The sequence below is a fragment of the Methylobacterium aquaticum genome (assembly GCF_016804325.1).
Taxonomy (GTDB): domain Bacteria; phylum Pseudomonadota; class Alphaproteobacteria; order Rhizobiales; family Beijerinckiaceae; genus Methylobacterium; species Methylobacterium aquaticum_C.
In genome coordinates this window covers 3,944,173-4,267,500 of sequence record NZ_CP043627.1, presented here as the reverse complement: position 1 = coordinate 4,267,500, position 323,328 = coordinate 3,944,173, and the positions used below count along the sequence as shown (strand labels likewise).

Here is a 323,328-nt window from a genome sequence, read left to right as displayed (position 1 = left end):
TTCGCCGGCCGGATGGTGTTCGCGGCGCTCTGCGACAAGCTGGTCGATATCGGGCCCGACCTGAAGCCGGTGCCGCAGCTCGCGACCGGCTGGACGTGGTCGGACGACCAGAAGACCCTGACGCTCACGCTTCGTCCGGGCGTGCGCTTCCACGACGGCGAGCCGATGAACGCCGCTGCGGTGAAGTACTCGCTGGAGCGCCACCTGAAGCTGCCGGGCTCGCAGCGCCGCGGCGAGATCGCGCCGATCGACACGGTCGAGGCGGTCGACGAAGTGACGGTCAGGATCACCCTGAAGACGCCCTTCGCGCCGTTGCTGGCGCAGTTCACCGATCGCGCCGGCATGATCGTCTCGCCCAAGGCCGCTGAGCGGCTGGGCGACAAATTCGCCACCGCGCCGGTCTGCGCCGGGCCGTACAAGTTCGTCGAGCGGGTGCCGCAGGACCGCATCGTCGTCGAGAAGTTCGACGATTACTGGAACAAGGACGCGATCCAGATCAGGCGGATCGAGTTCCGGCCGATCCCCGACACCACGGTGCGGCTGACGAACCTCCGGGCCGGCCAGCTCGACCTGATCGAGCGCGTGGCTCCCACCGATCTGGCGCAGGTGAAGCGCGACCCGAAGCTGAAGGTGGGCCAGGCCTACGAGCTCGGCTTCTCCGGCGTGGTGTTCAACACCGCCCGGGAGGGATCGCCGGTGGCCGATCCGCGGGTGCGCGCCGCCTTCGAGGCGGCCATCGACCGCAACGCGATCACCCAGGTGGTCTATAACGGCGAGTACCTGGCCGGGAACCAATGGGTCTCGCCGAAGAACCCGAATTACGTCACCGAGTATCCGGTGCCCAAGCGCGACGTCGCGAAGGCCAAGGCGCTCCTGAAGGAAGCGGGGATCGAGAAGCCCTCGATCACCCTGATGGTCTATGCCAACACCGACGCGCCCCAGGTCGGCCAGGTGATGCAGGCCATGACGCGCGAGGCCGGCTTCGACGTGAAGCTGCAGGCGACCGACTTCACCACCTCCCTCGACCAGGCCGACAAGGGCGGTTTCGAGGCCTATCTCTACAACTGGAGCGGCCGGCCCGACCCGGACGGCAACACCTACAGCTTCCTCGCCTGCAAGATGCCGCTGAACTACTCGCGGTACTGCAACCAGGAGGCCGATTCGGCGATGAACGCCGAGCGGCTGACCACCGATCCGGCGGCCCGCAAGGCGGCGTGGAAGCGCCTCGCCGACCGGGTGCTCACCGACAAGCCGCTGGTCTACCTGTTCCACCGCCGGCTGCTCTGGGCCTACTCGCAGAAGCTCACCGGCTTCGGCGAGTATCCGGACGGGCTCGTGCGCTTCACCGGCCTGAAGCTCGACTGATGCTGCGGTTTCTCGCGCGTCGCCTGGCGCTTGCAGTCCCGACCCTGGTGCTCGCCTCGATGATCATCTTCACCCTGCAGCAATTGCTACCGGGCGACACCGCCACCGCGCTCTCGGGCGAGGAGCGCGACCCTGAGGTGATCGCCTTCATCCGCGCCAAGTACCACCTCGATCGGTCGTTGCCGGTCCGCTACGGCTACTGGGCGACCGGCGTGCTGCAGGGCGATCTCGGCGAATCGATCCGGCTGCAGAAGCCGGTGATCGAGCTGATCCGCGAGAAGCTGCCGGTGACGCTCGAACTCGCCTGCCTGGCGATGCTGGTGGCCCTCGTCATCGGCGTGCCGATGGGGATCCTCTCGGCGGTCCGGCCCGGGACCTGGATCGACGGGCTCGCCAACGGGGTCGCGCTCTGGGGCCTGTCGGTGCCGAATTTCTGGCTCGGCATCCTGATGATCCTGCTGTTCTCGGTGCATCTCGGCTGGCTGCCGGCCTCCGGCTACGTCCCGCCGGGCGAGAGTCTCTCCGAAAACCTGCGCTCGATGGCGATGCCGGCCTTCGTCCTCGGCAACGCCATCGCGGCGGTGATGATGCGCCACACCCGCGCCGCCATGCTGGGCGTGCTGCAATCCGACTACGTCCGCACCGCGCGAGCCAAGGGCGTGCCGACCGCCCGGGTAGTCCTGCGCCATGCGCTTCCCAACGCCGCGATCCCGATCATCACGCTCGGCGCCCTCGAATTCGGCCAGCTCCTCTCCGGCGCGGTGCTGACCGAGCAAGTCTTCTCCGTACCCGGCTTCGGCAAGCTGATGGTGGATGCCGTGTTCAACCGCGACTTCGCCACCGTGCAGGGCGTCGTGATCTGCACCGCCACGACCTACATCCTGCTCAACCTCGCGGCCGACCTTGCCTCGGCGCTGGTCAACCCGAAGCTCCGGCGCGCATGAGCGAGGCCGGTCTCTCCACCCCGGCCGAGGTCGCCGCCCCGGTGATCGCCCTGCCGCCGGAGCCGGGGGTGCTGCGTGCCTTCTGGCGCCGCCTCAGTCGGCGGCGCGGGGCGCTCGCCGGGCTCGTCGTGGTGGTGCTGCTCGCGGTGCTGGCGCTCGGCGCCGAGTGGATCGCGCCCTACGATCCCACCGCGACCGACTGGGCTGCCGTGCGGGCCGCGCCCGATCTCGCCCACCTCTTCGGCACCGACGAGGTCGGGCGCGACGTGCTCTCGCGCATCGTCTTCGGCGCCCGGGCCTCGCTGGGGGCCGGCCTGACCTCCGTAGCGCTGGCCGTGGCGCTCGGTCTGCCGCTCGGCATGCTGGCGGGCTATGCCGGGGGACTCGTCGACGGCGCGATCATGCGCCTGACCGATGCGCTGCTCGCCATCCCGTTCCTGATCCTCGCCATCGCGCTCGCGGCCTTCCTCGGGCCCAGCCTCACCAACGCCATGGTGGCGATCGGGCTCTCGGCGACCTCGATCTTCGTGCGGCTCACCCGCGCCCAGGTGCAGGCGGTGGCGGCGGAAGAGTTCGTCGAGGCGGCCCGCGCCATCGGCAACCCGCCCTGGCGGATCGCGCTCCACCACATCCTGCCCAACATCGTGCCGGCGATCCTGGTCCAGGCCACCCTCACCATCGCGGCGGCGATCATCGCCGAGGCGAGCCTGTCGTTCTTAGGGTTGGGCCAGCAGCCGCCCGAACCGTCCTGGGGCTCGATGCTCAACACCGCCAAGAACTTCCTCGACCAGGCGCCCTGGATGGCGATCTGGCCCGGGGTGTCGATCTTCGTCGCGGTGCTCGCCTTCAACCTGCTGGGCGACGGCTTGCGCGACGCCCTCGACCCGCGGGAGCGGCGATGACCACCTCCCCTCCCCTGCTGGATGTCCGCGACCTCGCCGTCGCCTTCGACACCGATGGCGGCACGGTGCAGGCCGTCAACGGCGTGAGCTACACGTTGCGCGAGGGCGAGACCCTCGGGATCGTCGGCGAATCGGGCTCGGGCAAGAGCGTCCACGTTCTCGCCATGCTGGGTCTCGTGCCGCGCCCGCCGGGCCGGATCACGGGTGGGCAGGTGCTGTTCGGGGGCCGCGACCTCCTGGCGATGCCGGAGCGGCTTCTGCGCCGGGTGCGCGGGTCCGAGATCGGCATGGTGTTCCAGGACCCGATGAGCTCGCTCAACCCGGCGATGACGGTGGGCGCGCAGATCGCCGAGCCGTTGCGGCTGCATCGCGGGCTCGATGGAGGCAGCGCCCGGGCGCGGGCGCGCGACCTCCTCGACCTCGTGCGCATCCCGGATGCGGGCCGGCGCCTCGACCAGTATCCGCACGAATTCTCCGGCGGCCAGCGCCAGCGGGTGATGATCGCGATCGGGCTCGCCTGCCGGCCGAAGCTCCTGATCGCCGACGAGGCGACCACCGCCCTCGACGTCACCGTACAGGCCGAGATCGTCGCCCTGGTGCAGGAGCTGAAACGCGAGATCGGCATGGCGATCGTCTGGATCACCCACGATCTCGGCGTGGTCGCGGGCATCGCCGACACCGTGCAGGTGATGTATGCCGGAGCCGTCGTCGAGCGCGGGCCGGTCGACGCGGTGTTTTCCGATCCGCGCAACGCCTACACGCTGGGACTCCTGCGCTCGCTGCCGGATCTGAGCCGCGGCCGGGCCGGGCGGCAGCGCCTGCGCCAGATCGAGGGCAGCCCGCCCGACATGCGTCGTCCCCCGCCGGGCGATCCCTTCGCACCCCGCAACCCCTACGCCACGCCGCGCTGCCGGACGGAGGCGCCGCCGCTGGCGCAAGTTCAGGGCAGCGTGCCGGGGCATCTCGCGGCCGCCTGGTACGACCTGCCGGCGCGGCTGGAGGCCGGGCGATGAGGCCGGTCAAGCCCGAGCCGCTGCTCGCGGTGCGGAACCTGAGCAAGCACTACCCTTTGCGCCACTGGTGGGGCGGCCAATTCTTCGGCGGCTCGGCTTCGGTCTTCCGCGCGGTCGAGGGGGTGAGCTTCGACATCGCGCCCGGCGAGACGCTCGGCCTCGTCGGCGAATCGGGTTCGGGCAAGTCGACGATCGGCCGGGCGGTGACGATGCTGAACCCGCCGAGCGCCGGCACCGTGGCCTTCGAGGGCGTCGACCTGGCAAGTCTTTCGGCCGGCGAGATGCGGCGGATGCGCCGGCGCATCCAGGTGATCTTCCAGGACCCCTATGCCGCCCTCAATCCGCGGATGAGCGCGGGCGCCTACGTCGCCGAGCCGTTCCGGCTGCACCGGCCGGAGATGGGGGCTGCGGAACGCCGCGACGCGGTGGCCGTCCTGTTTCAGCGGGTCGGGCTCGATCCGCTCTTTGCCGGGCGCTACCCGCACCAGTTCTCCGGCGGCCAGCGCCAGCGGCTCTGCATCGCCCGGGCGATCGCCTTGAAGCCCAGCTTCATCGTCGCCGACGAGCCGATCGCGGCCCTCGACGTGTCGATCCAGGCCCAGGTGGTCAACCTGCTGCAGGACCTGCAGGAGGAGCTGGGCCTGTCGTACCTCTTCATCTCCCACGACCTCAGGATGGTGCGCTACCTCTGCCACCGGGTCGCGGTCTTGCGGCGCGGCCGGATCGTCGAACTCGCCGACAGCGACAGCCTGTACGAGGATCCGCGCCATCCCTACACGCGGGCGCTCCTCGGCGCGGTGCCGGTGCCGGATCCGGCCGTCGAGCGGGCGCGCCTGCGGGCGATGCGCGAGGCGCCTCCCGTCGACATTCCGGAGGCCGGGGCGCTGGCGGAGGTCGGCCCGGGCATTGGGTGGCGCAGGCGGCGGATGCGTAAGTGCTTGATCGAGCCGATGCGCGATTTCATACCCGCTTCGTTGTTCCGGGGCCGCGCCAGCGGCGCCGACCTGGCTGGGTGCCTACGCGTCTCCTACCCACGACCTCATCCTGAGGTGCCGCGCAGCGGCCTCGAAGGAGGGCTCCAGAACCCTGGCGATCGCTGGAGCCCTCCTTCGAGGTCAGTCGATCTGTGATCGACTAACACCTCAGGATGAGGTCGTGGGTAGGATGAAGCGTGTGCATCGAGCCGGGCCGGCCCGACGGCCCCGGAACGACGCTGAAACCATCAGTTCCGTCGATCGTCCCGATCGACCACACGAGGAAACGTCACGGTGAGGGATTTCTCGAGGCCCGGGCGCTCGCCCGTCTACGCCGCCAACGCCGCCGTCGCGACGTCGCATCCGCTCTCGACGCTGGCCGCCATCGAGGTGCTGCGCGCAGGCGGCAACGCGGTCGATGCCGGCATCGCCGCGGTGGCGGTGCAATGCGTGGTCGATCCGCTGATGACCGGCATCGGCGGCGACTGCTTCGCCCTCTACGCGCCGAAGGGCGCCACGGCGCCGATCGCGCTGAACGGCTCGGGCCGCAGCCCGGCAGCGGCGCATGATGCCTGGTTCCTAGAGCGGGGCATCACCCTGACCCCGACCTCGCCCCACGCCGTCACGGTGCCGGGCGCGGTCGCCGCCTGGGCCAAGCTTCTCGAGGATCACGGCACCCGCAGCCTCGGCGAACTCTTGCAACCGGCGATCCGCTACGCGGAGGACGGCTACCCGGTGCAGCCCCGCGTCGCCCTCGACTGGTCGCGCAGCGTCGAGCGGGTCGCCGGCGACCCGGCCTCGGCCGCGACCTACCTGATCGACGGGCAGGCGCCGGCCGTCGGCACGATCATGCGGCACCCGAAGCTCGCCGCCACGCTGAAGCGCATCGCGGCCGAGGGCCCGCGCGGCTTCTACGAGGGGCCGGTGGCCGAGGACATGGTGACCCGGCTGCGCGATCTCGGCGGGTTGCACACGCTCGACGACTTCGCCTCGGCGGCACCGGAGGTCGTGACCCCGGTGACCACCCGCTACCGCGGCTACGACGTCTACGAGTGCCCGCCGAGCGGCCAGGGCCTCGCGGTGCTGATGATGCTCAACGTGCTGTCGCATTACGACATCGCGGCGCTCTCAGAATTGGATCGGGTCCACCTCTTCGCGGAGGCCTGCAAGCAGGCCTATCACCACCGCGACGCGCTCTTCGCCGATCCGGTCCTCAACCGGGTGCCGGTGGAGCACCTGCTCTCCGAGGCCTGGCGGGCGAGCGCGCACGGCGCCATCGACATGGCGCGCGCGCAGGAGCCGGTGATCTGGCCCGAACTGCTCCACAAGGACACGGTGTACCTCAGCGTCGTCGACCGCGACGGCAACGCGCTCTCGCTGATCAACTCGATCTTCCAGGGCTTCGGCAGCGGCATCACCGCGCCCGAGAGCGGGGTGCTGCTGCACAATCGCGGCCTGTCCTTCCGCATCGATCCCGGCCACCCGAACACGATCGGGCCGAGGAAGCGGCCGATGCACACCATCATCCCCGGCATGCTGATGCGGGACGGCGAGACGGTGGCGCCGTTCGGCGTGATGGGCGGGCATTACCAGGCGATGGGCCACGTCGAGCTGCTGACCGGCATCATCGACCGCGGCCTCGACGTGCAGGAGGCGCTCGATGCCCCGCGCAGCTTCGCCTATGGCGGCGGGGTCGAGATGGAGCCGGGCTTCGGGGAGGGCGTCGTCGCCGGGCTCGAGGCCCGCGGCCACCGCACCATCCCGGCCTCCGGCCCGATCGGCGGCGGCCAGATCATCTGGATCGACCGGGAGCGCGGGGTGCTGGCCGCGGGCTCCGACCCGCGCAAGGACGGCAGCGCGCTCGGCTATTGAGGTGACCATGGCCCAACAATCCCGGCCCTTCAGCATCGACGCCGCCGCCGCCGCCGCGGCGCTCCTCGACGCCCGCCGCTCGGGCACCCGCCTCGACGCCCTGCCCGAGGGCGCCCGGCCGGGCAGCGAGGCGGAGGCCTACGCGGTGCAGGACGCGGTCGCCCGCACCTTGGCCCGGTGGCCGGCTGGAAGGTGGGGGCGCCGGGCGCCACCGCCGCTCCGGCCCGGGCCGCGCTCCACGCCGACACCATCTTCGAGGCCGACCACCTGCCGGCCTCGCTGTTCCACCTGATCGGGGCGGAGGCGGAGATCGCCTACCGCTTCGGCCGCGACCTTCCCCCGGAGGCCGGGCCCTACGACCGCGAGGCGGTGCTGGCGGCGGTGGAGACCATGCATCCGGCGATCGAGATCGCCGATACCCGCTTCACGGTCTTCGGCGCGGTCGACGCCCACAGCCAGCGCGCCGACCAGCAGAACCACGGCGTCCTGGTGCTCGGGCCCGGCCTGGCGGAGTGGCGCCACCTCGACCCGGTGACCCAAGCCGTGCGCCTGACCATCGACGGACACGTCCTCCACGATAAGGTCGGCGGCAATTCGGCGGTCGACCCGGTGCGCCTGCTGGTCTGGCTCGCCAACGAGGGCGCGCGCTCGCTCGGCGGGATCAAGGCCGGGCAGGTCGTCACCACCGGCTCCTGCACGGGAACGGACTTCGTGACGGCGCCGACCCGGATGGTGGCGGAGTTCCCGGGACTCGGGAGCGTGGCGCTGGCGATCGGGTGAGCGGCCGCCGGAGGGGCCGGCGAAAGCCGGCCCCTCCCGTGATCGCGGGCGGGATGTCGCGACGGTCCACGATGCCGTAAGACCGGGACCGGCCGACGGCCTCCCGATGCGGGGCCCTGAGGCGAAACGAGGACCGTACGACCCGTGAATTACCGCCACGCCTTCCACGCCGGCAACCACGCCGACGTGCTCAAGCACTGGGTGCTGACCCGGGTGCTGGCGCATCTCCAGCGCAAGGCGACGCCGTTCCGGGCGATCGACACCCATGCCGGCCTCGGCTTCTACGACCTGACCGCCGACGAGGCCGGCCGCACCGGCGAGTGGCACGACGGCATCGGCCGGCTCGACGCGCCCTTCGCCGAGGATGTGGAGGTGCTGCTCGCCCCCTACCGCGCGGCGGTGGCGTCGGTGCGGGCGCGCCACGGCGCCACGGTCTATCCGGGATCGCCGGCCCTGATCCGCGAGTTCCTGCGCCCCGGCGACCAGGGCGTGTTCGTCGAGCTGCACCCGGCCGACGGCGCGGTGCTGCATGCCCGCTACAACCAGGATTCCCGTACCAAGGTGCTGGCCCTCGACGGCTGGACGGCGCTCCCCGCCCTGATCCCCCCGAAGGAGCGCCGCGGCGTGGTGCTGATCGACCCGCCCTACGAGGTGCCGGGCGAGATCGAGCGGCTGGGCCGCGAATTGCTCAAGGCGGTGGAGAAATGGGCGACCGGCACCTACCTCGCCTGGTACCCGATCAAGGACGCCAAGGTCATCGATCGGCTGGCTGCGGTCCTCGACGCCGTCCTCCCCCGGCCCGCCCTGCGCCTCGACCTCCTGATTCACCGGCCCGACCCGACGCGCCTGAGCGGCAGCGGGCTCATCGTGGTCAACCCGCCCTGGACCCTGCGCGAGGAGGCCGACACCGTCCTGCCGGCGCTCGCCGAGCGCCTGGCGCAAGGCGGCTACGGCGCCTTCCGCTGCGCCCCGCTCGGGCCGCCGGCCTGAGGGACCCGTGTCGCGCCGCGGTCGACGCCGGATGACCGTGCGGCCCGTTCCCTCCTCCGTCCGCGGCAGGGTTCGAGCGGTCGCGCCCTTGAGCCCTGCCCCACCCCCCGGCATAGGGAGGCGATGTCCTCCCTCCCCGCTCCGTCCCGCCTGATCCCCCGCCCGCATCAGGTCGAGGCGACCCGCGCCATCCTGGCCGCGCGGGCGGAGGGGCGGCCGGGCTTCCTGCTCGGCGACATGACCGGGCTCGGCAAGACGCTGTCGGTCTGGGGCGCGGTGGCGGCGATGCCGGAACGCGCCGTGCTGATCGTCTGCCCGAAGGGGGCGATGCCGCAATGGCGGCGCACGATCCGGGATTCGGGGCTCGCCGAGAAGGACGTGACGCTCACGAACTACGAGCGCACCAAGTCCCTGCTGGCGCTTCCCGCTGCCAGCGCCCGCCGCTCGGTGCGGGCGAAGAACAACGAGCTCGCCAAGCTCGGCCAGCCCAAACGCGTCTGGCCGATCGTAGTGTTCGACGAGGCCCACCGCCTGCGCAACCCGAACTCGCAGCAGGGCCAGGCCTGCCGGCGGATGGCCGAGGCCGCCGCCTTCACGGTCTATGCCAGCGCCACCGCCGGCCAGGCGCCGCACGAATTGTCCTATCTCGGCGCCCTGCTCGGCCACGCCGCCGGCCGGCCGGTCGCGACCCTGGCCGATTTCCGCGCCCTGATGCAGCACCTGAAGATCGGCCGGGCCAAGGGGCGCTGGCAGAACTGGTCGTGGGAGCCGAATGCCCGCGACCTGGAGACGATGGCCGGCCTGCTCTATCGCGGCCCGGAGGCGATCGGCCTCCGGCGGCGGCCGGCCGACATCGCCGGCTGGCCCGAGGTGCAGCGCGATCTCGCCCCCACCGCCCTCGATGCGGCGGCCAAGCGCCTCTACGACGCGACTTGGCGCGAGTTCCGCCGCGAATGGGGTCTCGCCGGGGGCTCGAACCGGCGCGCCGCCGGCTGGGCCGCCGACCTGCGCTTCCGCCAGAAGGCGAGCCTGATCCGGGTGGCCGGCACGCTCGACCTCGCCGAGGATCTTCTGCAATCCGGCGAGCAGGTGGCGGTCTCGGTGGCGTTCCTGGAGACCGGCGCGGCGCTCGCCGCCGGGCTGGCCGGCCGCGGCTGGCGCGCCGGCACCATCGACGGCACGCAAACGCCGGAGACCAACGAGGCGGTGCGGATCGCCTTCCAGCGCGGCGAGCTCGACGCGGTGGTGTTCACCGTCACCGAATCGATCTCGCTCCACCGCAACGAGCTGCCCGGCGGCGAGCGCCCGCGCAGCCTGATCGTCCACGACATGCGCCACAGCGCGATCCAGCTGAGCCAGATCGAAGGCCGCTGCCACCGCGACGGCGAGCGCGCCGCGATCCTGTTCGCCTATGCCGAGGACACCGTGGAGGAGCGGGTGGCCGCCACGGTGATCGCCCGCATGGCCGGGATGGACAGGATGGCCGGCGAGGATACCTCGCTTCTCGACGCCATCGGGCGGATCATCGACGGGGAGGCGGAGTGACTTCCCGGCCGCCGGGGTCAGGGCTAAGCCTGCGAATCGGTCCCGTTCGCGCGCCGGAGCGAACGATCCGCACCGCGCGCTCCGGAGGAGAGACCACGCCATGACAGACATCACCGGCCGCACCCGCGTCTTCGCGATCCTCGCCGACCCGATCACCCAGGTGAAGGCGCCGCAGGGGCTCAACCGCATCATGGCCGAGCGCGGGGTCGACGGGGTGATGGTGCCGCTCCACGTCGCGGCCGCCGATCTCGCGACGGTGCTGGCGGGGCTGCGGGCGGTGCGGAGCTTCGGCGGCGCGATCGTCACCGTGCCGCACAAGACCGCGATCGTGCCGCTCCTCGATTCGGTCAGCGACGCGGCGCGCCTCGTCGGCGCCGTCAACGCCGTGCGGCGCGAGCCCGACGGCCGCCTCGTCGGCGAGATCCTCGACGGGGCCGGCTTCGTCGCGGGGTTGCGGGCGGCGGGCCACGAGCCGCGCGGCCGCAGCGTCTACCTCGCAGGCGCCGGCGGGGCGGCAAACGCCATCGCCTTCGCGCTCGTCGAGGCCGGGGCGAGCCGCCTCACGGTGTACAACCGCACGCCCGCGCGGGTGGAGGACCTGTTCTCGCGCCTGCGCCGGCTCGTCCCCGACCTGGATCTCGCCCTCGGCGGCCCGGATCCGGCGGGGCACGACCTCGTGGTCAACGCCACCTCGCTGGGCCTGCGGCCCGACGACGCCCTGCCCCTCGATCCGGCCGGGCTCGGCCCGGACCAGCTGGTGGCCGAGATCATCATGCAGCCGGCCGAGACTCCGCTGCTCCACGCTGCGGCGGCGCGGGGCTGCCGCACCCATCCGGGCCTGCCGATGCTGGAGGGTCAGCTCGTCCTGATGGCGGATTTCCTGCACATGCGGCCGTGATCCGGCTCACAGCCCCAGGCGCATGGCGGTGCGCAGGGGCGCGATCACCCCGTAGCCGAGGCCGGGGTGCCAGCTCGACGGGCCGCGGCGGAGCGCGTCGGTCCGGAGCGCGACGGTGAGGTCGCGCGGGGGGAGGAGCCGGTGCGGCAGCCGGGTCCGGAGCGCGGCGACGCAGCCCGCGGCGACCGGGCAGGCGGCGGCGGTTCCGGCATCGATCTCACCCGGCCCGCCCGCTTCCGAGCCGAGGAAGTCGGTGTAACCCGCGAGGTCGGGCTTGGCGTAGACCATGCCGGGAATGCCGGGCCCCTCCGAGGCGCATTCGCTCCGCCGGCCCCGCAGGGTCGCGCCGGTCACCGTGATGACGTCCGGATGGGCGTTCGCCCCCATGATGGGGACCCGGCGGCGGGCGCCGGAGCCGTCTTGCCCATCGTTGCCGGCCGCGAACAGGATGTCGACGCCGTAGCGCGACAGCGTCCCGACGATCCGGTTGAAGGGGTGGGCCGGATTGTCGACGTAGCGGCCGGGATGCCCGGCCGGGAAATCCCAGCCCTCGTGGCCGAGGCCCCAGGAATTGGTGACGACGAGCGCCTTGAAGCGCGGCGTGTCGGCCCGCACCGCCGCGAGCAGGTGGGCATAGGCCTGGAGCGCGTCGCTGAGGAGGCCGATCCCGGTCGCCGGCAGGATCGGCAGGTCGAGGAGCGTCGCCCGCGGGGCGGCGATCAGGGCATTGTGCGCGCACAGCGTGCCGGAGCCGACCGGATGGTGGCCGGGCTCCACCGGACGCGGCGGCCAGGTCACCGAGGGGTCGAGCGAGGCCCGCACGTCCCGCGCCGCCAGGTGCGCCAGGTTGATGCCGCGATCCACCACCGCGATCGCCACGCCGGCGCCGTCGAGCCGGCGCGCGGCGAGCCCGGACACGCCGAGGCGCAGCTCCACCTCGTGGCGCGTGCCGCCGGGGACACCGGCCCGCGCCGTGAAATGCGCGATCGGCGGATCGGAGAAGATCGCCGCGCCCTCCGTCGTCAGCGCCGCCGGCTCGGCCGCGGCGTCGATCGTCGCCCGGACGGCGTAGTGCGAGGCGGCGGCGGGTGACGACACCGAGACGGGCGAGCCCGACTGACTATCCCCGAGCGGAACGGCAGAAAAGCTTGTGTCTATGTCTGCTCGGACTGGCAATCCGGTGAGCCGCCGCTGGATTCCGCTGCCACCATTCAGCCTCATCATGGCCGAATCGTGCAGCGCCTCCTGCGTCGGCAGGATGAGAATCACGCGCCGTTCGGGCATCGTCATCTCCATTCGAGCGTCATGCGGGTTTTATATACATTTCAATATATTGCAAGTACTTCCCGCTGCCAAAGGCGCGCCGCCGCCGAAAACTCGAATGACGGCTCCCATCCGGCCGGCCCGGGTGAAATGGTCCTTCCCATGGAGCGCGGCACGGGGGCGCGCCGCTTCCGGCGCGCGCGCCGGGGTCACGTCCGCGCGGGCTTGACCCCGGCTTCCATCCGGGCGAGGCCGGCGCGATTCCCGATCCCGCCCGCGCGACCCTCCGGAGGACGCCGATGACCCTTCCGGCCCACCAGCCCCAGTACGACGACCTGATCCGGCGCCTCGGCGCGCGCCTCGGCCCGGCCGGCCTCCTCACCGACGAGGCCGACATGGCCCCGTTCGCGATCGACTGGCGGCGGCTCTTCCCGGGCCGGCCGGCCTGCGTGGTGCGCCCGTCCTCCACCGCCGAGGTGGCCGAGGTGGTGCGGCTCTGCGCCGAGGCCGGCGCCACCCTGGTGCCGCAGGGCGGCAATACCGGGCTGGCCGGCGGCGCGGTGCCGGACGGTTCCGCCACGCAGGTGGTGCTGTCGCTCGCCCGCATGACCACGATCCGCGGGATCGATCCCGTCGGCCTGACGCTGACCGCCGAGGCCGGCTGCGTCCTGAAGGTCGCGCAGGATGCCGCCGAGGCCGCCGGGCGGCTCCTGCCGGTGAGCTTCGCGGCGGAGGGCTCGGCGCTGGTCGGCGGCGTGATCGCGACCAATGCCGGCGGGATCAACGTGGTGCGCTACGGCATGACCCGCGGCCTCGTCCTCGGCCTCGAAGTGGTGCTCGCCGACGGCACCGTCGTCGACGGCTTGCGGGCGCTGCGCAAGGACAATGCCGGCTACGACTGGAAGCAGCTCTTCATCGGCACCGAGGGCACCCTCGGCATCGTCACGGCCGCCGTGCTGCGCCTGGTACCCAGGCCGCGCCACGGCGCGACGGCGTTGCTGGCCGTGCCCGATCCGGCGGCGGCGCTCCGCCTGTTCACCCTGGCGCAGGAGGAGATCGGCGACAGCATCCAGGCCTTCGAGCTGATCTCCGGCACCTCGCTGGGCCTGGTGGAGAGGCATGCGGGCTTGAAGAGCCCGGTCGGGCAGGCGGGCTGGAGCGTGCTGATCGAGGCGGCCTCGTCGCTCTCGGGGCTCCGCGAGGCGATGGAGGGGGTGCTCGGCACGGCGCTGGAGCGCGAGGACGCCACCGACGGGGTGCTGGCCGAATCCGGCCGCCAGGCCGCCGAGCTGTGGGCGCTGCGCGAGCACGTGACCGAGTGCGAGGCCCGCGAGGGCAAGAGCGTGAAGCACGACGTCTCGGTGCCGATCACCGCGATCCCCGCCTTCCTCGACGAGGCCGGCCGGGTGCTGGCGGCGGGCGCCCCCGGCACCCGCGTCAACGCCTTCGGCCACATGGGCGACGGCAACATCCACTACAACGTCCTGATCGGGCCGGAGCACTCGTCCGAGGCGATCAACGCCCTCGTTCACGGGGTGGTGGACCGCTACAGCGGCAGCATCTCGGCCGAGCACGGCATCGGCCAGTATCGCGTCGCCGAACTCGCCCGCCACCGGCATCCCGACGAGATGGCGCTGGCGCGGCGGATCAAGGCGGCGCTCGATCCGGAGGGGATCCTGAATCCGGGCAAGGTGCTGGCGCGAGATGAAGAGACGCGGGCGGGTTGAGCCCTCCGCCCTTTGCGGGGGAGGATAACCCCACCGAGCGGAGCGGGAGAGGGAACCGTGACGCCGATCCGGGTGGTGCCCGTCACGACGGTCGAGGCATTTTCGGAAGCGGCGTCCCCTCTCCCGCCCGGCTCCGCCGGGCCCCCTCCCCCGTCCCAAGTCGGGCATGCCCGACTTGGGCAAGTGGGTGCGGAACTCGGGCAAGACCGAGTTCCGTGGGGGGAGGGTTCAGGGCGGGCCACGACGATAAGAACTAACAACCACGGAGGGAGGACCATGGACGCGTTCGACGTCGTCATCGTCGGCGGGGGCACGGCGGGCTGCGTGCTGGCCGCCCGCCTGAGCGAGGACCCGCGCACCCGCGTGCTGCTGTTGGAGGCAGGCGGGGAAGGCACCGGCTTCTGGGTCGGCATCCCGGCGGGATTTCCAAGGCTCCTCACCGGCGCCGCCTTCAACTGGCGCTTCTCCACCGAGCCGGAGCCGAACACCCACGAGCGCGCCATCGTGGTGCCCCGCGGCAAGGGGCTGGGCGGCTCGACGCTGATCAACGGCATGATCTTCGTGCGCGGCCAGCCGCAGGACTTCGACACCTGGGCCCAGAGCGGCAACCGCGGCTGGGCCTGGGACGACGTGCTGCCGTATTTCCGCAAGCTCGAGCATTTCGAGGGCGGCGATCCCGCTTTGCGCGGCCGGGGCGGTCCGCTCCACGTCACCCGGGTCGGGGTGAAGAATCCGCTGGCCGACGCCTTCATCCGCGCCGGGACCGAGGCCGGCTACCCCGAGAACCCGGATTATAACGGCGCCTCGCAGGAGGGTTTCGGCACCTACCAGGCCAACCAGCGCGACGGCCGGCGCTGGAGCGCCCGGGACGCCTACCTGCAGCCGGCCCGCACGCGCCCGAACCTGATCGTGCGCACCAACGCCCACGTCCTGCGCCTCGATCTCGACGGCACCCGCGTGACCGGCGTCACCTATCGCCGGGACGGGCGCGAGGAGCAGGTGAGCGCGAGGGGCGAGGTGATCCTGGCGGCGGGCGCCGTGCAGTCGCCGCACCTCCTCGAACTCTCCGGCATCGGCCGGCCCGACGTGCTGGCGCGGGCAGGAATCCGGGTCCGCCACGCCCTGCCGGGGGTCGGCGAGAACTACCGCGATCACTACGCCACCCGGATGAACTGGCGCGTCAAGCTGCCGGTGACCCTCAACGAGGCGACCCGCGGCTGGCGCCTCGCCCTCGCGGTCGGGCAATATGCCCTGACCCGCAGGGGCATCCTGACCCTCGGCACCGGCCTCGCCCACGGCTTCGTGCGCACGCGGCCGGACCTCGCCGGGCCCGACGTGCAGTACTTCTTCATGCATGCGAGCTACGCCAACGCCGCCGACCGCACCCTCGACCGCGAGCCCGGCATGACCATCGGCGTGACGCAGCTGCGCCCCGAATCCCGCGGCACCATCCACGCGGTCTCGGCCGATCCGATGCGCCCCCCGGCGATCCGCCCGAACTTCCTGAGCGTGCGCGGCGACCAGGAGGCGCTGATCGAGGGCATGCGCATCGCCCGCCGGGTGATCGCGCAGCCCGCGATGGACGCTTATCGCGCCCACGAGCTCAATCCCGGTCCGGGCGTGCAGACCGACGACGAATGGCTCGATTTCGCCCGCCGCGACGGCCAGACCATCTACCACCCGGTCGGGACGTGCAGCATGGGCCAGGGCCCGGAGGCGGTGGTGGACGAGCGCCTGCGGGTGCGCGGCCTTCAGGGCCTGCGGGTGATCGACGCCAGCGTGATGCCGACCGAGGTCTCGGCCAACACCCAGGCCGCCGTGATGATGATCGCCGAGAAGGGGGCGGACCTGATACGCGAGGATCACCGCTGAGAGGATCCGAGATGCGCACCCTTCCGATCGAGCCGATCACCGCCGAGGCCTTCGCTCCCTACGGCACCCTGCTGGTCGGCCCGGCGGCCGGGCCGCGGCAGGACCGGGCGGCCGGGATCGAGAACGGGCGCCCGGGCGCATCCCTCAACCTCGCATTGATCCGCAGCGAGCCCTTCGCCGACACGACGCCCCTGGGGCGGCTCGAACGGCACCCGCATTCGGCGCAGGCCTTCCTGCCGCTCGCCGTCGGCGCGTACCTGGTGGTGGTGGCGCCCGATGCCGGCGGGCGGCCGGACGAGGCGGGCTTGCGCGCCTTCCGGGTGCCGGGGGATACGGGAATCGTCTATCGCAGCGGCGCCTGGCACGCCCACATGACGACCCTGTCGGCGCCCGGCACCTTCGCGATGCTGGTGCACGAGGATGGCAGCGCGGAGGATTGCGTGTTCGCGCCGATCGCCCCGGTCGGCGTCGCGACGTAACGCCCGCTCAGTTGACCGACGGCTCGTCGAGCCGGAACGCGAAGGTCGCGGTGTAGACGTCCTCGTCGGCGAGCGTCGGGGTGGCCGACGGGCTCACCGTCTGGCTGACCGTGAGCACCTGGCTGCCGGCCTTGCGGATCGGCACCGTGGCGATGCCCTCCGGATCGGTGGTGTAGGCCGGCAGGCCGGCCCGCTCCGGCTCCATGCCGCTCTCGCCGTAATAGAGGTCGGCGCCGGGCAGGGGCGCGCCGCGGAACAGCACCCGGACCCGGATCGCCCCCGCGGTCGGCCCCGGGATCTCGATCGGCACGATCTCCAGGGTGTGGCCGACCACCCGCAGCCACGGCGCGCCGGGGCCGAAGGCGGCCTTGGCGTATTTCACCGACCAGCGGCCCTCGCGGGCCTCCGGCACCAGGCGCCGGCTGGCATTCAGGCGGGTGCCGTCGCGAAGCGTGGTCCAGTAGCCGGAATCGTAGGTCGCCGCGACGAGCGTACGGCCCGGCTTCGTCCCGAGCGGCGCCAGCAGGGCGGGAGGGACGTCCGGCGGGGCGGGCTTGAGGCCCCCGCGCAGATCCGTGCTGCCGCCATCCTGCGTCAGGGCCACCAGCTGGACGAGCTGGGGCGCCCGCGGGGATTGGCGCTTCGAGGCGTGGCCGTAATTGACCCGGACCTGCGGCGCCGGCTCGACGGTGCTGAGCGTCAGCCACAGCTCGTGCGCGCTGCCGGGCCGCGCGGCACCGAGGACGAGGGCGGCGGCCAGGGCGGTGCGGAGCAGGGGCAGCATCGATCGTCGGTCTCCATCGGGCGGCGCCGGACGGCGCCTCGCGCGGGTGGGGCGAGGCACGAAGCGGGCCCGCGGCAGCCAGCCACCATAACCCATCCGGCGGCAAACCGATCCCCCGAGGGAGACCCGGGGCGGCGATCTTGCGGGCCCGTCCCGGGATCGAAGTCCCTCAGGTGGGCTTGGTCCCTCAGGTGGGCTTGGTCCCTCAGGTGGGCTTGGTCCCTCAGGTAGGCTTGGCCTGCTGCCCCCGGCCGGCCTCGCGCAGTCCGTCCGCCAGGGTGGACAGGGCCATCGCCCCGGCCATCACGGCGGCCGCCCCGATCATCATCGCGATCCGCGCCATTCCCGTCCTCCCTCCGGGCGAGCCCGGGGATGTCAGCTCTTGGAACGGGGCGAACGACCGGCCTCTTCGCGTGTTCCCCCGGCGGCCTCGAGCGCCAGGGCGCGCAGCCGCGCCTTGGCGGCGCCGTCCGTGGGGCAGCCTTCCGCGAGCCAGGCCCGGCGCGCCGCCGCGAGGCCGAGGCCGAGGCCGCGGCCGGGCGGGGCGCCGGCCGCCACGAGCGCGGCGCCGGTGACCGGCAGGACCGGCACCGGCTCGGCCGCGGTGCCGAAGCGGGCGAGCGCCTCGGCGGCCTCCGGCGTCAGCACCGGCCGCGGCTCGCCCCTCAGCACCAGGACGGCATCCGCCGCCGCCCCCGCCCCGTGCACCGCCACGAGGCGCCGCACATCCGCGACCGTCAGGGGGGCGAGCGCCCCGTGCAGGGCGGCCTCGGCCCCGGCGTAAGCGGCGAGGCCCGCATGCTCGGCCTTCGACAGGCGCAAACCCTCCCGCAGGCGCTCGGCATCGGCCTGCGAGCGCACCGCGAGTGCCGCGAGGCGGCGCACGGCATCCGGCTCGGCTTCTGCGGCGGCGAGGCGGGCGAGCCGGCCGAGATCGCCGACGCCGCCGATCAGGCGTTGCAGCAGGCCCGTCTCGGACAGGATTGCGACGACGGCGGCGGCGCCGGGGGCGACGAGGAGCTTCAGGAGCTCCCCCCGCACGCGCTCGCGGGAGAGGAGCGCCAGCCCGTCCCGGGCCTCGATCGACGCGGCGAGCCCTTCCGGATCGGGGGCGCCGGCGCCGTAGCGGGCGTGGAAGCGGAAGAACCGCAGGACCCGCAGGTAATCCTCGCGGATGCGCTGGCGCGCCTCGCCGATGAAGCGCACCCGGGCCGCCGCCAGGTCGGCGAGGCCGCCGACCGTGTCGTGGATGCAGGCATCGGGCGTGACCGAGAGGGCGTTGACGGTGAAGTCGCGCCGGGCGGCATCACGGGAAAAGTCGCGGCCGAAGCGCACCACGGCGTGGCGCCCGTCGGTCTCGATATCCTCGCGCAGGGTCGTGACCTCGAACGGCTCGCCCTCCGCCACCACCGTCACGGTGCCGTGGGCGATGCCGGTCGGCACCGGCTTGAGGCCGGCGGCAACGGCGCGCGCCACCACCGCCTCGGGCAGGAGCGTGGTGGCGAGGTCGATATCGGCGACCGGGCGGCCGAGCAGCGCGTCGCGCACCGCGCCGCCGACGAGGCGGGTCTCCTCGCCCGGTGCGTCGAGGGCGGCGAGCACGCGGGCGAGGCGCGGCCGCGCCAGCACCTCGCGTAACGAGCGCTCGTCGAGAGACGAACTCACCGGAACTGCCCCGGCACCACCCGGCCGTTCTCGATATGGGTCGGCACGAAGCCGTCGCGGTGGCGTTCGGCGGTCACCGCCATCACCACGAAGGAGAGGATGACCAGGGCGGCCCCCGCGATGGCGAGCCGCGCGGCCTGGTCGCTCCAGTGGATCCAGCGCAGCGGGCTGCGCTGGCGCAGGACCAGCCACACCCCGAAGGCCGCGAAGGGGAGCAGGAACAGCAGGATGTCGTCGATCAGCGCGCGGGCCATGGGTCCTGACTCGGTGTCTTCACGCGTCCGCGTCGCGGAGCCGGTCGTAGAGGTTGCGCACGATGCCGGCGGTCACCCCCCAGATGTAACGCTCGCCGAAGGGGATCGCGTAGTAGCGCCGCTGGCGCCCGCGCCATTCCCGGCTGTGCAGGGCGTGGTTGGCGACGTCCATCAGGAAGTCGAGCGGCACCTCGAACGCCTCGGCCACCTCCTGCGGGTTGAGGCGCAAGGGCGCGTCTGGCGCCACCAGCCCGACCACCGGGGTCACCAGGAAGCCGGTGCCCGACAGGTACGGATCGAGGTAGCCGAGCGGCGTCACCGCCGCCGGATCGAGACCGATCTCTTCCTGCGCCTCCCGCAGGGCCGCCGCGAGGGCGGAAGGATCGGCCGGATCGATCTTGCCGCCCGGGAAGGCGATCTGGCCCGAATGGTCGCGCAGATGCGCCGAGCGCAGGGTGAACAGCACCGAGACGCCGTCGTCCCGCGGGATTACCGGCACCAGCACGGCGGCGAGGCGCGGCGGACGCGACAGGGCGGCCTCCAGCACGTCGGGCTCGAGATCGTGGTCGCCCCTCGGGTTCGAGGTGTCGTCGTGCGGGCCCGGCGGCTCGGGCCGCAGGCGGTCGCGGGCGCGGGCCAGGAAGGCGTCGAGGGCCGACCTGTCCAGGACTTGCGAATCCAGGACTTGCGAATCCGGGGCTTGCGAATCCGGGGCTTGCGGCACGGGAAGACCGGTCACGACGGCCCGGCCGCCGTGAGGTCGGTCGATCGGGCGATGCGGTGGAAGCGCCCGCCGGCGGCGAGCCCGAACCAAGTCTCGCCCTCGTCCTCGCGCTCCTCGCACAAGTCCACGAGGTCGTAGGCGAGCGCCCGGGTCAGGCGGGCCCAGAGGCCGTGGCGCACGGCGATGTAGGGCTTGAACCCGCCCTCCGGGTCGCGCTCGACCCGCAACGGGTGGGCCTCGTCGAGGGGCACCACGTCGTCGAGGTTGGTGCGGAAGGCGATGGCGCGGGCATCGCCCTCGCCCTCGACCGCCATCTCGACCGCCAGGAAGGCCGCGTCCTCGACCTCGATCCCGACCCGCTCCACCGGCGTGACCAGCACCGTGCGCCCGTCGGGGTCGCAGCGCAGGATCGTCGAGAACAGCCTGACCAGGGCCGGCCGGGTGATCGGGCTGCCGTTGTAGTGCCAGGTCCCGTCGGCGGCGATCCGCATCGGGATATCGCCGCAATAATCCGGGTTCCAGCGGTCGACCGGCGGCGGGCCGCGCCGGTTCTCCTCGGCGCCCAGAGCCGCGGTCAGTCGTTCGAGGACCCCGCCGGGCGGGGCGCCGTTCGGATCGTGCGTCATTCCCTCTACATAGCGGATCGGGGCGGCTTGGGGAGGCGCGTCGTCGCGCGGGAACGGCCTCCGTTCCCGATGCCGCCCGGAGCGGGCGCGTCGGAACGGGCGAAGCAGGTTTCGCCGAAGTCGCTACCGGATCGGCGCGGAAAACCTGCGAGGAAATAACAACCCAAGCGGGCGAAACGTTGTGCCGCCACCGCAAGTTTGCTTAGCACCGGGTGTCCGGGTCACGGACGCAGAGGAACGGGTTGCAATCGGCGGCTCTTGCAACTCACACGGCCTATCATGCATCCATGGCGGCCGGTAGAAGCGGATTGCGGAAATCGATTCGATCGCAATCGAGCAAGCAGATTGGGCGTGATTGGGCAAATTTAATACGTTTTATAATTATTATTTCATGTTAATATTATATTTACAAAGTGCTGATGGTATGGATTTGAAATTCAACAGGATAATCATGCATCGGTCCGCCGCCGTCAAAGCCATCGCCTTCGCTCGTCACCCTGGAGGAGGCGTCGCGTTCATCTTCGCGATCCTGTTCCCCATCGTGATGGGCGCCGTCGGCTTCGGCGTCGACTACGCGACGTGGCTGGTCCGCAAGCAGCAACTCCAGGCCATCGCCGACGCGACGGCCCTCGCCGTCGTGTCCGACATGCAGGTCTCCGGCTTCGATCGCAATCGGGCGCAGGCCGTCGCGGAAGGCCAGGTGCGCAGCCTGGCGGCGGACAAGCTCGGCGGGGATCCGATCGCGGTGACGACCGAGCCGGTCAGGCGCAGGCCGGTCGCGAAGCCGGACGATCCCTACACGGTGGCCCCGGCCAACGAGCGGGACCAGCCGCCCACGGGCGTGAGGGTGATCCTGTCGCAGCGCAAGCGGGCGATCATGACCAAGTTCGTCACGCCGTACCTGACCGACATCGCCGTCCGGGCCGCGGCCGAGATCGTCGGTACGTCCCGGGTCTGCGTCGTGGCGCTGGACGGAAGCTCGGCGGCCGCCATCGACCTGCGGGACCGCGCGCGGATCTCGGCCAGCAACTGCTCGGTCTATGCGGTGTCCGCTTCCGCCGCGGCGATCGACGCGCGCGACGCCTCGCAGCTTTCCGCACTGAAATCGTGCGCGGTCGGGGGCTATGCCGGCTCGTCGCTGCGCTACCGGCCCGTGCCGATCACCGGCTGCCCGGCGATCAAGGACCCGCTCGCGGAGCGCGCTTCGCCGCCGGTGGGCGGCTGCAGGTACACTGACAAGGTGATCGGGAACTGGAGCGAGACTCTCGATCCCGGGACGTATTGCGGCGGGCTCATCCTCACGTCGGGCGCCGTCGTCAGGCTCAATCCTGGAATCTACGTCATCAAGGATGGGCCTCTCGTGGTCGGAACGGACAGTGCGCATCCCCTGGCTGGCCCCGGGCAGGTTCATCCGCACGACGTTGCCCAATGCCATTGCTATCACAACGGCGTTTCGCAGGCCGACAAACATCACATGCATTGCCCGAACGTGCCGGTGCGGCTCCCCCCGGCATCGCTGAGCGGCGACGGCGTCGGCTTCTACTTCACCGGAACGGTCCAGGCGGAGTACGACGGCATCGCCCGCCCGATGCAGTTCATGCCGCGCTCGAACGTGTCGCTCAGCGCGCCGACGGATGGAGCGATGGCAGGCCTGCTGTTCTTCGAGGAGCGCGGCGCCCCGACAGGCCGGTCGTTCGAGGTTCTGAGCGACGATGCGCGCCGGCTCGTCGGCACGATCTACATGCCGCGCGGCACCTTCCTGGTCGCCGCCAATCAGACCGTCGCCGACCGGTCGGAATACACCGCCATCGTCGCGCAGAAGCTGGCGCTGTCGCAGGAGCCACGCCTCGTCCTCAACGCGAATTACAACGCCACCAAGGTGCCGGTGCCGCAGGGCCTCGGGCAGACCAGCGCCCGGCCGACGCTCACGCAGTGATCCCCGCCTCCGGCCGGGAGGCCGGTCGGGTCAGGCCCGATCCGCCTCCGGCCGGCGGCGCAGGATCTTCCACACCCCGGTGGCGGCGGCGACGATGCGTCCGTCGCACCGCGCGTCGCCGCGCAGGAAGACCAGGCTCTGGGTGCGCTGCACCACCTCGGGCGTCAGGGTGATCGTCTCGCCGATCCGGCCGGCCGAGACGAACTGCATCTCGAACTGCACCGTCACGCAATTCGCCCCGCCGGCGGCCCGCATGGCGGCAAAGCCCAGCGCCCGGTCGGCGAAGGTCATCATCATGCCGCCCTGGACCACGCCGATCAGGTTGGCGTGCTTCGGCTCGGCCCGGAACGCGAAGCTGAGGCCGCCGCCCTCCTCGCGCAGCAGGACCGGGCCGACCAGGGAGAGGAAGCCCGGATCATCGAAGGGGCGCCAGCCGGCGTGATCGGATTCGGGGATGGTCATGGGCCTCTCGGAACTCGGGCGTCTCGGGGGTGGGGCGCTGGACAGCGCGGCTGCCGCCGTGGCTCAACGGGTTCTACCAGGAAAGCCGAGAGGGAGGGGGGATCGTGGGCGACCAGACACCGGAGGCGCGCGTGCGCGACAGCTTCGACCGGCAGGGCCTGATGCGGACCCTCGGGGCGACCCTCGAGGGGGTGTCCTCCGGTGCCGTCGAGATCGCGCTCGCGCCCGGGCCGGCGGTGTCGCAGCAGCACGGCTTCGTCCATGCCGGGGCGGTGAGCGCCATCGCCGACAGCGCGGCGGGCTACGCGGCCCTGACCCTGATGCCGCCCGGCGCCGGGGTGCTGACGGCGGAGTTCAAGATCAACCTGCTGGCCCCGGCCGCCGGTCGCCGGATCCTGGCGCGGGGGCGGGTGGTGAAGGCCGGGCGGACCCTGACCCTGGCCCAGGCCGACGTGTTCGCCGAAACCGTCTCGGACGGCGAGGTGCGCGAAAGACTCGTCGCGGTGCTCACCGCCACCCTGATGGCCGTCCAGGGCCGGGACGGCATCGGCGATTGAGGATCCGGCCCCGGCGGCGACCGCCGAGGCCGGATTCGATCTTACTTCTGGGTCTCGAGGTAGGCTTCCAGATCCTTGATCTTCTTGTCGTCCTTGACGCCGGCGAAGATCATCTTGTTGCCGGGCACCTTGGCCTTCGGGTCCTTGATGTATTCCATGAAGGTGGCCGAGTCCCAGGTCAGGCCGGAATTCTTCATCGCGGCCGAGTAGTTGTAGCCCTCGTGGGTGCCGGCCTTGCGGCCGATGACGCCCTTGAGGTCCGGGCCGACGCCGTTCTTGCCGAAGGCGTGGCAGGCCTTGCAAGTCGCAAAGACCTTCTCGCCGGCCGCCGCGTCCTGGGCCTGGGCGGCGAAGGGGAGGAGCGCCGCCAGGGCGGCACCGAGGATGAGCTGACGCATGAGGTTCCCTCCAACGGACGTCGTTCGCGACCGGCCACCGGGATATGGCCCAGCCTGCTGTTTGGTACAGTTAAAAACGCCGACGGTTCGCGACGGGTCCCGTGCGGCGAAAAGAAGCTGTGCCGCGCTCCGGCGCAATCGGACGAAGGTGCGGGGCGACGGGATGGATGGGCGCGCTCCCTCGCCTGCCTTATGATGGCGCACGAGCGACCGCCCGACCGGTCGGACACGATGCCGAGGCCAGAGGACACGCCATGACCATCGCCTTTCCGTTGCCCGATCCCGCGATCCTCGCCCGCCGCGACGCGATCGTGGAGGGCTTGCGCGGCCTGGTGGCGCCGGAGGCCCTGGTGACGAGCGAGGACGAGCGCCGCGCCTTCGAGACCGACGGGCTCACCGCCTACCGCAGGATGCCGCTCGCCGTGGTGCTGCCCTCGACGACCGCCGAGGTCGCCGCGGTGATGCGCTACTGCCACGAGAACGGCGTGCGGGTGGTGCCCCGGGGCGCCGGCACCTCGCTGGCCGGCGGCGCCATCGCGCAGGAGGATGCGGTGATCCTCGGCGTCGCCAAGATGAACCGGGTGCTCGACGTCGATTTTTCCAACCGCACCGCCCGGGTCCAGGCCGGCATCACCAACCTCGCCATCAGCGCGGCGGTGGCCCACGAGGGCTTCTTCTACGCTCCCGACCCGTCGAGCCAGCTCGCCTGCACCATCGCGGGCAACATCGCGATGAATTCGGGCGGGGCGCATTGCCTGAAATACGGCGTCACCACCAACAACCTGATGGGCGTGACGCTCGTCATGATCGACGGCACGGTGGTGGAGATCGGCGGCGACCATCTCGACGCCGCCGGCTACGACATGCTCGGCCTGATCTGCGGCTCGGAAGGCCAGCTCGGCGTCGTCACCGAGGCGACCGTCCGGATCCTGCGCGCGGCGGAAGGCGCGCGCCCGGCGCTGATGGGCTTCGGCACGGTCGAGGATGCCGGCGCCTGCACGGCGGCGATCATCGGCGCCGGCATCATCCCGGTGGCGATCGAGTACATGGACCGCGAGGCGATCACGATCTGCGAGGCCTTCGCCCATGCCGGCTACCCGCTCGATGCCGAGGCGATGCTGATCATCGAGGTCGAGGGCTGCAAGGAGGAATGCGACGCGATGCTCGCCCGCATCGTCGAGATCGCCAGACCCTTCAACCCGACGAGCCTGAAGGTCTCGCAATCGGAGGCCGAGAGCGCCGCGATCTGGAAGGGCCGCAAGTCGGCCTTCGGCGCCACGGGCCGCATCTCCGACTACATCTGCATGGACGGCACCATCCCGACCGGGCAATTGCCGCGGGTGCTGGAGCGCATCGGCGAGATCACGCAATCCTACGGTCTGCGCTGCGCCAACGTCTTCCATGCCGGCGACGGCAACCTGCACCCCCTGATCCTGTTCGACATCAACACGCCCGGCGAGATGGAGAAGGCCGAGGCCGCCGGCGAGGAGATGCTGAAGCTCTGCGTCGAGGTCGGCGGCTGCCTCACCGGCGAGCACGGCGTCGGCATCGAGAAGCGCGACCTGATGAACGTCCAGTACAACCCGGAGGACCTGCACCAGCAGATGCGGGTGCGGGCGGTGTTCGATCCCGCCTGGCTGATGAACCCGGCGAAGGTGTTCCCGCTGGAAGGACGGATCGCCGCGTGAGCGGCAGGAGCCGGAGTGGCGAGACGGCCATCGGCGGCAAGACGGCCGTCGGCCAGGCGAGGGCCGACGCGCCCCTGCCGGACGAGGCCGCCATCCGGAACCTCGCCGATCCGAAGGTGATCGAGCGTGGCCGCGCGGTGGTGCGCTCGGGCGCCGTCTCCGACCTCGTGCGGCGGGGCGACCGGCTCACCGCCGCGGTCGCGGGCAGCGAGGACGAGCCCTACCGGGTCACGATCCGGCTGAAGGATCGCGACGTGGCGGATTACCGCTGCACCTGCCCCTACGAGTGGGGCGGGGCCTGCAAGCACGTCGTCGCGACCCTGATCGCGGCGGGCAAGCCCGGCGCCCTGGCCCAGCGGCCGACCCTGGGCCGGCTCCTCGACGACCTGCCGCGCGAGGCCCTGGCCGACCTGCTGGTGCGCCGGGCCGAAGCCGATCCCGACCTCGCCGGCTGGATCGAGGCCGAGCTCGCCGCGCGGCCCGGCCGCGGTTCGGTCGATCCGGCGCCGATCGCCGCGCAGGCCCGCACGGTTCTCGGCCAGCGGCCGAAACGTGCTTACTGGGACGATTACGAGGCCCACGGCCCGACCGACGCGCTGAAGGAGCTGGTGGGCAAGGCCGTGCCGTTCCTGGAGGCCGGCGATGGGCGCAACGCGCTCACGATCCTCACGGCGGTGGCTGAGCCGTTCATCGAGCAGTGGCTCGACGATTACGTCGAGACCGACGAGGACATGTACCGCCTGTTCACCGATCTCAGCCGGATGATGGCCGAGGCGGCGCTGATGAGCGACCTCACCGCCGACGAGCGCGATTCCTTGCGCGAGACGATCGAGGGCTGGGACGACGATCTCGACGGTTACGCCTCTGAGGACGGATTCTTTCTCGTCACCACCGCCCTGATGACGGGCTGGGACGATCCGGCCCTGCGCGCGGTGCTCGCCGGCAAGAAGGGGGCGACCCTGCCGGCGGGCGAGGACGAGAACCCCGATCTCGTCGCCGTGCGCCTGCGGGTGCTCGCGGCCGCGGAGCGCACCGAGGAATACCTGAACCTCGCCCGCGCCGCCGGCGACGAGGCGGCCCATGCCGACATGCTGATGCGCCTCGGGCGGATCGACGAGGCCGTGGCCCGCGCGGCCAAATACGTCACCGATCCGGGCGCGCTCCTCGTTCTGTCCCGCCGCCTGCACGCGGCCGGGCATCCCGATCCGGCGCTCGACATGGCGCAGGCGGGATTGCGCCGGGTGGAATCGCGGCGCAGCGGCCCGGCGGCCGAACTGGCACGCTGGCTGCGCGACGAGGCCCATGCCCGCAAGCGCCGAGACCTCGCGCTCCAGGCCGCCCGCGCCGCCTTCGCGCAGGGCCTCACCCTCGCCGATTACCGGGCCGCCCGGACGGTGGCCGGCAAGTCGGGCTGGGATCCGGTCCGCGACGACCTCCTGGCGATCCTCGACAAGGCGGCGTTCGCCCCCGACCGGATCGCGATCCTGCTGGAGGAGGGGTTGGTCGGCGACGCCATGGCGGCGGCCGATGCCGGGCGCGAGGGTCCTGTCGAGGAGGCGGTGCTGATGCGTCTCGCCGAAGCCGCCCTGGAGCGCGACCCGGCCTGGGCGATCGCCTTTTCCGAGGCGAAGGCGAAGCCCCTCCTGACCCAGGCACCGCACACCTACGAGCAGGCCGCCGCCTGGCTCGCCTGCGCGAAGCAGGGTTATCTGGCGAAGGGCGAGCAGGGGGCGTGGGCGGCGCGGATCGGCGACCTGATCACCGAGCACAAGCGGCGCCACAGGTTGAAGCCGCTCCTGGAGGCGTTGCGGTAGGCCACCCCTTCGCCCTGCCCCCGCGGCGGCAGGACGACCGGGAACACCTGCGCTCGTTTGTCCGACCCACGGGCAGCCCTGCGGCAATCGAGGGAGGGTCCGGGTGCCCGCGCGGGTCGCGCGCTACCCCGCCCCCGGATCGACCTCGTCGCCCTGCCGGTCCCCCGCATGGGCGCCGGACTTGTTGCCCTCGCCGTCGCCGTCCTGCGGCACCGCCGCGACGCCCTTCAGGTCGTCGGCGGTGATCGTGTCGTCGCGGGCCGGCTTGCCGTCCCGGTCGCCCTTGCGCTCCGCCATCCCGTGCTCCCCTCCTGTCGCGTCGATCACCAATCGACCTTGCCGCCGGTCTTCTCGGTTCGGTACTCGCCGTCCGCGACCTTCTTCCCCTCGCGGGGGCCCTGCGCGGCGACCTGGTCGGAATGGCCGCCGGAGCTGCCGCCGACCGAGACCGGCGGCCGGCCGGGGGTGCCGGCCGAGGACCATTCGCGCTTCAGCTCGGCCTCGTCGCGGCCGCCTCCCTCCTGCCGGGTGATCGCGGCCTGCTCGGGGGTCTGGTGGCCGCCGCCGACCGCCGGCTCGCCCTGGCTGCCCACCACGTCGTCGGGCTTGCGGGTCATCGCGTCACTCTCCCTCGTCCTTGCCGACCGCGGCGGTCGCCCGATCGATCGCTTCCTTGGTGGCGGAGTTCTGGGCGACCGGTGTCCGGGCGGCGGGGCTGCCGGTCGAGGGATCGCTGATCCGGCGCAGGTTCTCCGGCGGCGTCTCGTCCTCGGTGGCCTGGCTGCCGTCGGTCGCGCCGATCGCGTCGAGGCGGTTGAAGTCCGACGCGACCCGGGCGTCGCGGGCCTGGCCCATCGGGTCGTGGGCCATGTCGGCTTGCGTGCGCTGCGGCACCCCGACATCCAGGGGCGAATCCTGCCCCATGTCCTGGCCATTGCGGTCGGTATAGGCGTCGAAGTCGCGCAAGCTGGGCCGCGCCCGATCCGTCTTGTCCATGGCTGTCTCCCGTTGCGGCCGTCTCATTCGTGTCGGGGACAACACCGGGGGCGGCATGATGTTTCCGCGGGCCAGATCCTCCGAGAGACCGGGATGCGGGCCCGTGACAACCGCCGCGCTTGCTGGCAGGACGGCGCGACATCCACGGAGATCCTCCACCCGTGACCACCTCCGCCAATTCCCGTACCGCCGACCATCCGATCGACGCGCTCTTCCTCGAGCGCTGGTCGCCCCGCGCCTTCACCGGCGAGGCGGTGCCGCACTCCGACCTGATGACGATGATCGAGGCGGCGCGCTGGGCCCCCTCGGGCTACAACTCGCAGCCGTGGCGCTTCGTCTACGCCCTTCCCGGCACCCCCGCCTGGGAGACGCTGTTCGGCCTGCTGGTGCCGTTCAACCAGGGCTGGGTGAAGAATGCCGGCGCGCTGGTGTTCCTGGCCTCGAACGGGATGATGAACACCCCGGACGGTCTCAAGCCGTCCTACAGCGCCTCCTTCGATGCCGGCACGGCCTCGGCCCTGTTCCAGCTCCAGGCGGTCAAGATGGGCTGGCACGCCCACGGCATGACCGGTTTCGACCACGAGCGGGCGCCGGCGGCGCTCAACCTGCCGCCGCATCACCGGGTCGAGGCGGCCTTCGCCGTCGGCCGCAAGGCGGATCCGGCGACCCTGCCGGAGGAGACCCGCGCCCGCGAGACCCCGAACAACCGCCACCCCCTGTCCGACTTCACGTTCGAGGGCGGGTTCCCGCCGCGCGAGGCGTGATCCCGACTGCTTACGAGGAGTGGCGCTCCGGGTTCCGCTGGCGGATCCCGGAGCGCTACAACATCGCGGTCGACGTCTGCGACCGCTGGGCCGCGGCCGATCCGGACCGCACCGCGATCCTCGACGTGGCGGCGAGCGGCAAGGTCGAGGCCTGGAGCTTTTCCGCCCTGCGCGAGGCGTCGAACCGCTTCGCCAACGCTTTGCGCGCCTACGGCATCCAGGCCGGCGACCGGGTGGCGGTGCTGCTGCCGCAATCCCCGGCCGTGGTGGTGGCCCATCTGGCGATCTACAAGCTCGGCGCCGTGGCCCTTCCGCTGGCGGTGGTGTTCGGGCCGGAAGCCCTGCTCCACCGCCTCGGCGATGCCGGCGCGCGGGCCGTCGTGACCCATGCCGGTGGCGTCGCCAAGCTCAGCCCCTTGCGCGACGCGCTGCCCGCCCTCGACCTCGTCGTCTCGACCGACGGCGCCGGGGATCGCGCGCTCGGCTATGCCGATCTCCTGGCGGCGGCCTCGCCCGACCTCGTCCCAGTCGACACGCGGGCCGACGACCCGGCCCTGATGATCTATACCTCCGGCACCACCGGCCCGCCGAAGGGGGCCTTGCACGGCCACCGGGTGCTGCTCGGCCACCTGCCGGGATTCGCCATGATGCACGACTTCATGCCGAGGGCCGGCGACCGGATGTGGACGCCGGCCGACTGGGCCTGGGCCGGGGGGCTCCTCAACGCGCTGCTGCCGAGCCTGCATCACGGCGTCGCCGTGGTGGCGCGCAAGGCGGAGAAGTTCGAGCCCGAGGAGGCGTTCCGGCTGATGGCCGACCTCGCGGTGGCCAACGCCTTCGTGCCGCCGACGGCGCTCCGGATGCTGCGCACCGTCGCGGATCCGAACGGACGTTTCGACCTGCGCCGCCTTCGCACCCTGGCCTCGGCCGGCGAGATGCTGGGGCCGGAGACCTTCCACTGGGCGCGCGAGGCGCTCGGGCTCACCATCAACGAGGCCTACGGCCAGACCGAGTGCAACCTGGTGCTCGCCTCCTGCGCGGCTCTCGGCGTGGCGCGGGCGGGCTCGACCGGCCGACCGGTGCCGGGCCACCGCGTCGCGGTGATCCGCCCGGACGGCAGCCCGGCGGCTCCCAACGAGACCGGCCAGATCGCCGTCGCCCGGCCCGACCCGGTGATGTTCCTGCGCTACTGGAACGACCCGGAGGCCACCGAGCGGAAATTCTTGCGTGACTGGATGACCACCGGCGACCAGGGCCGGATGGACGCGGACGGCTACGTCCACTTCGTCGGCCGGGACGACGACGTCATCACCTCGTCGGGCTACCGGATCGGCCCCGGCGAGATTGAGGATTGCCTGTTGCGCCATTCGGCGGTCGCGCTCGCGGCGGCGGTCGGCAAGCCCGACCCCGTCCGCACCGAGATCGTCAAGGCCTTCGTCGTCCTGCGGCCCGGATACGCCCCGTCGGAGGCCCTGGCCGCCGAGATCCAGGCCTTCGTGCGGACGCGCCTCTCGGCCCACGAATATCCGCGCGAGATCGCCTTCCGGGCGAGCCTGCCGCTGACCACCACCGGCAAGATCATCCGGCGGGTGCTGCGCGACGAGGCGTGAGGCGACGACGCCAGGCGGACGACTGCGCGCGTCGGCGACGGCTTCTGCATTCGACGCTCCCGGGTGCCCGACGCGATCCCGGAATCGCGTCCGGACCGTGCCGTGGTAGGGTGACGGCATGAATCGCAGACCGGTCAGACGATCGGGGAGCTCGATGCGTCGGCTCCGATCCCCTCGAATGGAGTGCATGGGCACTCGGGATCGGAGCCCGCATCAGGCTCTCTCGTGGACAAGTATCATCGTGGGGTGCGTCGGCATCATCGCGCGCGGCTGATGAAGGCTCGCCAGGACTATCACGGGGGTGCGACCGGCCGACGGGCTTCACCCCAGGCCATTCTTTCCTTCTGGTCCCGCACACCGACCCCGTGCTCCTGCTGGCTGTGCGGCAATCCTCGCCGGTGGCTCGACGAGGCAACGGTGCAGGAGCGCCGCGCTTTCCAGGCGGATGAGGTGAGGCCGCGGTAGCGCGACCGGCAGAGCGCCGCTCCTGTCGAGCCGATATCGTCGTTGCCATATCGGCTCACGGCACGACGTTCTGCCAGACATCGACGTTCGACAAGGCGGCCGGCTCGGGTGCTTGCACAAGGCCGGTCCCGAAGAAGCGTCAGTCATTCGAGATGCCGCGCCCATGGACGACGTTCCTCCCGTCATCACATGGCTGCGACGCCGGAGGACGAGCATGGCCACCGGCGAACGTCGCCCCCCAATCGATCGCGATCGATCAGATGGACGTCGATCCACTCCGCGTCCGGGGATATAACCTGAATTCACGGCTGTTAGACTTAAGACCTTGCGGAAATCGAAGAACGAATTAACCCGCTTCTTGCTACGACATCCTCATGACCCAACGTCATGCATCTACCGTTCCCGCGGCGTTTCTGCGGCTCGTCCGGCGTGTTCCGGTCCTCGTCCAGCCAGACCGCCCTTGCCTGCTCCTGCTGGTCGGCGGCCTCGTGCTGCCGAACGTCCCGGCCCTCTGCATCGACACCGTCGCGGGCGTGCCGCCGCGGACCAGCGCCATCGCGCTCTACGCGGCGCTCGCTCTCATGGCCGGCCGGCTGCCGGGCTACGTTCTGGTGCCGCTCGGCCTGCTGGTGATGGTGGCCGACCTCGTCTCCGCCGTCGCCCGGATGTTCTTCCTCGATCCCGACGCGCTGATGCACCTGATCGACCTCGACGTGCTGGGGACGCTCATGGCGACGCCGGTCTACGCCGCCGGCGCCCTCGCCGTCGTCGGAATCATGCTCGTCTACCTGGCCTTCCTGGTGCGGGCGGGGCCGGCGATGCGTCGGGGCAGCAGACCCGTCTTCGCGGCGGCGGTGGCCGCGCTGCTGGTCGGCGACGGCCTCGTCAACGGCTCCACGGCCTACGATTTCGGCACCCTGGCGAGCACCGGCAAGGCCTTCGAATCGGGCAGCACCCGGTCCGGGTTCGATGCCCTGCCCGACCGGCCACGGCCGCCGCGCCGGGTCCTGATGGTCCTGGTCGAAGGATTGGGCGTCCTGCGCGACGGCAACCAGCGCGCGATCCTGACGGCACCGTTCGACGATCCGGCCCTGCGCCGGCTCTACATGGTGACGACGGGCACGAGCGCCTTCTTCGGCGCCACCGCCTCGGCCGAGATGCGCGAGCTGTGCCGCACCTACCGCTCGCACCGCGAGGTCTTCGCCGGGGAGGATCCGACCTGCCTGCCCGACCGGTTCGCCGCCCGCGGCTACCGAACGGTCTCGGTCCACGGCTACCATGCCGGCTTCTACGGCCGCGAGCACTGGTACCCGCTGGCCGGCTTTCGGACGAGCCTGTTCGGCGAGACCCTGGGGCCCCGTTTCCCCAGGCGCTGCGGCGGCCCGTTCCCGGGCCCCTGCGATACCGATCTGGCGCAGGTGGTCGGCGCCGAGCTGGACGCGCCGGGCCCGTCCTTCGTCTACTGGCTCACCTTGAACTCGCACGTGCCGGTGCCACGCGGCGAGGCGACCCCGCGCCAGGATTGCGGCCGGCCGGAGAGCCGGTTTCCCGATCCGGAGGTCTGCGCCATGGTGGAGATCTGGCAGGACCTGTTCACGGCGGTCTCGCGCCTCGCGCTGACCCATCCGGAGACCGAGATCCTGCTCGTCGGCGACCATGCCCCGCCGCTGTGGCGGAGGAGCGCCCGCGACGCGTTCAAGCCCGGCCGGGTGTCGTGGATCCGGCTCGCGCCGGTCCCGGTCGCCGCCACGGGCGTCGCCGAAGCCCGGCCCTGACGAACGACGAGGGCGGCGGAGCCGTGCCCCGCCGCCCTCGAAACGAAACGCTCTTCGCCCCGTCGCCTCGCGGCGGCAGGATCAGAAGCTCAGCGCGACCTTGGCCTCGCGCAGCTGCGCGATCTGGCCCTCGATCTCGATCTTGCGGTCGTAATCGTCGGTGGCGTCGTAGAGCAGCTCGGCCGCCGCGATGTCGGCGTCGATGATCGCGGGGGTCAGCTCCTCGAGGGGGGTGGCGCGCTCGGCGATCACGGTCAGCGAGGTCGCGTTGATCTCGGCGAAGCCGCCGCGCACCAGCACCCGCTTGCCGTTCTGCGGGCTCTCGGTGATGACCAGCATGCCGGTCTTGAGGGTGGTGAGCACGGGCGCGTGGCCGGGCAGCACCGTCATCTCGCCCTCGGAACCCGGAAGCTGCACGGCGTCGACCGGGCCGGAATACAGGATCCGCTCGGGGCCGACGAGGTCGAACTGGAAGGTGGCCATGGGGTCAGGTCGTTTCCGGTTTCGTCAGACGCACGAAAGGGCCCGGTCGTGAGACCGGGCCCGTCTTAAGTCGCTGCCGATCAGGCCGCGGCGGCGAGGCGCTGGGCCTTCTCCTTGGCCTCCTCGATCGAGCCGACCATGTAGAAGGCGGCCTCGGGGAGGTTGTCGTACTCGCCGTCCACCAGGCCCTTGAAGCCCTTGATGGTGTCCTCGAGCGCCACGAGCTTGCCCGGCGAGCCGGTGAAGATCTCGGCGACGTGGAACGGCTGGCTCAGGAAGCGCTCGATCTTGCGGGCGCGGGCCACCGTGAGCTTGTCCTCCTCGGACAGCTCGTCCATGCCCAGGATCGCGATGATGTCCTGGAGCGCCTTGTAGCGCTGCAGCACCTGCTGGACGCGGCGGGCGACGTTGTAGTGCTCCTCGCCGAGGATCGCCGGCGACAGCATGCGCGAGGTCGAGTCGAGCGGGTCCACCGCCGGGTAGATGCCCTTCTCGGCGATCGAGCGCGACAGCACGGTCGTGGCGTCGAGGTGGGCGAACGAGGCGGCGGGCGCCGGGTCGGTCAGGTCGTCCGCCGGCACGTAGATCGCCTGCACCGAGGTGATCGAGCCCTTGGTGGTGGTGGTGATGCGCTCCTGCAGGGCGCCCATGTCGGTGGCGAGCGTCGGCTGGTAGCCCACCGCCGACGGGATGCGGCCGAGCAGCGCCGACACCTCGGAGCCCGCCTGGGTGAAGCGGAAGATGTTGTCGACGAAGAACAGCACGTCCTGGCCCTCGTCGCGGAAGTGCTCGGCGACGGTGAGGCCGGTCAGGGCGACGCGGGCGCGGGCGCCCGGGGGCTCGTTCATCTGGCCGTAGACCAGGGCGCACTTGGAGCCTTCCGCGGAGCCGTGCTCCTTGGGGTCCATGTTCACCTTGGACTCGATCATCTCGTGGTAGAGATCGTTGCCCTCGCGGGTCCGCTCACCGACGCCGGCGAACACCGAGTAGCCCGAGTGGGCCTTCGCGATGTTGTTGATGAGCTCCATGATGAGCACGGTCTTGCCGACGCCGGCGCCGCCGAACAGGCCGATCTTGCCGCCCTTGGCGTAGGGGGCCAGCAGGTCCACCACCTTGATGCCGGTGACGAGGATCTGGGCCTCGGTCGACTGCTCGGCGTAGGACGGGGCCGGCTGGTGGATGGCGCGGAGCGACTCGGTCTTGATCTCGCCGGCCTCGTCGATCGGCTCGCCGATGACGTTCATGATGCGGCCGAGCGTGTTGGCGCCGACGGGCACGCGGATCGGCGAGCCGGTGTCGGTGACCTCCTGGCCGCGGACCAGGCCCTCGGAGGTGTCCATGGCGATGCAGCGGACGGTGTTCTCGCCGAGCTGCATGGCGACCTCGAGGACGAGGCGGTTGCCGTTGTTCTTGGTCTCGAGGGCGTTCAGGATCTCGGGCAGGTGGCCCTCGAACTGCACGTCGACGACCGCGCCGATGACCTGGGTGATGCGGCCGGTCTTGGTCGAGCCGGCGACGGGGGTGGCAGTGTTCGCCATGATGCTAATCCCTGATTGCGTGCGGTCAGAGCGCCTCGGCGCCCGAGATGATCTCGATCAGCTCCTTGGTGATCATCGCCTGGCGCGTCCGGTTGTAGATCAAGGTCTGCTTCTTGATCATCTCGCCGGCGTTGCGCGTGGCGCTGTCCATGGCGCCCATGCGCGCGCCCTGCTCGGAGGCGGCGTTTTCCAGGAGCGCCCGGAGGATCTGAACGGTGAGGTTCTTCGGGAGAAGGGCGGCGAGGATCTCGCCCTCGCCGGGCTCGTACTCGTAGACCGCGTCGGCCGAGGCGCCGGTGGTGGCGGTCTCTGACGGGGCGATCTCCGCCGGGATGATCTGCTGCGCCGTCGGGATCTGGGCGATCACCGAGCGGAAGCGCGAGTAGAACAGGGTCGCCACGTCGAACTCGCCCGCATCGTAGCGGCCGAGCAGGTTGCGGGCGATGGTCTCGGCGTTCTCGAAGCCGAGCTGGCGCACGCCGCGCAGCTCGATCAGCTCGACGATCTGGTCGCGGAACTCGCGACGCAGGACGTCGTAGCCCTTCTTGCCGACGCAGATGATCTTGACCGTCTTGCCCTGCGCCATCAGGCGCCGGGCATGGTCACGGGCCAGCCGCGAGATCGAGGAGTTGAACGCGCCGCACAGGCCCCGCTCCGCCGTGCAGACGACGAGCAGGTGGGTGCGGTCCTGGCCGGTGCCGGAGAGCAGCCGGGGCGTCTCCGCCCCGGGCGTCAGGTTGGCGGCGAGGTTGCCGAGCACCTGCGCCATGCGCTCGGCATAGGGCCGGGCGCTCTCCGCCGCCATCTGCGCCCGGCGCAGCTTGGCGGCGGCGACCATCTGCATCGCCTTGGTGATCTTCTGGGTCGCCTTCACCGAGGTGATGCGATTGCGCAGGTCCTTCAGACTCGCCATCGGAGCGTCCTTTGGTGTCGAGCCTTAGGGCTTACTGGAACGACTTGGCGAAGGACTCGACCACGCCCTTCAGCTTGGCGCCGCTGTCGGCCGACAGCTCCTTGGAGGAGCGGATCGTGTCGAGCAGGTCGGCGTGCTTGGTGCGCAGGGTCGAGAGCAGGCCGTCCTCGAAGGCGCGGACCCGGTTGACCGGGATCGTGTCGAGGTAGCCGTTCACGCCGGCATAGATCACCGCGACCTGCTCTTCCATCTTCAGCGGCGAGAATTGCGGCTGCTTCAGGAGCTCGGTCAGGCGGGCGCCGCGGTTGAGCAGCTTCTGGGTCGAGGCGTCGAGGTCCGAACCGAACTGCGCGAAGGCCGCCATCTCGCGGTACTGCGCCAGCTCGCCCTTGATCTTGCCGGCGACCGACTTCATCGCCTTGGTCTGGGCGGCGGAGCCGACGCGGGACACCGAGAGGCCGACGTTCACCGCCGGGCGTACGCCCTGGTAGAACAGGTCGGTCTCGAGGAAGATCTGGCCGTCGGTGATCGAGATCACGTTGGTCGGGATGTAGGCCGATACGTCGTTGGCCTGGGTCTCGATGACCGGCAGCGCGGTCAGCGAGCCGTTGCCGGCGGCGTCGCCCATCTTGGCGGCGCGCTCGAGCAGGCGGGAGTGCAGGTAGAACACGTCGCCCGGATAGGCCTCGCGGCCCGGCGGGCGGCGCAGCAGCAGCGACATCTGGCGGTAGGCCACGGCCTGCTTCGACAGGTCGTCGTACACGATCACGGCGTGCATGCCGTTGTCGCGGAAATACTCGCCCATGGCGCAGCCGGCGAAGGGCGCCAGGAACTGCATCGGGGCGGCGTCCGAGGCGGTGGCGGCGATGACGATGGAGTATTCCATCGCGCCGTTATCCTCGAGCACCTTCACGAACTGCGCGACGGTGGAACGCTTCTGGCCGACCGCGACGTAGACGCAGTACAGCTTGGCCTTCTCGTCGGTGCCGGCATGGGCCGGCTTCTGGTTCAGGATGGTGTCGAGCGCGACGGCGGTCTTGCCGGTCTGGCGGTCGCCGATGATCAGCTCGCGCTGGCCGCGGCCGATCGGGATCAGGGCGTCGATCGCCTTGAGGCCGGTCGCCATCGGCTCGTGCACCGACTTGCGCGGGATGATGCCCGGGGCCTTCACGTCGACCCGGCTGCGCTTCTCGGCAACGATCGGGCCCTTGCCGTCGATCGGGTTGCCGAGCGCGTCGACGACGCGGCCGAGCAGGCCCTTGCCGACCGGCACGTCCACGATGGCGCCGGTGCGCTTGACGGTCTGGCCTTCCTTGATCTCGCGGTCGGAGCCGAAGATCACGACGCCGACATTGTCCTGCTCGAGGTTCAGGGCCATGCCGCGCACGCCCGACTCGAACTCGACCATCTCACCGGCCTGGACGTTGTCGAGGCCGTAGACGCGGGCGATGCCGTCGCCGACCGACAGGACCTGACCGACCTCGGTGACCTCGGCCTCCTGGCCGAAGTTCTTGATCTGCTCCTTCAGGATGGCGGAGATCTCGGCGGCACGGATGTCCATCTGGACCTTCCCTCGTTCGTTCGTGTCGGGCGTTGTTCGTAAGGCGGCGGGTGCGTCGGGGCCCTTAGCGGGCGCCCTGCATCGCCAGGCGGATGCTGTTCAGCTTGGTGCGCAAGCTGGCGTCGACCATGCGCGAGCCGAGCTTGACGACGATGCCGCCGATCAGGCTCGGATCGATGCGGAGGTCGAGATCGACCTCGGCCTTCGCGACGTCCTTGAGGGACGCCTTGATGTCCTGGAGCACCGCGTCGGAGGGCTTCTCGGCGAGCCGCACCTCGGCGCGGACGATGCCCTTCGATTCGCGCACCAGCTCACGGTAGGCGCGGATCATGTTCGGCAGGGCGAACAGGCGGCGGTTGGCGGCCGACAGGCGGATGAAGTTGCCGGCCAGACCCCCGATGCCGGCCTTGGCCAGCACCGCCTCGATCGCCTTGACCTGATCCTCAGCCGAGAAGGCCGGGCTGCGCACGAGGCGCCGCAGGTCGGCGCTCTCGGTCAGCAGGGCGTCGAACCGGTCGAGCCCCTCAGCCACCGCGTCAACGGCCCGCTCGTCGCGCGCGAGCTCGAACAACGCCGAGGCGTACCGCCCGGCGACGCCCGCCAGGGGAGAACCCGATTCCGATGCGTTCTGAGCCACCAGCGCTCTCTCTTCATGTCCTGGCCCGACGGGTCCGGCCGATCGCGCCGGTCTGGAAAAGAGCGGCGGCGGCGCGCGGCCCGTCGATGATGGGAAAGGCTCCGGCGCGAGAAGACTGCCCCCTCCCCCGGCGCGGCGCCGGCCTAGCATGGGTTTTCAGGGGGCGCAAGGCGAGCGGAGGCGCGCCAATCGCTGAGGCGGGCCGTGGGCTTAAACCCATCCGGCGCCTCGCGGTTGCGCGGGACGCCGCAGGACAGGGGCGCCTCTTCGACCATGGTCGGATGGCGGGCCGGGCGGCACGGGTTCGCCGGCACGGCCGCGATCGGCCGTCCGCGGCGCGGGGCCGCGGAGGTTTCAGCAAAGTTTCCGAATGGTTGCGCGGGGCGGGCGGGCCTCAGCCCGCGCAGGCGATCTCGTCGCACTGGGCGACGCTGGCGAGCACCCGGGCGAGGCTCTTCGGCCCCGGATAGCCCAGCAGCGCCGAGGTGCCGACGACGTAGGACGGGGTGGCGTGCAGGCCGAGATTGGCGGCGAGCCGCATCTGGCTTTTCAGGGCGTCGCGCACCTCGTCGGAATCCGCCGCCTGCTCGATGGCGGTCCGGTCGTGGCCGAGGCGGGCGGCCGCCTCGAGCGCCCGGGGTCCGTCGATGCGACCGGAGGTGCCGGGGCCCAGCAGCGCCGTGTAGAGCGTGGCGGTCGCCGGCGAGCCGCCGGTGCGCTGCACGGCCAGCGCCACCTTGGCGGCCTGGGCCGACTGCACCGACAGGATCGGGTTGTTGACGAGGCCGATGCGCAGGTCCGGATTGGCCTTGACGAGGTCGTCGAGGTCGCGCGCCGCCGCCCGGCACCACGGGCAATTGTAGTCGAAGAACTCGTAGAGGGTGACCGAGGCCTCCCGCGGCCCGAGCCAGGTCACGCCGCGCAAGGTCCCGATCTCGGAGGCGAGCTCGCCCGGCAGGCGGGTGTTGGGGATCGGCTGGCCGTTGTCGCCGGTCACCGCGCGCCACTGGCCGTCCGCCTGCGCCAGGGCCCTGCCGGAGGCCAGGGCGGGGATGGCCGCCAGGGAGGCGGCGAGGAGGGTGCGGCGGGACAGGGACATGGGCGGGCTTCCGGGGCGACGGGACCTCGTCACGCCTCAGGTCTAGCTCGGCCATTTTGGCCGGATGATGGCCTCACACCGTCTCGGCCAGGGCCGCCGCCACCGCCCCCTCCAGCGCCTCCGGCTTCACCCGCGGGGCGAAGCGCTCGATCACCCGCCCGTCGCGGCCGACCAGGAACTTGGTGAAGTTCCACTTGATCGCCCGGGTGCCGAGAAGCCCGGGCTTTTCCTGCTTGAGGTGGGAGAACAGCGGCTCGGCCTTCGTCCCGTTGACCTCGACCTTGGCCAGCAGCGGGAAGGTGACGTCGTATGTCAGCGTGCAGAACCGGGCGATCTCGGCGGCGTCGCCGGGCTCCTGGGCACCGAACTGGTTGCAGGGAAATCCCAGGATCACGAGCCCGGCCTCGCGGTGGCGGCGCCACAGCTCCTCCAGCCCCTCGTATTGCGGGGTGAAGCCGCAGGCCGAGGCGGTGTTGACGACGAGCAACACCTTGCCCCGGTACTGCGCCAGCGGATGGGGCGCGCCGTCCGGGGCGGCGGGGGCGAAGTCGTGGACCGTGGTCATGACGGCCTTATGCCGGAGCCTGCTCCGCCCGTCAGCCTCGGGGCCTGATCGAGCACGATTTCCAACCAGGACTCGGGGTGGTCGGTGCGGCCATCCTACCCGCTCACCTCATCCTGAGAGCCTGTTTGAGCAGAGTGATTTGACAAAAACTGAGAAGAAGTAGGATATATCCTACCCTTCCACCTCATCCTGAGGTGTTAGCCGATTGAAAATCGGCTGACCTCGAAGGAGGGCTCCAGAAGCCTCGGCGATCCCTGGAGCCCTCCTTCGAGGCTCACTTCGTTCGCACCTCAGGATGAGGTTAGAGGGTAGGATGATCCCGCCCGCCTCAAGTCTTGGGTTAGAAGTCCTGCTCAAACAGGCTCTGAGGTGCGGGCGATCGAAGATCGCTGAGCCTCGAAGGAGGGCTCCAGATGCCGCTGTGACTTCTGGAGCCCTCCTTCGAGGTCAGTCGATCTTCGATCGACTAACACCTCAGGATGAGGTCGGGAGTGGGATGTCTCCAGGCTCACCGTCATATTCCGACAGTAGAGTCTGCTCAGACAAACTTTCAGAACCGGGCCGCCACCCCGCCCATGATCGTGCGCGGCAGGCCCGGCGTCGCGTAGCGGTTCTGCCACGCCCGGTCGAAGTAGCGCTCGTCGAACAGGTTGTCGACATTCAGGTACACCCGCACGTCGGGCGTGATCTTGTAGTACGAGATCAGGTTGGCGAGCGTGTATTCCGGCAGCTTGAAGGTCGGCCGGGCTTCGCCGGCCAGGCGCGAGCCGACATAGGTGATGCCACCGCCGAGCCCGAGGCCGCGCAAGGCGCCGTCCTGGAACTCGTAGACGCTCTGTACCGCGAAACTGTTCTGCGGGATGTTGGCGAGCCGGGCGCCGACCGGGGCGGTCGTGGCCTTCGTAAGGGCGGCATCGACGAAGGCGTAGGTGCCGATCACCCGCCAGCCCGGGGCGAGGAAGCCCGCCACGCTCATGTCGAAGCCGCGGCTCCGCGCCGCCCCGGCGGCGGTCTGGAAGCCCTGGTCGACGGGATCGGTGACGAGCTGGTTGGTGCGCCGGATGTCGAAGAAGGCGGCGGTGGCGTCCAGCCGCCCGTCGAGGAGGCTCAGCTTGACGCCGGTCTCGTAGCTCTCGGCCTGCTGGAACGGGAAGGGCCGGCCGGTGCGGTCGGTGCCGGGATTGGGCCGGAACGACTGCGAGTAGTTGCCGTAGATCGAGGCGATCTCGGTCACGTCGTAGACCAGGCCGATGCGCGGCGTCGCCGCATTGCCCTGCTGCCGCGTGATCGTCTTGTTGATATAGTTCGCCGTATCGAGAGCGATGTCCTCGACCCGCACGCCGACGAGGGCATGGAGCTTCGGCGTCAGGTCGATCTGGTCCTGGACGTAACCGGCATAGCTGGTGGTGTTCTGCAGGAAGTCGCTGAACGGCCGCGTGGGGACGGGAAGCGGCTGGCCGTAGACCGGCGCCAGCAGGTTCAGGGCGAAGGGATTGATGGCGGGGTTCGAGATGAGGGGGATGGCCTCGCGGTAGCGCAAGGCGTCGCGCTCGAGGCCGACGAGCAGGGTGTGGCGGAAGGCACCGGTCTCGAACTTGCCGGCGAGGTTGATCTGCAGGTCGAGGTCCGACCAGGTCAGTTCGCGCCGGTCGTAGGTCCGCGAGAACACGCCGTTGTTCCCGACGGTCCCGGTGGCCTGGACCGCCTGGCCGGCGAGGTTGCCGGCCAGGAGCTGCGCGCCGGCATTGATGACCCAGTCCGCGTTGAGCTTATGCTCGACGCGCAACTGGCCGAGCGCGTTGTCGTTGCGGAACGGCGACAATCCGGGCTCGCCGATGTAGCGGCTGCGCGGCACCGCCCGCAGGTCGCCGCGCAACGGCACGATGCCGCGGTCGAAGATCTGGCTGCCGCTGATGAACTCGCCCTCCAGCGTCACCGTGGTGTCGGCATTCGGCTTCCAGGCGATGACGGGGGCGAGGTAGTACCGGTCGCCGCGGACGAAGTCGCGGAAGCTGCCGTTGTCCTCGACCGCGCCGGTGAGGCGGGCGAGCACCGTGCCGCCCTCGTCGAGGGCGCCGGTGGCGTCGAAGGTGCTGCGCTTGGCGTTGTAGCTGCCGAATTGCGTGCCGATCGCAAGCGAGCGCTCAGGCGTCGGCTGCTTCGTCACGATGTTGAAGGTGCCGCCCGGATCGCCGCGGCCATAGAGGAAGGCCGAGGGGCCCTTGAGCACCTCGATCCGCTCGATCGACACGATGTCGGGCGAGTTCGGGTAGCCGCGGTTGATCGGGAAGCCGTTGCGGTAATACTCGCCGGTGGCAAAGCCCCGGATGGTGAACTCGGTGAGGCCCAAGCCCCCGAAATTGTTCGCGCGGCCGACGCCGGCGAGATCCAGCGCGGTGTCGATCCGCGTCGCCGCCGCGTCCTCGAGCACCTGGCGCGGCACCGGCACGACGGTCTGGGGCACCTCGCGGAGCGGCGTGTCGGTGCGGGTCGCGCTGACCGTGTTGCGGGCGAGATACCCCTCGGTCTTCAACGGGTTGCCGCTGCCGCCGGCGACCGAGATCTCGTCGAGCTGGATCTCGGGGGAAACGTCGGCGGCGGCCTGGGCGCTGGCCGCCTGCGGCATCAGGCCGAGGCCCGGAACGGCACAGGTCATCGACAGGGCGGCCGCCACGGCGGCGGCGCCCCGGAAGGTTTTCACGGTCACGATCGGGATCTACACGAATGGCTACGCTCGGGCTCGCCCTACGGCATGAGACACCGACCGTCAACGCGCAGACACGACAAGACAAACGCCCCACCTGTGGAGAGCGTATTCTTCATTTGAATAAATACAAATGACTGGACCGTCAGGCCAGCGCCCGCTCCGCCGCCGCGGCCAGCACCTGCACGCCGAGCACCAGATCGTCCTCCCGGGTGTCCTCGGACCAGTGGTGGCTGATGCCGCCGATCGAGGGCACGAACAGCATCGCGGCAGGCATCACCTTGGCGACGTTCTGGGCATCGTGGCCGGCGCCCGACGGCATCGCCTGCCAGCCGCCCGGGCACAGGGCCTCGGCGGCCCCCGAGAGCGCGTCCATCAGGCCGGGATCGCACAGGGCCGGGCTGTTGCAGGAGAGTGCGTGCAGGGTCGCGGTGCAGCGCTCGCGCCGGTTGCTCTCGCGGATCAGCGCCCGCAGGGTCGCCTCCATCCGCTCCAGCACCGTCATCGACACGTCGCGGAACTGGAACAGGATCTCGGCCCGGCCCGGGATGATGCTCGGCGCGCCGGGATCGAGGCTGATCCGGCCGGTGGTCCAGGTGCTGCGCTCGCCGCAGACCTGGGGGAAGGCCGCGTCGATGGCGGCGAGCAGGCGCACCGCGGTGAGGCCCGCATCCCGGCGCTCGGCCATGGTGGTGCCGCCGGCATGGTCCTGCGCGCCCTCGATCACGATCCGCCACTGCCAGATCGCCACGATGCCGGTGACGATGCCGAGGCGCTGGCCCGCCGCTTCGAGCTGCGTGCCCTGCTCGATATGCATCTCCAGGAAGCCGCGGTAGCGTCCCGGCTCCAGCTGCATCCGTGGCAGTCCGGCGAGGCCGGCCTTTTCCAGCGCCTCGCGCAGGGGAGTGCCGTCGGTGCGGTTGCGGCCGCCGTCGATCTCGGCCTCGGTCACCTCGCCGATGGCCGAGCGGCTGCCGAGGAAGCCGACATCGAAATGCCCCTCCTCGTCGGCGAAGGCGCAGACGTCGACCGGCAGCCCTCCCTGCGCGAGCGCGATGCCCGCCACCACCCCGAGCGCCCCGTCGAGCCAGCCGGCCTCGTTCTGGCTCTCGATGTGGCTGCCGACGAGGAGATGCGGCCCCGCCCCCGGATGACGCCCGAGCACGGTGCCGACGCCGTCGATCGTGGGCGCGAGCCCGCATTCCTCCAGGCGCCGCATCAGCCAGCGCCGGGATTCCATGTCCTGGGGCGAGTAGGTCGGGCGATGCACGCCGGTGCGGAACCGGCCGATCGCCCGCAGGTCGTGGAGATCCTTGAGGAAGGCCTGCGTGTCGATCGCCACCATGAGTCTCGCCGCCCTGAATTTGCAGCGCCCGAGGACGAATGCCCAGCGCCGGTCCCGTCAGGCACGATCCGTACCATGGCCTCGGCGAGCCAAGCTATGACAAGCGGGACGGACGGCGCTGCGCTTCCATCCGTCGGCGCCGGGCCGAAGCCCGGACCGGCTCGCCTGCACGGCCAGCCGGCGGGTCGGGATGACGCCTGGATTTGGCACAGGGTCGTGACAACCCGAACCGACCGTGGCGCCGCGCTGATCACGGCAAAAAGAAGGCCCGCCGAGGCGGACCTTGGTCTCAGTTCACGCCCGGGAACCACGCGGCAGCGGACGGGGTTTGTCCTGTGCAGAGCGGTGGCGATGCCGCTGCGCTGCGCGCGCCCTCCTCGGGCGTTTCCTCCCTAGACTCGGGCCGCCTTCTCCAGGGCGGCCCTTTTTTGTGTCCAGGATTGTTAACCTAACTCAAACCAGAGCCTTGGGTTGCATCAGCCGTCGGCAGCCTGCCCTCCGCCGAAAGGTGCTCCGGCCAGGTATCGCGGCCCTCAGGCCGTCGCCCACTCGTCCTGGGCCTCCGCCTTGGTGCGGTTGAGGCGCACCTGCCCGCCCTCGATGCGGGCGATCGAGTCGACGTGGATGAAGTGGTGGTGGCCGTCAGCTTCCGGGTCGGTCCGGGTCAGCTTGATCCGCTGCCCGTCGAGGTGATCGATGGTGCCGACATGGCCGCCGTCGGAACCGACGACCGGCATGTGCTCCTTGATCTGGCTCGTATCGATCATCGCAGCTTTCCTTCTGGTGCGGCGATCAACGAGGATACAGGGGGTGGGTTCCTGACAGCACCCAATCTCCGCCTGCCTCAGGCGCTCAGGAGCGGCGGGCTCGCTTTTAAAAATTCAATCGATGCAATCAGGGAAGTCACCCAGAGTCCGCATCGGACAATTTTTAATAAAATCATCAAACTCATCAACTATTATTTACATGAATATAAGTCACTCTCAATCAGGTTCGCGTAGCCGCACTCATAGATAGCATGCCAATATAGATGCAGAATTCGCAGCAGCCGTCTTAGCCAAAAGTATAAATCCTGCTCAATTTCCAATCTCGATTTCGCCAAGCCCCTGACGCCGCAAGATTTATTAAGAGCCATTGCCACTCGCATCCCGGCAAGCATTGAGCTTAGCCGCAAAATGACCCTATGGCGACCACTCGCGGTCACTTGCAGTCCTGACGGCGACATGGTTCATTACATTCATGGTCATCCATTGCAGAGCGGATGATCTCCCGACCTCGGCTCAAGTATCATGGGTCAACTACTGCATCTCCGCATGGGTGGGAGCTCGAGCATGCACGTCCGTGAGACTGTCATCGAAGGCCTTCGCGCCAAGTTCAGCAACGGTCCAACCGAAGCAACCCTCGAAGCGGACAGGGTTTCCGTTAACGAATCATCGTCCGAGCCTATCCCCCCGACCGGCAGCAAGATGGTCTGGTTCGTGGGGGGCGCTGCGGTCGCGGCGGCTGGCGCGATCGTCATCTTCGCGCCCCCCCTCGCGCCGGTCGTGCTGCCCGGCGTGAAGGTCGCCGCCAAAGTAGCGGCTATCAAGGCGCTTAAGGCTGCCGCCGTCACGGCAGCAGTCTGAGAACGAGCGGACACCATCGTCGGGCATGACTTGACCGGAGCCTTGCCCGACGACGAGGGTGCCGCTGGTCGTAGACGCAGCGGCAATACCGAAGAGCGAGAGGACACGCGTCGCGATGAAGCCGGTGGCTCCTTCGCGACGCGTCCACTCAGGCCCCCGGCGCCACCGCCTTCCCGTCCTGCCGCCGCCACAGCTTGAGCGGGTTGGCGTCCTTCAGGGCCGCCGGCAGCAGGGCGTCGGGCAGGTCCTGGTAGCTCACCGGACGCAGGAAGCGGTGGATGGCGAGGCTGCCGACCGAGGTGGTGCGGCCGTCCGAGGTCGCGGGGTACGGCCCGCCATGCACCATGGCGTGGCCGACCTCGACGCCGGTGCCGAAGCCGTTGACCAGGATGCGTCCGACCCGGCGCTCCAGCACCGGCAGGAGCGCCCGGGCGGCGTCGTGGTCGGCCTCGTCGAGGTGGAGTGCCGCCGTCAGCTGGCCCTCCAGCCGCTCCAGCACCGCCTTGATCGTCGCGAGGTCGCGGCAGCGCACCACCAGGGAGGCGGCGCCGAAGACTTCCTCGGCGAGGGTGTGGTCGGCGAGGAACGCGTCCGCGGTGGTCGAGAACAGGGCGGCCTGGCCCTGGTGGGTGCCGCCGGCAAGCCCGCGCGCCAGGGTGGTCACGGCGGGGTTCGTCTCGAGGGCCGCGACGCCGGCGCAATAGGCCTTGTGGATGCCGGGCGTCAGCATCGTGGCGGCCTGGATCTCGGTGAGCGCGGCGCTCGCCGCCTCGACGAAGCCGTCGAGGCCGGCGCCCTCGACCGCCAGGATCAGGCCGGGATTGGTGCAGAACTGGCCCGAGCCGAGGGTGAGCGAGCCGGCGAAGGCGCGGCCGATGTCGCGGCCGCGAGCTTCCAGAGCGGCCGGCAGCAGGACGACCGGGTTGATGCTGCTCATCTCGGCATAGACCGGGATCGGCACGGGGCGAGCGGCAGCGGCCTGCATCAGCGCGACGCCGCCGCGGCGCGAGCCGGTGAAGCCCACCGCCGCGATGCGCGGATCGGCGACCAAAGCCTGGCCGACGCTGATCCCGGCATCCATGAGCAGCGAGAACACGCCCTCGGGCAGGCCGCATTGCTTGACCGCCGCCTGCACCGCGCGGCCGACCAGCTCCGAGGTGCCCGGATGGGCCGGGTGGGCCTTCGCCACCACCGGGCAGCCGGCGGCGAGCGCGGACGCCGTGTCGCCGCCCGCCACCGAGAAGGCGAGGGGGAAGTTCGAGGCGCCGAACACCGCGACCGGGCCGACGGCGATCTGGCGCAGGCGCAGGTCCGGGCGCGGCAGCGGCTTGCGCTCGGGCTGCGCGGGATCGACCCGCGCCTCCAGGAAGCCGCCGTCGCGCACCACGCCGGCGAACATCTTCAGCTGGCCGACGGTACGGCCGCGCTCGCCTTCGAGACGCGCCCGCGGCAGGCCGCTCTCGGCCATGCAGCGCACGATCAGCTCGTCGCCGATGCCCAAGATGGCCTCGGCCACCGCTTCGAGGAAGCGGGCGCGGTCCTCCAGCGAGGTCTCGCGGTAGGTGTCGAAGGCCTCGGCGGCGAGCGCACAGGCCTGGTCGACATCCGCCGGAGTCGCCGCGGCGAAGGCCGGCTCCAGGCTGTTGCCGGTGGCGGCCTCGACGGCCCGGAAGGTCTCGCCCCCGCCACGGCGGGCGGCGGCACCGATCAGGTTCTCTCCGGTGATGGGCATGGGTCGCGTCCTCTCCTGTATGGCGGTGTTGCGCGGGCTTATGCCCCGGCGGGCGGCGGGTGATCCACCGGGCGGGCCGAGAAAAACCGGTCCCATGACGGGATTCCGCGAGAAAAACCCGCGTCGTCCGCGCTGCGACCGTCTGTCCGGGGCGCTTGCCGTCGGCCCCTGCGGACCGATGTGGCGTCCGATCGGCATCCGGTTCGATGCCGTGACGAAGGACGCGATGCAGATTCAACTCGACGCCGTCGGCGGGGTGGCCGGCGACATGTTCGCGGCGGCGCTCCTCGACGCCTTCCCGGAGCACGAGGCGGGCGTGCGCGAGAGCGTGGCGCGGGCGAGCCGCGGCCGCACGGCCTGCGCGCTGCTCGCCCATGGCGACGGCGTGCTCCAGGGCCGGCGCTTCAGCGTCACCGGCCCCGCGGGCGAGGCGCCGGAGCGGCCGGCGGACGACCACGCCCACGATCACCATCACCACCACGGCGACCACGGGCACCACCATCACGGTGGCCACCACGCCCACCGGCACTGGTCCGAGATCCGTCGCGAGCTTCAGGACAGCGGGCTGCCCCCCGCTTTGCTCGCCCACGCGCTCGCGATCTTCGGGCACCTGGCCGAGGCCGAGGCGCGGGTCCACGGCATCCCGGTCGAGGCGGTGGCGTTCCACGAGGTCGGGGCCTGGGATTCGATCGCCGACATCGTCGCGGCGGCCCACCTGATCGACGCGATCGGCGCCACCGGCTGGTCGGTCTCGGCGCTGCCGCTCGGCTCGGGCCGGGTGCGGACCCAGCACGGCCCCCTCCCCGTCCCGGCGCCCGCCACCGCGCTCCTGCTCGAAGGCTTCCTCACCCTCGACGACGGCGTGCCGGGCGAGCGCGTGACCCCGACGGGCGCGGCGATCCTGCGCCATCTCTGCGGCGGGTCGCCCGAGACGAGCGGGCCGCGCCGGCTCCTGCGCAGCGGCCTCGGCTTCGGCACCAAGGTGCTGCCGGGCCTGAGCAACGTGCTGCGGGTGCTGGCCTTCGCCGAGCAGGGCGAGACGGGCTCCCCCGGACACCGGGAACTCGGGATCATCGAGTTCGAGGTCGACGACCAGTCGGCCGAAGACCTCGCCACGGGGCTCGACCGGCTGCGGGCGCACGACAAGATCTTCGACGTCGTGCAGATGCCGGTCTTCGGCAAGAAGGGCCGGATGATGACCCATGTCCGGGCCCTCGCCCGGGCCGACGCGATCGAGGAGGCGATCGAGGCCTGCTTCCGCGAGACGACCACGATCGGCCTGCGCCACCATACGGTCTCGGGGGCGGCGCTGACGCGGCGCCTCGACACCGTCGAGGTCGGGGGCCAGACGGTCCGGGTGAAGAGCGTCGAGCGGCCGGGCGGTCGCACCGCCAAGGCGGAATCCGACGACGCGCTCGCCACCGAGGGCCACGCCGCCCGCCAGGCCCTGCGCCGCGAGGCCGAGCGGCTGGCCCTTCGACGGGAGGACGAGCGATGAGCGCGGCCCTCGCCTCCGCGCTGTCCGGCCTCGGGCCCGTCGCCGTCGCGGTGAGCGGCGGGGTCGACAGCCTGACGCTCGCGACGATCGCCCATCGCACCAGCCCCGAGCCGCCCCTGATGGTTCACGCCGTCTCCCCCGCCGTGCCGGGCGAGGCGACCGCGCGGGTACGGGCGGAGGCCGCCCGCGAGGGTTGGCACCTGCGGGTGATCGAGGCCGGCGAGTTCGCCGACCCGGCCTATCGCGAGAATCCGGTCAACCGCTGCTTCTTCTGCAAGACCAACCTCTACGGAGCGATCCGGCGGGTCACCGAGCGGCAGATCGTATCCGGCGCCAACCTCGACGATCTCGGCGAGTACCGTCCGGGCCTCGACGCCGCCCGGGAGCACGGGGTACGCCACCCCTTCGTCGAGGCGGGGTTCAGCAAGGCGATGGTGCGGGCACTCGCCCGCGACTTGGGCCTCGGGGCGGTGGCGGAACTGCCGGCCGCGCCCTGCCTGTCGAGCCGGGTCGAGACCGGCATCCGCATCGAGCCCGAGACCCTGGCCTTCATCCACGCCATCGAGCGGCTGGTCGGCGAGGACCTGACGGTGACGGGGGCGAAAAGCGCCGTGCGCTGCCGCGTGCGCGCCGCCGGCATCGTGGTGGAACTCGATGCGCAGAGCCTCGCGGGCCTGACCGAGCCGGCGAGGAGCGACCTCGGCCGCCGCATCGCCGCCCGCGCCCCGGCGTGGCTCGCCGCGGCGCCGGTCTCCTTCGCGCCCTACCGCACCGGCAGCGCCTTCCTCACGGGAGGGCCGGCCCGATGAGCATCGAGGACGAATTCACCCTCGACTTCGCCCGGACGGAGCGGATCGGCCTGGAGGAGGCGGTGTTCGCCGCCGGCAAGTCGCCGGCCCAGATCGACGCGATCCTGGCCGCCGCCGACGAGCGCGGCGCCCGCTTCCTCGTCACCCGCCTCGATCCGGACCGTCACGCGGCGCTGACCTATCGCAACCGGCTCGATTACTGCCCGGTCTCGCGCACCGCCGTCTTCGGCGAGGCCAAGCCCGTCGCGGGGCCTTCCCGCATCGCCATCGTGGCGGCGGGCACCTCGGACGTGCCGGTGGCCCGCGAGGCCGAGCGGACGCTGGCCTATCAGGGCCATGCCACCACGCTCATCGCCGATGTCGGCGTCGCCGGATTGTGGCGGCTGACCCGGCGGATCGAGGAGATCCGGGCCCATCCGGTCGTCATCTGCGCCGCCGGCATGGATGCGGCCTTGCCCAGCGTGCTCGGCGGCCTCGTCGCCGGGGCGGTGATCGCGGTGCCGACCTCGGTCGGCTACGGCGTCGCCGAGGGCGGACGCGCCGCCCTCGATGCGGTGCTGGCGAGCTGCGCCCCCGGCATCACGGTCGTCAACATCGACAACGGCTACGGCGCGGCCTGCGCGGCAATGCGCCTGCTCCACGCGGCGAGCCGCCTGACGGAGGCGTCCCGATGAATCGGATCCAAGGAGAATCGCCATGGAACGTCGCAGCTTCCTGCAAGGCGCGGCCCTCGGGGCCGGTCTCGCAGTCTCCGGTTCCGCGGGGGCGGCCGTGAACGCCCCGCCCCCTCCCCTGCCGGGCACCCGGCCCGCCGACCCGGCCGACCTGCCCCTCGTCACCGATCCCGGCGAGCGCCGGGGCGAGATGCTCTACCGTTCCTTCGGCCGCACCGGCGAAAAGATCTCCGCCATCGGCATGGGCGGCTTCCATCTCGGCAAGAGCGCGGTGACCGACGCGGAGGCGACCCGGCTGATGCATGAGGGCATCGACCGCGGCATCACCTTCATGGACAATTGCTGGGACTACAACGAGGGCCGCTCCGAGGAGCGGATGGGCATCGCCCTCGAGCAGGACGGCTACCGCAACAAGGTCTTCCTGATGTCCAAAATGGACGGGCGGACCAAACAGGAGGCCATGAAGCAGATCGACCAGTCGCTGCGCCGCCTGCGCACCGACCGGATCGACCTCGTCCAGCACCACGAGATCCTGCGCTACGACGACCCCGACCGGGTCTTCGCCGAGGGCGGCGCCATGGAGGCGTTCCAGGAGGCGAAGAAGGCCGGCAAGCTGCGCTATATCGGCTTCACCGGCCACAAGGACCCGCGCATCCATCTCCAGATGCTCGAAGTGGCGGCCGAGCGCGGCTTCCACTTCGACTCCGTGCAGATGCCGCTCAACGTGATGGATGCGCATTTCCGCAGCTTCGGCCATCTCGTGCTGCCTTATCTTGTGCAGAACGGCATCGCGGCGCTCGGCATGAAGACCTTCGGCGACGGGGTGATCCTGAAGAGCGACGCGCCGATCAAGCCGATCGAGTACCTGCACTTCTCGCTCAACCTGCCGACTTCGGTCGTCATCACCGGCATCCAGAACCAGCGCGACCTCGACCAGGCCTTCGAGGCGGTGAAGACCTTCGCGCCGATGGACAAGGCCAAGGTGGCGGAGCTGCTCTCCCGCAGCCGCCCCTACGCGCTGGAGGGCAAGTACGAGCTGTTCAAGACCAGCGCTACCTTCGACGGCACCGCCAAGAACGCCGCCTGGCTCGGCGAGGACGTGCCGGGGGTGAAGAAGCTGGCGCCGACGATGGAGTGAGGTGGGCGCGGCAAGACCCGCGAGGGGGTGGACGGGCGCCACGTCGGCGCCCGTCCCGCGGCCCTTCGGGCGATCATGGCTCGACAGCCGTCTGCCGGATACGACGCCCGCGATCGGACGAGGGAAGATCGCATCATCGCCGACGGGGAAGCTGCACAGCGTATGGGCGAGGTCGGCCCGGGCAAGCCCGGCGAACGGATTGCCCGCCAGCACGATCAGGGCCGCCTCGATCCGGTCGAGACCGCCATCGGCCGTGGCCGCGTCGTCATCGGCGACGAACTCCGGATGCCGAGACGGTCCGACCGGAGATGGGGCCGCCGGACGACGTCAGCCATGATCGGTTGTCTCGATGCGACGGCTGCGCCGGGCCCGCGCCGCGGCCTTGATCGAGGCCGCCCGCTCTCGACCATCCCTTTCAAGAACCGCTCGTCACAGTCGCCCAAGCGTATAGCAGGTCGGCACCGTTCGGCACCCTGCGCCTCGCTCCGACGCTCAGGCGGCGATCGGTTCGATGGCCGCCAGTTCACTCGCCATTCGCACTTCGAGGGTGCGAAGGTCATGGTCGCGCTGGAGGTTGGCCCAGAACTCGGGGCATTGCCGAACAGTCGGCCGAGGCGCAAAGCCATGGCGGGCGTGACCGGCTGGCGCTCCTCGATCAGGTCATAGAGCGTCTGGCGCGAGATCCCGAGCCGGCGAGCGATCTCGGTCTTCGGCAAGCCGACGGCCGGCAGGATGTCCTCGCGCAGGATTTCGCCGGGGTGGGTCGGCGCGAGGCCGGAGAGCAGGGAATTGCCGCTCATCAGTGATAATCCTCAAGATCGACATCGATGACGTCGGGAGCGTCCCAACGGAACGTGATCCGATAGTTTCCGCTGGCAGTGACCGCGTAGGTTCCTTTTCGATCGCCGCCCAGTTGATGGAAGCGATAGCCCGGCAGGTTCATGTCCTCTGGTTTCGTTGCGGCATCGAGCTGGGCCAGGATGCGACGAACGCGCCCTGCGTTTTCGATGCTGAGCTTCCTGGGATCGCCCGTCTCGACGAACAGCCGAAGCCCCTTGTTGCTGAACGAGCGGATCATGCCGCAAATGTAAGGCATTGCCAGACATCGTCAAGCGACGCCTTACACCCTGACTATGCGACGAGCCCGCCTCACCCCGCCCGCAACCCCGCGGCGATCTCCCTCACCGCGTCCCACGCCATCATCACGTCCGCCCGCGTCGTCGTGGTCTGGCCGACCTGGAAGCGGATGACGAAGCGGCCATCGTGGCGGGTCTGGGTCAGGTAAGTGCGGCCGTCGTCGTTGATGCGCTCCAGGAGGCGGGCATTGAGCGCGTCGAGGTCGCCCGCACCGGCACCGATGCCCGCACCGGCCGGCGCGTAGCGGAAGCTGAACAGGGACAGGACCGGCGCCGAGGTCAGCTCGAAATCCGGGTCCGCCGCGATGATTCCGGCGAGCTCCCGCGCCCAGGCGACGTGGTCGCGGATCATGCCCTGCAACGCCGCGACGCCGTAGGAGCGGATCACGAACCACAGCTTGAGGGCCCGGAAGCGGCGCCCGAGGGGGATCGACCACTCATTGTAATCGACGACGCCGTCGCGGCCCAGCGTGCGCAGGTAAGTGGGGCGAAGGCCCAGCGTGTCGGTGAGCGCCTTCGGGTCGCGGACGAAATGAGCCGAGCAGTCGAAATGGGTGAACAGCCACTTGTGCGGGTTGAACACTAGGCTGTCGGCCAGCTCCGCGCCGCGCATCAGGTCGCGGAATTCGGGGCAGATCATCGCGCTGCCGGCCCAGGCGGCGTCGACGTGGAGGAACACCCCGTGCCGGCGCGCCACCGCGGCGACCGCCTCGATCGGATCGCAGGCGCCGATGCCGGTGCCGCCCAGGCAGGCGACGATGGCGGCAGGCACCAGGCCCGCCTCGCGGTCGGCCCGGATCGCCGCGTCGAGGGCGTCCGGGTCCATGCCGTAGAGCGGGCCGGTGACGGGGATCCGCACCAGGTTGGCGTCGCCGATGCCGGCGATGCGCACCGCCTTGTCGACCGAGGAATGGACCTGCTCGGAGGCGTAGACCCGCAAGACCGGCCCGCCGGCGAGCCCGTTGGCGTTGCCGGTGAAGCCGAGCGCCCGCTCCCGGGCGGTCAGCAGCGCCGCCAGGGTCGCGCCCGAGGCCGAATCCTGGATCACGCCCGAGAAGGCGTCCGGCAGGCCGATCATCTGGCGCAGCCAGTCCATCACCCGGGTCTCGAGTTCGGTCGCGGCCGGCGAGGTCTGCCAGAGCATGCATTGCGCGGCGAGCGCCGCGGTGACGAACTCTGCCACCAGGGAGGGCGGGCTGGCATTGGCCGGGAAATAGGCGAAGAAGCGCGGGTGCTGCCAATGGGTCATGCCCGGCATCACCACCCGGTCGAGATCGGAGAAGATCGCCTCCATCGCCTCGCCCGCGGCGGGCGGCGCCTCGGGCAACTGGCGAAAGATCTCGCCCGGCGCCACCTGGGCCCGCACCGGCCGCTCGCCGACGCCGGCCAGGTAATCCACCGACCAGTCGGCGGCCCGGTGCGCCCAGGCTCGAAACGTCTCGTCGTCCATGGCGTCGGCACTCCCTCCCGCCGGCCCGGTCTTCCGGTGCCCGGTCGGCTCTCTAAGCAGACTTGCGTTGGCAAGCCAACGCTTCGCCCGCTCAAGCTTTTGTTGTGTCGCAGACTTTTGGCGCCGAACCGGTCACCGCATCGGCAAATCTGCTTGGCAGGTTTGAGCCGGGCCGCCTGCCCATCCGACGCCGCCTTCGCGGCAGGCGCGATGGGTGGGCAGCAGCGCATCCGGCAATCGATCCCGGTCTCCGCATCACTTGAGAGTCGGGCACAAGCGTGCCACGATCAATCAAGGCGGCGCTATTTACGGTTGTTTAACTATCTTATGGTTGCATCATCTGCCTTCAACGCAGGGTCATGGCGAATTCCGCGGCGTTTTTTCGTCATGCCGCGAATTGTCGAAATCCGACTCGATGTTTCTTAACCGGCCTTGTCAGTTCTTGAAGGAAGATGAGAGGGGCACGATGGTCGGGCGAGGCATCCAGACGGGAGCGGGCGGCAGGTTGACCCAGCGCCATATCCGCCTGCGGAGCGCGGGGAGCGATCAGGACGGCTGCCTGATCTATCTCGGCGACCAACTGGTCTCGCTGCTGATCCGCCTGCAGCCCGGTACCGCCGCCGCGCCGGAGCAGCGCCACAAGTGGCGCGTGGCGGAAACCTACGGCCCCGGGCGGGCGCTGACCCGCGCTCCGCTCTTCGACACCCCCGACGCGGTGATCGCCTGGATCGCCGACCGCCTGCCGCGCCCGGCCCCGCTGCCCTGGCTGGATGCGCACCTGCTGCCGTGAGAGGGGCCTGGCACCGGACGCTGTCATCCACGCGCCATGGTCCCCAGGATAAGCGTCCGGTTCGATCCGAGACGGAGCACCGAGGGAGCCCGATGACACAGCCGTCGCTGAACCGATCGCAGCAGGCCGAGGCGGCCGAGGATGCCGGCTCGAACCCGAGCGCGAACCCGACCCTCGGCGAGGTCGTGGCCCGGCGCTTCGACCGGCGCGAGATTCTTCGCGGGGGCTTGGCGGCGAGCCTGGCCGTCTCGGCGATCTCCGCGACCCTGGCGCCCCGGGCGGTCGCGGCGGCGACACCGGAGACCTTCCCGTTCCGCGAGCTGCCGGCCGGGGCCGACGAGCGCCACCACGTGGCGGACGGCCACGACGCCGAGGTGCTGATCCGCTGGGGCGATCCGGTCCTGCCCGGCGCGCCGGCCTTCGACCCGCACAAGCAGTCGGCCGCCGCGCAGGCGCAGCAATTCGGCTACAACAACGACTTCCTCGGGTTCTTCCCGCTGCCGGGCACGGGCGATCCCGCCGGCCACGGCCTCCTCGTCGTCAACCACGAATACACCAACGAGGAGCTGATGTTCCCCGGCCTCGGCCGGCAGGACGGCAAGGCGGCCTTCGCCGGCATGAACCGCGAGTTCGTCGACATCGAGATGGCGGCCCATGGCGGCTCGGTGATCGAGGTGAAGCGCGAGGACGGGCGCTGGCGCGTGGTGCCGGGCTCCCGCTTCGCCCGCCGCATCACCGCCATGACCCCGATGCGGATCGCCGGCCCCGCCGCCGGCTCGGACCGCCTGCGCACCGGCGCCGACCCGGAGGGGAAGACCGTTCTCGGCATGCTCAACAACTGCGCCGGCGGCGTCACGCCCTGGGGCACGTGGCTGACCTGCGAGGAGAACATCAACTACTACTTCCAGGGCCGCCTGCCCGAGGGCTCCCCGGAAGTGAAGAACCACAAGCGCCTCGGCATGCCGGGCAACCTCTACGGCTGGGCCCGCTTCCACGACCGCTTCGACTTAGGGAAAGAGCCCAACGAGCCGAACCGCTTCGGCTGGGTGGTCGAGATCGATCCGTTCGATCCCAACAGCGTGCCGGTGAAGCGCACCGCCATGGGCCGCTTCAAGCACGAGGGCGCCGCCGGAGCCCTGGCCAAGGACGGCCGCTACGTCGTGTTCCAGGGCGACGACGAGCGCTTCGACTACGTCTACCGCTTCGTCACGACGGACGCCGTGAACAAAACCGACAAGGCGGCCAACCGCGACATCCTCGATCACGGCACGTTGTCGGTCGCCCGCTTCGACGCGGATGGGCGCGGCACCTGGCTGCCGATCGTGTTCGGCGAGGGTCCGCTGACGCCGGAGAACGGGTTTCGCGATCAGGCCGACGTGTTGATCGAGACCCGCCGGGCCGCCGACCTGCTCGGCGCCACCAAGATGGACCGGCCGGAGGACGTCGAGGCCAATCCGAAGACCGGCAAGGTCTACGTGATGCTGACCAACAACACCCGCCGCAAGGCCGACCAGGTCGACGCGGTCAATCCGCGGCCGGACAACCGCTTCGGCCACATCGTCGAGCTGTCGCCCGCGGGCGGCGACTTCGGGGCGAAGGACTTCGCCTGGGAGGTGCTGGTGCGCTGCGGCGACCCGTCGGTCGCGGCGGTCGGCGCCACCTTCTCGTCGGCGACGACGAAGGACGGCTGGTTCGGCATGCCGGACAATTGCGCCGTCGACGGCGAGGGCCGCCTCTGGGTCGCCACGGACGGCAACTCGCCGTCGAAGACCGGCCGCGCCGACGGCATCTGGGCGATGGAGACGGAAGGCGCCCGCCGCGGCACCGCCAAGCACTTCTTCCAGGTGCCGATGGGGGCCGAGATGTGCGGCCCCTACTTCACCCCCGACGACACCACCTTCTTCGTCGCCGTGCAGCATCCCGGCGAGGCCGACGAGGAGGACCCGACCGCGCAGCCCGCCACCTTCGAGAACCCGGCGACCCGCTGGCCGGATTTCGATCCCGCCCTGCCGCCGCGCCCGGCCGTGGTGGCGATCACGAAGCGGGGCGGGGGACGGGTGGGGACGTAACGCCCCCTCGGGCTACGCCACCGCCAGGCCGCGCCCGGAGCGGGCCCGCATCACCGCGAGCCCGCCGAGGCTCACCACCAGGACCGCCGCCGCGTAGAGGTCGGCGGTGGCCGCATAGCCCAGAATGCGGGCGAGGAACCCGGCGCCGACCGCCGGCAGGCTGAAGGCGAGGTAGCTCTGGACGTAGAAGGCGGCGAGCAATCCTGCCCGCTCGTCGGGCTCGGCCAGCGGCATGATCGTGCCGAGGCAGCCGAGGAAGCTGGCGCCGAAGCCGCATCCGGTGACGAGCGTCGCGAGGATCAGCACCGGCACGCTCGCCGCATGGATGCCGGCGACGACCCCGACGACGCCGAGAGCGGTGGCGAGCACCCCGAAGGTCAGGTTGGCCTGCGGCGCCGCCGTCCGGCGAAGGAGCACCGAGACCGCGCCGGCCACCATCAGGGCGGTGACGACCGACCCGCCGGTGAGCGGCGCGCCGCTGCCGGTGGCCGCCGCGACCACCGAGGGCACCAGCGAGAGATAGAAGCCGCCGAGCGTCCAGTTGGCGAGGTTGATCGGCGTCACCAGCGCCAGGGGCCGGCGGATCCGGGACGGCACGGCCATGCGGGGCTTGAGCGAGGCGAGCGCCCCGGGCCGCGTCGCGGCGCTCTCAGGGATGGACCACACCGCCAGCGCCAGCCCGGCGAAGACGCAGAGCAGCACGCCGTAGACGAGGTGCAGCGGCAGCGGCGCATACTGGATCAGCGCACTGGTGCCGAGCGCCCCGACCGCCATGCCGACGAGCGGCGCCACCGCGTTGACGACCGGCCCGCGGGTGCGATCCACGTCGACGAGTGCGGCGCCCAGCGACGCGGCGGCGATGCCGGTGGCGAGGCCTTGTGTGATCCGGGCGACGACGAGCCAGCCGGCCCCGTTGCCGACCAGCAGGAACAGGCCCATCGCCGCCGCCTCGAGCCACAAGGCCCCGGCGATGACCGGGCGGCGCCCGAGATGGTCGGAGAGCGAGCCGGCGACGAGGAGCGCCTTCAGCAGCGCCACCGCATAGACCGCGAAGACCAGGGTGACGAAGACCGGCGAGAGCGCCAGGGTCTCCTGGTAGATCCGGTAGAGCGGCGTCGGAGCCGCCGCGGCGGCAAAGAACGCGCCCAGCGTCACGGCGTGGAGGACGAGCGGGTCGACCCGCCGGGATCCTTGACCTTCGCGCATCGTCATGCCCCTAAAGCAAATCCGTTGCGTTAAGGGTTAGCGCTCCGGCGGGCTAAAAGCAAATTCTTTGCGTTTGGAGGGGGGATGGCGGAGCGGGAGGGAGGGCCGCGCCCGGGCGGGCGCAGCGCGCGGGTCCAGGCCTCGGTCCATCGCGCCACGCGGGAGCTGCTGGCCCGGATGGACCGCGCCGCGGTGACGATCCCGCTGATCGCCGCCGAGGCCGGCGTCACGCCCTCGACGATCTACCGGCGCTGGGGCGAGCTGAACGATCTGCTCGCCGACGTCGCGGTCGAGCGGCTGCGGCCGGACATGGTGCCGGTCGAGACCGGCAGCGGCCGCGGCGACCTCCTGGCCTGGGCCGAGCAATATGCCGAGGAGATGGCCTCGCAGCTCGGCCGCGAGATGATCCGCGACGTGCTCGCCGCCGAGGGCGAGAGCGGTCCCCGGCGCTGCTGCGGTTATGCCCGCCAGCAGATCGCCGTCATCGCCGAGCGCGCGGCGGCGCGCGGCGAGGCGTTTCCGGACATCGATCTGGTGCTGGACCGGGTCATCGCGCCGATCCTGTTCCGCATCCTGTTCGACGAGGCGCTGGCGGGGGAGCGGGTGGGGGGGTTGGTGGAGAATGCGTTCTCCGCGTGATGCAGATTTTGTTCGATCTTTCCAAATAAAAGCAAAGCACGTCTCCCCTCTCCCGTGTGGGAGAGGGGCCGGGGGTGAGGGTGATACGGTCCTGAGTCGGGCTCGTAACGTTGTGCTGGCAGCGTGACGCTCAGTGCCTAGTCCTGAAGCGTGTCACCCTCACCCCTACCCCTCTCCCACACGGGAGAAGGGATCCCGCGCTTTAATTTGATGCAATCATGTCAAACAGAAGCGTCTCCCCGCGCCGGCCACATCCGCCCCATCACCTCGTCGCGGCGGATCCAGGCGTGCCAGGCCACAGCAAGGACGTGCAGGCCGAGCACGATCCCGAGCCCCCAGGCGATCCAGTAATGGGCGCCGTAGCCCGCCTGCGACAACGCCTTGTCGACCGGCACGAGGCGCGGGAACGAGAAGACCCCGAACCAGGGCAGGCCGTAGCCGCCCGCCGCCGAGTAGACGTAGCCGCTGACGGGCAGGAGCAGCATCAGGGCGTAGAGGGTGAGATGCGCCAGCGTCGCGGCGATGTGGGCGTGGCGCGACGGCGGCGCACGGTAGGCCGGCTCGCCGGCGACCAGCCGATAGACGAAGCGCAGCGGCAGGAGCAGCAGCACCGTCAGGCCGATCGACTTGTGGATGTCGAGGATCTCGCGCCGCGGCGAGGTGCCGGGCACCTGCCAGGCGGCATAGATGCCCAAGGCCAGCGCCACGACGATCAGCGCCGCCATCAGCCAGTGGAAGCCGCGCTGGACGCGGTCGTAATGGAAAGCTCGGCCGGGCCGTGACATCGGGTGCGCGTCCTCCACGCGAGAATACGGCCGAGCTTTCGCCGGGGATTGGGACGCGAGCGCGGCGGGTTCGTGTCTGAACCGTCGCTGGAGCACGGCCCGGTCGCGCTGCACTCGGGCCGTGCTCCAGGTCTCTGTTTTTGCCGCGTTTTCCGCGACGAACCGGCCTCCGCTTCGTCGCAGAACGCCCTGGCGCGCAGTTGCAACGGCGCGCCCCTCGGGACATATCAGGAACGCATGAGGCGGCCGGCGCGCGGCCCCGATCCGGAGGCCGCCGATGGCGAAGAACCACCAGACCTTCGCCTGCCAGTCCTGCGGCGCGGTCTACAATCGCTGGCGCGGCCGCTGCGAGGCCTGCAACGGCTGGAACACGATCGTCGAGGAGACCGGCGCGGCAAGCCCCGTCTCCGGCCCGGTCGCGACCCGGCCGAGCCGGGCGCGGGGACGGATCTTCCCGCTCGAAGGGCTGACCGGCGAGGTCAAGGAGGCGCCGCGCACCTCGTCGGGCATCGCCGAGCTCGACCGGGTGACGGGGGGCGGCTTCGTGCGCGGCTCGGTGATCCTGCTCGGGGGCGATCCCGGCATCGGCAAGTCGACGCTGCTGATGCAGGCCTCCGCGGCGCTGGCGAAACGGGGCGAGCGCGTCGCCTACATCTCGGGCGAGGAGGCGGTGGGCCAGGTGCGCCTGCGGGCCGAGCGGCTGGGTCTCGCGAGCGCGCCGGTGGAACTCGCCGCCGAGACCAATGTCGAGGACATCATCGCGACCCTGAGCCAGGGCAGGCCGCCGGCGCTCGCCATCATCGATTCGATCCAGACGATGTGGACCGAGACGGTGGAATCGGCCCCCGGCACCGTGACCCAGGTCCGCGGCTCCGCCCAGAGCCTGATCCGCTTCGCCAAGACCTCCGGCACCGCCGTGATCCTGGTCGGCCACGTCACCAAGGACGGGCAGATCGCCGGCCCCCGCGTGGTCGAGCACATGGTCGATGCGGTGGCCTCGTTCGAGGGCGACCAGGGCCACCATTTCCGCATCCTGCGCGCGGTCAAGAACCGCTTCGGCCCGACCGACGAGATCGGCGTGTTCGAGATGACCGACGGGGGGCTCGCCGAGGTGCCGAACCCCTCGGCCCTGTTCCTCGCCGGGCGCGACCTCGCGGCGCCGGGGACCGCGGTCTTCGCCGGCATGGAGGGCACCCGGCCCCTCCTCGTCGAGATCCAGGCCCTGGTGGCGCCGTCCGCCCTCGGCATGCCGCGGCGCGCCGTGGTCGGCTGGGATCCCAACCGGCTGTCGATGGTGCTGGCGGTGCTGGAGGCCCATGGCGGCATCCGGTTAGGCGGCCACGACGTCTACCTCAACGTCGCGGGGGGGTTACGCATCGGCGAGCCGGCGGCCGACCTCGCGGTGGCGGCAGCCCTCGTCTCCTCGCTCTCGGGCTCGGCCCTACCCTCGGATGCGGTGTATTTCGGCGAGGTCGGCCTGTCGGGGGCGATCCGGCCGGTGGCGCAGGCCCCGGCGCGGCTGAAGGAGGCGCAGAAGCTCGGCTTTGCCAAGGCGCTGATGCCGCAAGGCCGCGAAGGCGCCGGCCGCGACGGGTCAGGGACGGGGTTTCCGGCGGAATCCCTGCGCCACATCGCCGACCTGGTGGCGGGGGTCGCCGCCAGCGGCAAGCCGGTCCGGGGCGGGCGGCGTCCGCCGCAGCGGATGCCGGCCTACGACGACGAGGATGTTTGAGAGCCGGCTTGACTGGCAATACCAATTTCAAACCCAACAACGTCATCCTGGGGCTCGTCGAAGACGAGAACCCGGGATCCATAACCGCTGACGCCGAAGAAAAAGGCGGATCGTTATCCGCCTCATCCTGCACCGTCAGCGGTTATGGATCCCGGGTTCCGCTTCGCGGACCCAGGATGACGGGATGAGGTGGCGATGTCTGCGCCAGATCGGCTGGAGCAGACCATCAAACAGGCTCTGACATCGGCGCAGGACGTCACACCGCGCGGCGTCACCGGGGCCGCCGAGGGCAGGGTGACGGATTGGCTCGGGCAGCGTATACAACCCCGGCGGTGCAGGGCAGCCGCGACCCGAGCCAACGCTCACGCCCCCGAACCTGTTCCTGCCGATGCCGTTTTCCGTTCTCGATCTCGTCGTGCTGGGTGTCGTCGTCATCTCCGCGTTGCTCGCGGCGGTGCGGGGCTTCACCCGCGAGGTGCTGGCGATCGTGGCCTGGGTCGCGGCGGCCGGCCTCGCCTGGACCCTGCACCCCCTGCTGCTGCCGACCGTGAAGCAGCACGTCTCCAGCGACACGGTCGCCCTGGTGGCGTCGATCGCCGCGATCTTTCTCGTGACCCTGCTGGTGGTCTCGGTGATCACCGTGAAGATCTCGGACCTCATCCTCGATTCGCGCATCGGCGCGGTCGACCGCAGCCTCGGCCTCGCCTTCGGGGCGGCCCGCGGCTTCCTGATCTGCGTCATCGGCTGGGTGTTCCTGGCCTGGCTGGTCCAGGGCAAGGTGCCGGACTGGGCCCAGCAGGCCCGCAGCCGCGAGATCCTGGAGAACAGCGGCCAGAAGCTGGTGGCGATGCTGCCGGACAACCCGGAAGGCCTGCTCAAGCAGTTCCGCAAGCCCAAGCCCGAGACCGATCCGGGCACCGACGCCCCGGCCGAGGCCGATACCCCGCCCCAGCGCCGGACCGATGCCGCCCCGCGCCGCTGACACGGAACCGTTCACCAGACCGACGAAAAGGGCGCCCGACCGGCGCCCTTTGCATGTGAGGTACGGCGCGCAACGCACGTTTGACGCCTTGGTTCCGCCGAAGGCAGCGATTACATAGCCGGCGGTGAGGCAAACGATCGGACGCAACGCTTCGGCTGCGGGCGGCCCGAAACCTGCCTTTCCGGGTGAATCAGGCTCGCGCGCGGATGGTGTCGGTGCGCGGGGTCGGCGAGGCGAGGCCGTGCGGTGACCGGCCACCAGGGGCTTCTCATCATGTCAGCACGCAGCGAAACCTTCCGGGGCGCCCCCGGGGCGAGCGAGGCGTTCGGCGGCGATCTCGACCTCGACGGCGATACCTTGCGCGAGGAATGCGGGGTCTTCGGCATCTACGGCCACCCGGACGCCTCGGCGATCGTGGCGCTCGGCCTGCACGCCCTGCAGCATCGCGGCCAGGAGGCGGCCGGCATCGTGTCGTTCGACGGCCGGGTGTTCCATTCCGAGCGCCGCATGGGCCTCGTCGGCGATTCGTTCTCCGACCTCGCGACGATCGAGCGCCTGAAGGGCGAGACCGCGATCGGCCACGTGCGCTACTCGACCACCGGCGAGACGATCCTGCGCAACGTGCAGCCGCTCTTCGCCGAGCTCGAGACCGGCGGGCTCTCGGTCGCCCATAACGGCAACCTGACCAACGGCCTCCTGCTGCGCCGCCAGCTCGTGCGCGACGGCGCGATCTGCCAGTCGACCTCCGACACGGAAGCGATCCTCCACCTCGTCGCCCGCTCGCGCCACGTCCGCATCGTCGACCGGGTGATGGATGCGCTGCGCCAGATCGAGGGCGCCTACGCCCTCGTGATGATGACGAACAAGAAGCTGATCGGCGCCCGCGATCCGCTCGGCATCCGCCCGCTGGTGCTGGGCGAGCTCGACGGCCGCTACATCCTGGCCTCCGAGACCTGCGCGCTGGACATCATCGGCGCCCGCTTCGTGCGCGACGTCGAGAACGGCGAGATGGTGGTGATCTCGGAAGAGGGCATCGAGTCGATCCGCTTCGCCCGGGCGCAACCGCTGCGCCCCTGCATCTTCGAGTACATCTACTTCGCCCGTCCCGATTCGGTCGTGAACGGCAAGAACGTCTACTCGGTGCGCAAGAACATCGGCGTCGAACTGGCGAAGGAATCGCCGGCCGAGGCCGACATCATCATCCCGGTGCCGGATTCCGGCGTGCCGGCGGCGCTCGGCTACGCCCAGCAGACCGGGCTGCCCTACGAGCTCGGGATCATCCGCAACCACTATGTCGGCCGCACCTTCATCCAGCCGACCCAGTCGGTGCGCGAACTGGGCGTCAGGATGAAGCACTCGGCCAACCGGGCGGCGGTCGAGGGCAAGCGGATCGTGCTGGTCGACGACAGCCTGGTGCGCGGCACCACCTCGGTGAAGATCGTCCGGATGATGCGCGAGGCCGGGGCCCGCGAGGTGCATTTCCGCATCGCCTCGCCGCCGATCACCCATCCCGACTTCTACGGCATCGACACGCCGGAGAAGGAGAAGCTGCTCGCCGCCACCCACGACCTCGAGAGCATGCGCCAGTATATCGGCGCCGACTCGCTCGCCTTCCTGTCGATCGAGGGGCTGTACCGGGCGATGGGCGAGGAGGGCCGCGACGCCTCCTGCCCGCAATACACCGACCACTGCTTCACCGGCGACTACCCGACGGCGCTGACCGACCTCGCGGTCGCCTCGCCGCGCCGGATGGCGATCCTCGCCGAGGCCGACTGAGCGCAAGGCCCCCGATGTCCGACATCCTTCTCCCCGCCAAGCCCCTCCCCGCCAAGCCCCTCGCCGACCGCATCGCCGTCGTGACGGGTGCCTCGCGCGGCATCGGCCGCGCGGTGTCCCTGGCGCTGGCCGAGGCCGGCGCCCACGTGATCGCGGTCGCCCGCACGCAAGGCGCCCTCGAGGATCTCGACGACGCCGTCCGGGCGGCGGGCGGCTCCGCCACCCTCGTCCCCCTCGACCTCTCCGACTACGACGCCATCGACCGCCTCGGCGCCGCGATCAACGAGCGCTGGGGCCGGCTCGACGTGCTCGTCGGCAATGCCGGCGTGCTCGGCAAGCTGATGCCGCTCGGGCATGTCGACCCGAAGGTCTGGGCGAACGTGATGGACGTCAACGTCACGGCGAACTGGCGCCTGATCCGCTCCCTCGATCCGCTCCTGCGCCGCTCCGATGCGGGGCGGGCGGTGTTCGTCAGCTCCGGCGCGGCCTCGTCGTGCCGGGCCTATTGGGGCCCCTACGCGGTGTCGAAGGCGGCGCTCGAGGCGCTGGTGCGGACCTACGCGGCCGAGACCGAGACGACCCCGGTGCGGGCGATGCTGCTCAATCCCGGCCCCTTGCGCACCGCGATGCGCAAGGCCGCGATGCCGGGCGAGGATCCGGAGACCCTGCGCACCCCGGAGGACCTGGCGCCCCACATCGTGCGGCTGGCGAGCCCGGACTGGACCGGGAGCGGGACGATCTTCGACTTCCCGACCGGCCGGGTGCTGACGCCGCAGAAGCCGGCCTGAGCCAAACCCCTCTCGCGACACGCCCGCTGCACGACGCCGCCACGGCGGTGACGAACGGGCGTGTCGCGGTTTGCGACGCCGCAACGATGGCGCCGCGCATGCCGTACGGTCCGGCGCCCCGCACCCGACGGTCACGGCGAAATACATGTTTTGTGTCTTTCACCGGCGCCTCCGCTTCCGCGAAGAACATTTTTCCGCCTTCGCGGGAAACACGAATGTGGCTTTTTGTCCTGACCGTACCGTTGCGACCCTTACGGCAGCGTAATTTAGGACCGCGTTAGGAAACTCCTGCCCACCAAGGACCCGTAAGAACATCATCGCGCCGAACTTTGCCGGGGTTCGGCCGCATCCGGGACAGGCAGCCGTGACCGCAACGACCGACGTCCTGTACCGCCTGCTCGTCCAGGGCGTCACGGATTACGCGATCTTCATGCTCGATCCCGACGGGATCGTGGTGAACTGGAACGACGGGGCCGCACGGATCAAGCGATACGCTGCCGGCGAGATCGTGGGCCGGCACTTCTCCTGCTTCTACGGATCGGAGGATCGGGCCGCGGGCGTGCCGGAGGCCGGCCTGCGCCAGGCCCGGGAGACCGGGCGCTTCGAGGCGGAAGGCTGGCGCTACCGCCGCGACGGGACGGCGTTCTGGGCCCTCGTCGTCATCGACGCGATCCGGGACGAGGACGGCCGCCTCCTCGGCTTCGCCAAGATCACCCGCGACCGCACCGAGAAGCGGGCGCAGGAGCTGCAGATCCTGAAGGCCAAGGAACTGGCCGAGCGCCATCGCGACGAGCTGGCCGCCACGACGGACTTTCTCGACAGCGTGGTCGCCACGATGCCGTCGAGCGTCATCGTGCAGGACGCGACGACGGGGCTGATCCGGCTCGCCAACCGCCAGGCGACGACGCTGTTCTGCGGCTGCGCCGGCGCGCTCGTCGGCCGGCCGGCTGAGACGGCCCTGCCGACCGCCGTCGCGACGCTGCTGAAGCGCGCCCTCGCGACGACCGGCAATCCATCGCCGTCCACGATCGTCCTCGAGGCGCCGGTCGCGACCGCCTGCGGTCCGCGCACGCTCCGGATGCGCGCCCTCGCGATCGCCGGGCGCGGCGAGCAACCGGTCCACGGCCTGCTCATCGCCGAGGATGTCAGCGAGGCGCATGCCGCGAACGTGCGGATCCATCACCTCGCCCATTACGACATGCTGACCGGCCTAGCCAACCGCGAGCTGTTCCGGCAGCGGCTCGGCGAGGCCCTGGCCGCGGCCGCCCGGGCGGCGGGCACGGCGGCGACCGGCACGGCGGTGCTGTGCCTCGACCTCGACGGCTTGAAGTGCATCAACGACGATCTCGGCCACCCGGTCGGCGACCAGCTGCTGCGCGTCGTCGCCCGGCGCGTCCAGGAAGCCCTGCGCCCGGGCGACACCCTGGCGCGCCTCGGCGGCGACTCGTTCGCGGTCGTCGTCCCGCTCCTCGCGGCGGAGGCGGAAGCCGAGGCCCTGGCCGAGCGCCTGGTCGCCGCGGCGCGCGAGCCGATCGAGATCGACGGCCAGCGGATCGTCGCCGGCCTCAGCATCGGCATCGCCCTCGCGCCGGCCGATGCCGACGGCACCGACGGGCTCCTGCGCGGCGCCGAGCTCGCGCTCGACGAGGCGAAGCGCAGCGGTCGCGGCCGGCCCGTGCGCTTCCACGGCGCCCTCGCGGCCTCGGCCCGCCGCCGCCGCCTGATCGAGACCGACCTGCGCGGGGCGATCACCCGGCGCGAGCTCGGCCTGCACTACCAGCCGATCGTCCGGGCGGAGGACGGCGAGACCGTCGGGTACGAGGCGCTGCTGCGCTGGCATCACCCGTCGCGCGGCCCGATCTCGCCCCTCGAGTTCATCCCGGTCGCCGAGGAGACCGGCCTGATCCACGAGATCGGCGCCTTCGTGCTGCGCGAGGCCTGCCGGGAGGCGAGCGGCTGGACGAGCGGCCGCAGCGTCGCCGTCAACCTGTCGCCGGTGCAGTTCCGCCACGCGGGGCTCGCGGCGCAGGTCGCCTCGGCGCTCGCCGCCTCGGGCCTGCCCGCCGACCAGCTCGAACTCGAGATCACCGAATCGGTTCTGCTCGACGCCTCGTCGAACAACCTCGCGCTGCTGGGACAGATCGGGCAGCTCGGGACGCGGATCGCGCTCGACGATTTCGGCACCGGCTACTCGTCCCTGAGCTACCTGTGCGCGTTCCGGTTCGACAAGATCAAGATCGACCGTGCCTTCGTGAGCGGGGTCTGCGACAGCCGCGAGGCCCTGGCGGTGGTGCGGGCGATCACCGGGCTCGGCCGCAGCCTCGGCATCGCCACCACCGCGGAGGGCGTCGAGACGCCGGACCAGGCCGAATGCCTGCGCCGCGAGGGCTGCACCCAGCTCCAGGGCTATCTCTACGGCAAGCCGATGCCGGCCGGCGCCCTGCCGGAATACGACACGATCAGGAAGGCCGCGTGCTCCGGCGCGTGAGCCTCCCTCCTTCGGCCGGCTGGCCCTCGGAGGGGCAAAGGGTCTATCAGGGGGCGGCGCCCGGACGGCGCGGCCGGGGGACGACGAGCCGATGATCGACGTGCGGGCGATGTGCGCCATCGGGCAGCGGGGCCAGCTCGGCCTCCACGGGCGGCTGCCCTGGGAGGGCAACACCGATCCGCTCTACGTCGAGGACGTGACGCGCTTCTTCGCCGTGACGCAGGGGCACGTGCTGATCGCCGGCCCGAAGACCATCGAGGCGGTACCGGACTTCGCCTTCAAGGACCGCACCATCGCCATCATCCGCTCGCACGAGGACCCGCGAATGGTGCTGGCGCGCTATCCCGGCCGGCGCATCTATGTCGGCGGCGGCATCGCGGTCTGGAACGTCTACGCGCCGTTCATCCAGCAATGGGACATCACCCGCCTGCCCTATGACGGCGAGGCCGACCGCTGGTTCGATCCCTCCTGGCTGGTGGGGCGGGGCCGGGACTAGAGCATTTTCCGACGAAGTGGATACCGGTTCGTCGCAGAAAATGCGGCAAAATCAACGACCTAGAGAGCTTCGCGATTGCAGCGCGATCGTGAAGTGCTCTAGACGCCGGGGAGAGGGCGGATGACCGTCTGGCGGCCCGAAGCGCGGATCCGGTTCAAGGCGCTCGGCCTGCCCTGGCGCGGCAACCGCCTGCTCGCCGCCGAGGTCACGGACGACGACGGGACCGTCAAGGGCGTCCGGCCGCTCGGCGGCGGCGTCGCGTTCGGGGAGACGGCGCGGGACGCGGTGATCCGGGAGTTCAAGGAAGAGCTCGGCCTCGACGTCGAGACCGTCGGGCCGCCCTTCTTCCTGGAGAGCCTCTACACCCACCACGGGCACCTCGGCCACGAGATCGTCGCCCTGTTCGAGATCCGCCTGCCCGAGGGATGCTTGGCCGAGGGATGCTTGGCCGACACGGACTTCATCGACTTCCGCGAAGACGATGGCGCGCCATGCCGGGCGGCGTGGTTCAACATCGATGCGCTCGATCGTCCCGGTGGGCCGGCGCTGTATCCGGCGGGATTGCGGGATCGGCTGATCCGCCTGCGCTAGCCTGCCGAGCACCCGCTCATGGTCTGTCCCCTGCCCCGGACCATCGCGAGGCGAAAGCGGCCGCCTCGTCGCGGGTGCGCAGACGGACCTTGGCGCCGGCGAAGGCGTCATGGATCCGCCGGTGGCCGGTGAACGACGACGAGGTGGTCCGGGCCCGATATCCGTCCGCCCAGGCCAGCAGGTCCCTCTGGTCGTCCAGGGTCATGCCGCGCCGCAGGCCGCGGGCGAGCAAACCCTCCCGGCAGACCTCCCACGGGAGATCGAGCCAGATCAGCAGGGTCGCCCGCGCGAGCGCGACCTGGGACAGCCAGCCGTAGACGCCCTCGATGATCCAGGCATCGCTCGCCGCGATCCCGGCGACGCGCTCCCGGGCCTCGTCCTCGTCGCGCTTGACCCCGTCGGGATGCCAATGGACGAGGTCGAGGTCGTGGACCGGCACGGACAGCGCCGTGCCCAGGCACTCGGCGAGCGTGCTCTTGCCCGAGCCGCTGTTGCCGATGACGACCCAGCGGGTGGGGAGAGGAGGAGCCATCCCATCACTCTCGCATCGCCCCGGCCGGGTTTCCACCTTCCGACCGGGGAGATCAGGCGACGGCGAAGTCGCGGTCCCAGTCGGCAAAGCTTTCTCGGGCCTGGACGATTCGGCCTGCCGCTCGGTCATTGGCGGTCGCCAAGGCGGACGGAACGCGGTAGATCTGTCGGTAATCAGGCAAGACGGGGGTGTTCAGGCGATGAGCGAATCCACCGACCGGTTCAAGCGTGCGCCCAAGCGCAAGTCCGCGCAGGCGCGCACCCTCACGGTGTCGCCGGAGGCCAAGGCGGCCTACGAGAAGCTGATCCGCGAGAAGGAGGAGCGCGAGGCCTACGCCCGCAACCTCCCCGCCGACCAGAGACCGCGCTGAGCCTGTCGCCCTACTCGCTCTTGTCGAACGGGTTCTTCGAGGTCCGGAGCGACAGGCGGATCGGCACGCCCGGCAGCTCGAAGGCCTCGCGCAGGCTGTTGACGAGGTAGCGGGTGTAGGATTTCGGCAGCGCGTCGAGCTGGTTGCCGAACAGGGCGAAGTGCGGCGGGCGCGACTTCACCTGGGTGGCGTAGCGGATCTTGACCCGCCGGCCGGACACGGCCGGGGGCGGGTTGGCCTGCGTCGCCTCGCTCAGCCACTGGTTGATCTTCGCGGTCGAGATGCGGCGGTTCCACACCTCGGCGGTGGAGGTCACCGCATGCATCAGCTTGTCGATGCCCTCGCCGGCCAGCCCCGAGAGCGGCACCACCGCAGCACCCCGCACCTGCGGCAGCAGGCGGGTGGCCTTCTCCCGCAGGTCCTTCAGGAGGCCCGGCTGGTCGGCGACGAGGTCCCACTTGTTGAGACCCATCACGAGGGCGCGCCCCTCCGACTCGACCAGGTCGACGATGGTCAGGTCCTGCTTCTCGAACGGGATGGTCGCGTCGAGGAGCACCACCACCACTTCCGCGAAGCGCACCGCGCGCAGGCCGTCCGAGACCGCGAGCTTCTCCAGCTTGTCGTCGATCCGGGCGCGGCGGCGCATGCCGGCGGTGTCGTGCAGCTTGATCCGCCGGCCGCGCCACTCCCAGTCGAGCGAGATCGAATCGCGGGTGATGCCGGCCTCGGGGCCGACGAGCAGCCGGTCCTCGCCGAGCATCCGGTTGATCAGCGTCGACTTGCCGGCATTCGGGCGGCCGACGATCGCGACCTTGAGCGGCTTGCCCTCGCCGCCCTCCTCGTCATCGTCGTCGTCCTGCTCCGGCAGCACGGCTTCCAGCGCGTCGAGGAGGTCGCCCATGCCCTCGCCGTGCTCGGCCGAGAGCGGGACGGGATCACCGAGGCCCAGCGCGAAGGCCTCGTAGGCGCCGGCCATGCCGGCCCCGCCCTCGGCCTTGTTGGCGAGCAGGATCACGGGCTTGTCGGCCCGGCGGACCAGCTCGGCGAAGGGCTGGTCGGCGGGCAGGAGGCCGGCGCGGGCATCGATCACGAACAGGACCGCGTCGGCCTCGGCGATGGCGGCCTCGGTCTGGGCGCGCATCCGGCCGGCGAGCGAATCGGCCTCGGCCTCCTCCAGCCCCGCGGTGTCGAGGATGCGGAAGCGCAGGTGGCCGAGGCGCACCTCGCCCTCGCGCCGGTCGCGGGTCACGCCCGGACGGTCGTCGACGAGGGCGAGCTTGCGGCCGACGAGACGGTTGAACAGCGTCGACTTGCCGACGTTGGGACGCCCGACGATCGCGACGATGGGCATCGACATGGAGGTCTTCCTAAAAATAGCAGCGGGCGGGCACGCCGCGAGGCGCGCCGCCCTGTCGAGATGATGATGATGCGGGACGAAGGGGTCCCGCGCCATGGGGTTTTTAGCGCGTCGCGGGAGCCGGAGCCTCGGGCGCGGGCGCCTCGGGTGCAGCCGTCGCCGGAGCCTCCTCGTGGTCGGGCGCGGCCGTCCCGAGGAAGGCCGGCGGCCGCGGCGCGGCCGGAGCCGGGGCGGCGGCCGCGGTCACCTGCACCGCGCCGCCGGCCACCAGGCCGACATAGATCTCGAGCCGCTGGCGCAGGCCCGCCGGGGTCTCGCGGTCGGCGGCGATCTGGTCGAACCAGCGGCCGGCGCCCTCGAAGTCGCCCTTCCTGAGCGCCACGAGGCCCAGCGTCTCGCGGGCGGTGTGGCGGAAGGCGTTCGACGGGGCGGCGAGGCTCTGGAGGCTGTTGAGCGCACCCGCATCGTCCTTGTCGACGAGGAGCAGCGCCCCGCGCAGGCGGGCGAGGTCGCGCAGGGACTGGCCGACCGCATTGTCGTCGGCGATGGCCGCATAGGCCTTGGCGCCGGCCGCCGGATCGGCCTTGCCGGCCTCGGCCGCGGCGCGCAGGCGCGCCAGCAGGCGGTAGCCGAACGGCGCCTCGGCGGCGACGCCCGCGAAGGCCTTCTCGGCATCCTCCGGCGTGCCGTCCTTGGCGCGCCGAAGCGCCTCCTCGAAGCGCTGGCTCGCGGCCTCGGCCTGCTGGGCCTGCGCGTGCTGCCAGTAGCGCCAGCCGCCGACACCGAGCACCACCAGCACCGCGAGACCGATGAACACGCCGCTGTAGCGCGACCAGATCTGGGTCAGGCGGTCGCGCCGGTACTCGTCGTTGACCTCGCGGATGAACTCGTTCTCGCTCATGATCTTCTTATGGCTCGCCGCCACCCGAGGAACCGGTGGGCTCTTCGCCGCGACCGTGCGACAGGGCCGGTCGCGTAGCACAGTCCCGGCGGGAAGTCAGGCCCGGCGACGAATCGGGTCATGCCGCGAGTCAGGTCATGGAGTCAGGTCATGCCTTGGCCCGGCCAGACCGCGACGCCGATCAGCCAGGGATGCAGCACCCGGGCGAAGACGAACCAGGCCGCGACGCCGATCACCACCGCGAGCGCGTCGTTGCGCCAGCCCGCAGGCGCCACGACCGGGCCCCCGTGCGGCTTGACCTCGTCGCGACGCTTGGCGCTGATCCGCGCCATCACCGCCCAGGCCAGGATCGCCCCGAACAGGATCATCGAACCGAGATCGCCGTTGGCCAGCAGATGCGCGGTGGCCCAGATCTTCACGCCGAGCAGCATCGGGTGCTTCAGGCGCGCCTTGATCCGCCCCGGCAGGTAGGCGGCGACGAACGCGATGAAGGCGAGGAGCACCAGCAGCAGCGCGAGGTGGCGGGTCCAGACCGGCGGCGACCACACCGCGATCATGCCCTCCGCCCGGTACTGGCCGTAGCCGTAGCCGAGCAGCACGAGGCCGAGGAGCGACGCGACCGAATAGCCGATCTTGTAGGGGCCCTCCCCCACCCGGGCGATCAGGGCGGCGCGGGGGCCGCGGGCCATCGTGAAGGCGTGCGTGCCGAGGAAGAGCACGAGGCCGGCGATCAGGAGGAACATCGGGGGAAAACCCTCACGAGAACGGCCGGACTCGGCGACGGCCGAAAGCAAGCCTCAAGCACTCTTGGGCAGGCTCGGCCGCGAAGTCCAGGGATGCCGCATGCTCCTCCGCCTCCTCCTCGCGTGTCTCTGCGTCGCGGCCACGCTGAAGCCTGCCGCCGCCGAGCCGCCGCTCTCGGCCCTGACCCTGATCGGCGCGCCCCGCACCGTCTTCACGCCCAAGCGCGACGCCTGCGACGGGCACGACGTGCCGGACGCCCCCGCCCGGGCGTTCCGCGAGGCCGATGGCGGGATCGTGCTGTTCGGGATGCATTATCGCAACCGCGCCTTTCGCGGCCGCGACTTCGACAGCTTGAAGCTCGACTGCACGGTGGTGCTCGATTCCGCCTTCAAGCCGGAGCCCGAGGCCTTCGACGACCGCACCTGGATCACCGCCACCTGGACCGAGGACGGCAGGCGGGTCGAGGCGCTGCTGCACGAGGAATACCACGCCGACGAGCACAAGCGCTGCCGCACCACGGGGACGCTCGCCTGCTGGTACAACGCGGTGCTCGCCGCCCGCTCGAGCGATGGCGGGCGCAGCTTCACCCGCACCGCGCCGCCGACGGTGGTGGCGGCGGCCCCCTTCCGCCAGGAGGTCGAGCAGGGCCGCCACCGCGGCTTCTTCAACCCCTCCAACATCTTCGCCGACGGCCGCTTCCGCTACTTCTACGCCTCGACCACCGGCTGGACCGGCCAGCCCTTCGGCGTCTGCCTGTTCCGCAGCGACGACGTGACCGATCCCGCCCGCTGGCGCGCCTTCGACGGCAAGGGCTTCACCGCCCGCTTCCCCAACCCGTACCTGAAGGGTGCGAAACCCGTCGGGTCCTGCGCGCCGGTGGCGCCGTTCCCGGCCCCGGTCGGCTCGGTGAGCCGCCACCGCGGTACCAAGGCCTGGATCGCTTTGTTCCAGGCCGCCGCCGGCGGCGTCTTTCCCCGCTCCGGAATCTACTGGACCACGTCGCGCGATCTCCTCGCCTGGGACGCGCCGCGCCTCTTGATCGCCGGGTCCACCCTCTACGACGACCCCTGCCAAGCCGGCGGCGAGCTCGTCAGCTATCCCTCGCTGATCGATCCCGCCGCCCCGGGCCGCAACTTCGACACGGTGGGGGACACCGCGACGCTCTACTACGTCACGCTCAAGACCAGGGGCTGCGAGGTCACCTCGGAGCGCGACCTCGTGCGGCGGCAGGTCTCGATCAAGGTGTGGCCGTGACGGGCGACCTCGGGGAGCCGGGAGCCCGCCTCATCCCCGCCAGGTCAGAAGATAAGCCCCCACCACGACCAATCCCACCCCAAGCCAGTTCACCTCCGACAACCGCTCGCCCAGGAGCGTCGCGCCGAACACCGCCACCAGCACGATCGACAGCTTGTTGAGGGTCGCGACCTGCGCCGCGCCGCCGACCTTGAGGGCGCGGAAGTAGCAGGCCCAGGACCCCGCGGTGGCGAGCCCCGATAGGCTGAGCAAGCCGAGGTTGCGCCCGGTGAGCGCCCGCAGGGCCTGCCACTGGCCGGTGGCGAGGCAGAGCGCCCCGAGCGCCACCAGGATCACCACCGAGCGCATGAAGGCGGCGGCGTCCGATTCCGCGCCGACGCTGCCGGCCCGGGCCAGCACGGCCGTGATCGCGGTGAACAGGGCCGAGACCAGCGCCCAGATCTGCCAGGACATCCGCACTCCCTCCCCTTCGTCGTCCGGCATCATGAATGCCGGCCATGCGGGGATGCCGACAATGCGTTTCACGCGCGCACCGCCCTGCTCCAGCTTGCCGCGCCAAGGCCCGACGGGCCGGGAACGAGTGGTCGGCGAAGGCCGTCCCGTCATTCGTGAAGGGGGAAGCACCATGGACCAGACGCGGCGGCTGTTTCTGGGGAGCGCGGCGCTCGGCGCCGGCATGATGGCGACGGGCGCGAAGGCCCTCGAGCACGACCACGGCAATCCGGGCGACGGCGGCTACGGCCGGCAATCGGTGTCGCTGCCGCCGGGGGCGAAGGTCGCCTACCACGATCCGCAGGATGTCGGGGCGATGCCCGATTTCCGCTTCTCGCTCGACGGCAACCGCCCGAAGGTGACCTCCGGCGGCTGGGCCAAGGAAGCCACCGTCCACCAGTTCCCCATCAGCAAGGGGATCGCGGGCGTCCACATGTTCCTCGAGCCCGGCGCCTCGCGCGAATTGCACTGGCACGCCATCGCGGCCGAATGGGCCTACGTCATCGACGGCCGCTGCCAGACCGTGGTGCTCGATCCGTCTGGTGCCAGCGAGATCAACAACTACGAGCCCGGCGACCTCTGGTACTTCCCGAAGGGCCACGGCCATTCGATCCAGACCATCGGCGACAAGCCGTGCCACTTCATCCTGTCCTTCGACAACGGCGCCTTCTCGGAGCACGGCACGTTCTCGATCACCGACTGGATCGACGTGACGCCGAAGGACATGCTGGCCCTCGATTTCGGCCTGCCGGCGAACGCCTTCGACGCCTTCCCGAAGGGCGAGGCCTACATCCAGGCCGGCCCGGTGGTGCCGGTGTCGGACGCCCTCGACGCGCCTTGGCCGAAGGAATCGACCCACAAGTTCCGCCTGCTCAAGGACCCGCGGGCGGTCCGCGAGTTCGACGGCGGCACCTTCCGCCTCGCGACCGTCGACGAGTGGCCGATCCAGAAGACGATGTCGGGCGGGGTGATGACGATCCGGCCGGGGCAGATGCGCAAGCTGCACTGGAACGTCAACGCCAACGAGTGGCACTATTACCTGGAGGGCAAGGGCCAGGTGGCCCTGTTCGGCTCGGGCGGGCGCGGGAAGGTGGCCGAGTTCAAGCCCGGCGACGTCGCCTACATCCCGATGGGCTTCGGCCACGCGATCAAGAACACCGGCGACGAGGACCTGGAGATCGTCCAGACCTGGGACAACGGCAAGTTCGAGGAGATCGACCTCGATACCTGGATCAAGTCGAGCCCGCGCTACCTCCTGTCGAACAATTTCTCGGGGGTGCCGGGCGAGACGCTGACGAAGATGAAGCAGGGGTAAGGCGAAGCAGGTCGCGACTCGGGCGCCTGAACCCTCCCCCATTGCGGGGGAGGGTGGCCTGCGGAGCAGGCCGGGAGAGGGGACGCCGCTTCCGGAGACGTCGCGACCGTCACAAAGGGCGCCACACCCGGCATCGTCGCGCTGCCCCTCTCCCGGCCCCTGCTGACGCAGGGTCCACCCTCCCCCGCAGAGGGGGGAGGGTTGATCCGTCGCGCTCCGCCTATCCCCCGCCCCGCCGCTCCGCTACAACCCGCGCCCGTGAACTGGGACGCGTTCGACTTCAAGCTCCTCATCGTGTTCGACGCGATCATGCGCGAGCGCCACGTGACGCGCGCGGGCGAGCGGCTGGGCCTGAGCCAGTCGGCGGTGAGCCACGCGCTGCAGCGGCTGCGCCGGGCGCTCGACGACGAATTGTTCGTGCGCGGGCCCGAGGGCATGAGCCCGACGCCCCGGGCCCTCGACCTCGCCGGGCCGGTGCGCCGGGCGCTGGCCGAAATCGAAGGCGCCCTGCACCAGGACCGGTTCGATCCCGCCACCTCGACCGCGCGGTTTCGCCTGGTCCTCAACAACACCGCCGCCGTGGTGCTGGCCGCTCCGATCGCCGAATGGATCGGGAGCCGGGCGCCTCGCCTGAGCCTGCACATGAGCCCGAGCGGCACCGTGCGGGTCGACGACCTCCTGGATCGCGGCGACGTCGATCTCGCGATCGTCGCGCCCGGCCGGGTCGAGGGCGAGCGCTTCGGCACCACCACGCTGATCCGGGACGGGTTCGCCGTCGTCGCCCGGCGCGGGCATCCGGGCCTGGCCGCGCCCCTCACCTACGCGCGCCTGGCCGAGCTGTCGCACCTCGTCGTCTCCTCGACCGGCGACGATGTCGGCTTCCTCGACGGCATCCTGGCGAGGCGGGGCCTGCCGCCGCGCCGGGTCGCGATGGCGGCGCCGTTCCTGTCGGCGGCACCGATCCTCGCCCGCTCCGACCTGGTGGCGGTGATGGCCGAGCGGATCGCCCGCACCCTCGCCATGGTGCATCCGGTCGCCTGCGCCGCTCTGCCGGCGGATCCGGACCTGCCGGTCACCCGCTCGGCCCTGGTCTGGGCCCGGCGGGTCGAGCGTCATCCCGATCATGCCTGGCTGCGCCGGCAGATCGCCGACTGCGCCCGCAGCCTCGCGGCCGGTCCTCATCCCGATACCGAATCGTCCGGTGGATCGGCGGTAACCGAAAATTATCGCGACAACTCGCATAAGTTGCACACCTGAATAGGTGCAACTGAGCCATGGATCAGACGCTCGTCGCCGCCGCGCAAGCCCGGCGCTTCGCCACTTTCGGCCTTACGGACGACGACGTCGTCCGGCTGCGCAGCCTCGGCGGCTTCGCGCGGGAGCGCCTGCCGGGGCTTCTCGCCGACTGGAACGCCCGCTTCGCGGACTGGCCGGAGATCCAGGAGACCCTGCGCGATCCGGACGTGCACGCGGCCCGGGTCGCCCATTGGATGCGGGTGGTGAGCGGCGATTTCGGCCCGGACTTCACCGCCTCGGCCGAGCGCCTCGCCTCGGTCTTCTATGCCAGACAGGTGCCGGCCTACGCGGTCGCGATCTGCCATGCCACGGTGACGGCGGGCCTTGCCGAGGCGCTGGGCCTCGGCGGGCCGCGCCGTCTGTTCGCGGGCAAGGACGCGGCGGCGCTCCAGGGCGCGCTCACCCGGGCGGCCTGGCTCGACCTGGAAGTGCTGCTCGAGACCTACGCGCAAGCCGAGCAGGCGAGCCGGCGCAGCGCCACCGCCGCCCTGGCCCAGGCCTTCGAGGCGCGCGTGCTCGCGGCGATCGGCGTGGTCGCCGACCGGACCCGCGCCCTCGACGGCACCGTCGGGGCCTTGTCGCGCAACGCCGCGCACTCGACCGAGGCGGCGACCGCCGTCGCGGCGGCGGTGATCGAGGCCTCGGCCGGCACCGAGCAGGTGGCCCGCTCCGCCGAGCAGCTGCGCGCGGCGATCGCCGAGATCGCCGGCGAGGTCGGCCGCTCCCACGCGGTGGCGGCGGATGCGGTGGCGCAGTCCGATGCGGTGGCCGCGCAGGTCGCATCCCTCGCTGGGGCGGTGGCGCAGATCGGCGAGGTGGTCACAATGATCTCGTCCATCGCCACGCAGACCAACCTGCTGGCGCTCAACGCCACCATCGAAGCCTCGCGCGCCGGAAGCGCAGGCCGCGGCTTCGCGGTTGTCGCCGCGGAGGTGAAGGCCCTGGCCCAGCAGACCGCCCGCGCCACCGGGACGATCACCGGGCAGATCGACACCATGCGGGCGGCGGCGGACGGCTCGGTCGAGGCGATCGCCCGCATCCGCCGGACGATCGGCCAGGTCAGCGAGAGCAGCGCGATGATCAGCGCCGCGGTCGAGGAGCAGAGCGCCGCCACCGCCGAGATCGCCCGCAGCACCCGCGACGTCAGCGCCGGCACCGACGAGGTCGCCCGCCTGATCGACCGGGTGCGCGAGGATGCCGGCGGCACCGCCGAGGCCGCCACCCACGTCGCCGACACCACCCGCGACCTCGGCCGGCAGGCGGAGGCGATGAGCGCGGCGGTGGGCGTGTTCCTGGGCGAGATCCGGGCGGCGTGACGCGAGAGCCGGCATCCGGCCGGGTCTTTCTCGAAGAGCGGACTTCGAAACCAGGCGCCCCCGCCACCTTGGCCGCGGCGGGGGCGCGATCGATCGGATGGCGGGGCGAGACGGGCACGTCCCGCCCCGCATGCCGCGTCAGGCCGCCTGGATGTCGCGCAGGAAGCCGTCGACCTCCTGCTTGACGGTGAGCGACTGGGTGGCGAGCTCGGCCGCCGCCATCAGCACCTGCGAGGCGGCGCTGCCGGTCTCGCCGGCCGAGCCGAGGACGCCGGCCATCGCGGCGCTCACGTCCTGGGTGCCCCGGGCCGCCTGCGAGGCGTTGCGCGAGATCTCGGTCGTCGCGGCGGTCTGCTCGGTCACCGTGGCGGCGATCATGCCGCTGATCTCGTTGATGGCCGCGATGGTCTGGCCGATCTGTCCGATGGCGCCGGCCGCCTGGCCGGTGGCGGCCTGGATCGCCGTGATCTGGCCGCCGATCTCGACCGTCGCCCGGGAGGTCTGGGCGGCGAGCTCCTTCACCTCGGCGGCTACGACCGCAAAGCCCCGTCCCGCCGCACCGGCCCGCGCCGCCTCGATCGTGGCGTTGAGCGCGAGCAGGTTGGTCTGGTCGGCGATGGCGGTGATCGTCGCCACGGCGGCACCGATCTGCGTGGCGGCGGCGCTCAGGCTCGTCATGGCGGCATCGGTCGCCGCGGCCTCGCGGGCGGCCGTGCCGGCGACCTCGTTCGAGCGCAGCACCTGCCGCTCGATCTCGTGGAGCGAGGACACCATCTCCTCGGCCGCCGCCGCGACCATCTGGACGCTGGCGGAGGCCTGCTCGGCGGTGCCGCTGGAGGCCTGGGCCTGGGTGCTGGTGGTGTCGGCGACGCCCGTCATGGTGCGGGCGGTGGCGTCGAGTTCGGTCGCGGCCGAGGTGACGATCTCGAGCGCGCCCGCGACCCGGTGCTGGAAGCCCCGCACCAGCTGATCGACCCGGTCGGCGCGGCGCTCGCGGGCGGATTGCTCGTCGCGCTGCTGCTCCTCGAGCGCGATGCGGGCGATGGCGTTCTGGCGGAAGACCTCGACCGCCTGGGCCATCTCGCCCATCTCGTCGCGCGCATCGCGGGACGGCACGGCGAGGTCGGTCTCTCCGTGCGCCAGCCGCTTCATCGCCGCGGTCATCCCGCCGATCGGCCGGACGATGCCGCGGGCGATCAGGACGGCGAGGCCGCCGCCGAGGACCAGGGCGACGGCGATCAGGGCGAGCTGGATCGCCCGGGTCCGCGCCGCCACGGCCTGCGTGGCGGCCTCGCTCTCGGTGACGGCCGTCTCGATCCGGGTCCGCACGGCGGCCGCCGCCGTCTCGATCGCGGCGGCATGGGGCTTGATGCCGGTGGCGAACGCCGTCTCGCTGTTCGCCAGGGCGGTGGCGAAGGCGTGGAAGGCCGTGGCGTAGGCGGCGAGCGCCCGGTCGACGGCCAGGATGGGCTGGGCGAAGGTTCCCGCCGGATCGAGCCCGCGCATGGCCTTGAGCGCCGCCTCCGCCTTGGCGGCGTTGGCGGCGAAGGTCGCCGGGCCCTTGGCGTCGCGCACGGCGAGGAAGCGCCAGTTGGCGACGCGGACCAGCAGCATCGCGCCCTCGGTCACGGCCGCCTGCAGGATCTGGGCGTCGTTGCCGCGGGCGCGCATGTCGGCCACCAGGGCGGAGGTCGCCCGCGTCAGCTCGTCGCCGCCGGGGAACAGGGTCGCCTTCGCCTCCGCCATGGCGCGGCCGGCGGCGATCAGCCGCTCGAGTTCCGGCGTCAGCTGGCGCGCATGGTCCCGCAAGCCTTCATAGAGCTTGCGGCGCTCCTCGGAGACCGCGACCTCGGCAAGATGCTGGCTGCTCTCCTCGATGGTCTCCCGCGCCCGCTGCATCGAGACGATCTTCGCGGGATCGGGGGCGAGCTTGTACTGCTCGGATTCGCCCGTCAGCGCGGTCGACGCCCCCTGGACCGCCAGGACCTTGCGGGCGACACTCTCGAGTCTGGCCCTATGCTCGTATTGATCGCGAATTTGCGATTGCTGACTGATCGAAAAACCGCCTATCGCAGCGGAGATCAGGACCAATGAACCAAATCCGGCATAAAGCCGCGTACGAATCATGAAATTCCCAAGCATCGCCGCATCCGCCCGCCACCAATTGACGATACCATGAATGCACCGATGTTAAGTATCCGTTACGTTTCTGACCTTGAGCAATTCATGGGGCAGCGAAGGATCGGGGGCCATTCGGCTGCGGCCTCAACGTATTCGCCGCGATTCGCCCCCGGTGGTCCCGGGGCGATGCCGGGCCGAAGCGCCGGATGCGGCTTCGTCCGGACGCCTCGCGGCACCGCCGCGGAAACCCTTCGGCCCGGTTCGGGGTTGCCCGCCGGGCGGCCGGCTCGGAGCCGGCACCCGCGATCCGGAGCGACACCGACACCATGAGCGAACAGCGCGACGTGACCACCCCGGACGGCACCGCCTGGACCTGCATCGAGGCGCTCGCCGACATGCCGGAGGCGGCGAAGGACAAGCTCGCCAGCCCGGGGCGTCGGGCGGTGGTCTGCACGCCGTCGGGCGGCGCGCATTCGGTGCGGCTGTCCCTCGCCGAGGCGTGGCAGGCGATGCCGGAGGCGGACCTCGCCGCCGCGATCCAGGCGGGACTTACCCGCGGCGACGGGTGAGCGCGGCCGCTCAATCGTGGTGGAACACCTCTTCCATCATCGCCCACCACTCGCCCTCGGCGCGGCTCTCGAAGGGCCGCTGGCACGGGATGGTCAGGGTCCACCATTCCTGGTTCTTCGCGTCGGCCGCCATTTTGGCCATGTCGGCCGCGAAGTCGGTGCCGTGGTATTCCCAGGTGCCGAACAGCAGGTTCTCCGGCTCGCGCAGGAAGATCGTGTAGTTGCGGATGTTGCAGCGGCCGATGAGGTCCAGCACCTCCGGCCACACCGCCTCGTGCAGGCGCTTGTAGGTCGCGATCTGGTCCGGGTTCACGCCGATGACCATGCCCATGCGTTGCATCTCAGCCGCTCCTCACGCGTGATCGAGTTTATAGAAGGAGATCGCATTGCCGCCGAACACCGCGTCGTGATCGGCGGGCGGCACCAGGTCCCGGCATTGCCGCAGCCAGCCCTCGTAGGAGCCTGCGAGGTTCAGCACCGGCCAGTCGCTGCCCCACAGCACCCGGGCGGGCCCGAACAGGTCCAGGATCGCCTCGGCACAGGGGCGCACGGCCTCCGCCCCCCTCGTCCCCGCCTCGGTCAGGAGGCCGGAGAGCTTGCACCGGACGTTGGGCCGGGCGGCGAGCGCGGCCATCGCCTCGCGCCATCCGGGCGTGCCGCCCGCCGCGATCTCCGGCTTCGCGCCGTGATCGACGACGATGCGCAAGGTCGGATGGCGGGTGGCGAAGGTCAGCAGGGCGTCGAGCTGGCGCGGCCGCACCAGGGCGTCGAAGGCGAGGTCGTGGGCCACCATCGCGTCGACGGCCGGCGCGAGGAGAGGGTCGGCGATCCAGGAATCGTCCGGATTATCCTGCAGCATCGGGCGCAAGCCCTTCAGGTGCGGGTCGCGGGCGAGCCGCGCGATGGCTGCCGGCGCGTCCGGCGCCTTCAGGTCGGTCCAGCCGACGACGCCGCGGATGACGGGCGCGCGGGCGGCGAGTGCCAGCATCGCATCCGTCTCGGCCTCGTCCTCCAGGGTCTGGACCAGCACGGTGCCGTCGATGCCGCCGGCGGCGAGCATAGGCGCCAGGTCGCCGAGGGTGAAGTCGCGGTGGATCGCCGCGAGGTCCGGCGGCGGCCACTGGCCGGCCCGGTCGGCGATGCGCCAGAGGTGGTGATGGGCGTCGATGCGCATGATGTCAGACCGGGGCGGCTTCGTGGATCAGGCCGCGCGCCTTCAGCCGGGCCCAGAACCCCTCGGGGATCGGGTCCGCGAACCGGGCGGCGTTGGCCTCGACCTGCGCGGCGTCGCGGGCGCCGGTGACGACGGTGAGGGCGGCCGGATGCAGCAGGGGGAATTGCAGCGCCGCCGCCTCGAGCCGCACGCCCTCCTCGGCGCAGGCCGCCCGCAGGGCTTGCGTCCGGGCCACGAGGGCGGGGGGCGCCTCGGCGTAGTTGTAGGTGTTCTGCCCGGCGAGCAGCCCGGAATTGAAGGCGCCGGCCACCGCGATCCCGATGCCGCGGCGGGCGCATTCGTCCATCAGCGTCAGGCTGTCCTGCTCCAGCAGCGTGTAGCGGCCGGCGAGCATACAGAGGTCGAGATCGGCCACCTCTATGGCCTCGGCGACGATCTCCCACTCGTTGACGCCGAGCCCGATCGCCCGCACCGCCCCCTCCTCGCGCAGCCGTGTCAGCGCCCGGAAGCCGCCGCCCGCCGTCAGTTGCTCCCAATGATGGGCGTGGCGCTCGCCATGGGTGACGCGGCCGATATCGTGGACGTAGAGGATGTCGGGGTCGAGGATGCCGAGGCGCTGCCGGCTCGCCTCGAAGGAGCGCAGCACGCCGTCATGGCTGTAGTCGAAGGCCGGGCGGAAGGGCAGCGGCTCGGCGTAGCCCTCCTCCATCGCGCCGACGCTCGGGTCGGGCACCATCACGCGGCCGACCTTGGTGCTGACGACGTAGGCGTCGCGCGGCTCCTCGGTGAGCAGCGTGCCGAGACGGCGCTCCGCGCGGGTGAAGCCGTAGAACGGCGCGGTGTCGTAAGTGCGCACGCCCCGCTCCCAGGCCGCCCGGAAGGCGCCGGCGGCCTCGTCGAGGGTCGTCGCCTGGAACAGGCCGCCCATCTGCGCGCCGCCGAGCCCGAGGGCGGTGAGGGTCAGCCCGGTGCGGGCGTGGCGGCGGGGGGTGGCGGGGTGCATGGGGGTCCTTGGGGATAGGGGTAGCGGATCCGGTCGGGTGAGCCGGCGATGGCGGCCGTCGCAAACCCTCCCCCTTTGCGGGGGAGGGTGGCCTGCGGAGCAGGCCGGGAGAGGGGACGCGGCTTCCGGAGAGGTCGCGACCATGGTGACGAGCGCCAACCCAGAATCGTCGCGCTGCCCCTCTCCCGGCCCCTGCTGACGCAGGGACCACCCTCCCCCGCAGAGGGGGAGGGTTCATACGCTCGTGCGACGCGCTCAATACAGCACGTTCTTCGCGTCCTCCGTCCCGATATTCTCCTTCGTCACCAGGACCACGCCGGTATCGATGAACTTCTCCACCTTCTGCCTGGCGAGCACCTTGGCGACCGTCGCGACCCCCAGTTCCCCCATCCGGAACGAGCCCTGGACGACGATCGCCGCCAGGGTTCCGTCCTTGACGAAGTCCTGGAGGTCCTGGTTGCCGTCGAAGCCGACGGCGGCGACCTTGTCGGCCCGGCCGGCCTGCTTGAGGGCCCGGCCCATGCCGATGGCGGTGGGCTCGTTGGCGCCGAAGAGGCCCTTGAGGTCGGGATGGGCGGCGAGCACGTCGGCGGTCTGGTTCAGCGCCGTCGCCATCTGGGATTGCGAGTAGTACGGCCCGACGATCCGGAGCTTCGAATGCGCCTTCACGTAATCGGTGAAGCCGCCGACGCGGCCGACCTCCGAGCCGGTGCCGGCGACGTAGGACATCACCGCGATCTTGCCCTCCGGGCCGGTCCGCTCGATGAGGGCGCGAGCGGCCAGTTCCCCGGCCTTGCGGTTGTCGGTGGCGAGGAACGACTGGTAATACGCCTCCGCCCCCTTCGCGAGGCCGGAATCGAGGATCACCACCGGGATCCGCGCCTCCCAGGCCTTCTTGACCGCCGGCACCAGGGCGTCGGGATCGGAGGGCGCCAGCACGATGCCGGCGACGCGCCGGTTGACGGCGTTCTCCACCATGTTGACCTGGTCGGCGATGGCCGATTCGGCGGCCGGGCCCTGGAAGGTCAGGGTGTGGCCCTGCACGTCCTTCATGGCGGTCTCGGCGCCCTTCTGGACGTTCTGCCAGAAGGTCGAGTTCACCGTCTTGACGATCACGGCGATCTCGCCGGCCTTCGCCGGGATCGCGGCGAGAAGTCCCGAGACGAGCAGGGCGGCGGCAAACGCTTTCATGGGGTCCCCTCCAAGGTCGGCGCCGGGTTTCTCCCGGTCGCCCTGTCAGCGGCGGTTGCGGAGCTGGTCGATCCATACGGTCAGCAGGATGACGAAACCGATGATGATCTGCTGGGTGAAGGCCGAGACCCCGTTCATGTTGAGGCCGTTGCGCAGGATGCCGATCACGAAGGCACCGATGACGGTGCCGGAGATCGTCCCCACCCCCCCGGCGAGCGAGGTGCCGCCGATGACCGCGCTCGCGATGGCGTCGAGCTCGTACATCACGCCCTCGTTCGGCTGGGCGGTGACGAGGCGGGACATCAGCACGCAGCCGGTGAGCCCGGCGAGCAGCCCCGAGAGCACGTAGGTGAAGGTCACCACCCGGTCGACCGCGACGCCCGACAGCCGCGCCGCCTCGGCGTTCGAGCCGACCGCGTAGACGTGGCGGCCGAGCACCGAGCGCCGCAGCGCGAACGCCACCACGACGGCGAGGCCGGCCATCAGCAGCACCGGATAGGGGATGCCCGGGAACACCACGTCGGGAAATCCGTCGTCGCCGACCCGCACGATGCGCAGGAGCGCGCCGTTGCCGAGTTCGCCGAAGCTCTCGCCGAGCCCTGAGACCGCCCGCGCCCCGGTGATCTGGAGGGCGAGGCCGCGGGCGATCAGCATCATGCCCAGCGTCGCGATGAAGGGCGGCAGCTTGAGCCGCGTGACCACGAGCCCGTTGACGAGGCCGCAGAGCCCGCCGACGCCGATCCCGACCAGCATGGCGAGCGGCACGGGCAGGCCGACCTCCTTGACGCAGAGCGCCGCGACGACGCCGGCGAGCGCCAGCACCGAGCCGACCGAGAGGTCGATGCCGCCCGCGATGATCACGACCGTCGCGCCGAGGCCCAAGAGCGCGATCGAGGTGACCTGGAGGCCGATGCTCATCCCGTTGCCGAGCGACAGGAAGGCGGGGCTCGTGAGCGAGAACGCCGCCACCAGGGCGACGAGGCTGCCCAAAGCCGCGAATTTCTGGATCAGGTCCTTCTGCCGGTCGGACAGGCGCCGGCGCGGGACGGCGACGGGAGGGTTCAGGCCAGCCGACATCTCAATGCTCCGTCCCGAGGCCCGAGGCGTGATGCATGATCTCCTCCTGATCGGTGCGGGCGGTGTCGAGGATGCGCACGAGGCGACCGCGATGGAACACCGCGACGCGGTCGGTGAGCCCCAAGATCTCGGGCAGTTCCGAGCTGATCAGCACCACGCCGATGCCCCGGGCGGCGAGCCGATCCATGATCGTGTAGATCGCGAGCTTGGCGCCGACATCGATGCCCCGGGTCGGCTCGTCGAACAGCATCACCTTCGCGTCGCGAAACAGCCACTTGCCGATGATGATCTTCTGCTGGTTACCGCCCGACAAAAGCCGCACCGGCTGGTGCAGGGACGGCGTCTTGATGCCGAGCCGGTCGACGTAGTCTCGCGCGGCCGCCGCGTGGCGGTCCGCGTCGATCAGCCCGAGCCGGTTCGCCACCGCGCCGAGATTGGCCAGCGTCAGGTTGGCGTCGACCGGCATCTTGACCGCCAACCCTTGCGCCTTGCGGTCTTCCGACAGGTAGGCGATGCCGGCCGCGATCGCGTCGCGGGGATTGCGGATCGCGAGCGGCCGGCCCTCCAGGGCGATCGTGCCGGATTCGAGCGGATCGGCCCCGAACAGGGCGCGGGCGACCTCGGTGCGGCCGGCCCCCATCAGCCCGGCGAACCCGAGGATCTCGCCGCGGCGCAAGCTGAAGCTCACGTCCCGGAAGGCACCGGCGCGGGTGAGCCCGGCGGCCTCCAGGATCACGTGATCGGTCGGGACGGAGGTCCGCTCCGGGAATTTCTCGTTGAGGGCGCGGCCGACCATGCGGGCGACGATCCCGTCGATGGTGGTGGCGGCCAGCGCGTCGGTCGAGACGTGGCGCCCGTCGCGGAGCACCGTCACCCGGTCGACGATCTCGCGCATCTCGTCGAGGCGGTGCGAGATGTAGACGATGCCGACGCCCGCCGCCTTCAGGTCGCGGATGACGGCAAACAGCCGCCGCGCCTCCTGCTCGGTCAGGGACGAGGTCGGCTCGTCCATGATGAGCAGTTCGGCGTTCAGCGACAGGGCCTTGGCGATCTCGACGAGCTGGCACTGCGCCACGGGCAGGTCGCGCACCAGCGCATCGGGGTCGATGGCCGCACCGAGCCGGTCGAGGCAGGTCCTGGCGCCGGCCCGCAGGACGCGCCGGTCGACCAGGAAGCCGCGCCTCGGCTCGCGGCCGAGGAAGATGTTCTCCGCCACCGTGAGGTGGGCCACCAAGTTGAGCTCCTGGTGGATCATCGCGATCCCGACGGCCTCGGCCTCCAGCGGCGAGGCGAAGCGGCGCTCGGCGCCCTTGTAGAGGAGACGGCCGGCGCTCGGGGCGTGGACGCCGCTGATGATCTTCATCAGGGTCGACTTGCCGGCGCCGTTCTCGCCGCAGACGGCATGGACCTCGCCGCGGCGCAGGTCGAAGTCGACGCCCGCGAGCGCCCGCACGCCCGGGAATTCCTTGACGATGCCGGATAGCGACAGGAGCGGCCCGGAGCGCTCCGGCGCCCGGCCGCGTTCGGTCGCGAGGCCGTCGGACGCGGCCGCGTTCTCTGCGCCGTCGAGCACGGCAACAGCCCTCCCCAGGGCGATTCGTTTCTTTCTGCCTGCAATCGTTATCAGGTTCGGAAGATTGGTAAAGCCACTTTCATGACCCTGCGAGAGAGGCTTGCGGACAGCAGGGGCAACGGGCAGCATGATCCGGCATAGTGGTCAGGCCAGTTCCGGCCGGGCCGGTTCGGAGGCGGGGGATGAGCGCGGGCAGCCCGGTCGAAGGCCGGCTCTACCAGCAGGTGGCCGACCGGATCCGGGCGCTGATCGAGGCCGGCGGCCTCCGGGCCGGCGACCGCCTGCCGGCGGAGCGCGAGCTGGCCCAGCAGCTCGGCGTCTCCCGTCCCTCGTTGCGCGAGGCGCTGATCGCGCTCGAGATCGATGGCACGGTCGAGATCCGGATGGGGTCGGGCATCTACGTCCAGGCGGGCAAGGACGCGGGCAAGGGTACTGGTCGCACGGCGCCGGCCGGCGACAGCCCGGAGGAGGTGATGCAGGCCCGCGCCGCCCTCGAAGGCGCGGTCGCGGCGCTCGCCGCCGCCCGGATCACACCCGAGGCCCTGCACGCTCTACGCCGGGCGCTCGACCGCATGGGCACCGAGATCGCGGAGGGACGCGCGCCGCTCGACAGCGACCGGCTGTTCCATCTGGCCGTCGCCGAAGCGACCGGCAACAGCGTGCTGACCCGCCTCGTCGCCGGCCTGTTCGATGCCCGCCACAGCCCGATCGCCGCCCGGCTGCGCAGCCGCTTCGATTCCCCCGCCACCTGGGCCCTGGCGCTGGCCGAGCACGAGGCGGTGCTGGCGGCACTGGAGGCCCGCGACCCGCTCCGGGCCCAGGCGGCGATGCACGGGCATCTCGAGCACTCGACCCGGCGCTGGCTGGAGGGGGAGCCGCGGTGAGGGGCCGGTCCCTCGGCGGAGTCGGGCTGGCAGGCGAGACACTGTAGACGATACGGCCGGTCGAGCCTCACTCCACCGCCGGCTCCCGCAAGAAACCGGCCTCCCGCAACGCCGTCTCCACCGCGTCGCACAGAGCCCCCTCGGGATCGTCGTTGACCGCCTCCGGGGGCGTGAGCGGCACCATCGGCGGAAACGGCGCGATCGCCTCCGGCGGGGCGGACAGGACCGTCTCTTCCGGCACCGCGTCGCGGTCGTCGGGCAGCTTGTGCGGTCGCAGGGTGGAGATCAGCCGGCCGATCATGCGGGGTTCCTCGCATCCTCCAGTGTATCGGCGATCGATATGCAAGCTAAGCGTGCATGACCGGTCAGGGCAAGCAAGGAACGTGCGCGGAAGCGGTTTCGATCCACGCCACCGCCCTCTTCCCGTCGGGAGGCGCGCTCCCATCTCGGAACTCTCCCGAGAGCGAAGGAGCGCGCGCATGCCCTGGACCCCCGCCCTGATCCCGCCCCAGGCCGGGCGCCGCGCGCTCGTCACCGGGGCGACGAGCGGCATCGGCTACGAGGCGGCCCTGGCGCTCGCGGGGGCCGGGGCGGAGATCGTGATCGCCGCCCGGGACTTAGGCAAGGCCGAGGCGACGGCGGCGGCGATCCGCCGGGCGCATCCGGCGGCGATCGTGGAGTGCCGCCGCCTCGACACCGCGCGCCTCGCCTCGGTGCGGGCCTTCGCCGCGGCCTGGCGGGCGGAGGGGCGGCCGATCGACCTCCTGCTGCTGAATGCCGGCATCGCCGCCGTGCCCCGGCGCGAGGAGACCGTGGACGGGTTCGAGCGCCAGTTCGCCACCAACTACCTCGGCCATCTCGCCCTGACCGGCCTGCTCTGGCCGAGCCTCCGGCCGGCGGTCGGCACCCGGGTGGTCGCGGTGGCGAGCATCGCCCACCGCTCGGGCAGGATCGCCTTCGACGACCTGCAGCGGCGGCGCGCCTACGGGCCGCAGAGCGCCTACCGGCAGACCAAGCTGGCGATGCTGATGTTCGCGCTCGAACTCGACCGGCGCCTGCGCGCGGCGGGCTCCCCGATCCGCTCGGTTGCGGCCCATCCGGGGATCGCGGCGACCGCCATCGCCCGGCGCGGCGACCGGGCCGGGCGGCTCGCGGAGCGCATCGGCGCCGGCCTCCTCGGGCTGATCGGCCAGTCGGCGACGCGCGGCGCCCTGCCCCTGCTCTACGCCGCGACGGCGCCGGAGGTGGAAGGCGGGCGGTATTACGGCCCGGACGGGCTGTGGGAGGTCCGCGGCGATCCGGGACCGGCGAGGATCGAACCCCATGCCGCCGATCCCGAGGCAGCGGGGCGGCTCTGGGCCCTGTCGGAGACGCTGACGGATGTCACCTACCCTCTCTGACCGCGCCCGCTACTCGTCGTCGTCCTCTTCGATCGCGGGCGCGACGGAGCCGGTCGAGGGCACGTCGATGGACGGAACCGCGAAGGACGGCGCCGCGACCGACGGGATGCCCGGGGCCGCCGCCACCTGCGACCGGGCGGGCATCATGCCGGCCGCGAAGGCGACGAAGCCCGCCGCGTCGCGCAGGTCCCGTGGCTGATGGGGATCGCGGGAGATCAGCGTCGCCTCGCGTTGCAGGCGGGCGTTGCAGGCCGCCGAGGCCAGGCCGCCGCGGGGCGTGCAGGCATCGTGCCGGGCGCAGGCCGCGTCGAGGGCGTCGATCGGCGGCAGGGGCGCGTTGTTGCCCGGGCCGCAGTAATTGCCGTGGATGAGGAGCGCCGGCGGACGACCGGATTGCGCCAGGGCGGGCGCGGCGAGGCCGCAGGCGAGGACGAGCGGAATGGCGAAGCGCATCGGTCTGATCCCTTCGTTGCCCCCGGCCAACGGTACTGCAAAAACCCGGTTCCGTCTTGCGTCGAACCGTCCCGCTTACCCGCGCATCGGCCAGGAACACGATCCGGCACCATCCGCGATGTTTCCGTGTTGATCCGCGACGACTTGAACGCGCGCAGGCTTGCCGGCCGCCGCCGGATGCCAAATGTAGGACCGATGATCGCATCCGATTCCGATATGTCCGGGTCCGGCGAGCCGCAGGGCGGCAGTCCGACCCTGGACGCGGCGAGCCGGGAGCGGCTCGGCCGCTACCTCCAGGCCCTGTACGAACCCGTCCTCGACGAGGGGCTCGACCCGCGCCTCGCCGAACTCATCCACCAGCTCGACCGCGACCGCGCCGAGCGGGAGGGCGAATCCTGAACGCCCAGGACAGACCATCAGGACAGACCATGCAGGGCGGCCCTGCCCCGCCGGTAGGGCCGCCCTAGAATCCCCTGCCTTGGGATTCCGGGTGGGCGAGGGCGGATGGGTCGCTGGGCATGGATGGGGCGGCAGGTCGTCCGGCAGATCTGGTTCCGGGCGGCGCTGATCAGCCTGTTCGGCGTCGGCCTCGCCCTCGTCGCCGCCTTCGTCGGGCCGTACCTGCCGGCGAACGTGCATGCCCAGCTCGGGCAGGACGCGGTCGGGACGATCCTCCAGATCATGGCATCGAGCATGCTGGCGGTGACGACCTTCTCGCTCACCGCGATGGTCAGCGCCTACGGCTCGGCGACCCAGCTCGCGACGCCGCGGGCAACGCAGCTCCTGATCGGCGATCCGACCTCGCAGAACGCGCTGTCGACCTTCCTGGGCGCCTTCGTGTTCTCGGTGGTCGGCATCATCGGGCTGCAATCGAGCGTCTACGGCGATAGCGGGCGCGTCGTCCTGTTCTCCGGCACGGTGCTGGTCGTCGCGGTGGTGGTGGTCACGCTCCTGCGCTGGATCGGCCACATCACCGGCTTCGGGCGGATGGGCGACGTGATCGACCGCGTCGAGGAGGCCGCTGGCGCGGCGATGCAGGCCTTCTCCGCCGATCCGCGCCTCGGCGGGCGGCCGGCCGTCGCGGTGCCGGAAGGCGCCGTGCCGGTCTTTTCCGAGACGACCGGCTACGTCACCCATATCGACGTCGCCTCCCTCGGGTCGATCGCCCGGCAACGCGATCTCGTGGTCCATATCGCGGCCCTGCCGGGCACGCTGGTCCACCCGACACGGCCGCTGCTCCATATCGAGGGCGATGCCGGCAAGGACGGCGAGACCCTGGAGAAGACCCTGGCGAGCGCCTTCGCGATCGAGCGCCACCGGCGCTTCGACCAGGATCCGCGCCTCGGCCTGATTGCGCTGTCCGAAATCGCGAGCCGGGCCCTGGCGCCGGCCACCAACGATCCCGGCACCGCGATCGAGGTGCTGAACGCCCTGCTGCGGGTGCTGCTGCATCTGCCGCCCGACGAGCCGGAGGGCGAGGAACTGGCCGAGCGGCCCCGGTCCACGTGCCGCGCCCGACGCTCGACGACATGCTGACCGACGCCTTCCGGCCGCTGATCCGCGAGGGGATCGCGGAGATCGAGGTGACGATCCGGCTGGCGAAGACGCTCCACGCCCTGCGCGCCGCCCGTCCCTACGCGGCGGCGTCCGTGGCCCGCATCGCCGAGCGCCTGGACCGGGCCGCCCGCGACGCGATCACCGATGCGGGCGACCGCGCCGACTACGAGGCGGCTCAGCGATAGCCGGCGGCCTGGAGCTCGAACAACTCGGCGTAGCGCCCGCCCTTCGCCACCAGCGCGGCGTGCGTCCCCTCCTCCAGCACCCGGCCCCCGGCCAGCACCACGATCCGGTCGGCCCGGCGCACGGTGGAGAAGCGGTGCGAGATGAGGAGCGCGGTGCGACCCGCCGCGAGGTCGGCGAAGCGGCGAAACACCTCGGCCTCGGCCCCGGCATCGAGGGCCGCCGTCGGCTCGTCGAGGACGAGCACGGCCGCGTCGCGCCGGTAGGCCCGGGCGATCGCCACCTTCTGCCACTCGCCGCCGGACAATTCGACCCCGTCCTCGAAGCGCCGGCCGAGGCGCTGGTCGTAGGTGCCGGGCAGCCGCGCGATCACCGCGTCGGCGAGCGCCCGCCGGGCCGCGAGCGCGATCCCGTCCCGGTCCGCCCGCGCCTCGATGCGGCCGACCGCGATGTTGTCGCCGGCCGTGAAATCGAACCGCATGAAATCCTGGAAGATCACGCCGATGCGGGCGCGGAGAGAGTCGATGTCGTACTCGGCGAGGTCGCGGCCATCGAGCAGGATGCGCCCTTCCGTCGGCGCGTAGAGACGGGCGAGCAGCTTGACGATTGTGGTCTTGCCGGCGCCGTTCTCGCCTACCAGCGCCACCACCTCGCCGGCCCCGATGGCGAGCGACAGGTGCCGCACCGCCCAGCGGCTCTCGCCCGGATAGCGGTAGCCGACCTCCTCGAACACGAAGCCCTCGCGCAGGCGCTCGGGCACCGGCAGGGTCCCGGAGCGGATGGTCGGCGCGATGGTGAAGAACGAGAACAGGTCGTCGAGATACTGCGCCTGGCCGAGCAGCTGCGAGGCGCCGAGCAGCAGCCCCTCGACGAGGCTGCGCAGGCGCAGGAAAGCCCCGCCCAGAAAGGTGAGGTCGCCGACGGTGAGGGTGCCGGACAAAGCCTCCCCGGCGATGACGAGATAGGCGGCGTAATAGGCGAGCGTACCCAACGTCGCGAAGGCGCCGCCGGCGAGCGCCCGGTGCCGGGCGAGGTCCCGGTTCTCGGAGAGCAGCCGGGAGGCGAGTTCGCGGAACCGCTCGGCGAGGTGGGCGGCGAGGCCGAACAGCTTCACCTCCTTGGCGCTGTGCGCATCGGCGCCGAGATAGCGCAGGTAATCGGTCTCGCGCCGGTCCGGGCTGCGGCGCCAGGCAAGGCGGTAGCCGCGGGCGTTGAAGTGCAATTCGTTGAGGAAGGCCGGGATCAGGGCGAGCACCAGGAGCAGCACCAGCCCCGGCAGCATCGTGCCGACGGCGACCGCCAGAGTCATCGCGGTGACGAGGTCCTGGAGCTGGCCGAGCAGCTGGCCGATCAGGTTCGAGCGCCAGGCGACCTGGCGCCGGGCCCGCTCCAGCTGGTCCTGCACCGCGCTGTCCTCGAACTGCTCGAGGTCGAGGGCGGCGGCGTGGGCCATCAGGCGCAAGGTGGTGGCGTTGCCGACCTTCTCCGCCAGCACCCCATCGACGTAAGACGTCGCCCGCCCGAGCAGGTCCGAGACGACCGCGAGCCCGAGCTCGATCCCGACGAGGAGCCCGACGTGATGGAGCCGCGGATCGGTGAGCCAGCCGCCCGAGGGCGGCGGCCCGGCGCGGCCCGCCACCACGGCATCGACCACGAGCTTGGCCACATAGAGCATCAGGGCCGGCAGCCCGGCGCGCAGGAGGCGTAGAGTCAGGCTGGCGAGAGTGAGCCGCGGATCGGTCGCGACGGCGAGGCGGAACAGGGCGGGGAGATGGCGCAGGGGCCCGAGCCGGGCGGCGGCGGCGCGGCGCCAGGCGGAGAAGCGGCTGTCGGCGGGGATGTCCATGGGGCGGATATAGGGGCGGCCGCGCCGTGGGGGCGTGGTCCCGCCGCTTCAACCCAGGGCGGGCCGGGCGACGGGATCGGGCCGCTTCCCATCACCGCCGGATCAGGCGACGAGGTCACTCCCGCATGGTTCACTTGCGCCAGAGCTACTTGCGAGCATCCAGCTCCGCCACGCCGCTGTTGCGATCGGCATAGGCCGCCTGGAAAGCCGGGCGCTGCTGCCAGCGCCGCCAGAAGGCATCGAGGTATTCGAACCGCTCGTCCAGGGGCGTCGCATTCACCGGGAACTTCGAGAACGCCACCGCGGTCGCCAGGGTGATGTCCGAGAAGGTCGGCGCGTCCCCGCCGAGCATCCAGTCGCGGCCGTCGGACAGGTGCCGGTCCACCAGCCCCGCATGGGCCAGCGCCTCCTTGCGGCAATGCTCGCCCCAGGCCGGGTTGTGCGTGAGTTCGAGCTTCGGCCCGAGGCCCTGGTGCAGGACGTGGAACATCGTGGTGATGCGGTAGAGGATGTGGACCCAGATGCGATTGTCCCACATCGCGTCGAGACCCTGCTCCATCGGGGTCTCGCCCATGATGCGGCGGCCGGGGAAGCTCTGGTCGAGGTAGCGGACGATGGCGGCCGTCTCGGAGAGCGTGCTGCCATCCTCGAAGCGAAGCGTCGGCGTCTCGCCCCACGGGTTCATCTTGAGGTGGCGCCACTGACGCTGCTCGCCGCCGGGCGCCATGTCGTAGATGTGCTCCTCGAACCGATCGGCGATGCCCTTCTCGTGCAGGAACAGGCGGAGGCGCTGCGGGTTCGGGAAGGCGGAGGGCGAGGTGAAGAGGCGGGGCTTGGCCGTCATCGGGATATCCTCATCATCTACCTGTCGTCAGGTAGATACCACACATATGGGCTTCCCCCCTCGCTTGTCAAAGCCTATCTACCGTCAGGTAGCGGGAGGCAGGAATGAGCGGCGACACCAGGGAGCGGATCATGGAGGCCGCGCGGCTCACCGTGCAGGATCTCGGCTACGGTGGCCTCAGCTTCCGTGAGTTGGCCAAGGATGTCGGCATCAAGAGCGCCAGCATCCACTACTACTTCCCGACGAAGGGCGAGCTCGGGGAGGCGATCATGCAGCGCTACATCGATCGCTACGAGCGCTATCTCGACGAAATCCTGAACGACACCATCGACAGCACGACCATGATGCGGCGATACACCGACGTGTTTCGCGACACGCTGCTGAACGGCAACCGCCTGTGCCTGGCCGGGATGCTGGCGGCGGAACGCAACGACCTCCCGGCCGAGGTCCGTACCGAAGTCGTCAGGTGGGGGGAGATGAACGAGCGCTGGATCGCGCGGGTGCTGGCCCCGGGGGAGGATGCTCCTCCGGAGGACATCCGGCGACGGGCGAAGGCCGTCTTCGCGGCGGTGTCGGGCGCGCAGATGATCGCGCATGGCCGGGACGACGTCGGTCTCTACGACGAGGTCGTCTCGGCTTACCGGGAGAGCGGCCTTATCCCGTGACCGAAGTCACGGACCACGGCATACGCAAGCGACGTTCGCAGCCCCCATCTGCGGCGAGACGAACACTTCCTTGCCGGGCAAGGCTCTCGCTGCGAGGAGCGGGACTGAATGATTGGCAGCAGCGGCTCAGGCCGCTCGGGTCGTCAGGAGAATGGTGCCGCTGGGGAGGATTGAACTCCCGACCTCGTCATTACCAATGACGCGCTCTACCACTGAGCTACAACGGCGCGCCGGTGCCGCGCTGCCCTCCCGGTCGGGATCGGACAGCCTTCAGACACACCGAGCGAAATCTTGAAGACTTCCACTGTGGTGGATGGTGCCGCTGGGGAGGATTGAACTCCCGACCTCGTCATTACCAATGACGCGCTCTACCACTGAGCTACAACGGCCCGTCGGCGCCGCCCGTCCCGCCCTTGACCGGGTGGTGCGTGGTGCGCCGAAGACGAGCGGGGGGATAGCGGATCGCCCGGCGCATTGCAACAGGCGCGCGGGCAGGAATCGAAGGCCTCCGGCGGAGCGCCGCGCCAAGCCCTTTCGCCACCCCCTGGCCCGCCCCTTGCTTTGCCCTCCCGCAACGAGAGCCGCCGAGGGGAGAGCGCGTGGACATCGAACTGATCAGCCTGACCAAGCGCTACGGCGACACCGTCGCGGTCGATGGGATCAACCTGAAGATCCGGTCCGGCTCGTATTGCTGCCTGCTCGGGCCGTCCGGCTGCGGCAAGACCACGACGCTCCGGATGATCGCCGGGCACGAGACCGTCTCGTCGGGCGACGTGGTGATCGGCCCGAAGGCCGTCGGCGACCTGCCGCCGGCGCAGCGCGGCACCGCGATGATGTTCCAGAGCTACGCGCTGTTTCCCCACCTCACCTGCCGCGACAACGTCGCCTTCGGGTTGAAGATGCGGGGCGTCGCGAAGGACGAGCGCCTCAAGCGCGCCGAGGCGATGCTGGCGCTCGTGCAGATGGACCATCTCGCCGGCCGCCTGCCGGCCCAGCTCTCCGGCGGCCAGCAGCAGCGCGTGGCGCTCGCCCGGGCCCTCGTCACCGGCCCGAAGGTGCTGCTCCTCGACGAGCCGCTCTCGGCCCTCGATCCGTTCCTGCGGGTGCGGATGCGGACCGAGCTGAAGCGGCTGCAATCCGAGCTCGGCATCACCTTCGTGCACGTCACCCACAGCCAGGAGGAGGCGATGGCGCTGTCTGACCTCGTGGTGGTGATGAATGGCGGCCGCATCGAGCAGGCGGCCGATCCCCGCACGGTGTTCGAGCGCCCGGCCACCGCCTTCGTCGCCCGCTTCATCGGCGGCCACAACGTCATCGCGCTGCCCGACCGGCGCATCGCCGTGCGGGCGGACCGGATGCGGCTCGGTCCCGAGGCCGGCCCCGAGGGGATGAGCGCCCGGGTGGTCGCGGTCGAGTACCAGGGCAGCACCGTGCATGTCGGCCTCGAGGCGCCGGACCTTGCCGCAGAGGCCGGGGCGCCGCTCACCGCGATCCTGAGCGACCACGCCTACGCCACTCATCCCCTCGCCCTCGGAGACAACGTGCGGGTGGGCTGGCCGGCGGGCGAGGCCCATCGCCTCGACGCCTGACGACGACTTTCAAAAAAAGGGAGAGTCCAGCATGACCGACACCAAGACCCCCCGCCTGTCGCGCCGCACGCTGCTGCAAGGGGCCGGCGCCGCAGCCGGCCTCGCCGCCGGCTCCGGTGTCATCACGGGCTTTCCGGCGATCATCGCCGCCGAGCCGGTGACCCTGCGCTACCTCGGCACCGCCGTGAACCAGAGCGGCGACATCGCCCGCAAGGTGAAGGAGGATCTCGGCATCACGATCGAGTACATCCCGGTCGTGACCGACGAGGTCTCGAAGCGCGTCGTCACCCAGCCGAACTCGTTCGACATCGTCGATTCCGAATATTTCAGCCTCAAGAAGCTGATGCCGTCGGGCAACCTCGTCGGCATGGATGCGCGCCGGATCAAGAACGCCGACAAGATCACCCCGGTCTTCACCAAGGGCGAGGTCGCGGGCAAGAAGATCGGCGACCAGGGCACGGCGCCCAAGAAGGTGTTCTACCTCGAAGGCCAGAACTCGACCAAGTTCGCCTCGTCCCCGACCGAGTGGATCACCCTGATCCCGACCACCTACAACGCCGACACGCTCGGCATCCGGCCCGACCTGATCAAGCGCCCGATCACCTCGTGGAAGGAACTGCTGAACCCCGAGTTCAAGGGCAAGGCCTCGATCCTCAACATCCCGTCGATCGGCATCATGGATGCCGCCATGGTGGTGGAGGCGACCGGCGACTACACCTATCCCGACAAGGGCAACATGACGAAGGCCGAGATCGACCGCACCATGAAGGTGCTGATCGAGGCCAAGCGCGCCGGGCAGTTCCGCGCCTTCTGGCAGGACTTCAACGAATCCGTGAACCTGATGGCGTCGGGCGAGACGGTGATCCAGTCGATGTGGTCGCCCGCCGTGACCAAGGTGCGCTCGCAGGGCGTCGCCTGCACCTACCAGCCGCTCAAGGAAGGCTATCGTGCCTGGGCCACCGGCTTCGGCCTGCCCAAGACCCTGACCGGCAAGAAGCTCGACGCTGCCTACGATTTCATCAATTGGTTCCTGTCGGGCTGGGCCGGTGCCTATTTGAATCGCCAAGGCTATTATTCGGCGGTGCTGGAGACGGCAAAGGCCAACATGGAGCCCTACGAATGGGCATTCTGGATGGAGGGCAAGCCGGCCGAGAAAGACATCAAGGCCCCGGACGGCACCATCATGGAGAAGGCCGGCGCGGTGCGTGACGGCGGCTCGTTCGAGCAGCGGATGGGCGCCGTCGCCTGCTGGAACTCGGTGATGGACGAGAACACCTACATGGTGCGCAAGTGGAACGAGTTCATCGCCGCATGAGCACGCTCGCGGCTCCAGCCCTCCCGGAGGCGGCGCCAGCCGCCTCCACCCCCACGGGCCTCGCAGCAGCGACCCGGCGCCAGCGCCGGCTGGCCTACTGGCAGGCGATGCCGCTCGGGCTCGTCTTCCTCGTGTTCTTCCTGGTGCCGCTGGCGCTGACCCTGATCGTCAGCTTCTGGGAGTACAACGAGTACGAGATCATCCCAGCCTTCACGCTGCAGAACTACAAGGACGTGTTCGAGGGCTGCCTGTCGGGGGGCGACCTCTGCACCACCTTCCGGACCTACCTGTCGACGTTGAAGTTCTGCCTGCTCGGCTGGGCCGCGACGCTGACCATCGGCTTCACGGTGGCCTACTTCGTCGCCTTCCACGTCCGTTCGACGGCGATGCAGACGGTGTTGTTTCTCATCTGCACCATCCCGTTCTGGACCTCGAACGTGATCCGGATGATCGCCTGGGTGCCGCTGCTCGGGCGCAACGGCCTCGTCAACGACACGCTGATGGGTCTCGGGTTGATCCGCACCCCGATCGAGGGGCTGCTCTATTCCGATTTCTCGGTGGTGCTGGCCTTCATCCACCTCGACACGGTGTTCATGATCGTGCCGATCTTCAACTCGATGATGCGGATCGACCGCTCCCTGATCGAGGCCGCCACGGATGCCGGCGCCACGCCCTGGCAGACCCTGTGGAACGTCATCGTGCCGCTCTGCAAGCCCGGCATCGCCATCGGGTCGATCTTCGTGCTGACCCTCATCATGGGCGATTTCGTCACCGTCGGCGTCATGGGCGGCCAGCAGATCGCCTCGGTCGGCAAGGTGATCCAGGTGCAGATGGCCTACCTGCAATTCCCCGCCGCCGCCGCCAACGCGGTGGTGCTGCTCGGCGCCGTGATGGTGCTGATCGCCGCGCTGACCCGCCTGATCGACCTGCGCCGGGAGCTTTGACAACAATGCGCCGCGACGGGCCCCGCCCCTTCTCGTTCTACGTGCTGGCGGCCTTCTTCGGGCTGTTCGTGCTGTTCCTCTACGGGCCGACCCTGACGATCCTGGCGCTCAGCTTCCAGGGCCCTCAGGGCGGCCTCACCTTCCCGATGAACGGGGTCTCGACCTTCTGGTTCTCGCGCCTCTGGGCCGGGCTCGGGGTGGTCGACATCTGGGCGGCGTTCCGGCGCTCGCTGGCGCTCGGCCTCGTGGTGATGGGGCTCACCGTCACCATCGCGTTCTTCGCCGGCCTGGCCTTCCGCAAGGGCTTCTTCGGCCAGACGCCCTTGTTCTACGTCGCGGTGGCGAGCCTGATCGTGCCCTCGATCGTGGTGTCGCTCGGCATCGGCCTCGAATTCCGGCTGATCGACGAAGGCATCAAGGCGCTGGCCGCCTGGACCGGGTGGGGCTTCCTCCAGGACCACGGCACCGTGATGGGGCTGTTCACCTCCGCGCTCGGGGCGCATCTCACCTGGACGCTGCCCTTCGGCCTCCTCATCATGTTCGCGGTGTTCAACCGCTTCAACCCGGCCTACGAGGAGGCGGCGCGCGACCTCGGCGCCACCGGCCCGCAATCGCTCCGCCACGTCGTGGTGCCGATCATCCTGCCGTCCCTCGTCGGCGTCGCCCTGTTCGGCTTCACCCTGTCCTGGGACGAGCTCGCCCGGACCAGCCAGGCGATCGGCGGGCGCAACACCCTGCCGCTGGAGTTGCAGGGCCTCACCACCACGGTGACCACGCCGGAGATCTACGCGCTCGGCACCGTGACGACGGGCGTCTCGCTCCTCGTCATCGGGCTCGCCTTCGGCAGCTTCCTGCTGATCCAGCGCCGCCGCGCCAGGCGGGTGACGCTGCCGGGGACCTGACCCACTCAATCCGTCGTGCGCACCGTCCAGGTCGCCCGGCGGATGCCCTCGGCGGCCCCTAAGCGCGCGATCACCGCGTCGATCTCCTCCGGCTCGATCGCGGTGCTGACCAGGGTGGCGACCACCTCGACGTCGTCCTCGCCGCGCTCCTCGACATCGACCTCGCTGACGGGATAGTGGGCCGCCTCCAGGCGCTCGACCAGGAGGTCGCGCACCTCCGAGAGGCGGCCGGTCTCGGTGACGGCACGGACCTCGTAGGTCGCCTCCGAATCGCGCTCGTCGATCGGGATGCGGTTGATGGCGTTGACCAGCGGCCGCAGCAGGGTGTTGCCGGCGAGCACCGCCGCGGTGACCAGCGCGGCCTCCGCCGCGAGATCGACCCCCGACAGGGCGCCGACCGCCGCCGAGCACCAGAGCGTCGCCGCGGTGTTGAGGCCGCGGACGTTCATCCCCTCCTTCATGATCACGCCGGCGCCGAGGAAGCCGACGCCCGAGACCACGTAGGCGACGATGCGGATCGCCCCATCGGCATGGCCGATGCGCATGCCGAGATCGGTGAAGGCGGCCGCGCCCACCGCCACCAGCACGTTGGTGCGCAGGCCCGCGGTGCGCTGCCGGTACTGCCGCTCCGCCCCGATCAGGGTGCCAAGCACGAAGGCGCACAGCAGGCTCAAGGCCGAGTTGAGGAATTCGCCGGCCTGGAAGGCCTGGATGATCGCCATCGCGTCCGCGCCGCTTGTGAGGGGGACGGGCCCCCGAGGCCCGCACCTGAAACCCCGAGCCTATAGCGGGGCCGTGTGACGGCCGGATAGCGGAGCGGTCACGCGCCCTTCGGGTCCGATGCCTTGCCGGCGGCCTTGGACTTGGGAGCCGAAGCCTTGGGAGCCGAAGCCTTGGCGGTTGGAGCCTTGGCAGCCGGGACCTTCGCGCCTGCGGACTTGGTGTCGGCAGACTTGGCCACCCCGGGCTTGGCGGACGTTCCCTTGGGATCCGGCTTCTTCGGATCCGGATCCTTGGCAGCCTGGGTCTCGAGACCCGTATTCTTGAGATCCGTGTTCTTGCCCGCCACCTTCACCTTGGCCTTGCGGGCCTTTGCGCCCTCGGCGCCGACCGCGCGGATCAGGGCGGCCAGGCCGGCCTCGGTCACCGCCTCGGCCGCGTCCTGCACGCTGAACCAGCGGCACTCGCGCTCCTCCTGCTCGGGCCAGGTCTTGAGCTGCTTGCGCACCTCCAGGCGAAAGACCTGGACCTGGCACAGCACCGTGTCGCGGCTCTTCAGGCGCTTGTTGTAGAAATAGCTCCCGAGCGCCCGTCGGCCGACCCGGCCGATCAGGCCGGCCTCCTCGTAGGCCTCGCGCGCGGCGGCCTCGTAGTTCTTCAGGCCCTTCATCGGCCAGCCCTTCGGCGCCACCCAGCGCCGGGTCTCGCGGGAGGTGATGAGCATGACCTGCAAGGTTCCGTCGGGCCCGGTGCGGACCGGCAGCACGGCGACCTGCCGGCGCGGCTCGCCGTTGCGCTCCGACCATCCGGTCAGGAAACCCGCCAGGGATCTCAGGCTCTTCATGATCCGGCGCGGTCCGCGGCGGAACGGCATCCCGGGTCGCGGGAAACGAGGCTCGGGCGATGACGGGACCCAAGGAGATCGAGGCCGAGGGACTTCGAGGCGGGGGATGCCGAGCCAGGCCTCGGGCAGGTCACGGGTGTCACGTCGCGGCGCGCTCGCTGGTCCGGTCTCGGGGAAGGAACCCGAGGACTCCGTGGCAGAGTTCCCTGGCGTCGACCTCTCCTGCGAGACATCTTTGCGCGTCGGGACAGATCCGTCGAGGGCACGTTCCGCAGCCCGGTTTCCCCGCGGCGGATGGCGCACCTCTCCCGTCCCTTTAAGCGGGGTCGGCCATGGCGCTCAAGAAGGATTTGTTAACCGGCAAAACAATCGCTGTGCCGGCGGCCGGAATCAGGCCTCGCCGCCGAGGGTGGCGATGAGGGCGTCGAGGCGGCTGCGCAGCTCGGCGATCTCGCCCTCCGACATCTTCAGGGTCTCGACCACGGAGCGGCGGACCGCCCCGGCCTCCTCCTGGAGAGCCTGGCCCTCCTCGGTCAGGCTGATCTCGACCTCGCGCTCGTCGGCCTGCCGCCGGGTGCGGCGCACGAAGCCGGCGGCCTCCAGGCGCTTCAGCACCGGGGTCAGCGTTCCGGAATCGAGGCGCAGGCGCCGGCCGATATCGGAGACCGTCAGCCCGTCGCTCTCCCACAGCACGATCAGCACGAGGTATTGCGGATAAGTGAGGCCCAGTCGCTCGAGCAGCGGCCGGTAGCACTTCGTCATCCGGTGAGAGGCGGCGTAGAGCGCGTAGCAGAGCTGATTGTCGAGCCGCAGCGCTTCCGCGCCTGACAGGACAGGCTTGAGAGAATTCATGTGCACACCATTCCAACGGCACCCGGGCGCCGCCCTCGCCGCAGGATCATCAGGTCACCAACCTAACACGGCTGACGGACCACCGAAATCCACACCAATGGCTTCGATGGTGAACAATCATCTCTCGGATAGGGCTCCGTCCGCAAGAGCATGGGAGAAATGACCGGATCGCACCCGTCCGAAACCTCGGGCCGACCCGGATCTCACCGCCGGCCGTCGAGGGGCGGCCGGGAACGGCGCTCGACCACCAGGGGCCGGCCGGCCCGGCGCTCGACGATCACCGTGCGCGGGCCGCGCAGGCCGCTGCCGGTGCTGATGATCCGCTCCGGCGCACGCTCGAGCTTCGGCTTGGCGGCCAGGGCCTGGGCGGCCTGCAGCACGTGCGGGCGCACCTCGTCGGGGGGCAGGCCGATCAGGCCCGCGGCGATCTCGACCTGCTGCTCGACGTCGTCGGCGAGGTCCTGTGCCGCGGCCACCGCCTCGGAGATGGTGGGGGGCTCCTTGCGCACCCGGATCGGCGGCAGGTTGCGGGGCTTGTCGGTCGTCTTCTTCACGGGGCGGCTCATCATCATGCGGCTGAGCATAGCGCAGCTGTCGCGATTGTTGCAGTGCAACACGCGCATGTCCAACCCCGCGCCGCTGGAATGGTTGCGCCGGTCTCACGGTTAGCTCGATGGTTAGCCCGCGCTGGCCGCAAGGGAATTCGTTCCACCCGCCCGGCTCCGGCGGGAGAGCGGGCATAAGGTCGCACCATCGCGGCCGGCCGGCTTGCCCGGACCGGGTCGGCCTGAGACACTGGGGAGGCCATGACCGATCTCCCCCGCCTCGACCCGCGCCTGACCCCGGCGCGGCCCGACCTCGCCGACGAACGCCTGCGCGGGCGGGTGGAGGCGGCGGCCTACGTCCCCGGCCGGCCGCACCGGATCGCCGTCCCGGTCGCGCCCCTGCGGCGCGCGCCCGATCCGGCCGCCGGCCTCGACAGCGAGGCCCTGTTCGGCGAGGCCGTCACGATCTTCGACATCCGCGACGGCTGGGCCTTCGCGCAACTCGCGGCCGACAGCTATGTCGGCTACCTCCCGGCCGAAGCCCTGGGGCCCGCCGATCCCGCCCCGACCCACCGGGTCTCGGCCCTGCGCACCTTCCTCTACCCCGCCGCCGACCTGAAGCGCCCGGCTCTCGGCGCGCTCGGCCTCGGCGCCCAGGTGGCGGTGACGGCCCGGGAGGGCGCCTATGCCCGGCTGGACGACGGGCGCTACGTCTGGGCCGGGCACCTCGCCCCCCGCGACGCGATCGAGCCGGACATCGCCGCGACGGCCCTGCGCTTCCTCGGCACGCCCTATCTCTGGGGCGGGCGCAGCAGCCTGGGGCTCGATTGCTCGGGCCTGGTGCAGACGGCCCTGCACGCCGCCGGCCTCGCGGCCCCCCGCGACAGCGATCAGCAGGAGGCGGCCTTGGGCGAGGTGGTGGCGCCAGGTCCCTCTCTCGCTGGCCTGCGGCGGGGCGACCTGGTGTTCTGGCGCGGCCATGTCGGCATGATGCTGGACGAGACGCAGCTGATCCACGCCAACGGCCACCACATGGCGGTGGCGATCGAGCCGCTCGCCGAGGCGGAGGCGCGCATCCGCGCCGGCCGGACCGGGCCGGGCACGGGCGACGGAGCGATCCGCGCGGTCAAGCGCCTGGTGCCCGCCGCCTGATCCTGCTTGCGGCGGGACGACGCCGTCCTCGCCCGGTCCAGATGGTCCCTCGGCCCGGTAACCTGCGGGCCTATTTGCCCCGCGGGACGGTGGATCCATGCACGAATCCGTGGACATCCGGCGGAATAGTGACGCAGCGCGAGGGTCGACGCCTCGCGCCGGCCATAACCCGTCGTAGGATGAGGCGGATACCCTTCGTCTCGAATCCCGAGGATACCCGCTCCCGATGCTGACCGGTTCGGCCATCACCCGCGCGCTCGTCATCGTCGTGCTGGCGGCCGGCCTCGCCGGGCTGTGGCAGTTCTTCATGCCGCGCGCCGCCGGCCCTCACCTCTCCGAGCCGCCCAAGGTGTCGGAGTCGCCAAAGCGCGCCGAGGCCGGCCGAAGCGTGCCGCCCGCACCGACGGGCGAGGCCGGCGATCCGGTGCGCTCGGTCTATCCCGGCCCGCGCCCGGCCGACCCGCCGCCGCAGCGCCCGCCGGTCGTGGCGGAAGCGCCCCCCGCGGCGAGCCCGGTGCCCGTCCCCGTCCCGGCGCCGGTCCCGGCCCCTGCCCCCTCCCCTCCCCCGGTCTTCACCCCGGCGGCCCCCTCCGCGCCGCTGCCGCAGGCCGACGCGACCGCCGACGCGCCGCCCGCGACCGGCACGGTCGACCTCAACACCGCCAGCGTGGCGGAACTGAACGGACTGGGCGGCGGCATGATCGGCAAGGCGATCGTCGCGAGGCGCCCCTACGGGTCGCCGGGCGAGCTCCTGTCGAAGCGGGTGCTGAGCCGGGCGACGTACGAGAAGATCAAGGGTCAGGTGACGGTCCGCTAGGCAGACCTCGCCGAAGTGGCTGCCGGTTTTGCGACAAAAATCCGCGACAGGACAACAACTTGAGCGGACGAAGCGTTGGCCTGCCCACGCAAGTCTGCTCAGGGACCATCGGGACGGCCCCGCGGCCGGGCGGCCCCGAACCCGGATTCCGGCTTGGCCGGAGGACGACCGGACCTTCGGCCGATCCCGAACGGACCGGGATCGAGAATCCGCGGGATCGACGGCTGCGGGGAACCGCGCTCGGTCCAGGGCGCACCCTGCACCGCCTCCCGTCCGAGCCCGTCCCGCCCCGGAGATCCGATAGCCGGAAGCCCTTGCAGTCGGTCCTTCATCGATCCGATCGACTCAACCAGAAATATACACGTATTCATTGCAAATCATCGATTAGATTTTCATTATTCCAGTCTACATAACGTTACCTGACAGCAACACGATCGATCGATGACATCGATTGGACGAGAGTTCCGTTGTGTCAGGCGTCACCATGCCGAATAGGGATGTCCGCCCGATGCGTCGAGCACCGGTCTTCCTCGACGCAGCACATCCCAGGACTGCAATCACATGCCGCGTTATGGACACCATCGTGCCGGCGCCTGCCTCGTCCTCCTGACCGGCCTCGGCGTGGCGCCGGATGCCCGGGCCCAGACCGCACTCGCCCAGACCGCACCCGCCCAGACCGCACCCGCCCAGGACGACATCCGGCTCGACGAGATCTCCGTGCGGGCAGGCGCCGGGCCGGGCGGGCTCGTCGGCCCGACGGCGGTCGTCGGCCCGCCGCCGCCGCCCTATGCGGGCGGCGCGGTCGGCTCGGGCTCGCGGCTCGGCCTGCTCGGCAACCGCTCCGTCTTCGACCAGCCCTTCAGCGCGACCAGCTATACGGACAAGCTGATCCGCGACCAGCAGGCGCGCAACGTCCAGGACGTGGTCAACAACGACCCGTCGATCCGCACCAACGTGCCGGCCTTCTCGGGCATCCTCGGCTTCTTCATCCGCGGCTTCCCGGTCTTCGCCCAGGACATGGCGTTCAACGGCCTGTTCGGCGTCGCCGATGCGTTCAACCCGGCGATCGAGCCGATCGAGCGGGTCGAGGTCCTGCGCGGGCCCTCGACCCTGCTCTCGGGCGTGCCGCCCTTCGGCAATATCGGCGGCACCATCAACCTGATCCCGAAGCGGGCCGGCGACGAGCCGCTCACCCGCGCGACCCTCGGCTACGCCTCCGACGGCCAGATCTACAAGGCGATCGATGTCGGCCGCCGCTTCGGCGAGGCCGGGGAATGGGGCCTGCGCTTCAACGGCGCCTTCAACAACGGCCACACGCCGATCGACAACCAGAGCGTCCATTTCGGGACGGCGGCGCTCGCCCTCGATTATCGCGGCGAGCGCCTGCGGGCGAGCCTCGACCTCGGCTACCAGGAACTCGACTTCACCTCGCCGTTGCGCAACCGCATGGTGGCGGCCGGCGTGCGGATTCCCCGCGCGCCCGACCTGACCGGCAACCAGCAGCAGCCCTGGGAGTACCGCGACAGCGCCAACCAGCACCTCGCCACCCGGGTCGAATACGACCTGACCCCGGACCTGACGCTGTACGGCGCCTATGGCGTCTCGAACTTCCGTCAGGAATATTTCGGCGGGGTGCTGACGATCTTCAACGCCCGCGGCGATTACCGCGATCCGGTCAGCTACCTGCCGTTCCACATCGTCAACCAGACGGCGGAGGCGGGCCTGCGCGGCACCGTGGAGACCGGTCCGGTCAAGCACAGCTTCGGGCTCGCCGCGGTCGGATTCTGGCAGGACCTCGCCCAGCCGCCGGCGCAGAGCGTCGGGCCGACCATCGTGTCGAACCTCTACGACCCCACCTATGTCGCGCCGCGCTCCACCTTCGGCCTGTCGAACGCGACGCCGCGGACCTCGAGCCGGATCAACCGCAGCATCGCCGTCGCCGATACGCTGTCGATCCTCGACGACCGGGTGCTGCTCACGATCGGCGGCCGCTGGCAGAGCCTCGACGTCAATTCCTACAACCCGGCCAGCGGCTTGCGGACCGGGGCGAGCGAGAGCGGCGCCTTCTCGCCGGGCGTCGGCCTCGTGGTGAAGCCGTGGGAACGGCTCTCGCTCTACGCCAACTACGTCGAGGGCCTGACCTCCCCGGTGGCACCGGTGAACGCCGTCAACGCCTCGGCGGCCTTCCCGGCCTTCGTGTCGCGCCAGACCGAGGTGGGCGCCAAGTACGATTTCGGCACCGTCGGCGTCGGCGTCGCGGCCTTCGCGATCGAGCAGCCCTTCGGCTTCCTCGACAGCCGTACCCTGGTCTTCTCCGTCGACGGCCGCCAGCGCAACAGCGGCGTCGAGATGACGGTGTTCGGCGAGCCGGTGCCGGGGGTGCGGCTTCTCGGCGGCGTCACCCTGCTCGACGGGGTGCAGGTGCGCGCGCAGGATCCGCGCAATGTCGGACGCAAGGCGGTCGGCGTGCCGGACGTGCAGCTCAACCTCTACGGCGAGGTCGATCTGCCCCCGAGCCTGCTTCCCGGCCTGACGCTGACCGGGCGGGTGATCTACACCTCGGCCCAGTACTATGACCTCGCCAACAGCCAGAAGATCCCGGACTGGACGACGCTCGACCTCGGTCTGCGCTACGCTACGACATTCCGGGACCGGCCGCTGACCCTGCGGGCCAACGTCGTCAACGTGACGGGCAACACCTACTGGGCTTCGACCGGCCGGGGCATCCTGAGCCAGGGCGCGCCGCGGACCTTCCTGCTCTCGGCGTCGATGGATTTCTGAGAGACGATGGGATGGCCTCGTGCCGGTCGATCCGGCACGACCCTCGACAGCCCTCCTCATCCTCCCGGGACCGCGCAGCGCAAATCCGGAAGGACGAGGAGGGTTCGACTTCGGTCTTCTCTCCCGAGGAAATCCGGCCCTCGACGCACCGCGTCGAGGGCCGGACCGATCACGCCGCCAGCGGCGCCGGGATCTCGGTCTCGCGCTCGGTCACGAGATCGGCGGCGATGCGGCCGGAGCCCGCCGCCATGGTCCAGCCGAGCGTGCCGTGGCCGGTATTGAGCACGAGGCCCCGGATCGGGGTGCGGCCGAGATAGGGCACGTTCGAGGGCGTGGTCGGGCGCAGGCCGCTCCAGGCGGTGGCGGCGGAAAAGTTGCCGGCACTCGGGAAGGTGCGGCGGGCATTCTCCAGGATCGCCGCGACCCGGGCGGCGTCGAGGTGGCGGGTATAGCCCGAGAGTTCGGCGGTGCCGGCGACGCGCAGATGGGTGCCGAGGTTGGAATAGACCAGCTTGTACTCGTCGTCGGTGAGGCTGACCTGCGGCGCGCCGTTATGGCCCTCGATCGGGATCGAGACCGAGTAGCCCTTGGCCGGGTAGATCGCGAGGTTGACCCCGTAGCGGCGCAGGAACGGCGCCGACCACGAGCCGAGGGACACCACGACGTTCGGGGCGCTGAGCCGCTGGTGCCCGCCCTCGACCATCACCTCGACGCCGGTGATCCGGTCGCCTGCCGGAGACAGCAGCAGCCGTGTCGCCTCCGAGCCGTACAGGAAGGTCGCGCCCATCGCGGCGGTGCGGGCGGCGAGCGCCTGGGTGAAGGCGCGGGCGTCGCCGCTCTCGTCCTCCGCCGTGTAGGTGGCGCCGACGACGTCCCCGATGCTGTCGGCGAAGGCGGGCTCGATCGCCAGCACCTCGTCGCGGCCGATCACCCGGCGCTCGCAGCCGTGCCGGCGCATCAGGTCGGCGACGGGCTTGGCCGCCTCGAACTCCTTCAGGTCGCGGTAGAAATGCAGGATGCCGAGCGTCTTCTCCGAATAGGCCAGGCTCTCGGTGGCGCGGATCTCCTGGAGCTTGGCCCGGCTATAGGCACCGAGCCGCACGATCTCGACGGTGTTGCGGCGCGCCCGCTCGGGGGTGCAGTTGCGCAGGAAGCCGGCGATCCACGACCATTGGTGCCGGTCGAGGCGGGGGGTGAAGAGCAGCGGCGCCTTCGCGTCGAACAGCCACTTCATCACCTTGAGCGGCGCGCCCGGATTGGCCCAGGGCTCGGCGTGGCTCACCGAGATCTGGCCGCCATTGGCGTAGCTGGTCTCGAGCCCGGCCCCGGCCTGGCGGTCGACCACGCAGACCGACAGGCCTGCCTTGGCGGCCCAGTAGGCCGTGGCGGTGCCGACGACGCCGGCGCCGAGCACGATGAGATCGAAGGAGGTCTGTTGTCCCGACACGCGTTCCATCCTTCCCGCCTCGTCGAGGCAGGTCTTACGGTTTGGAACTCTGTTCGGGTGGCCTGAGAGATTCGCCGGGGTCATGCCCGGCTTGCTCCATCGGCGGGCGTCGTGGCGCCCTCTCCAGAGTGTCCTCTCGATCGCGGTCCTTTCACCTGAGAGCTTCGGCGCGCAGCACGGCTGGCACGCCTTTCCCCTTCGGTGCCGGCTCGAAGCCGGTCTCTCCCGCGACCATCAACGGACGGCCGAGCTTCTAGCACGGCCGTCCGCTCCGCAAAAGGTCCAAGTCGCAAAAGCGCAAGGATCGGTCGCTTCCGCTCAACGGGAGGGGCCGACCGCGTCAGGCCCGGCAGGCCTCGAAGCCCTTGCGGATCGCGTCCGGATCGAGGTGGCGGCCGATGAAGACGACGCGGGATTCGCGCGGGTCGCCCGGCTTCCACTCGTCCTGGAGGTCGCCGTCCAGGATCATGTGGACGCCCTGGAACACGAAGCGGCGCGGCTCGTCGGGGAAGCTGACGATGCCCTTGCAGCGCAGGATGTCCGGCCCCTGGACCTGGGTCAGGTCGGAGATCCACGGCATGAACTTGTTGGGATCGACCGCGCCGGGAAGCCGGGCCGAGATCGACTGGATCTCGTCGGAATGGTGGTGGTGGTGCCCCTCCTCCAGGAATTCCGGCTCGATCTCGATGATGCGCGAGAGGTCGAAGGCGCTGCGGCCGAGCACCTTGTCGAGCGGCACGGCGCAGTGCCGGGTGCGGTGGATCTCGGCGGACGGGTTGATGGCGCGGATCTGGCGCTCGACGCTGTCCAGCCCCGCCTCGTCGACGAGGTCGGCCTTGTTGAGCAGGATCACGTCCGCGAAGGCGACCTGGTTCTTGGCCTCCGGCGCGTCCTTCAGGCGCTCGGACAGCCACTTGGCGTCGACCACCGTCACCACCGCGTCGAGGGTGGCGGCCTCGCCGACATCCTGGTCGACGAAGAAGGTCTGGGCGACCGGGGCCGGGTCGGCCAGCCCGGTGGTCTCGACGATGATCGCGTCGAACTTGCCCTTGCGCTTCATCAGGCCGTCCATGATGCGGATCAGGTCGCCGCGCACGGTGCAGCAGATGCAGCCGTTGTTCATCTCGAACACTTCCTCGTCGGCGCCGACGACGAGGTCGTTGTCGATGCCGATCTCGCCGAACTCGTTGACGATCACGGCGTAGCGCTTGCCGTGCGGCTCGGTGAGGATGCGGTTGAGGAGCGTGGTCTTGCCGGCGCCGAGATAGCCGGTGAGCACCGTGACGGGGATCTTGTCGGACATGCGGGGCCGTCTGTTCGCAGATGAGAGGGGCGCCGGGGGGCGCCGCGACGGGTGATATAGTGTGTCATTCCCCCCGGCGCGAGGCCGCATCCGGCAGGCTGAAGCGGCTCACGTCGCGCAGCAGGTCCACGAAGGCGCGGGCGCCGTGATCGAGGAGGGCGCGGCCGGCCTCCGCAGTCCCGAGGCGGGCATCCCCGATGGCGCCGGCCGGGTTGAGATCCTGGGCATGCCAGGCGAAGGCGGCCGGGCGGCCGGCGCGCAGGTGGGTGTAGGTCTCCTCCATCGCGCGGCTCGCCGGCACGAAGTCGCGCACCGCCCTCGTGCGCACCAGGTCGGGCCGGAGCGCCAGCATCAGGGCGGTCTCGATCCCGCCGCCATGGATGCCGTGGCGCACCTCGTCGTCGGGAAACAGGCCCGGCGGGGTGCCGAAGCGGCTCCAGGCGGTGGTGACCGCCACCATCCCGTGCCGGCCGCGCAGGCCGAGAGCCACGAGGTCCATCAGCGCGCTGTTGCCGCCATGCGACGACACGATGACGAGCCGGCGGCAGCCCGCCCGCACGACCCCGTCGCCGATCTCGCCCCAGGCGCGCAACGCCGTCTCGGGCGTCAGCGTCAGGGTGCCGGGAAAGTCGGCGTGCTCGGGCGACAGGCCGACGCCCTGCACCGGCAGCACCCGCACCTCGAGGTCGCCGGGGACGAGATCCGCGACCCGCGCCAGGTAGCCCTCGGCGATGACGACGTCGGTGGAGAGCGGCAGATGCGGCCCGTGCTGCTCGATCGCCGCGACCGGCAGCACGGCCACGGCGGCGCTCAGGGCCCCGTCGCGGCATTCCTCGGTGGTCAGGTCGCCCCAGGGCCGGGCCGGCATCACGTCGCTCCTCTGATCGGGGCCCGCATCATAGGCCGCGGCCCGGCCGGCCGAAACCGGAGGTCCGTCATCCGGGAACCGGCCGTCCAAGCGTCCGTGATCCAGCAGGCGTCCGTCATCCAGGCGTCATGGGCGGGCTGCATGTGCCTTCTCGAGGCGCCACGGGGCGCCTCTCCCGCTGCGCTTGCGCTCACCGTGCCGGCGCGGCAGGATTGTCTTCGAGAACAGGGGCGACACGCCATGGCAGCGAGCGAGCAGGCTTTGGCCGTGGACGCGCCGCGCCGGGCGTCCAAGCGCCTCCGGCCTCCGGGCGCCAAGAGCGTCGGCTGGGCCCTGATGCAGGCGGCGCGCCTCCATCGCGGCCGCATCGGCGACCGCCTGGCGGAACTCGATCTCTTCGCCGGCCAGGAGCAGGTGGTGCAGGCGCTCGCCGCCGCGGGCACCATGACCATGGGCGACCTCGCCGCCACCCTGCGGGTGCGCCCGCCCACCGCCTCGAAGACCATCACGCGGCTCGCCGCCATGGGGGTGGTCGAGCGCCGGACCGAGATCGGGGACGGCCGCATCGTCCGGGTGCGCCTGACCGAGGCGGGCCTGGCCAAGGCCGCGGCGATCGAGGGCCTCTGGGACGAGGTCGAGGCCGAGATGCTGGGCGGCTTCGACAACAAGGAGCGCCGGCGCCTGCGCAAGCTCCTGCGCCGCGCCACCCGCAACCTCGCCGAGGCCGCCGGGCTGGAGGCGCACGAATCGGATTCGGAAGCCGAGGACGACCTCGACGGCGGGCTCGACGGGGATTCGAGCCGGGACATGGACTGATACCAACGGTCGTTGGAAACGACCTTTGGTTCCGTTCTCGAATTTTCGTCAAGCCTCTGGCTTGGCATCGAAAATTCGAGATGATTCAATGGCTCGATGCGTCAGCATCTTGGGCCATTGGTATGACGCGTCCGCGCGACCGCTTGCCGGGGCGGCTTGCCACGGCGGCGTGCGACCGCCATCTCTGGCGCCGCAACCGACAGGCAGGAATCCGTCATGGCCAAGCAGGAACGCAGCGCGCTCATCGTCGGGGCCTCGCGGGGCTTGGGGCTGGGTCTGGTGCGGGCCTTCCTCGCCCGCGGCTGGGACGTCACCGCCACGTCCCGCGGCGAGGCGCCGGCGCTCTCCTCCCTGAGCCCCGTCGCGCCCGCGCTGGCCCGGGTCGACATCGACGACGACGCGGCGGTGACGCGCCTGCACGACGATCTCGCCGGCACGAGCTTCGACGTGGTGTTCGTGGTCGCGGGCATCGCCGACGGCGCCCAGGTGCCGCTGCCGCAGGGCGACCGGGCGACGGCGCTGAAGGTCTACGAGACCAACGCGGTGAGCCCGATCCGCTTCGCCGAGACCTTCGCCGACCGGGTCGCCCCCGGCGGCCTGATGGTGCTGATGAGCTCGGTCCTCGGCAGCGTCTCGCTCAACGAGAGCGGCGGCTGGGAGAGCTACCGGGCGAGCAAGGCCGCCCTCAACACCCTCGCCCGCAGCTTCGCCACCCGCCACCACGACGCGCCCTTCGGCACCGTGCTGATGCATCCGGGCTGGGTGCGCACCGACATGGGCGGACCGGACGCCGACATCGACGTCGCCACCAGCGCCGGGGGGATGGTGGAGGTGGTCGAGGGGCGGCTCGGGCAGCGGGGCTGCGTGTACCTGGATTATCGGGGGGAGACGCTGGGGTGGTAGGGCTCTCCGCCACGCTGGAACAGACTGTACCGGCCAGTGGCGCCGACACCGTGGGAACTGGCTGGTCGATGCACCATCATGGTGTATGATGGATCATGTCAGAGAAGCGAAAGCCGACTTATGACCTCGACAGCTTCCAAACCTGGGCGATGAGCACGCATTTCCGCGTAACAGGATCAGCCATCCGAACCGCAGCAGAGATTGGCTTCGGCGCAACTGACATGATCGAAACCATTCAAAGCATGGAAAAGCGGCATTTTAACAAGTCAGTGACCTCGCATCACAATCCGCGCGAGTGGCAAGACGTTTATCACGTTCCCTCGGAAATCGGCACATTGTACGTCAAATTCAGATCTGACGCCGTCACGGAATTTTTGCTGCTGTCGTTCAAGGAGAAGAACGATGGATGACGCACCTGTTTGTCCCGTTACCGGGGAGCCGATGGTGCGGGACACACGTCCTTTCGTGGTCTCCTATAAAGGCCGCAGTCACGATGTCGCCTTGCCGGGCTGGTACTGTGATACAAGCGGCGAAAGCATCCATTCGCGGGAAGACCTCAAGGTTTCAGATCGCGCGCTGATGGTACTCAAAGCCGAGATCGATGGTCTTGCGACCCCGAGCGAAGTTGCTCGTGTTCGCAAGAAACTCGGTCTGTCGCAAGTGAAGGCTAGCGAGATTCTGGGTGGCGGGCCTCGCTCATTTCAGAAATATGAGAGCGGTGAGGTTACGCCGAGCCGGGCCATGACAAATCTCCTGCGCATCATGGAGCGTCACCCGGAGGAAATTCACCGTCTCGAAGCCGACGTGCCTGTAGGTGGCAGGTCGTCCCCGCCCCGAGACTAGAAAACAGACTTCTGTCAATTTCCAGATCATTGTCGAAGGGGCTCCGTCGCGCCGGTAGCGCTCATCACTCCCCCGCCAACCCCCGCCCCAGCGCCCCCACCACGATCTCGATCTGCCCGCGCAGCACCGGCTCGCTCAGCACCATCAGCTTCTCGTCGAGGCCGAGGCTGACGAGGCCATGGGTGGCGGAGAACAGGGAGCGGGCGAGCAGCGCCCGCTCGCGATCCCGCAGATCGGGCCGCAGCACCCGCAACGGGGCCTCGATGTAGCGGAACAGGCGCACCTGCTCGACGAGGTACCAGTCGGGCAGGGCGTGCGTCGTGACCCGGTGCTGGAACAGGGCGCGCCAGCGCGGCCGATTCCCGGCGGCGAAGTGCAGGTAGGCCACCGCCAGCCGGATCAGGGTCTCCACCGCCGCATCCCGCTCGGCCGGCGTCGCCGCCCCTTCCGGCGCCGGTGCGATGGGCACCGCCGTGATCGCCCGCTCGAACAATGCCAGCGTGCGCAGGTTCACCATCAGGATCAGGGCGTCGAGGTCCGGGAACGCCGTGTAGATCGCGCCCACCGCGCAGCCGGCCTCCTTGGCGAGGTCGCGGGCCTTCAGCGCCGACAGGCCGTTGTCCGCGATCGCGGCCTCGGCCGCGTCGATGAGGGCCGTCCGCAGCCGCTCCCGCCTCTCGTCGCTCCGCATGCCGTCTCCGCCTCTCCGGTGCGCACCCGCACCCACGCACGAGGTGCGTGTCCGCACCATCAACCCGGGTGCGTTTCCGCACCATCGACCCGGGTGCGTTTCCGCACCTGCCTGAACAACGTTCAAATTTGCGCTTGAACAACGTTCAAGGCTGTGGAAATCTGCGTTCGTGAACGACGTTCACGGAACCGGAGCCGACGATGCTCAACCTCCTCTCCACCCTCGTCCGGGGCGCCGCCGCCCGTGCCGCCGAGGACCTGCACGACCAGCATGCCTTCCTGATCCTGGAGCAGCAGCTGCGCGACGCCGCCGCCGCCCTCGACGACAGCCGCCGGACGCTGGGGCGGGCCATCGCCCAGGAAGCCGCGGACGCGAAGAAGCAGGATGCCCTCGCCGCCCGGATGGCCGAGCTGGAAGCCAGCGCCGTCGCGGCACTCGACGGCGGGCGCGAGGATCTGGCGCAGGAAGCCGCCGAGGCGCTCGCCGAGATGGAGGAGGAGGCCGACGCCCTCCGGACGACCCGGGCGGCCTACGGGGCCGAGGTCGCCGCCCTGCGCCGGGCCGTGCGCAAGGGCTCCCGGCACTTCGCCGAACTGGAGCGCGGTCAGCGCATCGCCCGGGCGACGGAGGCGGTGCGCCGCCTGCGGGCCCGGCGCGGGCAGGGCATGGGAAGCCCGGCGGCGCTCGCCGAGGCGCAGGCCACCCTGCGCCGCCTGCGCGAAGCGCAGGCGGCGGATGCCGCCTCGGACGAGGCTCTGACGATCATCGAGGCGGCGGCGCCCGAATCCCTGTGCGAGCGCCTGGAGGAGGCCGGCTTCGGCCCGCGCACCCGGCCGAGCGCCGGCAGCGTGATGGAGCGCCTGCGCGCCAAGGCGCAGAGCCAGACCGACGCCAAGTTCGACGCCGCCTGACCGCACCGAACCCGTAACCCGTTTCCGAGGAGACCCCGTCATGAACCCGCAGACCACGCAGCACACCTCCGCCTGGGTCGCGTTCACCTACGCCTCCTTCATCGGCGCCGCCACCATGGTGGCGGGCGGCATCCTGTTCCTGCCGCTCGATCTCTGGACCAAGGCCTACCTCGCCATGGGCGTGACGATGCTGGTCCAGTCCTGCATCACGATGGTCAAGACCGTGCGTGACGTCCACGAGGGCAAGCGCCTCGTCAACCGCATCGAGGATGCCAGGGCCGAACGCCTGCTGATGGAGATGGGCAAGGAGTAGCCTGACGGGCTGCGCTCCCGGACATCGGATCGCCACGAGACCGCGGCACCAAAGCCGGTTAGGGTTTACAGGCTAAGCCCCCATCACCTGCCGCGGCGGCGCCCGGCCACTCCGCACACCCGTCACCGAGCGAGGAACGCCCCTCATGTCCGGAAAGCTGATGGCCAGCCGGCGCTTCGCGCCCCTGTTCTGGTGCCAGTTCTTCTCCGCCTTCAACGACAACTTCCTCAAGAACGCCCTGGTGTTCCTGATCATGTTCGGGGCGGGCGGGCCGGCGGCGGCGCGGATGGCGGCTCGGCGGCCCTGGTGACGCTGGCCGGCGCGGCCTTCATCGCGCCGTTCTTCTTCCTCTCCGGGTTAGGCGGCGAACTCGCCGACCGCTACGACAAGGCCTTCATCGCGCGGCGCCTCAAGGCGGCGGAGATCCTGGCGGCGGGCGTCGCGGTGCTCGGCTTCTGGCTCGCCTCGGTGCCGATCCTGTTCCTGGCCCTCATCCTGTTCGGGATCGTGGCGGCCCTGTTCGGGCCGATCAAGTACGGCATCCTGCCCGATCACCTGGCGCGTGCCGAATTGCCGGCGGGCAACGCGCTGATCGAGGCCGCGACGTTCCTCGCCATCCTCACCGGCACCATCGCGGGCGGGCTCGCCGTCACCCATGGCGGGGCCCACGCCTTCGGGCTCCTGGTGATGGGATTCGCCGTCCTGTGCTGGCTGTCCAGCCTCGCCATCCCGAAGACCGGCGAGGCGGCCCCCTACCTCCAGGTAAACCGCAACGTGCTGCGCTCGACGGGCGGCCTGATGCGCGACCTCTACGAGGATACGCGGCTGTGGCGCACCGGGCTCATCACCAGCTGGTTCTGGCTCGTCGGCGCCGTGGTGCTCGCCCTGCTGCCGGCGCTGGTGAAGGGCACCTTCGGCGGCGACGAGACCGTGGTGACGGCGTTGCTGGCCCTGTTCTCGGTCGGCGTGGCGCTGGGCTCCGGCCTCGCCTCCTGGCTCTGTGCCGGGCGGATCGTGATGCTGCCGACGCCGGTCGCGGCGCTGATCATGGGCCTTATCTCCCTGGACCTCGCGCATGTCGCCGCCACCAGCGTCCCGCCGCCCTCCCCGGTCGGCGCCCTCGATTTCCTGAGCTCCTGGCGCGGCGTCCGCATCGCGGTCGATTTCGTGGTGCTCGCCGCCGCCGCCGGCCTGTTCATCGTGCCGTCCTTCGCCGCGCTCCAGGCCTGGACGCCGAAGGAGCGCCGGGCCCGCGTCATCGCCGCCTCGAACGTGCTCGCCGCGGGATTCATCGTGTTCGGCGCGGTCAGCCTCGCGGTGCTGCAGAAGGCCGGGCTCGCCTCGGCCGGCCAGTTCGTGATCGTCGGCATCGCCAACCTCGTCGCCGGCCTCCTCATCCTGGCGGTCCTGCCGACCAGCGGTTTTCGCGATTTCCTGTCGATCGTGTTCCGGGCCTTCTACCGGCTCGAGGTGCGCGGGCTCGAGAACATCGAGAAGGCGGGCCCGAACGCCATCATCGCCCTCAACCATGTCAGCTTCCTGGATGCCGGCCTCGCCCTGTCGCTGACCGAGCGCGACCCGACCTTCGCCATCGATCACACCATCGCGCAGAGATGGTGGGTCAAGCCCTTCCTGTGGCTCACCCGGGCGCTGCCGCTCGATCCCACCAAGCCGATGGCGACGCGCACCCTCATCAACGCCGTCAAGGGCGGCGAGACCCTGATCATCTTCCCCGAGGGGCGGCTGACCGTCACCGGCAGCCTGATGAAGGTCTATGACGGCGCCGGCCTCATCGCCGACAAGTCTGGTGTGCCGGTGGTGCCGGTGAAGATCGAGGGGCCGGAGCAGACCGCCTTCTCGCGCCTGTCCCGCGCCCAGGTGCGCCGGCGCTGGTGGCCGAAATTCACCGTGACGGTGCTGGAGCCGGTGCGGCTCGACGTCGATGCAGGCCTCAAGGGCAAGGCCCGCCGCCAGGCCGCCGGCGCCGCGCTCTACGGCGTGATGTCGGACCTGATCTTCCGCACCGCGCCGATCGACCGCACGGTGTTCGACGCCGTGGTCGAGGCGGCCGAGCGCGAGGGCGGCTCCCGCGTCGCGGTCGAGGATCCAGTCTCCGGCTCGCTCACCTACCGCCGCCTCCTCATGGGCGCCCGGGTTCTGGGGGCCAAGCTCGGGCCGCTGGCTCCGCAGGGCCGCGCCATCGGCGTGATGCTGCCGAACGCCAACGCGGCGGCCGTCACAGTGCTCGGGGTGATGTCGGCCGGCCGGGTGCCGGCGATGATCAACTTCACCGCCGGCCCGACCAACATCCTCAACGCCTGCAAGGCGGCGGAGGTCGAGACGATCGTCACCTCCCGGGCCTTCGTGCAGAAGGGCCGCCTCGACGCCCTGATGGAGGCGCTCAGCCAGAACCTGACAATCGTCTACCTGGAGGATGTCCGCGAGCAGGTCGGCCGGCTCGACAAGCTGCGCGGATTGTTCGGCTGGCGCCACGCGCTCCACCCCCGCCGCCCGGAGGATCCGGCGGCGATCCTGTTCACCTCCGGCAGCGAGGGCACGCCGAAGGGCGTGGTGCTCTCCCACCGCAACATGCTGGCCAACGCCGCCCAGGCCCAGGCGCGGATCGATTTCGGCCGCACCGACAAGGTGTTCAACGTCCTGCCGGTGTTCCACTCGTTCGGGCTGACGGTCGGGCTGGTGCTGCCGCTGGTCTCCGGCGTGCCGGTCTACCTCTACCCGTCGCCGCTGCACTACCGGATCGTGCCGGAGCTGGTCTACGGTTCGAACGCGACCATCCTGTTCGGCACCGACACCTTCCTCGCCGGCTATGCCCGGGTGGCCCACGCCTACGATTTCCGCTCGCTGCGCTACATCCTGGCCGGGGCCGAGCCGGTGAAGCCCGCCACCCGCAAGGCCTACGCCGAAAAGTTCGGCCTGCGCATCCTGGAGGGCTACGGCGTCACCGAGACGGCGCCGGTGCTGGCGCTGAATACCCCGATGTTCAACCGCTTCGGCACGGTCGGGCGGATCATGCCCGGCATGGAGGCGCGGCTGGAGCCGGTGCCCGGCGTCGCGGAAGGCGGGCGCCTGTTCGTGCGCGGCCCCAACGTGATGCTGGGCTATCTCAGGGCCGAGAAGCCCGGCGTGCTGGAGGCGCCAATCGAGGGCTGGCACGATACCGGCGACATCGTGACGATCGATGCCGAGGGCTTCGTCACCATCCGCGGCCGGGCCAAGCGCTTCGCCAAGGTCGGCGGCGAGATGATCTCGCTCGCCGCGGTCGAGGCGGTCGCCGCCGAGCTCTATCCGGAGGCCGCCAGCGCCGTCGCGGCGCTCCCCGATGCCCGCAAGGGCGAGCGCCTGGTGCTGGTGACCGAGAAGAAGGACGCGACCCGCGCCGCCTTCCAGGCCCGGGCCCGCGCGAGCGGCCTCAGCGAACTCGCCGTGCCGGCCGAGATCGTGACCGTCGACACGCTGCCGCAGCTCGGCTCCGGCAAGGTCGATTTCGCCGCCGTGACCCGGCTCGCCGCCGAGCGGACGAAGCCCGCGGAGGTGGCGGCCTGACCGCCTGTTCCAGGTAACCCTCGTCGCCGGGCCCTTGCAGGGACCCGGCGACCGGGTTCTCAGGCCTCCAGCCAGACCTGTTCGGCGAAGGCCGATCCCATCATGCCGCCGAGCGGGTTCGAGGCCAGCCCCTTCAGCTTCGGCGACGCTCCGTCGACGTTCGACTGGAAGACCGGGATGACGGTGCCGGCCTCGTTCGAGACCATTGCCTGCATCTCGCCGTAGATCTGCTTGCGCTTGGCCTGGTCGAGGAGGCCGCGCGCCTCCAGCAGCATCGCGTCGAATGTCGGCGACTTGTACCGGCTCTCGTTCCAGGCCGCCTGGGACTGGTAGAACAGCGAGAACAGGATGTCGGGCGTCGGCCGCGGGTTGACGGTACCGAAATGCACCGGGTCCTTGAGCCAGTGGTTCGACCAGTAGCCGTCCGCCGGAACCCGATCGATCACCACGCTCTGGCCGATCTTGCCCGCCGCCTGCTGGATCACCGCCGCATAGTCGAGCGAGTTGTTCGCGCCCTCGGAGGCGACGATGTGGAGATCCTGGCCGAAGATTCCGGCCTTCTGGAACAGCGACCTGGCGCGCTCCGGATCGAACTCGCGCTGCTTGAGCTCGGCGTTGAAGGTCGGGTCCCAGGGCGGAATCGGGTGATCGTTGGCGATCTCGGCGAGGCCGCGCAGGACCGACTTCTGGATCACCGGCCGGTTGACGAGGTACTTGAAGCCCTCGACGACCCCGGCCTTGTCGCCCGGCGAGAGGTCGAGCCGCAGGTTGAGCCCGGTATAGGTGCCGAGCTTGCTCACGAACGGCACCACCGACGGGTTGCCCTCCATGATCCGCATCGAGCGCGGATGGAGGTTGGCCGCGAGGTGGATGTCGCCCGACAGGATCGCGTTGAGCCGCGCCGGCTCGTCCGAGATCGCGAAGAACTCGAACGAGTCGACGAACGGCCCGCCGCCCTTCCAGTAATTGGCATTGCGCGCCATCACCGAGCGGACGCCCGGCTTGAACTCCTTCAGGACGAAGGCGCCAGTGCCGTTGCCCTTCGAAAAATCCGTCGTGCCGTCGGCCACGATCATGAAGTGGTGCAGCGCGAGGATCGTCGGCAGGTCGGCATTGGGCGCGGCGAGGGTGATCTGGATCGTATGCGGATCGAGGGCGGTCACGGCCGCGATCTGCCGGGCGATCGCGTTGACCTTCGATCCGACGGCAGGATCGAGGTGGCGCCTGAGCGAGAAGACGACGTCGTCCGCGGTCAGGCTCCTGCCGTCGTGGAAGGTGACGCCCTTGCGCAGGGTCACCGTCCAGACCTTGGCGTCGGCGCTGTCCACGCTCTCGGTCAGTTCCATGGTGATCCCGCCGGCACCGTTCATGGTGGTCAGGCGGTTGTAGAGGGCGCAGCAGCGCGCATAGTCGGTGCCGTTCGACGCCCTGGCCGGGTCGAGGGTGTCGGCCGTGGAGGCGGAGAAGCCCGCCGCCCTGAGGTGGCCGCCCCTCACCGGCTGGGCGGCGAGCGCCGCATCGGCCCGTCCGAGCAGCGCGGCCCCGGAGGCGAGGCCGAGTCCGCCGCCGAGCAGCATCTGCAGCAATTCGCGCCGGTCGGCTCCACGGCGCAACGCGGCCTCGACCCGGGCGTCGTCGCGGGGCGTCCAGTTCGGGATGGTGTCGCGCATCGGCAAGTCCCCGGAAGATCGATCGAATGCCGGGTGCCGCGACGCCCGAAGCCGCCCGCCGGACCTGGATCCATGAACCTTGGTGTCGCCGTCCGCCCTCGGAGGAGGGCCGGTCACGGCGACGGTCGCGCCAAGGGTCGATCCTCGGCCTCCGCGGCTCGCGCTGAATCGACCGAGATCGGCAGCATGAAATTGCGAGTTGGCCGACCGGAACGGCAGGCTGCGCAATCGGCCATCCAGGCTTAGCGCCCGCACAGGTTCAGGGAGGGACGGCCACGGTACCCGACACGCGGTGGCTGCGCGGGGGACGGGAGACGGCCGCCGCCAACCCTCGTCCTTCTGCGCAGGGCTGTCCGGGGAAATCCCTTTAAAATCGAGCGCGGGATCCCCTCTCCCGAGTGGGAGAGGGGTAGGGGTGAGAGTGGCTCGGGCTCAGGATCAGGCACTGAGCGTTAAGCTGCGCAGCTCGACGGTTCAGGGTCATTGCGGACACCGAGCCACCCTCACCCCCGGCCCCTCTCCCACTCGGGAGAGGGGAGGCGCGCCTTCTCCTTGCCCGGACAGCCCTGCCTCTGCGGGAGAGGGGAAAAAGGCCGCGCTATGCCTTTCTCGGACAGCCCTGCGACGCGATCGTCCGGGAGTGGACTTACACCCGCTCGCGCCGGATCTCGGCGCCGCAGCGCACGAGCTTGGCCTCCAGCGCCTCGAAGCCGCGATCCAGATGGTAGACCCGGTTGATCTGGGTCTCGCCCTCGGCGGCGAGGCCCGCGATCACCAGCGAGACCGAAGCGCGCAGGTCGGTCGCCATCACGGGTGCGCCCTTCAGCCGCTCGACGCCCTCGACCACCGCCACGTCGCCCTCGAGCCGGATCTTCGCGCCCAGCCGCGCCAGCTCCTGCACGTGCATGAAGCGGTTCTCGAAGATCGTCTCGCGGATGCGCGACTGGCCCTTGGCCCTGGTCATCAGGGCCATGAACTGGGCCTGGAGGTCGGTCGGGAAGCCCGGGAACGGATCGGTGGTGATGTCGACCGCCGCGATGCCGTGGCCGTTGCGGCGCACCCGGATGCCGTCGTCGAGCGGCGTCACCTCGGTGCCGGTGGTGGCCAGGATGTCGAGCGCGCTGTGCAAGAGATCGGCCCGGGTGTTCTCGAGCGTCACGTCGCCGCCGGTCATCGCCACCGCCATGGCGTAGGTGCCGGTCTCGATCCGGTCGGGCAGCACCGCGTGGCGGGCGCCCGAGAGGCGCGACACGCCCTCGATCTCGATGCGGGGCGTGCCGGCGCCCTCGATCCGCGCGCCCATCCGCGACAGGCAGGCGGCGAGATCGACCACCTCCGGCTCGCGGGCGGCGTTCTCGATCACCGTGGTGCCGTGGGCCAGCACCGCCGCCATCAGGGCGACGTGGGTGCCGCCGACCGTGACCTTGGGGAACTTGATCTCGCCGCCGCGAAGCCCGTTCTTCGTGCGCGCCACCGCGTAGCCGCCGTCGATCTCGATCGTGGCGCCGAGCGTCTCGAGCGCCATCAGCAGCAGGTCGACGGGCCGAGTGCCGATGGCGCAGCCGCCCGGCAGCGACACCCGCGCCTCGCCGAAGCGGGCGAGCAGCGGCGCGATCACCCAGAAGCTCGCCCGCATGGTCGAGACGAGGTCGTAGGGCGCCGTGGTGTCGATGACGTTCGAGGCGGTGAGCCGAATGGTCTGGCCGGCCTCTGTGGTCTGGCCCGGGCGCTTGCCCACCACCATGTGGTCGACGCCGTGATTGCCGAGGATGCGCAGCAGCGAGGCGACGTCGGCGAGCCGGGGCACGTTCGACAGTTCCAGCGTCTCGCCGGTGAGCAGGCTGGCGATCATCAGCGGCAGGGCCGCGTTCTTGGCGCCCGAGATCGGGATGATGCCGTGAAGCGGCTTGCCGCCGACGATGTGGATGCGATCCATGGTGACAACGTCCCTCGCGCCCCGTGGCGCGTCCCGCGCGCTGTCGGACAGCGCGTCTCGATTCCGAAAACCCGTTTATTGCACCGCAGCGATGCTACCGCTACGCTTGCGCGTCAACGCTCATCCCCGTCGGTTCGATCCACGGGCGTCGTCTCCGCCGGCGTCACCGGGGCCGGCTCGGCCGCCTCGCGCCCCCGGACCTGCGCCTTGCGCCGGCGCAGATTCTCCCGGAGCGCCGCCTTCAGCCGCTCCTCCCGGGTTCCGTCCCCGGACTTGCCCGAATCGGATTTGCCCCCACCGGACCTGCCGTCACCCTGCCCGCTCATCGCGCGCGACCCTTCGTCGCCATGACCAATTTCCAGCTTCCGTGCCCGTGCGGGAGGCGGCAGAACGCAGCCCTCGCCCCTCGACTTTTTCCAAAGACAAAGCCGTCGCATTTGAGCGAGATCAAGGCGCGACCAGCGGTGGATCGGCGATTCGGCCATCCGCCGCGCGGACCGGCTCCTCCCCGGGGTCAGGCCCGGTCCCGCCCCCGGACGTGAACGTCCGGCCAGACCGCGAAGGACCACGATGCCCGAGACCCGGCCCGAGACCCGCCGCCCCGCCACCGCCGAGGGCGCGACCGATTACCAGGCTCTCTTCCGCGGCGCCCTGGAGCGCCTGCACGGCGAGCGCCGCTACCGCGTCTTCGCCGACATCGAGCGCATCAACGGCCGCTTTCCCGCCGCCCAGTGGCGCCGGCCGGACGCCTCGACCCGCGAGATCACCGTGTGGTGCTCGAACGACTACCTCGGCATGGGCCAGCACCCGGCGGTGGTGAGCGCGCTCACCGAGACCGCGCAGCGCTGCGGCGTCGGCGCCGGCGGCACCCGCAACATCGCCGGCAACAACTCGCCGCTGGTCGACCTGGAGCGCGAGCTCGCCGACCTGCACGGCAAGGAGGCGGGCCTCGTCTTCACCTCCGGCTACGTCTCGAACCAGGCCGGCATCTCGACGATCGCCAAGCTGATCCCGAACTGCCTGATCCTGTCGGACGCCTTCAACCACAACTCGATGATCGAGGGCGTGCGCCAGTCGGGCTGCGACAAGCGCATCTTCCGCCACAACGACCTCGCCCATCTCGAAGAGCTGCTGATCGAGGCCGGCGACCGGCCGAAGCTGATCGCCTTCGAGAGCGTCTACTCGATGGACGGCGACGTGGCGCCGATCGGCAAGATCTGCGACCTCGCCGACCGTTACGGCGCCATGACCTATCTCGACGAGGTCCACGCGGTCGGCCTCTACGGACCCCGCGGCGCCGGCATCGCCGAGCGGGACCGGGTGATGCACCGGGTCGACGTGATCGAGGGTACGCTCGCCAAGGGCTTCGGCTGCGTCGGCGGCTACATCACCGGCTCGGCGGCGCTCTGCGACGCGGTGCGCAGCCACGCCGCCGGCTTCATCTTCACGACCGCCCTGCCCCCGGCCATCGCCGCGGCCGCGATCGCGTCGATCCGCCACCTGAAGCAGTCCGGCACGGAGCGCGAGGCGCATCAGCGCCAGGCCGCCCGCACCAAGGCCGCCCTCCTCGATGCCGGCCTGCCGGTGCTCGCCACCGACACCCACATCGTCCCGGTGATGGTCGGCGACGCGGAGCTGTGCAAGGCGGCGGCCGACCGGCTGCTGGAGCGCCACGGCATCTACATCCAGCCGATCAACTACCCCACCGTGCCCCGCGGCACCGAGCGCCTGCGCATCACCCCCTCGCCGTTCCACGGCGAGGCGCATATCGGGGCGCTGCGGGAGGCCCTGGTGGAGGTGTGGGACGCCCTCGACCTGCCGCGGGCCGGGACGGTGTTCGTCGAGGCGGCGGAGTAGCCGAGCTTCACTCCGCGATCGATGGAGAAGGACCGGGGCTCCGGGCGGGTCGCCCGCCGGGAGCCGGCCGGTCGATGCCGGACGGACAATGCGGGTCGGATCGACGGTCCGACCCGGACACGTCCGGGGCCGTCGGCATGAACCGGTCCATGCGGGCCGGCATCGCCGCGTCCGGCATCCCGCCGTCGAACCCCGGGGACCGGCCCGGGCGCCCCGGACCGGATCGCTTGATCTAACATTTTCTCTTATTTTAACTTTTGTTTCAAACGTTTCCGACACCATTGTATTTCAGTGATTTTTACAGCTTGAGATTGGCGTCTTCAATGCTCGCGCTCGGGGAGTGGCAGTCCATCGTCGGTCCATGGAGATGTCTCATGTCTTCGTGGCAAACACGACGTGCGCCGACACTCCCCATTGCCTGACGCCATGACCGGTCTCTCGCGGGGCGCCCGATGGGCGCGAACGATCGCGCGGCGAATCGGGAGACCGGCGCGGTTGCCGGGTTTCGTGGCCGATCGCCGAGGCAGCGCGGCGGTCGAGTTCGCGCTCGTGGCTCTGCCGTTCCTGGGTCTCGTCGGCGCGATCATGCATCTCGCCTTCCAGATCTGGGCCGCCCAGAATTTCGATCGCGCGCTCCAGCGCACCGTGCGCACGATCTTCACGGGACAGTTCCAGACGGCGCAGGCCGGGCAGACAGATGCCGCAACCCTGCTCGCCGCCTTGAAGACCACGATGTGCGGCCCCGCCACGGCGGCGATCCCGGCCGTGTTCGCCTGCGACAAGGTGAAGTTCGACGTGAGGACGGTCGAGAATTTCGCGGGCGCCACCGCCGCCAAGCCGCTCGATACGGGTGCCGGCACCTGGAGCACGGGGTTCGGGACCAACTACGCCTGTGCCCGGCCCGGGACCATCGTGGTGGTCACGGCGGCGGTCGCCTTCCCGACCTTCTTCCGCCTCGTCGGCCTCGACGCGCGGCGCTTCACCACGGGCGACGACGACGGAGCGAGCCTGCTGATCTCGACGGCGGTCTTCCGCACCGAACCCTACCAGATGGCGCAGGCCGCCGCGTGCTGAAGCCCCCTCCTTTCACGCATGACCGGCGCGGAACCGCCGCGCTCGAATTCGCCATGGTGCTTCCCCTCCTGCTGCTGATCCTGGCCGGGTTGTCGGAGGCATCCCGCGCGATCGATGCCTGGCGCAAGATCACGCTCGCCGCGCGGACCGTGGCCGATCTCACCTCGCAGGGCGACACGCAGAATCCGCTCTCGACGGGGTTGATGAACGACATCTTCGCGATCACCGCGCCGGTGATGCGCCCGTTCGACGCCTCGGGCGTCACGGTCGTGGTGAGCGCGCTGGGCGTCGACCCGGCCCGATCGACGCTCGTGCCGCAGGTCTGCTCGTCGGTGGCGTTCGGCGGCGGCACCGCCCGGGCGGTCGGCCCCGCCGCCGACCTGACCGTGCCGCCCGGCTACCAGAGCCAGGGCATGCGCTACCTCCTGGTGGAGATGACCGGCCGCTACACGCCGCTGATCGGCACCGCCCTGGTCAAGCTCGTCGACGGCTTCAGCGACACGGTCACGCTCTCGGCCAGCGTCCCGTGGCCGATCCGGGGCGGCCAGACCTACGGCAGCAACACCGTCACCGAGATCGTCCTCCCCGGCGCGTCCCCGAAGGCCTGCGATGGCTCGACACCCTGATCCCGCGCGCCGCTCCAGGCCTCCCGTCCCGGTCGGGACCCCGATCGATCGCCGGGAGCGCGCGGCCGGCTTCGCCCGGAACCGGGACGGCACCATCACGATCCTGTTCGCCTTCCTGTTGCTGCCGCTGCTGATGATGCTCGGCGTGGCGATCGATTACGGGCTCGCGACGCGCCTGGAGACCAAGCTGCAGGCGGCGACCGACGCGACCGCGCTGCTCTTGTGCCAGACGCCGCTGACCGCGACGGATGCCGAGCTCAACGCGCTCGCCCGCACGACCATGACCGGCCAGATGGGCAACGGCGTCGTGGTGGACCCGCTGACGATCACCACGGGCCCGCGCCGCATCCTGCTGAACACCCATGCGTCCCTGGCGGTGTTCTTCGGCGGGATCACCGGAACCCGCACGATCACCCCGGGCGCCCAGGCGCAATGCGCCACGCCGATCCCGAAGTCGTTCGAGATCGCGCTCGTGCTCGACACGACCGGCTCGATGAGCAAGGCCGGCAACGACGGCGTGACGAAGCTCGCCGCCCTCAAGTCGGCGGCCCAGAAATTCGTCGCCTACGTCCTCAGCAATCCGAGCTTCGCGCAGGGGACGAAGATCGCGATCGTCCCGTTCTCGTCCGCCGTGGCGGTCGATCCGACGGCGTATGCAAGTGCGCCATGGGTCGATACCGAGGGACAGGCGCCGACCCACTGGACCAACTTCTCCGGGATGTCGGAGGCCGGGTTCAAGAGCCGGTTCGGCGTGTTCTCGAAGCTCTCGGGCGTCGAGCCGAGCTGGAAATGGGCCGGCTGCTTCGAATCGCAGCCCTACCCGCAGAACGTGACCGACATGGCGACGAACGGCCCCGCCTCGCTCTACGTCCCGTATCTCGCGCCGGACGAGGGCGGCCCCGGGAGGGTGGGCGGCTACTACACGTATTTCCCGTCGTACTGGAACTTGAGCTACAACAGCTACATCGACGACGACGACGGGACGGATAACGGCACCTGTCCCAAGCAGTCGGCCTCTTACCCCAAGGCCCAGGCCCGCGGCTGCAAGTACAAGAATCCGCATAACGCACGGCCCGGCGATACGCTCGGGATACCGAACGGCCCCAATTTCGGATGCACGTCGCAGCCGCTGCAACGGCTGACACGGCAAAGCGTCGTGCTCTCGACGCTGATCGACAAGATGACCGCCAGCGGCTCGACCAACATCCACGAGGGGCTGATGTGGGGCTGGCGCACCATCTCCCCCAAGAGCGTCTTCGCCGACGGGAGCGCCTATGGAGACGACAAGGTCGGCAAGATCATCGTGCTGATGACCGACGGGGCGAACAGCTGGACCGAGAACCCCTCGTCCTACAACGGCTCGCTCGCCTCCTCGAACGGGTACTTCCGGAATGCGGATGGCAGCAACGCCGACAGCCACTTTCCTGCGAAGTATCAGGGCATCTCGACGTCCGACGCGGCGCGCAACGGCCTCGACGCGCTGACGCGGCTCGCCTGCGACAACGCCAAGGCCAGCCCGGCGAACGTCGCGATCTACACGATCGGGTTCAGCGTCTCGTCGGACCCGATCGACGCGCAGGGCATCCAGCTGCTGAAGGACTGCGCGTCGTCGCCGAGCCAGTACTTCCCCGCCAGCGATTCGGGCAGCCTCATCGCGGCCTTCAACCAGATCGCGGCGAGCCTCGGCCGGCTGCGGCTGACGCAGTAGCGGCCGACGCCCGCCGGGGCGGGCGGCGTCACAGCCGCCCGAGCAGCCGCTCCACCAGCGGGTTCTCCGCCGCGAAGGCGTAGTCGATCCGCCGGACGCTCACCGCCTGGGCGCCGGCCTGCACCAGGGCCTCGGCGAGGCCGAACACCGCATCCGCGGGGCAGCGCAGGACGATCTCGCCCCGCCCCTCCGGCGCGCCGTAGGGCAACTCGGCCTCGTGCAGGGCGGCCAGCGCCGCCAGGTCGATCTCGCCCGACGCGGGCATCCCGGCCCGGACCTCGCGGGTGGTGCGGGCCCGCTCCTCGGCGCTGATCCGGCCGAGCACCGCCTGCACGGCGCGGCGCGGGGTCTCGCTCCAGGAGGCGGCGAGCGAGGCGACGAGGTTCGCCTCCGAGCGCAGGATCACCCCGTCGTCGAGGATCTTGAGCGCATTGGCGGCGAGCGTCGCGCCGGTCGTGGTGATGTCGACGATGATCTCGGCGCTGCCGGAGGCCGGGGCGCCCTCGGTGGCGCCCAGGCTCTCGACGATGCGGTAATCGGCGACGCCGTGCTCGGCGAAGAAGCGGCGGGTCAGGTTGACGTATTTGGTGGCGATGCGCAGGCGCTTGCCGTGGCGCACCCGCATGTCGCTGGCCACCTCGTCGAGGTCGCTCATCGAGCGCACGTCGATCCAGGCCTGGGGCACCGCCACGACCACGGTCGCCTGGCCGAAGCCGAGCGGCGTCAGGAGCTCGACCTGCCCGGCGGCATCCGGCAGGGTCTCGCGGATCAGGTCCTCGCCGGTGATGCCGAGATGGGCCGCGCCGCTGGCGAGCTGGCCGGCGATCTCGGAGGCCGAGAGGAAGCGCACCTCAACCCCGTCCACCCCCTTCAGCCGGCCGCGATAGTCGCGGGCGCCGCTGGTCTGGGCGAGCGTCAGGCCGGCGCGGCCGAAGAAGGCGGCGGCGTTCTCCTGCAGGCGGCCCTTCGAGGGCACCGCCAGGACGAGGGGGCCATCGACGGGACCTTGCATCATCGTGTCGCCCATCAGCGCTCACCCCCAAGGCGTTCGAGCCAGAACGAGCAGCCCACGGCGGGCAGGGCGTCCGTGCTGCCGAGATGCTGGAGCAGGCCGTCGTAGCGCCCGCCGCCGACGAGGGGCTTTTGCCCCTCCTCCGCGACCTCGAAGATGAAGCCGGTATAATAGTCGAGGTTGCGGGCAAAGCTCCCGGTGAACACGAAGCGCTCCAGCGGCAGGCCGCGGGCGGCGATGAAGCCGTTGCGCTCCTCGAACAGGGCGAGCGCCACCTCGAGCCGCGGATCGTCGAGCCCGGCCCGGCGGGCGAGGTCGCGGGCGGCGAGCGCCGCCGCATCGGGATCGCCGGTCAGCGCCAGATAGGCGTCGAGCACCTCGCGGGCGCGGGCGCCCAGGCCGGCGCCGCCCTCGGCATGCGCCGCGGCCTTCGCGAGGAAGCGCTCGGCGATCTCGCCGGCGGTGCGGCCGCCGACCCGGCTGATGCCGGCGATGGCGAGCACGTCCTCGACGAAGGCGCGCACCCCTTGCGGGTCCTGGCCCTGGATCGCCGAGAGCAGGCCGGCATGGGCCGCGTCGACCGCGACGGGGGCGGCGATCGCGTCGAGGGAGCGGCCGGCGGCCACCGCCCGCAGCGTCCGGCGCTTGGCCGCCGGCTGGACGTTCAGCGCGTCGAGGAGCGCGGTGATCAGCCCCATGTCGCCGAGGCGCACCTGAACGTCGCGGCGCCCGAGCCGGTCGAGCCCGTCGAGGGCGAGGCCCAGGATCTCGGCATCGGCCGCGGGCACGTCGGTCCGGCCGATCGACTCGATGCCGGCCTGGTGGAACTCGTCGGGCTCGGCCGCCCGCAGGCGGAAGACCGGGCCGAGATAGCTGTAATCGGCCGCCTGCCCGTCGGCGACGGCGCGGTGGTGGCGCCCGACCGGAATCGTGTATTCGGGCCGCAGGCAGAGTTCCGCCCCGGCGCCGTCCTGGGTGATGAAGATGCGCCGCCGGATGTCCTCGCCGGACAGCTCCAGGAAGGGCTCGACCGGCTGCAAGACCGGCGGCTCGACCCGCGCGTAGCCCCGGTCCTCGAACAGCGCCAGAAGCGCCTCGTGCGCCGCCGCCGGCCGGGGGCCGCGGCTCCGTTACCCGTCATTGGTCACAACACCTGCAAATCTCGGACGGCCCTGTAGCAGCCGCGGGCGGGCTTGGCGACCGTGGGGGTGTGCGGAGGCGACGATCGCGGCTCGCAGTTCGCTCTTCTGCGCCTCGGGCCGTTTCGCTGTTACAAGTGTCGCTTGGGCGGTGGTATCGCCAGAACGAGGAAGTCATACCAATGGCCCAAGATGCTGACGCATCGGCCATTGAGCCATCTCGAATTTTCTATGCCAAGCCAGAGGCTTGACGAAAATTCGAGAACGGAACCAAAGGTCGTTTCCAACGACCGTTGGTATCACTCAGGCTGGCCGAGCATGTCCTCCACCAACCTCGGATTTTTCTCGATCAGCGCCAGCAGCACGCGAGCGGGTCCCTGCGGCTGCCGTCGGTGATGCTCCCATTGCCGAAGCGTCGCGACCGGGACACCGATGCTGGCCGCAAAGGCCGTCTGTGCCTTGCCTGTCTGGCGGCGGATGGAGGCGACGTCGATCGTATCGGGGATATGGACGACCATGCCGGGCGGAGCTTCGCCCCTCGCGTGAGCCTCGGCCTCCTGCAAGGCCGACAGCGTCCTCTCGAAGATGTCTCTGGCCATGCGCTCAACCCCGATGCTGAGGCGGATCAGTGCTGCCGCCGATTCCAATGCGCCCTGATCGAGGCTGTCAGCTTGGCAAGCTGCTGCACCTCGGCGTCGCTGAAGGTGTCCCGGTCGCCCTTGCTCAGAACGGCCAGCAGATAGACAGGCGCATCGGGCCCGACATAGGCCGTCAACACGCGATATCCTCCGCTCTTCCCCTTGCCACGACCGGCGAGTCGGACCTTGCGGATGCCACCGGAGCCGACGATGAGATCGCCGGCCTCCGGATCGGCCGCAAGCATGGCCTTCAGCGCAAGCCGGCTTGTCCGCGTCATGCGCTCGGCCTCGGCGTCCCTGATGAACGCCGAGGTCTCGGCGACCGTGTGCAACGGGGAACCGACGCTCATCTCTGAGCCTGTCAGATAACTATGTCAATGACGCAGCCCGGGGAGCGGACCTGCCTCACCCCCCGTAATGCCGCGCCAGCACCTCGCGCACCCGCGCCACCATCTCGTCCACCGGCACAGAGAACTGGGCCGGGCGGGCGGCCTTCCACTCGGCGTTGCTGGCGATGGCATCCGCCGCCTTGGCGCCCTCGATCAGGTCCTTGATCTGGACCTCCCCCTTCGCCCGCTCGTCGCTGCCCTGGATGACGACGCAGGGCGAGCCGCGGCGGTCGGCATACTTCATCTGGGCCTTCATGCCCGACGAGCCGAGATAGAGTTCCGAGCGGATGCCGGCCTGGCGCAGGGCGGCGACGAGGGCCTGGTAGGCGGCGGTCTCCTCGCGGTCGAGCACCAGCACCACCACCGGGCCGGGCGCGGCGTGACCCGACACGATCGGGCTGCGCACCACCTGGAGGGCCGAGAACAGGCGCGAGACGCCGACCGAGAAGCCGGTCGCCGGGACCGGCTCGGAGCGGAAGCGGCCGACGAGGCCGTCATAGCGCCCGCCGCCGGCCACCGAGCCGAAGCGCACGGTCTGGCCGTCCTCGTTGACGACCGGGAAGGTCAGCTCGGCCTCGAAGACCGGGCCGGTATAGTATTCGAGGCCGCGCACGACCGAGGGGTCGGCCCGCACCCGGTCGTGGCCGTAGCCCGCCGCCTCGCACAGCTTCATGATCGCGTGCAGTTCGGCGATGCCCTGGCGCCCGGTCTCGGAGGAACCGACCACCTCGCCCCAGCCGCCGAAGAAGTTTTCCCAGAAGGCGAGGCGGTCGCCGCCCTCGGTGGGAGCGGCCTGGAACGAGACGTAGCGCAGGATGCGCTCGATCGCGTCGTCCGAGAGGCCGGCGCCCTTGGTGAAGTCGCCGCTCTCGTCCTTGCGGCCGGGGCCGAGGAGCAGGCGCACGCCATCCGCGCCGAGGCGATCGAGCTTGTCGATCGCCCGCAGCACCGTGAGGCGCCGCCCGGCCTGGTCGTCGCCGCCAAGCCCGATGGCCTCCATCACGCCGTCGAGGACCTTGCGGTTGTTGACCTTCACCACGTAGTCACCGCGGCCGATGCCGACCCGCTCCAGGGTGTCGGCGGCCATCATGCAGATCTCGGCATCCGCCGCGACGGTGGGGGCGCCGACGATGTCGGCATCGAACTGCATGAACTGGCGGAAGCGGCCCGGGCCCGGCTTCTCGTTGCGGAAGACGTAGCCGGCGCGGTAGCTGCGATAGGGCTTCGGGAGAGCGTCGAAATGCTCGGCGACGTAGCGGGCGAGCGGCGCCGTCAGGTCGTAGCGCAGGGACAGCCAGGATTCGTCGTCGTCCTGGAACGAGAACACGCCCTCGTTCGGCCGGTCGAGGTCGGGCAGGAACTTGCCCAAAGCCTCGGTATATTCGATGAACGGGGTCTCGACCGCCTCGAAGCCGTAGAGCTCGAAGCTCTCGCGGATCTTTTCGAGCATCCGGTGGGTGGCGGCGATCTCGGCCGGCCCGCGGTCGACGAGGCCGCGCGGCAGGCGGGGCTTGAGGGTGGCGGCCTTCTCGGCCTTCGCGGGCTTGGACATCGGGTCTCGCAGGGAGCAATCTGTCGGCGCAGCCTCTCGACCCGTCACGACGACGGGGGAGGCTACACGGCGTTCGTGGGCTATGGCCCACATAGGCCCATATTCATCCGGGCTCCAGTCCCGAGACGCCGGCCCTCCGCTGTCTCGCGCCTTGCGGCGATCGGATACCTATCATATTGATAGGTCATGGACGATACAGCGCCGCGCACTGCCCCGGCCGCCCGAGCGCTGATCCGCGAGATCGCGCAGGACAGCGCCCGCGTCTTCGTTCTGCCGCATGGCCGCAAGCGCGGCCGGCAACGGGCGATCTCGTTCAAGCAGATCGTGGATTGCCTGCTGAAGGGCTCGGTCTCGGAAGGCCCGTACCAAGTTGCAAACGGGGCTTGGCGCTGCAACGTCTCGCGGCATGCCGCAGGCGAGGAGATGACCTGCGTGGTGGAGTTCGACCTGCCGCGCCGGCTTCTGATCGTCACCGTGTTCTGAAGGAGTGTGCGATGGCCTACCACTACGTCGAGAGCGGCCTGGACAACGTGCATCTGGAGAACGGTTTTCACCTGCTGGAGACGAGCCACGGCACCGCCGTGTCGATCGAGGACGTTCACGGCCTGCACGCCGCCATCGGCCGCTGCCTGATCGACGCGGCCGCGCCGCTGACGGGGGCCGAACTGCGCTTCCTGCGCATCGAGATGGAGCTGAGCCAGCGGGCGCTCGCCGGGCTCCTCGGCACCACGGAGCAGACCCTGCGCCGCTACGAGAAGGCTCGCGGGCAGGCCGTGCCGGGCCCGGTCGATCACCTGCTGCGGGCTCTCTACGCCGACTTTGTCGGCGGCGACGGCTCGGTGCGCCGCATGGTCGAGCGGCTCGCAAGCCTGGAGCCGCAGCCGCGGGCGGACCTGCGGCTGCGCGAGACCGATCGGGGCTGGGCCCTCGCGGCTTGAGACGCCCTCACGCCTCGCCGCCGGCGAGCCACCGCACCCGGGCCGCCTCGAGGCCCCAGACGATGCCGAGCATCATGTAGACGTGGCGCCACTTCTCGATGTCGATCTGCACCGCCTGGAGAAAGAACATCAGCAGCGCCGGAAACGCGATCTGGGCGTGGCGCCGGTAGGGCGTATCCTGGCTCATCAGCCGGAAACCCACCCGGCTCGTCATCAGCACCAGGAACACGAAGGCGACCCCGCCGACCCAGCCGCCGTTGGAGAAGGCGCCGATATAGGAATTGTGCGGCTCGAGGTTGAAGGTGCGGCGCCAGCGCAGGGGCCCCATGCCGAGGGGGTCCTCGATCAGCATGCCGATGCCGCGCAGCTGGTTGCCGAAGCGGCCGGTCTCGCCCTCGTCGTAATCCTGGGTGACCGCGGCGCGCTTGGCGAAGGTCTCGCCGACGCTGCCGACGGAGAGCAGGCCCACGAGCGCCACCGCCCCGAACCCCGCCGTGAGGGCGGCGAGCAGCACGATGCGGCGGCGCAGGGCGCGGGCGCTGGTGCGGTAGAGCATCAGGACCATCAGCCCGCTCACCACCAGGGTGCCGCCCCAGGAGCCGCGGGAGAACGACAGGAACACGCCGGCGAGCAGGATGAAGAGGCCCAAGGCCGACAGGAGCGGGCGCCGGGCGCGGCCGGTGAGCAGGTTGTGCATCAGGTAGAGTGCGCCGAGCGACAGGAACGAGCCGAACACGTTCGGATCCTGGAACGTGCCCGACGCGCGGCCATACATGCTGAACAGCTTCTCGTTGCCGATCAGCTCGAGATAGCCGCCGATGCCGAGGCTTGCGCAGAACAGCGCGCTGGCGGTGTAGACCTTGAGGGCGGCCTCGACCCGACGATCGCTGTCGTCGGAGAAGAACATCGCGAAGAAGATGCCGGTCACGGCGAGGTAGCACAGCTGCACCGTCCAGACCGGCGGCAGATCCTCGTCGAGATAGGGCATCAAGGCGACGACCGTGGCGCCCACGAAGACGAGGAGCACCAGGACGAGGGGCACCGCGCCCCGGTACAGCCGCACGCCCAGCAGGACCCAGAGCACGATCGTCGGGATCGCCACGATGTCGTAGGGCGAGGTGTCCGAGAAGGCGAAGCAGGCGAAGAAGATGAACGCCGCCATCAGGACGTGGCCGAAGCCGCGCAGCAGCGACAGGAACGGCACCGCCGCAAGGTCGCGGCGCGGCAGGACGAACGTGGTCATCGGGCGCCTTTTTCCGGTGATGGCGCCCGGGAGATTAGCGGTGGATGGTGTGTGACGGCTGAAGCGACAGGGTTAATGAAGCACGAGATATCGTGGTAAACGAGGCTCCACCCTCGACCTCATCCTGAGGTGCTGCGAAGCAGCCTCGAAGGAGGGCTCCAGGGATCGCGTGATATCTGGAGCCCTCCTTCGAGGTCAGTCGATCTGCGATCGACTAACACCTCAGGATGAGATGGGAGGGCAGGATATCGCCGTGCTCGCTGTCCGTTTTCGGCGGAACAGTCCGCTCGAACAGATGATCAGCTTGAGGTCGTAAGTCGGAACGACCGCGAGGACATCGAACAGCCCAACAAACGGCACGGCCCCGCCGCGGAACGCGCGACGGGGCCGGATATCCAGGAGAGCCGGTACGCAACTTGGCTCCCCGTGAAATTGGCGCGACGACGTGAATCTTTCGTCAACGCGCCGCGAGCCAGTTCAACGCGCCGCGAGCCTTTCGCTCAACGCGCCGCGAGCTTCGCCGCCGCGGGCGCCACGCCGGCCCGGTCCGGGCCCTCGGCGGCGAGCACGGCCTGCGCGCGGGCGGCGTAGCGGCGGGCCAGCGTCGCGCAGGCCATGAGCTGGACCTGGTGGAAGAGCATCAGGGGCAGCAGGATGCCGCCGACATCCTGGCCGGCGAAGATCACGTTCGCCATCGGCACGCCCGAGGCGAGGCTCTTCTTCGAGCCGCAGAACACGATGGTGATCTCGTCCTCCTTCGAGAAGCCGAGGAGGCGGCTCGCCGCGGTGGTGATGGTCAGCACCAGGGCGAGCAGGACGAGGTCGACGACCAGCATGGTGGCGAGCGCCGGCAGGGGCGTGCGGCTCCACAGGCCCGTCGCCACCGCGTGGCTGAAGGCGATATAGACGATGAGCAGGATCGAGCCGCGATCGACCACCATGGTCAGGGGCTTGTGCCGGGTCAGCCATGGCCCGAGGCGCGGCTGCAGGAGCTGGCCGACCGCGAAGGGCAGGAGCAGCTGGGCCATGATCTTGCCCACCGCCCCCCAGTCGAAGCTGTGGTGGCTGCCCTGCGTGTTCAGCAGCACCGCGACGAGGAGCGGGGTGATGAGCATGCCGAGGATGTTCGAGGCCGAGGCCGAGCAGATCGCCGCCGGCACGTTGCCGCCCGCTACCGACGTGAAGGCGATGGAGGATTGCACCGTGGAGGGCAGGACGCAGAGGAAGAGGACGCCCGCGGCGAGCGCCGGGGTCAGCAGGGCCGGGCTGAGCAGGCCGGCGGCCAGCCCGAGGATCGGGAACAGCGCGAAGGTCGAGGCGAAGACCACGAGGTGCAGGCGCCAATGCACCAGGCCGGCGAGCGCCGTCTGCCGGTCGATGCGCGCGCCGTGCAGGAAGAACAGAAGCGCGATCATGCCGTCGGCGAAGACGCCGAGCCATTCGGCCGCCCGGCCCTGCACCGGCAGGAGGCTGCCGAGGATCAGGGCGCCGACGATCATCAGCGTGAAGGTGTCGGGACGAAAGCGCGAGAGCATGGCGGGCCGGAGGGTCTGGAAGGACGTGTCGAGAAGGGTTCCGATCTTCCTAGCCGGCGGGCGCCCGGATGGGTACGCGGGGTGCGAGGATTACAGTTATCGTGAAATACGATAACCTGCGCGTCGTTCATGCAGGATGCCGAGAGCCGCCATGACCCGCCTGATCGATCCGGTGCTGCTGCGCACCCTGGCGGCGGTGGTGCGCAGCCGCAGCTTCAGCCGGGCGGCCGAGCAGCTCGGGCTGGGCCAGTCGACGGTGAGCCAGCACGTCCAGCGCCTGGAGGCGCAGGTCGGCCACCGGCTGGTGGCGCGCGACACCCATTCGGTGGCCCTGACCCCGGAGGGCGAGACGGTCCTGGGCTTCGCCCGCACGGTGCTCGACGCCCATGAGCGGCTGGAGCGAGCGCTCTCCGGCGGCCCGGTGCGGGGCAAGGTGCGCTTCGGCGCCTCGGAGGATTTCGTGCAGAGCCGGCTGTCGGAGGTCCTGCGCGATTTCCGCGAGGCCCACCCGTCGGTCGACCTCGAACTGAGCGTGGCGCTGACCGGCTTCCTGCACGACGCGCTGGCGCGCGGCGAACTCGACCTCGTGCTCGGCAAGCGCCATGTCGGCGAGACGCAAGGCATGCTGGTGCGGCGCGACCGGCTGGTCTGGGTCGGGCTCCCCACCGCCCTGCCGGAGCGGGGCGAGCCGGTGGCGCTCGCGAGCTTCCCGGCGCCCAGCATCACCCGGGCGGTGGCTCTGGCCGCGCTCACCCAGGAGGGCCGGGCTTTTCGCATCACCTGCACCTGCGCCAGCCTCAGCGGCTTGCGCGCCGCGGCGCTCGCCGGGGTCGGCCTGATGGCGCAGCCCCGCAGCCTGATCCCGGACGGCTTGCAGGAACTGGCGCATCCGGACCTGCCGCGGCTGGCCGATGTCGAGTTCGTCCTGTCCGGGCCCGGGCTCCACCGCGAGCCGAGCCGGGCGCTGGCGCACGAGATCCTGAACGCGGATATCTGGGACTGATCCGGGGCGGAGACCTCGGATCAGTCTGCCAAAAAGACGTCAGTACCCGATGGCGCCGCGCTTGAAGCCGAAGCCCGGAACCTCGCAGCCGCAGGAGCTGTTGAGCGGCGCCGGCCGGGTCGGGCAGTTGCCGCGGGCGGTGACGCAGATCCGGCCGATGCGGCCGCCGCCATACTCGCGGTAGCCCCGGCGCTCGTAATCGTCGCGGCGGTAGCGCGGGCGGTCGTAGTCGTAGCGCTCCTCGTAGCGGCGGCGCGGGCGGTCGTCCTCGTAGCCGCCATAGCCGTATTGCGCGAAGGCGGGCGCGACGCCGAGGCCGAGGGTCAGGGCGGCCAGGGCCGCGGTCATCACGGTTCTCACGGGTGTCTTCTCCGTATCGGCGAATGGCCGGATCGTTTCCAGGGGTCACGCTTAAGCGTCCGGACATGAACGCCGGCTGAGGCGATTCGGTGCCGCAGCGGCAATCGGAACGGTGAAGAATCCTCTCCGCCCGCACGGCCCGGACACAGGTTGTCGGCGGCGGGCGGCGTCGCCACTTAACCCCTGCATCAATCCGACAGCGTGGGCCGTCCGCCGTGCGGGCCGGCCCCAAAGCACAGGGACGCCGACAGTGAAGGACGCGGAGATGGAGCTCCTGAAGCTCGCTGCCCTCGACGCCGACGATCTCGCGGTCATCTCGACCCACCTTCAGGATGCGGTCCTGCGGACCGGAGACCTCGCCTACCTGCCCCGGGAGCGCCGCTTCGCCCTGGTGGCGCGGCGCTTCGACTGGGAATGCCCGGACGGCGTCCCGCCCCGGCGGCGGCTGACCGGCCTGCATTTCGAGCGGGTGCTCTCCGTCCGCTGCCGCGACATCCCGCGCGACGAGCCCGACAGCCCGCTCGAGCTGCTGGCCATGACCTTCGAACCCGGCGAGGCGCCGTCCGGCATCGCCACCCTGGTCTTCTCCGGCGGGGCTGCGATCCGGCTCGAACTCGAATGCATCGAGGCGGCGATGCGGGATCTCGGCCCGGTCTGGCAGGCCGAGAGCAAGCCGGCCCATGCCTCCCTGGACCTGCCTCTCGGCAAGAACTTGCCCCTCGACGCGGCCTGAATTTTTTGGCAGTCGGCGGGCCTTGGCGGGATCGCCCAGGTGATCCTCGCCCCTCCGTCGGGTTCCTCGCCCGCCGACCACGAGACCGGATACCGCATGCAGCGCCTCGATTCCCGCGATCCCGATTTCGAGTCGCACTTCGCCCGCCTGCTCTCGGTCAAGCGCGAGGTGGCGGAGGATGTCGACAACGCGGTGCGCGACATCATCCGCGACGTGGTCGAAAACGGCGACGCCGCGCTGATCGACTACACGACGCGCTTCGACCGGCTCGCCCTGACGCCTGACACGATCCGGGTCTCGGCGGAGGAGATCGACGCCGCGACCGCCGCCTGCTCGAAGGAGGCCCTCGACGCCCTGGCTCTCGCCAAGGATCGGATCGAGACCTACCACCGTGCCCAGGTGCCGGCCGACCACCGCGAGACCGACGCGCTCGGCGTGACGCTGGGCTGGCGCTGGACCGCGCTCGAATCGGTCGGCCTCTACGTGCCGGGCGGCACCGCGAGCTATCCCTCCTCGGTGCTGATGAACGCGGTGCCGGCCAAGGTCGCGGGCGTGCCGCGCCTCGCCATGGTGGTGCCGACGCCGGACGGGGTCACCAACCCGCTGGTGCTGGCCGCGGCCAGGCTCGCCGGGGTCGACGAGGTGTTCCGGGTCGGCGGCGCGCAAGCCGTGGCGGCGCTCGCCTACGGCACGGCCACCATCCGGCCGGTCGCCAAGATCGTCGGGCCGGGCAACGCCTACGTGGCGGCGGCCAAGCGCCGGGTCTTCGGCCAGGTCGGCATCGACATGATCGCCGGTCCCTCCGAGGTGCTGATCCTCGCCGATGCCAGCGCCAACCCGGACTGGGTCGCGGCCGACCTGCTGGCCCAGGCCGAGCACGACACCGCCGCCCAGGCCATCCTGGTCACCGACAGCGACGCGCTGGCGGACGCCGTGGCGGCGGCGGTCGAGGGACAGCTGAAGACCCTGCCGCGGCGTGAGATCGCCACCGCGAGCTGGCGCGTCTACGGCGCGATCGTGCGGGTGGAGCGCCTCGCCGACGCGATCCCGCTGGTCGACCGCCTGGCGCCGGAGCATCTCGAGATCGAATCGTCCGATGCCGAGGATCTGGCGGCGCGGGTGCGCAATGCCGGGGCGATCTTCCTCGGCGCCCACACGCCGGAGGCGATCGGCGATTATGTCGGCGGCCCCAACCACGTCCTGCCGACCGCCCGCTCGGCCCGGTTCTCCTCCGGCCTTGGCGTGCTCGACTTCATGAAGCGGACCTCGCTCCTGTCCTGCACCCCCGAGGCCCTGCGGGCGCTGGGTCCTGCCGCAGTGGCGCTCGGCCGCTCGGAGGGGCTGGAGGGCCATGCCCGCTCGGTGGCGATCCGCCTGAACCTTTAACCGATCGGGGTCATCCTGCCCCCCGCATCATTCTGCCGGCCGTAAACGGCCGGTGCCGGAGCGGTCACCGGTTCGGCGGTGAAAACGATGCACGAACAAGAACCTACGCGGCGTCGCAGCGCGCGACTCTGCTTAGGTCCGGCTTGCGCGGGCCCCCGCGCTCGCATCTGTTGCACGCCCTGACAAAAACCCCGCGAGATGGGGGAGGAGATCCGATGGCGAGCGAGACTCCCGATCCGCGACAGCGCCTGGCGGCGGTGACGCTCGACGAGGATTCGATCGGGCGCGGCAACCCCGACCAGGAGCACGAGCGCGCCATCGCGATCTACGACATCCTGGAATCGAACAGTTTCTGCGTCGCCAACCACGACGGCGGCCCCTACGCGCTGGCTCTGGGCCTCGTCGAGAACAAGCTCTCCTTCGCGATCGCGACCGCCGAGGGCCAGCCGGTGATGACCCATCTCCTGTCGCTGACGCCGTTCCGCGGCGTGATCCGCGACTACGAGATGATCTGCGACAGCTACTTCAAGGCGATCCGCACCGCCTCGCCGAGCCAGATCGAGGCGATCGACATGGGTCGGCGCGGGGTCCACAACGAGGCGTCCGAGCTGCTGCGCCAGCGCCTGGAGGGCAAGGTGGAGATCGACCACGACACCGCCCGCCGGCTGTTCACCCTGATCTTCGCCCTGCACTGGAAGGGCTGACCCGGTGTCCGGAAGTCCCCTTCCGGACAGCGCCGCCCCGGCCGGGGCCGAGTCATCCCAGTCGGGACCCGTCCAACCGGATCCCGCGAAGCCGAATCCGGGAAAACCGGGCCGGCGGGTGCAGTCGGTGCTGTTCGTCTGCAACTTCAACGCCGTGCGCTCGGCCTGCGCCGAGGCGCTGGCGCGGCACTATTTCGGCAAGTCGGTCTACGTGCAGTCCGCCGGCGTGCGCAGCGGCGAGCCGACCGACCCGTTCATGATCTCCGCCCTCGACGAGATCGGCATCGACGCCTCGCGCCACCGCCCCCGCACCCTGGAGGAGCTGGAGGAGTGGGAGGGCCTGAACTTCGACCTGATCATCTCGCTCTCGCCGGAGGCCCACCACGCCGCCCTCGAGCTGACCCGGACGGTCGCGGCCGATGTCGAGTACTGGCCGACCCCGGACCCGACCGTGTCGCAGGGCTCGCGGGAACAGCGCCTCGATGCCTATCGCGACGTGCGGGACGGGCTGGGGTTTCGCATCCGGCAGCGGTTGCGGTGAGGGTGTGGGCGCCCGTCAAGATATTACTATCATTCTATTTTTCCCATCCCCGACCTCATCCTGAGGTGTCAGTTCATCGCAGATGAACTGACTTCGAAGGAGGGCTCCAAGGATCGCGGAGGTTTCCGGAGCCCTCCTTCGAGGCTCCTTTCAGTCGCACCTCAGGATGAGGTCGCGGGTGGGACGACGTGATCGCCATCATGCGGCCCTACAACCCCGCCAGCCGCCCCAACGCCACCACCCCCATCCCGGCCAGCACCGCCGCCAGCTCGAACCGGGTCAGCGCCATCACCCCGGCCGCCGTGACGAGGCCGAGGAGCCCCGGCAGGCCGGCGGAGAGGCCAGTCGGCACGGCGGTCGCGACCACGATCGAGCCCGGCAGGGCGCGCAACCCCCGCTCGACCCGCGGGGTGAGCCGCACCCGGCTCATCAGCACCACGCCGGAGGCGCGGCAGAGATAGGTGACGAGGGCGAGCGCCAGGATGGCGATCCAGGGCCCGGCGGGGCTGGCGAGAAGGGTATCGATCATCGCGCCGCCCCGTCATCGACGAGGAGGCCGGTGACGAGGCCGGCCACCGCGCCCGCCGCGATGAAGGCGTAGCCCGGCACCAGCCGCTGCACCACGAGCGCGACGAGGCCCGAGGCGAGCCAGGGCAGGGCCGGCCGCACCCCGCGCCAGAGCGGCGCCAGCATGGCGGCGAAGAAGATCGGCAGGATCATGTCGAGGGCATAGGCCCGGGGCTGGGTCACCAGGGCGCCGGCGAAGTGGCCGGCCGCCGTCGAGGCGACCCAGAGCGGCCACAGGCCGATGCCGGCGCCGAACAGCACGCCGAGGTCGCGGCCGCCCTCGGAGCGGTGGCGCACGCCGATGAGCCAGCTCGCATCGACGAGGACGAACAGCGTCATCGCCGTGCGCCAGAGCGGCGTGCCGCGCATCCAGGGCTGGATCGTCGCCCCCATCAGGATCATGCGGGCGTTGATGAGCCCGGTCACCGTCATGGCGGCGAGGAGCGCGCTGACCGTCCAGGGCTGGCCCCAGACCTCCAGCGTGACCATCTGGGCCGAGCCGGCATAGACCAGCGCGCTGGCGCCGACCGCCTCGCCCAGGCTCACGCCGCGCTGGGCCGCCGCCGCCCCGAAGGCGGCACCGAACACCGCGATGCTGGGCCAGAGCGGCAGGCTGAGCCGGATGCCCGTGAGGATGCCGGCCCGGGTGAACGGCGCGGCGGGGACGTGCGACATGAGAGCAGGAAACCGGGAGCGGGAGGCCCGTTTCCTGTCGCGCAAGCCTCCGGCGGCCGTCAATCCGGTCCGTATGCCTGCCTGGGTTGCGGGATCGGCGCCCGGAATTCGCGGCGTCAAGGTTGACGAACCCTCAAAGAGGCATCGCGGCAGGGCGTTTCCACGTGAAACAGTCCCGCTTCACCGCGGCAGCGGCAGCACGATCACGACCTGGCGCTCGCGGCCGGCCTCGGTCACGGTGGTGACGGCGTGGAGGTCGTAGGCGAGCATCCGCTGCAGCATCTCGGCGCTCATGGTTCTGGCGCCGTCGGCCGGCGCACCGGACCTCGCCCGCGTGCGCCAGGTCAGGACGAGGTCGGCGGGCGTCACGGTCCAGGTCGCGGCGATGCGGTCGTCGCCGTCGAGGACGGCGCCCAGCACCAGTTCGTGCAGGGCAAGGCCGAGTTTCTCCGCCGTCTCGGGCGGCAGCCGCACCGGCGGGCCGGCGAGTTCGGTCGGATCCGGCAGGGCATGGGCGGAGAGCTCGTCGCGGATCAGCACGTCCAGGGCGACCCCGGCCAGGGGCTCGCGCGACACCTCGGCCTGGATGCGGGCCATCGCGGCGAGGCGGTCGCCGATATGGGCCACCACGTCCTCCGCCGTCGCCGCATTGTCCGCGATGCGGCGCACGATCCCGTGAATGACCGCGAGGTTGTTGCGGCCCTGGCGCTGCAGCTCGTGGATCAGGCGATCCTGCCCCCGTCGCATCAGGGTGAGGGCGTGGATGTCGGTCGAGGTGCCGAACCAGGTCGTCGGCCGGCCGTCGTCGCCGCGCCGGGGCGTGGCCTGGGTGGAGAACCAGAGATAGGGATCGCCCGCCTCGGCCGGCCGCCGGCACAGGCGGTGCTCGACGGCGAGGTGGCCCTGACGGGACGCCGCCCGCCAGGCGTCTCGCGTGCGCTCGCGATCCTCCGGATGCACGGCATCGAGCCAGCCGTTGCCGCGGCTGCAACTCGGGGACTGCCCGGTGAAGGCGGCCCATTGCGGGCTCGCCCAGACCCAGTCGCCCAGCGGGTTCGACTGCCAGACGAGGTGCGGGATGGTCTCGACCATCCCGCGGAAGTCGGGGCCCTCCCCTCCCCTGCCCGCATCGGCCTCGAACCGGTCCGTCTCAGGACTCATTGGCGTCGAGGTGCCGCCCTTCGCGGCCCAGATGGAGGTAGTTCGGGTTGAACTGCACAGCCCGCTGCAACGCCTCGAGCCGGTGGATGATGAGTTCGCGGCCGCGCAGGGAAATCAGCCCGATGTTGCGCAATTCCTGCAACGTGCGGTTCACGTGGACCACCGACAGCCCGATCGTATCGGCGATCTCGGCCTGGGTCAGGGGCAGCTCGCAGGCATTGCCCTGGGTGAGCCCGACCGCGCGCAGCCGCACGAAGAGTTCGCAGAGCAGGTGCCCCAGGCGCTCGAACGCGGTGCGCTGGCCGATATTCACGGTCCATTCGCGCTGGATCGCCGCCGCCACCAGGGATTCCCAGGTCAGGGCCTGCGACAGCCGGGCCTGGCCGGCGGTGAGCTGGCGCATGGTCTCGGCGGGGATCTCGGCCAGGGTGACGGCGGTGACGGTGCCAATGGAATGGTCCATCTCCCGCAGGATCGAGACGTTCTGGTCGCACAGGTCGCCGGGCAGCAGGTAGGCGATGATCTGGCGGCGTCCGTCCTCGAGGGTCTTGTACCGGCAGGCCCAGCCGTCGAGGATCAGGCTCACGCCCTGGGGCAGGTCACCCTCGTGGACGATGTCGTCCCGCGACCGGACACGACGCGTGCGCTGGCGCGACGCGTGGTCGAGCGCGAGTTTGTCTTCGGTGGACAAGCTCGTGAAGTGCTCGAGCTTGCGAATGAGAAACTCGGCCAAATCGCCCCGCCATCGCGCCCCAGCATCGACATTGACACATTTTAGGTCACAAATGTCATAACAAAAGTTAATTGTAAGAAAATGATAATATATTTCAATAGATATGACTGGTCTTCATCCGTTCGACACCGCGGATACGACGAAAGAGGTATGGGGGATCGGCCCGCGGGCCGGCGGCCGGACGGCATCGGAATCAGGTCTCCGGATGATGCGGCAAGTCTCCGGACGTTGGGGAAGGTGTTGCGGCGCCACAACATCGGGTTTGGAAGTGGAAGCTCGGCCACAGAGCGGGGATTGTGATCTGCGCCGGGATCGGCAGTTTTGGCGGCGAGGACGGCTCCCGACCACGAGGCTGCGATGACGTCACGGGCGATGCACGATCGACCCGGCGGGCCGGCACCCGCCATCCTAGGCCCGGTCCGGCAGTCCGGGGATGCCGGCCGCATGGCCGCGTTCCTGGCGCCCGGCCTTCAGGCCGCGTTCGACGGCTGCCTGGACGAGGCGCTGCCGGCGGATCTCGCCGACCTCCTGGGACGGCTCGACCGGCCCGGCGCCGCGCGGATGCCGCGCGACCGCGGGGCGGCCAAGCGCTGCCTCCGCACACCCGATTCCTTCCAGAGTTCGTAGAGTCCCATGAGCGAAATCGCCGCCGACACCACCCGCATTGTCGCCTTCCCGCAGGCCGTGGCCGCGGCTCCCGTCGACGAGAACACCGCCTCGATGATCGAGGTGCTGCAGGAGCAGCTGCGCCTCGCCCGCGAAGGCAAGCTGCGCTCCGTCGCGGTGGTCTCGGTCTCCTCCGACGGCGGGGCGATCGGCACGCAATGGTCCTGCACCCACGGCGACATCACCAGCCTGATCGGCAAGCTGACGGTGCTGACCCACGACATGATGGCCGCCCGCAAGTGATCGCTCAAGACTGATCGGTCACGACTGATCGACGCCTGCCGCTGATTCCAGCCCTTACGCGGCGGCGATCCGGCGACGGCTTTTCGGGACGGGAGGATGCCCGTCCCGCCGATCGGAGCCTCAAGTCCCGCGCACGCGTCAGCCGCGGCTGAGCCTGCGGGCATTGGCCCGCACCTTGCGCCGGTAATCCCGCACCACCCGCTCGGCCGTGCCGCCGGCGGCGAGGGTCATCGCGGCCTCGGCCGCGGCCTCCATCTTCTCCGTCACCATGCGCTGGGCCTCGTCCTGCGCCGCCGCGCCGCCGAGGGAGAGCTTGGCCAGCCGCAAGGCGACGACCGTCTGGGCTTCCAGCCCCAGGCGAACGGTGTCGAAGCCGAGGCGCAGCCAGGAATCGTACATCGAAAGACGTCTCCGAGATCGGATCGTGAGGGGAAAGAGCCGCCGCCCGGCGGACGAACGCCGGAACGGCCCAGGGTGTTTCAGGCTCGGGTGTTTCGGGCGAAACCCGCAGGGGGCGTCAGGGAATCGCGCCCTGCGGCAGCATCAGGCCGCCGGGCGTCCGGGCAGGCGCCGCGGCGTTCTCGCGCCGGGGCTTCGCGGCTCTCCTGGGTGCCGGCTTGGGGGCTTCGGCGGCCGGGTCGGCCGCGTCCGCCGGTGCGCCCTCCGCCTCGGGCGAGGCGGCCTTCGCCGCCCTGGCCTTGTCCACCTTCTTCGACCCCCCTTTGCGGGCGGTGGGGGCGGGCTTCGGCTCCGCCGCCTTCGGGGCGTCGCCGCAGGCCTGGAACGCGAGTTCGGCCAGGACCTGGCCGCCGTCGTCGGCCAGGATGCGCAGGGTCCGCGGCAGGCCGTCTGGCGCCCCGGCCCACTGGATCGTCGCGCCGTTCTGCGCCTCCAGGGCCGCCGGCGAGGGGCCGCGGCGCAGGCCCGACAGGTCGGGGCCGTAGGCGGTCGCGAGCTTGTTGCGGATCACCACCTGCAGCACCTGCACGGTCTCGGGCGAGAGCGGCCGCAGCGGGTTGCTCCAGGTCATGCTCCCCTGCCGGGTGACCCAGAGGCGAAACCCCTTGTCTCCCGTGAATTCGGCCGCCTGCGGCGCCGGGCAGACGGGTGCCACCTCCCCTGACGCCGGCTCTCCCGGAGCCGCGCGGGCCGGGACGGCGAGAGGAACAGCCGAGAGGGCGGCCAGAAGGACCGCCGGCACCGCGGCACGCTTCACCGGGATTCTCCGTCGCGCTTGGAATGATCGAACTTGGAATGATCGACCCTGGAACGATCGAACTCGGGATGGTCGCCCCTGCGGTCGCCGGGCTCGGGCAGGCCGGGCTCCGCGGGGTCGTGGTCGATGGTCATGCCGCCCCGCGGCCGGGATCTCGGCGCGTCGGGCGCCTCAAGCCGTTCGGGATAGGCGCGCTGCTGGACCTCCGGATGACGGGCCGCCTCCTCGAGCAGGCCGGCGAGGTCCTGGTCGAAATCGCGGAACAGCTCGTCGCCCCGGTCCTCCAGCTCCTGCTCGTGCGGCAGGCGCAGAGACGTATTGCGGGCGCGCCCCTGCGCGGCGAACAGAAGCACCAGGCCGGCGAATACCAGGGCTGCCGCCGCAGCCAGAATCACGATCATCTCCATCGTGATGCCAGCCTTAGAGCATTTCCGGCGGCCTGTCCGGTCGCATGCGCCGCCCCCGCATGCGATCGAGGTCTGCGTCCCCGTCGCGCGTCGATCCCGCGAGGAGTCTCGCTCGGAGGGAAGTCTCGGGCCGCGCGATCTCAGGCCGCCAGGTAGCCCGCCTCGCGCAGGCCCGCCTCGACCGCGACGAGGAGCGCGCCCTCGGTGAGCGCCGAATCCTCGGCCTCCCCGACCTCCGCCGTCTCGCGGGTCGGCCGTGCCGGAACGCGCTCGCCGATCAGCCCGGCGGGCAGCGCGGTCCCGACGAGGGCGGTGGCCGCGGTCAGGGCGGTTCCGATCGACATCATGGCGCATTCCTTCCGCGTGTCGGCATCTCCGGGCCGGGCAGTATGGAGCAGTAACGCAATCTTAACCATTGCGCCGGCGGCAGGGCTGCGGTTCCGGCCCGCACCGTGTCCCCGCGGCCGCAGGCGGCCCCGTCGATAGCTCGCCAGCCGGGAACACCGGGCGGAGGTGCCGAGCGCACCCTTGCCGGGCTCGTTGTCTTTACGTCATTGTCCTCGCCGAACCGGTGACCGCTGCGGCGAATGATGCTTAGAGCGTGGCCCGGGCCGTGCGGAACGCTCCTTGCGTCACGGCCCCTGGCGCGAGCCCGCGCGCCGCGCGAACCGGACGGTGATCCGGCCACAGGACGAAGCGACCCGATGGACAGGCTCCAAGGTTCCCACATCCAAGGTTCCGATCCGCAAGCCTCCGACCCGCACGACGCCGCGACCCTCGAGGCGGACCTGCTCGGGCTGGTCGAGGAGGCGCGCCACCAGGCGAGCCAGGATCCGTTCCGCAACCCCGTCCTGACCGTGGCCCTGGCGATCAGCCGCCTGTTCGACCGGGAGGAGATCCGCGAGGAGGATCTGGCCGGGCTGTTCGTGCGCCTGCGCGGCCAGGCCCTGGAGGCCCGGGCGGCGCGGCTGCGGGCCTATCTCGGCCTCGGGGCGGAGGCGGATTCGCAAGCGGCGACGCAGGCCGTGGCGGCGGCCGCCCTCGGCGACCCGGAGATGGGCTTCGAGACCGCCCGCGCCCGAGTCGAGCGGACGCGCTTTGCCGCCGTGTTCACCGCCCACCCGACCTTCGGGATGCCGAAGGCCGTGGCGAGGCTCCTGGCCGAGGCCGCCTCCGAGCCCGATCCGGCGGCGCGCCATGCCCCGATCGCGCAAGCCGCCGCGCTCTCGGCCCGGGCCGACCCGGTCATCACCCTCAACGACGAGTTCGACCAGGCCCGGCACGCGGTCCAGCACGGCCGCGCGGCCCTCGACGGGCTGAACGCGGCGCTCCTGCGCGCCGCCCGCGAGCGCTGGCCCGATCGCTGGAGCGAGCTCGTCCCGATGCCGGTGGTGCTGGCCTCCTGGGTCGGCTGCGACACCGACGGGCGCACCGATATCGGCTGGTGGGACACCCTGCGCTACCGGCTCGAATCGAAGCGCACCCAGTTCGACCGGGTGCTGGCCCAGCTCCCTGACGATCCCGCCTCGGAGCCCGCCCGGCGGCTGGCCGAGGAGGCCAAGGCGGCCGTCCTGCGCCAGCTCGCGGTGGCGCCGAAGCTCGGCGAGCAGCCGAGCCTCGAGGCGGTGCATCGCTTCGCGCTGGCCCTCATCATCGAGCGCGACCGGGCCCAGACCGAGGCCGGCCCGCTTCTCGCCCTCCTCGACCGGGCGGTGACGAAGGCCGCCGACGACGAGGCGCGGCTCGCGCTCTGCATCCTGCGGGCGGGCGTCGCCGCGCACGGGCTCCAGAACGGCCTGCCGCATTTCCGGCTCAACGCCAGCCAGGTCCACAACGCGGTGCGCCGCGAGCTCGACCAGGACGGCGACCCGATCGATCCGGCCCAGCGCCGCTCGCACCTCGCCTCGATCAACGCGCTGCTCGATGCCGTCGCGGCGGTGCCGGTGGATTTCGGGGCGCTCGCCGCCGAGCGGGCCTCGGCCGCCCGGCTGATGATGACGATCGCCCAGATCCTCAAGCACGTCGACGGCACCCACCCGGTCCGGTTCCTGATCGCCGAGACCGAGACCGGCTACACGCTCCTCGCCGCGCTCTGGCTCGCCCAGCATTTCGGCATCGGCGACAAGGTCGAGATCACGCCCCTGTTCGAGACGGCCTCGGCGCTGGAACAGGGCGTGCACGTGATCGAGGACGCGCTCCGCTCACCCCACTGGCGGGCCTATCTCAAGCGCACCGGGCGCTTGGTGGTGCAGTTCGGCTACTCGGATTCGGGGCGTTATGTCGGCCAGCTCGCCGCGACGTTCTGGATCGAGCGGCTGCGCTTCCGCATCACCGAGTTGATGGCGGCGCACGACCTCACCGACATCGAGCTCGTGATCTTCGACACCCACGGCGAATCGATCGGCCGGGGCGCCCATCCGACGAGCCTCGCCGACCGCCTGGCCTACCTCGCCCCTGATCACGCCCGGCGGCGCAACCGCGAGGCCGGGATCCGCACCAGCCTCGAATCGAGCTTCCAGGGCAGCGACGGCTACCTGATGTTCGGGACGAAGACCCTGGCCGAGGCGACGGTCGCGCGCATCGGCGAGCACGTCTACAGCCGGCTCCAGCCCGCCCCCGACCCGATCTATGCCGAGGGCGACTTCGCCACCGAGTTCTTCACCGGCGTGCGCCAGGACATGGAGCGGCTGGTCGACGATCCGGGCTATGCGGCTTTGCTCGGCACCTTCGGGCCGAACCTGATCGACCGTACCGGCTCGCGCCCGGTGGCGCGGCAATCCGACGGCGGCGGACCCGTCGCCATCACCCATCCGCGCCAGATGCGGGCGATCCCCAACAACGCGATCCTCCAGCAGCTCGGCTTCCTGGCCAATTCCCTGCACGGGGTCGGGCGGGCGGCGGGTCGCGCGCCCGACCTGTTCGTCGAGATGCGCGAGCGCTCCGAGCGCTTCGCCCGCGCCTTCCGGCTGGTGCAGGAGGCCACCGCCGTCGGCGACCTCGACGTCTTGCGCGCCTATATCGACACCCTCGACCCCTCGGTCTGGCTCGAGCGGGCGCGTCGCGCCACCCGGGACGGACGCCGCGAGGAGATCGTGGCGGTCGCCGCCGCCCTCGACCGGCTCAACCTCGCCCCCCACCTGCGCCGCCTGTTCGGCCGGCTGACGCAGGACCACCTGATGCTGCATTCCGTGGCCCCCGACCTGCCCGGGATGACGCCGCGGCTCGCGCTCCTGCATGCGCTACGCCTGGCGCTGATCCACCGGATCTGGTTCCTGGCGGTGCACATCCCGGGCTTCCGGCCGCAGAACGGCATCACCCGCGAGGCCCTGATCGAGCGCATCCTGCGCCTCGACGTCGAGAGCTGCCTGAAGCTCCTCGACGACATCTTCCCGGTCACGCCGGACCCGACGCTCGGGCTCAATTTCGGCGAGCCGGCGGGGCCCCGCGGCGCCGGCACCTACGAGGCCGAGCACCGCACCCTGTTCGCCCCGATCCGCCGCCTGTTCGTCCTGGTGCGCGAGATCAGCGGCATGATCCAGCACGAGGTGGGGGCGTTCGGGTAACGGAGCGGGACAGGGCGCCTGCCTGATGGCCTTCTACGGTTCTCGAACCCACCGTGTCATTCCGGGCTCCGCTGTCGCGGCCCCGGAATGGCGCGGAGGGTGTCGAGACTGTAGAGAAAGTCGAAACAAGCTCTTCACATCGAGCCGGCGCGGACCGCCTCGATGGCCGTCTCGATCGGCATGAAGAAGGTGCGCGACCCGAGCGGGCTTTCCACGAAATCGCGCGCACGCCAGAAACCGGCCGCCCTGTCGTTCAGTGCGTGGACGATGACGGCCCTGACGCCGATCGTCTCCGAGGCCCCGACGATCCGTTTCATCGCATCCCGGAACAGGTCGTCACCCAGTCCCGCCCCCTTGTACCGCACATGGCGCGCGAGACGCCCGATGATGGCGACCGGGATCTGGTTGGGCAGGCCGCGGACGCGCTTCAGCCTGGACGGCATCGCTCCGCGCTCGATGCTGCCGACGGAGATGCAATAATATCCGACGACATCGCCCCCCTCACAGACGACGTAGGTTCGCGCGGTGCGTCCCTCGCTCGTCCCGGCATGGTCTCTCAACCAGTCGTTTAGAGGCGGCTCACCGCAATCGAAGTCGTCGAATCTGTGAGATGCCGAAAGGCGAGTGGGCGGCGTGATGTTCCGCTTGCTCGCCACCGGAAGAGAGCCTACTTCGCCCATAGCGGCTTCTTCCGCATGAGAGCGACGAGGCGCTCACTCGGCGAGGGAGGATTGTCGAGGGCAGCGTCGAACGCGTCGAAAGCATCCGGGTCAAGGCGGAAAAGCCTTTGATCGAGCAGCACGTCGATCGCGTGCCGGCGCGCGGCTTCGATCATGAACTCGGTGCGGTTCTTGCCAATCGCCTCGGCGGCAGCGTCGATCAGGTCACGGGTTTCCGTCTCGACGCGAAGGTTGATGGTCGTGCCACGGCGCGCAACCTCCCGGCGCGCGACGGAGCGGTCCGGAACGCCGTCGCTCATCGTGATACAGCTTTCGTTGCGCAGGCCACGGCGAGACGCGGCCGTTGGACAGCTTGCCGTGTCACGTCGCATACACACTGTCAATACATTTGAACGAGTCGCAGCAGGGAAGTTCCCCGGAACCGGCAAGTTCCCCGTAGAAATCCTGTCGATCAGGCCAAGTCACCTGCGACGGTCGGCATCTCCTGCCGTAGGATCGGCCGGGACGAATCCGAGAGCCGCGCAGCCATGGGCCCGACCGACAACAGGCTCCGGTGCCTCGACGACCGGCTCGGCGAGGCGGCCCTCGATCCGTCGCGCTGGGGCGCGGTGCTGACGGAGGTCTCGACCCTGATCGGGGGCGACGGCGCGATGCTGCTCCAGAGCCATCGCCGCACCCCCGGCGTGCCCTGTACGCCCGAGGTCGACGCGCTGGTCGCCGACTATTTCGGGCAGGGCTGGCACGTGAAGGACCTGCGGACCCGCGCCGTACCCCGGGTGATGCGCGGCGAGGTCGTGACCGACCACGACATCCTCACCCCCGAGGAGATGGCCCGCGCACCGTTCTACAACGAGCTGCTGCGGCCGCACGGCTACCACTGGTTCGCGGTGGCGGGCTTCCGGGCGGGCCCTGAATACTGGGGGGTGTCGGTGCAGCGCCGGACGCGGAGCGGCCCGTTCGAGGCGGCGCAGGTGCGGCCGCTCGCCGGCCTGATGGGGCGGCTCGGCCAGGCCGCCGCCCTGTCGGAGGCGCTCGGCCGCGCCGCCCTCGACGGCACCCTGCGCGGGCTCGATCAGGTCGCGCAGGCGGCGCTCGCCCTCGACGGGGCCGGGCGGGTGATCGGTGCCAATCCGCGGGCGGAGGCGCTGTTCGATGCCGCGTTCCGGGTCGCCGACGGCGATTTGCGGATTGCCGATCCGCGGGCACGGGAGGAGGTGGCGGCCCTGGTCGCGGCGCTGCGTCCGGGCCGGACGCCGCCCCCGGCCCGATCCTGGTGGCGCGGCGCGACCGTCGTCCCCTGGTGCTGCGCGCCTTGGGCCTGGCAGAGAGCGTCCGCTCGCCGTTCCTGGGCGCCCGCGCGCTCCTGCTCGTCACCGATCTCGAGGCCGAGCGGCGGCCCGATCCGGCCCTGCTCACGCAGATCTTCGGCCTCACCGCGGCGGAGGCGCGGCTCGCGGCGCTCCTCGCCGGCGGGGCCTCCCTGGACGAGGCCGCCGACGGGCTCGGCCTCGCGGTCGAGACCGTGCGCAGCCAGATCAAGGCGGTGTTCGCCAAGACCGGCACCGGCCGCCAGGGTGCGCTGGTGGCGCTCCTGGGCGCGCCGGGCCTCAGATGATCTAGGTTTTTGATCAGGGTTTGGCCCAGATCCCGAGCTTGCCGGCGCGGGCGTGGCGCTCGGCCTCGACGAGGTCCGGCGTCGCCTCGGACGTGACCCGGCCGCCGCCGTTGTAGAGCACCACCTCGGAGAGATCGTGCCCGTCGACGGTGCAGATCCACGCGGTCTTCGCCGGGCTCGGCTGGCAGTTCACCGGCCGGCCGCCGAGATAGCCCGAGAGGTCGCTCGCCTGCGCGCCCCTGGCCGCCTCGACGCCGTAGAGGCGCAAGGTGCGGCCGCCGAGCCGCAGGGTCGCGGTGTCGAGCACCTCGGCGACGCCGGCGACCGGGCCGGCCGCCTCCGGCACCAGGGCTCCCGTCTGGACCGGCTCGCGCTTCGTCTCCGGCGCCTTGTCCCCGGCCGGTGCGGGCTTCGCCTCGGCGGCGCGGTTCTCCACCGGCTTCGTCCCGGCGGGCTTGCCCGCATCCTGTCTGTCGCCCGTCCCCTGGCCGGGCGCCTGGGCGACCGCAGCCTCCCGAACCGGCTCGCCGCCGCCGCGCAACACCGCGTAGCCGATGCCGAGCACCGCGAGTCCTCCGAGGACGGCGTAGACCGGGCGGCGGGTCGATCCCCGGTCGGGCAGGCGCTGCCGCCGGGCGATACCGGGCTTCAAACCCTCGCCGGCCGCGACCGGGGGATCGGGACCGGCGTCGCGGCCGGGGCCTCGGGCTCCCGTGCCGGCCGGCGCAGGCGTGCGGCGATCCCGTCCAGGGCCTCCCGCAGGCGCGAAGGGGGAGCGGGAACCGGCGCCGCGGGACCGGGCTTCACCACGATCCAGTCCCGCGGAGCGTCGCCGGGCGGCGGGGCGGAGACGGCGGCCGGGGCGGCGGGGCTCAGGAACATCGTCGGGTGCTGGCGGCGCAGCTCCTCGACGAGGTCGGCCAGGGTCAGGGGCCGCGTCTCGCCGTCGACCGTGCGGCTGCGCGGATGACCGTCCCGGTCGACGATCTGGTAGCCAGGGGCTGCGTCGAGGCGGCGGGTGGCGGATTCCGCCAGGAGTTCGAGGGTGCGACGGGCGACCGCGACGGGGCGCTGACGGTCGATCTCGGCCCGGATCAGCGCCTGCAACTGCTCACGCGAGGTCATGTCCGCATCGTGTCCCATCGTCCCCCGGCCGCGGGGGCTGCCCGAGCCACCCGCCGCTCGGGCGGGCGCTCACCCGTTTTATCTAGGTCCCGAACGGCGTCCTGTCACAGGGCGCCGTTCGTCATCAGCGGCTCGCCACGGCGTCGCGGCGCACCACCCGGCTGGTCTCGGCGATGATCACCGGGCGCGCGCCGGCGAGGCTCACCGCCAGTTCGAGGTCGACGGTGCCCTGCGAGCGCACGCCGCGATCGGGGCTGAAGGCCGAGAAATCGACCGTGGCCCGGACCTGGCAGACCGCGAGCCCGGCATTGCAGGCGGTGCGCAGGGAATCCGGCCGCGGCCGGTAGCGGCGATCGGGCCAGCGCTGCACGAAGCGGCGCTTCTCGGCCATCAGGCTGGCGACGCTCATCGACCGGCCATGGAAGACGACCTGGCTGCCGTAGAAGCCCGGCGCCGCCGCGAGCGTCGTGCCGTTGGGGCCCGAGATCGACGCCAGGTAGTCCCGGGCGAGGCGCTGCGACGCCACGGCCCAGTCGCGCATCTGCGAATCGGAGACCGTGACGGGCGCGGGCGCGGGGATCTGCACGGGCAGCGGGCGCTCGGTCCGGGCGAGCCGCGCGGCGCGGCGGGACGCCGTTGCCGCGTGGATCGCGCTGCGGGCCGGCCGGCGCGCCTCCTCGGCGACCCGGCGCGGAACGTGGGCCCTCGGTGTCTCGGCCCGGGCGGCCGAGGGAACCTGGGACGAGGGAACCTGGGCCGGTGCGACCTGAGCGGCGGGCGCCGACGGGGCAGGCGCCGGAGCCTGGCTCCGGCCGGGCGGATCGACCCAGCCCTGGGCCAGGGCGGCCGGGGACAGGAGGGCGGTCAGGCCGAGGCCGAGCAGGGCAGCGGACGGCGTGGCGAGGCCGGGCCGGAGGGAACGGAGCCGGAAGGAAGGGAGCATGGGGGCGGCACCCGGGGGAAGGAGCACGATCAGGTGGGGGATCACGCACGGAACTTGAGCAGGGTGAACGTTCGTCGCCGCGGTTACGGTTCCATTGCGGACCGGATGCCCTCCCCGCTACCCCCGTTGCCCACACGCCCGGGGTCGCATCCGGCATGGCATCCCGCATGGGATCTCGGGATCTCGCGCAAGGGAACTCCCCGGGACCTTGCCAAGCGCGGCCGCGACCCCACCTCAAGGCTCTCCCGGGTCCGGGCCCCTCTGGCGGTTCGAGGCGTCGACCGCGATGTCGGACCCCTTCTCTGCCTTTGTGCTGACGCGGCACGATCGCACCGGAGGGCCCGCAACCATGCGCGTCATTTCCCTCGTCCGTTCCCGTGCCGTCGCGGGAGGCGCCGATGTCCGGCGCTGACACGACGCGGCGGGCCCTGCTCGTCGTCAACAAGAAGGCCCGTAACGGCGGGCTCGACCTCGACGCCGTGAAGGACGTCCTGCGTCGCGGCGGCATCGAGCCGGTCGATCCACCCCCGGGCGAGACCGACTGCAAGGCGCTGATCCACGCCCATGCGAAAACCTGCGACATGGTGATCCTGGGCGGCGGCGACGGCACCCTCAACGCCGCCGCCCAGGCGCTGGCAGACGCCCAGTTGCCCCTCGGCATCCTGCCGCTCGGCACCGCCAACGACCTCGCCCGCAGCCTCGGCCTGCCCGCCGATCCGCTCGAGGCGGCGGAGGTGATCGCCACGGTCCCGGCCCGGCCGATCGACCTCGGCTGCGTCAACGGCCATTACTTCTTCAACGTCGCCAGCATCGGCTTCTCCGCCGATCTCGCCGGCGAGCTGACGGCCGACCTCAAGCGCCGCCTCGGCACGGTCGGCTACGCGGTCGCGGCGTTCCGGCTCCTGCGCCGGGCACGGCCGTTCACGGTCTATATCGAGCATGACGGCACGGTGGAGACCGTGAAGACCATCCAGGTCTCGGTCGGCAACGGCCGCCATTACGGCGGCGGCATGACGGTGGAGGAGAACGCCACCGTCGATGACGGCCTGCTCAACTTCTACAGCCTGGAGGTCGCCCATTGGTGGCGGCTGCTCGCCCTGCTGCCGGCCCTGCGCCGGGGCACGCAGGGGAAAGCCGCCGACGTGCGCGCCTTCCAGACGACGGAGGTGATCCTGCGCACCAAGAAGCCGCGGCCGGTCAACACCGACGGCGAGCTGACGACCTACACCCCCGCCCATGTGCGGGTGCTGCGACAGGCCGTCCAGGTCCATGCGCCGGAATTCCAGGCGCCGGCCCGCCCCTCGATCTTCCCGTAAGCAGGATCGTCCGCCGTGGAGTCCCTCGTTCAGCTCGCCGCCGACCCGACGGCCTGGGCCGCCCTCGCGACCCTGGTCGTCATGGAGGTCGTGCTCGGCATCGACAACCTGATCTTCATCTCGATCATCACCAACAAGCTGCCGGTGGAGCAGCAGGCGCGCGCCCGGCGCATCGGCATCGGGCTCGCGCTGATCCTGCGCCTCGGGCTGCTCGGGACGGTCGCCTACATCGTCCACCTGACCCAGCCGGTCTTCGAGATCTTCGGCAAGGGCCTGTCCTGGCGCGACATGATCCTGATCGCCGGCGGCCTGTTCCTGCTCTGGAAGGCCACCAAGGAGATCCACCACAGCCTCGATCCAGACCCGGAAGAGAAGACCGGCGGCGGTGCGTCTCTGGGTTACGCCGCGGCGATCGGCCAGATCCTGATCCTCGATCTGGTCTTCTCGATCGACAGCATCATCACGGCGGTCGGCATGACCGAGCACGTGCCGATCATGGTGATCGCGGTGGTCACCGCGGTGACCGTGATGCTGCTCGCCGCCGATCCCCTGTCGCGCTTCATCGCCGCCAACCCGACGGTGGTGATGCTGGCTCTGGGCTTCCTCATCATGATCGGCATGACGCTGATCGCGGAAGGCTTCGGGGCCCACGTGCCGAAGGGCTACATCTACACCGCCATGGCCTTCTCGGCCGGCGTCGAGGTGCTCAACATCCTCGGCCGGCGGGCGAAGAAGGGGAAGCGTACGGCGGCGTGACGGCGGTAGTCTGATGCGATGAGGCAGCGCCCGATCGTGATGCGGTCGGGCGCTGTTTTCGTTTTGGGGACTTGTGCCGCTCGCCTGGACGAGTCGAGGTTCAATCCGGCACAGCCGTCACGAGCGTCGGATCATTCTCACCCGGTCGCCTGATCCAGACCGTCCGTACCGTTGGGAGACGGCCATCCGGGCAGAGAAGCGGTCCGGTGCATTCCCAGTGCTCACCCCACCGATCCACGTAGGCATCATCGATGGGTGTTCGACTGCCATGCAGGAGAAGCGCGCCCATGAGCTCGTCGGGCTTATTTCGGGAAAAGCCGAAAGACTCAAAGAATGCACGTTTGCCTTTCCCGTCGATTCCGGGATCGGAACTCATCAGATAGAGCTTGATTTTACTTTTGTCGCATCTGAGCCCGAGGAGGTAACCGCCGACACCGGGCTTGATGCTCATTCTCGGACATGACGCAGGTTAGAGGCATCGACCGTCACCAGCGCCGCGAAAGGCTGCTGAAATTCGACCATGAAGGCCTCGTGGTCGCCCAGGATCTCGACCACAGTTCCCCGGCTACCTCCCGGCACCGTCTTGCCACGCCGTGTCTCGGCAGCGCGCAGAAGTTCGACCCGCTCGTACTGCTCTGGCGGACGTGAAGGAATCTGAGTGAAGGCGCGGACCACGACCATGCCAGGAAAGGTACCGGCTGCTTGCGTGATTGCAAGTGGGATGCAAACGCCGCGAACCAACCATTGACCCCGCGCTCCATCGGACGATCCCTACCCCAGATCGATCCGGAAGCACGCCCCCGGCCCCTCCTCCGCCGCCACCCCGATGCGCCAGCCATGCAGCTCGGCGATCCGGCGGCAGATGCTCAAGCCCAGTCCGACGCCGTTCGGGGCCCGCCCGTTCGGCACCCGGGCGAAGGTCTCGAAGATCGCCTCGTGGAAGGCCGGCGGCACGCCGATGCCGGTATCGCGCACGGTGATCCGGCCGGGTTCGCCCGGCCAGGCCCGGATCTCGATTCGCAGAGGCCGGTCCGGATCGCGGTAGCGGATGCTGTTGGCGACGAGGTTCTGGAACAGGTTGGTCAGGAGCGCCGGCACGCCGTTCACGGTCGGCAGCGGGCCGACGACGAGGTCGGCCGATGACGCGCGCAGGTCGAGGTCGAGGTTGCGGGTCGCGTCCTCGACCACCCGGCCGAGATCGACCGGCGCGAAGGTGTGGCTCTCGGCGCTCAACCGCGCATAGTCGAGGAGGCCGGTGGTCATCCGGTTGAGACGGGCGGCGCAGCCCTCGATCGTATCGAGGCTGTCGGAGACGACCCCGCGGGCCTCGGTGCCCAGCGTGGTGCGCAGGATGCCGGTGAAGGCCACGATCTGGCGCAACGGCGCCCGCAGGTCGTGCGCGGCGACGGAGGCAAAGTCGCGCAGGTTGCGGTTCATCCGCTCCAGCTCGCGCGAGGCCGCGATGATCTTCTCCTCCAGCAGGCGCTGCTCGCGGCGCTGCTGGAGCACCCAGTGGTCGATCGGCCGGTCGACCTGGTCGACGGTGGTGAGCACCGCGTGCTCGCCCCGTCCTGCGTCCCACGAGACCGCGATGTCGCAGCGCGGGGCGCCCGGCACCATGGCGAGGCGGATGCCCGGGAGCACGATCGGCTCGGACGTCGCGCGCTGCTGGGCGCGCAGGTCCTCCTCCAGGCCGGACAGGATCGGGCTGTCGAAGGCGGGGCGCCCGGGCTCGGGCAGCCAGTCGCTCAACGAGCCGGTGCGGGCGAGCACCCGGCCGTCGGGAGAGAGCGCGGCGACGCCGAGGAGGCCGGCCTCGAGGAGGTGGGCCAGGGTGCGGGAGAGATCGGCTCCGGCCGGGAGGGCGAGGGCGGCGCGCATGGCGCTTACAGGCTCCGTCGCTCGATCGTGGCGGCGAGCTCGGCGAACAGGCCGGTCACGCCGTGCCCGGTGCGGGCGCTCGCCAGGGAGACGACGTCGGCGCCCCGCGCACGGGCGAGGAGATCGGGCGGCACCCCTGACCCGGGTTCGCCGGACTCGCCGGCCACGAGATCGCTCTTGTTGAGCACCGCGGCGCAGGGGCGGCCCGGCAGCGCCTCGCGGAAGCCCGCGATCAGCGCCGCCATCTGGTCGAGGGAGGCGGGCCGGGTGACGTCGGCGACGATGAGCGCCCCGCTCGCCCCCTTGAGGTAGACGGTGCGGAAGATGCTGAGGCCGAAATCGCCGTCGGTGTCCCACAGGACCAGCGGCATCGTCTTGGCCCCCGGCAGCGCGGCGGTCGTTGTGTAGATGTCGACCCCGATCGTCGCCTTGTAGCTGGTCTCGAACCGGCCGAACGCGAGACGGTTGGCGAGCGAGGTCTTGCCCACGCCGATCGCCCCCAGGATCATGATCTTGCGCGCCGCCACACCTTACTCCGCTCTGTAGGCGAGCTCGAACACGACGCGCCGGTTGCCGGTGACCCGCTCGTCCGTAATCGGATAAGGCGGCCGCGAATTGACGACGACGAGGCGCGAGCGCGGGATGCCGCGGCGTTCCAGGTCGGCGGTGATGCGCTCGGCGCGCAGCCGCGCCGCCTCGAGGTTGGCCCGGGGCGTTCCGGTGCCGTCGGCATAGCCGACGATGCGCAGGCGCGCGCCCTCCACCGCCGCCAGCGCCGCGGCCAGGATCGCGAGGTCGCGTTCGGCGGCGGCCGGGTCGCGATAGGTCGCGTCGGGCCCGAAGAAGATCGCGGTGCGCCTGACCGCATCCTCGAGCCGCTGGAGCGGCGTGTCGGTGCGGGCTTCGAGCCGCGCCACCTCCTCCCGGGGCGCGAGGCCAGGCAGCGCCGCCTCGACGGCGGCGGTGCGGGTCTCGAGGGTGCCGAGGCGGGCCCGCACCTCGCCCAGCGTCGCCCCGGCGGTCTGCGCCAGCGCCTCGGCCTGGTGCGTGAGGGCGTCGGTGCGCCGGTCGAGGGTCGCGACCGCATCCCGCGCCGCGGCGGCATCGGAGGCGACGGCGATCCGGGCGGCGACCGGCCAGGCCGGGAAGGCGACGGCGAGGCGGTCGCGCAAGGACGCGGCAGCCTCGCGGGTCGGCAGCACGCCGGTCGCCCGGATCAGGCCGGCCTCGCGGTCGAAGGCGAGCTGGAGGGGATGGTCGCGCAGGTCGGGCGCGTCCTCGATGGCGAAGAGCGCGGCCTCTTCCGCGGCGCGCTGGCGGGCCGACAGCACCGCGACGCTCGCCCAGGCGGCGAGCGCCAGGGCCACCAGCCCGCCGGCGACCGCCACCGGCCGCACCCGCGAGCGCGGCGGGACGAGGCGCGCGGCGATCGCCCGATGGAGGGAGGCGAGCGGCGCGCCGTGATCGCCGTCGCGGGTCCCGTCGCCCTGCCGGACCGCATCGAGGAAGGGCAGGAACTCGGCATCGACCACGCCGGCGAGCCGCCCGGCGCCGCGGCCGGCCTCGGTGAGGCCCGCCACGATCAGCAGGGGCGAGGCGCGCAGCAGCACGGTGCGGCCGCCGAAATCGAGGGAGCGCAACTCGCCGTTGACGTCGCTCAGCGCCTGGCCGGCGAATTCGACGATGGCGGTGACGAGGCCGCCGATCAGGTGGAGCTGGCCGTCCGGATCGGCCTCGGGCCGCCCGTCGCGGTCCGTGGTGGCGAGCACCGCGCCGGTGCTGCGGTCGATCAGGATCAGGCGTTCGAGCCGCCCTTGCGCCAGCTCGGCCAGGACCAGGGCGGCGTAGGACCGGCCGGTCAGCACGGCCTTCAGGCGCAGCCACAGCCGGCGCGGCGAGCGGCTGAGGGTCTCGTTGATCTCGTCGGAGAGCTGGCGGAAGGCCGCGGCGATCGCCGCCGCCACCATGCGGCCGGCGATGGGGTAGAGCGTTTCCACCATCAGGTCGCGGGATTCGGCGATCTCGCGCCGGATGCCGGCGACGACGAGCGGCGCGATCACCTCGGTCAGCGCGCGGTGGTCCTCGACCTCGACGACCTTGAGGGCGACCACCAGGCTGTCGGCCACCGCCCGGCTGAACCGGTCCTCGGTGCCGACCCGCCGGTCGAGCCGCGCCAGCTCGGCCCGCAGGCCGGCGAGGTCGCGGTGCTCGTCGCGCAGCAGCAGCCGCTTCAGGTCGCGGAGGGCCGGGTCTTCCGTCGGATCCTGAGCCGAGCTTTGGGCCGCATCTTGGGCCGGACCTTGGACCGCCGCCGCTCTCATCCCGGATCGGGCCCGCGGCTTACGGGTTGCGGTCGGCCAGGGCGGAGATCTGCCGGCCCATCTCGGTCACCGCGCCGCCGATCGCCCGCACGGCGTTGCTCTGCTCCATCCGCAGCGACAGGGCGAGGGCGTCGATCGACTTCTGCATCTCGTTGAAGCGCTGGACCATGCGCTGCTCGAGGTCGGTCACCGCCTCGCGCAGGTCCTCGTGCCGGCGCCCCTGCGAGCGCATCGCCTCGCCGTAGAGGAGCTCGCGGACCTTCTCGATCGTGTTCGAGGCGTCGGACTTCGAAGCGTCGGACTGGGCCGGTTCCGTCATGGTCTGCTCGTTGCCCGATCCGGCGTTGAGATAGGTGATCTGGCCGTTCATCGGTCACATCTCTCGTTCGATACCACGGTGAGGCCGGGCCGCCCGTAGCGGGTCGGCTCGGCGGCGGGTGAGCGGAAGGCGCGGGGCCCGAGCACCCCGAGGATCGCGGCCTCGAACGCCTCGCCGGTGAGGCTGGCCTTGTCGAGGAAGCGCACGGCGCCGGCATTCGCGCACATCTCGCGCACGTCCGGCATGCTGAGCCCGGTCAGCACGATCGCCGGCAGGCCGGGCAGCCGCGCATCCAGTTCGGCGAGGAAGCGCAGGCTCGACTCGCAGCCGAGCCAGAAGTCGAGGATCGCCAGGTCGATCCGCTCGCGGTCGACATGCTCGCGCGCCTCGGCGGTGGAGCGGGCGCGCAGCACGCGCATGTCGAGCATCCGGAAACCGACCGCCTGGAGGGCGATCAGCTTGGCGTCGACGTCGTCATCCTCGAGAAGAAGCGCAGTGATGGTGCGCGCCTGGACAAGCCCACATCCGTCATCATGTCGGACAGCGTGCATGGAACAGTCATCCAACCCGGTCAACCGGATCACAAGTCTTGGAAAAGCAGATCCGGTCACCCGATCGGCGTCGATGCAAGTGATAACGATTCGGTCATCAAAATCAACGGCTCGTTATCGCTGCGGTAACGATTCGTCAATCACCATCACATCCAATTGTGGGCGATTGATCGACTGGAAGTTGAAGCCCGTCCTCGGCGGCCAGGCCGCGAGGGCGGTGCCGGCGCGACAACGTCTTGGGTCGTCAGCGCTATTCCCGATGGAGGGCCTGTCTTCGGACGGGCTGTGGCCTCAGGGCCACGTCGCCTCTTCGCGCGTGCAGGCGGCCGGCTCGGGCGCCGCTCCCGGAGGCACGGCGGCGAGTTCGCTCCGGGCGCGGTCGAGGTCGGCCCGGAAGGCGGGATCGCCGACGAGGACGGCGAACAGGGCGCTGCCGGCCAGCCGTCCGGCCTCGACATCGCTCGCCCAATGCACCCCGCAGACGATCCGGCTCTCGCCGTAGGTCCGGCCGCGGCGCATCAGTGCCGTGGCGCGCTCCGGCATCAGGGCGGCGAGGACGAGGCCGACGGTCCAGCCCTCGGTGGCGTGGCCGGAGGGGTAGGACAAGCTCCGGTCGAGGGCCTCGCTGCGGTCGACGCAGAGCGGGGCATCGTTGCCGAGATGCGGCCGGGGCCGGGCGAAGCGGACCTTCGCGTCGCGCACCAGGGCCACCACGTCGCGGCGGGCGCGGGCCAGAAGCCCGGCGAGGGCCGGCACCCGGGCGGGATCGAGGCGCCGGCCGGCGGCGCAGGAGAAATCGGCAAGCAGCGCGGCGACGCCGGAGGGAACGTCGGCGGTGGCGAGGTCCCACCGCGGCGAGCCGGCGAGACCCCGCGTCGCCGCGTAGGCCGCCGCATCGGCCTCGTGGGCGGCGCTGCCGGGCTTCGGCGGGGCGGGCAGGATCGCGGCGGCATCGAGGATGCCGGCCGCCAGGTAGGGAGCGGGCGCCGGCTCGGCCGCGGCGGCGCCGGCAGCGAGCGCCAGGCAGAGGGCGAGCGGCGCCCGCATCGTCTCAGGCGTCGGACAGGATCGCGGCCGCGACCGCCTCGGGGCATTCCTCGTGGGCGGCGAGCGCTCCCGGGATCGCCACGGTGCGCACGAGGCCGGACGCGCCGAGCGCGGTCATCTCGGCGCCGGAGCGGCGCGGCGCGCCCTTCGGCTGCAGCATCAGGACCGGCGGCAGGCCGGGCCCGAACAGGGCGAAGAAGTCGTCGCGCGTCCGGACCGGGTCGAGGCCGCCGGTGACGAAGGCGGCGGTGCCGAAGCGGGCGCGGGGCTGGTGCGTCACCCGCCGCTTGTCGGCGAGCAGGGCCGGGGTGACCCGGGTCCGGTCGGCATAGACATGGGCCTGCATCATCCGCGACACGATCGGCGTGCTGACGTTGAAGCGGTAGAGCAGGTTGCCGAGGACGGGCGCCTCGACCGCGCGGCGCAGGCGGGCAAAGAGCGGCCGGCGCTCCTCGCCCATCGCGGTCGGCAGCGGCCCGCGCCAGGTCGGCGCCACCAGGACCAGCCGGGCGAAGGCGCCGGGGTGCCGGGCCGCCGCGGCGACGAGGTAGCCGGCGGCGTGGCCGGCCGCGACCCCCAGCGCGTAGGGGCCGGGCGCCTTGTCGAGAAGCGCGTCGAGGAAGGCGTGGAGGGTGTCGGGGGCAAGCGGCACCCGGGCCCGCGGTTGCGCGCCGAAGCCGGGCCAGTCCGGTACCAGGCAGCGATGGCGGGCGGACAGCCGCGCCGCCAGGGGCCGCATCTCCTCGCGGGTCGCGATCGAGGACAGCGCCGGCAGCAGCAGGGCCGGCGGGCCCTCGCCGATCCGGTCGGCCGGCAGGGTCAGGGACCGGCCGGCCAGGGTGAGGGAGAGAACTTGCGTCTCGATGCCGGCCATCATGGGCTCCGTCAGAACGGCTTCACCACCACCAGGATCACGATGAGGATCATCAGCAGCGTCGGCACCTCGTTGAGCACCCGGTAGAATTTCGTGCTGCGGGTGTTCCGGTCGGCGGCGAAGTCCTTGACCATCCGCGACAGCCAGCCGTGGATGCCGCTCATCGCCAGCACCAGGGCGAACTTGGCGTGCATCCAGCCCTGGGTATAGGCGCCGCTCATCACCACGAGGGCGATGCCGAAGATCCAGGTCGCGATCATCCCCGGCAGCATGATCGCCTTGGCGAGGCGCCGCTCCATCACCTTGAAGGTCTCAGCCGTCGGAGACCCGGCCGGCAACGCGGCGTGATAGACGAACAGCCGCGGCAGGTAGAGCATCGCCGCCATCCAGGCGATGAGCGAGATGATGTGGGCGGCCTTGATCCAGAGATACACGGTGGGTTTATTCCTGTGAGGGATGTGTGATTTTACTAAAATCTTGGGATCGACCGATCCTGCCACCCTCTTCGTCATCCCGGGGCTCGCCGAAGGCGAGAACCCGGGATCCATAACCGCTGACGGTGCCGGAATGGATTGCCAGCGTCCCGCTTCATCCTGACACGTCGGCGGTTATGGATCCCGGGTTCCGCTGCGCGGCCCCGGGATGACGCGGAGGGCGGCATAACCGTCGCGGGGAACGGGCCGAGCGCCGTCCGCCGAGGGCCCTCACCCTCGCAGCCGCGCCAGCATCCGCTCGACATGGGCGATCGGCGTCTGCGGGGTGATGCCGTGGCCGAGGTTGAAGATGTGGGGCGTGCCGGCGGTCGCCTCGCGGATCGCGTCCACGGCGGCGTCCAGGGCCTCGCCACCGGCGATCAGGGTCTCGGGGTGGAGATTGCCTTGAGTGACCACCGAGGCCGGCAGGCGGGCGCGGAGAGCCTTCAGGTCCACCGCCCAATCGACCCCGACCGCGTCGGCGCCGGTCTCCGCGGCCACCCGGGCATGGCCGTCGAGCCCCGAGCCGCGGGCGAAGACGATGATCCTGGCGCCCGGCACCCGGGCGCGGATGCCCGACACGATCCGGGCGATCGGCGCGAGGCTCCAGCGCGCCAGGGCGTCGCAGGTCTCACCCGCGGGCACGTCCGGCAAGCTGCCGGCATGGCTCTCGAAGATCTGCACCGCGTCGGCGCCGGCCTCGAACTGGCGCACCAGGTACTCGGTCGAGACCGCGACCAGCCGGTCGATCAGGGCGTCGAGGAGGGCGGGGTCGCGGGCGGCGAGTGCCCGGGCGGGTGCGAGGTCCGGCGTGCCGCGGCCGCCGATCATGTAGCTCGCCACCGTCCAGGGCGCGCCGCAGAAGCCCAGCAGCGTCGTCTCGGACGGCAGTTCCGCCCGCAGGCGCCCGACGGTCTCGAAGACCGGGTTCAGGTGGCGCATGATCCGCGGATCGCCCGCCTCGATCAGCCGGTCGAATTCCGGCCGGCCGGCCATCGGGTCGAGGCGGGGCCCCTCCCCTTCCACGAAGCGCACGTCCTGGCCGAGCGCGTGCGGCACCACCAGGATGTCGGAGAACAGGATCGCCGCCTCGAAGCCGAAGCGGCGGATCGGCTGGAGGGTGACCTCGGTGGCGAAGTCAGGATTGTAGCAGAGGTCGAGGAAGGAGCCGGCCTCGGCCCGGACCGCCCGGTATTCCGGCAGGTAGCGCCCGGCCTGGCGCATCATCCAGGCGGGCGGCGGCGACAGCGCCTCGCCGTTCAGCACCCGCAGGATCGGCCGCTCTGCGGCTCCCCGTCCGGCTCCCGCGGTCCCGCCCATGCTCCGTCCCCCCGAAAACCTTCTGCCGCCACGCCGGCGGCTCGGCTCTCCCTATGCCGAGAACCGCTGCCGCGCGCCAGCCCGACGCTTGGTCGCGACCCGCCACGATGCCCATCCCCACCCAGGCCTCTGAAAAGAAAAGAGAGATTCTAGGAATCTGTTTTTTCTATTGGGGGCAGGCATCGCGGGGCTCCAGCCCCGTCCACAGCCCGTCCCCACCGCCGGTGCGTTAAGAGGCCTTTAACAGATTTGCTCCATTGTCGAAGGATCACGAGAGTCACCATGGGCTTGCGCCCTGCCGTGGCGGACTCGGCGGGTCCACGTCCCGGATTCTCCCACGGGCGGCCCGCCACGAGTGTTAACGTCCGGCCTGTTGAGCCGTTGAGCCGTTAACCCACAGGCCTCCCGCCTGGACCTGCCTGCGCAGGCGGATTATCCACACTCATCGACTCCGCGCCGCCGATCGGTGGACGACCCACCGGGCAGCGGACTCGCTGGAGCGGCGCCCGATCGCCCGTCCATCGGACGCCGCTTCAGGTGCTTGATCTTTCTGCATTTTTGCGACAGGCACCGTCCATGCCGTCGCAAAGATGCTCTTGCGTCCGCCGCGCCCGCGGCGAGCCCGGGGAGCCCGCGTGGTCCGCAGCTACTTCCACCTCCACCTCGTGTCGGACTCCACCGGCGAGACCCTGATCAATGTCGGCCGCGCCGCGGCGGCGCAGTACGAGGGGGTCTCGGCGATCGAGCACGTCTATCCGCTCGTGCGCTCGGGCACCCAGCTCGAACGGGTGATCAACGAGATCGAGCAGGCCCCCGGCATCGTGCTCTACACCCTGGTCGGGCGCGAGCTGACCGAGCGGCTGGAGGAGGCCTGCCGGGCCACCGGCTCGCCGCTGCTCTCGGTGCTGGAGCCGGTCCACCAGCTGCTGCAGGCCTATCTCGGCACCCATTCCACCGCCCGGCCGGGGGCGCAGCACATGCTGAACGCGGAGTACTTCAAGCGCATCGACGCGATGAACTTCACGCTCGCCCACGACGACGGCAACCTGCCGCACGACCTCAACGAGGCGGACGTGATCATCCTCGGGGTGAGCCGCACCTCGAAGACGCCGACGGCGATCTACCTCGCCAATCGCGGCCTGAAGACCACCAACATCCCGCTGATCCCCGGCGTGCCGCCGCCGGCCATCCTCGAGACCCTGCGCCAGCCGCTGATCGTCGGGCTGATCGCCTCGCCGGAGCGGATCGTCCAGATCCGCCAGAACCGCCTGCTCAGCCTCAAGGCCGACGATTCCTCGTCCTATGTCGACCGCGACGCGGTGGCGAACGAGATCGCGAGCTCGCGCCGGCTCTTCGCCCGCAACCGCTGGCCGGTGATCGACGTCACCCGGCGCTCGATCGAGGAGACCGCGGCGGCGATCGTCGATCTCCACCGCGAGCACCGGCTGAAGTTCATCGCCGATTGAGACCGACGATGTCGCATCCGTCCCTCTGGCGCGGCCCCGCGCCGCTCCTCCTCGCCTCGACCAGCCCGACGCGGCGCGGCCTGCTCGAATCGGCCGCTCTTCCCGTCGAGACCCGGGCCCCGGGCGTCGACGAGCGCGCCGTCGAAGCGGAAGCGGCCGGCCTGTCGCCCGCGCAGCTCGCCGAGCGGCTGGCCGCCGCCAAGGCCGCCGCGGTCGCCGTGCAGGCCCCCGACCGGGTGGTGATCGGCGCCGACCAGGTGCTCGACCTCGACGGCACGGTCTTCCACAAGCCCGCCGACCGGGCCGGCGCCGCGGCGCATCTCGCCCGTTTGCAGGGGCGCAGCCACGCGCTCCATTCGGCCGTGGCTCTCGCCATCGACGGCGCGGTGGCCGAGCTCTTCGTCGTCACCGCGCGGCTGACGATGCGGCCGCTCGATGCGGCGGGAATCGCCGCCTATCTCGACGCTGCCGGGCCTGCCGTGACCGGCAGCGTCGGCGCCTACCAGCTCGAGGGCGCCGGCATTCACCTGTTCGACCGCATCGAGGGCGACCACTCGACCATCCTGGGCCTGCCGCTCCTCCCCCTGCTCGCGCGGTTGCGCGGGCGGGGGTTGCTGGCTTTCTGAGGGCGCGTTCGATGGTCTCCGGCCGCCTTCACACCCTCCTCGTCATTCCGGGGCCGCGTAGCGGAGCCCGGAATCCAGAACCGCCGAGCGGGCAGAACAAGGCGGGGCGCTCGCCGACTCGTTCTGGATCACCTGCGGTTCTGGATCCCGGGCTCCGCTGCGCGGCCCCGGGATGACCCTGTGACGCGGAAAACTCGCAGATCTCTTTTGCCCGTGCCGCCGACCACGCTCTGAGACGACCTTCCCGATGACGACCCCGCACCCCCGAGCCTTCGTGGTGGGCCACCCGATCGCCCATTCCCGCTCGCCGCTGATCCACGGCCACTGGCTCGCCGAGCACGGCCTGCCCGGCACCTACGAGCGCGTCGACGTGCATCCGGACATCTTTCCGGATTTCGTCCGCAGCCTCCGGGCCGAAGGCTGGGTGGGCGGCAACGTCACGATCCCGCACAAGGAGGCGGCGTTCCGCCTCGCCGAGGTGCTGACGCCGCGGGCCGAGCGGATCGGCGCCGTCAACACCCTGTGGTTCGAGGACGGGCGTCTCCACGGCGACAACACCGATGCGCCCGGCTTCCTCGCCCATCTCGATGCCAGCCTGGGCGCCGGCTGGCCGGAGGCGACGGGCGTCGCGGAGGGCCGCGCCGCCCTGGTGCTCGGCGCCGGCGGGGCGGCCCGCGCCATCCTGGTCGGGCTTCTCGAACGCGGCCTCCACCGGCTGATCGTCGCCAACCGCAGCGCCGAGCGGGCCGAGGGCCTGACCGCCCTCGATCCGGCCCGGATCACCGCCATTGCCTGGGACGCGGTGCCGGCGCATCTCCCGGAGACCGGGCTCCTCATCAACACCACGGCGCTCGGCATGGCCGGCCAGGACGCGCTCGCCCTCGACCTCGCGCCGCTCCCCGATCAGGCTGCGGTGGCCGACATCGTCTACGTGCCGCTCGAAACCCCGCTCCTCGCCGCCGCCCGGGCCCGGGCCCTGCCGGCGGTGGACGGGCTCGGCATGCTGCTGCACCAGGCGGTACCGGGCTTTTCGCGGTGGTTCGGCCGCACGCCCGCGGTGACGCCGGCCTTGCGCGCCCGCATCGTCGCCGATCTCGGAAGCCATCGATGAGCCGGCCGTTCGTCCTCGGCCTCACCGGCTCGATCGGCATGGGCAAGAGCGCCACGGCGGCGATGTTCCGGGCGCGCGGCGTGCCGGTCCACGACGCCGATGCCTGCGTCCACGCGCTCTACGGGCCGGGCGGCGCCGCGGCGACCGCCATCGGCGCGGCCTTTCCCGGCACGCTCGCCCCCGACGGCGCGGTCGATCGCGCGGCGTTGCGCAACGTCGTGCTCGGCGAGCCGGAGCGCCTGCGCCTCCTCGAATCCCTGGTCCATCCCCTGGTGCGTCAGGCGCGGGACGATTTCCTCGCCGCCCACGATGCCGCGCCCCTCGTGGTGCTCGACGTGCCGCTGCTGTTCGAGACCGGGGGTGATGCCGGATGCGACGCCGTCGCGGTGGTCACCGCCCCGGCCGAGGTGCAGCGGGCCCGGGTGCTGGCCCGCCCCGGCATGACCGAGGAGGCCTTCGCGCAGATCCTCGCCAAGCAGATGGCGGATGCCGAGAAGCGTCGCCGGGCCGACTTCCTGATCGAGACCGACCGGGGCTTTCCCCATGCCGAAGCGCAGGTCGAGGCGGTGATCGCGGCGGCGGGGCGGGCCGGTTAACGCTTCCTCGCTACATCAGGTCAAACCATTGTCACAGGGGCCGCACGATGCTGCGCGAGATCGTCCTCGACACCGAGACCACCGGCACCGAGGCCAAGACCGACCGGCTGATCGAGATCGGCTGCATCGAGCTTCTCAACCACATCCCGTCGGGGCGCGAGTTCCACCGCTACATCAACCCGCAGCGGGCGGTGTCGGAGGGCGCGTTCCGGGTCCACGGACTCTCGGATGCCTTCCTCTCCGACAAGCCGCTCTTCGCGCAGATCCTGCCCGACTTCCTGGATTTCTGCGCCGACGCGACGCTGGTGATCCACAACGCCGCCTTCGACGTCGGCTTCCTCAACGCCGAATATGCGCGGCTCGGCGACACGGCGCCGCCGGCGATCGAGCTCGCCTCCGTCGTCGACACCCTGGCGCTCGCCCGCCGCAAGCATCCGGGCGCGGCCAACAACCTCGACGCGCTGTGCTCGCGCTACGGCATCGACAATTCCCGCCGCACCAAGCACGGCGCGCTCCTCGACGCGCAGATCCTGGCCGAGGTCTATATCGAGCTGCTCGGCGGCAAGCAGACGACCCTCGGGCTGACGGTCGAGGGCAATGCCGGCCCGGCCGGTCCGTCGTTGCGGGCGGCGCCCATCGAGCACGGCCCCCGCCCGATGCGCAGTCGCCTCACCGAGGCCGAGCTGGCCGCGCACACGGCCTTCGCGGCCGGATTGGGGGAGAAGGCGATCTGGCGGGATTATCTGGGGGAGGCGGGGTGAGGTGACTGCGTGAACCGGGCAGGCGGTAGGTGTCAAAGTTCTCGTAGGTCCCTCGCATGAAGGTGCTCAAGTTTCACGGCAGCGCCCTCAGCGATCTGCGCACCTTTCCACATGCAGCACGCCGTGAAGCAGGCTACCAACTCGACAAGGTCCAGAGTGGGCTGATGCCGAGCGACTGGAAGCCGATGCCCTCGATCGGTATCGGCGTGCAGGAAATCAGGATACGGGACGAGGCAGGCGCGTTTCGGGTGATCTACGTCGCCAAGTTCGCCAACGCGGTTCACGTGCTACACTGCTTCCAGAAGAAGACGCAGAAAACGAGCAGTGCGGATCTGGATTTGGCAAAGAAGCGCTATGCCGATCTCGCCAAGGAGATAAGCCGATGAGCGACGACGGTTTTGCGAGCGTGTGGGATGCCATCGAGGATACGCCCGCCGACGCACAGACCATGAAGCTACGCTCCACCCTGATGATGGCGCTGGAGCGGCACATCCGGGCGAAGGAGTGGACGGGTGCTGAGGCGGCGCGCCAACTCGGCACCACGGAACCTCGTGTCGCGGATCTCACGCGCGGCAAGATCGACCTGTTTCCACTCGACGATCTCGTCGCCCTGCTGGCCGCAGCCGGGCTTCACGTCGAGCTTCGCGTCTCGGACGCGGCCTGATCCGATCGACGCCCGGCCTCCGTCGAGGTCGGGCGCCGCGGGCGTCCTACTCTGCCGCCTTCATGTAGCTCTCCACCGGCGGGCACGCACAGACCAGATTCCGGTCGCCATAGGCATTGTCGACCCGGTTGACCGGCGGCCAGTACTTGTCGACCCGGAAGGCGCCAGCCGGGAAGCAGGCGGCCTCGCGGGAATAGGGCCGCTCCCAGGCGCCGATCAGGTCTTCCACCGTGTGGGGGGCGTTTTTCAGCGGGTTGTCGGCCCGGTCCATCCGGCCCTCCTCGATCGCCCGGATCTCGTCGCGGATCGCCAGCATCGCGTTGCAGAAGCGGTCGATTTCGCCCTTGGTCTCGGATTCGGTCGGCTCGATCATCAGCGTGCCGGCCACCGGCCAGCTCATCGTCGGCGGGTGGAAGCCGCAATCGATCAGCCGCTTGGCGATGTCCTCGACGCTGACGCCGGCGCTCTTCATCAGCGGGCGGGCATCGATGATGCATTCATGCGCCACGCGCCCATGCGTGCCGGTGTACAGGACCTCGTAGGCGCCGGCCAAGCGCTTGGCGATGTAGTTGGCGTTGAGGATCGCGATCCGGGTCGCCTGCGTCAGCCCCCGCCCGCCCATCAGCAGGCAGTAGCTCCACGAGATCGGCAGGATCGCCGCCGAGCCGAAAGGAGCCGCCGAGACCGAGAACTCGCGCCCGTCGGTCTCGACGTGGCCGGGCAGGAACGGGATCAGGTGCGCCTTGACACCGATCGGCCCCATGCCAGGCCCGCCGCCGCCATGCGGGATGCAGAAGGTCTTGTGCAGGTTGATGTGGCTGACATCCGCTCCGATGTCGCCGGGCCGGGCGAGGCCGACGAGGGCATTGAGGTTGGCGCCATCGAGATAGACCTGGCCGCCATGGGCGTGGGTGATGTCGCAGATCTCCCGCACCGCCTCCTCGAACACCCCGTGGGTGGACGGGTAGGTGATCATGCAGGCGGCGAGGTTCTCGCCGTGCTTCTCGGCCTTGGCGCGGAAATCGGCCAGGTCGACGTTGCCGTCGCGGTCGGCCCCGACCACCACGACGGTCATGCCGCACATCTGCGCCGAGGCCGGGTTGGTGCCGTGGGCCGAGGACGGGATCAGGCAGATCGTTCGGTGCCCCTCCCCGCGCGACAGGTGGTAGGCGCGGATCGCGAGCAGGCCGGCATACTCGCCCTGCGCACCGGAATTCGGCTGCATCGAGATCGCCGCGTAGCCGGTGATGTCAGCGAGCTTCTGCGAGAGATCGGCGATCATCTCGGCATAGCCCTCGGCCTGGTCCTTCGGCGCGAAGGGATGCAGCTCCGAGAATTCCGGCCACGAGATCGGCAGCATCTCGGCCGTCGCGTTGAGCTTCATCGTGCAGGAGCCGAGCGGGATCATCGCCCGGTCGAGGGCGAGGTCCCGGTCGGCGAGGCGGCGCATGTAGCGCGTCATCTCGCTCTCGGCCCGGTTCATGTGGAAGATCGGGTGGGTCAGGTACTCGGACGTCCGCATCAGGCCGGCCGGCAGGCGCGGCTCGGGCCAGGACTCGTCATACGTGAGCGCTTCGCCCCCGAAGGCGCGCCACACCGCCTCGATGATGTCGGGCCTCGTGCGCTCGTCGACCGTGATGCCGATCCGGTCGGTGCCGATTTTGCGCAGGTTGATCCCGTTGGCGACGGCGTTCTTCAGGATCACGCCCTGGAACGGGCCGACCGTCACGGTGATCGTGTCGAAGAAGGTGTCCGGGTGGGTCTCGAAGCCGAGCTGGTTCAGGCCGGCAGCGAGCCGGGTCGCGTCGCGGTGGATGCGCATCGCGATCGCCTTGAGCCCGCGCGGCCCGTGGAACACCGCGTACATCGAGGCGATGACCGCCAGCAGCACCTGGCTGGTGCAGATGTTCGAGGTCGCCTTCTCGCGCCGGATGTGCTGCTCGCGGGTCTGGAGCGAGAGCCGGTAGGCACGGTTGCCGCGGGAATCGACCGAGACGCCGACGATGCGCCCGGGCAGCGCCCGCTTGTGGGCGTCCCGCGTCGCCATGTAGGCGGCGTGTGGCCCGCCATAGCCCATCGGCACGCCGAAGCGCTGCATCGAGCCGACCGCGATGTCGGCGCCCATCTCGCCCGGGGGCTTAAGCACCGTCAGCGACAGCGGATCGGCCGCCACCACGGCGACGGCGCCCGCGTCGTGGAGCCTGGCGAACACGTCGGTGAAGTCGTGCGCCGCGCCCTCGACGCCCGGATACTGGACGATCGCGCCGAACACGGCCGCGGGATCGAGGTCGGTGAAGGGATCGCCGACGACGATGCGCCAGCCGAACGGCTCGGCCCGAGTCTTCAGGACCGCAATGGTCTGCGGCAGGCACTGCGCGTCGACGAAGAAGGTATCGGGTTTGGCGGTCGCGATGCGGCGCGCCATGCCCATCGCCTCGGCGGCGGCCGTCGCCTCGTCGAGGAGCGAGGCGTTGGCGATGTCGAGCCCGGTCAGGTCGCTGACGCAGGTCTGGAAGTTGAGGAGCGCCTCGAGCCGGCCCTGGCTGATCTCGGGCTGGTAGGGCGAATAGGCCGTGTACCAGGCCGGGTTCTCGAAGATGTTGCGCTGGATCGCCGGCGGCATCGTGGTGCCGTGGTAGCCCTGGCCGATCAGCGAGGTCAGCAGCTTGTTCTTGTTGGCGGTGGCGCGCAGGCGCTCGATCGCCCGGCGCTCCGACAGGGCGGCGCCGAACTCGGTCGCTTCCTTCTGGCGGATGCCCGCCGGCAGGGTCTCGTCGATCAGGGTGTCGAGGCTGTCGGCACCGATCACCTCCAGCATGCGGGCGATCTCGTCCACCGACGGGCCGATATGGCGGCGGTTGGCGAAGTCGTAGGGATCGTACTTGTCCATCGGCATGGGAGGTGTGCCTCGGTCTTGAGCCGCGTGGGGCGGCTTGAAAGATGGAGCACGTCTCCCCTCTCCCGTGTGGGAGAGGGGTAGGGGGTGAGGGTGACACGCTTCAGTATTAAACTCGAAGCGTCGTGCTGGCGGCGGAACGGTTCAGTTTTCTTGCTGCACCGTCTCCACCCTCACCCCTACCCCTCTCCCAAACGGGAGAGGGGATCCCGCGCTATACTGGTATCGAAACAGATTAGGCGGGAATCATGTCATCCGACGAAGGCGCGATACGCCGCCTCGTCCATCAGCCCGTCGAGCTGTGCCGGATCGCTGAGGCGCACGCGATAGAGCCAGCCGGCGCCCTGCGGATCGGTGCCGACGCTCTCCGGGCTGGCCACCGCGGCCTCGTTGACCTCGGTTACCTCGCCGTCGACCGGCGCGTAGACGTCGGAGGCCGCCTTGACCGATTCCACCACCGCGGCGGCGGCGCCCTTGGTCAGCGTGGCGCCGACCTTCGGCAGCTCGACGAAGACGAGGTCACCAAGCTGCTCGGCGGCGTGGTCGGTGATCCCCACCGTCGCCACGTCGCCCTCCAGGCGCAGCCATTCGTGCTCGTCGGTATATTTCACCATGAAAATTCCCCTCGTTCAGGAACGCTTGAAGCCGGCGGGGCGGAACGGCAGCGGGACCACCGCGCAGGGCAGGCGCTGGCCGCGCACCTCTGCGAAGACCGGTGTGCCCGGCACCGCGAGCGCGCTCGGCAGCACCCCCATGGCGATCGGCCCGTCCAGGCTCGGCCCGAAGCCGCCGGAGGTCACCCGGCCGACCGGTTCGGTCGCGTCGGCGGAGTCGAAGAGCGCCGCACCGGCCCGCACCGGGGTGCGCCCCTCCGGCCGCAATCCCACCCGCAGCCGCGCCGGCCCGTCGGCGAGTTCGGCCAGGATGCGCTCGGCGCCGGGAAAGCCGCCGGCCCGGTCGCCGCCGCGGCGGCGCACCTTCGGGATCGCCCAGGACAGGCCGGCCTCGACCGGCGAGGTCTCGTGGTCGATGTCCGACCCGTGCAGGCATAGGCCCGCTTCGAGGCGCAGCGAATCGCGGGCGCCGAGGCCGATCGGCTTCACCTCGGGATCGGCGAGCAGCGCCCGGGCGAGGGCGACCGCGGCCTCGGCCGGCAGCGCGATCTCGTACCCGTCCTCGCCGGTATAGCCGGAACGCACGACGACGCCGTCCTCACCCGCGAAGGTGATCGGCCGCGCATCCATGAACCGCATCTCGGCCGCGACCGCCAGGTGTTGGGCGAGCGCCGCTTCCGCCCCCGGACCCTGGAGCGCGATCAGCGCCCGGTCGATCGGCTCGACCATGCACTCGGTGCCGATCGCGTCGAGGAGATGAGCGAGGCCCGCGGCCTTGTTGGCGGCGTTGACGACCAGCAGGTAATGGTCGCCCAAATTGGCGAGCATCAGGTCGTCGAGGATGCCGCCGCCCTGCGTGGTGAAGAAGCCGTAGCGCTGGCGCCCGGGCTTGAGCCCGAGAACGTCGATCGGCAGCACCGTCTCGAGGGCGCGACCTGCATCCGCGATGTCGCCGGAGCGGGCCCGCACGGCGATCTGCCCCATATGCGAAACGTCGAACAGCCCGGCCGCCTTGCGGGTGTGCAGGTGCTCCTTCAAGAGCCCGAGCGGGTATTGCAGCGGCATCCTGTAGCCGGCGAACGGCACCATCCGGGCGCCGGCCTCCTGGTGCAGCGCGTGCAGGGGGGTCTGGAGCAGGCTGGAGGCCGTGTCGGCGGTCATCGGCGTGGAGGCTCCCGGCGCATCCGGACGCTGAGCGGGCCGACGGACCTTGCCTCCCACGCCGAAGCGGCTTCGACGAGGGGAGAGCATGGGTGAGGCCGGCCCGGCACAGCCCGATTTCTGCTGTGAGCTTAGGACAAAAGTGCCATTGACGCTACCCGTCGCACGCCGGCCGGCAACGATCCCATGCCGGACGGACCGGGCGGCCTCCCCGGTCTCGTGCGGCAAGAACGACCGCGCATGGCCGATCTCGCGAAAATGTTTTGCGCTGAAGACCGAATGGTCGGCAAACGAAGCAGCCTCTACCGCGACCGGGGAACTATCCTGGCGCCATCGATGGGAGATACGACGCCATGAGCGCGAGCGCCAAGCCGATCCCGACCGTGCCGGTCAACGAGAACGACCGTACCGGCAACCAAGCCATCCTGGGCCCGCGCGGCGTGGCCGACCCGGATCCGGCCGAGACCGCGGACTGGCTCGCCTCGCTCGAATCGGTGCTCCGTCACGGCGGCGCGGCGCGGGCCCGCTTCCTGCTCGACCGGCTGGAGCAGAAGGCGCGGGAGATCGGCGTCGTCGAGGAGGCGCCGCCCTACTCGCCCTACCGCAATACCATCCCGCTGGAGAAGCAGCCGCCCTATCCGGGCGACCTCGCGGTCGAGGAGCGCATCACCTCGATCATGCGCTGGAACGCGCTCGCCATGGTGGTGCGGGCCAACATGGCCTATGGCGAACTCGGCGGCCACGTCGCGTCCTATGCCTCGGCGGCCGAGATCTTCGAGCTCGGCTTCAACCACTTCTTCCAGGCCGGCGACGCGAGCGGAGCCGGCGCCGACCTCGTGTTCTTCCAGCCGCATTCGGCGCCCGGCGTCTATGCCCGCGCCTTCCTGGAAGGGCGGCTCTCCGAGACCAACCTCAAGCATTACCGCCAGGAGATCGCCGGCGAGGGCCTGTGCTCCTATCCCCATCCCTGGCTGATGCCGGACTTCTGGCAAGTGCCGACCGGCTCGATGGGCATCGGGCCGATGAACGCGATCTACCAGGCGCGCTTCATGCGCTACCTCAGCGACCGCGGGCTGGCCGAGACGAGCGGCCAGCACGTCTGGGGTGTGTTCGGCGACGGCGAGATGGACGAGCCGGAATCGATCGGCGCCCTGACGCTGGCGGCGCGCGAAAAGCTCGACAACGTTACCTTCGTCATCAACTGCAACCTGCAACGGCTCGACGGGCCGGTGCGCGGCAACGGCCAGATCATCCAGGAGCTGGAAAGCGTCTTCCGCGGCGCCGGCTGGAACGTCGTCAAGGTGCTGTGGGGCTCGGAATGGGACGCGATCTTCGCCCGCGACACCAACCACGCCCTGCTGCGCCGCTTCGCCGCCACGGTGGACGGCAAGTACCAGACGCTGGGCGCCAAGGACGGCGCCTACAACCTCGCCCACTTCTTCGGTGAGGACGAGGAGGTGAAGGCGCTGGTCTCCCACATGTCGGACGGGGACGTCGACAAGCTGAAGCGCGGCGGCCACGATTTCCGCAAGCTCTACGCGGCGTTTGCCGCCGCCAAGGCCACCAAGGGCCGCCCGACGGTGATCCTGGCCAAGACCAAGAAGGGGTACGGCATGGGGGGGGCGGGCGAATCGCGCATGACCGCCCACCAGGCCAAGAAGCTCGACACCGATGCGCTAAAGGCCTTTCGCGATCGCTTCGCCCTGCCGCTCACCGACGCGCAGGTCGAGCGCCTGGAATTCTACAAGCCCGACGAGAACAGCCGCGAATTGCGCTACCTGCGCGAGCGGCGCGAGACGCTCGGCGGCTTCCTGCCCAAGCGCCGCCGCACGGCAGCCCACGTCGCGGTGCCGGACCTCGGCACTTACGCCGGCTTCGCGCTCGAAGCCGACGGCAAGGAGATGTCCACCACCACCGCGGCGGTGCGGCTGTTCAGCAGCCTGATCAAGCACAAGGAACTCGGGCCCCGCGTCGTGCCGATCGTCGCCGACGAGGCGCGCACCTTCGGCATGGCGAACCTGTTCCGGCAGGTCGGCATCTACTCGCCGCTCGGCCAGCTCTACGAGCCGGAGGATGCCGGCTCGATGCTCTACTACAAGGAGTCCCGCGACGGGCAGCTGCTCGAGGAGGGCATCACGGAAGCGGGCGCGATCTCGTCCTGGGCCGCGGCCGCGACCTCCTACAGCGTCCACGGCCTCGCGATGCTGCCGTTCTACATCTACTACTCGATGTTCGGCTTCCAGCGCGTCGGCGACCTGATCTGGGCGGCGGCCGACCAGCGCGCCCGCGGCTTCCTGATCGGCGCCACCGCCGGCCGGACCACGCTCGGCGGCGAGGGCCTGCAGCACCAGGACGGGTCGAGCCACCTCGTCGCCGCGACGATCCCGAATTGCCGCGCCTACGACCCGGCCTTCGCCTACGAGATGGCGGTGATCCTCGATCACGGCGCCCGCGACATGATGGAGCGCGACGTCGACGCGTTCTACTACGTCACGGCGATGAACGAGAACTACGCCCAGCCCTTGATGCCGGACGGCGTGCGGGAAGGAATCATCCGAGGGATGTATCGGTTTGCCGACTATGGAGACGGTGAGCCGGCTATCCGTCTCCTTGGTTCCGGGGCGATCCTGCCGGAAGTCATCGCCGCGGCGAAGCTGCTCGCCGAGGATTGGGGCATCGCCAGCGAGGTCCACAGCGTCACGAGCTTCAGCGAACTCGCTCGCGACGCCCGCGAGGTCGAGCGCGCCAACCGCCTGAATCCTGGTTTGCCGGCAAAGCGCAGCCTGGTGGAAGAATCGCTGTCCGGCTCCGCGCCGGTGGTCGCCGCCACCGACTACGTCCGGGCCTACCCGCAATTGATCGCGACCGCGATCCGGGCCCGCTACGTCACGCTCGGCACCGACGGCTTCGGCCGCAGCGATACCCGCAGCGCGCTGCGCGCCTTCTTCGAGGTCGACCGGCACCACGTCGCGGTGGCGGCTTTGGCGGCTTTGGCCGACGACGGCAAGCTCGACCGGGCAAAGGTCGCGGAGGCGGTGGTCCGCTACGGGATCGGCCCGAACCGGCCGGCGCCCTGGACGGTGTGAGGTATCCCACGACGTGAGGCGGGGCGCTCCCGCTCGGGGAGCGCCCTCCCATTCTCGCATGTGGGCAAGAAGGTTCTGCACCTCTGCTTGAAGCCGGCTGACGAGGGGTCGGCCAAACCCGATCGGCTTGACCGCGCAGAGGGCTGTTCAGGGTGGTTTACGGAGCAGAGCTTTGAGCCTTCGCGAGCGCGCACGATTTCGCGAGCGCGCAAGACTCGAAGTCCGTAGCGTGAAGGCTCCAGCATGCGGTTGCGCCCGTAAGAGCTAACTTGCCGAAATGCATCGAACCGAAGCGGTGTGCCCGCACTCCGTCTAACCATTTCGAGCTTCAGCCGTTTCTACTCCCCAATTCGGGTCATGCCGAAAGAGGGGAGTCTAATATGAACAAGCTGGTTTTCGCCGCCGCGACGACTGTCGTGCTGCTGATGTCAAGTGCTCCAAGCTTTGCCCAGGGTATCCGGATCGGGCCTGGTGGCGTGGAAATCGATGATGGACGCGGCTATCGGCGAGATGATCGGGAAGACCACGACGAGCGTCGCTACCGCCGGATGTGTCGGGAGCTTCGTGACCGTTGCGAGAACAGGGATGTGTACGGCGAGGAAGGGCAGGGTAACTGCCGCCGCTATCGCCTAACATGCGGTTAAACGATCATTATCATTAAACTAACGGTTCTGAAAATCAGTCGCTGAATCGAGATGAATAATTCATGACCTTCTCGGCCAAATGGTCGAAATGATAATTTCCAGACACTCGAAATCTACGGAGTCGAGTGTCTGGAAATACATTAATTTTTATGTCTCGGTCCACGTTAAACATCGACCGCCCACGGTCATAGGCAGCCCTTCGCTTGGTCAAGCCGATGAGGTTCGATCCTGGGCATCAGGCACTCTCACCCTCCACCGCGGACTTAAAGCTACCCCACCCCCCTCACGCACGGGATTGACGGATCGGCAAAGACGCGGCCTGATCCCTCAAAAGCCGGTCCACGAAGCACCGGCCCTGAGGGGGAGACGCACCGAATGGCGCGAGGCGCTGAGCAGGCCGCGATGCGCAGCATCGCGGGAGCCGAGGATCCGGTGCGCGCGCGGCTCGAATCCCTGCGGACCGGTCTCGAAGTCGGCCTGATCGGCGCGTCCGGTCTCGTCGAGCGGCTGCTGATCGGGCTCCTCACCGGCGGCCACCTCCTGATCGAGGGGGCGCCGGGCCTCGCCAAGACCCGGGCGGTCAAGCGCCTCGCCGACGGGCTGCATACGGGCTTTGCCCGCATCCAGTGCACTCCCGACCTGATGCCCGCCGACCTCACCGGCACCACGGTCTGGCGGCCCGATGGCGGCCGGTTCGAGTTCCTGGAAGGCCCCCTGTTCCACTCCCTGGTGCTGGTCGACGAGGTCAACCGCGCGCCGCCCAAGGTGCAGTCGGCCCTGCTGGAGGCGATGGCCGAGGGTCAGGTCACGGTTGCGGGCATCACCCACCGGCTGCCCGATCCGTTCATGGTGGTGGCGACCCAGAACCCGATCGAGCATGCCGGCACCTTCCCGCTGCCGGAAGCGCAGCTCGACCGGTTCCTGCTCCACGTCGTGGTCGAGATGCCGGACGAGGCCTCCGAGCGCCGCATCCTCGACCTCGTCGAGGGCGAGATGACCGAGGAGGCCGCGCCGATGCCGGTGCGCCTCACCGCCGAGGAGCTGCGCGCCGCCCGGAGCGCCGCGCTCAAGACCCATGTCTCGCCGGCGCTCAAGGACTTTCTCGTCCGCCTCGTCGCCGCCACCCGGGCCGGGCCGGCGGCGGCGGACCTGCGCGGCGCCATCGAGCATCCGGTCTCACCCCGCGGCACGCTCGCCCTGATGCTCGCCGGCAAGGCCCGGGCCTACCTGCAGGGGCGCGACCACGTGGTGCCGGACGACATCGTGGCGCTGGCCGGCGACGCGCTCGCCCACCGCCTCGCCCTGACCTGGCGCGCCGCCGCGGAAGGCCAGACCGCCCGCGCCGTGGTCGCCGGCCTGCTCGACCGGGTGCGGCCGCTCTGAGGACCTCGTTCATCGTGGCACGGCCGCTCCCCAGCACGGACCCGCTCGGCGCACCCGGCATCGCCCTGGACGCCGGGGCGCTGATGGGCCTGCGCCACCTCGCCCGCCGGGGCGCCGGGGCGACGATGCAGGGCCGCTCGGGCCTGCCCGGCGGCATCGTCACCCGGCGGCGCGGCCGCGGCAGCGAGCCCGACGACGTGCGCCTCTGGACTGATGGCGACGACGTGCGCCACATCGACCGCAACGCCACCGCCCGCACCGGCACGCTGCACGTGCGCACCCACCACGAGGAGCGCGACCGCGCCGTGGTGCTGCTGGCCGATTTCCGGCCCTCGATGCTGTTCGGCACCCGCCGGGCGCTCCGCTCGGTCGCCGCCGCGGAGGCCCTGGTGCTGCTCGGCTGGCGCATCGCCGGCGATGGCGGCCGGGTCGGCCTCTGCGCCGCCGCGCCCGAGCCGGTCGCCCTGCCGCCGCGGGCCGGCGGGCGCGGCATGGCGGCCCTGTGCCAGGGCCTCGCCCGGGCGCATGAGAGCGCGCTGGCGGCCCCGCCTCACGCCGATCCGCCCCTCGGCCCGATCCTGGAACGGGCCCGCGCGCTGCTGCCGGCGGGCGGGCACCTGGTGCTGGCGAGCGCCCTCGATGCCCCGGGCGAGGGCTTCTCGGAGAGCGTGGCGGCCTTGGCCGAGCGGGTCTCCGTCAGCCTGATCCTGGTGAGCGACGCCTTCGAGCGCGCCGCGCCCCCGGGCCTCTACCCCTACGCCACCCCGGACGGGCGCCGCGGCACCGCCCGCATCGGCAAGGCGCGGGCGGCGCCCGAGGATCGTCTCGCGGCCTATGCCCGCCTCGGTCTCACGGGCTTGCGCCTCGACACCGAACTGGGTCCGGAAGGCTTCGCCCCCCTGATGGAGCGGCTCGATGCCGTGCTGTGAGGGAGCCCACGCGGCGCAGCCCATTCAAGCCGGGCTTGCGGGTCTGCGCGGCCTGCACGCCCCGCCCGATCCGGCCTGGATCCGGCTCGACATCCTGGCCGCCGTCGCGGCCGGCCTGGCGCTGGCGTGGCTTGCCGTCCGGCTCGCGCCGCGCTGGCGCGGCCGCCCGATCCGCAGGGCGGCGCTCGCCGAACTCGCCGCCGCCCGCGCCCTGCCGCCGCCGGAGCGCCGCGTCGCGCTGGCGCGGTTGAGCCGGCGCCTCGCCCGCAGCCTCGGGGTCGAGGAGCCGGCGGGGCTGGACGCCGCCTTGCGCACCGATTTCTTCGGCAACGGCCCCGGCCGCGCGCTGACCGACAATCTCTACGCCCCGGGCCCCGTGCCCGATCTCGCCGCCGCGGAAGCCGGTCTCGCCCGGCTCCTCGCGCACCTGAAGGCTTGAGACGATGGCCGGTCTCGCCTCCCTCGATGTCGCCGCGCCGCTTGCCGGCCTGCTCCTGCCGCTGCCGCTCCTGGCCGCCCGCTTCCTGCCGCCGCGGCCGGGCGGCAGCGGGGCGCTGGCGGTGCCGCCGTCCCTGGTCGCCGGGCTCGATCGGGCTGGGCCGCTCACCGTCGGGGTGCGCGGGCGCGCGGCGCTCACCTGGCTGCTCTGGGTCTCCCTGGTGGCGGCGCTCGCCGGCCCGCGGCTGGTCCTGCCCGGCGCGGCGCTCCCGGCCTCGGGGCGGGACATCGTGCTCGCCCTCGATTTGTCGGGCAGCATGGCGCGGATCGACTTTGCCCTCGACGGCCGCACCTCGTCGCGGCTCGCGGCGGTCAAGCGCGTCGGGGCCGAGTTCATCCGCCGCCGGGCCGGCGACCGGGTCGGCCTCGTGATCTTCGCCGACCAGGCCGACGTGGCCGCCGCCCCCTCCTTCGACACGCGCGCCGTCGCCCGGGCGCTGGAGGAGGCGCAGATCGGCCTCGTCGGCCGCTCGACCGGCATCGGCGACGGGCTCGGCCTCGCCGTGAAGCGCCTGGACGCCCTGCCGGGCCCGTCCAAGGTGGTGGTCCTGCTCTCCGACGGCGCCAACAATGCCGGCCAGACCACGCCGCGGGACGTGGCGGTGCTCGCCCACGAGCTCGGCATCCGGGTCCACACCATCGCGCTGGGCCCCCGCGACCTCGCCGACGCCGACGGCGAGCAGGACGTGGTCGATTCGGACGCCCTGCGCGACGTCGCGGCGACGAGCGGCGGCCGGTTCTTCCGGGTGCGCACCACCGAGGACCTGGCCGGCGTCGCCGACAGCATCGACGCCTTGGAGGGCGGGCGCGACCGGGCCCCGCCGGTGCCCCTGCGCCGCGACCTGTGGCCGTGGCCGGGCGGGGTCGCGCTTCTCTCCGCGCTGGTCCTCCTGCTGACCCGGAGGGCGGCGTGACCGAGGCCTTCACGCTCCTGCGCCCGTGGTGGCTCCTCGCCCTGCCGCTCCTCGGGCTGCTCGCCTGGCGTGCCGCCCACCGCTCCGCGCCACTCGGCGACTGGGTGAAGGCGGTGGAGCCGCACCTGATGGCGGCGCTCGCCGCCCGCGGCGCGGTGCGGCCGGGGCGGCGCGTCGGGCAGGGCTTGCTGGTTCTGGCCGCCGCCCTCCTCGCCTTCGGCCTTGCCGGCCCGGCGCGGGAGCGCCGCGACGTGGCGGGGTTCCGCAACCTCGACGCCACGATCATCGCCCTCGACCTGTCGCGCTCGGTCGCCGAGGGCGGGCGCCTCGCCGAGGCGCGGGCGCTGGCGCAAGGCCTGGCCGAGGCCGCCGGCACGAAGGCGGTCGCCGTCATCGCCTATGCGGGCGACGCCTACCTCGCCGCGACGCCGACCACCGACCGGGATTCCCTGAGCACCATCCTGTTCGCCCTCGACGGCGCCACCGTGCCGGATCGCGGCAGCCACCCGGCCCGCGCCCTGGCGCTGGCCCGCCGGACGCTGGCCGAGGGCGCGGTGGTGACCGGCGACGTGGTGCTGGTGAGCGACGGCGGCGGCCTCGACGACGCCGCGTCCCGCGAGGCGTCCGCGCTCCGGGAGGAGGGTCATCGGCTACACACCGTACTGGTCACGAACACCGCCCTGCCGCCGGAGGCGCCGCGGCCCGATGGCGGCGCCCTGTCCCGCCTCGCCACCCTCGGCGGCGGCACGGCCGGCAGCCTCGACGCGCCGGGCCCGGTCCTGGCGGCAATCTCCGAGACGGTCGCCCGCCATCTCGCGGAGGGCGGCTACACGGTGCTGGCCTGGCAGGATCTCGGCCGCTGGCTCGCCGGCCTCGCGCTGCTGCCGGTCCTGCTGCTCTTCCGGCGGAGCGCCTGATGCGACCCCTCCTCCTCGCCGCCGGTGCCGTCGCCCTGGTCGGGCTCGCCGTGGAACCCGCCGCATTGGCCCGCCTGCTCCTCGGGGCCGGGCTGCCGGGCTGGCGGCGCGGGTCAGCGACGATCCGGCCTGGCGCGGCACCGCCCTCTACGCCGCCGGGCGCTACACGCAAGCCGCCGAAGCCTTCTCGACCTCTCCCTACAACCGCGGCAACGCGCTCGCGCTCGCCGGGGACCTGAAAGGGGCGCTCGCCGCCTACGAGGCGGCGGTCGCCCGCGACCCGGCCGACGAGGACGCCAAGGCCAATCGCGAGCTGATCGCGCGCCTCCTCGACACGCCGGACGCCCCCGGCGGCCGCACCGCCGGCGAAGCGAACGCCAAGGCCGATTCCACCACCCGCTACGCCACCAAGACCGAATCGGATGCCAACGACGCCGGGACCGCCTCCACCGGCGAGGGTCTGGCGGGCCACCGCGAATCCGCCTCGGCCGCCGATTCGCCGGGCAATTCCAAGGCCGCCCGCACCGGCCGGGCCGAGCAGCGGGCGGTCGATCCCGGCCGCGGCCAGGCGCGGGGCTCGGCCAGCGATGCCGAGGGCGGCGGGCGCCAGGGCGGCGGCAATGCCAGCGTGTCCGAGGTGATCGAGCGCGAGGCGCGCCGGGTCTCGAAGAGCTTCGAGGCCCGCGAGATCCGCCCCGACCGGCACTGGCTCGCGACCCTGACCGACGATCCCGGCCGCTTCGTCGCCTTGCGCATCCTCGCCGAGCAGACCCGCCGGCGCGAGGCCGGCACCGCCGTCCAGCCCGGGAGCAACCCATGGTGAGGCAATCCCTCGGCTGCCTCGTCGCCCTGGCGGTGCTGGCCGTCACGCCGGCCTTCGCCCTGGAGGACGGCGACCTCAGCCTGACCGTCACCGCCGAGGTGCCGGGCGGCGCCACGCCCTATCCGCGCGAGATGGTGCTGCTGCGCATCCGCGGGACCTACCGGGCGCAGATCGCGCTCGAAGACCTGCGCCAGCCGAGCCTGCCGCATTTCGGCTGGACCCAGCTCGGCCGCGACCACTGGTCCCGCGTCACGATCCAGGGCCAGGAGGCGCGCGGCTTCGAGCGCACGGTCGCGGTGTTTCCGCAGGGGCCCGGCCGCTTCGTCATCGATCCCTTCGTGCATCGCCTGACGATCGTCGACGGCGGCGAGCGCCGGGTGGTCGAGGTGCGATCGAGCCCCCTGCCGGTCGAGGTCGCGGCCTGGCAGGGACCGGGCGGGCCGGACGCCGCCGAGCCCTGGTGGCTGGCGGCGCAGGACGTGACGGTGACCGACCAGTGGGAGCCCGAGCCCGAGGGATTGAGACTCGGCGAGCCGGCCCGCCGCACCGTGACCCTGGACGTGCGCGGCGTCACCGCCGACGCCCTGCCGCCGCGGCCCGTCTTACGCACCCGCGGCGTCCTCACCTTCGCCGGCCCGGTCGAGCGCCAGACCCGCATCACCCCGACGGGGCCGGTATCCCGGGTGACCTATCGCTGGGACGTGCGCCCGGGCGTGCCGGAGCCGATCACCCTCTCGGCGATCGCGATCCCGTGGTTCGACACGCGGGCGCGGGTGATGCGCACGGCCGAGATCCCGGCCCGCATCATCGGCGGCCGGGCGGCGAAGGCTGCCGAGGAGGCGCCCCCTCCCCCGGCCTCGCCCTGGCGGGCGCTGGTCGCGGGGCTCGCCGCCTTCGGGCTGGGCCTCGGCGCCTGGGGATATTCGCGCCACCGCGAGGCCCCGGCGGCCCCTGCCCTGCGGGCGCTGGCCCGGGCCGCCCGGCGGCGCGACGCGCGGGGGTTCCACGCCGCCCTCAACCAAGCCGCCCGCCGCGATCCCGCCCTCGCGGCGGCCTGGCGTGCCGATCCGGCAATCGGCCCGCGCCTCACCGCCCTCGATGCCGCCCTGTTCGGTCCGGGCGACACCCCGGCACCGGACCTCGCCGGCCTCGCCCGGGACCTGCGGACAATCCGGGTGCCCGCCGCAGCCCCGGACGGCCTCGCTCCCCTCGACGGCCCGCGCCCGGTGAAGGCCTGACGGTCGGCACGAGGCATGCGGTGTGATCGGTTGCCTTATCCGGCACCAACCCTGCATATCGCCGGCTCGAAGCCCGCAGGGTCACGAATGCTATGACCGAGACCACCCCCCGCCTCGGCGCCCGCGTGATGGCGCTGATCGACGACCTCGCCCGTCACACCGACGAGCCCGGCCGGCTGACCCGGCTCTATCTCTCGCCGGCCCATCGGGCGACGGCCGAGGCGGTGCTCGGCCTGATGCGGGAGGCCGGCCTGACGGCGCGGATCGATGCCGCCGGCAGCGTGGTCGGGCGGATCGAGGGGCGGGAGCCGGGGCTGCCGGCCCTGGTGCTCGGCTCGCATATCGACAGCGTGGTCGATGCCGGGCGCTACGACGGTCCGCTCGGCGTCGTGGCGGGGCTGGTCGTGGCGGAGGAGATCCGCGCCCGCGGCCTCGCGCTGCCCTTCGCCCTGGAGGTGGTGGCCTTCGGCGACGAGGAGAACGTGCGCTTCCCGACCTCGCTCTCGACCTCGAAGGCCTGGGCCGGGCAGTACAAGTCGGAGTGGCTGGAGGGCCGCGACGCCGCCGGCACGCCATTGCGCGAGGCGCTGGTCGCGTTCGGCGGCGATCCGGACGGCATCCCGGCCCTGGCCCGGTCCCGGGCGGACATCGCCGGCTATCTCGAAATCCACATCGAGCAGGGTCCGGCGCTCGAGGCGGCGGGCCAGCCGGTGGGCGTGGTCTCGGGCATCGTCGGGCTCACCCGGGCGCGCTGCACCGTGACGGGCGAGGCCAACCATGCCGGCACCGTGCCGATGGGCCTGCGCCGGGACGCGCTCGCCGCCGTCGCCGAGATGACGCTGGCGGTCGAGCGCCTGGGCGAGGGCGTGCCGGGCGCGGTCGCGACGGTCGGATCCGTCACGGTGGTGCCGGGGGCGGTCAACGTGATTCCGGGCCGGGTCGATTTCAGCCTCGACCTGCGCGCGCCGGAGGATGCCGACCGTCACGGCCTGTTCGCGGCGATTCAGCGAGAGTGCCGGGCGATCGCGCAGAGGCGCGCGGTCGGCTTCACCTCCGAGACCTACATGGACAACCCGGCGGTCGCCCTCGATCCGGGCTTCCAGGCCGCCCTCGACCGGACGGCGCGGCGCCTCGGCCACGCCCCCCTGCGGCTGCCCTCCGGCGCCACCCACGACGCGGTGGCGATGGCGGCGCTCGGCGCGTCCGCGATGCTGTTCGTGCGTTGCCGCGGCGGCATCAGCCACAACCCGGCCGAATCGATCACCCTGGAGGATGCCGACGCGGCGACGCGGGTGCTTCTGGAGACGGTGCTCGATCTTGCGGGGATGTCGCAGTGACGGGCCATCCCGTCCGCTAAATCCAAGATCGCGGACATCATCTCCCTCCCATCCACGACCTCATCCTGAGGTGTCAGTCCATCATTGATGGACTGACCTCGAAGGAGAGCTCCAGTCGCCGCTGCGATCCCTGGAGCCCTCCTTCGAGGCTCCTTTCAGTCTGCGACCTCCGATCGCCTGCACCTCGGGATGAGGTCGTGGGTGGGACGGAGTGTCGAACAATCGCGCAAGCCCTGAGCGGCGAAAGAATGATTCCATGGAGCACGACGAGCAGACGGCCGACATCGTGGTGGTCGGCGGCGGGATGGTGGGCCTGTCCTCGGCCATCGCCCTGAAGGATCGCGGGCGGGACGTGGTCCTGTGCGATCCCGGCGAGGCCCGGGCGCGCACCTCCTACGGCAATGCCGGCGTGGTCAGCCGCGGCTCGATCCTGCCCATGTCGGGCCCCGGCCTGTGGGGCAAGCTGCCGGCCTACCTGCGCAACGCCGATGCGGGCTTGCGCCTGCGCCACCTCCACCTCCTGCGGGTGATGCCCTGGGTGGCGCACTTCCTGGCGAGCGCCCGCACCTCCGCCTGGCGCCGGGCCGCCGAGGCGCTGGCCCCGCTCACCGACGCCGCCTATCCGGAGCATCGCCGCCTCGCCGACCGGGCCGGGGTGCCCCACCTGCTGCGCGAATGCGGGTGGGTGAAGCTCTACCGCACGGACGAGGCCTTCGCCGGGGCGGCCCTGGAGCGCGAGATCCTGAGCCATCACGGCGTGCCGTTCGAGATCCTCGACGGGGCGGGCATCCAGGCCCTGGAGCCGGCGCTGATCCGCCCCTTCGCCCGGGCGATGCTGCTGCCGGAGACCGGCGCGGTCGGGGACCCCGGCGGTCTCGTCGAGGCGGCCGAACGGCTGTTCTCGGGTCTGGGCGGCCGTATCCTGCGCACCACCGTGAGCCGCCTGGAGCCTCGCGGCGACGAATGGTGCGTCGTCCATCCCGGCGGCACGATCCGGGCGCGCCAGGTGGTGCTGGCGACGGGGGCTGCGGCCAACGACTTGTCCCGGCCTCTCGGCTACCGCTTCGCCTTCGCGGCCGAGCGCGGCTATCACCGCCACTACGCCCTGCATCCCGGCAGCCCGCCCCTCACCCGCCCGATCTACGATACCGGCGCCGCCTCGATCCTGTCGCCGATGGGCGAGGGACGGGTGCGGGTGCTCTCCGGCGTCGAGGTGGCCGACCGCCATGCCGAGCCGGACTATTCCCAGATCGAGGCGGCGGCGCGGGAGGCCGCCGGCACGGTGCGCCTGGGCCAGCCCCTCGACAACCGGCCCTGGCTCGGCTCCCGCCCCTCGACCCCGGACGGCCTGCCGGTGATCGGGTTCGCCCCCCGCCATCCCGGCCTGATCTTCGCCTTCGGCCACGGCCATATCGGCCTCTCGACCGGCCCGATCACCGGCCGGCTCGTCGCCGACCTCGCCACCGGCCGGACGCCGTCGGTGCCGGTGGCGCCGTTCGCGCCGGGGCGGCTGCTGGGGTGGCCGCGGTTATAGGCCGGCACGCCCAAACACGGGCGGGGTGAATTCGATGATGAGAGCCGGCTAAAAAACTATTTTCCTGAGGAAAATATCCGCTCTCCGGGTTCAATCCACAAATCGGATTCCGACCTCGCAGCCAAGCTGGCGCACGACCTCGCAGGTGCGCGCCGGCCTGCCCTCGCCCTGGCCCTCGATGTCGAGGACGATCCGGATCGGCAGCCGCACCGGCTGCGCCAGCGCGAGCTTGGCGCCGGACTTGGACAGGTTGAGCACGAGGCAGGGCATGACCTCCACCGGACCGGCGCCCGGCGGCAGCGCGATCCGGCCGGGGAGCGAGGTGCGCGACCGCTCGTCGATCCGCCGCTCCTCGAGGCCGACCAGCCACTCGTCGAGGGTCGCGGCGATCTCGGCGACGCCCGCCGCACTGGTCTGGACGTTGGCGTTGACGTCACCGGTGGTGCTGCACTGGTGATCGCTCGCGGCCGCGGTCTCCGTGATGAAGCCCTCGACGGCATCGACCGCGCCGCGGATCGAGCCCAGGGCCTCCCCGACCTCCCGCGACACCTCCTGCATCGCGCCGATCTCGGCCGAGATCCGGCCGGTCGCGGCGCCGGCCTGGCCGGCGAGGTTCTTCACCTCCGCCGCCACCACGGCGAAGCCCCGCCCGGCGGCCCCGGCCCGGGCCGCCTCGATCGTGGCGTTGAGCGCGAGCAGGTTGATCTGCTCGGCGATGGCCGTGATGACCTCCACCACCCCGTTCATCGCCTGCGCGGCGTGGTCGAGCCGCCGGGTGGCGGCGCCGGCGGCACTCATCCGTTCCTGGATCGCGTCGACCGCCTGGCGCGACTCCTCCATCCGGGTCGCGATCGAGGCCGAGGTCCGGTGCATCTCCTCGGCCGCTGCCGAGACCGCCTGGACCCGGGCCAGGGTCCGCTCGGCCGCCGCGATCGCCGTCGCCCGCACGGTCATGCTGTGCGTCACGTCGGTGGCGAACTTGATCACCTTGCAGGGGCGCCCGTTGAGGTCGAGGACGGGCGTGTAGGTGGCCTGGATCCACACCTCCCGCCCGCCCTTGCCGAGCCGCTGGTACACGGCGGAACTGTAGCGCCCGGCGCGCAGGGATTCCCAGAACTCGGCATAGGACCGGCTCGCGGCCTGGTCGGGGGAGACGAACAGGCGGTGGTGGCGGCCGACGATCTCGTCGAGGGTGTAGCCCATCGCCGCGAGGAAGTGGCCGTTGGCATCGAGGACGGTGCCGTCCATGTCGAACTCGATCACCGCCTGCGAGCGGAGCGCCGCCTCGATCTTGCCGGCGGTGTCGGCGGCGTGCTGCTTGGCGGCGGTGATGTCGGCGGCGTACTTGACGATCTTGAGCGTGCGCCCGGTCGCGTCGAGGATCGGGTTGTAGGTCGCCTGGATCCAGATCTCGGCGCCGTCCTTGCCTCGGCGCTTGAACTCGCCCGCATGGTACCCGCCGCGGCCGAGCCGGGCCCAGAACTCGCGGTATTCCGGCGAATCGGCCTCGCCGTCCGTCACGAACATGCGGTGGTGGCGCCCGACGATCTCGTCGGCGCGATAGCCCATCGCCGCCAGGAAATGCGGGTTGGCGTCGAGGATGGTTCCGTCGGGGGCGAAGTGGATCACCGCCTGCGAGCGGTTGATCGCGGTGATCTGGCCGGCGGCATCGGTCGCCGCCAGCGTCTCGGCGGTGACGTCGAGGGCGAACTTCACGATCCGGATCGGCCGGCCGCGTGCGTCGAGCACCGGGTTGTAGCTGGCGCGGATCCAGACCTCGCGTCCGCCCTTGGCTAGGCGCCGGTACTCGGCGGTCTGGAACTCGCCCCGGCGCAACGTCGCCCAGAACGCCTCGTAGGCCGGATCCGCCGCCTCGGCGGGATCGACGAACAGGCGGTGATGACGCCCGCGCACCTCCTCGAGGGTGTAGCCCATCAGCCGGAGGAAGTTCTCGTTCGCCTCGATCAGCGTGCCGTCGAGGCCGAAGGTCACGGTGGCCTGCGAGCGCTCGATGGCGTCGAGCTTGGCAGCCTTGCTGGAGCGGCGCGCGGAGGCGAACATTTTTTGTCCCAAACGATCGTGGGCGTTCCTCCCCCTTGAAACAGGTCGTTCTTAACGTAGCGTAATACTTGCTAATCCCGCGACCGAGCGTCGCAGGGATGGCGTCATGGGAGGGCGAGCATCTCGCGGATGCGCAAGCCCAGGGCCTCGACCCCGAAGGGCTTGGTCAGCACCTGCATGCCGGGCTCGAGCCGGCCGGTGCCGAGCGCCGCGCTCTCGGCATAGCCGGTGATGAACAGCACCTTCAGGCCCGGCCGCCGCACCCGGGCCGCATCGGCCATCTGGCGCCCGTTCATGCCGCCGGGCAGGCCGACATCGGTGACGACGAGATCGATGCGCGCGCCCGATTGCAGCACCGCGAGGCCGGCCGCGCCGTCGGCCGCCTCGATCGCCCTGTAGCCGAGATCCCCCAGCACCTCGGTCACCAGCATCCGCACGGTCGGCTCGTCGTCGACCACCAGCACCGTCTCGCCCCGCTCGGCCCGGGGCGCTTCCGCTGGGGCCGCCTGCGGGCCTTGCGCCTCGGCGGTGCCGTGGTGGCGCGGCAGGACGAGGCAGACCCGGGTGCCGCGGCCGGGCTCCGACTCGATCCGCACCTGGCCGCCGGATTGCTGGGTGAAGCCGTAGATCATCGACAGGCCGAGGCCCGTGCCCTGGCCGATCGGCTTCGTGGTGAAGAACGGCTCGAACACCCGGGCGATCACCTCCGGGCTCATCCCGGTCCCGGTATCGGTCACGCAAAGCGACAGGTAGTCGCCGGGCGGGATGCCGTGCGGGCCGGCCGCCGCCGCGTCGAGGTGGAGGTTCGCGGTCCCGATCGCGATGCGGCCGCCATCCGGCATCGCGTCGCGGGCGTTGAGGCAGAGGTTGAGGAGGGCGTTCTCGAGCTGCGGCGGATCGACCAGCACGGTCCACAGGTCCGGGGCGCCGTCGACCGCGATCTCGATTTCCGGGCCGACACTGCGCCTGATCAGCTCCTCCATGCCGGCCACGAGCTGGTTGACGTCGGTCGGGCGGGGATCGAGCGTCTGGCGGCGCGAGAAGGCGAGCAGCCGGTGGGTCAGCGCCGCGGCGCGCCTCGCGGCCCCTTGCGCCGCCGCCATGTAGCGGTCGACCTCGCCGAGCCGGCCCTGGCCGATGCGGGTCTGCATCAGTTCGAGCGCGCCCGAGATGCCGGCGAGCAGGTTGTTGAAGTCGTGGGCCAGACCCCCGGTGAGCTGGCCCACCGCCTCCATCTTCTGCGACTGGCGCAAAGCCTCCTCGGCCCGCATCAGCTCGGCGCTGCGCGCGGCGACCCGCTGCTCCAGGGTCTCGGTGAGCGCCCGCAGCATCGTGGTGGCGCGGTCGCGCTCCGCCTCGACGGCGCGGCGCTCGTTCACGTCGATGAGGACGCCGGGAAAGCTCAGCGGCGTGCCGTCCGGGGCGTGGTCGACCCGTCCGTTCGCCTCGAGCCAGTAATACTGCCCGTCGGCGCGCCGGGTCCGGTACTGGTGGGCGAAGGCGCCGCCGCGGATCACCACCGCGTCGATCGCCGCCACCACACCGGCCCGGTCGTCCGGATGCACGGTCTCGATCACCTGCTCCAGGCTCAATCCCTCGCGGCCCAGATGCGGATCGAGGCCGAAGCTGCGGGCGAAGGCCTCGTCGACGGTGAAGCGGTCGTTCGGCAGGTCCCAGAGCCAGGTGCCGATGATCGCGCCGGCCGCCAGCGCCAGCTGGACCCGCTCGATGTTCTCCCGGGCGATCGCCTCGCTCTCGCGCAGGCGCCGGGTCGCGGTCACCTGGGCGGTGGTCTCGTTGGTGAGGATGAACAGGCCGGCGACGCGGCCCTCGCCGTCGAGGACCCGAGAATAGGAGAAGGTCCACCAGGTCTCGGCCTCGCCCCGGTCGGTGTCGAGCGTCCACGGCAGGTCGACGAAGCGCCGGCTGCGCCCGGCGAAGGCGTCCGCGATGATCGGCTTGGCCTGCTCCCAGCCATCGGCCCAGACCCGGTCGAAGCGCTCGCCCATCGCCCAGTCGAGCCGGGGGCCGAGCAGCGGGAAATACGTCTCGTTGAAGAAGAAGTGCAGGTCCGGCCCCCAGGCCAGGATCATGCTCTCGGGCGAGTTCAGCACCAGGGACAGCGCCGTGCGCAGGGCCTCGGGCCAGGTCTCGGGTAGCCCGAGCGGATGGCGCGACCAGTCGCGCGCGCGGATCATCGCGGCCGCGCGGCCGCCGCCGGCCAGGAACGGGAGGGGATCACTCATCGGCGTGGCGGCGGTCACCTGGGTCAGGTCGGGCTTCACGCCGCTCGACGTCACAGCCGGTCTCGACACTCGGTTCGTTCGGGCGGCATCCGGCGCCGGACGGCCCGGACGCACCTCGGCCTTATCGCCCGAAGCGGCCGATTCGGCAAAGTCGTCCGGTGCCGGCCCGTCGCCATGGCGGGAGGCCGGCGCTTTTGGCAGGATCGGCGGCAAACGCCGCGTCGCGTCCGGTCGAGCCGCGATCCAGGCCACGAGGGGAGGACAGATGGCCCATTTCATCAACGACCGCGCCGCCCTTGTCATGGAGGCGGTGGACGGTCTCGTCGCGGGCAGCGGCGGCCGGCTCGCCCGCCTCGACGGCGACCCGGCGATCCGGGTCGTGCTGCGGGCCGACTGGCCGGCCGACCGCGTCGCGGTCGTCTCAGGCGGCGGCTCGGGCCACGAGCCGGCCCATGCGGGCTTCGTCGGGCCCGGCCTCCTCACCGCGGCGGTGTGCGGCGACGTCTTCGCCTCGCCCTCCGTCGACGCGGTGCTGGCCGGGATCCTGGCGGTGACCGGGCCGGCGGGCTGCCTCGTCATCATCAAGAACTATGCCGGCGACCGGCTGAATTTCGGGCTCGCCGCCGAGCGCGCCCGGGCGCTGGGCCTCGCGGTCGAGACCGTCACGGTCGCCGACGACGTGGCGATCCCGGGCGCCGCCCAACCGCGGGGCATCGCCGGCACGCTCCTGGTCCACAAGGTGGCGGGCCATGCCGCGCAAACCGGGCGTCCGCTCGCCGAGGTCGCGGCGGCCGCCCGCGCCGCCGCCGCGGCGGTCAGGTCCCTCGGCCTCGCGGTCTCGGGCTGCACGATGCCGGGTGGGACGGCGGAATCCCGCCTCGCGCCGGGCCAGGCCGAACTCGGTCTCGGCATCCACGGCGAGCCCGGCATCGAGCGCATCGCCCTGCCGCCGGCCGCCGACCTCGCCCGCCTGATGACGGAGCGCCTCGGGGAAGCCGTCCCGGGCGACGGGCCGCTCGCCCTCCTGGTCAACGATCTCGGCGGCACCACGGCCCTGGAGATGCAGGTGCTGACGGGCGCGGTGCTGGCGACGCCGCTGGGCCGCCGGGTGCGCCTGCTCCTCGGGCCGGCCGCCGCGATGACGGCCCTCGACATGCACGGCGTCTCGCTCTCGGTCATGCCCCTCGACGCCGCGACGGACACCGCGCTGACAGCCGCGACCGAGGTCCCGGCCTGGCCGCGGGCGGTGCCGGTGGCGCCGCCGGCGCTCCGCCCCCTGCCCGATCGTCTCGCGCAGGCGGATTCGGGTGCCTTCCCCTCGCACGATCCCGCCGTGGCAGGGGCGATCACGGCGGTCTGCCGCGCCCTGATCGGGGCGGAGGCGGATCTCAACGCCCTCGATGCGCGGGTCGGGGACGGCGACACCGGCACCACCTTCGCGGCGGCGGCCCGGGCGGTGATCGCCGATCTCGACCGGCTGCCCCAGGCCGATCCCGCCGCCCTGTGCCGCGCCCTTTCCGACCGCCTCGCCCGGGTGGCCGGCGGATCGAGCGGGGTGCTGATGTCGATCTTCTTTGCTGCCGCCGGTTCCGGCCTCGCCGACGGGCTGGGCTGGCCGGAGGCCCTGACGCGGGGAGCGGACCGGCTCCAGGCCCATGGCGGGGCGAAACCCGGGGACCGCACCCTGCTCGATGCCCTGGTGCCGGCCCTCGCGGCCCTGCCCGCGGGCGGCGTGACGGCGGCGGCGCAGGCCGCGGAAGCGGGAGCCGCCGCCACCGCCCGGATGACCCGGGCCGGCACCGGCCGGTCGAGCTACCTCGCCGCCGCCGATCTCGACGGGGTCGAGGATCCGGGCGCGGTCGCGGTGGCCCGTGCCTTCGAGGCCCTGGCCGTCGCGGGTGCGGGCGGGTGAGGCGCGACGACGGTTGGCGTGAGAGCCCGGGCGGATGGGCATTCGGCCGGGGCGCGCATCGCGCGCCGTGCGGTGTCGGCCCGGCCGATGTCGTAACGAGACGAGGCGGTCTCCCTTTCCCGAGTGTAGGGCTGTCCGGGGAAAATCGTGGCGCATCTCCCCTCTCCCGTGTGGGAGAGGGGTCGGGGGATCGAAGATCCCGCGTGAGGGTGGCGACGGTGCCGCAAGAAGACTGAGCCGTCCCGCTGGCAGCACGATGGTCTCTGCTTCATGCGGAGGCGTCACACCCTCACCCCTACCCCTCTCCCACTCGGGAGAGGGGATCCCGCGCTTGATTTTCAAAGGGATTTTCCCCGGACAGCCCCTCTCCCGAATGGCAGAGGGGTAGGGGCGATCGAAGATCGCATAGGGTGGTCCGGGTTCAGTGTGAATCGCAGAGCGCCAAGCTGCGCAGCTCGACGGTTTATCCTGAAGTCGAGCCACCCTCACGCGCCACTTCTTTTCCCCGGACGGCCCGTCCGCCCGGGACAGACGATCCGAGCGCCCGATCCTCCGAGGTTTTATTCCAGACGGCTCCACCGCCCGCGGGACGGCGGGACGATCCTGGTCTCAAGCGCCGCGGCGGCCGCGGCGGGGCTTGCCCTCGCTCGGGGCGCCTCGGCCTCGGGCGCGGCAGCCGGCTCGGCCACCGTTTCGGGAGCGAAGGACTCGGCCTCCTCGGTCCCCTCCTCCTGCTCGCTCCGCACGGAGCGGCGGCGCTGCTGGCCGAGGCCGAGCGAGCGGGCCAGCTCGGAGCGCTGCTCGGAGTAGCTCGCCGAGGTCATCGGGTAGTCGTGCGGCAGGCCCCATTTCTGGCGATAGGCCTCGGGGGTCAGGCCCCGCAAGGTCAGGTGGCGCCGCAGGGTCTTGTAGGACTTGCCGTCCTCGAAGCTGATCAGGAAGTCGTTGGAGATCGAGCGGCGGATCTCGCCGGGCGTCGCCTTAGGATGAACCGGCTCGGGGGCGGCCTTTGCCCCCCGTGCCATCTCGTTCAGCGCACCGTAGACATCGGAGATCAGCTTCGGCAGCTCGGCGCTCTGCAGATGGTTGCTGCTGACATAGGCGGAGATGATGTCAGCCGTCAACGTGACGATCTGTTCGTGAGTGTTGGCTGTCTCTTCCATCCCGGAACGCCCTGAGAATCACTGAAAATCGGCTTCCTATCCTTAAGTTCGCGATACCCAAGAAGGCAAGGATTATCTGTTGATAAAAACCGCAAATCCCCGGCAAGAGGTCGATCGACCTAACAAGCGCCTGCGGGATCGATCGCCATGCTGCCCGATCCCTGGTGCCGCGGCCGGAACCGGGCCGTGCCGCAGCGGTTCTCCCGCCGGATAGCGGGGAATCGTACGGGGGAGTCCTGGATGCGCGTCGTCGTCGACCTGAATCGCTGCCAGGCCTATGCCCAGTGCTGCTACGCGGCGCCGGGCCGCTTCGTGCTGCAGGGCGACGAGATCCTGGTCTACGACCCGAGGCCGCCCGCCTCGGAGCGCGCGGCGATCGACCGGGCGGTGCAGGCCTGCCCGGTCCGCGCCATCCGGGTCGAGCACGATCCCGCCCCGGCGGAGCGCGCGGCGTGAGGGACGGGACGATCGTCGTCGCCGGCGCGTCGCTCGCGGCTCTGCGCGGGGCGGAGGCCCTGCGGGCGAACGGATTTGCCGGACGCCTGATCCTCGTCGGCGACGAGCCCCACCTCCCCTACGACCGCCCTCCCCTGTCGAAGCACGTCCTCACCGGCGAGATCGCGCCCGACGCCACCACCCTGCCGGGCGTCGGCACCGTGGAGGCCGAGTGGCGCCTCGGCGTGGCGGCGCGCGGCCTCGACCGGGCCGGCCGGGCCCTCGTCCTGGCGGATGGCGCGCGGATTCCCTTCGACCGCCTGCTGATCGCCACCGGCGCCCGCGCCCGGCCCTGGCCGAAGCCCGGGGAGGCGCGGCTCGCCGGCGTCCACACCCTGCGGAGCCGGGACGACGCGGCGTCCCTGGCGACGACGCTCGCGACCGTGCGCAAGCGGGTGCTGATCCTCGGCGCCGGCTTCATCGGCTGCGAGGTGGCGTCCAGCATCCTCGCCCTCGGGCTGCCGGTCACGGTGGTCGATCCGGCGCAATCCCCCCTCGCCCAGGCGCTCGGGGGTGTCGTCGGCGGCTTCATGGCCGGGCGGATGGAGGTGGCGGGGGTCGATCTGCGTCTCGGCACGCAGGTGACGCATCTCGAAGGTGACGGTGCAGTACGGGGCGCCCGGCTCGACGACGGCGCGACGATCGAGGCCGATTGCGTCGTGGTGGCCTTGGGCGCCGTGCGCAACACCGACTGGCTCGCCGGCTCCGGCTTGCAGGCCGACGAGGGCGGTCTGTCCTGCGATTCCGCCTGCCGCGCCCTCGACGAGGCGGGCCGACCGGTTCCGGACATCTTCGCCGCCGGCGACGTGGCGCGCGTTCCCTACTGGCTCGACGGCGGCCGCCCGGTCGCCCTGGAGCATTGGGGCAACGCCGTCGCGCAGGCCGCGCACGCCGCCCGGGCGATGCTCGACGGGCCGGAGGCGGCCGGCGCTTACGCCGAGCTGCCGGCTTTCTGGTCGAGCCAGTTCGGGCTCAACATCAAGTCGCTGGGCCTCACCGAGGGTGCCGACGCGGTGGCGATCGTGCAGGGCAGCCCGCGGGCCGGCCGGTTCCTGGCGGTCTATGGCCGGGCCGGGCGGACGATCGCGGCGGTCTCGGTCGATGCCGGGCGCTGGCTGCCGGCCTACGAGGGCCCGATCCGGGACGGCGCCCCCTTCCCGCCGATCACCGGCGGCGCCGACCAGCCGGACCCGGATCCGGTGCCGCCGGGCCTGCCGGCGCGCGAGGCCGCCTGATCTCCGAAGGTTCATCGATGACCGACGCTCCCGACGGCACCCTGTTCGCGCGGGTCCGCGATCCCGCCCACCGCGCCGACCCGTACCCGCTCTATGCCCGCCTGCGCGCCCATCCGGTGGCGCGCCAGGACGACGGGACCTTCGTGGCGAGCGGCTACGCGGCGATCCGCGCCCTCCTCGCCGATCCGCGGGTCAGCTCGGAGGACCTGCCGCCGGCCGAGCATCCGGCCACCGGCAACCCGGTCAAGGACTGGATCGTCAACCCGCTGAAGGACTGGATCACCGACCGCCACCGCCCATTCATCTTCCGCGATCCCCCCGACCACGGCCTGCTGCGCCGCCAGGTGATGGCGCAGTTCACGGTGGCGCGGGTGCGGGGCATGAAGCGGCGCACGGAGGCCCTGGTGGCGCAGTGCCTCGACCGTTGCGCCGGCTCCCGCCGGTTCGACCTCGTCGACGACCTCGCCTATCCGTTGCCCGTCACGGTGATCTGCGAACTCCTCGGCGTGCCGCGGGAGGACGAGCCGCGCTTCCATGCCTGGGCGACGCAGCTCGCCACGGCGCTCGAGCCCGAGAGCCGCAACGACCCCGACTTGCGCGCCCGCAACACCGAGACCTTCGACGCCATCGCCGACTACATGCGCGACCTGATCCGCGAGAAGCGCCGGTCGCCGGCCGACGACATGCTGTCGGGGCTCGCCACCGCCAAGGACCCGCAGGCCGGGCGGATGAGCGACCCCGACCTGATCGCCACCGCGATCCTGCTGCTGATCGCCGGGCACGAGACCACCGTGAACCTGATCGCCAACGGGATGCTGACGCTGCTGCGCCATCCCGACGAACTGGCGCGCCTGCGCGCCGACCCGGAGCGGGCGCCGCGGGTGATCGAGGAACTGGTGCGCTACGAGCCGCCGGTGCATTTCCGCACCCGGATCGCGCGGGCGCCGATCCCGATCGCCGGCACGGTGATCCCTTCGGGTGCGCCGCTGGTGCTGCTGTTTGCCGCCGCCAACCGCGATCCGGCCCGCTTCCCCGACCCCGAGCGGTTCGATCCGGACCGGGCCGACAACCAGCATTTCGGCTTCGGCGGCGCCCTGCACTACTGCATCGGCGCGCCGCTCGCCCGGATCGAGGCCGAGGCCGCCCTGACGGCGCTGACCGCCCGGCTCAGCGGACCGCGCCTCGCCGAGGACCCGCCGCCCTACCGGCCCGGCGCCTCCCTGCGCGGCCCGAAGCGCCTGCTGCTCGATATCGACGGAATCGGCTGAAGGCACCGTTACGGCACCCGCGCGTTGCCTGCCGACGATGCAGCGACCGACGCAAGAGGGCGGGCCATGGCCGAGACACAGGACAAGCAGGACAAGCCGGATTTCGCGCGGGGAATCCCGTCGGGCGACCTGCCCGAGGGGGCGATGGTCGAGGGAACCCTCGGCGAGGACAAGGTGCTGCTCCTGCGCCGCGACGGCGTGGTGACGGCGATCGGCGCCCGCTGCACCCATCTCGGGGCTCCGCTCGCCAAGGGCATCGTGGCGGAGGGCGAGATCCGCTGCCCCTGGCACCATGCCCGCTTCAGCCTGGAGACCGGCGAGGCGGTCGGCGCCCCGGCCTTCGACCCGCTGCCCTGCTACCGCGCCGATGAGCGCGACGGCCGCATCACCGTGACCGGACGGCGCGAGGCCGCGGCGAAATCCCCCGGCAAGGGGGTGAAGGCCCCCGGCAAGGTGGTCATCGTCGGCGGCGGGGCCGGGGGACATGCCTGCGCCGAGTGGCTGGCCCGGGCCGGCCACGGCGCCGCCGTCACCCTGGTGAGCGACGATCCCGATCCGCCCTACGACCGCACCTTCTGCTCGAAGCAATATCTCTCCGGCAAGGCGCCGCGCGGGAAGACGCGGCTTGCCGCGGAAGGCTTCTACGGCGGCGACGGCCCGCGCTACCTGAGCGACCGGGTGGTCTCCATCGATCTCGGGGCCGAGGAGATCGTGACCGCGGGCGGCGAGCGGCTGGCCTACGACGCCCTGGTGCTCGCGACGGGCGCGGCGCCGCTCCGGCCGGACGTGCCGGGCTTCGAGCGTCCGAACGTCCACACCCTGCGCAGTCTCGCCGACGCCGACGCCCTGATCGCGGCGGCCGGGACGGCCCGCTCGGTCGCGGTGGTGGGCGCGAGCTTCATCGGCCTCGAGGTCGCCGCCGCGATGATCGCCCGCGAGAAGGCGGTGACGGTGGTGGCGCCCGAGACGATCCCGCTGAAGACGATTCTCGGCGAGGCGGTCGGCCGCTTCGTCCAGGGCCTGCATGCGGAGAAGGGCGTGGCCTTCCGCCTCGGCCGCAAGGTGACGGGTTTCGACGGGACGGCGCTCTCCCTCGACGACGGCAGCCGGATCGAGGCCGACCTCGTGGTGCTCGGCACCGGCGTGGCGCCGCGCATCGACCTCGCCGAGGCCGCCGGCCTGGCGCGGGCGGGCAAGGACGAGGGCGGCGGCATCGCGGTCGACGGCCATCTCGCCACCTCGGCGCCCGGGATCTACGCCATCGGCGACGTCGCGGCCTATCCGGATCCGAGGAGCGGCCGGCGCCTGCGGGTCGAGCATTGGGTCCACGCCCAGCGCCAGGGCCAGCACGTCGCCCGCGTGATCCTCGGCGAGACGGCGCCGTTTACCGAGACGCCGTTCTTCTGGAGCGGCCATTACGGCACCAGCCTGCGCTATGTCGGCCATGCCGGCTCGGCGGAGGATGTCCGGGTGGAGGGCGACGTCGCCAAGGGCGATTTCGCCGTGACCTACCGCGAGGAGGGCCGCGACGCCGCGCTCGCCACCTGCAAGCGGGACAGGCAGTCGCTCGAGGTCGAGGCCGCGTGGGACCGGGAGGCCGCCGCGGGCTGATCCCGGAACCCCGGGCGCGGCCTCCCGGCTTGCGCCCGGGCCCGATCGCGGGCAGGTGGCGGGGCAGTTCCACGGTCGAACGAGAGCCCGTCCAGCGTTGCCGAGCGATGATTCCCCGGGCCTCGCCCGCCTCGAAGGCCTGATCGGCTACACCCTGCGGCGGGCGCAGGTCGCGGTGTCGCGCAGCTTCGTCGAGCTGTTCGCCGATCTCGACGTGCGCCAGAGCCAGCTCGGGGTGCTGACGGTGATCGAGGGCAGCCCCGGCCTGCGACCGAGCCAGGTCGGCGCGGCGATCGGCATCAAGCGGGCCAATATCGGCCCGCTCCTCGACGAGCTGGAGGCTCGCGCCCTGGTGCGTCGCGAGCCCGACCCGACCGACCGCCGCTCGCAATCCCTCTTCCTCACGGAGGCCGGCGAGGCCCTGATGGCCGAGCTGCACCGCCGCGAGGCCGCCCACGAGGAGCGCATCGCCGCCTTCCTGAACCCGCAGGAACGGAGCGCGCTCCTCGGCCTGCTGCGCCGGCTGGAGCAGGGCGCGCGGGAGGTGGCGGGTGACGAGGTGGCGGAGGAGACCGAGTGAGGGTCACTCCCCCGGAAGCGCCTGACCAGATCCTCCGGGATCGGTGCCGCTTTCATCCGGGACGGGTCGTCGGGGTGGCAGCCGGCCCAGACCCGGCGCTCGCGGCCCTCGACGGCGAGGTCCCCGGCATTGAGCAGGCGGTGGCGCACGGCGAAGCTCGATCTCCCGACATCCACCACCGTCGAGACGATCTCGACCCGGTCGCCGTAGCGCGAGGGCTTGAGGAAGCGCGCCCCGGTCTCGACCAGCGGGATGCCGAGGAGATCGTAGCGCGCCAGCATCCCGGCCTTCGGCAGCCCGGTCGCGGCCTCGCACAGCATCGCCGTCGACCAGTCGAAGAAGTCGAAGAAGCGCGGGTTGAACACGATGCCGGCGGGGTCGCAATGGCCCCATTCCACCGTCAGCGTGCGGCTGTGGGTGAAGCCCTCGTGGTCGGCGGTCGGCTCTTGGGCTGAGGTCATGCGGTCTCCGGCAGGATGATGTCGGGGGTGAGCGGCGCGGCGTAGAGGCGGGCGACCGCGTCGGCCCGGTTGCGCAGCACGCCGCGCTGGTTGATCGAGCCCTTGTCGGTCACCTCGTCGCGATCGAGGGCCGGCGGCTCGGGCAGCAGCAGCAGCCGGGCGATGCGGTTCGACGAGCCGGTCGCCTTGCCGGCGAAGGCGGCCAGCCGCCGGGCGAAGTCGCGCCGGAGCGCCGGATGGGCGAGGACCGCCTCGTCGTCGCAAGTCTCCCCGGAGCAAGTCTCCCCGCAGAGCGCCCGGCAGGCGGCGATGTCCGGGAAGACCAGGGCGGCGACCTCGTCCCGGGCCTCGCCCGTGATGGCGACGTCGCGCACCAGCGGCTGGAACGCGTCGAGGAAGGCGGCCCGCAGGGGGCCGACGCTGACCCAGACCCCGGTGGTGAGCTTGAAATCCTCGTTGAGGCGCCCGTCGAAGACGAAGCCGCGGTGGCGGTCGGCGGGATCGACCGGCACCAGGGCGTCGCCGAGACGGTAGAACCCCTCCTCGTCGAAGGCCGACGCGGTCAGGTCCGGGCGGCGCCAGTAGCCGGGGGTGACGTTGGGCCCGCGCACCCGCGCCTCGCGCTTGGCGCCGACGGGCGCGACCTTCAATTCGACCCCCGGCGCCGGCAGGCCGACCTGGCCGGCCCGCGCCGGGCGGTCGTCGGTGACGAGGGCGAGCGGCGCGGTCTCGGTGGCGCCCAACCCCGTCACCATCGGCACCGTCCGGCCGATGGTCCGCCGGGCGAGGTCGTCGATGGCGTCCCAGACCGGCTGCGGCAGTCCGGCGGCGGCGAAGAAGGTGACCTGGAGCCGGCTGAAGAAATTCTTCCGCAACGCCTCGTCGTCGCGCAGGTGCGGCACCAGCGCCTCGAAGCCCTTCGGCACCGTGAGGTAGAGGGTGGGGGCCACCTCCCGCAGAAGCCGCACGGTCTCCCGGATGCCGCCGGGTGTCGGCCTTCCCTCGTCGATATGGAGGGTGCCGCCATTCGCCAGCACCAGGTTGAAGTTGTGGTTGCCCCCGAAGGTGTGGTGCCAGGGCAGCCAGTCGACCATCACCGGCGGCGCGGCGGCGAGCGCCGGGAAGCGCGCCTGGAGCATCGCCTGGTTGGCACACAGCATCCGGTGGGTGTTCACCACCGCCTTCGGCACGCCGGTTGAGCCGGAGGTGAACAGGAGCTTCGCCACCGTCTCCGGCGTCACCGCCGCGTGGGTGGCGGCCACGGAATCGGGATGTTGGGCCTGCATCAGGTCCGCGAACGGCGTCGCGGGCCGACCGATCGCCGTACCATCGCCGATCACCACCTCGGTGCCCGCCGGGACCGCCGCCGCGATGGCGGGGGCATACGTCGCCCCCTCCGCCGCGAAGACGAGGCCGGGGGTGAGCAGTTCCACGATCGCCCGCAGGCGGGCATGGTCCTGCGACACGGTGGAATAGGCCGGCGAGACCGGCGCCACCGCGATGCCGACATGGAGCGCCGCGAGCGACAGCAGCGCGTGCTCGAAGCCGTTGCCCGACAGGATCATCACCGGCCGCTCGGCCGAGAGGTTGCGCGTCAGCAACGCCGCCGCGATCCGCTCGACGGCCTCGCGCGCCGCCCCGTAGGTCAGGGCTCGACCGCCCCGCCGGGCCCGCGCCGGACCAGGAACGGTCTCTCCGGCGCCTCGGCGGCGTGGCGGGTCAGGTGCGCGGTCAGGCGCTCGGGGTAGGGCGGTAGTGCCGCCGTCGCGGTGACGAGCAGGCTGCCGTCGGCACGCTCGGTGAAACGATGGCTGTCCATGCGCCCTACCCCTTCACCAGCGGGCAGCCGCCCTCGGAGAGCGGGCGCCAGGCCTCCTCCGCCGGCACGGTGCGGACCGGCTTGAAATAGTCCCAGCCGCCCTTGCTCTCGGCCGGGGTCTTGGTGGTCAGCAGGTACATCGGGTGGAGCTTGCGGCCGTCCTCGCGGATGCGGCCGGGGCCGAAGATCGGATCGTCGGTCGGCATCGCCTTCATGGCGGCCACGACGGCTCGGCCGTCGCCGGCGTCCTTCACGGTGCCGAGGCTCTTCAGGTAATGCTCCACCGCCGAATAGACCCCGGCCTGCATGTCGTTCGGCATGGCGTGGCGCGGGTGGCGGGCAGCATAGCGCGCCGCGAAGGCCCGGGTGCCGTCGTTGAGGTCCCAGTAATACGGCGTGACGATGTAGACGCCCTGCGTCGCCTTGAGGCCGAGCGCCGGCATGTTGGTGATGTTGAGGATCAGCCCGGCGAGGCGCTGGCCCGGGGCGATGCCGAATTCCGCCGCCTGCTTGAGGGCGTTCGAGGTGTCGTCGCCGGCATTGGCCAGCCCGATCACGTCGGCGCCCGAGGCTTGTGCTTGGAGCAGGAAGGACGAGAAATCGGACGTGCCGAGCGGATGGCGCGACGTGCCCTTCATGCTGCCGCCCATCGCCTTTACCTCCTCGGCGGCCGAGCCTTCGAGGTCCTTGCCGAAGGTGTAGTCGGCGGTGAGGAAGTACCAGGATTTGCCGCCCTGCTGCACCAGCGCCTTCGCCAGGGCATGGCCGAGCGACCAGGTGTCGTAGGTCCAGTGCACGGTGTTGGGCGAGCATTGCTTGCCGGTGAGCTCGGCGGTGCCGGCGCCCGAGCCGATGAACACCTTGTTCTTCTCCCGCGCCAGGTTCGCGACGGCCAGCGCCACGGCGGAGTTCGGCACGTCGACGATCAGGTCGACGCCGTCCTGGTCGAACCAGCGCCGGGCGATCGAGGCGCCGATATCGGTCTTGTTCTGGTGGTCGGCGGAGACCAGCTCGACCGGCCGCCCGGCCTTGGCTGCGAAGTCCTCGATGGCGAGTTGCGCCGCGATGACCGAGCCCTGGCCCTGGTAGTCGGCGTAAGGCCCCGACATGTCGTTGAGGATGCCGATCTTCACCGGCCGCTCGGCGGCGGCGGCGGGGGTGAAGAGGGAGAGGAGGGCGGCAAGCGCCGGGGCGAGCCGGCGGATGGGGCGACGGGGCATGGTTTCCTCCGGGGATGGCCGGTCTTGGTGCCGGATGTTGGGATTAATTACGGAAGTCTTTGTCTTTGCGAATAAAGAAAAGACGCGGGATCCCCTCTCCCGTGTGGGAGAGGGGTAGGGGTGAGGGTGGAGACGGTTCAGGATAAAACTTAAACCGGCAAGCTGGGCAGCTCGACGGTTCAGGGTCATTGCGGAAGCCGAGCCACCCTCACCCCTAGCCCCTCTCACACATCTTGCAGCGATACCGGGCAAGCCCGGCATCGCCTGGAGAGGGAAACCGCGCTTTATTTGTTACCCGCTGCGTTTCCACTTCTCAGGGTCATCCCGGGGCCGCGAGAGCGGAGCCTGGGAGCCAGAACCGCGGGTGATGCAGAACGAAGCGGAATGCGTCCCGCCCGTATGTCTCGAGTGTCTGGATTCCGGGCCCCGCTCTCGCGGCCCCGGAATGACCTTGCGGGTTTCAGGGCGTGCTGCGGGCCAGCAGGACTACTCCCGCACCTTCTTCGCCCGCCCTTCCAGGAACTCCGCCAGCCGCCGCTTCGCCTCGGCATCGCTCTGCGCCACCGCGGTCATCAGCGCCTCGGTCAGGTAGCCCGTCGCCGGGTCAGCCTCGGCGATGCGCGGCAGGGCGTGGATCAGGGCGTAGTTGGTCAGCGGCGCGTTCTCGGCCGCCCGGGTGGCCAGCGCGATCGCCCGTTCCAGCCCCTCGCCCGGCGGCGTGACGTAGTGCGACAGGCCGAGCCGCTCGCCGCTCTCGGCATCGTGGACGCGGCCGGTCAGCATCATGTCGCGCATCCGCGAGACGCCGATCAGCCGCGGCAGCCGCACCGAGGCGCCGCCGCCGACGAAGATCCCGCGCTGGCCCTCCGGGAGCGCATAGAAGGCGGAAGCCTCGGCGACCCGCAGATGGGCCGAGAGCGCCAGTTCGAGCCCGCCGCCGATCACCGCGCCCTTGAGCGCCGCGACCACCGGCACCCGGCCGAACTCGATCTCGTGGAAGGCCCGGTGCCACATCCGCGAATGCAGCATCCCGGCCGGGGCGTCGCGCTCGGTCAGCTCCGCGAGGTCGAGCCCGGCGCAGAAATGCGGGCCCTCCGCGGCGATGACCAAGGCCCGCACGTCGTCGGGCAGGCCGCGGGCGATGCGCTCCAGCCCCAGCACCATGCCGTCGTCGAGGGCGTTGCGCTTGTGTGGGCGGTTCAGGGTGACGATCGCCACGGCGTCCCGCCGGGTGACGACCAGTGACTCGGTGCCGAGGCCCGACAGGTCCTCCGCCATACGGCGCTCCTCCGATTCTCGCTCCGGCCGTTGCGCGCCGGATTGCCAAACCTGATTTGTAATGTGATATAACTATCTCAACGGGTCAATCGGGCGACGAGCCCTGACAGAGGCCCGACCAGGGAGGGCGCCGCGATGAACCACGCGAGCGAACGGGCGAGAGACCCGGATTCCGCGTATCGCACGGCCATCGGGCGGGTGGCGGTGATCGGCACCGGCGTCATCGGGGCGTCGTGGGTGTCGCAGTTCTTGAGTTGCGGCCTCGATGTCGTCGCCACCGATCCGGCCCCCGGCGCGGAAGCCGCTCTTCGCGAGACGGTCGCCCGGCACTGGCATGTGCTTGAACAGATCGGTCTTAGCCCCGGTGCCTCGCCCGAGCGCCTGACCTTCGTGGCCGGGCCGGAAGAAGCCGCTGCCGCCGCGGATTTCGTGCAGGAGAACGGGCCCGAGCGCCTCGAGATCAAGCACGAGACCTACCGGCGCCTCGACGCGGCCGCGGCCCCCGACGTGGTGCTGGCGACGAGTTCCTCCGGCCTCACCCCGAGCGCGATCCAGGCCGCCTGCCGCCATCCCGGCCGGGTGGTGCTCGGCCACCCCTTCAACCCGCCCCATCTGGTGCCGCTGGTCGAGGTCTTGGGCGGGGAACACACCGACGAGGGCGCGGTCGCCGCCGCGATGGGCTTCTACGAGCGCATCGGCAAGCGGCCGATCCGCCTGCGGCGCGAGCTCGTCGGCCACGTCGCGAACCGGCTCCAGGCGGCGCTCTGGCGCGAGGCGTTCCACCTCGTCGGGACGGGGGCCGCCACGGTGGCCGACATCGACGCCGCCATCGCCCACGGCCCGGGCCTGCGCTGGGCCCTGATGGGGCCGTGCCTGCTCAACCACCTGTCGGGCGGGGCCAAGGGGCTCTCCCACACCCTCGACCATCTGGGCCCCCTGATGGAGGCGATGTGGGCCGATCTCGGCGACCCGCGCCTGACGCCCGACCTCAAGGCGACCCTCGTCCGGGGCCTCGAAGAAGCCCTCGCGGGCCGCGACCGCGACGCCATGGTGGCGCAGCGCGACCGGCTCCTCGTCGACCTCGTCCGGCAGAAGCGCGCGGCGCCGGACCTGCCGTAACCCCTTTCCCGACAAGCCCAAAAGGGAGGACAACATGGCCAAGGTGATCGTGACGGTGGCGCCGACCGGCGGCATGGCCTCGAAGGCGCAGAACCACAACCTGCCGACCCAGCCGGCGGAGATCGCGGACTCGGTCCACAAGTCCTGGAAGGAGGGCGCGGCGATCGCGGCGCTCCATGCCCGCCGGCCCGACGACGAGGCAACCTGCAACGACGGGATCTACCGCGACATCAACCGGCGCATCCGCGAGCGCTGCGACATCATCCTCAACAACTCGACCGGCGGCGGATCGAGCGGCGACATGCTGGTGCCGCGCCCCGACGGGCTGTTCGAATCGAGCTTCGAGGAGCGGCTGAAGGGCTGCGAGGCCGGCGCCGAGATGGCGACCTTCGACGGCATGACCTTCGCGGACGTGCATGGCGGCCGCGAGATCCTGGTGGTGACCACGCCGAGCCGCTGCGAGACCCTGGCCAAGCGCATGCAGGAGCGCGGCATCAAGCCGGAATGGGAGGTGTTCGGCCCCAGCACATCCTCCAGGACGTGACCCGGCTGATCGAGAAGGGCTACGACAAGCCGCCCTACTACATCAACATGGTGCTGGGCGCCGACAAGGGCTTCCAGGGCGCGATGCCCTACTCGCACGACATCCTGGCGGCGATGATCCGGATGCTGCCGCCGCAATCGATCTTCTGCGTCTCCGGCATCGGCCCGGCGCAGCTGCCGGCCACCACGCAAGCGATCCTGCTCGGCGGCCATGTCCGGGTCGGGCTCGAGGACAACAATTATTACTCCCGGGGCCAACTCGCGACCAACGAGCAGCTGGTGGCCCGCACCGTGCGGATCATCAAGGAGCTGAACCACGAGCCGGCGAGCCCGGCCGAGGCCCGGGACATCCTCGGCCTCAAGGCCGTCTGACGGGAGGGATCACGATGCGCGCCCTCCGCTCCGCCCTTCTGGCGGGCCTGATCGCCTTCGCCCCGGCATCGGTCCGGGCGGAGGGCGCCGTCTCCGGCGACCGCGTCAAGATCGGCGTGCTCGCCGACATGTCGACGGCGATGTCCGACAATTACGGCACCGGCAGCGTCACCGCGGCACGGCTCGCGGTCGAGGATTTCGGCCCGACCGTGCTGGGCAAGCCGATCGAGATCGTCGCCGCCGACCACCAGAGCAAGCCGGACGTGGCGAGCACGCTGGCGCGGCGCTGGTACGACGTCGAGGGGGTCGACATGATCACCGACCTCGGCAACTCGGCGGTGGCCTTGGGCGTCCAGGCGCTGGCGAAGGAGAAGGGGCGGCTTGCCCTCATCACCGGATCGGGCTCGACGGTGATCACCGGGGCGCAATGCTCGCCCAACGGCGCGCTCTGGGTCATCGACACCCACGCCCTCTCGCGGGCCATCGCCAAGCCGCTGGTGGAATCGGGCGAGAAGACCTGGTTCTACGTCGTCGCCGACATCACGCTGGGCAAATCCTTCATCGCCGACGTGACCCCGGTGGTGACGAAGGGCGGCGGCAAGGTGGTGGGCCAGGTCTTCCACCCCCTGCTCTCGCCCGATCTCTCGTCGCAGATCCTCCAGGCGCAAGCCTCCGGTGCTCGCGTGATCGCGCTGTTCAACGTCGGCGGCGACGCGATCAACGCGGTCAAGCAGGCCTCCGAGTTCGGGGTGCTCGGCGGCCAGCAGAAGCTCGCCGGCTTCTACATGACGGCGGTCGACGTCCACGCGCTCGGGCTGAAGGTGGCCGGCGGCCTCTACCTCGCCGAGGCGTTCTACTGGGACCAGGACGACGCCGCCCGCGCCTTCGCCAGGCGGTTCTTCGAGCGCCAGAAGGCGATGCCGAACAGCTACCAGGCCGGCGTCTATTCGGCGGTGACGCACTACCTCAAGGCGGTGCGGGCCGCCGGCACCGACGCGGCCGAGCCGGTGATGGCGAAGATGCGCGAGATGCCGATCGAGGATGTCATGACCAGGAACGGGCGCCTGCGGCCCGACGGCCGGGTGATCCGTGAGGTCTCGCTGTTCCGGGTCAAGCGGCCCGAGGAATCGAAGGGCGAGTGGGACGTGATGGAACGGGTGGCGACGCTGCCCGGCGACGAGGCGTTCCGGCCGATCGAAGAGAGCGACTGCCCGCTGGTGCGGGGCAAGCCATGACCCTTCAAGCCGTGACCCTTCGAGCCGTGACCCTTCCCGCCCCCACCCTCACCCACGTCTTCGATGCCCGCATCGCCGTGGCGGTGCCGGTCGAGGTCGGCATCACCACGGCCGGCAGCCGGCGGGTCATCGCCATCACGGGCGGCACCGTCACCGGCCCCGGCCTCACCGGCCGGATCCTGCCCGGCGGGGCCGATTACCAGACCATCGCGGGCGACGGGCTGACCCAGCTCCACGCCCGCTACGTGATCGAGGCCGCGGACGGCGCCCTGGTCTATGTCGAGAATACGGGCCTGCGCTTCGGCCCGCCCGAGGCGCTGGAGCGCCTGCGCCGGGGCGAACCGGTCGATCCCGGCCTGATCTACTTCCGCACCGCGCCCCGGTTCGAGACCGCGTCCCCACCCCTGGCCTGGATGCAGACCAGCCTGTTCCTCGCCACGGGCGCCCGGGCGCCGGACCATGTCAGCCTGAGCGTGTACCGGGTGGGGTGACCCCTTCCGCCCGCGCCACCGCCACGGTGCCGCCTTCCACCACGGTGAAGACGATCCCGGCCTTGCGCAGGGCCGCCAGGACGTGGGGGCGCGAGCGCGAGGACGCTCCTTCCGATTCCTCCTCCAGGCGCCGCACGGTCGAGAGCGAGACGCCGCTCTCCCGCGCGAGGTCGTTCAGGGTCCAGTCGAGGAGGCCGCGGGCCGCCCGCAGGTGGCAGCCCTCGATCGACGGCTCGGCTCGCGGCCGCTGGCGTTCCGGCACGACATCCGCCTCGGTCTCGAGCGGGGTGACCACGATGGTCCAGCAGACCGGATCGGAGGGGGCTTCGCGCGAGGCGCCGCCACGCAGGGAACCGTCGCGCAGGGGCACCATCGTCATCCGGAACGGGGCGGTCCCGCCATCAGCCAGCCGCAGGGTCGGCGTGATGCTGAACGGCCGCAACGTCGCTGCGAGGCGGGGCAGCTCGTCGCGCCAGCGCGGCCGCTCCTCCCGCACGATCGGCCCGAGCCAGTCCGCCCGCACCTCGTCGCGGCGCAGGCCCACGAGGGTCAGGAAGTCGGGGCCGTACTCGGTCGGCGGCAGGGTCGGCTCGGTGTGGATGAAGACCTGGGCCTGCTGCGCCAGGCTGGACCGGCGCTGCTGCTCCAGGCGATGCAGGTCGGCCAGGCGCTCGCGGTCGGTCACGTCGAGCAGCACGCCGGTCGCCGCGAGCGCGCGCCCCTCGGGACTGAAGAAGACCTCGCCGCGGCTCACCACCGTGCGGGAGGTCCCGTCCGGCCGGATCAGCCGGACCGTGTGGCTGCCGAGGATCCCGGCCTGGACGATCTGGGCCGCATCCTCCAGCACGTCGCGATCGGCCGGGTGGACGAGGCCGAGCAGCCGCTCGTAGCTCGCCGGCTCGCCCTCCGGCAGCCCGGCCAGGCGATAGAGCCCGGACGACCAGACCTGCTGGCCGGAGACGAAGTCCCAGCGCCACGCGCCGGTGAGGCCGAACGCCTCGATCAGCCGCATGAAGTCGCGGGACGACAGGTCGGCCGAGCGGGGAGCCGCGTGCCGGGCGGGGGCGTGGGCGATCATCGGGCGATGCCCCGTGCCGGGGTCCGGCCCCGGCGACCCGAGGCGAGGCGCCGGCCGAGACCCGCCCGCGCGGCCGGCGTGCGAATTCCACTCACCAAGGTAAATATTCCTAAGATGCAGTCGGGACGCTCGGCCGCGAGGAAGCGAATATACCGGGGCGACATTCGATCGTACGCCAAGCAATACGGGAATTTCAACCTGTCGCGTCGAGGCTCCTGCACGCCCATGAGTGGGGACCATCGGCGCGGAGTACACTGAAAGATCGTGAAATCACGGCATGGCGCCATCTCCGGTTGCACCATCGTGCCCAGCCTTCGGGGGCCGTCGCCCTTCTGCTGCCTTTCGGCCCCGCGCAACCCGCGATGGAGGAGCCACGGAGGGGAGCGGATCGCACCTGTGCGACGCGACGCAGCACCGGATCGGCTCCGCGCCAGGGAACAAAGACAAAATTTCTCCTCTGGAGCTTTCGGGCAGTAAACATCTTCTCTTACGTCTCGGAAATTAGAAAACCGCGTCTATTGCTGCGAGGGCTTCACCGGCCCTATCTACAGTCTCGACGGCTCCGGTTCGCGGAGCCGTGCGTCAGCCGGATTCGACCATGCGTCCTGCCATCTTCGATCCGTTCGGCGAGCGCCTGGACCTGCAGGCCGGATCCGCCGCGCCGCGCCGCCGTCCGGTCCGGAACCGGCGGATCGTCGGCGCCGTGCTGTTCTGGGTCCTGGCGGCCGGGCTGATCACCGCTCGCTGCGCCTTCTTCGATCCCAGCACCGCTTTCGGGCCCGACGCCCCGGCCCGCGTCGCCTCGACCCGAGCGACGTCGATCCAGGCGGCGTCCACCGAACTGGCCTCGGACCGGACGCCGGTCCTGCGCTGAAGCGGCGCTCTTCAGGAACCAGGGTCGGCACCCCACATCAGGTCGCAATCAGAGGCGTCTCGCCTCCGGGGCCGACAGGCCCCGTTCCGAAGACCGGAGCGACCCGATGCTGTTCTTCCGCAAGCGCGCCGAGATGCCGGCCCCCGACCAGATCCTGCCGGGGCGACCCATGCCCCTGCCGACGGCGGAGCGGCACTTCGTCAACGGCCATCCCCTCAAGGGCCCCTATCCCGACGGCATCGAGACGGTCGTGTTCGGCCTCGGCTGCTTCTGGGGGGCGGAGCGCAAGTTCTGGCAGCTCGGCGACGGCGTCTTCGTCACGGCGGTGGGCTATGCCGCCGGCACCACCCCGAACCCGACCTACGAGGAGGTGTGCTCCGGGCTGACCGGGCACAACGAGGTCGTGCTGGTCGCCTACGATCCGGCGGTGAGGCCGCTTTCCGCCCTGCTCAAGACCTTCTGGGAAAGCCACGACCCGACCCAGGGCTTCCGCCAGGGCAATGATGTCGGCACGCAGTACCGCTCGGGCATCTACCTGCCCGACGAGGCCCGCCGGGCCGAGGCCGAGGCGTCCCGCGAGGCCTATGGCGCCGCCCTGAAGGCACAGGGCTACGGCCCGATCACGACGGAGATCCGCGACGCCGGCCCGTTCTACTTCGCCGAGGAGTATCACCAGCAATACCTGGCCAAGAATCCGGGCGGCTATTGCGGCCTGGGCGGCACCGGCGTGTCCTGCCCGATCGGGGTCGGCGTCGCGGCGGAGTGAGCACCCGGATCGGGACCGGTCGATGCCGGTCCCGATTCCGTGCGGTCACCGCGCCTTCAGCACCGTGCGGCAGGCGTCGGGCAGGCCCGCCAGGGTCATCGGCGGGCGCGGCTTGCCGGGCGGGCGGGGCTTGGGGTTCAGCACCGCGTCCGAGAACCAGTAATCGAGCTCCGAGCCGCAGCCGTCGCCGCTCGGCGGCGGATCCTGGTCGTGGCAGGCCGACTCCCCGGCCGGGCATTCGAGCCGGATATGGAAGTGGTAGTTGTGGCCGTAGATCGGCCGCACCTTGGTGAGCCAGCTCCGGTCCGATCCCGCCTCGCGGCACAGGGCCTTCTTGATCGCCGGGTTGACGAAGATCCGCGCCACTTCGGGCTCGCGCGAGACCATCTTGATCAGCCGCAGGTGCTCGGGCAGCCACACGCTCGGGTCGATGTCGCGCCGGTCCGGCCGCACCACGTTGGTGGCCGACATCTCCTCGCGCTCGGCCCGGGTCAGGCGCCGGTCCGGCATCGGGGTCAGCCAGATGTCGGCATCGAGGCCGAGCTGGTGCGAGGCATGGCCGGTCAGCATCGGCCCGCCCCGGGGCTGGGACATGTCGCCGACGAGGAGCCCCGGCCAGCCTGCCTTGCGCGGCGCTTCCGCGGCGATCTTTTCCAGGAAGGCGACGAGCCGGGGGTGGCCCCAGTTCCGGTTGCGCGACAGGCGCATCACCTGCCAGGTCGCGCCGTCGATCGGCAGCGCCTCGGCGCCGGCGACGCAGCCCCGGGCATAGCCGCCGATCGCCTGGGGCGGCAGGGCCGCCGGCGTCGTGGCGCGGCCGAACAGGGCCTTTGCCGGCGTCGACGGATCGTCCGGGTTGGCGAGCGGCGGCAGCGGTTTCGGGGTGAGGGTGCCGCGATCCTGCGCGAGGGCGGGCGCGGCGAAGGCCAGGAAAGCCGTCAGGATGGCGGCATGGCGGATCGGCGAGGGACGCAGGGGCAGGGAGCGCAGGATCATGGGCCGCAGGCTAGCGTCCCGATCGCCCGGTGTGAATGGCCCCGCTGCTCCGCCATTCGCCGCAGCGCGCCCGAGGATCGGAACAGGTTCCGGCGCGGATGCGTTCCCGGCGTGAATGGACCGCGACCCGGTCGCGATCCGACAGAAACCCCGATCCGGAGGCCTTCCGATGACCACCGTCGCACCGACAATCGGCGATCGCTCCGACATGGGCAGCACCACCACCAGCGAGACCAGCAAGCTCATCGCCAGCGACCGCGTCGAGGGCACCACCGTGCGCCGTCCGAACGGCGACGGCATCGGCCGCATCGAGCGCCTGATGATCGAGAAGACCACCGGCAAGGTGGTCTACGCCGTGATGAGCTTCGGCGGCTTCCTCGGCATCGGCGAGGGTTACCACACCATCCCGTGGTCCACCCTGCGCTTCGCGCCGGAGCTGGACGCCTACGTCCTCGACCTCACCGAGGAGCAGCTCCGCGCCGCCCCGCCGGCCTCGGCCGAGGGCAACGATCCCTCCTTCGACCGGAAGTGGGAGGAGCACGTCCACCACTACTTCAACGCCACGCCGTACTGGAGCATCTGACATCCTCCGGTCGGAGGCGCCTCACGGCGCCTCCGCCGGCACGCCCGACAGGGCCCAGCGGCACAGGCGCGTCTCCTTCACGGCCAGGCAATCGTAGGCGGTGCCGCCGATCACCACCCGCTCGGCATTGCCCTCGATCCGGTCGCGGCCGACCTGCGCGCAGCCGAGGTGATCGGCCTTCGGATCCGCCAGCCGGGCCTTGATCGCCGCCGGATCGCCCGCCGTCTCGGCCAGCAGGATGCGCAGGTTGGCCAGGGACCCGCAGGTCAGGACCTTCGCCGGCAGGGCGGGCTTGGCAGGGGCTGCCTTCGGCTTCTGCGCGGAGGCCGGCCCGGAGGAAACCGGGCCCACCAGCAGCGCGACGGCGAGCGGCACGAGGACGAGACGGGTCCGGGCCGGAACTCCGGCGATGACGCGCCTCACGCGCCGCCCCTCATCGGCGCCCCATCTAAAGCCCGCCCATCCGGCGCACCAGGTCCCATTCCGCCTCGCTGACCGGCTGCACCGACAGGCGCGAATTGTTGACCAGCACCATCTCCCGCAGGGCCGATTCGGCCTTGATCGCCTCCAGGGTGACGGGCCTGGTCAGGGCCTGGACTGCCTTCAGGTCGACCATGCCGAAGCGGCCGCTCTCGTCGGTATGGTCGGGATAGTAGGTGCGGATCACCTCGACGATGCCGACCACCGCCTTGCCCTCGTTCGAGTGGTAGAAGAACCCTTGCTCGCCGAGCCGCATCGCCTCGAGGTTCTTGCGGGCGACGTGGTTGCGGACCCCGTTCCAGTACGTCCCGGCATCGCCGGCGGCGACCTGGTCGTCCCACGACCAGACCGAGGGCTCGGACTTGTAGAGCCAGTACGCCATCCCGTTCTCGTCCCTCTCGCGCGACCGAGCCCCCATCGCCCGATCCGGGGGCGGGAGTCCAGGGGGAAGGCCCGGACCGTCCTGCGGTCACCTGACCCAGGGTTCGCCGGAAGGCGGGCGCCCGCACGACGATGAGAGCCTGACGACCGGCAGAACAGCAGGGGAGCACCTCGTTTCCAGGAGGCGATGCGACGGGTGCGAGGGCGAATCATGTATCGTCGTGCGCAGGCCGCGGGGGGCGGCGCGGAGCGGATCGATCGTGGACTGGACCTGGTTTCTCTCGGCGAGCGCGTTCGCCGTCGCGATGTCGGCGACGCCCGGCCCCAACAACACCATGGTGGTGGCCTCCGGCGCGACCTACGGTTTTGCCCGCACCGTGCCGCACATGCTCGGGATCGCGGCGGGTTTCCCCGTGATGCTGATCGTGCTGGGCACCGCCGGCCTGCCGCTCCTCACCGATCCGCGGGTCCACGCGGTGCTGAAATGGGTCGGGGCGGCCTACCTGCTGTGGCTCGCCTGGAAGATCGCCGCCTCCGATCCCGAGCCTGCCGGGCCGGGCGCGAAGGTGGGCACGGGGCGCCCGCTCGGATTCTTCCAGGCGGCCCTGTTCCAGTGGGTGAACCCGAAGGCCTGGATCATCGCCGCGGGCGCGCTCGCGACCTACACGGCGCAGGCCGAGGGCGGCTCGCTCGCCGCGACCCTGCTGCTCGCGACCCTGTTCGGGCTCGTCGCCCTGCCGTGTCTGGGCTTCTGGACGCTGATCGGCGTCGGCACCGCCCGGGTGCTGCGGACGCGGCGGGCCTTGCGGCTGTTCAACCTCGCCATGGCGGGGCTGCTCGTGGCGTCCCTGGTGCCGGCCCTGACGGGTTGAGGGAAACGGCCGCGTTTCCCGTGAAACACTTTTTCAAGGATGCGCGGGCCGGGGGCGGCCCGCGCCATGCCCGATCCTACGCGTTGCCGCCCTGCATCTGGGCCTCGGCGGCCTTCTGGCGGTAGAGGCCGACGAAGTCGATCGGGTCGATGTAGAGCGGCGGGAAGCCGCCGTTGCGCACCGCGTCGGCGATGATCTGGCGGGCGAACGGGAACAGCAGCCGCGGGCACTCGATCATGACCGCCGGGTGCATCTGGTCCTGCGGGATGTTGCGCAGGCGGAAGATGCCCGAATAGGTCAGCTCGAACGCGAACAGCACCTCGGCGCCGATCTTGGCATCGCCCTCGAGCCGCAGGTCGACCTCGAAGTCTTCCTCGGCGAGCTGCTTGGCGTTGACGTTGACCTGGATGTTGATCTGCGGGCCCTGCTGCTGCGGCTGCAGCGAGCGCGGCGCGTTCGGGTTCTCGAAGGAGAGGTCCTTGGCGTACTGGGCCAGGGCGTTGAGGGTCGGGGTGAGGTCGTCGGGCTGCGCCGCGGCGCCACCGTTACCGTTCGGGACCGGGGAATCGGCCATGGCGGAGGGTTCCTTCGAGGGCTGGACGTGAACGACGGGCCGACGTGCGCTGGCGCGAAAAACGGCGCGCGCGACGACGGCGTTGCGGCTATCATGCCCGTAACCCGTGAACAAGCAGAGGTGCCGATCATCTCCCCCGTGCGGCGGCCTCGAGCGACCCGGTCACGACGGCAGGCCGGCTTACCCTGGATGACCCCGAACACCTCCGCGCGCGGGAGGCGCCTGGATACCGCGAGGCTCCGGCCCCATATCGTCCGAATGGGCCGCGAGGCGGCGCCGGCCGGACGCTTGCCTTGCCCCGGTCCCGGTGCCAAAGCCGTCGCGGTGCCGGAGATGTCGCAAGCTGTACCGGGGCGGTCAGGAATGCTGCGCGTGACGCTGCCAGGGAAGCCGCCAAGGAAGCCGCCAAGAACGGATCGATGAACGGATCGATGATGCAGGATTCCCTCGACCTTACGACCCTCATCTTCCTCGGGCTTGCGGTCTTCGTGATCTGGAAGCTGCGCTCGGTCCTCGGCCAGAAGACCGGGAGCGAGCGGCCGCCCTTCAACCCGCTGGCGCGGCGCGAGGAGCCGCCGGCCGCCTCCCGCGACGGCGACAACGTCGTGCGGCTGCCCGGCGCCGGCCCGGAGCGGGGCGCCGCCGCCGCGCCGGTGGCGACCGCGGTGCCGCGCAACTGGAAGGGCGTGGTCGAGCCGAACTCGCCCGCCGCCCGCGGCCTCGACCTGATCCTCCAGCAGGAGCCGGGTTTCGATCCCCGCGCCTTCACCGACGGCGCCAAGTCGGCCTACGAGACCATCGTCACGGCTTTCGCCAAGGGCGACCGTAAGACCCTCAAGACCCTGCTGTCGCGCGAGGTCGCGGACGGGTTCGAGCGGGCGATCCAGGGCCGCGAGCGCGCCGGCCAGACCGTCGAGACCACCTTCGTGTCGATCGACCGGGCCGAGATCGTCGGGGTCGACGTGCGCAACCGCGTCGCCCAGGTCACGGTGCGCTACCTCTCGAAGCTGATCACCGCCACCCGCGGGCCGCAGGGCCAGGTGGTCGACGGCAGCCCCGAGAAGGTCGTCGACGTGACCGATGTCTGGACCTTCGCCCGCACGCTCGGCAGTCGCGACCCGAACTGGCAGCTCGTCGCCACCGAGGCCGGGCAGTAGGGCTTCCCCGTTCGGCGGCTTGATCGGCCGCCGGCCCTCGCCGACAATGGCGCGCCGCCGGGATCATCCATCACCCCGACGGCACTCGCGATAGACACAGCACACTAGCAATCCGGGGCCGGAGCCCGATAAGCCCATGCCGCCGGCCCTCGGCCCCCTTCTCGCCGCCCGTCCCGCCGCCCTGCTGCTTGCCGCGCTGTTTGCCTGCGGCGCCGCTGGCGCGAAGTCCGCCCCCTTGCGGGTCGGCGAGGCCGCGCTCGAGCCCATCCCCTTCAGCGCCCTGACGGGCTTTGCCGGCGACGACCTCGCGGCCGCCCTCGCGACCTTCCGGGCGACCTGCGCGGCCCAAGCCGGCCCGGTCCTCGCCGAGGCGGCGCCCGACGCGCCGCGCCAGGACCTCTCCGCGCCCTGCGCCGCCGCAGCCGGCGTGCCGCCCGAGGGCGCGACGGCGTTCTTCGAGCAGAATTTCTCCGCCTATCGCGTCCTGCGGCCGAACCGCGACGCGGCGGCGGAGCGCGAGGCCGGCTTTCTCACCGGCTATTTCGAGCCCGAACTCTTCGGCTCGCCGGTCCGGACCCCGGACTTCACCGTGCCGGCGCTCGCGCGCCCCGACGACCTCGTCTCGCTGGAGCCCGGCGAGACCCGGCCCGGCCTCGACCCCGCCTTGCGCGCCGCGCGCCGCGACGGCGACGCGTTCCTGCCCTACCCGGACCGGGCCGCGATCGAGGACGGGGCGCTCGGGCCCAGGGCCCGTCCGCTGCTCTGGCTGCGCGACGCCGTCGACCTCCTGGTGCTGCAGGTCCAGGGCTCCGGGCGGGTGCGCCTGCCCGACGGTCGTTCCGTGCGCCTGGCCTATGACGGCCGCAACGGCCGGCCCTACACCTCGGTCGCCCGGCTCATCGTCACTGGTGGCCACCTGCCGCTCGAGGGCCTGACGCTCGACCGCTGGACCGGCTGGCTGCGGGACAATCCAGGCTTCGCCCGCGACCTGATCCGCCGCAACGCCTCCTATATCTTCTTTCGCATCGACGACGGCATCCCTGAGGGGGCCGGCCCGCGCGGCGGGGCCGGGGTGCCGCTGACCGCCGGGCGCAGCCTCGCGGTCGATGCCACCCTGTGGCGCTACGGTCTGCCGTTCTGGCTCGACGGAACGCTGCCGGAGCCGGAGGGCGGTCGCACGCCGCTGCGTCGTCTCGTGGTGGCGCAGGATACCGGCTCGGCGATCCTCGGTCCCGCCCGCGGCGACCTCTATCTCGGCACCGGGGCCAAGGCGGGCGCGACCGCCGGCCTGCTGCGCGATCCCACGCGCTTCGTGGTGCTGCTGCCGAAGCAGAATCCCGCCGGAGTCGCGCGGTGACCGAGTTCCGTCCGCGCCGGCTGCGCCGCCTGACCTCGGAGGAGAGCCGGCTCTGGGGCGAGATCGCCCGGCTGGTCACGCCCCTGCGGGGCCGGGCCGTGCCCGCCATCCCCTCCCCTCCCCCACCGCCGGAACCGCCGTCTGCGCCGCCGCCCGTCCCGGTTCGGCCTGTCCGGCCGGCCCCGCGAGGCGCCGCGAAGAAGATTCCGGCCGTTCCGGCTCCGCCTCCGCCCGCCCCGGCCCTGCCGCCCCTGGCACCGCTCGAGCGGCGGGTGCGCACCGCCCTGCGCCGCGGCTCGCGCAGCGTCGATGCCTCGATCGACCTGCACGGGATGCGACAGGCCGAGGCCCATGCGGCCCTGATCGGCTTCCTGCACCGCTCCCGGGCGTCGGGCCACGCCGTGGTCCTGGTCGTGACCGGCAAGGGCGGAAACGGCGGCGACCCTTACGCCGAGCGCGGCGTCCTGCGCCGCAGCGTCCCGCACTGGCTGCGCCTGCCCGAACTGCGCGCCCTGGTGGTCGGGTTCGAGGAGGCCGCCCATCATCATGGCGGCGGCGGCGCCCTCTATATCCGCCTGCGGCGTCGTTGATCCGCGTTCCGCCGATTCCATCGCACCTCGCGCCCGTCACGGGGATACTGTGCCGTATTGCCGGCCTACATCGATCGTCGCCCGGAGATGCTTGGGACGGGCGCCCCGGGCCGATGATCGAGACGCGGGCATCGCGGTTCGATCCTCCAAATGTTAATGCGGCGACGCGACGACTGCGCCGATAGTTCGCCCTGCTTGGAGCACAACCGGCCCGTTCGTGCCGGGCCCCCTTCTCCTGCGGAGCCGCCGCACCGCGCCTTTCCCCACTTTTCCCCATCGGGGACTTGAGTCGACGACGAGGACCCGTTACATAAAGTCGTTCCCTCCTCCATCGTCACGTCACGTCGCATCCAGAGCCCTCCGGCTCCCCCTCGCGACCTCCGGGACAATCAGGCGACGACTTCGCGACCGGTGCCCCGCTTCAGGCCACCCCGTTGCTTCCGCTCGATGCCGCGCCCCGCGGCAGCCGGACCTGTCCTGACATGACGCCTCCCGCTTCGCCCCCGCACCCCGATATCCCATGATCGAAGATACCCTCGCCCCGATCGAGACCCCGGCCGCCCCCGCGATGCGTGAGGTGAAGCTGCAGGATCTCAAGTCGAAGACCCCGACCGAGCTCCTCGCATTCGCCGAGGAGGTCGAGGTCGAGAACGCGCAGACCATGCGCAAGCAGGAGCTGATGTTCGCGATCCTGAAGCAGCTCGCTGCCAAGGATGTCGAGATCATCGGCGCCGGCACCGTCGAGGTGCTGCAGGACGGCTTCGGCTTCCTGCGCTCCTCCGACTCGAACTACCTCCCGGGTCCCGACGACATCTACATCTCGCCGACGCAGATTCGCCGCTTCGGCCTGCGCACCGGCGACACCGTCGAGGGGCCGATCCGCGGCCCGAAGGACGGCGAGCGCTACTTCGCGCTGCTCAAGGTCAACACGATCAATTTCGAGAACCCGGACAAGATCAAGCACAAGGTCCACTTCGACAACCTGACGCCGCTGTTCCCCACGCAGCGCTTCAAGCTCGAACTGTCGGAGCCGACCCGCAAGGACTTCTCGCCCCGGATCATCGACATCGTCGCGCCGATCGGCAAGGGCCAGCGCGCCCTGATCGTGGCGCCGCCGCGGACCGGCAAGACGGTGCTGATGCAGAACATCGCCCAGTCGATCACCCTGAACCACCCCGAATGCTACCTCATCGTCCTGCTCATCGACGAGCGGCCGGAGGAAGTCACCGACATGCAGCGCTCGGTGAAGGGTGAGGTGATCGCCTCGACCTTCGACGAGCCGGCGACCCGCCACGTTCAGGTCGCCGAGATGGTGATCGAGAAGGCCAAGCGCCTGGTCGAGCACGGCCGCGACGTCGTCATCCTGCTCGATTCGATCACCCGGCTCGGCCGCGCCTACAACACCGTGGTGCCGTCCTCCGGCAAGGTGCTGACCGGCGGTGTCGATGCCAACGCCCTGCAGCGGCCCAAGCGCTTCTTCGGCGCCGCCCGCAACATCGAGGAGGGCGGCTCGCTGACCATCATCGCCACCGCGCTGATCGATACCGGCTCGCGGATGGACGAGGTGATCTTCGAGGAGTTCAAGGGCACCGGCAACTCCGAGATCATCCTGGACCGCAAGGTCTCCGACAAGCGCATCTTCCCGGCGATCGACATCACCCGCTCCGGCACCCGCAAGGAGGAGCTGCTGGTCCCGCCGGACTCGCTCAAGAAGACCTACGTGCTGCGCCGCATCCTCAACCCGATGGGCGTCACCGACGCGATCGAGTTCCTGCTCGACAAGCTGCGCCAGACCAAGAGCAACGGCGATTTCTTCGACTCGATGAACACCTGATCCGACCGCCGGTCGGGATTTCCGAACTTCTTCGCGCGGCGCCCCGACAGGGGCGCCGTCGCCGTTTGGGGGACCCCGCGAGGTGTCTGCCCTGCCTCGTGGTCTGCGACAGGTCGGTTCGTCCCCGGCGCCGGTCTCTCCTGCCGGTGGGGCTGATCCTGAAACCTTGCGGGTGAGCCGGAAGCTCAGCGAAACTCGCCCGGTCGTCCGGGGGCGCGCAGCGAGACCCTGGAACCATCGCCGCTCACGACGCCGGATACGGCGGGGATGGATCGGTTTCCGCGCCCGATCTTCGAGCCGATTCGCGGTGATGGATCCCGGGTCGGTCTCGATCAGCCACGGGACAACGAGAAGATCACGGCAGGGTATCCGGGATCGATCAGCCCGACCAAGCTCCGGGATGCATCTCGAAGGAGTATCGAGCGACGGGTCCGGAAGCCCGGCGATGGCTCGGGCCTCCGCGAGAACGAACGAACTTCGATCGTCTGCCCTCTCCAAGACGAGGTCACACAGGGGGACGGGCGCCCGTTCCGGGCATCGCTTCACCCCTGTATGCTGTGCCGCCCTCGTGGCGTGCATCGGCGTCCGGCGGCGCCGAGCCCAGGCAGGCTCCGTTCCAACCGCCATCCCGAACCCCTCCCCTCCCTGGACCGCCCGCAAGCACTGCCGTCGTCACGGTGTCGTCTGCGGCCTTCGCCACATCGGCACGACCGTCGCTTCGTGCTAGCCACGGCTCGCGCCGCCATCCCGGCGTCGCGACTCGGCTCGGCCTTTCGAACTCTCCATGCTGCCCCTCGATACCATCTACGCCCCCGCGACCGGCTATGGCCGCACCGCCGTCGCCGTCGTGCGGATCAGTGGGCCGCAGGCCGGCCGCGCGCTCTCCACGCTGATCCGGTCACCCCTGCCACCGGCACGCCGCCTGTCGTTGCGCATGCTGCGCGAGCCGGCGACCGGAGATCTCCTCGATCATGCCCTAATTGCCTGGCTGCCCGGACCGGGCACTGCGACCGGCGAGGACATGGCGGAACTCCACCTCCATGGTGGGCCGGCCGTGCGCGCAGCGGTCTTGCGCAGCCTCGGCGACATGCCCGGTCTGATGCCGGCGGAGGCCGGAGCCTTCACGCGCCGGGCTTTCCTCAACGGCCGCATGGATCTGACCGCGGTCGAAGGCTTGGCCGACCTGATCGATGCCGAGACCGAGGCGCAACGGCGGCAGGCCGTACGCCAGCTCGACGGTGCCCTCGGTCGAGCGGTCGAGGGCTGGAGGGCCACGCTTCTCGACGTACTCGCCGCGACGGAAGCCGCCCTCGACTTCTCCGACGAGGGTGATGTCGACGACGAGGCCTTGCCCGAGGCTGCTCGCTCTGCCGCCTCGTACGCGCGCGATGCGATCCGCGCCACCCTCGCCGATGGCCGCCGGGGCGAGCGCCTGCGGGACGGTTTCACGGTCGTTCTCGCCGGTGCTCCCAATGCCGGCAAATCGACGCTCCTGAATGCGCTGGCCCGCCGCGATGTCGCGATCGTCTCGGACATCCCCGGTACGACGCGGGACGCCATCGAGGTGCGATGCGATCTCGGCGGTCTGCCCGTCCTTCTCGTCGATACGGCCGGTCTGCGCGACAGCACCGATGCGATCGAGGTCGAGGGTGTGGCCCGCAGCCGTCGCCGCATCGATCAAGCCGATCTGGTGCTGTGGCTATGCGAGCCGGGGGGTGACGCGCCCCCTCCCCTCTCCGTCCCGGTCCTAGTCGTCGCCACCAAGGTCGATCTGTCCGAAGCGGTACCCGATGGGACAATCGCGGTCTCGGCCCGGACCGGCAACGGCCTCGACCGGCTCCTTGCCGCGCTCGAACGCAGCGCCGAAGCGTCTCTCGGCAGTGGGGACGCCCTGGTCACCCGCGAAAGGCAGCGGCTCGCCCTCGAACGCTGCCTCCGTCACCTCGATCGTGTCGTCGCAATGGGCGCCGAATTGCCGGCGGAATTGGTGGCGGAGGATCTTCGCCTCGCTATCCGCGCCCTCGGCGAGGTGGCCGGGCGCGTCGGGGTCGAAGAGATGCTGGATCGCCTGTTCTCGAGCTTCTGCATCGGCAAATGACCGGCGGTGCGCTCGAGTTTTCACGTGAAACGCGGGCGGATCCGAGAGCGTGATTGACGCCGCCATCGGGCGTCCCCTAATCACCTCATGCTCTCTGACGATTCTCCCACCTACGACGTCATCGTCGTCGGCGGCGGCCATGCGGGTGCGGAAGCGGCCGCCGCCGCCGCGCGTTACGGTGCCCGCACCGCCCTGGTCACCCACCGCCGCGATACGCTCGGGGCGATGTCCTGCAACCCTGCCATCGGCGGCCTCGGCAAAGGTCACCTCGTGCGCGAGGTCGATGCCCTGGATGGGCTGATGGGCCGGGTCGCCGACCGGGCCGGGATCCAGTTCCGGCTGCTCAACCGTCGCAAGGGACCGGCCGTGCGGGGACCCCGCACCCAGGCCGATCGCAAGCTCTATGCCCGGGCGGTGCAGGCGTTCCTCGAAGAGACGCCGAACCTCGCCATCGTCGAAGGCGAGGTCTCGGACCTCACCGTCATCGACGGTCGGGTCGCCGGTGCCGTGCTCGACGATGGCCGCGCCCTCCCCTGCCGAGCCGTGGTGCTCACCACCGGGACCTTCCTGCGCGGGCTTATCCATATCGGCGAGGTCACGATCCCCGCCGGCCGCATGGGTGAAGGGCCGGCTCTCGGCCTCTCGGCGACCCTCGACCGCCACGGCTTCGCCCTCGGCCGTCTGAAGACCGGTACGCCGCCGCGTCTCGATGGCCGTACCATCGACTGGCACGGGATCGACAAGCAGGCGGCCGACGACGAGCCGGTGCCGTTCTCGACCCTGACCGAGCGCATCATCACGCCCCAGATCGAGTGCGGCGTGACGCGGACGGGCCAGGCGGCGCACGACCTGATCCGGGCCAACCTGCATCGCTCGGCGATGTATTCCGGTGGCATCACCAGCCGCGGACCGCGCTACTGCCCGTCGATCGAGGACAAGGTGGTCCGCTTCGGTGACCGCGACGGCCACCAGATCTTCCTCGAGCCGGAAGGCCTCGACGACCCGACGGTCTATCCGAACGGCATCTCGACCTCCCTCCCCGAGGAGGTGCAAGCCGGCATCGTCCGCCTGCTGCCGGGCTGCGAGCGCGCGGTGATCCTGCGCCCGGGCTACGCGATCGAGTACGATTACGTCGATCCGCGCGAACTCGATCCCACGCTCCAGACCCGCCGCATCGCCGGCCTGTTCCTGGCAGGACAGATCAACGGCACCACCGGCTACGAGGAGGCGGCCGGCCAGGGGCTGGTGGCGGGGCTCAACGCCGCCCGCCTCGCCGGCGCCGCCGAGCTCGCGGTGTTCGACCGGGCCGAATCCTATCTCGGCGTGATGATCGACGATCTCGTGACCCACGGGGTCAGCGAGCCGTACCGCATGTTCACGTCCCGGTCGGAATACCGGCTCAGCCTGCGGGTCGACAATGCCGACGAGCGCTTGACCGGCCGCGGCCTTGCCCTCGGATGCGTCTCGCCGGGCCGCGCCGCGCATGACGCTGCGCGCCGCGATGCGCTGCAGGGGGCACGCCAAATTCTGGATGAGTTGAGCCTCACCCCGACGGAGGCGCAACGTCATGGTATCGCCCTCAACCGCGACGGCATCCGCCGGTCGGCATTCCAGCTGCTCTCCTACCCGGAGATGACCTGGGACCGCCTCGCCGCCGTTTGGCCGATGCTCCGGGATGTGCCCCCTGCCCTGGCCGACCGCCTCTGCACCGACGCGACCTATGCGGTCTATCTCGACCGCCAGCGGGCGGATATCGCGGCCTTCCGGCGCGACGAAGCGGTGACGCTTCCGGCCCTGCTCGATTATGGCAGCATTGCCGGCCTCTCGAACGAGTTGCGGCTGAAGCTCGACAAGGTCCGCCCGCTCACGCTCGGCCAGGCAGCCCGCATCGAGGGCGTGACGCCCGCGGCGCTCACCCTTCTCGCCGCCCACGCCCGTCGCGGCACACCTGCACAGGTCCCGGCCGAATGATCAAATCCCCTCCGGGCCGCGACGCCGTCCTGCTCGAAGCCGGCGTTTCACGTGAAACAGCCGCCGCCCTCGACCTCTACGTCGCCCAGCTGACCCGCTGGCAATCGATCAAGAATCTCGTCGGGCCATCGACCCTGGCCGAGGTGTGGACCCGCCACATCGCCGATTCGCTCCAGCTCCTCGCCCTCGCCCCCGAGGCGACGCGATGGCTGGACCTCGGCAGCGGCGCCGGCATCCCGGGCCTGATCCTGGCGATCGCCGGACGCGATCGGCCGGGCTTCCACGTCGATCTCGTCGAAAGCAACGGACGCAAGGGCGCCTTCCTGCAGGAAACGGCGCGCCTCACCGGTGCGGCGGCCAAAGTCCATGTCGCCCGCATCGAGACTGTGGTCGCCGGCTTCACCGATTCGCAGATCGTGACCGCCCGCGCCCTCGCGCCCCTGTCGCAGCTCCTCACCTGGACCGAACCATTGTTGAAAAACGGCGCCACGGGCCTTTTTCCGAAAGGGCGTGATGTCTTAACCGAATTGACCGAGGCCGAGGAAAGGTGGAGATTTGCCGCGGATCTGATCCCGAGTCGGACCGATTCTGACGCCAGGATCGTCCGCATCTCCAGCGTGAGCGGCCTTCTCCCATGATCGCGGACCCCCCAGAGTCGCAGGCGAGCGGCAGCCCGCGGCCCCTGCGCATCATTGCGCTCGCCAACCAGAAGGGTGGCGTCGGCAAGACGACGACGGCGATCAACCTCGGTACCGCCCTGGCGGCGATCGGCGAGCACGTGCTGATCGTCGATCTCGATCCGCAGGGCAACGCCTCGACCGGCCTCGGCATCGACCGGCGCCAGCGCCGGCTCTCGACCTACGACGTGCTCGCCGGCGAGGCGCCGCTGACCGATGCGGTGCAGGCCACCGCCGTGCCGCGTCTCTCGCTGATCCCCTCGACGATGGATCTGCTGGGTCTTGAGATGGCGATGGCGAGTGCGCCGGACCGGGCGCAGCGCCTGCGCCGGGCCCTGGAACCGCTCGATCTCGGCGACATGCCCGAGGACCAGCGCTTCACCTACGTGCTGATCGACTGTCCGCCCTCGCTCAACCTGCTGACCCTCAATGCGCTGGCGGCGGCGCATGCGGTGCTGGTGCCGCTGCAATGCGAGTTCTTCGCCCTTGAAGGATTGAGCCAGTTGCTGCGCACCGTCGAGCAGGTCAAGGGCGCCCTCAACCCGCGCCTGGCGATCCAGGGTGTGGTGCTGACGATGTTCGATCCGCGCAACAACCTCTCGGCTCAGGTCGTGGCCGACGTGCGCGAGTTCATGGGCGAGAAGGTCTACGAGACCATGATCCCCCGCAACGTGCGCGTCTCCGAGGCGCCGTCGCACGGCAAGCCGGTGTTGCTCTACGATCTCAAATGTGCCGGGTCGCAGGCCTATCTGCGGCTCGCCTCCGAGATCATCCAACGTGAAGGCCGCCTGCCGGCTGCCGCCTGAACCAGCGTAACGGAGTCGAGGAGAGGATGAAGGTTATGGCGGAGGAGGGAGCGCGGCCGCGCCTCGGGCGGGGTCTCGCGGCGCTGATCGGTGATTTCGGCGAGGAGACTCCTGCGGCCGCCGAGAAGCCGAAGGCCGGCCAGAGGCGGGTACCGATCGAGTTCCTGCGGCCGAACCCGCGCAACCCGCGGCGCCACTTCGCCGAGGCCGAGCTCGAGGAATTATCGGCCTCGATCCGCACCCGCGGGGTGATCCAGCCGATCGTCGTCCGGGCCCTGGCCAACCTGCCGGATGCGTTCGAGATTGTCGCCGGCGAGCGGCGCTGGCGGGCGGCGCAGCGGGCCGGCCTGCACGACGTGCCGGTGGTCACGGTCGAGATCGACGACCGCACCTCGCTCGAATACGCTATCCTGGAGAACGTCCAGCGCGCCGACCTCAACGCCATCGAGGAGGCGGCGGGCTACGAGCGGCTGATGAGCGAGTTCCGCTACACCCAGACCGAACTCGCCGAGATCATCGGCAAAAGCCGCAGCCATCTCGCCAACACCTTGCGCCTGCTGCAACTGCCGCCCGGCGTGCAGGATCACGTCATTGCCGGCACGCTGACCGCCGGACATGCGAGGGCGCTGCTCGCCGTCAAGGATCCCGAGGGAATCGCCCGCCGGGTGATCGAGGACGGGATGACCGTGCGCGAGGTCGAGGCGCTGGCGGCCGGCGAGCAGACCGGCACCGGCCCGCGCCCCGGCCGCCCGCGCAAGGCGGCGGTCGAGAAGGATGCGGATACCCGCGCCCTCGAACGGCGTCTGGAAGATGTTCTGGGCGTCGTGGTGTCGATCGAGGCCAAGGGCGCCGGGGGCGAGGTGCGCCTGCGCTATGCCAGCCTCGACCAGCTCGACGGGCTGTGCCGGCGCCTGGAAGTGTAGGAAGAGGCGGCCGGGCTCAATGGCCCGGCCTCGCATGACAGGGGAGAGGGGCCTCAGCCCCGCCGCGCCGCCTCGCTCGCCAGCCGGAGAAAGAGATCGGCCGCGATGGCATGCGAGAAGTCGCCGCCGGCCCGGCGCGCATTGAGCACGGCCTCCTGCAACAGCGACACCGCCCGGCGCAAGGAAACCGGGCTCCAACGGGCGAGCTGGGTCTCGACGATCCTCTGGCGCCGGAAATGTAGGCCGCGCCAGCCCGCCACCATCGCACCCGGGCTCTTGCCCTCGCCGTCGAGGCGGGTCGCCAGCAGGGTCAAGGCGTGGCGGAGCGCGCCGCCCAACATCACCGAGGCGTCCATCCCCTCGATCTGGAAGCGCCGGTAGCTGCGCTCGGTTTCGGCGATCCGTCCGGCGAAGGCGGCGTCGATCAGGGCATTGAGCATCGATCCCGAGACGTCGCTGCCGATCGCCTCGACATCGTCGATGCCGATCTCGCCCTGGCCGCGGGCATAGAGCGCCAGCTTCTCGATTTCGCCGAGGCTCGCCCGCCGGTCGCCGCCGAGGCCGCTGGCGAGGAGGTCGCGGGCCTCCCGCGTGATGCGCAACCCGTCGGCCCGCAGCGTACGGTCGATCAGGTCGGCGAGGGTGCCGGCATCGTCCGGATAGCATGGGATCGCCAGCGCCCGGGGCGAACGCTCGCAGATCACCCGCAGTGGGGCCGATTTGGCGAGGTCGCCGGCCTCGACCACGATCCGGGTGTCGGCACCCTCGTGCTTGAGGGCCGCATCGACCGCCGGGGCGTAGTTGCGGCTACCTGGGCGAACCCAGACCGCGCGTTTCCCGCCGAACAGCCCGACCGTGGCAGCCTCGTCGACGAGGCGGCCGGGATCGCTCGCCAGGACGTCGCCGTCGATCTTGACCAGGGCGAAGGGATCGGACGGATCGTCCACGGCCTTCTCGGCCAGGAGGCGCGCCCGCTCGGTCACGAGGCCGGTATCCGGGCCGTAAACCAGGATCACGGCGATGCGCGGGTCGGGGCCGCGGCGCAGCAGGCCCTCGACCTCGCCGGCCTTCACGGCGGTCATGTTGCGCTCACGGTTGAGTGGCGAGGATCGCGGCGACGCGGGTCTTGATCTGGTCGGAGAGCAGCTTGGCGAGGCGGATCTCGGCGTCCCGGGCGGCGCGCAGGCTGGCGAAGCGCTGGGACGAGCGGTCGTAGGTAGCGGTGCCCTGGGCAACGCCCTCGGTGACGATGCGGTCGCCGACGAGCGTCTGGACCTTGTAGGAGGCGGTGCCGACCAGGGTCGCCGCCTCGGCGCGGCCGGTGATCGAGCTGACGATCGGGGTCTGCACGGTCTCGCTCGCCGCGAGGGTCAGGCGATACTTCTTCTCCGAAGGCTGGCCCGAGCCATCGAGATCGAAGACCAGTTCGCTGCGCAGGTAGTGGCCGAGGCGCTCCTGGCCCTGCGCGGTCTTGGCCGGCTCGACCTGGATCGACGCGAGCACGGCGCTCAAGGGAGCACCGGAGGCGGTCGGTCCATAGAGCGGCCGGAAGCAGGCCGAGAGGCCGAGCGCCAGGGTGGCGACGAGAGTGAGGTTTGCCGCCGTCTTCGCCGTGCTGCCAGCCATGAAAATCCGTCCTGCCGCCGCTTGATTCGCTACCGCACCACCGACGCGGTTACCGTTCCGCCGGGGTTCTGCCAAGAGGAATGAGACCGTCATTCGTCCATCCCCGTCGGCCCCCCAGGATAGGGTTTTCGACCTAAAGAATGTCTGCGGCGACAGCAGGGCCGTGATGCTGTCGGCTGGTGGAAATCGGGGATCGAATCAAAAAGGGCCCGGCCATCATTCGATGGCCGGGCCCCGAGATCATCGAGCCGTGATGCGAGGTCGATCAGACCACGATGTTGACGATCCGCAGCGGCACCACGATCACCTTTCGCGGCGGCTTGCCCTCCAGCGCCCGCTGTACCGGCTCGAGAGCCAGCACCGCCTCCTGCACGGCGGCCTGATCGGCGTCGCGCGGCACGGTGACGTCGGCGCGCTTCCGGCCGTTGATCTGCACCGGCATCGTCACGCTGTCCTCGACGAGGAGGTCGTGGCGGATTGCCGGCCAGGCGGCTTCCGCCACCAGGCCGTCCTGGCCGAGGGCGGTCCAGCAGGTCTCGGCGAGGTGCGGCATCATCGGGGCGATGAGCTGCACCAGGATCAGCGTCGCCTCGCGTAAGGAAGGGGAGGGGGCGTGACCGCGCTCAGCCGCGACCGCCTCCTGAAGGCTGTTCGCCAGTTCGTAGATGTGGGCGACGCAGCGGTTGAAGCGCAGGCGTTCGATATCCTCGCCGATAGCGGCCAGGGCCTTGTGCGCCGCCTTCAGCGCTGCCTCGCTACCGGTGCCGGCCGCTCCGGACCCGCCCTCGGCGACCTCGCTCACCATGCGCCAGACGCGCTGCACGAAGCGTGACGCGCCCTGCACGCCGTCCTCGGTCCAGATCACGTCACGCTCGGGCGGCGAGTCGGAGAGCATGAACCAGCGGGCGGTATCGGCACCGTAGGAGGCGATGATGTCGTCGGGGTCGACGACGTTCTTCTTCGACTTCGACATCTTCTCGATCGCCCCGATGGCGATCGGCGCGTCGGTTTTCACGTGAAACGCTTTGCGGGCGCCGTCCTCGGTCACGATCTTGACGTCGACCGGCTGCACCCAGGCCCCGGCCTCGTCGCGATAGGTCTCGTGCACGACCATGCCCTGCGTGAACAGGCCGGCGAAGGGCTCGTCGTGCCCGGCCCAGCCGGTCTGGCGCATCGCCCGCATGAAGAAGCGGGAATAGAGCAGGTGCAGGATCGCGTGCTCGATGCCGCCGATATACTGGTCGACCGGCAGCCAGTGATCGGCCACCGCCTTGTCGGTCGGCGCGTCGGTGAGCCACGGCGCGGTGAAGCGGGCGAAGTACCAGGACGAGTCGACGAAGGTGTCCATCGTGTCGGTCTCGCGCCGGGCCGGCTTGCCGCAGGACGGGCACGGCACGTTGCGCCAGGCGGTATCGCGCTCCAGCGGGTTGCCGGGCACGTCGAACGAGACCTCCTCCGGCAGCCGCACCGGCAGGTCGGCGGTCGGGACCGGTACGACGCCGCACGCATCGCAATGGATCACCGGGATCGGGCAGCCCCAGTAGCGCTGGCGCGAGACCCCCCAGTCGCGCAGGCGGAACTGCACCCGGCGCTTGCCGACCGAGGCACCGTCCAGGGTCTCGGCCTCCAGGCGATCGGCGACGGTCTTGAACGCCTCGTCGGTGCTCATCCCGTCGAGGAAGCGCGAGTTGATCATCCGCCCGTCGCCGTCATAGGCGGTGTCGGTGACGACGAAGGCGGCCGGATCCTGGTCGGGCGGACAGACGACCGGGGTGTTGCCGAGACCGTACTTGTTGGCGAAGTCGAGGTCGCGCTGGTCGTGCGCCGGGCAGCCGAACACCGCGCCGGTGCCGTACTCCATCAGCACGAAATTCGCGACGTAGACCGGCAGGGTCCAGGACGAGTCGAGGGGGTGGCGCACCCGCAAGCCGGTATCGAAGCCGAGCTTCTCCGCCGTATCGATCGCGGCTTGCGCAGTGCCCATGCGCCGGCATTCGGCGATGAAGTCCTGCAGGGCCGGGGTGTCCCTCGCCACCGCGGCGGCGAGGGGATGGTCGGCGGCGACCGCCAGGAACTTGGCGCCGAACAGCGTGTCGGGCCGCGTCGTGTAGACCGTGACCTCGGAGTTCGCGCCCTCGGGCACGCTCTCGAGCGCGAAGCGCAGCTCCAGCCCTTCCGAGCGGCCGATCCAGTTGCGCTGCATCAGCCGGACCTTCTCCGGCCAGCGCTCCAGCGTGTCGAGCCGGTCGTCCAGGTCCTGGGCGAAGTCAGTGATCTTGAAGAACCACTGGGTCAGCTCGCGCTGCTCGACCAGCGCGCCGGAGCGCCAGCCGCGCCCGTCGATCACCTGCTCGTTGGCGAGCACGGTGTGGTCGACCGGATCCCAGTTCACCTTGGCGGTGCGGCGCGAGACCAAACCGGCCTTCAGGAAGTCCAGGAACATCCGCTGCTGGTGCTTGTAGTAGTCGGGATCGCAGGTCGCGATCTCGCGGCTCCAGTCCAGCGACAGGCCCATCGATTGCAGCTGCGCCCGCATCGTCGCGATGTTGGCGTAGGTCCATTCCCGCGGGTTGACCTTGTTCTGCATCGCGGCGTTCTCGGCCGGCAGGCCGAAGGCGTCCCAGCCCATCGGGTGCAGGACGTTGAAGCCCTTGGCGCGCTTGTAGCGGGCGACCACGTCGCCCATCGCGTAGTTGCGCACGTGGCCCATATGGATGCGCCCCGACGGGTAGGGGAACATCTCGAGCACGTAGTATTTCGGACGAGAGTCCTCGTTGCGGGTGCGGAAGATTTCCCGCTCGGCCCACACCTGCTGCCAGTGGGGCTCGGAATCCTTCGCGTTGTAACGTTCGGCCATGGCGGCGTCTTTGCGACCGGTCGGCGCCGGCGCCGAGAGCACCGGCGGCAGGGATGAAGGGAAAACGTCACGGCCGCAAACGGTTGAGCTTGCTCGGCGCGGCGCCGGCGGACTAGGACACGGTTTGGTCCCGAGGGTCAACAATCAAGCAAGGCGGCGCGCCGCCGGAAAGGAAGCGGTCATGATCGACCCGCAGACCATCGTGGCGAACCTGACCGAGGTGCAGAGCGAGATCGCCCGCGCGGCGCAGGACAGCGAGCGCCCGCCGGCGGATGTCGCCCTGATCGCCGTGTCGAAGACGATTCCCCCGGAGGGAATCCGCCCGGCTCTCGCAGCGGGCCAGCTCTGTTTCGGCGAGAACTACGTGCAGGAGGCGAAGGCTAAGTGGCCCGCCCTGCGCGAGGAGTATCCGCAAGCCGAGCTGCACCTGATCGGCCCGCTGCAATCGAACAAGGCCCGCGAGGCGGTGGAGCTGTTCGACGTGATCCACACCCTCGACCGGACCTCGCTCGCCGCGGCGCTGGCGAAGGAGATCCAGCGCGCTGGCCGGCACCCGACCCTGCTGGTGCAGGTCAATACCGGCGAGGAGCCGCAGAAGGGCGGGGTGGCACCGAGCGCGGTCGATGCCTTCCTGGCCGAGTGCCGGGACACGCACGGCCTCACGGTCTCGGGGCTGATGTGCATTCCCCCGGCGGAGGATCCGCCCTCGGCGCATTTCGGCCTGCTGGCGGCGATCGCCCGCCGCCACGCCCTGCCGATCCTGTCGATGGGAATGAGCGCCGACTACCCAGCGGCGATCCAGATGGGCGCGACCCATGTCCGGGTCGGCAGCGCGATCTTCGGGGCGCGCCAGCCGAAGGGCTGACGCGCACGGGTCACGACGTCAATTGGCGTGCAGGCAGCGGATCTCCTCCCGCGCCTGCTCCAGGAAGCGGACGCGGTCCTCGTCCGTGAGCAGGATCGGGGAATTGGGCAACCCGTCGCGATAACGGGAGCCGGTATCCCAGAGGGTTCCGCGCGCGCCCTCCGCCGCATGGATCTGGCGGGCGCGTACGATTTCGGTCGCGGTGTAGGCGTCGAGCATCCGTCTCTCCCTGCGTCCGATAAGGCTTTTGTGTGGCAGCCAGGACCCTACAGGATGTTTTCACGGTATGCGAGTGTGGCAGCGTTACCAAAATGAAAGAGTTTTCTGTGCTCCGCAGCATGGATAGCCGAGAAAGTTCTCGCGAAGTGGCGGCGGTGTCGAAGAAGAGCTTGCCTAGATCGTGAGACGGGTGCCGGGACCGAGGCGGCGCAGGAGCCGGACGAGATCGGGACGGCGGAGCGCCACGCAGCCCTCGGTCGGCCGGAAGCCGGGGCGGGCGACGTGGAGGAAGATCGCGCTGCCGCGCCCGGGGCGGATCGGGCCGCGGTTGTAGTCGAGGTCGATCACGAGGTCGTAGAGCCCGTCGTCGCGCCACATCTTTTCCGCGCTGATGCCGGGGGCGGGCAGCGGAATCGGGCGGTTGTAGCGCCGGTCGCGGGCGTCGTCGCACCATCCGTCGCCGGGCCGGATGCGGCGCAAGGGGAGGGCGGTCGCGGGGCGCATCGCGAGCCGGTCGGGCCGGTAGAAGCCGCCGCGCAGGCGAAACGTCCCGCGCGGCGAGGCGCCGTCGCCCTCGCGCTTGCGATGCGTCTGGCCGCCCTTGCCGAGGGCGCAGGGAATCCGGACCGGGCCGGCGATCAGGGTGCCGCGGCGGGGATCGAGAGGATCGGGGCGGACCCGCAGGTGCGGGAGGGTCGTGCGCTTCATGGGCTTTGTTCTACGGCGCCGGCTCCGGAGCCGTCGAGAGGAGCGTGACAGGACGCCCGGTCCGGCGGAGAATGGCGCGAGCCCCCGCGTCCGAGCCGTTGCCGCCCATGCCCGAGCCGATCCCCGTTGCCGATGCCGCCCCGGACTGGCTCGGCTGGCTGCCGCCGCGCCTCGTCGCGATCGACGTCGAGACGACGGGGCTCGACCGGACCGACCGGGTGGTGAGCTTCGGTGCCGTGGCGCTCGCCACCGCCTCGCTCGCCGCCGGCACGCCTGAGATCACCTGCCACTACCTGATCTTCGATCCCGGCCGGGCGAGCCATCCGATGGCCGAGGCGGTGCACGGCTACGACGACTGGCTCCTGCGCCACCAGGACCCGGCCGGCACCCATGCCGGCGCCGTGGCGGACCTCCTCGCCGGGGCCGACCTGATCGTGGCGCACAACGCCGCCTTCGATCTCGGCTTCCTCAACCGCGAACTCGCCGCCGCCGGGCTGCCGCCGGTGGCCGCCAAGGTCTACTGCACCATGGAGGCCTATCGCCGCCGGGGCGAGAAGGGGAGGGCGGCCCTCGATGCGGTGTGCCGGCGCATCGGCATTGCCCGGGTCGGCGCCCGCCACGGCGCGCTGGAGGATGCCTGGCTGGCGCTGCGGGCCTATCTCTGGCTCCAGGCCTGCCCGGTGGCGGTGGCCCGCCCCGAACTCGCCGCGCCGAGCAATCTGCGCCCGGCTCCGCCGCGCCCGGACGGCCCGCTGCCGCCCCGATCCTGAGGCCGACGGCCGTGGACAGGCCGGGCCCCGGCCCTTGCCGCGGCTTGGCGCTCCGCTACTCTGCCCCGCATGTTGCCAGGCTGCGCGCTCCGTCCGGGAGTGCCGGCCGGCGGCGGGCCTCCCGGGTTCGCCGCCTTCCTCGAGAGTGCCGGTTCGATGTCGAACGCCCACCGCCTGCTCGTCGTCGACGACGATCCGACCCTGCGCGACACCCTGACCGAGCAGCTCGCCCTGTCGGACGCCTTCGAGGTGGTGACCGCCGAGACCGCGCGCGGGGCGATGGATCGGGTCGCGGCCGAGCGGGTCGACCTCGTGGTGATGGATGTCGGCCTGCCCGACCTCGACGGGCGCGAGGCGGTGCGCCAGATGCGCCAGGGCGGCTTTCGCGGGCCCGTGATCATGCTCACCGGCCAGGCCTCGGATTCCGACACGGTGCAGGGGCTGGATGCCGGCGCCAACGACTACGTGACGAAGCCGTTCAAGTTCGCGGTGCTGCTCGCCCGCATCCGCGCCCAGCTGCGCCAGTACGAGGCGAGCGAGGATGCGGTGTTCCAGATCGGTCCCTACACCTTCCGGCCCGGCGCCAAGCTCCTCGTCGGCGACCGCGGCTCGAAGCTGAAGCTCACGGAGAAGGAGACGGCGATCCTGCGCTTCCTCTACCGGGCCGGCCGGCAGGTGGTGGGGCGCGACACGCTGCTCGCCGAGGTGTGGGGCTACAACGCGCAGGTCACCACCCACACGCTGGAAACCCACATCTACCGCCTGCGCCAGAAGATTGAGCCGAACCCGGCGACGGCCTCGATCCTGGTGACGGAGGGCGGGGGGTACAAGCTGCTGCCGTAGGCAGGAGGATGGCCGAGCCGGTCCCCGGATCATCCGACCCGCAACCTCATCCTGAGGTGTGGAGCGATCGAAGATCGCGGAGCCTCGAAGGAGGGCTCCAGAAGTCTCGCGATTCCTGGAGCCCTCCTTCGAGGTCAGTCCATCGCAGATGGACTGACACCTCAGGATGAGGTCGTGGATGGGAATGATGCCCAAACGGATTCTCCGTTCGTCACGCGATCATCCCCCGCGCCTCCACGGCGAGCGTCCCGACGATCACCCCGTCCCGCACCGCCACCAGCTCGTCGACCATGTTGACGACGACGCAGACGTGGTTGGGCACCACCTCGACCAGGGTGCCGACCGGGGGCCGCGCGGCACAGGCCGCGAGGTCGAGGAAGCCGTGCTCCTCGGCGAAGGCACTGATGCGGGCGCCCGGATGGTCGGGCATGAGCCCGTACCCGTCGAGGCCGCCGCCGCTGTCGCTGGTCAGCGTCTTGGCGCCGGCATCCAGGATGCCGCGCTCCGGGCCCGCCCGGCTCACCACCCGGGAGAGCACGGCGAGCGCGCACTCGTCGAGGGTCGCGACGCCCGCGGCCATCATCATGCGGTCGTTGAAGATCACGGTGCCGGCCCGGTGCTCGGTGGCGCCACGGACCCCGCCGAGTTCCGGCAGGTTCGGCGTGCCGCCGGTCGAGACGATGCGGGCGGTGAGTCCGTGCTCGGCGAGCCCCGCCTTCGCCGCGTCGAGGAAACGCTGCGCGCCGGCGGCGTCGCCGGCCGGGGGGTAGAGGAGCAGGCCCGCGAAGGCGAGGCCGGGCCGGCTCGCGATGTCGCGGGCGAGCGCCACCGCCTCGCCCGGCGTCTCGACGCCGGCGCGCTTGCGGCCGGTGTCGCATTCCACCACCACGTCGAGGGTGCGCCCGCCGGCCTGCGCGGCCTCCGGCAGGCCCGCCACGGTGACGGGATTGTCGGCCGCGACGGTGATCCGGGCGGGGCTCTCGCGCAGGAGCCGGCCGAGACGCCCGACCGCGTGCGGGCCGATCAGGTTGTAGCTCACCAGGATGTCGTCGATCCCGGCCCGGGCCATCACCTCGGCCTCGCCGATCTTCTGGCAGGTGACGCCGCTTGCGCCGGCCTCGATCTGCATCCGGGCCAGCACCGGGTTCTTGTGGGTCTTGATGTGCGGGCGGTTGGCGAGGCCGGCCGCGTCGCAGGCGGCCTGGAGCCGGGCGATGTTGCGCGCCACCCGGTCGAGGTCGATCACCACCGCCGGGGTGCCGTAGCGGCGGGCGATCTCCTCGCGCAAGGAGAGGCTCAGCATCGCGGCGCACTCCCGGGACGCGTCGGTGGGATCGTGTCGGCGCGCATCATGGTTCCTCCTGCGGCGGCTCGAGCGGGCCGGATCATAGCCGCGAACCGCCTGCCCCGCCCACTCGCATCGTCCATCGGAGCTAGGACGTTTGTCCGCTGCCGCAGGGCAACCCAATGTTAGAAATCCGCATCTAGAGAGGGAAGCATCCCAGCACCGCGCAACGGAGCGTCGATGCCGTCCGGACCCCGCTCACGACCCTCCACCGCGTCGCGCACGCTGGCCGGTTCGATCGTGGTTGCCACCCTGGCGATCGGCGCCGCCTCCGGCCTGACCGTCATGCAGATGCGCGCGAGCGCCTGGGACCAGGTCGGCCGGGTGTCGCAGAACCTGTTGGAATCGGTCGAGCACATGGTCGACCGCAACATCGAACTCTACGACCTGTCGCTCCAGGCCGTGGTCGAGGGGCTGCACAACCCGGAGGCCGAGGGCATCGCGCCGGGCCTGCGCCAGGCCGTGCTGTTCGACCGGGCCGCCACCGCGAACGGCCTCGGCGCCATCCTGGCCCTCGACGCGCAGGGACGGGCCTTCGCCGATTCGACCGCCGTGGTGCCGCGCCGGCTGAGCTATCCCGATGCGGATTTCTTCCGGGTCCACAAGGAGCGGGGGGATGTCGGACTCTACATCGGCAAGCCGATCCGGAAGGAGACGGACGGCCGCTGGACGATCCCGCTCAGCCGCCGCCTCGCCTATGCGGACGGGACGTTTGCCGGCGTGGTCGTCGGAACGATCGATGTCGGCTACTTCAACGCGCTGTTCGACCGCCTCAGCATCGGCGACGGCACCCGCATCGCCTTTTTCCGCGACAGCGGCGAGCTTCTCGCGCGCACGCCGAGACCGGAGGCCGCGATTGGCTGGTCCGTGACCGAGGCCCCGTATTTCCACCGCTTCTTCGAGCGGCGCGCGGGCCAGTTCGTCGATGTCGCCCGCATCGATTCGGTCGAGGTCCTGTTCAGCTACAGCCGGATCGGCAAGCGGCCCCTCGTCGCCACCGTGATGGTTCCGACGCAGGCCATCGCGGGCCTGTGGCAGCCGCGGGCGATCGCGATCGTCGCCGTGGTGGCGTTCCTGTGCAGCGGCATGATCGGGCTGACCCTCGTGCTCCAGCGCGAGCTCGAACGGCGGGCCCGCGCCGAGGAACGGGCGCTCGCGGCCAATCGCGACCTCGCCCGCCTCGCCCATACCGACGGGCTCACCGGCCTGCCGAACCGGCGCCATTTCGACCAGGCCTTCGCGCGGGCGCGCGAGGATGTGGCACGGAACGGCGCGCCCCTCGCCCTGATCCTCCTCGATGCCGACCGGTTCAAGCGCTACAACGACACCTACGGCCACCTCGCCGGGGACGAGGTGCTGCGCGCCGTCGCCCGGGTGCTGCGGCGCCAGGTCCGCGAGCCGGACGAGACCGCCTGCCGGATCGGCGGCGAGGAATTCGCCGTGCTGCTGCCGGGGGCGTCCGGCGCCGCGGCCGCGGCCCGGGCCGAACGCATCCGCCAGGCCCTGGCCCGCCTGCGGATCCCGCATGTCGGCAACGAGGGCGGCGTCGTCACCGTGAGCCTCGGCGTCGCCGAGGCGCTGCCGGCCGAGACCGAAGGGCAGTGCTTTTCGGCCGCCGACGCCGCGCTCTACGAGGCCAAGCGCCAGGGGCGCAACCGCGTGGTGGTGCGGCCCGGCGGCGAGGCGGGCACGCGGGTCGCGTGAGGCTCCGGGCGGACTGGCGGTGGCGCGCCGACCCAAGTCTGCGTAGAGCTTGTCTGGTTGGAGCTTGTCTGGTTGGACGGACCGGCCGGACGCGCGAGGAGACCGCGCGGGGCGCATTACGGGGAGAGCGGGGCCGTTGGCGCTCGACGACGACATCGCGATCCTGGAGGCGGCGCCCCTGTTCGGCCTGATGCACCGGGATGCCCTGCGGCTAATCTCGTTCGCGGCCGAGCGCCGGCGGCTGGAACCGGGCGCCGTGCTGTTCACCCGCGGCGAGACCGCCGAGGGCGGCTTCGTGGTGACCCGCGGCACGGTGGTGCTGGAGCCCCGCGGCCCCCGCGGCGCCCCGGTCGAGGCCGGGCCCGCCGCGCTGATCGGCCAGGCCGCCCTGTTCTTCACCCTGGAGCGGCCGACGACGGCGCGGGCCGGCGCCGGCCCGGTCGAGGTCATGGTCGTCACCCAGGCGGTGATGCGCCGGATGCTCGAGGTGTTTCCCGACGCCGCCGCGGTGATCCACGACGCGCTGGCCGACGAGCTCGCCGCGCTGACCCGCGCCTTCGCCGACAGCCGGGCCGCCGACCCGACGTGACAGCAGGGCAGGGGCTTTGCTAGAGGGGGCGCCGACACGCACTCCCGCCTGGACGCCTCCCATGTCGCACGCCGATCTCGCCCGGACCATCGAAGCCGCCTGGGAGGACCGCGCCGGCATCGGCGTCGATACGGGCGGGCCGGTGCGCGAGGCCGTCGAGGCCGCCCTGGCGCTCCTCGATTCCGGCGAGGCCCGGGTCGCCGAGAAGTCCGGCGGCCAGGACTGGCAGGTCAACCAGTGGCTCAAGAAGGCGGTGCTGCTGTCCTTCCGCCTCAACGACATGGCGCTGATCGAGGGCGGCCCGGGCGGCGGCGGCTGGTGGGACAAGGTGCCGTCGAAGTTCGAGGGCTGGGACGCCGCGCGCTTCCGCGCCGCGGGCTTCCGGGCGGTGCCGGGCGCCGTGGTGCGCCGGGGCGCCTATATCGCGCCCGGCGCGGTGCTGATGCCGTCCTTCGTCAATCTCGGCGCCCATGTCGGCGAGGGCTCGATGATCGACACCTGGGCCACGGTCGGCTCCTGCGCCCAGATCGGCAAACACTGCCACATCTCCGGCGGCGCCGGCATCGCCGGCGTGCTCGAGCCGCTCCAGGCCAACCCGGTCATCATCGAGGACAACTGCTTCATCGGCGCCCGCGCCGAGGTGGCCGAGGGCGTGATCATCGGCGAGGGCAGCGTCTTGTCGATGGGCGTCTATATCGGCGCCTCGACCAAGATCATCGACCGGGCGACCGGCGAGGTCTCCTACGGCCGCGTGCCGCCTTACTCGGTGGTGGTGTCGGGCACGCAGCCCGGCAAGGCGCTGCCGGACGGCACCCCCGGCCCGTCGCTCTACTGCGCCGTCATCGTCAAGCGCGTCGATGCCGGCACCCGGGCCAAGACCGGCATCAACGAGCTGCTGCGGGACTGACGTCCCGCCGCGGGACTGAAGCACTTCGGCGTCGCGTTTCTTGCCTGAGAGCCTGTTTGACTTGCGAAAATTCAGCGGCAACGACCTCTTCCCTCCCTCTCGCGACCTCGTCCTGAGGTGCGACTGAAAGGAGCCTCGAAGGAGGGCTCCAGACGTCTTCGCGATCCCTGGAGCCCTCCTTCGAGGTCAGTCGATTTGCAATCGACTGACACCTCAGGATGAGGTCGTGTGTGGGAGTAAGTGCTTTTGTCGATCAAGCAGGCTCTGAGAGCCTGTTCGGTCCGATCGACAGTCCTGACACCCTCCTCGTCATTCCGGGCTCCGCTTCGCGGCCCCGGAATGACGGTGGGTTCAGGATCTGCAGAGACCCGAGATCTGTGGAGACCAACGACGCCGTCGCTCAGACCGCGACGTTGTCGATGAGGCGCGTGCGGCCGAGGAAGGCCGCCGCCAGCACCCGGGCCGGGCCCTCGACCCGCTCCAGCGGCGCCAGGGTCTCGGCGTCGTTCACCGACAGGTACTGCACCGGCGCGAAGCCCGCCGCCTCCAGCGCCGCCCGGCCCTCCGCCAGGGCGGGCTCCGTCGGGGCACCCCGCGGACGGACTCGGCCACCCGCTGCAGCACGGCGTGCATCGCGGGCGCGGCCCGCCGCTCCTCGTCCGAGAGGTAGCGGTTGCGCGACGACAGGGCGAGGCCGTCGGCCTCCCGCAGGGTCGGCGCGCCCTCGATCGCCACCGGGATGTCGAGGTCGCGGGTGGCGCGGCGGATCACCTGGAGCTGCTGAAAATCCTTCTCGCCGAAGATCGCCCGGTCGGGCAGGCACTGCAGCAGCAGCTTCGTCACCACCGTGGCGACACCCGCGAAATGCCCGGGGCGCAAGGGCCCGCACAGGACCTCCGTCAGCCCCGCCACCGTCACGGTGGTGGAGAAGCCCGGCGGATACATGGTGCCGACATCGGGCAGGAAGGCGGCATCGGCGCCGATCTCGGCGAGCAGGGCGAGATCGGCCTCCAGGACGCGCGGATAGCGGGAAAAGTCCTCGTTGGGGCCGAACTGCGTCGGGTTGACGAAGATGCTGACCACGACCCGCCGGCTTCCCGCCTGCGCCTGCCGCACCAGGGACAGGTGCCCCTCGTGCAGCGCGCCCATGGTCGGCACCAGGGCGACGCCCTCGCCGGCCGCCCGCCAGTCCCGCACCTGCGCCCGCAGGGCGGCGACGTCGGTCAGCCGGAGGACGGGGGTGCGAGGGGAGGGGGGGCCGTCATCGTCGATCTCCGGTCGGTCGAACCGGCGCGACCGTAAACGGGGCGCAAGCCCGGCGCCAGGGTCGGGCCACCCCGAGATTCGGGCAAGATCCTCCCCGTTCGCACCGGCCGCCCGCGGAATTCCGGAGGCGCGACGTGTACTTTTCTCCAAGGGAATGGAGTCAGGACTGTTCCTGGTTCGTCGAGGCCTCCCGATTCAGGACTTCCCGATCCAGGACTTCCCGATCCAGAAGCTCTTGCCCGAGGCGATACGTGATGTCGCTATAGGACAGGGAATCGGCGATGAAGCGGTCGAAGGCCTCGATCCAGAGCGGTGTCAGGACGATGAACTGCCCCTTGTCGCCGTGGCGCGCGAGGAAGCCGTGCTGTTCGGCGGCGAGCAGCATGTTACGGATATGCGAGCGGGAGACCCCGAAGCGGGGGGCGAGCGCTGCGAGATCGGCCTCCCGCAGGGCGCTGTCGGTGGTTTCCCCGCCGAGGCGGCACAGGGTGAACAGGATCGAGAGGGCGCTGGTCGCGGCCAGGAAGAAGACGACGGCGAGGTTGCGCCACGCCACCTTCACGGCACCCTCGAGCACCGGGACGGATGCGCTGCCATGCGCCTTCTGGAAGGCCGGGCTGCGCGCGAGGGCGAGCGCGTAGCCGGGCTCCGGAAACAGGATCGACAGCGGCTCGAAATGCGCCGCCATCCATTCCCGGTCCCACCGCAGCAGCGCCTCGGTCGGGACGAGCAGGCGGACGCGGCTATCCGCGGGGTGGTGGCGCAGCTCCAGGAACTGGGTCTGGACCAGGCGCGAGACGAAGTCGTCGATGAAACGCGGGCTCGCGAACCCGAAATCGGCCACGGTCTCCTTGAGCCGCTTCAGGGTCGGCCAGGTTTCGCGATCGTCCTCGACGTAACGCGCATGCAGGCAGACGATGATCGCCAATGTGGTGACGCGGCCGGCATCGGCGCCGGTTTTTCCGGGGAACCCCTCCGGTTTATACACATCGAGGCAATGGTCGATATACAGCGCGCGACAGTCTTGAAATCGCGGATGGGACAATATCTCTTCCACGGTGTGGCGGGCGACGATTTCCTGCGGATTCACTGCATGTCCCATTCATCCGGGCCTGTTCGCGGGCGGGCGAGCGGTGGATCGATGCCCGAGCCAGGCGGTGGTAATGACCCAAGCGGTATTTTTCGGCACGCGCGTTTTCCACTCCCCCCGGAGTTGCAGACGGCGTTTCGATCAGGCTGTGAGGGTCGCGAGCAAGGTGGCGAAGGGGGCGCCTTGGTCCCGAGGGCGGCGGTGGCGACGACGGTGGGCATGTCCGCCTCGCCCTGGGCGGCCCATATCGCCCGGTAGCCGTTCGTGACCCTGCGCTGGACCACCGCCGGCCGGAACCCGGCGCGCCGCTGAATCATGTCACCATCCTGACGTTCCTGGCCCGGTTCGGTCTGGCCTCGCTGCGCGATCTGCCCGACCTCGAGGCGCTCGAAAGGGCCGGAATGCTCGGCCCGGATGGCGCGGCCGACGCGCCCTCCGGCCCCTTCGATGCCAGGCTGGGATCGTTCGGCGAGGAGGGGTGACACTCGCTCGCGCAGGTCTGCCAGCGGCGCCTCGCGAACGCTGCCTGCTCGCGCCGACCGGCACCGTGTCTCCCGACAGGGCCGAAGCGCACCACCATGCGCGTCTGCGAAAAGGCCGTGGCCGCTCGACCGACGCGACTCCGAGTGACTGGAACTCTTGTCCCGATCGCCAACGGAGGCGGGTGCACCGGTCCAACCGACCGAGACGCGTGACGCGGTCAAGCCGCACCGTGGGCCGGCGCCTCCGGCTCTGTCCTGGTCCGCCAAGCTGCGAGCGCATCGACCAGTACCTCCTCGAGAGGAGGGGCAACCGTTTCGCAGACTCGCGGGCGCAGCCGCGTCTCGACCAGGGACAGGTGGGTCGTCATCGCTCGCACCGCCCCCGCCCGCGAGCGCCCGCTGAGCGCCCGGAACACCGCCCGGTGCTCGGCGCACTGGCAGGCCACCGAGCTGTCCGGCTCGAAGAACGCCACCAGCATCATCGTGCGGGCGACCAGTTCCTGCAGCTGGCGCCGGATCAGCGCGTTGCCGGTGAGATCGGCCAGGATGGAGTGGAATTCCGCCGACAGGCGGATCGAGGTGAAGCGGTCGCCCGCCGCCATCGCGGCCTCCTCGGCGGCGATATGGGCGGCGAGCCGCGCCGCGCCGGCGTCGTCGAGCGCCGTCGCGAGATGCCCGACGATGCCGCCCTCCAGGATGCGCCGCGCCTCGTAGACACTGCGCGCCTCCTCCAGGTCGGGGGCGATGGCGAAGGCGCCGCGGTTCTTCTCGACGGTGATCAGCCGCTCGTGCCCGAGCCGGTGCAGCACCTTGCGCACGCGCTCGCGGCTCACCCCGAAGATCTCGGCCAGGAAGTGCTCGCCGAGCTTCGTCCCGGCAGGAACCCGCCCATCGAGCAGCGCCCGCGCCAGCACCGCGTGGACCGCCGCCTCGTCCATCCCGGCCTGCGCCGCCTCGCCGTCCGACGGAACGGCACGCACCGCCTTCCGGTCCATCAGGTCCCTCTCCGCTTGCACCCTCCCGGCCCGGGATAAAGCGGGACGCGCCGTCCCCCAAGCCCCTTCGCACGATTCCCCGTTCGCACGGTCCGCCGCCCTGAGATTGTGCACAATTGCGATGAGTTTGTGCTTCATATCCGGGAGAGCCAGACCTACTCATAAGCATCGTCCGCCCCGTCCGGAGGGTCTCCCGCCATGCCGTCCTTCACTCCCGATCGTCGTTCGGTGCTGCGCGGGGCGGCCACGCTCGGCGCCCTGGTGGCGGCGCCCGGCATCCTGCGGGCGCAGACCCGCGAGCTCGTCGTCGGCGGGGCCGCCGGCCACAAGGCCTGGGTCGAGGAGATCGTCGTCCCGGCCTTCGAGAAGAAGCACGGCGCCAAGGTGATCTTCGAGGGCACGCGCTCGCTGGTGAACCTCGAGAAGATGCAGAAGAACCGCGACCGGCCCTACATCTCGGTGGTCCAGATGGACGATCCCGTGATGATCCTGGCGGTCAAGGAAGGATTGCTCGATCCCCTGACGCCGGCGAAGGTGCCGAACCTCGCCGCCCTCGTCCCCGGCACCGTCCATATGGACGGGATGTGGGCGAACTACCTCCAGCCCTGGCTCGGCATCGCCTACAACACCGAGACGATGCGCCAGGCCCCGACCTCCTGGGCCGACCCCTACGATCCGAAGTACAAGGGCAGGGTGATCCTTCCCTCGCTGCAGAACACGGAAGGATTGGCCAACCTCTTCGTCGCGGCGGCGCTGGCGACCGGCCGGACGCTCGATGCCGCGCAACGGGAGGTCGAGCCGGGCTTCCGCAGGCTCGCGACGCTCAAGCCGAACCTGCTGACGGTCTACACGCAGCAGCCCCAGGCCTATAACCTGCTGGAGCAGGGCGAGGCCTGGATGATCTCGTCCGCGATGTCGTCCTATGCCCTCGAGCGCAAGGCCGCCGGCGCCCCGATCGACCTTGCGGCGCCGAGAGAGGGCGTGCTCGCGATGCCGTCGGGCGTCGCCGTGGTGAAGGGCTGCCCCCAAGCCGATCTCGCCTTCGCCTATGTCGACATGCTGCTCGGGGCCGAGTTGCAGCAGCGCCTCGTCGGCCCGACCTTCTCGCTGCCGACGAACCGCGCGGTGCCGCGCCCGGCGGGCCTGCCCGCGGATCTCGTGGTGCACCAGATCGACTGGGCCACCGTCGCCCGCGAGCGCGACGGCTGGATCAAGCGCTGGGACCGCGAGATGGGGATCTGAGGCCCGCCATGTCGGAATCCCCCTCGTCCGATCCCGGCTTCCTGGCGATCACCGGGGCCGAGAAGAGCTACGGCGCCAGCGCGGTGCTCGGCGGCGTGGACCTGGCCGTGGCACGCGGCGAGTTCGTCTCGCTGCTCGGCCCCTCCGGCTGCGGGAAGACGACCCTGCTGCGCATCGTCGCCGGCCTCGTGTCTCCCGATCGCGGCCGGGTCGCGCTCGACGGGCGCGACATCACCCGTACCCCGCCGCATCGGCGCGACATCGGGGTGGTGTTCCAGAACTACGCCCTGTTCCCCCACCTCACGGTCGCCGAGAACGTCGCCTTCGGGCTCAAGGCCAAGGGGCATCCCCGGGCCGGGATCGGCGCCACCGTCTCGCGCTTCCTCGACCTGGTCCAGATGGCGCCCTTCGCCGACCGCCGCGCGCAGGCGCTGTCGGGCGGGCAGCAGCAGCGGGTGGCGGTGGCGCGCGCGCTCGCCGTCCGGCCGAAGCTCCTGCTTCTCGACGAGCCGTTCTCGGCCCTCGACCGCAAGCTCAGGGAGGCGATGCAGATCGACCTCAAGCGCCTCCTGCGGGAACTCGGCATCACCGCCCTGTTCGTCACCCACGATCAGGACGAGGCGCTCACCATGTCCGACCGGATCGCGGTGATGAACCTCGGCGCGATCGAGCAGCTCGCCGACCCGGTGACGCTCTACCGCCGGCCCGCCACCGCCTGCGCGCTCGGCTTCGTCGGCCTGTCGACCCGGATTCCCGGCCTCGTGCGGGAGGAGGGGGCCGGGATGCTGCGGGTCGAGACGCCGCTCGGGACGGTGCGGGCACCCGGCCGCTTCCTGCCCGGGAGCCCCGTGCTCCTCGGCGTGCGGCCGGAGCGGATCCGGATCGGTGGCGAAGGACCGAACACGATCGAGGCTGCGCTCGTCGAGGTCGCCTTCCAGGGCGCCCGCGCCCACCTGTTCTTCGCCGGCCCGGACGGGAACAGGACCCTGCTGGCGGAGGCCCCCGAGATCCCGGCCGGCGCCGCGCCCGGCGCGCGGCTGCGCCTGTCCTGGGCGATCGAGGATACGCTGGTCTTCCCCGCCGAGCCGGCCCTGCGGGAGGCGGCATGAGCGTCCCGGCCACCCTCGCCGCCGCTCCCGTCCCGGCCCGCCGGCTGCGGCTTCGCCTCGACCCGGTGGCGCTCATGGCGCTGCCGGCCTTCGCCTATCTTGCCGCTTCCTATGGCTGGCCGCTGCTCGTCCTCTTGGGGCGCAGCCTCTCGGGGCCCGACGGGATCGGCCTCGCGCCCTTCGCGCAGTTCCTGTCCGATCCGTTCAGCTGGCGGGTCATCGGCAATACGGTGCGCAGCGCGCTCCTCGTCACCCTGGTCTGCCTGCTCCTCGGCTATCCGGCGGCGATCGCCCTGGCGCGGGCCCGCGGCGCGGTGCAAGCGCTGCTGCTGCTCTCGGTCATCCTGCCGCTCTCGGTCGGGGTGGTGGTCAAGGCCTATGCCTGGCAGATCGTGCTGCGCCGCGACGGGGTGGTGTCGCAGGTCCTCGTCGGGCTCGGGATCTGGGACGCGCCGCAGCGGCTGCTGTTCACCGAGACCGGCCTCGTCCTGGGCGCCGCCAACGTCTTCCTGCCGTTCATGATCCTGCCGATCTACGCGGTGATCCGCCTGATCGATCCGCGCCTCGCGGAGGCCGCCGCGACCCTCGGGGCGTCGCCCGTGCGGCGCTTCCTGTGCGTGACCCTGCCGCTGACCCTGCCGGGGATCGTCTCGGGGATCGCCTTCGTGTTCTCGCTCGCGGTGTCGATGTACGTCGTGCCGAGCCTCGTCATCGGCGACCGCTACCAGACCCTCGCGACGCTGACCGGCCGCGCCTTCCTCTTCATGCGCGACGAGCGGCTCGGCTCGACCACGGCCGTCATCCTGCTCGCGGTTGCGGTCGCCGTCGTGGTCGGCTCGACGGCGCTCGCCCGCCGCCTCGGCGGGGGAGGACAAACATGACCGCGACCGAACGCCTGTCGCTCGCCCTGGTCTGGGCCGTCGCGGGGATTTCGGCCGCCTTCCTGATGGCGCCGCTCGTCGTCACGGTGGCGGTCTCGTTCGGGTCGAGCGCAGTGTTCACCCTGCCGCCGCCCGCCTGGTCGACGCGGTGGTACGAGCGGCTGTGGGCCTCCCGAGACATCTGGCCGGCTCTCGCGACTTCGCTGCGGGTCGCCGGCCTCGCCACCGCGCTCGCCCTCGTCCTCGGCACGCTCTGCGCCATTGCGGTGGTGCGCGGTCGCTTTCCCGGGCGCGAGGCCCTGGTCACCTTCCTGATCTCGCCCCTGATGTTGCCGGGCCTCGTCGTCGGCATCGCGATGCTGCAGGGGTTTCGCACGATGGGCCTGCGCGACGTGGCGTTAAGCCTGCTCGTCGCCCACGGGGTGATCACGCTGCCCTACGTCGTGCGCAACGTGGTGGCGGCGCTCTCGCTGTTCGACTTCACCCTGATCGACGCCGCCCGGACGCTCGGCCTGTCCTATCCGGCCGCCATCCTGCGCGTGCTGGTGCCGGGCCTCGCGCCGGCCTTCCTGACCTCGGGCCTGTTCGCGTTCCTCGCCTCGATGGACAACTACCCGATCTCGATCTTCTTCACCGATGCCTGGACCAAGACCCTGCCGATCCAGATGCTCCAGCTCGTCGAGGAGCGGCCCGACCCGACGGTCGCGGCGGTCTCGACGCTCCTGATCCTGCTCGCCGTCGCGGTGCTGATCGTCGGGGACCGCCTCGTCGGCCTGCGCCGGCTGGCCGAAGTGTGACACCAGAACGATGTTCGATCCGAAGGTCCACGATCGCGATTTCCGGGGCTATGGCGGCCATCCGCCCAAAGTCGCCTGGCCGGGCGGCGCCCGGGTCGCCGTCTCGGTCGTCGTCAACGTCGAGGAGGGGGCGGAACTCTCCCTCGGCATGGGCGACGAGCGCAACGAATCCGTCTACGAGGTGGTGGAGGAGGTCGTCGGATCCCGCGACCTCTGCATGGAGTCGCATTTCGAGTACGGCCCCCGCGCCGGCTGGCCGCGCATCCGGGCCCTGCTGTCGGCCTACGGCGTCCCTGCCACCCTCAACGCCAACGGGCGCGCCGTCGCGCTGTCGCCGTGGCTGGCGCAGGAGGCCGTCGCCGACGGGCACGAGGTCGCGGCCCATGGCTGGCGCTGGGAGCGCCATGCCGGGATGGGCGAGGCACAGGAGCGGACGGCCATCGCGCAGGCCGTCGCGGCGATCCGCGACGCGACCGGTCGCGCCCCGGTCGGCTGGCACACCCGCTCGGCGACCTCGGTCAACACCCGCCGGCTGCTCCTGGAGCAGGGCGGCTTCCTGTACGACTCGAACGCCTACAACGACGACCTGCCCTATCTCGTGCCGGGCCGCGAGGGTCGCCCGCACGTCGTGCTGCCCTACGCCTTCGACACCAACGACATGCGCTTCCAGCGCGGCGGCGGCTTCGTGTTCGGCGACGACTTCGCCCGCTACTGCATCGACGCCTTCGATCGCCTCTACGCCGAGGGCGGCGACGCACCCAGGATGCTGTCGGTGGGCCTGCACCTGCGCATCATCGGCCGGCCCGGCCGGATCGGCGGCCTCGAGCGCTTCCTCGCCCATGTGGCCGCCCGCGAGGGGACGTGGTTTGCCCGCCGCGACGCCATCGCGGAGCACTGGCTGCGGGAATTGGCCTGAGCGGCGCGAGGATCGAGCAGGCGCCAGGCCCCTGCCCATCTCGCGGTTCCGGCAGGCCGGCGCCTGCGGCGTGGGAGGATGCCCTTAGCGCATCGACGAGCCGGCGTAGAACGGGTTGCCCGGTGCCGCCGGCAGGTAATCGGCATAGAACGCCTTCACGTGCGGGAAGACCGCCCGGCCGAGTTCGCGCCGTGCCACCTCCTCGGGCGAGCGCGGGCGTCCGAGCACGTCGGCGATCTCGGCCAGGACGGCATCCCGGTCGATCCTGGTGAAGCGGCCATCCGCATAGACCAGATCGCCGTCGATATAGACCGCGTCGACGCACTCGGTCTTGGCGCGCTGGACCAGGGCGTCGAGCACCGGGATGTCGGGATCCTGGAACGGGTAGGTGGCGCGCTTCCAGTCGATCAGCGACGCATCGAAGTAGCGGCCGGGATCGAGGCGGCCGATCTCGGCCCCGAAGGCGGTGGTCATGGCGCCCGATTCGGTCGCCATCTTCACCACCTGCGACGGGGTCGGCACGTCGTCGTCGTCCATCCCGGGCACCCGGTGGACCCGGAGCGCCAGCCGCAATTCCTGGAGCATGTCGCGGTCGTCGTTGATGCCCGCCTCGTCGAGCCCCATCCCGACCGTGATGCCCTTCTTCTCCCAGGCGTTCAGCGGGGCGAGCCCCGAGCGCAGCCGGAAGTTCGACGAGCAATTGTGGCAGATGCAGGTGCCGGTCTGCGCGACGAGGTCGATGTCCTCCTCGTTGAGCCAGACGCCGTGGCCGAGCGTCATGTGCGGCCCGAGCACGCCGAGGTCGTGGAGGTGGCGGAGCGCGGTCTTGCCGGTGCGGCGGCGGGCATATTCCTTCTGGTAGGCGGTCTCCAGCAGATGCATGTGCATCGGCACGCCGGCGGCGCGGGATTTGTCGTGGAGCGCCACCAGCCCCTCGTCGGTGCACCAGTGGAGATTGGCCGGCGCCAGCTGGATCCGGGTCAGGCGATGGCCCTCGTTCTCCTCTCGGAGCTGGTCGAACAGGCGCAGGAAGTCGGCAAACGGCATCGCCTGCGCCTTGAGGTGGGCGGCGAGCTCTGCCCCGAGATCGGCCGGCAGGCGGGCGCAGAACGCCTCGTCCGCCTCGTAGACGAGCCGGTTCTGCTCGCGGACGGCGTAGCAGTAGGAGGCGCGCATCCCGAGGCTGCGGTAGCCGTTCAGGGTCTTGGTCGCGGAGGCGTGGATGGCATCAAAGCCGCCGGCCATCCAGCCCTGGATGTGCTGGACCGTGGTGATGCCCGACGCCACCATCTCGAAGGCGGAGTAGAGCGTGTCGAGGGTGAGGTCGAGGCGCCGGGCCGGCAGGCGGCTCGCGAACCACAATTCCAGGGCGTAGTCGGGCGAGCCGAGCTGGAGCGGGGTGAGCCCGACATGGTGGTGGCTGTTGACGAAGCCCGGCAGCATGACGTGGCCGGGATAGCGGCGCAGCTCGGCTTGCGGCGCCGTCCGCTGCATCTCCTCGACCGGGCCGACCGCCACGATCACGCCGTCGCGCGAGAGCACGGCGCCGTTCTCGACGATGACCGGCGTGTTGCGGTCCTTGATGCCGGTGACGACCCAGCCGGCCTGGACGATGAGCTCTGCCATGGGTTTGGTGTTCCGTTACGCTTCGGGAAGGGAAAGCCGGACGGTATCCGGCAGGGAACCGAGGACGGGGCCGATGACCGGGCCCGGCGCGTCGGGCCGCCACGCCGCGAGGAGGCGGCCGTCCGGCCCGACCACCAGGCTGTCGCCGTCGTGCCGCACCGGCCGGCCGAGGCCGTGCTCGGTGCCGTGGCGCGCGGCCGCCACCGCCGCGACGCCGCAGCGCCGGGCGTAGCCGGCGAGTTCGGCGGCAAAGAAGCCGGGCGGATCCTGCGGCGCCGGCCCGGCGACCAGCACCGCGACGAGGTCGGCTCCGGCCGCCGCCGCGTCCCAGGCCTCCGGGAAGCGCCGGTCGTAGCAGACGAGGGCCGCGACCCGGAGGGAGCGACCACCCGGGAACCCGACCCGCACGGCCCGCGCCGCCGCGGGACCGGCGCGGAAATGGTCGGCCTCGCCGAACTCGTCGCCGGGCGACGGCGGCGGAAGCCGATGCTTGGCCGCGATCCGGACGATGCTGCCGTCCGGTCGGGCGAGGAGCGCCGCATTGAGGGGCAGCGCCCCGCCGGGCTCGCAGAGGGCCAGGCCGAACACCAGGGCGAGCCCATGGCGGCACGCGAGCGCCCCCATGCGGCGGGCGGTCGGTCCGTCCTCCGCCTCGGCGAGGTGGCGCCAGCGCGCCGGATCCTCGCCCGCCACGTAGGGCAGCAGCGTCAGTTCCGGCAGGACGGCGAGGTCGGCGCCCACGGCGGCGGCCTCGCAGACCCCCGCCTCGACCTCCCGCCACGGGGCGCCCGGATCGTCCCCGGCCGGGCCGACCGGGATCGCGGCGACGCGCATGAAGGGTGTCATCGCGACGCGGCGGCCTCCTGCTCGGCGAAGGCGCGGTCGACCTCGGCGCCGAGGAGCTCCGTGAACAGGTCGCGATAGGCGTGGTAGCGCGGGTCGCGCGACGGCCGCGGCCGCGGCAGGTCGATCGGCACGATCGTCTTCACGCGCCCGGGACGGGCTGTGAACACCACCACCCGGTCGGCAAGCGAGATCGCCTCGTCGATGGAATGGGTGACGAGGAGGACCGAGGCGCCGCTGTCGCGCCAGATCTGCAGCAGGAAATCCTGCATGCGCGAGCGGGTCTGGACGTCGAGGGCCGCGAAGGGCTCGTCCATCATCAGCACCTTCGGCCGCATGGCGAGCGCCCGGGCGCAGGCCGCGCGCTGGCGCATGCCGCCGGACAATTCGTCCGGCTTCTTGTCGAGCATGTCGCCGAGCCCGACCCGGCGCAGCATCTCGACCGCCATCTCGCGCCGCTTGAGCGGCGGCACGTGCTGGACGGCCAGCCCGAAGGCGACGTTGTCGGCGATGGTGAGCCAGGGAAACAGCGAAGCGTCCTGGAAGATCAGACCGCGCTCGGCGCTCGGGCCCGTGACGGGCTCGCCGTCCGCCAGGATCTCGCCGCCGCTGACATCCTCCAGTCCGGCGATCATGTAGAGCAGCGTGGACTTGCCGCAGCCGGAGGGCCCGAGCAGCACCACGAACTCGCCCGGGGCCACCTCGAAATCGAGATCGGCCAGCGCCTGGACCGGGGCGCGGCCCTCCGGCATCCAGCGCTTCGAGACATCGCGGATCGTGACGGCGGGGCGGGTCATCGGGCGCCTCCCGGGCCGACCCACCACAGCATCTTCCGCTGCACCTGGCGCAGGGCGAAATCGGACAGGAAGCCGAGCACGCCGACGATCGCCATGGTGAAGAAGACGAGCTTGGCGTTGAAGGTCGAGCGCGCCATCGAGGTGATCTGCCCGAGCCCGGTCCCGACCCCGACCGTCTCGGCGATCAGCACCACCATCCAGGCGGCGAAGAGGTTGAGCCGCAGCGTCATGAACAGGCTCGGCAGGATCGCCGGCAACACCACCCGCCAGAAGGTCTGCCGCCCGGTGGCGCCCATGATGCGGGCGACGTGGATGTAGGTCTTGGGCACGCTCTCGATCTGCGCGCCGGTCGAGAGGACGATGGTGAAGAACAGCGTGATGAAGACGAGGAAGATCGCCGGCTTGTCGCCGATACCGAAGACGAAGATGGCGACCGGCAGCCACGCCACCGGGGAGATCGGCGCGAGCAACAGCACCGTCGGCAGAAGCAGGTTGCGCAAGGCTCGCACGTAATGGACCAGCGCCCCGACCAGCACGCCGCAGACGAAGCCCAGGCCAAGGCCGACGAAGACCCGCATCGTCGTCCAGCCCATGGTGACCAGCAAAGCCGCGACACCGCCGCCGCCGCCGACGCTGCCGATCCGGTTGGAGCGGTCGAAGTAGCGCAGGGTGCCTGGGATGTCGGCCAGGAACAGGTGGGGTGGGGGCAGCAGCAGCGGGTTGACGAGGTCGAGGGCCCACAAGCCCTCCCACAGGCCGGCGAACAGGCCGAGGGAGACGAGGCCCCAGAACAGGCTGGCGAGGCGCCGGCGCCAGGCGGGCGAGAGCCCGGGCAGCGTGGCGCGCACCGGCGCCGGCATCGGTCCGATCCGTGCGTGTGTGGTCACGAGGCGAGTGTCCGTACGGGAGGAGGGGCGGCCGGGCGCGGGCCCGGCCGGATGCAAGGCGTCAGGAGGTCCGGCGGATCGCTTCGCGATGCGGAAATCGGCGTCGCTCAGGCCCCGGGCAGGCTTGTGATACGAAGCCCCGGAAGGAATCCTCCGGACCTTCGGGTCAGGCGGCCTTCAGCTTCAGGCCGGCGTAGAGACCCTTGTTCTCGGCGATCACCGCTTCGAGCAGGCTCCAGTCGAAAGCGCCCTCGTCCGGGGCCTTCTTGACGTAGCCGAGTTCCTGCATCGAGGTGCCGCGCGCGATGATGAACTTCGTCTGGTCGCGCTGGTCGACCACGATCGGCTGCTTGGCGGAGGCGTCGATCGCCGCCTCCATGCTGGTCTTGTAGTATTTGCCGACCGTGTCCTTCAGGGCGGCGGTCTTGTCCGCCTCGGCCTGGGACTGGGCCACGAACAGCGCCTTGATCACCGCCTTCACGGCGCCCGGGTTGCTCTTGATGAGCGGGGCGCGGACCGCGAGCACGCAATCCGAGTAGCCCTTGCCGTAGACGTCGGTGCCGTTCGAGAGCACCTTCGCTCCTTTCCGGCCCATGACGCATTGCGAGGCATAAGGCTCGATGTGGCAGATCGCATCGAGGGCGCCGGCCATGAACGCCTGGGCCAGCTCCGGCGAGGTGTCGAGGTATTTCACGTCGACATCGCGAAAGCTCATCCCGGCCTTCTTCAGGTAGTCGTAAGGCAGCACCTCGAGGGTGTCGGCCTGGAAGGTGCCGAAGGTCTTGCCCTTGAGGTCGGCCGCCGAATTGATGCCCTCGCGGGCCACGATGATGCAGCCCTCGACGCCGCCGCCCGCGACGATCCGCACCGGCGCGCCGGCATCGTACAGGGTCATGAAGTTCGAGTACGGGATCATCGACATGTCGACGAGCCCGGCCCCGAACATCGTGGTGATCTCGGTGTTCGAGGGCGTCACCACGAAGTCGAGATCGACGCCGTCCGCCTTGGTCAGCCCCCGCTCCTTGGCGAGGAACATGCCCATGTTGCAGAAGCCGGAGCCATGCGTGGCCTTCAGCGTCGTGCCCGCCGCGGCGGGGCTCGGCGCCAGCAGGGCCGCGAGATGCGTCGGCAGGGCGATCGCCGCCGCGGCGCCGGCACCCCGGCCGAGGAAGCCTCGCCGGGAGAGGTTACGGTAGAACGACCCGTCACGATCGCACATGGCTCACGTCCCGTCTCAAAGACGTGGACATCCGGTGAACGGCACTCTCACCGCGGACTCGGCGAGACCGCACGACCATGCGCGCATGGCCGGGCGGACCCTCAGCGGATACCCGACGATGGGCACGCCAACCCGACAAGAGCCGTGATGGCTCTGCGCTGCAAAACAACGCTAGCAAGCCATGTGCCAGCTGCGCATGAGACCGATGTCGCCGGGGAAATGCCTCGGCGCCAGGATGACGAGGACGGGCCAGTCACCGACCGGCCCACGCAAGAAAGGCTCTCCAGTCGGCACGGCACGCGCGGGACGAGTGACCGCCGCGCCGGCTCGTGAGCGTTCGCAATCCCGGCCGACGGGCCGGCGCCAGCGTCGCTTCCCAGCCGCCCCCTCGGTCGGCCAAGCAGATTTCGCCGAAGTAGTGACCGGTTCGGCGCGAAGAATCTGCGATGAGACAAGAACCTGAGCGGGCGAAGCGTTGGCCTGCCAGCGCAAGTCTGCTTAGGACGGTTCGCCGGCAGGATCGAGCGGTGGCAGGCAGCGGCGGGTTGGCGGATGGCGGGTACGGGCAATGCGCCATGGCGGGTCGGGGTGCTGTTCTCGCGCAGCGGCGTGAGCGGCATCACCGAGACCGAGCACTTCCTCGGGACCGCCTTGGCGATCGAGGAGATCAACCAGGCCGGCGGCGTGCTCGGACGCGCGATCGAGCCCGTCTGCTACGATCCGGCCGGCGACATGGATGCCTATCGCGGCCTCGCCCGGCGGATGCTCGCCGAGGACGGCGTCGAGGTCGTGTTCGGCTGCTCGCTCTCGGCCAGCCGCAAGGCCGTACTCTCCACCATGGAACGCCATAACGGCCTGCTCTGGTACCCTTCGATCTACGAGGGGTTCGAATATTCCGAGAACGTCATCTATACCGGTGCGACGCTCAACCAGAGTGTCTTTGCCCTCGCGGATTTTATGTTACAGGAATACGGTTCGCGGGTCTTCATGGTCGGATCGGACTACATCTATCCCCGCGAATCGAACCGGGTCATGCGCGACCTGATCGAGACCAAGGGCGGCACGATCCTGGGCGAGATCTACGCCCCCCTCGACGCCGACGAGGAGGCCCATGGCCGGATGGTCGCCGAGATCCGCCGCGCCGCGCCGGATGCCGTGTTCTCCACCGTGGTCGGCCGGGGCGCGGAGCGGCTCTACCGCGCCTATGCGGCGGCCGGGATCGACCGCGCGCGCTGCCCGATCGCGAGCCTGACCCTGGCGGAGGGCCAGATCCGGGCGATCGGCCCCGATTCCTGCACCGGGCACGTCTTGGCCTCGTCGTATTTCGGCAGTCTCGATGGCGACGAGAACCGCCGCTTCGTCGCCGCCTTCCGGGCCCGGTTCGGGCCGGAGCGGCCGACCAGCATGTGGTCGGAGACGGCCTATGCGCAGGTCCATCTCTTCGCCCGGGCCTTGGCCGAGGCCGGCACGCTCGACGCCGAGCGCCTGAGTGCCGCGGCCCTGCGCCAGCTCTACCTGGCGCCGGAGGGCGAGATCGCCTTCGACGGGGAGACCCGGCATGTGTGGCTCACGCCGGGGATCGGCGTTGCCCGGGCCGACGGCCAGTTCGACGTGGCCTGGCGCGCCCGCCGGCCGGTGCGGCCCGATCCCTACCTCGCCTGGTCGCGCTTCGAACTGAACGCCCTCGAGGAGGGGCTCGCGGCATGAGCGCGCCGGCCCGCAAGATCCTCGACGAGCTGCGGCGCGCCCGGGTGCTGGTCGTCCATCCGCGCGACGAGGAGGGCGCCTCCCTGATCGATCAGCTTCGCCGCCTCGGCTGCGAGGTCTCGCAGGCCTGGCCGCCCCCGGCGGCGCTGCCGCCGGAGACCGACACGCTGTTCGTCCTGCTCGACGATGCCGACGTCCGCCCCCTGCTGCCCGCCATCGAGGAGGCCGGGCCGACGGTCGTCGCCATCGTGGGCTACGAGAGCCCGACCTCGCTGAAGGCCATCGTCGACGTCAACGCCCACGGCGTCCTGGCCAAGCCCCTGCGGGCGCGCGGGGTGCTGACCCAGTTCGCGCTTGCCCGCTACCGGCGCGGCTACGAGGGCCGGCTGACGAGCAAGATCACCCGGCTCGAGGAGACCATGAAGGGGCGCCGCAGCGTCGAGAAGGCGGTGCGGCTGCTCGTCGACCTCAACCGGATCGACGAGGACGCCGCCTACCGTCTGCTGCGCGACCGCGCCACGGCAGCACGCGTACCGATGGCGAGCGTCGCCGAGAGCGTGGTGGCGGCGCACGAGGCGATGAGCGGGCTCGGCCTGCGCATCGCGTTGGCGGAGAAGACCTGATCCGGGCAGGACCTGCCCGCTTTCTGGCCTTGCGACCGTTTCTTCCTCGAGTATCGTAGCGCGACGGGCAAGGTTGCCCAGCAGCGTCGTGCTGCATCACATCCCGGCTTCGAAGCCTCTGGTCTGCGGATAGATTTCCGCGTCCAGGGGCTTTTTGCGTTTTGGAGCGCTCATGGTCCAAGCGAACGATCCCGCTCGCCCACCCCTCAGGGTCTCGTGCATCCAGTTCGAGCCGGAATTCGGCGCGGTCGCGGCCAATATCGCCCGCGCCTCCGACCTCGTCCGCGCCGCCGCCCGCGAGGGCAGCCGGCTCGTCGTGCTGCCGGAACTCGCCAGCACCGGCTACGTGTTCGAGACGCCCGAGGAGGCCGCTTCGCTCGCCGAGCCGGTGCCGGACGGCCCCACGACCCGGGCCTGGACCGCGCTTGCCGCGGAGCTCGGGATCCACATCGTGGCGGGGATCGCCGAGCGGGGAGGGGACGGGCTCTACAATTCCGCCCTGATCACCGGGCCGGACGGGTTCATCGGGACCTACCGCAAGGCGCATCTCTGGCACCGGGAGAACGTGTTCTTCCGCAAGGGCGATCTCGGCTTCCCGGTCTTCGCGACCGCTCTGGGGACGATCGGCATCGCGATCTGCTACGACGGCTGGTTCCCCGAGACCTTCCGGCAGCTGGCGCTCGCCGGCGCCGAGATCGTCTGCATCCCGACCAACTGGGTGCCGATGCCGAACCAGCCCGCGGGCGAGGCGGCGATGGCCAACACCCTGCACCGCGCCGCCGCGCATTCGAACGGGATCTTCATCGCCTGCGCCGACCGGGTCGGCGTCGAGCGCGGACAGCCCTTCGAGGGCCAGAGCCTGATCATCGGCCCGAAGGGCTGGACACTGGCCGGTCCGGCGAGCCGCGAGGCGCCCGAGACCGTCTCGGCGGTGATCGACCTGGCCGAGGCCGGCCACAAGGATCTCAACGAGTTCAACTCCGTCCTCGGCGACCGCCGCACCGACCTCTACGCCTGACGGCGCCGGACGAGCCCCGTTCCTCAACCCCTCTTCCCGAAGGAGCCCGCACCCATGTCGACCCGTCACCTCGCCGGCGCGCTCGCCGCGCTCGTCCTCACCGCCTCGCCGGTCCTGGCGACGGACAAGCCCATCGTCATCGGCGTCCCGGTCGGCCTGTCGGGGGCCAACAGCGTGGTCGCGCCCTCCGTCGTGCAGGCGGCGGAACTGGCGGTCGAGGAGATCAACGTCGCCGGCGGCGTGCTCGGCCGCAAGCTCGCCCTCGAGGTCGCGGACGACGCATCGGGCGCGGCCGGCGCCCAGAAGGCGTTCGATTCGCTGATCTACCAGAAGAAGGTCGACGTCATCATCGCGATGGAGACGAGCGCGGCCCGCAATGCCGGCCTGCCCGCCGTCACCAAGGGCCGCGTGCCCTACATCTACACCTCGTTCTACGAGGGCCGCTCCTGCAACAAGAACCTGTTCGTCAACGGCTGGGTGCCCGAGCAGCAGGTGCCGCCGGTGATCGACGCCTTCAAGGACAAGGGCGCCAAGACCTATTTCCTCGTCGGCAGCGACTACGCCTTCGGCCGCGGCATGCTGGCCTTCACGCGCAGCTACATCGAGAAGACGGGCGGCAAGGTCGTCGGGGAGGAATACCTGCCGATGGACGGCAGCGACTGGACCGCGATCATCTCCAAGCTGAAGGAGGCGAAGCCCGACGCGCTCGTCACCTCGACGGCCGGCGGCGCCCCGAACGTCACGCTGACGAAGCAGCTGCGCGGCGCAGGCGTGGCCCTGCCCTATGCCAACCTCGCGGTCGACGAGGGCACGGCGAAGAGCATGGGGAAGGACGCGGACGGCATCTACCTCTCGGCCTCCTACGTCACCGGCATCGACAGCCCGCAGAACAAGGCGTTCCTGGCCGCGATGGAGAAGAAGTTCGGGTCTACCCTCCGCACGCCCAACGACCTCTCGGTACCGGAATACGAGGCGATCTACCTCTACAAGGCGGCGGTCGAGAAGGCCGGCAGCACCGAGACCGCCAAGGTGCTGGCGGCACTGCCGACCGTGACCGCCACCGGCCCGCGCGGCACGATCGGCATGAGCAAGCAGCACCATGCGCCGCTCACGATGTATCTCGGCCAGGTCCAGGGCGACGGCTCGGTCAAGGTCGTCGGGACCTTCAAGGATGTCGATCCGGGCGAGCAATGCCCGAAGCTGGATTGATCCGGCACAGACGCCGACATCTCTTTACGTCATCTCTCCACGTCATCCTGGGGCTCGACGAAGTCGAGAACCCGGGATCCATAACCGCTAACGGTGCAGGACGAGGCGGAACGCGGTTCGACCTCCTCTGAAACCTCGGCGTTTATGGATCCCGGGTTCCGCTACGCGGCCCCGGGATGACGCGGAGAGCGTGGAATACGGTCGGCCCATTCACGCCGGCACCGATGTCCGGCCGATCGCCGGCCTCCCTCCACCCGGATGGCACGATGCTCCTCCTCCTCGACATCCTGACGACCGCCGCGATCCTGTTCGTGGTGGCGATCGGGCTCCTCGCGGTCTTCGGCGTCTTGAAGATCATCAACTTCGCCCACGGGGCCTGGCTCACGATCGGCGCCTATTGCGCCGTCGTGACGGCGAAGCTCGGGCTCGCCCCCTGGGCCGCGTTGCCGATCGCCTTCGTGGTCGGTGCCGCGCTCGGGGGCCTTGCCGAATATTGCATCATCCGCCCGCTCTACCGCCGGCCCCTCGATGCGATCCTGGCGACCTGGGGCCTCGGCATCGTCGTCGGGCAGCTCATCACCCTCGGCTTCGGGCGCGACGTGCAGCTCACCCCAACCTCGTGTCCGGCACCGTCGACGTCCTCGGCACCGGCTATTCCGCCTACCGCCTCGTCGCGCTCCTCGCCGCGCTCGTCATCGGGGGGCCTTCGCCCTGGTGATCGAGCGCACGCGCCTGGGGCTCTCGGCCCGTGCGGTGATCATGAACGAGACCCTGGCGCGCAGCCTCGGGCTCGACACCGCCCGGGTGCGTCTCGTGGTCTTCATGATCGGCGCCGGCCTCGCGGCGCTCGCCGGCGTGCTTCTCACGCCGCTCACCAGCGTCGATCCGACCATGGGCGTCGGCTGGCTCATCGGTGCCTTCATGCTGGTGATGGTCGCCGACACGTCGTTCCTGGCGCTCGCGGCGGCCTGCCTCGTCTTCGGGGCGGCGCAGGTGCTGGTGAGCACCTTCGTCAGCCCGGTCCTCGGCAGCATCGCGGTCGCCGTGCTGGCCGCCCTCGTGCTGCGCATCAGCCCGAAAGGATTCTCGCGTGCCTGAGACCGTTCCGGCCGACAGCCGCACCGCCGCGGGGGCCGGCGGCCGCCCCCGCCTCGGGCGGGCGGCCCCGCTCGTCGTCGCCCTCCTCGCCGCCGGGACGCTCTGGGTCGCGCCGCTCCTCCTCGACACCTTCGCGGTCAACGTGCTGACCCGCTCGATGATCTACGCGGTGCTCGCCGTCACGGTCGACCTGCTGTGGGGCTTTGCCGGCATCCTGACCTTCGGGCAGGCCGCCTTCTTCGGCGTCGGCGCCTACGCCACCGCCATGCTGCTCTCCGCGCAGGGCGGGGCGCCGCACTGGATGGCGGCGGCCGTCGCGCTCGCGGTTCTCGCCCCGCTCCTCCTCGGCCTCGCGGTCGGCTGGCTGTCCTTCTATCACCGCTCGACGCCGCTCTACGCCTCGGTCATCTCCCTCGTCGTGCCGATCGTGGTGACGCAAGCCATCTATTCCGGGGCTGAGCGGACCGGCTCCAGCAGCGGCCTCGTCGGCTTCGACGTGCTGCCGCTCGAGATCGAGGGCTTCTTCCGTCTCGCGGCCCTCCTCCTCGTCTCCGTCACGCTGGCGGCCTGGATCCTGGTGCGCTCGGATGCCGGGCGGATGCTCGTGGCCCTGCGGGACAACGAGGCGCGCTGCGCCTATCTCGGCCTCAATCCGCGGCGCCTCCAGATCGGCCTCACGGCGGTCCTGGCCGGGGTCGCGGGCCTCGCCGGCTTCGTCTTCGCCAACGCCTCGGGCGTGGTGGCGCCGGAGAATGCCGGCTTCCTGTTCGGCACCGAGTTGGTGATCTGGGTGGCGCTCGGCGGCCGCGGCACGCTGATCGGGCCGGTCCTCGGCACGGTCGCGATCGACTACCTCGCGGCGAACCTGTCGGGCGAGCTGCCGTTCCTCTGGCAGCTTCTCCTCGGGACGGCCTTCGTCGCCATCATCATCCTGCTGCCGGGCGGCCTCGCCGAGGTGGCGCGGCGCGCCGTCTCGGCCCTGCCGCTCGGTCGGCGCCCGGTGGCGGCGCCGCGCCTGGCGGCCCGTCCCGCACGGCCGGCCCCGCGGACCGGCGCGCCGATTCTCGCCGTCCAGGGCCTCGCCAAATCCTACGGCAGCCTGACCGTCCTGGAGAGCATCGACCTCACCATCCGGGCGGGCGAGCTCGTCAGCCTCGTCGGGCCGAACGGCGCCGGCAAGACGACGCTGATGCGCTGCCTGAGCGACGGCACCGAGCCGTTCCGGGGGTAATCGCGATCGCCGGCACCGCGACCACCGGCCTGACGCCGAACCGCATCGTGGCCCTGGGCGTCGGACGCAAGTTCCAGGTCGCCAGCGTGTTCGAGAGCCTGTCGGTGGCGGAATGCCTGCGGCTCGCCCGCGCCGCCCACGCGGCCCCGAGCCCGTTGCGGCGGGCCGACACCCTCGCCCTGCCGCAGCCGGTGCTCGACATCCTGCGGATGACCGGGCTCGACGCTCACCTCGCCGAGCCCGCCCGCCTGCTCTCGCACGGCCAGAAACAGGCGCTCGAACTCGCCATGGTGATGGCGCTGGAACCGCGGATCATCCTCCTCGACGAGCCCACCGCCGGCCTGACCAAGGCCGAGCGCACCACGATCGGCACCGTGCTCAAGGGGCTGGCCACCGATCTCGGCATCGCCGTGGTGCTGGTCGAGCACGACCTCGACTTCGTGCGCGAGATCTCCTCGCGCATCGTCGTGCTGCACCAGGGCCGGCTGGTGCTCGACGGCACGGTCGCGGAGGTCGTCGGCTCCGCGCTGGTGCGGACCATCTATGCCGGAGGCGCGCATGCCTGAGACCAGACCCGTGACAGGTGGGCAAGGGGCCGTTGGGCGAGGGGCGGTCGGGGACGGGGCGGGCGGCCTCGTCGTCGAGGACGTGACGAGCGGCTACGGCGCCGTCTCGATCGTGAAGGGCGTGTCGCTCCGGGTGCGGCCGGGCGAGATCGTCGCGCTCCTCGGCAAGAACGGCATGGGCAAGACGACGCTGCTCAAGACCATCCTGGGACTGGTGTCCCTGCGGGCGGGGTCGATCGCGCTCGACGGGCGTGCCGTTGCAGGTCTGTCGCCGGCCAGGCTCGTGGCCCTCGGAATCGGCTACGCGCCCCAGGAGCAGCCCCTGTTCCAGGACCTGTCGATCCGCGACAACCTGCGCCTCGCGCTGGCCTCCGACAGGCTCCTGCCCGAGGCGCTCGACCGGGTGTTCGGCCATTTCCCGTTCCTCGAGGGCCGGCTGTCCCAGCGCGCCGGGACCTTGTCGGGGGGCGAGCAGAAGATGCTGATCCTCGCCCGCGCCCTGATGCTGCGGCCGCGCCTGCTCCTCATCGACGAGATCTCCGAGGGATTGCAGCCCTCGGTCGTCGACCGCATCGCCGCCGCGCTGACGGCCGAGCGGGCGGCGAGCGGCACCGCGATGCTGATCGTCGAGCAGAATCTCGACTTCGCCCTGAAGGTTGCCGACCGCTGGGCCGCGCTCAAGCTCGGCGAGATCGACGACGAGGGGGGCGTCGGCGGCAACGCGCGGGAACGGATCCTGAGCCACCTCAGCGTCTGAGGCGCTGCAAAACGGAGCATCCCGCGCCATTCCTCGCCGAGGTCGAAGCAGGCGTCGCTCCGCTGCTCGGCCCGGCCCGGATCACCCGATCCTCACCTTGCGACCGCCCACGGTGCACCGCCTGGGGCGGTCGCCTCATTTGATCCGCCGCGCGGGCCACGACCTCTCCCCGCCGGCCGCCCGTGGCACCGCGCCGTCCCGGACGGGACAGCAGGGACCGGATCGCGGATCGGACGCCCTCCGCGAGGACATCCCGCAAACCGGACCTCAGACCGAAGGCAGCGCCTGTCGGGATCGGACCATGGCGACCCGCCGCGATGCAGGAGACGGATCCTTCCTCTCGGCCAGGCTCCTGGGGGAAACTTGCGCAATAACTCGGCGAAAATTAGCGTTATGTTCTTTTGACAGATCTTTGAATCGATCGTTAAATGGTCATGATCAGCCGAATTCGATTATCTTGGCGCGCCGAGATTTGAGCGATCCCTGCATGCGCAACTTCATTTTCGTTCGGGAAGCCGACGGAGCGATGATTTCATCCGCCTCACTGCCCTCGTCCAGGGTGCCCTCGTCGGTCGGGCGGGGGGTACCGCCGCCCGACACGGCCATGACGCGACGATCCACGCAGCCGGTCGGCCCCGGCATCCTGGCCGTCGAGGGCCTCACGCTGGCCTTCGGCGGCACGACCGCCTTGGAGGCCGTCGACCTTACGGTCGCAGCCGGCGAGATCCACGCGGTGATTGGCCCGAACGGTGCCGGCAAGTCCTCCCTGATCAATGCGATCAGCGGTCTCCACGCTCCGCAATCCGGCCGCGTGCGGATCGGCGAGACCACCTTCTTCTCCGTCCCGGCCGGGCGTCTCGCCGCGCTCGGGGTCGCACGCACTTTCCAGAATCTCGCCCTGTTCGATGGTCTGAGCGTCTTCGACAACGTTCTGTCCGGGCTCGCCGGCGCGCAGAGGGCAGGCCTGGCCGCCCAGATGCTCGGGCTGCCGCAGGCCCGGCGCGAGGAGCAGGCGCACCGGGCGCGGGCGGCGGAGGTGATCGCCCGTCTCGACATCGCCGAGGTGGCCGACAGGCCGGTCGCGACCCTGCCGTTCGGGGTGCAGAAGCGCGTCGAGCTCGCCCGGGCCCTCGTCGCGCGGCCGCGCCTCCTGCTGCTCGACGAGCCCATGGCCGGCATGACCGCCACCGAGAAGGTGCAGATGAGCCGGTTCATCCTGGAGGCACGGGAGAGCCTCGGCACCTCCGTCGTGCTGATCGAGCACGACATCGGCGTCGTCATGCGCCTCTCGGATCGCGTGACCGTGCTCGATCACGGGCGGCGGATCGCCCAAGGCACCCCGGCGGAGGTCCAGGCCGACCCGGCGGTCGCCGCAGCCTATCTCGGCCTCGACGACCGCGAGGGAGAGGCCGCATGAGCCCCGACCTCGCCTTCTTCATCGAAGTCATCGTCGGCGGTCTGCTGTCGGGCGTGATGTATGCCCTCGTGGCGATCGGCTTCGTGCTGATCTACAAGACGTCGGGCGTGCTCAACTTCGCCCAGGGGGCGATGGTCCTGTTCGCGGCGCTGACCTTCGTCAGCCTGATCGAGCGCGGTCTGCCCTTCCCGGCAGCGTTCGCGGCGACGCTCGCCGTGATGGCGGTGGTCGGCCTCGCCGTCGAGCGGGCGGTACTGCGCCCGCTCGTGAACCAACCGCCGATCACCCTGTTCATGGCGACCCTCGGGGTCGCCTACGTCATCGAGGGCGCCGCCCAGCTCGTCTGGGGCACGCAGGTGCACGCGCTCGATCTCGGCATCGACGATACGCCGCTCGATCTCGGCGGCGTCCTGGTGAGCCGGTTCGACCTCGCCGCCGCCGCCATCGCCGGCGGTCTGGTGACGGCACTCGCCCTGTTCTTCCGCAACACCCGCACCGGCCTCGCCTTCCGGGCGGTGGCCGACGACCCGCTGGCGGCGCTCAGCATCGGGCTTCGCCTGCCGCGGATCTGGTCGGCCGTGTGGATCGCCTCCGGCCTCGTCGCCCTGGTCGCGGGACTGCTCTGGGGCGCGCGGCTCGGGGTGCAGTTCTCGCTGTCCCTCGTCGTGCTCAAGGCGCTTCCGGTTCTCGTGCTCGGCGGGTTCGATTCGATCGTCGGCGCCATCGTGGCGGCGTTGATCGTCGGCGCCGCCGAGAAGCTGGCAGAGGTCTATCTCGGTCCCTTCGTCGGCGGCGGGATCGAGGGCTGGATCGCCTACGTGGCGGCGCTCGCCCTCCTGCTCGTCCGCCCGGCCGGCCTGTTCGGCCAGCGCAGCGTCGAGAGGGCGTGAGCCGATGACCATGCCGGCGCACCCCGCAACCTCCCCACGCCCGTCCGGGCCTGTGGGGATCGTACTTCTCCTCGCCGTCGCCTACGGGCTCGTGCCCCTCGTCGCCGGCGACTACCTGCTCGAGGCGATCCTCACGCCGTTCCTGGCGCTGGCCCTCGCGGGCCTCGGGCTGAACCTGCTCGTCGGCTATGCCGGCCTGCTGTCCCTCGGCTCGGCGGCCTTCATGGCCGTCGGGGCCTACGCGGCCTTCAACCTGTCCCTGCGAATCCCCGGCCTGCCCTTGCCGGCCGCGATCCTCGGAGCAGGATTCGTGGCGGCGGCCGCCGGGCTCGTCGCCGGGCTACCCGCCCTGCGGCTGCGGGGGTTCTACCTCGCGGCCTCGACGCTCGCTGCGCAATTCTTCGTCGCCTGGGCGCTGAACCGCATCGGCTGGCTGTCGAACGACAGTCCGTCCGGCGTGATCAACGCCCCGCGCCTCGTGGTGGCGGGAACGTCCTTCGAGGATGCCCGCGGCCGCTACATCGTCTCGCTCGTCGTCGTCTCGCTCCTGACCGTCGCCGCCTGGCGCCTGGTGCGCTCCCCGACCGGGCGCAACCTCGTGGCGATCCGCGATCAGGAGACGGCCGCGCGGATCGTGGGCGTGAAGGTGGCGCGCACCAAGCTCCTCGCCTTCGCGCTATCCTCCTTCATCGTCGGCATCGCCGGGGTGCTCTGGGCCTTCGCGTATCTGCGCACCGTGGAGCCGGCGGGCTTCAACCTCGATCGGTCGTTCCAGATCCTGTTCATCGTCATCATCGGTGGGCTCGGCACCCTGCGCGGCGCCTTTCTGGGCGCCGGCTTCATCGTCGTGCTGCCGCTGGTCCTCTCGCAGCTCGGCGGCGCCTTCCTCGGCGACGGCGTCGATACCGGCACGCTGGAGATGGTCCAGCGCATCGTGCTCGGCGCGCTCATCGTCGCGGTGCTGATTCGCGAACCGGCCGGCCTCTGCGCGCTTCTCGACCGCCTTCCCGACCGTCTCGGACGTCGCCCGCGCGTCCCGGCCTGACCCCGATCCCCCATCTCCATCCCCGAAGGAGCCGTCATGTCACACACGACCCCGATCCGCGCCCTGCTGGCGGGGGCCGCCCTCCTCACCCTCGGCGCAGGCGCCTCTGCCGACGAGCAGTACTTCCCGCTGCAGAGCTACCGCGTCGGGCCCTATGCGGCCGGGGGAACCGGATTCTTCGGCGGGTTCATCGACTACCTGAACCTCGTCAACGGCCGCGACGGCGGCGTGAACGGCGTCAAGCTGACCTGGAGCGAGGGCGAGACCCAGTACGAGGTCGAGCGGGGCGTCGAAGTCTACGAGCGGCTGAAGTCGCGCCCCGGCATCGCCGCCTGGAACCCGCTCTCGGTCGGCATCGCCTACGCGATGATCGACCGCGTCACCGCCGACAAGGTGCCGCTGATCACGATCAACCACGGGCGCACCGATTCCACCGACGGCCGGATCTTTCCCTACGTCTTCCCCCTGCTCTTGAATCCCTACAGCGAGACCTCCGGCATCGTCGAATACCTGGCCAGCCGCGAGGGCGGGCTCGACAAGCTGAAGGGCAAGACCGTCGCGGTGCTCTACCATGGATCGCCCTACGGCAAGGAGACGATCCCGATCTACGCTCTGCTCGCCAAGCGCTACGGCTTCAAGGTCGAGCAGATCGAAGTGCCGCATCCCGGCAACGAGCAGCAATCCCAGTGGCTCACCATCCGCCGCCTCAGGCCGGACTACGTGGTGCTGCGCGGCTGGGGCGTCATGAACCCCGTCGCCCTCAAGACGGCACAGAAGACCGGCTTTTCCGCCGACCGGATCGTCGGCAACGTCTGGTCGAACTCGGAGGAGGACGTGATCCCCGCCGGCGATGCCGCCAAGGGCTACGTCGCCATCACCACCCAGGCTTCCGGCGCGCAGTATCCCGTCATTCAGGAGATCGTCCGCGCCGTCTACGACAAGGGCGCGGGCAATCTCGCGGACAGGAAGCGAATCGGCAGCGTCTACCACAACCTCGGCGTCCTCAACGGCATCCTGAACGTCGAGGCCGTGCGGATCGCGCAGGAGAGGTTCGGCCATCGCACCCTGACCGGGGACGAGGTTCGCTGGGGCTTCGAGCACCTTCGACTGGACGAGGCGCGGGTCGCCGCTCTGGGTGCCAAGGGCCTGTTCCACTCGATCAACGTCACCTGCGCCAACCACGAGGGCGAGGGCCGCGTCACGTTCCAGCAATGGGACGGCGCGAAGTGGACCGTCGTCTCCGACTGGATCAAGCCCGACTGGGCCACCCTGCGACCGATCATCGAGGCCTCCTCGGCGGCCTACGCCAAGGAGCGCGGCCTGACCCCGCGCGATTGCGCGGCCGAGGAGCAGGCGGACGCCCGGTCCGGCCAACGTGCCGCGGCGGAGGCCAAGTGAGCCGTTCGCCAGTGAGTGGTTCGCGAGTGACCGCCTCGCCGGACCGGGACCTGCTCCGCGTCGAAGCCCTGGGGGCGATCTATGGCGGCGGTGTTCGCGCCCTGTCCCGGATCGACCTGACGGTGCGCGAAGGGGAAATCGTCGCCCTTGCCGGGTCCAACGGCGCCGGCAAGACCACGCTGCTGAGGGCCATCGCGAATCTCCTGCCCGCCTCCGGCGGGCGGATCACCGACGGCCGCGTGATCTATGCCGGACGGGACGTGGCGCGCACCCGCACGGATGCGCTCGTACGCGGCGGCCTCATCAGCGTCCTGGAGGGGCGACACTGCTTCCGCAGCCTCAGCATCGAGGAGAACCTGATCGCGGGCGGGCTCGGCCGCGGCTCGGGACGGTCCGCGCTGCGCACGGATCTCGATCGAGTCTACGCCGTGTTCCCGCGCCTCGCCCAGAAACGCGCGTTGCCCGCGGGCCTGGTGTCCGGCGGCGAGCAGCAGATGACGGCAATCGGCCGGGCGCTGATGGGGCGCCCCGGCTCCTCGTCCTCGACGAGCCGTCGATGGGTCTCGCCCCGAAGGTGACCGACGAGATCTACGCCATCCTCGTCGGTCTCAACCGCACCGAGGGCCTGACGCTTCTGGTCGCCGAGCAGAACGTCGCCCTCGCCCTCAGGCACGCCCATGGCTGCGTGGTGCTGGAGACGGGCCGATCGGTCCTGCACGGTCCCGCCCGGGAGCTGCGCGCCCGGGACGATATCCGGCGGGTCTATCTCGGATTGTGCCCGGCGCAGCCGAGGGCGCACGGGCCGCTTGTCCCGGCGGAGGCCTAGAGCGCGACGGCGGCCGTGATCCAAGGCTTGGTCGCCGACGTTGGCATGATGGTGCATTGAACCGCTCCGGGTTTTTCGGAGGCCGTTCGCTTCGTCATGGCTCCATCCTCTCAGAAGTTGGAGCCTCCGGGAAATCCGGGGCGATTCGGTTCGCCGCTTCTCCGTATCCTCGGAGAGCGCCCGACGGGGACCGGGCCGACGGCCGGCCCGCCGCCGGATCAGCCCGGATTCGCGATCGCGTCGTCTCAATGACCGGCGAGATCGTCGCAAAATTTGTCAGCGAACGCGCTTGTCGCTGCGGAATCGGCTGGATAAATCGAGTTGCAGATAAGTCGTCGCCTCCGTGATCCTGCACATCCAGTTCGCGAGCAATCGTGTCAGGTCATGGGCGTCCAGGCGAGAGATGATCGTTCCTGCATCCTCGAATACAAGCGGTCCCGATGTCGGGTATTCCTGTCGATCGATTCGCGCCGGACCTCGACCCGGCTGCAGCCTGGAAGGCGTGGACGGAGCACCTCGCACCGATCTTCGACGTGCGCCCGGTGCCGGAGACGCATGCCGGCCCGGAGATCGGGATGCGCAGCTACAATCTCGGTTCGATCCTTGTCGGAGAGGTCTCGGCTCCCGCCCAGATGCTCGAGCGGAGCGGTCGCATGGCAGCGCGCCAGGGCGTCGACCATGTCCTGATCCAGCTCTACCGGCGCGGCACCGGCGTGGTACGGACGGACCGGGCGGAGGTCGAGATCGGCCCGTCCGACTTCGTCATCTACGACCTGGCTCAGCCGGTCGCCATCACGTCGTCGGCGGTGACGGCGACGAACATCCTCGTGCCCCGGGTCGTGCTCGGCGACCGCGCCGCGCACATCGACAGCCTGCACGGCAGCGTGTTCGGCACCGCGAGCGACCGGGTCGCGCAGATCTTCGGCTCCTACCTGTCCGAGGTGGTGGCCCATTGCGGCGACCTGACGATCCAGCGCGCGGCGGGCCTCGCCCAGGCGGCGGCCTCGCTCTGTGCCACCGCACTCCCGAATCCCTCGGGGGATGCCGCCGTCACGGAGCGCCGCATCGGTCTCGCCGTCCGGACGTTCATCCAGGACAACCTGGGCTCCCCGGATCTGGGACCGGAGATGATCTGCGCGCGATTCGGCCTGTCGCGGGCGACGCTGTACCGCCAGTTCGCCGCCGATGACGGCGTCCAGAGCTACATCCGCCATTGCCGCCTGGCCCAGGCGATGCGGCTGCTGACGGCCCCGCCCGATGGCGGGCGGCCGCGGATCTCGAGCGTAGCCTACGCGACGGGCTTCTCGGACGAGAGAAGCTTCAGCCGTGCCTTCAAGCGGCGCTACGGCTGCCTGCCGCGCGACGTGGCCGTGCGCCGGGTGGTCGAGCCGCTTCGATCCGGGGCCGGCCACCAGCTCGGCGAGTGGGTCCAGCGGCTGGGGCTCTGACGGCGGGCCCGGCGCCGTGGAGGCCGCATGCGCCCCGGCGGCTCCCCGGTTGCCCTTCCCGGCCGGATCATGCACGCCACTGGTCCGGCATCGCCGTCGGGGCGGCGCCGCGCGAGGAGGTTCTTCACCCGTGACCCCGGACGAACTCGCCGGCACGCTCGATTTCCTGCGGCGGGCCGAAGCGCTCAAGAGCACCCTGCGCAGCGGCAGGACCGCGTCGGGCCGGCAGGAGAGCACGGCCGAGCATACCTGGCGGCTCTGCCTGATGGCGATGGTGCTGACCGACGGCGTCGACGGGATCGACGCCAACAAGCTCCTCCGGATGTGCCTCGTCCACGACCTCGGCGAGGCGATCGGCGGCGACATCCCGGCGACCGACCCCCGCGCGGCGGATAAGGGCCCCCAGGAACGCCGGGACCTCCTCGCCCTCACGGCGACCCTGCCGCCGGCGCGCCGGGACGAGATCCTGGGCCTGTGGGAGGAGTACGAGGCCGGCACCTCGCCGGAAGCGATCCTGGCCAAGGGCTTCGACAAGCTGGAGACGATCCTCCAGCACAACCAGGGCCGCAACCCGCCGGACTTCGACTACGCCTTCAACCTCGCCTACGGTGCCAGGCACACCGCCCGCCACCCGCTGACGGCGGCGATCCGCGCCGTGCTCGACGAGGGGACGCGGGCGCGGATGGTGCCGCGCGGGGAGGGCGGCGCGGCACCGGCCGGCCCGCCCGCCGGGGGCTGAAGAGGTTTTTCAGGCTCGACGCATGGCGACGATCCCCGCCGTGCGAGCCCTGACCTCGGGCGACGCGATGCAGGTCGCCACGGCCTCGTAGCCCCGCCCGCCCGGGTGCGGCACGGCGAGCAGGGGTGGGCCGTGGTTGGCCGGGCAGAGGATGACGATCTCCTGCGGTGCGAGGGCATCGAGGTCGAGGATGGCCGAGGACCGCGTCATCAGCACGAGGGCGCGCTTGTCCGTTCCCCGGGCGCGCAGATGCGCCATCAGGGCAACCTGCGTCGCCGCGCTCAAGCCTTCCTCCACCATGTCGATCACGAGCGATGCGGGGGCGTCGGCTTCCAGTGCGACGACGAGCGCGGTCAAGGCCTCCGACCTGTCCGCCCCGTCCTCGACGAGCCACGCCAACCGGTGCTCGACCCGTCCTGCGAGGGACCCGTCCTCCGCCAGGCGTCGGGCTACCGTGGAATCGTGCAGGCGGTCGAGGCCCAGGAAGGCGGCGTTGGGCAGGGCGGCCGCCAGATGTCGCGCGAAGCGGGTCTTGCCGCTGCCGAGCGGCCCGGTGAGGAAGGCGAGACGGGGCAGGTCGGGAAGGGCGAACCACTCGCCGTCCCACGGCCAGGGCAACGGGAAGCCGATCGGCAGGGGGGCGCTCTCGGCCAATGTCCGCGTCACCGCCGCGAGCGTCGGAACGCAGCCCCGTGCGAGATCCGCGCGCAGCGACCGCAGGCGGGCGAGGGTGGCGGCTACGCGCTGGCCGGCCTCGCTCAGGCGGGCCTCATGAGCCGCGAGGCCGGCATCCAGATCGCGCGGTTCCCCGTCGAGCACGCGGGCCACCTGAGCGAGACTCAAGCCGAGACGGCGTAGGCCGACGATCTCGGCTGCCCGTGCCATCGCGGCCGCGTCGTAGCAGCGCCAGCCCGTGCGCGTCCGGTCGGGCGCGAGCAGCCCGTGCTGCTCGTAGAGGCGCAGGGCCTTGGCGGAGACGCCGAGCGTGGCGCTGGCCTGCGCAGGCGTGAGGCAACGGGGCGGCGGTTTTCGCGACGGGGTCATGGCTCACCTCGGTGGGTCGAACCTGTCCTCCCTCGGACCGGCCGCAGGGGCCGGGTCAAGGGCCTTTTCGACCGGCCCGCTCCTGTGCCGTCGGCCGGCTCGGTCCGACCGGCGGACGGGCTATCCCGCCCGGGACGCGGCGATCGCCGCCGCGAGGCCGACCGTCGGGCTGGTGAGGGGGCGGCTCTCCGGGGGAAGCAGGCCTGCGGCGCCGGCCATTGAGGCCTGCGCCAGGGCGACCTGTGCCGCGCCGCCCGCCCGTGCGGCGTCGGCGGCGCGGGCGACCAGCGCCCGGTAGCGGTCGGCATCGCCCGCCTTGAACGCCTCCCAGGCCCGCGGGACCACCTCGACGGCGATCTCCGCTCCCGTCGCCCGGGCGGCGGCCTCGAACAGGCGCCGGGTCGGCTCGACCGTGGTCTCGACGGCGCAGAGCACCACCACCCGGCCGCCCTGCCTCACCGCCTCGGCGGCAAGCGCCGCATCGACCCGCAGGACCGGCACCGCCGCGTCGGACGCTGCATCCTCCGCGGCCGGTCCCAGGGTCGAGCAGGTGAGGAGCACCGCATCGGCCTCCGCGGCCAGATCCCGCAGCAGCGCCGCGGTCTCGGCGGCGATGGCCGGCGTGAGCCGGCCTTCGCGTTCGGCGGCGGTGAGGAGGTCGGCGCGCACGTGATGGTGAAGGGTGAGTCCGGTCAGGCCGGTCTCCTGCAACGCCGCGTCGAAGACGGCGACGTTGCTGGCGATCGTGTGAAGGCAGGCGATGCGGGGCATGGGAGGCGATCCGGCTACGGCCCGACTGGTCTAACCGCCGAGCCGAGTGCGGCAAAGCCTCGGACGCGGAGAACCGCGCCCCGATCTTCCGGCCAGTGCGATTCCAAGCGGACTTGCGTTGGCAGGCCGACGCTTCGCCCGCTTGGGTTCTTGTTTCATCGCAGATTTCGCCGAACCGGCAGCCGTTTCGGCGAAATCTGCCTAGAAGCATCCCCGGGAAAGCCGGCGTCCGTACGGATCGTCAACGCCGCGCGGGGGGGGAAGCCGTAATAGCTCGGCTTGCCGATGCCGAAGGGCGAGCCGACATAGGTGGGATCGCCCGGCGCGTTGGTCGGCACGAAGACCTGGCAGCCGGGATCGCCCCGCGTCGTCGGCGACGCGTCGCTGTCGCCGCGGGGGAAGTAGCGCGGCGGCGGGACGGGACCGGGCATGGCCCGCGGTGCGGGCCAGTATCCGGGCTCCGGCATGTCGGCCGCGCCCGCCGGCCCGGCCAAGCCGAAGGCGACCACGCCCGCGACCAGCCCCACGCCATACCGCATAAGCCCGCCCCCACTCCGATCTTGCCGGACCGAGCCTTGGCGGAACATGGTTAAGGTGACGTTTCCGTCAGGTCACGGCCTCGGTCCGGGCCTGGAGCACGTGCACCAGGTCGGCGGGCTTGACCCGCACCTGCAACCCGCGCTGGCCGCCATTGACGAAGATGTCGGAGAAGCCGAGCGCGGCCGCGTCGACCAGGGTGGGCACCGCTCGTTTCTGTCCGAGCGGGCTGATGCCGCCGACATGGTAGCCGGTCAGCCGCTCGGCTTCGGCCGGGCGCATCATCGCGGCCGACTTGCCGGCGAAGGCGGCGGCAAGCTTCTTCAGCGACACCTCCCGGTCGGAGGGCACCAGCACGCAGACCGGCTTGCCGTCGACCGCCGCCATCAGGGTCTTGAACACCTCGCCCGGCGGGACGCCCATCGCCTCCGCCGCCTGGAGGCCGATGCGGGTCGCCTCCGGGTCGTACGCGTAGGCGTGGACGGTATGGGGGATGCCGGCGCGGGTGAGGGCCTGGGTGGCACGGGTGGTCTTCGACATCGGGGCAATCCGGGCCCTTTCAGGCGCCGGGGAAGCTCCGGGCGATCAGCCGGCCCACCTCGGCATGCACGGCGTCGCGCGCGGCGGGCTCGGCCGGCGATCCGGTGAGATACACCGCGGCGAGGATCGGCGCACCGTCCGGCCGGTGGATCAGCGCCACCACGTTGGCGGTGCCGTTGTCGCCGGTGCCGGTCTTGTCGGCCGTGCGCCACCCGTCCGGCAGGCCGGCGCGCAGGCGCTTCAGGCCGGTCGTGCTCTCGTGCATCCATCCGGTGAGCCGGGCGCGCGACTCCGCCGAGAGGGCCCGGCCGAGGAGGATGGTGTCGAGGAGGCCGACCATGGCTGCCGGGCTCGTCGTGTCGCGCGGGTCGCCGGGGATCGCGGTGTTGAGGGTCGGCTCGGTGCGGTCGAGCCGGGTGACGGTGTCGCCGTGGGCGCGGGCGAAGGCGGTGATGCCCGCCGGCCCCCCGAGCGTCTCGAGCATCAGGTTGGCGGCGGTGTTGTCGCTCCACACCACGGCGGCGGCGCAGAGTTCCGCCAGCGTCATGCCGGTCTCGACATGCTTGGCGGTGACCGGGGCATAGCTGAGGAGGGCGTCGCGGGTGTAGCCGATCCGCCGGTTGAGGTCGTCCTGGCCCTTGTCGGCCCGGGCCAGCACCGCGGCGGCGGCGACCGCCTTGAAGGTGCTGCATAGCGGGAAGCGGTCGTCGGCCCGGTGGCCGAAGCGCCGGCCGGTGGCGGTGTCGCGCACCTCGACCCCGAGCATGCCGCCGTCGCGCCGCTCCAGCTGCGCGAGCCTGGCGGCGGCATCCTCCGCGGCCTCGGCGCTCCGGACGGCGCAGGCGGCGAGCGCCGCGCCGATCAGGGCAGCGCGGCGGGTGAGGCCGGGCTGGAGGGCGGCGTGAGACATGGGCGGGCTCCCTACGCGCGGTTCGTCAGGGATGCTCCTGTGCGACCCGACCTTGGCGATATCGCGCTGAGGCCGTGGCCGGATCGGGGCGCCCGCCTCCGTTTCACGGGAAACATCCTTAACCGCAAGGATGCCTCCCGGCGATCCGGATCGGGCGCCGCCGGCCTCAATGCGAGCGCGGCGAATGCCCCTTGCGATCGGGATCGTGGGTATGGTGCCGGTCGTGCTCACCGCCGCCGCCCGAGACGTGGGAGCGGCTGTCGCTGGTGGCCGCGCCCAGGTTCGGTCCGTCCTTGGCCGTGGGATCGGGCCGGCCGGGAGCTTGGTGGCTGCTGCCGGGGCCGCCATGGTGGCGGTTGGCGGCGTCGGTCTTGTGCGAGGTGCTCATGCGGTCACCGATCCTGCTGATGGCCCTGGTGGGTGGTGTTCACCTTCGAGTTCCCGGCTTGTCCGATCTTGTCCGGATCCCTGGCCTGGCCCGCGCTCTTGGCTCCGGCCTCGGTCGGGGCGCGCTCGGCGCTGCCGGGGCCCTTGTCCGAGCGGTTGGCCGGCGGGACGGGGGGCGGTGACGCGGTCATGGCGATCTCCCTGTCGGATGGCGGCGGAGCGTTCGGAACCCTCGCCGATGAGGGCGACCAACGTCGGCGGCCTGCCGGCGTTCCGTGCCGGTCCGGCCTCTTCGGATACTTTGTCACAGTATGAGTATCCGAGGCGAACCGGCGATGGCGAAGGGCGTTGGCCGCAGACACCAGATACCCCGACAGGAAGGAGCCCCCCGATGGCCGAGGACGTCCGTTCGCTCTACGTGACCGCCCTGAAGAACACCCACGCCCTCGAATTGCAGGCGCTCCAGATCATGGAGCGGCAGGTCGAGCGGCTGGAGCGCTATCCCGACATGGAGGCGGCTTTGCGCCGCCACATCACCGAGACGCACGGCCAGCGCGACCGCCTCGACGAGGCGCTGGCGGCGATGTCCGAGAGCCCCTCGACCCTGAAGGAGGGCGTGCTCGGCTTCATGGGCAACATGGCGGCGCTCGCCCACACGCCGGCCCAGGACGAGATCCTGAAGAACGCCTTCGCCAACCGCGCCTTCGAGAACTACGAGGCGGCGGCCTACGACGCGCTGATCACCCTGGCGGAGGCCGCGGGCGAGAGCGCCCGGCTGCCGGCCTTCGAGATGTCCTTGAAGGAAGAGCTGGCGATGGCGCAAAAGATGGCCGACCTCGTGCGGCCGACGACCCGGCGCTATCTCGAACTGACGCTCGGCGGCGGCAAGGCGGATCGCTGAGGTTCGAGAGATGTTCACTCAGCGGTCTCGTATCACTCTTCCATCCACACCCTCATCCTGAGGTGCCGCGTAGCGGCCTCGAAGGAGGGTTCCGGGAGCCTCCGAGATTCCTGGAGCCCTCCTTCGCGGTCAGTCGATCGCAGACCGACTGACACTTCAGAGCCTGTTTGAGCAGGATTTCTACCCAATATTTGAGGCAGGCGGGATCATCCTACCCACTAACCTCATCCTGAGGTGCGAACGAAGTGAGCCTCGAAGGAGGGCTCCAGGGATCGCAGAGGCTTCTGGAGCCCTCCTTCGAGGCCGCTACGCGGCACCTCAGGATGAGGTGGAAGGGTAGGATATCTCCTGATTCTCCTCAGTTTTCGTCAAATCACGCTGCTCAAACAGGCTCTCAGGATGAGAGTGTGGGTAGGATAAAGCGACCACGCGCGTAAAAGTAGATCGTCAGAGCCGGAATAACCCGCCCTGGCCGACGATCCGGCCGGGATCGGCCCCCGCCGCCCGCAAGGACGCCCACAGGGTGACGGCGATGGAATCGTAGACCGGGATGCCGAGTTCGGCCTCCAGCGCCTCGACCATCGCCGCCCCGGCCATGTTGGTGCAGACGATCGCGATCGCCTCGGCGCCCTCGGCCGCCACCGCCCGGGCCATCGCGGCGACCTCCGAATCCGGCACCTCCGCGAAGGAGAAGTTGTCGGACAGGCCGCAATGCCGCTCGGCCGTGCAGTCGAACCCGGCCGCCGCCCAATTGGCCTGGATCCTCGCCTGCACGTCGCCGGTATAGGGCGTGACGAGGCCGACCCGCCGGATGCCGGCGCGCGTGAAGGCCTCGCGGAAGCCGAGCACGGCGGTCGCCGCCGGGATGCCGGTGGCCTCGGTGATCCGGGCGCACAGGGCCTCGTCGCGGGGAAAGCCCAGCCAGGCCGCCGAGGTGCCGTTCCAGGCGATCGCATCCACCTTGGCGTCGGCGAGGAGCCCCGCCGCGTTCAGGATCGGCGCCTCGTCGAACTGCCCGAGCCCCGCCGCCGACAGGGTGATTGCGGTGACGCGAAAGCGCGCGAAATGCGCGGTGATGTCGGGCGTGTCGTGGAGAAGGTCCGCGGTCGCCGGCTCGAGCCGGGTGTTCGAGGACGGGGTCAGCATCCCGAGCCGGATCATGCCGCGGCCTTCCGGCTCGATTCCTCGCGGATCATCGTGAGCACTCGGCGCTTCATGTCGTTGAAGTCCGGGCTCGTCACGTCCCGCGGCCGGGGGAGGTCGAAGGGGATGAACTCGCGGATGCGCCCCGGGCGCCGGCTCATCACGGCGATGCGGTTGCCCAGCACCAGGGCCTCGTCGACCGAATGGGTGACGAAGACGACCGTGGCGCCGACCCTCTGCCAGATCGTCACCAGCTCCTCCTGCATCTCGATCTTGGTCTGGGCGTCGAGGGCCGCGAAGGGCTCGTCCATCAGGATCACCGCCGGGTTCATCAGGAGCGCCCGGGCGATGCCGACCCGCTGGCTCATGCCGCCCGACAGCTCCGCCGGGTAGTGCCGCTCGAAGCCGGTGAGCCCGACGAGGTCGATAAAGGTCTTCGCCCGCTCGTGCCGCTCGGGTTTCGCCATCCCCTTCAGCTTGAGGTGGAAGGCGACGTTGTCGATCACGGTGAGCCAGGGCATCAGCGTCGGCTGCTGGAACACCACGCCGCGATCGGCGCCTGGCCGCTCGACCCGCCGTCCCGCGACGCGAACCTCGCCGGAGGTCGGCGCCTCGAAGCCGGCGATCATGTTGAGCAGGGTGGACTTGCCGCAGCCCGAGGGCCCGAGCAGGCAGACGAACTCGCCGGCCTCGATCGTGGCCCGGGTGCGGTCCACCGCCACGAGGTCGCGCCCGTCGCGGTCGCGAAACACTTTCTGGACGTCGGCGAGGTCGATCGCGCTCATGGGAGTCTCCGCAGGGAAGGCTATCGCATTCACAGATCTCGGTCTGATCGCTCTCACCCTTTGAAAGTAGCGCGACTCCCCTCCCCCTTGTGGGGAGGGGCAGGGGGTGGGGGTGGTGCCGCGTCAAGCGCAAGGCTTCTCCGGCACCACCCCCACCCCTAACCCCTCCCCACAGGGGGGAGGGGAAAGCGCATTCCTTTTCAATCGGTTAGATCTCAGAAGAGAAATGTGAATCCGATAGGCGTGGAAGGGGAGGGGCGGCTCACCGCCCCTGCACCGTCGTGCCCTTCTGCCAGTGCAGCACCGAGGCCATCAGCGCCTTGAGGCCGAGATCGGACAGGTAGCCGAGGAGCCCGATCGAGATCATCGCGGCGAGCACGATGTCGTAGCGCAGGAAGTAGTAGGAATCCCACAGGACGTAGCCGAGCCCGCTCTTCACCGCGACCATCTCGGCGGTCACCGTCAGCATCCAGGCCGAGCCGATGGCGATGCGAAGCCCGGAAAAGATCGACGGCAGGGCGGCCGGCAGCACGATGTCGGTGAGGAGCTGGCGCTCGGAGGCGCCCATCATCGCGCCGGCCCGGATCAGGTTGCGGTCGACCCCGCGCACGCCGTGGATCGTGTTCATCAGGACGGGGAAGAACGCGCCGAGGAAGACCAGGAAGATCGCCGGCTTGTCGGCGATGCCGAACCAGATGATGGCGAGCGGAATCCACGAGACCGGCGGGATCGGCCGCAGCATCTGCAAGGTCGGCTCGACGGTGCGCTCGACGAGCCGCCACCAGCCGATCGCGACCCCGATCAGAACCGCCGAGAGCGCCGCGATGGCGTAGCCGGCCGCGACCCGGGTCAGGCTCGCCAGTGCATCCGGCACCCAGTGGCCGGAATAGGTCTGGGTGCTCTCGTCGATCCCGAAGAGCCAGTCGCCCAGCGCGTGCAGCACGGCGGTGGGGGCGGGCAGGAGCGCCGCCGGCAGGGCGCCGGAGCGGGCGAAGGCCTCCCAGCCGGCGACGAGGAGGAGCGGCAGGGCCGCCCGCTCGGCGAAGGCGACGAGGCGCCGGGGCAGCCGGCGGGCGGGGGCCGCGGGCGCGAGCGGCGCGGTCTCAGTAGCCGAGGCCATCGCGGGTCTTCTTGGTGGCGGCCTCCAGGAACGAGAAGTCCATGTGCTTCTCGACATCCGCCGAGACGTCGCGGCTGATGTACTTCAAGTCACGCATCATCGCCGCGATGGCGAGTGTCTTGCCCCGGTGCATCCGGTAGTCGGGCTCGGCGTTCTGGATCGCCGCGGCGGCGACCTCCTTCGACAGGCCGGTCTTCTGGTTGATGACGTCGACCCAGACCCCCTTGTCGGCCTTGAGCGTCTCGACCAGGGCCACGTCGGCATCGACCACCGCCTGCACGCCGGCCCTGTTCTTGGCGATCACGTCCGAGCGGGTGACGATCAGGTTGGTCAGGTTGCCGGCCGCCTGGTCGTAGGGCAGCACGAAGCGCTCCGCGGCGCCGGCCATGCGGATCTGCGAGGCGAAGGGCTCGACCGAGCAGACCATGTCGATCTCGCCCCGCTGCATCGCCGCGAGGTGGTCGGACGGGTTCGGGATGTTGACGAACTGCACGTCCTTGTTCGGATTGATGCCCTGCTTGAGGAAGGCGCCGCGCATGTGGATGTCCTGCGCGTTGCCGCGGGAGGCCGCGACCTTGAGCGGGGTGCCCGCCGCCTTCGCCTTCTCCACCGCCGCCTTGAACCCGGCCCAGTCGTCGGCCTTCAGGTTCAGCGCCTTAGCGGAGAGGCATTCCGAGCCGCCATTCACCTCGCCGGCGACCGCCACGATGTCGAAGCCTTTGTCGAGGGCGGTGACGTAGTGGAGGTAGGTGACCTGCGCGACATCGAGGCTTTTCGCGATGAGCGCCGTCAGCACGTCGTTGCCGGAATTGAAGCCGGTGGCATCGATCGTCGCGCCCTTGGCCAGCCCCGGCAGCAGGGCGACCGGCAGGCAATGGGCGCATTTGGCGTAACCCACCTTCACCGGCGCATCCTGGGCGGCGGCCGGCGCGAGGAATCCGGGCGAGACGGACCAGAGGGCGGCGGCCAGCAGGGGGCCGAGATGGCGGCGCATGATCGGTGACCTCGCTGTGCGGGAGCGCCGGAGGCGGTCCGGGCGATGAGGTGGCTCTCGAGGAGCGGGCGACGCCGGGAAGCGCCGCGGGATCAGGGTGTGACGGGCTCGGGCGAGGCGCAACGCATTTTTCGTGCTCTGCATGCAATTGATGCCAAATGCCGATGCAGGCAGCAGAATTGCCTGGAATTGATGCGCCCGCTGCCGGCCGGAGCGGCTATGGTCCAGCCTCGACGATGATGGAGAGGACAGGCATGGACCCGGTCCGGCGCCCGCCCCGGCGCTCCCCTGGACGCCCGCGCAAACCCGTGCTGCTGGAGGCCGCCGCCCTCTCGCCGCGGCGCGGCCTGCACGACCAGGCGGTGGAGCGCCTGCGCGGGCTGATCGTGGCGGGCACGCTGCCGCCCGGCGGCGCGCTGGTCGAGACCGATCTGTCGGTGGCGCTCGGCATCTCGCGCACGCCGTTGCGCGAGGCGCTGAAGCTCCTCGCCGTCGAGGGGCTGGTGGAGCTGCGCCCCAACCGCTCGCCCCGGGTGGCCGAGTTGCACGCGCAGGCCGTGACCGAGCTGTTCGAGGCCATCGCCGCCATCGAGCGGGCGGCGGCGGAGCTGGCGGCCGCGCGCATCACCCCCGCCGAGCTGGAGCGGCTGCGCCGGCTGCAAGTCGAGATGGAGGCGCATCACGCCGCCGGGGCGCTCGCCCCCTATTTCGCCCTCAACCAGCAGATCCACGCGCTGATCGTCGCCTGCGCCCGCAACGGTCCGTTGCGGGAGGCGCACGAGGCCCTGCACGCCCGGGCCGAGATCGCCCGCCGCCGGGCCCTCGACAGCCGGGCACGCTGGGACGAATCGGTCGCCGAGCACCGGGCGATCCTGGCCGCCTTCGAGACCGGCGACGCGGCGGGCGCGGGCCGGCTGCTCGCCGACCATGTCGGCCATACCGGCACGGCCCTGCTCGCCGGCCTCGCCCGGCCGGATGCCGCCTGACCTTGGAAAGAATCCCGATGCGCCTGCTGCTTCTCAACCCCAATACCAGCCGCGACGTGACCGAGCTGATGCGCGCCACCGGCACTGCCGCCGCCGCTCCCGGCACCGAGATCCTCGCCCTGACGGCGCCGCGGGGCGTGCCCTACATCGCGACCCGGGCCGAGGCGCAGATCGGCGGCGCCATCGCGCTGGAGATGCTGGCCGAGGCGCCGCCGGTCGATGCCGCGATCATCGCGGCCTTCGGCGATCCGGGCCTGTTCGGCGCCCGCGAGCTGTTCGATCATCCCGTGATCGGCCTCGCCGAGGCGGCGATGCTGTCGGCCTGCCTGCTCGGCCGCCGGTTCGGCCTCGTCACCTTCGCCCGCGCCCTGGTGCCCTGGTACGAGGAAACCGTCGCCGCGCACGGGTTGGGCCAGCGCTGCGCCGGCGTGCGGGCGCTGGAGGGCCGCTTCGGGACCCTGTCGGGCGTCCAGGAGGAGAAGGAGGCGCAGCTGATCGACCTCGCGCACGCGGCGGTCGAGGAGGACGGCGCCGACGTGCTGATCTTCGCCGGCGCGCCGCTGTCGGGCCTCGGCGCCCGGGTGCGCGACCGTCTGCCGGTGCCGGTGGTCGATCAGGTGGTGGCGGCGGTCAAGCTCGCCGAGGCCATCGTCGCGCAGGCGCCCCGCAAGGCCACGGCCGGCACCTTCCGCCGGCCGGACGCGAAGCCGAGCAGCGGTCTCGCGCCGGCCCTGGCGGCGCGGATCGGACGGGCGGATTGATACGAAATCCGGAAGATCACTTCCGGATTTCGTATCAAAGCCCGCGCGGTGAAGCCGTAGGCTTCACACACCTGAGCGAAGCCGAAATCCGCATTGCGAAGCAATCAATCGGATTTCATATGACCGGGCCCGGGCAGGGTCCGGTGTCTTGACCGATATCTTGGGCGCGGCTGGGTCGTCGGACGGCTCAGCCGCCGCTGCCCGCCTCGTCCTGGCAGCGGATCAGCTTGGTCGCCCCCGCCGCCCGGTCCGGCTCGGCGAGGCGGAACTCGCCGGTCTCGGGGTCGCGGATGCGCAACTGCCCGGTGGCGATGCCGAAATGCGCGCCGTGGAGCCGGAGCTTGCCGCGCTCGACCAGGATCTTCACGCACGGGAAGGTCATCAGGTTGCGCAGGCTGTTCGCCACCGTGGCGAATTCGAGCTGCTCGAGGTAATCGGCCCCCGCGGCTCGTCGCCGAGCGCCTCCGCCGCCGGGCGGATCAGCGAGACCCAGCGGCCGATGAAGTCGCCCGGCGAGAGCGGCGCCGCGTCATCCGCATAGGCGCGCACGCCGCCGCAGCGGGCGTGGCCCAGAACCACGATGTGCTTCACCTTGAGCGCCTGGACGGCGAATTCGAGCGCCGCCGAGGTGCCGTGATACTCGCCGCCGGTCTCGAAGGGCGGGACCAGGTTGGCGACGTTGCGCACCACGAACAGCTCGCCCGGCCGCGCGTCGAAGATCACCTCCGGCGAGACCCGGCTGTCGCAGCAGCTGATGATCAGGATCTCGGGGCTCTGCCCCTCGGCGAGGCTGGCGTAGCGGTCCTGCTCGCGCACGAACCGGTCGTCGAGGAAGGCGCGGTAGCCCTCCGTGAGCGCTTCGGGAAACGGGGTCGCGTCGGCCATGGGTCGCGTTCCTTGATCAAGGGTCTGCGACAGGCTTACGCCGCGCCAGGCCCCCAGGACAACGTCACCACCTCGGGGATCGCCTCGCCGGCCATGAGCCTTTTGGCCAGGGCGGCGAGCCCTTGCGGCTCGACCCGCTCCCCGGTCGCGGCGAGTTCGTCGAGCGGCCACCAGCGGGTGCCGTAGACCGGGTTGTCCTCGGTCTCGGCCAGCCGGCTGGTATCGACGGTGTCGTCGGGCAGCCGGACCACGAAGTAGCGCTCGCGGGCGAAGCGCGGCTTGTTGAACAGGGTGAAGGCGCCGTCGCAGCGCGCGACCTGGGGCCCGAGCGGCGCATCCTTCACGCCGATCTCCTCCTCCAGCTCGCGCCGGCAGGCTTCCTCGGGCGTCTCGCCGGGCTCGATGCCGCCGCCGGGCATGAACCAGAACGTCCGGTCCCCCGGCCGGCCCGGATCGACGTCGCGCGAGGCCTCGTAGGCGATCAGGAGGAGGCGGCCCTTCGGGTCGAGCACCAGGGCGCGGGCGATGTCGCGGGTGGGCATGTCGGTCATGGGGTGGCCTCGTTGAGGGGAAGCGTCCAGATCGCGGCCGGCAGGCCGTGGGCGTCGCGCTCCGGCGGATCGGGATAGGACACCCCGCAGCCCTTGGCGATGGCCCGCGCCACGGTGAGCGCCGCCAGGGCGTCGAGGAGGTCGTCGGGCTTGGCGCCGCGCGGCGGCACGAGGTCCGCCGGCAGGCCGGCGCGGGCGAGGAGGCCGCGCCGCAGGGCCGCGCCCTCGGGCTTGCGCTTCGCGTGGGGCAGGGGCGTGCCGCCGTGGAGGCCCTGGAAGGCGAGTTCCGGATGGACCTCGTAGACCCGCGCCTGCAACCCGGGCCGGGTGCGCAGGAGGGCGTCCGCCTCGCGGATGCGCGGGAAGAGGGCGTTGGCCGGCGGGGAGGGGGCGAAGGGCTGGGTCTCGGGCCGACGCGACAGGGCGATGGCGGCGGTATAGTCGGGCGCGTAGACCACGCTGCGGCATGAGGTCGGGAAGACCGAGGCGCGCCGCGGACCCAGCAGCGCCCGCACCAGGACCTCGGCGGTGCGGCCGCCGGGGCCGACCCGGTCGGGCAGGCCGATCGGGATGTCGACCGCCACGATCGTCGGAGCTTCCGGGGCGTCGCAGATCGCCGCGAGGCTCGGCAGGACCCGGATGCGGATGTCTTCGGAGTCGCCGTCGCTCGGCCCGAAGACCGCGACCCAGCCGCCCGGGCACCCGTCCACCCCCGCGACCCACGTCATGCGCCGTTCCCCGCTCTGGGCGGGATCTAGGGCGGGGAGGGCGGTTGTCGCGAGGCGTGCCTTTGCCGAGATCGTTCTTCCAACCCGCGACCTCATCCTGAGGTGCGAACGGAGTGAGCCTCGAAGGAGGGCTCCAGACATCACTGAGACTTCTGGAGCCCTCCTTCGAGGTCAGCCGATTTTCAATCGGCTAACACCTCAGGATGAGGTTCTGGGTGGGGTAAGACGGCTTGCCGTCGTGGGATGCGTTCACGTCGAGGCCGCGACAGGGCATACGGATCCCGGGCTCCGCATCGCGGCCCCGGGATGACCCTGAGGATGTCAGATTGGCCGGCGGGACAATGCGCGTCACGCCGCCTTGGCGTAGCGCGACTCCGCCAAGTCCTGATGGTCGATCTCCGGCGCCCGGCCGCCGATCAGGTCGGCGAGCAGGCGGCCCGAGCCGCAGGCCATGGTCCAGCCGAGCGTGCCGTGGCCGGTATTGGTGTAGAGGTTGTCGTAGGCCGTGGCGCCGACGATCGGGGTGCCGTCCGGAGTCATCGGGCGCAGGCCCGTCCAGAACTTCGCCTGGGAGACGTCGCCGCCCTGCGGGAAGAGGTCGAGGACCGAGCGCTCGAGCGTCGCCCGGCGCGGGCCTCGCAGGGCGTTGCTGAAGCCGGCGAGTTCCGCCGTGCCGCCGACCCGGATGCGGTCGCCGAGCCGGGTGATCGCCACCTTGAAGGTCTCGTCCATCACGGTCGAGACCGGGGCGGCCTCGGCATTCGTGATCGGCAGGGTCAGGGAATAGCCCTTCACCGGATAGACCGGGATCTCGATGCCGAGCGGCTTCAGCATCATCGGGGTGTAGCTGCCCATGGCGGCGACGTACGTGTCCGCCGTCAGCACCTCGCCGCCGGCGAGGCCCACGCCGGCGATCCGGCCGCCCTCCTGGCGAAGCGAGGTGATCGTCGCGCCGTAGCGGATCGTGACGCCCATGCTCTCGCAGATCACGGCGAGGCGCTGCGTGAAGAGATGCGCGTCGCCGGTCTCGTCGCCCGGCAGGCGCAGGCCGCCCACGAAGGAGCCGGCGACCCGGGCCAGCGCCGGCTCGGCCGCGATGCAGCCGGCGGGGTCCAGCACCTCGTAGGGCACGCCGTACTCGTCGAGCACGCCGGTATCGTCGCCGACATGGTCGAGCTGCTTCTGGGTGCGGAAGAGCTGGAGCGTGCCCTTCTCGCGGTGATCGTAGGTGATGCCGGTCTCGGTGCGCAGGTCGCGCAGCACGTCGCGGCTGTACTCGGCGAGCCGCACCATCCGGCCCTTGTTGCGGCGATACGCATCCTCGGTGCAGTTCGCCAGCATGCGCGCAAGCCAGCCGTAGAGCTTGGGCTCCAGGCTCGGCCACAGCACCAGCGGGCGGTGGCGCATCATCAGCCACTTCATCGCCTTGACCGGGATGCCCGGGGCGGCCCACGGCGCCGAGTAGCCCGGCGAGACCTGGCCGGCATTGGCGAAGCTGGTCTCGAGGCCGGCGCCCGGCTGGCGATCGAGCACCGTGACCTGGTGGCCGGCCTTGGCGAGGTAGTAGGCCGAGGTGATGCCGACCACGCCGCCGCCGAGGATCAGAACGCGCATCGCGAAAAATTCCTTGAGTCGCGCCCTGCGGTGTCCATGCCCGACCCGGCGCCCGGTCGATGTTCAGAGTGTCGCGCAAGGATCGCCGAATTTCCCGCCGGACTGGCGCAGGATCTGCGACTTCATGCTATCACACGGCATGATCTGCGGCTTGACGACAGGATCTTGCGTGATGGCCGGACGGGACGAGATCGACGCGCGCATGCTGCGCGTCCTGCGCGACGACGGGCGCATCAGCAACGCCGATCTCGCCGTCAAGGTCGGCCTGTCGCCCTCGGCCTGCCTGCGCCGCCTGCGGCTGCTCGAACAGAACGGCACCATCCGCGGCTACACCGCCCTGATCGAGGCCGACGAGCGCGAGCATCACATGGTGGTGCTGACCCAGATCACCCTGGAGCGGCAGACCGAGGAATCGCTCAACCGCTTCGAGGCGGCGGTGCGCCGCTGCCCGGAGGTGCGCGACTGCTACCTGATGACCGGCCTGTCCGATTACCTGATGCGGATCGAGGTGGCGGATGCCGGCGATTACGAGCGCCTGCACAAGGAGGTGCTGTCGCGCCTGCCGGGGGTGGCGCGGATCCAGTCGAGCTTCGCGATCCGGACGGTGGTGGGGCGGGGGTAGGGCTTGACGAAATCTCAAAATGAGATACTATTTGCTCTAATGTTCGGTTCGCCATTCGTCCAGTCCAACGCTTTGAGGTGGATGCGCGGCTTCGAGGTCGCAAAGGCTTTAAGCGGGAGATCCCTGACAGGATGCGCGTCATCTCGAACAAGAAGCTTCTTGAATTTGCGGTGGTCCACGCGGCTGCCGCGAAGCCGCTTCAGGCATGGCGCAAGATCATAGAGGCAAATGCGTTTTCGAATTTTGCGGAATTGAAGGCGGTCTTTAATGCAACGGATCGAGTGAAAAGTTTTTACGTATTTGATGTTGGTGGCAACAAATACCGCATCGTCACATCTATTCATTTCAACACACAAAAAATGTTTGTACGGCATGTGTTCACGCATAAGGAGTACGACGCATGGGATGCCTGCCCCTGAGCCGCGACGACGTCGCCACGCTCACCCATCATTTCGAGGTCATCACGCGGCAAGTTCCGCTGCACCCGATCGCCGACGATGAACAGTATGAGGTAGCAGTCGCCGCGATGAACGGCCTCATCGACGCCGGGGCGGGTGACGAAGGCCACGCCTTAGCCCCACTCCTCGGTCTCCTCGGCGAATTCATCGCCGCTTACGAGGATGCCACGTCCCCCCGGCCCGACGCGCCGCCGGCCGAGGTGCTGCGCCTGCTGATGGAGCAGCACGGACTCAAGCAGGGCGACCTGCCAGAGATCGGCAGCCAGGGCGTCGTCTCGGAAATCCTGAGCGGCAAGCGCGAAGTGAACAAGAACCAGATCGCGCGCCTGTCGGAGCGTTTCAGCGTCAGCCCGGCGACGTTCTTCTGAGCCTGCGCTTCACGCGAAATACGCCGGCCACCGCGCCCGGATCTCGTCGCCGAGCGCGATCGACTTCGACAGGTGATCGCGCAGGGCCTCCTGCGCCGCCTCCGGTGTTCCCTCGCCGAGCGCCGCCACGATCCGCCGGTGATCGGCGACGATCTGCTGCGCCTTGCCCTCCACTGGCAGGTGCAGGCGGCGCAGGCGGTCGATATGGCCGCTGCGGCGGCGGATCAGGTCCCACAGGTGGGGGACGGAGGCGGCCTCGCACAGGGTGCGGTGGAAGGCCTCGTCGCTGGCCGAGAGCCGGGCGAAATCGCCCTCCTCGGCGAAGATCGCCTGCTCGGCCACGAAGGCCTGGAGGCGGGCCAGCAGCGCCCGGTCGGGCGCCTGTGCCAGGGTGCGGACCACCTCCTGCTCGACGGCGCGGCGCAGGAACTGCGCCTGGCGGGCGCCCGCGAGATCGATGCGGCTCACCACCGTCGACGATTGCGGGAAGATGTCGACCAGTCCCTCTTCCTGGAGCCGCAGCAGCGCGTCGCGGATCGGGGTGGCGCTCAAGCCGAAGCTCGCTTGCAACTCGGGCCGCGACAGCACCGTGCCGGGCGCGAGATCGAGCGAGACGATCTTCTCCCGGATGAGGTCGAAGACCTGCGGGGCGGCGTGGCGCGAGCGGTCGCGCAGACGCTGCGCACCGGCGAAGACGGCGTTCATGATCGAACTCGAAGGGTGACGACGCGAGGATTGCGGCCCTCGGGCACGAGCCTAGCACGGCCCGATCCCGGTTGACATACTAATGCATTACCATTTTAGTGAAGGGGTCAGGCCAAACACTAACAACCGGCTGGCATGCGCCCGTCGCCGGCGACAGGCGACCTCGGGAGAACGCCCATGATCCACTCGCCCGCACGCCGCGTCTTCGCGGCGGGCCTTCTCGCTGCCGGCGCTGTCCTGTCCGGCCTGGTCCCGGCCCTGGCGCAGCAGAAGAGCGAGATCGCGATCACGCGCCAGCCCGGCATCATCTACCTGCCGACCCACGTCATCGAGAAGCAGGGGCTGATCGAGAAGCACGCCGAGCGGCTGGGCGTGCCCGGCATCAAGACGAAGTGGCTCACCTTCACCGGCGGCGGCAGCCAGACCGACGCGCTGCTCGCCGGCAACGTCGACATCGTCAATACCGGCACCGGCAACCTGCTGCTGCTCTGGGACCGGACGCGGGGCGGGGTGAAGGGCATCGTCGCCACCTCGGCGCTGCCGCTGCTGCTCGTCAGCCGCGACCCGAAGATCAAGACGATCAAGGACATCGCGCCCGGCGACAAGGTCGCGGTGCCGACCGTGAAGGTCTCGACGCAGGCGATCCTCCTGCAGATGGCGGCGGGCGAGGCCTACGGCGCCGACCAGTCCGGCCGGCTCGACGCCAACACCGTGCAGCTCGGCCATCCCGACGCGGCGATCGCGCTCGCCAACCCGACCCACGAGATCAAGACCCATTTCGCGGCGCCGCCGTTCCAGTACGTCGAGTTGCGCAATGTGCCCGGCGCCCACATCGTCGCCCGCTCGCCCGACATCGTCGGCGGGCCGCTGACGCAAGGCCAGTTCTTCACCACCACCAAGTTCGCCGACGCCAACCCGAAGATCGTCCAGGCCGTGCGCGCGGCTTCCGAGGAGGCTCAAGATCTCATCCGCCGGGATACGCGCCAAGCAGTCGAGATCTACCGCGAGGTGACCGGCGACAAGACCAGCGCCGAGGACCTGCTGGGCTACCTGAAGGAACCCGGCATGATGGAGTTCAACCTCCAGCCGCAAGGGACGATGCGGTTCGCCGAGCATCTCGGGCGGATCGGTACCCTGCGAACTAAGCCGAAGGCCTGGACCGACTATTACCTGCCGGTCGCTCACGACCTCAGCGGCAGCTGAGGGGAGGACATAGCATGACCGCCCTCCTCGACGTCCGCGGCGTCACGCTCCGCTACAAGACCCCCAACGTGCTCGTCACCGCGACCGAGCGCGTCAGCTTCCAGGTCGACACCTCCGACCGCTTCGTGCTGCTCGGCCCGTCCGGCTGCGGCAAGTCCACCCTGCTCAAGGCGGTGGGCGGCTACCTGCATCCGAGCGAGGGCGAGATCCGCATCAAGGACCGGGTGGTCAAGGAGCCCGGCGCCGACCGGATGATGGTCTTCCAGGAATTCGATCAGCTCCTGCCCTGGAAGACGGTGCTGGAGAACGTCACCTTCCCGCTCCTCAACGCCCGCAAGATGAGCCGCCGCGAGGCCGAGGAGCGGGCGCGGGCCTATATCGAGAAGGTCGGCCTGACGCGGGCCATCGACAGCTATCCCCACACCCTCTCGGGCGGCATGAAGCAGCGCGTCGCCATCGCCCGCGGCATGGCGATGGAGCCCGACATCCTGCTGATGGACGAGCCCTTCGCGGCCCTCGACGCGCTCACCCGGCGCACCTGCCAGGACGAGCTGCTGCAGCTCTGGGAGGAGACCAAGTTCACGGTGCTGTTCGTCACCCATTCGATCGCCGAGGCGATCAAGATCGGCAACCGCATCCTGCTGCTCTCGCCCCATCCGGGCCGGGTCAAGGCCGAGGTGCGCGACGTCGACAAGGTCTCGGCCCAGGACGGCAGCGCCGGCCAGCTCGAACAGCAGATCCACGACCTGCTGTTTTCCGACGAACCCGCGCATCACTGATCGCCCGTCGAGGAGGCAACCCATGAGCACCACGGCGAGCACCACGACGGGCACCCCAACGCGCCCCGCCATGCCGGCCCGCATCATCATGAGCGAGGCGGCGCCCGCCGCCGACGGCGCGGTCGAGCGCCAGCTCGGCACCGCGGAGATCCTGTGGAACTCGGGCTTCGTCCGCAAGACCGTGATCATCGTCGTGCTGGCGCTGGTCTGGGAGGTCTATGCCCGGATCCTCGACAACCCGCTCCTGTTCCCGACCTTCTCCGACACCGTCACGACGCTCTACGACCAGACGATCGACGGCACGATCCCGAGCCGGGCGTTGTCGTCGATCAAGGTGCTGCTGATGGGCTACGTCGCCGGCATCCTGCTCGCCGCGACGCTGACCATGCTGGCGATCTCGACCCGCATCGGCACCGACTTCCTCGAGACGATGACGGCGATGTTCAATCCCCTGCCGGCCATCGCGCTGCTACCGCTGGCGCTGATCTGGTTCGGCCTCGGCAACGGCAGCCTGGTCTTCGTGCTGGTCCACTCGGTGCTGTGGGCGGTGGCGCTCAACACCCATTCGGGCTTCCGCGGCGTGTCGAACACGCTCAGGATGGTCGGGCGCAATTACGGTCTCAAGGGGCTCCCCTACGTCAGCAAGATCTTGATCCCGGCGGCCTTCCCGTCGATCCTCACCGGCCTCAAGATCGGCTGGGCCTTTGCCTGGCGCACGCTCATCGCGGCGGAACTGGTCTTCGGCGTGTCGTCGGGGGCGGGGGGACTGGGGTGGTTCATCTTCGAGAACCGCAACCTCCTCGACATACCGGCGGTGTTCGCGGGCTTGCTCACCGTGATCATCATCGGCCTCGTGGTCGAGAACCTGATCTTCCGCACGCTGGAGCGGCGGACGGTGCAGAAATGGGGCTTGCAGCACTGAGTTCCCAACCCTCCCCCCTCTGCGGGGGAGGGTGCCCGGCGGAGCCGGGCGGGAGAGGGGACGCCGCTTCCGGAAAGGTCGCGACCCTCATGAAGGGCGCCACCTGGAACAGCGTCGCGCTGCCCCTCTCCCGGCCCGCTCCGCGGGCCACCCTCCCCCGCAGAGGGGGGAGGGTTCACGGCGGCGCGCCCCGGCAACGGAACGAACGAAACCAACAGGAGCCGAAAACCATGGCCCGCGACCCGCTCCCCCCGCCCGACCTCGAACCCGGCACCATCCCGGACGGCCCGCAAGTCGTGCGCCGCGACCCCGCCTCCTTGCGCTCCGCCCGCTGGTTCGGCCCGGCCGACCTGCGCTCCTTCGGGCACCGCTCCCGCGCGATGCAGATGGGCTACGCCCCGGAGGAATGGACCGGCAAACCGGTCATCGCGATCCTCAACACCTGGTCCGACCTCCAGCCCTGCCACGCCCACTTCAAGCACCGCGTCGACGACGTGAAGCGCGGGATCCTGATGGCGGGGGGCTTTCCCGTCGAACTCCCGGCGATCTCGGTCTCCGAGAGCTTCGTCAAGCCGACCACCATGCTCTACCGCAACATGCTGGCGATGGAGACCGAGGAGCTGTTGCGCTCCCACCCGGTCGACGGCGCGGTGCTGATGGGCGGCTGCGACAAGTCCACGCCGGGCCTGCTGCTCGGCGCCACCAGCATGAACCTGCCGGCGATCTACATCCCGGCCGGCCCGATGCTGCGCGGCAACTGGCAGGGCAAGGTGCTGGGCTCCGGCTCCGACAGCTGGAAGTACTGGGATGAACTCCGCGCCGGCAAGATCACCGACCAGGACTGGCTCGGGATCGAGGGCGGCATCGCCCGTTCCTACGGCACCTGCATGACCATGGGCACGGCCTCGACCATGACGGCCATCGCCGAGGCCGTCGGCATGGTGCTGCCCGGCGGCTCGTCGATCCCGGCGGCCGATGCCGGCCATATCCGGCTGTCCTCGGAATCCGGCCGGCGCATCGTCGACATGGTGTGGGAGGATCTGACACCCCAGCGGATCCAGACCCGGGAGGCCTACGAGAACGCCATCGCGGTCGCGATGGCGATGGGCTGCTCGACCAACGCGATCATCCATCTGATCGCCATGGCGCGCCGGGCCGGCCACGCCATCGGCCTCGACGATTTCGAGCGCTACAGCCGCATCGTGCCGGTGATCGGCAACGTCCGCCCGAGCGGCAACACCTACCTGATGGAGGACTTCTTCTACGCCGGCGGCATCCGGGCGCTGATGAACGAGATCCGCGAGCACCTGCATCTCGACTGCCTGACGGTCAGCGGCCGAACGCTCGGCGAGACGATCGAGGGCGCCAAGGTCCACGATGCGGACGTGATCCGGCCGCTGTCGAACCCGGTCTACGGCCAGGGCTCGCTGGCGGTGCTGAAGGGCAACCTGGCGCCGAGCGGCTGCGTCATCAAGCCGGCGGCGATGGACCAGCGCTTCCTCAAGCATTCGGGCCCGGCGCTCGTCTTCGACGATTACCCGTCGTTGAAGGCCGCGATCGACGACGAGACTCTCGACGTCACCGCCGACCACGTGCTCGTGCTGCGCAATGCCGGACCGCAGGGGGGGCCGGGCATGCCGGAATGGGGCATGCTGCCGATGCCGAAGAAGCTCCTGAAAGAGGGTCACCGCGACATGCTGCGCCTGTCGGATGCGCGGATGAGCGGCACCAGCTACGGCGCCTGCGTGCTTCACGTCGCGCCGGAATCCTTCATCGGCGGGCCGCTGGCGTTGCTCCGCACCGGCGACATCGTCAGCGTCGACGTCGAGGCAAGGGCGATCCGCATGGAGGTCTCGGACGAGGAACTGGCGCAGCGGCGCGCCGCCTGGACCCCGCCGGCGCCGCGCTACGAGCGCGGCTACGGCGTGATGTTCTCGCGCCACATCCAGCAGGCGGACGAGGGCTGCGACTTCGACTTCCTGCGCACCGAGTACGGCGCCCCGGTGCCCGAGCCGGCGATCTACTGATACGGACCGGGCGAGAACCCGGAGCACGACGATGACCCGCCCCAAGGGAACCGCTGCCGCGACCGGCCGCTCGCTACGGCTCTACCGCGGGGCGGGCGCCCCCCACGCCGCCATGGAGGCGCTCTACGCCCGCCTCGTACGGCCGGGCGACCTGGTGTTCGATGTCGGCGCCCATGTCGGGGATCGCGTCGCGGCCTTCCGGCGCCTCGGCGCCCGGGTCGTGGCGTTGGAGCCGCAGCCCGGGCCGCACCGGGCGCTCCGCCTGCTCCACGGCCGCGACGCGGGCGTGACGCTGGTCGCGGCGGCGGTCGGCGACGAGGCCGGCGAGGTCGTGTTCCACCTCAACTCGGCGAACCCGACCGTCTCCTCGGTCTCGGCCGAGTTCGTCGCCGGGGCGGCGGCCGCGCCGGGCTGGGAGGGGCAGGTCTGGGACCGGACGATCACGGTGCCGGCCACGACCCTCGACCGGCTGATGGCCGAGCACGGGCGCCCGGCCTTCGTGAAGATCGATGTCGAGGGCTTCGAGGACCGGGTGCTGGCGGGGCTCTCCGAGCCGCTGCCCGCGCTGTCCTTCGAGTTCACCACCATCGCCAGGGACGTGGCGCTCCGCTGCCTCGACCGGCTGGCGGCTCTCGGCCCCTACGGGTTCGATGTCGCACTCGGCGAGAGCCAGGTGTTGCGCTTCGGGCGCCCGATCGGCCGCGACGACATGGCGGCGCATCTGATGGCGCTGCCGCAGGCGGCGAATTCCGGGGATGTCTACGCGGTTCTCCGGACCTGAAGGTTCGTTTGAGTTGCGAGCGCACCATCGCATTGGTTTTTCAATCCCATTCGCGGCCTCGTCCTGAGGTGTCAGTCCATCGGAGATGGGCTGACACCTCAGAGCCTGTTTGAGCAGGATTTCTATCTAATATTTGAGGCGGACGGGATCATCCTACCCGCTAACCTCATCCTGAGGTGCGAACAAAGTGAGCCTCGAAGGAGGGCTCCAGGGATCGCCGAGGCTTCTGGAGCCCTCCTTCGAGGTCAGTCGATCTGCAATCGACTAACACCTCAGGATGAGGTGGAATGGTAGGATATCTCCTGATTTTTCTCAGTTTTTGTCAAATCACGCTGCTCAAACGGGCTCTAAGCATGATGTTGAGGGAAGGATTTCTGATTTCTTAAGGTTCAGCCGACGCTGCCGCTCCAGCAGTCACGTCGATGTCCGCGCCGTTGGGAAGTCCTTTACGCCTCGTGCGCGACGCAGGGATCGGGTTGCACGGGAGAGCGGCATGGGCGGTCGGATCGGGATCGGTATGGCGGCGATGCTCGGCACGCTGTGGCTCACCGGAGCGGCCCAGGCCGGCGCGCCGGACCGGACGCAGCGCCTTCTCGATGCGATGACGCGTCACGACCTGTGCGCGCGGGACGATGCGGAGCTCAAGCGGCTCCGCCGCGATCTGTCGAAACCCTCCGCCGCGAGGGTCGGCCCCAAACGATAGAGGGCGGATGCCGGCCCGGGGCCGGCACCGATCCGTCGGCCGGCTCAATCGGCCGAGCGCACGATCTTGGTGATGGCGAGCGGGGGCTTGCCGGATTTCTCGGCGATGTCGCGGTCCTGCTCCTCGATCACCTGGCGGACGGCGCCGTCGACGTCGTGCTCGAGGGTGGCGGTCCGGGGCACCCGGCGGTTGGAGCGGCGCGAGCCGTCCTCGTAGTAGACGTCGAACAGGACGTAGCCCGTGTCCTGCACTTTCGGCTTCTGCTTCGAACGCAGCATGGTCGTTGACTCTTCTTGGCGGCGGGGCACACGGCGCGACGGCGCGACCGGGGGGCCACGCCGACAGGCGGCCCGCGCCGCGAGGGGGAGGATCGATCGGACGATGGCGGTCCTTCGGGCGCCTCGTCGGGGGCCTGCCTCGGAGGGGCGGGCGCGCGACGCGAACGAGGATATGGGCCCGAACGCCGTCGAACGCCAGCGCGAAGCGCCAGCGTCGATGCCGCATTGCAGGACAACGAGAGGAGCGGCCCGGCGATCAGCCGGTATACATCACCGCCGCCACCGGGGCGGCCTTGCGCGGCGCGGTGTGGGTCATCGCCCAGATCGACCAGGCGGCGAGGCCCGAGCAGGAGAGCAGCACCAGCCCGCGGACGTAGCGGCCGCGGTGGATGTCGCGCACGGCATAGACCGGCATCAACGCCGCCTTGGCGAGGTTGCGCAGGGCCAGAACCATCAGGATCGCCAGGAAGGCCGTCACTGTCCCGAGCATGTCCATCCCCCAAGGCCGTGAGCCGTGGCGGAGCTTATCCCCGCAACACGACGAAACGAAGCCACCCGCCCGAAATAATCGCTGCGACGTGTCAACTCGGCCACAGCGATCCTGCATCTCGAATGGTTAACGATGCGTAACGGCGATCTGCCGGATCGCTGCGGCTCATCGCACCCGCGTGAAGTCCGGCCCCGCATAGGCGCGCACCGCGCTGCCGCCCCGATCCGCCACCGTGACGGTCGGGCCCAGCCCCGTCCGACTCCGATCGTCAGTAGCCCCTTGCCGCATCGACGGTATCCGGCGGCAGCCTTCCCTCGCGCACCGCGTCGGCCGCGGCGAGCAGGGTGCGGGCGACGGCCTGGGGGCTCGCCTCGCAGGCCTCGTGCGGGGTGATGCGGATCGCCGGATGGTCCCAGAACGGGTGCGCGGGCGGCAGCGGCTCGGTGGCGAACACGTCGAGGGCGGCACCCGCGAGACGGCCGGACTCGAGCGCCGCCAGGAGATCGGCCTCGACCAGGTGCTCGCCGCGGCCGACCTGGATGAGGAAGGCACCGGAACGCAGGGACGAGAAGAGGCGCGTATCGAGAATGGCGCGGGTTTCCGGCGTCAGCGGCAGCAGGTTGACCAGGACTTCCGTGTCGCCGAGCATCCCTGCCAGCCCGTCCGGGCCGTGATGATGGGTGACGCCGGGATCGGCCGTTTGCGGCGTGCGGCTCCAGGCCCGCACCGGGAAGCCGAGGGCAGCGAGATCACCGGCGACCCGCCGGCCGATCTTCCCGTAGCCGAGAATCCCGACCGGCACCGCGCTCGCATCCCGCGGATAGAGGCGGCGCCAGATCCGGTCGCGCTGGTTGTCGGCGTAAGCCGCGAAACGGCGCTGGTGGCCGATGACGTGCCAGAGCACGAAGCCCGACATCGCCCGCGCCTGATCGGGATCGACCACCCGCACCACCGGCAGGTCCGGCGGCCGACCGGGGCAGGCGAGGAGATTGTCGACCCCCGCCGCGATCGAGCACAGGGCGGCGAGGTTGGGGTAGCGCGCCAGTGCGTCGGCCGGCGGGCGCCAGCCCAGGGCCAGGCGCACCCGCTCGGGGTTCGGCGCGGGGTGATCCACGATCTCGACGTGATCGGCGATCTCGGCGAGCGCCGCGCCGAACAAGCCGCGCAGGTCGGTGGTCGCGCTCAAGAGCACGCAGGGAAGGCGGTCCATCGTCAGATCTGTTCGGGCAGAGGTGTCATCGAATTCGGGAAGGAGGTGGAATGTCCCATCACAACCTCATCCTGAGGTGCTGGCGATCGAGGATCGCGTGCGACTGAAAGGAGCCTCGAAAGAGGGCTCCAGTTCGCTCGGAGACTTCTGGAGCCCTCCTTCGAGGTCAGTCGATTTTCAATCGACCAACACCTCAGGATGAGGTCGATGATTGGAAGGACGGAATCACGGGACCCTCACGCCGCCTGCCGCACCCGGCCCGGCACCGCCTCCAGCAGCGCGCGGGTATAGGGATGCTCAGGGTTGGCGAAGAGCGCGCTCGCGGTCTTCAGCTCGACGATCTCGCCCTGGCGCATCACCGCGATCCGGTCGCAGATCTGTGCCGCGACGCGCAGATCGTGGGTGATGAACAGCATCGACAGGCCGAGCCGCGCCTTCAGGTCTTCCAGCAGCGCCAGCACCTGGGCCTGGACCGAGACGTCGAGGGCGGAGACCGCCTCGTCGGCGACCAGCACCTCGGGTTCGAGCGCGAGCGCCCGGGCGATGCCGATGCGCTGGCGCTGGCCGCCGGAGAATTCATGGGGAAAGCGCTCCAGCGCCTTCTCGTCGAGGCCGACGAGGGAGAGGAGCCGGCGCGCCCGCTCCATCGCCTCCGCCGGCGGGACCCCATGCGCCACCGGCCCGTCGGCGATGATCCGGCCCACGCTGCGGCGCGGGTTGAGCGAGGCGAAGGGGTCCTGGAACACCATCTGGATCCGGCTGCGGGCCTGGCGCAGGGCCTCGCCCTTGAGCCCGGTCAGGTCGGTGTCGCCGAGGCGCACGGCCCCGGCATCGGGCTCGATCAGCCGCATGACGAGACGCGCGACCGAGGATTTGCCCGAGCCCGATTCCCCGACGAGGCCCAGCGTCTCGCCGCGATGGAGCGTGAAGGCCACGTCCCGGGCCGCCGCGGTGCGGCGCTTCGGCTTCCACAGCCCGCCGCCGGTGACGTAGGTCTTCTGCAGGCCCGCCACCTCGACCGCCTTCGGCCCCGAGAGGGGAGGGCGGGCCGGCGGGTCCATGGTCGGCACGGCGGCGAGCAGGGTCCTGGTATAGGCGGCCTGCGGCCGGCCGAGCACGGCGCTCGCCGGCCCCTCCTCGACCACCCGGCCGTGGCGGAGCACCAGCACCCGGTCGGCGATCTCCGCCACGACGCCGAAATCGTGGGTGATGAACAGGACCGCCATGTCGCGGCGGGTCTGGAGGTCGCGGATCAGCTTGAGGATCTGGGCCTGCGTCGTGACGTCGAGGGCGGTCGTCGGCTCGTCGGCCACCAGCACGGCGGGTTCGAGGGCGAGCGCCATCGCGATCATCGCCCGCTGGCGCTGCCCGCCGGAGAGCTGGTGGGGATAGGAGCGGACGATCTGCTCGGGGTTGGGCAGCCCGACCTCGCCGGCGAGCGCCACCGCGCGGGCGCGGCGCTCCTTGGAGGTGAGGAGGCCGTGGGCCTCGAACATCTCGGCCATCTGGTCGCCGATCCGCATCAGCGGATTGAGCGCCGTCATCGGCTCCTGGAAGATCATCGCGATCCGCCGGCCGCGGGTGTCGCGCCAGCCGGCGTCGTCCTGCGCCAGCAGGTCGGTCTCGCCGAGGCGGATCGTGCCCGAGACCGGCCGCACCGCCTTCGGCAGCAGGCCCATCAGGGCGTGGGCGCACATCGACTTGCCGGAGCCCGATTCGCCGACGAGGCACAGGATCTCGCCGGCTACCAGATCGAACGACACGCCGTCGACGGCGTTCGCCCGGTCGCCGCCCTGCGGCAGGGCGAGGCTCAAATCGCGGACCGAGGCGGCGATCCGTCGGGGGGCGGCATCCATCGCAGCGCAATCCATCTCAGCGCTCTCGGGACAGGCGCGGGTTGAGGGCGTCGTTCAGCCCCTCGCCGATCAGGTTGAGGGCGAGCACGGTGAGGAGGATGAGCAGGCCCGGGAAGGCGGTGATCCACCAGGCCTGCCGGATCACCGTGCGGCCGGCCCCGACCATGAAGCCCCAGGACATCCGGTTCGGGTCGCCCAGGCCGAGGAACGACAGCGAGGATTCGAGCAGGATCGCGGTGGCGACCATCAGCGAGGCCAGGACCACGATCGGCGACAGGGTGTTGGGCAGCACCTCCCGCCGCAGGATGGTGAAGGTGGTCTGGCCCGTGACGATCGCCGCCTGGACGTATTCGCGCGAGCGTAAACTCAGCACCTCGCCCCGCACCAGCCGGGTCACCGGCGGCCAGCTCACCAGCGCGATGGCGAGGATCATCGAGGACAGCGAGGGCTGGAGGATCGCGACGAGCACGATGGCGAGGGCGAAGCTCGGCACGGTCTGGAACAGCTCGGTGAAGCGCATGAGTGCATCGTCGACCCGGCCGCCGAGATAGCCGGCGAGCGCGCCGAGCGGCACGCCGATGAGCAGAGCGGCGAGCGTCGAGACCAGACCGACGATCAGCGACACGCCGGCCCCGTGCATCAGCCCGGCGGCGATGTCGCGCCCGAGCGCGTCGGTGCCGAGCGGCACCCGCTCCAGGGTGAAGGGCGGCACGAAGGGCCGCTGCACCATGCGCCAGGGCGAGGTCGGGTAGAGGATCGGCGCGAGAAGTGCCGCGGCGACGACGAGGGTCAGGATCACGAGGCCGAACACCGCGCCCGGATGGCGCAGGAAGGCGGAAAGCGGCCCGCGGCGGCGCGCGAGGCGGGGGGCGGCGAGCGGAACGGCGTCGTCCATCACGCCACCTCGATGCGGGGATCGACCGCGCGGTAGACCACGTCGGTGACGAGGTTGAAGACCAGCACCATCGCGGAGGAGATCACGAAGACGCCGAGCAGCAGGTTGTAGTCGCGCTGGAGCAGCGCCTCGTACATCAGCCGCCCGATCCCCGGCCAGGCGAAGACCGTCTCGGTGAGCACCGCGCCGCCGACCAGGGTGCCTGCCTGGAGGCCGGCGAGCGTCACCACCGGCAGGAGGGCGTTGCGCAGGATGTGCCGGCGCTGGATCACGCCTTCCGTCAGGCCCTTGGCCCGCGCCGTCTTCACGAAGTCGAGGCGCGAGACCTCCAGCATCGAGGAGCGGGTCATCCGCACGTAGACCGCCATGAAGAACAGCCCCAGCGTCATGGCCGGCAGCACCAGATGGTGGGCGATGTCGAGGGCGCGGGACAAGCCGGTGTAGCCCGCTCCCACGGTCTCGAAGCCGAAGCTCGGCAGCCAGTCGAGCCGGACCGAGAACAGCAGGATCGCCATCAGCGACACCCAGAACAGCGGCGTGGCGTAGAACAGCAGCGCGACGCCGGTGATCGCGGTGTCGGCGAGCGTTCCGGACCGCCGGGCTGCCAGCGCGCCGAGCAGCACCCCGAGGGAGAGCGAGATCGCGAAGGCGCTGCCGGTGAGCAGCAGCGTCGCCGGCAGCCGCTCGCCGATCAGCGTCGCCACCGGCATCTGCTGGCGCACCGAATAGCCGAGATCGAGCCCGGCCATGCTGCGAAGATACGCGCCGAGCTGGCTCGGCAGCGGCTGGTCGAGGGCGAATTTTTCCCGGAGCTGGGCGATGAAGGCCTCGTCGCCCGCCCCCGCCTCGCCGGCCATCACCAGGGCCGGATCGCCGGGAGCGAGGCGGATCAGGAAGAAGTTCAGGACCACGATGGCGAGGAGCACCACGATGCCCTTCGCGATCCGCCGCGCGATGAAACCCGCCATTCCGCTATCCCTCAGAGTCTGTTTGACTCACTCGACAGTCTTGCTCGACGGTCTTGATACCCTCCGCGTCATCCCGGGGCCGCGAAAGCGGAGCCCGGGATCCAGAACCGCTGATGGTTCAGGAAAAGGCGGATCGCGTTCCGCCTCTTCTTTGTCCACCTGAGGTTCTGGATTCCGGGCTCCGCTGTCGCGGCCCCGGAATGACGCGGTGGATGTGAGATCCGTCAAGGCCTGTCAAACGAGCTCTCAGCGCTCGATCCAGGCGTCCCGGAACCCGTCATTGACCCCAATGCCGGTGGTGACGAGGTCGTGGACCTTGCAGCGGGTGATGGTCGGGAATTGCAGCTCCAGGAGCCAGGCGTTCGGCGCGTCCTCGACGAGCGTCTTCTGCACCGCGTCGTAGATCGGCCGGCGCTGGTCGTCGCCGACCGCGACCGCGCCCTTCGCGAAGGCCTCGTCGACGCTCGGGTTGGAATAGCCCTCGACGTTGTTGAACGGCGAGCCCTTGGCGATCTGCGACGTGACGTAGTTGCGCCCGACCCCCAAGGCGGGGTCACCGTATTGGTAGAGGTAGGTGAAGGCGATGTCGTAATCCCAGTCGGAGGTCTTCTGGTTCCAGCCGGCGACGTCGGTCGCCACCAGCTCGACCTTGATGCCGGCATCCTCGAGGTTCTGCTTCACGGCCTCGGCCCAGCGCTGCCAGGTCTCGCCGTAGGGTAGCGGCAGCAGGCGCACCGTCTCGCCCTTGTAGCCGGATTCCTTCACCAGCGCCTTGGCCTTGGCCGGATTGTAGGAATACCTCGCCGCCTTGGCGTCGTAGTAGCGGACGGTGGAGGAGAACGGGCCGGTCGCCGGCTTGCCGAGCCCGTTCCAGACCACGTCGCGGGCGAAGTCGCGGTCCAGCGCGTAGGACACCGCCTGCCGGAACGCCTTGTTGGCGGTCGGGCCCTTGCGGTTGTTGAGCCAGAGCCAGGAATGCGGGCTGAAGAACTCCCAGCCCTTGGTGGTCGAGCAGGCGCCCTTGAGCGAGGACAGGCGCTGCACGTCGAAATTCTCGACCGAGCCGCCGGGCAGGATGTCGACCTTGCCGGTCTCGAACGCCACCGCGCGGGCGGCGGCGTCGGGGATCACGTGCCAGTAGATCTCATCGAGATAGGGTTTTCCCGCGACGTGATAGTTCGGGTTCTTCACCAGCCGGATGTAGGAGCCCTTCTTCCACTCCTTGAACATGTAGGGGCCGGTGCCGATCGGCGTGTTGTTGGCCGGGTTGGTCTTGTAGTCGGTGCCGGCATAGATGTGCTTCGGGATCATCGGCAGCGAGCCGACCTCGAAGATGCCGAGGAACGGGCCGAACGGCTCGGACAGGGTGAAGACCACGGTGTAGGGATCGGGCGCCGTCACGCTCGCGACGCGGGTGAGGTTGCCGCGGGCGCGGGCATGGGTCTGGCGCAGCAGCTCGACCGAGAAGACCACGTCGTCGGCGGTGAACGGCTTGCCGTCGTGCCAGGTGGCGTTCTTCACGAGCTTGAAGGTGTAGGTCTTGCCGTCCTCACCCATGCTCCAGCTCTCGGCGAGGCCGGGCAGGGGCTTGAGCGCCGAATCGTAGCGCAGCAGCCCCTCGTAGATGTTGCCGGCCACCATCTGGGTCGGGCCGTTCTGCACCATCGCCAGCATCAGGCCGGGCGGCTCGGGCTGGATCACCGCGTTGGCGGTGCCGCCGGGCTTCGGGGTCTGGGCGAAGGCCGCGCCGGCGAGCGCCAGGGAGAGCACGGTGCCGGCCATGAGCGTCTTGAGCATCAATTGTCCCTCTTGGTCCCTGTCGCGGCGTGGGAGTGCATGCACCACGAATGGCGCGCATTCTCCTCTCCCCGCCGGGCGGGGAGAGGGCTCCGGCGACCTTGTCGTCGACGGAGCGAGGCGTCAGCCGAGGGTGAGGGGGTGTTTCCGGAGGAGCCTCATACGTCGAGACCCCCTCACCCTCGCCCTTCGGGCTCGCTGCCGACCCGGCGAGGGGTCGGCAGCCCTCTCCCCGCCCGCGGGGAGAGGAGGAACCCGCGCTCCGTGCGGCAGCGGCCGGTTTGCTCGGCTCTACTCTTTGTAATCCGGGTCGCTGCGCTCCAGCATGCGCTTGAACGCGTCCCACTCGGTGTCGGGCATCCCGCCCGTCTCCATCTTGTCGTAGAACGAGGCGTATTGCCCGGCGGTCTTCGTGGCCACCGCCGCCGACGGGCGGATCAGCGGCGCGCCGGCGGCCTGCAGCGCGAGCTGGGCCCGGCACGAGCGCTCCAGGTTGTGCATCAGCTTGAACGCTTCCGCCACCGAGCGGCCGCAGGTCAGCATGCCGTGGTTGCGCAACACCATCACCGGCTTGTCGCCGAGATCGGCCACCAGGCGCTGGCGCTCGTCGAGATCGAGCGCGATGCCCTCGTAGTCGTGATAGGCCAGCCGCCCGGCGAACTGCATCGACCACTGGTTGAGCGGCAGCAGCCCCTCCTCCTGGCAGGACACGGCGACGCCCGCCACCGTGTGGGTATGGAGCACGCACAACGCGTCCTCCCGGGCGGCATGGACCGCGCTGTGGATGGTGAAGCCCGCCGGGTTGATGCCGAGCCCGCACGGATCGTCCACGACCCGCCCCTCGAGGTCGACGGTGACGAGGTTGCCGGCCTTCACCTCCTCGAAGCGCAACCCGTAGGGGTTGATCAGGAAGCGGTGCTCCGGCCCCGGCAGGCGGGCCGAGATGTGGGTGTAGATGCTGTCGTCGAGGCCGAGCCGATGGATCAGCCGGTAGGCGGCCGCGAGGTCGACGCGGATGCGCTGGACCTCGTCGGCCTGCGGATGGGCGGATGACGACATCGGACCTCCTCGCGGAAAGCTTCGCGGCGGCATGAGGCGCCACGACATCTTCACGTCTACGGACGGCGCGGCGCGACAACTCGCACGCCGGCGACCGGATGCAGGGCCGGACGGATCACGACATCACCCGGCATGAGCCTAGACTGACCCGGCCTTGCGCGGTGATCAAGCTGAAAGTGTCGACAATCGACGCCTACGCATTGCACACTGCCCGGACGGAGGTGCGATGCGCGCGATGTCCCCACCCGTCGGATTGCCGCTGCTGGCCGAGAGCGATCTCGTGCGCCAGGTCGCGCGCCGGCTCACCGATGCGATCGTGCAGGGGCGGCTTCCCCCTGGCGCCAAGGTGGCGGAGGCGGCGGTGGCCCGCGAACTCGGCATCAGCCGGGCGCCGGTGCGGGAGGCGGCCCGCCTCCTCGAGAGCCAGGGCCTGCTCAAGGCCTCGCCCCGGCGCGGCTTCTTCGTGCGCGAACTCTCGGCGCAGGACGTGGACGAGCTCTATGCCTTGCGCCTGTGCATCGAGCGCCATGCGGCGGTGGAGGCGTCACGCCGCCTGACGCCGGAGACCCGCGCCGCCCTGCGCCGCCAGCTCGACCTGATGCGGGATCTCGCCCGGCGCGACGATCCGGCGACCATCGTCGAGGCCGATTACCAGTTCCACCGCCTGATCTGCGAAGCCTCCGGCAATGCGCGGCTGCTGCGCCTGTTCGACGGGCTGGCCTCGGAATTGCGGATCGTCATCGGGCTGATCGGGCGGCTCTACGACGACCCGGACGAGATCGCCCGCACCCACGAGCCGGTGCTGGAGGCCATCGAGGCCGGCCACCCGGAGCGGATCGTCGCCCATGTCGACCACCATCTCGGCGTCGCCCGCCGGGAGGTCGTCGGGCTGGTGCGCAGCCTCACCCCCACGCCCTGAGAGACGAAGGGAAACCTCATGAAGGCCGTCCATTCCGAGGACCACCGCCGCCACGACCCGAAATTCTTCCTGGTGCGCGGCCAGGTGAAGCCCGCTGCCGACCAGCCCGAGCGGGCCGACCGGCTGCTCGCCGGGCTCAAGGCCGGCAACCACAGCGTCGTGGCGCCGCAAGCGCACGGCGCCGGCGCGCGGGCGCGGGTCCACAGCCCCGATTACCTCGCCTTCCTGGCGGAGGCCTGGGAGCAGTGGGAGGCGCTGCCCGACCATGGCGCGGAGATGATCGCCAACATCCACCCGGTGCGCGAGGCCGCGACCTACCCGACCCACATCGTCGGGCGGCTCGGCTGGCACACGGTCGACACCGCCTGCCCGATCGGCCCGGGCACCTACGCGGCGGCGGCGAGCGCCACCGACGTCGCCGCGAGCGCGGCGCAACTCGTGCTCGACGGCGAGGACGCGGCCTATGCATTGTGCCGCCCGCCCGGCCACCACGCCTATCGCGACCGGGCCGGGGGCCATTGCTACTTCAACAACAGCGCGGTCGCCGCCGCGCATTTGCGCCAGACGCACGCGCGGGTCGCGGTGCTCGACGTCGACGTGCATCACGGCAACGGCACGCAAGGGATCTTCTACCGCGATCCCAGCGTGCTCACCGTCTCGCTCCACGCCGATCCGCGCGGCTTCTACCCCTTCGTCTGGGGCTATGCCCACGAGCGCGGGGAGGGGGAGGGGATCGGCGCCAACCTGAACCTGCCGCTGCCCCTCGGCACCGGCGACGACGCGTATCTCGACGTGCTGGAGGGCGTGGCGAGCCGCACGGTGAAGGCCTTCGCCCCGACGGCCCTCGTGGTGGCGCTCGGCCTCGACGCCTCGGAGCACGATCCGCTCGCCGGGCTCGCCATCACCACGGAGGGCTTCCGCCGCATCGGCGCGGCGCTCGCCCGTCTGAACCTGCCGACCGTGCTGGTGCAGGAGGGTGGCTACCTCTCGGACCTTTTGGGCGAGAATCTCACGGCGGTGCTCGCCGGCTTCGAATTCGCCCGCTGAGGAGTTTTTGGCCCATGGCCTTCGCCTGCACGATCCCCGCGATTCCGACCGTCCAGCACGACGACGACACAATCCGCATCACCCGCTGGGATTTCTCCCCCGGCGCCGTCACCGGCTGGCACGAGCATGGCTGGCCCTATTTCGTGGTGATGATCACGGAAGGCACGCTCCGGGTCCACGACGGCGCGCAGGTCACCGAGGTGCCGCTCGCCCACGGCCAGTCCTACCGCCGCCCGGCCGGCATCCGCCACGACGTCCAGAACGGCTCCGACCACCCGATCGCCTTCGTGGAGATCGAGGTGAAAAAGCCGGAGGGGCTGGCGGGCGCCCTCTGAGCAAAAAGAAACGGCCGGGGCTCGCGCCCCGGCCGCTTGGTCATTCGTCAGGTCTTCGGCGGCCCCGGACTGGCGGCCCCCCGAACCGTCCGCTTCGGTTTGCGTCCCGTCGCCGGGACTTTTCGCGAGAGGACGTCCCTCGGGAGGGCTTCCCGCAAGACCGATACCGGTCCTGCGGCAAGCGGCTCAGCAGGCGATCAGCGCAGGAGCTGGAGGATGCCCTGCTGCGACTGGTTGGCGAGCGACAGGGCCGAGATTCCGAGCGAGTTGCGGGTCGAGAGAGCCTGCGAGTTCGCCGCCTCCTCGTTGAGATCCGCATTCGTCAGGTTCGCCGCGCCCGCATCGAGCACGTTGATCATCTGCTTGGTGAAGTCCTGCCGGTTCTGCACCACCGCCAGGTTGGCACCCAGGGTCGAGGCCTGATTCTTCAGCTGGCTCGACGCGCTGTTGATCGTGGCGACCACGGCGTTGATCGAGTTGCTGTCCTGGAAGTCGGTCTGGCCGATCGCGTTCAGGCCGAGCATCGAGGCGGAAACCTGCGTGCCGGAGATCTTCAGCGAGGAGGTGCCCTTCTCGTTGAAGGTCACGTTGACCGTGTCGCCGGCGAGCAGGTTCGTGCCGTTGAAGCCCGAATCCGCCGCCATCTGGTCGATCTGCGACAGCAGGTTGTTGTAGGTGGCCATCAGCGCGTTGCGGCTGTTCGAGCCGTCACCGCCGATGATTGCGGTCGAGGTGCTGGAGCTGAACGGGTTGCCGGTGCCGCTCGCCGACAGGGTCAGGCTGTCTGCGCCCGACTCGTTGGTGGTGCTGATCTTGATCGCGCCGGTGGTGGCGTCGATGCTCGCCATCGCGTTGGCCGGGGCCAGGGCGGCGTTGAGCTGGTTGAGGGTCGAGACCTGGCCCGGGGCGCTGCCGAAGGTCAGGCTGACGGCGTTGCCGCTGGCGACCTTGACGCTGATCGTCTTGCCGTTGAGGGCGCTCGTGGCGGTCGGGGTGGTGCCGGAGATCGCGCCGACGCCGGAGGCGAAGGACTGGGTGGCGAAGCCGAGCTTGGACACCAGCGCGGTCGCGGTGCTGCCGTTGCCCAGCGTGATCGCGGTCGAGGAATCCGCCGCCGTGAAGCTGAACTTCTGGGCGCTGGAATCGTAGGTCGCGCTCACCGTCCCGTTGGTCGCCACGCTCACCTTTTGCGCGAGCGACCCCAGGGTATCGGTTCGGCCAACGGTCACAGCTTGTCCGTTGACGGTGAACGTGTCGCCAGCCGTGAAGCCGATGCCAGTGGCGAGCGTGGTCGCCGTCGGCCTGAACACGCCGGCGGTGATCGGAACCGTCGTTCCCGCCGTGCCGGTGAACAGCTTCGTCGTGTTGTTGTCCGACCCGACCACGAACGCGCCGCCATCACCCGTGCCGGTGAGAGTCAGGTTGAGGTTCGGGGCGGTACCAGAAGTGCCGGCGACGACGCTCGATCCGGCGGCCTTCAGCTGAGTGTTGATCGCGGAAGCCAGCGCAGTGGTGGTGGCGGTGTCGGCACCCTTGTTGATCGTGATCGAGACGTTGTCGATCGAGATCGTCGCCGTGGTCACCGAGCCCGACATGTTCAGGGCAGTCTCGATGTCCGTGCCGCCAGCAAACGCGGTGGAGCTCGTGGCGGTCTTGGCCGTGCCGGTACCGGTGGTCGCGCCGATAACATTCTCTGCCGTCGCGACGGTCGCGCCGACCGACAGGAGGTTGTTGGCGGTGGCGCCCGTCAGGGCGGTGGAGCCGACGCTGGCCTTGGCGGTGAAGGCGTTCGAGGACGAGAGGGCCTGCTGAGCGACGGACTTGAGCTGGTCGGTCAGGCCTTGCAGCTTGGTGAGACCGGTATTGGCGGCTTGGATCGTCTGGATGCCGTTCGACACGCCGTCGAGCAGGCTGGTCAAGGCAGACGAGCGCGACGACAGACCTTGGGCCGTGAAGTAGTTGCTCGGGCTATCGAGGGCGGTGTTGACCTTCTTGCCGGTCGAGAGGCGGGTCTGGGTGGTCGAGAGAAGGTCGGCGGTGCCCTGAAGCGACAGGAGGTTCTGGCGCGTAGCGGCCGAAAGGGTGATGCCGGAGGACATTGGTCGATCCTATTGATCGGGAGACCTTCGTGTTTTGAAGGCGAGATCAGATTGGCCCCGCCGCCCTTGCCCGGTCCTTACCGCAAAGCTGAAAAGGCCGCCCTTCCCCTGGATCCGGAGGTCATGACTTTCAGGATCTTAATGGCAGCGCCCGCCGTCACTGATTGATTTACCTTAATGTGATAGTTACCATGATTCATGCGCGGCTGAGAGCCGATAGCCGAGACATTGAATGCGAGATGGCAGTGGTTCGCGCTGCTTGAGGGCCTGGCAGGCACCAGCGGCTACGGGAAGAATGCCGCTGAAATGCCCACCGCAAGCGTCGCCGCTCCGATTGCCGGCTGAAACGGCCGCCGGTCCTCCAAAAACAGGCTTGGCGGTACCATCATGACCCGCCGTGACATGGTCGCCCGAGGATGCATCCGCAGAGATTGTTAAGGCCAACTCGAATTAGCCAACCGACTTGCAATCCTTGATGTCATCCTGGTGCCGCGAACGCGGAACCGGGATCCACAACCGCCGACGGTGCAGGACAAAGCGGGTCGTGTTCCGCTTCATCCTGGACGGTTAGCGGTGATGGATCCCTGGTTCTCGACTTCGTCGAGCGTCGGGATGACGTCGAGAGATACTGGCGTCCGGAACAAATTATTGGCGCGACGAGGCGAACAGGCTCGGGCACAACGAAAAAATCCCAAGCAGCCGCGCATGATACGCGGCTGCTTGGGATTTTTTGAAATCGGCGTCGTACGGCGTGAAACAACGGGCCGTACGTCGCGCCGCCCGTCGAAGAGGAGTCATAGGGCAGGCACGAAAGGCGCGGGGCTCCTCCGTCTCAGAAACGAGAGACGGGGAGCCCGGCGCCTTTTCGCGTCGAGCAATCAGCCGCGCAGGAGCTGGAGAATGCCCTGCTGGGCCTGGTTGGCGAGCGACAGGGCCGAGATGCCGAGCGAGTTGCGGGTCGAGAGGGCCTGCGAGTTTGCCGCTTCCTCGTTCAGGTCCGCATTCGTCAGGTTCGCCGCGCCCGTATCGAGCACGTTGATCATCTGCTTGGTGAAGTCCTGCCGGTTCTGCACCACCGCCAGGTTCGCACCCAGCGTCGAGGCTTGGCTCAGAAGCGTGCTGTTGGCGGTGTTGATCGTCGCGACCACAGCGTTGATCGAGTTGCTGTCCTGGAAGTCGGTCTGGCCGATCGCCATCAGGTTGAGGCCCGTGGCGGTGACCGCCGTGCCGGAAACCTTGAGCGAAGAGGTGCCCTTCTCGTTGAAGCTGATGTTCACCGTGTCGCCGGCGAGCAGGTTCGTGCCGTTGAAGCCCGAATCCGCCGCCATCTGGTCGATCTGCGACAGCAGGTTGTTGTAGGTGCTCACCAGACTGTTGCGGCTGTTCGCACCGTCACCGCCGATGATCGCGCTCGAGGTGCTGGAGCTGAACGGGTTGCCGGTGCCGCTCGCCGACAGGGTCAGGTTGTCGGCGCCCGACTCGTTGGTGGTGCTGATCTTCAACGCTCCGGTCACGCTGTCGATGGTCGCCATCGCGTTGGCCGGGGCCAGGGCGGCGTTGAGCTGGTTGAGGGTCGAGACCTGGCCCGGGGCGCTGCCGAAGGTCAGGCTGACGGCGTTGCCGCTGGCGACCTTGACGCTGATCGTCTTGCCGTTGAGGGCGCTCGTAGCGGTCGGAGTGGTGCCGGAGATCGCGCCGACGCCCGAGGCGAAAGTCTTGGTGGTGAAGCCAAGCCGGGACAGCAACGCCGTGGCGGTGCTGCCATCACCCAACGTGATTGCGGTCGCTGAATCCGCCGCCGTAAAGACGAACTTCTGGGCAGCACTGTCGTAGGTGGCGCTCACCGCCCCATTCGTGGCCGTGCTGATTTTCTGCGCAAGCGAACCCAGGGTATCGGTTCGGCTAACGGTGACGGGCTGCCCATTGACATTGAAGGAGTCGCCCGGAGTAAACCCGAGGCCGGTGACGAGCGTGGTCGCCGTCGGCCTGAACACGCCGGCGGTGATCGGAACCGTCGTTCCCGCCGTGCCGGTGAACAGCTTCGTCGTGTTGTTGTCCGACCCGACCACGAACGCGCCGCCATCACCCGTGCCGGTGAGAGTCAGGTTGAGGTTCGGGGCGGTACCAGAAGTGCCGGCGACGACGCTCGATCCGGCGGCCTTCAGCTGAGTGTTGATCGCGGAAGCCAGCGCAGTGGTGGTGGCGGTGTCGGCACCCTTGTTGATCGTGATCGAGACGTTGTCGATCGAGATCGTCGCCGTGGTCACCGAGCCCGACATGTTCAGGGCAGTCTCGATGTCCGTGCCGCCAGCAAACGCGGTGGAGCTCGTGGCGGTCTTGGCCGTGCCGGTACCGGTGGTCGCGCCGATAACATTCTCTGCCGTCGCGACGGTCGCGCCGACCGACAGGAGGTTGTTGGCGGTGGCGCCCGTCAGGGCGGTGGAGCCGACGCTGGCCTTGGCGGTGAAGGCGTTCGAGGACGAGAGGGCCTGCTGAGCGACGGCCTTGAGCTGGTCGGTCAGGCCGCGCAGCTTGGTGATGCCCGTATTGGCGGCCTGGATCGTCTGGATGCCGTTCGACACGCCGTCGAGCAGGTACGTCAGCGACGACGACCGCGAATTCAGGTTCTGTGCGGTGAAGTAGTTCACCGGGCCGTCGAGGGCGGTGTTGACCTTCTTGCCGCTCGAGAGGCGCGTCTGCGTCGTAGACAGCAGCGCGGCCGTATCCTGGAGCGACAGGAGGTTCTGGCGAGTAGCAGCCGAGAGGGTGATGCCGGAGGACATGGAGGCGACCTTTTTGATCGTCGGGCAGGGCGTCTTTTTGACGACGCCGTCACCATCGCCGTTCAGGCCTTTCTTCTTTCTTAAGCCTAACGGGTCGGCCGATCGGGTCCGTCTTGGTATGGTTAATGTTGGATAAATCTGTTGCCGGGGCAGTCGTTTCGGTCGCCGCTACAGTGAATTCTTAATCGTCCGGGCTCTAGCGTCGGGCCCATGGTCACCCATTCCCTCTCTCACGCCCCGCCTCTTGGGCAGCCCTGCCGGGCGCTTCCATCTCTCGATGGGGCGGCGCCGGTCGTGCCGCCCGCGTGGAGTGGCGAGGCACCGGGGCGGGACGGGCGGCGGGGGGCGGCGCGGTCTCCCGCCGGACCGTCGGGGTGACGGACCGGAGGCAACCCAACTCGTAAAGGCGCACCCTTCACCAAGACTTTTACGGACAGACGCCCATGCCCCTGCGCATCCACCTGAAGCCGTTCGAGCGCCTGATCATCAACGGTGCGTCGCTGCGCAACGGCGAGCGCTCGACCAACCTGCTGATCGAGAACACCTGCAAGTTCCTGCGCGAGAGCGAGATCATCCCCGAAAGCGGCGCCGACACCGCCTGCAAGCGCCTGTGCGTCACGCTCCAGCTGATCTACCTCGCCGACCATCCGATGGAGGCCGACGACCTCCTGGTGCGGCAATCGATGGAGATCCTGCGCGGCATGCCGACGAGCGCGCCCTACCTGGTGGCGATCCAGGACGAGCTCGCGAACAAGCAGTATCACCGCGCCCTCAAGATCGGCCGCGAGCTCGTCGCCTACGAGCGCAGCCTGATGGAGCGGCTCTCGGGCGTCACCAACGCCGCCTGACACGGGGTTTCCGGATGCGCCGTTCGGACACCGTCCGACACGTCGCCGCACGATTTTTGCCTGCGCCCGGCCGCAATGGGTGTGATGACGCGGCCATGAGCGACCGCACCCGCATCGACTGGAGCATTCCGGCGCAGCTCGTCGTCTGGCCCGGCGACGACACGGCCGAGCGACCCACCGTCACCTTGCGCGAGGCCGTGGCGGAAGCCGGCCGGATCGAGGGGGCGTGGTGTGGATCGTGCTCGCCGACGGGCACATCCTGCGACCTCACCAGGTCGCCGAATTGCAGGCCGCCTTGCCGCGATCTTGAGCGCTTCCGGTCCGGCTCCTCGCGCCCAGCGACGTCATCGCCCCCAAACCTCCCAAGCCCCGCGCGCGTTGCCCTCCTTCAGACTGGAGGGATGATGCTGATCTTCGAATGGATCGCCGGCGTGCTCGTCGTCGCGGTCCTGCTCGCCGGGGTGGCGCGGCGCCTGGGGGCACCGTTCCCGGCTTTCCTCGCCATCGGCGGGGTGGTGCTGGCCTTCGTGCCGCAGGTGCCGCGTCCCGGCCTCGATCCGGATCTCGCGCTGGCGCTCTTCCTCGCTCCGGTCCTGCTCGACGCGGCCTACGACACCAGCCTGCGCGACCTCAAGCGCAACTGGATGCCGATCGCCGGCCTCGTCGTCGGGGCGGTCGGGGTCACGACGGTCGCGGTGGCGCTGGTAGCGCGCTGGCTCGTGCCCGACCTGCCGCTCGCCGCCGGCATCGTGCTCGGCGCCATCGTGGCGCCGCCGGATGCGGTGGCGGCGCTCTCGGTGCTGGCCCATCTCCGGCTGCCCCACCGCCTCGTCACCATCCTCAAGGGCGAGAGCCTGTTCAACGACGCCTCGTCGCTGCTGATCTACCGCCTCGCCTTGGGGGCGGTGGCGACGGGCTCGTTCTCGGTCGCCGAGGTCGCCCCGACCTTCCTGATCGGCGTCGTCGGCGGGCTCGTCGCCGGGCCGGTCCTGGCGATGCTCTACGTCCGGCTGATGCGCCGGGTCACCGATCCGCCGAGCCTCGTGGTGCTCCAGTTCGTCGCCACCTTCGGCCTGTGGCTCGCCGCCGAGCGGGTCGAGGTCTCGGGCGTGCTGACGGTGGTGAGCTTCGGGCTCACCGTCTCGCGGCTCTCGCCCCAGACCATGCCGGCGCATCTGCGCGTCACCTCCAACACCGTCTGGGAGACGGCGGTGTTCGTGCTCAACGTGCTGGCCTTCGTGCTGATCGGCCTCCAGATCGGCCCGATCCTCGAGGGCCTGAGCCCGGAGGAGCGCCGCCACACGGCGGTCGTCGCCGCGGCGGTGTTCGCCACCACGGTGGTGGTGCGGCTCGCCTGGGTACTCGGCGCCCGGGCCGTCGCCCGGCTCTGGCACCGCCTGTTCGGTCCGGTCGGGCCGGCGCCGATCGGCCTGCGCTCGGGCACGACCGTGGCGTGGTGCGGGATGCGCGGCGTCGTCACCATCGCGCTGGCGCTGGCGCTGCCGGGCGACTTCCCGCATCGCGACCTCGTGGTGCTGACGGCGTTCTGCGTCGTGCTCGGCACCCTGGTGATCCAGGGCCTGACCCTGCGCCCGCTCCTGGCCTGGTTCTCGCTCGGCGACGACGATCCGGTCGGGATCGAGATCGGCCGGGCCCGCGCCGCGGCCTACCGGGCGGCCCGCGACAGCCTGTCCGACGAGACCTCGCCCCATGCCGAGGCCCTGCGGCGGGAATTCGACGCGGCCTTGCGCGAGGCGGAAGCCCATGACGAGGGCCTCGCCCCGGCGAGCCTGCCCGCCGACGGCCTGCGCCGCCGCGCCGCCGAGGCCGCCCGCGCGGTGATCCTCGATCTGCGCGAGCGCGACGAGATCGGCGACGACGCCTATTTCCGCCTCGAGGAGGAGCTGGACTGGACCGAGCTCAGCGCCACCCCGCGGGAGGAGGTGGTGCCGTGACGGCTCCCGGCGCGGTGCCGGGCCGCGCCGGGCGCAAGCCGAAAACGATGGTCAGACCCGCGCGGTTGATTGTATCCCGTTCGGGCTTGAGACCAAAAACCCGCGCCCGGGCGAGCCATGCCGCGCGCGGGGCATAAGAGACGTCAAACGAGCGAGACGCCATGCACGCCACCCGAATGCCCTCCTCGCGGCCGCCCTCCTGGATGGCGCGCTACTTCACGAGCGGGCCCGTCACCTGCATCGAGGACCTGCGCGTGCTCGCCGAGCGGCGGGTGCCGCGGATGTTCTACGACTACGCCGATTCCGGCTCGTACACGGAGGGCACCTACCGGGCGAACGAGGACGACTTCTCCAGGATCAAGCTGCGCCAGCGCGTCGCCGTCGACATGACGAACCGCACGCTCGCCAGCACCATGGTCGGCCTGCCCGTCAGCATGCCGGTCGCTCTGGCGCCGACCGGGCTCACCGGCATGCAGCACGCCGACGGCGAGATCCTGGCCGCGCGCGCCGCCGCCAAGGCCGGGGTGCCGTTCACGCTCTCGACCATGAGCATCTGCTCGATCGAGGACGTGGCGGAGAATACCGACGCGCCGTTCTGGTTCCAGCTCTACGTGATGCGCGACCGGGACTTCATCGACCGGCTGATCGACCGCGCCAAGGCGGCGCAATGCTCGGCTTTGGTGCTCACCCTCGATCTCCAGATCCTGGGCCAGCGCCACAAGGACGTGAAGAACGGCCTCTCGACCCCGCCCCGGATGACGATCCCCAACATCGTCAACCTGGCGACGAAGCCGCGCTGGTGCCTCAACATGCTGCGCACCCAGCGGCGCACCTTCCGCAACATCGTCGGCCACGCGCAAGGGGTCGGGGATCTCCGCTCGCTCTCGTCCTGGACCGCCGAGCAGTTCGACCCGCGCCTCAACTGGGACGACGTCAAGCGCATCCGCGACCGCTGGGGCGGCAAGCTGATCCTGAAGGGAATCCTCGATCCGGAGGACGCGGAACTGGCGGCGCAGAGCGGCGCCGAGGCCTTGATCGTCTCCAACCACGGCGGCCGGCAGCTCGACGGGGCGATCTCGTCGATCGAGGCCCTGCCCGAGATCGTCCGGACGGTCGGCGACCGGATCGAGGTCTTGATGGATGGCGGCATCCGCTCGGGGCAGGACGTGATCAAGGCGCTGGCGCTCGGGGCGCACGGCGTCTTCATCGGCCGCGCCTTCCTGTACGGGTTGGGCGCCGGCGGCGAGGCGGGCGTGACCCAGTGCCTCGACATCATCCGCAAGGAGCTCGACGTCACGATGGCGATGTGCGGCCTGCGCGACGTGCGCCAGGTCGACGAGCGGATCCTGGCCGGCAGGCCGGCTCAGGCGAACCGGCCGTTCTGACGAAACGAGGCTCCGCCCGGCCGCCGGACGACAGGCGGCCGGGCGGAGCGAAGATCCTTACATGCGGTGCATGTGGCGGTGCATCATGCGGTGACGCATCATGTGCCGCCGATGCATCATGTGGCGGCGATGCATCATGTGCCGGTGCATCCGGTGGTGGCGCATCATCCGGCGCTCGCCGCGGGTCATCTGCACCGTCTCCACCATTGGAGCGGCCTGGATGCCGGCCGGGCTCGCCGGGGCGGCGGAGGCCGCGCCGATGCCGAAGGAGAGCGTTCCGAGAACGGCGGCTGCCGCGAGGCCCAGAGTCAGCTTCTTCATCTTGGTGTCTCCTCTTGCGCGGCCCGTCGCCCTCGAGGGCGCGGACCGGCCCGCCGGAGCGGGAGGCTTTTCCCGCTCGGGGCGGGTCACGGGAAAGATTCATCCAACGGTGAAGGTTCCGGCGAAACGATCATTTTTCGTGCGCGCGATGGTTTAAAAAATGTGAGCCGGCGCCGTACCCTCTCGCCGCGCCGCGCGTTTCCCCCCGCATCCCGAACGGATGCCTCGCACGACAGGGAAGGGCGCCAGGCCATGAACGAGGGCATCCGGATCCAGGCCGACGCCGACGGCACCTTCACGCTCTACAGCGACGCCCGGGTGATCCTGCGCGGCCTCACCCGCGAGCGCGCCTATCGCCTTGCCGGTCGGCTCGGCGAGTTCGTGCTGTCCTGACGTCTCGTACCAATGGCCCAAGATGCTGACGCATCGGGCCATTGAGCCATCTCGAATTGTCTATGCCAAGCCAGAGGCTTGACGAAAATTCGAGAACGGAACCAAAGGTCGTTTCCAACGGCCGTTGGCATCACCCGGCCGCCGGCCAGTTCACGGCGGCGGAAAAGTCCTGCGTGTGGTTGCGCACCTTCACGGTGAGAGCGAGGGCGTCGGGCATCGGCCCCTCGCCGAGGGGGACGCGGAACAGGAAGCCGCAGCGGGCGCCCTGGGCGTTGCTGCGGGCTGCGGCCACGTCGTGGCGCAGGTCGCCGGTCTGCGTGACCTGCCGGTGCAGGCCCGCGGTCAGCTCGACCTCGTCGACGTAGCTGCCGTCGGCACCGAGGGACCAGCCGCTCACCGTGAGCATGTTGCCGCGGGTCACGCGGCACTCGTCGATGTAGAGCGAGGCGTTGTCCTTGTCGCCGAGCTGCGACCGGGCCGGGTCGACGTGGCCGGAGATGCGCGAGCCGATCATCATCGCGGCGGCGGGCGACACCCTGGTCCGGCGCCAGCGGATCGGGATCTCCGCGATGGTGTCGTTGGTGTAGCGCAGCGAGCGGGTCTTCGAGTTCGTGACGATGAACAGCAGGCTGTCGAGACCGAATTCCTCGGCGAGCGCCTGCGCCTGGATCAGGTCGTCGGGGTGGTCGTTGCCGTCGAACAGGATGTACTTCCATTCGACGAAGGTGTCGGGGTGGCCGTGGAGCTTGGCCTCGCGCATGAACCGCAGGGCCTCCTCGAGGGAGCCGTTGATGCGGTACTTCCGGTACTCGTCCTGCCGCACCCCGTCGCAGGACACGACCACGCGGTCGATGTAGGTGTCGCCGAGGCTCGCGCGGAAATCGGCGTTCCCGGTCGTCGTGACCTCCTGGATCGTCCCCGGCGAGAGCGCCCGGACGGTCTCGACGAGCTCGCGGAAGTCGGGATGCAGCAGCGGCTCGCCCCAGCCGAGATAATGCACCTCGTCGACCGCGATGCCGGAGCGGACGCAGCTGCGGACGAGGCTGCCGAGCAGGCCCGGCGCGAGGTGGTCGTCGCTCCGGCGCCGTCCCAGCTCCTGCCGGCGCTTGCAGGACGGGCAGGCCAGCCGGCAGTCCAGGGTCGGCTCGACCATGATCCGCACCCGCGATTCCAGCGTGTCCGACGGCCGGTCATGCGGCGAGAAGCAGTCGCAGGTCTCGCACTTGCCCGGCCACGGCACCCGACCGTCCTGGAACGAGCGGCGGATATGCTCGTAGATCGCGCCGCCGAAGACTTGCTTGATCGACCATCCCGGCTTGTTCGCCACGTCGCCGACATGGATATAATATCCATTGCTGTCGTCGCACGACAGATGGCCGTCAGCCTTCAGCGTCAACTGGCGCAGGATGCGGCAATCCATAGGGCGTCCTTCCCGAAAGCGCGGCTGGTCGCCGTCGAGAGGAGCTTACTGGAGCTTTCGCCGATCGTATATGGCTTGCACGTCACGGATGCGCTTGCCGGCCTGGCTCTCGCCGAGGGCGAGCACGCCATCGTGGCTCGAGAGGTCTCGAGGCCCGCATCGCGTCGTGCTCGCGCGACGTCCGGTGGTGGGTTCGCGGAACGGCGGCGTGTAGCGACCGCCCTCGCGCCGCGCCGATGCGGGGGACGAGGGCCGGCTCGGTCCAGTCTCTCACCGGCACGAGGTCGACGCCGTCGAGCGCCGCATCCAGGTCGGAGACCGGCGGATCGCTCGTGGCCGTCGGTTCCGAACAGGGCGCCGGGGAGGAACCGGGCCCGGCCGCGCCGTGATCGCGGCCCGGGTTACCGACGCTCCACGACCCTTCCGGCTCGTGCGCCGCCACACCGGACCGCCGAAGGGCTGCACCGCGCGCGTGACGCCGCGCGGGACAAGGGGCGTTGCGTGGTTCCCGGACGAGCGAAGCGAACGGGTGGAGGCGGCGATCCTCAGACCGGAACCCCGGCCCGCAGGGGCGGGGCTTCCAGCACGGCCCGGTAGGCATCGAGCACGCCCGCCGTCATCGCCTCGACCGTGTAGGCGGCGGCGCGCGACCGCGCCTCGGTGCCGAGGCGCGCCCGGATGACGGGATCGCCCGCCACCATCTCGATGGCGTGGGCGAAGCCCGCATCGTCGTCGGGGGCGATGAAGATCGCGGCCTCGTCCCACAATTCGCGGAAGGTCGGGATGTCGGAGAGGACGAGCGCGCAGCCGGCGCTCGCGGCCTCCAGCACGCCGAGGCCGAAGGGCTCGTAGCGGGCGGCCGAGGCGTAGATCGGGGCGCCGGCGAGCCAGCGCGCCACGTCCTGGTCGCTCAGGCGGCCCAGCGGCCGCAGGTGCCCGGGCGAGAACTGCGCCGCGTTCGGGCCCTTGAGGTCGCCGGCGGCGAGCAGCGGCAGCTGCATCCGGGCGGCGGCCCGATCGAGGGTGCGGGCGTTCTTGCCCTCGTCCCAGAGCCGGCCGGCGGTGAAGGCGAAGGGCGAGGCGGCGGCGCCCGCCGGGCTGCGCTGGCCGCGGGACGCCGCGCTGCGCCGCCCGTTCGGCACCACCCGGGGCGGGGCGATGCCGTAGGTCGCGGCGGTCGCCTCGGCGAAGGCGCGGGTCGGGCTGAGCAGCGTGTCGACCCGCCGGTAGCCCTCCGCCACCAGGCTCGCCCGCCAGGCGAGGTCCGGCGGCAGGGGCCCCGGGCGCATCGCCGCCCACCAGGTGGCGACGCAGGAATGCGCCACCGCCACGACGGGCGCGCAGAAATCGGTGATGGCGGCGAGTGCCGGGCTGTTGAGGTGGATCAGGTCGGCGCCGGCCCGCTCGGCCTCGCGGGCGACGAGCGCAGCGGCGGCCTCGACCTCGCGGCGGGTCAGCGCGGTCCAGTCGAGGCTGGCGCCCAGCGGGCACAAGGCGAGGCCGCGGATGGCGCGGGCGGCGCGGAGCTGGTCCTGGCTCGGCTCGGGGCCGAGCACCGCCAGGGTGACGCCGACGCCCTGGCGGGTCAGCTCCTCGGCGAGGTCGAGCCCGTATTGCCAGATTCCACCGACCGCATCGACGGTCATGAACAGGTTGAGGGCCGGCGCCCCCCGATAGGGGAGGGGGCGTCCGGCCGGGGCCGTCAGGCTGGGCAGCATGCCGCCTCCAACTCGCGCAACGAGGCCGGCCGTTCGTCCTGGATGTCGCCGAAGCGGTCGAACGGGCCGAGGTGATGAGCGTGGACGCGCTCGAGCGGCACCTTGCAGGCGCCGATCTGCAACGGACGGTGCGGCGAACGGCACCCGGGACAGATGCTGTTCTCGAAACTCCAGGCCGGGGTGACGAGGGCGATTCTCAAAGCGGCTGTCCTGGGCCGGGAACGGGCATCTCAGTGACCGGGGGAAACCATCGGAGAAGTGGCAGGGCCGCTCCGGACGACAAGGGCTTTTCGCCCGGATGCGGTTAAGCGATTGATACCAATGAGGCGCAGGGCATGACGCCGGTGCATGGCGCCGGATCGACCATGCCGTCGGCGCAGGCAGGCGCCTGGAACTTCGGTGCGTTTCGTGCGTGACCGGGGCCGGCATGGCGATCCGCGGGCACCTTTCCGTGCGCCGGCCGATCGGCGCGAGATCCTGCCGCGAGGGCTGGGGCCGAGGCGGCCCGAGACCGGCGTCGGGCCGCCTCGCGTCGGAGCCGCCGTGCCGAGGCGCCGCTCCTCGCATTCCCCCAGATCGAGGAGGCCGACGATCCGCCCGATCGCGGCGGAAATCCGGCGCGGCGACATGGCGTTGCCCGGACCCCCGCTCGGCCCGCCACCTGCCCGCTCCCCGCCGGCGCCGCGCGCTGGGCCGCATCGCCGATCACGCCCGGTGATCGGGATGGTCTGCGGCGCCCGTCGTGCTCCCCGATCCGCCGGCCGTCGCCCGCCGGTACGGCCCGGCTGTATTCACGAGGCGGGAGCGCCGCGAACGGGTGTCATCGTTCTGGCGTCATTCAGCCGGATTGATCCAAGACAGACCAGTGGGATAGCCCCCATCCGGCGCCCGGCGCCGCCTCCCGTTCCGGCCCCTCCACCGAGTTCACGCGCCCCCCATGTCCCTCGCTCCCTCGTCGCACGATGCGGTGCCGGCTGCCCCCGGCGCGGACCTCGCCCAACGGCAAGAGACGCAGCAAGAGATGCAGCAAGAGGCTGCCAGCCTGCGCCGCCGGCGCCTGGCCCTGTTCCTGCCGACCGTGGCGACGGCCCTCGCCCTGGCGGCGGCGGCCCTCGCCGGCACCGGCGTGCCGGACGGGCCGCTGGAGGCCGCGGTGCTCGCCCTGTTCTGCCTTGCGATGGCCTGGCAATCCTACATCGCCTGGACCTACCTCTACGGTGCGGTCGCCGCCGGCCTCGGAACGCGGGTGATGTCGCGGGTGGAGCGGCAGGCCGCCGCGATCGCCCCGCAGGCGAGCGGCCGCAGCCGCACCGCGGCCGTGGTGGCGATCCATGCCGAGGATGCGGCCGCGGTCTTCGCGGCGGTCCGGGTGATGGCCCGGTCGCTCGCCCGCACCGGCGGCGACGGGCGCGACCTCGACCTCTTCGTCCTCAGCGACACCCGCGACCCGGAGATCGCCGCGGCCGAGGAGCGCGAATTCGCGGGCATCCAGGTCTGGCGCGAGGGGGCGGGGCCCGGCCTGCCGGCGATCCGCTATCGCCGCCGCCAGGAGAATTCCGGGCGCAAGGCCGGCAATATCGGCGAGTTCTGCGCCACCTACGGCCACCAGTACGACTTCATGATCGTGCTCGACGCCGACAGCCTGATGACCGGCGCCGCCATGCGCCGCCTGGTGCGGCTGATGGAGGACAACCCCCGCACCGGCCTGATCCAGACCGTCAGCTACGCCGCCGGCCGCGACACCCTGTTCGCCCGCATCCAGCAATTCGCCGTCCGCCTCTATGCCCCGCTCTCGATCCGGGCGCTGGAGACCTGGCAGGGGCCCGACGGGGGCTATTGGGGCCACAACGCCATCCTGCGGATCGCGGCCTTCGCGGAGAATGCCGAGTTGCCGGTCCTGCCGGGCCGCGCGCCGCTCGGCGGCGAGATCCTGTGCCACGACACCGTCGAAGGGGCGTTCCTGCGCCGGGCCGGCTGGGAGCTGCGCCTCTTGCCGGAGGAGCCCGGCACCTGGGAGGAGATGCCCACCAACCTCACCGACCTGCTCGGCCGCGAGCGGCGCTGGTGCCAGGGCAACCTCCAGCATCTCGGCATCATCCGACTGCCCGGCCTCACCGCCGGCAGCCGCTGGCACCTCGGCGCCGGCATCCTGTCCTATCTCGCCTCGCCGGTCTGGGTGGCCTTTCTGGGCCTCGGCACCTGGCAGGCGATCCGCAGCGGCGATCTCGGGCTCATCGCCTACGGGCTGACCGGCGAGGGCCCGGCCGCGGCGATCCTGGCTGCCTTGAGCCTCACCGTCCTGGCCCTGCCGAAGCTCCTCAGCCTCGGCCACGTCCTGCTCTCGCCCGAGCGCCGCGCCGCCTTCGGGGGGACCCGGAATCTCCTCGTCAGCGCCGCCCTCGAACAGGCCCTGTGGGTGCTGCTGTGGCCGGTCATGACCCTGTTCAATGCCGGCGCGGTGGCGACGACCTTCGCCGGGCGGGTGGTGCGCTGGGACAGCCAGGTGCGCGACGACCGCCGGGTGCCGTGGTCCGAGGCCTGCCGGCTCCAGGCCGATTCGCTGGTGGCGGGCATCGTGCTCGCGGCGGCGCTCGCCTACGCGGCCGATCCATGGCTGGCCTTGTGGATGGCCCCCCTCGTCCTCGCCCTCGTGGCGAGCCCGGCGCTCAGCGTGCTCACCAGCCGCGCCGATCTCGGCCAGGCGGCGCGCCGGCGCGGCCTGTTCCTCACCATCGACGACACCGCCCAGGCCCCGGAGCTGCGAGACCTCGCGATGGCCCGTGCTGCGCCGCCTTCGCCCGCGCGGGCACAGTCGGTCCGTGGCGAGGCACCGGTCTGGCTCGCGACGGCCACGGACGATGCGAAGGCGTCGCCGCCGCGCTGAGGCACCGGGCAGGTCTCACTTCGCCGGCTTGCCCAATACCTTGAGCGGGTCGGTGCGCTGGCTCGGCGAGGGCTCGGCGGTGAGGCTGTCGGCGCGCTCCTCGGGCCGGCCGCGGACGCTGCCGGTGGTGGCGGGGCTGCCCTGGCCGGCGGTGGCGCGGTTGGTCGGGCTCGTCACCGGCACGGCGCCGCTGGCGAGTTCGAGGCAGGTCAGCATCTCGACGTAGCTCGGGAAGCCGCCGGCGCGCGATTGCTGCGAGCACTGGGTCTTGGCCGGGCCGGAGAACTGGCCCCAGCGCTTGCGCAACTCGTCGCCGGCCGAGCGCTCCGAGCGCAGGCAGCCGTCGGAGCCGGCCTCCTGGCTGACCGAGGCGCGGCCGGGGGAGTTGCAGGTATGCTCGATGTCGAGCCGCGGCGGACCATCCGCCGCGACGAGGACGAGCTGCGCACCGAGGAGCGCGAGGGGCATGGCGGCGGGCATGGCGGGTCTCCCGTGAGCTGGAGAAGAAAAAGCTTCGCCGGTTCAACGCGCAGACCGCGCCGGAAGCTCCCTCAGCCCTGCCGCAGGGCCTGATCGAGATCCGCGAACAGGTCGTCCGCATCCTCGATGCCGACGGAGAGGCGCAGCAGGTCCGACGGGCAGGGGGTGCTCGGGCCCTCGATCGAGGCGCGGTGCTCGATGAGGCTCTCGACGCCGCCGAGCGAGGTGGCGCGCTTCCACAAGCTGACCCGGGCCGCCGTGCGGATCGCCGCGGCCTCGCCCGCCGCCACCCGGATCGACAGCATGGTGCCGAAGCCGCCGGTCATCTGGCGCGCCGCCACCGCATGGCCGGGATGCTCCGGCAGTCCCGGATACAGGACGTGGCTGACGGCGGGATGGGCGGACAGGCGCCGCGCCAGGTCGCCGGCATTGGCCATCTGGGCGTTGATGCGCACGTGGAGCGTGCGCATCCCGCGCATCAGCAGGTAGGCCTCGAACGGCCCCAGGATCGCGCCGTTGCCGGAGCGGATGCGCTGGATCCGGGTCCAGAACGCGTCGGCCTTCGCCCCGGCCAGCGCCCCGGCGATCACGTCGGAATGGCCGTTGAGGACCTTGGTGGCGGCGTGCATCACCACATCGGCGCCCAGGGACAGGGGCCGGGTCACCACCGGCGAGCTCGCGGTCGAATCGACGGCGAGCCGCGCGCCGGCCGCATGCGCGATCTCGGCCGCTCCCGCGATGTCGGTGACGGTCCAGAGCGGGTTCGAGGGGGTCTCGAGCCAGACGAGCTTGGTCTCTCCGGGCCGCACGGCCGCTTTCAGGGCCTCGAGGTCGTCGGTGGCGACGAAATCGACCTTCAGCCCCCAGCGGGTCGCCTCCTCGGACAGCCAGCGGCGCAGGGCCCAGTACATCACGGTCGGCGCCACGATGTGGTCGCCGGGATCGAGGGCGCCGAACACCGCCGTGGCGGCGGCCATGCCGGAGGAGAACAGCAGCGCGCCGGCCTCCGCCTCCTCCAGCATCGCGATCACGGCCTCCGCCTCGCGCACGGTGGCGTTGTCGGGCCGGCCGTAGACGTAGCCGGAGGAGTACTGGTTGTCCTCGTCGCGGATGTAGGTGGTGGCGACGTGGATCGGCGGCACCACGGCCTTGGTGATCGGATCGACGTGGCCGAGCGCCTGCGCGGCGAGGCTCTTCTTCGACCAGTGGCGCGGGGCGTGGCTCATGCCGGGACTCCAGGGTGCGGGGGATGTTTTGCTCCCCCGCCGCCCTTGCAGAACCGGTGCCGGCGCGCAACCTCCATCCCGGTATAGCACCCGAGCCGAAGATGCCGCCGACCGCAACGCTGACCGATCCGAGACCCGTCCTCTCCCCCGTGCCGCGCCTGCTGGCGGCGATCGCGCCCGTCGCCGCGGTGGCGGTTCTGGGGAGCCTCGCCACCACGCCGAACATCCCGACCTGGTATGCGGGCCTCGCCAAGCCCGGCTTCACGCCGCCGAACTGGCTGTTTCCGGTCGCCTGGACGATCCTCTACACGCTGATCGCCTTTTCGGGCTGGCGGGTGCTCGGCACCGCGCCTGCGACGGGGGGCCTGCGCCGCACCCGGACCCTCGCCCTGTGGGCGTTCTTCGTCCAGCTCGCCCTCAACGGTGCCTGGACGCCGGTCTTCTTCGCCCGGCACGACATCGGCGGCGGCCTCGTGGTGGTGGCCGCCCTCCTGGTCATGATCCTGTGGACGATCCGGCTCTTCGCCTCGCTCGACCGGATCGCCGCCCTCGTCCTCGTCCCCTACGCCGCCTGGGTCGCCTACGCGACGGCGCTCAACGCGGCGATCTGGTGGATGAACTGAGGGTGCAGACACCCGCGTTCGTCCTGCCCGCAACCTCATCCTGAGGTGTCAGCCCATCGAAGATGGGCTGACCTCGAAGGAGGGCTCCAGATAGCTCTGCGATCCCTGGAGCCCTCCTTCGAGGCCGCTGCGCGGCACCTCAGGATGAGGTCGCAGATAGGGCGAGCGAGCCCCCCGGTTCTTGGGCACGGGGGGCCCTCACGGCACCAGAACGATCGCCCCGGTGACGCTCCGCGCCTCCGCCGCCTCGTGCGCCTCCACCACCTTCTCCAGGGGGAAGCGGGCGCCGATGTCCACCGCGACGTGGCCGCGACCGATCGCGTCGAACAGGTCGGCGGCGTTGGCCCGGAAGGTGGCCGGGTCGGCATTGTGCGGGAAGACCGAGGGGCGGGTGAGGAACAGGCAGCCCTTCTTGTTCAGGAGTTCCGGGTCGATCGCCGGCGACGGGCCCGAGGCGGCGCCGTAGGAGACGACGAGGCCGAACGGCGCGGCGCAGTCGAGGGACTTCACCAGCGTGTCCTTGCCGACCGCGTCGTAGACCACCCGCGCCTTGGCGCCGCCGGTCGCTTCCAGGAAGGCCTTGGGCCAGTCGGGATCGGTGAGGTCGATCACCGCCGCGCAGCCGGCCTTCCGCGCCGCATCGCGCTTGCCCGGCGAGCCGGTGGTGCCGACGACCGTGGCGCCGAGCGCGGTCGCCCAGCGGGTCAGGATCTGGCCGACGCCGCCGGCGGCGGAATGGACCAGCAGCAGGTCGCCCGGCTGCACCGCATGGGTCTTGCGCAGGAGGTACTGCGCCGTCATGCCCTTGAACAGCAGGGCGGCGGCGGCCTCGTCGGTGACGCCTTCCGGGACCCGCACGAGCTTGGCCGCCGGCACGTTGCGCCGGTCGGCATAGGCGCCGACCCCGGCATTCATGTACGCCACGCGGTCGCCGGGCGCGAATTCCGTGACGTCCGGCCCGACCGCCTCGACCACGCCCGCCGCCTCGAAGCCGAGCCCGGTCGGCCGCTCCAGCGGGTAGACGCCCCGGCGCTGGTAGATGTCGATGAAGTTGAAGCCGATGGCGGTCTGGCGCAAGCACACCTCGCCGACGCCGGGTGCGGGCAGATCC

Annotated in this window: 307 protein-coding genes, 2 tRNA genes, 10 pseudogenes and 1 riboswitch (2 of these 320 cut by a window edge); of the genes and pseudogenes, 166 read left to right on the top strand and 153 right to left on the bottom strand. The window is 70.8% G+C overall.

Going from position 1 to position 323,328, the window contains the following annotated elements:
* From F1D61_RS19450 to F1D61_RS19405, 10 genes are all read left to right on the top strand, one after another.
* Nucleotides 1-1,365, top strand: partial view of an ABC transporter substrate-binding protein gene (locus tag F1D61_RS19450; protein WP_203153321.1) — the 3' portion only. 138 nt of this gene lie to the left of the window's left edge; only the last 1,365 of its 1,503 coding nucleotides appear in the window; its start codon lies off the left edge, out of view; it ends in the stop codon at nt 1,363-1,365.
* Nucleotides 1,365-2,309, top strand: coding sequence for an ABC transporter permease (locus tag F1D61_RS19445; protein WP_203153319.1), 945 nt, complete (start codon nt 1,365-1,367; stop codon nt 2,307-2,309). The genes F1D61_RS19450 and F1D61_RS19445 overlap by 1 nt, the downstream gene beginning before the upstream one ends.
* Complete coding sequence (locus F1D61_RS19440; protein WP_203153318.1) at nt 2,306-3,211, top strand: ABC transporter permease; 906 nt, start codon at nt 2,306-2,308, stop codon at nt 3,209-3,211. The genes F1D61_RS19445 and F1D61_RS19440 overlap by 4 nt, the downstream gene beginning before the upstream one ends.
* The gene (locus F1D61_RS19435; RefSeq protein WP_203153317.1) at nt 3,208-4,224 is read left to right on the top strand and encodes an ABC transporter ATP-binding protein; all 1,017 of its coding nucleotides are present in this window, start codon (nt 3,208-3,210) and stop codon (nt 4,222-4,224) included. The genes F1D61_RS19440 and F1D61_RS19435 overlap by 4 nt, the downstream gene beginning before the upstream one ends.
* Complete coding sequence (locus F1D61_RS19430; RefSeq protein WP_246775414.1) at nt 4,221-5,354, top strand: ABC transporter ATP-binding protein; 1,134 nt, start codon at nt 4,221-4,223, stop codon at nt 5,352-5,354. The genes F1D61_RS19435 and F1D61_RS19430 overlap by 4 nt, the downstream gene beginning before the upstream one ends.
* A gap of 138 nt (nt 5,355-5,492) precedes the next feature.
* Entirely contained in the window at nt 5,493-7,070 is a 1,578-nt protein-coding gene (locus tag F1D61_RS19425) for a gamma-glutamyltransferase family protein (protein WP_203153316.1), read from the top strand.
* A 177-nt stretch (nt 7,071-7,247) separates the two neighbouring features.
* Nucleotides 7,248-7,850, top strand: a complete 603-nt coding sequence (locus F1D61_RS19420) for a fumarylacetoacetate hydrolase family protein (protein ID WP_203153315.1) — start codon at nt 7,248-7,250, stop codon at nt 7,848-7,850.
* A 144-nt stretch (nt 7,851-7,994) separates the two neighbouring features.
* Nucleotides 7,995-8,840, top strand: coding sequence for a 23S rRNA (adenine(2030)-N(6))-methyltransferase RlmJ (locus tag F1D61_RS19415; protein ID WP_203153314.1), 846 nt, complete (start codon nt 7,995-7,997; stop codon nt 8,838-8,840).
* 123 nt (nt 8,841-8,963) lie between these two features.
* Complete coding sequence (locus F1D61_RS19410; RefSeq protein ID WP_203153313.1) at nt 8,964-10,385, top strand: SNF2-related protein; 1,422 nt, start codon at nt 8,964-8,966, stop codon at nt 10,383-10,385.
* A 100-nt stretch (nt 10,386-10,485) separates the two neighbouring features.
* Entirely contained in the window at nt 10,486-11,283 is a 798-nt protein-coding gene (locus F1D61_RS19405; RefSeq protein ID WP_203153311.1) for a shikimate dehydrogenase family protein, read from the top strand.
* A gap of 6 nt (nt 11,284-11,289) precedes the next feature.
* Here F1D61_RS19405 and F1D61_RS19400 read toward each other — a convergent pair whose 3' ends face one another.
* Nucleotides 11,290-12,381 carry a S8/S53 family peptidase gene (locus tag F1D61_RS19400; RefSeq protein ID WP_203153309.1) on the bottom strand — a complete coding sequence of 364 codons (1,092 nt, stop codon included), beginning with the start codon at nt 12,379-12,381 and terminating at the stop codon, nt 11,290-11,292.
* Between the two features lie 464 nt (nt 12,382-12,845).
* Here F1D61_RS19400 and F1D61_RS19395 point away from each other — a divergent pair, with 464 nt between their 5' ends.
* From F1D61_RS19395 to F1D61_RS19385, 3 genes are all read left to right on the top strand, one after another.
* Nucleotides 12,846-14,273 carry an FAD-binding oxidoreductase gene (locus tag F1D61_RS19395; RefSeq protein WP_203153307.1) on the top strand — a complete coding sequence of 476 codons (1,428 nt, stop codon included), beginning with the start codon at nt 12,846-12,848 and terminating at the stop codon, nt 14,271-14,273.
* Nucleotides 14,274-14,549: 276 nt separating this feature from the next.
* Nucleotides 14,550-16,145, top strand: coding sequence for a GMC family oxidoreductase (locus tag F1D61_RS19390; RefSeq protein WP_203153306.1), 1,596 nt, complete (start codon nt 14,550-14,552; stop codon nt 16,143-16,145).
* Between the two features lie 11 nt (nt 16,146-16,156).
* Nucleotides 16,157-16,624 (top strand): ureidoglycolate lyase, encoded by a 468-nt coding sequence (locus tag F1D61_RS19385; RefSeq protein ID WP_203153304.1) that lies wholly within the window; start codon nt 16,157-16,159, stop codon nt 16,622-16,624.
* A 7-nt stretch (nt 16,625-16,631) separates the two neighbouring features.
* Here the strand turns inward: F1D61_RS19385 and F1D61_RS19380 are convergent, their stop codons facing one another.
* The 5 genes from F1D61_RS19380 to F1D61_RS19360 form a co-directional block, all read right to left on the bottom strand.
* The gene (locus F1D61_RS19380; protein ID WP_203153296.1) at nt 16,632-17,408 is read right to left on the bottom strand and encodes a DUF4198 domain-containing protein; all 777 of its coding nucleotides are present in this window, start codon (nt 17,406-17,408) and stop codon (nt 16,632-16,634) included.
* A 375-nt stretch (nt 17,409-17,783) separates the two neighbouring features.
* The gene (locus F1D61_RS19375; RefSeq protein ID WP_203153294.1) at nt 17,784-19,073 is read right to left on the bottom strand and encodes a CCA tRNA nucleotidyltransferase; all 1,290 of its coding nucleotides are present in this window, start codon (nt 19,071-19,073) and stop codon (nt 17,784-17,786) included.
* Nucleotides 19,070-19,327, bottom strand: a complete 258-nt coding sequence (locus F1D61_RS19370) for a DUF6111 family protein (protein ID WP_203153292.1) — start codon at nt 19,325-19,327, stop codon at nt 19,070-19,072. The genes F1D61_RS19375 and F1D61_RS19370 overlap by 4 nt, the downstream gene beginning before the upstream one ends.
* Before the next feature lie 19 nt (nt 19,328-19,346).
* Nucleotides 19,347-20,009: a CoA pyrophosphatase gene (locus F1D61_RS19365; protein WP_246775983.1), complete on the bottom strand. Its 663-nt coding sequence runs from the start codon at nt 20,007-20,009 to the stop codon at nt 19,347-19,349.
* Nucleotides 20,010-20,062: 53 nt separating this feature from the next.
* Entirely contained in the window at nt 20,063-20,677 is a 615-nt protein-coding gene (locus tag F1D61_RS19360; RefSeq protein WP_203153288.1) for a DUF1285 domain-containing protein, read from the bottom strand.
* Nucleotides 20,678-21,101: 424 nt separating this feature from the next.
* Between F1D61_RS19360 and F1D61_RS19355 the strand changes: the two genes are divergently transcribed.
* Entirely contained in the window at nt 21,102-22,613 is a 1,512-nt protein-coding gene (locus F1D61_RS19355) for a TadE/TadG family type IV pilus assembly protein (protein WP_203153286.1), read from the top strand.
* Nucleotides 22,614-22,643: 30 nt separating this feature from the next.
* Here the strand turns inward: F1D61_RS19355 and F1D61_RS19350 are convergent, their stop codons facing one another.
* Nucleotides 22,644-23,075: a PaaI family thioesterase gene (locus tag F1D61_RS19350; protein ID WP_203153284.1), complete on the bottom strand. Its 432-nt coding sequence runs from the start codon at nt 23,073-23,075 to the stop codon at nt 22,644-22,646.
* A gap of 161 nt (nt 23,076-23,236) precedes the next feature.
* On the opposite strand from F1D61_RS19350, the gene F1D61_RS19345 reads away from it, so the two are divergent.
* The gene (locus tag F1D61_RS19345) at nt 23,237-23,632 is read left to right on the top strand and encodes a PaaI family thioesterase (protein WP_203159157.1); all 396 of its coding nucleotides are present in this window, start codon (nt 23,237-23,239) and stop codon (nt 23,630-23,632) included.
* A 41-nt stretch (nt 23,633-23,673) separates the two neighbouring features.
* Here the strand turns inward: F1D61_RS19345 and F1D61_RS19340 are convergent, their stop codons facing one another.
* The gene (locus tag F1D61_RS19340; protein ID WP_203153282.1) at nt 23,674-24,030 is read right to left on the bottom strand and encodes a c-type cytochrome; all 357 of its coding nucleotides are present in this window, start codon (nt 24,028-24,030) and stop codon (nt 23,674-23,676) included.
* A gap of 254 nt (nt 24,031-24,284) precedes the next feature.
* Between F1D61_RS19340 and F1D61_RS19335 the strand changes: the two genes are divergently transcribed.
* Both F1D61_RS19335 and F1D61_RS19330 read left to right on the top strand, forming a co-directional pair.
* On the top strand, nt 24,285-25,718 hold the full coding sequence (locus F1D61_RS19335; protein ID WP_203153280.1) for an FAD-linked oxidase C-terminal domain-containing protein: 1,434 nt from the start codon (nt 24,285-24,287) through the stop codon (nt 25,716-25,718).
* Nucleotides 25,715-27,532, top strand: coding sequence for an SWIM zinc finger family protein (locus F1D61_RS19330; protein ID WP_203153272.1), 1,818 nt, complete (start codon nt 25,715-25,717; stop codon nt 27,530-27,532). The genes F1D61_RS19335 and F1D61_RS19330 overlap by 4 nt, the downstream gene beginning before the upstream one ends.
* A gap of 123 nt (nt 27,533-27,655) precedes the next feature.
* On the opposite strand, the gene F1D61_RS19325 is transcribed toward F1D61_RS19330, so the two are convergent.
* The 3 genes from F1D61_RS19325 to F1D61_RS19315 are packed head-to-tail and all read right to left on the bottom strand — an operon-like array spanning nt 27,656 to nt 28,528.
* Nucleotides 27,656-27,829: a hypothetical protein gene (locus F1D61_RS19325; RefSeq protein ID WP_203153264.1), complete on the bottom strand. Its 174-nt coding sequence runs from the start codon at nt 27,827-27,829 to the stop codon at nt 27,656-27,658.
* Nucleotides 27,830-27,855: 26 nt separating this feature from the next.
* The gene (locus F1D61_RS19320) at nt 27,856-28,149 is read right to left on the bottom strand and encodes a hypothetical protein (RefSeq protein ID WP_203153263.1); all 294 of its coding nucleotides are present in this window, start codon (nt 28,147-28,149) and stop codon (nt 27,856-27,858) included.
* Nucleotides 28,150-28,153: 4 nt separating this feature from the next.
* Nucleotides 28,154-28,528, bottom strand: coding sequence for a hypothetical protein (locus tag F1D61_RS19315; RefSeq protein WP_203153262.1), 375 nt, complete (start codon nt 28,526-28,528; stop codon nt 28,154-28,156).
* A 161-nt stretch (nt 28,529-28,689) separates the two neighbouring features.
* On the opposite strand from F1D61_RS19315, the gene F1D61_RS19310 reads away from it, so the two are divergent.
* The 3 genes from F1D61_RS19310 to F1D61_RS19300 all read left to right on the top strand — a co-directional run bounded on the left by F1D61_RS19310 (nt 28,690) and on the right by F1D61_RS19300 (nt 33,142).
* Nucleotides 28,690-29,292 carry a nitroreductase family protein gene (locus F1D61_RS19310; RefSeq protein WP_203153261.1) on the top strand — a complete coding sequence of 201 codons (603 nt, stop codon included), beginning with the start codon at nt 28,690-28,692 and terminating at the stop codon, nt 29,290-29,292.
* Entirely contained in the window at nt 29,289-30,902 is a 1,614-nt protein-coding gene (locus F1D61_RS19305; RefSeq protein WP_203153260.1) for an AMP-binding protein, read from the top strand. The genes F1D61_RS19310 and F1D61_RS19305 overlap by 4 nt, the downstream gene beginning before the upstream one ends.
* Nucleotides 30,903-31,741: 839 nt before the next feature.
* Nucleotides 31,742-33,142, top strand: a complete 1,401-nt coding sequence (locus F1D61_RS19300; protein WP_203153259.1) for a sulfatase-like hydrolase/transferase — start codon at nt 31,742-31,744, stop codon at nt 33,140-33,142.
* A gap of 81 nt (nt 33,143-33,223) precedes the next feature.
* Here the strand turns inward: F1D61_RS19300 and atpC are convergent, their stop codons facing one another.
* The 10 genes from atpC to F1D61_RS19250 form a co-directional block, all read right to left on the bottom strand.
* A complete protein-coding gene (gene atpC / locus F1D61_RS19295; protein ID WP_203153258.1) occupies nt 33,224-33,625 on the bottom strand; it encodes an ATP synthase F1 subunit epsilon in 402 nt (133 codons plus the stop codon).
* Between the two features lie 80 nt (nt 33,626-33,705).
* Nucleotides 33,706-35,163 (bottom strand): F0F1 ATP synthase subunit beta, encoded by a 1,458-nt coding sequence (atpD, locus tag F1D61_RS19290; protein ID WP_203153256.1) that lies wholly within the window; start codon nt 35,161-35,163, stop codon nt 33,706-33,708.
* A 25-nt stretch (nt 35,164-35,188) separates the two neighbouring features.
* On the bottom strand, nt 35,189-36,076 hold the full coding sequence (locus F1D61_RS19285) for a F0F1 ATP synthase subunit gamma (RefSeq protein ID WP_203153255.1): 888 nt from the start codon (nt 36,074-36,076) through the stop codon (nt 35,189-35,191).
* Nucleotides 36,077-36,107: 31 nt separating this feature from the next.
* Nucleotides 36,108-37,637: a F0F1 ATP synthase subunit alpha gene (gene atpA, locus F1D61_RS19280; RefSeq protein WP_203153254.1), complete on the bottom strand. Its 1,530-nt coding sequence runs from the start codon at nt 37,635-37,637 to the stop codon at nt 36,108-36,110.
* A 64-nt stretch (nt 37,638-37,701) separates the two neighbouring features.
* Nucleotides 37,702-38,274, bottom strand: a complete 573-nt coding sequence (locus F1D61_RS19275) for a F0F1 ATP synthase subunit delta (RefSeq protein WP_203153253.1) — start codon at nt 38,272-38,274, stop codon at nt 37,702-37,704.
* A 394-nt stretch (nt 38,275-38,668) separates the two neighbouring features.
* Entirely contained in the window at nt 38,669-39,373 is a 705-nt protein-coding gene (locus tag F1D61_RS19270; protein ID WP_203153252.1) for a DsbA family protein, read from the bottom strand.
* A gap of 73 nt (nt 39,374-39,446) precedes the next feature.
* Nucleotides 39,447-39,938 carry a glutathione peroxidase gene (locus F1D61_RS19265; RefSeq protein ID WP_203153251.1) on the bottom strand — a complete coding sequence of 164 codons (492 nt, stop codon included), beginning with the start codon at nt 39,936-39,938 and terminating at the stop codon, nt 39,447-39,449.
* A gap of 550 nt (nt 39,939-40,488) precedes the next feature.
* Nucleotides 40,489-42,594 (bottom strand): TonB-dependent siderophore receptor, encoded by a 2,106-nt coding sequence (locus tag F1D61_RS19260; protein WP_203159156.1) that lies wholly within the window; start codon nt 42,592-42,594, stop codon nt 40,489-40,491.
* 193 nt (nt 42,595-42,787) lie between these two features.
* On the bottom strand, nt 42,788-43,987 hold the full coding sequence (locus tag F1D61_RS19255) for a Zn-dependent hydrolase (protein WP_203153250.1): 1,200 nt from the start codon (nt 43,985-43,987) through the stop codon (nt 42,788-42,790).
* Between the two features lie 533 nt (nt 43,988-44,520).
* The gene (locus F1D61_RS19250) at nt 44,521-44,754 is read right to left on the bottom strand and encodes a DUF2171 domain-containing protein (protein WP_203153249.1); all 234 of its coding nucleotides are present in this window, start codon (nt 44,752-44,754) and stop codon (nt 44,521-44,523) included.
* A gap of 564 nt (nt 44,755-45,318) precedes the next feature.
* Here F1D61_RS19250 and F1D61_RS19245 point away from each other — a divergent pair.
* On the top strand, nt 45,319-45,612 hold the full coding sequence (locus F1D61_RS19245; RefSeq protein WP_203153248.1) for a hypothetical protein: 294 nt from the start codon (nt 45,319-45,321) through the stop codon (nt 45,610-45,612).
* A 148-nt stretch (nt 45,613-45,760) separates the two neighbouring features.
* Here the strand turns inward: F1D61_RS19245 and F1D61_RS19240 are convergent, their stop codons facing one another.
* Nucleotides 45,761-47,344: an aldehyde dehydrogenase (NADP(+)) gene (locus F1D61_RS19240; RefSeq protein WP_203153247.1), complete on the bottom strand. Its 1,584-nt coding sequence runs from the start codon at nt 47,342-47,344 to the stop codon at nt 45,761-45,763.
* A 226-nt stretch (nt 47,345-47,570) separates the two neighbouring features.
* On the opposite strand from F1D61_RS19240, the gene F1D61_RS19235 reads away from it, so the two are divergent.
* Genes F1D61_RS19235 through F1D61_RS19220 form a run of 4 tightly spaced genes read left to right on the top strand, consistent with a single transcriptional unit; the run spans nt 47,571 to nt 51,463 of the window.
* On the top strand, nt 47,571-48,842 hold the full coding sequence (locus tag F1D61_RS19235; protein ID WP_203159155.1) for a LarC family nickel insertion protein: 1,272 nt from the start codon (nt 47,571-47,573) through the stop codon (nt 48,840-48,842).
* Nucleotides 48,839-49,651 (top strand): adenine nucleotide alpha hydrolase, encoded by an 813-nt coding sequence (locus F1D61_RS19230; protein ID WP_203153246.1) that lies wholly within the window; start codon nt 48,839-48,841, stop codon nt 49,649-49,651. The genes F1D61_RS19235 and F1D61_RS19230 overlap by 4 nt, the downstream gene beginning before the upstream one ends.
* Nucleotides 49,648-50,325 carry a nickel pincer cofactor biosynthesis protein LarB gene (larB, locus tag F1D61_RS19225; RefSeq protein ID WP_203153245.1) on the top strand — a complete coding sequence of 226 codons (678 nt, stop codon included), beginning with the start codon at nt 49,648-49,650 and terminating at the stop codon, nt 50,323-50,325. The genes F1D61_RS19230 and larB overlap by 4 nt, the downstream gene beginning before the upstream one ends.
* A 22-nt stretch (nt 50,326-50,347) precedes the next feature.
* A complete protein-coding gene (locus tag F1D61_RS19220) occupies nt 50,348-51,463 on the top strand; it encodes an aldo/keto reductase (protein ID WP_203153244.1) in 1,116 nt (371 codons plus the stop codon).
* Nucleotides 51,464-51,678: 215 nt separating this feature from the next.
* On the opposite strand, the gene F1D61_RS35115 is transcribed toward F1D61_RS19220, so the two are convergent.
* The 3 genes from F1D61_RS35115 to F1D61_RS19205 form a co-directional block, all read right to left on the bottom strand.
* On the bottom strand, nt 51,679-52,263 hold the full coding sequence (locus tag F1D61_RS35115) for a HigA family addiction module antitoxin (RefSeq protein WP_203153243.1): 585 nt from the start codon (nt 52,261-52,263) through the stop codon (nt 51,679-51,681).
* On the bottom strand, nt 52,263-52,541 hold the full coding sequence (locus tag F1D61_RS19210) for a type II toxin-antitoxin system RelE/ParE family toxin (RefSeq protein WP_203153242.1): 279 nt from the start codon (nt 52,539-52,541) through the stop codon (nt 52,263-52,265). The genes F1D61_RS35115 and F1D61_RS19210 overlap by 1 nt, the downstream gene beginning before the upstream one ends.
* 71 nt (nt 52,542-52,612) lie before the next feature.
* Nucleotides 52,613-54,049, bottom strand: a complete 1,437-nt coding sequence (locus tag F1D61_RS19205) for a pyridoxal phosphate-dependent decarboxylase family protein (protein WP_203153241.1) — start codon at nt 54,047-54,049, stop codon at nt 52,613-52,615.
* A gap of 505 nt (nt 54,050-54,554) precedes the next feature.
* Between F1D61_RS19205 and F1D61_RS19200 the strand changes: the two genes are divergently transcribed.
* Together F1D61_RS19200 and F1D61_RS19195 are read left to right on the top strand one after the other, a co-directional pair.
* A complete protein-coding gene (locus F1D61_RS19200; protein WP_203153240.1) occupies nt 54,555-54,839 on the top strand; it encodes a hypothetical protein in 285 nt (94 codons plus the stop codon).
* 92 nt (nt 54,840-54,931) lie between these two features.
* Nucleotides 54,932-56,908, top strand: coding sequence for a PhoX family protein (locus F1D61_RS19195; protein WP_203153239.1), 1,977 nt, complete (start codon nt 54,932-54,934; stop codon nt 56,906-56,908).
* Nucleotides 56,909-56,920: 12 nt separating this feature from the next.
* Here the strand turns inward: F1D61_RS19195 and F1D61_RS19190 are convergent, their stop codons facing one another.
* Entirely contained in the window at nt 56,921-58,114 is a 1,194-nt protein-coding gene (locus F1D61_RS19190; RefSeq protein ID WP_246775413.1) for an MFS transporter, read from the bottom strand.
* Nucleotides 58,115-58,198: 84 nt separating this feature from the next.
* On the opposite strand from F1D61_RS19190, the gene F1D61_RS19185 reads away from it, so the two are divergent.
* Nucleotides 58,199-58,753 (top strand): TetR/AcrR family transcriptional regulator, encoded by a 555-nt coding sequence (locus F1D61_RS19185; protein ID WP_203153237.1) that lies wholly within the window; start codon nt 58,199-58,201, stop codon nt 58,751-58,753.
* Between the two features lie 221 nt (nt 58,754-58,974).
* Here F1D61_RS19185 and F1D61_RS19180 read toward each other — a convergent pair whose 3' ends face one another.
* Entirely contained in the window at nt 58,975-59,538 is a 564-nt protein-coding gene (locus F1D61_RS19180; RefSeq protein ID WP_203153236.1) for a cytochrome b, read from the bottom strand.
* Between the two features lie 277 nt (nt 59,539-59,815).
* On the opposite strand from F1D61_RS19180, the gene radA reads away from it, so the two are divergent.
* The 7 genes from radA to F1D61_RS19145 all read left to right on the top strand — a co-directional run bounded on the left by radA (nt 59,816) and on the right by F1D61_RS19145 (nt 68,391).
* The gene (gene radA / locus F1D61_RS19175; RefSeq protein WP_203153235.1) at nt 59,816-61,270 is read left to right on the top strand and encodes a DNA repair protein RadA; all 1,455 of its coding nucleotides are present in this window, start codon (nt 59,816-59,818) and stop codon (nt 61,268-61,270) included.
* 388 nt (nt 61,271-61,658) lie between these two features.
* Nucleotides 61,659-62,252 (top strand): CvpA family protein, encoded by a 594-nt coding sequence (locus F1D61_RS19170; protein ID WP_203153234.1) that lies wholly within the window; start codon nt 61,659-61,661, stop codon nt 62,250-62,252.
* A 273-nt stretch (nt 62,253-62,525) separates the two neighbouring features.
* Complete coding sequence (purF, locus tag F1D61_RS19165) at nt 62,526-64,028, top strand: amidophosphoribosyltransferase (RefSeq protein WP_203153233.1); 1,503 nt, start codon at nt 62,526-62,528, stop codon at nt 64,026-64,028.
* A 14-nt stretch (nt 64,029-64,042) separates the two neighbouring features.
* Entirely contained in the window at nt 64,043-64,816 is a 774-nt protein-coding gene (locus F1D61_RS19160; protein WP_203153232.1) for an SDR family NAD(P)-dependent oxidoreductase, read from the top strand.
* Between the two features lie 364 nt (nt 64,817-65,180).
* Nucleotides 65,181-67,304, top strand: a complete 2,124-nt coding sequence (locus tag F1D61_RS19155) for a putative bifunctional diguanylate cyclase/phosphodiesterase (protein WP_203153231.1) — start codon at nt 65,181-65,183, stop codon at nt 67,302-67,304.
* Nucleotides 67,305-67,395: 91 nt separating this feature from the next.
* Nucleotides 67,396-67,800 (top strand): dihydrofolate reductase, encoded by a 405-nt coding sequence (locus F1D61_RS19150; RefSeq protein ID WP_203153230.1) that lies wholly within the window; start codon nt 67,396-67,398, stop codon nt 67,798-67,800.
* A gap of 120 nt (nt 67,801-67,920) precedes the next feature.
* The gene (locus tag F1D61_RS19145; RefSeq protein WP_203153229.1) at nt 67,921-68,391 is read left to right on the top strand and encodes an NUDIX hydrolase; all 471 of its coding nucleotides are present in this window, start codon (nt 67,921-67,923) and stop codon (nt 68,389-68,391) included.
* Between the two features lie 16 nt (nt 68,392-68,407).
* On the opposite strand, the gene F1D61_RS19140 is transcribed toward F1D61_RS19145, so the two are convergent.
* Complete coding sequence (locus F1D61_RS19140; RefSeq protein WP_203153228.1) at nt 68,408-68,923, bottom strand: AAA family ATPase; 516 nt, start codon at nt 68,921-68,923, stop codon at nt 68,408-68,410.
* A 199-nt stretch (nt 68,924-69,122) separates the two neighbouring features.
* Here F1D61_RS19140 and F1D61_RS19135 point away from each other — a divergent pair, with 199 nt between their 5' ends.
* Entirely contained in the window at nt 69,123-69,293 is a 171-nt protein-coding gene (locus F1D61_RS19135) for a hypothetical protein (protein WP_165082330.1), read from the top strand.
* 10 nt (nt 69,294-69,303) lie between these two features.
* Here the strand turns inward: F1D61_RS19135 and der are convergent, their stop codons facing one another.
* The 3 genes from der to F1D61_RS19120 all read right to left on the bottom strand — a co-directional run bounded on the left by der (nt 69,304) and on the right by F1D61_RS19120 (nt 72,294).
* Nucleotides 69,304-70,650, bottom strand: coding sequence for a ribosome biogenesis GTPase Der (gene der / locus F1D61_RS19130; RefSeq protein WP_203153227.1), 1,347 nt, complete (start codon nt 70,648-70,650; stop codon nt 69,304-69,306).
* 103 nt (nt 70,651-70,753) lie between these two features.
* Complete coding sequence (locus F1D61_RS19125; protein WP_203159154.1) at nt 70,754-71,554, bottom strand: tetratricopeptide repeat protein; 801 nt, start codon at nt 71,552-71,554, stop codon at nt 70,754-70,756.
* A 140-nt stretch (nt 71,555-71,694) separates the two neighbouring features.
* Nucleotides 71,695-72,294: an NnrU family protein gene (locus F1D61_RS19120; RefSeq protein ID WP_203153226.1), complete on the bottom strand. Its 600-nt coding sequence runs from the start codon at nt 72,292-72,294 to the stop codon at nt 71,695-71,697.
* Between the two features lie 100 nt (nt 72,295-72,394).
* Between F1D61_RS19120 and F1D61_RS19115 the strand changes: the two genes are divergently transcribed.
* Nucleotides 72,395-73,549: a hypothetical protein gene (locus tag F1D61_RS19115; RefSeq protein WP_203153225.1), complete on the top strand. Its 1,155-nt coding sequence runs from the start codon at nt 72,395-72,397 to the stop codon at nt 73,547-73,549.
* Between the two features lie 30 nt (nt 73,550-73,579).
* Here the strand turns inward: F1D61_RS19115 and F1D61_RS19110 are convergent, their stop codons facing one another.
* Entirely contained in the window at nt 73,580-74,002 is a 423-nt protein-coding gene (locus F1D61_RS19110) for an EamA family transporter (RefSeq protein ID WP_246775412.1), read from the bottom strand.
* A gap of 172 nt (nt 74,003-74,174) precedes the next feature.
* On the opposite strand from F1D61_RS19110, the gene F1D61_RS19105 reads away from it, so the two are divergent.
* From F1D61_RS19105 to F1D61_RS19095, 3 genes are all read left to right on the top strand, one after another.
* The gene (locus tag F1D61_RS19105) at nt 74,175-75,356 is read left to right on the top strand and encodes a cupin domain-containing protein (protein ID WP_203153224.1); all 1,182 of its coding nucleotides are present in this window, start codon (nt 74,175-74,177) and stop codon (nt 75,354-75,356) included.
* A gap of 258 nt (nt 75,357-75,614) precedes the next feature.
* On the top strand, nt 75,615-76,613 hold the full coding sequence (locus tag F1D61_RS19100; RefSeq protein WP_203153223.1) for a LysR family transcriptional regulator: 999 nt from the start codon (nt 75,615-75,617) through the stop codon (nt 76,611-76,613).
* 17 nt (nt 76,614-76,630) lie between these two features.
* Nucleotides 76,631-77,968: a globin-coupled sensor protein gene (locus F1D61_RS19095; RefSeq protein ID WP_203153222.1), complete on the top strand. Its 1,338-nt coding sequence runs from the start codon at nt 76,631-76,633 to the stop codon at nt 77,966-77,968.
* A 138-nt stretch (nt 77,969-78,106) separates the two neighbouring features.
* Here F1D61_RS19095 and F1D61_RS19090 read toward each other — a convergent pair whose 3' ends face one another.
* Nucleotides 78,107-79,867 carry a methyl-accepting chemotaxis protein gene (locus F1D61_RS19090; RefSeq protein ID WP_348649363.1) on the bottom strand — a complete coding sequence of 587 codons (1,761 nt, stop codon included), beginning with the start codon at nt 79,865-79,867 and terminating at the stop codon, nt 78,107-78,109.
* A 548-nt stretch (nt 79,868-80,415) separates the two neighbouring features.
* Between F1D61_RS19090 and F1D61_RS19085 the strand changes: the two genes are divergently transcribed.
* Nucleotides 80,416-80,658, top strand: coding sequence for a hypothetical protein (locus F1D61_RS19085; RefSeq protein ID WP_203153220.1), 243 nt, complete (start codon nt 80,416-80,418; stop codon nt 80,656-80,658).
* 10 nt (nt 80,659-80,668) lie between these two features.
* Here F1D61_RS19085 and F1D61_RS19080 read toward each other — a convergent pair whose 3' ends face one another.
* The 6 genes from F1D61_RS19080 to F1D61_RS19055 form a co-directional block, all read right to left on the bottom strand.
* Nucleotides 80,669-80,998, bottom strand: coding sequence for an L-rhamnose mutarotase (locus F1D61_RS19080; protein ID WP_203153219.1), 330 nt, complete (start codon nt 80,996-80,998; stop codon nt 80,669-80,671).
* A 12-nt stretch (nt 80,999-81,010) separates the two neighbouring features.
* Nucleotides 81,011-81,832 (bottom strand): amidohydrolase family protein, encoded by an 822-nt coding sequence (locus F1D61_RS19075; protein WP_203153218.1) that lies wholly within the window; start codon nt 81,830-81,832, stop codon nt 81,011-81,013.
* A 4-nt stretch (nt 81,833-81,836) separates the two neighbouring features.
* Complete coding sequence (locus F1D61_RS19070; protein WP_203153217.1) at nt 81,837-82,835, bottom strand: aldo/keto reductase; 999 nt, start codon at nt 82,833-82,835, stop codon at nt 81,837-81,839.
* 255 nt (nt 82,836-83,090) lie between these two features.
* The gene (locus F1D61_RS19065) at nt 83,091-84,026 is read right to left on the bottom strand and encodes an ABC transporter substrate-binding protein (RefSeq protein WP_203153216.1); all 936 of its coding nucleotides are present in this window, start codon (nt 84,024-84,026) and stop codon (nt 83,091-83,093) included.
* A 45-nt stretch (nt 84,027-84,071) separates the two neighbouring features.
* Entirely contained in the window at nt 84,072-85,103 is a 1,032-nt protein-coding gene (locus F1D61_RS19060; protein WP_203153215.1) for an ABC transporter permease, read from the bottom strand.
* A gap of 1 nt (nt 85,104) precedes the next feature.
* Nucleotides 85,105-86,676: a sugar ABC transporter ATP-binding protein gene (locus tag F1D61_RS19055; RefSeq protein WP_246775411.1), complete on the bottom strand. Its 1,572-nt coding sequence runs from the start codon at nt 86,674-86,676 to the stop codon at nt 85,105-85,107.
* Nucleotides 86,677-86,858: 182 nt separating this feature from the next.
* On the opposite strand from F1D61_RS19055, the gene F1D61_RS19050 reads away from it, so the two are divergent.
* Entirely contained in the window at nt 86,859-87,560 is a 702-nt protein-coding gene (locus F1D61_RS19050) for a FadR/GntR family transcriptional regulator (RefSeq protein ID WP_203153213.1), read from the top strand.
* 67 nt (nt 87,561-87,627) lie between these two features.
* Here the strand turns inward: F1D61_RS19050 and F1D61_RS19045 are convergent, their stop codons facing one another.
* On the bottom strand, nt 87,628-87,861 hold the full coding sequence (locus F1D61_RS19045; RefSeq protein ID WP_203153212.1) for a hypothetical protein: 234 nt from the start codon (nt 87,859-87,861) through the stop codon (nt 87,628-87,630).
* A gap of 178 nt (nt 87,862-88,039) precedes the next feature.
* Between F1D61_RS19045 and F1D61_RS19040 the strand changes: the two genes are divergently transcribed.
* A complete protein-coding gene (locus F1D61_RS19040; protein WP_203153211.1) occupies nt 88,040-88,960 on the top strand; it encodes an oxidoreductase in 921 nt (306 codons plus the stop codon).
* Nucleotides 88,961-88,969: 9 nt separating this feature from the next.
* Here the strand turns inward: F1D61_RS19040 and F1D61_RS19035 are convergent, their stop codons facing one another.
* Nucleotides 88,970-89,413, bottom strand: coding sequence for a hypothetical protein (locus F1D61_RS19035; protein ID WP_203153210.1), 444 nt, complete (start codon nt 89,411-89,413; stop codon nt 88,970-88,972).
* A gap of 216 nt (nt 89,414-89,629) precedes the next feature.
* On the opposite strand from F1D61_RS19035, the gene F1D61_RS19030 reads away from it, so the two are divergent.
* The 3 genes from F1D61_RS19030 (at nt 89,630) to F1D61_RS19020 (ending at nt 91,155) form a co-directional block, all read left to right on the top strand.
* Nucleotides 89,630-89,812, top strand: coding sequence for a hypothetical protein (locus tag F1D61_RS19030; RefSeq protein WP_246775410.1), 183 nt, complete (start codon nt 89,630-89,632; stop codon nt 89,810-89,812).
* A gap of 105 nt (nt 89,813-89,917) precedes the next feature.
* On the top strand, nt 89,918-90,949 hold the full coding sequence (locus F1D61_RS19025; protein WP_203153208.1) for a DUF2254 domain-containing protein: 1,032 nt from the start codon (nt 89,918-89,920) through the stop codon (nt 90,947-90,949).
* Nucleotides 90,943-91,155 (top strand): hypothetical protein, encoded by a 213-nt coding sequence (locus tag F1D61_RS19020; protein ID WP_203153207.1) that lies wholly within the window; start codon nt 90,943-90,945, stop codon nt 91,153-91,155. Before F1D61_RS19025 ends, F1D61_RS19020 begins: the two co-directional genes overlap by 7 nt.
* Here the strand turns inward: F1D61_RS19020 and F1D61_RS19015 are convergent.
* Nucleotides 91,146-92,999 carry an ABC transporter ATP-binding protein gene (locus tag F1D61_RS19015; RefSeq protein WP_203153206.1) on the bottom strand — a complete coding sequence of 618 codons (1,854 nt, stop codon included), beginning with the start codon at nt 92,997-92,999 and terminating at the stop codon, nt 91,146-91,148. The two genes, F1D61_RS19020 and F1D61_RS19015, sit on opposite strands and share 10 nt — an antisense overlap.
* Before the next feature lie 145 nt (nt 93,000-93,144).
* A complete protein-coding gene (locus F1D61_RS19010) occupies nt 93,145-93,843 on the bottom strand; it encodes a glutathione S-transferase family protein (RefSeq protein WP_203153205.1) in 699 nt (232 codons plus the stop codon).
* Between the two features lie 104 nt (nt 93,844-93,947).
* Between F1D61_RS19010 and F1D61_RS19005 the strand changes: the two genes are divergently transcribed.
* Complete coding sequence (locus tag F1D61_RS19005; protein ID WP_203153204.1) at nt 93,948-94,508, top strand: TetR/AcrR family transcriptional regulator; 561 nt, start codon at nt 93,948-93,950, stop codon at nt 94,506-94,508.
* A 152-nt stretch (nt 94,509-94,660) separates the two neighbouring features.
* Here the strand turns inward: F1D61_RS19005 and F1D61_RS19000 are convergent.
* Together F1D61_RS19000 and F1D61_RS18995 are read right to left on the bottom strand one after the other, a co-directional pair.
* A tRNA-Thr gene (locus F1D61_RS19000) sits at nt 94,661-94,735 on the bottom strand.
* 87 nt (nt 94,736-94,822) lie between these two features.
* Nucleotides 94,823-94,897 (bottom strand) — tRNA-Thr (locus tag F1D61_RS18995).
* 210 nt (nt 94,898-95,107) lie between these two features.
* Between F1D61_RS18995 and F1D61_RS18990 the strand changes: the two genes are divergently transcribed.
* The 4 genes from F1D61_RS18990 to F1D61_RS18975 are packed head-to-tail and all read left to right on the top strand — an operon-like array spanning nt 95,108 to nt 99,258.
* Nucleotides 95,108-96,097 carry an ABC transporter ATP-binding protein gene (locus F1D61_RS18990; protein ID WP_203153203.1) on the top strand — a complete coding sequence of 330 codons (990 nt, stop codon included), beginning with the start codon at nt 95,108-95,110 and terminating at the stop codon, nt 96,095-96,097.
* Between the two features lie 31 nt (nt 96,098-96,128).
* Complete coding sequence (locus F1D61_RS18985) at nt 96,129-97,412, top strand: ABC transporter substrate-binding protein (protein ID WP_203153202.1); 1,284 nt, start codon at nt 96,129-96,131, stop codon at nt 97,410-97,412.
* On the top strand, nt 97,409-98,356 hold the full coding sequence (locus F1D61_RS18980; RefSeq protein ID WP_203153201.1) for an ABC transporter permease: 948 nt from the start codon (nt 97,409-97,411) through the stop codon (nt 98,354-98,356). The genes F1D61_RS18985 and F1D61_RS18980 overlap by 4 nt, the downstream gene beginning before the upstream one ends.
* Before the next feature lie 5 nt (nt 98,357-98,361).
* Nucleotides 98,362-99,258 (top strand): ABC transporter permease, encoded by an 897-nt coding sequence (locus F1D61_RS18975; RefSeq protein ID WP_203153200.1) that lies wholly within the window; start codon nt 98,362-98,364, stop codon nt 99,256-99,258.
* A gap of 5 nt (nt 99,259-99,263) precedes the next feature.
* Here the strand turns inward: F1D61_RS18975 and F1D61_RS18970 are convergent, their stop codons facing one another.
* The 4 genes and pseudogenes from F1D61_RS18970 to F1D61_RS18955 all read right to left on the bottom strand — a co-directional run bounded on the left by F1D61_RS18970 (nt 99,264) and on the right by F1D61_RS18955 (nt 102,228).
* Nucleotides 99,264-99,980, bottom strand: coding sequence for an MgtC/SapB family protein (locus F1D61_RS18970; protein WP_203153199.1), 717 nt, complete (start codon nt 99,978-99,980; stop codon nt 99,264-99,266).
* Nucleotides 99,981-100,342: 362 nt separating this feature from the next.
* A pseudogene (locus tag F1D61_RS34335) lies at nt 100,343-100,822 on the bottom strand (NUDIX hydrolase); the annotation flags it as partial.
* 390 nt (nt 100,823-101,212) lie between these two features.
* Nucleotides 101,213-101,674: a MarR family winged helix-turn-helix transcriptional regulator gene (locus F1D61_RS18960; RefSeq protein ID WP_203153197.1), complete on the bottom strand. Its 462-nt coding sequence runs from the start codon at nt 101,672-101,674 to the stop codon at nt 101,213-101,215.
* A gap of 203 nt (nt 101,675-101,877) precedes the next feature.
* Nucleotides 101,878-102,228 (bottom strand): hypothetical protein, encoded by a 351-nt coding sequence (locus F1D61_RS18955; protein ID WP_432443154.1) that lies wholly within the window; start codon nt 102,226-102,228, stop codon nt 101,878-101,880.
* Nucleotides 102,229-102,480: 252 nt separating this feature from the next.
* On the opposite strand from F1D61_RS18955, the gene F1D61_RS18950 reads away from it, so the two are divergent.
* The 3 genes from F1D61_RS18950 (at nt 102,481) to F1D61_RS18940 (ending at nt 106,969) form a co-directional block, all read left to right on the top strand.
* On the top strand, nt 102,481-103,371 hold the full coding sequence (locus tag F1D61_RS18950; RefSeq protein WP_203153196.1) for a C40 family peptidase: 891 nt from the start codon (nt 102,481-102,483) through the stop codon (nt 103,369-103,371).
* A 226-nt stretch (nt 103,372-103,597) separates the two neighbouring features.
* A complete protein-coding gene (locus tag F1D61_RS18945) occupies nt 103,598-104,188 on the top strand; it encodes a helix-hairpin-helix domain-containing protein (protein ID WP_203153195.1) in 591 nt (196 codons plus the stop codon).
* A gap of 561 nt (nt 104,189-104,749) precedes the next feature.
* Nucleotides 104,750-106,969: a TonB-dependent receptor gene (locus F1D61_RS18940; protein ID WP_203153194.1), complete on the top strand. Its 2,220-nt coding sequence runs from the start codon at nt 104,750-104,752 to the stop codon at nt 106,967-106,969.
* Between the two features lie 169 nt (nt 106,970-107,138).
* Here F1D61_RS18940 and F1D61_RS18935 read toward each other — a convergent pair whose 3' ends face one another.
* From F1D61_RS18935 to F1D61_RS18925, 3 genes are all read right to left on the bottom strand, one after another.
* Nucleotides 107,139-108,416 (bottom strand): D-amino acid dehydrogenase, encoded by a 1,278-nt coding sequence (locus F1D61_RS18935; protein ID WP_203153193.1) that lies wholly within the window; start codon nt 108,414-108,416, stop codon nt 107,139-107,141.
* Nucleotides 108,417-108,549: 133 nt separating this feature from the next.
* A riboswitch (glycine riboswitch) is annotated at nt 108,550-108,654 on the bottom strand.
* Between the two features lie 102 nt (nt 108,655-108,756).
* Nucleotides 108,757-109,719 (bottom strand): CobW family GTP-binding protein, encoded by a 963-nt coding sequence (locus F1D61_RS18930; RefSeq protein WP_203153192.1) that lies wholly within the window; start codon nt 109,717-109,719, stop codon nt 108,757-108,759.
* A gap of 64 nt (nt 109,720-109,783) precedes the next feature.
* Complete coding sequence (locus tag F1D61_RS18925) at nt 109,784-110,587, bottom strand: creatininase family protein (protein ID WP_203153191.1); 804 nt, start codon at nt 110,585-110,587, stop codon at nt 109,784-109,786.
* A gap of 240 nt (nt 110,588-110,827) precedes the next feature.
* On the opposite strand from F1D61_RS18925, the gene F1D61_RS18920 reads away from it, so the two are divergent.
* The 4 genes from F1D61_RS18920 to F1D61_RS18905 all read left to right on the top strand — a co-directional run bounded on the left by F1D61_RS18920 (nt 110,828) and on the right by F1D61_RS18905 (nt 113,149).
* Nucleotides 110,828-111,403 carry a MarR family winged helix-turn-helix transcriptional regulator gene (locus tag F1D61_RS18920; protein WP_203153190.1) on the top strand — a complete coding sequence of 192 codons (576 nt, stop codon included), beginning with the start codon at nt 110,828-110,830 and terminating at the stop codon, nt 111,401-111,403.
* Nucleotides 111,404-111,619: 216 nt separating this feature from the next.
* Nucleotides 111,620-112,306 carry an SDR family NAD(P)-dependent oxidoreductase gene (locus tag F1D61_RS18915; RefSeq protein WP_203153189.1) on the top strand — a complete coding sequence of 229 codons (687 nt, stop codon included), beginning with the start codon at nt 111,620-111,622 and terminating at the stop codon, nt 112,304-112,306.
* Between the two features lie 95 nt (nt 112,307-112,401).
* The gene (locus tag F1D61_RS18910) at nt 112,402-112,716 is read left to right on the top strand and encodes a type II toxin-antitoxin system MqsR family toxin (RefSeq protein ID WP_203153188.1); all 315 of its coding nucleotides are present in this window, start codon (nt 112,402-112,404) and stop codon (nt 112,714-112,716) included.
* Nucleotides 112,709-113,149, top strand: coding sequence for a type II toxin-antitoxin system MqsA family antitoxin (locus F1D61_RS18905; RefSeq protein ID WP_203153187.1), 441 nt, complete (start codon nt 112,709-112,711; stop codon nt 113,147-113,149). Before F1D61_RS18910 ends, F1D61_RS18905 begins: the two co-directional genes overlap by 8 nt.
* Nucleotides 113,150-113,213: 64 nt before the next feature.
* Here the strand turns inward: F1D61_RS18905 and F1D61_RS18900 are convergent, their stop codons facing one another.
* Nucleotides 113,214-113,840: a TetR/AcrR family transcriptional regulator gene (locus F1D61_RS18900; protein WP_203153186.1), complete on the bottom strand. Its 627-nt coding sequence runs from the start codon at nt 113,838-113,840 to the stop codon at nt 113,214-113,216.
* A gap of 200 nt (nt 113,841-114,040) precedes the next feature.
* Between F1D61_RS18900 and F1D61_RS18895 the strand changes: the two genes are divergently transcribed.
* The 3 genes and pseudogenes from F1D61_RS18895 to F1D61_RS18885 all read left to right on the top strand — a co-directional run bounded on the left by F1D61_RS18895 (nt 114,041) and on the right by F1D61_RS18885 (nt 118,628).
* Nucleotides 114,041-114,751 carry a PspA/IM30 family protein gene (locus tag F1D61_RS18895; RefSeq protein WP_203153185.1) on the top strand — a complete coding sequence of 237 codons (711 nt, stop codon included), beginning with the start codon at nt 114,041-114,043 and terminating at the stop codon, nt 114,749-114,751.
* A 40-nt stretch (nt 114,752-114,791) separates the two neighbouring features.
* Complete coding sequence (locus F1D61_RS18890) at nt 114,792-115,064, top strand: YiaA/YiaB family inner membrane protein (RefSeq protein ID WP_203153184.1); 273 nt, start codon at nt 114,792-114,794, stop codon at nt 115,062-115,064.
* A 145-nt stretch (nt 115,065-115,209) separates the two neighbouring features.
* Nucleotides 115,210-118,628 (top strand): annotated as a pseudogene (locus F1D61_RS18885) (acyl-[ACP]--phospholipid O-acyltransferase).
* A gap of 59 nt (nt 118,629-118,687) precedes the next feature.
* Here F1D61_RS18885 and F1D61_RS18880 read toward each other — a convergent pair.
* The 3 genes from F1D61_RS18880 to F1D61_RS35420 all read right to left on the bottom strand — a co-directional run bounded on the left by F1D61_RS18880 (nt 118,688) and on the right by F1D61_RS35420 (nt 122,719).
* A complete protein-coding gene (locus F1D61_RS18880; protein ID WP_203153183.1) occupies nt 118,688-120,298 on the bottom strand; it encodes an ABC transporter substrate-binding protein in 1,611 nt (536 codons plus the stop codon).
* A gap of 646 nt (nt 120,299-120,944) precedes the next feature.
* The gene (gene murA / locus F1D61_RS18875; RefSeq protein WP_203153182.1) at nt 120,945-122,234 is read right to left on the bottom strand and encodes a UDP-N-acetylglucosamine 1-carboxyvinyltransferase; all 1,290 of its coding nucleotides are present in this window, start codon (nt 122,232-122,234) and stop codon (nt 120,945-120,947) included.
* Nucleotides 122,235-122,347: 113 nt separating this feature from the next.
* Complete coding sequence (locus tag F1D61_RS35420; protein WP_203159383.1) at nt 122,348-122,719, bottom strand: hypothetical protein; 372 nt, start codon at nt 122,717-122,719, stop codon at nt 122,348-122,350.
* 85 nt (nt 122,720-122,804) lie between these two features.
* Here F1D61_RS35420 and hemA point away from each other — a divergent pair, with 85 nt between their 5' ends.
* The 4 genes from hemA (at nt 122,805) to F1D61_RS18850 (ending at nt 127,499) form a co-directional block, all read left to right on the top strand.
* Nucleotides 122,805-124,091 carry a 5-aminolevulinate synthase gene (hemA, locus tag F1D61_RS18865; protein WP_203153181.1) on the top strand — a complete coding sequence of 429 codons (1,287 nt, stop codon included), beginning with the start codon at nt 122,805-122,807 and terminating at the stop codon, nt 124,089-124,091.
* Between the two features lie 507 nt (nt 124,092-124,598).
* Nucleotides 124,599-125,165, top strand: a complete 567-nt coding sequence (locus tag F1D61_RS18860) for a TadE/TadG family type IV pilus assembly protein (RefSeq protein WP_246775409.1) — start codon at nt 124,599-124,601, stop codon at nt 125,163-125,165.
* Nucleotides 125,159-125,791, top strand: coding sequence for a TadE/TadG family type IV pilus assembly protein (locus F1D61_RS18855; protein WP_432443153.1), 633 nt, complete (start codon nt 125,159-125,161; stop codon nt 125,789-125,791). The genes F1D61_RS18860 and F1D61_RS18855 overlap by 7 nt, the downstream gene beginning before the upstream one ends.
* The gene (locus F1D61_RS18850) at nt 125,775-127,499 is read left to right on the top strand and encodes a pilus assembly protein TadG-related protein (protein ID WP_203153178.1); all 1,725 of its coding nucleotides are present in this window, start codon (nt 125,775-125,777) and stop codon (nt 127,497-127,499) included. Before F1D61_RS18855 ends, F1D61_RS18850 begins: the two co-directional genes overlap by 17 nt.
* 28 nt (nt 127,500-127,527) lie before the next feature.
* Here F1D61_RS18850 and hisG read toward each other — a convergent pair whose 3' ends face one another.
* The 5 genes from hisG to hisS form a co-directional block, all read right to left on the bottom strand.
* Nucleotides 127,528-128,526 (bottom strand): ATP phosphoribosyltransferase, encoded by a 999-nt coding sequence (gene hisG / locus F1D61_RS18845; protein WP_246775408.1) that lies wholly within the window; start codon nt 128,524-128,526, stop codon nt 127,528-127,530.
* The gene (locus tag F1D61_RS18840) at nt 128,526-129,599 is read right to left on the bottom strand and encodes an ATP phosphoribosyltransferase regulatory subunit (RefSeq protein ID WP_203159150.1); all 1,074 of its coding nucleotides are present in this window, start codon (nt 129,597-129,599) and stop codon (nt 128,526-128,528) included. The genes hisG and F1D61_RS18840 overlap by 1 nt, the downstream gene beginning before the upstream one ends.
* Nucleotides 129,600-129,949: 350 nt before the next feature.
* A complete protein-coding gene (locus F1D61_RS18835; RefSeq protein ID WP_203153177.1) occupies nt 129,950-130,249 on the bottom strand; it encodes a helix-turn-helix domain-containing protein in 300 nt (99 codons plus the stop codon).
* A gap of 26 nt (nt 130,250-130,275) precedes the next feature.
* A complete protein-coding gene (locus F1D61_RS18830; protein WP_246775407.1) occupies nt 130,276-130,638 on the bottom strand; it encodes a type II toxin-antitoxin system RelE/ParE family toxin in 363 nt (120 codons plus the stop codon).
* Between the two features lie 55 nt (nt 130,639-130,693).
* Nucleotides 130,694-132,229: a histidine--tRNA ligase gene (gene hisS, locus F1D61_RS18825; RefSeq protein ID WP_203153176.1), complete on the bottom strand. Its 1,536-nt coding sequence runs from the start codon at nt 132,227-132,229 to the stop codon at nt 130,694-130,696.
* Between the two features lie 186 nt (nt 132,230-132,415).
* On the opposite strand from hisS, the gene F1D61_RS18820 reads away from it, so the two are divergent.
* Complete coding sequence (locus F1D61_RS18820) at nt 132,416-132,712, top strand: DUF4258 domain-containing protein (RefSeq protein WP_203153175.1); 297 nt, start codon at nt 132,416-132,418, stop codon at nt 132,710-132,712.
* A gap of 11 nt (nt 132,713-132,723) precedes the next feature.
* Nucleotides 132,724-133,167 (top strand): helix-turn-helix domain-containing protein, encoded by a 444-nt coding sequence (locus F1D61_RS18815; protein ID WP_203153174.1) that lies wholly within the window; start codon nt 132,724-132,726, stop codon nt 133,165-133,167.
* A gap of 7 nt (nt 133,168-133,174) precedes the next feature.
* Here F1D61_RS18815 and F1D61_RS18810 read toward each other — a convergent pair whose 3' ends face one another.
* Nucleotides 133,175-134,410, bottom strand: coding sequence for an O-antigen ligase family protein (locus tag F1D61_RS18810; protein WP_203153173.1), 1,236 nt, complete (start codon nt 134,408-134,410; stop codon nt 133,175-133,177).
* 500 nt (nt 134,411-134,910) lie between these two features.
* Complete coding sequence (locus F1D61_RS18805; RefSeq protein ID WP_203153172.1) at nt 134,911-135,945, bottom strand: bile acid:sodium symporter family protein; 1,035 nt, start codon at nt 135,943-135,945, stop codon at nt 134,911-134,913.
* A gap of 151 nt (nt 135,946-136,096) precedes the next feature.
* Between F1D61_RS18805 and F1D61_RS18800 the strand changes: the two genes are divergently transcribed.
* On the top strand, nt 136,097-136,948 hold the full coding sequence (locus tag F1D61_RS18800; RefSeq protein ID WP_203153171.1) for a LysR substrate-binding domain-containing protein: 852 nt from the start codon (nt 136,097-136,099) through the stop codon (nt 136,946-136,948).
* A 39-nt stretch (nt 136,949-136,987) separates the two neighbouring features.
* Here the strand turns inward: F1D61_RS18800 and F1D61_RS18795 are convergent, their stop codons facing one another.
* Complete coding sequence (locus tag F1D61_RS18795; RefSeq protein ID WP_432443152.1) at nt 136,988-137,308, bottom strand: hypothetical protein; 321 nt, start codon at nt 137,306-137,308, stop codon at nt 136,988-136,990.
* 265 nt (nt 137,309-137,573) lie between these two features.
* Between F1D61_RS18795 and F1D61_RS18790 the strand changes: the two genes are divergently transcribed.
* The 4 genes from F1D61_RS18790 (at nt 137,574) to F1D61_RS18775 (ending at nt 140,672) form a co-directional block, all read left to right on the top strand.
* Nucleotides 137,574-138,041, top strand: a complete 468-nt coding sequence (locus F1D61_RS18790) for a DUF2948 family protein (protein WP_203153170.1) — start codon at nt 137,574-137,576, stop codon at nt 138,039-138,041.
* 96 nt (nt 138,042-138,137) lie between these two features.
* Nucleotides 138,138-139,427 (top strand): histidinol dehydrogenase, encoded by a 1,290-nt coding sequence (hisD, locus tag F1D61_RS18785; protein WP_203159147.1) that lies wholly within the window; start codon nt 138,138-138,140, stop codon nt 139,425-139,427.
* A 215-nt stretch (nt 139,428-139,642) separates the two neighbouring features.
* A complete protein-coding gene (locus tag F1D61_RS18780) occupies nt 139,643-140,131 on the top strand; it encodes a UPF0262 family protein (RefSeq protein ID WP_203153169.1) in 489 nt (162 codons plus the stop codon).
* Between the two features lie 118 nt (nt 140,132-140,249).
* On the top strand, nt 140,250-140,672 hold the full coding sequence (locus tag F1D61_RS18775; protein ID WP_203153168.1) for a low molecular weight phosphatase family protein: 423 nt from the start codon (nt 140,250-140,252) through the stop codon (nt 140,670-140,672).
* A gap of 208 nt (nt 140,673-140,880) precedes the next feature.
* On the opposite strand, the gene F1D61_RS18770 is transcribed toward F1D61_RS18775, so the two are convergent.
* The 4 genes from F1D61_RS18770 to F1D61_RS18755 form a co-directional block, all read right to left on the bottom strand.
* Nucleotides 140,881-141,201 (bottom strand): AzlD family protein, encoded by a 321-nt coding sequence (locus tag F1D61_RS18770; RefSeq protein ID WP_203153167.1) that lies wholly within the window; start codon nt 141,199-141,201, stop codon nt 140,881-140,883.
* A complete protein-coding gene (locus tag F1D61_RS18765) occupies nt 141,198-141,914 on the bottom strand; it encodes an AzlC family ABC transporter permease (RefSeq protein WP_203153166.1) in 717 nt (238 codons plus the stop codon). Before F1D61_RS18765 ends, F1D61_RS18770 begins: the two co-directional genes overlap by 4 nt.
* Nucleotides 141,915-142,094: 180 nt before the next feature.
* Nucleotides 142,095-143,075 carry a PAS domain-containing protein gene (locus F1D61_RS18760; protein WP_203153165.1) on the bottom strand — a complete coding sequence of 327 codons (981 nt, stop codon included), beginning with the start codon at nt 143,073-143,075 and terminating at the stop codon, nt 142,095-142,097.
* Entirely contained in the window at nt 143,065-143,808 is a 744-nt protein-coding gene (locus F1D61_RS18755; RefSeq protein WP_203153164.1) for a Crp/Fnr family transcriptional regulator, read from the bottom strand. Before F1D61_RS18755 ends, F1D61_RS18760 begins: the two co-directional genes overlap by 11 nt.
* Before the next feature lie 444 nt (nt 143,809-144,252).
* On the opposite strand from F1D61_RS18755, the gene F1D61_RS18750 reads away from it, so the two are divergent.
* Both F1D61_RS18750 and F1D61_RS18745 read left to right on the top strand, forming a co-directional pair.
* Nucleotides 144,253-144,435, top strand: a complete 183-nt coding sequence (locus F1D61_RS18750) for a hypothetical protein (protein WP_203153163.1) — start codon at nt 144,253-144,255, stop codon at nt 144,433-144,435.
* A 6-nt stretch (nt 144,436-144,441) separates the two neighbouring features.
* Nucleotides 144,442-144,717 carry a hypothetical protein gene (locus F1D61_RS18745; RefSeq protein ID WP_203153162.1) on the top strand — a complete coding sequence of 92 codons (276 nt, stop codon included), beginning with the start codon at nt 144,442-144,444 and terminating at the stop codon, nt 144,715-144,717.
* Between the two features lie 138 nt (nt 144,718-144,855).
* On the opposite strand, the gene F1D61_RS18740 is transcribed toward F1D61_RS18745, so the two are convergent.
* The 4 genes from F1D61_RS18740 to F1D61_RS18725 form a co-directional block, all read right to left on the bottom strand.
* Complete coding sequence (locus F1D61_RS18740) at nt 144,856-145,116, bottom strand: hypothetical protein (protein WP_203153161.1); 261 nt, start codon at nt 145,114-145,116, stop codon at nt 144,856-144,858.
* Between the two features lie 118 nt (nt 145,117-145,234).
* Nucleotides 145,235-145,933, bottom strand: a complete 699-nt coding sequence (locus F1D61_RS18735; protein WP_203153160.1) for a hypothetical protein — start codon at nt 145,931-145,933, stop codon at nt 145,235-145,237.
* Nucleotides 145,930-146,328, bottom strand: a complete 399-nt coding sequence (locus F1D61_RS18730; RefSeq protein ID WP_203153159.1) for a hypothetical protein — start codon at nt 146,326-146,328, stop codon at nt 145,930-145,932. Before F1D61_RS18730 ends, F1D61_RS18735 begins: the two co-directional genes overlap by 4 nt.
* A 152-nt stretch (nt 146,329-146,480) precedes the next feature.
* The gene (locus F1D61_RS18725; protein WP_203153158.1) at nt 146,481-146,687 is read right to left on the bottom strand and encodes a hypothetical protein; all 207 of its coding nucleotides are present in this window, start codon (nt 146,685-146,687) and stop codon (nt 146,481-146,483) included.
* Between the two features lie 357 nt (nt 146,688-147,044).
* On the opposite strand from F1D61_RS18725, the gene F1D61_RS18720 reads away from it, so the two are divergent.
* Nucleotides 147,045-149,903: a phosphoenolpyruvate carboxylase gene (locus tag F1D61_RS18720; RefSeq protein ID WP_203153157.1), complete on the top strand. Its 2,859-nt coding sequence runs from the start codon at nt 147,045-147,047 to the stop codon at nt 149,901-149,903.
* 134 nt (nt 149,904-150,037) lie between these two features.
* Here F1D61_RS18720 and F1D61_RS18715 read toward each other — a convergent pair whose 3' ends face one another.
* Together F1D61_RS18715 and F1D61_RS18710 are read right to left on the bottom strand one after the other, a co-directional pair.
* Nucleotides 150,038-150,346 carry a hypothetical protein gene (locus tag F1D61_RS18715; RefSeq protein WP_203153156.1) on the bottom strand — a complete coding sequence of 103 codons (309 nt, stop codon included), beginning with the start codon at nt 150,344-150,346 and terminating at the stop codon, nt 150,038-150,040.
* 224 nt (nt 150,347-150,570) lie between these two features.
* The gene (locus F1D61_RS18710) at nt 150,571-150,882 is read right to left on the bottom strand and encodes a DUF1778 domain-containing protein (protein WP_203153155.1); all 312 of its coding nucleotides are present in this window, start codon (nt 150,880-150,882) and stop codon (nt 150,571-150,573) included.
* A 228-nt stretch (nt 150,883-151,110) separates the two neighbouring features.
* Between F1D61_RS18710 and F1D61_RS18705 the strand changes: the two genes are divergently transcribed.
* Nucleotides 151,111-152,211 carry a hypothetical protein gene (locus F1D61_RS18705; protein WP_203153154.1) on the top strand — a complete coding sequence of 367 codons (1,101 nt, stop codon included), beginning with the start codon at nt 151,111-151,113 and terminating at the stop codon, nt 152,209-152,211.
* On the opposite strand, the gene F1D61_RS34325 is transcribed toward F1D61_RS18705, so the two are convergent.
* From F1D61_RS34325 to F1D61_RS18695, 3 genes are all read right to left on the bottom strand, one after another.
* On the bottom strand, nt 152,212-152,850 hold the full coding sequence (locus F1D61_RS34325; RefSeq protein ID WP_246775406.1) for a thermonuclease family protein: 639 nt from the start codon (nt 152,848-152,850) through the stop codon (nt 152,212-152,214). It lies immediately after the preceding gene.
* A complete protein-coding gene (locus tag F1D61_RS34320) occupies nt 152,847-153,323 on the bottom strand; it encodes a hypothetical protein (protein ID WP_246775405.1) in 477 nt (158 codons plus the stop codon). Before F1D61_RS34320 ends, F1D61_RS34325 begins: the two co-directional genes overlap by 4 nt.
* Nucleotides 153,324-153,447: 124 nt before the next feature.
* Nucleotides 153,448-154,266, bottom strand: a complete 819-nt coding sequence (locus F1D61_RS18695; protein WP_246775404.1) for a hypothetical protein — start codon at nt 154,264-154,266, stop codon at nt 153,448-153,450.
* 398 nt (nt 154,267-154,664) lie between these two features.
* Between F1D61_RS18695 and F1D61_RS18690 the strand changes: the two genes are divergently transcribed.
* Both F1D61_RS18690 and F1D61_RS18685 read left to right on the top strand, forming a co-directional pair.
* Complete coding sequence (locus tag F1D61_RS18690; protein ID WP_203153153.1) at nt 154,665-155,582, top strand: lipid kinase; 918 nt, start codon at nt 154,665-154,667, stop codon at nt 155,580-155,582.
* A 15-nt stretch (nt 155,583-155,597) separates the two neighbouring features.
* Nucleotides 155,598-156,338, top strand: a complete 741-nt coding sequence (locus F1D61_RS18685) for a TerC family protein (RefSeq protein ID WP_203153152.1) — start codon at nt 155,598-155,600, stop codon at nt 156,336-156,338.
* Nucleotides 156,339-156,438: 100 nt separating this feature from the next.
* Here the strand turns inward: F1D61_RS18685 and F1D61_RS18680 are convergent, their stop codons facing one another.
* The 7 genes from F1D61_RS18680 to F1D61_RS18650 all read right to left on the bottom strand — a co-directional run bounded on the left by F1D61_RS18680 (nt 156,439) and on the right by F1D61_RS18650 (nt 161,278).
* Complete coding sequence (locus F1D61_RS18680; RefSeq protein WP_203153151.1) at nt 156,439-156,789, bottom strand: DUF6883 domain-containing protein; 351 nt, start codon at nt 156,787-156,789, stop codon at nt 156,439-156,441.
* Nucleotides 156,786-157,019, bottom strand: a complete 234-nt coding sequence (locus F1D61_RS18675) for a DUF4926 domain-containing protein (RefSeq protein ID WP_203153150.1) — start codon at nt 157,017-157,019, stop codon at nt 156,786-156,788. The genes F1D61_RS18680 and F1D61_RS18675 overlap by 4 nt, the downstream gene beginning before the upstream one ends.
* A gap of 90 nt (nt 157,020-157,109) precedes the next feature.
* The gene (locus F1D61_RS18670; RefSeq protein WP_203153149.1) at nt 157,110-158,219 is read right to left on the bottom strand and encodes a sensor histidine kinase; all 1,110 of its coding nucleotides are present in this window, start codon (nt 158,217-158,219) and stop codon (nt 157,110-157,112) included.
* 5 nt (nt 158,220-158,224) lie between these two features.
* Complete coding sequence (locus F1D61_RS18665) at nt 158,225-158,746, bottom strand: Rab family GTPase (RefSeq protein WP_203153148.1); 522 nt, start codon at nt 158,744-158,746, stop codon at nt 158,225-158,227.
* Nucleotides 158,747-158,749: 3 nt separating this feature from the next.
* On the bottom strand, nt 158,750-160,540 hold the full coding sequence (locus F1D61_RS18660; RefSeq protein ID WP_203153147.1) for a hypothetical protein: 1,791 nt from the start codon (nt 160,538-160,540) through the stop codon (nt 158,750-158,752).
* 19 nt (nt 160,541-160,559) lie between these two features.
* Nucleotides 160,560-160,910 (bottom strand): hypothetical protein, encoded by a 351-nt coding sequence (locus F1D61_RS18655; protein WP_203153146.1) that lies wholly within the window; start codon nt 160,908-160,910, stop codon nt 160,560-160,562.
* Nucleotides 160,907-161,278: a response regulator gene (locus F1D61_RS18650; RefSeq protein ID WP_246775403.1), complete on the bottom strand. Its 372-nt coding sequence runs from the start codon at nt 161,276-161,278 to the stop codon at nt 160,907-160,909. Before F1D61_RS18650 ends, F1D61_RS18655 begins: the two co-directional genes overlap by 4 nt.
* Between F1D61_RS18650 and F1D61_RS34315 the strand changes: the two genes are divergently transcribed.
* Nucleotides 161,234-161,539 (top strand): hypothetical protein, encoded by a 306-nt coding sequence (locus F1D61_RS34315; protein ID WP_246775402.1) that lies wholly within the window; start codon nt 161,234-161,236, stop codon nt 161,537-161,539. The two genes, F1D61_RS18650 and F1D61_RS34315, sit on opposite strands and share 45 nt — an antisense overlap.
* Nucleotides 161,540-161,701: 162 nt before the next feature.
* Here F1D61_RS34315 and F1D61_RS18645 read toward each other — a convergent pair whose 3' ends face one another.
* The 4 genes from F1D61_RS18645 to hemE form a co-directional block, all read right to left on the bottom strand.
* Entirely contained in the window at nt 161,702-162,457 is a 756-nt protein-coding gene (locus tag F1D61_RS18645; RefSeq protein ID WP_203153144.1) for an acid phosphatase, read from the bottom strand.
* 4 nt (nt 162,458-162,461) lie between these two features.
* Entirely contained in the window at nt 162,462-163,322 is an 861-nt protein-coding gene (locus F1D61_RS18640; RefSeq protein ID WP_203159145.1) for an alpha/beta fold hydrolase, read from the bottom strand.
* A 20-nt stretch (nt 163,323-163,342) separates the two neighbouring features.
* Nucleotides 163,343-163,765, bottom strand: a complete 423-nt coding sequence (hemJ, locus tag F1D61_RS18635) for a protoporphyrinogen oxidase HemJ (protein WP_432443151.1) — start codon at nt 163,763-163,765, stop codon at nt 163,343-163,345.
* 270 nt (nt 163,766-164,035) lie between these two features.
* Entirely contained in the window at nt 164,036-165,124 is a 1,089-nt protein-coding gene (hemE, locus tag F1D61_RS18630) for a uroporphyrinogen decarboxylase (RefSeq protein ID WP_203153142.1), read from the bottom strand.
* Between the two features lie 635 nt (nt 165,125-165,759).
* Here hemE and F1D61_RS18625 point away from each other — a divergent pair.
* The 7 genes from F1D61_RS18625 (at nt 165,760) to F1D61_RS18595 (ending at nt 170,348) form a co-directional block, all read left to right on the top strand.
* The gene (locus F1D61_RS18625) at nt 165,760-166,590 is read left to right on the top strand and encodes a pyruvate, water dikinase regulatory protein (protein ID WP_203153141.1); all 831 of its coding nucleotides are present in this window, start codon (nt 165,760-165,762) and stop codon (nt 166,588-166,590) included.
* An 8-nt stretch (nt 166,591-166,598) separates the two neighbouring features.
* A complete protein-coding gene (locus tag F1D61_RS18620; RefSeq protein ID WP_203153140.1) occupies nt 166,599-167,216 on the top strand; it encodes a Maf family protein in 618 nt (205 codons plus the stop codon).
* A gap of 247 nt (nt 167,217-167,463) precedes the next feature.
* Complete coding sequence (locus F1D61_RS18615; RefSeq protein ID WP_203153139.1) at nt 167,464-168,327, top strand: shikimate dehydrogenase; 864 nt, start codon at nt 167,464-167,466, stop codon at nt 168,325-168,327.
* Complete coding sequence (coaE, locus tag F1D61_RS18610) at nt 168,324-168,923, top strand: dephospho-CoA kinase (protein WP_203153138.1); 600 nt, start codon at nt 168,324-168,326, stop codon at nt 168,921-168,923. Before F1D61_RS18615 ends, coaE begins: the two co-directional genes overlap by 4 nt.
* Before the next feature lie 47 nt (nt 168,924-168,970).
* Complete coding sequence (dnaQ, locus tag F1D61_RS18605; protein ID WP_203153137.1) at nt 168,971-169,684, top strand: DNA polymerase III subunit epsilon; 714 nt, start codon at nt 168,971-168,973, stop codon at nt 169,682-169,684.
* Nucleotides 169,685-169,740: 56 nt separating this feature from the next.
* Nucleotides 169,741-170,070 carry a type II toxin-antitoxin system RelE/ParE family toxin gene (locus tag F1D61_RS18600; protein ID WP_203153136.1) on the top strand — a complete coding sequence of 110 codons (330 nt, stop codon included), beginning with the start codon at nt 169,741-169,743 and terminating at the stop codon, nt 170,068-170,070.
* The gene (locus tag F1D61_RS18595; RefSeq protein WP_203153135.1) at nt 170,067-170,348 is read left to right on the top strand and encodes a helix-turn-helix domain-containing protein; all 282 of its coding nucleotides are present in this window, start codon (nt 170,067-170,069) and stop codon (nt 170,346-170,348) included. The genes F1D61_RS18600 and F1D61_RS18595 overlap by 4 nt, the downstream gene beginning before the upstream one ends.
* Nucleotides 170,349-170,394: 46 nt before the next feature.
* Here F1D61_RS18595 and gcvP read toward each other — a convergent pair whose 3' ends face one another.
* The 3 genes from gcvP to gcvT all read right to left on the bottom strand — a co-directional run bounded on the left by gcvP (nt 170,395) and on the right by gcvT (nt 175,019).
* A complete protein-coding gene (gene gcvP, locus F1D61_RS18590) occupies nt 170,395-173,244 on the bottom strand; it encodes an aminomethyl-transferring glycine dehydrogenase (protein WP_203153134.1) in 2,850 nt (949 codons plus the stop codon).
* A 251-nt stretch (nt 173,245-173,495) separates the two neighbouring features.
* A complete protein-coding gene (gene gcvH, locus F1D61_RS18585) occupies nt 173,496-173,858 on the bottom strand; it encodes a glycine cleavage system protein GcvH (protein WP_203153133.1) in 363 nt (120 codons plus the stop codon).
* Nucleotides 173,859-173,873: 15 nt separating this feature from the next.
* Complete coding sequence (gene gcvT, locus F1D61_RS18580) at nt 173,874-175,019, bottom strand: glycine cleavage system aminomethyltransferase GcvT (protein ID WP_203153132.1); 1,146 nt, start codon at nt 175,017-175,019, stop codon at nt 173,874-173,876.
* Nucleotides 175,020-175,372: 353 nt separating this feature from the next.
* On the opposite strand from gcvT, the gene mdeB reads away from it, so the two are divergent.
* From mdeB to F1D61_RS18525, 10 genes are all read left to right on the top strand, one after another.
* Nucleotides 175,373-178,105 carry an alpha-ketoglutarate dehydrogenase gene (mdeB, locus tag F1D61_RS18575; protein WP_203153131.1) on the top strand — a complete coding sequence of 911 codons (2,733 nt, stop codon included), beginning with the start codon at nt 175,373-175,375 and terminating at the stop codon, nt 178,103-178,105.
* A gap of 380 nt (nt 178,106-178,485) precedes the next feature.
* A complete protein-coding gene (locus F1D61_RS18570) occupies nt 178,486-178,749 on the top strand; it encodes a hypothetical protein (protein WP_203153130.1) in 264 nt (87 codons plus the stop codon).
* A 402-nt stretch (nt 178,750-179,151) separates the two neighbouring features.
* The gene (locus F1D61_RS18565) at nt 179,152-180,132 is read left to right on the top strand and encodes an AAA family ATPase (protein WP_203159144.1); all 981 of its coding nucleotides are present in this window, start codon (nt 179,152-179,154) and stop codon (nt 180,130-180,132) included.
* 11 nt (nt 180,133-180,143) lie between these two features.
* The gene (locus F1D61_RS18560; RefSeq protein ID WP_432443316.1) at nt 180,144-181,061 is read left to right on the top strand and encodes a DUF58 domain-containing protein; all 918 of its coding nucleotides are present in this window, start codon (nt 180,144-180,146) and stop codon (nt 181,059-181,061) included.
* The gene (locus tag F1D61_RS18555; RefSeq protein ID WP_203153129.1) at nt 181,048-181,500 is read left to right on the top strand and encodes a DUF4381 family protein; all 453 of its coding nucleotides are present in this window, start codon (nt 181,048-181,050) and stop codon (nt 181,498-181,500) included. The genes F1D61_RS18560 and F1D61_RS18555 overlap by 14 nt, the downstream gene beginning before the upstream one ends.
* Nucleotides 181,501-181,504: 4 nt before the next feature.
* Nucleotides 181,505-182,473: a VWA domain-containing protein gene (locus tag F1D61_RS18550; protein ID WP_203153128.1), complete on the top strand. Its 969-nt coding sequence runs from the start codon at nt 181,505-181,507 to the stop codon at nt 182,471-182,473.
* A complete protein-coding gene (locus F1D61_RS18545) occupies nt 182,470-183,390 on the top strand; it encodes a vWA domain-containing protein (protein WP_203153127.1) in 921 nt (306 codons plus the stop codon). Before F1D61_RS18550 ends, F1D61_RS18545 begins: the two co-directional genes overlap by 4 nt.
* A gap of 816 nt (nt 183,391-184,206) precedes the next feature.
* Nucleotides 184,207-185,451, top strand: coding sequence for a BatD family protein (locus tag F1D61_RS18535; RefSeq protein ID WP_203153126.1), 1,245 nt, complete (start codon nt 184,207-184,209; stop codon nt 185,449-185,451).
* Between the two features lie 92 nt (nt 185,452-185,543).
* Nucleotides 185,544-186,788: an allantoate amidohydrolase gene (locus F1D61_RS18530; protein WP_203153125.1), complete on the top strand. Its 1,245-nt coding sequence runs from the start codon at nt 185,544-185,546 to the stop codon at nt 186,786-186,788.
* Nucleotides 186,789-187,044: 256 nt separating this feature from the next.
* On the top strand, nt 187,045-188,322 hold the full coding sequence (locus F1D61_RS18525; protein WP_203153124.1) for an NAD(P)/FAD-dependent oxidoreductase: 1,278 nt from the start codon (nt 187,045-187,047) through the stop codon (nt 188,320-188,322).
* Between the two features lie 90 nt (nt 188,323-188,412).
* Here F1D61_RS18525 and F1D61_RS18520 read toward each other — a convergent pair whose 3' ends face one another.
* Nucleotides 188,413-190,383: a methyl-accepting chemotaxis protein gene (locus tag F1D61_RS18520; RefSeq protein WP_203153123.1), complete on the bottom strand. Its 1,971-nt coding sequence runs from the start codon at nt 190,381-190,383 to the stop codon at nt 188,413-188,415.
* A 104-nt stretch (nt 190,384-190,487) separates the two neighbouring features.
* Nucleotides 190,488-192,629 carry a hybrid sensor histidine kinase/response regulator gene (locus F1D61_RS18515; protein WP_203159142.1) on the bottom strand — a complete coding sequence of 714 codons (2,142 nt, stop codon included), beginning with the start codon at nt 192,627-192,629 and terminating at the stop codon, nt 190,488-190,490.
* Nucleotides 192,630-192,894: 265 nt separating this feature from the next.
* On the opposite strand from F1D61_RS18515, the gene F1D61_RS18510 reads away from it, so the two are divergent.
* Nucleotides 192,895-194,541 (top strand): dihydroxyacetone kinase subunit DhaK, encoded by a 1,647-nt coding sequence (locus F1D61_RS18510; RefSeq protein ID WP_203153122.1) that lies wholly within the window; start codon nt 192,895-192,897, stop codon nt 194,539-194,541.
* A gap of 560 nt (nt 194,542-195,101) precedes the next feature.
* On the opposite strand, the gene F1D61_RS18505 is transcribed toward F1D61_RS18510, so the two are convergent.
* Nucleotides 195,102-195,704 carry a MucR family transcriptional regulator gene (locus tag F1D61_RS18505; RefSeq protein WP_203153121.1) on the bottom strand — a complete coding sequence of 201 codons (603 nt, stop codon included), beginning with the start codon at nt 195,702-195,704 and terminating at the stop codon, nt 195,102-195,104.
* A gap of 240 nt (nt 195,705-195,944) precedes the next feature.
* Between F1D61_RS18505 and F1D61_RS18500 the strand changes: the two genes are divergently transcribed.
* The 5 genes from F1D61_RS18500 to F1D61_RS18480 all read left to right on the top strand — a co-directional run bounded on the left by F1D61_RS18500 (nt 195,945) and on the right by F1D61_RS18480 (nt 200,893).
* A complete protein-coding gene (locus F1D61_RS18500; RefSeq protein WP_203153120.1) occupies nt 195,945-196,160 on the top strand; it encodes a ferredoxin in 216 nt (71 codons plus the stop codon).
* The gene (locus tag F1D61_RS18495; RefSeq protein ID WP_203153119.1) at nt 196,157-197,434 is read left to right on the top strand and encodes an NAD(P)/FAD-dependent oxidoreductase; all 1,278 of its coding nucleotides are present in this window, start codon (nt 196,157-196,159) and stop codon (nt 197,432-197,434) included. Before F1D61_RS18500 ends, F1D61_RS18495 begins: the two co-directional genes overlap by 4 nt.
* 17 nt (nt 197,435-197,451) lie before the next feature.
* Entirely contained in the window at nt 197,452-198,702 is a 1,251-nt protein-coding gene (locus tag F1D61_RS18490; RefSeq protein ID WP_203153118.1) for a cytochrome P450, read from the top strand.
* A 66-nt stretch (nt 198,703-198,768) separates the two neighbouring features.
* Nucleotides 198,769-200,313 (top strand): apoptosis inducing factor family protein, encoded by a 1,545-nt coding sequence (locus F1D61_RS18485; protein WP_203153117.1) that lies wholly within the window; start codon nt 198,769-198,771, stop codon nt 200,311-200,313.
* A gap of 97 nt (nt 200,314-200,410) precedes the next feature.
* The gene (locus F1D61_RS18480) at nt 200,411-200,893 is read left to right on the top strand and encodes a MarR family winged helix-turn-helix transcriptional regulator (protein ID WP_203153116.1); all 483 of its coding nucleotides are present in this window, start codon (nt 200,411-200,413) and stop codon (nt 200,891-200,893) included.
* A gap of 26 nt (nt 200,894-200,919) precedes the next feature.
* Here the strand turns inward: F1D61_RS18480 and F1D61_RS18475 are convergent.
* The 5 genes and pseudogenes from F1D61_RS18475 to F1D61_RS18455 all read right to left on the bottom strand — a co-directional run.
* Nucleotides 200,920-201,354: pseudogene (locus tag F1D61_RS18475) on the bottom strand (acyl-CoA thioesterase); the annotation flags it as partial.
* Nucleotides 201,351-202,955, bottom strand: a complete 1,605-nt coding sequence (locus F1D61_RS18470; protein ID WP_246775401.1) for a feruloyl-CoA synthase — start codon at nt 202,953-202,955, stop codon at nt 201,351-201,353. The gene F1D61_RS18470 and the pseudogene F1D61_RS18475, both read right to left, overlap by 4 nt.
* 44 nt (nt 202,956-202,999) lie before the next feature.
* Complete coding sequence (locus F1D61_RS18465; protein WP_203153115.1) at nt 203,000-203,173, bottom strand: hypothetical protein; 174 nt, start codon at nt 203,171-203,173, stop codon at nt 203,000-203,002.
* A 5-nt stretch (nt 203,174-203,178) separates the two neighbouring features.
* The gene (locus tag F1D61_RS18460) at nt 203,179-204,393 is read right to left on the bottom strand and encodes an ABC transporter substrate-binding protein (RefSeq protein WP_203153114.1); all 1,215 of its coding nucleotides are present in this window, start codon (nt 204,391-204,393) and stop codon (nt 203,179-203,181) included.
* A gap of 486 nt (nt 204,394-204,879) precedes the next feature.
* Complete coding sequence (locus tag F1D61_RS18455; RefSeq protein WP_203153113.1) at nt 204,880-205,671, bottom strand: crotonase/enoyl-CoA hydratase family protein; 792 nt, start codon at nt 205,669-205,671, stop codon at nt 204,880-204,882.
* Between the two features lie 135 nt (nt 205,672-205,806).
* Here F1D61_RS18455 and F1D61_RS18450 point away from each other — a divergent pair, with 135 nt between their 5' ends.
* The 5 genes from F1D61_RS18450 to F1D61_RS18430 are packed head-to-tail and all read left to right on the top strand — an operon-like array spanning nt 205,807 to nt 209,431.
* Nucleotides 205,807-206,790, top strand: coding sequence for a 3-hydroxyacyl-CoA dehydrogenase NAD-binding domain-containing protein (locus tag F1D61_RS18450; RefSeq protein ID WP_203153112.1), 984 nt, complete (start codon nt 205,807-205,809; stop codon nt 206,788-206,790).
* Nucleotides 206,791-206,824: 34 nt separating this feature from the next.
* The gene (locus F1D61_RS34840) at nt 206,825-207,334 is read left to right on the top strand and encodes a 3-keto-5-aminohexanoate cleavage protein (RefSeq protein ID WP_203153111.1); all 510 of its coding nucleotides are present in this window, start codon (nt 206,825-206,827) and stop codon (nt 207,332-207,334) included.
* Entirely contained in the window at nt 207,331-207,705 is a 375-nt protein-coding gene (locus tag F1D61_RS34835) for a 3-keto-5-aminohexanoate cleavage protein (protein ID WP_203153110.1), read from the top strand. Before F1D61_RS34840 ends, F1D61_RS34835 begins: the two co-directional genes overlap by 4 nt.
* A gap of 14 nt (nt 207,706-207,719) precedes the next feature.
* Nucleotides 207,720-208,940 carry an ABC transporter substrate-binding protein gene (locus F1D61_RS18435; protein WP_203153109.1) on the top strand — a complete coding sequence of 407 codons (1,221 nt, stop codon included), beginning with the start codon at nt 207,720-207,722 and terminating at the stop codon, nt 208,938-208,940.
* A complete protein-coding gene (locus tag F1D61_RS18430; protein WP_203153108.1) occupies nt 208,937-209,431 on the top strand; it encodes a DUF3237 domain-containing protein in 495 nt (164 codons plus the stop codon). Before F1D61_RS18435 ends, F1D61_RS18430 begins: the two co-directional genes overlap by 4 nt.
* Here the strand turns inward: F1D61_RS18430 and F1D61_RS18425 are convergent.
* A complete protein-coding gene (locus F1D61_RS18425; RefSeq protein WP_203153107.1) occupies nt 209,403-210,509 on the bottom strand; it encodes a PAS domain-containing protein in 1,107 nt (368 codons plus the stop codon). The two genes, F1D61_RS18430 and F1D61_RS18425, sit on opposite strands and share 29 nt — an antisense overlap.
* A 598-nt stretch (nt 210,510-211,107) precedes the next feature.
* Here F1D61_RS18425 and F1D61_RS18420 point away from each other — a divergent pair.
* Both F1D61_RS18420 and msrA read left to right on the top strand, forming a co-directional pair.
* A complete protein-coding gene (locus tag F1D61_RS18420; protein WP_203153106.1) occupies nt 211,108-211,383 on the top strand; it encodes a hypothetical protein in 276 nt (91 codons plus the stop codon).
* Between the two features lie 106 nt (nt 211,384-211,489).
* A complete protein-coding gene (msrA, locus tag F1D61_RS18415; RefSeq protein WP_203153105.1) occupies nt 211,490-212,149 on the top strand; it encodes a peptide-methionine (S)-S-oxide reductase MsrA in 660 nt (219 codons plus the stop codon).
* Nucleotides 212,150-212,194: 45 nt separating this feature from the next.
* On the opposite strand, the gene mepA is transcribed toward msrA, so the two are convergent.
* Complete coding sequence (mepA, locus tag F1D61_RS18410; protein ID WP_203153104.1) at nt 212,195-213,145, bottom strand: penicillin-insensitive murein endopeptidase; 951 nt, start codon at nt 213,143-213,145, stop codon at nt 212,195-212,197.
* Between the two features lie 208 nt (nt 213,146-213,353).
* On the opposite strand from mepA, the gene F1D61_RS18405 reads away from it, so the two are divergent.
* Complete coding sequence (locus F1D61_RS18405) at nt 213,354-213,728, top strand: PRC-barrel domain-containing protein (RefSeq protein ID WP_246775980.1); 375 nt, start codon at nt 213,354-213,356, stop codon at nt 213,726-213,728.
* 21 nt (nt 213,729-213,749) lie between these two features.
* Here F1D61_RS18405 and F1D61_RS18400 read toward each other — a convergent pair whose 3' ends face one another.
* Nucleotides 213,750-214,151 (bottom strand): hypothetical protein, encoded by a 402-nt coding sequence (locus F1D61_RS18400; protein WP_246775400.1) that lies wholly within the window; start codon nt 214,149-214,151, stop codon nt 213,750-213,752.
* Between the two features lie 25 nt (nt 214,152-214,176).
* Nucleotides 214,177-214,590 carry an EVE domain-containing protein gene (locus F1D61_RS18395; RefSeq protein WP_203153102.1) on the bottom strand — a complete coding sequence of 138 codons (414 nt, stop codon included), beginning with the start codon at nt 214,588-214,590 and terminating at the stop codon, nt 214,177-214,179.
* Nucleotides 214,591-214,849: 259 nt separating this feature from the next.
* Here F1D61_RS18395 and F1D61_RS18390 point away from each other — a divergent pair, with 259 nt between their 5' ends.
* Nucleotides 214,850-215,461 (top strand): LysE family translocator, encoded by a 612-nt coding sequence (locus F1D61_RS18390; RefSeq protein ID WP_246775399.1) that lies wholly within the window; start codon nt 214,850-214,852, stop codon nt 215,459-215,461.
* 76 nt (nt 215,462-215,537) lie between these two features.
* On the opposite strand, the gene secB is transcribed toward F1D61_RS18390, so the two are convergent.
* A complete protein-coding gene (gene secB / locus F1D61_RS18385; RefSeq protein ID WP_203153101.1) occupies nt 215,538-216,035 on the bottom strand; it encodes a protein-export chaperone SecB in 498 nt (165 codons plus the stop codon).
* A gap of 434 nt (nt 216,036-216,469) precedes the next feature.
* On the opposite strand from secB, the gene F1D61_RS18380 reads away from it, so the two are divergent.
* The 9 genes from F1D61_RS18380 (at nt 216,470) to F1D61_RS18340 (ending at nt 227,448) form a co-directional block, all read left to right on the top strand.
* Entirely contained in the window at nt 216,470-217,192 is a 723-nt protein-coding gene (locus F1D61_RS18380) for a Tim44/TimA family putative adaptor protein (protein ID WP_203159138.1), read from the top strand.
* A gap of 136 nt (nt 217,193-217,328) precedes the next feature.
* Entirely contained in the window at nt 217,329-218,549 is a 1,221-nt protein-coding gene (gene mltA / locus F1D61_RS18375) for a murein transglycosylase A (RefSeq protein WP_203153100.1), read from the top strand.
* Entirely contained in the window at nt 218,546-219,139 is a 594-nt protein-coding gene (locus F1D61_RS18370; RefSeq protein WP_203153099.1) for a Smr/MutS family protein, read from the top strand. The genes mltA and F1D61_RS18370 overlap by 4 nt, the downstream gene beginning before the upstream one ends.
* A 520-nt stretch (nt 219,140-219,659) precedes the next feature.
* Nucleotides 219,660-220,973, top strand: a complete 1,314-nt coding sequence (rho, locus tag F1D61_RS18365; protein ID WP_203153098.1) for a transcription termination factor Rho — start codon at nt 219,660-219,662, stop codon at nt 220,971-220,973.
* A 784-nt stretch (nt 220,974-221,757) separates the two neighbouring features.
* Entirely contained in the window at nt 221,758-223,071 is a 1,314-nt protein-coding gene (gene mnmE / locus F1D61_RS18360; RefSeq protein ID WP_203153097.1) for a tRNA uridine-5-carboxymethylaminomethyl(34) synthesis GTPase MnmE, read from the top strand.
* An 87-nt stretch (nt 223,072-223,158) separates the two neighbouring features.
* Nucleotides 223,159-225,042 carry a tRNA uridine-5-carboxymethylaminomethyl(34) synthesis enzyme MnmG gene (gene mnmG / locus F1D61_RS18355; RefSeq protein ID WP_203153096.1) on the top strand — a complete coding sequence of 628 codons (1,884 nt, stop codon included), beginning with the start codon at nt 223,159-223,161 and terminating at the stop codon, nt 225,040-225,042.
* Nucleotides 225,039-225,680 (top strand): 16S rRNA (guanine(527)-N(7))-methyltransferase RsmG, encoded by a 642-nt coding sequence (rsmG, locus tag F1D61_RS18350; RefSeq protein WP_203153095.1) that lies wholly within the window; start codon nt 225,039-225,041, stop codon nt 225,678-225,680. The genes mnmG and rsmG overlap by 4 nt, the downstream gene beginning before the upstream one ends.
* On the top strand, nt 225,677-226,525 hold the full coding sequence (locus F1D61_RS18345) for a ParA family protein (protein WP_203153094.1): 849 nt from the start codon (nt 225,677-225,679) through the stop codon (nt 226,523-226,525). The genes rsmG and F1D61_RS18345 overlap by 4 nt, the downstream gene beginning before the upstream one ends.
* A gap of 35 nt (nt 226,526-226,560) precedes the next feature.
* On the top strand, nt 226,561-227,448 hold the full coding sequence (locus tag F1D61_RS18340; RefSeq protein ID WP_203153093.1) for a ParB/RepB/Spo0J family partition protein: 888 nt from the start codon (nt 226,561-226,563) through the stop codon (nt 227,446-227,448).
* Nucleotides 227,449-227,501: 53 nt separating this feature from the next.
* Here F1D61_RS18340 and holA read toward each other — a convergent pair whose 3' ends face one another.
* The 3 genes from holA to leuS form a co-directional block, all read right to left on the bottom strand.
* Complete coding sequence (gene holA, locus F1D61_RS18335) at nt 227,502-228,530, bottom strand: DNA polymerase III subunit delta (protein ID WP_203153092.1); 1,029 nt, start codon at nt 228,528-228,530, stop codon at nt 227,502-227,504.
* Nucleotides 228,531-228,537: 7 nt separating this feature from the next.
* Nucleotides 228,538-229,074 (bottom strand): LPS assembly lipoprotein LptE, encoded by a 537-nt coding sequence (lptE, locus tag F1D61_RS18330; RefSeq protein WP_203153091.1) that lies wholly within the window; start codon nt 229,072-229,074, stop codon nt 228,538-228,540.
* Between the two features lie 265 nt (nt 229,075-229,339).
* On the bottom strand, nt 229,340-231,931 hold the full coding sequence (gene leuS, locus F1D61_RS18325; RefSeq protein ID WP_203153090.1) for a leucine--tRNA ligase: 2,592 nt from the start codon (nt 231,929-231,931) through the stop codon (nt 229,340-229,342).
* 181 nt (nt 231,932-232,112) lie between these two features.
* Between leuS and F1D61_RS18320 the strand changes: the two genes are divergently transcribed.
* Nucleotides 232,113-232,796, top strand: a complete 684-nt coding sequence (locus F1D61_RS18320; RefSeq protein WP_203153089.1) for a YggS family pyridoxal phosphate-dependent enzyme — start codon at nt 232,113-232,115, stop codon at nt 232,794-232,796.
* Between the two features lie 18 nt (nt 232,797-232,814).
* Here F1D61_RS18320 and F1D61_RS18315 read toward each other — a convergent pair whose 3' ends face one another.
* The gene (locus F1D61_RS18315; protein ID WP_203153088.1) at nt 232,815-233,015 is read right to left on the bottom strand and encodes a hypothetical protein; all 201 of its coding nucleotides are present in this window, start codon (nt 233,013-233,015) and stop codon (nt 232,815-232,817) included.
* 174 nt (nt 233,016-233,189) lie between these two features.
* On the bottom strand, nt 233,190-233,723 hold the full coding sequence (locus F1D61_RS18310; protein WP_203153087.1) for a L,D-transpeptidase family protein: 534 nt from the start codon (nt 233,721-233,723) through the stop codon (nt 233,190-233,192).
* A gap of 107 nt (nt 233,724-233,830) precedes the next feature.
* Between F1D61_RS18310 and F1D61_RS18305 the strand changes: the two genes are divergently transcribed.
* Together F1D61_RS18305 and F1D61_RS18300 are read left to right on the top strand one after the other, a co-directional pair.
* Nucleotides 233,831-234,493: a 3'-5' exonuclease gene (locus F1D61_RS18305; RefSeq protein WP_203153086.1), complete on the top strand. Its 663-nt coding sequence runs from the start codon at nt 233,831-233,833 to the stop codon at nt 234,491-234,493.
* Between the two features lie 156 nt (nt 234,494-234,649).
* A complete protein-coding gene (locus F1D61_RS18300) occupies nt 234,650-235,336 on the top strand; it encodes a response regulator transcription factor (RefSeq protein WP_203153085.1) in 687 nt (228 codons plus the stop codon).
* Between the two features lie 211 nt (nt 235,337-235,547).
* Here the strand turns inward: F1D61_RS18300 and F1D61_RS18295 are convergent, their stop codons facing one another.
* A complete protein-coding gene (locus F1D61_RS18295; RefSeq protein ID WP_432443315.1) occupies nt 235,548-236,636 on the bottom strand; it encodes an alanine racemase in 1,089 nt (362 codons plus the stop codon).
* A gap of 225 nt (nt 236,637-236,861) precedes the next feature.
* On the opposite strand from F1D61_RS18295, the gene F1D61_RS18290 reads away from it, so the two are divergent.
* The 3 genes from F1D61_RS18290 to dapD all read left to right on the top strand — a co-directional run bounded on the left by F1D61_RS18290 (nt 236,862) and on the right by dapD (nt 239,881).
* Nucleotides 236,862-238,385 (top strand): sensor domain-containing diguanylate cyclase, encoded by a 1,524-nt coding sequence (locus tag F1D61_RS18290; protein WP_203153083.1) that lies wholly within the window; start codon nt 236,862-236,864, stop codon nt 238,383-238,385.
* Between the two features lie 136 nt (nt 238,386-238,521).
* Nucleotides 238,522-238,974, top strand: a complete 453-nt coding sequence (locus tag F1D61_RS18285; protein WP_203153082.1) for a cyclic nucleotide-binding domain-containing protein — start codon at nt 238,522-238,524, stop codon at nt 238,972-238,974.
* A gap of 61 nt (nt 238,975-239,035) precedes the next feature.
* Entirely contained in the window at nt 239,036-239,881 is an 846-nt protein-coding gene (gene dapD / locus F1D61_RS18280; protein ID WP_203153081.1) for a 2,3,4,5-tetrahydropyridine-2,6-dicarboxylate N-succinyltransferase, read from the top strand.
* 400 nt (nt 239,882-240,281) lie between these two features.
* Here the strand turns inward: dapD and panC are convergent.
* From panC to F1D61_RS18265, 4 genes and pseudogenes are all read right to left on the bottom strand, one after another.
* Nucleotides 240,282-241,153 (bottom strand): annotated as a pseudogene (panC, locus tag F1D61_RS18275) (pantoate--beta-alanine ligase).
* 154 nt (nt 241,154-241,307) lie between these two features.
* The gene (locus F1D61_RS18270) at nt 241,308-242,237 is read right to left on the bottom strand and encodes a hypothetical protein (RefSeq protein WP_246775398.1); all 930 of its coding nucleotides are present in this window, start codon (nt 242,235-242,237) and stop codon (nt 241,308-241,310) included.
* 141 nt (nt 242,238-242,378) lie between these two features.
* A pseudogene (locus F1D61_RS35415) lies at nt 242,379-242,536 on the bottom strand (IS66 family transposase); the annotation flags it as partial.
* Between the two features lie 401 nt (nt 242,537-242,937).
* Nucleotides 242,938-243,714: a GntR family transcriptional regulator gene (locus tag F1D61_RS18265; protein ID WP_203153080.1), complete on the bottom strand. Its 777-nt coding sequence runs from the start codon at nt 243,712-243,714 to the stop codon at nt 242,938-242,940.
* A gap of 198 nt (nt 243,715-243,912) precedes the next feature.
* Here F1D61_RS18265 and F1D61_RS18260 point away from each other — a divergent pair.
* The 5 genes and pseudogenes from F1D61_RS18260 to F1D61_RS18240 form a co-directional block, all read left to right on the top strand.
* A pseudogene (locus tag F1D61_RS18260) lies at nt 243,913-244,833 on the top strand (ABC transporter substrate-binding protein); the annotation flags it as partial.
* A 131-nt stretch (nt 244,834-244,964) separates the two neighbouring features.
* On the top strand, nt 244,965-246,065 hold the full coding sequence (locus tag F1D61_RS18255; protein WP_203153078.1) for an ABC transporter ATP-binding protein: 1,101 nt from the start codon (nt 244,965-244,967) through the stop codon (nt 246,063-246,065).
* The gene (locus tag F1D61_RS18250) at nt 246,062-246,946 is read left to right on the top strand and encodes an ABC transporter permease (protein WP_203153077.1); all 885 of its coding nucleotides are present in this window, start codon (nt 246,062-246,064) and stop codon (nt 246,944-246,946) included. Before F1D61_RS18255 ends, F1D61_RS18250 begins: the two co-directional genes overlap by 4 nt.
* Entirely contained in the window at nt 246,943-247,743 is an 801-nt protein-coding gene (locus F1D61_RS18245) for an ABC transporter permease (protein WP_203153076.1), read from the top strand. Before F1D61_RS18250 ends, F1D61_RS18245 begins: the two co-directional genes overlap by 4 nt.
* Nucleotides 247,744-247,753: 10 nt before the next feature.
* Entirely contained in the window at nt 247,754-248,659 is a 906-nt protein-coding gene (locus tag F1D61_RS18240; protein ID WP_203153075.1) for a polysaccharide deacetylase family protein, read from the top strand.
* A gap of 84 nt (nt 248,660-248,743) precedes the next feature.
* Here the strand turns inward: F1D61_RS18240 and F1D61_RS18235 are convergent, their stop codons facing one another.
* The 5 genes from F1D61_RS18235 to F1D61_RS18215 form a co-directional block, all read right to left on the bottom strand.
* Entirely contained in the window at nt 248,744-250,285 is a 1,542-nt protein-coding gene (locus F1D61_RS18235) for an amidohydrolase family protein (RefSeq protein WP_203153074.1), read from the bottom strand.
* 15 nt (nt 250,286-250,300) lie between these two features.
* Nucleotides 250,301-251,131, bottom strand: coding sequence for a carbon-nitrogen hydrolase family protein (locus tag F1D61_RS18230; protein ID WP_203153073.1), 831 nt, complete (start codon nt 251,129-251,131; stop codon nt 250,301-250,303).
* Nucleotides 251,128-251,925: an ABC transporter ATP-binding protein gene (locus F1D61_RS18225; RefSeq protein ID WP_203153072.1), complete on the bottom strand. Its 798-nt coding sequence runs from the start codon at nt 251,923-251,925 to the stop codon at nt 251,128-251,130. The genes F1D61_RS18230 and F1D61_RS18225 overlap by 4 nt, the downstream gene beginning before the upstream one ends.
* Nucleotides 251,922-252,785, bottom strand: a complete 864-nt coding sequence (locus tag F1D61_RS18220) for an ABC transporter permease (protein WP_203159137.1) — start codon at nt 252,783-252,785, stop codon at nt 251,922-251,924. The genes F1D61_RS18225 and F1D61_RS18220 overlap by 4 nt, the downstream gene beginning before the upstream one ends.
* Nucleotides 252,786-252,978: 193 nt before the next feature.
* The gene (locus F1D61_RS18215) at nt 252,979-254,031 is read right to left on the bottom strand and encodes an ABC transporter substrate-binding protein (protein WP_203153071.1); all 1,053 of its coding nucleotides are present in this window, start codon (nt 254,029-254,031) and stop codon (nt 252,979-252,981) included.
* Nucleotides 254,032-254,583: 552 nt separating this feature from the next.
* Between F1D61_RS18215 and F1D61_RS18210 the strand changes: the two genes are divergently transcribed.
* The 7 genes and pseudogenes from F1D61_RS18210 to F1D61_RS18180 all read left to right on the top strand — a co-directional run bounded on the left by F1D61_RS18210 (nt 254,584) and on the right by F1D61_RS18180 (nt 262,240).
* Nucleotides 254,584-255,738 carry a transporter substrate-binding domain-containing protein gene (locus F1D61_RS18210; protein ID WP_203153070.1) on the top strand — a complete coding sequence of 385 codons (1,155 nt, stop codon included), beginning with the start codon at nt 254,584-254,586 and terminating at the stop codon, nt 255,736-255,738.
* Nucleotides 255,735-256,361, top strand: coding sequence for an ANTAR domain-containing response regulator (locus F1D61_RS18205; protein ID WP_203153069.1), 627 nt, complete (start codon nt 255,735-255,737; stop codon nt 256,359-256,361). The genes F1D61_RS18210 and F1D61_RS18205 overlap by 4 nt, the downstream gene beginning before the upstream one ends.
* Before the next feature lie 172 nt (nt 256,362-256,533).
* On the top strand, nt 256,534-257,379 hold the full coding sequence (locus F1D61_RS18200; protein ID WP_203153068.1) for a nitrilase family protein: 846 nt from the start codon (nt 256,534-256,536) through the stop codon (nt 257,377-257,379).
* Nucleotides 257,380-257,433: 54 nt separating this feature from the next.
* Nucleotides 257,434-258,588, top strand: a complete 1,155-nt coding sequence (locus tag F1D61_RS18195; RefSeq protein ID WP_203153067.1) for a substrate-binding protein — start codon at nt 257,434-257,436, stop codon at nt 258,586-258,588.
* A 266-nt stretch (nt 258,589-258,854) separates the two neighbouring features.
* Nucleotides 258,855-259,686, top strand: a pseudogene (locus F1D61_RS18190) (branched-chain amino acid ABC transporter permease).
* Nucleotides 259,679-261,483 (top strand): annotated as a pseudogene (locus tag F1D61_RS18185) (ABC transporter permease subunit). Before F1D61_RS18190 ends, F1D61_RS18185 begins: the two co-directional pseudogenes overlap by 8 nt.
* A complete protein-coding gene (locus F1D61_RS18180; protein ID WP_203153066.1) occupies nt 261,476-262,240 on the top strand; it encodes an ABC transporter ATP-binding protein in 765 nt (254 codons plus the stop codon). The pseudogene F1D61_RS18185 and the gene F1D61_RS18180 overlap by 8 nt, the downstream one beginning before the upstream one ends.
* Before the next feature lie 438 nt (nt 262,241-262,678).
* Here the strand turns inward: F1D61_RS18180 and F1D61_RS18175 are convergent, their stop codons facing one another.
* The gene (locus F1D61_RS18175; RefSeq protein WP_203159382.1) at nt 262,679-262,846 is read right to left on the bottom strand and encodes a hypothetical protein; all 168 of its coding nucleotides are present in this window, start codon (nt 262,844-262,846) and stop codon (nt 262,679-262,681) included.
* Between F1D61_RS18175 and F1D61_RS18170 the strand changes: the two genes are divergently transcribed.
* From F1D61_RS18170 to F1D61_RS18140, 7 genes and pseudogenes are all read left to right on the top strand, one after another.
* Nucleotides 262,845-263,657, top strand: a complete 813-nt coding sequence (locus F1D61_RS18170; RefSeq protein ID WP_246775397.1) for an ABC transporter ATP-binding protein — start codon at nt 262,845-262,847, stop codon at nt 263,655-263,657. The two genes, F1D61_RS18175 and F1D61_RS18170, sit on opposite strands and share 2 nt — an antisense overlap.
* Nucleotides 263,654-264,547, top strand: coding sequence for a branched-chain amino acid ABC transporter permease (locus tag F1D61_RS18165; RefSeq protein ID WP_203153064.1), 894 nt, complete (start codon nt 263,654-263,656; stop codon nt 264,545-264,547). The genes F1D61_RS18170 and F1D61_RS18165 overlap by 4 nt, the downstream gene beginning before the upstream one ends.
* A gap of 10 nt (nt 264,548-264,557) precedes the next feature.
* The gene (locus F1D61_RS18160) at nt 264,558-265,592 is read left to right on the top strand and encodes a branched-chain amino acid ABC transporter permease (protein ID WP_203159136.1); all 1,035 of its coding nucleotides are present in this window, start codon (nt 264,558-264,560) and stop codon (nt 265,590-265,592) included.
* 36 nt (nt 265,593-265,628) lie between these two features.
* Nucleotides 265,629-266,990 carry an ABC transporter substrate-binding protein gene (locus F1D61_RS18155; protein WP_203153063.1) on the top strand — a complete coding sequence of 454 codons (1,362 nt, stop codon included), beginning with the start codon at nt 265,629-265,631 and terminating at the stop codon, nt 266,988-266,990.
* Between the two features lie 50 nt (nt 266,991-267,040).
* Nucleotides 267,041-267,816: pseudogene (locus F1D61_RS18150) on the top strand (ABC transporter ATP-binding protein).
* A 440-nt stretch (nt 267,817-268,256) separates the two neighbouring features.
* Nucleotides 268,257-269,264 carry a helix-turn-helix domain-containing protein gene (locus F1D61_RS18145; RefSeq protein WP_203153062.1) on the top strand — a complete coding sequence of 336 codons (1,008 nt, stop codon included), beginning with the start codon at nt 268,257-268,259 and terminating at the stop codon, nt 269,262-269,264.
* A 130-nt stretch (nt 269,265-269,394) separates the two neighbouring features.
* Entirely contained in the window at nt 269,395-270,003 is a 609-nt protein-coding gene (locus F1D61_RS18140; RefSeq protein ID WP_203153061.1) for an HD domain-containing protein, read from the top strand.
* 9 nt (nt 270,004-270,012) lie between these two features.
* Here F1D61_RS18140 and F1D61_RS18135 read toward each other — a convergent pair whose 3' ends face one another.
* The 7 genes from F1D61_RS18135 to F1D61_RS18105 all read right to left on the bottom strand — a co-directional run bounded on the left by F1D61_RS18135 (nt 270,013) and on the right by F1D61_RS18105 (nt 274,383).
* Nucleotides 270,013-271,047: a MerR family transcriptional regulator gene (locus tag F1D61_RS18135; protein WP_203153060.1), complete on the bottom strand. Its 1,035-nt coding sequence runs from the start codon at nt 271,045-271,047 to the stop codon at nt 270,013-270,015.
* A gap of 120 nt (nt 271,048-271,167) precedes the next feature.
* On the bottom strand, nt 271,168-271,818 hold the full coding sequence (locus F1D61_RS18130) for an aspartate/glutamate racemase family protein (RefSeq protein WP_203153059.1): 651 nt from the start codon (nt 271,816-271,818) through the stop codon (nt 271,168-271,170).
* 155 nt (nt 271,819-271,973) lie between these two features.
* A complete protein-coding gene (locus F1D61_RS18125; protein ID WP_432443150.1) occupies nt 271,974-272,345 on the bottom strand; it encodes a hypothetical protein in 372 nt (123 codons plus the stop codon).
* A 79-nt stretch (nt 272,346-272,424) separates the two neighbouring features.
* Nucleotides 272,425-272,895, bottom strand: coding sequence for a Cys-tRNA(Pro) deacylase (gene ybaK, locus F1D61_RS18120; protein WP_203153058.1), 471 nt, complete (start codon nt 272,893-272,895; stop codon nt 272,425-272,427).
* A gap of 19 nt (nt 272,896-272,914) precedes the next feature.
* Nucleotides 272,915-273,805: a class A beta-lactamase gene (bla, locus tag F1D61_RS18115; protein ID WP_203153057.1), complete on the bottom strand. Its 891-nt coding sequence runs from the start codon at nt 273,803-273,805 to the stop codon at nt 272,915-272,917.
* Between the two features lie 166 nt (nt 273,806-273,971).
* Entirely contained in the window at nt 273,972-274,193 is a 222-nt protein-coding gene (locus F1D61_RS18110) for a hypothetical protein (protein WP_203153056.1), read from the bottom strand.
* A gap of 4 nt (nt 274,194-274,197) precedes the next feature.
* Nucleotides 274,198-274,383 (bottom strand): hypothetical protein, encoded by a 186-nt coding sequence (locus tag F1D61_RS18105; RefSeq protein WP_203153055.1) that lies wholly within the window; start codon nt 274,381-274,383, stop codon nt 274,198-274,200.
* Between the two features lie 200 nt (nt 274,384-274,583).
* Between F1D61_RS18105 and F1D61_RS18100 the strand changes: the two genes are divergently transcribed.
* Nucleotides 274,584-275,093 carry a ferritin-like domain-containing protein gene (locus F1D61_RS18100; RefSeq protein WP_203153054.1) on the top strand — a complete coding sequence of 170 codons (510 nt, stop codon included), beginning with the start codon at nt 274,584-274,586 and terminating at the stop codon, nt 275,091-275,093.
* 447 nt (nt 275,094-275,540) lie between these two features.
* Here the strand turns inward: F1D61_RS18100 and F1D61_RS18095 are convergent, their stop codons facing one another.
* The 4 genes from F1D61_RS18095 to F1D61_RS18080 form a co-directional block, all read right to left on the bottom strand.
* Nucleotides 275,541-276,254 carry a maleate cis-trans isomerase family protein gene (locus F1D61_RS18095; protein ID WP_203153053.1) on the bottom strand — a complete coding sequence of 238 codons (714 nt, stop codon included), beginning with the start codon at nt 276,252-276,254 and terminating at the stop codon, nt 275,541-275,543.
* Entirely contained in the window at nt 276,251-277,021 is a 771-nt protein-coding gene (locus F1D61_RS18090; protein ID WP_203153052.1) for an ABC transporter ATP-binding protein, read from the bottom strand. Before F1D61_RS18090 ends, F1D61_RS18095 begins: the two co-directional genes overlap by 4 nt.
* Nucleotides 277,022-277,283: 262 nt before the next feature.
* Nucleotides 277,284-278,141 carry an ABC transporter permease gene (locus F1D61_RS18085; RefSeq protein WP_203153051.1) on the bottom strand — a complete coding sequence of 286 codons (858 nt, stop codon included), beginning with the start codon at nt 278,139-278,141 and terminating at the stop codon, nt 277,284-277,286.
* Complete coding sequence (locus F1D61_RS18080) at nt 278,125-279,135, bottom strand: ABC transporter substrate-binding protein (protein ID WP_203153050.1); 1,011 nt, start codon at nt 279,133-279,135, stop codon at nt 278,125-278,127. The genes F1D61_RS18085 and F1D61_RS18080 overlap by 17 nt, the downstream gene beginning before the upstream one ends.
* Before the next feature lie 254 nt (nt 279,136-279,389).
* Between F1D61_RS18080 and F1D61_RS18075 the strand changes: the two genes are divergently transcribed.
* Together F1D61_RS18075 and F1D61_RS18070 are read left to right on the top strand one after the other, a co-directional pair.
* A complete protein-coding gene (locus F1D61_RS18075; protein ID WP_203153049.1) occupies nt 279,390-280,121 on the top strand; it encodes a GntR family transcriptional regulator in 732 nt (243 codons plus the stop codon).
* Nucleotides 280,122-280,138: 17 nt separating this feature from the next.
* Nucleotides 280,139-280,882, top strand: a complete 744-nt coding sequence (locus F1D61_RS18070; protein ID WP_203153048.1) for an aspartate/glutamate racemase family protein — start codon at nt 280,139-280,141, stop codon at nt 280,880-280,882.
* 187 nt (nt 280,883-281,069) lie between these two features.
* On the opposite strand, the pseudogene F1D61_RS18065 reads toward F1D61_RS18070, so the two are convergent.
* The 4 genes and pseudogenes from F1D61_RS18065 to F1D61_RS18050 form a co-directional block, all read right to left on the bottom strand.
* A pseudogene (locus F1D61_RS18065) lies at nt 281,070-281,767 on the bottom strand (carbonic anhydrase).
* Between the two features lie 35 nt (nt 281,768-281,802).
* On the bottom strand, nt 281,803-282,318 hold the full coding sequence (locus F1D61_RS18060) for an NUDIX hydrolase (RefSeq protein ID WP_203153047.1): 516 nt from the start codon (nt 282,316-282,318) through the stop codon (nt 281,803-281,805).
* A complete protein-coding gene (locus F1D61_RS18055) occupies nt 282,315-283,046 on the bottom strand; it encodes a DUF429 domain-containing protein (RefSeq protein WP_203153046.1) in 732 nt (243 codons plus the stop codon). Before F1D61_RS18055 ends, F1D61_RS18060 begins: the two co-directional genes overlap by 4 nt.
* 348 nt (nt 283,047-283,394) lie before the next feature.
* The gene (locus F1D61_RS18050) at nt 283,395-284,660 is read right to left on the bottom strand and encodes a D-amino acid dehydrogenase (protein ID WP_203153045.1); all 1,266 of its coding nucleotides are present in this window, start codon (nt 284,658-284,660) and stop codon (nt 283,395-283,397) included.
* A gap of 172 nt (nt 284,661-284,832) precedes the next feature.
* On the opposite strand from F1D61_RS18050, the gene F1D61_RS18045 reads away from it, so the two are divergent.
* The 3 genes from F1D61_RS18045 (at nt 284,833) to F1D61_RS18035 (ending at nt 286,108) form a co-directional block, all read left to right on the top strand.
* Nucleotides 284,833-285,282 carry an Lrp/AsnC family transcriptional regulator gene (locus F1D61_RS18045; RefSeq protein WP_203153044.1) on the top strand — a complete coding sequence of 150 codons (450 nt, stop codon included), beginning with the start codon at nt 284,833-284,835 and terminating at the stop codon, nt 285,280-285,282.
* A gap of 131 nt (nt 285,283-285,413) precedes the next feature.
* Nucleotides 285,414-285,701, top strand: coding sequence for a type II toxin-antitoxin system HigB family toxin (locus F1D61_RS18040; RefSeq protein WP_203153043.1), 288 nt, complete (start codon nt 285,414-285,416; stop codon nt 285,699-285,701).
* Nucleotides 285,683-286,108 carry a helix-turn-helix domain-containing protein gene (locus F1D61_RS18035; protein ID WP_203153042.1) on the top strand — a complete coding sequence of 142 codons (426 nt, stop codon included), beginning with the start codon at nt 285,683-285,685 and terminating at the stop codon, nt 286,106-286,108. Before F1D61_RS18040 ends, F1D61_RS18035 begins: the two co-directional genes overlap by 19 nt.
* 9 nt (nt 286,109-286,117) lie before the next feature.
* Here the strand turns inward: F1D61_RS18035 and F1D61_RS18030 are convergent, their stop codons facing one another.
* Nucleotides 286,118-286,813, bottom strand: a complete 696-nt coding sequence (locus F1D61_RS18030; RefSeq protein WP_203153041.1) for a GntR family transcriptional regulator — start codon at nt 286,811-286,813, stop codon at nt 286,118-286,120.
* 177 nt (nt 286,814-286,990) lie between these two features.
* Here F1D61_RS18030 and F1D61_RS18025 point away from each other — a divergent pair, with 177 nt between their 5' ends.
* The 6 genes from F1D61_RS18025 to F1D61_RS18000 all read left to right on the top strand — a co-directional run bounded on the left by F1D61_RS18025 (nt 286,991) and on the right by F1D61_RS18000 (nt 293,228).
* Nucleotides 286,991-288,016 (top strand): ABC transporter substrate-binding protein, encoded by a 1,026-nt coding sequence (locus F1D61_RS18025; protein WP_203153040.1) that lies wholly within the window; start codon nt 286,991-286,993, stop codon nt 288,014-288,016.
* Nucleotides 288,017-288,030: 14 nt separating this feature from the next.
* Nucleotides 288,031-288,795: an ABC transporter ATP-binding protein gene (locus tag F1D61_RS18020; RefSeq protein ID WP_203153039.1), complete on the top strand. Its 765-nt coding sequence runs from the start codon at nt 288,031-288,033 to the stop codon at nt 288,793-288,795.
* Between the two features lie 70 nt (nt 288,796-288,865).
* A complete protein-coding gene (locus F1D61_RS18015) occupies nt 288,866-289,717 on the top strand; it encodes an ABC transporter permease (protein WP_203159135.1) in 852 nt (283 codons plus the stop codon).
* Between the two features lie 230 nt (nt 289,718-289,947).
* Nucleotides 289,948-291,744, top strand: coding sequence for an L-arabinonate dehydratase (araD, locus tag F1D61_RS18010; protein ID WP_203153038.1), 1,797 nt, complete (start codon nt 289,948-289,950; stop codon nt 291,742-291,744).
* A gap of 31 nt (nt 291,745-291,775) precedes the next feature.
* The gene (locus F1D61_RS18005) at nt 291,776-292,525 is read left to right on the top strand and encodes an FkbM family methyltransferase (RefSeq protein WP_203153037.1); all 750 of its coding nucleotides are present in this window, start codon (nt 291,776-291,778) and stop codon (nt 292,523-292,525) included.
* 493 nt (nt 292,526-293,018) lie between these two features.
* A complete protein-coding gene (locus F1D61_RS18000; RefSeq protein ID WP_203153036.1) occupies nt 293,019-293,228 on the top strand; it encodes a hypothetical protein in 210 nt (69 codons plus the stop codon).
* Between the two features lie 44 nt (nt 293,229-293,272).
* On the opposite strand, the gene F1D61_RS17995 is transcribed toward F1D61_RS18000, so the two are convergent.
* The 8 genes from F1D61_RS17995 to F1D61_RS17960 all read right to left on the bottom strand — a co-directional run bounded on the left by F1D61_RS17995 (nt 293,273) and on the right by F1D61_RS17960 (nt 301,781).
* Nucleotides 293,273-293,506 (bottom strand): hypothetical protein, encoded by a 234-nt coding sequence (locus F1D61_RS17995; RefSeq protein WP_165085980.1) that lies wholly within the window; start codon nt 293,504-293,506, stop codon nt 293,273-293,275.
* 256 nt (nt 293,507-293,762) lie between these two features.
* Nucleotides 293,763-293,996 (bottom strand): hypothetical protein, encoded by a 234-nt coding sequence (locus tag F1D61_RS17990; protein ID WP_203153035.1) that lies wholly within the window; start codon nt 293,994-293,996, stop codon nt 293,763-293,765.
* A 268-nt stretch (nt 293,997-294,264) separates the two neighbouring features.
* Entirely contained in the window at nt 294,265-295,206 is a 942-nt protein-coding gene (locus F1D61_RS17985; RefSeq protein WP_203153034.1) for a 2-hydroxyacid dehydrogenase, read from the bottom strand.
* Between the two features lie 236 nt (nt 295,207-295,442).
* Complete coding sequence (locus tag F1D61_RS17980) at nt 295,443-297,077, bottom strand: ABC transporter ATP-binding protein (RefSeq protein ID WP_246775396.1); 1,635 nt, start codon at nt 297,075-297,077, stop codon at nt 295,443-295,445.
* 1 nt (nt 297,078) lies between these two features.
* On the bottom strand, nt 297,079-297,957 hold the full coding sequence (locus tag F1D61_RS17975) for an ABC transporter permease (protein WP_246775395.1): 879 nt from the start codon (nt 297,955-297,957) through the stop codon (nt 297,079-297,081).
* Nucleotides 297,957-298,925, bottom strand: coding sequence for an ABC transporter permease (locus F1D61_RS17970; protein WP_203153033.1), 969 nt, complete (start codon nt 298,923-298,925; stop codon nt 297,957-297,959). The genes F1D61_RS17975 and F1D61_RS17970 overlap by 1 nt, the downstream gene beginning before the upstream one ends.
* A gap of 246 nt (nt 298,926-299,171) precedes the next feature.
* On the bottom strand, nt 299,172-300,722 hold the full coding sequence (locus tag F1D61_RS17965) for an ABC transporter substrate-binding protein (RefSeq protein WP_203153032.1): 1,551 nt from the start codon (nt 300,720-300,722) through the stop codon (nt 299,172-299,174).
* 291 nt (nt 300,723-301,013) lie between these two features.
* Nucleotides 301,014-301,781 carry a class II aldolase/adducin family protein gene (locus F1D61_RS17960; protein WP_203153031.1) on the bottom strand — a complete coding sequence of 256 codons (768 nt, stop codon included), beginning with the start codon at nt 301,779-301,781 and terminating at the stop codon, nt 301,014-301,016.
* A 235-nt stretch (nt 301,782-302,016) separates the two neighbouring features.
* Here F1D61_RS17960 and F1D61_RS17955 point away from each other — a divergent pair, with 235 nt between their 5' ends.
* Genes F1D61_RS17955 through F1D61_RS17945 form a run of 3 tightly spaced genes read left to right on the top strand, consistent with a single transcriptional unit; the run spans nt 302,017 to nt 304,082 of the window.
* Nucleotides 302,017-302,700, top strand: a complete 684-nt coding sequence (locus tag F1D61_RS17955; RefSeq protein WP_246775394.1) for a GntR family transcriptional regulator — start codon at nt 302,017-302,019, stop codon at nt 302,698-302,700.
* Between the two features lie 18 nt (nt 302,701-302,718).
* Nucleotides 302,719-303,747 carry a histone deacetylase family protein gene (locus F1D61_RS17950; RefSeq protein WP_203153029.1) on the top strand — a complete coding sequence of 343 codons (1,029 nt, stop codon included), beginning with the start codon at nt 302,719-302,721 and terminating at the stop codon, nt 303,745-303,747.
* Nucleotides 303,748-303,761: 14 nt separating this feature from the next.
* On the top strand, nt 303,762-304,082 hold the full coding sequence (locus tag F1D61_RS17945) for a cupin domain-containing protein (RefSeq protein ID WP_203153028.1): 321 nt from the start codon (nt 303,762-303,764) through the stop codon (nt 304,080-304,082).
* Nucleotides 304,083-304,279: 197 nt separating this feature from the next.
* Here the strand turns inward: F1D61_RS17945 and F1D61_RS17940 are convergent, their stop codons facing one another.
* Nucleotides 304,280-306,181 (bottom strand): flagellin, encoded by a 1,902-nt coding sequence (locus F1D61_RS17940; protein WP_203153027.1) that lies wholly within the window; start codon nt 306,179-306,181, stop codon nt 304,280-304,282.
* Between the two features lie 878 nt (nt 306,182-307,059).
* Complete coding sequence (locus F1D61_RS17935; protein WP_203153026.1) at nt 307,060-308,964, bottom strand: flagellin; 1,905 nt, start codon at nt 308,962-308,964, stop codon at nt 307,060-307,062.
* 443 nt (nt 308,965-309,407) lie between these two features.
* Here F1D61_RS17935 and F1D61_RS17930 point away from each other — a divergent pair, with 443 nt between their 5' ends.
* From F1D61_RS17930 to F1D61_RS17920, 3 genes are all read left to right on the top strand, one after another.
* Nucleotides 309,408-309,812, top strand: a complete 405-nt coding sequence (locus tag F1D61_RS17930; RefSeq protein WP_203153025.1) for a flagellar biosynthesis repressor FlbT — start codon at nt 309,408-309,410, stop codon at nt 309,810-309,812.
* Between the two features lie 404 nt (nt 309,813-310,216).
* Nucleotides 310,217-311,767 carry a cation:proton antiporter gene (locus F1D61_RS17925; RefSeq protein WP_203153024.1) on the top strand — a complete coding sequence of 517 codons (1,551 nt, stop codon included), beginning with the start codon at nt 310,217-310,219 and terminating at the stop codon, nt 311,765-311,767.
* A 203-nt stretch (nt 311,768-311,970) separates the two neighbouring features.
* On the top strand, nt 311,971-313,152 hold the full coding sequence (locus F1D61_RS17920; protein WP_203159132.1) for an alpha-hydroxy acid oxidase: 1,182 nt from the start codon (nt 311,971-311,973) through the stop codon (nt 313,150-313,152).
* A gap of 57 nt (nt 313,153-313,209) precedes the next feature.
* Here F1D61_RS17920 and F1D61_RS17915 read toward each other — a convergent pair whose 3' ends face one another.
* Nucleotides 313,210-313,473, bottom strand: coding sequence for a hypothetical protein (locus F1D61_RS17915; RefSeq protein WP_109960633.1), 264 nt, complete (start codon nt 313,471-313,473; stop codon nt 313,210-313,212).
* A gap of 252 nt (nt 313,474-313,725) precedes the next feature.
* Between F1D61_RS17915 and F1D61_RS17910 the strand changes: the two genes are divergently transcribed.
* A complete protein-coding gene (locus tag F1D61_RS17910) occupies nt 313,726-313,866 on the top strand; it encodes a hypothetical protein (RefSeq protein ID WP_203153023.1) in 141 nt (46 codons plus the stop codon).
* A gap of 130 nt (nt 313,867-313,996) precedes the next feature.
* Here F1D61_RS17910 and F1D61_RS17905 read toward each other — a convergent pair whose 3' ends face one another.
* The 3 genes from F1D61_RS17905 to F1D61_RS17895 all read right to left on the bottom strand — a co-directional run bounded on the left by F1D61_RS17905 (nt 313,997) and on the right by F1D61_RS17895 (nt 317,204).
* On the bottom strand, nt 313,997-315,286 hold the full coding sequence (locus tag F1D61_RS17905; RefSeq protein WP_203153022.1) for a radical SAM protein: 1,290 nt from the start codon (nt 315,284-315,286) through the stop codon (nt 313,997-313,999).
* A 545-nt stretch (nt 315,287-315,831) separates the two neighbouring features.
* A complete protein-coding gene (locus F1D61_RS17900; protein WP_203153021.1) occupies nt 315,832-317,004 on the bottom strand; it encodes a glycosyltransferase family 4 protein in 1,173 nt (390 codons plus the stop codon).
* Nucleotides 316,989-317,204, bottom strand: a complete 216-nt coding sequence (locus tag F1D61_RS17895; RefSeq protein ID WP_203153020.1) for a hypothetical protein — start codon at nt 317,202-317,204, stop codon at nt 316,989-316,991. Before F1D61_RS17895 ends, F1D61_RS17900 begins: the two co-directional genes overlap by 16 nt.
* An 821-nt stretch (nt 317,205-318,025) precedes the next feature.
* On the opposite strand from F1D61_RS17895, the gene mdoH reads away from it, so the two are divergent.
* A complete protein-coding gene (gene mdoH, locus F1D61_RS17890) occupies nt 318,026-319,888 on the top strand; it encodes a glucans biosynthesis glucosyltransferase MdoH (RefSeq protein ID WP_246775393.1) in 1,863 nt (620 codons plus the stop codon).
* A gap of 15 nt (nt 319,889-319,903) precedes the next feature.
* On the opposite strand, the gene F1D61_RS17885 is transcribed toward mdoH, so the two are convergent.
* A complete protein-coding gene (locus F1D61_RS17885) occupies nt 319,904-320,368 on the bottom strand; it encodes a hypothetical protein (RefSeq protein WP_203153018.1) in 465 nt (154 codons plus the stop codon).
* A gap of 71 nt (nt 320,369-320,439) precedes the next feature.
* Nucleotides 320,440-321,594, bottom strand: coding sequence for a trans-sulfuration enzyme family protein (locus F1D61_RS17880; RefSeq protein WP_203153017.1), 1,155 nt, complete (start codon nt 321,592-321,594; stop codon nt 320,440-320,442).
* A 101-nt stretch (nt 321,595-321,695) separates the two neighbouring features.
* Here F1D61_RS17880 and F1D61_RS17875 point away from each other — a divergent pair, with 101 nt between their 5' ends.
* A complete protein-coding gene (locus F1D61_RS17875) occupies nt 321,696-322,217 on the top strand; it encodes a TspO/MBR family protein (RefSeq protein WP_203153016.1) in 522 nt (173 codons plus the stop codon).
* Between the two features lie 198 nt (nt 322,218-322,415).
* Here F1D61_RS17875 and F1D61_RS17870 read toward each other — a convergent pair whose 3' ends face one another.
* On the bottom strand, nt 322,416-323,328 hold the 3' portion of the coding sequence (locus tag F1D61_RS17870; protein WP_203153015.1) for a quinone oxidoreductase family protein. Its footprint extends 68 nt past the window's final position; 913 of the gene's 981 nt are visible here — the last part of the coding sequence; its start codon lies beyond the right edge, outside the window; it ends in the stop codon at nt 322,416-322,418.

What these genes read in the sequence shown, in the direction of transcription:
- F1D61_RS19445 (WP_203153319.1), top strand. Translation starts at nt 1,365, where the DNA reads ATGCTGCGGTTTCTCGCGCGTCGCCTGGCGCTTGCAGTCCCGACCCTG.
- F1D61_RS19440 (WP_203153318.1), top strand. Translation starts at nt 2,306, where the DNA reads ATGAGCGAGGCCGGTCTCTCCACCCCGGCCGAGGTCGCCGCCCCGGTG.
- F1D61_RS19435 (WP_203153317.1), top strand. Translation starts at nt 3,208, where the DNA reads ATGACCACCTCCCCTCCCCTGCTGGATGTCCGCGACCTCGCCGTCGCC.
- F1D61_RS19430 (WP_246775414.1), top strand. Translation starts at nt 4,221, where the DNA reads ATGAGGCCGGTCAAGCCCGAGCCGCTGCTCGCGGTGCGGAACCTGAGC.
- F1D61_RS19410 (WP_203153313.1), top strand. Translation starts at nt 8,964, where the DNA reads ATGTCCTCCCTCCCCGCTCCGTCCCGCCTGATCCCCCGCCCGCATCAG.
- F1D61_RS19405 (WP_203153311.1), top strand. Translation starts at nt 10,486, where the DNA reads ATGACAGACATCACCGGCCGCACCCGCGTCTTCGCGATCCTCGCCGAC.
- F1D61_RS19395 (WP_203153307.1), top strand. Translation starts at nt 12,846, where the DNA reads ATGACCCTTCCGGCCCACCAGCCCCAGTACGACGACCTGATCCGGCGC.
- F1D61_RS19390 (WP_203153306.1), top strand. Translation starts at nt 14,550, where the DNA reads ATGGACGCGTTCGACGTCGTCATCGTCGGCGGGGGCACGGCGGGCTGC.
- F1D61_RS19385 (WP_203153304.1), top strand. Translation starts at nt 16,157, where the DNA reads ATGCGCACCCTTCCGATCGAGCCGATCACCGCCGAGGCCTTCGCTCCC.
- F1D61_RS19380 (WP_203153296.1), bottom strand. Translation starts at nt 17,408, where the DNA reads ATGCTGCCCCTGCTCCGCACCGCCCTGGCCGCCGCCCTCGTCCTCGGT.
- F1D61_RS19370 (WP_203153292.1), bottom strand. Translation starts at nt 19,327, where the DNA reads ATGGCCCGCGCGCTGATCGACGACATCCTGCTGTTCCTGCTCCCCTTC.
- F1D61_RS19360 (WP_203153288.1), bottom strand. Translation starts at nt 20,677, where the DNA reads ATGACGCACGATCCGAACGGCGCCCCGCCCGGCGGGGTCCTCGAACGA.
- F1D61_RS19355 (WP_203153286.1), top strand. Translation starts at nt 21,102, where the DNA reads ATGGATTTGAAATTCAACAGGATAATCATGCATCGGTCCGCCGCCGTC.
- F1D61_RS19350 (WP_203153284.1), bottom strand. Translation starts at nt 23,075, where the DNA reads ATGACCATCCCCGAATCCGATCACGCCGGCTGGCGCCCCTTCGATGAT.
- F1D61_RS19345 (WP_203159157.1), top strand. Translation starts at nt 23,237, where the DNA reads ATGCGGACCCTCGGGGCGACCCTCGAGGGGGTGTCCTCCGGTGCCGTC.
- F1D61_RS19340 (WP_203153282.1), bottom strand. Translation starts at nt 24,030, where the DNA reads ATGCGTCAGCTCATCCTCGGTGCCGCCCTGGCGGCGCTCCTCCCCTTC.
- F1D61_RS19335 (WP_203153280.1), top strand. Translation starts at nt 24,285, where the DNA reads ATGACCATCGCCTTTCCGTTGCCCGATCCCGCGATCCTCGCCCGCCGC.
- F1D61_RS19325 (WP_203153264.1), bottom strand. Translation starts at nt 27,829, where the DNA reads ATGGCGGAGCGCAAGGGCGACCGGGACGGCAAGCCGGCCCGCGACGAC.
- F1D61_RS19320 (WP_203153263.1), bottom strand. Translation starts at nt 28,149, where the DNA reads ATGACCCGCAAGCCCGACGACGTGGTGGGCAGCCAGGGCGAGCCGGCG.
- F1D61_RS19315 (WP_203153262.1), bottom strand. Translation starts at nt 28,528, where the DNA reads ATGGACAAGACGGATCGGGCGCGGCCCAGCTTGCGCGACTTCGACGCC.
- F1D61_RS19300 (WP_203153259.1), top strand. Translation starts at nt 31,742, where the DNA reads ATGACCCAACGTCATGCATCTACCGTTCCCGCGGCGTTTCTGCGGCTC.
- atpC (WP_203153258.1), bottom strand. Translation starts at nt 33,625, where the DNA reads ATGGCCACCTTCCAGTTCGACCTCGTCGGCCCCGAGCGGATCCTGTAT.
- atpD (WP_203153256.1), bottom strand. Translation starts at nt 35,163, where the DNA reads ATGGCGAACACTGCCACCCCCGTCGCCGGCTCGACCAAGACCGGCCGC.
- F1D61_RS19285 (WP_203153255.1), bottom strand. Translation starts at nt 36,076, where the DNA reads ATGGCGAGTCTGAAGGACCTGCGCAATCGCATCACCTCGGTGAAGGCG.
- atpA (WP_203153254.1), bottom strand. Translation starts at nt 37,637, where the DNA reads ATGGACATCCGTGCCGCCGAGATCTCCGCCATCCTGAAGGAGCAGATC.
- F1D61_RS19270 (WP_203153252.1), bottom strand. Translation starts at nt 39,373, where the DNA reads ATGTCCCTGTCCCGCCGCACCCTCCTCGCCGCCTCCCTGGCGGCCATC.
- F1D61_RS19265 (WP_203153251.1), bottom strand. Translation starts at nt 39,938, where the DNA reads ATGACCACGGTCCACGACTTCGCCCCCGCCGCCCCGGACGGCGCGCCC.
- F1D61_RS19260 (WP_203159156.1), bottom strand. Translation starts at nt 42,594, where the DNA reads ATGACCTGTGCCGTTCCGGGCCTCGGCCTGATGCCGCAGGCGGCCAGC.
- F1D61_RS19255 (WP_203153250.1), bottom strand. Translation starts at nt 43,987, where the DNA reads ATGGTGGCGATCGACACGCAGGCCTTCCTCAAGGATCTCCACGACCTG.
- F1D61_RS19250 (WP_203153249.1), bottom strand. Translation starts at nt 44,754, where the DNA reads ATGATCGATACGAGCCAGATCAAGGAGCACATGCCGGTCGTCGGTTCC.
- F1D61_RS19245 (WP_203153248.1), top strand. Translation starts at nt 45,319, where the DNA reads ATGCACGTCCGTGAGACTGTCATCGAAGGCCTTCGCGCCAAGTTCAGC.
- F1D61_RS19240 (WP_203153247.1), bottom strand. Translation starts at nt 47,344, where the DNA reads ATGCCCATCACCGGAGAGAACCTGATCGGTGCCGCCGCCCGCCGTGGC.
- F1D61_RS19235 (WP_203159155.1), top strand. Translation starts at nt 47,571, where the DNA reads ATGCAGATTCAACTCGACGCCGTCGGCGGGGTGGCCGGCGACATGTTC.
- F1D61_RS19230 (WP_203153246.1), top strand. Translation starts at nt 48,839, where the DNA reads ATGAGCGCGGCCCTCGCCTCCGCGCTGTCCGGCCTCGGGCCCGTCGCC.
- larB (WP_203153245.1), top strand. Translation starts at nt 49,648, where the DNA reads ATGAGCATCGAGGACGAATTCACCCTCGACTTCGCCCGGACGGAGCGG.
- F1D61_RS19220 (WP_203153244.1), top strand. Translation starts at nt 50,348, where the DNA reads ATGGAACGTCGCAGCTTCCTGCAAGGCGCGGCCCTCGGGGCCGGTCTC.
- F1D61_RS35115 (WP_203153243.1), bottom strand. Translation starts at nt 52,263, where the DNA reads ATGAGCGGCAATTCCCTGCTCTCCGGCCTCGCGCCGACCCACCCCGGC.
- F1D61_RS19210 (WP_203153242.1), bottom strand. Translation starts at nt 52,541, where the DNA reads ATGATCCGCTCGTTCAGCAACAAGGGGCTTCGGCTGTTCGTCGAGACG.
- F1D61_RS19205 (WP_203153241.1), bottom strand. Translation starts at nt 54,049, where the DNA reads ATGGACGACGAGACGTTTCGAGCCTGGGCGCACCGGGCCGCCGACTGG.
- F1D61_RS19195 (WP_203153239.1), top strand. Translation starts at nt 54,932, where the DNA reads ATGACACAGCCGTCGCTGAACCGATCGCAGCAGGCCGAGGCGGCCGAG.
- F1D61_RS19190 (WP_246775413.1), bottom strand. Translation starts at nt 58,114, where the DNA reads ATGCGCGAAGGTCAAGGATCCCGGCGGGTCGACCCGCTCGTCCTCCAC.
- F1D61_RS19185 (WP_203153237.1), top strand. Translation starts at nt 58,199, where the DNA reads ATGGCGGAGCGGGAGGGAGGGCCGCGCCCGGGCGGGCGCAGCGCGCGG.
- F1D61_RS19180 (WP_203153236.1), bottom strand. Translation starts at nt 59,538, where the DNA reads ATGTCACGGCCCGGCCGAGCTTTCCATTACGACCGCGTCCAGCGCGGC.
- radA (WP_203153235.1), top strand. Translation starts at nt 59,816, where the DNA reads ATGGCGAAGAACCACCAGACCTTCGCCTGCCAGTCCTGCGGCGCGGTC.
- F1D61_RS19170 (WP_203153234.1), top strand. Translation starts at nt 61,659, where the DNA reads ATGCCGTTTTCCGTTCTCGATCTCGTCGTGCTGGGTGTCGTCGTCATC.
- purF (WP_203153233.1), top strand. Translation starts at nt 62,526, where the DNA reads ATGTCAGCACGCAGCGAAACCTTCCGGGGCGCCCCCGGGGCGAGCGAG.
- F1D61_RS19160 (WP_203153232.1), top strand. Translation starts at nt 64,043, where the DNA reads ATGTCCGACATCCTTCTCCCCGCCAAGCCCCTCCCCGCCAAGCCCCTC.
- F1D61_RS19150 (WP_203153230.1), top strand. Translation starts at nt 67,396, where the DNA reads ATGATCGACGTGCGGGCGATGTGCGCCATCGGGCAGCGGGGCCAGCTC.
- F1D61_RS19145 (WP_203153229.1), top strand. Translation starts at nt 67,921, where the DNA reads ATGACCGTCTGGCGGCCCGAAGCGCGGATCCGGTTCAAGGCGCTCGGC.
- F1D61_RS19140 (WP_203153228.1), bottom strand. Translation starts at nt 68,923, where the DNA reads ATGGCTCCTCCTCTCCCCACCCGCTGGGTCGTCATCGGCAACAGCGGC.
- F1D61_RS19135 (WP_165082330.1), top strand. Translation starts at nt 69,123, where the DNA reads ATGAGCGAATCCACCGACCGGTTCAAGCGTGCGCCCAAGCGCAAGTCC.
- der (WP_203153227.1), bottom strand. Translation starts at nt 70,650, where the DNA reads ATGTCGATGCCCATCGTCGCGATCGTCGGGCGTCCCAACGTCGGCAAG.
- F1D61_RS19120 (WP_203153226.1), bottom strand. Translation starts at nt 72,294, where the DNA reads ATGTTCCTCCTGATCGCCGGCCTCGTGCTCTTCCTCGGCACGCACGCC.
- F1D61_RS19115 (WP_203153225.1), top strand. Translation starts at nt 72,395, where the DNA reads ATGCTCCTCCGCCTCCTCCTCGCGTGTCTCTGCGTCGCGGCCACGCTG.
- F1D61_RS19110 (WP_246775412.1), bottom strand. Translation starts at nt 74,002, where the DNA reads ATGTCCTGGCAGATCTGGGCGCTGGTCTCGGCCCTGTTCACCGCGATC.
- F1D61_RS19105 (WP_203153224.1), top strand. Translation starts at nt 74,175, where the DNA reads ATGGACCAGACGCGGCGGCTGTTTCTGGGGAGCGCGGCGCTCGGCGCC.
- F1D61_RS19095 (WP_203153222.1), top strand. Translation starts at nt 76,631, where the DNA reads ATGGATCAGACGCTCGTCGCCGCCGCGCAAGCCCGGCGCTTCGCCACT.
- F1D61_RS19090 (WP_348649363.1), bottom strand. Translation starts at nt 79,867, where the DNA reads ATGCAGCGGGCGCGGGAGACCATCGAGGAGAGCAGCCAGCATCTTGCC.
- F1D61_RS19085 (WP_203153220.1), top strand. Translation starts at nt 80,416, where the DNA reads ATGAGCGAACAGCGCGACGTGACCACCCCGGACGGCACCGCCTGGACC.
- F1D61_RS19080 (WP_203153219.1), bottom strand. Translation starts at nt 80,998, where the DNA reads ATGCAACGCATGGGCATGGTCATCGGCGTGAACCCGGACCAGATCGCG.
- F1D61_RS19075 (WP_203153218.1), bottom strand. Translation starts at nt 81,832, where the DNA reads ATGCGCATCGACGCCCATCACCACCTCTGGCGCATCGCCGACCGGGCC.
- F1D61_RS19070 (WP_203153217.1), bottom strand. Translation starts at nt 82,835, where the DNA reads ATGCACCCCGCCACCCCCCGCCGCCACGCCCGCACCGGGCTGACCCTC.
- F1D61_RS19065 (WP_203153216.1), bottom strand. Translation starts at nt 84,026, where the DNA reads ATGAAAGCGTTTGCCGCCGCCCTGCTCGTCTCGGGACTTCTCGCCGCG.
- F1D61_RS19060 (WP_203153215.1), bottom strand. Translation starts at nt 85,103, where the DNA reads ATGTCGGCTGGCCTGAACCCTCCCGTCGCCGTCCCGCGCCGGCGCCTG.
- F1D61_RS19050 (WP_203153213.1), top strand. Translation starts at nt 86,859, where the DNA reads ATGAGCGCGGGCAGCCCGGTCGAAGGCCGGCTCTACCAGCAGGTGGCC.
- F1D61_RS19045 (WP_203153212.1), bottom strand. Translation starts at nt 87,861, where the DNA reads ATGATCGGCCGGCTGATCTCCACCCTGCGACCGCACAAGCTGCCCGAC.
- F1D61_RS19040 (WP_203153211.1), top strand. Translation starts at nt 88,040, where the DNA reads ATGCCCTGGACCCCCGCCCTGATCCCGCCCCAGGCCGGGCGCCGCGCG.
- F1D61_RS19035 (WP_203153210.1), bottom strand. Translation starts at nt 89,413, where the DNA reads ATGCGCTTCGCCATTCCGCTCGTCCTCGCCTGCGGCCTCGCCGCGCCC.
- F1D61_RS19030 (WP_246775410.1), top strand. Translation starts at nt 89,630, where the DNA reads ATGTCCGGGTCCGGCGAGCCGCAGGGCGGCAGTCCGACCCTGGACGCG.
- F1D61_RS19025 (WP_203153208.1), top strand. Translation starts at nt 89,918, where the DNA reads ATGGGTCGCTGGGCATGGATGGGGCGGCAGGTCGTCCGGCAGATCTGG.
- F1D61_RS19020 (WP_203153207.1), top strand. Translation starts at nt 90,943, where the DNA reads ATGCTGACCGACGCCTTCCGGCCGCTGATCCGCGAGGGGATCGCGGAG.
- F1D61_RS19015 (WP_203153206.1), bottom strand. Translation starts at nt 92,999, where the DNA reads ATGGACATCCCCGCCGACAGCCGCTTCTCCGCCTGGCGCCGCGCCGCC.
- F1D61_RS19010 (WP_203153205.1), bottom strand. Translation starts at nt 93,843, where the DNA reads ATGACGGCCAAGCCCCGCCTCTTCACCTCGCCCTCCGCCTTCCCGAAC.
- F1D61_RS19005 (WP_203153204.1), top strand. Translation starts at nt 93,948, where the DNA reads ATGAGCGGCGACACCAGGGAGCGGATCATGGAGGCCGCGCGGCTCACC.
- F1D61_RS18985 (WP_203153202.1), top strand. Translation starts at nt 96,129, where the DNA reads ATGACCGACACCAAGACCCCCCGCCTGTCGCGCCGCACGCTGCTGCAA.
- F1D61_RS18980 (WP_203153201.1), top strand. Translation starts at nt 97,409, where the DNA reads ATGAGCACGCTCGCGGCTCCAGCCCTCCCGGAGGCGGCGCCAGCCGCC.
- F1D61_RS18975 (WP_203153200.1), top strand. Translation starts at nt 98,362, where the DNA reads ATGCGCCGCGACGGGCCCCGCCCCTTCTCGTTCTACGTGCTGGCGGCC.
- F1D61_RS18970 (WP_203153199.1), bottom strand. Translation starts at nt 99,980, where the DNA reads ATGGCGATCATCCAGGCCTTCCAGGCCGGCGAATTCCTCAACTCGGCC.
- F1D61_RS18960 (WP_203153197.1), bottom strand. Translation starts at nt 101,674, where the DNA reads ATGAATTCTCTCAAGCCTGTCCTGTCAGGCGCGGAAGCGCTGCGGCTC.
- F1D61_RS18950 (WP_203153196.1), top strand. Translation starts at nt 102,481, where the DNA reads ATGACCGATCTCCCCCGCCTCGACCCGCGCCTGACCCCGGCGCGGCCC.
- F1D61_RS18945 (WP_203153195.1), top strand. Translation starts at nt 103,598, where the DNA reads ATGCTGACCGGTTCGGCCATCACCCGCGCGCTCGTCATCGTCGTGCTG.
- F1D61_RS18940 (WP_203153194.1), top strand. Translation starts at nt 104,750, where the DNA reads ATGCCGCGTTATGGACACCATCGTGCCGGCGCCTGCCTCGTCCTCCTG.
- F1D61_RS18930 (WP_203153192.1), bottom strand. Translation starts at nt 109,719, where the DNA reads ATGTCCGACAAGATCCCCGTCACGGTGCTCACCGGCTATCTCGGCGCC.
- F1D61_RS18925 (WP_203153191.1), bottom strand. Translation starts at nt 110,587, where the DNA reads ATGCCGGCCCGGCCCTGGGGCGACCTGACCACCGAGGAATGCCGCGAC.
- F1D61_RS18920 (WP_203153190.1), top strand. Translation starts at nt 110,828, where the DNA reads ATGGCAGCGAGCGAGCAGGCTTTGGCCGTGGACGCGCCGCGCCGGGCG.
- F1D61_RS18915 (WP_203153189.1), top strand. Translation starts at nt 111,620, where the DNA reads ATGGCCAAGCAGGAACGCAGCGCGCTCATCGTCGGGGCCTCGCGGGGC.
- F1D61_RS18910 (WP_203153188.1), top strand. Translation starts at nt 112,402, where the DNA reads ATGTCAGAGAAGCGAAAGCCGACTTATGACCTCGACAGCTTCCAAACC.
- F1D61_RS18905 (WP_203153187.1), top strand. Translation starts at nt 112,709, where the DNA reads ATGGATGACGCACCTGTTTGTCCCGTTACCGGGGAGCCGATGGTGCGG.
- F1D61_RS18900 (WP_203153186.1), bottom strand. Translation starts at nt 113,840, where the DNA reads ATGCGGAGCGACGAGAGGCGGGAGCGGCTGCGGACGGCCCTCATCGAC.
- F1D61_RS18895 (WP_203153185.1), top strand. Translation starts at nt 114,041, where the DNA reads ATGCTCAACCTCCTCTCCACCCTCGTCCGGGGCGCCGCCGCCCGTGCC.
- F1D61_RS18890 (WP_203153184.1), top strand. Translation starts at nt 114,792, where the DNA reads ATGAACCCGCAGACCACGCAGCACACCTCCGCCTGGGTCGCGTTCACC.
- F1D61_RS18880 (WP_203153183.1), bottom strand. Translation starts at nt 120,298, where the DNA reads ATGCGCGACACCATCCCGAACTGGACGCCCCGCGACGACGCCCGGGTC.
- murA (WP_203153182.1), bottom strand. Translation starts at nt 122,234, where the DNA reads ATGGATCGCATCCACATCGTCGGCGGCAAGCCGCTTCACGGCATCATC.
- F1D61_RS35420 (WP_203159383.1), bottom strand. Translation starts at nt 122,719, where the DNA reads ATGGCCGAATCGCCGATCCACCGCTGGTCGCGCCTTGATCTCGCTCAA.
- hemA (WP_203153181.1), top strand. Translation starts at nt 122,805, where the DNA reads ATGCCCGAGACCCGGCCCGAGACCCGCCGCCCCGCCACCGCCGAGGGC.
- F1D61_RS18850 (WP_203153178.1), top strand. Translation starts at nt 125,775, where the DNA reads ATGGCTCGACACCCTGATCCCGCGCGCCGCTCCAGGCCTCCCGTCCCG.
- hisG (WP_246775408.1), bottom strand. Translation starts at nt 128,526, where the DNA reads ATGGGCGACACGATGATGCAAGGTCCCGTCGATGGCCCCCTCGTCCTG.
- F1D61_RS18835 (WP_203153177.1), bottom strand. Translation starts at nt 130,249, where the DNA reads ATGGCCAGAGACATCTTCGAGAGGACGCTGTCGGCCTTGCAGGAGGCC.
- F1D61_RS18830 (WP_246775407.1), bottom strand. Translation starts at nt 130,638, where the DNA reads ATGAGCGTCGGTTCCCCGTTGCACACGGTCGCCGAGACCTCGGCGTTC.
- hisS (WP_203153176.1), bottom strand. Translation starts at nt 132,229, where the DNA reads ATGTCCAAGCCCGCGAAGGCCGAGAAGGCCGCCACCCTCAAGCCCCGC.
- F1D61_RS18820 (WP_203153175.1), top strand. Translation starts at nt 132,416, where the DNA reads ATGGACGATACAGCGCCGCGCACTGCCCCGGCCGCCCGAGCGCTGATC.
- F1D61_RS18815 (WP_203153174.1), top strand. Translation starts at nt 132,724, where the DNA reads ATGGCCTACCACTACGTCGAGAGCGGCCTGGACAACGTGCATCTGGAG.
- F1D61_RS18810 (WP_203153173.1), bottom strand. Translation starts at nt 134,410, where the DNA reads ATGACCACGTTCGTCCTGCCGCGCCGCGACCTTGCGGCGGTGCCGTTC.
- F1D61_RS18805 (WP_203153172.1), bottom strand. Translation starts at nt 135,945, where the DNA reads ATGCTCTCGCGCTTTCGTCCCGACACCTTCACGCTGATGATCGTCGGC.
- F1D61_RS18800 (WP_203153171.1), top strand. Translation starts at nt 136,097, where the DNA reads ATGACCCGCCTGATCGATCCGGTGCTGCTGCGCACCCTGGCGGCGGTG.
- F1D61_RS18790 (WP_203153170.1), top strand. Translation starts at nt 137,574, where the DNA reads ATGGAGCTCCTGAAGCTCGCTGCCCTCGACGCCGACGATCTCGCGGTC.
- hisD (WP_203159147.1), top strand. Translation starts at nt 138,138, where the DNA reads ATGCAGCGCCTCGATTCCCGCGATCCCGATTTCGAGTCGCACTTCGCC.
- F1D61_RS18780 (WP_203153169.1), top strand. Translation starts at nt 139,643, where the DNA reads ATGGCGAGCGAGACTCCCGATCCGCGACAGCGCCTGGCGGCGGTGACG.
- F1D61_RS18770 (WP_203153167.1), bottom strand. Translation starts at nt 141,201, where the DNA reads ATGATCGATACCCTTCTCGCCAGCCCCGCCGGGCCCTGGATCGCCATC.
- F1D61_RS18765 (WP_203153166.1), bottom strand. Translation starts at nt 141,914, where the DNA reads ATGTCGCACGTCCCCGCCGCGCCGTTCACCCGGGCCGGCATCCTCACG.
- F1D61_RS18760 (WP_203153165.1), bottom strand. Translation starts at nt 143,075, where the DNA reads ATGAGTCCTGAGACGGACCGGTTCGAGGCCGATGCGGGCAGGGGAGGG.
- F1D61_RS18750 (WP_203153163.1), top strand. Translation starts at nt 144,253, where the DNA reads ATGGCCGCGTTCCTGGCGCCCGGCCTTCAGGCCGCGTTCGACGGCTGC.
- F1D61_RS18745 (WP_203153162.1), top strand. Translation starts at nt 144,442, where the DNA reads ATGAGCGAAATCGCCGCCGACACCACCCGCATTGTCGCCTTCCCGCAG.
- F1D61_RS18740 (WP_203153161.1), bottom strand. Translation starts at nt 145,116, where the DNA reads ATGTACGATTCCTGGCTGCGCCTCGGCTTCGACACCGTTCGCCTGGGG.
- F1D61_RS18725 (WP_203153158.1), bottom strand. Translation starts at nt 146,687, where the DNA reads ATGATGTCGATCGGAACCGCCCTGACCGCGGCCACCGCCCTCGTCGGG.
- F1D61_RS18720 (WP_203153157.1), top strand. Translation starts at nt 147,045, where the DNA reads ATGGACAGGCTCCAAGGTTCCCACATCCAAGGTTCCGATCCGCAAGCC.
- F1D61_RS18715 (WP_203153156.1), bottom strand. Translation starts at nt 150,346, where the DNA reads ATGCCGTCCAGGCTGAAGCGCGTCCGCGGCCTGCCCAACCAGATCCCG.
- F1D61_RS18710 (WP_203153155.1), bottom strand. Translation starts at nt 150,882, where the DNA reads ATGAGCGACGGCGTTCCGGACCGCTCCGTCGCGCGCCGGGAGGTTGCG.
- F1D61_RS18705 (WP_203153154.1), top strand. Translation starts at nt 151,111, where the DNA reads ATGGGCCCGACCGACAACAGGCTCCGGTGCCTCGACGACCGGCTCGGC.
- F1D61_RS34320 (WP_246775405.1), bottom strand. Translation starts at nt 153,323, where the DNA reads ATGACCTCGCGTGAGCAGTTGCAGGCGCTGATCCGGGCCGAGATCGAC.
- F1D61_RS18695 (WP_246775404.1), bottom strand. Translation starts at nt 154,266, where the DNA reads ATGCTCCCTTCCTTCCGGCTCCGTTCCCTCCGGCCCGGCCTCGCCACG.
- F1D61_RS18690 (WP_203153153.1), top strand. Translation starts at nt 154,665, where the DNA reads ATGTCCGGCGCTGACACGACGCGGCGGGCCCTGCTCGTCGTCAACAAG.
- F1D61_RS18680 (WP_203153151.1), bottom strand. Translation starts at nt 156,789, where the DNA reads ATGAGCATCAAGCCCGGTGTCGGCGGTTACCTCCTCGGGCTCAGATGC.
- F1D61_RS18675 (WP_203153150.1), bottom strand. Translation starts at nt 157,019, where the DNA reads ATGGTCGTGGTCCGCGCCTTCACTCAGATTCCTTCACGTCCGCCAGAG.
- F1D61_RS18670 (WP_203153149.1), bottom strand. Translation starts at nt 158,219, where the DNA reads ATGCGCGCCGCCCTCGCCCTCCCGGCCGGAGCCGATCTCTCCCGCACC.
- F1D61_RS18660 (WP_203153147.1), bottom strand. Translation starts at nt 160,540, where the DNA reads ATGAGAGCGGCGGCGGTCCAAGGTCCGGCCCAAGATGCGGCCCAAAGC.
- F1D61_RS18655 (WP_203153146.1), bottom strand. Translation starts at nt 160,910, where the DNA reads ATGAACGGCCAGATCACCTATCTCAACGCCGGATCGGGCAACGAGCAG.
- F1D61_RS34315 (WP_246775402.1), top strand. Translation starts at nt 161,234, where the DNA reads ATGCTCGCGCGCCTCGGCGGTGGAGCGGGCGCGCAGCACGCGCATGTC.
- F1D61_RS18650 (WP_246775403.1), bottom strand. Translation starts at nt 161,278, where the DNA reads ATGCGCGTGCTGCGCGCCCGCTCCACCGCCGAGGCGCGCGAGCATGTC.
- F1D61_RS18645 (WP_203153144.1), bottom strand. Translation starts at nt 162,457, where the DNA reads ATGCGGGCGCCGCTCGCCCTCTGCCTGGCGCTCGCTGCCGGCGCCGCC.
- hemE (WP_203153142.1), bottom strand. Translation starts at nt 165,124, where the DNA reads ATGGGCGGGACCGCGGGAGCCGGACGGGGAGCCGCAGAGCGGCCGATC.
- F1D61_RS18620 (WP_203153140.1), top strand. Translation starts at nt 166,599, where the DNA reads ATGTCGCATCCGTCCCTCTGGCGCGGCCCCGCGCCGCTCCTCCTCGCC.
- F1D61_RS18615 (WP_203153139.1), top strand. Translation starts at nt 167,464, where the DNA reads ATGACGACCCCGCACCCCCGAGCCTTCGTGGTGGGCCACCCGATCGCC.
- coaE (WP_203153138.1), top strand. Translation starts at nt 168,324, where the DNA reads ATGAGCCGGCCGTTCGTCCTCGGCCTCACCGGCTCGATCGGCATGGGC.
- dnaQ (WP_203153137.1), top strand. Translation starts at nt 168,971, where the DNA reads ATGCTGCGCGAGATCGTCCTCGACACCGAGACCACCGGCACCGAGGCC.
- F1D61_RS18600 (WP_203153136.1), top strand. Translation starts at nt 169,741, where the DNA reads ATGAAGGTGCTCAAGTTTCACGGCAGCGCCCTCAGCGATCTGCGCACC.
- F1D61_RS18595 (WP_203153135.1), top strand. Translation starts at nt 170,067, where the DNA reads ATGAGCGACGACGGTTTTGCGAGCGTGTGGGATGCCATCGAGGATACG.
- gcvP (WP_203153134.1), bottom strand. Translation starts at nt 173,244, where the DNA reads ATGCCGATGGACAAGTACGATCCCTACGACTTCGCCAACCGCCGCCAT.
- gcvH (WP_203153133.1), bottom strand. Translation starts at nt 173,858, where the DNA reads ATGGTGAAATATACCGACGAGCACGAATGGCTGCGCCTGGAGGGCGAC.
- gcvT (WP_203153132.1), bottom strand. Translation starts at nt 175,019, where the DNA reads ATGACCGCCGACACGGCCTCCAGCCTGCTCCAGACCCCCCTGCACGCG.
- mdeB (WP_203153131.1), top strand. Translation starts at nt 175,373, where the DNA reads ATGAGCGCGAGCGCCAAGCCGATCCCGACCGTGCCGGTCAACGAGAAC.
- F1D61_RS18570 (WP_203153130.1), top strand. Translation starts at nt 178,486, where the DNA reads ATGAACAAGCTGGTTTTCGCCGCCGCGACGACTGTCGTGCTGCTGATG.
- F1D61_RS18565 (WP_203159144.1), top strand. Translation starts at nt 179,152, where the DNA reads ATGCGCAGCATCGCGGGAGCCGAGGATCCGGTGCGCGCGCGGCTCGAA.
- F1D61_RS18555 (WP_203153129.1), top strand. Translation starts at nt 181,048, where the DNA reads ATGCCGTGCTGTGAGGGAGCCCACGCGGCGCAGCCCATTCAAGCCGGG.
- F1D61_RS18550 (WP_203153128.1), top strand. Translation starts at nt 181,505, where the DNA reads ATGGCCGGTCTCGCCTCCCTCGATGTCGCCGCGCCGCTTGCCGGCCTG.
- F1D61_RS18535 (WP_203153126.1), top strand. Translation starts at nt 184,207, where the DNA reads ATGGTGAGGCAATCCCTCGGCTGCCTCGTCGCCCTGGCGGTGCTGGCC.
- F1D61_RS18530 (WP_203153125.1), top strand. Translation starts at nt 185,544, where the DNA reads ATGACCGAGACCACCCCCCGCCTCGGCGCCCGCGTGATGGCGCTGATC.
- F1D61_RS18525 (WP_203153124.1), top strand. Translation starts at nt 187,045, where the DNA reads ATGGAGCACGACGAGCAGACGGCCGACATCGTGGTGGTCGGCGGCGGG.
- F1D61_RS18520 (WP_203153123.1), bottom strand. Translation starts at nt 190,383, where the DNA reads ATGTTCGCCTCCGCGCGCCGCTCCAGCAAGGCTGCCAAGCTCGACGCC.
- F1D61_RS18515 (WP_203159142.1), bottom strand. Translation starts at nt 192,629, where the DNA reads ATGAGTGATCCCCTCCCGTTCCTGGCCGGCGGCGGCCGCGCGGCCGCG.
- F1D61_RS18510 (WP_203153122.1), top strand. Translation starts at nt 192,895, where the DNA reads ATGGCCCATTTCATCAACGACCGCGCCGCCCTTGTCATGGAGGCGGTG.
- F1D61_RS18505 (WP_203153121.1), bottom strand. Translation starts at nt 195,704, where the DNA reads ATGGAAGAGACAGCCAACACTCACGAACAGATCGTCACGTTGACGGCT.
- F1D61_RS18500 (WP_203153120.1), top strand. Translation starts at nt 195,945, where the DNA reads ATGCGCGTCGTCGTCGACCTGAATCGCTGCCAGGCCTATGCCCAGTGC.
- F1D61_RS18490 (WP_203153118.1), top strand. Translation starts at nt 197,452, where the DNA reads ATGACCGACGCTCCCGACGGCACCCTGTTCGCGCGGGTCCGCGATCCC.
- F1D61_RS18485 (WP_203153117.1), top strand. Translation starts at nt 198,769, where the DNA reads ATGGCCGAGACACAGGACAAGCAGGACAAGCCGGATTTCGCGCGGGGA.
- F1D61_RS18465 (WP_203153115.1), bottom strand. Translation starts at nt 203,173, where the DNA reads ATGGACAGCCATCGTTTCACCGAGCGTGCCGACGGCAGCCTGCTCGTC.
- F1D61_RS18460 (WP_203153114.1), bottom strand. Translation starts at nt 204,393, where the DNA reads ATGCCCCGTCGCCCCATCCGCCGGCTCGCCCCGGCGCTTGCCGCCCTC.
- F1D61_RS18455 (WP_203153113.1), bottom strand. Translation starts at nt 205,671, where the DNA reads ATGGCGGAGGACCTGTCGGGCCTCGGCACCGAGTCACTGGTCGTCACC.
- F1D61_RS18450 (WP_203153112.1), top strand. Translation starts at nt 205,807, where the DNA reads ATGAACCACGCGAGCGAACGGGCGAGAGACCCGGATTCCGCGTATCGC.
- F1D61_RS34840 (WP_203153111.1), top strand. Translation starts at nt 206,825, where the DNA reads ATGGCCAAGGTGATCGTGACGGTGGCGCCGACCGGCGGCATGGCCTCG.
- F1D61_RS18435 (WP_203153109.1), top strand. Translation starts at nt 207,720, where the DNA reads ATGCGCGCCCTCCGCTCCGCCCTTCTGGCGGGCCTGATCGCCTTCGCC.
- F1D61_RS18430 (WP_203153108.1), top strand. Translation starts at nt 208,937, where the DNA reads ATGACCCTTCAAGCCGTGACCCTTCGAGCCGTGACCCTTCCCGCCCCC.
- F1D61_RS18425 (WP_203153107.1), bottom strand. Translation starts at nt 210,509, where the DNA reads ATGATCGCCCACGCCCCCGCCCGGCACGCGGCTCCCCGCTCGGCCGAC.
- F1D61_RS18420 (WP_203153106.1), top strand. Translation starts at nt 211,108, where the DNA reads ATGCGTCCTGCCATCTTCGATCCGTTCGGCGAGCGCCTGGACCTGCAG.
- msrA (WP_203153105.1), top strand. Translation starts at nt 211,490, where the DNA reads ATGCTGTTCTTCCGCAAGCGCGCCGAGATGCCGGCCCCCGACCAGATC.
- mepA (WP_203153104.1), bottom strand. Translation starts at nt 213,145, where the DNA reads ATGATCCTGCGCTCCCTGCCCCTGCGTCCCTCGCCGATCCGCCATGCC.
- F1D61_RS18405 (WP_246775980.1), top strand. Translation starts at nt 213,354, where the DNA reads ATGGGCAGCACCACCACCAGCGAGACCAGCAAGCTCATCGCCAGCGAC.
- F1D61_RS18395 (WP_203153102.1), bottom strand. Translation starts at nt 214,590, where the DNA reads ATGGCGTACTGGCTCTACAAGTCCGAGCCCTCGGTCTGGTCGTGGGAC.
- secB (WP_203153101.1), bottom strand. Translation starts at nt 216,035, where the DNA reads ATGGCCGATTCCCCGGTCCCGAACGGTAACGGTGGCGCCGCGGCGCAG.
- F1D61_RS18380 (WP_203159138.1), top strand. Translation starts at nt 216,470, where the DNA reads ATGCAGGATTCCCTCGACCTTACGACCCTCATCTTCCTCGGGCTTGCG.
- mltA (WP_203153100.1), top strand. Translation starts at nt 217,329, where the DNA reads ATGCCGCCGGCCCTCGGCCCCCTTCTCGCCGCCCGTCCCGCCGCCCTG.
- rho (WP_203153098.1), top strand. Translation starts at nt 219,660, where the DNA reads ATGATCGAAGATACCCTCGCCCCGATCGAGACCCCGGCCGCCCCCGCG.
- mnmE (WP_203153097.1), top strand. Translation starts at nt 221,758, where the DNA reads ATGCTGCCCCTCGATACCATCTACGCCCCCGCGACCGGCTATGGCCGC.
- mnmG (WP_203153096.1), top strand. Translation starts at nt 223,159, where the DNA reads ATGCTCTCTGACGATTCTCCCACCTACGACGTCATCGTCGTCGGCGGC.
- rsmG (WP_203153095.1), top strand. Translation starts at nt 225,039, where the DNA reads ATGATCAAATCCCCTCCGGGCCGCGACGCCGTCCTGCTCGAAGCCGGC.
- F1D61_RS18345 (WP_203153094.1), top strand. Translation starts at nt 225,677, where the DNA reads ATGATCGCGGACCCCCCAGAGTCGCAGGCGAGCGGCAGCCCGCGGCCC.
- F1D61_RS18340 (WP_203153093.1), top strand. Translation starts at nt 226,561, where the DNA reads ATGGCGGAGGAGGGAGCGCGGCCGCGCCTCGGGCGGGGTCTCGCGGCG.
- holA (WP_203153092.1), bottom strand. Translation starts at nt 228,530, where the DNA reads ATGACCGCCGTGAAGGCCGGCGAGGTCGAGGGCCTGCTGCGCCGCGGC.
- lptE (WP_203153091.1), bottom strand. Translation starts at nt 229,074, where the DNA reads ATGGCTGGCAGCACGGCGAAGACGGCGGCAAACCTCACTCTCGTCGCC.
- leuS (WP_203153090.1), bottom strand. Translation starts at nt 231,931, where the DNA reads ATGGCCGAACGTTACAACGCGAAGGATTCCGAGCCCCACTGGCAGCAG.
- F1D61_RS18320 (WP_203153089.1), top strand. Translation starts at nt 232,113, where the DNA reads ATGATCGACCCGCAGACCATCGTGGCGAACCTGACCGAGGTGCAGAGC.
- F1D61_RS18315 (WP_203153088.1), bottom strand. Translation starts at nt 233,015, where the DNA reads ATGCTCGACGCCTACACCGCGACCGAAATCGTACGCGCCCGCCAGATC.
- F1D61_RS18310 (WP_203153087.1), bottom strand. Translation starts at nt 233,723, where the DNA reads ATGAAGCGCACGACCCTCCCGCACCTGCGGGTCCGCCCCGATCCTCTC.
- F1D61_RS18305 (WP_203153086.1), top strand. Translation starts at nt 233,831, where the DNA reads ATGCCCGAGCCGATCCCCGTTGCCGATGCCGCCCCGGACTGGCTCGGC.
- F1D61_RS18300 (WP_203153085.1), top strand. Translation starts at nt 234,650, where the DNA reads ATGTCGAACGCCCACCGCCTGCTCGTCGTCGACGACGATCCGACCCTG.
- F1D61_RS18290 (WP_203153083.1), top strand. Translation starts at nt 236,862, where the DNA reads ATGCCGTCCGGACCCCGCTCACGACCCTCCACCGCGTCGCGCACGCTG.
- dapD (WP_203153081.1), top strand. Translation starts at nt 239,036, where the DNA reads ATGTCGCACGCCGATCTCGCCCGGACCATCGAAGCCGCCTGGGAGGAC.
- F1D61_RS18265 (WP_203153080.1), bottom strand. Translation starts at nt 243,714, where the DNA reads ATGGACCGGAAGGCGGTGCGTGCCGTTCCGTCGGACGGCGAGGCGGCG.
- F1D61_RS18255 (WP_203153078.1), top strand. Translation starts at nt 244,965, where the DNA reads ATGTCGGAATCCCCCTCGTCCGATCCCGGCTTCCTGGCGATCACCGGG.
- F1D61_RS18250 (WP_203153077.1), top strand. Translation starts at nt 246,062, where the DNA reads ATGAGCGTCCCGGCCACCCTCGCCGCCGCTCCCGTCCCGGCCCGCCGG.
- F1D61_RS18245 (WP_203153076.1), top strand. Translation starts at nt 246,943, where the DNA reads ATGACCGCGACCGAACGCCTGTCGCTCGCCCTGGTCTGGGCCGTCGCG.
- F1D61_RS18240 (WP_203153075.1), top strand. Translation starts at nt 247,754, where the DNA reads ATGTTCGATCCGAAGGTCCACGATCGCGATTTCCGGGGCTATGGCGGC.
- F1D61_RS18235 (WP_203153074.1), bottom strand. Translation starts at nt 250,285, where the DNA reads ATGGCAGAGCTCATCGTCCAGGCCGGCTGGGTCGTCACCGGCATCAAG.
- F1D61_RS18230 (WP_203153073.1), bottom strand. Translation starts at nt 251,131, where the DNA reads ATGACACCCTTCATGCGCGTCGCCGCGATCCCGGTCGGCCCGGCCGGG.
- F1D61_RS18225 (WP_203153072.1), bottom strand. Translation starts at nt 251,925, where the DNA reads ATGACCCGCCCCGCCGTCACGATCCGCGATGTCTCGAAGCGCTGGATG.
- F1D61_RS18220 (WP_203159137.1), bottom strand. Translation starts at nt 252,785, where the DNA reads ATGCCGGCGCCGGTGCGCGCCACGCTGCCCGGGCTCTCGCCCGCCTGG.
- F1D61_RS18215 (WP_203153071.1), bottom strand. Translation starts at nt 254,031, where the DNA reads ATGTGCGATCGTGACGGGTCGTTCTACCGTAACCTCTCCCGGCGAGGC.
- F1D61_RS18210 (WP_203153070.1), top strand. Translation starts at nt 254,584, where the DNA reads ATGGCGGGTACGGGCAATGCGCCATGGCGGGTCGGGGTGCTGTTCTCG.
- F1D61_RS18205 (WP_203153069.1), top strand. Translation starts at nt 255,735, where the DNA reads ATGAGCGCGCCGGCCCGCAAGATCCTCGACGAGCTGCGGCGCGCCCGG.
- F1D61_RS18200 (WP_203153068.1), top strand. Translation starts at nt 256,534, where the DNA reads ATGGTCCAAGCGAACGATCCCGCTCGCCCACCCCTCAGGGTCTCGTGC.
- F1D61_RS18195 (WP_203153067.1), top strand. Translation starts at nt 257,434, where the DNA reads ATGTCGACCCGTCACCTCGCCGGCGCGCTCGCCGCGCTCGTCCTCACC.
- F1D61_RS18180 (WP_203153066.1), top strand. Translation starts at nt 261,476, where the DNA reads ATGCCTGAGACCAGACCCGTGACAGGTGGGCAAGGGGCCGTTGGGCGA.
- F1D61_RS18170 (WP_246775397.1), top strand. Translation starts at nt 262,845, where the DNA reads ATGACGCGACGATCCACGCAGCCGGTCGGCCCCGGCATCCTGGCCGTC.
- F1D61_RS18175 (WP_203159382.1), bottom strand. Translation starts at nt 262,846, where the DNA reads ATGGCCGTGTCGGGCGGCGGTACCCCCCGCCCGACCGACGAGGGCACC.
- F1D61_RS18165 (WP_203153064.1), top strand. Translation starts at nt 263,654, where the DNA reads ATGAGCCCCGACCTCGCCTTCTTCATCGAAGTCATCGTCGGCGGTCTG.
- F1D61_RS18160 (WP_203159136.1), top strand. Translation starts at nt 264,558, where the DNA reads ATGCCGGCGCACCCCGCAACCTCCCCACGCCCGTCCGGGCCTGTGGGG.
- F1D61_RS18155 (WP_203153063.1), top strand. Translation starts at nt 265,629, where the DNA reads ATGTCACACACGACCCCGATCCGCGCCCTGCTGGCGGGGGCCGCCCTC.
- F1D61_RS18145 (WP_203153062.1), top strand. Translation starts at nt 268,257, where the DNA reads ATGTCGGGTATTCCTGTCGATCGATTCGCGCCGGACCTCGACCCGGCT.
- F1D61_RS18135 (WP_203153060.1), bottom strand. Translation starts at nt 271,047, where the DNA reads ATGACCCCGTCGCGAAAACCGCCGCCCCGTTGCCTCACGCCTGCGCAG.
- F1D61_RS18130 (WP_203153059.1), bottom strand. Translation starts at nt 271,818, where the DNA reads ATGCCCCGCATCGCCTGCCTTCACACGATCGCCAGCAACGTCGCCGTC.
- ybaK (WP_203153058.1), bottom strand. Translation starts at nt 272,895, where the DNA reads ATGTCGAAGACCACCCGTGCCACCCAGGCCCTCACCCGCGCCGGCATC.
- bla (WP_203153057.1), bottom strand. Translation starts at nt 273,805, where the DNA reads ATGTCTCACGCCGCCCTCCAGCCCGGCCTCACCCGCCGCGCTGCCCTG.
- F1D61_RS18110 (WP_203153056.1), bottom strand. Translation starts at nt 274,193, where the DNA reads ATGAGCACCTCGCACAAGACCGACGCCGCCAACCGCCACCATGGCGGC.
- F1D61_RS18105 (WP_203153055.1), bottom strand. Translation starts at nt 274,383, where the DNA reads ATGACCGCGTCACCGCCCCCCGTCCCGCCGGCCAACCGCTCGGACAAG.
- F1D61_RS18100 (WP_203153054.1), top strand. Translation starts at nt 274,584, where the DNA reads ATGGCCGAGGACGTCCGTTCGCTCTACGTGACCGCCCTGAAGAACACC.
- F1D61_RS18095 (WP_203153053.1), bottom strand. Translation starts at nt 276,254, where the DNA reads ATGATCCGGCTCGGGATGCTGACCCCGTCCTCGAACACCCGGCTCGAG.
- F1D61_RS18090 (WP_203153052.1), bottom strand. Translation starts at nt 277,021, where the DNA reads ATGAGCGCGATCGACCTCGCCGACGTCCAGAAAGTGTTTCGCGACCGC.
- F1D61_RS18085 (WP_203153051.1), bottom strand. Translation starts at nt 278,141, where the DNA reads ATGGCCTCGGCTACTGAGACCGCGCCGCTCGCGCCCGCGGCCCCCGCC.
- F1D61_RS18080 (WP_203153050.1), bottom strand. Translation starts at nt 279,135, where the DNA reads ATGCGCCGCCATCTCGGCCCCCTGCTGGCCGCCGCCCTCTGGTCCGTC.
- F1D61_RS18075 (WP_203153049.1), top strand. Translation starts at nt 279,390, where the DNA reads ATGGACCCGGTCCGGCGCCCGCCCCGGCGCTCCCCTGGACGCCCGCGC.
- F1D61_RS18070 (WP_203153048.1), top strand. Translation starts at nt 280,139, where the DNA reads ATGCGCCTGCTGCTTCTCAACCCCAATACCAGCCGCGACGTGACCGAG.
- F1D61_RS18060 (WP_203153047.1), bottom strand. Translation starts at nt 282,318, where the DNA reads ATGACCGACATGCCCACCCGCGACATCGCCCGCGCCCTGGTGCTCGAC.
- F1D61_RS18055 (WP_203153046.1), bottom strand. Translation starts at nt 283,046, where the DNA reads ATGACGTGGGTCGCGGGGGTGGACGGGTGCCCGGGCGGCTGGGTCGCG.
- F1D61_RS18050 (WP_203153045.1), bottom strand. Translation starts at nt 284,660, where the DNA reads ATGCGCGTTCTGATCCTCGGCGGCGGCGTGGTCGGCATCACCTCGGCC.
- F1D61_RS18045 (WP_203153044.1), top strand. Translation starts at nt 284,833, where the DNA reads ATGGCCGGACGGGACGAGATCGACGCGCGCATGCTGCGCGTCCTGCGC.
- F1D61_RS18040 (WP_203153043.1), top strand. Translation starts at nt 285,414, where the DNA reads ATGCGCGTCATCTCGAACAAGAAGCTTCTTGAATTTGCGGTGGTCCAC.
- F1D61_RS18035 (WP_203153042.1), top strand. Translation starts at nt 285,683, where the DNA reads ATGGGATGCCTGCCCCTGAGCCGCGACGACGTCGCCACGCTCACCCAT.
- F1D61_RS18030 (WP_203153041.1), bottom strand. Translation starts at nt 286,813, where the DNA reads ATGAACGCCGTCTTCGCCGGTGCGCAGCGTCTGCGCGACCGCTCGCGC.
- F1D61_RS18025 (WP_203153040.1), top strand. Translation starts at nt 286,991, where the DNA reads ATGATCCACTCGCCCGCACGCCGCGTCTTCGCGGCGGGCCTTCTCGCT.
- F1D61_RS18020 (WP_203153039.1), top strand. Translation starts at nt 288,031, where the DNA reads ATGACCGCCCTCCTCGACGTCCGCGGCGTCACGCTCCGCTACAAGACC.
- F1D61_RS18015 (WP_203159135.1), top strand. Translation starts at nt 288,866, where the DNA reads ATGCCGGCCCGCATCATCATGAGCGAGGCGGCGCCCGCCGCCGACGGC.
- araD (WP_203153038.1), top strand. Translation starts at nt 289,948, where the DNA reads ATGGCCCGCGACCCGCTCCCCCCGCCCGACCTCGAACCCGGCACCATC.
- F1D61_RS18005 (WP_203153037.1), top strand. Translation starts at nt 291,776, where the DNA reads ATGACCCGCCCCAAGGGAACCGCTGCCGCGACCGGCCGCTCGCTACGG.
- F1D61_RS18000 (WP_203153036.1), top strand. Translation starts at nt 293,019, where the DNA reads ATGGGCGGTCGGATCGGGATCGGTATGGCGGCGATGCTCGGCACGCTG.
- F1D61_RS17995 (WP_165085980.1), bottom strand. Translation starts at nt 293,506, where the DNA reads ATGCTGCGTTCGAAGCAGAAGCCGAAAGTGCAGGACACGGGCTACGTC.
- F1D61_RS17990 (WP_203153035.1), bottom strand. Translation starts at nt 293,996, where the DNA reads ATGCTCGGGACAGTGACGGCCTTCCTGGCGATCCTGATGGTTCTGGCC.
- F1D61_RS17985 (WP_203153034.1), bottom strand. Translation starts at nt 295,206, where the DNA reads ATGGACCGCCTTCCCTGCGTGCTCTTGAGCGCGACCACCGACCTGCGC.
- F1D61_RS17980 (WP_246775396.1), bottom strand. Translation starts at nt 297,077, where the DNA reads ATGGATTGCGCTGCGATGGATGCCGCCCCCCGACGGATCGCCGCCTCG.
- F1D61_RS17975 (WP_246775395.1), bottom strand. Translation starts at nt 297,957, where the DNA reads ATGGACGACGCCGTTCCGCTCGCCGCCCCCCGCCTCGCGCGCCGCCGC.
- F1D61_RS17970 (WP_203153033.1), bottom strand. Translation starts at nt 298,925, where the DNA reads ATGGCGGGTTTCATCGCGCGGCGGATCGCGAAGGGCATCGTGGTGCTC.
- F1D61_RS17965 (WP_203153032.1), bottom strand. Translation starts at nt 300,722, where the DNA reads ATGCTCAAGACGCTCATGGCCGGCACCGTGCTCTCCCTGGCGCTCGCC.
- F1D61_RS17960 (WP_203153031.1), bottom strand. Translation starts at nt 301,781, where the DNA reads ATGTCGTCATCCGCCCATCCGCAGGCCGACGAGGTCCAGCGCATCCGC.
- F1D61_RS17955 (WP_246775394.1), top strand. Translation starts at nt 302,017, where the DNA reads ATGTCCCCACCCGTCGGATTGCCGCTGCTGGCCGAGAGCGATCTCGTG.
- F1D61_RS17950 (WP_203153029.1), top strand. Translation starts at nt 302,719, where the DNA reads ATGAAGGCCGTCCATTCCGAGGACCACCGCCGCCACGACCCGAAATTC.
- F1D61_RS17945 (WP_203153028.1), top strand. Translation starts at nt 303,762, where the DNA reads ATGGCCTTCGCCTGCACGATCCCCGCGATTCCGACCGTCCAGCACGAC.
- F1D61_RS17940 (WP_203153027.1), bottom strand. Translation starts at nt 306,181, where the DNA reads ATGTCCTCCGGCATCACCCTTTCGGCCGCTACGCGCCAGAACCTCCTG.
- F1D61_RS17935 (WP_203153026.1), bottom strand. Translation starts at nt 308,964, where the DNA reads ATGTCCTCCGGCATCACCCTCTCGGCTGCTACTCGCCAGAACCTCCTG.
- F1D61_RS17930 (WP_203153025.1), top strand. Translation starts at nt 309,408, where the DNA reads ATGCCCCTGCGCATCCACCTGAAGCCGTTCGAGCGCCTGATCATCAAC.
- F1D61_RS17925 (WP_203153024.1), top strand. Translation starts at nt 310,217, where the DNA reads ATGCTGATCTTCGAATGGATCGCCGGCGTGCTCGTCGTCGCGGTCCTG.
- F1D61_RS17920 (WP_203159132.1), top strand. Translation starts at nt 311,971, where the DNA reads ATGGCGCGCTACTTCACGAGCGGGCCCGTCACCTGCATCGAGGACCTG.
- F1D61_RS17915 (WP_109960633.1), bottom strand. Translation starts at nt 313,473, where the DNA reads ATGAAGAAGCTGACTCTGGGCCTCGCGGCAGCCGCCGTTCTCGGAACG.
- F1D61_RS17910 (WP_203153023.1), top strand. Translation starts at nt 313,726, where the DNA reads ATGAACGAGGGCATCCGGATCCAGGCCGACGCCGACGGCACCTTCACG.
- F1D61_RS17905 (WP_203153022.1), bottom strand. Translation starts at nt 315,286, where the DNA reads ATGGATTGCCGCATCCTGCGCCAGTTGACGCTGAAGGCTGACGGCCAT.
- F1D61_RS17900 (WP_203153021.1), bottom strand. Translation starts at nt 317,004, where the DNA reads ATGCTGCCCAGCCTGACGGCCCCGGCCGGACGCCCCCTCCCCTATCGG.
- mdoH (WP_246775393.1), top strand. Translation starts at nt 318,026, where the DNA reads ATGCAGCAAGAGGCTGCCAGCCTGCGCCGCCGGCGCCTGGCCCTGTTC.
- F1D61_RS17885 (WP_203153018.1), bottom strand. Translation starts at nt 320,368, where the DNA reads ATGCCCGCCGCCATGCCCCTCGCGCTCCTCGGTGCGCAGCTCGTCCTC.
- F1D61_RS17880 (WP_203153017.1), bottom strand. Translation starts at nt 321,594, where the DNA reads ATGAGCCACGCCCCGCGCCACTGGTCGAAGAAGAGCCTCGCCGCGCAG.
- F1D61_RS17875 (WP_203153016.1), top strand. Translation starts at nt 321,696, where the DNA reads ATGCCGCCGACCGCAACGCTGACCGATCCGAGACCCGTCCTCTCCCCC.